Raw genomic sequence first — 433,149 nt, forward strand, 5'->3', positions numbered from 1 at the left:
GCTTCGCGGCCATGTCTCGCTTTTCAATCACTGGAATGTTTCCGATGACCGGTAACGCCAGTAGCTTCTCTGCTTCTTTTTCATCTCGAATCCGTTTATCGAACGTGTAGCGGATGAGTGCGAGCACACTTCCGATGACAAACCCGACAATCAAACCGATGCCTGTATACATGACCGTACTCGGTGCGACGGGATCACTCGGCACGTCAGCAACCGACAAAACGCGAACATTATCAATATTCATGAGATCCGGGATTTCAGTGGCGAAAACTTCCGTGATGACGTTTGCGATATTCGCCGCGACGACCGGGTCGCTGTACTCGACGACGATGTTGATGACTTGCGATTCTTCCTCACTCTCGACCAACAACACTTCGCTAATATCATCTGGGGCGTTCGCGACTTGCTCCTGTACCTCGTTTAAGATTGCAGGGCTACGCATGATGACACGATACGTATTGATCAATGAGAGGGAAGAAGAGACTTGGGTACTGTCGACAACGTTTGAGCCGGCTTCTTGCTTCGGTACGATCAACACCTGGGTCGATGCTTCATATGTTGGCTCGACCACATATTGGCTTACATAATAGGCCGCTCCTCCAGCGATCATGACCGTCAAAAGAATCAACAGTTTACTCTTCTTGAAAACAGCGAGTAAATCCGATAGGAGCATCGTCTGACTATTCACGGGTGAACCCTCCTTCAACTATTCAGCTGCATTTCCTAGTACCTAGAATCTTTGTGTGCTTACTACTTACCCCCGCTCTTCTGACAAATCAAAAGAAATCATGACCATCTTTTTATAAACTATCAAGAAGGACGCCGATTCGTGAACGTATCGTAAATCTGCTTCATCTCTTCATGGGAGCGCTCGACATCAAACGCTTTTGCCGTTTGTGTATTATGCAACCCCATCTGATGAGATAGTTCGAAATCAAGTCGCATCGTTCGAATGGCGCGAGCGAATCCTTGAATGTCGTTCGGCGCACACTTGAAACCCGTCACTCCATCTACCGAATAATCGTTGATTCCATGCACATTCGAGGTGATGATCGGTAAACCCGCCGCCATCGCCTCAAGCGCCGCCATCCCAAGTCCTTCTCGTTTAGACGGAAAGACGAAACAGTCTGCCGCTTTCATCACTTCAAACACATCATCCCGAAATCCTAAGAGCTGTACTTGATTCGTGAGGTTCGTCTCTCGAATGACTCGTTCTAATTGAGGTCTTGCATCCCCGGTCCCGGCAATCCAATAACGGACGCTTGGATCACCGAGTTCGGCAATCGCTCGAATGATGGTCTCGTGATTTTTGTTCTCGTTCAACTCCCCGACCGAAAGTAAGACGAAATCGGTATCGGTATTCACCCCGAGCGACTGACGTTTCAACGGACGATCGATGTGAACCTGTTCAATCCGTTTCGTGTCGACCCCGATGCCCGGAATGCGGAACGTGTGCGTCGTCTTAAACGTCTGTGCTCTCGAGAAGTCTTCCTGATTAATCGTCACGATGGTGTCTGTCAATCGGGCAAGCGTCCGTTCGACCGGATAATAGAGCATCCAGTTGAGGGAAGGACTGCCTTTAAAGAAGTGGAACCCGTGAGCCGTGTACATGCATGGCGTGTCCGTTTGTCTTGCGACGAGACGCCCGATGACGCCACCGATTGGGGAGTGACAATGAATGAACGCATACGAATTTGTCGTCATGACGCGTTTCAATTGTTGGAATGCCCGGACATGTCCGTTCATTTTTTTGATGTCCCGTTCAAAGTCAATTTGGAAGAGCGTGACTCCTTCCTCTCGTAAACTCTGTTTGACGCGTTCGACTTTTTCTGCGCTATACATACTGCCCCATTCGAAGTTTGTGGCGACATGTACCTCGTATCCCATGTTCTGAAGGGTTCGGATGTTGTCACGATTGAAACTTTCAATCATCGATACGACGGAAGCGACCATGAGGACTCGTTTCATCTCGATCCCCCCTCACACACGTTTCCGTAAGTAGTTCACGCTACGGAGCATCAAGACGAGAGGCACGGTCTGTTCGTGCTTACACAATTGGAAGAACGTCCGCCATTTCAAATCAAAGTAACGCATATCCATCTGGGAATAGGCCTCTTTGTATTCTTTTTGTTGTAGGACTTGTCTCAACACTTCCGCTTGCGCAAACAGCGGTTTATTGGAACTCAATTCATTTAAGCCAATCCCAATCACGCTGAGTGCGATTCGGTTGTATAGCGCACGCGTATAATCTTCTCCGAGCTCATGCTCTTCGATGTAGTTCATGAGCATGTGGAAGAATTCCAATCGTGAGTTCACAAGATTGCGTTGATACGTACTCGTCTCAGACTGTCCGTTCGTCTTACGGTAGTGATAAATCGGATAATCGATGTAAATAAAACGTTGGCAATGCTCGAGCGCCTGAATTTGAAAATAAAGGTCGACAAACGAACCGTACGGGCTACGAAACGAGAGATGACGAATCAAATCGCGATGGTACAAGGTGATACAATTCGAATTCAGCGCATCGACCGTCTCCGGATGAGCGAGCTCTTCTCCGACAAGTCCGAACAGACGACGATGGACGAAACGTCTCGTCTCTTCGGCGTTGTACGATAAAAAATCCGCCTCAAAGATGCGTTTTGGCAAGGACCGTTCTTCATATTCACGGACGTATGTGCCCATGACCGCATCGGCTCGTTCTGCTTCCGCATGTTTGACGAGAAGCCGAATCGCATCATGGTCCAACCAGTCATCGCTATCGATGAACATCATGTATTCACCGGTCGCCATTTGAAGACCACGATCGCGGCAGAAGGAACACCCACGATTCGTCTGATCGATTAGGATGACGCGTGGGTCATCATCAAATTCCAGCATGATATCGAGACTTTGATCCGTACTGCCATCATTGATACAGATGATTTCAAGGTGAGGATACGTTTGATTGACGAGACTGCTTAAGCACTGGCGTAAAAACGCGCTCGTGTTGTAAACCGGCACGATGATACTAACGAGTGTTTCCGGACGTTCCATGTGCGTTCACTCCTTCTTCGGTGCAGAGTCATGGTGTAGGTGAGTTACTATAACTCGTTGTTCCCATTCGTTTTTTTGAATAAATACGAATTGAAATGAGTAGCGAATAATTTTTTAGTGAATTATCATAAGGGCTATTTCTGAGATGGTACAACAAAAAAACAGACCGGATATGCCGGCCTGTTCGTCGTTAAATCGTGGATTGTTGTTCATTTTTCAGATTGGATAGCACGTTTTGGAAGAGTCGGTGATTCACCTGATCCGAGACGTACGAGTTGTGTGGTGTGAGGCTTACCCAGGCAAACTCATACAATGGATGACTCGGCTGGATCGGCTCCGTTTCGAATACGTCGAGCGCGACGCCGAAGAATTTTCCTTCTTGGAGCGTTTCGACCAGTGCCTCTTCGTCAATGATTGCCCCGCGCGCCACGTTGATGAGGATGGCGTCCTCTTTCATCGCCGCGAGTGCATCCCGATCGATCAGATGATATGTCTCATCTTTGAGTGGTAACGCCAAAATGACGACATCGCTCTCTTTCAACACATCATGGAGTTCGTCCAATAACACGTAGCGGTCGACAAACGGTACGTCTTTTTCACGGTGCCCGACACCAATCAGATGCATATCAAACGCACGTAACCGTTTCGCGATCGCTTCACTGACGTTGCCGACCCCGAGCAGTGTGACCGTCTTACCCGTCAGTTCGAGTAATCGTCTTTCTTTTTCCCATTGTCGATTTTGTTGCTTCTCGCGAAACGCGGCGCCATGCTTCATAAAGTCGAGCAATTGCCAGACGACCCACTCCGCCATCGGAACGGCGTATGTATCGCCGGCGTTATAAATGCGAATGCCTTTCTCTTTTAATGCTTCAACGGGTAAACGGTCAAGACCGGCGCTCACCGCTTGGACGACCTTCAATTGAGGGAAATCTTCAAGCGCCCGGTGAGCAAACACGTTTTGACAAACGAGCACTTCTACTTCAGACACATCTCGCTCGCGAATCTCTGACTCCTCTTGAAGAATTGTGACAACGTGTCCCAACTGTTCAAGCTGTGCTTGTTGGTCGAGGGATAGACGCATCCCTGTCACCCATACGTTCATGACAACATTCCTTTCTCTTGGCGTATTTCTGATGTGATGGCTTGAACTTCTTCGACGAGTCGCATACGATTTTGTTCAAACCATTCAACAGGCATCGATTCGAGTTGCTGCTCATATGCCCTAATTCTCCATACCCCTTCTTGGAATGTTTGAGCCTGCTGTGAAGATACTTTTGTCGCGTGACCGATATGACAGAAGCTCCGAGACAAAATGACACATGAAGAACCGAGGCGAACATGTTCCGGAATGATTCGCTCGGCAGGAACCCGTCCCTCCCCAATCCGGGCGATCCCACCGAAGCCATACGGAATACCAGCTTCACGAATTTGCGTGACAATCTTTTCGACGAGTCCATTCGTGAGCGGTTCAAATAGAAATGCCTGACCATAACTCAAATGCAGATCGTTCAGTCCGATGTGAATCGAATCGATTCCTCGTAAACGTAAAACGTCTGGCATGCACGCGACCGCTTCTTTCGTCTCACAGAGGAGACATACTTTGACGCGACCATCGACCATTTCGATAAATGTCGCCACTTCATCAACCGTTTTATAATACGGCAACATCAACATGTCTGCGCCACGAAAAACCGCTTCGTTAATTTCAAAACGTGATCCGGCATGGATCGGATTGATGCGGACGAGTAGCATGGCGTGTTTCAAGACGGAACGGATGCGACTGACATCGTGCATCGAATGTCTGGAAATGACCGTGTCGAGATGTCCCTGTCGTTCCTCTTTCCCGTTTAATTCTAAATCGACAAAGATGAAATCGACCCCATTTTGTTCAGCCAAACGTGCAACTTCCGGTTGATTCGTAATATACATGAACGCCAAAGACATCATCCTAACCCCCTTTAATAAGAATCACTACGATTTGAAATTAGCCATCGTCAAAAACAATGAAACAGAAAAGAATAGCATCTTTTTGCAACGATATCTGTTTTCTCAAATGGCATTCCAAATTCATGCTCGTCAGTTCCTTTCGGTTTTGTTTGAAATCAAGAGAATCGGCAATAGTGTCATTACAGACAAATCATTTCGACATTTTTCGGCAAAAGGGGTGACTTCCAAAATGGAATGGATTGTGATTTTTGGTGCAGGTGGTCACGCGCAAGTATTGATTGATATATTGGAGCTGACAGGACTTTATCGGATTGCAGGCATTTATGACGATAGTCCAAATTTAATCGGTAAATTCATTCTCGGTTACCCGATTCTCGGAAAAATCAGTTCAAATGTGGCTATCCGAAAAGGAATCATCGGAATTGGGGACAATGATCAACGCGCACTGATTGAACATCGCATACGAGAACAAATGCCAGACTTTGAATTCATCTCTGCCATTCATCCGAGCGCCATCATCGGCAAAAATGTAACCATCGGTCCAGGTGTCGCCGTGATGGCGGGAAGCGTCGTCAATCCGAACACGCGACTCGAGGCACACAGCGTCGTCAACACGATGTCTTCTGTCGACCACGACTGTCACCTCGCCCCGTTTTCTTCTGTTGCGCCAGGAGCTCATCTTGGCGGAAACGTTCGACTCGGCGAACGAACTTTTGTCGGGATGGGCGCGACGGTCATCCATAATATTCATATCGGATCCGATACCGTCGTCGGCGCCGGCGCCACCGTTGTCTCCAATCTACCGAGCCAAGCCATCGCTTACGGCACACCCGCTAAAGTGACACGTAGACGGGAAGTTCGAGAGAAATATTTATAGAAAAAAGTTCCAGTCGTTCATCAATCGACTGGAACTTTTTTATTTTCTACATATATGTTTTGTCACATTTCGTCGTATTTATTATGAAACATAAAATTTTCGACTAAAATCGACAAAATATCAGGAAAAGTCGTTTGAATTTAGGTAAATCAAATTACCCTTATATTATAATATTTCATACACATTTTTATTTTTCTCATAAAATTATTTCACAAAGGAGATAGCCGATGAACATTCTCATTACGGGAGGCTATGGGTTTTTAGGCAGTTCGATTGCCGAACGGTTCTTCAAAGAAGGGCACCGTATACATATACTCGACAACTTGACTTCTGGCTCTAAAGATACGGTCGACTTCAAACATCGTCATTTAGTGGCAGACGTCGCCGATCGAAAGTGCGAAACGTTTTTTAAAACATATGCATTCGACGTCGTCATCCATTGCGCGAACAGTGCGACCAATGATCATCCCCACCTGTCTACAAGTGGTCTATTCAACCTATTGTCCCTATCTGAAAAATACGGAGTCAAACAGTTTGTCTTCTTTTCAACACGTGATGGATTTGCGTTTGAGGCAGAAACGGTCATACCGGAGACGGCCTCTCCCATCCCACGTTCGCCTTCTGCATTAAATCAACGACATAGTGAAGAGTACGCTTTGCATTGGGGCAATCATTCTGCACTCTCTACATTGATTTTCCGTTTGTCGTCCGTGTATGGGCCGAAGCAACACATCAGTTCCGAGAGTCGATGGATCCATGACCTCATGTCGATGACCGGTACTGAGACTCTCCGTCTCCCCTCATCACATCATGCTGACCTGATTTTTATCGGTGATGTGGTGGAAGCCGTATATCGAGGCGTGATCAGTGAACTATCGGGACTGTATCACCTGTCTTCCGGTGAATCGACCTCGATTGACACACTCTGCGCACATTTAGGTGTCGAGCCACCGGTTGCGAATCAACATGTACCGAACCAGCAAGGCATCCTCGACAACCGAAAATTGAAGACAGATTTGGACTGGGTACCTCGATACGGGTTAGAAGAGGGATTACATGTAACGAAAAGTTATTATGCACATCAACCCGCATCCCCATCGCCCCAGACGATTCCGAAAGAACGTCGATTCAAACATGCACTCAGCCATCCGGTTCTACGAACGCTTGAAAATCTAACACTGTTCCTCCTGTTCTTCATCGGCTCCCTTCTGTTGACGCCGATTGTGGATACTCCGGATTATTGGTTCATTTATGTACTCTTGGCAGCACTATTGTTCGGTAAGTCCCAAGCCCTTATCGCTTCCCTTCTCGCTGTCGGGGTCCACCTCTACGAGAGTGCATCGATTGGTCGGAACATCTTGTCTCTCTTTGTCGACAACTCCATTTTGGCAACGTTCACGATGTATTTATTGATTGGTCTCGTCGTCAGCTATGTGATGGAACGCCGAAAGATTGAAATTCAATTTTTAAAAGATGAGCTGGCCGCGACGACCGAACGCCACACATTCTTGAACGATGTGTATGAGGAAACGCTCACCATTAAAAACCAGTTGCAACAACAGATTCTTCATTCAGAAGAAAGCATCGGAAGCGTGTATGAAGCGACGCGCGCCCTCGACAGCTTGGAGCCGGAAGGACTGTTCGTCGGTTCGATCTCCGTTTTAGAGAAAACGTTAAAAGCGAATCAATTTGCGATTTACATGATCAACCAGTCTTCGTTCGCCCGCCTTGCGGCAAAGTCGTCTGACTCGACGTTTACACCACGGAACTCTTTGCAAATCGAAGAACAGACAGTGATTCACGAAGTCGTCGCCTCATCCGAGATCGTCTTCAACACCTCGCTCACTCCTGGTGAACCGCTATTCGGCGCACCTTTGATTCGTCAAGGAGAAGTGATGGCCGTCATCTTATGCTATGAAGTGCCGTTCCATAACTTGACCCTCTCGTATCGCAACTTGATTGACGTCATGGTACGACTGATCAACTCCTCACTCGACCGTTCGCTTGGATATATTAATGCGATTCAGTTTGATCGGTATGTCGGGAATACAAACGCATTGAAACAAGAGTACTTTGAACGAATCCTCATCCAAAAAGAACAGGCACAACAAGAGCTAAACATTCCGTATAGTCTCGTGCTCATCGAAGAAGACCATGATGACTCCATCATTCAGAGCACGGAAACGACGTTACGGACAACTGACTATTTAGGATTCCGAACAGATGGACGATTGTACGCCATCTTATCGAATGCGACGAAAGAAGAGTCGCAAATCGTCATCGACCGCCTCGCCCGTAAGGCAATTCGTGCCGAAGTCGTGGAGGATGTCACCTATGTGGAGTAATCTCTTATATCTTCATTATGGGATCGCGTTACTCGTCCTGTTTTTCTTTTTTGTGAAGCGGCGTGAAGATGTCCTCCCTAGTTTTTTGCTGTTACTGGCCATCCCGTTTTTTAGTTGGGGCATTCTCTATTACTTACAGCGCTCCAAGCATAAAGATGCCGAACTGCCAGAGTGGTTACTTCGAAAGGAAACTTACGAGGATGTGTCGCTTCAACGACCGGATCTGTTGAACGAGACGAATATGATTTCGCTACAGGATGCGCTCATCCTCAACTCCAACCAAGTGAAGCGAAAGACGTTGATGAACGTATTGAAAAATGACTTCCTTCAACAAGCCCCGCTTCTCGCCGCAGCGTTGAAGAGTGAGGATAACGAGACGTCCCACTATGCGGCAACCGCTCTACAGCAAGCGAAGTCACTGTTGGCCAAACAGCTTCGTCATATCGAACGTGAGTTGACAGAGCGTCCAAATGACCTAGACGTCATGATTCGGTACTTAACGATTTTGAAACAAATGATTGATATGGAATTTTTAGATCGCCATACGCAGTTGAAATATACGTATTCGTATCTACATGCATTGACCGCTTTCATCGAACTTGGCGGAACGATTGACCCCGAGTACCATATCGAGCGAATCCAAATCGCTCTATCTCTCGGCGAATATGAACAGGCACTCTCTGCGAGTGAACTCTTTTTAGCTCAACACCCACGTCGTGAACAGGCTTATTTCGAGGCGATGCATGTACATTATGCGATGAAGAACGTCACACAAGTACATCATCTTGTTGATGCGCTCCGCGCCTCGGACATTCGTCTCTCACCAGAGGGGCTTCAACAACTACGGTTTTGGATATAGGGGATTTTTATGAAACATACATTTACGATGCAAAGAGGGATTTATTTGATTGGGGGCTTCATCGCCCTCTTCGGTTTTGCTTTCATTCTGATTCGCTCAGATGTCGTCTTGAAGATTCCATTGTTCGCGGAGAGTCACCCGACATCCATCCAGTCGCAAACCGTCTCGCAAACAGACGGAGCGATTGACTCCTATTTGATTTTAGATAGTAAAGGGGATGGACTACTCGCGACGCGTCTGCAGGAGCGCTTTCGTGCGATTGGGAAGGAAAGCTCTGTCATGAACATCGAACACCTGACGTCATTGAAGGATGAGGAGACGGTCATCGTCGCGACAGAACATCTCGATCGCTTGAAAGATCGGGACATTCTCCTGGATTACGTCGAAAATGGCGGCACCGTCTTGTTTGCGACACGTCCTTCGCCAAGTGATCGGTTGATGGAGATGTATCGCCAAATCGGTGTCATCGAAATCGGGTCGTTCGTCGAGACGACCGGTGTCCGATTGACTACCTCTTATTTTGAAGAAGATGTGGCAAAATCATTCGACTCGGATCGTCTGTTGAACTCGTCACTTGCGTTACGGATTGACCCAGATGCCAACTTACTCGCGACATCGTCACAAGACATCCCGTTACTGTGGTCAAAAGATTACGGGGCAGGCCGCTTCATCGTATTCAATGGCACGATGCTCTCCGAGTTCAACCAACAGGCACTCCTATTTGTCGGTCTCACGCAAGGAAAACCATTGCTGCGCCCTATTTTGAATGTGGAAGTCACGACGCTTCAAGGTTTCCCATTCTTCGCTTCGAACGAACGGCTCGTGACAAAGTCGATGACGGACCGTGACTATTTCCGGAACGTATTATGGGCTGACTTACAACGCCTCGGCGCCAAATACGGATTGAACTACGTCCTCGCCACGACGAGTCCCTCTTTAAATCCGACACCGGCAACTTCTGCTTACTCGGAAGATTTGGCGCTATACGGACGAGAGACGCTACGTTCGGGCGGGGAAATCGCCGTCTCAGGTTCCTCTTTCGAAGAAATTCGCGCAACAAAGCAACAGGTTGACTATGCGTTACCGGGGCTCAACATCAAGTCGTCTTATCAGACAGATGGAGAACTCGTCCGCCAAGTGTTTGATCATGCCACGACAGAGATTGGGGCGGCTAGTCTCCCGATCAAAGAGGATGCGATCATCAAGCTGCCCTCTACGCCACTTGAGTTGTCGGACCCGGACTGGACGTCTTGGGCACACTTCAATGAGCTCGTGACAAGTGGGAGTGTGTCCATGACGCTGTCCCCTCAAACGATCACTGCACAAGCAGAAGGCGAAGCGTTGATTACGGCTTTCCAATCTGTGTTAGATGAACAAGGTCATGACGTTCCTTGGCTCCGCTCGATGAAAGTATCAGACGTCGCTCAAAACCATCACTTTTTCAATGGACACGTATATGTCCGACAATCAGAAGACCTGTACACGTACACATTGGACGAAGCGGCTGGTGAGACATACTTTTATCTTCAATCCCCACGAAAAGTAACAGATGTGGACCAGTGCGAAGTCGAACGAATCGGTCCTAACTTATATCTCGTCAAAACCGAAGCATTATCCTTCTCAATCCGATTGGAGGCGAAATGATGAAAATTTGCTTGATTTCAGAAGGCGCATACCCTCACGTGACGGGTGGTGTATCGAGTTGGATTCAGTCGCTCATCACCGAGATGCCCGAGCATGAGTTCATCGTCTACTCCATCTCGGCAAAAGAAGTGAAAGGGAGTAAACCGAAATATTCCATTCCTGAAAACTTGGTCGAACTGCACGAGATTCATCTCGGCGATTACGTGGACCAAAAGATTGTCAGCGGAAAACGATATGACTTGACCGATGCGGAACGGCTCGCCTTTTTGTCCCTCATGTCGGATCGCCAGACGGACTGGGACGTGTTGTTCCAGTTCTTTACGAGCGGTCGCATCGATTCGGTCATGAACTTCCTTGGCAGTAAAGACTTCTTCGATATCGTCAGCACTCTTTGCGAGAAACGGTTCGTCCAGGTTCCCTTCACTGATATGTTTTGGGCGCTCCGCTCGATGCTGTTGCCGCTGTTCGTCTGTATCGACCATAAAGTACCGGAAGCGGACGTCTATCACAGCGTCTCGACCGGTTACGCGGGCGTACTCGGCGCCCTCGCAAAGTATCAATATGGGAAACCGCTACTCTTAACGGAGCACGGGATTTATACACGAGAACGTGAAGAAGAGATCATCAAGGCCTCATGGATCAAAGGTTACTTTAAAGACGTATGGATTGATTACTTCTATAGCCTTTCCTACTGCGCTTACGGTTATGCCGATGACGTCAGCACATTGTTCGAAGGGAACCAGGAGATTCAACTGGAGCTTGGGTGCCCGCCGGAGAAGACGTTCCTCGTCCCGAACGGCATCGACGTGACTCGCTTCTCCCCTGAGAAACGCACGTCACGTCCTGGGGTCCATATCGGTGCCATCTTACGGGTCGTTCCGATTAAAGATATCAAGACGATGTTACAAGCGTTCGCCATCGTCCAAGAGAAGTTCGCGGAAGCGCAGTTTTATCTCATCGGACCGTTAGATGAAGACGAGGAGTATTATGAGGAATGTCTCGAACTCATCGAGATGCTCGGACTTCAGCACGTTCATTTCACAGGTCCAGCGAACGTCCAAGACTACCTGTCCTTTTTAGACATCCTCGTCCTCTCGAGCATCAGTGAGGGACAACCGCTCGTCATTCTTGAAGGGCTGGCGATGGAAATCCCGTTCGTCTCGACCGACGTCGGGGCTTGCCGTGAACTGTTAGAAGGTCCAAACGACCGCTACGGAAAAGCCGGCAGCGTCGTCCCGGTCATGCACTTTCATCTATTGGCGCATGAGATCATCAAGCTGGTCGAACAGCCTGACATACGCCAGACTTATGGACAGAGCGGACGGGCGCGCGTCACGAATCTCTACACGTTACCGATGATGATTGATGCGTATCGTACCTATTATGAGAAAGGAGAACGTCATGGCCGGAATCGGATTTCAACTGAAGCGACTGTATGACAAATCAGGATTTTTCGGACAACTCCGTGCGTACGGCTATTCGGCCATCACGGCAGTCGGTCCGATGTTCCTCTCCATCCTGCTGATCACCGCATCGCGTGAATGGTTGCTCTACTTGAACGTCGGCGCGAACGAAGTGAACATCTATATGGCGGCAGTCCAGTATACGTTCATCTTCTCGCAACTGTTGACGGGTGGATTTTTATTTACGATCTCACGGTTCGTAGCGGACCAGACATTTTTAGAGAAGGAAGAGAACGTGTTGTCCTCGCTATACGGACTCATCAGTTTGATTGTCGTAATCGGTCTGATGATTTCCGTGTTGTTTTATATGAGGTCTCCCCTTCCGTTCAGCTACAAACTCGTGACGTATTTGTACTTCACACAGCTGTCCGTCATCTGGATTTTGTCGATGTACGTGTCCGCCTTGAAAGACTATAAAAAAATCGTCACGAGTTATGTCCTCGGGACGTTGGTCGCGGCGTTCTTCATTTGGTTGTTGACGTCCCCGCTCGGTCACCCGACGGCAACGTCCGTGTTCATCGGACTAAATATCGGCTTCTTCGTCATTTTGATCCGATTGTTCCGTGACATCCATCATTATTTCCAAGTCAATAACCGCAACTATTTTTACTTTTTAGTGTATCTCGAGAAGTATCCACTTCTCTTCTTGATTGGAACGGCCTACTACTTCGGTTTGTATGGCCATAACCTCGCCACTTGGTTCAGTGACCGGGCCATCGTCGTCGGAGAGACGTACTTGATGGCACCATACTACGACACGCCGGTCTTTTACGCCTACTTGAGCGTCCTCCCATCCCTTGTCTTGTTTATGGTGACGCTCGAGACGACGTTTTATACGTCATATAAAAAATATTATGGGCGGATTTTGAACGGCTATCCGTTCCAAGACATCCAAACCGCCAAGCGTGAGATGTTCCGTGTCCTCGGCTCAGAGCTCTTGTTCATGGCCCAAGTCCAGATGCTCGTCACGTTCATCTTCTTGTTCCTAGGTGTCCGTCTATTGCCATTCCTCGGCATGACGCAAAACCAAATCGACATCTTTATCATCGTCGTGCTTGGTAGCTGGTTCTTGAGTCTCGTCATCACGATTTTCTTGATTTTACTGTATTTCGACGAGCGTCGTGCTGCCATTCAACTGACTGGATTTTATGCGGTCACGAGCTTCCTTGTGACGCTCGCCCTCGTCCTGTTGTTCGATTTATATGGCGTCGGCATGTTCCTCTCCGCCATCCTCGCCTTCGTGTGGGGAGTACGGTTACTCATCCGAAGCTTGAACGATATCGACTATACGACGTTCTGCTCGCAGCCGATCGTCTATCAAGAAGTGACGACAAAAACAGAGATGTTCTTACGTCGCATCGGAAGTCTGTCTTAGAAGGAGTTTTCATGTATGAAGCGTTTGCCTTACCCGAGAGTGATGATTGGTCTCATCCTTCTCTTCTTCCTCTTGTTAGGAATACAAGCCTGGTTAAAAGCACCTGAATCTAGCGCGACACCGACCGAAGCAGAGGCGACGAACGAGGTCGCATCGCTCGATTCGACGTTCAAAGAAGATAAGCGCGTCTATGACAAGCATGACGGGAACAAGCTCGAACATGTGTATGTCACCATCTTCGATCAACGTACCGTTCCGGAGAACGATTTGACCTTGTACGACCTGAATGAATCGTACAAGCAATACAGCAACCTCGAGAGCGGTCCGAAGCTATATGTCCATTTCGAGACCGGGGACGCAAAAGGACCGGACGGCATTCAACTATTCGATGAGCAGGAAATGAATGCGACGATTCAACTACGAGGCCGCTCGAGTCGACTCGAACCACAAAAATCTTATAAGATTCGCCTCCAAGACAACGCGGGACTTTGGTACGGTCAAAGCGTCCTCAATTTGAACAAACATGCCGATGACCGGACCCGTGTCCGAAACCGACTCGCGTTTGCGTATTATGAACAGTTAGACAATATCTCCAGCTTACGAACAAACTTCGTACAGCTACACGTCCGGGATATGACGAACCCCGAGAAAGCCGATACGTTCGAAGATTACGGGCTCTATACCCACGTCGAGCAATTGAACGAAGAAGCGCTCGCCGCCCGTGGGCTCAACCCCGACGGTCATTTGTATAAAGCCGAGAACTTCGAGTTCTTCCGTTACCCCGACAAACTCTTGCCGACAGACGACCCGAACTATGATAAGAAGGCGTTCGAGTCGGTGTTGAAAATCAACGGGTCTGACAATCATGACGAACTGTTGACGATGCTCGACGACTTGAACGACTTGTCGAAACCGTTTGATCAAGTGTTCGACAAATACTTTGATGAAGACAATTATCTGACCTGGCTCGGGACGAACATCTTGTTCGGGAACTACGACACGATGTCGACGAACTATTACCTGTATAGCCCGCTCAACTCGGAGAAGTGGTATTTCATGCCATGGGACTTCGACAAGGCGCTCGGACGCGATACGGAACGTACCGATGCTATGCCAAGTTGGCAACAAGGGATTCAGCGTTACTGGGGAACGCTTCTCCATCGTCGTTATTTGAAAGATCCTGAAAACGTCAAGTCGCTCCAGGCGAAGATGACGGAACTTCAAGAATTGATCAATCCGACTCGAACGAAACAACTGATCGATGGATTTTATCCGGTCGTCTCGCCACTCGTGACAAGTGAACCCGATTTACGTTTTTTGAAAATCGAAGCCGATTCCTATGAAGCGAATTATCGGAGATTAGAAGACATCACGACGAAATACGCGACAGACTTTGATCGGTCGCTCGAACATCCGATGCCGATTTTCCTCCAGTACAGTCGAGACGGCAAACAAGATGTGTTCCGCTGGGATGCGTCATATGACCTTCAGAACGAGGAGCTGACGTATCACTTCGAATTGAGCACCTCGCCCGACTTCACGACAGTACTGAAAGAGCAAGCGAATCTGACGACGTTCTCCTACACTGTTCCGGCGCTCGCGCCAGGTCGTTATTATTGGCGTGTCACCGTCAAGGACGAGTCGGGCAACACGCAAATCCCGTTCGACTATTATCGGGACAACGACCGAAAGCTTCATTGGGGCATCCAACAAATCGTCATACCAGGAGAAGCAGAATGAAACGATTCCGACATGAGTTAAAATATTTTATCAACGAGCAAGACTACCATACGCTTCGCGAGCGCATCGCCACGATTTTACAGCAGGATGAGCACTCCGTCTCTCGTGAGGGCTACTTGATTCGGAGTCTCTACTTCGACAACGTCTACGACCACGATTTGATTCAAAAGAACAGCGGCATCTTTCGTCGGAAAAAGTTTCGGATTCGGACGTATAACTATTCGGATGCCGTCATTCGACTCGAGAAGAAGAGTCGCCAAGGCGAATATATCTTGAAGTCGTCCGTCGCCATCACCCGGGAGGAATATGAACAGATTTTAGATTGGGAATATGACTTCTTGCTCGAGAAGACCGAGCCGCTCTATCATGAGTTTTACTCGTATCTCACAGGTACGATCATGCGTCCTCGGGTCATCGTCGATTACGTACGTGAGGCCTACGTCGGTAGCCTCGGCAACGTTCGGGTCACGTTTGACAAGGAACTGAGTTTCGTCACGAACAGTGTCGACCTGTTCGAACCAAACCCGGTCTCGGAAGAAGTGCTCGATTATCCGAAGACAATCCTCGAAGTAAAGTACGACGAATTTTTACCGGACTATATCCGACAAGTGTTACAACTTCATACCCATCAACGTTCTGCCATCTCGAAGTATGTGCACTGCCGGATGGCGAGCATTCAATATCACGGATTTTAGAAAGTGAGAGCCTATGGACACAACCGTAAACTTTAACGACATTATCAAAAACAGCTTTTTAAACGAGTTCAGCTTCGGCAACTTGTCAATCATCGACGTCATGCTCGGACTACTCACGGCCTTCCTTGCGGGGAGCTTCATCTATTTCATCTATAAGACGACCTATCGCGGCGTCCTCTATAGCCCGAGCTTCAATGCGACACTCCTCGTCATGACAATGATCACATCGCTCGTCATCATGACGATCTCGACGAACGTCGTCCTCTCACTCGGGATGGTCGGGGCACTCAGTATCGTTCGCTTCCGGACGGCGATCAAGGATCCGCTCGACGTCGTGTTCATGTTTTGGGCGATTGCGGCTGGTATTTCAAGTGGGGCGGGGTTATACTTCCTGACGTTATTCGGCGCCGCCGTCATCGGAGCGGTCATCGTCAGCCTGGCTCGTAAGAAACATACCGACACCCTTTATCTGCTCGTCATCCATTACTATGAGGACGGGAACGATGAAGTGCGACGGGAGTTGCAGCAGCTCGACTACACGCTCAAGTCGAAGATTGTCCGGAAAGACGTCGTCGAATTGACGGCCGAAGTAAGGTTGAAAATCGATAACACGGCGTTCATGAACCGATTGAATGACATCGAGGAAGTGCGGGATGTCTCACTCGTTCAATACAATGGGGATTATGCTGTGTAACACCGCGGGACCGATTGAAAAGTCGGTCCTTCTATGAGTTATAAGAAAAAACAATAAATGAAGTATCAGACGGCACACCCTCAGCTCGTCTTAAGTGCACAAGCATTGAAGGCGGCTTATTTTATCAATCCTTAGTTGCTGCCCGGTTTTATGCCTTCTAATGGTCAAACATACACAAATCTATATAATCCATCTGATTTATTGGATGCAATGTACAAAGACTATAAATCGTTCTACCTCAAACTATTAAAAGTATACTCGGTTAACTACGTCTGCTTCAGCTATTACTAGTGTCGAACGACGAGCACAAATCCAGAAATCATTTAGTCGAAAGAAGGCTAGATGCCATCGTTACACCTTATACGGAGAAATATATAGAGGACGATTCTCATGTCTATAATATCGAAAAGCGTATAGAGAAGATGCATAAGACCATCACAGACGAAATCAATATTATCGACTATACGAGTTATGAATCGATTCACCTAATGATTGTGTCGATTTACGCGATAAGGAAATAGTATGGCCCCAACGATAATGAAGGCAATAAGACACTCGGTAGAAGAACTTTGATTGGTCCAGGCAGTTCATTGAAACGAATAATGAGGAATTCACGTCTAAAATTACAATACAGAAATGAGAAAAGCAGCCTCGGTTAATGAACTGAAGCTGCTTTTAAATCTAGTTTTTTAATTATTTCCTGATTTCTTCTCGTTGTTTTTATTCAAAAATAGAAGATTCATTTTTTGATTCAACATATTAAGATGTTTTTTAGATTCTGGATTAAAATGCGAGCGTTTATCAAGGAAAAAGTGAGCACTTTTAAAAATTTGATAGTTATATTGAGTAATATTTCCATCTTCTAAACTAATATTCAAATCATTTAAAAATTCAGAAACAAATGAAGCTAACTCTATCTCACTTTCTTTCGTTAGCTCAGAGTTATCCAAATCAAGATTTTTTATCAAAATTAATGCATTGTTCAAACGAATTAATTTACGCGGTTCAACGTACTCTTTTTGTTTTTCCACTGCATTTTTTATTAAACTAATCTCTTCGAAAGTAAAAGATGATACAATCTCAGATTCTAAATATTCTCTGCTTGAATTATCATCCAGATAGTCTTCTTTTGTTTCTGCTATTTCTCCGTTTTTCTCATCCATATTTACTAAATAATTTATATTTATATTTTCATTCTTTGTATTCCTAACATCCAGTAGATTCATCTCGTTATCAACGCTAAAAATTTTATCTACTAAATCATTATATGAAGGAACATCATCAAGATATATAGAGAGATCTAAATATTTATCCATGTACTCTTTACCTAATTGATAAGAATTTATACGCGTTGTACCATAGACTGTATCTCTAATCAGAAAAGACTCCGGGAAACTATTGACAAAAAGGTATGGATCATTCATCGTCAAGCTTTTTCCTATGTGTGGAAACACAATATCGTGATTAAACGAGAGTAAAAATTGTAATGATACTCGATTTGTCTGTTTAATCCCTTTAAATAACTGTAAACATTCCATTAGTTCAGGTAATAAGTTTTTGTTCATTCGATCAATTTCATCTAATGTAATCAGAATTCGAATTGAATGATCTTTCTTTAAGAGTCTATCTGTAATTTGAAGTAACTGTTCAAACTCATCTTTACTTTTAAAATATGAATTCATAGTTTGAGTGTATTTGTTGGGTAAGAAAATTTGACCCAGCTTTAAATTAAAAGTTTTAATAATAGTAACAAGCAACATTGTAAGTGTAATTATCCCACTAGTATTTTTTAAATCCAGTTTAAATTCACTTGGTGGGTCAATTAATAAAAATGTTAAACACCCTAGCACAATATAAAATACTATTAATAACTTTTTACCTAACAATACTTTACCAATATTATTAAGATTGAAGCGCAACTCATAACTACTTAAACCAGGTAATTTTATCAAGGTTCTCTTGTTGAAGGGATTCAATTCTTTAGAACCATTCTTTTTTTCTTTATTCTTTATTTCTTTTCTTTTTTGTTCCATTTCACCAATTATTGAATTTAGTATGTTTAGCCACAGTGTTTCTTTTTGATCAATTAATGAACAATCAATATTTGCTAAAATATACGTCTGATTTTTATTTCCAACAAGTTCTGCTTGTTTACTGACTTCTTCATGCAACAAGTGAATGAACGAACTTTTCCCCTTCCCCCATTTTCCAAATACACCCAAAAATAACTGGGTTTCTTTTGGGTCTGTGTCGCTCTTTATACTTTTTTGTGTAAACCCTACATAAAACTGAGCAACTTTTTTAATTAAGTTTTTTCGTGACAAATAGTCTTTCTTTGCAATTTTGTCAGTGGTCCCTTTATCTCCTGAAATCAAGTTTTGTCGTCTCGATAACACAAGTGGTAACTGTCGAACAAATTCAGGATTCGGATTACTTGCAATTTTTATACCACTAATAATCCTATCCTCAATTTTTTCTCCCATATTTTCATGGACCACTTCTCTACTGAAATCAATTTCTGACAAATCCTCCAATATAAACAATTGATCATACTTAGCTTCTTTCCATAGACTCTCAGCAATTTCGGGGTAAAGTCCTTCAAAAACATATTTCACTTTAGCGCAATGATGATATCTATTCCTTGAGTAAAATAGAACAATGTCGCCAGGAGCTATTTTCTTGAAAATGCTTTTGTATTTTTGATTGACAGCCCACATTGAGTATGATTTATGTATTGAAACATTTCTCTCCTCCATCTTCAACTTATCCGTTTCATTTAATTCTTGTGAATATTCTGCTAAATTTACACTTTTAAGAACTGTTCTTAAAAAGTTTCCATTACTGTTCTCTGCAAGAAATTGTGATCCTAATAAGATTACGTTCATTGATTTTTCGTTCTCCTTTAGTTCATGATTTTTCTCTTCATATTCTACAGGTATAACAGTTATGAAACTTCAAAAAAGTTAAAAAGAGTTAATTTTATCTAATAAGAACATTTTTTTAAATTTTGATTCATTTATATATATTTAAATACTTAATATGGATGATAATTTAATTTTTTAAACTCTCTTCTCAATTTTTAAAGAGCGCATAAGCGTATATATTATGCTCTAACAATCTCGAACACTATTCGCGTTCAGTATGACATTCTTCGTCAGTTTTTTAATTTTCCAATTTGTCACTCACGCCGAGATGAGTTTATCAAAAATGATCTTCAGACTTCAGACAAAGATGGCGATACTTCTCCTTCGTCTGATACTTTAATTCAACATTAGGATGAGATCATACATCGATGACTTGATCTTCTATTCATTCTGGGAGATAGTAATCAATGTGTTGAATGATATATCGTCGTCAACAAGTAAATGAAAAAGCCGACAAACTTGTTCCATACAAGTCTGTCGGTTTCCATTCTTACATCACACTTTATCGAATTTCTATATATTTTGAAGAAGTATTGGCACATTCTCTACAAATATATTCTGGTTCCAAATTAAAGTCCTCATCGTAATAAAAACCAATTATTTCATCGGATGAAGGCTCACCACAAGAAGCACAACTAATACTTGGTTGCGATTCAAAACAATTTAAACAAAACCATGCATCGAATCTTTCGTCATAGTAACAATCATCAGCACCACAACTTTTACACCTCTCTATTTTATATTTCTCACTCATTCTTCGTTTATTCAATTCTCCCACACAGAACTCGCTGACATAAGAGTTCTCATCACTTTGAAATAAGTCATGAGTTGATTCATATTGCTTCCTACAAAAAACACATTTAATCAAACCATCTTCATTGGTTGTAAGATATTTTTCACCACAATTAGAACAAGGTATTTTAAATGACTTTTCTGGAAACAACTCGTATTTATATAAAGTAAGTCCTTGTTTTTTAATTCTGTCATTTGCGAGTGCAATATATGATTCATGGATAGATTGAATTTCGCCAAGTTCTTCAATAATTCCTTCTTTTTCTAAATAATCATTTAACTGAAGTTCTAATATATCCTCTATCAGATATTTAGTTACAGTTATCACTTCGGAAACAATCTTAGAACATTCTTCTTCAGAAAGTTCTACTTCAAAATGTTGAATTTTATTTCTGAGTGCATAAGTTTTTTTGATAACATCTTCAACATAAGGAGTTAAAGTAACTTCAATCAGTCCAAGTCTCTTCAAAGAACTTTCCAAATTCACTGTATGTGCTCCAGGTAATCGTTCAATATTCAATTTATCCAAATCTGAATAGATTAGAAGAGGGTGTCCCTTTACTCTTAAAATTTCTTTTAGTAAAAGTTCAGTAGAATGAGCGAGAAGTAATATTGAGAATTTGTAATGCCTTGTCTCTCCCTTTGATTTGGCTCGGAAAAAGTATTCAATAGCTTCTTCAAAAGAATTTGTCGCATTTTCTAACAAGTCCAGTTTAAGCATGATTTCCTCCTTTTTGAAACCCTCCACAGGAACTTAATATACCCCAAGCCGATACACTGTCCGTGAGTGATACAACTCACCCTGTTTTAGTTCGATTCGCATACGTCGAACTTTCACCAAATGACTTTGACGTTTCCAAAGAAAGTGACAAAAACCTTCACTTTGAAAAAATATTACACTCTATTACGTCATCGGCATCGTATGTTGACAGTCAGGATAATTCGAGCACCCGTAAAATTTTCCGTTTTTACTATTACGCAAAACCATGTAACCTTTACAAGATGGACAAATAATTGGATTATGCAAAATCGCCGTATCTTTCAATGTATATGAACAAGTTGGATAGTGGCTACATCCAAGAAACGGACGATTCATTTTTTTACTTTCCCGAATCACCAATCGTCCCTCGATACAACGTGGACATGTCGGTTTAGTTTTAGCAATATCTCCGTTCTCTGTAGCTACATAGTAAGGCACTTCCTGTTCACGAATCAATTCCTTCACGAACACCGACATACGTTCGTTCGGCGTCAAGATATAAGTGACGTTCTTCGTACGAGTCAGGGCAACGTAAAACAAGCGACGTTCCTCTCCGAACTCTAGTTCCTCCTGTTTTTGTAAGACGAGAGATAAGAGAGGATCGTCCACCATCTTGTTCGGAAAACCAATTATTCCGTTTGCCGCATTGACGAGCACGACATTTTCCGCTTCGAGCCCCTTCGAACTATGGGCCGTCAAGAAACGAATTTGTAGTTTCGGGTATTTATCATAAAGGATATCCGCCCCTTTTTTCGAGAGCGAGATTCGAAAATCAGCGTTTTGCTCTAAAAAATTGATGTCGAAGTTGTTTCGTCCAATCAATAAAAGGCTCGTTACTTCACCGTTTTCTGACACGATGTCTTCAATTACCTGAGTCAGCGAATGCACGAGATCAGCTTTCCCTTTAAATCCTAAAATTCGAATCGGAGTTTGGGTTCTCTTAGGTGAAGAAAGGTTTTTTCGAATTTGCTTCCCGTTCTTCATGATAAATGTACCGGCTACGTTGATAAGCTCTCTCGAGTTACGATATGTCCGTTCAATCTTCAATATCTCACTCTTCCCGAAATATCGTTCAAAATCGATAAAAAGGCTCAAATCCGCACCGGTAAAACGGTAAATCGACTGCCAGTCGTCCCCAACACACATGACTCTCGCATTCACCATATGTCGGATAGCCTCGACTAAACGGAAACGACTGAGTGAAATATCTTGAAATTCATCGATGATAATGTATCGATAATCTAGATTTACTTGACCAGACTTGACGAGAGACGTTGCCTCAATGATCATGTCGTTAAAGTCGATTTGATTTGACTGTCGCAATTGCTGCTCATAGTACTTATAAATAGGACGAAAAATCTCTAAAAATAATTTAGTACGCTGATACAAGAACGGATTATTCGAATCAAGTCCGCTAACAAATTCATCGAGCTGTGCCTCTTTATAGCCATTTGACTTAAACAACGTGAGAAACGTTCCAGTAAATTTGACGAATTCATCAAAATACGACTTCTTATTAAAATCATATAGACGCTTAAAAATCTCCACGACTTCGACTTCTTTAAACACGACACCTTGTCGCCTTAATTTTTTCTCGAGTTGTTCAAGTAATCTTCCTTCGCTCGTGTAATAGGAATAGGTCTCAATCAAGGTAGTTTCGTTAACCTCGTGAATAGCACGTTTCCACTTCATACCATCTATATACTTCTTTTCCTCAATCGGACTGAGCCATTTCGCCCTCTGATTTTTGTCGACCCCGAAGTGCTCGATGTAAATACCATACTCCGGCAAATAAAAGTCTGGTTGATACTGTCGATGAAATTCGTCTGCTGTTCGATATTCGTAGTCGGCTTCGTACTCGTACTTTACTCCGTGTAAAAATAGAAAGTTCGCAATCATGACTTCCTCAAGACTTTTCACTTTTTCATCTCGAATCGTCACGTTTTGTCGCTTCTGAGCCGCAATCGTCTTGTCGATATATTTATTTTCGAGACACAAGTTTTTTAACGTCCTAAAATCAAGATGTTTATGATACTCGTGATATTCTCCAAGCGTATCAAAGTCCCCCATCCCTTTTGGAATGTGGAGATAGTAACCGAAAAATTCAATCAGTTTCCGTAATAGCAAAGGATGACGGTAAAATTCTTTTTTACAATATTCCATAATAATTTTATGAAGATTGTCATCTATTTGAGGCTTCATTTTCGTATGTTTGCTAATGATACCCATCCCTAGTCCATGGAACGTTTTGACGTCCACATTGATTCCTAATCGGCTTTTTATCCGTTCTCTCATTTCTTCTGCTGACTTCTTTGTAAATGAGATGAGCAGAATTTCTTCCGGACGAATTCCTTTTCGCTCAACGAGATACTTTACTTTCGCTGAAATGGTCAGCGTCTTCCCTGATCCTGCACCGGCAACCACTAAGTTTGCATCTTCGTCTACGACAACAGCTTTTCGTTGTTGTGAATCGAGCGACTTTCCATCAATGTTATCAAAAAGATGCTTCATATGAGACATCTCTCTCACGACGTACTCCTCGTTCCATGTTCGAATTGATGTTTCTAAATCCGCATAAATTGAAAGAAACGATTGAGCTTGTTCAATATCTGTTCCTTTGAAGAATGCTTCTACAGCGCGATATCTCTCCTGAAATGAACGCTTAGCAGTATCTCCAATATAGTCACATTTTAATTGTTCAATCTCTTCTTGAAAGTTGATAAGCTCACGATAATAGCGCTCTAATTGTTGATTCACTTCTTTTGCAACCAAGTGAAGTTTGTTCAATTCAAAGAGAAAAGCTTCTACCTTTTTCCGATAATCTGTTTCTAGCGTAGCAAGCGGATGAGTTGGTTTGCGTGTGGTTTGCCCGATACTCGTCTGAATCATATCGATTTTAGACAAGATGTCATCCTTGGTACAACTATCATGAAGTTCTGTGTAAGGCGAAAGACTTTTTTCAATTTCATGCTGTGATATTGGGGTTTTGCGCTCTCTCAAGTGATTCGTGAGTTTTGATAATGTTCCTAAGGCAACTTCCATTCGTTTAATCTCACGTCGAATCTCGGAGCTGATCCTCCACGTCCAATACGTTCGCTTGATTGCGGCATACCATCCCATGTGCCTATCCTCCATCCACTTTTATTTCCCATTAATAATATTCACCATTTAAATATTTTTACACCCTTTTATTTCACAAAGAAGTATGGATTGTAAAAGCTATTTTTAGAATCAAAAGAATTTACTATTTCAGAAATAAATATACGGCCAAGCGTGGAAAGGTCACGTTTGGCCGTATATTCAAAATATCGTTATTCCACCCCAAATCGATACACTGTCCGAGAGTGATACAGCTCACCCGGTTTCAGTTCGATCGAGGTTGCGATGTCTGGATGGTTCGGGGCGTCCGGGAACGCCTGTGCCTCAAGACAAATCGCGCTATGTTTTTGGCGGCCGTCGAGCGTCACCGGTGTCTCTTCACTGAGGAAGTTGCCCGTATAGACGATCATGACGGGTTGATTCGTCTCGACCGTCATCGTCCGTCCGCTCACCGGATCATGTAGCCGTGTCTCCCCATCCTTCAAGATAAATGGATGATCGAGTCCACCAGCCCGTTCAATCGCCTCGTCTTCCGACGCGAGCGCCTCTCTTACCACTTTCCCGTCTCGGAAGTCAAACGGGGTCCCACTCACATCACGCAACTCCCCAGTCGGTAACGAATCCGCATCGAGCACCCCGACCGAATCAGCTGGTAGCGTCAGCTCATGGTCGTGGATGGTCGGGCGTCCCCCGAGATTGAAGTAGTTGTGATGGTTCAAGTTGACCCACGTCAGTTGGTCGGTCTCTGCTGTCATCGTGACAATCAGTTCATTGTCATCCGTCAGTTCGTATAGCACCTTGAAGAAGACGTTCCCAGGATACCCTTCTTCCCCGTCCGGGCTCACGTAAGTGAACTGGATACACTGATCGTCCGCATCCATCTCCCAGTAGCGAGCCGTGATACCTTTGTCACCACCGTGGATATGATGGGGTGCCTCGCTTGGGGTCAAGGCGACGCCATCAATCTCCGCGTCACGGATTCGTCCGGCAATCCGCCCGACGACCGATCCGAGATAGACCGGGTTTTCTAAGTATTGAGAGACGTCCCCATACTTCAAGATGACCGAGTCTAATTTGCCGTCCCGGTCCGGGGCCGTCAGTTCCGTCATCGCACAGCCGTAGTCGATGGCGGACAGTCTCATGCCATTGGTGTTTTGAATCGTCGCTTGTTTCATTCCATCACCCATCCTATCAAGTCGTTCCCTATCGATTCCCTCATCTCGAACGACTTACACCTACGTTATCTTGGTGACAGGCTATGAATCCTTTCCACAAACCGCTTCGCAATCTGTTGCGGCCTTGTGATGGCGCCACCGACGACGACCGCATATGCCCCAAGCTCAAGGACGCGTCGTGCGTGTTCCGGTGTGATCACGTTTCCTTCCGCAATGACAGGAATCGAGACAAGCTGCACCATTTCCCTTAAAAATTGAAAATCCCCTTCATACACCTTCTTGCCGGCTGTCTCCGCGGTATACCCGTAGAGCGTTGGGGCGACGACATCGAAGCCTAGCTGTTCGGCACGGACCGCATCTTCTAGTGTGGCACAATCTGCCATGAAGCGTTGATTCGGATATTTCTCTCTTACTAGTGGAAAGAATGTCGCAATCGTTGACCCGTCCGGACGTTCACGGTTTGTGGCATCAAGCGCAATCAAATCGACACCTGCCGATACGAGCGCATCGACTTCTTCCATCGTCGGGGTGATATATACATCCGAACCATCGTATTCTCGCTTGATGATGCCGATAATCGGTAAATCGACGACAGCTTGAATCGCCTGAATATCTTCGATGCCATTCGCGCGAATCCCGCTCGCCCCACCTTCTTTTGCGGCGATAGCCATACGCGCCATGATGGCCGAACCATGAAGCGGTTCATCTGGGAGTGCCTGACAGGATACAATGAGCTGGCTTCTCAGTTGTTCAATCATTCGTTTGTTCCTCCAAACTCTAATCGGCATTCAAACATGCGATTCCAAGGTGCCGATGTGTTGACTGTCCATGTTTCGTGGAATGACGTACGGAGGACGTGTCGTGCCACTTCCGTCATCATGCGGTCACGCTCTTTTGAAATCGTCTCCGCATGTCCGTTTAAATCGAAATAGTTGGCCCCGTATTCGGGTAACACGGTATCGGTCATCTTCATCCGAATCTTCGCCTGGTATACAAAATCATCGAGCACGTGATAGAGGACGTTCTCGCGAATCCGCTCGTTCTTCCCGACTTGGGCGAACACCCCTTGCGCGAGTGTTGTCCCGAGCGTGTTCCCGTTCGTATTCCATCCCTTGTAAGAGTCCAACCGTTCGAGAAGATTCAACTCATCGAGCCACATAATCAACTCTTGGTCTCCCCCATTGGCGTAGGCACTGTCGGCGACGATGACTCGTTTCCCACCAGTCAGTGCTGCTTCGATGCGGGTGACGAACTGACGCATATGACGAAAACTCGTGTACGTCACATCGCGCTCGTCCTGATCCCAAGATTCTTGCATCGCACGTCCCGGTACATTGTAGGCGAGCATGAGATCCGCATCTTCCATCCGCTCCGCAATCTTCAAACCGATCGCATCAAGGTGAGCATACATGCTTTCGATGAACGGTCGATCTTCGTACATCGGGATCAACGTCGGACCGAGGACACTACTCCAAATCGGATACACACGTGGCGCTGTTCCCCGACGGTCCAAAAAGGCCCGAGCGACCATCGTCGCTCCCACTTCATCTGCACCCGGATACATATGAACCTTCGTGAAGACTCGGCGCTCTTGAATATGTTGAAGCACTGCGGTCTGATCAATCGACGTATAGCCATATTCGGCACTGTCATCTTGCGGGATGAACAATCGTTCGATGACCCCTTCCTCAACGAGTTGAATCATCGCCTCGTTGATGGAACGGTTGAAGGCACGTCTCGTCTCATAATCCACTACGTGCTCAGTCGGAATCAACTCATTCAAGTTTGCGAGTTCGCCCTGTTCTTCCTCGATTAGTCCGTCCCGCTCCCCTTGGTCCCGTAACCAGGCACGTCGATACATCTCCGCACCAAATTGTCCATAATAGTCAGGTTCTTCGTCATCCGAGCTATACTTTGGGGTACGCATGATCATCGTCGCAACATAGAGCGGTGCCTCCGTCTCACGCCGAAGCGTTCGCATCCACTCGATGAACGTGTCACGGTCCGCCTCGGTCATATGATGAAGACGTGACGGCAACAGTCCACCGTAGCAAAGCATGTCCGCACTGAGGACGAAGGCGTCGCAGTCTTTGACACTGTGCACCCACTCCCGCATCCTGAATTTGTCGGCCGCTTCTTTTTTATAACCATATACATGATCGGGTGGTGTCAGTAGCGTCACCTCGTCGGTCACCCCGACGATGCGCTGCACCACGTCGACATTGCATGGTCGTTCATCAATCGGTACATATACGATCTTCATCGTCACACCTCAAATCGTCTCACTGCTCGGCTCTTCCACCCGAACCGTGTGCGTGATGACATCTAATAGATAAAACAGTGCCACTTCCCGAATCGACGTCACATTCGCATTTTCCGTCGAGGCGACGGTCAACCGGACGTCCGAGACAGAGAAGAGTGGCGAATCGCTCTGTGTCGATAGACCGACGGTGACCGCACCGATTCGCTTCGCATGCGTCAACCCGTCGATGACCTCCTCGCTGTAGCCATCGCGACTGAGTCCGATGACGAGCGTCTCGGGGCGAATCGCTCGTTTCGACAATTGAATGGCTTGAGCGCCCGAGAAGCCGTCCGTCATGACGCCGAACTCCAATAGTTTCATCTTGATGGCGGGTAAGAGCGGTGACCACTCATCCGTCGCGTATAAGACGACCTGGTTCGTCGATTCAAGCACTTCCTTCAGGCGGTTCATCGCTTTTTGGTCGTACAACGATTCGTATTTCTTCATCATCATGAAGTACGCCTCATTGATGTCATCGAGCCCATCGATATTCGAAGGGCCATAATAGCGATTGCTGACGGTCGCCTCTTTGGCGAGTAGGCGCAATTTGTTGTATGACCCGAACTCGAGCTTTTGACAAAAACGGGTGATTGTCGCTTCCGAGACGTTGATTTGACGGGACATCTCCGTGATTGTCTTGTTCGGAACGGCCTCGAGGTTCTGGATGATAAAGTCTGCGACGAGCTGCTCGCGTTTCGTGAAGCGATGATGGTTCGACTCGATGATCGTCGTGATGCTTCGGAGCGGTCGCATCGATTCCTGGAGCAAGAAGTGACGAAGCGCCCCGATCATACCGGCATTGTTCAAGTTGCGGGCAATTTCGATCGTCGTCTTCTCCAAGATGGCCGGGATGATGTCGGCAGCGAGTTGCTTCATGATGCGGGGATACAGATAGTCCTTTTGCGCCGTGATCCCGCCGCCGATGATGATTTTTTCGGGGTTCATCATATACGTCACCGTCGCAATCCCTTTAGACAAGTAATAGACGAGGCGATCAATCTCCTCGATGGCGATCGGGTTACCTGCATGTGCCATCTCGAACACGTCTTTCCCGTTCAGTCCCGTCTGTTCCGTTCTCGCCTCGACACGTTCGATGAGGACACGGGTCGACGCCAATTCTTCGAACGCATATCCTTCGATCGGGATATATCCGATCTCGCCCCCACTGAAGCTATGTCCCGTATGGAGTTTGTTGTCGAGAATGTAACTGCCTCCGATCCCGGTTCCAATCGTCAGACAGAATAAGCTTTTCGCCCCTTTGCCGCTCCCGATCCACGACTCGGCCAGTCCTGCGCAGTTCACATCGTTTTCGACTTCGACCGGCAGACTGAACGTCGCCTCCAATGCTTCCTTCAATCGGGTACCTGTATACGCCGGAATCAACTTCGAGGCATAGACGACGACGCCTTCTTTCGAATCGACTTGTCCTGCCGTCGAGATGCAGATTCCCTGTACGTCGTGACGCGTCTGCAGGTCGCGGATGAAGCCCGTCACCTTCTCTAAGATGTGAGCCCCGCCCTGATCGGCTTCGGTCATGCTTTCATGCTTTTCGATAAAGATTGCATTTTCCGTCAACACACCGTACTTGATAAACGACCCGCCAATGTCGAGCGCTACGAATTTTCTCATCTTTGTCACCTTCTTCGTTAAAGTCTATTTCTCTTCGCTCGTCACCCGGATCGTCACGATGTCTTTCGGTCGGACCGTGAACGTGTCGTCCACTTGTTCGATGACGTCTCCTGTTAACGTTACTCTCTCTAATGTTACCTGTTGTTCGAACATCATGGTAACCGGAACGCATTCCATCGTCGGATTGAACAGGCGAATCTCGCTGACGTTCGGTTCGATTCCTGTCACACTCGAGAATACGCCACCTGTCATCGTGAACCAATGTCGCGGTGTCGCCGCGCGTGTTTGATGAATGACCGGACGGCGACGGAAGCTCGTGATGTGTGTCGAAGCCTCCTCTTTTCGATTCAACAACAGTCCATATTCGAATGTGTCGGTCCGCAAGCATTGGGCACCCGGCACTTCAAATCCGGGGCCCGCCCCGTTTCCTCGCGTGCGCAAGTCCCGTCGCGACAGCCAGCCGACCGCACGGAGCATCGTCAGCTCCAAGACGTCTCGGCCGTCATATGTGCTCACTTCGTATTCTTGCAAACCGCGATGGACGAGGGTGTGCACATTCGCCTGAACGAACGAATACGTCGGTGCTTGCGCCATGACGCACTCTTCATTTTTCCCGGCATCCAATCGCTTATCCCGAAGCGTCTCCCGTTCGTTCCAATCAAACGCCGTGTCCGCTGTCGTGACTTCGCACGTTCCGACATCAAAGGCGACACGGAGCTTGTGGTCTTGTGCCTTGTTATCTACCGTCGTCTTGAAGCGGATGAGCGGATCTCGTTCATTGAGCGTGACCGTCGTCGTGATCGGCATCGTCACCATCTGTTCGCTTCCTGTTTGACGTGAATCATTCAAAGAAGCCGGGACGGTCAACGCATATTCGAGCCGCATCGTTTGATGGGCTTGACCACGCTCCACCGTCGCATGAAGCAGTGTCGCTATTGACAAACGGTCTTCAAGTGGCGGTGAATAGTTATACGTATCGCCCGCATCGAGACTCGAGTAGAAGACGTGTTGCCCTGGATAACGTGTCCCGCTCGCTATATCGGTGATCGTCAAGCCATCGCCGTCCACTTCGACTTTTATGAACGCGTTCTCGATGGTGTCTTTCGTTTGATCAAGCGGTCCGACTTCTGCTTCGAGCCGTTCAATCTCACATACGTAAGCGCCCGCCCCGTCGACCGGGATGGAAAAGACGACGTCATATTCGACATACTCCTCATAATGCGGCTCTGCCAAAATGTGTCGTAGGAACACTTCTTTCTCTTCCCGACGTAAAATGTCAGCCTCGATCTGCTGTTCGTTCATGCGAAGGCGGATGTGTCCGAGGTCGAGTCGTTTCGGGATCCGAATCGTTGTTTCGATTGGAAGCGTCCGTTTGACCGGTACGGTCGAGATCACCACGAGCTGGTCATTATAGCCCTCACCGAAATATGGCGCTGGATAATGTTTGTCGAGCTGACTTTGTTCAAACTGTCTCATGGCAGCGAGTGCCCGCGCCGTACGCGTCTCCATCTCTTCATGGACCGCATCGATGCTACATCCGCAGATGCTGTCGTGAGGTTGGTTTTGTAAAATCAGCTTCCAGACGTACTCGCGAAATGAATCGTTTCGTGTCTCCGTCCCGAGGAAAGCGTTCAAAAATCCGAGCGTGTTGAGCGCCTCGTCCTCGACGAGTTGATTGTCACGCTTCAGATACGTCCGTGTCGAGAGAACACCGGGTAGGATGAAGATTTTTGACGGGTCCCGTTGTTCGCCGTGAATCGTGGTTGTCGGACGATGGCCCGCTACCGCGTCCATATAGTCGGACATGAGCGATTGACGGACCGGCAAATCGATGGCGTCGAGTCGGTCCTTGATGTCCGGCGCCGTGAACGTATGATCAGCCCCGTTCATGACCAAGTAATGCCCACTTTTCACGAACGGTTCGTTCCGCTTCACATAGTCCGCCATCTCTTCCTGAAACGCCTCATGTTTTAAAAACGTCTGGTAATAACCCTCGAACAACGGAAGGACGAACGTCTTGACGTGCGAACCGTTCGGTGCGACCCATGTATTCTCGAATGCATCCGAGACGGCGCCACGCCAAAGGATGGCATGACCGATTCCGAACTGTTCTAGAATCTGCGGCATCTGTCCGATATGTCCGAACGTATCCGGTAAATAACCGATATCATGTTTTGATCCGAGCGTTCGTGCCATCTTCGTCCCGATCTTCAAGTTTTGAATGAGTGACTCTCCTGCCACTAAAAACTCGTCGGCGAGCAAGTACCATGGTCCGACCTCAATCTTGCCTGCGCGAATCCACTCAAGGAGCTGTTCATATTCGTCCGCACTGACCACTTCCCGATAATCATCGAGCACGATCGTCTGTCCGTCTAAAAAGAAGTTATCGAATTGCCCGGCCTGCAGGCGATCGACGACATAGCGCAACCCTTCCGTCAGTTTGAAACGGAACGATTCGAACGATTCGTACCATTCCCGGTCCCAATGCGTATGATTCAAGACATGCACTTGTTTCATTGAAGGACCTCCATTCGTTCCCGGATCAAGCTGCCGTCGAGTCCATTCAGCGCTGTTTTCGTTTTCAACGCGAGTGCGACGGCGAGTCCCGTCGCTTCCCCGACGTCACGGAGCGTCGGTTGAATCCGAAGAGAGGCCTGCATGAGGAACGTGCTCGAGATATGTCGTCCGGCGAAGATGACATTCGTCACGTCGTTCACGATGAGTGACCGATACGGGATTTCGTAATATTCGCCCGCCGTGTATTTCTTCGGTAGCGCCTCGTCTCCTTTGACACGATGCACATCGACGTACCAGTCGCCTTTGGCAATGGCGTCATGGAAGCGGGCCCGATTCGCATAGTCCGTCTCCGACAACACATATTGTCCTTGAATCCGATACGACTCACGGATGCCGAGCTGTGTCGCTTCTTTTAATAAGAACGCAGACTCGAATCCGGGTAAATGACGGACCAAGAACCGGCTGAGTCGTTGCATCATCCGTCGTCCGATGCGCACCGCTTCAGAGCGGGCGAACGGGTCGGTCGTGTCCGTCAATCCTGGGATGTGAGGACAGTTGAAGGAGAAGACGCCGGGTTTGCCCGGTTGTGTGAACCCTTGGAAGTATTTCAAATCGTCAGTCGTGAGTTCGCCTGTCTCCAATCCGTCTCGGAATAACGGTTCGAGCACATGTCCTTTTCCCGGGACCATGACGATTTCAAAGAAGTCCGGGTCTTCGATCTGACAGAACGTTTCGCCGAGCCCGAGTACATACGCTCTGAGGCGACTGAGGTCGACGCCACCCATCTCAAAGCGGAACGTCATCTGTTGGTTATGTCCATTCTCGTCACCAGAAGTTGTCGGGATGCCCGACACACGCGCGATGACGGCATCCGCCGAAGCATCGATGACCGTCTGCGTCTTGATTGCGACGAGACCGGCGCATGTCTGGACGATCAGATGGGTGATCGTGTCCTCGTCTTTCATCACATCGATGACGACGGCATCGTATAACACCTGACATCCGACCTGTTCCAACAGCTCATCTAGCACCGAAGTGAGCGTCTCGACGTTGAACCACCTACAATTCGTCGTCCCATCGTCGGTTTTGACGCCGCGTTCTTCCAATCGGTCTAAAATGTGACGATTGACGCCCCGTGGCTGGACGTGCGTCGGCATCATCGGAGAGACGAGCGCGTTCGTCTGCGTCCCCCCGAGTGCAATCGTCTTTTCAATAAGAAGGGTGTCGATTCCTTCGTTCGCTGCCGTATAGGCCGCCGTCACGCCAGACGTCCCGCCGCCAACGACGACACACCCGACGTCTCGTACTACCTTGATTTCGTGCCCTGCGTAGTGAATCATCTCTTCCGCGTCCTTTCTCTCTTAACCTTTCACGGCGCCATCTGTCGCACCGGAGATAAAGTATTTTTGGAGCGCCATGAATAAAATCAATGTCGGGATCGTCGTCAAAATCGACGCCGCGCTAATCAGTTTCAAGTTCGAGCCATCGAAGTTTTGTGACAGTTGCGCCAATCCGATCGAGAGCGTGTACATGCTGCTCTCCGTCGAGTTGAGGAGCGGCCACAAGTAGTCGCCCCACGTCCCCATGAACGTGAAGATCGCCAATGTGACGAGCGTCGGTTTGACGAGTGGCAATGCAACGCGATACCAGACTTGGAAGCGGTTCGCCCCGTCTAGGTATGCCGACTCTTCAAGCTCTTTCGGGATGCGTAAGTAAGCTTGGCGCATCAAGTAAATACCAAATGCCGTCGCCACCTGCATCACGACAAGCCCGATGTAAGAGTTGCGTAGACCGAGCTCTCCCGCGAGTTGGAAAAGTGGCGCCATGTACAGTTGGAACGGGACCATCATCGTCGCAATGATGAGCGAGAGGACGACGCCTCTTCCCCGGAAGTCCATCCGTGCGAGCGGATATGCCGCGAGGCTACAGAAGAGCAAGTTCAACGGGATGGCGATCGCCGTCACGATGAACGTATTCAAAAAGTAGAGCCCGAAGTTCGCTTTCGAGAACGAATCAGTGAAGTTCGCAAGTGTCGGGTCAGTCGGATAGATCGTCCCGTATATGCTTTCCCCTGGCGACTTGAGTGCCATGAACAACGTGATAAGGAATGGTCCGACCGTGATGACCGAAATGAAAATCATCAATAAATACAGCATGATTTTTTGTGTCGTTTGTTTACGTTTCATCTTCACTTCTCCTTTATGCCCGTAAATCTTCTTCTCGTGAACTCGTCAACTTCATCTGAAGCAACGAAGCGCCGATTGCGAGAAGGAGCAGGACGACACCAGCGGCGGATGCGATACTGACGTCCAGTGACATGAATTTGTTGTAGATGTACATGACGAGCGTCGTGGTCGCGCCAGCCGGACCGCCACCTGTCGTCAAGGCGATTTCTTCGAACACTTTCATCCCGGCGATGATCGTCATGACCGATACGAGCGTGACAGACGGTGTCAGCATCGGCACGGTGATGCGCCAGAATTTTTGGAAGGCGTTCGCCCCGTCGATCTCAGCAGATTCATACACATCTTTCGAGATCGATTGAAGCCCTGCCAAGTAGATGATCATGTAGTAGCCCAAGCCTTTCCACACCGTGATCGCGGATACCGCGACGAGGGCGGTCGAGCTTTGGACGAGTAAGTTTGTCGGATTGTCAAACAGACCGAGCGATACGAAGATCGACGAGACCGGTCCGCTCTGTGAGTACAGCATCTTCCACATGAGGGCGGCGACGACCATCGGCGTGACGACCGGCAAGTAATACAAGATGCGGAACGTCGAGACGCCTTTGATGGCCTGATTGACGAGAACTGCTAAAATCATTGGCAAAAAGATATTCAATGGAAGGACGATAATCAAAAATAAAATCGTGTTCCATAACGCGAGCCAAAACGACGTATCTGTAAAAATCTCTTTGAAGTTGGCGAGTCCGACGAACTCTCCAGTCCCCGCAATGATTTTATAGTCCAACAAACTCCAATGGAACGCCTCGACGATTGGAATGACGAGGAACGTGCCGAGCACGAGAATCGATGGGAGTAAGAACAGCCAAGGGGTGAGGAGGTTTTTCTTCTTCCGTCTGACGGCCTTCGTTTTCGTGACCGATACAGGGAGTGCTATATTCTCTTTATTCATCTTCAGGTCTCCTTCCAATAAAACGAGCTGAACCAAAAGAGGGGTCTCCTTTTGATTCAGCTCTCAACGTTTAGAATGTCACGCTCTCTCCAGATTTCTCGAACGCGTCATCCCAAGCTTTCGCAAGTGCTTCTACTGCTTCTTTACCTGACATCTTTCCTTGCAAGTTTTGTACGAAGATGTTCTTCGTCGCCTCACGAAGTTCCGCACTGTTCTCAGTCGGTGGAACGAGAACCTCGGCACGTTCAAGTGATTTCGAAGCTTCCATCATCCCGAGCGCTTTCGGTGAGTCACCCGGATTCGTGAAGTAGTCGTCCTCGAGTGATGCTTTCGTCGATGGAAGGACAGTTCCGGCCGTCTTCGCGAATTCGAGTTGGTTGTCAGCATTCGTGACAAACTCGGCGAATGCGACCGCTGCCTCTTTGTTCTTCGTCTTCGCCGGTACGGCGAAGTTCATGACCGCGACGTTGACCGGTGCGTCTGACGCTTCAAGCGGTTGTCCTGCTTTTGAGACTTCATAGATATCTGGTGCACCGCTCTCGACCGGTCCGAGGAATGTGACGCCTCCTTCGAGTAATGATGTATTGCCTGCCATATAGAGTTCTTGGCCTGTCTTGATTGATCCTTCTGCCGCTTCTTGCGGGATCAACCCTTCGTCATACATTTTTTGCATCGTCTCGAAGTAGTTGATGATATCTGCATTGTCGGCGAATGTCGCTTTCCCATCCTCGACGATCGGTTCACCTGCAATCGAGACCATCTTCTCCATGATGGCGTTTCCGTCATTGATGACCGGATAGAACGCCGGTTTGCCCGTCTTGTCCGTCAACATTTTTGACGCTTCATAAATACCCTCTGTCGAAGTCGGGACTTCTTTGATTCCCGCCTGTTCGAAGTGGTCCCCGTTGTACCAAGAGACCGTCGTCGTCAAATACCAAGGAAGTGCGTACAGTTTTTCTTCGAACATGCCAGACTTGTATGGACCATCCACGTAAGCCGTTTTCGCTTCTTCCGACAACATGTCGTCAAGTTCGAGCAATCCGCCCTGTGCTGCGATGTTCGACATGTAGTGTGGGTTCAAGTTGACGACGTCCGGGACATCGCTACCTGTTAGAGATGTCAGTACTTTTTGCTCCATCTCGTTTTGTGGCACGTCCTCGATGACGACATCCACGTCTGGATGCATCTCTTCAAACTCTTTTTCAATCTCGTCAAAATACGAATCGAATGGCTCCCCTGCGAGTGAGGCCGTCCACATCGTCACCTTCCCTGACAGTTCGCCGTCACTCGATGCCGAACTGCTCCCAGACTCTTCATTGCTACAAGCCATCAAGCCGACTGACAAGGCAGCGATCGATGCGCTCGCCGCGAGTTGTTTCGTACGTTTTTTCATCTTTCATTTCCTCCCCGAGATAAAATAGAAAGCGTTTTCACAAATTCATCATATCGTCTTAGAAATCTATTTGCAATACTAAAATCAAAATGAAAATGATTTTCTAAATGAAAACTCGCCCCTTTTCAGAGACGAGTCCAATGGTTAGAGCCCTTGACGATCGATGGCGTATTGTAGCCATTGTTTCATGTCAGCTGTCCGTGATTGTAAGCGGTCATATAAAACCGGCTCAATCTGGTCCTGTTCTTTCATCACGTCTAACGATTGCTCGATTCGATGGATTTCCTCGATTTTGAGCGTCTGCTGTCTCGCCGCCTTCTCGAGACGCTGGATCTCCTTGGCGAGCGCACGCCCCGCTTGTTTATCCATCGCCTGTTTCGGCATATACAGACTGTTCATCTCGCGCCGTGTGTCTTTCCCCGTTTATAAGACGAGACCGTTCTCTGGAATCTGACTATTTCCACCCCTCTTCTCCATCGCCGTGTACATGTTGATTCCGACTTTTTCGAGCACGACTTCCGTACTTGCCGGATTCGTCTCCGTGTAGTAGCTGAACTGTTCGTTGAAGATGATGAGTTGCTTCTGATTGGTAAGTTAGTTGATGCTCCCGACGTGCATCTCGTCACCTGAGGCGTCGATGACTTTCATCGTTTCCTCAGCCGTTGCCTCTTGCATCGGTAATAGACTTCCTGACAATGTGAGGCTCAGTGTCGTACCGACTACTTTACGTTTATTCATCCCATTCGCTCTTCCTAAAAAGTAATCGTCTACATAAATTCCGAGCGGGTAAGCCCACTCCTTCAGAGATGAGATGAACTTGAAGTCAGGTATAGTGTACCACCAAAAATAAGAAGGCCTTTGATACTTCAAGTATTTTAAAATTGTAATCTATATGTTCCACACAATTGTTTCAGTTTATGTATATAACAGATTATAATATGTGTATAAATTAATATAGAATAACCAATACGACCGTGTCCTTGATCAACTATCATTTTGTTTTGTGTCCTCGATATCGAAGAAAAATATTTCTCCGTGCCGATGTAGAAACACGTTTCAAAGAGTTGGTGCGAGAGATATGTGAAGAATTAGAGATAATCACTGTGCCTTAGAATGTGGCAAAGATCATACATATATTTTCCTCAATGCCACACCAACTCTTAGCCCTGCAGATCAAATCAAGGGGGTGACACCGTGTCTCAGACGTTGACAGTCAACATAAAACTGATACCAACAAAAGAACAGCAGCTTATCTTAGAGGAGATGATGAAGACCTACATCGAGACGACAAATCGACTTGTCTCGGATATGGTGGAAGTCCGGGCGACGCTCAAGTTGACGAGTAAAAGTGTCTACTCGCCCTTGCCTAGCGCCGTCAAGAACCAGGCCATCAAAGATGCCCAGAGTGTCTTCCGGAAAGTGAAGAAGTCGAAATACAAAGTCATTCCGGTTCTGAAAAAACCTTATTGCACGTGGAACAATCAAAACTATTCGTTTGATTTCGAATCCATTTTTCTTCCAATCATGATAGACGGGAATGTTAAAAGAACAGCCATCCGTGCCGAGATGATCGATCGAGACAATCGAAACTTCTCCCTTCTGAACAACAAGCTGGGTACGCTTCGTATCACGAAGAAGTCGAATAAATGGACGGCCCAAATCGCCGTCACAGTCCCTACAGCTAAAAAGACAGATACGAAGGTTCTCGGTGTGGATGTAGGCTTAAAAGTCCCAGCAGTCGCATCGACTGATTGTGGCAAGGCGAAGTTCTTTGGGAACGGTCGCGAGAACAAATATATGAAGCGTAAGTTTCGGGCGAAACGAAAAGAGCTCAGACAAAAGAGAAAGCTGAACGCAATCAAAAATCTGAACAATAAAGAACAACGTTACATGAAAGACAAAGATCACAAGGTGAGCCGTGAAATCGTCAATTTTGCAAAAGAAAATAACATTTCTGTTATTCGCCTCGAGAAATTGGCGAACATCCGACAGACGGCAAGAACAAGACGTAAACACAATAAGAATCTGCATACATGGTCGTTCTATCGCTTGGCAATATTTATCGAATACAAGGCGAAGCTAGAAGGGATCAAGGTCGAGTATGTCGACCCGGCATACACATCTAAGACATGCCCTTCTTGCGGAAAACTGAATAAAGCGAAAGACCGGACCTATTCGTGTCCGTGCGGATTCAAGAAACACAGAGACATCGTCGGTGCGATGAACATCCGAACCGCACCTGTGGTTGATGGTGACAGTCAACCAGCCTGAGAACCTATAGGGTCTGTCTCAGGAGGGGTGATGACACACCCTTATCTGAAGGTTTGAGCAAAACAGAAATGGACTGCGCTCGCATAAGTACTTCAGAATCCCACTCATCCCAAAGGGTGAGCTTGCGGCTTCAGCCGTGGGAGTGTCAAAAAAACAACATAGCATAGAAGGTGCTAGGTAAAAATAACCATTTTACTTTTATGGAATTTATTGAAAATTATTTTCATTTTGAGAATAAAGCGACTCTTCTTACGTTCTTCTCAATTGCTGACTAGTTCCATTGTCCCAATATACGGACGAGGTCTGACTTGTCCGTGCCGAATGAAAAAAACTCCGTCAAATTCGACGGAGTCGTTACAACAACGGTGCCAGAAACTTCAGTTTTTCTTCCTCGTGGCGGCTCGAGAGACCGTGTCCATATTCCGGATAGACGCGGAACGCCTTCTCACCGGAGAGTTCACGGAATAGCGCATAACCGGTCGACGGAGGACACACCTCATCCAAGAGTCCGACCCCGACCATGACGGGACAAGTGATGCGTCTTGCGAAATTAACCCCGTCGACATACCGAAGCGTGTCATACAAGAGGTCTTCCGATTCATGAAGAGGATCGTGTACTTTGAAGTAGTGCGAGATTTCTAAATACGGCCCGTCCGTCGCCAGCTCGACCCCTCTCGGCATATCACAGAGGAACGGGATATCGATCAAGGCGGCCTTCACTTTCGGATGCAAGGCGCTGACGCCGAGTGCGATGCCACCGCCCTGGCTCCCCCCTTCGACGATTGCTGATTTCGCACCCGACAGCATGAGGGCGACATCGAGCGCACGGACCGCATCCAGCATGACACGCGTATAATAATACGTCTCCTTCTTGAAAATCCCTCGCGTCATCCATCCGGCGGCACCCCCTAACGGCATGAGCACGGACTGCTCCGAGTCCATCCCTTGGTCGCGTGTCTCAACGAGAAGCACCGCCATTCCTTGCACGACATATTTCATGGCGATGTGAGGCTCGTGCGTATTCCAGTTGTACCCGTGATAGAGGACGACGACGGGAAGCGAGCGGTCGATTGTTTTTGGTTTGATGAACGTCGCCTTATGTACGATTGCCCCATGCGACATATAGCGGACTTGTTCCATCTCAACGTTCCGGACGTAAGCGGGGATTGGATTCCGCTCGATCTGCATCGGAACCTCCCGCAACGTCTCGAGCTCTCGCTCCCAAAACACATCAAAATCGTCCGGCATCGTGACGCCCGATCGGTAAGCCTCTAACTCACGGACCGACATGTCAACGCCCGGCATGCACGACATCCCCCTTCTTGATTGCGAGGGCGAGCGCCCCTTTTAACCCGGCGAAGTCGCCGAGTGTCGGTGGGACGATATACGTCTCCACGTCATCTACAAACGGGTTTTGGATGTAGCCGTTCATCTTCTGTCGAAACGCTTCGCGCACTTTCGGGAACAGATGTGACTGCTTCATGACACCACCGCCGAGAATCATCCGTTCCGGTGCCAGAATGAGAGCGATATTGACGAGCGCCTGTGCCAGATAATCTGCCTCGATGTCCCACGCCGAATCGGTCGGGTCGAGCAAGTGCGCCTTCTTCCCATGTCTCGCCTCGATGGCAGGACCTGACGCCAGCCCTTCGAGACAGTCCCCGTGATACGGACAGACACCTGTCGACATGTCATCCGGATGACGACGGACCACCATATGTCCCATCTCCGGATGCCCCATCCCATGGACGAGTTCACCATCAATGACGGCTCCTGCCCCGATCCCGGTCCCGACCGTCATGTAGAGACAACTCGAGACGTCTGTCGCCCCGCCGAACGTCATCTCCCCGAACGCCGCCCCGTTCACGTCGGTATCGAGCACGATCGGAACTTGAAAATGTGCCTTCAACACGTCATAGAGGGGATAGTTCGCCCATTTCACTTTCGGTGTCGTCGTGATGTGTCCATACGTCTCACTCGCCGGGTTCAAATCGACCGGACCGAACGTGCCGACGCCGAGCGCCTCGATCGTCTCTCCTTCAAAGAACGCGAACACGCTTGCCATCGTCTCTTCCGGATCGGTCGTCGGAATGGAAGCGTGACGGATGATGTCCCCCGTTTCCGTCCCGATCCCACAGACGATTTTCGTACCTCCTAATTCAATCGCTCCAAACATAGATGGCTCCCCTTTCTAGTAATGATGTCATGGTCACTTCACATTGCAATCGCTTACAATTAACTCCATGCTACCGGTCACGATGCGTGGTTGGTCACTTACCGTCACGACGAGATGGTCGCCCTTCTCAAGCTGTATCCCATCTAGCGTACCTGTCCCATCGAGTACGCTGACAAGTCGGAATCGGTCCAGTGGCAGGAGCATGAAGCCATCTGCGACGTCCATCCGATAGACGTTGAACTCGTCCGTCTCAATCAATGTCTGAACCGTCCCACCCGTCACGTCTTTCGTCGTCGGATGGACGATTGTCGGTTTATCCGGTACCGTCGTCACTTCAATCGCTTGATCGAGATGAAGCGTACGGACATTCCCTTCATCATCTGTCCGGTCAAAGTCATATACCCTGTATGTCGTGTCCGAAGACTGTTGCGTCTCGAGGATGACGATCCCTTCCCCGATCGCATGGATCGTCCCGCTCGGTACGAAAATGAAATCGCCCGCCTTCACCGGTTGACGACGTAACAACGTGTCCCACTCACCGTGCATAATCGCCTCGGCCAACTGTTCTTTCGTCTCCGCCGTGTGCCCGAGAATCAATTCCGCGCCCGATTCCGCCTCGACGACGTACCAACATTCCGTCTTCCCGTACGGTTCTCCTTCTAGACGCATCGCTTCCTCATCGTTCGGGTGGACCTGGACGGACAAGTCGTCCGCCGCATCGAGCAGTTTGACGAGGAGCGGGAAGCTGTCGAGCGTGTAGGCGCCGAACAACTCGCGTTTCTCCTCCCACAGTTCCGCGAGCGTATTCCCCGCAAACTGGCCGGAAGTGACAACGCTCATCCCGTTCGGATGGGCCGAGATGCCCCAACACTCGCCGATGTTCCCTTGTGGCAAGTCATACTCGAACGTCGTCTCGAGCTTACGCCCTCCCCAAAGTCGTTCCTGAAAGACTGGTGTGCATGTCAAGATCATGATTCATTCCCCCATTTCGATGTCTACACCAAGAGGACGCTCTCTTTGAGCGCCCTACCGGTTTACGCATGTACCGTTTCAAGTTGTGCCATGACGTCCTCGACCGTCGTCGCCTCTTGTAGATGACGACGAAACTCATCATCGATGAGACGTCGGCTCAAGAGGGCGAGCATCCGTAAGTGTTCGTCCCCTTCGGCTGCCTCGGGGACTCCAATCATGAAAATCAGTTTGGCCGGTTCCCCGTCGAGGCTGTCCCACTCGATGCCGTTCCGTGCTTTCGCGAATGCGATGACAGGACGTTTGACAGCGTCCGTCTTCCCGTGCGGAATGGCGACTTCAAAGCCGATGCCGGTCGAACTGAGCGCTTCCCGACGCTCCAATGCCTCCAAGTACGACAATCGGTCGTTCAGATAACCGACACCTTCCAGTTTATGCGTCAATACATCGAACGCTTCTTCCCGTGAAGTGACATCCAAATCAAGTTCGATCAGTGATTCTTCCATGTAATCCATAAGTTTCATCTCGATCTCTCCCTTAGCTAACTTGTTTCAATGATTCTGACTTTACGTTTTTCCGCTGAGCACGCTCTTTCAAGAAGATGGTCGTGAACGCCGTAATGAGCGAGCCGATGAGGACCGACACGAAGAACATGATGACATTGTCGACAGCACCGAGCACCGCCACGACCGGTCCCCCGTGAGGCACGTTATTCGTCACACCGACCGTTATGGCGATGGCCGCACCGACCATGGCGCCGATCATATTGGCCGGAATGACGCGGAGTGGGTCACCTGCCGCGAACGGGATGGCCCCTTCCGTGATCCCAACAAGCCCCATCATGAAAGCCGCCTTTCCTGCTTCCTGTTCTTCTTTCACGAACAGCTTTTTACGAAGGAATGTCGCGATGCCCATCCCAAGCGGTGGGATACAGATGGCAACGGCAATCGCCCCCATGATTCCCGTCTGTCCTTCGGCGATCATCGATGCACCGAATAGGAAGGCGACTTTATTGACCGGTCCCCCCATATCGAAGGCGATCATGGCACCTAGTAAGAGACCGAGCACAATCTTACTCGACCCTTCCATCCCTTGGAGCATGGACGTCAGGCCGTCCATGAGTCCGGCAATCGGTGCGCCGACGACGAAGATGAAGAGCGCGGCGATGGCGACCATGCTGATGATTGGAATGACGAGAATCGGCATGATCGGTTGAATCATCTGTGGAACTTTCCACGTCTTGATCCAACGGACGAGATACCCGGCTGCGAAACCTGCCAAGATTCCCCCGAGGAACCCGGCTCCGGCTTCGGACCCATAAAAGCTACCGTTCGCCGCAATGTATCCCCCGACGATTCCCGGCGCGAGTGCCGGACGGTCGGCGATGGCATAGGCGATATACCCGGCAAGGATCGGTACCATGAACATGAACGATGCCGACCCGACATCGAGCACTTTCTGCCAGACCGACCCTTCCGGAATGGCCAGACCGTTCGCGGTCGGCTCTCCCCCGATGGCGAGCGCCAAGGCGATCAATAATCCCCCGACCACGACGAACGGGATCATATGGCTCACACCGTTCATGAGCGCCCGATAGACGATGTTCCCGTCTTTCTCTTTCTTGACGTCCTTCGCCGTTCCTTTTTGGACCGGAGCTGTCTTGACGCGCTCGATCAGTTCGGCTGGTTGCTTGATCGCCTCGGCGACCGGGACGACGACGATCCGTTTCCCAGCGAAACGGTCCAAGTCGACCGCCTTGTCCGCGGCGATGATGACACCGTCTGCTTCTTTAATCTCCTGTTCGGTCAATCCGTTCTCGATCCCGATTGATCCGTGCGTCTCGACTTTAACGTCATGTCCGAGCTCCGCACCCGTCTTAGACAACTTTTCAGCGGCCATATACGTATGGGCGATGCCGACCGGACAAGCGGTGATGGCAACAATCTTCATAGCGATTTCCCCTTTCACATTGAATGGATTTATGCTTGGCTACACGTATACTTTACTCGAATATGAAAGGGGTTTCAGATGATGTTTTGCCGTTGGCTACGGCAACAGCAAGTTACGGAAGGCACGCGGGTCTTTCGACTCGACCAGTTCCCGAACGAGCTTTGGGTTCTCTGTCAATGCGGCAATCTCTTCGAACAAGTGGGTCGAGAAGGTTTGATCCGAATCACGGAATTGCAGAAGGAAAATGAGGCGGACCTGTTCGTCCCCCCAGGCGATCGGGGTCCGCGACACGAGCACGTCGATTCGGTTCGTCGTCGCCAGTTCCGGGTCCCCGTGTGGGATGGCGACACTCTGTCCGATCGAGGTCGAACCGTTCCGTTCCCGGTTGTATACGCTTTCAGAATACTGTTCGTCAATTTGTGCCGCATCCATCAACACATGCAACGCGTGTCCGCGTGACAGGACGTCATCGACGAATTGAACGTGCTCGATGAGGGAGGCGATGGTCGCGTACGAGTTCCCGTTCACCCCGATCAGCTGACGCAACTGATTCACGTCTTGCTCGGTCAAGACGGCAGAGACGACATGTACCGGGATTGTCCGTTCCTCTAGCTGGACCGTCGATACGATCAAATCGGGTTGATGCTCCCGAACTTGTTTCTCAAGCTCACGTAGCGACGAATAGGCGACGATGTGAATTGAGTCGTGAAACTGGTTGTGCAGTCGCGCCGCAATCAACTTGCTCGTCCCCATCCCGTATGTACAGACGAGTAGGATCCGCTTCTTCTCCTGGCGCCGACGTTCTTCGAGCATCGTCTGGAAATGGAGCGTCAAGAATCCGACTTCATCTTCGGTGACGTAAAGGTCGAGCTCGCTCTCTAAGATCGAGGCATGTCGCAAGACGGCCGCATAAGTGGCCGTGAAGCGCCGTTTGATTTGATCGAGGAGCGGATTTTGTACATACGCTTTGATTAGTTGGCGATATACCATTGGCCGGATGTGGGCAAGGAGCGACCGATATAACTCTCGCTGTAAGGCACCCCCGTAAATCGTCCCGTTCACGGCGAGGGCGAACCGATTGGCGGCTCGTGCGACTTCTGGCGTCACATGGTCTTCGGACGGGTTGAACTCTTGCGCACCCGATAGCGCCAGCATGAAGTAAGCCCGCTCTTCTGCCGGGATCTTCATCCCGAGTGATTGTTCCAGCGTATCCACTTGTCGCATCAGGGCATCAAACCCGCGTGTCGCACGTGCCACCTCGAACCCTGTTGACGAGAGGGTCACATAGGCGCGGCGCCGTATCCGTTTGAGCGACACGAGAAGACGTGCCTGTAAGAGTTCGGACGCCGTATCCGCATATTGTTTGTTTACCTCCCTCTCCCAACCTGTCAGGAAATCTTCGACGAGTCTCACGTCTTGCGCGTGGGACTGTCGCGAACGAGTCTTCACCAACAGTTGGGTCAACCATTCCCGTCTGACGAGCTCTTCCCCTTCGATACGACAATATCGGCGATCAAACGTTAAATGAGCATCCTCTACCATCTGTTCGATCGCATCGATGTCCTGTTTGACCGTCGCTTCACTGATATAGAATGTGCTGGCGATTGCGGCAGGTGACGCAATCTCGTCAAACAAGAGTCGGATGAGGATTTGTTCGACGCGTCCCTCGTCGTGCGCCGTCTCCTGCATCGGGACGTAATGGTTCTCAAGGAGCCGCACCCCTTTCCCCCGACTCGTCTCAATCTGTACCTCGGACAATTTCTCGAGCGTCCGTAGCTCGGTCCGCACCGTCCGCTCCGAACAGTGGAGCGCCCAGGCGATATCCTTCGTCGACATCCATTCCTTATGTTGTAACAACGCGAGTAACTTTTGCTGTCGTTCCGTCATCATGCATTCCACCTTTGACAGTTTTCCACCAAAAGCATAGCACAAGAATTCCAGACGCCAAGACATTTCTTTGATGGTGTGAATCAAGAGGACGAGTCATGACCGCCCTATTTCCCGTGATTTCGCTTCGTTCAAAACATAAAAAACGCAAGAACAGGAAGGCGCTGTACCTCCACATTCTTGCGTGTATCAATGTATGTACAACTTGTATGAAATAACAAAAGTCGGGTTCTAAAGATGGATCGAACTCTCAGCAAAACTGGTCACTCGTATCATTTCGCTGGTTAATACAACGCCTGCAGGAAAGAAACGCTATTCCCCCCGCCTAGCGACCGCCCTTATCACACATAAGCCCAGGGGATATCTCCGATAACATGGGGATTAAGGTGACAGAGGCGTTAAGCATTGGTGTAACAACGACAGAAAGGAGAAGAATAGCGTTTATACTCGCTCTAACCTAGGAATACGAAAGAGCGCTCGGAAAAGAACCGAACATGAAAACGATTGACGAACAAATCACAGAATGGGAGCCGATGATCCATTACGTCATCCGCCACTTGAACATCCACCCGAACGAGCAAGACGACTGCGTTCAAATCGCCCGCATCGCCCTATGGGAAGCCTTGAACCGAGGCTGCACGCTGTCGAAGACGTACTGTTTCCAACGCATCCGTGGAGCCATCTTGAATCATCAACAAAAGAACGCCCGACACTTGAAACATGAGGTCGCTGCCGAACGGATTCCCGAGCAATGCATGTCATCCGAGCGCCATCTGATCGACTGGTTAGACGAACAGCGCAAGAATTTAACCCCACGCCACTTCGAACTTCTCTGTCACCTGATTGACGGCACGGAACAGACGCTCGACTACTCCGCGAGCCGATTGCGGGCGTATAAGGCCGATGTTCAACGTGAGTTGCGAGAAGAGTTGTATTCGAAGGAGTGAACAACATGGAACCGATTCAAATCAAAGAAGCAATCACGCGTTATCTGAAAGATGTGGAGGTGCGGCAACGACGCTCCCCTGAGACGGTGAAGACGTATCGGAACACGTTACGCCGATTTGAGCAGATGATGCAACAGTCGAATGTGGTGTTTCTGAAAGACGTGGACGAGGCACACGCGTTCTCATATCGAGACAAACTTATATATGAGGAGCGAGCATACAACACAATCAAAAAATATGTGAGTGTGCTTAAAACCTTCATGGTCTATGCGGTCAATCAAGGGTGGATCACACGTAATCCATTTGTATTCGTCAATGTATCCGGTGCCGAAGCAAAACGGCAATCCGTCAGTTTAAGCCGAGAACAAGTGAACCAGCTATTACACCATGCGCACAATGCGACATTGTATAATATTTTTTTGATTGGTTGTGACGCCGGCTTCCGAATCAGTGAGACGTTAGATTTAAAACTCGAGGATGTTTCGTTTGAGTCGAACGACTTAATCATCCGACATGGGAAGGGGAATAAAATGCGGGAAGTGCCGATGACCGAACGGATCCGAAAATCGTTGGAGCGTTATATCCAAATCGAACGACCAAAACTAGACAAGGACTCGCCATACTTGTTCATCATGCCGAACGGGTCAAAAGTCCGCGCAAACTATGTGAATGAATATCTCTTGGAAGTGTCGAAAGAACAGCTCGGCTTTGGAATCACGAGCCATGTACTCCGTCACAGCTTTGCAACGGAACTCTATAACGCCGATGTCAAAATCACGAAGATCAGTCGGTTACTCGGACATGCTTCAACTGAGACGACCGAGTTATATCTGCACATCTCGAAAGAACAGAATCAAGAAACGATTGAAGTGTTGAATGCGAAGAATCGGGAGGTTAGTAAATTTTTGAAAAATAAATAAGCATATCCAAAATCAAGAGGCGAACGCAAAAAGCGAACATCCGAATCAGTCGGATGTTCGCCCTCATCTATAAAACGTTTGGGTCACATGGAAAGTCTCATGCCCTTTCTTACCTGTAACGAACTGTTCTCCCGAAATGGTCCACGAATGAGCAATCATGGATCCGTTATTATCTCGTTTCACACCTAAGTACGTACTCGAGGAAATTTGTCGCCTCCCGAGCATCCAAGCAGCAGCTAACGATTGCGCCAAGCAATTACTCGTCCACGGAGTGTGACGACTTGCTCTTGCAATCGCCACTTTGACACTCAACATACGATGCTCACTTCTCTCTCGTATGTTAACTGGATATTCTCCCCCTAATCCTTTCGAGACAAAATGAAACGGAAGAAATAAGACACACGCACGTGCAACCCCTAGAAGGCAAAACGCCTCGAATGCTAAAACATATTCTTGTACACTATGCCTCGGTTTCATCGCACCAAAACGATTTCTTTTGAGGCCATTTGTTCAACGAATGCAATCACATCTCGCATACACACATCAGTATCCACTTCATAACGCTCGCATAAACGACTCACAATCTCCTGAACGGTACGTCCTTCTCCAACCTCTTCCCAAATGGCGACCCCCGTTTTTCCGATACTATAATACTTGCCATGTTTGATACTCATCATCACGATTTCACCGTCCATCGGTGTCGTTAACATATTTGGATTTTGTTTTACTGTTGTCGATTCATTGATTGTCATCATATCATTCACACCTTTATATGTAGTTGTTCTAACATCATGTCACAAATTTGCTGTTCAAACGGTATACCGATTGGTCTCTCGATTCGAAATATATAAACATGACTTGCGATACGCATAATCTGTTGTAAGTACGATTCATGCGGCCGCAGGTGCGCAAGCAGCTCGTTTCGATACGTATGCGTCAGCAACGTTTTAACCTTCTCGATCCCTGTAACATGACACATCTGTACATCAGTTAAATCTTGAACCGGACTCACCTCGAAAATAAACTGAAGTGGAACCATCTCTTTTGCGAATGCTTGTTGTCGAACGACCGAGAATTTGGTCCTACCTTCGACTTGCCGCGTGACGCCCCTCGCCGTTTCAATCTCCCAGCGTGTCACGACATCCTCCCATAGCTTTTGAGATGGGTACGATAGATGCACATATGGGACATCTTCTTTGAACGCGATAGCAGCGACATCGTCCGTCACGAAAGGATACCCTCTATCAATCATCGCATTGGCGATTGTAGATTTACCTGCCCCTGATTGACCCGTAATAAGAAGCCCGTGCCCTTCAACATCGAGCACACTCCCATGGAGCGGGACTACTTGACGTTGATGGAGTACACAACCTAAACATGAGCCGAGAAGATAAAGTTTCAATTGTTCTGTCGTTGCTTCAGGATTGGGATCAACCGTAATCGTTTGCCCGTTTTCAACTTGAAATCTTCCCACATCAGGGATATGTAAATAGAATCGTTGTTCCTCGATCGCATATACATCATTTTCAAATGTCGCTTGATTCGGACGCTGGACTTCGCCTTTTCGAATCCAGACGTCCCCACCGACACCAATAGGGACTTCATCCAATTCAATCTCCGACGATACCTGTAACCCGAACACTTCATAATGGTGCATATAAATCACCCCGCTTCACAATCTTTCCTTGTTCGAAATAAATTATTTGATCGGCTAACTGCGCAACTTCTTTTCGATGCGTGATGTAGATGATTGTCGTCTCGTGTTTCAGACGATGCAATGTCTGATGAATATTCATTTCTTGAGCTTCATCGACAGCTCCCGTCGCCTCATCCAAAATCAACAGTTTTGGACGTTTCGCCAAAGCTCGTGCAAGCACGATGCGCTGACGTTCTCCACCAGACAAGGAGTGACCGAAGTCACCGATTCTCGTCTGCAAACCATTCGGTAGATTATAGACAAAGGTAGCCTCTGCCATCTCAATGACCTCGTGCAATGCTTCATCTGTCAGATTTGGATGCCACTTTCGAAGGTTCTCCTCAATGGTCCCATTAAACAAATAAGGGTGCTGAGGGATGTATGCAATCAACTCGAACCATGTAGTTCGATCAACAGAGGATAGCACGCGGTCATCAATCAACAGACGGCCACTCGTCGGTTGATGAAACCCTAGCAATAAATCAAGACAAGTACTTTTCCCTGAACCTGAGTGTCCTGTCAGTGCTACGGTCGTACCTGCTTGAATCGTCATATCAATGTGTTGAAGCGAGAATCCACGGTGCTCCGGATACTGGAACGACACGTTCTCAAAGCGTAGTTCGCGAGCAAAAGAGATTGGTTCAACCGGATGCTTCGAGTCGCTTCGTTGTAACTGAGCAAGCGTTTGATGATAAGACTCAAAGCTCGGCAACGCCGACAAAATAGATTGAAGATGTCGTTGCGCATTGGAAAATGACGGCCAAAGTCGACTAAAAATCAAGAGAATCACAAGTAAAGATGCGATATCTTGACTGAATGCCAATAGACCAAAACCAAGGAAAAGACTAATGAGAAGCGCCGCCCCGATTTTAAAGGCACTATCGACTTTCGTCTGTTGGACCGTGAATGCTGTAATGTTATGTCGAATGTCTTCGGTCGTCTCCTGAAAGTCTGAGATATGTCTCTGCTCTGCCCCGTACGACTTGATTTCTTTCATCCCATTCAATTGATCCTGAACCGCTTGCTGCAAGTCTCGATTGAGATGTTGTAGTGAGAATCCAAGTTGCCTGACATGTTTCATCGATTGATAAAATCCGACGAACAATAGTGCGCCACCAATCAATACGTACATCGTGAGCGTAGGAGACAAATAGAACGCAATCAACAGTTGCGGTATCGCCACAAGGATTAATGTCATGAGTTGAATCATCCCTTGGATACCTAAACTAATTCGGTTAATTTCAACAGTAAATAGGCTGACATATCGACTTTGTGAAGTTTGCACGACATCTGATGTTTCAGCCGAGAAAAGACTAGTGAATAAATCATCTCGTAATGTCTGGACGGCGCGTTGTAAGAGCGATACACTCGCTAGCGTCGCCTTTCGGTTCACCCAGACACTCATACAAATCAGTACAAAATATAAGATAAAGACGACCGCAAGCTGTATAGAGAACGACCAATCACTCGAGAGGGTCATCCATACCTTTGTTTGATTCGGAAGGGACAAACTCGTTAAAGACAAGAGGGGCAGAATCATCAATATCCCCGCTCCAGTCAACAAGGAATTGAGGCTACTCCATACGATGACTCGCCATACATCTCGTCGAAACGCTTGATACATATATTGAATGAACGTCTTCACGTCATGAATCATTTGGGATAAGTTCATAAGTTGACTCGCTTTCCGTTAATAAAGGAGCCTTCTCACGAATGTGGGAAGGCTGCGTCTTACTGTTTAATTAAGATGAGAAGGGATCAGTGCTGTCGGGAAAGAATTGAACGCCTCCTGCTGCTGTTTCCTTCACATCTAGTTCTTCAAGAACTGGTTCATTCCATTCTAATTTCATTAACTCTCACCTCCTTTAAATTTGTTAATAACAATTCTTCGAAAGAAAAAATTCATTGTCCACATGTCTTGGCTTAAACTATCCCATAACCTATCTAGAGGTTCTATTGAAATCAGATCGGTTTTTGCCATTTGTATATCATTTATGATATCAGTTTGACTATCCACTAAACGGAATTTCCAATCTGCAGATTGTCGACCTCTAGGACGATTTATATCTAGTACTTGAACAGGTAAGCGATCTTGCATTAATGACCTCACCAATTTTTTTGAGGTTCCATTTGACGCATAGTATTTGGAAGGGAGACTGGAACAAAAATCAATAAGCTGAATATTGGACAATGGATCGCGTACAACACAATTGAAACGCAGAGAACACATTGTTGAGAACACGCCTCGAAAATGCAAGTTGTCCATCTCATACAAATCACTTAAACGTTTTTTCATATTATACTCATTTATGTTCAAATGCTTATAGGTTATCTTATGTTGAAGATCACTCGACAATAATTCACTCGTATACTTTTCAAAAAATTGTTCACTCTTATTCGTATTTTTAATGCTTAATATACTTGGCCCTAAAATTTTTTTTGACGCAGTATAGAAGTCCATATTATTTTTTAGTAATAAAAAAAATTCTTTTGCTATCTCCGAGAGTTGAGCATTTCTATATAATTCGGAGTAATAAACACCAATTGAACCATATGAAATCGTAAAATTACCATGTTTACCATTCAACATGACTCGCACGTCTTGATTCTTAGCCTCTTCATGTATACTAAACAACCACGGGGCGTTAATGAAGAAACCATATGGCTCTTCCAAAATTTCTAACCAATCATCCATCGTGTTATAGGCGTTCCGTTCTCGGTTTTCAATCCAGTTTGGTTTAATCGAAGGGTAATACTTCAACACTTCTTCGACGAGTGGTCGTTCATTTCCTAGTATCTCTGCGGAATCCTCATACTCTGAGAGCGGAACGTGCGTATACGCATGCAGAGATTTATCCTCACGTTGCAAGAGCGGTGCAGCATAAGCAGCAACTGTCGTGGAATCGAGTCCACCACTCAACATCAAACCAACTTCTCCATCTGTTCGCGTACAAGTACGAGTTGCCTCTTCTAGAATTTTATTAAGTTCCTCATGGCACTCTTCTTCTGAACGAAAAGTTCGTTCTGGTTGTGATTGATACGCCCAATATTCTTTCAAAGTCACATTCCCCTGTTTATAATGCAAAACATGACCAGGAGGTACGTATCGAATCTTTTCCCAAGGCGCTATGTAAGGATCATGTGTCTTTAACTGCATCGGTGAAACAGCATATTGCTTTAAAAATGTTTCATTGATGTCGTAATCGTAGTAAGTAGCAATCGGTTTAGGTGTGGTACTGAACATCAGTCCATCTTCTCGATGGGTGTAACAGACTGCTCGTTCCCCTAGCCGGTCTCGAACAATCCACATTTCATTTATCGATTCGTCATAAACGGCAAACGCAAAGATACCCATCAAGTGCTCAACGCAGTCGATTCCCCACTTCATGAAGGATTTCGCAATGAGTTCGACATCCGTAGACTTCTCTTGAAATCCTACATTTAACTTTTCTTTTAAATCGTCTCGGTAGTCTAACATTCCATCAAAAACGATAATGAGCGAATCTAACCGAAAAGGTTGTGGCGAATGTTCTTCCTCTTTATTGATCCATTGTTCGAGTGCCCCTAGTCCACATGTTTCATTGAACCAAATCGCAGATCGGTCACATTCATACTTTGAAGTAAAAGATGATTGGAGAGCTCCTACTCCATTTGAGGCAGAGGTAGACCCCAACATGCCGAAGATTGCACTCATAATTGATTTCCCTTCTTAGCTACACGACGTCTCATTAGAAATGTTACAGGTCGCAACGGTACATACAAAAATTGAAGTCGGTTCGGGATGGTCAGTATATCTCGATCTTGTTGCGTAGGAATAAAGTGATGAAGTATGTAAGATACACGCTGACTGCGTGGTCGAATCAAGAAAAAGTACCGTTTCCAAAACAGATAATGCGAAAACTGTCGATTAGCCTCTTCTGGATTCATTTTTTCACCCATCATTACTAGAGCAATCTGAGCCATCTTTCGAGCTTTTTTCGAGTTCATATATCGTTTCAAGGATTCAGGTGTATTTTGTTCAAATAGAGTTTCGATGAGAATCATAGCTTGTCCCATCATATGTTGGGTTTTCCATTGATCAGCGATTTCAGCGACACGAATCCAGTTCAACGGTTGTTGTAAAAATTGATGAATATCAAATAACCATTTCAACCTAAACCAGCCATGTTTTGAACCGTGTACGATTAAATAAGTGAAAAGGAGTTCGTCATTTAAACAATTGATCTTTTGTTCAGCAATCTCAATCGAATCACGTGATTTCCACAGCAGTGAAAAATCAGGTTCTTCGACAATACTCGGAAAGAGTCGCCAATGGAGTTCTACGATATGATTTGACTCTTGATGAGTGAAGACAAAATGATGATTCTTTTGTAGATAGTTAAAATCAGTTAAATCGTCTGTCGTGACATAACCGAGGCTTTGAAGAAGATTAGCAGACTCTTCGATATGTTTCGGGGACACAAGTAAATCGAGATCACGCATAATTCTTCCAACGTTAGCATCATATGCTTTTGATAAGATGACTGGACCTTTCAGACAGATCATTGGAATGTTCTCTTGATCAAATAATTGAGCTATTAAACACAATTGCCGCTTCGTCTGTAGCATTTGCATGTTATTTTTAATTTGTAGTTGTCTTAAATCTAAAAATTCTAAAGAGAATTCTGAAGGATTCGGATAGAGACGATGAAACTTTACATTCTCCACTAACACTTGCTCATTCTCTTGAATTTTTAATTGCAATTGATTAGTCAAAGTTAAAAAAAAATCTGATAAATTACGTTTGTAATTATTTGTTATTGAAGAGATTAGAATTGTTTTCATATTCTATATATCGGACTGATTCTATTTTTTTTTAGATATTTAGACCTATTTTTTTAACAGTTACCTAAAAATAAGATAATTTCAGCACGACATTTTCTTTAAAAAAGAAAAACAGGAAAAACATAGTGATTATATGTTTTTCCTGTTTTTCAATTTTTCTTTTCTGTTAATTCGATACTTTTTAAAATCATCTACATGATAATGATATGGATGATGTGTTAGTTCTTTTAGTATATACAAAATAACTGTCTTAGAATACTTTACGCAGCCGCATTACCAAACTTTTTCCTAATGTCTTTAACAATCAAGTCAACGTCTTCGATTTTCATAAAATAGATGATTGTAAAATAAGAGAATGCTCCAATACCAATCGCTATAAGAAGAGAAACGTTCTGAGAAAAAGAATATGTTAAGAAATCAAAACTAAATTTAGCTAATAATCCCATTAAAGAAGAAGCAAACAAGATTTTAAGGAATGAAATGCTGATTTCTTTCATACCGAATGGGCCAATTTTCCTTCTTAAACTTATAATTAGTAATATTGAACATAAAATTGTTGACAAACTAGTAGCCAGCGCCAATCCATTTAACCCCATATATCGAGATAGTATTATATTAAGTATTATATTAATAATTAATGACACGGAGGCATTTATTAATGGCGTTTTTGTATCTTGCATAGCATAAAAACTTCTGTAAAATATTTCTCGGGTTGACATCCCAATTATTCCTATTGTATAGAAAGTTAAAGCTCCAGTAGTCATATATATAGCAGTTGCATCAAATTGTCCTCTTCCATACAAAAAAGATATTATATTATTTGAAAAAATTAGAATTCCTACTACTGATGGGATAATTAAGAGATTAATCGCACTGAGTGATGTCCTTATTATTCTCTTAAATTCTCGATGTTCTGCCTCCTCAAACATTTTAGATAGATTAGGATAAATAACAATAGCAATCGGTACTACTAAAGCTGCATACACTAAAGCAGTTATTTTATTTGAATAAGATAAAACTGATATACCACCTTCACTTATTGATGATGCTAAAGTTCGATCAATTAATACATTAATTTGATATATCGAACTTCCTAGTATCGCCGGTATAGATAATTTCAACATTTTAATGATATTTTCATCTCTAATATTGAAATATAACTTATAATTATAATCACTTTTTTTTATATCAATTAAAATTAATAATAGTTGAAAAAAGGTAGCAGCTATAGATCCGAGAGCTAAGTAATTTAAATCATACTTCACTCCTATGAAAATTGAAAAAATTGTCACAACGTTTAGAGGTATTGTCATTAATCCTGTTGACATAAATCTATTTTTAGACTGAAGGTATCCTGAAAACACAAAGATGATTGCAGAAAAATAGATGCTGAAGATTGAAATTCTTGTGAATGTGACAGCAATTTGAAGCGCATCATTACCAAAACCAGAGGCAAAAACAAGCACAATTTTTTCCGTAAATTGAAACAATAGAGCTACTATTAAAGTTGAGATAATCAGCAATATATGTATTAAATTATTAGTAAATTTGTTTGCATTATCAATCCCATGTTGATTTTTAATAGATGTATATAATGGTATAAATGTAGTAGAAATACTTGCCCCGACCAACCCAAAAATAGTTTGAGGAATAGTAAGCGAAATAATATAAGCATCAGATATGTAACTAGCCCCAAGAAAAAATGCTAAGACAAGATCTTTTGAGAATCCAATAATCATTGATAAAATTGTTAACGCCATTAAAACTATAATATTTTTCTTCATTTCAACGTATCTACATCTCCCTTTTCATTGTTAATATACGATCATTTATTAACTTGAATCTTAAAAAATCTCTGTCACGACCTTGAATTCCGTTATTTGTTTGATAAACTCCATAGGTTTAATTCTGATATTGGTAAGATTTCCAAGCTTGGATTCTATATCTTTAAAAAGAAATCATTAAGTGGATTGTTCTTGCCCTAGGCTTATCGACCGACTGCCTGTTCGAAGACTAGTTCGCTTGTAGCTTCTAGATGAGTTTCAGTTTCGTATCCTTGTATAGCTTTGTACTTAGCTGCTCACTGTTTGATATCTGATGTTCCTACACACGTCCAAACTCATAGCCCGAGCTAAAATACCAGCTCCAGTTAAGTCTTCGCCCCGTCAATTTACTGTCTATTGCAATCAAAGTCTAAGAATTGAATAACATCTCCAATTATGTTTGACCAAAGAAAATTCTCTTTAATGTATTCCTTTGCATATTCTGACTTCTTTGTTTGAAGGAGTGGATTGTTTTTTATATATATGATTAAGCTCATAACTTTTTTAGGATTTAGATCATCAATAGTAAAAGTGGCTTCACAAAATTCTTTTTCCTTCAAGACATTTGTTGTTAAAACAGGAATACCACTTGCCATATATTGAATCATCTTTGATGGAAACGCAAATTTTGATATATAGTTTTCTGTATCTCTTAAATTGATCAATAAGTCAGCTTTACTAATAGCGGAATTAATTTGACTATTGCTAACAAGACCGTGGTAAGTAATATTGGTTGATTTGCGGGCATGATCTTCTACATAAGATTTCAGCGGGCCATTTCCATATATGTCTAAAAATATATTTTGACCTTCTAAATAACTCATTGTTTTAATCAGCGTTTCAATGGAATTATATTCAATTAAAGTTCCTGTATATACTACTTTAAATTTCTCATTAGATTTCCTTAAATAAACATCAGGAACAATCGACTCTTTATTTATACCTACTTTAGAAACTAAAAAAGGTATTTTTAATTTCATTTCTTTATAGGCTTCTTTGTTAAATAGAATAATACCATCTATATTATTCAAATATCTAATCCCAAATTGAAAGTACAAATTAATAAGATTTTTTTTTAGAAAACTACTACTGCTTGTAACACCCTTGTGTGTATCAAAAGTATATGATACTAGTTTTGAATTGTATAATTTCGATAATTTTTTAAGTTGTTTAAAAACCTTTAAGTCATATCCAAAAGCAATGATTACTTTTTGCGATTCTTTAAACAAAGATTTTTTTATTATTGTTGATTCTATTGCATCTGCTATAGTTTTATCTCTCTCAAGTGAAAATAATCTAACATTCTTATAATCCATATCACTTTTAGCACAGTATGATACTACTGATACTTTTGCATGTTGAGCTAATGACTGCGCAAATTCAATTTCAAATATTTTACTGGATGTATTTGCATGACTTCTGTTCATTACATCTAGTGATTTAGAGTATATAATTATTTCCATTTCCCAGAACCTCCCTCACTTAAATTAGTTCCTACAACTATACTTAGACTTAATAACATATAACACCAAATACCTATGTTATTAGTACTAAAAAACACCATTTCGCCCATACTAATTAGAATAGGCGATATAAACAAAAATACTGTCTGTTTATATTTTTTTTCCGAAGATTTAAATATAATAATTAAATAATTTATAAATAAGATAAGACCTAAAATCCCACCATACGACAGCACTGAAAGTATTAAATTCCCAGGCTCTACAACATATTCAGAGCTAAAAGTGTAAGATTTAAAAGGGATTACGGGAACAGCAAATCCACTTCCTAAAAGAGGGTTTTCAACAAAGTTTGAAAGTAATCCATCGATTTGTATGAATCTGGAGTACAAAATTGTTTCTTGACCTTTATACAAAAAATCTTTTATTTTCATTAAAATTTGATCGTTACCCATTAGGTAAATTATAGAAATAAACCCAATTATGTTATAACTTATTATTTTTTTAATTGGATTTTTATTTAAATGAAAAACATATAAAATTAAGAGAATTGTCATGGAAATTAAGCTTGTTCTTGATTCTGTTAGAGATCCTATATATAATATTGCACCTAATATTACATATGAACATATATCATTGGTAACTTTGCTTAAATGTAATCTTGTAAGTATCACTGCAAAAAACAATACTAAAATAATACCTAACATATTTGGCTGATTTGTTACACCTTGAAATGAGTGACCATTTCTTAAATAGCCAACTGAATTAAATATAAGTGGTACCGAGAGTATCATTACACCCATAAACATTTTACTGATCCAATTTAACCAATCAAATTTTTCATGAGTCAGATAAATTCCAACTAATATTCCTATAAAAGCAATCATATAACTCATCAGCTTAAATGTCGCGACCAATGGTAAGTTGCTAGTAATGAAAGATGCTACTGTACTATATAAACCAAATAAAAGTACAAAAAACAAGATATTATTAATTTTAACTTTTGATCGTTTATCTATTTTTCTATAGCTGAAGATTAAATAAAAAGAACAAAGAAAAATAATACACCATTTAAAGGTTTGTATACTTCCGATATCAATTGCCAAACCAGGATTAATAATAGTTCTTAATGTTATTATGTTTAAAACTTTTATTGCACCTATTTCTTTTTGCTTTAAAAACAATAGTAATAATATAATTAATGATACTACCAACGTCGCAATGTTTACGAAACTAAAAATAAAAAGACTCCATATGCCTATCCATTCGATTGTACTTTTTTTCAATACAATATCAATGTTCCTCAAATATCTTTTACTCGACATTTAAATTGCCCTTCTTTATAAAATTCAGTATTTTATGAGTCTCCAACGCCATATTTTCAACAGTATAATTTTTTGCTTTTCTCAAACTTCTCTCTGCCATGTCACTCATTAATTCATCATTACTAATCACTTCGTTAATTCTTAGAGCTAGTTCATTCACATTTTCAACTGGCACAATGAAACCATTATCATAGTTATCAACTAATTCTAAACCGGCTACACATCTATTAGTTGTAACTACTGGCAATCCATTAGCCATTGCTTCATTAATAACTAAACCCCATATATCTTCTCTTGTGGGTAATACAAATACATCAGCAGCTCTATAATAATTTAAAATCTCATCTTTTGATTTAAAGCCCAAAAAATGAATGTTATTAAGTTTTAATTGCTTTTTAAGTTCAAGATATTCCTCAGTTGGAATTCCCCCTACGAAATAAATAGATGTATCAGTAGGAAGCTGTAAAGACGCATTAATGAGCAAATCAAATCCTTTTCTGTGGACAAATTGACCTACCGCAAGAACTATTCGGGTGTTTTTTAATCCAAGTTTTCTTCTTAATTTAATCTTTTCATCTTTACTAAGAACTTGTTTAAGTATGTCTACCTCTTTAAGAGTAGTAAAAGGATAAGTAAATATATTTTCTTTATTAGCCCCGTAATGAATCAAGTATTTTGATCCTACGTCTCCAGTACTTAACCAAGCACTTGCACTTGAAATAAAATATTTTTTTAATGATTCTCTTAACTTACTCTCTTTTTCACTGATCATGCCTCCATCTATATTTAAAATAAAAGGTATTTGCCTAATTTTTAGATAATTAATTAATAATGCCCCTGTTGGAGTAGCATATCCACCAACTATTATGTGATCATAGTCTTTTTTATTAATATATTTTGCGAAAGCAATGCTAATGGCCTGATTTTTTTTATACTTAATACCTTCTAAAAATATCCCTTTAAAGTTTTTAAAATCATAATCATGCCAAGTTTCTTCTCTTTCATCCGATGATTTTCGTTCAAATAAAACTGTTAATTCACATAGTTTTCCTAGCTCATTAAAATAGGTTACTCTGTAAGGTGATGGAATATTAACAAGATATAAAATTTTTAGTTTATTAAACATAATGTATTACAACCTCCAATAACTGTAACCTTTATCTTGAAAATCTTTTTTATTAAAAATACTTTTGACATCAATAAATACTTTTTCATTGTCGTCTAAATTTGCATATAAAGAATTAATTTTTTCTAAGTTCATTTTCTTAAAATAATCATGTGCTACTGCTAAAACTAGACAATCAGCATCATTTACATCATTAAAATCTACTAAATCAATACCATACTCACGCTTCGCTTCAACCTCGTCAGCTTCCGGATCTACGACGATAGGTTCAATTCCATATTCTCTAAGCCCCTCTATAATATCTATTACCTTAGAGTTTCTTGTATCTGGAGTATTTTCTTTAAATGTTAACCCTAAAATTACAACTTTTGCTTGCCTTACAACTTTATTTGCTAATATGAGTTTTTTAATAATTGCGTCTGCAACAAACTTCCCCATACCATCATTAATTTTTCTACCTGATAAAATAATTTGACTATGATACCCTAATTTCTCGGCTTCATATATAAAATAATATGGATCTACTCCTATACAATGCCCCCCAACAAGACCAGGCATAAAACCTAAAGAGTTCCATTTAGTATTCATAGCTTTAATAACTTCATTAGTGTCGATATTCATACGATCAAACACCATTGCAAGCTCATTCATGAAAGCAATATTGATGTCGCGTTGACTATTTTCAATTACTTTAGCTGCTTCAGCTACCTTAATAGATTCAGCTTTATGAACACCCGCTTCAATTACTAATTCATATACTTTAGCTATTTCAATAAGACTTTCTTCATCTATTCCAGATACTACCTTGATTATATTTTCTAATCTATGTACTTTGTCTCCAGGATTAATACGCTCTGGAGAATAACCAACTTTAAAATCTACTCCACATTTTAATCCAGATTCTTTTTCTAATATTGGAATACAAATATCTTCTGTTACTCCTGGATATACAGTTGATTCATAAACGACAATAGATCCTTTACTCAAGTTACGGCCAATAATACTACTTGCTCCTTCCACCGGTGAAAGATTTGGTGTCTTATCAAGGTTTATCGGCGTGGGTACAGCCACAATATAAAATTTTGCTTCACTAAGAACAGTTTCATCGGCTGTAAAGTTTACAGTAGTTTTTTTTATCTCATCATCTCCAACCTCGTTCGTTGGGTCGATTCCTGATTTATACAATTCAATCTTCTCTTTGTTTAAATCAAATCCAATTACATCAACTTTTTTTGCAAAAGCCACAGATATAGGCATACCCACGTATCCAAGACCTATTACAGCAATTTTTTCTTCTCTATTAAGAATCTTTTTATATAATGTCATTATATTTCCTCCAAAAATAATTGTTAATTAGCGATGTGAAACATTTTATAATACTCGCTAATATTTTCTTCAGTATTTAAATTCTTTTTAGCATAATCGTAAGCACTTGCTGAAATGTTTTTATAGTCATCATCGTCCATTTCAATAAACTCATTTAATACTTGTACTAACAAATCTTCATTATGCAAGGGAAGGTCATATCCTGCATTATATTTTTTTAAACCTATCCATGGTGTTTTATCACTTATTATTACTGGACAGCCACCTAATAAAGCCTCTGCAATAGAGTGACCAAAATTTTCGCCAAGCGTTAATAAGATTGCCACATGGCTTTTCTCGTATATAGCATTTACCTCTTCATTTCGAATTGGACCGTAATACTTCACTTTAATGTTACTTCTCATTTTACTAATAATAATTTTACATTTTTCCCAGTATTGATTATCTTCAACTGGTCCATATATATTAAAATCGATATTTCCTTCAGTTTTTCTAAGTACCTCTAAAGTTTGAATTAAATTCTTCATTGGATGAATCCGAGCCATATATACTAATTTGAGTGTCCCAGATTTCTTTTTCAAATGTTTATCTAGATGCAGGTCTTTATGATTTTTTGTCATGTTATTAGCTGTATAAACTATCAGATCATTACCAAAAACTTTTTTGAGGTCTTCCTTCTCTAATAAAGTAGTTGCATGCCATTCTACATTATTGTACAGGCCGAGTATCTTTACGGTTGCAACAAATATCTTTTTTTTCCATTGTTTTAAACTTAATGCACCTTTCGAGAATTGACCTCTTGGAGCTATAATAATTTTTATATTATTAAATGCATTAAATTTGCTTAACACAATGGGGAGTATTGAATCTTTAAAAGCAAAAAAACTGTTAAGGTATAGAATGTCACACCCTATATCATTAACAATTTTCTTGATTTTTTTACCATTCAGTAAGCGCATATCAGTATAGTATACTTTTGCTTTTCCAACTTCCGTCCACGTATCAATTGTAATATCATTAAATCGTTCAGGGTCCCCAAGGTCTCTATCTGCCGCTAGTATATAAAAATCAAATGAATCTCCTAGATTCTCCACTAGATTTTTTATAGATTGTATGGGACCTCCAGCTTTCACACTAGGTACGTAATACCCCGCCATTATTAATATTTTTTTTTTCATACTATTTACTCCACACAGTTCTATTAACGTAATCTGTATATGATAAAATTATTCTCAAAACTTTATCAGATACATTTGGCATGCTATAATCTGATACTAATTGTAAATTATGTTTATCTTGTGTTTCTAAAATTTTTAGACCTTGAAGAATTCTCTCTTGCTTTAAACCTACCATCATAACAGAAGCTTCTTCCATAGCTTCAGGTCGTTCGTGAGCTTCCCTAATATTAAGAGCTTTGAATCCGAGAATTGAAGACTCTTCGCTAATTGTACCGCTATCGCTTAATACGGACTTAGCATGCATTTGGAGTTTGACGTAATCATTGAACCCTAGAGGTTTCATAATTTTAACTAATTGATTAAACTTAACACCTTTATTTTCAATCATCTTCCTTGTTCTAGGGTGAGCACTTACAATTAAAGGGATATTGTATTTTTCTGCTATCATATTTAAGCTATTTATTAAATCAACGAAATTTTGTTCTGAACTGATATTTTCTTCTCTATGAGCAGACACCACGAAATACTTCTCAGGTTGTAGTTCTAATCTTTCAAGTACATCAGATTTATCAATACTATCTTTTCTTGAATTCAGGACTTCAAACATTGGACTTCCTGTCTTAATCACTTTATCTGCTGGAAGACCCTCTCTCAAAAGATACTCCCTGGCAATATCACTATAGGTTAGGTTTATATCTGCTGTATGATCTACAATCTTTCTATTCGTCTCTTCAGGGACATTTTGATCAAAACATCTATTTCCAGCTTCCATGTGAAAAATCGGAATTTTACGTTTCTTCGCTGCGATTGCGCATAAACAGCTGTTTGTATCTCCCAAAATTAATACTGCTTCAGGTTGTTCTTTCTCTAAAATCGGATCAATTGCAATTAAAATATGTCCAATGGTTTCTGTAGCAGTGCCATTCGCTGCATTTAAGAAATAATCTGGTTTTCTTAAATTGAAATCTTCAAAAAATACTTCATTTAATTCATAGTCATAGTTTTGTCCCGTGTGGACCAAGATGTGGTCAATTGCCTCTGACTCTTCAAGTCGATTAATTGTGGCGGATAAACGAATGATTTCTGGTCTTGTTCCTACAATCGTCATAACTTTTAATTTCTTCATTTATGTCTTAAACCTCCAAGTAATATGTATCTGGCCGATTCGAATCAAAGGGTTCATTTACCCACATTAATGTGACCATATCTTGATTTCCTAAATTCTCGATATTGTGTGTATAACCTACTGGAATGTCAACGACCTCCAGCTTTTCTCCACTTACAAAATACTCAATGACCTCAGCTGATTCGATTTTTCTAAATCTAATCACCCCTTGCCCACTCACCACAAGAAATTTTTCATTTTTTGTATGATGCCAATGGTTCCCTTTTGTAATACCTGGTTTCGAAATATTGACAGATACCTGACCTCTATCTGGCGTGCGTATGAATTCCGTAAATGAACCTCTTTCATCCTTATGCATCTTTAGATCATAAGAAAAATCTCGTTCAGGCAAATAACTTAAATACGTACTATATAATTTTTTGACCAATCCATTATCCAGTTGAGCGATAGATAAATCACTTCTCGATTGCTTGAAAGATGTTAACAAATCAACTAAACGACCAAGCGTTACATCATACGTTGGTGATACATTGTAGAAATCATTTACACTGTTTCGATTATTCACACTCAGTATAGAAATCAAGCTAGCAATCACATCGTCTATGTAGGCAACGGTCAACGTTATCGATTCATCATTTACCTGAATAGCAATACCATGAGAAATGTTATGACAAAATGTCGCGACTACACTATTGTAATTCGGTTTGCACCATTTACCAAAAAGATTCGGGAACCGATAAATCATTACTTCTACGTTATTTTCTTGCCCATACGTTCTAACGGCTCTTTCTGCCTCACGTTTGCTTTCTCCATATGGATTAGATAATTCAGCCTGAGTCGAAGAAGCAAACATGATAGGTGGCTTAGTATTACCTTTTGAAAGTAATGCTACTAGTTTCTCTGTGAAACCTTGGTTCCCTGACACAAACTCAGAATTATTTTTAGGTCGATTTACACCGGCTAAATGAAAGACAAAATCAGCATTTTGTGTATACGACATTAATTCTTCTTCGGACGTGTTTCGATCGCAAAGCATCAAGTGCTCATAGCCTTGATTCTTCAATTCAGCTACTAAGTTTTTTCCGACAAACCCATTTGAACCCGTAATTAAAATATTCATACATTGATCCGCTTTTCAAGTTCGTTCCGTACGTAATCCAATGTCAATAATCGCTGTTTAATCTCATCGATTGAGAGACGCTCTGTATTATTTGAATTATATTCAGTCTCTTGAGTAAGCTGTTCGTCTCCTTCGCTGAAATACTTGTCATAGTTTAAATCACGTGTATCTGCAGGGACCCTATAGAATCCGCCTAAATCTTCCGCTACAATATGTTCTTCTCGAGTCAATAAAGTCTCAAATGCTTTCTCCCCGTGACGTGTACCAATCACTTTAATTTCATTGTCTGCTTCGAACAATTCCTTCAAAGCTAATGCCAAATCTCCTACAGTAGATGCTGGGGATTTTTGGACCATAATATCTCCCGCTACTGCATTGTTAAATGCGAACACAACAAGCTCTACAGCTTCCTCTAAACTCATTAGGAAACGAGTCATATTAGGGTCGGTTACCGTAAGTGGTTCACCATTCTTAATTTGCTCAATAAATAGCGGAATGACTGAGCCACGAGAAGCCATAACATTCCCGTAACGAGTTCCGCAAATTAAAGTTTGAGTCGCATCAATCGTTCTAGACTTCGCAACAAATACTTTTTCCATCATCGCTTTTGAAATCCCCATTGCATTGATTGGATATGCTGCTTTATCAGTAGAAAGACAAATTACTTTTTTGACACCTAATTCAATTGCAGCATTTAACACATTTTCTGTTCCGAGTATATTCGTCTTAACAGCTTCTAATGGGAAAAACTCACACGATGGTACTTGCTTCAATGCAGCAGCGTGAAAAACGTAATCTACACCATACATTGCATTCTTCACACTATTTTGATCCCGAACATCACCGATATAAAATTTCAATTTATCACTTTGATATTTCTTACGCATATCTTCTTGTTTTTTTTCATCACGTGAAAAAATACGAATTTCTTTAATATCTGTCTCTAAAAAACGTTCCATGACTGCATTCCCGAATGAGCCCGTACCTCCGGTTATTAACAGTGATTTATTTTTGAACATTTTATCACTCCCCGTTTCTACTTAAATGTTTTGTTATAATAGAATAACTCTTTTCGGTCGTATAATTCTTTTCAAGATACAAACGAGAATTTTCCCCCATTTGTTCTCTCAATTTTCTGCTATTTAATATAGCTAACAATCTATCAAAATCTTCGACATTTCTACTAGAACAACCATATCCAAATTGACCTTTTTCTACAATTTCACTTAAATCAGTACTTTGGTCCGCTGCAACAATTATCGGCATTGCTGCTTGCATATAAGATAAAACTCTTGATGGGAAATTTGGAATTGTAAAACGATGATCTAGAAAAACCAATCCCACATCACAAGAACTAGCCAACATTTCATATTCGTGTTTAGATAGTCCACGCATTAATTTAGCATTGCTAAATTTTTCTTTTTCAAATATCTCATTAAGTTTTTCATATTCGGTACCAGATCCAATAATTAAAATAAAAGAATTAACATTCACTTCATTTTTTTTCAGACATTCAATTATGAAATCAATTCCTTGTGGTTTCCCCAAATTACCTCCATAAACAAAAATAGTCTTGTCTAGAGGAATTTTATATTTTAGTTTGATATTCATTCTATCACTTTTACTTAAGTTCATACTTACTGGTGAAATTGTGTTAGGACAAATTTCAACCTTATTAGAATTTATTTTTTTATTTTCCTGTAAGATGTATCTCACATTTGCCAGTGACATACATCCAATATGATCTGAGATTGTATATAGTTTTTTTTCTTTCCATCTGAAATAGTAATAAAGTAACCCACTAAATCCACTCTTTGATATCATTCCTAAATCAACTGCGTTCTGAGGGAAAATATCTTTTAAAAGTAAATAAGTTTTTGCATTGTCACGTTTAACAATAAAATTTATTGTATCTACTATAGTAATTGGTGGAGTAGCATAAATTATCAAATCGAATTTGACATCACTAAAATAGTCTCTTATTGATTTTTTAAATTTTCGATTTAATAGTAATAATGAAATTCCTTTTTCAATCAAATTTGTTTTTTGGATATTACCTATTTTCACTTTTAATATTTTCACATTCTTCTGTTCAATTAAATGTGTGCTTTTTCGCTTCTTCTTTTCGACTGGAGAAACAATATATACTTCATGATTATTTAAAGAAAACTCTTTCATTAAATCTGTATATATACCTTGCTCGTCTAGTGAATCAAAATCCAGTAATGTAAGAAATAAAATTTTCATCGTATTACTTCCTTTGCCGGAATACCAATATAAAGTCCTGATGTGTGGATGCTATTTACAATAACAGCGCCTGCTCCAATCATACAATCGTCAGCAATATCTAAGTTATTTATAATTTTTGTACCTGTTCCAATCCAAGTTCTATTACCTATATTCACAGACCCAGAAACTGTAGTTCCCGGGGATAAATGTACAAAATCTCCCAAAAAGCAGTCGTGATCAACTGTAGAGGACGTATTTACAATACAACCTTGTCCTATAGTAACCGACGAGTTAATAACACTCATTGGCATGAGCACGCTCCCTTGTCCAACTTTTACGTCTAAACCAATCACGGCTGTTGGGTGAATCAATGTGGATAAATTAGCTCCTAAATCTAATAACTGATTTGTTACTCTTTCTCGTGCATAAACATCGCCAATTCCAACAATAAATTCATATTCGTGAACATAAACTTCTAAATTTTCTGTTGTATCAATAACATTAAAACCTAATAGATTACTACCTATCTTCGTAGAATCATTATCTAAGAAAGATATCTCGTCCCATTTACCACAATCATGGGCTATATTTGCGATAACTTTCCCATGACCACTAGCTCCGATAATTAATAACTTCCTCAAAGTTTCACTTCCTTGACCCTTTAAACGGTTCGACTGTGACATGATTTGATGAACTAATTCCTTCGCGGATTAAAACTTTTTTTATCGTTAGAAACAATAACTTAACATCAGTGGTGAAAGATACGTTTTTAACATATTCTAAATCAAGTGAAAACTTTTCTTCCCACGTTAATAAATTTCGGCCACTTACTTGTGCTAACCCTGATAGTCCTGGACGAACATTATGTCGTTTCTTTTGATCAAGGGAATAAAGTTCAAGATACTCTACTAGAAGTGGTCTAGGACCAATAAACGACATATCGCCTTTTAGGATATTGAATAGTTCTGGCAACTCATCTAATGATGTTGCTCTCAAAAAACTACCAATTTTTGTTAAACGAAGATGATCTTCTAATAGCTCACCTTTACCATCTCGTTCATTCGTCATTGTTCGAAATTTATACATTCTAAAAACTTTTTCGTTTAAGCCTGGTCTTGCTTGAGTAAATAAAATCGGGCGTCCAATTTTCATAGCTACTATCACCGCAGTCACAATAAAGACAGGACTAAAAATAATAATTACAATTAAAGCTAACAAAAAATCCATCACACGCTTAAGTTTATGTTCGTATATTTTATCTAGTCTCATTTTTCCCATAACCCTTTGATAATTGAAACCACTTGGATTAAATCTTCGTCAGTCATCTTTGTATCTGAAGGCAAACAAATCCCCGTCATAAATAGTTTTTCAGAAACCTCGTTACCCACGAAATCATATTTCTCAAAGTATGGTTGAAGATGCATCGGCTTCCATACCGGCCGGGATTCAATATTATATTCTTCGAGTTCATTCATTACATCTATTGATGATACGTCGCCTTCGATAGTGGCACATGATAACCAATAATTTGGTGAGTCCCATTCATTCACAGGCATAAACGTAATGTCTTCGATTTCAGCTAATTCTGTTTGATAAAACTCAAAAATTTCTCTCTTCCGTTGAACTCGTTGCTTAAGTACTTTTAGCTGTCCTCTCCCAATACCCGCTACCACATTACTCATTCTGTAATTAAATCCAAGTTCGCTATGTTGATAATGTCTTGCCTGATCACGGGACTGTGTAGCCCAAAATCGCGATTTCGCAATAGCCCTCTCGTTATTTGAAATCAACATTCCGCCGCCAGAAGTAGTGATAATTTTATTTCCATTGAAGGAATATATGCCATAGTCTCCAATTGTTCCAGTAGGTCGTCCTTTATAAAAACTCCCCAAACTTTCAGCAGCATCTTCAATTACAGTCACTTTATACTTGTTACAGATTTCCATAATGCGATCCATATCTGCAGACAAGCCGTATAAGTGAACTACTATCACCGCTTTTACACCTGGATATTTTTCAAATGCCTGTTCTAGAGCATAGGGATCCATATTCCATGTTTTATAATCACTGTCAATAAAAACTGGAATAGCATTCTGGTAGATAATTGGATTGGCTGTAGCTGAAAAAGTTAGAGTAGGACAAAAAACGATATCACCTTCTCCCACTCCAGCTGCTTTTAAAGCCAGATGTATGGCTGCAGTACCTGAGCTTAGCGCTGCCGCTGCATTAATCCCGACCATCTTCGCCAATTCATTTTCAAAACCATCGACATTGGAACCTAAAGGAGCAATCCAGTTTGAATCAAATGCCTCTTTTACATACTCTTGTTCATATCCCTCATCACTCATGTGAGGCGAAGCCAAGAAAATGCGCTTTGCAGTCTTTAGTTGTTTATTTATAGTCATCTAACTGAAGCTCCTCATTTTATATGGTTTGTTTATAAGTTGTGTTATCTGAAATCAATTGATCATTCGCCCAGTTCACGAGGTATAAGCTAAGTGCCTCGTCAGTTTTTAATCTATTCATTTTTGCAAGTTTGCCAACTAAATCTGCTTCTTCAGTAACAATCCCGGTGAAGATTTTCGGATAGACTGCTTCCGGATGAACTTCGCCCTCCTTCAACAATTCCTCATACATCTTTTCTCCAGGACGGATGCCACTGAACGAAATCGCAATTTGTTCTTCCGTGAACCCACTCAATTGAATCATATTCCGTGCCAAGTCTACGATTTTAACGGGTTCTCCCATATCAAGGACAAACACTTCGCCACCGTTTGCAAGTGTTCCAGCTTGAATAACAAGCCGGCTCGCTTCTGGAATGGTCATAAAATATCGTGTCATTTCTGGGTGTGTTACTGTTATTGGACCACCTTTGGCAATCTGTGATTTGAATAACGGGATGACTGACCCTCGGCTACCTAAAACATTTCCGAATCGGACAATCGCATATTTTGTTTCACTTGATTTTGCTAAGTGCTGGACGACCATTTCAGCAATTCGTTTCGTTGAACCCATTACGTTTGTCGGGTTGACGGCTTTATCAGTGGAAATCATGACGAAGCGTGAGGCACCATATTCATCGGCCATTTCTGCAACATTTTTTGTTCCATAAATATTGTTTTTCACCGCTTCATGCGGGTTTGCTTCCATTAAAGGAACATGCTTATGGGCTGCGGCATGAAAAACGAGATGTGGTGTATAAGTGATGAACACTTCTCGTAACCGTTCCACGTCTTGAATATCTGCAATAACTGGAATCAGTTCGGCTTCAATCTTCGCTTCGCGTAGTTCACGCTCAATGAGATAAATACTATTCTCACCATGACCAAGTAGTAACAAACGGTCCGGGTTAAACTTTAAGATTTGGCGACAGATTTCGGATCCAATCGATCCACCAGCACCTGTCACCAAAACCGTCTTTCCTTCGACCTCTGCTTGAATACCAGTAATATCTAACTCGACCGGTTCACGACCGAGGAGGTCTTCAATGGATACTTCACGCATTTGATTGACAGAGATTCTACCCGCTGCCACTTCTTCAATCATCGGAAGCGTATGGACGTTCGTGCAAACCTTCTTCGCACGTTGAATGAGTACAACTCGTTCTTGATAGCTCATCGACGGAATCGCAAACACGATTTTATCGATAGCTTCACTTTCTACTACATCTTCAAGCTGTTCGAGCGTCCCGATTACCTTTACATCGTTCACAGTCAATGTTTGAAGATGCTTATTATCATCTAAAAAACCAATCGGATTCATCCGATGATTGTCAGAATGTTTCATCTGACGCACTAACATTCGTCCTGCCTGACCAGCACCAATAATGAGCGTGCGTTTTTCATCTTTTCTTCGTTTCATCTTGCGCCCACGTAAAATAGACATCTGATCTTGTTTCCACGTCACATAAATCCGTGAACCGAGACGAATGCCACCTAGCATGAGTAACGAGAGACAAAAGCTTAAGAACAGCATTCTCTCCATCGCTTCACCGTATACGGCAAATTGAAGGATGTATAAAAAGAGTGTGCTCGATGCGAGTGTCATCGCTAAACGAACTGCTTCCGTCATACTGGCAAACCGCCAAGCCACTCGATACAGCCGACTGACACCTGCCATGATGATGAAGATGGTACTATATGAAATAGCAGTCTCGATAAAATGATTACGATCAATATTTTGTATGAATTCTAGAGGATATAAGAAAAAGTAGGAGACAAACATCGCCGACAGAATGGCAGCCATATCTAAACTAACGAGTACCCCTGTGCGTAACGATTTTCGACCTAAATTAGGTATCGACAACTTTTCTCCCTCCTTTTACAAAGTACTTTCTACTGTTTTTTGTTCTTCTAGTAATTGCATCATCATTTTTAGAACATCTTTACGCAAATCTGAGCGATTCAATGCGAACTCAAGCGTTGTCTGAATAAACCCGAGTTTTTCACCGACGTCATACCGTTTGCCGACAAATTCATAAGCGAACACGCGTTGCGTCTCGTTCAATCGAGTAATCGCATCCGTCAATTGGATCTCACCGCCTGTTCCTGCTACTTGCGTCTCCAAATATTTAAAGATTTGAGGCGTGAATAAATATCGTCCGAGAATCGCCAGATTTGATGGTTCCGTCCCAGGAGCGGGTTTCTCTACAAAAGAGGCTACTTTATGTAAACCACTCCCTAATGAATCTTGAGGATCGACGATGCCATAACGATGTGTCACATCACTGGATACCGGTTGAACTCCAATGATTGAACCTTCCATCTTTTCATATTGTTCAATCAACTGACGTGTACAAGGCACTTCCGCCTGGACGACGTCGTCACCAAGCATGACGACAAACGGTTCATCCCCAACAAATGCTTTCGCTTGTAACACGGCATGACCGAGCCCCATCGGCTTCGACTGACGAATGAAGTGAATGTTGATATTTGTCGTCTCTTCAATGAGTGCCAAATATTCCGATTTTCCTTTTTCAATGAGCGTCTGCTCAAGTTCTGGAACGGAATCAAAATGATCCTCAATCGCCCGCTTCCCTTTTCCTGTGACGATTAAAATATCTTCAATCCCAGAAGCGACTGCTTCTTCAATAATGTATTGGATGGTCGGCTTATCGACGATGGGTAACATCTCTTTTGGCATCGCCTTTGTCGCCGGTAAGAAACGTGTGCCAAGACCCGCTGCCGGGATGACTGCCTTTTTCACTTGTTTATGTACCATGATGCCCCTCCCATGAATGGATCTGTATGATTTAGATAATTATAGAAAAAAGGATGCATTTAACATCCTTGCTAAAATATATTCTAAGGTTAACACTTTTGACCTAATGAAAAAACCAAGGTAAGGGAATTAAAACCTATTTTCGTTCGACAAGTGTCGACAAAAATCATAAGAGTCATTAATTGTCAACGAAATATGTAAAAATAGGGGATTTACTTCTTCCATTTCCCTCGCCAGTTCTTCGTCGGAAGAATCGGAGGATCCACGAAGACGAATTCATCTTTTACAACCGCTTCCGCATTCTCCTTTAGCGTATCCCAAAGTTCCACTCCTAGTTCTTGCGTAACCACTTGTCGTGCGGCTTCCCAGTAAAACGTACGACGTCCTGTACTATGGGCGTCTGAGGCGACAAGTTGGCTCAACCCATTCCGTAAGAATACGAATGCGATTTCTTTTACGTTTTGACCAAACTCGCCTGTTAAGCTACTCGTCGTCACTTGTGACAAGGCGCCTGATGAGACGAAATCCATCAATCGTTTTGGATTGGTCGCGAGCTCTTTATTTCGTTCTGGGTGAGCGATGACCGGCGTATACCCTTCCGTCTGTAGTCGGAAAAACAACTGTTCGGCGTATGCAGGGACCGTGTCGCTCGGGAACTCGACGAGGACGTAGCGTGATCCGGCGAGCGAGAGCGCCTCCCCGTCTTCTAACGCCTGTACCAAATCTCCGAACACACGGATCTCTTGGCCTGGATAGATGTCGAGGTTGATTCCTTCTTGAAGTAAGACGTTCTGAAGCGTCGCTGCAGCTTCCAGAACGTTTAAATCTTCCGTTTCAAATTGAGGGTGAAACGCGTGGGGGGTGACCACGATTGCGGTCACCCCTTCCTCTACTGCGCGTCTCGCCATCTCGATTGTTTGTTCGACCGTTCCCGGACCGTCATCGACGGCCGGGAGAAGATGACAATGGATATCAATCATGGCTTGATTCTCCTTTTATTCGTATGCGTAGTAATAGTAGTAATCGTCGCTGCCTTGTGGCTCGCGCTTGTTCAAGACGACGCCAAGGATGTGGGCGTCTGCTAGGACCAACTGTTCTTTCGCTTTGACGACCATCTGACGGTCTGACTTGTCACAACCGACGACGAGGACGACGCCGTCCACTTTGCGTGCCAAGAGGCGCGTGTCCGCGACTTGCATCATCGGTGGTGCATCCAAGATGATCACGTCGTAATGCTCTTTCAACTCTTCGAGCGTACGGTCCATCATCTTCGACGAGAGCAACTCAGACGGGTTTGGCGGGATCGGTCCCGCTGCCATCAACTCCAAGTTCTCGACTTGTGTCGAGTGGATCGCTTTATCGAGCGTCGTCTTCTTTGCGAGGACGGTCGACAATCCAATCCCGTTCGAGAGTCGGAACGTAAAGTGAGCCGTCGGACGACGCATGTCACAATCCATCAACAAGACGCGTTTGCCTTGCTGCGCATAAACAACCGCCAAGTTTGATGCTGTCGTTGACTTTCCTTCACCTGACGATGATGATGTGATGGCTACTGTCTGCAACTCATCGTCGACTGCCGTGAATTCGAGGTTCGTTCGGATTGTTCGATATTGCTCCGAGATCGGTGATTTTGGTTTATGGACCGTGATCAAGTCGCGACCGGTCTTATCATACTGAACATGTTTTGATTTCTTCTTTCCAAACTTAAACACGGACCTCTTCCCCTTTCACGTTGGCTTGACGTTGACGCTGCATCTCGACACGGTCGATAACCGGGATCGAGCCCAATACCGGAAGTTCGAGAATCGTCTCGACATCTTGTTCCGTCTTGATGCGACGGTCGAGGACGACTTTAAGGAAGGCGATGGCGACCCCAATCATCATCCCAAGCACTGCTGCAATTGTTGTGTTCAATAGAATATTCGGTTTGACCGGGAACATCGGCACATTCGCATCCGATAATACTTTGACGTTATCGACGCTCATGAGTTCAGGCACTTCTTTTGAGAAGACGCGGCTGATCTCGTTGGCGATATCCGTCGCGATGACCGGGCTTGTATGTTGGACGGCGATGTTGATGACTTGTGAGTTTTGTTCGCTGTTTACTGAAATTAAACTACTGATATTCTCCGGTGCCCCGACGACATTTTCTTGGACTTGTTCAAGGATGGCTGGACTTTGAATGATGACACGATACGTGTTGACCAGTGTGACCGACGATTGGATTTGACTGCTGTCGATCATGTTATTCTGTGATTCTTTCGGTGCGACGAGCACTTGTGTCGATGCCTCATACGTCGGGCTGATCACAAATGAGCTCACTAAAAAGGCAATGAGTGCTGCGAGGATGGTTAAACTTGCGATGAGCCATTTGCTCCGCTTCAAGATGGAGAACAATTCTCCAAGGGAAATCGTTTCTTCGTTCATATTCTGTCCTTCTCTCCTTTGTTCCAGTAAATTCACTGCTGGAAAATTCCCGCAGATAATATTTAAAATGACAATACCAGAACAGTATAGCAAAATTTTCATGGGTTGATGACCCGTTTTTAAAAAAATGGGTTTTTTGACATGTAAATCTGCTAAACTTTGAAAGGAAGAACTTAACAAAGGAGGAGACCCCTAGTGCATGTAAGTGAGCGCCTACTCCAGCTGTACGCCACGCTCGACCGACAAACGCGAGACGTCGTCGTACAACGCATTGAAACGAATTTAGCAGACGGCAAATCACTTGCCGCCTCTTATCATGAACTGACCGGAGAAACGAACGATTCACTCTCCACGGAAGAAAAATCGGCTACCGACTTTTCAAATTGGGTGAAAGAAGGAAAGACGGATTTAGATCTTTTGGCCTATTACGTCGCCTTGCTAGAAAAGAGCCAGGAACTCCAATCAGAGGTGGTCGCACCACAAACAGTGGAGGCCGCACCCGAGCCCGTGGTCGAACCAATCGTCCCGAAGGCGATGATCTCCGAGGAAAAGGTAGAACCGGAAGCCGAGACACCCATTGATCGGACACCGACGAAAGCACGCTACGTCCCGGAGTCGACGATTCCCTCACGGACGGAGCGTATGAAATCACATCGTGAGATCAAACCGGCTCGTCCTCGTCGCAACAAAAGTCGTGGCTGGTTGATTGGGTTACTCACCATCGTTCTATTATCCGTCGGTGGGTATGCGGCCTATCCGATGGTCAAGGACCTCATCCAACCATCATCGACACCGACTGTGACGGAAGAGCCGATCACACCAGAACCCGAACCAGTAGCCGAAACAAAGGTACTCGAAGAGGTGTGGATCGGTGTCAAAAACGCACCGCTCCTCAGTGAGCCGGACAGCGAAGACGTCGTCTATGTCGCTGACATCGGGGACCGTTATGATGTCATCGAAGAACGCGACGACGCCCTCTTACTCGACCTTGGCATGAATGAACTGACGGGCTGGGTGTCCCGCGATGAAATCGTCACCGAATGGACGACCGCTTCCCTCAGTGACGCTGACGTGTTGGATTGGTTGTCGACTTCGGTCGATCAGACGTTGTTTGACGAATCGCCGGACGCTTACTTCGGGATGGACGAGAATGAATTGGTCGGAAATGTCGGTGCCGCAAGCGGCTTCGACTCAGATGCCTTACACGAGTATCTCGTTTATCCTGGCCTCTTCTTCACGATGAAGAATGAGCAAGTCGAGGCGGTCGACTGGTCGAACACGAATCAGACCAAAGAATCGTTCCTCGAGCTCGGCGAACCGACATATGAGGCAGAGGACGGCGTCGTCTATGAAAGCGAAAGCTATTCCCTTCGCCTCTTCATTGGTGAAGATGACGCGACGCGCGTCCGCCTGACGAAACTCAATCAATAAAGGAGTGCATCTTGATGACGCAATCGATTCTTGTGACGGGTGGTGCCGGCTATATCGGTACGCATACCGTCATCCAACTACTTGAAGCCGGGCACGAGGTCATTGTGCTCGATAACTTGTCGAACAGTAGCCGCGAAGCATTGAACCGCGTCGAGGCGATAACGGGGAAAGAGGTCACGTTCTATCTCGGTGACATCCTCGACCGTGCACTACTCGAACAGATTTTCTTGACGCATACGATCGACGCCGTCATCCACTTCGCCGGCCTAAAAGCGGTCGGCGAGTCGGTGAGAGAACCGCTTCGCTACTATGAGAACAACGTTGTCGGTACGACCGTCCTTTTAGAAGTCATGCAGGCGTTCGATGTGAAACGAATCGTCTTCAGTTCGTCGGCGACCGTATACGGGATGCCGGAACGGACACCGATCGACGAATCGTTCCCACTCAGTGCGACGAACCCGTATGGTCGTTCGAAGTTGATGATTGAAGAGATCTTACGCGACGTCGCCGTTGCGGATTCGGAATGGAGCATCGCCCTCCTTCGTTACTTCAACCCGATCGGGGCACATTCGTCTGGTCAGATCGGGGAAGACCCGTTCGACGTTCCGAATAACTTAATGCCATATATCACCCAAGTTGCAATCGGTAAGTTGAACGAACTGAGCGTCTTCGGTGACGACTATGACACGCCGGACGGGACAGGCGTACGTGACTACATCCACGTCGTCGACCTCGCAGAAGGTCACCTCCGAGCACTCGATTATGTGATGGACCAACCTGGAGTCGAGGCGTTCAACCTCGGGACGGGCACTGGCTACAGCGTCCTCGATCTCGTCCGTGCGTTCGAACAAGAAAGTGGAAAGGCAGTCCCGTACCGAGTGACGGACCGCCGCCCCGGTGACATCGCCACATGTTTCGCCGACCCGACGAAGTCGAAACAGATGCTCGGCTTTGAAGCGAAGCATGACATTCGTGACATGTGCCGGGACGCCTGGAACTGGCAGTCGAATAATCCGAACGGATATAACTAAAAAGTACGTACTTTTAGGTACATGAAAAAGATGACTTCGATTGTTTTCGAAGTCATCTTTTTCTATCGACAGAGTGCCAGACTAGTCATTATTATTTGTTTTTGTTTCAACTTGAGTATTTGCAATTGATTCAACATGAGTATATGTTTTTGATTCAACATGAGTATTTTTCATTTCAATGTGAAAATATTGATTGGAGAGCTGGACTTCATTATGATTTTGTTCTGAAAAGGCACGCCAAATGCCAATCCCTCTATTTTCAGAGACTAAGTATAACTTCCCATATTTTTCGCACGCTGCTTTTTCTGTGTCCTTAACAATTTTTTCACAGGAAGTAGTCAAAAGAGTTGGATTAGAGTAATCATTCAGAGCAAATAAAAGAATCATAGTAATTGGTAGTAAGAAAATCAAACCATATAAATTAACAAGCAACTTAAATATTTTTTCCTGTCTATAAAATTGTTTATATGAGGAACGATCAACCTTAATTGCAACGTAAAACATTAATGAAACTGTGAATATCATACTCAATAAATAAACAGGTAGTAGAATTTCTACATACTTCGGGGCGTATATGATAAAAATTACAAAAATACATAAAAAAAGTAATGTTATACCTATGTGTCTCCTATAAAAATTACATGAATCATAATCATATTGATCATGATCATCCTCTGATAAGTGGTCTTTTTTTGTAAAGTGTTCTCGCTTAGAAACCAAGAAAAGCAAACATGAAAAGATGATGATTGCAGGAATCATATAAGTAATGACGTCATTCAACTTATCTAATTCCTTAATGTACGGGACACTGATGTATTCTAAGGGGTGACTCCATATCTTTGCCTCAATTCTTAAATATGTAGTGTAGTAGTAATAGCCCAGTAAAGAAATTAGAAACAGTGCACCACCGTTCACTAAAAATTGATTTGTACCGCTATTCGCATTTGAAGTTGTCGGTGTAACCGTCTCCACACTGTTCGAGTCCTGCTGAGAATTTTTATCATCTTTTTCTCTTGTCAAATACCTCATCTCCTACCAAATAGTAACATCTATAATTTTACAATAATCCACTAAAAAAGCCAGCTGACCTCAGAAGAATTATTCTTTAGTCAGCTGGCTTTTTAATGTATCTTTTCAATTAGTGATCCTGGTTGACACTAAAGGTATCTGAGCATCAAAGCTCTCTAGCATTTATCATTTTCACACTTCAATCCACACATACCCGAACGGCTGAAGTCGCGCGCCATCGACCGGTTCTCCCGTGAACAGGCTCGTCCCTTGAAGGTCTAAATTGACTTCCTTGTCACTCACGTTCGTATACAAGCGTACCGTCCGTCCATTTAGTTGACGCTCGACGGCAAAGACGTGCTTGTCCACGTCCAAGATTTGCTGAGTGGCGTATGGGGATAAGGCCGGTTCTGCGCGTTTCACGTTCAATTGGCCCATGATGCCGGAGAAACGGTTCAGTCTTGTCTCTTCTTTTTTCAAGCCATGGACGAGCTCGTCACGGTCGGTCGGACCCGTGACGCCGAAGAGCGTCCGATAGTCGACCGACGGGATGCCCTGAAGCGAGAACAGGATGCTGTGGGCGGCGAGAAGCATTGGTTCGTGAGACTCCAACAGATTCTTCTCGAACGGGTCGCGTTCGGCGCTCGACAAGAAATGGAAGTACGTCTTCCCTTTAGGCGGCACCGCGATTTTGCGCGCCCACTCCGTTAAACGCGTCGCTTCTCCTTGCGCGAGTGCGAGCGTCACATGACTCGCTAGATCAAAATGACAGACGGCATCGACCACTTCGATATAACTCTCCGCCTCGTCGAGCGAATCCTCCGCGAGAATGAGCTGACCGTTCGGCTTATAGTGATGTAAGATCGTATGCCAAAGCTGGAGCACGTCCCTCACCTGCTCTTTCGTCATCCCGCGGAACGACTGGGCATGGACGCGAATCTTCGTCGCCCCGTAAGCGAGACGCTCGATGAGTGCGTCCGTCTCGACGAGTAGGTCGAATTGCTCTATGTTATAGGCGACCGGGTCGAGTTCATACATGAGTTGGAAGTCGTCGCTCAATTCACCAAGGTCCTCGTATAATCGGATGCGCGGGTCGACCGCCGTGTCCGTCTGCCGTCCGATGTACGGGAATAGCGAGACGAGATGCAAGTCGCTAATCGTACCCGCCACGTGCTTGGCTAAGACGTCATGAAGTGCCCCCATGTCCGGTTTTCCTTCTGTCGTGACGAGACTCGCATCGACGAGCAGGACGTTCGTCTTCTCGCTCGGTGCCTCGTGGTCATGCCACGTGTGACTCTCCCATTTATCGAACAGACGCTGCCACACCTCTTGTGGATGCGTCGTCCATTTCGTGATGATCGGTTCAATCAGTTGCCAGTCCATACGATTTCCTCCTTCTGCTATCTCTCTACCTTTTTTCACTTCTCGCCCATTTCAAAACAAAAAAAGCCGTCCCAAGTTGGACGACTCATTCCATCAAACGTTTCAATTCGGTCTGGATCCCGTCGAGTGACTCGGCGTCCGGATTCCAATAATAGATCCCATCCGACTCGAGTCCGCCCCCGCCTTCGATACGGAGCGTGCTCGCATTGCGGAACGCACCCATATAGTCGGTCGACAGTGTCACGAGCTCGTTGAACTCGATGTTTGTCTTCGCCCGGTTGCCGACGACGTCTAACAGATTCGTTACCTTGTCGAGCGAGAAGTCCGAGCGTCCCTTCTCGATGATGGCCGCGACGACGTCCCGTTGCCGTTCTTGGCGACCGAAGTCCCCATTCGGGTCATCGTAGCGCATACGTGTATAGGCGAGTGCTTTCTGTCCATCGAGCGTCACTTCACCGACAGGGAACGTATAGTTGTCCGAACTGAACGCGAACTTGTTCATGACCGTGATGCCACCGAGCGCGTCGACGACTTCTGTGAACGCCTCCATGTCCGCCTCTACGACGTAATCGATCGGGATATCTAAGAAGTTCTCGACCGTGTCCATCGCCATCTCGGCACCACCGAACGCATAGGCGTGGTTGATCTTATCGCGATACCCGCGACCGACGATCTCCGTCTTCGTGTCACGCGGGATGCTGAGCATCGCCCCTTCATTCGTGTCGGGGTTCAGTGTCAGGACGATGATTGAGTCGCTTCGTCCCTGTTCTGTTCCACGCCGGTCAATCCCGAGCAGAAGTACAGACACCGAACGCTTCTCTTCAATCGTCTCGACTTGTTTTCGTTCCGGGCTGATTTGTAAGTTATCGTTCACTTTCGTCACTGTGTCATTGACCTCGTCGACCATCGACCAAACGAACAGACCGCCTGCGACAAGCATGAGTGTCAGTACGCCCGCTGTGATGCCAAGGATGAGTTTCCACCGTGATTTCTTCTGATGTTTCGCCATATCGGGCCACCTTCTTTCGTAAATTCAGTTTGTATATCTTTTCCCAGACTCCACATTGGATTATAGCATGTCTCCAAAAAATGCTAATCATTTCTTTCCAGTTATTATGGGAAATGTGTCTTCATTTTCGTCCGATGCATATGAGATGGCCAAGCGGCGTTGATTTCTGCCCCGATGAGCATCGTCGCCGCCGTCAAATAGAGCCAGATTTGAAGCAAAATGACGATACCAATCGTGCCGTACGTGTCGCCGAGGATCGAGAAGCGCTCGACGTAGATGCTGTAGCCGGTGGACAACAGTTGCCAGGAGATGACGGCAAAGATGGCTCCCGGTAACGTCTCAATGAATCGGACACGCTGCTGCGGAGCAATCTTATAGAAGAACGAGAACGCGACGATCAAGATGATCGTCGAGACGGTGTACCGTGTCAGTGTCGACAAACGATCGAACTCCTCGACGGGTGGATAGAACGCGTACAACAAGTCGAGGAACTCTTGACTGAAAACGTGGAACACGATGAGGATCACGGCGCCGATGCTACCGGCAAGAATCGTCATCAAACCGATCAGTCGACGCCACACGTACCCACGTGCCTCCGTCTCCCCGTAGGCGAAGACGGTCAGTTTGACGAGGCGGGCCGTTCCGTTCGATGCGGACCAAAAGGCGATGATAGCACTGACTGACACGAGCCCGCTATTCAAGTTGCCACTGACGTCATAGACGATCGACAGCATGTCGCGCACGCTCGATCCCGGGACGAGTGTCTCGATTTGCTCGATCAAGAGTGCCTGGTCGATCTTGAACCACGACATGACGGCGAACAGGACGAAAAACGTCGGGAAGATGGCGAGAAACCAAAAGAAAGCGAGCGTGGCGCTATAGTCATTGATATGGTGTTCTTTGAAGCGATGTCTCACATCGATGGCGAGTCGGGTCAGTCGATCGAGCACGGCCGTCACTCCTTTTTCTTTTCATTATGCCACAAACGAAAGCACCCGATTCATCCGAATCGAGTGCCGCTGTCATTGTTCCATCAATTGTCCGAGGTACGACTTCACTTCTTCGAGTGATGCCTCGTCTGGGTTCCAATAGTAGATGCCGTCGCTCTCTTTGCCACCACTTCCCTCAAGGCGAAGGACGCTTTGGTTTTTGAAAGCCGTCATATAGTCGCTCGAGAGCGTCCGAATGTCTTTGAACGTCACGTTCGTCTTGGCGTTATTGCCAAGCACGTCGAGCATGTTGTTGAAGCGAGAAATCGAGAAGCTGTCCGTCCCTTTGTCGACAAGTGCCGTGATGACGTCACGTTGGCGTTCCTGACGACCGAAATCCCCGTTCGGGTCATCATAACGCATCCGCGTGTAAGCGAGTGCCTCTGCACCATCAAGGTTGACCGTTCCCGGTTCGAACGTATACTCACCCGACGTGAAGGCGAACTTGTTCGTCACGTCGACGCCGCCAAATAAGTTGACCGCGTCCTGGAAACCTTTCATGTCGACTTCTGCGACATAATCGATTGGGATGCCGAGGAAGTTTTCGACCGTGTCCATCGCCATCTCGGCTCCGCCGAACGCGTAGGCGTGGTTGATCTTGTCCATCGTCCCTTTGCCGACAATCTCCGTCTTCGTATCACGCGGGATGCTGAGCATTGCGCTCTCATCCGAGTTCGGGTTGAGCGTCATGACGATAATCGAGTCGCTACGACCTTGCTCGTCCTCGCGACGGTCGACCCCGAGTAGTAACACCGATACAGGCTTCTTGTCTGAAATCGTCTGCTGGTTCATCCGCTCAGGACTAAGCCCGGCCGATTCGTTCAAACGATCGACCGTTGTATCGACTTGATTATATAAATAGTAGGCCATCCCGGCTCCGATGAGCAGGAACACTCCGATGACAGCACCTGCGATGATGGCGATGCGCTTCGCAGGTGAGACTTTACGACGACGTTTCTTGACTCTCTTTTTTGGCTTTTGCTCTTCCATGACATAACACCTTTCTATCCCCGATTGACCGTAATTGACACAGGTTTTATTTTATCACGCTAAATCGACAGACTTTTCCGTTTTTTTATAAAAGAGGTGAATATTTGTCGGACATTGTCGATTGCTCATACCGCTAGTATCGACAAGTCTTTTTGAAAGTTTAATCAGTCAGTAATCATCATAACACACGCATTTCTCCCTAAATCTTGATCTTCCTACAACAGCACTAAGCCATTGGTCACGTTTACAAAAATCAGTCTCGTTTTCCACACCAATTTTGAACAAATATTGATCATTCATCGTATTTCATAGGACCATTTCCTTATTTTCAGAAAACATAATGGTACGTTTGCTTTATTTTTTGTAAAATATGTATAGATTATTAACAAAAATGTAATAGTAACCCATTTTCATGTGTAAGGGGATTAATTGATGCGATTCATCGTGACGTGTTTTTTAGAGCAAAATCAGACTTGTGAGTTTATCGTGTATGGCAGTTCGGAGTATGACGCGTACAAAACGTTTGAACGTACACTCCAATCCTTAAATTCATTGACGGGACAGATCACACTGTCCGACGGTGAATCCATTCCGGTATCGCGTATCCTCGCTTATCGGGTTGATCCAATCAAACCACTCTTTTGAATCTTGATTGTTTCGGGTAACCCTATTAGGAGTACAAATCTGACAAGTGGGGTGGAACGAATGGAAATCGGCATGATTGGGCTTGGGAAGATGGGATTGAACCTGGCTCTCAACTTGACGGACAATGGACATCACGTATATGGGTACGACCCAGGCAACGTCTCGACAAGTCAGTTTGAAACGAAAGCGTCACTTGAAGAGGTCGTCGATGCACTGAAGGCGCCACGGGTCGTCTGGGTGATGGTACCGGCAGGAGACGTGACCGAGCATGTACTGAATGACTTGTATGACGCCCTCTCTCCTGGGGATATCGTGATCGACGGGGGCAACTCGAACTATAAAGAGTCGATGCGACGCGCCGAGCATTTCACAGAAAAGCTCATCTATTTCTTTGACGTCGGGACGAGTGGCGGGATGGACGGGGCCCGCAACGGAGCCTGTACGATGATTGGTGGGGACATGGAAGCATTCGGGAAGATTGAGCAGTTGTTCCAAGACATCTCGACGGATCACGGTTATTTGTACGCCGGGCCGAGTGGGAGTGGTCACTTCTTGAAGATGGTTCATAACGGGATTGAATACGGCATGATGCAGGCGATTGCCGAAGGGTTTGAAGTGCTCGAGAAGAGCCCGTTCGACTATGAGTATGAGGACGTCGCCCGTGTCTGGAACCATGGCTCGGTCATCCGTTCATGGCTCATGGAACTGACAGAGAGCGCATTCTCGAAAGATGCGAAGCTCGATGACATCCGTGGGGTCATGCATGCGTCGGGTGAAGGGAAATGGACGGTCGAGACGGCACTTGAATACGACGTGCCGACACCGGTCATCGCCCTCTCGCTCATGATGCGCCAGCGCTCGCTTCAAGACGACACGTTCTCCGGGAAGGTCGTCGCCGCGCTCCGAAATGAGTTCGGTGGACATGCAGTGGAGAAGAAAGAATAGTACACATTTATGAAGCCTCACCTTATTCAATCAAGGTGAGGCTCTTTTTTATAATCCAATCTTATCGAAGTCAATGAATGTATCATCCACTATTTCTCCACTCCGATAGTATTCAATGTAAATTTGACGGTTTATATAATTGATTTCATAGTAGACACCTAATATAAATCGACATACAAAGTCAGGTAAATTTTCACCATCGTATCGCCAATCTTTACCGTAACTCGGTCGAGTCAACGCTCTTAAGCGTTCTTTATCTTTAGCGATTTCAATTTGCTGTTTTGAACTTCTTTGCTCGACCTTTTTCATCTCAATGGCGATTAGATTATCTTGTTCCGAATCCTTCCCTCGACTATGCACAATCAAATCACAAGTGATATCTACTTCTTCGTATCGATCATTACGTATTCTTTTAATCCTTCGTCCCACATTTCTATTGTATTCGACGTCCACGTAATATCCTTTGTAATCACTATCTTCTCTAAGTAAGTCATTCAACATAATTTGAAGCTGCCCACACATTGCCCTTTCAGAAATCCGACTTTTTAGTAACATTAGATGGTCATTTAGAAAGTTCCGGTTGGCTTTCTCAAAGAGTTCAACCATTCGATAATATTGAATTGCATTCGGAAAGGTGTTCATGATTGTTCCTCCGTTTGCATCATTCCATCGTATTCCCGTCTGCCGGAATCGGAGTTGTTTTTAGCATGCGTGCGAAGTGGACAAGGTTATACGCCATCGTCTTCCCATGTGACTTCGTGAATTCGTTGTCACGCCCGGCGTCGATGTATGAGTCGCCTGGTCCCGCTTCCCCGACCCAATACGTGTCGACGTTCGGTGGCACCGTGAACCCGATATGAGACAAAGCGTAGAGAATGCCGGCACATGCATGTTTCGCCCCGTCCTCATTCCCCGTGACGACGACCCCACCGACTTTGTTGTAGTAGATGGCTTGTCCCGACTTGTTCGTCAAGCCGCTGCCCCCATATAACCTTTCGATCACCTGTGTCGCGACACTGCTCTTCTCACCGAGCCAGAGCGGCGTCCCGATGACGACGATGTCCGCCGCTTTCACCTTCTCAAAGATCTGTGGCCATTCATCGCCCTCCCCTTCATCTTCTGTCACCCCGAACACGACGTTATAGTCGACGATGCGAACGATTTCCGACTCGACCCCGAGAGCGTCAAAATGGGGCAAGACATCTCGAATCAGTCCTTCCGTATGCGACGTCGTGTCGCCACCCTTCAACGTACAATTCAAAAATAGAGCTTTCATGGAATCCCTCCTCGAATAATCTCCAACAGTAACGTGTTCCCGTTCATTCTGTTTCTTAATACCTTTCAAAGGATTTCGTTCATGTGAAGCAGAATTCTTTGGTCGAGGAGTTGATGTATATGCCAAACTTTCTACACATTGCCGACCTCCATCACGCTCGGCATACAGGAAATGCGATTCATGCAGAACGAACGAGCTTTGAGGTTCAGCGCGACAAACTCCAGCAACTCGCATCGGTCATTCGTGAGCACGACATTGCTGCGGTATTGATTGCGGGCGACATCGAAGTGAGTGATTCATATGACCTCATGCCTTACTTAGAGGAATGGACCTCTCTTGGTGCGTCCGTCTATATCGTCTTTGGTGAACATGACGTCAATCGCCATCACGACAAAGAAGTGTGGGAGAACATTCCTCATGTCCACTGTTTCTTAGAACCAGCGTATCGATTCGAGCCGAAACTCGGAATTGGGATTTATGGGATCAGCTGCACGTCGAACCAAATCGGACTGACTGAAGCACTTGAACGAATCCCCCCGCTCGACGCGACACATCCAAATCTATTACTCAGTCACGGGCGTGTCAGTGCCTTTTCAAACTCCCGTCTTGAACCTCATGCTTTTGCATATGTCGCACTCGGGGATCATCATCAGTATGACGTGATTGAGCGACCGAATACGAACATCGTATATCCTGGTCACTTATTTTCCGTATGGGACGGTTGCGGCAAAGCTTGGGAAACCGGCTATGTCATCGGTTCGATTGATGGCGACACCATCACGCACACGTTTCATGTGTTTCAAGGAGCTCAAACGAGACGCGTTTGTGTGAATCCGTTCATTCAACATGACGACCAGATTCAACTCATTCTCGATAACGTTCCAACCAGACATGATGAATGGGTGAAGAACGATGCTGCTACAATCCAAGAGACCATTCGCCATATTCTTCATACCTATCCGGAAGACTATTTTGTCACACCGAGTCATGCCAGCTTACGTCCTCGTCGTATATGTATGAGTGGTCAATATTTATTGAATGATTCGGAACTGTTCACCTCCTTCCTTGAACGAAGCTATAAAGCGACGCCACGAACCCAATAGTGAATCCTACACAAAAACAGCCGCCCTCTCACGTGAGAAGGCGGCTGATCTTATGATGCCGAGCGTTCGTTGAGCCATTCCCCGACACGACGGAACGTATCCGTCCTAGGTGGCATTTCACTACGGCTGAACGTATGGTAGTCGATCTCTGACACGTATCGAATCAAACGGATGAGCGAGAACGCGAAGGCGATCGTACAGCCAATCGCAAAACTGAGCCCATAGCTGTCTGGTCCGAGTGGGAGCAACAAGAACGTCAGTCCGGCATTCATCGTGATGAAGAGAGCCGACGTATACGCCGCTCCCTTATGGTCCTCGAAATAGAGCAAGACGAGCGTAAGGACGAGCACCATCGCGTTCGAGAAGGCGCCGATTGTCGTCATTTGGAAGACGTCCCGAATCTCAGGCGAGAGTCCGAGTAACGGGAACAAGACGGCCGCGAAGATGACGAAGAGAAGCGAGACGAGCCCTTGGTTCCGAAACAGGCGTTGCAGTTCTTGTCGCAAGACGAGTAACATCGCCGCCTTCGACCGTTGAATCTGCTGATACGTCCCGCCTTCATTCACATACCCGTAAAACACACGATAGCGCTCATAAAAACGCGTCTCGACCGATACGACGAAAATCGTCATCGTCGGGATGATCGTCAAGTACGACAGGAAGATGGCCGTATCATAGACAGGATGATAGCGGAACGTATCGAGATGGACGCTCCCGCCTTCTGCGAACCAGATGATCCACGTCCCGACCCAGATCCCGATGTTGTAGAGAAAGCTCGTCCAAAACAGTGCCGGGTAACGGTCGAAATACCGATAGAACGAGAACTGACCGACCGTGCTGCGATTCGGGAACGTGAGGAGCATCGACGTGAACAAGCCGAACAGCGTGACGATCAGACCGAGCGTCATGCTTGCCGTCAAGGCGAAGCTCTTCATATAGGATTCCGTCAAGTAGGACATCAAGAACTGATCGGTGATGATGATCGCCGCGACGGCGACGACCCCACCGGCGACAAAGCTATAGGCGACCGCCTGATAGAACTTCGCGGCACTAAGGAACAAGAAGTGCACCCAAATCAAGTTGACCGTCATGAACAGGACGAATGCCAAGGCGTTCAACAAAGCCGGTAGCTCGGAGAACGAGAGGAAGACGGCGAACAACACCGAGGCGATGGCGACGGTCGTCTTCATCATCCCGATGAACGCTGGGAAGATGTCCTCGTACCGCTTCTCATAGAAACAGTCCGCCAAGTATCTGGTGACGACGAGCTGCTGCACGCCGAGCACGACTTGGGAGAAGATGAAGCTATACGAGACGATCAAGTTGAACGTCGTCCGTTCCTCGAGCGTTGCAATCGACAAATAACTCGTCAGCCACTGCATGAGCGCGATCGTGACGATGACGATGAGCCACGGACCGGACGTGACGAGACCGGCAAAGGCGTATGCTTTAATGCGTGAAGAGAAATAGTCTTCTTGGAACAGCTGTTGTAACTTAAACCCGATGCCCGCCATATGCCGCTCTCCTTTCTTCATATAGATGTAAGTACGCATCGATGAACTGATCGGTGCGATAATATGTCTCGACGCGCTGTTGCCCGTTACGACCGAGTCGACGTGCGTCTTCACGGTTCTGATGGAACCAGACACAACGCTCGGCGATTCGGCGCGGATTGACCGGTGGGACGACGAACCCGGCCGGACCGAACGGCTCGTCCGGTCGACCGTTCACAAGCTCCGCACAGGCACCGACGTCCGTCACGATCCACGGGACGCCTGCGGCCATCCCTTCGAGTACGGCGAGTGGTTGTCCTTCCGAGATACTCGTCAACAGACAGACGTCGAACTCAGGCAAGTGCTTGCGGATATCCACTTTCCCGACTAAGAAGACCGCCTGTTCGAGCTCGAGCTGTCGGATGAGCGCCTCGCACTCGGCCGCATACTCCTTATCCTCATCGAGTGGTCCCATGATGGTCAACTCGAACGGGATGAGCATATCTTGTAAGAGCTTCGCCGCATAAATCATCGTCTTGATGTCTTTGATCGGGACGACGCGGACGATCGCTCCGATCCGGAGCTTCTCTCCTCCCGATACGTGACCGAGTGCGGACAAGCCCGTCATGTCGATCCCGTTCGGAATGATGCTCAACTTCTCGACCGGTGCCCCGAGTTGACGTTGCAACTCACCGTTTCGTTCGAACAACGTGATGACATCGTCCGCTTTCCGGTATGCTTCCCGGGAAATATGATGGAAGAACTGGATCCAATGGGAGCGAAACTCGGCCGGAATCCACGCCGCCTGTAACAACTCTTCTTCCCGTTCACGCGAGTAGATACCGTGCTCGGTCAAGAGGAACGGAATGTTCTGTCGTTCTTTCATCGCGCTCGCGATCAACCCTGCGTAGCCGGTCGATGCCGAATGGATGAGGTCGACTTGCGGCAACTCGGCTTGTAATAGATCGAGGACGGGCGCATACATACCGCGCCACATCCAAAAGTAATCGATGAACGAGCCGGCCTGTCCTTCTTCTTGATAGCTTTCCGCGACGAGGCGGTAAAAGAGACGGCTCGAGAAAAATTGTTCCGGTGTCCCGATTTGTTTTTCTAAAATCGGATAGATGGACGACTCGACTTGCCCGAACGTCATCCATGTCTTGATGCGTTCTTGCTCTTCTTGCGTCAATGCTTCCGGACGACGTTTCCGTGTCGCCCGTTGATTGAGGGCGAGCGTGGTCACACCCGCGACATTATCCGGTAACGTATATTTATAATCCGCCTCGGTCTTCGGGTTTGGCATGATCGAGATGATCTCAAACTCGTGCATCGGCATTTGTTGCATCAGCATGTGCACCCAGCTCGACACGCCTCCGCTCACATACGGATAACTCCCTTCGACGACAATTCCAATCTTCATGGACGCTCTCCTTCCAATATCGGGAGACGAACAGACGTGTCTCTCAATTCGACTTGATATAACGTACCGCTCTCATCGAACGGTTTGACTTCTCCATATTCGAACGTGCCGGTATTTAACCGTTTCCCCGGCTCGACCCGGACGAGTAGGGTTGATGGGACCGGCAGTTGTTGCGCGTTGATGTCAATCGCGTCATTCGTATAGGCGACGTCGATTTGCGCGTCTTGATACAACTTATATTTTCGATACGCATCATATTGGCTCAAGCCTTCGAGGTGCGGATATTTGGCGTAAAGCGTCTGGAACAGGCCACCGAACGACTCTTTCATGATGCCCCAGCCTTTCCCTTTCGAACGGTTTTCATCTAACACGTCATCCGGGTGAATGAAGTGTGAGACGAGCCCGAAATTGGCGACAGCGTCGATGACGACGAACAAATCATCCGGTGTCTCGTTATATCCGCTCGACACGCGTGGGAAGTCATACAAATTCGGATAGACCGGGTCCGGCCCGAATTCTTGGATGTAACTTCCTTTACTCGCATCCCCGCTATAGAGACCCGCGACGATCACCCCGTCCTCAAATGTCTCATTCAATACGCTCAGTCCCGATTGTCCGATGATGTTCGACGGTGGGACGTAACTACGGATGCGTTCGTTCGGCAAGTAATAATCGAACGCCTCGACGACGCGGTCGACGGCGGAACGCATGTCTTCTTTGCTTTCCCATTTCGCATAGCCGAGCTCCGGGTCCATCACCTCATCACCCATGACGAGTGGCTGGTGGTTGAAGCCGTGAAGCCCGACTTCCCCGTTCGTCTGAAGCAACCCGCGCCCATATTCGAGCATCGGTGCGCGAATCTTCTCGATGAGTTGTTCGGTCGTCTCTTCATTCGTCGCTTTATAACTGCCGATCAAGAAGCCGGAATACGTGACATCGTAATCTTCACCGATTTGTTTCATATCTTTCCACCACACCTCAGAGAAGAACTCTTTGATGGAGAGGTCGTACTCTTCTGTGATGACCGGATTCGAATAGCTCGGTACCGGCGCCGGGAAGTCGTCGAGGTGGACGACCTTGATGCCTGCTTGCGGCATGACGAACGCCGGGAATAACATCGAGAGTGTCTGCACCATCAAGCCCCGCGAGTTCTTATCGGTCAAGGACGTCGTGTTCCAAAACATGACCTCTCCCTGACCGTAAGAAGACTGCCACAAAATCGGCTCGTCTTTCGCCGAGATGAGGACGTCCGTCCCCTCTTTTAACTCGACGTCGGCGATACTGTGGACGAAGAGACCAGAGTCTTGGGGAAGGTCAACGTATCCAGGAAAGATTTCTTTCTCAAAGATCAATCCGTTGATGCCGTCTTTGAAGTCACCGAAATCACTGACGCCGATGAGGTCGGCCCATTCTTGGTCGATGAAGCGACCGGCGACATAAAGGCGTCCCCCGTTCTCGACGAACGATCGAATCGTCTCATATGGCCATGACTTCGTATTTTCCCCACTGACGACGAGGACATGATGAGGAGACGGCTCGATGGCGGCAATCTCGTCGGCCTCGATTGACGTGTACGGCAATTTCGCGTAGTCGAGCGCATATTTCAAGTTATTTAAGACGGACGTCGACAAGTCGTCCTCGTTTTGATGGATGTAAATCTGCGCCGGTTTCCCTTCCACTGCTCTCACCTCGCCTGCGAGTGTCGTGAACGTTTTCGGTTCATGTGCTTCTTTTGGGATGAGCCGATGACCGTAGTCGAGCCGTAAAAATTGGACGACGACAATCATCGCGATAATTAAGGAGAATAAAGACGCGAGATACGTCGTAATCGATTTATTCATGAATGGGCACCTTCTAACTGTTGAATGACAAAGCGATAATCTTCTGGGACGTCTCGTAGGTCGAGATGTTGATGGAGCCGGTCTAGGATCGGACGTAACGATGCCCAGTCCCCGTCGGTCATATGATATTCAATCAACATGATATAGCCGTCCGGTACTTCCGGGTGATACAACGTGAGCGCTTCTGCCAATCGCTCCCCCGTCTCGACGTCACCTGCTTGGAACGATAGCCGGGCTTTCGTCCGGAGATACGTTTCGTCCGTCGCATCGTGTTCCCCTAGCTGATCGAGATGAAGCAGGGTCCGTTGCTGGATGCGTAACTTCATATCTTGGTCCAAGAGACCACTCTCTAAGAAGGAGACGCCCGTCTCGATGACAGGATAAATCGTCTCCGGTCGCTCCGGGTTTACTTGCGCGATCCGCTGCTTGAACATCAAGTCGTAACGGTCGAATAACGTGTTCCGGACGGTCGCCGCATAGTGGACCGTTTCCGTGTCTTCGTGCTCGAGACCTAAGTGTAAGTATTCTTCCGTGTTCATGAGCGGTGTCGACATGAGTTGCGTGATCGACTGTTTCCGCTTCTTCCCATCCATCTGCATGGCTTCCGCCAACGGGACGATATCTAAATCTTCTTTCGCCTGTTGCTGCAAACGCTCCAGGTTGACCGTGTCGAAGTTGATATATTCGTCGTAGTCGAGAAGCGTCTTCGACGAGGCGAAACGACGAGCGACCCCGTACGCGATCAACCCGAACAGTTCGCCGATGATCGGGACGACGGCACTGACGAGAAAAATCGAGAGCCAAACGCCCTTCTCGGTCACATCCACTTTCGGTCGGACGATGAGGCGATAGATGACGAATAACAATACGGCATGAAGAAGAAAGAAAAGAAGAATCATCCATTCAGTCATAGGCGCTTCCCACCTTTCACGTAGAAGACATGTTCGATCCGTTCTTTGAACCGCTCCGCCGATTCGACGGGCGTACCCGGTAATAGGAAGTGAAGGACTCGGTCGTCTTCGTCGTATCCAATGACGTCGATTTCCCGCATCGATTGCCGGAGGATGAGCTCTATCTCGATGAGTGACAAGTCGACGCCTTCTACCGGGATCGTGACCGTGCTGTATGGTTGATCGTACTGTTCGTTTCGCAACGCTTGCTGCGCGACTTTCTGCTCGAACGCGTCCATACGGAACATACGCGTCCCCTCGACAAGCTGGTCGCTGACGAGCATCCATTCGAGCGCATCCGCCTTCTCAATGCGCGTGCCCGCCCAATCGAGGACGAGCTTCATCATGTTCATCTCGTGACTGCGCAACCGAAGAATATCGATTTCATGAACGATCAACACTTCTTTCACCGTTCCCTCGTAACAGATCGGGGCGACGAGGAGTGGACCTTCGAGCTCATCGGCCAAGCGAAGCGTCGGCTTTTGTGACTGGAACATCCGTGCGAAGATGCCCTGCTCCGAATCGATGAAGAGCGTCTGTGGCAACCGCTCGACTTCTCCCGAACGGACATGAAGGCGAAGCGTACGGCGTGACGTGTCGACGTGGTAAAGCGCGAGTTGTCGTGCCCGGAACACGCGTGTAAACGTGCCAATCAAGTGGTCGCGCACCAAGTCGGTCGCGTCCTGGTCGAGCTTGAGACCGACCTCATAGATTTTCGAGAGCGTATACGTCGAGTCGAGCACACGCTTCCGCATCTCGCCTTGTGACTCCTGCAGTTGTTGGACGGTCTGTTTCAACTGTTCGTTCTCATCGACCACTTCTTCCTGACGGATGTGTAGCGACTGGTAACGTTCACGGTAAGACGTGCTGAAGACCCCGGCGCTCAAGGCGACGAAGAAATGAAGCAAGATCCACGCAAGTTCATTCGTATCATAAAGGAATAAGAGTAAATCAGACCCTTCCATCAAGAGGAACGAGAAATGATAGAGACTCGTCAATGCGAAACTGACGAACGCTCCAAGTAGACCGTAGCGAAGTGAGAAGAGGAGAATATAAAAAATTAATGGGTCAATCGCCCAATCAGCCAAAGAAAGACTAAACGTATAGTCCAAAATGCCGATAAGTAAAATAGTCACAATCATTTCAATCCATTTGATTGATGTGCGATGTTGGGTATAAATCATAGTGTCACTCATTCCTTTGCGTGGTATTTTAGTAGTAGGACATTCAATGGATTGTTCAAAAAATTTCATATCGAGACGGGCAAACTTACTGAAAAGTAAGGGCGCAAAGACATGGGTCGTCGATCTTGTTAGATACCGATCGCCAGTCTGCAATAGCCGCGGCCGCTCTCTGATGATTATCAGGAGGGTTATTTTATGGGTATTTTCTCAGTCAAACGCATCGTGTCCATCTGTTGTGCATTCGTCGTCGGATTCGCGTTATGGACGCCGCAACAAGCGGTCGCCAAGGCGAGCAACCCGCTCGCGAACGTCGAATCATACAAGATTTATTACGACATGCCGAGCAAGAGCAAAATCAAAAAGATGCAACAATATGACCTTGTCATCATCGAGCCTGTCTATTATACTGCAGCTCAAATCAAAGAGTTACAAAAATTTGGTACAAAAGTGTACGGTTACATCAATACGATGGAAGCTGACAATTGGAACGTCGATTTCATCAAGCAGATGAACGAGTCGGACTTCTTCCACCGCAATGGACAACGTGTCCATTATGCGGAGTGGGATTCGTATTTGGTCGACATGACGTCGACGCACTATCGTGAGCTATTGACGCGTGAAGTGGAGAAACAAATCGTCGCCAAAGGATTAGACGGGGCGTTCTTAGATACTGTCGGCAATATCGACAACGAGCATTCGGAACAACCGACCATCTTGAAAGCACAGCGTGACGGGATGAGTCAGTTCATGAAGACGATCAAGGCTAACCACCCTACCCTTTCTCTCATTCAAAACTGGGGATTTGCGACACTCAAGACGTATACGTACCCGTACGTGGATGGCGTCATGTGGGAGAGCTTCAACTATACGACTATTTCGAAAGACCAATGGTCAAAAGACCGCATCCAAGAACTACGTGACCTCGATGCACGATACGGCATCAAGGCGTTGACCGTGTCTTCGAAGCAACGTCCGAAGAGTGCGGCATACGCCGAAAAAAATGGGTTCATCCATTTCCATTCAAATGCTACTTTAAATTATAATAAATTCTGACTTTCATTTACATGATTGTACAAGTATCTGGTAGTTTCTACAATGAAAAGACTTAAAAAACATCCTACGGGTTTGCCTTCTTTATCGGCAACTTCGTAGGATGTTTTGATGAAATCGTTTAGTTTGAATGTCGTCAATCACGCATCAAACGGACCTGACCGTCCGGCTCTTGATACATCACATGTTCCTCTGACAGTTCGGTCGGGGAACGGACCCCAGCCGCGGCGGTCATATTATACAGTCCTTCCCGAAGCGAGATGATATAGTTCGTCACCCGAAAGCTCTTTTCGTCGACAACGAGGGCCCGCTGCAGTTTTGGGTCGGTCGTCGCCACACCGACCGGACAACGGTTCGTGTGACACACCTGCGCCTGGATACAGCCGACGTTGAACATGAGCCCGCGGGCGATATTGACGAGGTCGGCACCGAGCGCGAGGGCAATCGCAATCTTGTCCGCCGTGATGAGTTTCCCCGAGGCGAACAGTTTGATGCGGTCACGAAGACCGTGCTCAATCAAGAGGCGATGGACGTATGGAAGCGCCGCTTTCAGTGGCAACCCGACCGTATCCGTGAGTTCTTGATACGTAGCACCCGTTCCCCCTTCGCTTCCATCGATCGTGATGAAGTCCGGTACGACCTGAGACGTCGCCATCTCACGGACGAGTGATTCGATGTCCTTCATATTGCCGACGACGAGCTTGATGCCGACAGGCTTCCCACCGATTTCACGCAACTTTTCGACAAAGGTCAACAATTCCGTATGTGTCTGAAACTCGGAGAATCGGTTCGGACTGTCAATCGTCTCCCCGACCCGCACGTGTCGGATACGGGCGATCTCCTCGGTCACTTTCGACCCGTCGATATGTCCCCCACGCGTCTTCGCCCCTTGTGCGAGTTTCAATTCGAACGCCTTCACTTGCGGGAGCGCGCTCTTCTGTTTGAACGCCTCTTCCGAAAATGACCCGTCCTCATTCCGGACGCCGAAGAGCGCCGGACCGATCTGGCAGATGATGTCGACATTTCCTTTCAAGTGATAGTCCGACAATCCCCCTTCCCCCGTGTTCATCCATGTGCCACCCGCACGTCCGAGCCCAATCGAGAGGGCCGTGATCGCTCTGTCGCCGAGCGACCCGAAGCTCATCGCCGACTGCCCGACGAGCCCCCGGACATGGAACGGTTCCCGACACGTCTCTTTCCCGATGATGATCGTGTCTTCCTCTGCTAACAAGTATGGAGAGATGTCACGTTCGACGAGATGCTCTTTTCGGGTGAAGAGGTTATCTTCATCGAGTTCATACACCCACGTCGATACCTTGGTTGAATTGTCGATGCGGAGTTCGTTCCGATTCGTCGGGTAGAGTGCATTTTGCAGATAGAACCCGCCCGCCTCAAAGTCTCGTTCCGAGCCGAATCCGATGATGCGTGACTTATATCTCCCTGCAATGGCGGCTGCTTCGTATTCGTTCCGAGAGAACGGCTTCGCCTCATTGTCGTTCAAAAATAAGTATTGCCGGAGCTCGGGACCCATCTTCTCGAACATATAACGCAGTTTCCCGAGAATCGGGAAGTTCCGAAGGACAGAATGCTCACGCTGGTTTCGATCACGCCACCAAAAATAATAGATCAATAGCGGAGGTCCGATCATGATCAGCAATAAGAGCACAAGCAAGATGGTCAACATCGATGTATTCAGTGACACACGCTCTCCTCCTTTTGGGTAGACGAAAAACACCCTGTCATTCTACATAACAGGGTGTCGTCAGTCGCTCGGGATCGTGACCCCGTCAAATTGTTCATTTCGGCAAAGCGTAATCGCCTGCATCGCTAATTTATAGTCCGCTTCCGGCAAGGCGATCAATTCGGTCGGAAGGACCCATTCTTTAGAGTTGTACAAATGAATGACGAGTTTGGCGAGCACAAATTCTCGTTTATCGAACGAGTTGTCATCGATGATCGTGGAAGTTCGAATCTTCCCTGCCTCGAGGTCTATATAAGGAAGCAAACATTCTCGGATGTGTGGGTTGCCCGCAATGACGTACAGCGCGGCATAATATTCGCGACTGGTACTACCAGGATCCGTGAGCCGTTGTGCTAACCGTTTGAACTCGTTGTAATGGTCGGAAGATAAAAAATCAATATGGTTCATCGGTCCACCTTCTCTCTCTAAGCCTCGCGTTGTCCTCAGAGTTTATAATTTCCACCTTTTTGTAGAAGTTAACCCTGTTTTCTTCAGATTCGGCGCATTGAAATCGCCTCACGCATCTGTTGGAGAGACATCCGTGCCGCTTCCCCACGCCGCATCATGACAGCTGTAAACAAGGCATCAATCAAGCTGAGCTCAGCGATTCGGGAAGCGAGCGCCTCTGAACGAAACGCGGTCTCTTGGGACACGGTATAGAGGGAAACGTCCGCAATTTTCGAGAGGGGCGACTTCGCATAGTTCGTGATGGCGATCATCGGGACACCTTTCTCTTTTAGGAGTTTTGCGATATCGAGCGTCTCTTTCGAGGCACCCGAGTGCGAGATGACGACAGCGACGTCCTCTGTCGTCAACTGCGAGGCCGACATGAGCTGCATGTGCGACTCGAGAATCGCGCTCACCTGAAGCCCGCTCCGGACAAACTTATGATACGCATCGAGTGCAACGACGGCCGAACCCCCACTTCCGAAAAATTCGATACGACGTGCCCCGAGGAACAATTCGATCGCCTTCTCGAGAGAAGCCCCTTCTAAAATCTGACGGGTCGACTCAATCGTCTTCCCGTTCGTCGAAAAAATTTTCTCCGCGATCTCGAGCGCCGTGTCCGTCTCCGTGATGTCTTCATGGATGTCTTGAAGCGGTGCGACGACATCTGAGGCGAGGGCGATCTTTAACGCCTGATAGCCTTTGAATCCGACGCGCTGACAAAAGCGGAACACGGTCGATTCCGCGACATCGAGGTCGTCTGCCACTTGATTGATCGTATGATGAATGATTTGTTCTGGTTGTTTTAAAATATAGTCGGCAATGCGTTGTTCTTTCTTACTCAGTGTCGAATAGGCGCCACGGATGCGGGCCGTCCCGTTCATCGTTTCCATCAAGAATCACCCTTTCTCTTCTTCACTTAACGATACCGTTTCGAAAAAAATTCCGCAATGTGTGATTCGTTCAAAAGATTGACCCACCTTACAAAAGAAGACAGGAAGTGGGATTGTTTGATGTGCTACTCTAATGAAGCACTTTTTGACTAGTTCACTCTTTGTACCATTTGAAATCGAAAGGACTGTTTCGAATCGAACATCACCTCAGTAGCTCTTACAACTTACCACTCGTCATTCTTTCCATCGCTGTCGCCATTTTTGCTGCCGGTGTCGCCCTCGATATTAGCAGTCGTTTAAAATATGCGAGATATGCCTCACGATTCAGTTGGATCGTAGCCGGCGCTTTCAGCCTCGGGCTCGGGATTTGGGCGATGCATTTTATCGGCATGTTGGCGTTCCATCTAAACGACGACGTGACGTATCACCTCGGCATCGTCTTATTGTCAATCGTGCCGGCAGTCGTCGCTTCTGGTCTCGCCTTTTGGATCATCAGTCATCCTGAGACACGACCGACTCAACTTGTTTTTTGTGCCTTTTTGATCAGTGTCGGGGTCGTCTCGATGCATTATATCGGCATGGAAGCGATGCAGATGAATGCGGTCCTCTCGTATGATCCTGTCATGTGGGTCGCTTCTGCCCACGTTGCTTATGTCGCATCGCTCGTTGGATTGTATATCCTCTTCTATATCCCGAACGTCACACGGTTTCATTGGCGTCGTCTCGTCAGTTCGGTCTTGATCGGTGTCGCCGTCTCCGGCATGCACTACGTCGGGATGGGCGCTGCCCGCTTCACACCGACAGAAGGAGTCGTCAAACCGATGAGTGGCTACGCAGTCGATAGCACCCTTCTCGCCTACGTCATCGCAGCGAGCGTCATGACCTTGTTCGTAATTATGTACATCTCACTCCGAACGGCCTCACAGCTCGAGGCACAATCCGAAGAACTTGAAATGAAATTCGAATCCATCATCGAGTCAGCCTCTGATGCCATCATCGTCGCCGACCACACACGTGTCATCCTTCAATGGAATCATGGCGCGACCGATTTGTTCGGATATACACACGAGGAGATGATTGGTCAGTCGATTGTCACGATTATCCCGGAACGATTCCGGGACGCCCATGAACGTGGGATGCAACGTTACGAAACGACGGGTGAGAAACGCGTCATCGGTCAGACGGTGGAACTCATCGGCTTACGGAAAGACGGTGTCGAAGTCCCGATTGAAATGTCGCTCGGGACGTGGAAGACGGACAAGGGCATCTTCTTCAGTAGCATCATCCGTGACATTAGTGAACGGAAACGAATCGAGGCGCAAATCAACGACCTCGTCTATTTGGACCCATTGACGGGTCTCCCGAACCGCCGTCTGTTCAGTGACCGACTCGATGCCCTACTCGGTCAGTCCCAGCAAGACCCGTTCGCGTTGTACTATATTGACTTAGACAACTTCAAAGTGATCAACGACCGCTTCGGTCACTCGATTGGCGACCAGTTCTTGAAACAAGTGACGACCCGGATCCAATCGACGATTCAAAAGTCGGACACGCTCGCCCGTCTCGGTGGAGATGAGTTCATCATCTTGTCGCCCCTTACGAAAAGTAACTTGGCAGCCCATCGCGCACAAGAACTGATCAATGTCCTCCATCCCCCGTTCGAACTCGAGAACGAGGAAGTGTTCACCGGTGCCTCCATCGGCATCAGTCTCTATCCATCCGATGGGGATACGGCCGAGGAGTTGATCAAGAACGCCGACATCGCGATGTATCGGGCGAAGGCTGACGGAAAGAACGGCTATCAGTTCTTCACGAACGAATTGAACGAATCCGTGTCTCGTCGCTCAAACTTGTCGATGGCACTCCGTAAAGGCATCGGTCGCGGTGAGTTCACGGTCCACTATCAACCCCAGATTCAACTAGAGTCGGAAATGGTGATTGGCATGGAGGCGCTCGTGCGCTGGCAGCATCCGGAACTCGGGATGGTTTCGCCAGGTGAGTTCATTCCGATTGCCGAAGAGACGGGAAGCATCCACCGCCTCGGCGAGTTCGTCTTAAATGAAGGATGTCGTCAAAACAAGGCGTGGCAAGATGCCGGCATTCCCCCGTTCCGGGTCGCCGTCAACATCTCGGCCATCCAGTTCGCCCAAAAAGATTTACCGGAAGTCGTCAGTCGTGCGCTCGATGCTTCTGGTCTCGAGGCACAGTACTTAGAACTTGAGTTGACCGAGAGTGTCATCCAGAGCGCGGACCGTGCCATCGAGACGATGCACGAGCTCGTCGCCCTCGGTGTACACCTGTCGATCGATGACTTCGGGACCGGATATTCGTCGCTCAGCTACTTGAAGCTGTTCCCGATCGACACGCTGAAGATCGATCAGCACTTCACGAAAAATATTGAGAGCGATGAAAAAGATGCGGCCCTCGTCAAAACAATCATCCGCATGGCGCATGAGCTTGACTTGAACGTCATCGCGGAAGGTGTCGAAACGGAGAATCAAGTCGCTTTCTTAAAAGCCGAATCGTGCAACCAGGCGCAAGGGTATTATTACAATCGCCCATTGCCGGCGGAAGAGATCGAAGTCTTCTTCCAGCAATTCAAAAAGGCATCATCGAGTTAAAACGTTCGACCTCCACCTCGGGGGTCGATTTTTTATGACCAAAAAAAGAAAAAAATTCCGCGATTCCACTTGTAAATCGAATTTATTTTGATAAGATGAATACAGAGACGGAAAAAAATTCTTTTTCAGGGGTGACAATATGGAAATTGGTTTGATTGGATTAGGAAAGATGGGCTACAACTTGGCGCTCAACTTGAGTGACCACGGACACACAGTCGTCGGAACGGATGTCGGGCACGTCACATCGGACGCATTCACAATCGTGCCGACACTCGAAGATGTCGTGAACAAGTTATCGACGCCACGCGTCATCTGGGCGATGGTCCCTGCCGGTGACGTCACGGAAACGGTGCTCGCCGAATTGTATGAGCGACTCGAACCAGGTGACATCGTCATCGATGGCGGCAACTCGAACTACAAACTGTCGGTCGCACGCGCCGAGCAGTTCGCTGAGAAAGACATCAAGTTCTTCGACTGCGGCACGAGCGGCGGGACGGACGGGGCACGGAACGGTGCTTGTACGATGGTCGGGGGTGACGCAGACGCGTGGCCGACCATCGAGCCGATCTTCAAAGACTTGTCTGTCGAGAACGGTTACCTATATACGGGACCTGCCGGAAGCGGTCACTTCTTGAAGATGATTCATAACGGGATCGAGTACGGGATGATGCAGGCGATCGCGGAAGGGTTCGACATTTTAGAGAAGAGCCCATTCGATTACGACTACGAACAAGTTGCACGCGTCTGGAACCACGGTTCGGTCGTCCGCTCTTGGCTCATGGAGCTCACGGAGAACGCCTTCAAGAAAGATGCGAAGCTCGATGAGATTCGTGGGGTCATGCACTCGTCAGGTGAAGGCAAATGGACGATCGAGACGGCGCTCGACCTTCAGGCAGCCGCACCGGTCATCGCCTTGTCGCTCATGATGCGCTACCGCTCACTCGAAGACGATACGTTCTCCGGTAAAGTCGTCGCCGCGCTCCGCAACGAGTTCGGTGGTCACGCGGTCGTCAAAAAGTAAGAAATGCGGAAAAGGTCACGGGGAAATGGCCTTTTCCTTTGTCAGAAACTGTAAACGGTTACATATTCGAAATTTAGGGGGAAAACTCAATGTCTGGCTCAACACTTATTTTGATCGCCTTAGCCGGGATCTTCTTGCTCTTATTTTTAGTCATTCGCACAAAGCTTCACGCATTCGTTTCGTTGTTACTTGTCAGTTTAATCGTCGGGGTCGCAGCCGGCATGCCGCTTGGGGACGTCATCGCCTCCATCCAGAACGGGATGGGCGGGACGCTCGGCTTCGTCGCCGTCGTCGTCGGTCTCGGCGCGATGTTCGGGAAGATGCTTGAAGTGTCAGGTGGCGCGGAACGCCTCGCCCAGACGCTCGTCAGTAAGTTCGGGGAAGACAAGGCACAATGGGCGCTCGGCATCACCGGGTTCATCGTCGCCGTCCCAGTCTTCTTCGATGTCGGGTTCATCATTCTCGTCCCAATCGTCTACGGTCTCGCCAAAAAGACGGGACGTTCGCTTCTCTACTATGGAATTCCGCTCCTCGCAGGTCTCGCGGTCACGCACAGTTTCATCCCGCCGACGCCTGGTCCGATCGCCGTTGCGAACTTGATCGGTGCCGACCTTGGTTGGGTCATCTTGTTCGGTGTCCTCGCCGGGATTCCGTCGATGATTTTAGCCGGTCCTATTTTTGGGAAGTATATTGCTAAGAAGATCCATGTGACGATTCCGGACTACATGGAATTCAAAGAAATCGATACATCGAAAGAATTGCCGAGCTTCAAAATGATCTTATCGCTCATCTTAATCCCGCTCGTGTTGATCTTAGCGAACACGCTCTCGGCGGTTCTCTTAGATGAAGGCAACGCCGTCCGTGACTTCTTGACGTTCCTCGGACATCCGTTCGTCGCCTTGACGATTGCGACGCTTCTCACGTTCGTCTTCCTCGGCACACGTCGTGGATATTCACGTGACGAAGTCCAAGAGATCGCAACGAAAGCTCTCGAGCCAGCCGGAATCATTATCCTCGTCACAGGGGCCGGTGGTGTGTTCAAACAAGTGCTCATCGACTCAGGTGTCGGTGACGTCCTCGGTGAAATGATGGCCGGTTCCCCACTTCCGGCGATCGTCCTCGCCTTCTTGATTGCGACGGTCGTCCGTGTCGCCCAAGGGTCGGCAACGGTCTCGATGGTCACTGCAGCTGGACTCATCACACCACTACTTGAAATTCAAAATATCACGGGCGCGGCGCTCGGTTTGATTGTCATCGCCATCGCCTCAGGGGCGACAGTCCTCTCGCACGTCAACGATTCGGGCTTCTGGCTCGTCAACCGTTACTTCGGTCTCGACGTGAAAGATACGCTCAAGTCATGGACGATCATGGAAACGATTATCGGGCTCACCGGCTTCGCCGTCGTGTTCTTGATTAGCCTATTCATTATCTAAGTTAGGAAGTGATTGTGTGTTTACGATTGGGGTCGATATCGGGACGACGAGTACGAAAGCCGTCCTGTTCAACGGTCATCAACAACTGGCGGTACATAACGTGTTGTATCCGCTTCTCACGCCCGATACAGAGACGGCCGAACAAGACCCGGTCGTCATCTATGGGGCCGTGCTTGAAGCTGTTTCGGCGGTCCGTGCCAAAGCGGACGGTCCGATTCGCTTCGCATCATTCAGTTCAGCGATGCACAGCTTGATCGCACTCGATGCGTCAGGACGTCCGCTCACGAACAGCATCACGTGGGCCGACAGTCGGGCGAACCCGTATACGCAAGAAATTAAACGCGACTTTGACGCGAGCGCACTCCATATGCGCACCGGCACCCCGGTCCATCCGATGGCGCCGCTGTCGAAGCTGCGCTGGTTGAAAACAGAACATCCTGCCGTCTTTGAACAGACAGCCAAGTTCGTCTCCATCAAAGAATATGTCTTCTATCGGTTGACGGGACGCTTCGTCGTCGATCATTCCATCGCCTCGGCGACGGGACTGTTCAATTTGAAACAACGGGATTGGGACGCGGAAGCACTAGACGTTGCCGGTGTGACGCCAGAGCGTTTGTCGGAACTCGTTCCGACGACGGAAATCTTGCAGGTGACGCCTGACGTGACCGAGACACTAGGCTGGGACTTCCCGCTCGTCATCGGGGCAAGCGACGGCGTGCTGTCGAACCTCGGGGTCGGTGCCTTCGAACAAGGGGTCGTCGCCGTGACGATTGGAACAAGTGGCGCCATCCGGACGGTCGTCTCAGAACCGGTCGAAGATCCGAAAGGTCGCATCTTCTGTTATGCGCTGACGGATAAGCATTGGGTGATCGGTGGACCGGTCAATAACGGCGGCATCATTCTCCGCTGGCTCCGCGACGAGTTCGCAGCAAGTGAGGTCGAAACGGCGAAACGCCTCGGCATCGACGCGTACGATGTGTTGACGCGAATCGCCGAGACGGTCAAACCGGGTGCGGACGGTCTGTTGTTCCATCCGTATTTGATGGGTGAGCGCGCTCCGCTCTGGGATTCGAACGCCCGCGGTTCGTTCTTCGGTCTCAGCATCCACCATAAACGGGAGCACTTCATCCGTGCCGTGTTGGAAGGTGTCATCTTTAACCTCTATACGGTCATGCTCGCGCTCGACGAGTTGACGGGTGCACCGAACCGCATCCATGCGACAGGTGGATTCGCCCAGTCGAGTCTCTGGCGCCAGATGATGGCAGATATTTTCGACACACCGGTCGTCGTGCCGGAAAGTCACGAGAGTTCATGCCTCGGGGCCGTCATGCTCGGAGAGTACGCATTTGGGGATATCGAGGAGTTCCAAGAAGTGCCGCAAGTGACCCACGAGCATACGCCAAATATGGAGGCGACGAACGTCTATCGGGAGCTCTTGCCGATCTACATTCGACTGTCGCGTCACCTGTCGGAAGAGTATGAAGCCATTTCTGCGTTTCAGCGGAAGCATGTGTGACAGATTGTAACTTAGCAAAAGGAGAAAAGAATTTATTAATAGAAAAGACAGAGTATGCAATTTGGAAGTTCTCACAAATGTACACTCTGTCTTTTCTATTGATATATCTTTAGGTTAGTTTGAAGAAATATAAATTTTATAATTTAATAATCGGAGATCCATTTTCAAAAATACTCAAATCTCCATCTTCAGAAACTTTTATGCTTAAACCATACATTGATGATTTAACAGCCGCCAACGTACGAGCTCCAGCCTCTGCTACATGCGGTGTGGGAATAGAATTATTAATGAATTCGCCAAATGCTAAAATATCAAACTTTCTATCAAATAATACTGCGCCATCTAACGAACTAATTAGCTCAAATAAATAAGTATCACAGCTCATAATATTTAACTGATGACCTTTATTTGTTTTAATTATTTTCCTATACTCATCTGTCTTAATTTCCGACCTTTCTAATAAAGCTTTGTAAATAGTAGTTTTTCTTTTGTCGCTAGACCCCATTATAAACAAAAGCGCTCCTATTTTTTTAAATGATAAGTGCTTTATTTGGAGAAAGAATTTATGAAATCTTGGTGTGACATCATTAATTAAATTATCATACTTCTGAAAACCATTCTTGGAATTGCTCGCTTGCCTTATAATATATTCTAATATTATATTTGAAACTAAATCATAGTTTTGTACTTTCCACTTTCCGTTCGATAGCACACATACAAGACTGTCATTTATAAACCATTCTACGCGGTTCGCTTTTAACTGAATGAATTGAATATGTTTATTATTATCTTTTTCACTTTGAAAATTTTCTATTTCCAAGTTTTCTTTTAGTAAATTTTCTTTTAAAAAGTATAGCTCTTCTCTCATTTTTTCTCTGATAAAAAATAATTCTATGTACTTTTGTACTTTATCATCGAAAGCTTCACCTTTAGATAGTTCATTCATTTGGTTAGTTATAGATAATATATCTTGTTCTAATTTATTTTGGTTGATAAAAGAAGCACCAGAATTATTAATCATGGTATTCTTTCCGTTATGATAGTAAGAACCCATACTATCTTTTAAAATTCTTTGTTCATTTTCGCTGTGCCTGTTCGCCATTTTTTGGTAAATACTTGGTCCTCTTTGGACTTTTTTTGCTAGTCCTACTATTTCATATTTTTCATTAACGACATAGCTTAAAGACAAAGAGTCAATTAATTTCAAGGGTTCCTTATCCTTAACTACTTTTTCAATATCAATTTTTTCATTAAATTTTATATAGTCAAAACCAATTTTTTTAATTTCATCTTCAATATTCAAACTATTCTTATTAAAAACAATGAATGACATTTGACACGGTTCTTGTTCATAAGTTCTATTACTTAATGCTTGTAAACTTTCTGTGAAATTATCTAAAACTTCTAAATCCGCCTCATTATTAATTATTTTATAAATGTAGTTAATCACAAGATTTTTTCTTAAAAACGGATCTTTTCCAATTTTATTATTCCCAATAACTTTAGTAGCTAATATTAAATTTAATGGTGAGAGGATATCACGAATACTTGGAGGATCTATTTTAGCTATGACATTCGGAAGATTCGCAATGGCAATTTCACTATTTGATGTAAAATTTAAACTCAGACCAAGTACTTCTTCAAATGCTGATATATAATATTTAACCATAGTGTCAGAATACATTAATATTCTCCTTTGTTATAAAAATACAATATTTATATTTCTATTAACATTATAACATTTATGCATGTTGTTAATGAGACTATTAAAAAATATTCGCTTTCTTTTCTATATAAGAATGAGGGATATTATTATCAAATTAGTAATCGTCATCATTTTTGTTATAATTCATCCTCGAATTTATTTGCTAGTTATTCGTCAACATCTTTCAGTATCATAAAATATCATTACTCATGAATTTATAATAATTACTAAATTCTATAGTTAAAAGGCTTAAAAAATAGACCGAATTATAGTAAACATAAAAAATATAGGGGAAATTCATTTTGAAATTCAAAACACCTCGTTGCCTCATCCGCCCTTTTGAACGACAAGACATCGAGTCGTTCATGACTTATCGGAACGACTTGGACTGGATGAAGCATCAGTCGTTCAAAGGACTCAGCTACATCGAATACGAAAACGCCCTACTCGGTGAACCATCGCTACATCAAGGCGCGCAACTCGCCATCATCGACCAAACGACAGGTGAACTGATTGGGGACCTGTATATTCAGCAGGAAGAGACGACGTATTGGATTGGCTATACGATCGCGCCTACGCGCGCCCGTCAAGGCTATGCGTTCGAGGTGATGTCGGACTTGATTCGCCATTTGGCCGACCGAGGAGCAGAAGCATTCAAGGCCGGTGTCCTTGAGACGAACGAGGCTTCCATCGCGCTATTGAAGAAATTGAATTTCACCTATTTCACGACAGAACTCGACGAACAAATTTATCGTCTCGATGTCTCGGATATGTGATAAGGTATGTGTCATATGTCACTTGTTTTTTGACTCGAGGGAGCTATTGTTGGAATGAAGAAACGCGTTCTATTACTCATGTCTATTTTTTTGTTGATTGGTACTTTGTCACAGGCGGCAATCTCGGAACCGAAAGCGTATAACGACCCGAGCCTCATCTATTTAACACTTGATGATGGACCAAACTGGAAGACGGGAAAACTGCTTGATGTCTTGAAGAAACATCAAGTGAAGGTCACCTTTTTCATTCTCGGAAAGAATATCAAAGGGAATGAGCATCTTGTTCGACGCATCGTCGCCGAAGGTCATCTCATCGCCTTACACGGGATGACACACGAACGCGAGGAGTTTTATGCGTCACCGATGACGGCCGTCCGTCAAATGAAGGACGTACAACGTCTCATTTATGACGTGACTGGCATTCATACGAATATGGCTCGGACGATTTACGGCAGTGATGCAGGTATGACGCCTGCGCATTGGCAAGCGATGGATGAAGCCGGTTTTGCGATTTGGGACTGGAATGTCGGTAGTCTCGATCATATCTATAAGAAGGACAACGCCAGCGTGGAGCAACGCGTGTTCAATCGTCTCGAGGCGAATCGTGCGGCAAATATTGCCTCCATTATCTTGGCACACGATCATTCGATGACACCAGAAGCACTCGATACGATTATCCGCTATGCGAAAGAGCGAGATTATGAATTTCGGACGTTAGAAGGCATTCAGACGCCGCACAACTTTTCGGATGGATGGGAGCCCTATACCCATGCCAGTACGACCCCATGACTGTAGGCCACTATATGGTCTGCAGTTTTTTACATAAAAAAAGCGCATCGGGATATCGATACGCCTTGTTTATCCGATCACACTCTCGTTAATGTACGTTCGATTTCTCCCACTGTTCTTCGCTTGGTATAAGCAGTCATCTGCCAAATGAACCATTTCACGAAGGTGCTCGCTCTTTCCGTTCGCAATTCCGATAGAAACGGAGATATGAATCTTTTGTTGATCGAGTAACTCGAACTCATGTTTGGATATGCTACTCCGAATTCGCTCCGCCACTTTGATTACTTCGACTTGAGAAAGCATCGGGATTAAAATGCCAAACTCTTCCCCGCCTATTCGAGCTTTAATATCATGGTCCCTCGTTTCACGATGCAACAATTCTGCGAACTGCTTCAAAATCTCATCCCCGTTCGCGTGACCATATTGGTCGTTGATTTGTTTGAAGTAATCGATATCGATGATGAGCACGTTACACGTCGCATAATGCTCTTTGACCTTTTTCATCTGCATTTCCCACGCTCTACGGTTTGCGAGTCCCGTCAAATGGTCGGTTTCCGCTGATATTTTATACTCTTTCACGCGATGATGGATGAGGTACAGGTCAATGTTCAAAACGGTGATCAATAACCCAATCGGAAAACTAATCATGACGACAAGTAAAGCAGCGGACGCAGCATTCTCACTAAATTCTCCACTCGTGTAAATCGCAAAACCTATAATGAAACATGTCAACATATTCAACACGAGACCAAATTGAAAGAGTCGTTTCTCGAGACTAACGATGTTATATGTCACGAGAATTCCGATCACGATCAGAAATAGGGAGATGCATGACACAATTGACGGAAAATCAATCCCATAGCTAAAACGATAGACTGAGATGATGGTCGCCGTAATAAATAGTGGGGATACGAGTCGATAAAATCCAAGTAGGAGCAGAACGAGAAAACGAAAATCGATTTTTACGACATCGTCAAATACGACACCTTGCGTGATGAGAAAAATCCCGAGACACCCCGATAACACTCCAATCAAGATTTTTTGTGTACGTACGTACTTTGTATCGTAGTTCATGATCTTAGAAATGAAATAGATGCCAGTAAACGATATACATGAATTTGCGATTAAGCTAATGAACATAATTGGATCCTCTCAGCATGCGTGATGTTCGTGCTACCCTCTTCATATATCCAATTTGAGCCAGTTACTAACATTTTAACCAACATGAAGTTTATTCGAAACAATATTTTCCTAATGAAGTAAATTAGATTTCAGCATATTGAACATGACCACAAAAAATCGAGCCCACATGTGGACTCGATCCTCACTTACCGTTCATATGTCACCATCACAAATTGGCCAGATGCGCGCTGACCTGTCAGCCGAAGTTTCGTCTCTTTCGTGCCTTCTGGGAAGAGCGGGACCCCTTCACCGAGGACGACCGGCGCAATCGCAATCTCGTAACGATCAACGAGATCTTGTTCCATCGCCGCTTTGATGACTTCCCCGCCACCGATGAGCCAGATGTCTTGATCGATTTCTTCTTTCAACCGATGAATCAATTTTTCAATCGGTTCGTCCGTAAAGGTGACATGCTCCGCCTCACGGTCCGGGTTCCGCGTCATAATATAGTTCGGCATGTTTGGATATGGGTACTCCTCTGACAATTGAAGGACTTCTTCATATGTTTTTCGTCCCATGATGACAGCACCAATCGTTTTGAAAAATTCGGCATAGCCGTTGTCCCCGTCCCCATCTACTGCGAACAACCAATCGAGTTGGTCGTTCGATCGAGCAATCTTTCCGTCTAAACTCATCGCAATATATAACACTACATGTGGCATCGTGTCTTCCTCCTTGATTCGTGATACATTCAGCTTAACCAATAAACACGACAAAAGATGACGGGAATGATGAAAATGAAAAAACGACATTTACAACTCATTCGACTGCTCAATCATGGACGACGTGTTACCGCCGAAGAACTGGCGCAAGAGACAGGTGCCTCCATTCGGACAATTCAGCGGGATATGCTGTCACTCGAGGAGCTCGGTTATCCGATTTGGAGCGTCCCCGGGACTGGCGGTGGCTATGAGATGTTGCCGAATCGTTTATTGCCCCCGCTCCATCTCCGCGAACAAGAAGCGGTCGCCCTCTATCTCACGCTGAAATGGATGGAACACATACCAAACGTGCCCTTCGGGGATATACGAAGTACACTATCCGACTGGTACGTGAACGAATTGCCTCATGACTTGGAGGCGAAGATTCGTCGATTGGAGCGAAATATTCTGTGGCTCGGAAACAAGCAAATTCCAAAAGCACCGCTCACAAAAGACATCTATCACGCAGTCGAACAACGAAACAAGGTAGAGATGACGTATCGGACGACAAAAGGACAACGCACGTTCACCGTCGCACCGGTCGGCATGGCACTGCTTGATTTGAAGTGGTACGTCTTCGGTCTCTCTGAACTTGGACTCCGTCAATATCGGATTGATCGCATCGAAACGGTCAAACTGCTCGAGGAGACGTTTGAGTCCGAGGATTTGGTGAGCTTATTACAGGCAAGTGATGAACGAAACGGTGTGACCGTTCGACTCGAACTCACCCCACTCGGTCGTCGTTTGCTTGAAGATGTATTACCCGATATCGAGCTGAAAAATGAGTGGGACGTACCCGAGGAAGAGCTTCCATTTTTGTCGAGACAGCTGTTGAAGGCTGGGGCTGAAGTAGAGGTGAAGGCGCCTAGGGTGTTGCGGGGGATGATGAAGGAGCACGCGGAGAATCTTGCTGTATTATACGAATGAAAAACTGAAAAGGCTCAACCATTGAGGTTGAGCCTGAGATCAATTCGCCTCATCCATTTCTTTATGGATTCGAAGTAATTCATTTTTGTATAGATCTGAACGACCTCCGAAAATTGCTTGAATGTTGTTCTTCACTTTTACGACCCCTGCTGCTCCTAGTGCTTTTAGTTCGTCTTCATCGATTTGTGAGACGTCACTCACTTCAACACGTAGTCTTGTGAAACAAGCATCGATATCGCGAATGTTCTCGCGTCCCCCAAGTGCCTTTTCAATCGCAAGTGCTGTCGTTTGAATCGCTGACTGACTTGATTTTTTATCATTGTAGTCTTTCCGTGTAAACAGTTTAGCTTCTTGTCCGCCACGCCCTGGTGTCGCCAAGTTCCACTTCTTGATTGCGAAGGTAAAGATGCTATAGTAAACGACGAAGAATCCAATACCGACGACGATATTCATCCACCAACGTGGCGTTCCCGGTAAGACGTTCACTAATACATAATCGATCAACCCTGAACCTCCAGCCCAACCGATATGTGTATCAAGTGCATACATGAGCGCGAAGGAAATCCCCGTCAACACGCTATGGATGACATAAAGGATAGGTGCTACAAATAAGAATGTAAATTCAATCGGTTCTGTGATCCCGGTTAAAAATGCTGTACCAGCTGCCGCAATCAACAATCCTCGTACAACAGGACGTTTGTCCGGATCAGCCTGACGATACATCGCAAGTGCCGCCCCGAGTAAACCAAACATAATGATTGGGAATTTACCAGACATGAAGCGACCTGCCGTCACTTCAACACCCTCAGCAATTTGTGCGAGGAAAATATACTGATCACCGTTCACGACCGCATCACCCACCGTCGCTGTTCCACCAAGAGACGTCCATAGGAACGGGGCATACCAAATATGGTGTAATCCTGTCGGAATCAATAACCGCTCCAACATCCCATATAACCCAACGTATGCCGGATTGGTCGCATCACTTGCAATGACATTTGCCATTGAAGTCAATGCCGACTGGATTGGTGGCCAGATCAGCATCATGACAAATCCAAGCACGATTGAGAAGAAAACCATCACAATCCCGACAGAACGATCACCCGCAAAGAATCCTAACACTTCTGGCGGATTAAACGTATGGAACTTTTTATATACCCATACCGCAAGCAACCCGACAGCAATCCCTCCGAGTACACCTGTTTCAAGCGAAGGAATACCGAGTAACATACCGTATTCGCCACTCTCAGCTGCCATTTCTGCCGTAATGCCAAGTGAGATGGAGATTGTCGTATTCATAATGACATATCCAACGAGTGCAGCAAGTGCGGCAATCCCTGATCCCCCTGACAAACCAACAGCAACCCCGATGGCAAAAATGATTGGTAAGTTCGCAAAAATGCTTAGACCGATTTGTAACATGCCAGCACTGATTGCTTCCACCGTGTCGTTCTGTAAAAAGGTCCAACTATCTGCTAAAGGACCTGTGAGTGCTGCACCTAATCCCAGCAAAATTCCGGCAGCCGGTAATAAAGCGACAGGCACCATGAGTGCTTTCCCAAACTTTTGAAAAACTCCAAACCATTGACTCATTCGATTCACTCCTCATCTTGTAAGCGTTATCAATATAGACAATGAGAAAGGGGATTATCTCCCCTCTCAAGTTATCGCGTTGCTACTGCTTCGCCCGATTTCAATTCCGGCCAGTACGTTCTGTTTTCCTCAATCAAATCATCTAAGATTCGACGAGCCACCGGTGCATCGACGACTGTACGATTGAGCGTGAGCGCTTGAAGTGCCTTCTCATAACTGTTTTCGAAGTATGCGTCGACGACAAGTTGCTCATAAGCGAGCTGCCCTTCAATCATTCCCTTATAGAAACGTGGGATTTTCCCGACTGCGAATGGTTTCGGTCCACGATTGGTAAGCATCGCTGGCACTTCAACCATCGCATCGTCTGGCAAGTTCGAAATGATACCGTCATTTTTCACCATGACGATGAAAATATCGCCGTTATTATAGGCTAGCGATGCCGCGACGCGAATCATGTAGCAGCCGTGGATATCGACTTCTAGATGGACGTTCTCGAGCGAGTCATCTTGGATGATTTGATCACACATCGAGAAGACACGTTCTTGGCGACCATTGATCACCTGCCGCGCTCGTGTATTCGTGACGTCTTCTTTTTCCGCCATATCAGACGGGTACAAGTAGTATTGAAGATACGTGTTCGGTAAATACTCTGGGAAATCCGTCAGCATCTTCTCTACTTGTTTGAACGTCTTGATCCATGATGGATCATTCGCAATCTCTGAATCTTCTGGAATGAAGCCATCTTCCAAAATGGCACGTTTGATATCTTCCGTTAATTCGTTTCCTTCTTTATCAAAGATACCTGTGAACCAACCAAAGTGGTTGAGTCCAAAATATTCAGGTACGAGATCCCAAATCTCTTTCCCGAGAATCTTCGCATAGCTCACCATGATTGCTGCAGGCATGTCGCAAATATTTAATATTTTTTGATCGTCCGGGTAAGCACGTTTGAGCGCCTCGGCGACAATCGCAGCAGGGTTTGTATAGTTTAAGATCCAGCCATCCGGTGAGCCAGCGCGAATGTCGGAGACGAGTTCAATCATATCTCCAATTGAGCGCATCCCGTACGACATTCCGCCAGGTCCACACGTTTCTTGTCCCACCACGCCATGACGAAGCGGAATCTGTTCATCTTTTTCGCGCATCTCCAAGCCGCCTGTCCGAATCTGAACGAAGAAGAAATCCTTATCTTTGAAGGCATATTCTTTGTCCGTCGTGTATTCGAACGACTCAAGTTCTGGATAATGCTCACGCAAGATGACTTCACTCGCTTTCGCGACACGTTCTTGACGTAATTCATCTGTATCGTAAAACGTGATGGAACGGAGTGGGAAGTGTGCCTTTTCCTCAATCAAACTCATGATCATGCCGATTGTGTACGTACTACCTCCACCGACGACGACGAGACGCTGTGGTTTTTTCATGTGTGCGTTCCCCTTTCAATACATATCTAATTGATTACAATACAAATTTAATACATATTATTTAAAGCGTCAACACCTTTTTGAAAACGTTTTATTTTTGTATACTATGAGTAATGAACGTATGAGATTAGGAGGTTATTTACATGAAAGCCAAATCTCCGCTATACCAGCGGATTGCACAGGAGATGCGCGTGTTTATCGAGTCAGGCGATTGGGCGCCCGGTGAAGCAATTCCAACAGAAGCACAACTCGTCGACGAATTTAAAGCCAGTCGAGTCACCGTTCGACAAGCCGTCAAACTACTTCAAGAAGAAGGTCTGCTTTGGAAACGACAAGGAAGCGGCACATATGTGCAATCCGAAAAGATTGAACATAATATGTACGAATTAAAAAGCTTCACTGAAGACATGAAGCGGGAAGGAAAAGATGTCACGAGTAAAGTTCTTACTTTCACTGTCCAACCTCCGACTGAAAAGATCAGGGAAATACTTGAACTCGATGAAGATGCCCTCGTTTACTACATTCGTCGTCTACGTTTTGCGAACGGAGAACCACTTATTGTAGAAGACACATATCTTCCGCTCCAACTGTTTCCTGATTTGACGTATGAAGTAATGACACGTTCGAAGTACGATTACATTGAAAACGTCAAAAATCTAAAGATTGCCGACAGTGTTCAGGAATTTATCCCGGTCTTACCGACGAAAGAAATCGCTGACATGCTCGAAGTGAGCGATCGAACCCCGATACTCAAAGTCGAACTCTATTCGTTTCTCATGGATGGTAGCCGCTTCGAGTTCACCGAAACCTATTTCAAAAGTGAAGAATATCGCTTTATCATCCGAGCCGGTCGGAGACATGAAACAACAAACACCCAGTGAATCCAACGATTCACTGGGTGTTTTGATGAATGACAAGTGATAGTTTGTAGTTCACGTATTTGCTGAGTCCATCTAAAAATGCATTCAGTTCTTGATTCGTCGGGAAGCGACACTCGAGTAGATAGCACCCATCCCCGCTCACCTTGTAGTTATTTCTCACGAATTGCCGATGCTCTTTAAGAAAGAGCAGGTACGGATCATGAAATGTACTCATCGTGTAAATTGTAATCATCGCATGAATGGGCAGACCGATTCGTTCTTCGTTGATTCGAATCGTATATCTTTCGATGATCCCCAGGTCTTCTAACTTTTTAACGCGTGTGGCTGTCGCTTGCCCCGTCAAGTGAATGAGTTCGCCTAATTCCTTCATCGTCATCCGACTATTTTGTTGCAAGGCTTCAATAATATGTCGATCTGTTGCGTCCATGCGACCACTCCTTTCATCATTCAAGTATTTGTACGAAAAGACTTGAATGATGTAATGTATTCCAAAACAGGTACATTCTACACTACATATATCCTACATAGAAAAAGGAGAATCACCTATGAACATCCAATTGATCCGAAACGCGACATTACGACTCGAATACGCTGGGAAGACGTTTCTCATCGACCCGTTTCTTGCGAAGAAAGGCACATATCCGCCTTTTCCAAACTCGGCACGTCAAGATGAACACAACCCACTTGTTGAATTGCCGATTTCAATTGAAGACCTTCTACACGGAATTGACGCCGTCATCTTGACCCATCTTCATCTCGACCACTATGACGAAGTCGCAAAAGAAGTACTTCCAAATGAGCTTCCGATCTTCGTTCAAAATGAGTCAGACCAGAACACAATTCAACAGGATGGATTCACGGACGTTCGCGTGTTGACGGAATCGACCGAATTCGAAGGTATTCATCTCGTCAAAACGGTCGGGGAACATGGTCGAGGCGACATCTTATCGTTGACTGGTGAAGTGTGTGGTGTCGTCTTGACACATGAAACTGAAAAAACGTTATACGTCGCAGGAGATACAGTCTGGTATGAGGGTGTCGCTGAAACGATTCAAACGCATCACCCCGAAGTGATCGTCGTCAATGCGGGAGACAATCAATTCCTAGAAGGTGGCTCGCTCGTCATGAATGAAGTGGACGTGCATCAAGTAGCAGAAGCTGCCCCGGACGCCAGCATCATCGCCGTCCATATGGAGGCAGTGAACCATTGGAACTTGTCACGGGCTGACTTACGTGCTTATGCAGAAGAGCATGAATTTGCCAATCGACTCTTAGTTCCTGAAGACAGTGAATCAATCAATCTATAACAAAAATCACCTGAAACGCGTATTTCAGGTGATTTTCCATACGCTTGCGTTATTTGATCATTCTCGAAATGTCAAAAAAGACTCTCATCTCCAAGTGATGTGAGTCTAATTCATGAATAGTGATAGCGACACTGTAAGATTTCGACGTGCTGATCTGTTGCTCGATAGACAAGTCGATGTTCCGAGTCGATTCTCCGACTATAGAAACCCTGTAGGTTCCCTTTTAAAGCTTCTGGTTTTCCAACTCCATTTAAATTGCCATTTCTTCTTACGTCTTCAATCAAAGAATTAATACGTTTCAATTTCTTTTTATCTTCTTTTTGCCAGTATAAATAATCTTCCCAGCCATTGTCTGTGAATAATAGAGACCTACTCATTCATCAATTTTCTTTCTTTTGTTTCGTTATTCTCAATTTGTTTAATAGAATCTAATAAACGTTCAGCATTTTTAGGACTACGCAACAAATAAATCGTTTCCATCAAGCTTTCATATTCTTGTTCGGACATAATCACTGCATTTTCACTATTTTTACGCGAGATAACAATTGCCTCACTATTTTCATGCACTTGATCCAATACTTTCTTGAAGTTTTTTCTAGCGTCACTATACGTAATGGTGGACATCATTTTCACTCCTTTTATTTTATTGTACTTTTTATTGTACAACAAAGCAACTAATAAAGAAGCGCTGACTCCAGATAGAATCAGCGCTTTTTATCACATATCCAAATCAGTGAACGCGAGCGGGACAAGCTCCCCGAGCGTCACTTCTTTCACATCGGCGTTGCCGTTCGTGAGGAGTACTTTGAAGTCAGGATCGCCGAACTCGACCATGACTTGGCGGCAAATGCTGCACGGTGGCAAGAAGTCTTCCGTGTCCCCAGACACGGCAACCGCTTCGAAGTCACCTTTTTTATATCCTTGTGCGACCGCTGTGAAGATGGCTGTACGCTCCGCACAGTTTGTCGCTCCGAACGAGACGTTCTCGACGTTGACGCCATCGATGACCGTGCCATCCTTCATGAGAAGTGCCGCACCGACGCGGAACTTCGAATATGGTGAATACGCATTGTCTTTCAATTGGCGTGCGCGCTCGACTAATTGTTGTTGGTTCATCTTAAGTCATTCCTCTCAAAAATCGAATGAACTGATGCCAGTCCCCATGCCTCTCATTTTTGGGCAGGATTTATAGCATACACCCGCCTCAAAGAGAAGTCAACGACTTTTTTAGAACGCTTTCATCAATGCAAAAAAAAGAAGGAACATTCGCTCCTTCTCGATTCTCGTTATACCAACTCGAGCTGCGCGACAGGCGCCTCTTCCGTTTCTGTCTGTACATGGTGGCGACCAATCGGAATGACCGACGGTGAACCCGACACCGGGTCACACATGACCGAACAGCGGAGGTTGAAGACCCGATGGATCAAGTCACATGTGATGACGTCCGATGGCTTCCCTTCGGCGATCAACTTCCCTTTGTCGAGTGCGAAGATGTAGTCGGCATAACGTGCCGACAAGTTGATGTCGTGTAGCACCATGACAATCGTCGTCCCGTACTTCCGGTTCAAGTCCGTCAACAAGTCGAGAATCTCAACCTGATACGTAATATCGAGATACGTCGTCGGCTCGTCTAAAAAGAGGACGTCCGTCTGTTGGGCAAGTGCCATCGCGATCCAGACGCGTTGGCGCTGTCCGCCTGACAACTCGTCGATCGGACGGTCCGCAAACTCCGTAATGTTCATCATCTCCATCGCCTCGGCGACGGCCTCATAGTCGGCTTTCGTCCAACCTTTTAAGAACGATTGATGCGGATAACGGCCGCGACCGACGAGATCGGCGACCGTGATCCCTTCCGGTACGACCGGGGACTGTGGCAACATCCCGAGGACACGCGCCAGCTTTTTCGGTGCCATCTTCGAGATCGGCTTATCGTAAAGCGTCACTTGACCGGCACTCGGTTTGATGAGGCGTGCCATCGTCTTCAGTAACGTCGACTTCCCGCAACCGTTCGCACCGATGATGATGCTAATCTGGTTGCTTGGAATTTCAAGGCTGATATCATTCAAAATCATCTTGTCCTCGTATCCTGAGGTGAGATGTTCCACTTTCATAATGGATGCCATTTAGAAGTCCCCTTTCTGGTTCATCCGAATCAACAAGTATAAGAGATAAGGCGCGCCGATGATCCCGGTGATGACACCGACCGGATAGCGTGCCGTGAAGGCGAATTGTCCGACGAGATCGGCCGCGAGCACTAAGATGATGCCGACAAGCGCTGCCGGCAAAATTCCGGCGTGACTCGTCCCGACGAGACGTTTGGCGATCGGCCCCGCCAAAAAGGCGATAAAGGCGATTGGTCCCGTCGTCGCTGTCGCAAGGGCGAGCATGAACACCGCCGCAACGATGAGAAGCAATCGGGTTTGGTTTGTATTGATCCCTAACCCTGTCGCCGCCATTTCACCGAGCTCGAGCATCTCGAGCTGACGGGTGAGTAACAATACGATCGGTAAACAGATGAGTACCGTGATGATTAAAGGCGGCAAATCCTCTAGCTTCGCCCCATTTAAGCTTCCTGTCAACCACCGCATCGCCATGGCGACATCATTTTGTCGGCTGATGAGCAGTAAGTAATTGATGACCGCTGTGAGCATCGCCTGAATCCCAATCCCGACCAAGACGAGGCGACCGATCGAGAAGGAGGCCCCTTTGGAGAGAAAGTAGATGACGAGCACCGTCACGAGACCTCCGATAATCGATGCAATCGAGATGATGGCCTCACTCGACTGCAGGACGACGATACAGAAGACGGCCGCCGCACTCGACCCGGTCGTGATTCCGATGACGTTCGGGTTAGCGAGCGGGTTGCGGAGCATCGTCTGAAAAATCGTCCCCGCCGCACCGAACGCAGCCCCCGCGAAGACACCGGCGAGCATACGTGGTAATCGAAGCACCTCAACGGCGAACGACGCACCCTTCACGTCTTCCCCGAGCAGGACGCGGATGACGTCCTGGACCGGATAAATCGTATTGCCCAACATGAGCATCAAACCGCTCAACGTGACCGCAATCACGGTCAAGAGCAGTGTCATGCCGACGTAGCGACGGCGACGCTTCATACGTCCTTGTCTGATTTGTTCAATCGCTGGTTGCATCATAGTCCTCTTACTTTCACTTTCATCGTCAATAGAATCAAAATCGGTGCCCCGATGAATGCCGTCACGATCCCGACCTCAAGCTCGCTCGGACTTCCGAGCAAACGTCCGATGACGTCCGAGAAGGTCAAGATGATGGCACCCGCGAGGGCAGACATCGGCATGAGATAACGTTGATCCGGACCGAGCACGAGCCGAATCAAATGAGGGGCGAGTAGCCCGATAAAGCCAATCGGTCCGGCAAGTGCCGTCGCTGCCCCGCATAGAATGACGCCCGCGAACGAAGCCGTCAGCTTCAATGTCCCGGTCCGAACACCGAGGCTCTTCGCCATCTCTTCTCCGAGCGCGAGTGCGTTCAAGGAAGGTGCGGTCACGACCGCAATCACGAGACCGATCAATAAGAACGGTAAAAACGTATAGATGGAATCGACATTCCCCGCGCCGACACTCCCGACTTGCCAGAAGCGGAACTGGTCCATGACGTTCGAGCGTGGAATCATGAGCGCCATGACGAGGGACGATAATGCCGCACTCGTCGCCGCACCCGCCAAGACGAGTTTGAGCGGGGTCGCACCACCCCGTCCGAGTGAGCCGATACCGAATACGAAAATGGCCGTCAACAATGCCCCGACGAGCGCGAACCAGATGAACGCACTTGCCGTCGAGATGTTGAAAAATGCGATTCCGATGACAGCAGCGAGTGCCGCGCCCGTGTTGACCCCGAGAATACTCGGGTCGGCGATTGGGTTACGCGTCACCGACTGCATGAGTGCCCCCGCCACACCGAGCGCTGCGCCACACATGAAACTGAAGATCGTCCGGACGACCCGTTCTCGGACGATGTCCGCTTCATACGACTGAACAGCCGGGCGGAATAAACCGTCCAGCAGTTCATTCCACCCGACTGTCCTTGAGCCGAAGGCAAGAGATGCCACGATACATAGAACCGTCAGTACGAGCGTCCCAACCAAAAGAAGTGGGAAATACTTCGGGGTATGCATCTGTTTCACCTGATGTTGCATCATTTTACTTTCGCGAGCGCATCCGATACGCGTGAGACGTACTCATCGATCGTATATTCAATCGAGAGTGGCGTCGGCGTTCCTGCCGCTGCGAGCGGTGTGTTGTCTTCGATCAAGACGACCGATCCACGTTCGATTGCTGGCACTTTACCGTAGAGCGGGTCTGCCTGGAGCGCCTTCAACGTGTCTTCGTTCCCGTATGTGACGAAGATGTCGACGTCGTTCAGGATGTCGGCGTTTTCCTTACTGAGCTCAAGGTAGAAGCTGTCTGCTTTTTCTGCCTCGTCCAAAATGTTTTGCGGATATTCCACCCCGAGTTCTTCGATGAAGGCACCGCGTGGGTCACCCGTCGTGTAAATATAGAATTTTGAAAGGTCTTCCGCGCTCATCGAGACGAAAGCGGCTTTCTTTCCGGCAATCTCAGGGACGGCTGTCGCTTTGTCTGTGATCAATTTCTCTGTATCTTTGATCAACTGTTCGCCTTCTTCACCAAGTCCCATTGCGAGTGAGTCATAGCGAACCATATCTTGCCATGACGTGACCCAAGGAGTTTCTTGGTATGCCACGACCGGTGCGATTTGGCTGAGCGTGTCGTAGTCTTCTTGCGTGATGCCTGAGTAGGCAGCCAAGATGACGTCCGGGTTAGAATCTGCGATTGCTTCAAAGTCTAATCCGTCTGTGTCTTGGTAGATGTTCGGGTTCTCTTCCTCGAGTGCTTCTAACTTCTCTGCTGTCCATGGGAGCATGCCGCTGTCATCTTGGACACCGTAGTTCGCAGCCGAGAATCCGACCGGTACGACGTCGAGTGCAAGTGCGACATCATGGTTCCCCCATGAGATCGTTGCGACGCGTTCTGGCTTCTCTTCGATGACCGTCTCTCCGAATGCGTGCTCGATTGTGATCGGGTAACCTTCTGCCGCTTCTTCTGTCCCTTCACTTGTGGAAGCGTTCTCAGCTTCTTCCGAACCACAACCGGCTAAGATGAGTGCAAATGCCGATGCAAAGATGAACATATGTAACCATTTCTTGAATGTGTTGTTCACGTGATTTTCTCCTTTTCGAACTTCTCTGTATTTTGCCGATACTGATAATCATTATCAGTTATGAGTATAGACCTGCTCCTAAGTCATGTCAACCGCTATTCGGTTCAAAAAAAATGAAAAAACCTGCCGTTTTAGGACAGGTTGATCAAGATTTCCGCTGCCGTCGCATGACATCTGCAATCGGTTCATCTTGTTTTTCAAGCTCTGATACGATGCGTTCATGGTCCACGTCGTTTCGGTTTTGGCTTAACTTGAACGTTGCCTGAATGTCGGTAATGACGATCCGAAACCCGACGACGCCGTGCATTTGTCGCTTCACCGGTTCGGATAAATCATCCCATCGCACCGCATGTTCACGTTCTCCTTCGTGCTCGTTCAGCAAACCTGCGAGTTCTTCAATCAACTCGGTCTCATTGAGAATCGTCGCACGTCCATATACGTGTACCGCTTGGTAATTCCATGTCGATACGTCCTCATGTCCGTACCATGACGCCGACACGTACGCGTCCGGACCTTGGAAGATGACGAGAACGTCCTGTTCTTCAATCGTTCGCCACTGCGGATTCGCTTTTGATACGTGGGTCGTCAGTTGACCGTTCGCCTCATCGAATCGTAACGGGACGTGCGTTGCAATCGGTTTATCCCCGTCATGCGTCACGACCGTACCGAACGGATGGGCATGGAGAAATGCGTAAATCTTTGCTCGTTCTGTGACGGAATATTGATTTGGAATATACATGTCGGACCCCCTTTCTCCTATTATATTCTGAACAAGACGGGTATAACGACACAGAAGGAGGAATGTTTTTATGAAACCAACGATCAAAGCCATCGTCTTTGACGTATACGGCACCTTATTTGACGTCCATTCGGTGAAGGATGCCTGTGAACAAGAGTTCCCGGAAAAAGGAGCAGCCATCAGCCAAGTATGGCGGACAAAACAACTTGAGTACTTCTTTTGGCGGCACATGATGGGTCGCTACGAAGATTTCGAGTCGGTGACCCGGGACGCACTCCGTTACGCGCTCGCCGTCCATGACGCAACAGCGACGGAGGACATCGAACAGCGCCTGATTGCATCATATGCGCACCTCACTCCTTACGAGGAAGTAGAGTCGGTCTTGAAACAGCTACATGACGTGAAGACCGTTATCCTCTCGAACGGAACGGATGAGATGCTTGAGGCGCTGCTTCACAACGCCGGACTCACCGACTATTTTGATGAAGTCGTCAGCGTCGACGGCATCAAACAACCAAAACCGACGCCAGCGGCCTATATGCACTGGTTCAAGACGTCCGGTCTTCGCCGTGACGAGGTGCTCTTCTTATCGTCGAACGGCTGGGACATCGCCGGGGCGAAAAACTTCGGCTTCCATGCGGCATGGATCAACCGAAATGACCTACCGTTCGAGGAGTTCGATGTTGCGCCCGATACAATCTATGACGATTTGAATGGAATATTAGAATAGGTGTAACCTGCTTCGGTCGAAATATGAGAAAATAGAGAAAACAGGACAGAAACGAGGGAGACCTATGGCACACCGCATATATACGACGAGCTTTGCGAGCGTCTATCCGCTCTACGTCGCTAAAGCCGAACGAAAAGGACGGACGAAAGAAGAGGTCGACACAATCATCGAGTGGTTGACGGGATATGATGAGACCGGACTCGCGCGTCAGATTGCTGACGAGGTTGATTTTGATACATTCTTCGCTTCATCGCCTCATTTGAACGAAGACCGCGCCCTCATCAAAGGTGTCGTCTGTGGGGTGCGCGTCGAGAACGTTGAAGAACCACTCATGCGTGAAATCCGTTATCTCGATAAGCTCATTGATGAATTGGCGAAGGGGAAGAAAATGGAGAAAATCTTACGAGGAGGCGAATCATGATGGACATGACGACACTTGTGGACGAGGCACGGCTCGATTCCTTCATCCACCTGATTGAGGTCATCGATGACCATTTACCTGACGGGTTTGAAAAGACGACCGATGGACACGGAGTCCATTACGTCGTCCCGCTCGAGCGATATCCGTCGGGTTATCACGTGACGCCGGGTACACCCCTTCCCTTCATCAGCGTGATCGCACAAAAGCGCCATGTCGGGCTTTATCATATGGGAATTTACGCTGATCCTGAACTACTCGCTTGGTTCGAACAAGAGTATGCAAAACGCGTCCCGACGAAACTCGACATGGGGAAAAGCTGTATTCGCTTCAACAACGTGAAGCGGATTCCGTTTGATTTGGTCGGGGAACTCGCCGAAAAAATATCTGTCGATGAATGGATTCAGCGCTATGAAGGAAACCGAGGCTAACGCTTCGGTTTTTTCGCACATTCGTTTTCTGTCATGAACGATGAATGCGGTATGCTTAGAAAAAAGGAGGGGCGCCTCATGCCACGTTGGCTTAAAATCACTTTGTTTTTACTCGTATTTGGCACGTTGTTCTACATCACCCATTTCCATTATGAGTTGCGTCCGTCTGACATACGGGATATCGTCTTGTCGTTTGGTTTTTGGGGTCCGTTATTCTTTATTTTTCTATACGCCATCGGTCCGGTCGCCTTTTTACCGACATCCGTGCTATCACTTGGAGCCGGTCTCGCGTTCGGCGTTTGGCCTGGGGTCCTCTATATCATTATTGGTGCGACCGCTGCTGCGACGACCGGTTACGTCATGGGACGCTTCTTCGGACGCTCGGTCGTTAACGTCGACCGTTATCCTTGGTCGGAGAAGCTGTTCACCCAGATGGAGCGCCGCGGTTTCTTATATGTGTTCGTCTTACGGCTCATCCCACTCGTCAGTTTCGACTTACTCAGTTACGCCGGAGGCATCTCCCGCGTCCGTTTCCGTGCCTTTGTCCCAGCGACGGTTCTTGGCATGATTCCCGGGACGTTCGCTTATAGTTTTCTCGGAGCGAGCCTCGCGTCAGGTAGCGTCACCACGATCTTCATCGCCGCACTCGTCTTCGTCGGATTGATTGTCGTGACGTATATCTTCCGTGAACCGGTTAAAAAATGGCTTGGCTTAAATTGAAAAATCGATTCTCCTTCCGCATAAAAAGGCGTTTGAATCACAAAACCCTAATATTGTAAATTATATGTGGGAATAATATCCACACCAACAATTGAAGGAGAATCGATTTGTGCTAAAAAAATCAATCGTCTGTCTGTTAGCTGCATTCCTCTTATTCAGTTCATCTGCTTCTGTCTCAGCAAATGAGTCCCATCCCCGCTATAATAAAGGCGAGATGGTGTATTTGACGTTCGATGACGGACCGAATCAATATACGCCGAAGTTACTCGACGTCTTGAAACGGTACAACGTAAAAGCAACATTCTTTATTCTCGGAAAGAAAATCAAAGGAAATGAAGCCATTCTTCAACGGATTGTCGACGAGGGACATACAATCGGACTACATAGCATGACCCACGACAAAAAGACCTTCTATCGTTCACCGAAAACCGCAGTCAACGAGATGAAGCAGGTCCAACAATTGATTTTTGACATCACCGGTGTGAAGTCGACGACGATTCGTGTCCCATACGGTAGCGTGCCGCATATGACCAAGGCACATCGCCAGGCGATGGAGAAAGCCGGATTCAAGATGTGGGACTGGAACGTCGATACGCTCGACTGGAAATACAAAAAGGACCAGAAGACGATGCGCTATCAAACCATTAAACAAGTACGTGCCCATCGTTCATACTATCAGGCATCCATCGTTCTCATGCACGATCATGCCACTTCCCCTGAATCACTGTCTTATATGTTGAGACATTTGACTCGTGAGAAGTTTGTATTTTTGACGACAGAACAGGCGAAAGAACCATACCATTTCTATAACAAGTGGTACGGTAAATCACATTGAACATCAAAAGGAGCCTGGAGCTCCTTTTTTGTGTTGTGAACATGTAATTCCGATAAACATTCGGGACATCCGTCCGATATGTATAGAGCTACAACAAATGAACACGAGAATGTGAGGAAAGAAACATGAGTTTTACGAAACGAAATCAGTTGATGTTGTTGACGACGTTATTGATTGTGATGACGTCGGTTGTTGTCCATTTGCTTCACCGATTCACAGAATTTGCCTATACGTATACGATTTTACGGAACGGTGCAGATGATTATGTGTATTCAACTATGACGTGGGTGTTATTCGCTCTTCCACTCGTCTTTTTCGGGATGATGTTCGTCAGCTTGAAACGAGAACAGAAGACGTTCCCGCACTGGATGATGTTGACGCTCACCTTCGCGAGCATCTCGACGGTCGCCGGTGGACAAGGACTCGTCGAATATCACTTTTCCATCTTTGTCGTCTTGGCAATCTTGTCGTTCATGCGCCGCATCGACTTGATCCTCTACAGCGCTGGCATCTTCGCGGTTCAACATTTAGCGGGATATGCTTTATTCCCTGAGATGATTTGTGGAACGAGCGATTATCCGTTCAGCTTGTTGCTCATTCATGCTGTCTACTTGATCCTGCTCAGTGCGGTACTCGTCGCCCAGATTTACTACCGCAACAAAGAATCGGAACGAATCGAGACACAAGAACAGGAAACACGAGCGTTGCTTCAACAAGCAATACAGGATGTCAGTTCCCTCGTCCATTCCTTAAACGGACATGCGGAGGAACTCGAATCGGCTGCGAACCAATCGCTCGAATCTGGCGAGCAGATCGCCATCACCGTCGACCCAATCGTTGCGCACGCTTCATCGCAACAAACATCGATGATGCAAGGGGCGGATGAGATTCAATCGATCCGTTCACTCACTGCACTCATCCAAGAACGAATGGCTCAGACGGCCGCTGCCTCGTCACGTATCGCGACAGATGCCCTTTCCGGGAATACGGATATGCGTCTCATGGAAGAAAAAGTGCAAGAAATCATCACCGAGTCCGAACAACTCGAACGGATTGTCGCAACGATGTCAAATCGTTCATCTGAAATCCAAGGCATCTTGCAGCAAGTCGGCTCAATCAGTGAACAGACGAACATGCTCGCCTTGAACGCTTCGATTGAAGCGGCCCGTGCTGGAGAGGCCGGTCGTGGATTCGCTGTCGTCGCCTCTGAAGTCGGAAAACTCGCCGTGCAGTCTCGAGAATATGCGTCCGAGATGACACGTGTCCTTGGCGGATTAATGGAGGATACGACGGTCGTATCGAAATCCGCCCACTTGTTTAAAGAAGCGACAGAGAACTGCCAAACCGTCACGAACGACGTGACGGCCGTCTTCGGTCGTCTCACAGAAGACGTGTCTGAAATCGATGCACAAATTGCGTCGATTCAAGAGACGCGGCAACACGTGACGGCCCAGATGGAAACGCTCGAGACACGCCTTGAATCGACAAAGCATGCGGCAAGCGAACTCCAGCAACAGATTCACCATGTGGCCGCCGCAACAGAAGAACAAGTCGCCATCCAAAAAGAGCTCAGCTCCATGTCGGACCGACTCGCCGTCACAGCGAACGCACTTGAAGATGTGACGACACAACTTGAAAATCACGCATCCCGCGCCTAACACAAATTCCCCCGACCGTTTGGTCGGGGGAATGTTGTTTATCTGTCGAGCAGTTGACGAATCCCTTCAGTGAGCGGTGTGACCGGACGTCCGAGAACCGGTTCAAAGTCACTCTCATGAATCTCGAGCGTTCCTTGACGGATGCTTCGCTGAATGCCAGCGAGAAGTGCGACCACGTCATCAGGTAGCCCTGCCCCGCGCATCGTTTCTTCATACGCTTCGAGGTTCAACTCTTGCATCGCGACTTCGCGACCAAGCACCTCACTTAATGCATCGACGAGCTCCTGCTGCGTATGGAGCGGTCCCGACAATTCATATACCGCACTCTCCTGCTGTTCTTTCAACAAAACGTTCGCCGCTGCTTCCGCATAATCTTGTTGAAGTGCCCATCCGACCTTCCCGTCCCGTGCTGCCGTGATCCATGGCGCCCCATCAAGCACTGCCTGAATACTTGACAACTCGTTCTCTAAGTACCAGTTGTTCCGCAAGAATGCATACGGAATCCCCGATTCTACAATCGCTTCTTCCGTGACGACATGTGGGGGTGCCATCAAGTTCTCACTATCTGTCGCATCGGCGAGACTCGTATAGGCGATAAATGAGACACCTGCCCGTTTCGCCGCCTCGACTGCGTTCGTATGTTGACGAATCCGTGTGTCATTGTCTCCATCTGCCGAGATGATCAAGAGACGTTCAACGCCTTTGAACGCTTCATCGAGTGTGTCCGGCTGATCGAAATCACCGTGGCGTACGTCGACCCCACGTTCTTTAAGCGATGCTGCTTTCTCTGGATTCCGTACGCTGACAGCAAGGTCGCTCGCATCGATTGATTTGAGTAACTCCTCTACAATTTTTGACCCTAATTTACCGGTTGCCCCGGTGACTAAATACTTCATACGGTCATCCCCTTTCTCATGCTTCAGACCATATTCCCTTTCTGTTCAGGCAATTAACGTAACGACACATACCGACAAAATAACAGTTGACTTTAAGTTCATATGAACTTAAATTAAATATATAGAAGTTCATACGAACTCAAAAGGGGGAATTGTTGTTGACCCTACTCATCGGGTTTTTACTCATCGTCATCTTCATGCTCGCACTTGACCTCGGGGTGTTCCACCGCAAGGCACACGAAGTCTCGCTCCGCGAGGCGTGGACATGGACGTTTGTCTGGATCGGGATTGCGATTGTATTCGGAGGCTGGTTGTTCTATACGCAAGGTAGTACGGCGGCGACGGAATATGCGAGCGTGTACTTCATCGAGAAGGCACTCGCCATCGATAACGTGTTCGTCTTCTCGCTCGTCTTTGCCTATTTCGCCATCCCGCTCAAGTATCAGCATAAAGTGTTATTCTGGGGAATTCTCGGAGCCATTTTCTTCCGCGCCGTCTTCATCGTCGCTGGTGTATCGCTTTTAGAAAACTTCGGTTGGGTGTATTACGTGTTCGGAGCGTTCCTCGTCTATACAGGTTGGATGATGTACAAGAATATCGGGAAGGACGAGTCACTTGAAGAGAACAAGACGATTCGTTGGCTCGAGCGACGCCTTCCAATCACACAAGACATTTCATCTGGGAAGTTCACGAAACGCATCAATGGGAAGTTGTTCTTCACACCGCTCTTCATCGCGCTCATCTTCATCGAATTGTCGGATATCGTCTTTGCCGTCGATTCGGTCGCCGCGAGCTTCGCGTATTCGCGTGACCCGTATATCATCTTCTACGCGAATATCATGGCGATTCTTGGACTTCGTAGTCTCTACTTCGTCCTCGCCAACTTGATTGACCGTTTCTACTATTTGAAGCACGGCCTCAGTTTCATGCTCGTCTTTATCGGGGCGAAGATGATGTTAGGTGATGTGTACAAGATGCCGATTTGGATGTCGCTCGGGACAATCATTCTCGTCATCTTGATTAGCGTCCTCTATAGTTTCTACAAAACGAAACCTAGTTCATCCAAACACGTATAATGAATCAATCGATCCATTTCGTCGGTGTTCTTTCTTTGAAAATCGGGTAATCAATGAGGTGCACAACTACAGAAAAGGGGATTCACTATGTTTGATCGGATTGGCCTCATGAGTATCGGTCTCGTTTTCGGGATCATCCTCATGTTACTCTTCAACAACCTATTCGGACTGGTGTTTGGTGTCGTCCTTGGTGTCAGCCTCATCATCGCCAACCAAATCGGACGGAACAAACGAACAACTATTCATTAACCAAAAAGCACGCGCTCCCAAATATGGGGCGCGTGCTTTTGCATTAAAACATCGTATATGGATTGATACTGTTGGCAGGAGCTGAACTGCTATATACATAGCTGTTCCGATGTACTTCAAAATGGAGATGGTTTCCGAATGAGTTGCCGGTGTTGCCAACCGCTCCGATTGTCGCCCCTTTTGCGACCGTCTGTCCTTTGACGACATTGAGGCGGTCGAGGTGTGCGTATACCGTGATGTATGTTTGGCCATTTAACTGATGGGTCATCATGATGTGATTCCCATACGCCCCGTAGTTCCGGGAGACGATGACTTGTCCAGATGCGGCCGCCACGACTGGAGTCCCTCTCGGTGCCGCCAAGTCGATGCCGTTATGGAACGTGTAGCCGTATTGTCCGCTCGCTGGACCGTATTTTTGCGTTAACGTTCCTTTTGTCGGGATGATCATTTTTGCTGTCGACGTCGTCGAGAGTGTCGTCACACTATACTTCTTCACATATGTACTCGATACGTAACGGACTGTCCCGTTAAAGTTGATTTTCGTCCATCCCCCGCTTACGCCGAGATACTTGAACGACTGGCCTAACTTCGCGCTTCCAACGATCGCATACGTCGTGCCTGGGCCCGAACGGACGTTTAAACTGTTGGTCGTGACTTTGACATAATACGTGGTCGCTGCTTCAGCAGGCGTACCGGCTGGGGTGAAGATTCCGATGGTGAGCAATGCAGCACAGAGGAGAGAAAGCATCTTTCGTTTCATAGTATGGTAAATCCTTTCAATTATGTATTTAAATTTTTATTTTTTATATTATCTTGATGAAAAAATTTTACCACCAAAACGAATCGACAAATATGTCATTTATATTTCAAATAAAGGAAAACAAATTCTAACTTACTTCCCTCATTTTTCCTAAAATCAAAAAACATACACAGTCAATCATGACTGTGTATGCCTGTTACTCTTGATTCTCTTCTGCGTTCTCTTCTTCATCCTCTAAATCTTTAATCAGTTGCTTCATCTCTTCAATTTCACGGCGCTGCGCCTTGATGATCTCTTCAGACAGTTCTTTCACACGCGGGTCTTCGATTTCCGCACGCTCACTCGTCAAGATGGCGATGGAGTGGTGGGGAATCATTGCCTTCATCCAACTGACGTCATCGACCGTCGTCTGACTGCGTACGAGCCAGAGCGAGGCACTGAAGACGAGGACACTGACCCCTAGGATGATAAAATTAAGTGTTTTGTTCTTGTACATCCCCCACATAAAGAGAAGCATGACGAATGCCATGACCGATCCCATGATGAGTGCCATATACAACCTCGTCTGACTATAGAAGATATGATTGATTTGAAAGACGTTCAAATACATGAGCCAGTACATCAAAAATGTAGAGACCGCAATCATGATTCCAAATTTTCCGTACGATTTCATCTCGTTCACCCTTTCTCGTTATGCATGTAGAAGTACTTTTACCTACTTGTTCTGCACTCAAACCTGCATCTTTCTCAGTCATAGCGTGTTTTCCAAAGCTTTCACTTCTTTTTCACAAACGTAGGGTAGACTGATGAAATTGAGATTATGCAAGGAAGGGGAACATTGATGCAACAGGTGACACTGCGTGATGTACTGGCAACATTGGATTCTGTCTTATCGTGGTCCTATCTCGATCGTCCGGAAGAGATGGCGATTCGTGGAATCGGGACGACACCAGAAAAAATAAATAAAACTTTTTTATATGTATGTAATCGCCCCGTCAATGAACGCGGCGTCGACCTGGTGAAAGCAGCTATCCGAAACGGTGCAGTGGCTATCGTTACGGATCGACCGATTGATGCGCGCGTACCAGTTATTTACTGTCGAGACGTGACACGTGCATATGAACAACTACAGACTCTTTTCGTTCCGGAAGGAAATCACGCAAAGCACGCGGAACGATAACAGGAAGGAGGGATGCGTGATGAAAATCCTCATTGTGGACGATGAAGAAAAAATGAGACATTTGATTCGTCTGTTTCTCGAGAGCGATGGCTATTCTTGTTTAGAAGCAAGCGATGCCCGTTCAGCACTCGAACAAATTGAAGAACGCCCGGACCTTGTCCTCTTAGATATCATGATGCCGGAAGTGGATGGTATCTCCCTTTGTCGTCAACTGAAGACGATCGATCCGACATTGCCTGTCGTCTTGTTGACGGCACGTTCAGACAATGAGACGACAATTCAAGGGCTAGATGCCGGTGCGGATGATTACGTCACCAAACCATTCGATGGGAACGTGCTCCTCGCCCGGATCCGTGCCGTCTTACGGCGAAGCAAGGTTGTGAATATCCATTATGGTCCGCTCCGTTACGACGAAGAGAGCGGACGCATCCTTTATGAAGAACAAGAGGTCGTCCTCACCCCAAAAGCGACGGCCATCCTGAAGTTGTTCCTCCAGCATCCGAATCGACTTTTCAATCGCTTGGATCTCTATGACCTCGTCTGGCCCTATTCTGCCGAATCCGACCCTCGTACGGTCGATGCACATATTCGTATGATTCGAGAAAAGTTAGGGGATGCTGGATTTCCAATCGACGACTATTTGAAGACGGTTTGGGGACGTGGCTATCGTTGGACCGAGGAGCGTTCTGGATGAAGCGAAGTCGTAACAGTTTACCGTTTCGGATTAGCCTCGTCTTTCTCCTATCCACCCTCTTGATTGAAGGGGTGTTATTCCTTCTCCTCTATCACACGTTACTCGGGGAACGCGTGGTAGAAGAAATCAATCGTCTCGAATCTCGGGCCGAGAGCCATGCAAGCGTATTGGCGATGAATTTTTCGGAAGAAACGATCAGTCATGTGGCCACCATGGAAAGTGAGACCGACACGAAAGTCGCTATTACCGATACTGCTCATGATACGCTACAAACTTCGCACTCTTTTCCTCAAGTCTTAGTCGACACCGTCGATTCGAAAAAACGCACTGGTCCCTTTGATGACACGACCGTTCTAGAGGATGATTGGGAAAACGAACCGTATTTGAGTGTCCGCACACCGATTACGGACGATGCCGGCACACGATATGGATACGTCTATATGTTTTTACCGACCGAGATCATTCATGGGATCAGTCACCGCCTTCAATGGCGATTTCTATATATCACGGCCATCGCACTCGTGACGACCGTGCTGACGTTCATTCTCCTGAGCCGTCTCATTTCAAAACCGATTGAGTCGTTGAGACGAGCGACAGAGAACGTGCTCACGAACCCGGACGAGTTACAATTGCCGACGAACCGAGTCGATGAAATCGGCGAATTGGCCCGCTCAATCGAATCGATGTCTGTCGAACTATCTCGACTGCGACGAGAACGGCATCAGTTCCTTTCCGATCTTTCGCATGAAATTAAGACCCCTCTCACCTACTTGAGAGGGTATGCCGAGATCGCTTCAAAAGAGAGTACGCCTGAATCACTTCGCAAACAATCGATTCAAACCATTTTAGAAGAAAGTCGTTCGCTCACCGAACTCGTCGAAAATGCGTTTCAATTGGCACAACTCGATGAAAACACGTTCTTGTTGCATCGAGAAGAAGTGACCGTCACCACGTTTTGTGCGGACTTACGCCGAATGCTCGATACAATGTTCCGGATGACGACGATTCGCTTCGATGCTTCACCGAGCGCAGGACAACCAGATATCGCGCTTACATTAGATCGTCACCGCATGCTTCAAGTCTTCCGCTCTATCGCCCATAATGCGATTGAACATAGCGAGGCCTCGCATGTCTCGCTTTACTCACACGTCACGGACACACACCTCGTCTTGACCATCAGCGATGACGGGAAAGGCATTCCGACAGAAGATTTGCCTCATATTTTTGACCGGCTGTATCGCGTGGAAAAATCACGCTCCAGACAGACCGGTGGTAGTGGCCTCGGACTCGCCATCGCCGATCAAATCGTCACTCGCCACGGCGGGACGTTGACGGTATCCTCCGATGCATCGGGTACTTCTTTCACCGTCACGCTTCCCCTCGACAAAAAGACGCCTATCCTGTAATGGAAAGGCGTCTTTTGATCAGTTGAGCTCACCTTTGTCGAGGCGCATCTCCCATTCCCCGTCTGTAAACTCATATACGCTATTATCCGATGCGACAAGCAACATGCGCTCCTCGTTGACTGCCAATTCGATTGGCACAGCGTCCGTTTGAAGTTCTGGAAGATTGAACGTCTCTGTCGACTCAGCGTCTAAGTTGAATCGAACACCTTCGAAAGAACCGTCTGTCTGCCGGACGTAAGCCAACTGCCCATCATCCGCTCCAACCGTGACTACCTGTTCCGCTTCAACAAGTGGCTCAAATGAATCCCCGGAATCATTTGAAACGAGGATCCCAGACGGACCGTACAAGAAGACGCGCTCCGCATCCGTCGCATCGGCGACAATCCCTGCTACTTGTCCTCCTTCGATCCCTTTCACCTGCATCGGTTCAAATGACTTCCCTCCATCTGTCGAGCGATGGAAACCTGTCTCGAGTTGGGACGTCGCCTCTTCTAAATAGACGTACAACGTTCCTGTCGCATATCCGGCGCTCATATAATGGAAATCCGCTTCTCCTTCGAGTGACCGTACTTCTAACATCGTACCGTGGTCTTTCCCGTAGATGACACCGAGCGGGTTTTTATAGTCCGTTCGGCGATCCGGGTGACCACTTGCATAAAACCCGTCCTCGACGAGTTCAAAGCCCATATAGTCGTGGCGATTCGTCGGAAGTGTATACCAGCCATCTTCTCGATACTCCATCAATCCGGCATGGGTTGCAATGACCGGACGGTTGTCGTCTTGCCAAAATCCAGCCCCATGGATGTGGGACACCATCTCATCCGCTCCCACGCGTTGCCACTCGTCTTTTGTAGTTGTCGTCATACTCTCTGATTGATTAGTGTCTGACGATTCTTCCTTTGCACCACAAGCCGATAAAAGCAGTGGCGTCAGTAAAAGTGATAGCATCAACGTTCGTTTCATCTCGATCCCTCCATCTATAGCATCCCATCTAGCATACGTGCTAAAGATGAAAAACTTGTTAAATCTTTAAAAGTCGGGCGTTGATGGCGACGATGACCGTGCTCAAGCTCATCAAAACAGCACCGATGGCTGGTGACAGAATGATTCCGACCGGAGCCAGCACCCCTGCAGCGAGCGGGATGGCGACGACGTTATATCCTGCGGCCCACCATAGATTTTGAATCATTTTCCGATATGTGTTTTGTGATAGCTCTAGAATGGATAGCACGTCTTTCGGGTTACTGCGGACGAGGACGATGTCTGCCGTCTCGACGGCAACGTCCGTCCCACTTCCGATGGCGATGCCGACATCGGCTTGCGCAAGTGCCGGAGCATCATTGATTCCATCTCCTACCATCGCCACTTTACTACCATCTTTTTGAACATCCTTTACTTGGTTCGCCTTGTCGTCCGGTAACACTTCGGCATACACGTCGTCGATCCCGAGCTGACCCGCGACCCAATGCGCAACTTTTTCATTGTCCCCCGTCAACATGATCGAACGAACACCTTTTTCACGAAGCGCCTCGACGGTCTCTTTCGCCTCTTCCCGTACTAAATCGGCCATCGCAATCATGCCGACCCATTCTCCGTCTTTCAAAACAAAGACGACGGTCTTTCCTTCCTCGGAGAGTCGACGGAACGTCTCCTCATCGATTTGAATATGCTGATCACGGATATGGCGTGGACTGACGACTTGAATATGCGAACCATCGACCGACCCTTCTAATCCGACACCTGTCATCGACCCGAAGTTGTCGACAGCCGACAATTTCAACTCCCGTTTTTTGGCTTCTCGCAAAATCCCTTGTGCGAGCGGGTGTTGCGACTCCCGTTCGACAGCCCCTGCTAACCGAAGTACATCTTCATCCGTATAAGATGCGCTCGCTTGTACGTCCGTGACGCCGAAATTTCCTTCCGTCAACGTACCGGTCTTATCAAAGATGACGGCATCGAGTCGACGTGCTTCTTCAAATTGAGTCCGATTGCGGATGAGGAGACCTTGTTTCGCCGATAACGCTGTCGAGACGGCAACGACGAGCGGTGTCGCCAGTCCGAGTGCGTGTGGACACGAGATGACCATGACCGTCACCATCCGTTCGACCGCTGTTCCAACCGAGTATCCGAGCATAAACCAGATCATGAACGTGATGACCCCCGCCGCAATTGCGATATAGAACAAATATTTCGCTGCACGGTTCGCCAAGTTTTGAGCCCGTGACTTCGATTTTTGGGCCTCGCTCACCAATTCGATCACTTTTGATAAGTACGTGCTTTCTCCCGTACCAATCGTTTCAATCGTCAAACTGCCCTCTTGGTTGATGGATCCTGCAATGACATCTTCGCCTTCTGTCTTTTCGACCGGGACCGATTCGCCGGTCAACATCGACTCATCGATAGTCGTCCGTCCTTTCACGATTTTCCCGTCCACGGGAACTTGCTCCCCCGGTTTGACGAGAATCCGGTCCCCTTCCTTTAGTTCAGAGATGGGGACGTCTTCTGTGTCTTCCCCATTGATGCGATGCGCCTCGTTCGGCAGGAGTTGCACGAGTTGTTCCAGCGCATTCGACGCACCCATGACAGAGCGCATCTCAATCCAGTGACCGAGTAACATGATCACAATGAGTGAAGCGAGTTCCCAAAAGAAGTCATGCCCACTTCCATATCCGAAAACGACAGCCGCACTATAAAAGTAAGCGACGCTGATCGCCAAGCCAATGAGCATCATCATGCCTGGACTACGATCCCGCAGCTCCTCCACACTCCCTTTCAAGAACGGCCATCCACCGTATACGTACACAATCGTTGACAACACAAACAAGATTGTCTTTTCAAACGGGAAATCAAGTTCAAACCGAAGCCATTCTTGAATCATGTCCGACAACAACAAAATCGGAATCATCAGACCGAGCGATACGAAAAAACGTCGTTTGAAATCGTCAATCATATGCTCATGTCCGTGTCCGCCATGATGAGAATCGTGACTTTCCTCATGGTGTTCATGGTGCTCATGTTCCATCATAATATCCTCTCCTTTACACGAGTTGTATACCCCTGTGCGGTATCAGGATAAACGGATTTTGACTTTCATGTTTCTTTCACATTTAGGTGGTAAAACAGAGTAAGGACTGATCACAAAAGGAGTGTTACATTATGAAATCAAAAGGAATGTGGTTCCTCTTGATAGGGATATTGATTGGAATCATTCTCGTTCTACTGTTCGTCTTATTCAATGGAAGATGGAATATGAACAATATGAATCATATGTGGGGAGACAATTCGACGTTTGAACAGATGGATGATCACATGATGGGGAATGGTAATAGCGGGCCGATGGGACACGGAACTACCCAAGAACTCGAGGCATCTGACGAACCGGAACAACCACTTCCGATTCCAACGCCATTAAAGCCAGATCGCGTCACGGAAAGTGCCATCTATTATACGGTAGTAGCGGATGAAGGAACGTCACGCTTTTTTCAAGATGGAAAATCGACAGAAACGCTCGGGTATAACGGAGACTTACTCGGACCGATGCTCGAGCTGCCGAAAGGAAAGACGGTCGTGATTGATACAATCAACCGATTAGATGAATCGACAACGTTCCACTGGCACGGTCTCGTCATCCCCGCTGAAATGGACGGGGGGCCACATCAAGCTGTGCCTGCGGGTGAACGTGCACAAGTTCGACTCGATATCGACCAAGAACCTAGCACGCTTTGGTTTCACCCCCATCCGATGGGATCGACAGCCGAACAAGTTTACAAGGGACTCGCTGGTCTCCTCTATGTGACCGACGATGCACAGAGCGGCCTTCCAAACGAATACGGGGTCGACGATATCCCGCTCATCGTACAAGATCGATTGTTTACTAAAAACGGGGAATTGGATTACGATGCCCACATGAACGTCGACGGAACAACCGGGGATACGATTCTTGCGAACGGAGCCGTCAATACAACGTACGATGTTCAGACCGAGGCGCTCCGAGTGCGACTTGTCAACGGTTCGAACGCGCGTGATTTTGACTTTACCCTGTCGAACGGAGAGATGATGACGCAAATCGCAACAGATGGCGGTCTATTGGAACGCCCCGTACCGATGAAGACCATCTCATTGACACCAGGCGAACGGGCCGAGGTGCTGATTGATTTCTCACAAGTAAAAGATAACGTTGCTTTAGAAGCGGATGGGGTACCGTTCACTACGTTTCGTATTGGTGAACTCGACAAGACGTCCATCGACATGCCGACAAACGAAACAATCGAGCTCTCTACAGATGAGAAGGCAGACCGCCGACTCACGCTGTTCGGGATGGGCAATATGGTATCCATCAACGGAAAGACATATGACCCGGACCGCATCGATATCGAAGCGAAACGCGGAGACACCGAGGTGTGGGAGATTGAAAACAAACCGGATATGATGGGTGGGATGACGCACCCCTTCCATATTCATGGTGTCCAATTCCGAATCATAAGTCGAGATGGTAACACGCCAGCCGACCATGAGAAAGGTTGGAAAGACACGGTGGCCGTTTCTCCAGATGAACGAGTGAAGATTGAACTCACCTTCACTGAAACCGGCACGTTCATGTACCATTGTCACATCCTCGAACATGAAGAGAACGGAATGATGGGACAACTGAAAGTCACGGACTAAAGCCGACCTCTCCGCTTGCTATGCGGAGAGGTTTTCGTCTCGTCGATCCGTCCCAATTTCGGTACGTTTCTGTTAGGACTATTGCCTGTATAGGGATTCCTCCTCAAATGTCGTATACTTGTTGTGAATGAATATACAAATGATTGCGAGGAGGTAAGTGGATGCGCCGATTTCGTAGGGTTAGGCAAAAACGATCCGCTCGTCAAAAACAGGACCGCCATACGTTCTCCATCGCTTCCATTGTGGAAGAAGTACAGGATGCGATGTGTTATATCGACTTCTCGAAACACCGTCTCTATACGAATCATCTCCTTCGTCACTGGTGTCCATCCATGACGACCCAATCCTTCCCCACGACGGAAGCATTGACACGTTTTCTCTATACGACGTTTGAATCGCACGGCGCAGACATGTCGCAAGTCACCCATTTGATTCAAGAATTGCTGGAGTGCGAGACAGAGAAATGGCCAAGTATGACGTCACGTCGTCTTCAGTTCGAAGACCGAACGCTCCACCTCATCTTCAACTTCACTCGGACACCTCGAGGCGTCTTCATCATGTGGCGGGACCAAACGGAAGCCGTTCGGTTTGAAGAACGAAAAGATGCTTTCCTTGCTGAGCTGTCCCATGACTTCCGTACTCCTTTGACCGCCATCCATGGCTATACCGAATTATTGATTGCGCGACATGAAGGTTCTGAGAAGTCGTATCACATGCTAGAGCAAGTGATACAAGAATCGGAGCGGCTCGAGCGACTCGTCGATAACTTTCTCGATTATCAAAAAGAGAGTTATACGGCCGAACAATTGTCCGTGACGACATTCGCACTCCGTCCGTTATTAGAAGATGTCATGTCGAGTTATCAAACGACCTCGCCGCTTCATACGGTTACGTTTGAGACGAATGATGTCTGGATTCAAGCCGACGAAGAAAAGTTGCGGCAATTGCTCCATAACTTGATTGGCAATGCCATCAAATATTCTCCAGATGGGGGCACGGTCCATACACAAGTCGAGGAATGTGGCGATACGGTCGTCTTGTCCGTATCAGACACCGGCATTGGAATTCCGGCTGATGCGCTCCCATATGTCTTTGATGAATACTATCGTGTAGACTCAGCCGCCCACCAATCGATCAAAGGTACGGGGCTCGGTCTGCGAATCTGTAAACGAATCGCAGAAGCCCATGGTTGGGGCATCCATGCGGATTCCGTTTACGGTGAGGGTACGACCTTCACCATTGAGCTTCATACCCGGACGAGTTGTCCTTTGCCACAATCCTCCTTTCCATTGACGTCCGACTGATTCATACCGTCGGACGTTTTTTCGTCTCGTCATTTGATTGGATTCAAGAATGAAGCGATGGCGTTTTGGGAATAGAGAAGTGATGAAGAGAGGAGGAAATAAAGATGAAACAACGTGGATACTTATCTATCCCGGTCGCCGTCGTGTTCGCCGTCGTCTTTGGTCTGACCCTCGATAACTGGTGGCTCGGAATCGGTATCGGGATTGCGATGTTTTTTGCGTTTCGGGGAACGAAGAAAAAAGCGTGAAGACCACCCTATTTGATGGTCTTCTTATAGATTCTTGCTTCATACGGGCGCATCTGATTGGTCTCATTGTCTAGATTTTGTAAGACGAGATTATAACATGCTGTCGGTATGGGTATAGGATGAGAATCATCCGAGTGATTGAGAATAATCAAAAATTGTTCTTCTCTCAGAGAACGCTCATATACATGCAACGATTCATCATATGGATCTAAGTCTTTAAACTCACCATATACAAGTGCCTCATGCGACTTCCTCAATTGAATCAATTTTTGATAGTAACGAAATACAGAATCCTCCCGCTGCATATCCATTTCTACGTTCAACTCGACATAATTTTTATTTACGCTCATCCAAGGCGTTCCTTGTGTGAATCCAGCTTCTTTATTGCAATTCCACTGCATCGGTGTCCGCGAGTTATCGCGACTCAATAGTTGCAAACTGGTCAATACGTCATTGGCATTTCTCCCCTTATTCACTTCTTCTATATATCGATTTTTCATCGCAATATCTTGATAATCGTCAATCGAATCAAACTTAACACCAGTCATCCCTATTTCTTCACCTTGATAGATATAAGGCGTGCCCGGCAGTGTATGTGTCAAGGTTGCTAATAGCTTTGCCGAGGCGATACGATGTTCCCCACCATTACCATATCGCGTCACCTGACGTGTGTGGTCGTGATTGTTTAAAAATTGCGAATTCCACCCCTTTCCTTTCAATCCTTCGTACCAATCACGCTGAATTTCTTTGAAGCGGAGCATATCCCATGTCGGCATCTCATCGGCGATTTGAAAATGGAACAACGTATTTAGCTCATGACGTCCCTCATCTACATAGAGTGCGCCTTCTTTCGGTGTAACGAACGGGATCTCACCGACCGTCATACAATCATAATGTCGTAGTACTTCCTCATGCATTTCTTGAAGATATTCATGGATTCCAGGATTATTTGCTAAATAGCTTAAATCATACGGATTCTCGACATCAGATAAGTCTTTTCGTTTTGCAAGAAGATTGATGACATCCATTCGGAATCCATCAATACCTTTATCGAGCCAAAACCGCATCATCTTATAAATTTCATGGCGCAATTCTTCATTTTCCCAATTGAGGTCAGGTTGTTCAACTGCGAATGAATGGTAATAATACTGTCCGCTATGTTCATCCCATTCCCAACAGGATGGCTCAAAATATGATCGCCAATTGTTCGGTGCTTTCCCTTGCACTGGGTCATGCCAAATGTAGTAAGCTCGTTTTGGTGAGTCGACGCCTTTCTTTGACTCCAGGAACCACTGGTGTTGATTTGAAGTATGGTTAACGACAAGATCCAGAATGACTTTCAGACCGAGTGCATGCGCCTCTGTCAACAAGCGTTCAAAATCCTCCATCGTGCCTGCTCGATCCATGACACCATAATAATCGGCAATGTCATATCCATTGTCTTTATCCGGCGATACATAGAATGGATTGAGCCAGACCACATCCACTCCAAGTTTTTGAATGTACGGTAACTTTAGACGCACACCTTCTAAGTCACCATATCCATCTCCGTCTGTATCGAAAAAGCTCCGCCAATACACTTGATATACGACGGCCTCTTTCCACCATGTCCTTTCCATTCCAACTCCTCCTCGTTAAAAATGCCTCGAGTGTGAACACCCGAGGCTTCGTTTTTAAATTCGAACCAATAGCTTCTCTAGTCTGAGATGCGCTGTGTCTTCGAAGACAAGATCTGCCTCAGTCAAGACATTTGGGTCGCCAATTCCGACGGCAAACATACCCGCCTCATGGATGGCCGTGATTCCTGCAACCGCATCCTCAATGCCAACACATTCTTTCGGATCGACTCGCAGCGCTTCAGCAGCCTGGAGAAAAACTTCAGGATGTGGTTTTGAATTCTTCACAGTTGCCGCATCAACAATATGGTCGAACGCTTCAAGCAATCCAAGTTGGCTCGTCACCATCTGAGCATTCTTCGAAGCTGACGCCATTCCGATTTTGTAACCTGCTTCTTTCAACTCTTTCAAAAACACTTCGATGCCTGGCAAGATATCTGCATTCGTGATTTTTGAAATAAGTGATACGTAGTGTTCATTCTTCTTTGTCGCAAGCAACTCCTTCTCTTCAAAAGAAAAGTCATTCTCACGGCCCCCAAGTCGTAAGATTCGTTCAAGTGATTCAGTTCGACTCACACCTTTTAGTGTCTCATTGAATTCTCTGTCAAACGAAATCCCTAAATCTTCTCCGAGCGCTTTCCATGCTAAGTAATGATATTCGGCACTGTCGGTGATGACACCGTCTAAATCAAAAATAAAAGCTTTCATTTTCATTCTCCTTATTTATCTCCACCAATTCGCAAACCTTGCATGAAGTACTTATTCAGCATGATGTACAAAATGATGATTGGGATGATACTGACGACAGAAGCCGCCATGATGTAGTTCCACTGCGTGGCATTCTGACTTTGAAATGACTGAAGTCCGAGCGTGAGCGTATATTTTTCGGGTGATGTGATATAAAGGAGCGGTTTTAAGAACTCATTCCAGAACCCGAGGAAAACAAAGACGGCCTGCGTCGCGACCGATGCACGTGCCATCGGGAAGACAATACGCCAAAACGTTTGGAAACGATTGAGCCCATCTACTTGTGCAGCTTCTTCCACTTCTCGCGGGAAGTTGATAAAGAACTGTCTCATCAAGAAGATGTAGGAGAAGTTGATGGCTCCGGGAATGATCAACGCAGAATATGTGTCGAGGATTCCAAGCGAACGCATGATCAAGTAGTTCGGGATGAGCAAGATTTGTCCCGGTACCATCATGACAGCCAAGATCAACAGGAATAAATAGTTACGTCCCGGGAAACGAAGACGCGCAAGCGAATAACCTGCCATCGTGTTAAAAATGACGTTCACAATGGTCCCTAGTGTTGCAATCAAAAAGGAGTTCATAATCCAACGCGGAAAAAGCGGATCTTCCGTAAAGATATGTTCAAAGTTTGCAAGCGTTGGATTCTCTGGCCAAAGCGTAAGTCCTCCAGCTACAATCTCGCTATACGGTTTGAACGATGCGAGCACTGCCCATAGGAATGGATACAGTGTGACGAGCGCGTAAGAGACGAGGATGACATACATGACAATACGCGGCCATTTTTTCTTTTTCATATCCATTCCTCCTTAATAGTTCGATTCTTCTTTATTCAACTTACGAGCAATCATCGAGACCGTGAAGATGATGATTGTCAAAATAATTGCTAGTGCTGATGCATACCCCATCGTTCCAATTGTTTTAAACGCATATTGGTAAATAATCAGTGAGAATGTAAGTGTTGCGTTGTTCGGCCCACCGGTTCCTCCTGAGATGATATATGCTTGGTCAAATAATTGGAAACAACCGATGATTCCCATCAACAGGACATAGTTCGTCACAGGAGTGAGATTCGGAACTGTGATTTTCATCAGTTTCTGCCACGCATTTGCCCCATCAAGCGAAGCCGCCTCATAAAGCGAAGACGGTATATCCTGAAGTCCCGCTAAATAGATTGTCATGAAGAATGGAACTGTAGACCAAATGTTCATGACCATAATGGTCGTGAGGGCAAAATCGGTTTCATTGATGAAGTTGATTGGTGCATCTAACAATCCGAGACTGACGAGAACATTGTTGATTGGACCATTTAAACTGAACAAAAACATAAAAATCATGGTGAGTGCCGAACTTGAAGTGAGCGTCGGCAGGAAATAAATGGTCCGGAATGTATTTTGAAAACGAATCCCGGAGTTTAAGACAGCCGCCATAAGAAGTGCGATTGCCGTTTGAATCGGTACAACGAAAAGGGCATAACGAAACGTATTTTTTAAAGCCGTCCAGACCCGATCATCGTTCCATGCGTTGACGTAATTTTCAAAGCCGACCCATTGGAAATCGATGCCTCCAAACAAATTCACACGTGTAAATGATAAGAAAAGTGAATACGCAATCGGAAGCAACGTGAACGTCACTAAAATGATTATGGTCGGCAACATAAATGTCATGCCTTGTACAGCTTCACGGCGATCACGTTCACTACCTTTCTTTTTCTTAGGTGGCGGTGCCTGTGACGCTGTATCCGTACGCCGGTTGATTTCGAGCTGTGTGCCCATATGATCCTTCCTTCCCGAACAAAACGAGGCTCGCGCGGTGACGCGAGCCCACTTGTTTCTTTATTTCAATTGCGTCTCGATATCTTTATTTGCAGTTTCTTCTGCTTTTTTCATTGCTTCTTCGAGCGTCATATCACCTTTCAAAGCTGCCGGTAACAAGTTGTTGTATTCCCGGGCAACAATTGAAAGAGAGTCGCCTTTTTGCCAAGGTGTTGCATAAGCTCCGGCCGCAACGAACGGTGCTTTTAATTCATCATCTTGAAGATTAAGTTCTTCGGCGATTGATTTGAGTGATGGGAGAACACCTGCTCCTTCAGACCAAATCTTCATGCCGTCTTTCGAAGTCGCATAATTGATAAATTCCCACCCTGCTGCTTTTTCTTCCGAATCGCTATTGAGCGAATAAGAGACTGTGAACATCATCGAACCGCTGTCCCCACCAATCGTAGGGACTTCTTTCGTCCCCATTTCAACGTTCGGGAAGTTCTGTTCGATATGCGAGATTGCCCAGTTCCCTTCAATCATGATCGCCGCTTTTTCAGCTCCAAATGAATCACCTGCCCATCCTTGTCCTAAATCAGCAGGTCGTTGAACAAGTTTATCCTGATAGGCATCTACAAGTGGTTGCAATGCTTCAATTTGATCCTGTTGGGACAATACCGCCATTCCGTTCTCATCCACGATATCCGTTCCACCTGATTGTAGTACGAACATATGACGCGCGAGTTCAGATGTGGTGATTGCTGGTGTCACACCAGTTGGAAGCTTTTCTTGCAACTCTTTTAAAAATTCAGGAAGTTGGTCCATCTCTGTCGGGATATCATCCGCTGTGAATCCAGCGTCTTCAATCAACTTTTTGTTGTAGTAAAGTCCTAGAGTAGAATAATCTTTTGGAAGACCAAACAATTGATCTTCAGATTTAAAAGCATTGATGGCAGGTTCATAGAAGTCGCCTAAATCTTTTTCGGCTTGTTCAATATACTGATCAAGCGGTTCAAGTACACCTTGTTTAGAAAGTTCAGGTGCCAAAAAAGCATCTACATAAAATACGTCCGGTGCCGTTCCACCGACAAGGTCGGTTTGAAGCTGTGTTTGATAATCATTGTAGACTTTCTTTTTAACTTTGATTCCTGTCTCTTCAGTGAAAGCTGCTAACAATTCATCGAATGCTTTTACTTCAGCATCGGTCCCCTTCCATGTCCCGACCGTAATTTCTTTACCTTCAAGTTCAGATGGATCTGAAGCGACTTGCGCCTCCTCTTCTCCGCCACAAGCTGCAGTAAAGACAAGTCCTAATAGCATGACAATCGATAATGGCTTAGACACTTTTTTATTCATCAATCATTTCCTCCTCAAACGTAATGTTGTTCAAATTAAAGTAACCGCTTTCAACTCACAACTCGATTTTATACCCGAAACGTTTCGGAAATCAAGAACTTTTTTAAAAGTCATTAAAAACGCTTCCAATTCGGAGTTTACAAGGCAGTCATATCCAGACTAAACTAGATGTACCTATAAATTTTGCTTAAATTACTCATAACGTTTTCATAAAGGAGTATTGTATGATGGCCACATTAAAAGATGTTTCTAAAGCATCCGGTTTTTCCGTCACAACGGTATCTCGGGCCTTAAATGGCTACGACGATGTAAACAAAGAAACACGAGACAAAATTTTAAGTGTCGCAAAAGAACTTGGTTATAGCCCGAATATTTTGGCGCGCAGCTTAGTAAAAAAACAATCCAAGACAATCGGTTTTCTCGTCACCGATTTAAAACGCGAGAGCATTAAAGATAACTTTATGTTCGAGACTTTATGCGGCGTGTCAGATGAATTATCTAACCTTGATTACGAATTCGTTCTTCTGTCCACCACGACCTCAAAACAAAAAAATAAAACGTACAGTCAGATGTGCGCAGAACGCCAACTAGACGGGGTTGTTATACAAGGGCTAAAACGAGACGACCCCTATTTACTTGAGGCAATCGAAAGCACAGTGCCTTGTGTACTGGTCGACATCCCCGTTGAAGGAATCAATACAGGTTATGTGACCTCAAATCAACTCGAGAGCGCTAAACAAGCCGTTCGTTATCTCCTCCGACTCGGACACCGCCATATTGCATTCATGAACGGCGCACCGCATGCCTATGTCTCGACCGTACGATATGATGCCTATCGCCAAGTGATACACGATCATGAAATTGACTTCCGTGAGGAATATGTATTGAACGGGGACTTCGAAGAAATTGCCTCGAAAGATGCAGCACTCCCTTTTTTGTTGAACCATCCGGAAGTAACCGCAATTTTCTGTGCATCTGATGTCATGGCACTTGGTGTTCTCCAAGCAACGAGAGAACTCGGCTTAAACGTTCCAGAAGACTTATCAATCATCGGATTCGACAATATTTTATTGTCTCAGTATGTCTCCCCACCTTTAACTACAGTTGGTCAACAGCCTTATGAAATGGGCCGAAAAGCCGCTTCGATGATCGTCAATATTGTGGAAGGTCAGGAAGTGCCTCATGAAGCCTTCGTCAATAATCAGTTAATCCTTCGAGAATCGGTCACGAAAAATCGGCGATGATTAGTCATCGCCGATTTTTCGTATCGTCATAAATGCAAAGATACCAACAGTCGCCCAGTATAAAACAGAGAGCATAGGTACATTGATTGGCAATAATTCAATAGCTGTACGTACAATCAAAGGTGCTGTGATGCCATAAGCTGTAATCGTCCATGCTTCTTTATATCGAATCGGTACAAAGCGTCGAAACCCCAGACCCGCCAGAGCCAGAAGGGAGATTATCAGAAAATGCAAAACCAAATCAAACATAGTAGCCCCGTACACGTAAATGGGATAGAACCAGTTCAATTCTTTTAATAAAACATCTAGATCACGTTCTGTCACGTCTGACTGCCCCACAAAATCAAGTAACGTCTGATAACTTTCCAAATCCGTCTCGACTCCGCTTCGCTTGAATGCCCAACCGGATTCCATAAGGACTAGCGTTTGGCGTGCATCCGTTCTCTGTTCCTCTCCCACCATTACAGACAGATCAAGAACAGGAACATCAAACGCAAAAGATTGCTCATACCGAAGACCATCCTCCGTTATCTGAAATGAAGGCAAGTCTTCCTCAACTACCTCGGTTTGTCCCATCCATTTCACTCCATATACGAGCACATTGGCGAATAAAACGGCAATCGCTACATAAAAAATTGATTTCCAAATCGATTGTGATCTCCACGCCTTCACTTTTTCGAATTGAAAGCCTAAACTAGCAATCATTTGTTCCATGTTAGTCCTCTTTTCTAAAACGTTTCTGCCCCTATTTAATCACGTTGTTTAAACAATTGAAAGAAAATATGGCAAAATCACTATTGAATATCCGAAACGTTTCGGATAGAATGGTGACGAATCAAGAAAGCGCTTTATCATACAGGAGGTTACAAAGTGACGAACACATTGATGAACTATACGACTGGCAGAGAAAATCTACAACATTGGCTCGTATCTGAAGACGGATTTCGCCCGGAATGGCTCGGGAAAGGTGAATCAGTATTTTCTCTCGGAAATGGATACATGGGGCTACGTTCTGTCACAGAAGAACATTATGCAAATGAGACACGCAACTTGTTCGTGGCCGGGACATTCAATAAGTTCGCTGAGAATGAAGTGACCGAACTTCCGAATGCAGCAGACCTTATTTGGATGGAATTCAAATTAGACGGTGTCCGTTTTGATTTGACACAGGGAAATATTCTTTCTTATCGTCGTACACTAAATTTAAAAGAAGCTGAACTCGTACGTGAAGTCACATGGCAAAGTCCGAACGGAAATGTTTACGACCTTACTTTCCGACGATTCGTCTCCATGGACAACCTGCATGTAATCGCTCAACGAGTGACTGTAACACCTAAACAAAACAGTGTTCTCGCTCTTACTTCAGGTATTAATGGACAAACGACAAACAGTGGTGTCCAGCACTTTTTAGAAGGAAACAAACGACTGTATGACGGACGCTTTATGCAACAGATCCAAACGACGACTGAATCGGGAATCGATTTCGTCTTCCATAGCGTCCATCGCTTCTACCAACATGAAACAATGAATCCGACATCCATCATCAAAATGGATCGCCGTCAAATCTTCTTTGACTACTCGGATATTGTGATTCCAGCAAATGAAGTACTTACAATCGAAAAATACTCGACTGTCTTCACTTCTCGAGATAAAGAATTGACAGTCGATACGACAGAAGAACTCGCAAATCTTGCATTGAATGTGACACGTGAGATTGAATCGAAAGGGTACGATCACTTACTCGGTAGCCACGTTCAAGCATGGAATGACCTCGTGTGGTCGCGCACACCAATCACTATAAACTCAAAAAATATGTTCGACCAACTGGCTATCCGATTTGCTCAATACCATCTTGCTGTCATGACACCGAAGCACGACAACCGAATGAACATCGGAGCAAAAGGTTTGTCCGGCGAAGGTTATAAAGGGCATACGTTCTGGGATACAGAAATCTTTATCTTGCCCTACTACACGTACACGAATCCGGCAATCGCACGTAGCTTGCTCGAGTATCGTTACCTCTCGCTACCTGGGGCACATCGGAAAGCGAAAGAGAATGGATACGATGGTGCGATGTTCCCGTGGGAATCAGCATGGCTCGATGATGGTGAAGTTACACCAGTCTGGGGTGCTGCAGACATTGTCACAGGTGAGGCAACAAAAATTTGGTCTGGTTTTATCGAGCAACACATTACCTCGGATGTCGCTTTCGCAGCTTGGCAATATTATCACGTCACCGGTGATCAAGAATTTATGGACAATTACGGATATGAACTTTTGATTGATACCGCAAAATTCTGGGCGAGTCGCCTTGAATGGAATGAAACGTATAACCGTTACGAAATCAATCAGGTCGTCGGACCAGATGAATATAAAGAACACGTCAACAACAACGCGTTCACGAATTATACAGCCCACTGGAACATTCAAAAGGCGATTGAATATGTAGAACTAATACGCACCGAAAAACCGATCCTGTTTGAACAATTGAACGAAAAGCTTGATTTGGAGACGGCTGAAACACGATTCCGACATGTCCTTGACTTGATTTACTTGCCACAAGTACGTGAAGATGGCGTATTGCCACAAGATGATACGTATTTGCAAAAGAAAATTATTGATTTGAGCAAATATAAAAATCAAGAGCATGTGGGTTCCATGTTCTATGACTATAATCTAGAACAAGTTAACGAAATCCAAGTATCAAAACAAGCAGACGTGATGATTTTGATGTATTTACTTGAAGACCTGTTCTCAGCAGATGTCAAACGAGCAAACTGGGAATACTATGAGCCGAAGACATTACATGACTCCTCGCTCTCTCTTTCAACTCATAGCGTCCTTGCGTCCGATCTCGGTAACCGCGAACTCGCTTACAGCTTATTCCGTCGAGCCTCTGAGATTGATCTTGGTCCGAATATGAAAACGTCTGATGCAGGTATCCACGCAGCATCACTCGGTGGAATTTGGCAAGCTGTCGTAAACGGCTTTGGTGGCGTACGCATGACCGGTGGAGAGTTGCGCATTTCTCCTATGTTACCGGAAGCTTGGGAAGATCTTACTTTCTCAATCGATTGGAAGGGAGAAACGCTCGACATTTCTGCATCACATGACAAAGTTGTGCTTACGCGTCGTGTACCTTCAACTGAGCCGCTCACTGTCGAAATTTATGGAGAAAAGCAGATGATTACGGACACATTCACAAGTGAAGTGTTATCCGTATGACATATCGTCCTATCTACCATTTTGCGCCTCCCTTTGGCTGGATGAACGATCCTAATGGTCTTTGTCAGTTTAACGGTGTCTACCATCTTTTTTATCAGTATCATCCGTTTGGAATAGATTGGGATGATATGCACTGGGGGCACGCTACATCAACGGATTTAATCCATTGGGAACATAAGCCAATCGCTCTACGTCCAGGTGAGCATTATGATCGAGATGGTATCTTTTCAGGAAGCGCGTTAATCAAAGACGACATGCTTCATTTGTATTACACAGGTAACACGTGGTTAGATGAAAAGCGTGAAACGTTGCGTCAAGTCCAATGTCTTGCTACATCAAAAGATGGATTCTCGTTTCAAAAAAGTGTACAAAATCCTCTCATATCAGAGATTCCCGAACATGGAAACGCCCATGTTCGGGATCCTAAGGTGTGGGATGATAACGGTAAATACTATATGATTCTCGGCACACGCGATGAATTGAACGGGAAAGTCGCACTGTACGAATCAGATGACGCTTTACAATGGAGGGAGAGAGGAATCATTGCAGGTGATTCAGGAGAACATGGTTGGATGTGGGAATGTCCCGACCTTTTTTCTTTGGAAAACTATGATGTTCTATTACTTTCTCCACAAGGAATGAACCCTGTAGGAGATCGCTATCATAATCTTCATCAATGCGGTTATTTTATAGGAGAGCTCGATGTAAAAACACCGCAGTTCACACATGGCTCGTTCTCAGAGCTAGATTATGGTCATGATTTTTACGCTGCTCAAACCTTTCTAGATGATAAAGGCAGACGGATTCTGATTGCTTGGAACGCAATGTGGGAAGAAGCCTGGCCAGAACAACGAGAAGGCTGGACGAACCAGATGACGATCCCAAGAGAACTAACGATACGAAATGGTCGGCTCTGGATGACTCCAATTGAAGAAATGAAATTATTACGTCAACGTTCAACACCCCTCAGATTGTCTACCTTTTCAGGTAAAGCGTTCGAGCTTGAGTTTGATGTTCAAGGAGAATTTCAATTCAGTTGTTTTGAAGGTACCGCTACGCTTTCTGTTACCAAAGGTGATATCCAAATCGTTCGAGACGAACAAGAACGACGAGTTCAGGCTAATTGTGAACGAGTTCGAATATTCATAGACTCTTCTTCCATTGAAATCTTCGTGAATGATGGTGAGTATGTCTTTTCTAGTCGGATTTATCCAACTGATCACACATTACAACATCGCCTCACTGGTGAAATTTCAAATATTATGTACCATCCTTTTGAATAAGTAGCCTGAAGCAAATCCGTAACCAATTTCGGGTCTGCTTTTTAGCATACACTGAGGCATTTTATAATTGACATTATTTTGAAGACTGCTACGGTTAATGTATAGTCTATCGAAAAGGTCGTGAAGGAATGACGCTCACCGTCTTGTTACTGAACGCCTGTGTTGCGTTCACCGGATTTTACATCATCTCGAAGATTTATCATTCTACGCTATTCCACTCACATTTTTTCCGTAGCTTAATCATCGGTCTGTTGGCCGGTGCGCTCGGTCTCTTTTTGATGTACAACGCCGTCGAGGCCAACGATACGGTGCGTGTGGATTTACGTCATCTACCGCTCGTCTTACTCGCGTTTTACGGCGCTCGGATGCCACTGTTTATTGCGACACTCGTCATTGCGAGTACGCGCTTCTTGTTCGGGATGACGGAACAAGCTTTTATCGCCTTCGTCGCGACATTCGTGGTCAGTATCGGGATGCTCTGGATTCATCGGTTGCTTCGGGAGCGACTGTTCTTACAAAGCATCTTTTTAAACGTCTGGGCGCTATTCGTCATCTCAATTGCCGTCTACATCAACATGGGATGGAATACGGCGTATGTGTCCCTCGTCTTGACCATTTGGATGGTCGGCATGCTCGTCGGTCTACTCTCGAGTATCCTCACCATCGATTTAGAACAGACGACCCGGCGTGCGATCGAATACAAACAGTCATCAGAGCGAGACCACTTGACCGGTCTCTATAATCGACGCGTATGGGATCGGTACACAGCTTCCATCGCACAAGAGAATCGGACGTACAATGTTCTTGCGCTCGATATCGATCACTTCAAACAGGTGAACGATACATATGGTCACGGGAACGGTGATCTCGTGTTACAACAGTTCGCCGACATTTTGAAAGTAGAGACGCGTGCACACGACACCGTTGCTCGTATCGGTGGAGAAGAGTTCGTCATTTTGATGTACGATTTGACGCCAGAAAAAGTGGATAAAGTGGCGAACCGGATTCGGGAACGGATTGCCGCTGAAACGTTCTACTTGGACGATTTCCCACCGATTCACATCACGACATCCGTAGGGGTCGCCCACGGTACATCCCTTCCAATCAAACGGATGGTCGACCTCGCCGATTCGGCGCTCTATCAAGCCAAAAGTGAGGGGCGTAACCAAGTCGTCATCTCAACCTATGAATCATCTGAACCGATCATGACATGAACGAACCCCGCTCCTTCAAGGAGCGGGGTTTTGTCTTGGTTATCTCGTAAATCGTTCGACTTCATCCGTCATGATGGCCGCCACCGGAATCGGAGGCAGCTCTGTCACATCGTTAATCGTGTAGAGTCTTGTCTCGAGGGACGTCCGTTGAATCGCTTCCCACGCTTTCGAACCGATAAACTCGGCCTGTGCGTGAATTGCCTCGGCCTGTATTGTTTCAGCAAACGACACGGTGTCCGATTCTCCCGTCAGCGTCAAGACAGCAAGGCGTGCGGTCGGCGCCTCATCCCGCATCCGGACGAGCGTCTCGCGATTAAACGAAGAGAAGACGACCCGGTCAGTCAGTTGGAACTCGTCAACGGCGAGCCAGGCAAGTCGTTCGATGCCTGGATACGCGTATTGGTCCGTCTTCAATTCAATGTTAAGCGTAACGTCACTTCGTTCAATCAAGCCGAGCACTTCTTCTAACGTCGGAATCCGTTCATATCCGTCAATTTTTAATTGACGCAGTTCTTGAAGCGTCATGTCTTTCACCCATCCTGCCCCATCTGTCGTCCGATCGACGGTCTCGTCATGGATGACGACGAGCCGACCGTCTTTTGATAGTTGAACATCCAGCTCGATGCCATCCACATGAGGGAGGGCCGCTTCGAACGCGGACAACGTATTTTCCGGGTAATTGGCGCTATATCCACGATGTGCGTAAATCAACATATCACTGCCCCAAGGTGGAAGTCGTCTCGTCAGCCGCGCGCTTCAATGCGTCCTCGACCGACACGCCTTGATACAGGCTCTCCATCGCGTTGACGACACTCTGACGTGATTGTGGGAATGTCGAGATGAGCGCTCCTTGTGTCGCCGGTGAAGGTTTCGTCTCACTCAATTGGTCGACCGTCACTTTGAGCTGTGGATATGTCGCCCACATTTCTTCGACGATCGGTTCATTGTATGCTTCAGGGTTGATGGCAAAGTAGCCTGTGTCGACATGCCACTGTGCTTGCGCCTCTGTTGATGACACGTACTTCATGAACTCCCACGCGCCTTCTTTCGTTTCTTCGGCGATGCCGTCACCCATCCAGAGTGAGGCTCCCCCGATGACGACACCTTGACGATCTGCTTCGTTCGGTACAGGCAAGTAAGAGGCACCGATTTCAAAATCCGCGTTGTCCGCAACGGTACGAATACCGGCTGACGAGTCCAAGTACATTGCGACTTTTCCAGATTGGAACGCCGCACGCATGTCATCCCAGTTTTGACCGACGTTCAGGAACGTCTTCTCATCGTACATGTCTTTGATCAAGTTGAAGGCGTTCTGCCCTTCTTCTCCATCGAATACGGCTTTCGTCGGATTACCACTTCGTCCGTTGTCATGATCGACGTATAGCCCACCTTGCGCAGCGACGAGCTGTTCGAAGAACCAGCCATAGTTGAGCATCGTGAATCCAGTCTGGTCGTCCGTCGTCAATTTCTTCGCTGCCTCTTTCAACTCGTCATACGTGCGCGGCGCCTTCTCTGGGTCGAGTCCCGCCTCTTTGAACGCATCTTTGTTGTAGATGAGGACTGGTGTCGAGGAGTTGAACGGCATCGAGTATTGTTTGCCGTCCACTTGGTAATAGCTCAAGATATTCTCTTCCCATACGCTCGTGTCAAAGTCCTCTTTGTCGATGAACTCTTGGACCGGCGTGATCTTATTTGAGTCAATCATGTATTTCGTCCCGACCTCGAACGTCTGCATGATGGCAGGCGCGTCTTCCGAACCGGCGACCGCGTTAAATTTCGTCAGCGCTTCCTCATACGTTCCTTGGAAGATCGGCTTCACTTCATAATCGTCTTGCGACGCGTTGAACGCATCGACCTGCGTGTTGAGCGCCGTCTCCAAATCCCCGCTCATCGCGTGCCAAAAGACGACTTCTGTCTTTCCGTCTTCCGTCGTTGCCGCGACCGGTGCCGCTTCTTCACTTCCACATGCCCCGAGTAATAATACCGAACTTGCCAACCCTGCGAATAATCCAAACTTTTTCATTTGTCATGTCCCCCTATTATTTGATCGCGCCCTGCGTCAATCCTTCTTGTAGATGTTTTTGCCCTGCGAATAACAATAAAAGTGTCGGAATGATGATCAAGATGACGGCTGCCATGACGACGCCCCAGTCCGAAGCGACCTCGTTCGACTGCATCTGTTTAATCCCGATTTGGACCGTCCGCGCCTGTTCCGTATTCGTGACGAGAAGCGGCCATAAGTACATATTCCAAGTCGTCAAAAAGCTATATACCGACAACGTGACGAGCGGTGTCTTCGAGACCGGCATCACAACGTTCCAGAAGAAGCGGAACCGGCTGATCCCGGCGATTTGTGACGCCTCATACATTTCATATGGAATCGTCTTGAACTGTTGCCGGAGTAGAAACGTCCCGAACGCGAGTGCGAAGAACGGCACCGATAGTCCCCAGACGGTGTTGAGCCAGCCGAGCGACTGGATCGTCAAAAAGTTCGGCACCATCGTCGCTTCCCACGGCACCATCATCGTCGCGAGGAAAAGCATAAAGATGAGCCCTTTTCCTTTGAAGTCGATGAAGACGAACGCGAATGCCGCAAGACTCGACAAGACGACCTGCCCGATCATGACGAGGAGTGCGACAATCAAACTGTTTACTAAGTAGGTCATCATCGGAATTCGTTCGAACGCGGCCACGTAATTCTCGAAGGATGGGTCGCGTGGGAGCAAATGCCCTTGGAGCACTTCCTTTCCGTCCATCAGACTGATCGAGAACGCATACGCGATCGGAAACAGCATAACGACGGCGCTCAAGACGAGAAGCACATACACGCCTACATTCCGTAATCTCATTGGTAATGCACCTTCCTTTCGACCAGTTTAAACTGAAGCCATGTCAACAGAAGGACGGCGATGAATAAGAGCACCGCTTGTGCACTGGCACTTCCGACGTTGTAGTTGATGAACGCGTCTTTATAGATGGCATAGACGATGACGTTCGTCGCATTCGTCGGTCCGCCTTTCGTCAACAAGTCAATCTGCCCGAACGTCTGGAAGGCGTTGATGAGCGAGATGATGCCGACGAAGAAGAGCGTCGGGGACAACATCGGGATCGTGATGGCACGAAGTTGCGTCCAGTAACTCGTCCCCGCGATGTCCGCACTCTCGTATAGCGTCCGGTCGATGTTTTGCAGACCGCCGAGGAGAATCAAAAACGTGAAGCCGATATTCATCCAGACGGTCGCAATCGACACAGAAAGAAGCGCATATTGTGGGTCGAGGAGCCACTGTACGCCGCTCGCACCAATTGCCTCGAGGAAGCGGTTGAAAATCCCGATTGACGGGTTGTACATGAACATCCAGATGACCGATGACGCAGCGACACTCATCCCCATCGTCGCCGAGAACGCCGTACGGAAGAGGCCGATGCCTTTCAATTTCTCGTTGGCGAGTAATGCGAGACCGAGTGCGATGAGAATCGTGAGCGGAACGGTCAACAGGACGAATCCCACCGTCGCTTGGATGCTTTGCCAAAACGCCGCGCTCGTGAACAGGTTGCTGTAATGACCGATGCCGACAAATTCAAGTGGTGTTCCTTGTGTATCCGTCCGAAAGAAGCTTAAATACATCGTCCGGAGGAGCGGATAGACGAGAAAGACACCAAACAAGATGATCGACGGGGACAAGTACAACAGTCCACTCGCCGCGTCCGACAGTCTCGCACGGACTTTCTCCCTCGGTAAGGCGACCGTCATTGGAACACCTCCAACGCCTCAAACAGTTTCGGGTGCTTCGGCTCGATGCGTTGTCCATCCGCATCGAATAGCGACATCTGTTTCGGTTCCACGTAACACGCCACTTTTTCGCCGACGTTGAGTGGCCATTGTCCCGGCCACTTGGCTAGCCATTCATTCCCACCGACATCGAATGCGAGAATCGTCTCGGTCCCGAGGACTTCGATGTTCTTCAATTCCGCATAAAACGTCACGTCCTCATTTGCCGGTTTGATTTGCTCCGGACGGACGCCAAGTGTTGCCGCTGAAACGTCTGTCATCGCGTTCGGATGAAACATGCGTCCGTCCGACGCCATCCATTCTTTTTCTTGTCGTGTGACTTCGGCTAAGTTCATCGGAGGCGACCCGATGAATGAGGCGACGAACGTGTTCGCCGGCTTGTTGTATAGGTCGAGCGGCTTCCCGACTTGTTGTACTTCCCCTTCATTGAGAAGCATGATGCGGTCCGCCATCGTCATCGCCTCGATCTGGTCATGTGTGACGTAAATCATCGTCAGCCCGAGTTTTCGCTGCAACTGACGAATCTCCGAGCGCATCTTCGCCCGTAGTTTCGCGTCTAAGTTCGAGAGCGGCTCATCCATGAGGCAAATCGGTGCCTCGGTCACGATAGCGCGTGCCAAGGCGACGCGTTGTCTTTGACCACCTGACAGCTCACGCGGCTTCCGTTTCAAATAATCGGTAAGTCCGAGCGTGTCGGCCGCCATGAGGCAACGCTCTCGCTGCTCCAATTTCGTCAGTCCTTTCGTATGTAATCCGAACGTGATATTTTTCTCGACCGTCATATGTGGATAGAGCGCATAGTTTTGGAAGACCATCGATAAGTGACGCTCGCTCGGTTTCATCCCGTTTGCCGCCACCCCGTCGATGCGAAGCGTTCCGCTCGTGATCGATTCGAGCCCAGCGATCATACGAAGCATCGTACTCTTGCCACACCCGGACGGTCCGACGAGCGCGAAGAATTCTCCCGCTTCAATCGTCACGTCGATGCCCCGAATGACTTCCGTCTCCCCGAATGATTTCGTCAGTTGTTGTAGTTGAATCGTTTTCATGCCATTTCCTCCTTCTGACTTTGGACTTTCCAAAGTCGTTCATCCCCGGTCGATACCGCGAATGCCCCATGATCGAGGGCGCGATGCACATCAATCGGTTGCCGAATCATGCCACCCGTCACGATTGGGAAAGAAACGTCCCGGGAAATCTTTTCGACGACACTCGGAATCAATCCGGGCATGAGTTCGATCGCGTCCGGTTGCTGGGCCTCTGCGAGTTTAAGGCCGCTCGTGACCGCGTCTGAGTCGACGAGGAACAGGCGTTGGACAGTCAAGAGCCCTGCCCGTTTCGCGTGCTGTAGTACCGATGCCTTCGTCGTGACAATCCCGTCGGCCCCTACTCGTTTGGCGAGATAGTCGATGCCATCCCGGTCGAGACTGATCCCGTTGATTCGCTCGGCGTGGAGGAAGACCGTTCGGTTCTCTCGTTTCAAATGCGCCACATAGCGGTCGAGCGTGCTGAGCGTCCCCATCATGAGGAACGTCGTCGTCACATCTGTCTGCAAAAACGCTTCGATTTGTTTTGGACTCTTGATCGAGGCAATCATCCGTTCCTGCCCGATTCGTGCAATCGCTTCATTCACTTGAATCATCCTTTCTTGAAAAAAAGGACCAACAGAAACGACACGTCAGGGACGTACGGGCTTCTGTTGGTCTCTCAAAGGTTCTACCGGTAACTATTCACTTGGAGTGAGGGGTCTCACAGCTCCTATCGTAGCGGATGATTGTAAAGCTACGATAAAGGAATCGCTAAGTTTCATGAAGAGAACGTAAAAAAACCGATTCACGGGGAATCGGTCAACGTCTGTTCGGCTTTCACTAATATGTCTGCTTTCACGTCATCGTCCCGTCCTTGCCAATTGCGGACCATCATCTTCATCCGTTGATTTTTCGAGAAGCGTTCCTCGTGACGATCGATGAACCGCCAGTAGAGGGCGTTGAACGGACAAGCATCCTCTTCGGTCGTGTGTTTCGGGTTATATGGACAATCTCGACAATAGTCACTCATCCGGTCGATATACTTTCCGGAAGCAACGTATGGTTTCGTGGCGAGTTTCCCACCGTCCGCATGGAGCGCCATCCCGAGCACGTTCGGTAAGACGACCCAGTCATAAGCGTCGATATACATCTCGTTGAACCAGTCGCTCGTCTGTTTTGGATTGATTTCAAACAGCGTCGCATAATTTCCAAGCACCATCAGTCGCTGGATGTGATGGTTGTGCGCATGCGCCACGACCGGCTTCAGACTTTGATGCAGGCAGTTCAAATCCGTCTTCGCGTCCCAGAAGAAGGATGGTAAATCGCGTTCGTGCTTGAACGTGTTCACCTCTTCATACCCCGGCATGACGGCGAGGTAGACGGCGCGCATATATTCCCGCCATCCGAGAATTTGACGGACGAATCCTTCGATCGATGACAATGGGGCATCCGCCTGACACGCCGCCTCGACCACTTCATGTGGCGTCAACAGACCGATGTTGATGGCAGCCGACAACAGACTGTGTGACATCTCAGGTTCATCCGTCATCATCGCATCTTGATACGGACCGAACGTCTCGAGTCGTTCTTCCACGAATCGCTTGAGCGCACGTCTTGCCTCGGTGTGTGTGACTGGCCAGTGAAACGGAGTCACGTTTCCCGGGTGGTCCGAGAACGTCGACTCGACCTTTTCGATGACGTCTTTCGTGATGGCGTCCGGTCGAAAATGAATGGCGGACGGGAACGATAATCCGTCTTTCGGTGGCTTTCGATTCTCCGCATCAAACGACCATTTCCCTCCGCGTGGCTTCCCCTCTTCGAGCAAGACATCGAACCGCTTCCGCATGTGGCGATAAAACCGGTCCATCCGCCACGGCTCGCTTCCAAGAGAGTCTACCGCTTCTTCTTTCGATAAGTAGAAGAGCGGAACATCCGTATGTTCGACAAGCTTATGTTTTTTGCCGAACTGTTTCAGCCTTTTAGCCATCGGTTCATCCGTGACGGCGGTGACATGAATCTCGTCCGGTTGATACTGTTTAAAATGTTCATCCCAAGCGTCTTGAAACGAATCCGCCTCCTGATAATCGACGGTATACCCTTTGTCGCGCAACTCTTCGGCAAAGTGTCGCATCGCCGAGAAAATGAGGACGAGCTTTTGTTTATGATACGGACGCCACGTCGCGCGAGACGTCGCCTCGATCATGACGATGACGTCATCTTCTTTCATCTGCTTCAACATCTCGAGTTCGTGCGAGAGTTGATTGCCAAGTATCCAAAATGAACGCATGTTGTTGACTCCTTTGTCTCGTCAATGTGCTACAATCGAGCTACTTTCAAAGTGAGGTGACAGTATGCTCCCACAAGTGTTCAAAAACTGGGTGGACAGTCAGTATGAAAACCCACGCGGTCCCGTCGGAAAATATATCGGGGAAAAGATGGTGCGCCAACATCGCATCGAAGTCGAATGGACAATCAATCAATTACAAATGCATCCAAACGCGACCGTGCTTGAGCTTGGATGTGGGGCGGGTGATGCGCTAGCGACCATCCTTCAACAGCGTGAAGATGTGACCGTGATCGGTCTCGACCGTTCGAAGACCGTTCTTGCTTCTGCCGAGAAACGTAACGCCACGTCGATTCGAACTGGACGAGCTCACCTGATTCAAGGAGACGTGCATCAGCTCAAGATCGACGACACATCCATTGATCATGTGTTCAGCGTTCATACGCTGTATTTTTGGGAAGATGTGGCGACCGTCCTATCTGAAATCAAGCGCGTCTTGAAACCGAACGGCACGTTTGTGATTACCTATTGCGATGGGAAAGGCGATATGCAGTGGAACGGGATTACTGACTTGATCAATGAACAATTCATCCCTGAGGCGACGAAACTCGGCTTTCAGGAAGTGTCCGTGCGGCGCGGTCCTAACTCCCGTGACTATCGTACGGTCGCGGTGATCGGGGGCAAACCGAATGCTTAATCAGTACCCATTTTTTAGTCACAAAAGACGTCCCGCTCTTTATTCATCATAAAGAACAGGACGTCATTTGTGTGCGTTGAATCGGTCGTCGATTTGTAATGACCTTAGTCGACGATTCCTGCTGCTGTAAAATCATATCGAACTCTCGTACCCGCCGTACCCGATATCGCTCCTTTTAAAGAAGCGATATCGGTAATGACCGCTTCACGTTCAGAGTCGTCTTGAATAAATTGAAGAGCCGCTTCTACCTTCGGCAACATACTCCCTGCCATAAAATGATTCTCTTCAATCAACTGTTCAAGTCTTGAAGTGGTCACTTCTTCTAATTTTTCCTCGTTAGGTTGGTTGAAGTGAAGACATACGTTAGGCACACCCGTTACAATCATAAGATGTGTCGCTTGGATTGATTGGGCCAACTGAGCTGCCGCAAAATCTTTATCGATGACAGCGTCCACTCCATGTAGCGTGTATTGCTCTCGAACGACAGGAACTCCACCACCGCCAGCGGCAATGACAAGATGACCGGCACGAAGCAAATCTTGAATGACTGGGGCTTCTACGATTTGAATTGGTTTTGGACTTGCTACAACTTTTCTATATCCTCTCCCTGCATCTTCAACCATCATCTCACCTTGAGCTCGCATATGCGAGGCTTCCATTTCCGTATAGAAAGGACCAATTGGTTTGGTTGGTTCGGTAAATGCTCGATCTGAAGCATCGACCTCTGACTGGGTGATCATCGTGACGACTTGACGCTCCATTCCACGACGAGATAACTCATTTCTCAGTAACTGTTGGAACCAGTAACCAATCATCCCTTGAGTCATGGCTCCACATGTCCCTAAGTCCATCGCCGGTGTTTTTTCCGAGTCTGCGATTTGTTGTTGAATCAGTATTGCACCGATTTGTGGTCCATTCCCATGACTCAAAACAACTTCATGTCCTTCTTCGATTAAATCAGCAATGTGACGTACCGTTTCAGTAATCGCTTCGCGTTGAGCGGTCGCAGAGCCATCATCTGTTAAAATGGCATTTCCGCCAAGGGCAATCACAATTCGTTTTTTCATCTAACCATGTCCTCCATTTCATGTGTCAATGCTAAATAGATTCCCAATGCCGTATCTTGGCCTGATGAGCTACCAAACTCAATCAGTCGTTCCCAGTCGCTCTGCCAGTCAGAAGGTGATTGTGTTAAAAGTGCCGTGATCAGTCGGTTCAGTTCGTTCGTGTATTCCCCCCGTAATGCTGCTTCATAATAAGCGACTGAACTTCGGGTCGTTCGATATTTGGCGCTTGATACATAATCCACCTGCCATCCCATCGGTCGCCCTAACACTTCACATGCTGCCATATAGCCAACGATTACATCGTCACCACTCGGGGTTAACCCTTTTCCGTAACCGATCAATTGCTTCCCTTTTTCCTGACCAATGTTCGACAAATAATCATATAACGGCTGTTCTTTTTCTCGATAAGCTCGACTCCAATCGTGTCCAAGTTTCTTTAGAGATTGATTCATCTCTTCGATATTTCTTGTGAGTTGAACAGGATTAGGCTTAATTCGCTCTACTTTCATTCTCATCACTTGATTCGGATAAACTGTCACACCAGTCGAAATATGATGGATGGTCGCTCCCGTCCCAACTAGTAAACAATCGCCTACTCTCCATTTCAATTGATCCACCGTCTTCATATGAATACCAAATGGCGCGTAACCATTCTTTGTCGTTCCAATATAGAGCAGGTTTGCGCCTGCCCGAACATTGTAGCCAGTTTGAAAAACGGCTTCGACTTGAAGAGGATGGAATGCATCATGAAGGAGAGAGGCAGCATACGAGCTGTATACCGCCCCAATTTGAATCATGCGTGCTGAACCAATCCTAGTTTTTCAGCATATGCTTCAAGCGCCTTTTCGAAGCAAGCGAGCGGCGCTCGCACGGTACCTGCACCAACTTGTCCGATTCCTGGTTTTTTATGCGCAATGCCTGTATTGATGATTGGTGTGATTCCAGTTTCCACAACTTTTCGAATATCGATTCCTACGCAAGATCCTTGGAAGTCCCAAGATGGAATGCTTAAGTTTGAATTGTGCCGATCGCAAATTTCAATCATCTCTTCACTAATTGATTGAGCCTCACTTGCGCCTGCACGACCTAAGAAACGAGTGACACCTGGCGCGGCTACCATCGCCATTCCCCCGACACCATACGTTTCGGTAATCGCACTATCTCCGATATCTGGGTTGGCATCGTCTTGGCTATATCCTGTAAAGAAGAGACCTTCTGGTGTATTCACCGGAGCTGTAAACCACTTGTCCCCCATCCCACTGATGCGAATACCGAACTCTTTTCCATTTCGCGTCATCGCCGTCACAATCGTGCCTTCCTCATGCTGACGCGCCTCATCTAGCACGGCTTTACATGTCGCCATCATCACGTTCAAGAAAAATTGATCGGTGTCCGCGAGGAACTGTAAAACATCTCGCCGCTCCGTATCATCAATATCTGCAAGCATTAAATAAGGCGCTAACTCTTTCAATAAGAGAACAGAAGCTGCAATATTCCGTTGATGGAACTCATCACCCATCGTGATCGCTTTTGAGATGATGACGTTTAAATTAACACCTTCACCTGTTTCTTTTAACGTTTTTGAAAGAACTGGACCGAGTACGTCTTTCATCCAGTGTAAACGTGAAATGACCTCAGCATCGTTCGCACCAAAACGCATCACTTTACCGATTCCTTCATTCATCGTGCAATACGCTTTGGCGCTACCATTACGGTTTTCAACGACGAGCACCGGCATGTGTCCCGATGTAATCCCCCCCATCGGACCGACAGCATTGACATGATGGCAAGGGGTAAATGTCACTTCACCACGCTCGAGCATCTGTTCCGCTTCCTCATAATCGTCTGTCCATTGTTCGAATATGACTGCCCCGATCGCTGCACCTTTCATTGGTCCCGTCATCTCGTGATAGGCAATCGGTGGACCGGCGTGTAACAGTACTTTATCTTTTAAAATCGGAATGACCGTGTGGGCCGGAACGACATCCGTCAAAAATGGCTGTCCATTCAGAATGGTTTGTACGACTTTTTCATTTGCTTCTTGAATCATAGCTCCGATACTCATTTGTTTTCCTCCTCAAGACATGAGCGCGAGTAAGCGCTGAAGATGTAGTTTTCCGCCTGCAGTCGGTTGCCAGTTGTATTGCACACTTTGTCCTCCCTCATTCGTTACTGCGTCTGCGAATGAGCGAAGTCCTAAATTAATCACTTTAGGTGCACATAATAATTGTTGAATGGCGTCCGACGACTCTACTTGGGGTGTGTTCCGTTCAACCGACGGCATTGTTTTCTCCTCGAATTTTGGTACAGGTTGTCCAATCATATGAAGGGCATATTCAACAGCTGCGACATTACTCTCGGCGACGAAGATACCCGCTGATTCAAAAAGTTGTTTTTGAGCACTATAACGTTGTGGATCTTGCTCGGTACCACATACGTTGACGATGACATGAACGTTTGGTCGTGACGTCTGTAGTGCTTGTAACGTCGGAAGCAATGCGCCAGCCATGTTTTCATGAGAACCGTATCCGAGAACATTATCTAATAGCAGTACAATCGAGTCGTCCGTATCACAGTAACGATTAATAAAATCAATACGTGTCGACGGATCAATCATCGGGTGCGGTTTACCCTGGGTATAGACGTCATCACCTAAATCGATGACGACATTTCCTTCATAATCGAATGAGAATCCGTCACGATGTTCTCTGTCTGCCTCTACACCAAACGAGAGCGCAAGCAAATCGGCAGTTTCCGCAGCTAACGTTCCGCCCGAGAACAATCCGACGATCCGTGTCGCTTCCCTCGAGACCTGTTCCATTCGTTTCTGTTCAGTTGTCGACTTACCGAGCGCCAATAATGCCGCTTCTTCTGATGTATCTGCGTAAATGACGTGATGTCTTGGTGCGAGACCATGTTCACCGACAAAGAAAGCCACGATCGGTTTTGTCACCTGTTGAAGGAGCTGTTCAATTTCTTCTCGTACTTCCTTAGCAGGTGGTTTTGAAATCACGACAATCGTATCTGTCGATGCATCCTGTTCAAGAGCTCGTATACCTGCTTTCATCGAAATTCCACCAATCTCCGTAGACAAGTCACGTCCTCCCGTTCCAATGGCATGCGATACACCACCACCGAGACGATCAATCAACGTCGCCACTTCTTGAATCCCTGTTCCGGAAGCACCTACAATACCAACACGTCCTGTTTGAACGACGTTCGTGAACGCCAGAGGAATTCCAGCGAGTGAGGCAGTCCCACAGTCTGGACCCATGACTAATAATCCATTCTGATCAGCATATTGTTTTAATTCGCGTTCGACTTCAACGGGAACATTGTCACTGAAAATATGAACATTCAGTCCTTGATTGAGCGCCTTTCTCGCCTCATATTCAACGTATTGTCCAGGAATCGACAATAAAGCCAAGTTCGCATCGGGTAACTCTTCCAAAGCTCCTTTCCAAGAACGAGCTTCTTGTTTATCTCCTGAATCTTGTTTCGTTTGATTGTTCAAGAAGTCGTGAATGGCGGTCAATAGTCGCTCTGTCTGATCTGTTTCTGAATCTACAACGATGCACATATCCTGCGGTGTTGCTGTTTCTAATTCGCTTGTGTAAAAACCTGTACTTTTAAAAATATCAAGGTTCGCTGGCGTTCCCATCATGATTGAGACTTTATTGATTCCTTCAAGACTCGAGACATGATTTGACAACACCATGAGTGTCACCGAATCTTGGTATGTGTTTTCTTGAATGATTGTGGTTAACATACGTTTCTCTCCTTACGCTTCCGTCGGTTTGACGGTTTCTTTTGTGAACAACATGGCTATCATCCCGATGACGAGAAGAACTGCTGCCAAATAAAAGCCTGTTTGCATCGATCCTGATTGATCGACCAAATAACCGGTGATGTACGGTGCAAGAATCGATGAAGTCATTCCGACAAAGTTATAGACACCAAACACCGTTCCATATACTTTTTTTGGTGCATTATTCGCTACGAATGAAAGGAGAACTGGATCAAGAGCTAACTTTCCAGTCAATCCGTATAAGATGAGCGCCGCAAATAAGAGCGGTGTACTTTCCACGAATACGACAGCGAAGATCGAAGCAATCGATAGAGGGACGAGTATGAAGACAAGTGGCTTTTTCTTGCCCATCTTGTCTGACAGGTATCCAATCAACAATGCGCCTGGGATAGAAGCCCATGGAACGAGAGAAGAGATAAATCCAACGTCACTTCCTTGGAACCCACGTTCGACTTGCAAGTACTGTGGTAACCACGTGAGGATCATAAAGAAGCCATAGAGTGAACAAAATACCATGATGAACGTCGCTAATAAATTTCGGTTTTTAAACAAACTCATGATGGAGAAATCTGATTTTTCAGCTGTTGCCTCCACACGTTCTGGGCGTTTTTCTTTGACGACAAACCAAATCAAAATCCCGGTTAAAATTGTCGGGATTGTCATGAAGTAAAACGGGGTACGCCAACTCATTCCAAGTTCGAGTGTCAAATAACTTGATGAAATGTAACCGAGCGAGATACCGAGCGCCATACCGCTGTTGATAATGGCTGTTCCAATCGTCAAAAATTGCTTTGGAATGGCTTCAGATGATAAGGCATATTGCGGACCGTAATACGTTCCTTCACCAAGTCCTGTGATTGCTCGGGCAATCATGAACAAGAGAAAGGTTGTAGCAAGTCCGGTAATTCCGGTAAATAATCCGAAAAGAATAAAGCCTGGCACTAAAATGCGTTTTCGTCCAAACTTATCGCCAAGTGATCCAGAAGGAATTTGGGCGATGGCGTACGTGAGGAAAAAGACACTGTTAATCAAACCGAGCTGAGCATTGTTCAACCCGAACTCTTGAGCCAAGTTCGGCATGACCGGATTGAGGATGGTCCGGTCCGCATACATAAACATCCAGCCTAGGAAAAAGACCGCGACGACTTTCCACCAATACGGGATTCGTTCTCGCTTAGGTTGCAAGACGGGTTGAGAAACTGGGGATGTACTCATGGGGTTACTTCCTTTCTATTTTTGGTATCGCTTACATGTATACTTTACGTCTCACCCCGTAAGAAACGCATAAAGAGACAGGGTGTCTTCGTAACAATTCCATAAAAAAAACGCCCGAAGGCGCTTAGGAAAGTAAGGCGTAGCCGATACCAGGATACGTCTTTAATTGATCCGCCGCCTCTGTGGCGCCGGCAGCTTTTAATTTTTTTCGGATTCGACCGATAGTCACTCGTAAGTATTCGACCTCTTCTCCGTATTCAGGTCCCCATACCGACTGCAAGAGCTCACGATGTTGAACGACTTGATCTAGATGCTTGACCAATTCGGATAATAAGGAGAATTCATTTTGAGTCAACTTGACTTCTTCCCCTTGATGAAACACTCTATTCCGTAAACGATCTACCTCGACACCTTTAATCTGAACAGTCGTTTCCAGTACTTCATCGGCAACTGATCTCCTGAGCACTGCTTTGACTCGTGCAAACAATTCTTCAAGTGCAAATGGTTTGGTCAAATAGTCATCTGCCCCTAAGTTCAATCCATCTACTTTATCTTTGGACTGACTTCGAGCTGTCAACAAAATAACAGGGATATCCGACACTGTCCGTAGACGACGTAGCACTTCGAACCCGTCCATTCGAGGCATCATAATATCGAGTAAAACCAAATCAAACTGATTCCGTTCAATTTCCTCTAAAAACTGACTACCGTCGATATATTGTTTCACTTCATATCCAAGCGAAATTAAATTTGCTGCCACAAAACGTGCGATTTTCTTTTCATCTTCAACTATGGCAATTGTCGTCATTGCTTATTCCTCCCCTTTTGGCATTGTTAGAAAGAATCGAGTCCCACGACCTAACTCACTCTCGACTCGAATGTCTCCACCATGGGCTTCGATGATTCCTTTACAGATTGCTAACCCGAGACCCGTCCCGCCTTTTCGTCTCGTTGATTTCATTTCTACTTGATAAAAGCGATCAAAAATCCGATTTACATGATCGTGACGAATACCAATCCCTTGATCTTCAATGACGAGTTGCCACGACTCGTTCGTCTCTTCTGTCCGAATCCGAATCTTGGGTGAGCCGTCACTGTATCGAACCGCATTCGTCAATAAATTGACGAGTACTTGCCGAAATCGATTAAAATCGACTTCGACTACGGTTGGTCCATTCCATTCGTACGTCGTATATTCTTCAATTTGGAGCTCTTTTATGACTGCTTTTACATAAGGGATGAACAAGACCGCTTCCAGTTCTACAGGAAAGTTTCCAGATTCGATTTTAGTAATGTCTAACCAGTCATCAATGAGTTGACGAATTCGCTGTGCATCTTCTTGAATCCCTTGTAACAATTCAGTTCGGAATGAGCTGTCCCATGAGACATCTTTCCTCATCAACGTTTCAACGCTTCCACGAATGTTTGTGAGCGGTGTTTTAAATTCATGAGATGCTAGTGAAATTAAATTATCCTTTAATTGATCGATTTCTACTTCACGGGTGACGTCACGCACGATGTACCCTTGTCCGACAGTGTCGGATGAACCAATCACAGAAAACGGTTGTACGTGGAAGATTTGATCGTCAATAAATAATCTATAGATATCTTTCTCATCTCCATAGAGTTTCATAACCGTATTCCAATCCTCCACTTGATCGGATTGAGATAACTCGAAATTCAGCTCCATGAAGCGATTCACATACTCAATTTCTCCACCTTCATTCATCACGATTACACCTTCAGACATACTACTCAACGTCGCATTCCATAAGGCATTCTGTTTTGTTGTCTCATCGACCAACACTTTATTATCGAGAAGGATGGAAAAGGCATCACTAAGTGTGTGTAAGAAAATCTCTTCTCGTTTGGAGATGGTTTGATTGGCTGTTAAACCGACTAACAACATTCCATCTGCACGTCCTCCAAAATATAAATGGTTCTTATAAAACCGATAACCTTTTTGCTGTGCATCTAAAAATTCACATAGGCTCTCTTGTGATAAGATTGCGTCTTTTGAAATGACTTGATTCGGCAAGGAGACAAACAAAGGATATGGCAAAATGGATGCCATCTCTTGTAACGTGCTTTGTACAAGCGAAATGATGTTCGGCGCATGACGAAACGATGTCATAAATTGATTAAGCGCCTTTAACTCTAAGTTGTTTCGTTCTAATTCTTTTGTTCGGCGGGATACCTTTTCTTCTAATGCCTCATTCAATTGACGTAAATTTTCTTGGCTTTCCCGAACATGTTCGGCCATATGTTCAAAACGTTTAGCCAATTCAATGATTTCTTTCGGTGCACGAATCGATTGCAAGTGGTTTACGACGTGAGATGGTTCATTGTGTTCAACGAGCAGTTCGGTTTGATTCACAAAATCCGCAAGCGAGCGATTTAGTTTACGGGAAAGTATAGAGCCTAGAATAAACATAATGGTCGCAATCATTAGAAATAACAATGTGTTGGGAATAATTGTTTTTATAACGGAAGCTAGTACACTTTCCACCGGACGAGCAATCCAAACTGTCCATCCATATTCGGGCACCACCTCATATGTGACAAATTGAGACTGCTGTTTTTCTTCATCAAAAACTCGCCAAACGTTTCCCCATACTTGCTCTCCACGCTCATCCGGATTCATCGTAACCGCTTTCACTTCATTGGATGGGTATGTGTTTGGATGGAACACAATCTGATTTCGATCATCTACGACTACCGGGAATTGTTCTTGATTAAAGTTGTTGGCAATCAAGGTCTCTCCAATCCCTTCTAAACTTAAGGCACCTAATATGTAACCCGACATATCATCGCCTTCGGAGAATATCGGTGTCGCAATGACAATCAAAGGTTTTTGGCTACCTCCGCGTCCTTGGAATACGTGAGAGACATAGGTGTCTCTCGTCATTTGGAGTTGTTTGAAGTAAAAACGATTACTAAAATCAAGTCCGAGATTCGACTGTCCGTCCTCATTCACTCTGGGTGAAAAAGCGATGGTACGTCCACTCTCATCAGCGATATATAAATTTTCAAAACGTGAGTTATGCGTTTTGATATGATCAATCATCTCTTGTTCAACAGTTACAAACGAACCTGTCGAACGAAGGGTTTCGATATTGTCTGCAGTCGTTTGTATCATCTGTTTACTTTGCTCAATATAATCGTATACAATCGACTGCATTTGTTTCGTAGCCACTTCTTGTTGAATGAATTCTTCCTTCACCCCTTGTACAGTATCGAATAAATAGATTAATAGAGAAAAGAAACCTGAGACAATAATGAGTAATATAAAATCAAATAACAGTCTTCCTCGAAATGTTTCACGCATACGACGGATATGTTTCATTGCTTTCACCACCCTATAAAAAAGATTAGCACGCTTTATATTTTTTTTAGCTACTCCTCTCTATTTTTTATGTTTTTGTTATGACGGTGTTGTGACGGATTATGCTATTCATGTTGTATCCTTTACTCAAATACAGTGTGAAAAAGCGATCTAGATATCTGAAATCTAGACCGCTCCATCATTTGTCATATGCTTTTCAAACTGTGTGCTGGCAATATACTCTTTTTTAAACTTTCAATTGAGGTGTAAATCAATCGAAAGTCTCTATAAATCGCTCCAAAGAGCTTACAACGAACTCTTCACATTAGCAGCAAGTGCGGCATCAAACCGTGCGGTAATTTGATGTGGACGTGTAATTGCACCACCAACGACGACAGCATGCGCTCCTAAGTCCATACAACGCTTCGCCATCTCAGGTGTCAAAATATTTCCTTCTGCAACAACTGGTCGAGACACATGATCTAACACATCTTTTAAAAATTTGAAATCATCGTGATAGAGGAGAGATCCTTTCGTTTCGTCTGTATACCCGTGCAAAGTTGTCGAGATATAGTCGAAACCAAGGCGATCTGCCTCAATGCAGTCCTCGAGGGTCGCGCAATCAGCCATCAACAATTGATTCGGATAAATCGAGCGGATGGCATGCACCAACTCTTGAAGTGTCATCCCATTCGGTCGGAGGCGTTTTGTCGCATCGAGGGCGATTACATCCACGCCGACTTCAGTCAACTCCTCGATTTCTTTCATCGTTGCAGTGATGAAGACGTCACTGTCTTCATAATCCCGTTTGACGATTCCGATAATCGGAACCGAAACCTGTTGTTTAATCTCTTGAATATCTTTCGCTGAATTGGCCCGAATTCCTTTGGCGCCCCCTTGAACGGCCGCAATGGCCATCCGTCCCATAATGAACTCACTATGGAGTGGTTCACCTTCTAAAGCCTGGCACGAAACAATCAATCCAGTCGGTAATGTTGTCATACTGATTACTCACTTCTTTCTTTTAAACGATCAAGCGCTTTAAGCGTTCGCATATAGTGCGCTTTTAATGCTTCATTCGTCTCCATCAATGTTTTCGTCACCGCATCTGCCGTAAACAGAAGCGGGAGTTGGGTATTAATTAAGAATGCCTCTCCTGACGCACCGGCGGTCAACAAACGATAGTCAACAAGCTCAGCGAGTGGTGAATGCTGGTATCCGACGAACGCCACTGTCGTACAGCCTGATTCTTTTGCAAGTTGAACGGCTTGGACGACTTCTCGACTTTCTCCACTGTTCGAGAACGCAATGACTACATCTTCTGATGTGACAATCGAAGCGTCCATGACCATGCTGTGACTATCAAACGCCGTAGTCGCCAGTAAGCCCATCCGTCTCAATCGATATTCCATCTCTTGTGCAACGAGACCGGCGTTGCCCAACCCATACAAATGAACGGAACGGCTCGAAACAATTTCCTTACAAATAGCAATCAATTCGTCCTGATCAATCAAATGAGCGGTCGTTTGAATCAATTCAATATACGACCTCTGCATCGGTTCCAGTGAAGTCGTTTGGGGCAAATTCGTTTCCGTTAACGTCTTTTGCATCATGAGCTTCAGTGAGCTATAGCTTCCTACGCCGATTTTCTTACAAAATCGCGTGATTGTTCCTGGAGAAGTCGCGATTGCGTTTGCCAGATCGGTAATGTTCATCTCGATGGCCTCTTTCATGTTTGCCATGAGATAGTCCGCAATCTTTCTCTCACTGTCTGTCATTTCTGAATACACGTGTTTCATTTGCTCCCACACGATTCTTCCCTCCAACACATTCGTTATTCGCCCCGGCCTAACGCCTCTTGGACTTCATTCTTAATAATTGTAACAGAAGGACCGTAGATTACCTGAATTCCATTCCCTTTTTGAACTACCCCGTGAGCGCCCGTCTCTTTTAACAAATCTTCACGGACATGTTGATTGTCGTTGACGGTAACGCGAAGGCGTGTCGCACAACAGTCGACCGTTTCAATATTTGCATCGCCACCTAGTGCCGCAATGATGGCTGTTGAACGATCAGACGCCGCAATGTCTGCTGTTTTAGCTGTTTCATCTGAGCGTCCTGGTGTCATGAAGTTGAACTTCGTGATGAGGAAACGGAACGTTACGTAGTAGAGCAAGAACCAAAAGGCACCGATGACCGGTACGAGCATCCAGTTCGTCTTGTCATTCCCTTGTAAAACCCCGAATAAGATAAAGTCGATGAACCCTCCCGAGAACGTTTGACCAATCGTAATCTCGAAGATGTGAGCCATCATAAAGGCCAGACCATCAAAGATGGCATGGACCAAATAGAGAACAGGTGCTACGAACAAGAACGCGAATTCGAGCGGTTCTGTGATTCCTGTCAAGAACGACGTAAGTGCAGCAGAGAACAAAAGTCCAAATACGACTTTCTTTTGCTCTGGTTTAGCACAGTGATACATCGCGAGCGCTGCGCCAAGAAGACCGAACATCATCGTGATGAATCGACCAGACATAAAGCGCGCCGTCCCTTCATAAAATTGGCTCGTATTTGGATCAGCCAATTGCGCGAAGAAAATCTTTTGTGTCCCTTCAATCAATGTACCGTCGATAACCATCGAGCCCCCGAGCCCGGTCGTCCAAAACGGAATGTAGAAGATGTGGTGCAACCCGAATGGGCCGAGCATCCGTAGGACAAACCCATAGATGAATGTTCCAATGTAACCAGTTTTCTCAACGAGACCACCTAGTGAGAAAATTCCATTCTGCACCGTCGGCCAAATAAAATAGAGTCCAATCCCGACACCTATCGCGACGAACGATGTGATAATCGGTACAAATCGTGATCCGCTGAAGAAGCCGAGAAATTGTGGTAAGACTTGCTTATTATAGCGGTTATGCAAGAGTGCCGTGACAATCCCAATCAATATCCCGCCGAACACACCGGTTTCAAGTGTTTGAATCCCGAGTGCCATCCCTTGACCCGCACTCGCTAAGTTCGTTTCCATCAACTCTCCGGTAATTTGCAGCATCGCGTTGATGGTCGCATTCATAATCAAATAACCAAGCATTGCTGCCAAACCGGCCGTGCCTTTATCAGACTTCGCAAGTCCGACAGCAACACCGATAGCAAACAATACTGCCAAGTTCGCAAATACAATCGAACCCGCGGCCGCCATAATCGTGAATAGATGTTGCAACCAGTCGATGTCGAGAAACGGATACGCTTGTACCGTATTTGGGTTAGACAAGGCGCCCCCAATCCCTAACAATAGTCCGGCTGCCGGTAAGACAGCGATTGGCAACATGAACGATTTCCCGAATTGTTGCGCTCGTTCAAAGAGACGTGACATGAATAAATCCTCCTTAAAATCATTTTCACCTGAATCATAATATGAAAAATATTTTAATGCAAGCGTTTACGGTAAAAAAGATTTTAAAAAAGAGTGACCTCGCTGGGCCACTCAAGATCATCCCCGACTCTTCCGTGTCAACGTCAATCCTCCAAATCCACTGATGACAGCGATGTAAAATCCTAAATCATAAAACCAGCCAGTATTGTTCACTTCGTACACCCGATACGTGTCATTGAATAACCCTAAAATGAGTGAGATCGGTGCAATCCATCCGTGCCAGATGCCCCAGAAAAAGCCTGCCGGGTCCGTCGTATACGTCCCGTCGCCAGGCACACACCCACCGAGTAGTGTAACGAGTGTGAGCATAATGAGTATGATACCAAATCGTTTCATCTTTAATCCCTCCTGTTATGTGTATTCCCGTTTCTACAAAAAAAGCACTGACAAACGTCAGCGCCAAAGTTGGACCGTATTCGCAAACTCGATATCGGTCGCGAGTTCACCGTCAAGTGCGTGCAAGTCAAAGTCTTCCCCATCGAGCCATTTTTGGAAATCAAAGATGACCGGATCGCGGTCTCCACCGAGCGCGAACCATGTCTCGAGCGTTTCTGGGAAATACGCAGCCGTATGAATCGTTCCCGCCCAGCTCTTGTACAGTTCCGAGAAGACGCCCTTGTCGGTATCGTTCATGAGACGAAACGCGCTCTCCGCGTCTTGAATCAAATGTTGCACCACTTTGATTTCCATCATGCGACGGGTGGAATCATCAAGATGGTAACGATTCTCGTGTTGCAACAGTTCGAAATGGTTTGTACATATATTCGACTCTCGCACTTGAATATCCCGCGGTGTCGCCTCGATCACGCGTGTCTTCGACGACTTGTCGTGGACGACGTACGTGAAGGAGCCACGATGCGGAATCTCTTTTAATAAATCGACTGCTTCTTCTACCGTCGCACACGTCTCAAGAATGATGCGTCCAATCATTTGACAGACGAACCCGTCCCCCGGTCGACGACGATTGATGAAGTTGTATCCCATCGCGAGACCTTTTTCATTCATCCCATCCATGCGGCCCGTGACACGAGACACCGGTCCGATGACGGCATATCCATCATCTGGTTGAAAGACGTTGTAGCGCCCGTCATAGGTCATCGGATGATAGTCATAGTTCCGGACGAGGAAATTATCCCCGGTCAGAATCGAGCAGCCGCTAATCGGATTATTGACGCGGAAATGTCCGAAATGGAGCAACGTATCATTGAGGGACAGTTTAAGCTCGTCTTGAAGCCCAATCAACTCTTCCCAAATCTGCGGAGCAACTGCGTCGAAGGCAGCCTTCGCCTCTGTCGCGTCAATCTCAAAACGGGGAACGCGTAGTTTCCACTGGTCCGTCCGATTCTCGAGCAGTTGACTTCGTTTTATATATTTTCCTTGAAATCGCCCGAAGTCATAATGACTTCCGCGAAATTGTGTCAGTTCACTAGAGAATTGTTGCATGAAAAAACCTCCCTTGCGCCCATTATAACGGACACGAGAGAGGTCTGTCTGATGTGAGACTGCTTACAACTTGAACTGTCGGCTCATCTGTTGCATCGATTCGGCTGTCGTCGACAAGTCCTTGACGAGACGGTTCATCGTCTCACTCGTCGCTGACATCTGTTCTGTTGAAGCGGCCACTTCCTCGTTTCCAGCCGTGCTCTCTTCAGAGATAGAAGCAATCTCGGATAGACCGTGTTGGATATGGTCTTGGTTCGTCTTCACCCGATCGAGTTGCCCACGCATCGAATTCGTTAACTGTTGCATATGCCGGACACTCTGTTCGATTTCCGTGAAGGCACGCTTCGTCGATTCGAGCGTTTCTTTTCCTTCCTCGGCTGCCGTCATGCTTTCCGTGAACGTCTGACCGAGTGCAATCGAATTTTGTTTGACGCTTCCGACAATTTCCGAAATCTCACTGACGGATTCTGCGACACTGTCCGACAACTTCCGAATCTCCGAGGCGACGACCGCAAACCCTTTCCCATGCTCACCCGCACGTGCCGCTTCGATGGCTGCGTTCAATGCGAGTAAATTCGTCTGTTGTGAGATTTGACGAATCATCGTGACGAGCTCCGTCACTTCATCCGCTTGTTGTTCAAAATCACGAACTTGTCCTTGCGACGTCTTCACTTGTTCATGGATGTGTGTCATCTGACTGACCGCGCTCTCCATATAGCGCAGCCCATCCATCGTCACCCGACTGACGACTTCTGCTTGTTCGCTCACTTGATCTCCGTCTGACGTCGTTTGCTCGACGAGTGTCGAGAATTCATTCATATGACCATACAGACGCATCGTCAACACACTTTGATTTTCGACACCGCTCGCAATCTCTTCCATCGTATAGGCGATTTGACGAGACGCGTCATTCACTTCTTCCGAGATGCTCGAGACATTCCCGCTCTCATCCCGGACCGTCTGCGCCGACGTTTGGATACCAGAGATGAGGTCTTTCAACATATGGGTCATCTTATCCATTGATACCGTCAGACGCTTGATCTCATCATTCGATTTCAATTGAATCTTCTCTACATCCTTCGATGCCGTCGCCAAGTCTCCTTCTGCAATCGATGTCGCGACGCGCTCTAGTGCTTGGAGCGGTCGTAACTTCCAGCCAAGGTACCGCCAAATAATGACGGCTGCAACGACGAGTAAGACGAGAAGTCCGATTAGGATTGGCGGCAAGCTTTCGGTTAACACATCTCCCGTGATTGCCTCGACTTCTGTTGCTGCTTTATCAATCCCGAGTACTCCGATGACCTCACTACCTCGTTTGATTGGAACGAGTACCGTCACATACTTCCCGTATTCCGGGTCATCAATGACGTTTGTTGTGACGGTCTCACCTTCAAACGCATCCATTGCCCCTTCATATGTCATCGCCGTAGTCGGTGTGCCGATCTCGGCCGCATCCGCCTGACTCAAGCCATCGACGATAATTTGAACTTCTTCGCCCGCCGTAGCAATCGTGTACACATACATGGCCCCGATTTGTTGGCGATATGTATCGAGATATTCTCGCAACTGTTCATACTGCTCGTTTTTTGACGGATTAGCCATGAAAGACGCATATGTATCCGCATCTAACGTCTCGCTAATCCGTTCACCGTCTTCAATCATCGTCGCATGCAACGTGCTGAGTACGGAATGCTTCGTACTGAAGTACTGCACCGCCCCGAACGAAACGATGAGCAAGGTGACGAAGACTAGCATCGCTGCTAAAATGCGTGTCTGTAACGACTGTGATTTCTGTTTCATCTCGATTTCCTCCATTCTGTCCTTACTCTTTGTATCGGACAAAATGAATCAATCTCAACAAAAAAACAGACGATTTTCGACAAAATCGTCTGTTTTTATTCAAGGTTTGTCGAATCGACGACTTCGAGCGGAATCGTGACTTCCGTCTCGCCTTCCTCCACTAAATGAAAGAGCGGAAGTGTATCCGACACGAAAAGATCAGGGTTAACATCGGTCTGATATTCATACGTTCGAATGTCTTCTTCCCGTTCTGCAATCAGTTCGCCGAACGGAATGGCAATCCGCTCACCGTCGACCTCATAACTCATGACTGTCGTCGGGTCGAGGCGCCGATTTTCAAGCATACGAATTGTGAAGAGCATCGTCGTATTGTTCGTCCGCTCGAGCGAAACGGCAATCGCATCAGATTGACCCGCACGCTTCTCAATCATCGCCTCATTCACGTCCTGTTCGTACACAATGTTCTCTTCGTTCGACTCTTCTGTTTGCAGTTGCTGACAGCCCACAATCGTCATTAAGCCTACTAGTAAAACAATTACTAAAGCACGCATCCCATTTCTCCTTACTTCAAGGCGAAAGTGAGTTCTGCTTCACAAGCAACTTCTCCATCGACCGTGGCCACGGCACGTCCTTTACCGATTGGCCCACGAATTTTCATGATTTCTACCTCAAGGCGAAGCTGATCACCCGGGACGACTTGTCGTTTGAAACGACAGTTGTCAATCCCTGCGAAAAAGGCGAGCTTGCCTCGATTCGATTCGTCTTTCAACATCGCGAAAGCACCGACTTGTGCGAGTGCCTCAACAATTAAGACGCCTGGCATGACGTTATAGTCTGGGAAATGCCCGTTAAAGAACTCTTCGTTCGCCGTGACATTTTTTAATCCGACAGCACGTTTCTTTTCCTCGACTTCGAGAATTCGATCAATTAACAGAAACGGGTATCTGTGTGGGATTACTTCTTTAATTTGCTCAATTGTATACATCCATCCACCGCCTTTAAGAGGTTAGCCAAAAATCGGTGATATGGCGCCACGTCTCGATGTCAAACACATCTTTCCAGTCGCCTCCGCCAATGACGCTATATCCAATGATCGCTCCGAGGGCGAGCATCGCGATCGCCAACACCAAAACGACAAGTACACGCAGTAAAATCGGGAATCGACGATGATTCGACAATCGTGATCGCTGTTTCTGCTTCGTCTCTTGTTCTGGTGAACCTTTTTGTTCTTCCGAACTCGTTTGTTCATCGTTCGCCACGTCCAACCATCCTTTCAGCTAAAATGATTATATCATATTAGTACCTGGTATTAAAATGCGTAAATTGCTACCTTTTTAGTTTACCCTATGCACAAATGTCGAACAAGCATCCTTCCCTGACAGAAGCTGAACGATTTTCTGTCTTTCGCCAAAATATGCTACGCTTATGCTATTCAACGTCAGGAGGTTCATTTATGTTAAAAGAATTTAAAAAGTTCGCGATGCGCGGGAACGTCATCGATCTCGCTATCGCCGTCGTACTCGGTGCGGCGTTCACGGCCATCGTGAACTCGCTCGTCAACGATATCTTTATGCCGCTTCTCGGAATCATTATCGGAGGAATCGATTTCTCTAACTTAAAAGCGAGTGTGCTTGGAGTGGACGTCTTATACGGGAACTTCATTCAACAGATTGTATCCTTCATCTTGATCGCTTTCGCACTCTTCCTTATTGTAAAGCTCATCAACCGTCTCCAACGTGAGAAGGAAGTCGAAGAGGCCGTTGCCCCGGCTCCTACGAAAGAAGAGCAGTTGTTGACTGAGATTCGTGACTTATTAAAAGAACGTCCGTAACAAGCAAAAAGCGCTTTGACGATCGTCAAAGCGCTTTTTCGATAACATGGCGAACCCGTTGGACCGCATTTGTCAGTAACGGGGCGGCTTCCCAAATCGCTTCTTCTAGTGTCATGATGCGTGACACGATCGGAAAGACGGCGACAATCCCAGACTCCACATGAGCGGTCAAGTCAGATTGTCCGGCGAACACGAGCGTCGGTACACCGTATGTGTGGGCAAGACGCGCCAATCCATAAGGTGCCTTCCCCTCTAAACTTTGTGCATCAAACTTCCCCTCTCCCGTGATGAGCCAATCTGCTCCCTTCACGTGCTCTTCGAACCTTGACCAACGAACGACTTCTTCGATGCCACTCACATAGGTCGCCCCAAGCTGCAAGAGTGCAAATCCGATGCCGCCTGCCGCTCCGGCTCCGTCAAATGTCCTCATGTCCTGATCAAAACAACTTGCGTAAACGTCGAGGAACTGATCATAACGCACCACGTCATCCGTCGCCAACCCTTTTTGAGGGCCGAACACATGCGCTGCCCCTCGTTCTCCCGTCAACGGGTTATGGACATCAGAGGCCATCCTCCATTCAACGTCGCGCACTCTCCGATCGAGCCCAGACCAATCGATGGATACGATGTCCGCAAGCTGATGCGGAATTGACGGTAATACAGTACCGTTCACATTTAGGAAACGAGCGCCTAGCGCTTCAAGCATCCCTTTCCCACCATCGATTGTCCCGCTCCCGCCAAGTCCGACGGTGATACAAGTCGCACCATAATCTAGCGCTTGGATGATCTGTTCTCCGACCCCAATCGAACTATAGCGCCACGGATCGACGTGCGTGAGGAGGGTCAATCCAGTCGTTTCCGCTACTTCAATGACCGCCTGTTTTGTCGACGGCTCGAACCCAAACCGAGCGATTCGCCTTGTCCCATCCAGACACTGAACAGGTTCTTCTACCACCGCCGCATCCACGTGTGTCGCAAGCCACGCATCGAGAAATCCTTCCCCTCCATCCGAAATCGGGATGACGATGACGTCATGCCCTTCTAACGCACGACGTACTGCTTGATTCGCTTCCATGCTAGATAGCGAGCCTTTGAATGAATCCATGGCGACTACGATTCGCATCTGTCTGTCCTCCCTTTCATATAGTAGTTATACAAAAACCGCCTCTCACACGGAGAAGCGGTAAAGCTTTATGGTCGTAATGCTGTGACAAGTCCCATCATCTGATCACTCATCGAAAGGGCACGAGAGTTCATTTGATAGGCACGCTGCGTAATGGTCATATCCGTCATCTCTTTCGTCAAATCGACGTTTGAGGACTCGAGTGTCCCTTCCATCAATAAGTTACCGAGCGGACGATCGACTTCGGTCTCAAGGTCAGCTGCGAAGACGTTATCGCCGAGCGGACGCAGTTCAGACGTGTTTCGGACTTCCACGATATCGAGTCGTCCAAATTCCTGTTCGACACCGTTCACGCTTGCCACGACCACACCGTCCTGACGAATGCGATGCTTCGTCGCCTCATTCGGCATGGTGATTGCATTGCCATCATCCCCGAGAAGTGGGTTTCCGTTCACATCGACGAGTGTCGTCTCATTACCGACAGACAGTTGCATGTTCCCGCTACGTGTCACCCCGACACCGTTCGGCGTGTCTACGACGAAGAACTGACGGCTCGCCTTCAAGAAGACGTCCAGACCGCGATCTGTCATGCGCACTTGTCCGATATTGAATTGTTGCGTGATATCAGCGACGTGGCCACCGACCCCGATGCGAATGCCGTTCGGTGTGTCCCGCCCGACTTCAAATTCAGGACGCGGCTGGTTGTCATACGCTTGCGATAACAATGATGCGAAGTGTCCTTGCTGACGTTTGAAGCCGACCGTATCGACGTTCGCAATGTTATGACCTGTCACATCTAACTGACGTTGAAGTTGGGACAGGGAGTTGACCGAGTTATAAATGGACTGCATGGTGTTCCTCCTTAACGAACGCGAGCGATTTCGATGGCTCGCTCGGCACTTTTATCATACGCTTGGACGACTTTTTGGTTCGCTTCGAATTGACGATACGTCATCATAAGATCGGCCATCGTTTGATCGAGATTGACGTTCGCTTCTTCGATGAAACCTTGTAACACGTCTACTTGTGCCGGTGCAGGTGCGTCACCTGTCACGCGCCAATCGTTCCCCACTTGCTCGAGCGTCGTCAAATCATCGATTTGATAGGCACCGAGTGTCGCCACGTTTTGACCAAGCGACGTGATAACACCGTCTTTGCCTACCTGAAACTCGCTCGACGGGAGCTGGATGCGCTCTCCTTCATCAGAGAGTACATAGCCACCGTCTGCCGAACGAAGGAATAATGCCTCATCAATCGAGAAGCGTCCATTCGTCGAATACAACGTCTCTCCTGCCCGTTCGACCGCGAACATCGGCGCACCCGTAAAATCAGCAGGAGCCTTCAGATAAAGATCTGTCGGACTTCCCGATTCTGTGATACTCCCCGCTGAAAAACGTGGCATCGTCTCTTGAAGATAGACGCCCATTGAAAGGGTACCCACTTCACCGTTTACGCGCGACTTCCCGTTATCGGGATTGCTGACCTGTGCGAGCAACATCTCCGGAAACGATCGGACGACGCCGTCAGACGCCTTGAAGCCCGGTGTTCTGACGTTACCGAGATTATTGCTTAAAATTTCTTGTTGGCGCTGAAGGGCATTCATTGCGCCTGCCGCTGTATATAATCCGCGTAGCATAGTCGTCTTCCTTTCATCCTGTAACATGATTCACTATATATATCGTACCAAACGAGCGTTGCATTCACCGTTTTTTCAAAAAAAGTTCATCCTACGATTTAGGATGAACTTTCTTCGTTAACATGATCGACCATCGGTAACTCGACAACCATCGTCGTTCCTTCTCCGATTTGAGAGCGGACACCAATCGTACCGCCATGCAATTGGACGATTTCTTTACAGATGGATAATCCTAGTCCAGTTCCACCAATTTGTTTACTTTCTTCAGATGAAGAGCGATAAAACTTATCAAAAATACGCTCAGCATCTTCCTCAGAAAGTCCAAGTCCTTCATCCGTGATGGCGATTTGAATCGTGTCCTCTTCACACGTCACATCGACCGTCACATTTCCGCCGTCCGGAGAATATTTGATGGCATTGTTCAAGATGTTGGAGAACACTTGCCGTAGCTGTGCCGGATCCCCTGCGACAAAGAGCGTTTCATCACAGTCAAAGTGGAAGAGATGCTGTTCCGTCGACCCTGCATGAATCTCGAGTAAGTCAGATAGTAAGTCGTATAAACTCTCAACTTTAAATTCAGGCGTCCCCATGCCCGCCTCCATTTTTTGAACGTCTAACAGATCGCTTACGAGACGTTCGAGACGTTTCGTCTCACTCGCAATCATTTCCAAGTAACGCTCTCGTTTCATCTCGTCTAGCTGACGACTCTTCAGAAGCTCTGAAAATCCGAGAATCGATGTGAGCGGTGTTCGCAACTCATGGGACACGGTTGCGACCAATTCGGTCTTCATTTGATTGATTTCTGTTTCCTGGGTAATATCTCGTGATACGAAGATGACACCGACTCGTTCATTTTTCAAATCGATCGGTTCAGCGTACATTCGAATCGTCTTCTGACCATCCTGCATCGTATACGTGAACGTCTCATCGAACATACTTTCCTCTTTCGCACGCTTCGTGAATTGGTTTAGTCCCTCTTTGTCATCGATCTGATTCATGAACATCGGGTAGTACATCGCAATCGGATAGAGGCTGCCGCGTTCCGTTGATGGAATCGGATGTTCGTACAAGTCAAAGAGTGCGCTATTGGCGAACCGTTCATTCGTCTTGAGTTCCGTATACACAATCGAGTCACGCATCGTGTGCAGGATTCGAGCCGTCTTCTCACGCTCTAAGTCGACTTGGTCTTGCTGACTCCGAAGCGAGGTTGCCATTTCATTGAACGCTTTCGATAACTGACCGACCTCATTTTGGAGCGGCTTGATCGGAATGAGGGTCGCACTTGGATTCGTCGCCAGTCGCTCGCTGTTGACCATGAGCGTCTGTAGTTGATTCGTCAGCCGCAAAATATACGGCTGTAAGCCGACGAATAACAAGAAGAGTGCGCCGAGTAAAATCAAGAGCCACATCCACTGGGCTTTCACTAATTGTTTCGAGAGTGCATCACGTAATTCACTTTCTTGAAAGTCGAGATTTTGCCGATAATCGGTAAAGACCGACTCCATATCAACGATACTTGCACTCATATCCGCAGCACTGCTTGAGTTGAGCTTAAATCGCGTCTGGGTCGACGTTTCATTTTTCGGCATGAATTGCCCGACCGTACGCATTTGCAGGAACGATTCGTCCACTTCCCCCGCTTGTTTCGCAATCACATACTGCTCAAGCGCCGGCATGACGCGTGTCGTATAAATCGAGAAGAGGAGTCTTGCATCTTCCGCGAACTGTGCTTCTTCTTCATTGTTTGCCTGTTCTTCGAACCAGGTCGTTTGCTCATCAATGTTCGTTTGAGCCGTTCGTACTTCATCTAATAAGGCACGATCTCCTAAAAGAACATGACCTCGTAATTCATATTGCATCGATTGCCACGTTTCAAATAAATCTGTTGCCCGTGCGCGTTGCTCACTGATCCGTTCCAATTGAACGGTTGTCTGTTGAATCGATTGTTGTGTGTAAAAATAAGTCCCAACCGAAGTGAGCGTCACTAAGGCGATCAATATATAAAAAATTGTCATAACTTGTCGACTAATTCGTTGTTCAATCCAACGTTTCATGGAATGCCTTCTTCCTTTACTCCTGGAGTGCCTCATTCCGTACGGTGAATGACTTTTTCTGTTCAAACAAAAAAAGTTCGGGTACGATGATGAGACGGAGAGTCACTGCAAAAATCCATTCACCTAATAGGAAGAATAACGTAGTGTCCTCACAAGAAACTCACAAAGAATGAAGGGAATGTGCGCATGACTCGTAATCGAATGACGTTTATCTTCATCCTTGTGATGTTGATTGGCATCGGCCTCACTTTATTGATTCGACATCAGTCAATCAATCCAATCGTCACCGTGAAACAAGGTGAAGCTTCGCTTCTCTCTTCCTCTATCGACGAAGAAATTCTCCGCCTCGATGGATCGTGGCGTTACGAATCCGGGATTGTCTCGAACGTCGATCGCCGCTCTTATCGAACTATCCCATTTACGACACCTTACAAGGAATCCACATATGAAATTGATCTCTCACTTCCAGAAGGGACGTACGCGTTACTCATTCCTGCATCGCTGTCCTCCTCTACGATTTTGATTGATGGATCATCTGTTGACACGACACGAATCGGCAACAATCGTTTAGGTGAACAACCTTCACTTTTGTTACTAAACGATGAAACGAGAGAGTTCCGATTGACGATTCAACATACATCTGAGGCAGGGGATTCTCTGCCCATCGAAGAAAGTATATTGATCGGACCGTTACATCAAGTCATGACGGCTCAAAATGCTTACACGGGCTATGAATTTTTCATGTTGCTCATTTCACTTCTGATTGCCATGTTTTATGCCATCGTTTACTTATTCCATCGAAATGAACGGTTGTATGGTTACGGGACAGCCTTCTTCCTCTTAACGAGCTTCTCCATTATGTCTCGGGACGGGGTATGGATCTCGGGTAGTGACAAGTTGACGTTAGGTTTAGCCCTCTTGAGTATTATCATGTTGATTGAATTTGCGAGATGTTTAGAACGTGTCTCCTTCGATCGGTTCTTAGCGATCTTGAGATACCCACTTTATGGTCTGACCGCCTTAGCCATCGTTCTGCCTGGTTCTGTTTACAACGTGTTTGAATACTTTGTATGGATCGTTGTATTGTTCATTACGTTTTTCTGGGTCGGCTTAAACATTGGGTGGCTTCTTGAAAAACACAAAAGTATGAATACGCTTGAATTACTAACGTTCACACTCGCCCAGATCATCGGGTATATTGGGATTATGATGTCGACGTTTATCGTGTCGTCCAATCAACATTTGTACGCCAATACGTTTACCATCATTTATTTCTTGTTGATGTTTCTTCTGTTACCAATCCATTTGTCTACGGATAAAAGGAAAAAGCAACAAGTCGAAGCACTGGCCTCACAACACGAGATGTCGTTCTTTAACGCTCAAATCAAACCACACTTCCTCTACAATACGTTCGGGAACGTGATTGCACTCTGCTATACGTCACCACCTGATGCCGCTCGTCTGCTTAGTCATTTAAGTACGTACGTCCGTTTTATTTTCGAAAATGGTCGAACGGATCACGATATTTCCATTCGACAAGAAGTAGATATGATTGACTCATACCTCGCCATCGAACAGACTCGGTTCCGTGATTCGTTCGAGGTCGTGAAGGAAATCGATGACACACTTTTAGAGTGTACAATTCCACCGCTGTTGATTCAGCCGCTCGTTGAAAACGCAGTTCGACACGGTCTTTATCGACATCCCGGACAAAAGAAACTCACACTTTCCATTCAAGAGCGAAACGGGATGATTGACATCCATGTTCAGGATACAGGAAGTGGATTTGATCCGAGCCAGTCAGATGAATCATCAGGTATCGGAATCGGTAATATAAAACGCCGAATCGAACACCTTCATGGGGCGACGTTCGACTTAACCTCAACTTTAAAACGAGGGACTGCCGTTCACTTGCGATTACCCAAACAAGAAAGGACGAATCACATAAATGCGTACGATTTTAATTGAAGATGAACATCATATTTTAGGGATGATGGAGCGGATTGTGAAAGAGGAACCGTCTCTCGAATGGGTCGGTTCGTTCCAAAGTCCGACTCAAGCCCTCACATTTATTCAAGAACATCCGGTCGACCTCGTCTTCTTGGATATTGAAATGCCTGAAATGACGGGACTGGAGCTTGCGACCTATCTTCCGGAACGGACGCAGGTCGTCTTCACGACCGCTCATCAACAATATGCCGTCGAAGCGTTTAACCTACATGCGACCCATTACTTGTTGAAGCCCATCACGGAGCAGATGATTCATAGTGTCATTCCACGAATTGTGCAACGTTACGAATCCATCCAGCAAAAAAATCCGCACCAATCTTGTCGTATCCAATTTCTCGATCGTTTTTCAGTACGAACACAGGATGGGAATCTGGTGAAGTGGCCAACACAAAAAACGGAGGAGTTATTCGCCTACTTGGTCTACCATCGCAAACAAGTTATCAATAAATGGGTACTCGCAGAAACACTGTACCCGGATATCGATGAGCCACAACGCGCCCTGCACAACGTATATAATTCGATTTATCGCTTGAAAAAGACGTTATCGGAGCATGAACTCGATATTACCGTGAAGACAATCAATAACGGCTACTCGATTGAACTCGGTGAATCCTGTGCTTGTGACTATTACGAGTGGCTTGATTCGGCACAACCTTCGACTTCTAAGACCGAACTTAAAAATCGATTACTTGTCGATAAAGACTATACATGGCACTAAGAAAAAGCATCTCGCGTAAAAAGCGAGATGCTTTTGTGTATTAGCGCCCCGTGAACCCACCATCCACATGAAGATGTTGACCATTCACCCATGCCCCGTCTTTTCCCATCAAGAAAGCGACGAAGCGGGCCGTATCTTCAGGTGCTCCCACCCGATTGTATGGGAACAATGGAAGCAGATGCTGACGAAGCTCCTCGTTGATCCATCCCGTGTCTGTCGGTCCTGGGTCGAGTGCGTTCACCGCAATCCCATACTTCCCTACTCCGTTCGCGAGTGCAGGCGTGATGGCGATCAGTGCCCCTTTTGTCGCGATATACGCTAAGTTATTCGCATCGGCTCCACCCGATACTAAAAACAAAATGCGTCCGTCTTGATGTCCCGCTTGTTGATAACGCTCGATAAACGCAAAAGTGAGTCCTAGTGCCCCTTCGTTGTTCACCATATAGTGTTTTCTCAAGATGTCAGTCGTAAAGTTTTCAGTGTTCACATGTCGCTCATAGGTGGCGTTATGAATCAGCCTACTCGCTACACCAAGTTTGGCTTCGATTCGATCAAGTAGCCCGACTTCGTCACCCGAGGCTAAATCATACGCCTCATGCTCGACACGAGCGCCTTTTATCGTCAATTCTTCAACCAACCGTTCAATGAATCCAGTCTCTTCCCCGACGCCTTCGGTCGCGTCAAACGGACTCCAATGTGTCAAATATAAGTCATGCCCTTCAGAGGCCAATTTTCGTGCGATGGCAGCTCCTATACCTTGATCGCGACTGACTCCGGTAATCAGTGTAAGTGGTTTGTTCATGATGTCCTCCGATTCTAATGTTTTCTGTTTCGTTCGTTAGTTTATCGGTGCCATCATGATTCCCCTCTCCATTATCGTTGATTTCATTATATACCTATATATCCAATGATTGGCAGTGAACTTCTGTCCATACAAAAACAGGCGCCCGCGCACGGTCGCCTGTTTGTTTATTTCAATCGATCTAAGTTTTCGAGCATGATTCCTGTTCCGTGCGCGACACTGAGCGTCGGCTCTTCAGCCATCATGACTGGAAGCATGACACGCTCGGCTACGAGTTGGTCGAGGCCGTGAAGGAGTGATCCCCCACCTGTCATGATGATGCCACGGTCGATAATGTCAGCCGCAAGCTCCGGTGGTGTCTGTTCAAGGACACGTTTCGTCGCTTCCACGATTTCGTTCGCTGACTCGGCCATCGCTTCACGAAGTTCTTCTGACGTGATCGTCACCGTACGTGGCAATCCACGTACCATGTCACGTCCGCGAATGTCCATCGACTCGTTACGTCCACCTGGGAACACCGTCGCAATCTCTTTCTTGATTTGCTCGGCTGTGCGCTCCCCGATGATGAGCTTGTGCTTCTCTTTGATGGCACGGAGAATGTCCGTATCGAAACGATCTCCTGCAATTTTGATTGTTTCCCCGCAGACGATATCACCCATCGAGAGGATCGCGACATCTGTCGTCCCACCACCGATGTCGATGATCATGTGACCGACCGGCTTCCAGATGTCCATGCCCGAACCAACAGCTGCCGCCTTTGGTTCTACGGCGAGGAAGACTTCTTTTGCACCCGCTTTTTCAGCAGCCTCACGAATCGCTTTCGCTTCGACCGGTGTCACGTTCGCCGGTGTACAAATCAACATGCGAATGCCTCCGAAGAAGCCACGGACTTGAATTTTCTCGATGAAGTGACGGAGCATTTCTTCTGTGGTGGCGAAATCGGCGATGACTCCATCACGAAGAGGACGGATCGCCACGATATCACCAGGTGTACGACCAACCATCTCATACGCTTCTGAACCGACTGCTAGCACTTTCCCTGTAGAGCGTTTCATCGCAACGACTGAAGGCTCGTCTAAGACGATTCCTTTCCCTTTTACGTGAATGACAACGTTTGCTGTCCCTAAATCAATCCCGATATCTTTTGAAAACATGATGTATAGGTTCCTCCGTTCATTTCTTCATTGAAAAGAGCGAGAAGAGTCTCTCCTCGCTCTCTAATTCGTGCTCGTTTCTTAGTTCTGAACCATTTCACTCGTAACTTCGACAGTTCCTTGAATGCGCTCGATGTCGGCACCGAGTGCTTGAAGTTTTTTGTGGAAGTCTACGTATCCACGGTCGATATGATATAAATCACCAACGCGTGTCTCTTCTTCTGCGATGAGACCCGCTAGAATAAGTGCTGCTCCGGCACGAAGGTCAGTTGCGACGACCTCGGCTCCTTGAAGGCGAACGCCTCCTTTGACGATTGCTGAACGGCCTTCAATCTTAATATCTGCGTTCATGCGGCGGAATTCTTCCACGTGCATGAAGCGATTCTCAAACACAGTTTCCGTGATGACCGATGTGCCGCCTGCTTTCAAGACGAGAGCCATCATTTGTGACTGCATGTCTGTCGGGAATCCTGGGTGTGGCATCGTCTTCACATCAACCGGCTTCAACTGATCCGGCGCTGAGACACGCATGCCTTCCGCTGTATCTTCGAAGTGTACGCCCATCTCTTCCATTTTCGAAATGAGTGGACGAAGGTGTTCACGCTCTGCACCGATAACTTCGATGTCACTTCCTGTGATCGCACCCGCGACGAGGAATGTTCCCGCTTCAATACGGTCAGGAATGATGGAATGTTCTGCACCACGGAGTGTTTCCACGCCTTCGATGCGAATCGTTTCTGTTCCTGCGCCACGTACGTGTGCGCCCATTCCGTTCAAGAAGTTTGCAAGGTCTACGATTTCTGGCTCTTTCGCGACGTTCTCGATGATTGTTGTGCCTTCAGCAAGCACAGCTGCCATCATGATGTTCTCCGTCGCACCAACTGATGGGAAGTCCAAGTAGATTTTCGCGCCTTGGAGACGACCTTCTACAGAAGCTTCTACGAATCCGTTTCCGATGACCGTCTTCGCACCCATCGCTTCGAATCCTTTTAAGTGGAGGTCAATTGGACGTGAGCCAATTGAACATCCGCCCGGCATTGCGACACGCGCATGACCGAGGCGAGCCAAAAGAGGTCCCATGACGAGGATTGAAGCACGCATCTTACGAACGTACTCAAGCGGTGCTTCATCTTTGATGTCGCCCGACGCATCGACAGTTACTTCATTATTCTCTTCATTGAATGACACCTCTGCACCGAGGTGACGAAGTACTTTATTAATCGTGTACACGTCAGCAAGACGTGGTACGTTTTGTAAAATTGACTTTCCTTCGCTAGCTAACAGAGTGGCAACCAATGTTTTGAGTACAGCGTTCTTTGCTCCCTCAACGCGCACAGTACCTGACAGTTTACGTCCTCCACGGACTACAATCAAATCCTTCATATCTCTCTTTGTCCTCCAACTTCATTGTTTTTTTATATAGTGCGTCGATATCCGATCTCGGATGTGATGATGTCGATTATTAGAATGGTTTGCAAAACGTGATGGGTTTTTCATTCATCAATTAAAAAGGTAATAAATAAATGCGAACGGAATGAAAAAACATCATGTCAGACGAATTTATCCTACATGATAAACATATAGGAGTCGTTACAGCAGGATTACAGTTTATTAAATATTCTGTGGCTACTGTAAAGGTGCGAGCTCCTGTGCCAATCGGATATACTCCAAAAAGAACTGAGCAATCAACGAACCGAAGACGACTGCTACGAGAACGCGCAAGACAGCTGCTTGCGGGCTCCTCACCTGATTGAGCAACTTGTCCCATTTGACGGGTAAGAGTGCCCACCAAGCGACGTAAATCGCTATGACATAAATCGCTAGCGAAAGTACGGTATTCACCATCGACGATTCCCCTCTTTTCTAAAATTCGTACCATTTTCAATCATATCATGTCATGTTAGAGAAAAAAAGACACAGTGTCTCAAGCTTCGAGCGGTTTAGACCATTCGACCAACTCACTTTCTCCACAAACACACCAAAAGGGACGTCATCCGCAGTAAGGTCTTACTACAGTAATTGACGCCCCTCACATATTTCAAACATTATTCACTCGATTCGTCAAGGCTACGTGACCATCGAATCGCTTCGACATAGTATTGAGCCCAATCTGAATCTGTGTTATGAATAGGGATTGTCAACCGCTCATAGGCGATGACATCCTCGAGTAACATCCGCAATCCATTGGGTTCTCCGAGTAGCGCAGACTTCACAGGAGGCGCTACAGGAAGCTCTGCGATTAACGTTTGCATCGCCTCATCGAGAATGACGTCGAGCGATGAGAAAATGCCCGTGATGAAGGCATCGAACGGAGAGACATCACTGCTTGTATCCTCTGCAATCAATTCCATCATTTTTCCTCGAATGACACTCTGTTTGATCAATTCCTTCGATTCGGACGTCTGCATCTCGCGAAGTAACATCAGATAAGACCATCGTTTCAATTCATCGAGCCCGATTCGTGCGACAGCTTGCTCAATCGATTGAATCGTTCGACGTCCTTTCTGATACACCGTATTGACCGAACGAAGCATCTTATAGGACAAATCTACGCTACGTTCGATTTGGGCTGAGATGCGACGAAAACTCGGTTCTGGACGATCTAGTTCTTTTAACACCTCGATGAGCGTATGGCGCAACGGATGCACCTCTGCTCCGTGTACGACAATCGGTCGGCTGAAGAAGTACCCTTGGAACATCTTATACCCTAATCGTTTCGCAATTTCATACTCTGCAGGCGTCTCAATTTTTTCCGCTAAAAACTCGACGCGGTGACCGAGTGCATCGATCAGCTTCTGCTGTTGCTCCACTGGTGTGGCTTGATAATCAATTTTAATGATGTCAGCCAAGCCGATTAATGGACGATATTTTTCTTCAAACACGAAATCATCGAGCGCGATCGTGTACCCTTGGCGTCTGAGCGAACGAAGAGACTGCAACACTTTTTCGGTCGGTTCGACGTGCTCGAGCACTTCCACGACGAGTGATTGACGAGGCAATAACGATGGCACTTCCCCTTCAATCAACGTCTGTGGAAAATTGATGAATGCCCTTGTCCCTTCTGTTAATTCCCGAAAATTAAAGACGAGATAGGCGTTATGAATCACGTCAGCCGTTGCTAACGAATCATCGACATTCTCGAAAATGTTATTTTCGCTGCGGCGATACAACAGTTCGTAGCCGCAAACGCGTAATTGTTGGTCAAAAATCGGTTGTCGCGCAACGTAAACTTTCATTCCCTACTCTCCTTTACGATCCATTCCCACCTTTATTATCGGTCACCGTCTCTATATTTTTTACTATTTCCATGATTTAGGTTTGTGACGAAAGACCTATCTTGTCCGTCAAATACAAAAAAACTCCCACACTTTCGTGTGAGAGTTGTTGTTATTCTTTCATATCGCGAATGCTCAAGCGGTTGATCGCTTTTTTGAGCGCAAGTTCCGCACGACGGAATTCGAGTTCTGAGAGCTTCGTGTCTTGGAGACGGCGCTCGGCCCGAACTTTCGCCGCAGAAGCGCGGTCATAGTCGATCTTATCCGCCATTTCGGCTGTTTCAGCTAAGATCGTCACCGTATCGGGACGAACTTCCATGAAACCGCCGCTGATTGCGATCAGCGTGCGTCCACCATCTTCGTGGCGCAGTTTGAGAACTGAGACGTCGAGTGGTGTCACCATCGGGATGTGCTTCGGTAAGATACCGAGCTCACCAGTGACCGATTTGGCGATGACCATTCGTGCGTCCCCTTCAAAGGCTGCACCATCCGGGGTGACGACGTTGACGTGAACAGTATTCATCGTCTAGTTTCCCCCTTCCGCGTAGGTCTTAGACCAACGTCTTCGCTTTTTCGATGACGTCTTCGATTGGACCAACGAGACGGAATGCATCTTCAGGAAGATCATCGTGTTTACCTTCGAGGATCTCTTTGAAGCCGCGTACTGTCTCTTTGACTGGCACGTACGAACCTTTTTGGCCCGTGAACTGCTCAGCCACGTGGAAGTTTTGTGATAAGAAGAACTGAATACGACGTGCACGGTGAACCGTGAGTTTGTCGTCTTCAGACAACTCGTCCATCCCGAGGATTGCGATGATGTCTTGAAGTTCTTTATAGCGCTGAAGCGTCTGTTGAACGTTACGCGCGATTTCGTAATGCTCTTTTCCTACGATTTCAGGAGAGAGGGCACGTGAAGTCGATGCGAGTGGGTCAACGGCTGGGTAAATCCCCATCTCCGAGAGACGACGCTCAAGGTTTGTTGTTGCATCAAGGTGGGCGAACGTAGTTGCTGGAGCCGGGTCCGTATAGTCATCGGCTGGTACATAAACCGCTTGAATCGATGTTACCGATCCTTTTGCAGTCGATGTGATTCGCTCTTGAAGCATACCCATTTCCGTAGCAAGTGTCGGCTGGTAACCTACCGCCGATGGCATACGTCCGAGAAGGGCCGATACCTCAGAACCTGCTTGTGTGAAACGGAAGATGTTATCAACGAAGAGAAGAACGTCTTGTCCTTGCTCATCACGGAAGTATTCTGCCATTGTCAAACCAGTCAAGGCAACACGGAGACGTGCGCCAGGTGGTTCGTTCATCTGACCGAATACCATCGCTGTTTGTTTGATAACGCCTGAATCCGTCATCTCGTGGAACAAGTCATTTCCTTCACGCGTACGCTCACCGACTCCTGCGAATACAGAAATCCCGCTGTGCTCTTGCGCGATGTTGTTGATGAGTTCCTGGATGAGGACGGTTTTCCCTACACCGGCACCACCGAAGAGGCCGATTTTACCACCTTTGATGTATGGTGCGAGAAGGTCGACGACTTTAATCCCTGTTTCAAGGATTTCAACTTTCGTTGACAATTCGTCAAATGTTGGCGCTTGACGGTGAATCGGTGCACGAAGCACGTCAGCTGCCACTTCTTTATCATCGATTGGGTTACCGAGAACGTTGAAGACACGTCCAAGTGTCATTTCTCCAACTGGTACCGAAATCGGTGATCCTAAGTCAAGTACTTCCATACCGCGGCGAACGCCGTCAGTTGAGTCCATCGCAATCGTACGGACCGTGTCGTCACCAAGGTGAACAGCTACTTCGAGCGTCAAGTCGACACTAACATCGTCTGCTGTCGCTGCCACGTGAGTGACTTTGAGAGCGTTGTAGATGTTCGGTAAGTGGTTGTCGAACTTAACGTCGATAACTGGGCCCATGACTGCGACTACGCGGCCTTTCATGCCGTATTCGTTCATCGTGTTAGCCTCCTACAATCTAGAGAGCGTGCGCTTATTCAAGCGCCGACGCACCTCCGACAATCTCTGTGATTTCTTGTGTGATCGCTGCTTGACGCGCGCGGTTGAATTTGAGCTTGAGTCCGCGAATGAGTTCATCCGCATTGTCTGTCGCACTCGACATCGCCGTCATCCGTGCTGCGTGCTCCGATACTTTCGCATCGAGCAATGCGCCGTAGATGAGTCCTTCCGCATAACGTGGGAGGAGCGCCGCTAAGATCGTTTCTTCTTCTGGTTCGTATTCATACATCACATTGGATGCGGACTGTTCGATATCCCCAAGCGGGAGCAATTGTTGAATCTTCACTTCTTGGCTGATGACCGAGATGAACGAGTTGTAGCAAAGCTTCAATTCATCAATCTCGCTCTCGCTGAAGGCACCAACCGTCTGCTTGACGATTTCTGCGACTTCAACAAAAGTTGGTTGGTCGTTTAGCCCTGTCATCGCGCTATACACCGGGATGTTGCGTGACTTGAAGAACTGGACACCGACTTTTCCGATTACGTAAAGACGATACTCATCTGTTGATGTGTGCTTGTCTTTCAGTTCACGGTACACGTCACGCAAGACGCTGGCGTTATATCCACCTGCGAGTCCGCGGTCTGACGTGATGACGATGTAACCAGTCCGTTTGACGGGACGTACTTGAAGCATCGGGTGTGTCGCGCCTGATGTACCACCGGCGATCGACGAGATGACTTCTTGCAACTTGTCCATGTACGGCTTGAAGTTGGCGTTGTTCCCTTGGGCCCGGTTCAACTTCGATGCCGACACCATGTTCATCGCTTTCGTGATTTGCTTCGTGCTTTGGGTCGAGGTGATCCGCATCTGGATCTCACGTAATGATGCCATTTCGATTCACCACCTTAATAGACGCTCGTCACCGGATTAAACCGATGGCGAGAACGTCTTTTTGAATTCCGTAATTGCGTCGACCATTGCCTCGTCTGAAGGAAGGTTTCCTGTCTGACGGATTTCACGGCAGAGGTCTTTACGGTTTTGGTCGAGCCATGCGTTCATTTCTGCTTCGAAACGACGGATGTCTGTGACTGGGATGTCATCGAGATGACCTTTCGTGAGTGCGTAGATGATGATAACTTGCTTGTCTACAGAAAGCGGTGCGTTCAAGTCTTGTTTCAAGACTTCAACTGTACGCTGACCACGGTTCAACTTCGATTGTGTCGCTTTGTCGAGATCTGACCCGAACTGAGCGAACGCTTCGAGCTCACGGTATGACGCGAGGTCAAGACGAAGTGTACCAGCAACTTTCTTCATCGCTTTCACCTGTGCCGAACCACCAACACGTGATACCGAGAGACCGGCGTTGATCGCTGGGCGTACCCCAGAGAAGAAGAGGTCCGACTGAAGGAAGATCTGACCGTCTGTGATCGAGATAACGTTTGTCGGGATATATGCTGAGATATCCGATGCTTGTGTCTCGATGAACGGAAGTGCTGTCAATGAACCACCGCCGAGTTCGTCGTTCAACTTCGCTGCACGCTCAAGAAGGCGTGAGTGGAGGTAGAAGACATCCCCTGGGTAGGCTTCGCGGCCTGGAGGACGGCGGAGAAGGAGCGAGAGCTCACGATAAGCTGCCGCTTGTTTCGAAAGGTCATCATAAACGACGAGGACGTGTTGTCCGCGGTCCATGAAGTACTCACCCATCGATACCCCTGCGAATGGTGCGAGGTAAAGAAGTGGTGCCGGCTGTGATGCCGATGCCGAAACGACGATTGTATAGTCGAGTGCGCCGTTTTGACGAAGCGTCTCTACTACGCCACGTACAGTCGATTCTTTCTGACCGATTGCAACGTAGATACAAATCATGTTCTCTTCTTTTTGGTTGATGATCGCATCGATGGCAACAGATGTTTTACCTGTTTGACGGTCACCGATGATGAGCTCACGCTGACCACGACCGATTGGAACGAGGGCGTCAATCGCCTTAATTCCTGTTTGAAGTGGTTCGTGAACCGATTTACGTGCCATAACGCCGTAAGCTTTACGCTCGATCGGGTTATACGTGTCAGTCACGATTGGTCCAAGACCATCGATTGGTTGTCCGAGCGGGTTCACGACACGTCCGAGGAGTGCCTCACCGACTGGAACTTCCATGATGCGGCCTGTACGTTTGACAGAGTCGCCTTCTTTAATGCCTTTGTAATCGCCAAGGATGATAATCCCGACGTTACCTTCTTCTAAGTTTTGCGCCAAGCCCATTACGCCGTTAGAGAACTCTACGAGTTCCCCCGCCATAACGTTATCGAGTCCGTGTGCACGAGCGATACCGTCACCTACTTGAATGACTGTACCTGTCTCGCTGACTTCGATTTCAGAACCGTACGAAGCGATTCGTTCTTTTAGCAGGGCGCTAATTTCTTCAGCTTTGATTGTCATTGAATTCACCCCTATTTCTTACGCATTCAACAATTCACGCTCGAGGCGTGTCAATTTCGTTTCGATCGTATCATCGTACGTCGTGTATCCGACTTGGACACGGAGTCCACCGATGACTTCTTCATCGACGACGTTCTTCAATTGGAGCGTCTTCCCGAGCTTCTGTCCGAAGACGAGTTCGACGTCTTTCAAGTCTGTTGCCGACAACGGGTAGGCGCTAGTGACAATACCCTCTGCAATCCCACGGTAGTCGTTGATGAAATCGCGGACGTAACGTGGCAATGCGCGAACCTCTGCCGCACGGTCGTTTTCGACCATGACGAGAAGTGTGTTCACGACAATCGCCGTCATATCACCAAAGCTGTCTTTTAAAAGCTGTACAAGCTCGCTGTCACTGACTGCCGGATTCGTTAAGAGATCCATGAGTTCAGGAGTCGCGTGGAGCACTTCATCGAGCAGACGCACTTCCGCTTCGACTTGGTCGAGCGTGCCTTGTTCCCGCGCTAAGTCGAAGAGTGCTTTGGCATAGCGTTTTGCTAATGATGCGTTCATCAGTTCGCACCTTTCGCTTTAGACAGGAAGTCTGTGACGAGGGCACGTTGTTTCGCTTCATCGCCTTTAAGGTCTGATTGAAGGACGTGGCGTGCTGCCGAGAGCGCCTGTGTGACGACTTCGGTTTGAAGTGATTGTTTCGCAAGCTCGCGCTCACGCTCAATCGCCTTCTCTGCCTCGATTTTAATTTGTTCAGCTTCCAAACGCGCCTGCTCCACCAAGCGTGCTTGTTCTGCTTCTGCTTGTCGACGGCTTGCGTCGAGCATTTCTTTCGACTCTGTACGTGCCGCACTGAGTGCATCACGTTGTTCGACGACATAGTTTTCCGCATCTTTGCGGCTCTTTTCAGCGAGTTCAATCTCGTTCGCTACATACTCTTCACGCTGTCTCATCATTCCAAGGAGTGGTCCCCAAGCAAATTTCTTCAACAGGGCCAAGAGTACGAGGAATGTGAAAATTGTAAAGATCATATCCAGAATGCGGAGGCCTTCGCCGCCAGCACCAGCTGCAATCATCATCGTATCCATGCATACCCTCCTCTTGACTAAATAAGTGAGGGAGACGTGCTCCCTCTCATGCTATTCTCGTTAACTCGGAATCAAGAGTTGAGGAGAAGGAAACCGACAGCCACACCGATGATCGGGAGGGCCTCAACCAAACCGATACCGATGAACATTGTTTGACGAAGTTCGTTTTTGAGTTCTGGTTGACGTGCTTGTCCTTGTACTGTTCCGTATACGATCAAACCGTTACCGATACCAGCTGCGAGTGCTCCAAGACCGATAACAAGTGCTGTTGCGAGAAGATTAAGTTGTTCCATTGTGTATATTCCTCCTAAAAGTTAAGTAAATAATTTGTTTGTAACGCTTTGGCGAGATGTCCGAATCAATGTTCGGCCGAAGCTTTGTGCCCGATGTACACCATTGCAAGCGTCAGGAAAATGTAGGATTGGATAACCCCGATAAAGATTGAGAAACCTTGCCATAGAATCATTGGGAAGACCGCAAAGATTGCGCCGAGCGGGTTTAGTGCTCCTTCGGCTGTAATCGCGAGTCCCAAGATGATGGTAATCATGATTTCACCGGCAAAAATGTTACCGTATAGACGCAAACCGAGCGTCAATGTGTTTGCAAACTCCTCGATCAATTTGATCGGAAGTAAGAACCAGACTGGTTTCACGAATTCCGCCGAATAGTGCTTGAATCCGTGTAGCTTCACCCCGTAGTAATGCGACATTGCAACGACGAGTGTCGACAACGCCAAGGTTACGTAAGGATCGGCCGTCGGTGAGTTGAACCACAGATAGTGTCCGGAAATGACGTTAAACGGTAGACCCATCAAGTTTGAGAAGAGAATGAACAAAATCAACGTCATCCCAAATCCGATAAAGCGTCCTCCTGTCTTCCAGTCCATCGCACTTGCGATGATTCCACGCACGAACTCCGCGAAGAATTCCATGAAGTTTTGTTTGCCAGTCGGCTTCATAGCCAAACGTCTTGTCCCCCAGAGTGCGAACACGAAGACGAGTAACGCTGCTATTAGCACTGTAATGACGTTCGTCCAGCTCCCGTATAACGTATAGTCCCCAAAGTTCAGAGAATATGTGGGAAACTCATGACCCATTAATATTCACCTCTTTTCCTGCTGAGCTGGGCAAGTGTGAACTCGCCAAATTGTATGATGTGGCCGGCGATTAGACCAGTTACCACCGCGATGACGGACACTCGATCCTCATAGAGAAGACCGACTATCACTGCTAAAGCACCGACCGCCATTCTTGAAACGGTCCCGTGCGACTTTGGTCGTCGTCCATGCTCGATGACGTCATACATGCGAATGACGCTTCGATTCTGCATATGTAGAATGATGAGACTTCCGACCCCGCCAATGAACAAACCGAGAAATACGGCTTTATACATCGGGATGATGAATGCGCCGACTAGCAAAATCGCAAACCAGACGGTAAACCATTTCGTATAACGCTTCATCAGTTCTTTCTGTGCTTTTCTGTCTGCTTGAATCGTATTCATTCGTCCTCTCCTGTCAATAAACTCCGAAGGGTGAGAACTAGCGCCGTAATCCCGAGCACGAGCCCGAGGATGATCGACACATTCCAACCGAACGTGCCCCAAAATTCACGTCTTTCGCCGTATTGTCCGACGAGATAACCGATGACGATCGGTCCAGCAAGTGCTGTCGAAATTTGTGAAGCGAGCGAGGCGTAGGATAGGTAACGATTGTCTTTTTTCGCCATCCTGGTCCCCCTTTCACACATGGTGCGCTTCTCAGTTCTTCACAGATTCACACTCGCGTGACCATCAAAAGTCACACAAGTTCAGAGTAATAGAAATGGCATAAGAAGTCAATGAATTTCACAATTATAAAAGCGCTTTAAATCAAGTCGTATCAATAGTTTTACGCACTTCATAAAGTAAACGATTGATGCACTTTTTAAAGAAAGTGTGAAGAAACGTTGAAATAAAAATGTTGACTTTATAACATTTCACAAACGGAATCAGATGAAGAATAGTTCAGTTATACCCCCACGTTTTGGAAATTTCAATCCGTAAACGTTTACGTTCACAAAGAGTTACGAAACGGTCGTTGACTTCATTTTGAAATCGTTTTCAACGTCCTGTTTCAGTATACCGAGGATGTTTTTGCCATGTCGAGCGATTTTGCCCATTTTTTTGTGAGGAATCTCATCGTTCTTTTTGGACGCATTTTCACGCCACGTCTAAACGGAAAATTGCGCGATTACATTTAAATAAGAAAGAACAGCATTTATTCGTCTCACATATCGATTCTCTGCCGTTCACTTTTGTGTCTATTTTGTGACATCTTCAAATGACAAATATTATTCGAGAAACATCATGAAAAAAAGCGAAAATCGCATAGACGATTCTCGCTTCAATCTTACTTCGTACCAAACAAACGGTCACCCGCATCCCCAAGTCCAGGAACGATATAACCGTGATCATTTAATTTTTCATCGAGTGCTGCAAGATAAATTTCTACATCCGGATGTTCTGCTTGTACACGTTCTACGCCTTCTGGTGCTGCACAAAGACAAGCCAACTTAATTGACTTCGCTCCGTGTTTTTTAAGAGCAGCGATGGCATCAGCGGCTGAACCACCCGTTGCGAGCATCGGATCGACGACGATGAAGTCGCGTTCCGTCACGTCTGTCGGGAGTTTCAAGTAGTATTCGTGTGGCTCAAGTGTTTCCGGATCACGATAGAGACCGATATGGCCAACTTTTACGTTCGGCATCATTTTGAGGAACCCATCCACCATACCAAGTCCTGCACGTAAAATAGGGACGATTCCCAATTTCTTGCCGGCAATCATCTTTTGAGTGGAAACAGAGACCGGTGTCTCAATTTCTACGTCTGTTAGGGGTAGGCTGCGCGTGATTTCGTATGCCATAAGTGAAGAAACTTCGTCGACGAGTTCACGGAACTGCTTCGTCCCCGTCTCTACTTTTCGCATAATCGTCATTTTGTGCTGAATCAAAGGATGGTCATAAACATGTACTTTTCCCATCTTGCTTCACTCCTCTCTCATTCTCTCTCGAGCATTGTACCCTAACTCTGTTGAGATGGGTAGAGCCAACTTCTATTTTCTCAAAGGTCAGACGCCATGAACGTCAATTGGCTTGGAAATAGTCGTTTGCAGGAAGTTCGTAAGACCGTGACGTCTTTTGGTCAATCAAGTAGAGCTCAGTTTCCGTTTTCCATACATCAAACGACTGTTTGGTTAATTCTTGGTACAAATGTAACTGTCCAACGTTGACCGCGTCAGTCGGCTTCTCGCGCATTGGAACGTGAGACAATTCATCAAATAGTTCTTGGGTTTTTGGTCCGTCTAGCCAGACTGTATCACGCTTTGATTCGAAGACGGCGAGTTGCATCTCGTCATCGATTGGTCGGGACGACATCTTGTTCGGGACAGGTCGACGAACGTGTCCCCAAATCTCAAGAACAGTCCCATATGTTTTAGATAGCGCAAGTGAAGTCTGTTCAGAAACATCTTCTTCAATCGGTTGCTCGGATAGGATGATCCGCTTCATTAGTTCTCGATGATTTCCTTCTAGAGAGAGTTCCTCTTCTTTTGCATCGACTTTCATATACGGTGCTTCGTACATACTCGGAAGAACAAGTTGTTTAAGCGATGGTTCCTTCCCGATTTGAAGAGCGATTCGGTTGTCGGCCCGTTTCGTCAAAAAGACATAGCCCTCATTTTCTCCACTTTGAAACGGGAACAGTTTCGGTTCGACAATCGGATCGAGCGTTCGTCCGTTCCGAATTGTCTCGAATGTCACGTAAAGCGCACCCGTATCCGGGGTCGTGTAGCGGAATGCCGAATCCGCAATCACCGCTTCATGAGTATCGTTCATCTTAAAAGCGCTCGTAATTTCTTTCATGTCCTCGACGCGATCGAATTCAATCGTCGAGACAACCTCTGACTCGATGAACCGTTCTTTGTCGAGTGCTTCGAATTCTTGAATCGGTTCAATCGCAAACGTTCGCTCCATCAATTGGTTGCTGTTTGCACAAGTGAGATATCGTTCTTCCCCCGCGGCAAAGTACTTCACATTTTTATAGCCGAGGGCTTCGTAAAGAGGATGACGGAATGTCACTTCCGCCACCTTCGCCCTACGCTTCGGTAAGACATCGGTCGGTCGTTGCTCACAGTATGTAAGAAGTTTCTCTTTTGTTTGTTCGGTTAATGTCACCTCAGGGTCTTGTTCGACTCGATAAGATGACAGAGGACGTAATTCAATCGCGTTTAACGTCTCGGCCCCACATCCACTCAACAAGATACAACTGAGTAAGATTCCCCAGTACGTCCGCATTGATGTTCCCCTCATTCCCAATTCGGTGAAAACCACCTAAATTTTTCTTGTACATCATAACATATAACCTATTTTTGTGATGATTTCAGAATTATTACGTTTCGAATGTCCGTTTCGAAAATTTCATGACGATACAAAAAAAGAACTAACCGGTTAAGATTAGTTCTTCTTCGTCACTTGATTAATCGTTTTCGCGCTCATCTTCACTAGAGTCATCTTGAGATGAGTCGTCTTGTGAGGAATCGTCTTGCTCATATTGGCCGTCCTCAGATTCATTGTCCACTTCGATGACTTCTTGATCCCTATTCAATTCAAGTTTGACGCGATCTCCAACCCGTGGTGTGTCGTCGTCGATTTCAGAACGTGAAGCGAGTCGATACGTTTCGTCTGTTCCATCGATGTTAATCGTGACTTCTTGGTCTGTGAGTTTGACGAGCGTTCCAGTAATGTATGCATCGTCATCTCCGCTCTCACGGTCCACTTCTTTCACTTCATCGCTTCGATTCAATTCGAGTTTCACGCGGTCGCCAACTTGCGGTGTGTCGTCGTCGATTTCATGCGTTTGTGCCAAGCGATACGTCGATTCTTTTCCATTGAAGCTGATTGTGACATCCTCTTTTGTCAGACTCACAAGTGTCCCGTATAGTTCATAGTCATCTTCTACTCGTGAAGATGATGAATCGTCTGATGCGTTGACGTTTGAATCTTCTGAGGGTGACGCGTCGTCACTTGCTTGATTGATGGCTTGTGGGACAATGACTGTGTCGGTCTGATTCCCACTCACATAAAGCCCGATTCCTACAATTGCCATGACGCCAAGTAAAGCTCCGATGATCCAGCCGATGCGTTTCATGTTCATTTCCTCCTCGTGATATGTTCTTCTTATTTTCATCATAAGCCTCGTATGTGAGAACGCATTTAAGGCTTCATTAGAAGTTGATGAGAAAATACGAAATGTTCATCATCGAGTGAGGAAAAAGACACTGCCGTCAGGGTCATTGGGTTTGCTTCCGATCGCCCACCCATTCAAATTCGCGACTTCTTTGGCAATCGCCAACCCAAGTCCACTCCCGCTTCGATCTCTGGCTTCATCCAACCGATAAAATCGGTCGAACAGACGAGCTCTTACCTCTTCTGTTAAGATTGGTCCCCTGTCGCGTACTTCGATGCGATCACTTGTCAGGTGGAGACTCGTCTCTTCTGCATATTTCAAACTATTATCGATCAAGATGACAAGAATACGTTGTAGCGATTCACGATGCCCGTACCAACTGCCGTTCGCTTTGATTGGAACGTGCGCGCCATGCGAGCGTAAAAATCTTTCCGTCAACACTTCCGCAAGTTCAACTAAGTCGATGTCTTCCTGGTCGACCTGTTCAAGTGAGGCGAAGCGATTTAATTCCAACATCGGTTCAATCAAGTCGTTTCGCATTTGTCGCGACTCGGTCAAAATGTGGTCGATGGCCTCAGCACGGACACTCTCATCTTCTTGTCCCCAACGTTGCAATAATTTCGCATATCCTTCGATAACGGTCAGCGGTGTTTTTAGTTCATGTGAAACATCGGCGACGAAACGTCGCTGTTGTTCCATCGTTCCCTCGACTCGTTCAATCATATGATTGAATCCATGTGATAAGGTCATCACCTCGTCCTTTCCATCATCGACGGCAATCGTTTCTAACTTGCCCGATTCCGTAATGCGCTCCATCGTCTCGGTCAATCGACGTAACGGTAACAACCCTTGGCGTAAAATCCACCATGTTCCGAGGAACGTCAAAAGGACCGCAAGGAAAAACATGACGAGAAAAATCGTCGCCAATGCTTGAATCGTGTCACTCACCGCCCGGTCTTGAAATCCGAACGCCAATCCATCTGTCGTGGCGACGACAAACCAGTCATCAATGAGTGCAGGTTCGCCGTAATTGATCGGAAACGTCGTTCCGTCCGGCACCCCTCCGCCAATGATGCCCCACTCTCCGTTTTCTTGACGCTCTAAGACGACACTATCTTCGTGAAGGGACAGTACCGCATCACTGTTTCGAACGTCTTCTTCCAACAGGTTTAACGCTTGTTGTAACACGTCAAAACGTGAATCGACAATCTCCTGCCTAGCGACGAACCATGTCGTGCCAAACGAGATGAGAAGGAGCAACAACATGAAGCCCGTCATCGCCCAAGCGATTTTTGTCCGTAACATGCTCACTCACCACGCTTTAACATATAGCCGACGCCTCGGACGGTTTGAATCCAAGAACCGGTCAGTTTCTTTCGGACGTAACGAACATACACGTCCACGACGTTCGTATCACCGAAGTAATCAAATCCCCATACATGTTCGACGAGTTGATCTCGTGTCAACACACGCTCAGGGTTCTCTAAAAAGAAGACCAACAAATCAAACTCACGCCGTGTCAAATCAACTTTATTTCCCTCGCAATACACCTCATGCCGATTCACATCGACTTTGAGTGTCTCATAGGTCAGGACATGTTCGGAATGGTCCTGTCGAACAAGCTGGCGCATGCGTAAAAACGCCCGGATTCGAGCGAGCACTTCTTCTATTTCGAACGGTTTCGTGATGTAGTCATCAGCACCTAGGTCAAGCCCGCTCACTTTGTCATAGCGGTCCCCTCGCGCCGTCACCATGAGAACGGGCAACAGTGGTCTCTCTTCCTTCAATCGACGGACCACCTCGAGTCCACTCATTTGAGGCAGCATGATATCAAGTAAGACGAGGTCGATGTCGTCGGCGACGGCCCGTTCTAAACCGCTACGCCCATCTGTCGCCACGACGACTTCATACCCTGCATGCTTCAACTCCAACTCCAGTAACCGTGCGATTTTTGAATCATCTTCTACGACCAGAATCGTCTGCATCCTGTTCACCCCTTTGAAAAAACGCCGAGCGGACCGCTCGACGCATTATGATTCATTTCCCGAAATCAATCCGCAAAAAACAGACGGACGTCTTCTGGGATTGCTGATTCTACTTGTCTTTCGAGACGGTCTTCCCATTGATCCCACGTTGCATCCACTTGCTCGATTTGCTGCTCGATGCCCGTTGCCGCGACCGACAGTTGCGCGAGGCTTGATTGCCCCGGGGTCGTAAAGAACAAGAAACCGGCAAGTCCGATTCCCATCAGGCCGATTGCCAATAGACTAGTTCCAATTGTTTTCAGTAAACGTTTCATACACGCATCCCTCCTATTCGCATCATACGATGCGAAAATGAGAAATCGTGGTGAGCTTTATTAGAATTAGGCGAGAATACTCCGACTTCTATACGTTAAAGACAGGGCTTGTATGAAAGGGGGAGATGAATCGTCGGTCCTCTCTTCGGGTAAAATATCCTCAAAGGGGGTGAATGTCATGTTGAAGCACAAGGGCTATAAATTCCAGATCTATCCGACGAAGGAACAGGAGGTTCTGATCGCTAAGACAATCGGCTGTTCCCGGTTCGTGTTCAACCATTTTCTGTCGAAATGGGACGCGGCCTATGAAGCGACTGGCAAAGGACTGTCGTATGATGCCTGCTCGAAAGAACTTCCCATACTCAAGCAAGAATTCAGTTGGTTGACAGAAGTGGACAGCACGGCCGTTCAGAACAGTGTCAAACACCTGGCCGACGCGCATAAGAAGTTCTTCAAGAAGAAGGGAAATCATCCCCGTTTCAAGTCGAAGCGAAACCCCGTCCAATCCTATACGGCGAACATCCAAGGCAAGTCCCAGATCCCCGAGGTCTCGATCGTCGGGAATCAACTCAAACTCCCCAAGCTGAGATGGGTGCGTTTCGCCAACTCGAGACAGGTCGAGGGTCGAATCCTGAACGCCACGATCCGACGAACGGCCTCGGGCAAATATTTCGTCTCCCTGCTTGCAGAGCAGGAGATCGGTGAACTGCCGAAAACCGCTTCATCGGTCGGCGTCGACGTCGGGTTGAAGAACTTTGCTATCCTATCAAACGGAACCGTATACCAAAACGACCGTTATTTCCGTACGCTCGAGAAGAAGCTGACAAGGGAGCAACGCAAGTTGTCCCGTCGTCAGCGCATCGACCTGAACAAGAAGGTGAGACTCTCCGAGGCGAAGAACTACCAGAAGCAGAAGCGGAAGGTTGCCCGCATCCATGAGAAGATCGCCAACAGACGCACCGACTTCCTGCACAAGGTGTCGACCGAGATCGTCAAAAACCACGACGTCATCGGCATCGAGACCCTGCAGGTGAAGGACATGCGGAAGAACCGAAAGTTGAGCAAGTCGATCTCCGAGGTCAGCTGGTCGGCGTTCTTCCGCATGCTCGAGTATAAGGCCGACTGGTACGGGAAGACCGTCGTGAAGGTCGGGAAGACCTTCGCCTCGAGCCAGCTCTGTTCGGGTTGCGGCCATCGACACAAAGACGTGAAGCATCTCGGCTTGCGTGAATGGACATGCCCGAACTGCGGGGCCTACCACGACCGTGATGTGAACGCAGGACTGAACCTCAAACAAGAAGCCGAACGCATCTTGGCTTCTTCAACCGTCGGGACGACGGGGCTAGCCTGATTAGGTTCCGACTGTCAGGTCGGATAACTCAGGAATCCCCCACCTCTCAGCGAAGCGTAGGTGGGGGTAGTTCAATAGAATTTCATGAGAAAAGGCGTTGCTTGCGCAACACCTTACTCGTCGAGCACAGATTTTGCAATCGGCGCCCAATACGTTCCTTCCATCTCTGACACGGTCGTCAGCGTATCCCGATAAGCAGGATCGTCCGCTTTTTTCTCGGCGATTCCTTTCATCCAGAGGACATCTGCCTTGTACCCAGACTCAGGATAGGATTCGAGATAAGCCGCATAGTCAGCGATTGTCGCTTTGCCTAACTTGTTGTCGACAAGGAGTCGATAAAATCCGACGGCCTGTTCTTGACCTGCTTTCGCTTTCCCGTCGAGCAACTGTTCAGCTTGCTCATACTGTTTGTCTTGTACGAGCGCTTCGACCTCCGCTAACGGAACGACGTCCGGCGCTGGAGTCGACTTTTCTTCCGTCGCATCACTTGGCGCTTCTTCTTGATCTTGTAGCTGCTCATTTTCCTTCTCGAGTCGGGCGACTTCCGCTTCGAGTTCCTTCAGACGCTCCGCCATCGCCTCTTCCTCCGTCACCGTCTCGACGACGACTTGGTCCGTCTCGCTCGGCGGCACAATCGGAGGTTCAGCATCTGGCCAAAAGATGAGCGCGGCGGCAGCAAGCCCGACGACGAGCGGAAGACCTAACCATTTCTTATCAAACTTGAACGCCTGTCGCCACTCGGCTAAATCCGAATGCTGGATGACGGCCGTTGAGAACGAACGAAAGCGGCGCTTGGCCGCTTTTTTCCCGTTCGCTTTCACTTCTAGCGCAAGACCTAGTCGATGGAACGCTGCGGGCACTTTCATCCCGAGGAGTGGTACAATCCGTTCGCTCGCTTCTTCGTAATAGCCGTGGTCGAGGAGCGTCGTAATGACCCCGAACTCGCTGGCGACAAGACGGAAAGACGGATCGTGTTCCCCTTTACGAGCCAACCATTCCGTCATATCGATCAATGGGAGTTCGGAGAGCTCTCGTTCTGCTAGTGTCCGGATGTCCATTGACTCAGCCTCGTTCTGGGTAAAGTGGGAACTTCGCAGTTAACGTTCGCACGTCTTGGAGTGCTTCTGCGAGTACCGACTCGTCTTCATGATGTTTGAGTACACGACCGATCAGGCGTGCCACTTCTTGCATATCGTCCTCTTTGAAGCCACGCGTCGTCATCGCTGCCGTACCGAGACGGATTCCGCTTGTGACGAATGGTGATGCTGGATCGAATGGGATCGTGTTTTTGTTGACCGTGATCCCTGCAGCGTCGAGCGCATGCTCCGCCGCTTTCCCTGTGATGTCGATTCCTTGAAGGTCGACGAGTAAGAGGTGGTTGTCCGTTCCGCCCGATACGATTCGGAGCCCTTCTTCTTCAAGACCAGCCGCAAGTGCCTGTGCATTGGCGATGACTTGACGCTGATACTCTTTGAATTCTGGTTGGAGTGCCTCTCCGAACGCGACTGCTTTCGCTGCGATGACGTGCATCAGCGGTCCACCTTGAATTCCTGGGAAGATGGATTTGTCGATTGCTTTCGCGAACTCTTCCTTACAAAGAATCATACCGCCACGTGGTCCACGGAGTGTCTTGTGCGTCGTCGTCGTGACGAAATCCGCATGCTCGACTGGGTTCGGGTGAAGACCTGCTGCCACGAGTCCAGCAATGTGTGCCATATCGACCATGAGATATGCATCGACACTGTCCGCGATTTCACGGAACTTCGCGAAGTCGATTGTGCGCGGGTAAGCCGAAGCTCCTGCGACAATCAATTTTGGTTTATGTTCTTTTGCGAGTGCTGCGACAACGTCATAGTCGATGTGTTCTGTCTCTTTGTCTACACCGTATTCGACGAAGTTATATTGCACACCAGAGAAGTTGACCGGGCTACCGTGCGTCAAGTGACCACCGTGTGAAAGGTTCATCCCGAGCACCGTGTCTCCTGCTTCAAGCACTGTGAAATAGACCGCCATGTTTGCTTGTGCACCTGAGTGTGGTTGTACGTTCGCATGTTCTGCACCGAACAATGCTTTCGCACGGTCGCGCGCCAAGTTTTCAGCGACGTCGACAAACTCACAGCCGCCATAGTAACGGCGTCCCGGATATCCTTCGGCATACTTGTTCGTCAATACGCCTCCTTGCGCTTCCATGACCGCTTCTGAAACAAAGTTTTCTGAAGCGATGAGTTCGATGTTGTCGCGTTGACGACCGAGCTCGTGTTGCATTGCCTCAAACAATTCCGCATCCTGCACTTTTAACTTCGTCGTGTTTACCATGTGAAGACCCCCTCTAAATGTCTAAAAATCAACACCCCCATCGTACCACACGCATCTTTTTTTGGGTATCGCTATAATCAGGTGAAAAGATGGGTATCATTAGAAAGAATGTAACTGTGAGGAGGTCACTTCATGATTGAGACAAAAGACATTACAATTACCCCGTTTGAACGTAGCCGGACGGTCCGAATCTACACACCAGCAGATTACGAGACATCTGAGAAACGTTATCCCGTCCTCTATATGCATGACGGGCAAAACTGTTTCGCAGACGAGGAAGCGAGCTACAACATGAGTTGGCGCGTCGGTGAATACTTAGACGCCTCGAAACGCGACTTGATTGTCGTCGCCATCGATAGCGCACCTGGGGAAAAACGACTCGATGAGTATGGACCGTGGGAAAATCCGTATATCGGGGATAGCCTGCTCGGACGCGACATCGTCCTCGGTGGAGAAGGATCGGCATATATCGAATATATCGCCCAAGAATTAAAACCGATGATCGATGCCGACTATCGGACTCTTCCCGACGAAACAGCGATGATGGGGAGCTCGATGGGGGGACTCATCTCAATCTATGCAGCATGTGTCTATCCAGAGATCTTTAAACGCGTCGCCTCTTTATCATCTGCCTTCTGGTTCAATCAAACTGAGCTCGAACAATTGATTGAGGTGAGCGACTTGAAAGGTGTCGAACGTCTCTATTTAGACGTCGGTGCTAAAGAAGTCGAGGAACCGATGGAGAACGGACCGACGAACGAGATGTATCGTGAGTCGAGCGAACGCGTGTACAACTTGTTAAAAGACAAAGTCGAGCACATCCGCTTCGAAGTGATCGAGGAGGGCGTTCACAATGAGCTCGCCTGGCGCGAGCGCTTCCCGATGGTCGTGTCGTATTTGTTTGGCGAAGAACTATAATCACAAAAAAAGCATCGCATTCGGTCGAAAAACCTGAATGCGATGCCTTTTTCATTTGTTCGGGTATTGAGCTCGTGGTCCACCGATCAGTTTCGGTCTCGTGACCGCGAACGTGACGTACGCTTCTCCGAGATGTTTCGACGATAATCGGACCGGGATGGCCACTGGTTTCAAATGCATCCCGATCAATGTCGAGCCGATATCAATCCCCGCATCCGCTTGAATCGATTCGACGACACATGGTTCCTCGAAGTTCGCATATGCCTTCTCTGACATCGCCCCACCCGCCGATCGGACAGGGACGACCGTCACTTCTGATAGACCAAATTGCTTGAGCGTCCGCCGTTCCACGGTGAGCGCACGGTTGATGTGTTCACACCCTTGAAACGCCAAATGGACACCTGTTTTCTTTTTGAATTCAAGGAAGGCCTCCATCAACTCTTCTGCGACGTCGATGGACCCAGCCTTTCCAATCGTTTTTCCAAGCACTTCACTCGTGGAGCATCCGATGACGAGAATACGCTCATCATGTAACGGGAAGCGTTCATGAAGCTCCGTTAATAATCCGAGAAGTTCCGTCTTCATTGAGCTCACTTCGATTCGTAAGCGCTCATCTTGTCGACACGGTTTGAATGGCGTCCGCCTTCAAAGTCTGTATCGAGCCACGTCGCCACCAAATCGACCGCAAGGCCAGGTCCGATGACACGCTCACCCATCGTCATGATGTTCGAGTCGTTATGCTGACGTGTCGCTTTCGCACTGAACGAGTCGTGAACGAGTGCCGCACGAATCCCTTTAACTTTGTTCGCTGCGATTCCGATTCCGATCCCTGTCCCACAAATCAAGATTCCACGATCGAATTCGCCTGCTGCTACAGCTTCGGCGACCGGAATCGCTACGTCTGGATAGTCAATCGAGTCGGCAGAGTGCGTACCAAAGTCTTTATACTCATGTCCGAGTTCCTCAAGCAATGCTACGATATCTCTCTTTAAGTTGAAGCCGCCATGGTCGGCGCCGATTGCAATTTTCATTCGTTCATTCCCCCGTCTTCTTTGGTAGGCGTCTCGGTGGTTTCGTCACCTTTGACCCATCATTCGTTAATTTTAACACAAGTCGATTCACGAGTGGCTCGAGTTCGTTTCGCACTTGGCGATACACATTCATCGAACCGCCGAACGGATCGTTGATGTCTCGCTCAAGCCCTGTCACGAATTCGTAGAGCGTGTACGTCCGCTCTGCCAAATCCGGGTATGTATCCCGAATTTGTTCGCGGTGCGCACGTGTCATCGTCAAGATGATGTCCGCCCAGTTTCCTAGCACCTCATCGAACGTCTGGGTGACATGATCGAGCTCAATCCCACGTTCTCTGAGAACTTGCAGTGCATTTTCAGAAGCATCGAATCCTTGCATCGTTCGTAGACCGGCTGAGCGAATATCGAACTCGTCCCCTGTCATTTTCGAACGGAGCAAGGCCATCGCCATCGGGCTTCGGCACGTGTTGCCACTACATATGAATAATACGCGTTTCATTGACATCGCGTGTCCTCCTCTATGTCTTTAGGCATCTTTCGTCGGGTGTACGATCTTTCCGCCCGCCGCTTTATACAAACGGTTATAGACGGCTAAGGCGACCCCGACCGGTTCAATCTTGTTCACATAAATCTCATCGACGTCCGTTTCATCAAATCGACGAAGGGCATCGTATAAACGTTGCGCCGCCATTTCCATCGAAGTACCGAGGGAATAGGTGACGTCAGCCAATGTTGGCTCTTCGTCGAATACGAGTGCACCGATACGCAATCCCGCTTGCTGACGCTCCTCGATGACACGCTGTAACTCTTCACGTGTGCCATCGACTAAAAAGACGGGCGCCGTCGGGGCGTAATGCGTATATTTCATTCCCGGTGATCGCGGCGCAGCTTTTTCGTCACTCAAGTTGGCATCTAACGCGACCGGTCCGATGACAGCTTCGATTTCTTCTCGCGTCACTCCACCAGGTCGTAAAATCGTCACCGTGTCACCCGTACAATCGATGACGGTTGACTCGACGCCGATTCCAGTTGGACCTCCGTCCACAATCCCGGCAATCCGCCCGGCCAAATCATCAGCCACATGTTGAGCGGTCGTCGGCGACGGACGTCCGGAACGGTTCGCACTTGGGGCCGCAAGCCCTAAGCCTGACTTGCGAATCAACTCAAGTGCCGCCGAATGATTCGGCATCCGTAGTCCGATAGAATCCAATCCTGCGGTCACGAGCGAAGAGGCTCGGCCGTTTGAAGGCAAGATGATCGTCAAAGCGCCTGGCCAAAACGCATCCATCAAGCGTTTGGCGACGGGAGGAATCGAATCGACAAACATGCTTGTTTGCTCGATTGAAGCGATATGGACGATGAGTGGGTTATCCGACGGACGTCCTTTCGCCTCAAAAATCTTGCGAATCGCCACATCATTCATGGCGTCACCAGCGAGACCATAGACGGTTTCTGTCGGCATGGCGATGATTTCACCCGCTTGAAGAAGACGTACCCCCTCTTCAATCTCATTCGATTTAATCCATTTCGTTTCCATACGCAATCCCTTCCCTTACGGCATAGACGATACGGTCCTTGCCGTTTATATCTTTTAAAATACCCGTTTCTGCTTCAGGATAACGTTCAGACAGTAATGATTTCACATCTTGTCCTTGGTTATACCCGATTTCAAACGCAATCAATTGCCAATCGGCACGTAAGACGCGCACTGATTCTGAAATCAATTGCCGATACATGTCGAGCCCGTCCATTCCTCCAAAGAGGGCGAGATGTGGTTCGTAGCCGACGACCGTCTCATCTAATAGAACGTCCGCCTCAATATATGGTGGATTCGAGACGAGGATTCGAATCGATTGATCGGCAATCGGGGCGAGCCCGTCCCCTTCATAAAAACGAACACTCGCACCGAGCGATTCCGCATTTCGTTTCGCGACCGCAATCGCTTCCGGAGAAATATCGACGGTCTGCACACGTACACCGAGCTCTAAGCTGAGCGTGATGGCAATCGCGCCGCTCCCTGTCCCGACATCGACGATTTCATCGTCCGCTACATGACGAACCTGCCCGAGCACCCAATCAATCAATTCTTCCGTTTCCGGTCTCGGGATCAAGACATCCCGATTCACTTCGAACGAGCGACCATAAAACGGCGCCTGCCCAATCACGTGTTGTACCGGCTCGCCGGTCAACAGGCGCTCAATTCCAGCTTCGAACCGCGCTGCTTCATCAATGGATAATTCATCCGACAATCGAATGAGGAGACCCGTCCGATCGACATCAAGAACATGCATGAGCCACCATTCGGCAGCCGCACGGTCGCGTTCGGCCTCTTGAAGCCGTTCTTCTGTCTGCTTCAGTAGCGCAGCGATACGCATCATTCCGCATCCTCCATAAGACGTGCCTGTTCATCCATGATGAGGGCGTCGATAATGTCCTCGAGTTCCCCCGCTAACACACGGTCCAACTTTTGAAGCGTCAAACCGATACGATGATCCGTGACACGACTCTGTGGAAAGTTGTATGTTCGAATCCGTTCAGAACGGTCCCCTGTCCCGACAGCAGATTTCCGCTGTGCCGACAATTCTTCCATATGCTCGCTTTGCATTTTGTCATATAGACGTGCCCGAAGAACCTTCATCGCCTTGTCTTTATTTTTATGCTGTGACTTCTCATCCTGACACGAGACGACGAGACCGGACGGGATGTGCGTCAAACGGACGGCGGACTGCGTCGTGTTGACGGACTGACCGCCTGGACCTGACGAGGTGAACGTATCGACACGTACATCTTTCATATCGATATGAACCTCGACATCTTCTGCTTCAGGCAAGACGGCGACCGTTGCCGTAGACGTATGAATCCGGCCACCCGACTCTGTTGACGGGACGCGTTGCACACGGTGCGCACCATTCTCAAACTTGAGTTTCGAGTAAGCGCCTGCCCCGTTGATCATAAACGTGACTTCCTTGAACCCGCCTAGCTCGGTATAGTTCGCGTCAATCAGCTCGACTTTCCAGTTTTGACGCTCGGCGAATCGCGTGTACATCTTATACAGGTCACCCGCGAAAAGGGCTGCCTCGTCTCCACCTGCCGCGCCTCGGACTTCGACGATAACGTTCTTGTCATCGTTCGGGTCTTTTGGAAGTAATAAGATTCGTAACTTCGCTTCTAGCTCTTTCACTTCCGGCTCCAAGAGATTCATCTCTTCTTTGGCAAGTTCACGCATCTCGGCGTCGAGCGTCCGGTCCTCGAGCATCGCCTTCGCCTCTTTGAACGCCTCGCTCGTTTCTTTATATTGACGATACATCTGTACCGTCTCTTCTAACTGTGCCTGTTCTTTTGAATATTGTCGTAACTTCGTCGAATCACTGAGCACCTCAGGATCGGCGAGCATTTCATTCAATTGCATATAACGATCTTCCAATACACTTAAACGGTCAAACATGATGATCCGTCCTTTCTCCGTCAAATCAAACTCTATCTATTATAGCAAAAAAACGGACCGCCGAGGGCGGTCCGTCGATTCATCAGTCTGCCACCGTATGGCGGACCGGATGTGGTTTATTCGGTACATCATGGCAATGACGGCACCGCGGTTCGTACGACTCTGAAGCCCCGACCAAGATGACCGGATCTTCATAACGAGCCGGTTGCCCATCAATCAAACGCTGCGTCCGTGAAGCAGGTGCGCCACAAGACAAGCAAATCGCCTGAAGTTTCGTCACGAACTCCGCACGCGACAACAGCTCAGGCATCATCGTGAACGGTTCGCCACGGAAGTCCATATCGAGCCCGGCGCAGATGACGCGTTTGTCCTCGTTTGCGAGCTGTTCGATAACATCGACGATTCCTTCGTCAAAGAATTGCACTTCATCGATTGCGATGACCTGCGTTTCTTCGCGTACCGCATCGTATAAGTCTTGGCTCGATGCGATGGGTACCGCCACAACCGAGTTGCCCGTATGTGAGACGACGTTCTCTTCATGATACCGGTCGTCGATTGCTGGTTTGAACACTTGGACTGGAATCTTTCCATAGTGAGCACGGCGGACACGACGAATCAATTCCTCCGACTTCCCTGAAAACATACTCCCACAAATCACTTCAATCCAACCATATCGGTTCGTCACATGCATCATTATTCTTCGCCCTCTCCATCGATAATCGCTTTCCGATTATACCTATCTTTCGAGTTGAGGAAAAGGGTTGACTTCTCTCAATTTCTGTTAGAAGTGAATCCGACCTTTACTCGTCGGCTTTCGCCTCTTTTTGCACATCAATTAATTTCAATTTACGTGCGAGCGGTCGGATTGTGAGACCGTGTAATGTCACGGAAATGAAGACGAGACCGAGCGTGAGCGGTAACATTTGCTTCGCATCGTCAATCCCGAGATGCGCCACTTCTTCAGCAAAGAAACCGGCGACCGTCATCGCGACAATCCCACGCGGCGCAATCCACCCGATGAACCCTCGCTCCGCTAACGGCAATCCTCCACCGATCGTCGATAAGTAAATCGCTACTGGGCGAACCAAGAACAAAATACCCGCAATCGTCAAGAGGAGCGGCCATTGGAAGATATTCAAGAGCTCTGCTCGAGAAAGCGACGCCGTCAATAAGATGAAGACAGACGAAATGAGCAAGATTGAAATATCTTCTTTAAAGGATTGCAACTCTTCGATGATTTCTTCATCTCGATGTTTCGTATTGGCCATCGTCATCCCCATCGCCGTCACGGCGAGAAGACCGACTTCATGCATCATGAGCTCACTGAGTGAGAACAAGATGAGGACGGCCGTCAATGTTACCGAAGCCCGAAGGTAACGGGGCACTTTCTCTGCGACAAACCATCCCATGAGGAGATGCCCAAACAAATATCCGAGACCGATCCCGATGATACAGGCACCCGCAAACAGGAGTTGCATCCATAAATCCATTCCTTCATATACGATATAGCCGAGTCGTACGACAAAGAGTCCGAGCAACGCCCCGACCGGATCGACGATAATCCCTTCCCATTTCAAAATTGCCCCGACACGATCTTTCAAATGTGCCTGTCGTAATAATGGGATGACGACTGTCGGCCCAGTCACGACGAAGAGTGCTCCCATCGTCCATGCGACGACCCAATGCAACCCACCGACGTATTGGATGAGTAGCGACATCCCGACAAATGAAAGCGCGACTCCGACCGTGACGATTCGGACGATTGACCGTCTGAACTGATTGATTTCGCTGAAGTGAAGTCCGAGACTTCCTTCAAATAAGATAATGGCGACCGCAAACGAGATGATTGGACTATATAAATCCCCTAATAATTCACGCGGGTCAAACAGCCCGAGGATTGGACCCGCCAACACCCCGGCGAGCGTCATAATGATGATTGCCGGAATTTGATAACGCCATGCCAGCCATTGTGACATGATGCCGACCCCAATCAACAAGCTGATACTGATGAGTATAAGTTCCATAACGGCCCCCTAACGACAGTCTTTTGTCTCTTTACCCGCGTCGATGTAACAAAAAACCGCCAAGGGCAATCCCTAGGCGGTGAGCATACAACTTTACGATTAACGTTGGTATTTCTTGTTGAAGCGCTCGATACGACCATCTGCAGATGCGAATTTCTGGCGACCTGTGTAGAACGGGTGCGAATCAGAAGATACATCGACACGGATGAGTGGGTACTCGTTTCCATCTTCCATCGTGATTGTCTCGTTAGAGTAACGAGTTGAACCAGTGATGAATTTGAATTCTGTCGTCGAGTCCATGAATACGACTTTACGGTATTCTGGGTGGATTCCTTGTTTCATTGCTTTTCAACTCCTTCGGCCCTAAGTATTCTTTCAACCTAGAGAAAGTTCACTAGAATATAATATCACCCTACTATAGGATTTACAAGTCTGTTTTCGTTTTTTTCACTGGTCGTCTTTTTTTCTTATCTGCCTCGAGCGCAGCGAAAAAGTCGAGGTTCGTTTTCGTCTCACGAACACGGCGTAAGAAGTGTTCGACGAAGTCTGGAGACTCGTTCATCGTACGACGAATCGTCCATAGCGAATCGAGTTCCTCCTTGCCGAGTAAGAGCTCCTCTTTCCGCGTACCCGAACGGCGGATATCAATCGCCGGGAAGATGCGACGTTCTGCCAGCTTCCGGTCAAGATGAAGTTCCATATTACCCGTTCCTTTGAATTCCTCATAAATGACATCGTCCATCCGTGAACCCGTATCGACGAGTGCGGTCGCAAGAATCGTCAAGCTACCCCCGTCTTCGATATTGCGCGCCGCCCCGAAGAATTTTTTCGGTTTGTGGAACGCTGCCGGGTCGATCCCCCCAGAGAGTGTCCGCCCGCTCGGTGGGACAGATAGGTTATACGCACGCGTCAATCGTGTGATCGAGTCGAGTAAAATGACCACGTCTTTCTTATGTTCGACGAGACGCATCGCTCGTTCGAGGACGAGTTCTGAGATACGCGCATGGTTTTCCGGTGTCTCATCAAACGTCGAGAATGCCACATCTGCATCCGGTACAGAACGTTGGATGTCGGTCACTTCCTCTGGTCGTTCATCAATCAACAGAATGATCAATTCGACGTTCGGATGGTTCGTCGTAATCGAGTTCGCAATCTCTTTCAAGAGTGACGTTTTTCCTGCTTTCGGTGGCGCAACAATCAATCCACGTTGACCGAACCCGACAGGTGCAATCATGTCCATAACGCGTACCGAGAGGTGTTTCGGTTCGGTTTCGAGCACCATCTGTTGTTCCGGATAAATCGGCGTGAGTGCCGGGAAGTAATCACGTGAACGCGTCGAGTCTGTCGATTCACCGTTGACTGCTTCTACACTCAACAACCCTTGGAACCGTTCGTTCTCTTTCGGTTTGCGGACTTTCCCCGTCACGAGGTCTCCGTTTCGAAGGTTGAAACGGCGAATTTGTGAAGCAGCGATGTAGATGTCTTCGGAAGATTGAGAGTAGTTGATTGGTCGGAGGAAGCCAAACCCGCCGTCATTTTGTGACTGAGGATTCGGTGGAATGATTTCTAGAATACCTTCGAGGAAGTACAAATCTTTTGATTCGGCCTGTGATTTCAAAATCCGAAACATGAGCTCACGTTTCCGCGCTTCTCGGAAGTTTGGAACTTTGACTTCTTTGGCGATCTCATATAGTTCTTTTAACGTCTTCGTTTCGAGTTCACGAAGCGTGTAATTTTTTGTCGGTTCTGTCTGTTGACTCATTCAAGTCACCTATCTTTCTACATTTCATTACAAGAAGTATTCAACTTCGTTATTTTTGTTCTGCCATCATCTAACCACATTTTTGTCTTGTCGTCACCGTGCAAAAATCACCTTTTGCTCAACCGTTTCCCTCTTGTACAAATCCTTACACAGTAAAAGAAGATTTTGTAACAAAATAAGTACTATATCCACATATTGTTTCATTTTTGTTACAAGAAAACGCTTTTTTGACTTGTGATTGAAAAATGCTATCGGTCTTGCGCATGATATAGTTTATTTGCACAGGAAACCGGGTATTATCCGCCACTTGTGCTCTACTATAAAATACTACTCGATTTTGTCATATAGAAACGTACACATTTAAAAACGGAGGGATTTATACAATGTTAAAGCGTATTGCATCTATCGTCGTCGCTGCCACTGTTGCTTTCTCGGGTCTCATGTTCTCAACAGGTGAACAAGCAGAAGCCGCTACCGGAACGTTTGCTTACTCGAAAGTAAACGGCTTGAACATCCGTACTGCCCCGTCACTTACGTCATCGAAAGTTGTCGCGAAGATGGATAAAGGTCAACGCTATACATACCTTGGTAAATCCGGTTCGTTCTATAAAATCAACTACAAAGGTACTCACCGTTACATTTCAGCATCTTCAACGTACACGTATTTGAAACCGAGAACGTCTACTTCAACATCAACGACAGTTTCAACGTCATCGTCAAGCAAGCGTGCAAAACTCGTTGCTGAGTCGAAAAAGTATCTCGGTACACCTTACCGTTATGGTGGAACAACGACTGCTGGATTTGACTGCTCAGGTTACACTGGACATGTTTACAAAAAAGCAATCGGCAAAACACTCCCACGTTCTTCACGTCAGCAATACTCAAGCGCGAAGAAAATCTCGAAGTCATCGATTCAAGCAGGAGACCTCGTCTTCTTCTCACATTCGGGCGGAACGATTCACCACGTCGGGATGGCACTTAGCAAAACACAAATGATCAATTCAGAAACAGGCGGCGTGAAATACGCGAGCTTCACTTCTGGATACTGGGCACCACGTTACGTTGGCGCTGGATCATACCTTTAATACGATATCAATGCGACTCGGTTCATTGGAACCGAGTCGTTTTTTATTTTTGCTTGAGCGCACCTCTCGCGTTCGTCGCCGCAAACACAATCATGAGTACACTCATCGTACCCGCGACCGCGAGTCCTGCCGATAAAGCACCCCAGTCAATCTCCGGTTGCGTCAGAACCGCCCGCATTCCTTCAAAAATATATGTCGTCGGATTAAACGTTGCTGCTACTTTCAACCATTCCGCCTCAATCAATTCTTTCGGGACGAACGTCGTCGATAAGAAAATCAGTGGGAAGAACAAAAGCGTACCCGCCTGTGCGGCTTGCGCATTCCGGGTTTTTAACGCAACACCTACGGAATAACCCGCAAAGCCAAGACCGAATCCAATAGCAAGTAATACCGTGAAGAAGAAACCGACCGCTCCGACAGGAATCGTGAGACCGAGTAGAAAAGCGACCGCAAAGATGAGCAGTGTTTGGACAAGCAGCTGCAACATTCCGGCAATCATCGGTCCGAGCACAATCGCAGTCCGGGTCGCCGGAGTCAATAGTAATCTCGCGAAATAACCGCTCTCGATATCGCGAACAAGGGCTTGTCCTGTTCCTCCTGCCCCGCCGACGGCACCTGAGACAATCGATACCGGCAAGATGAAGTTCAAGTAGTCGCTTCCTTCAAATTGAGGAAGCGAGGCCACACTGGATAGACCGCTCGTGTACACGAGTAAAAAGAATACAGAGATGATCAAGTTCGGGATAAACGAAAATGGATTTCGGATCGTCGTCACTAAGCTCCGTTTCGTAAATAACCATGTCTCAGTCCACACGAATCTCGCCCCCTTCATAAGATTCACCTGTCACTTGTAAGAAGACGTCATCAAGCGACGGTTGTTTCACGGTCAATCGTTCGGGTTGTAGTCCCCGTTCATCTAACGCTCGAACAATTTCGGTCAACGTCACATCGCGTAGTTCGAACGAGACATGATTCCCGTTCGCCGTCGTCTCGAAGAGTGTGGCCGCGGTCATCGCATCCGCTTCATTTGAAAAGTCCATTGCAATCGTCTCACCGCCGACTAGTTGTTTCAGTTCCTCAGCCGTTCCCTCACTGACGATTTTCCCATGATGGATGATGGCAATCCGGTCAGCCAATTCATCCGCCTCTTCTAAGTACTGGGTCGTCAAAAAGATCGTTGTCCCAAATTCTTGATTCAGTCGCCGTACTTCATTCCATATCTCAATCCGACTCGCCGGGTCGAGACCCGTCGTCGGCTCATCTAAAAACAATACGGTTGGACGATGGACGAGCGTGAGGGCCAAATCGAGACGTCGCCGCATCCCTCCTGAATACGTACCACTCCGTCGATCCGCGGCATCTGTCAGAGAAACGACTTCTAACAATTCATCTGCGCGACGACGCGCCTCCTCGTTCGACATCTTAAATAAACGTCCTTGTAAGACGAGCAGTTCACGACCCGTCAGTACTTTATCGATCCCGGTTTCCTGTAGTGCGACCCCGATGGACAGGCGGACGTCTTTTTCTTGTTTGACGACATCGAATCCGTTCACCCGCGCCACCCCAGACGTCGGACGGACGAGCGTCGTCAACATTTGCACCGTCGTCGATTTACCGGCACCGTTCGGTCCTAAAAACGCAAAGATTTCCCCTTCTTTCACGGAGAAAGAAACATCGTTCACCGCCGGAACATCTTTAAAGGTCTTCACGAGTCCTTCCACTTCAATCATCACACCCACCTCCTGACTATCCATTCCCGTTTTCTCAATCTTTCATCACAAAAAAGCCGCGGACGTTTACACATCCGCGACTCCATGTTATTCAGGTTTCATGACCATTTTCGGTTTTTTCGTAAGGGAGTGGTTCCCTTCTACGAAGCGTACGGTACCAGATTTGGCACGCATGACAACGGAATGCGTCTGCCCGCCTTGAGACGTGAATTGGACACCACGTAACAATTCACCGTCCGTGACACCTGTCGCCGCAAAGATACAATCTTCACCTTTCACCAAGTCATTGAGTAAAAGGATTCGATCCGTGTCTTCGATCCCCATGTCATGGCAACGCTGTTTTTGTGCCTCGTCTTCCGGGAGCAAGCGTCCTTGGAAGTCTCCCCCTAGACACTTCATTGCGACCGCGGCGATGACGCCTTCCGGTGCCCCACCTGAACCGAGTAGTAAGTCGACACCCGTTTTTGGGAAGGCCGTGTTAATGGCTGCCGCGACATCCCCGTCTGGAATCAACTTGATTCGAGCTCCAGTCGCCCGGACCCGCTGAATGATTTCCTCATGTCGGTCCCGATGTAAAATAGTCACGACGACGTCTTCCACGTTTTTCTTCTTGGCTTTCGCCACGATTTCGATATTCTCTTCAATCGAGTTGTCGAGACTGACGAGACCCGCAGCTTCCGGTCCGACCGCAATTTTTTCCATGTACATATCCGGTGCGTGAAGAAGGTCTCCCGCATCGGCGACAGCGAGAACGGCGAGCGCTCCCCACGTCCCCGTCGCTACGATGTTCGTTCCTTCTAACGGGTCGACCGCGACATCAAGACGCGAGCCATAGCCGTTCCCGACCTTCTCCCCGATATAGAGCATCGGGGCCTCGTCCATTTCACCTTCCCCGATGACAACAATCCCCTTCATCGGAATCGTATCAAAGACATCTCGCATCGCCGTAGTCGCTGCATCATCTGCCTCGACCTTTAAACCGCGACCCATCCAACGGGCTGAAGCAAGTGCCGCCGCTTCTGTGACCCGGACCAGTTCCATCGATAAACTTCGTTCCACCCGAAATCTCCCCTTTATATCTCGGCGTGATCTTCCACCCAAACGAGCGCACCGAGCTGTTTTAATTTGCCAACAAAGTCGACATATGAATCATTCAATCGTTCTGCATGAAGTAACGTCGATTCTCCAGACGCCTGAAGTGCCGATAAAACAAGCGCCGCTGCACTTCTTGCGTCTGTACATTCCATCTCTGCGTTTGCGAGTTGATTCCCTCCGCGAATGACCGCCGAAGCATCTTCTAGCGTAATCTGTGCGTTCATCCGACGCATCTCGGCGATATGTCGGAATCGTTGGGAGTACAATTTGTCTGTGACAATGCTCGTCCCGTCCGCCTTCAATAAAGCCGCTGACATGATTGGCTGCAAATCACTCGGATATCCCGAGTAATGGAACACACGAATGTCTGTCGGCACGAATTTCTTAGCAGTCACAGTGACCGACTCCTCACCGACCTCTACCTCCGCACCAAAATCCAACAGTTTTTGAATGACACCTTCAAGGTGTGTCGGAATGACCGGTTGTACGGTCACGCTACCCGATACCGCTCCGAACATCATGAACGTGCCGGCCTCGAGGCGATCAGGAATCAATGTGTGTGTACATCCGTGCAAACGTTCGACGCCTTTGATGCGAATCTCATCGGTACCCGCTCCACTCACGTGTGCTCCCATCGATGTGAGCATCGTTGCCACGTCGACGACTTCAGGGTCACAGGCCGCATTCTCGATGACCGTCGTCCCTTTCGCTAAAACCGCCGCGAGCATCGCACTCACGGTTGCCCCGAACGACCGCAAGTCCAAGTAAATTCGATTCCCGACGAGTTCTTCGACCCGGACATGATAGAGACCGGATTCATTCTCGACATGAATTCCGAGACGTTCTAACGCTTTCAAATGTAAGTCAATCGGTCGTGGACCAATCGCATATCCCCCAGGTAGCCCGACCGCTCCTTTTCCGAATCGAGCGGCGAAGACACCGAGTAAATAGACAGCGGCACGAACTTTCCGCGTCTCGGAACCAAGAAGAGGCATGGCGACGGCTTCATTCGAATGAATGGTCATCCGTTCTCCCTCACGCTCCACTCGAACTCCTAGCTCTCTTAACAAGTTGACCATCACTTCTACATCTTCAATCATCGGGACATTTTCAATTGTCACCGACTCTTCTGTGAGAAGTGCAGCCACAAGGCAAGGGAGGGCGCTTTGTTTCGCCCCGCTAATCTCGACGGTTCCTTCTAATTTTTGCTGCCCAACGATATGGAGAATTTCCACGCTGATCAAAACCTTTCTACGACGGACTTATTTGGATTGAGCGTTGTTCCAATCCGCTAAAAACTGCTCAATGCCTTTGTCTGTGAGCGGATGTTTCATCATCTGTTCGATGACTTTGTAAGGGACTGTCGCAATATCAGCCCCAAGGAGTGCGGCTTTCGTCGCATGAACCGGGTGACGTACAGATGCCGCAATGATTTCTGTCTCGATGCCATGAATCGCAAAAATGTTGGCAATCGTCTCGATGAGATCGAGTCCATCTTGACCGATGTCATCCAAACGTCCGATGAATGGAGAAACATACGAAGCGCCGGCACGTGCCGCAAGTAACGCTTGGTTCGCGTTAAAGATGAGCGTCACGTTCGTTTTGATCCCGAGCTCTTTGAACTGTTTCACCGCTTCCATCCCCGCTGGTGTCATCGGTACCTTTACCGTAATATTCGGCGCGATGGCAGCAAGTTCCTTTCCTTCTTCCACCATACCCTTTGCATCGAGTGCAATAACTTCCGCACTTACCGAAAGATCCCCGACGATCTCACAGATTTCACGAAGTCTTGTATGGAAGTCGACACCTTCTTTGGCGACGAGCGATGGATTCGTCGTCACGCCTCCGATGACGCCCATTTGGTGAGCTTGTTTAATGTCTTGCACATTTGCTGTGTCAATGAAAAAACGCATATGTGTCTCCTCCTTCATTTGTGATCGCTTACAATCTCTATTATGAGGAAAGAACAGGTGAATTACTACACCCTTTGTCAGATTCCGAGCCTGAGGAAAGCCGAAATATACAAAAAGTCGGTCCTCATAGAGAACCGACTTGATCAAACAGGATTATGCTTGGTTGCTAGAACCAAACTCACGCATTTTGCCAGTTACGACGTTGTAGATCGCTTCGATCCCAGGTCCGATAACTTTACGTGGGTCATATACTTTCGAGTCAGCGTCAAGCTTCTCACGTACCGCACGAGTCCACTCTTGTTGGCACTCTGTGTTGACGTTGATTTTGCTGTGTCCGAGCTCGATTGCTTTTTTAACTTGGTGCTCAGGAATACCTGATCCGCCGTGAAGAACGAGTGGAGTTTGTGTCGCTTTCGCGATTTCTTCCATCTCTTTGAAGCCAAGCTTCGGCTCACCTTGGTATGGTCCGTGTACAGAACCGAGTGCTGCAGCGAGTGCATCCACTTTCGCTTCTTTAACAACACGTACACACTCTTCGAGGTCAGCGTATTGTACGCCACCGATGACGCCGTCTTCTTCGCCGCCAACTGTACCGACTTCTGCCTCAACAGAAGCGCCTTTAGCGTGCGCGTACTCGACAACTTGTTTCGTCATTTCAACGTTTTCGTCGATCGGGTGGTGTGAACCGTCGATCATGACTGATGTGAATCCAGCGTCGATCGCTGCTTTACACTTGTCGAATGAAGAACCGTGGTCAAGGTGGATTGCAACTGGAACAGTGATGTTGTAGTCGTGCATGAGACCTTCAACCATTTTGACAACTGTTGTGAAGCCACCCATGTACTTCGCTGCACCTTCTGATACACCGAGGATTACTGGTGATTTCTCGTCTTCCGCAGCGCGAAGAATCGCTTGCGTCCACTCGAGGTTGTTGATGTTGAATTGGCCTACTGCATACTTGCCTTCGAATGCTTTGTTAAGCATTTCTGTCATTGATACTAATGGCATAATGACATCCTCCTGTCTGTTCGCTATTATACACGTTTGGGAAAAGTTCCCCCGTGCAATTCGTTCCCATTATAACACACCGTAAAACATGTGCCTATGCTATTCGGGCATAGAAATGGCTTAGCGCAAGCGTTTACATATGTCATCTTGGTGACGAAACGTCAAATTTCCAAGACTTCCTTCACTTTTTCAATCATTCCGTATATATCAAATGGCTTTTCAAATTGCGCAGCAATTCCGAGACGACGCACCTCGTCAATCACCGTTTCTTCTCCGAACGCCGTCATGATCATGACAGGTGTCTCTAGTTCTTGTTCTCTCATCCGACGCAATACTTCATGACCGAACATACGCGGCATGTTCATATCGAGAAGTACTAAGTCGTATCGTTCTTTCTCTAAAAACTCCCAGGCTTTGATGCCGTCTTGCGCCGTGTCCACGTCAACACCCATGTTCGTGAACACTTGTGCGAGCATCGTACGAATTCCATCCTGGTCGTCTGCAATCAACATCCGTGACATGCATGTCCCTTCTTTCATTCATCATTTTCCATAATCAAACAATTTAACCATACCAAACTCATCTCTTTTTCGCGATGCCTATCTTTTGAAATCAAGGGAACGGCGTCTCGGAACTGTCCTCTTCCTGCTCTTCTTTCAACTGTTCTGGCACTTCCAACGCATTGACCCGTTCATAATCGGTCACTTCGGGAGATTCTTCTTTCACAAATACTTTTAAAAAGTCTCCTTCTGCCAACAATGATGGAGTAGAAATGGCTAACGGTCGCTTCTTCCCATCTTCATCGTAGCCGATGAGGTCATATCGATACCCGTTCGACGTCTGTGTCGCCACTTCCGCATTCGGGACTTTGACATAATACACATCCGCCAATAGACGATCCACGTCGACATAGCGCCAGCCTACTACTATTAGAACGCCGATCAACAAGACGGCGATGAGCTTTCGTTTCATAAACAGTTCTCCTTCAACATAAGAGTCACTACTTATGAGATATACCGTTATTCCGAAGTCATGAAACCATTCCACAAAAAGAGGTTCATCCTGTTCAGAATGAACCTCTCGTATGACGCATTGTATCTTATGATTCGACAGTCACTGGAACAACTGCAATTTCAATTTCTTTCTCGACTTCTTCACGTTCCTCTTTCAAACGCTCATCTGACCATTTGAAGACATCGGCCATGCAGCGAAGGACGCCGTCTTTGTATTGACGGACGAAGTCGATGTCAAAGAACATCGCTCCCGTGCGGCGAATCAAGAAGTCGATGGCACGAACGACCGATTCTTCCTCGATGCCGTACACCAACTGCGCATAGACGATTTCAGGAAGGTCATATGCGTTCGCATCCATCCGTTCAATGACGCGATCGATATTCGATCCGTATAGACGAACGAGTTCTTCCGCGTGGTTTGCGTCTAGACCATGATTTTGAAGTTCTTTTGTTTTCTTCTCAAGGAAATCTTTGAAGCCTTTCGATCCACCAACATGACCACCGGACATCGGCATATGCTTCGTACGGCTAGCCAAATAGACGACACCGTCTTCTTCTTTCAACAATTTCGCAACGAGGTCGACGACTGTTTCTGACATCTTGCGATACCCTGTCAATTTACCACCGGCAATCGTGATCAAGCCGCTGTCTGACTGCCAAATTTCGTCCTTACGTGAAATTTCAGAAGGGTCTTTTCCTTCTTCATAAATCAACGGACGAATACCTGCCCAACTTGATTCCACATCATCCGCTGTGACATTGACGTCTGGGAACATATAGTGAATGGCTTCTAAAATATAATCGCGGTCTTCCGTCGTCATGCGTGGATGTGCTTTGTTTTTATCGAAGAACGTATCCGTCGTTCCGACGTATGCTTTGTTTCCGCGTGGAATCGCAAAGACCATGCGACCGTCCGGTGTATCGAAATAGATCGCTTGTTTGAGCGGGAATTTCGACTGGTCGATGACCAAGTGAATCCCTTTCGTCAGGCGAAGCTGCTTCCCTTTTTTCGAGTTATCTTCTTCCCGTAACTCGTCGACCCATGGACCGGTCGCGTTGATGATTTTCTTCGCATAGACGTCATAAGTCGACCCGTCAATCTGATCTTCGACGTGTACACCAGCCACTTTGCCGTTTTCGTAAATCAATCCTGTCACTTTGGCGTAGTTCATGAGAAGCGCACCATGATTCGCTGCTTCTTTCGCCACTTCAATCGTCAATCGTGCATCATCTGTCCGGTACTCGACGTAATAGCCGCCTCCGACCAAGTCGTCTTTTTTCACGAGTGGTGCCTTTTTGATGACTTCATCTGGTTTGAGCATCATGCGACGCTCTGCACGTTTTACACCTGCGAGGAAGTCATACACCATGAGTCCGATTGATGTCGAGAATGGACCGAACGTGCCTCCCTTGTGCATTGGTAAAAGCATTTGTTCCGGTGTCGTGACATGCGGACCATTCTCATATACGATTGCTCGTTCTTTCCCGACTTCTGCGACGAGCGCTACTTCGAATTGTTTCAAATAGCGGAGTCCCCCGTGAACAAGCTTCGTCGAACGACTTGATGTCCCTGCCGCAAAGTCTTGCATCTCGAGGACAGCTGTCTTCATCCCACGCGACGACGCATCGAGCGCAATCCCCGCCCCGGTAATACCTCCACCAACAACAAGAACGTCATGACGTTCACTCGTCAGTTGCTCATATCGTTTCGCTCGTTCTTTCGCTGAGAAATTTCTGATTTCCATCTTATTCCCTCCTATAGTAAGTACGGTTCAATGGATAGAAAAAGAGACCACAACAAAAACAAGGCTTCCCCCTTCTGTTGTGGTCTCTCTATTGTCTCGAACCGAATATCAACTTTTCTCCTGTATTATACCCTATTCTTTTGAGTTCAATCATCTCTTACGCTTGAGCAATCTGTAATGTGTTCATTCACAAGCATCCGACTCGCATTTTTGAGTCGAGAAGCTTAGACTTCAAGGTATCATGTTGAAGGAGGATTTCAGATGAAACGTATGTTACAACCTTTTCAGTTTAAAAATGGCGTCGAGGTACCGAACCGCCTCGTATTGGCACCGATGACACATTACTCATCAGAGCCAACGGGCGAAGTATCCGAGCATGAGCTCGCCTACTATCGGAAGCGGGCGCAAAACGTCGGGCTCGCCATTACGGCTTGCGCGTACGTGACAGAAGACGGGAAAGGGTTCCCGAACGCATTCGGGGTCAATGACGACAAATTCATCCCAGGTCTCCGTCAATTGGCGGAAAGTTTAAAAGCGGAAGGTGCAAAAGCCATCCTTCAAATTTTCCACGCAGGACGGATGTCACCACCTGAACTCGTCCCGAACGAACAACCGGTCAGTGCAAGTTCCGTCGCACCTGTTCGTGAAGGCGCCGTCACACCACGTGCGCTCGAGACGTCAGAAGTCGAAACCATCATCGATGCGTTCGGTGAAGCGACTCGTCGCGCTATCGAAGCCGGGTTTGACGGAGTCGAGATTCACGGAGCGAACACATACTTGATTCAACAATTCTTCTCACCACACTCGAATCGCCGTGAAGATCGCTTCGGCGGTGATGTCCATGGTCGTTTGACGTTCCCACGCGAAGTCATTCGCCGTGTCAAAGAAGCCGCAGCAGATGCAGAAGACTTCTTAATCGGTTATCGCTTCTCACCAGAAGAGATTGAAGAGCCAGGGATCACACTTGATGACACAGATGTCCTGCTTGATATGATTTTAGAAGAAGGCGTCGATTATATTCACGCTTCTCTTTGGAACTTCAACACAGCTTCGATGCGTGACGAAAACGTCACAGAGCGTTCCATCGATCGGATTGCCAAACGGATCAACGGCGCTATCCCACTCATCGGGGTCGGACAGCTCCAACGTCCTGGGCAAGTGGAAGATGCACTCGACGTTGTCGACCTCGCCGCGCTCGGTCGCGAACTCATCATCGACCCAGAATGGCTCGAGAAGGTGAAAACAGACCGCGAAGACGAAATCGAGACAGAACTCGACTTGGATAAACAAGCCGAACTCGCCGTGCCAGCCCCACTCTGGAATGCGATTACGACTCGTGCCGGTTGGTTCCCGATTAAAGATCAAAAAGTGAAGTAACACAACACACCGCGGATTGTTTCATCCGCGGTGCTTTTTTATGCTTTCCACTCTTCTCGTAACATGCCCATCCGAATCGAATCATAGCGCTTCCCGTTCACGACACGCACTTGACGGATTCGACCTTCGAGCTGCATTCCCACTTTTTCAGCGACTCGCATCATTCGCTCATTCCCGGACCACGTCGTCAAGCCGACACGGACGACAGGTAACGTCTCAAATAAATGCTCAGTCCATAAGCGAAGGGCACGCGTTCCGACTCCCCGATTCCAGCGGTCGGGCTGATGCAAGATGATGCCCATCTCGAGCCACTCTCGTCCGGCATCTTCAAAATAGTAAGAAACGGTCCCATATACCGTTCCATCCACTTCAATGACCCACATGTCTTCTTTCTGGATAAACGACCGTTCGATTTGCTGAAATTCCTCATAAGACATCGCTTTGTGTTCAAAGTAAGGCGCATCCCATTGTTTCCATTCCGGTGTCGCCTCTCGATAAATCAATTCCCATAGTCGTGATAAGTCTTTTTCTTCAATTGGTCGAATGACCACTTCTTGATCTTGTCGCATCTTGTCTTCCTTTCTATATAGCGTCCTTACCTTATTCTTGCGTACCGTTTGAATCTCCTTTTTTCCGTTTGCGCCAAATGAACGCGAGAATCAACACGATTAAACTTGCCATGACAGAGACGATGGCAATCGGACTCGAGCCCGTCATAAACAATTGCCCAATCGAGACAGAATAAGCGAGTCCGAACGACGTGACGATTTTTGCGCCGAACGCAATACCCGCAAAGCGCGGGAACGGAACGCGACTAAACCCTGCGGCCAGACAGATGACCTCATCCGGTAAAATCGGAATAATGAACAAGACGAGCAAGATGCCAAGACCATACTTTTCGACATATCGGTCATATGTCTTTAACTTCTCCTCATCGACCCAACGAATGATTCGCTCACGGCCGAATCGGGCCAGACCATACATGACAAAGATGCCAAGCGTGGTCGACACACTCCCGACTAAAGCGGCACGAAACGGTCCGAGTGCGACGCTCCCGATCGGCACACTGACCGCTTCCGGGACGGGTAACGCAATCGGTTGTAAAAAACTGAATGCTGCGAATACCCATACCGCCTGTCGTTCATACTGTTCTAATAGACGATCTAACCCATACGTATCATAGAGGACGAGTCCGAACGATACGTAATAGACAAACACAAAGATTAAAAAAAGAGAGAACGTGATTTTCCACATCTGCTTCAAGATCATGTTTGAGCCGTCGCGAATCGACCGAAGGAGCCCGACTGAGAGCGCGAGTAAGACAACGCCTGTCCATCCAAGTTGGTACGGCAATAAGAGGGAAGGCAAGACGACGAACGGCAACAGACTGAGCGCGACAAGCCCCAGCCCATACCCTAGATAAATCGAATGTCGTTCTTTCATAAGCCATCGCCCTCTCCCCGTTCTACTTCTAGTGTACCCACAAAGTGAAGGTGATGTATCATGCCAAAGGCACCTTCCCTCTCATGCTTTTGGCGTAGAAAAAAGCCACAACCCGTAATGGGTCGTGGCTTTCAATTCATTATTCTCCAAGTGACGCTTGGATGAAGTCATGGAATAGACGTTGTGGACGTTCTGGACGTGAGATGAGCTCAGGGTGGAACTGTGATGCCACGAACCACTTGTGTTCTGGAATCTCAATGATTTCCACAAGACGACCGTCTGGGCTCGTACCTGAGAACTTGAAGCCTTCTGCTTCGAACGCTTCACGATATTCGTTGTTGAACTCATAGCGGTGACGATGGCGCTCGTACACGAGCTCTTGATCGTAAGCCGCATGTGCTTTCGTCCCTTTTTCAAGTTTACATGGGTAGAGTCCGAGACGGAGTGTACCCCCAAGGTCTTCGATGTCCTTTTGTTCTGGAAGAAGGTCGATGATCGGATACGGAGTCGATGGATCGATTTCAGCCGTGTGCGCGCCGTCCAACTTCAAGACGTTACGGGCAAACTCGACCGTCGCGAGTTGCATCCCGAGACAGATCCCGAAGAATGGGACGTTGTTTTCACGAGCGAAACGTGTCGCTTCAATCTTCCCTTCGATTCCACGCTCACCGAATCCACCTGGGACGAGGATTCCGTCCGCATCACCGAGGATGTCCGAGACGTTTTCAGCCGTCACGTCTTCCGCGTTGATCCAGTCGATGTCGATATCCGCATTGAACGCATAACCCGCATGTTTAAGTGCTTCCGCAACCGAGATATACGCATCACGCAATTCGACATATTTCCCGACGAGTGCGATTTTCACTTTCTTCTCAAGGTGTGTGACCGTGTGGACGAGTTCTTTCCACGCCGTCATGTCAGCAGCCGGTGAATTGAAACCGAAGTAGTCGTTGACGAGTTGGTCCATTCCTTGTTTTTGAAGGTTGAGTGGTACTTCATAAAGTGTCGATGCGTCTTGCGCCTCGATGACCGCCTCTTTGCGTGTATCACAGAAGAGTGCGATTTTCTCGCGCATGTCTTCTGGGATGTCATGCTCGGTACGAAGGACGATGATGTCCGGTTGAATCCCGTAGCTGCGAAGCTCTTTGACACTGTGCTGTGTCGGTTTTGTCTTCATTTCACCTGCGGCACGAAGGTAAGGAACGAGTGTACAGTGGACGTACATGACGTTCTCTTTCCCGATGTCATTCTTCACTTGGCGAATCGCTTCGATGAACGGGAGGGATTCGATATCCCCGACTGTTCCACCAATCTCTGTGATGACGACATCGGCGTTCGTCTCGCGTCCTGCACGGAAGACACGGTCTTTGATTTCGTTCGTGATATGCGGAATGACCTGAACCGTTCCACCGTTATAGTCTCCACGACGCTCTTTCTTCAAGACAGTCGAATAAATGCGCCCTGATGTGACGTTCGCGTTTTGCGACAAGTTGATGTCGATGAAACGCTCATAGTGTCCGAGGTCAAGGTCAGTCTCAGCGCCATCATCTGTGACGAATACTTCTCCGTGTTGATACGGGCTCATCGTACCTGGGTCAATGTTGATGTATGGGTCAAACTTCTGAATCGTGACGTTGAGTCCTCGATTTTTGAGTAGACGCGCGAGTGAAGCTGCCGTGATCCCTTTACCGAGCGAAGATACTACCCCGCCTGTTACGAAAATGTACTTTGTCATGTTTCTTTCTCCTCTCTTGAATACCAACCATCGGGAAACGAAAAAACAAAAAAAGCAAAAGTGCCCCCGTGAATGGAGGACACTTTTGCTGCATCGTTACGTGCTAAACTAGCCCATGACTAATTTACGCCAGAGACGATACAGTCGTCAAGATATTATTTTTTTCTTTTTTCAAGTCGATGAAAACGACTAAAAAAGAAAAAGAGACACGCCTAGCCGGGCGCGATGCCCGGCTTTTTGCGGTCTCTTATAAATCATCCTCGTCTTCGAGATCGAGGTCGTCGTCCAAGTCATCGTCCTTGAAGTCGTCAAGGCCTTCTACTTTTTCTTCTTCGTCCTCATCGTCAAATTCAGATGAATCGTAATCTTCTACTTTTGCGAATACATCCAAGTCATCTTCGATATCGACGATGCCTTCGTCTGCTTCTTCAAACTCTTCTTCGAACTCGTCAAGCTCACCACGTTGACGTGCTTCGATGACGAGATCTTCATCCGACTTGTCGAATGGGTACCATACGCGAAGCGCCCAACGGTTTGCTCCCAAGTTGACGAACAACCCGTCGATGTTCAAATCGGTGTAAAGTTGTGCGATTTTCTCGAGCTCTTCTTCTTCACTCGCAAACGTATAGTTTTGCTTGATTTTTTCGCGAATCTCATCAAAAGAAACAGGCTGCTCGCCAGTTTCTTGGAGAAGTTCATAAACGAAATCAATCAACGATTTATTCATTAAAGGACACTCCTTTTCCGTCACTAGTTAAACATCACTCCTCATTATAAACAAAAGCGATATAAAAAAGCTAGAGGAAATTATGAATCGTGTGATGTCTCGGTTTTAGTACGGAACCAGTACAGACTGATCAATCCGATATTAAACACCCATGTCAACCCTAAGACACCAAACATCCACGCGCGTGGAATCTGGAACGACAATTCTTCATTTACTGTTTGACCCACATATAAACCATAACCGAGCAATCCAATCATTAAGAATGAATATGCCACGACCATGCCAAATCGTTTCCACAGCTGTAGCAGTAACGACGCGAACTCTTGGTTTTCCCCATACTGGTCAAACAAATACATATGACTGACACTCGAATACATCGTCTGCGTATAACCACTGACAAACAATACCGGTATGAAGGCAAGTGGCTCGATAAAGCCAACGAAAAAGAAGAGCGAGGATAGGAACAAGACGATGTACGGATGGCGCGCAAAATCAAAGATGCGACTAAATAAGATCCAACCGATGACACCGGCTAAAAATGGAACGAACACATAAAAGATGAGAACTTGGAACGAATACAGAGCAAGACTGACAAAGACGGCTCCGATTAGCGTCCAGCCACCGAACAACCCAATCACAAACGATAATAATTGAACCTGCCGGGTACGACTTGCACCGATAAAATCACGAACCCGCTTTTGCAACAGTAACCATGCGACATAGACGAGCAAAATGATCATTAAGCCAAACACTTCGATATAGCCACGCGCCCCTTCTAAGAGACTAAGCAAGCGACTAATCAACGTAAAGACGGTGACCGCGATAAAAGCACGGAGAAAGGAACGGGTATCAAACTGCCATGTCGCAGATTTTTGGAGCGGTAACTTTCGCACGAACAGCCACGGCAAAATGAGACTCACTAGGAACAGGGCAATGGCAAGATTGTACGACTGCGTCAACGCATACGAGAACACCGCAATCCAACCGACTAACATAAGAACCAACGGCCACGAACTGCCACCCTCTTCTTTTGACTCCGAATCTTCTGCAGGCTTCAGCTCGTTCAATTGCGAGAGAATGGTCGTCATAATTGTACCGACCCCAATCGAGCCAACGCCGACCAAGAATGCGCTCCATTCAATGGCGCTGTCAAAGGGAAGCACAAAACAAACGAGACCGACGACGAGCACAGACAAGGCAATGAGAAATGTATCCTTTGAACCCCGTCGTCCGATGACATACACCCACAATAAAAGACCTGACATGCTCGATACGTAAAAGATGAGGAATGGAATCAATCGTCCGACTCCTTCTTCGACTGCCATAATGGACAAAAACAAGATTTGCGGCAGAATTTGGCTACTCAGGGCACTGACAATCGTCAATAGGACAACCATGTTTTTCATGGGACACACTCCTTACATTGAGATTGGATATTCCGTTCCTCAATCATCCTTTCCCAGTTCCATTCGTCTACGAACCTTTTTCACAACACATTAACTTCTCAGTTTCTTCAATCTTTTGCCGATATAGAAGAGAACATTAATTTAGATATAAAAGAGAAGGAGAAAAATACATGGCACTTTTTCGTAAAACAACATCCAATCACTTCGTCGCAACTACCGGTTTTCCTGAAGTCCAGACAATCGCTAAACCAGCTGACTCGAGTTTGAACGGACGGGCTCACTATATGGGGTATACGGCCTCTCAAGTGAAGCGCCTACAAGACATGGCTCCACTCGTGGAGTCCGTACTAGATGAAGTACTTGAAAACGTACTCGACCACTTGATGCTTCAACCCGAAATGGTTCGAATCGCTAACGCCTCATCAACGAGAGAGCGTTTAAAGAACGTATTCGCCGATTATTTCCGTAGTTTATTGACCGGGAACATCGATGATAAATTTTTAGCGATGCGGAAACGGATGGGACAAACACATCACCACTTCGCCGTGCCTGTCGTCTGGTTCCTCGCGACATATTCTGCTTTTAACACACTCCTCATCCCAAAAGTGGTTGAGACGTATCAACATGACCCGTCTACTTTGACAGAATCTCTCTTAGCGTTATCGCACGCAATGAACTTAGACTCGCAAATCGTCACCGAACAATACGTCAACGCCCGCCTCGATGAAATCGAGTCTGCGAACCAAGCCCGTGCCGCGCTTTTAAGCGACGTCTCACGTGTCAGTTCAGAAGTCGCCACCACGATGGAGCAAACGGGACAAGCGATGTCTGAAACGAGTGATCGCGCGCACCAAGTTCTTGCGGAAACCGAGCAAACGGAAAAGATGAGCCGTCATTTGATGACGTTGACGCACACGAACGGAAGCCAAATCGAACAGATGGAAGTCGAATTCAAACAGTCGGCCACTTACGTCGACACTTCGCTCGATCGCATCACCGCTTTAAAAAATGGATCTCAAGAAATCGTCAGCATGACTAAGAGCATCGAACAAATCGCCAACCAAACGAACTTGCTCGCCTTGAACGCCTCGATTGAAGCAGCTCGTGCAGGAGAACACGGCAAAGGATTCGCCGTCGTCGCCACCGAAGTACGCACACTGGCGGAAAACGCGAAACAACTGAGCAGTCAAATCAATGTACTCATTCATGAAAACGAGACGAATATCGCAGCACTCCTCGATCAAATGGGACAAATGCATCAGACGAATGATGAAGCGATGCGTCAACTGAATGCCGTCAAATCTGGTTTTTCGACCGTTCAAGAAGAGATGGGTCAATACGTCCTTTCCTTCGAACGAAACAAACAAGACCTTAGTCAGATGGTTGAGACCATTTCATCGATCAACGAGACGACACAAGGGTTATCTCACTTGACCTCTTCCCTACTATCGACCTCTGAGATGCAGTAAAGAAACAAGGCACGGTCCGCGGACCGTGCCTTTCTGTATTATTGTACAACCGGTTCTGGTATCTCGATGGCTTTCAGCGAGCGATCGAGCAATTCGACGACGTCAAACGTGCCGACCGTCTCATCGACTTCTTTCGCTTTCGTTCCATCAGACAACATCGTCAAGCAGTACGGACACGCCGAACCGATGACGGTCGGTTTCGTCTCAAGCAGTTGTTCCGTCCGAGCCACATTGACACGTGTCCCGACTTTCTCTTCCTGCCACATAAGACCTCCACCTGCTCCACAGCACATACCGTTTTCACGGTTACGTGTCGCTTCGACGAGTTCGACACCCGGTATGCGTTCGAGGACGAATCGCGGTGCGTCATAAATGCCATTGTAACGACCGAGGTAGCAAGAGTCGTGATAGACGACACGTTCATTCACTTGAAGATTTGGTTGGATCCGACCTGTATCGAGCAACTCAGCAAGCAACTCTGTATGGTGATACACTTTCACACCATCGAGTCCAAAGTCTGGATACTCATTTTTAAATGTGTTGTATGCGTGTGGGTCAACCGTGACGATTTTCGTCACCCCATACTTCTCAAACAATTTGATGTTCGCTTCGGCGAGTTCTTGGAAGAGCAACTCGTTCCCGATTCGACGTGGTGTGTCTCCTGAGTTTTTCTCTTCATTTCCGAGAATAGCGAATGAGACGCCCGCCTTGTTCAACACGCTCGCAAAGCTTTGCGCGACTTTTTGGCTACGGCTGTCGTATGAACCCATCGCACCGACCCAGAAGAGATATTCGAATTCTTCGCCTGCTTTTTTCTTCTCTTTCGCTGTCGGGATGACGAGTTCTGTATCCTTACGCCAGTTCTCGCGTTCTTTTCGGTTCATCCCCCACGGGTTTCCTTGACGCTCGATGTTTGCGACCGTGCGCTGTGCCTCAGGGTCCATCTTCCCTTCCATCATAACGAGGTAACGACGAAGATCGATGATTTTATCAACATGCTCGTTCATGACCGGACATTGGTCTTCACAGTTACGGCAAGTCGTACACGCCCAAATTTCTTCTTCCGTGATGACATTGCCAATCAACTCGTCTGCGACGAGCATGTGACCTTCTTGCGCCGCAGCTGCAATCTCGGCGCCTTGCGTGTTTTGGAACATAAGTGCCGGTGCCCAAGGTGATTTTCTTGTGACCGCTGCACCTTTCATATTCATATGGTCGCGAAGTTTGACGATCAAGTCCATCGGCGACAACATCTTACCCGTACCGGTTGCCGGACACACATTCGTACAACGTCCACACTCAACACAAGCGTACAAGTCGACAAGCTGCTTCTGGTTAAAGTCTTCAATCTTGTTGACCCCAAACACAATCTCTTCATCTGACTCTTCCGCTTCTTCCATCGCTGAAAAATCAACAGGTGCCAAGCGACCGACTTTGTGCGTGCGCCCGAGCCAGACGTTGAGTGTTCCGGCAATCAAATGCGCGTGCTTTCCTTGTGGGATGTAGACCATGAAACTGAGCAAGAACAAAAGGTGCATCCACCAAAAGACGACGAACAATGCGAAAGCGACCGACCCAGGTACCCAAGCAAACGCTGAACCGATGAGTGTTGCGACCGGCTCACCCCACATCGGAAGCTCTTCTTTATAGACGAGGTAAAACCCGTTCCCGAACAAGACGGAAACCATCAACCCGCCGATGAAGATGAGGGCAAGACCAGCTAAGAAGTTTCGTTTTAAGCGCACGAGCTTCTCGACGTAACGACGGTAGAATCCCCAAACGACCGCGACGAGAATCATGAGCATGACGATTTCTTGCATGAACGTGAAGATTGGATAGAGCGGACCGAGCGGGATGTGCGGGAAACGTGTTCCGACCGCTAGTCCTTTCCAAATAAAATCAATCGCCCCGAATTGGACGAGGATGAAGCCATAAAACATCATGACGTGAATTGCGCCACTCTTCTTATCCTTCAACAATTTTTTTTGACCGAACACGTTGATCATGACCTGTTCGAGTCGTTCTTTGTTCGTTTGGCTCCATTCTGCCTTCTTCCCGAGCTTGATGAATGTATAGCGCTGATGAACCAGCGTAGCGAATAAATACACACCATAGCCGAGGACGAGCAAGAATAGAATCCAGTTGACGATTAAAAATGTAGACATCCCCAAAACTCCCCCTTATGAAAACGGATTCAATCTTGAATTCAGTATATCAAATGATGAATGAACAGTCATTCATTTTTGTGAAGTTCTCGTCAGAAGTTTAGAAGATGTTTCAAGATGAGCAATAATCCACCATAACTGCACACGACCAAAACGAATGTTCGAAAGTGTAGATTTCGGTCGGACGGCAGTTCAAACTTCACGATATTGAGAATCATCGCCCCGGCTACGAACGCAAAACAGAGTGCTTCGACGTGGGGGGCCAAGTCAATCCAGCGTGAAAAGAACCCACCGAGCAAAATCCCACCGCTCAACAAATATCGTCCCTGTCGCATATAGCGTTCGCCATAGTGGCGGTTCAAATCATGCCCGAGCGCCAAGAAGTGCACACCGAGTGCCGTCGCATAGAAGCTTCTCGAGACGAACGTCACCGAGTCGGCCGTCACCACATACGCTGAAAATGTCATGTACGCCGTGAGAAGCGTCACCTGGAGCCAATACGAAACGGCCCGATCAACCGCCTCATCTTGGAAGTGAGGGGTTCGAACGAACCGCATCGTACCGTAGAACAGCGTGAACCCAATGAGACTGACGATGTAAATCTCTGACGGCAAGGCCAGGTTCAACCAATCGACACGAAGCGTGTCCTGGCGTTTATTCAGGGAGGGCAAAAGATACATGAAGAAATACGTGATGGCGATTCCGCTCGAGAATGAGAACCATTTCTTAGAGGGCACGGTCTCTTCCCGAAACAAATAAATGCCGAAGAAATTAATCAACGCCAAATAGATGATGATCCAGTTCGCCATCTCATCTTCATCCTCTCAAGTCAATCCAAAACCGTTCGACGATCGTCCCATCTTCTTCCGTATATGGTGTGTCCGCGACACCCCCGTTGTTTAAAATGACTTGACGGGAAGCGACGTTTGTCCGATTACACGTAATGAGTGCACGCTCGATTCCAAGCTCTTTCACTTTCTCAAGCGCAAGTTTTAGTTGAAGTGTGGCGAGTCCTCGCCCACGCGCGCTCGGTTTCACCCCGTATCCGACATGGCCACCGATTTTTAAGAGTGATTCGTTCAACTCGTGACGAATGTTCGCCGCGCCTAAAAGCTCTTCGCCGTCCGTGAGCCAATACGTCGTACTCGGGACCCAGCCTTCCTCTATATTCTCACGTAACTCTTTCTGACGTAACGTGTTGACGTATGCCTCGAAGTCCGTCGTTTCACGGTCGACTGAGGTCGGAACGATTCGCTCATCTCGTTCGTACCATTCCTGTAAAAATGAAAGAATCTGTTCTTTTTGTTCGACAGATGTTTTGATTAGTCTTAACACCACAATTCCCCCTTTACCCATTTCCATTCGCGTTCTCTGATTGATTTCCTTGTTCCTTCATCTTAGAGAACAGATCATCGAATAAAAATGGACGTCCTGTTCGAATCTTGTCCCCCTTTCAGGCATGAAAAAAAGTGCCATCCTGTTCAGATGACACTTTTGATATACTTACTCTTCGAGTCCGAGACGTTGTGGCATGTGTGGAGCGAGTTGTCTCGCTTCCTCCAACCGTCCTGCTTCGACGAGCGTGTGGAAATGCAAAAACTGTTCGTGCGATGCATCGCTGATGGCTGCTAAGTAATCGACGTACCGATCGTAGACCGCTTTGTCTTCTGGGCGTGCCTCAATGAGTGCGATATACAGGCGAACGGTGTCCTCTCCGTATAGGAGCGGGAACTCATCGTTCAATTGGAGCAGTTTATCGACTGAATTGACATCGACGCCGTTCTCCTGGTCGTAATGTGTGATGACTTGTTCGGCATGATCTTCGAGGCGACCTCGCCACTCTTCATACTCTTCTTCGTTCGTTTCAAGCATCTCAAACCAGTCTTCATTCAACATCTCTTCAATCTTGTTTACGCGTTCTGTAAAGTTCATGCGCCCTCTCCTCCTTCAAATGTCCATGTAACATGTACTTCGTATATACCTACATCTTCTTCATTCATGGACAATTCATATACGAACGTACATGATTCTTCTGACACGTCGAGGCGTGATGTCGTCGTCGCCATCGTCATCGACATATAGGCATTCTTATATAAGCTTTGCGTGAAGCGACCTTCGATGAAGGAATGATTCATCTCAATCGGTCCTTTACAGATGAGCGCCAATCGTTCCGGGGTGTACTTGATTGTCGTCGGGACCGTTCCGTCCTCTTGTTGTTGGTCAAACATTAAAATAAAGCCAGTCTTCAATGGATAGTATAAGCCGTCAGCCGATAGTTCGATCGGCTCCGGGATGTCACTCATCCGTGTTGTTTGCTGGACACGCACGCGAAGTGGTTCAATCGCCATGCTCATCCCCCTTTCCGTCAACTCATCGTACCATATCTAGTAGGAGTCGTTCTATCGACGGTGCTTCGTTTTGACATAGACGAGATGGTCTACCCACTCATCATTCTCATATATGAATCCTTCTCTCGTGCACTCGTACGACATGCCGACACGCTCCGCGAGACGAATGGACGCCTCATTGTCGAGATTGATATGTGCCTCGATTCGTTGAAAGTTCAAATCGTCAAAGGCGATGCGCACCGCTAGGTCGACTGCTTCGGTGCCATACCCCTGACCCCAATGCTGATTATGGATGGTATACCCGACCCGTCCCCAATGAAATCCATCTCGTGCCAATGTCGAGAAATCCACCATGCCAAGATGCGCTCCATCTTCAAGCCGGAAAATCGCAAAAACATGCGCACGGTCTTCATGTGCGAGTGATTGATGTGTGTCGACTAGCTGACCGAACCAAACGGACGTACAGTCGTTCATGTTTAATTTCCCAGGATCATACTCATGTTGCGAAACAAGACGATTTGTGAAGCCACTTAACCATGCGGCATAATCCTGCTTCTCTAACGGTCGGACGATGATTCGATTTGTTTTTCGATGATATGTAAATGGATTCAATCCCTCAACTCCAATTCATTTATACTCTTTTCGTATGCATTCAGAAAAACTTCTTCCATTTTCCTTCCGAAATCACATCGACCTTCCCTTCATTTACACGAATCGCGGTCTCGTCGTCGATCGCATAAGCGGGTGCCTGTAACGCTTCCGCCCATTCTGCCGCATCTCGTGACGTATTCTCCGGTAACATCTCGTGGTCGAGGTGTGGAAAAATCGAGAAGTCAACAAACCCTAACGTCTCATCGCTCTGCTCATCAGATGAACGCCATCCGACAAATGCTTCTCCGATTCGTGGCGTCATCACCATGCTACCTGCGCTCAATCCAACATAGACACCTTCCCAAGATGGGAGTAATGCCTCCACCCCGGACTGTTTCATCCAGTTATGTAAAAACAGCGGATCGCCACCATTCACCAATAACACGTCCGCCCGTTCAAATGTCGGTCTCCATACCGATTCATCGATGCTCGGGAGCGCGCTCAGTTCGAGCACCCCGATCGACTTCCAACCCAACTCACACATCGGTGTCGAGAAATCCCCCTTGAAAAAGTTCCATGCGTGCTGCGTTCCCCCGTTCAACGCATAGATGGCTGTCGGGATACAAAGTGCCGTACACTCTTCAATTGGCTTGTCCAATAACTCGAGAAGTGCTTGTTTGATGCTCTCATTTTTGATGCCTGCGGAAGTCAGCAATAGTTTCATTTTGATTTTCCTCTTCCATTGAATCCCTTTAAAGCATTCTCATCTTTCCTTGTCATCTCCTTTATTCGCACAAAAAGACCGTAGACGAATTTTCGTCCACGGTCTTCAGGTCATGAAAGATTAGCTCATTTTATATACGCGACCTTCGAACGGTTTCAAGTGAAGGAGCGTCGATTCAATATCGCCTTCAATCGGCATGTTGCTCAAGACGACATCTTGCGCGCGGAGCGTTTGATCCATATCAAACATCGTCTCTTTCGCCGTCAAGTTCGTGACGACGAGGTACTGCGTGTCGCCAAGCGTACGCGTATATGCATAGACTTCCGGGTGATCCGGTAAGACGACATCATACGCACCGTAAACAAACGTCTCATCGTCTTTACGAAGTTGAATCATCTCTTTATAGAAGTTAAAGATGGAGTCCTCATCTTCAAGCTGTGATTCGACGTTGATGTCTGTATAGTTCGGGTTGATGCCGACCCATGGCTTCTCTGCAAACGTGAAGCCGGCGTTCGGAGCATCACTCCATTGCATCGGTGTGCGGGTGTTGTCGCGTGACGAGTTCCACGTGATGCGCATCATCTCGTCATGACTCTTTCCTTGCTCGACACCGATATAGTAGCGATTGCGTGTCGCGATGTCGTCATATTGATCGATTGAATCGAATTTGACGTTCGTCATCCCAATTTCTTGACCTTGATAGATGAACGGCGTTCCTTGCATGAGGAAGTACATCATCGCAATCGACTTGGCGCTCTCTTTCCAATAACGCTCATCGTCTCCCCATTTCGAAACCGTACGTGTCTGGTCATGGTTTTCGACGTAAAGTGCGTTCCACCCGTCAGCTTCGAGACCCTTTTGCCATTTCGTCAACACGTTCTTCAAGTGGACGACATCAAGTTTCGAATCGGCGTCTTCACTCCAAAGGTCCATGTGTTCGAATTGGAAGACCATGTTCATCTTCCCTTCTTTTTCACCGACCCAAAGGTGTGCATCGTCAGGTGATACACCGTTCGCTTCACCGACTGTCATGATGTCATGTTTATTGAACGTCTCGTCACGAAGCTCTTCTAAATAGTCGTGAATCCCGTCCACGTTCATGTGCATCTCGAACGACGGTACAAAGTCAAGGTCGTTCGGGTTCGGCAAATCGGCGAACGTCGGATTCTTGCGGATATGGCTGATTGCATCGACACGGAACCCGTCGATTCCTTTTTCGAGCCACCAGTTGATCATGTCGTATACAGCTGTGCGCATCTCAGCGTTTTCCCAGTTGAGGTCCGGTTGTTTCTTCGAGAAGACGTGCAAGTAGTATTGCTCCGTCGCTTCATCGAATTCCCAAGCCGAGCCGCCAAAGATCGATTCCCAGTTGTTCGGCTTCGATCCGTCCGGTTTGCCGTCACGCCAGATGTACCAGTCCCGTTTCGGATTGTCTTTTGAGCTCTTCGATTCAATGAACCAAGGGTGCTCATCTGACGTATGGTTGACGACGAGGTCGAGCAATAGCTTCATACCGCGCTGATGCACTTCATCTAATAAACGATCGAAGTCTTCCATCGTACCGAATTCGTCCATGATGTCTTGATAGTCACTAATGTCATACCCGTTATCATCGTTTGGCGATTTGTACATCGGGCAAATCCAGATGACGTCAATGCCAAGGTCTTTCAAATAGTCGAGCTTATCAATGATTCCTTGAATGTCTCCAATTCCGTCTCCGTTCGCGTCATAAAAGCTACGCGGGTAAATTTGATAGGCGACGGCTTCTTTCCACCAGTTGCGTTTAAGCGTTTGTGTTTGTTGTTCTCGTTGTAAAAGTTGCATGTGATCTAGATACTCCTTATCCCAAAACTCACTGCTCATCATATATAATCATCTTATTCGTGCTGTGAACTTTATATCATTAGCGCAATCGTTTGCACGATGCAATAAATTTATCTTACCAAAAAACATTCGATGATACAAAGATGTTTCATCAGCATACTCAACGTGTACCCTACACGATGTTGAAAAGAAATGAAAGCGAGGTGCTTCACCATGTTTCGATTCGCTACACTTGATGACTTTTCAGCAATCGACCAATTGATTGTAAAAAAAGCGAAAGAGTTTCAAGCGGCCGGAAAGTCACAATGGGTCAAGTATTTGGAGCCGAGTCGTTCCGAATATGTCCGCCATGATTTAATGAAAGGGTCCGTGTTTGTGTATGAACGTGACGCGCAAGTCGTCGGTGCGGTCAGTCTGATTCCACCGACCGATTGGGATCATAATCTATGGAATGACGCGGACGGTGCCGTCTACTTGCACCGACTCGTCACGGACTCGAACGTAAAAGGAGAACGCATCGGCGAGCGTTTGATGCAGTACGCCCTATCCCACACTGCTTCGACCGTTCGATTGGATTGCGTCGCAGACAACACGTTCTTGAATGGGTACTATCCTCAATTCGGCTTCCGCTATATCGGAGAACGGAACGGATTTTCATTGTTTGAAAAACAGGCTTGACCTTGACGTGACGTCAACCTTTACGCTTGTTCTAAGGAGGTGAAGGGATGTATACGATTCAACAACTTGCGTCACTCGCCGGAACGACGACACGGACGCTTCGCCATTACGACTCGATTGGATTACTCGTCCCCATGCGTGACGACAATGGCTACCGCCGTTATACGTCACGTGATGCCGAGCGTCTACAGCTCATCTTACTGTATCGAACACTAGACGTGCCGCTCGATCAAATCGGGCATTTGCTCGATGCATCGACATTTGATCGAGTCAAGGTGTTGAGCGAACATGTTGAGGCGTTACGCCAAAAAGCCGCCTACTTCGCGCAACTCGCGCAGACGGCGGAAGCGACCCTCACCTCACTCAAAGGAGGGATTCCGATGGAAGACAAGTCATTGTTCGAGGGATTATCTTATGAAGAGATTCAAGCACATGAGGCAAAACATCAAGACGAGGTAATTGAGCGTTGGGGAGACAGTTCCGCTTACGAAACTGCGCAAGAACGAGCTGCGAAGCGCTCGAAAGCAGACTGGGAACGTATGAATCAGATGCAACTCGATTTGATTGCACCACTCGTCGATTTGTTTCGTTCACAAGTCGCAATTGAAGATGACCGCGTTCAATCGGTCGTCAGAGACAATCATCTGTTCATCCACACTCACTTTTATGATTGCTCGCTCGACATGTTCAGCGGACTCGGACAGATGTATGTAGCGGATGAGCGATTCACCGAATTTTACGATCGCTTCGAACCGGGTCTGGCATCCTATTATAACGATGCCATCCAATATTATTGTATCGCCAACAGTTAAGTCCAAGCCTCAGGCTTGGACTTTAATTTGTCGTCGGTCTGGTTGTACGAGATCTAGTGTTTCGATGTGTCGGCGTAACATCGGTAACACCGTAGTGAGTTGTAAATAGGGATAGGTGGCAAAATTGTCGGTCCCACCTTTATAGATAACCGCGCGATCGAGGATGCTCCATCCTTGTGCTGTCCACTGTTCGAGCGTCGCCTCACAGAACGAAGGTTGGGATTGAATCGCCCAGTAGGCTTGTAGCTGCCCTTCCGCCGTTGATGGACGGATTGTAACGATTGGACATGTCCATTGATTCAATCGACTCGGCTCAATTGGTCCGGTTTCATGAATCACGAGCAGTTTCGGCGCGAGCCGTTCAAGCCACATCATCGTCTTATCGTCGTTCAAGGAAGAGACATGAATGAGGTGATGAGGAGGAATCGGAGAATCCTGTAATGGATATCGCTCCCTCACTTCTCGAATCCGGGCTTGACTTGACCATTTCATGAACGGTGTGGCCCATCGAATGTATTGATGGCTCATCCATTGTTTGAGCGACTGCGGTCGATGCTCGATGGGACCGTCTTCTTGTATGACATGTGTCACGCCTAAATCGCGGATGGCGTGATAGACAAAAGCAGATGTATGATGGTCACTAATCATGAGTACAATCGGTCTAGTCATCTCCCTACCCCTCCCACGTTCACTTTTGATCCGTCATTTCATGAATCCCAAGTTCGCATAGAGCCCGCTTCCATGAACCGAATCGTCTCGACACTTTTGCGACGCTTGGTTTATTAAAACGCTTTGCCCATTTTTGATACGTAATCGCGTTGAAAGGCTTTAATACTCGATACGCTTCATATAACGCTTGTACAATCTCCGCCTTGTCTTTTGAGGGTTGGACGGTGAAATGCTCCTCTTCTAAACGCTCGACCGCTTTAACGGCGAGACTCCACGACCCGAAATGGTTAATAATATCGCCTAATGAAGGAACGCTTCTTCCGGATGCCCATCGCCGATATTGAGCACTCGTTAGCCTTCCTTCTTCTACCGATGCAAGCCGAAGTGCCTGAATCATATCCTGGGATTCATAACGTCTTATTTCTAACAATCCCGATGCCTTCAGGGCATTCGTCCATGTCCCATATACAGATAAAATGTCAAGAAACGTGGGAGCATTTTGTCCTTGGCTCCATCGTTGATATTGTGTCACCGTGAGAGATGGAGTCAGAGATGCTGCGGTTTGAAGCGCTTGAATGATCTCTGCTTCCGTTTTCATTTCATATCCTCCTTACACGCTTTTTTCTTTCACGAAATGGCGTGTATCTAGCACGGCTTGAATCACTTTCTGTTGTTCACCAATCGTCAAGCTCGAACTCGACGGCAAGCAAATACCATTTTCAAATAAATGACGACTCACGTCTTCCTTGTCCACCGTGACGTATTCTGCATCTCGATAGAGGGGCTGTAGATGCATCGGCTTCCAGACTGGCCGTGATTCAATCCCTGCATCGCCTAACCGTTGAATCAACTGATCACGGCTGGCGATGTCTCGTCCGAGTTGCATGGCGGTCAACCAACGATTCGCACGAGAGAATGGAATTTCTTGTTGATACGTGACATCGATCGTTGAAAACATTTGTTCATACCGACGAAAGACGTTGCGCCGTGCCCGTACTCGTTGTTCGATGACCTCAAGCTGCCCCCGGCCAATTCCCGCCGACACGTTGCTCAAGCGATAGTTGTAACCGACTTCTTCATGCTCATAATGTAAGACGTTTTCCCTTGCCTGCGTTGCCAGTTTCAACGCATATTGGCGTTGGCTGTCAGAGCTGAGCAAAAGCATCCCCCCGCCTGACGTCGTGATGATTTTGTTCCCATTGAAGGAATAGAATCCGATGTCACCGATTGTACCGGTCATCTGCCCTTGCCAAGTCGCTCCGAGTGATTCCGCAGCGTCTTCAATCAGGGGCACCCCAAACTCTTGGCAAATGTGACGAATCTCTCCGATTTTCGCGACCACCCCGTATAGATGGACGACGATGACTGCTTTCGGCAACTTTCCTTTTGTAGCGGCTTGGACAAGTGCTTTTCGCAATGCTTCCGGTGACATGTTCCACGTCTCTTGTTCTGAATCGATGAATACTGGGGTCGCCCCGACATACAGAATCGGATTGACCGAAGCGACGAATGTGAGCGACTGACAAAAGATGACATCCCCTCTTTCGATTCCTAACGTTAATAGAGCGAGGTGGAGTGCCGCTGTGCCCGAACTCGTCGCGAGTGTATACGGATGATCGACATATTTCCCAAGCTCTTCTTCAAAAGCGTTGACGTTCGGACCGAGTGGCGCAATCCAATTGCTTGAGAACGCTTCTTCCACATATGCCATCTCTCGTCCGGACATGTGCGGTTTCGATAATAAAATATTCATGTGCTCATGTCCTCCTTCATCATGGTTTGATAGGCGTCATACCATTCAATGGTCTGTCGCAATCCTTCGTGCAGTGAGGTTCGTGGTCGAAATCCAATCATCGCTTCTAGCGTAGGTAAATCGGTTTCTTGAAAGACATGTTCACGCATCGGAAGAGATATATGGACGGGTCGATGGAGCTGATGTCCAATTTCAGCTAATAGTGTTTGGACATGTACGTAATCGGAGGCATCAATTCGGAACTGTCCAACAAGCGACAATCCCGACTGAATCAATTTGATGACTCGAACGACGGTTTCAACCACATCATCGATATAAGATGCTTTTACAATATCTGTTGCATAGTATCCGACCATACGATGACCTTGATCGACGGCGAGTACCGCTTTTGAAAAAAGTGTCGTCGGATCATCCCAAGGTCCGTAGACATCCTCTGTAATGAGGTGAAGAGCTGATGACGAGTGACGAGTCTGTTCAACAGGAAGGTCGAACGTGATGAATGATTGAATCGGCACTCGACTTTTTTGATTCATGACGAGTTGCTTCACTTGCTCGTAACGTTCGATTTTTCGCTCCTGATTTGTGCTAGAAGACCCACTGCATAGAATGACATGATTCGGTTCATACATCGTTGCAATTTGGCGCATATGTGGTTTGTGGAAGACATCTGTCCGAATGAGATGGAACGATGGGTGAGACAAGACGTATAGCCGCTGTCTCGCGAGTTGCGTTTTCGCTTCTCCTTCGTCATCAATGCCAATCACTTCGTATCCTTCTTTGAGTAGTCGTCGAGCAAGATGGAATCCCTTGAACCTGGACACACCGATCACCATGACACGATCCATTGCACTCCCCCCTTAATTTCCATCGACGACACGGATATGCACTTGCCGAGCCGGGATAAATTCAAATCCACTTGTAAAAATTCGTTGTAGATCGCCATCAATGTCGTCACTGTTCGCAACGAACAGTAAAGCGTCCGTCAATGCTGGACCGTTCGGTCGAAAGTGTTCGATTAACCGCAAAATCGGAGCGACCGATGTGAAAGGACGCGTACAACCAACAAAAATTTTCGGGAAGATGTTGGCATCTGGATCTAATTCATTTGTGGCTAACAATTCTTCGTATAATTTCTCCCCAGGCCGGATTCCCGTCACTTCGATCGGGATCTGCTCAATCGTAAATCCACTGAGTTCAATCATCTTCTTCGCTAAGTCGATGATTTTGACCGGTTCTCCCATATCGAGGACAAAGATTTCCCCGCCTCGGGATAATACGCTCGCTTGAATGACGAGTCGACTCGCTTCTGGAATCGTCATGAAATAACGTGTCATCTCCGAATCTGTTACGGTGACCGGTCCTCCTTGGGCAATCTGTTCCTTGAAGAGAGGGACGACCGAACCACGACTGCCGAGAACATTTCCGAATCGAACGACTGCGAAGATCGTATCGCTTGAACGCGCTTTTTCTTGGACAATCATCTCTGCGATTCGCTTCGTCGACCCCATGACGTTCGTCGGATTGACCGCTTTATCGGTCGAGACCATCACGAATCGATCGACCCGATATTTCGAGGCCACATCGACCATATTTTTCGTGCCATAAATGTTATTTTTGACTGCTTCAAGTGGGTTGTCTTGCATTAATGGAACGTGTTTGTGAGCTGCCGCATGGTAGACGATTTCTGGGCGATACGTTTGAAAGACGTGTTCGAGTCGCTCTAGGTCTTGCACATCTCCGATGACTGGATGCAGTTTCGTCTCAAGCCCCAGTCCGTTCAATTCTTTTTCGATTAAATAAATGCTGTTTTCACCATGTCCGAGAAGAATCATCTCGGCCGGTTTGAACTTAATCAATTGACGACACAGTTCCGAACCGATTGAACCTCCCGCTCCTGTCACGAGGACTGTGGCCCCTTCCACGTGTTTCGAGATGCCTGAAATATCAAGTTGTACAGGTTCTCGTCCCAACAAATCCTCGATCTTTACTTCGCGAATTTCATTGATCGAAACATTTCCGGTCGCCAGTTCAGATAACATCGGCAGTGCGTGTGATTCCACCCCGGTCTTTTCAATCCGCTTCAACAACTCGATTCGTCTCGCGTGCGCCAAGCTCGGGATAGAGAAAATCACGACCTCGATTCCTTGCTCCTCAATAATTCGTTCTAAATCGTCTGTCGTTCCGAGAATCGGAACACCGTGTACATATAAAGAGGCGAGCATCGGATCGTCGTCTAGAATTCCAACTACATGAAGTACGTTCGTCCGATATTCTTTTAACTCGCGAACGATGAGCTGTCCGGAGTTCCCGGCTCCGATAATCAGTGTTTTCCGTCCTTGGGGAGCAGCATGTGGTTTGAACGTATGCAGGACGTGATGTCGGGCCAAAAAACGCGTGAATAAAATCAGGTTAAATGCTAGCAGCCCTTGCACCGTAATCATGACGCCGAGTCCACGTCCGAATTGAAACTGATTGTAGGCGAATAGAATCAGGTCGCTACTGATCAACGCAATGGTTACTTGTTTCATTTCATGGATTGAAGCGTAACGCCAATCGATTCGATGAATTTTCAAAATTGCTCCGACGAGCATAAAGCTAATCATCTTAATCGATACCATCAGCAACAGATCATATGTTGTTGCGGTATACGGCATCACTTTCGAAAATAAAATGTCAAACGTCATATATAAGACGATTGAGACGATTGCGATATCGACGCAGAAAAATAACAAGTTTCTGCGATTTCTTCGATATACGTTGACGAGTGTAGCCATCGTGTATTGCACCTCCAAATGTCTAGTTGATTGATCGTGTTGGGTATGGTGTGCGAAGAAAGCGTTGATGCTAGTAAACTACCCGAGTCGTTGTAACAAATTTAAGGATAATGCGAGCTTTTTGTTATTAATGAAATCGCTGTAACAAATAAGTTCACAAAGTTATTCTCATCTTTTCTTTCACATAATGAATAATTTTCGCCCGAGCGGGAATGGAAAGAACATACCAAATAAAATTGGATGTTGTTGACAACTATGTTTTTGATCAAAAAGGAGGTACCCGTCACGCATCGCTGCTTCACTTCTGTACGACCAATCTAACAACATACATGTTCATTCACACCAAGAGACCTTCTGAGACGCCCGTGAGCGTTCACACAAAAGGAGAGACACCAAGATGAAAAAATGGACACGACCTCAAATCGTACAAGCTTTGCAATTGGCTGCCCAAGAATACGCAGAACTTGATTCCAAACAATACAGTGTTTGGTCTCATGACAAAAATGTCCCTTCCCTTTCCACCGTCATTCACCAATTTGGTTCGTGGCGCGAAGCCCTCGTTGCAGCACAAATCAAGCTTTCGTTTCATTATTATTCAGACGAAGATATTCTACGTGCGTTAAACAAAGCTGCAGAAGAGCTCACACTATTCACGAGTCAAACGTACCGAGAATGGTCAAAAGTGACACGTTCGCCTTCTCTCACACTCATCAGCAGTCGTTTTGGTTCATGGTCGAACGCACTCCGCGAAGCCAAACTTCAAACAACCGCCGCTAAAAATAGTGAGGAACGCATCATACAAGCATTGATCGAAGCTTCGGAAGAACTCGAACGCCTCACGTCCCAACATTATGCCGTTTGGGCGCAAGAACGCGGCTATCCGACCGTGGCGACTATCGCTCGAAAGTATGGTTCTTGGAGCTATGCTCTTTTCGTGTTAGATATCGCTCCTCCAAAACGAAAATGGGATGAGGAAGATGTGATTGAAGCCCTCCGGCTTGCGAAAAAAGAATTGCCCCACTTCAGCATCCTTCATTATCGAAAATGGGCGGAAGGTCGAAACGTACCAAGTACATCGACCATCAACGTCCTCTTTGGAAGCTGGACGGCCGCTCTCAAATGCATGGAAGCGCAAAAAGTGACGCAATGATGTAAAACGAAAGCAAAATAAGCGCCGACTCTTTTGAGTCGGCGCTTATTCATGTAACGATTGCGATATACAGTGGGATACCGATCAATAAGTTGAACGGGAACGTGACCGCAAGGGAAAGGGTCAAATAAAAGGACGGTTTTGCTTCCGGGACCGATGCTTGTAGCATCGCAGGAGCTGCGATGTATGAACCGCTCGCTGCTAGTGTCATGAGGAGAATCGTTCCTCCTTCCGAAAGACCAGCAACACCCGCCGCCAAAAAGCCAACCAATGCCCCAATCAATGGGAACAGCATTCCCATGGCGACAAATTTCAGTCCATATGACGGTACGGTCTTCAATTGTTGTCCCACTTTTACCCCTAAACCGAGTAAAAAGAGGAGCAATACGCCCGGGAACAAGTCGACAAAGAATGGTTTGAGCGGCGTCGCGTCTGGCGTCACGAGTCCGACAACAAGACCCGCAAGCATGAGCAAGATACTTTTCGAAAATAAGCTATCCCGAAGGACAGACAGTGAGTTCGTCTTGCCCGACGTTGCCGTGATCCCCATTACCTGTGTTTGGTTATACAACAGTAACGCCACAATCAATCCTGGGATTTCGAGCACGACGACCAATGTCGTCATGAACGGTTCATACCCAATCCCTAGTCGCTCGAGTTGCGTCGATGCGGCCACATAGGTCACGAGCGAGACGGACCCGAACGTCGCAGCCATGGCAATCCGTTCAGGAAAAGTGAACTTCAGGAGACCTCCTGCAAGAAATGCGAGGAGCGGTAACAATATGCCAATCAATAGTGTGACGGTCAGTGGTAATGCGATTTCTTCTAGTGATACCGAGGCGAGTCCCATCCCCCCTTTTAATCCAATAGCGAGTAGTAAGTAAATGTTGAGCGTCGTGCTCAGCGAGTCAGGAATCTTCAAATTCGATTTCCCGACTGCGGCGATTACACCCGTCACAAATAGAAGCACGGGAGCGCTCGTCAATAGAAATACAAACAATTCCATATGTTTTCCTCCTTGGCGACAAAAAAGCGCACACCTAAAAAAGGCGTGCGCTGTATGCCGACGGCTCGAATAATCGCTCCGTCTAGCCGACAACTGTCGGTTAATTAAATTAGTCAGTAGCTCCGTAAGAAGATCTCGAAAGCACGCTTCATAGTGACTCGTCCATTCGCTCCGCTCACGTCTCTGCCTTTTATTTTAAAAAGTCGACGATTCGTTGTCAATCGGTTTGATCCCACGGTGCATCTAAACGAAAGACGATGAGACGCTCCCCCGTTTTCGTACTGATGTCCGTGTGGAGCGAGACAATGGAATGACCGAGCACTTGCCCGACAATCGTTTCAAGTTGACTGCGCCCCGATTCGACGAGATTGTTGCGGTACTTTTTCAGTTGCTCGCGACCTGCCGACTTGGTGGCCAAGTCATACTCAGCCGGCGTCAACACCCCTTGGAGCGTAACGATGGCCAGGTCCCGAAGCAGGTCTGCCTTACACGTCAATGACCCGCGACCCAAGTATTCTTTCTCCCATTGGGTGATCCGGGCGCTCAGTTCCATTTCCAGCTGACCTTTTTTCCGCATTTACTTCACGAATCCAATCATCATCTCACGAAGAATTTTTGCTGCCGCGATGGCTGTCATATCCGACTGATCGTATGCCGGTGATACTTCGACAAGGTCTGCACCGATGATGTCGAGATCTGCATTCGCAATCGCGTGTACTGCTTCTAGCAATTCTTTCGTCGAGATGCCACCGATTTCTTGTGTGCCTGTCCCTGGTGCTGCTGACGGGTCGAGGACGTCGATATCGATTGTGACATATACTTTTTTCCCTGCGAGCGTCGGTAAGACGCGTTTGAGTGGCTCGATGACCTCAAATTGATGCATGTTGTAACCAACTTCACGCGCCCACTCAAACTCTTCTTTCATCCCTGAACGGATTCCGAACGAGTAACAGTTCGATGGTCCAATCAAGTTCGCCGCTTTTTTAAGCGGAGTCGAGTGTGAGAGAGGCTCGCCTTCATACTCATCCCGAAGGTCGGTATGTGCATCTAAGTGGATGATGACGAAGTCGTCACCATACACGTCATGCATCGCCTTGATGATCGGCCATGTGACGAGGTGCTCGCCACCCATTCCGAGTGGGAACTTGCCTGCTTTGACGATATCTTTGACGAACGCCTCGATCATGTCGAGCGACTTTGGTGCGTTCCCGAACGGAAGTGGAATATCTCCCGCATCGTACACCGCTGCATCTGCCAAATCACCGTCTAAATAAGGGCTGTATTCCTCAAGTCCGATCGATACTTCACGAATCCGGTTCGGACCGAAACGCGAGCCCGGACGGAAACTGACCGTCCAGTCCATCGGCATCCCATAAAGAACCGTCTTCGCCTCTGTCACCTCTGGGAGACTGGCGATAAATACTTTACCTGAGTATGCTTCATCAAAGCGTTTGATCATTTTGTCAAATCCTCCACGAATTTCGGAAGGACGAATGCCGCGTTATGAAGCTTCGGCGTGTAGTATTTTGTTTCGATGTCATGGAAACGCTCAGCCGATACTTGTTCCGGATCGTACTTCTTCGAACCGATCGTGAACGTCCACATGCCGCTCGGGTAAGTCGGTACGTTCGCCGTGTATAGTTTCGTGATTGGGAAGATTTCCTTCACGTCACGTTGAACCGTTTGGATGAGTTCTGGCGTGAACCATGGGTTGTCCGTTTGTGCGACAAAGATGCCATCTTCTTTGAGCGCTTTCGAAATGCCTGCATAGAATCCTTTTGTGAAGAGGTTCGCTGCTGGTCCGACCGGTTCTGTCGAGTCGACCATGATGACGTCGTACTCGTTCTCTGACTTGGCGATATGCATGAAACCGTCACCGACGATGACTTCAACACGTGGGTTATCAAGTTCACCGGCAATGTTCGGCAAGTATTTCTTCGAATATTCAATGACTTTCCCGTCGATATCAACGAGAACCGCTTTTTCAACTGATGGGTGTTTCATGATTTCACGGATGACACCGCCGTCTCCCCCACCGACTACTAGCACATGCTTAGGATTCGGGTGTGTGAAAAGTGGGACGTGTGCGACCATCTCGTGATAGACGAATTCGTCCTTATCCGTCGTCATGACCATCCCGTCAAGTAACAACATCGTTCCGAACTCGTCCGTTTCGACCATTTCTAGTCGTTGAAACTCCGTTTGTTCGCTCTCATAAACGTGGTTTACACGGAACGTGATCCCGTAATCTTCTGTTTGGTGCTCCGTAAACCATAATTTTAATTTTTGGTCCATCGATAGAACCCCTTTCTGTTCAAAAAGTTGTTCGTATGCGAGTGGCGTTTTGAGGCGCTTCTTAATCATACGATAGGAAGTATACAAAACCTGTACCCATTTTGCACGATTTTTTTGAAGAATGATTCCCGAATGTGAGTTTTTTGTGAGACGTGACCGATATACTGAATGAACCAATTTTAAATAGAAAGGTGGAATAGTATGTGGTCACCCTGCGCTTCTTGTAATACAACAATTCCTTTGATTGCTCAAGGGACACTCGTCACGACATTCCAGGAATACCCGTATACATCGTTTGAAGAACTAGATGCACTTCTCACACAAGCAAACGGAATGGTCTACTGTGTTGATCCTGCATCGAACCGTCAGACCCCGCCGCTTGAGGTCGAAGTGTTAAAGGATCAGCTTGCCAATCGGCATATCATTGAACAGATTCAGCACGGCACGTTTGAGAGTCATCTCCAGCCCATCATCTTCCTCGATTCTACGGAAACGTTCGGATACGAAGCACTTCTCCGTAGCGGTGCCAACATCTCGCCTTATGATTTATTCCGGACGGCAAACCGTTTCGGTCTTCATTCGAAGCTCGATCAGCGGGCTCGTGCTGAGGCGATTAAAGCGACATACGAAGTCGTTGCCCCTCACCAAAAGACATTCATCAACTTCTTACCCTCAACGATTTACAACCCGGACTATTGCCTCCAGCATACGTTCGACATCATCGACCGATATCAACTGAGCCCGGATCGCTTCATCTTTGAAGTCGTCGAGACGGAAAAGGTACATGACGTCGATCATTTACAGCACGTATTTTCTACATATAAAAAACGGGGGATGCAAGTTGCATTAGACGACGTCGGTGCAGGCTTCTCGACCATTGATATGTTGAAACGACTCGAGCCCGACTATGTCAAAATCGATCGTTCGTATATTTCGTTTTGCGATGAAGACGCCGAAAAACGGGAGTTCCTCAAAAAAGTACGTGCTTTGACAAACACGATGGGCATCACGCTCCTCGCCGAAGGTGTCGAGCGCATCGAAGAAGCCGATGTGTGCCGTGAGCTCGGATTCGATTTGGCGCAAGGTTATTTCTTCGGAAAACCAGCTCCTGCCAAAGAGTACGTCATTAAAACAGCATGAACCCGTTTCTTTATTCCAAGTGTAGGCATCGACTTCGTCGGAAGCCTGCACTTTTTTATTTTCCATGGTGAACAGAACCTATTCCCCACTTCTGTCGGATTTCATTGATTTTTAGGTTTCGGCCATAGGTGTTCAGGAGATAGCATATTATAGAAGATTGATGCGAGCGAAAGAGGTGGAGATGTACATGAAATCATGGATTGTCAGTGGTTATGCCATCGTACTTGGGGTCTTGATTGGTTTAATCAGTTGGATTTTCTTATCTGTCGTGTATAAAGGGATTCATGTTGTATGGCATACGGTACCCGAACAATTTGATTTTCCTTTTTATGTGTTTCTTGTCCCGGTCATCGCCGGTATATGCATCGGTCTATTGCAGCGCCGGTACGGTCGAATGCCACGTCTCATGCCCGAAGTGTTAGAAGAACGAAAAGGAACTGGCCGGATTGACTATCGTTTAATAGGCTTCACGACGTTGACCGCCCTTCTCGTGCTCATCGGAGGTGCAAGCCTCGGTCCAGAGGCAGCGCTCGTCGGGATCGTCGGCGGGCTCACAACGTGGTTCTCGGAGCGCATTCGTCACGTCCGTCAAGAATTAGCGGAATTGCAAGAAGTCGGACACGCGGTCGTTCTCGGGATTGTCTTCAATGCGCCGCTCTTCGGGGCGATCGCGGCAGAGGAGACCGAGCAGAAGAAACAACCAATGCTGAACCTGCTTGCGACACTTGCTGGAATCGGGACGTTTTATTTACTCAACCAACTTGACGAACGTCCACCGTTCATCATTAAATTTCCCGCGATTGAAAGTGTCCAACTCGATTGGACGATGTTACTGATGGTTCTTGGCGGCATGGTTCTCGGTTGGCTTTATTTAATCAGTGAACACGCATTGATGCGACTCTTTTCAAACATCCCAATCTTATTGCTCACCACACTCGGTGGTATCGGGATTGGGGGAATGGCTCTCCTATATCCTGATCTCCTCTTCTCTGGAGAAGAAACGATTCTCGAATATGCAGAAGACTGGCAACTCATCCCGCTGTACACCCTTCTTCTCTACAGCGTTTTGAAACTTCTCTTTACGGCCTTCTGTCTCGCGACCGGTTGGCGTGGTGGACATATTTATCCGCTTCTCTTTTCTTCGTTCACGCTTGGCTATTTTTTCAGCCTCTTATTTGAAATCGATATGACATTTTCGGTCGTTCTGACGACGAGCGCCTTGCTTGCGACGGCGATGCGACAACCGCTAGCCATCATCCTGCTACTCGTTCTCTTCTTCCCGCCGAACAGTTGGCTCTATGTATTTGCGGTCGTGGCAATCGTTTCTAAAATTCCACTTCCCTCATTCATCCATTCACCAGTGAAACCTTGATTTTAGAAATGCAAAAAAGGGTAATGGATGTATAGTTATGCAATCTCTCGAAAGGAGGAACGGTTGTGAGCGAATACGAAATGGCAGTTGAAAACCTAATTGACGCAGTTAGCTCGGATTGGATTAGCATCATTTTAGCTATTTTAGTCGTGATTATGGGGATTGTCGTCTTCATCTACGTCGTCATGACAATCGTCGACATGTTTTTATCCAAGGATATCGTCTGGGGAATCGTTGAAGTCATCGCTCTATTCGTAGGACTGGCGGTGCTCTTGTCCGTCTTCTACTATTGGAATCGGAATCGGGTTAAAGCACAGTTCGGTCTCTTCCTCGTCTTGTTCTCTCTCGCAGTGAATGTATACTTCTTCGTTCGTTACGCGGACGAAATCAACGCTGTCTTGAACAGCGTATACTAAAAAACGAGGGGAATTCCCCCTCGTTTTCATCGTTTATAGAAAGGTGGTGTTTCCTTTGAAACGTCGCGTCATTCAACTCATCATCATGATCATCAGCGTCATCTTGCTCGTCGGTCTCTTGTTTTGGCTCGATGTCCTCATTCCCGTATTAATCGGAATCGCAATCGTCGCACCGCTCGTCGTCGGTTGGCAGATATTATTTGACCAAGTACAGCCCCAAGGGAAGCTCGCCTGGTTATTGACCGTATTCTTTATACCGTTCATCGGTGTGTTAGCATGGGTCATGTTCGGTCGTACGCCGCGTCGCCATCGACGCTTTAAACGAACCTCGTCAGAAATCCGGATGCTAAGGCAAGCGATTGAAAGTGAAAAAATCGAGACTTCTCCCGATCTCGTATCTACTTATCCGCTGACACGTACACTCGAAAAATTAGGAGCAAGCGGTGCGGACGCTCACACGTCGACGACTCTCCTCGTCAACGGCGAAGAAAAATTCGAGGCGTTGTTAGACGCCATCAACAGCGCGACCGACCATATCCACATTCAATACTATTTATTTAGAACCGACGAGATTTCCTTAAAGGTACGAGATGCACTCATCCAAAAATCGAATGAGAACGTCATCGTTCGCTTTTTATATGACGGACTCGGTAGCCAAGAAATCGGAGAAGATTTTATTCAACCGTTACGGGAGTCCCGTGTCCACGTCCAAGCGTTCGACCCAGTCCTACACCCTTATCTCGTCTTCAATGCCAATTTCCGCAACCACCAAAAATTGATTGTCGTGGATGGACGAATCGCGCTCACAGGCGGGTTGAACGTCGGGGATGAGTATCTTGGGAAAAATGAGAAACTCGGTTTCTGGCGTGACACCCATCTACGCCTCGAAGGTCCGCTCGTCCGAGAACTTCAGCAGCTCTTTGTCGAGAACTGGCTATATGCAGGTCAAGGGACCATTGATGAGACATGGGATCTCTTCGCAGACGAAGAGCATCTCTCTCAATACTTTGTAAATGAACCGAAAGGGCAAAACGGAGCGACGCAACTTTTGGTCACGTCACCGGGAAAAGATGTGACCATCCGCGATGGATTGATGCGTCTACTCATGGAGGCAAAAGAGTCGATTTGGCTCACCACCCCATACCTTGTACCTCCGCCTGAACTGTTGGCGATTCTCGAAGTCGCAGGGCGAAGTGGAATCGATGTACGAATCGTCGTCCCAGGAAAAGGAGACGAATGGTTCAGCTTCCATGCGAGTGAGTATTATTTTGAACAGTTGCTGAAACGGAACATCAAAATTTATAAATACAATCGCCATTTCATCCATGCGAAAACACTCTTGATTGATGGGAAAGTCGCCCTTGTCGGGTCAGCCAACTTCGACTTTCGGAGCATGTTTCTCAATCACGAGATGATGATCGCTCAATTCGATACGACGTCGATTCAGCAACTTCACGAAGCCTTTTTAAAAGATTTTGAGGAGTCCATTTTAATTGACTGGGCCGTGTTGCGGAAAAAAACGACCGGTAAACGATTTGTCGAGGCGTTTTGTCATATCTTTTCGCCCCTTCTCTGACGCATTCGCCAGACGAGGTAAGCAATCCCGACGAGACCGACCAAGAACAGCTGCCACCCGATCGTCAATTGCATCGCTGCCGTCACCGCCAGCCCTTCCATGATGAGGGCAGGCACTTTCCCAATCGTACTTGCGACCGCGAACGAGGCGAGTGTCATACGACTGAACGCTGCCGATAACGTGACGAGTCCAGACGGCACGAACGGCATGAGACGCATGCCAAGGACGAGAAACCATGCCTCGGCCCCTGTTGCCTCTCGGAGACGCTGAAACCGGCCGCCGTCCGGGGACGTATAACGATGCAGCGCTTTTCGGTAAAGAATGAAACTGACGATGGCGCCTACCGCCTCACCGACGATTGAGACGAGAATACCAGGTACGAGACCGAGGACACTCACATTGATTGCCGTTAAAAAAGCACTCGGTAAAACTCCGGCTACTGCAATCACACTATTTAATAAAATGCTTATGACTAAAAATAAAGGGAGCGGAAGCAGTTCCCATTCCATAACCATCACTCTTTCTATCCACAAAATAAGGACCATGACGCGTCGTCATGGTCCTTTACTTTACTATATCATAGCGATGATGAAGAGGTCGCGCCTGCTTCATCCCACGAGTCTTCGTCGACTGGTGGTAGGTGTTTTTCTTCCAATTTTGAAACGACAACCGCACATGCCGCATCCCCCGTGATGTTGACAGATGTGCGAAGCATATCGAGAATACGGTCGACCCCGATAATGAGGGCAATTCCCTCTACCGGCAAGTTGACCGACTGAAGGACGAGGGCAAGCATGACAAGCCCGACTCCTGGTACACCCGCTGTCCCGATTGAAGCGAGGACCGCCGTAATGACGACCGTTAACAATTGAGTCATTGTTAAATCAGACGCGAATACTTGCGCGATGAAGATGGTTGCAACACCTTGCATGATGGCTGTTCCGTCCATGTTGACCGTTGCCCCGAGTGGTTGCACGAACGAAGAAATCGAACGTGGCACACCGAGTTTTCTCTGTGCAACTTCCATCGATACCGGAAGCGTCGCATTCGACGAAGATGTCGAGAATGCGAATGTCATCGCCTCATAGAAGTTTTTGAAGAAGAACACTGGGCTCATCTTCCCGATGAAGTAAACGGCTGCCCCGTATACAATCGTTGCGTGTAAGAAGAGCGTCAAGACAACTGCGATCATATACCATGCCATGGCGACGACCGCATCGAGACCGATACCTCCAATCGCCGAAGCAATCAATGCGAATGCACCGTATGGCGCGAGCTTCATGACGATATGGATGAGGTACATCATGATGCGATCACCTTGTTTGACGAATTGACGCCATGTCTTCGCCTTGTCCCCAAGGGCGATTAACGCAAATCCAATCAATGCTGCAAAGACGATGATTTGAAGCATGTTTCCTTCAGCGAGTGCCGTAATCGGATTCGTTGGAATCATATTGACGAATGTCTGTACGATATTTGAAGAATCCTCGGTCGCTGTTGACTCAAATTCAAGACCTGTTGTTTGGAAGTCCCCACGTTCCCCTGGTTGTAGGACAGATGCGACGCCCATCGCTAACATAATCGCGAGTGCTGTCGTCGCTAAGAAGAACAAAATCGATTTCGTCCCGACCCGACCTAGCTCTTTCGGGTCCCCGAGACCCATGACGCCTAAAATAATCGAGAAGAAGACAATTGGTACGACTAACATTTTAATTAAATTCAAAAAGATCGTTCCGACCGGAGATAAAATATACGGATTCACAATCTCATAAATTGAATCCGGCAATCCCGCCAATCCGAGACCAACTACAACACCTAGCGCGAGACCGATTAAGATTTTTTTCGTTTCGCTCATCGTATCACCCTTTCTTTTTTCACAATGTAGTCAGTATATCATAATACTGAATTTTCATACAATTACAAATGAATATCTCTTCAGTTACATAATTTCCTGTTAATCCCAAAAATGCGAAACAAAAAAGATTGGAGACGAAAAATTCGTCCAATCTTTTTACTCGGCGCCTAAGCGCTCGAGCTCTGCATGAAGTTCAGTCGAGTTTGACCAAATTTCTGGGCGATGTTCTTGTAAGAAATTCGCCAATACGCTGCGGGACGGAGCGTCCATCATGTCGATTAAAATCCGACCCTTCAACGATTTGTCCATTTGATTGACGTGATAAGGCAATAGTTTATAGCCTCGTCTCGCTTCGACATCTACCAACATATCACATGCCGCGACGCCACCATAGTAAAAGCCTTCCGGTTTCCGACCGACCGTCACCCACACGATCCAGTACGGTTTCCCGTTCGGTACCGCCTCTTGGTCCGTCAAAAACTTGATGCGCTTCTCTATGGCTGACTTGGCGTGCATGGCGCCCATATCAATCGTCGCTGTGCCTGCCTCGACGTCAATGATGACCGGGGACATGTTATTTAAGCTAAGCGAACCGACACCAAAACCGCCGTGTCCGTCCGTCGCATCGTCTGAAATGATATTAAAATTAATGTCTTTCATGTTCCACCCTCCCTCTCTACTGTACACAATGATATAGGATGGTGGCAATCCTGAGTCACGTCCAGTCAATTTGGAATCGTCCACCTGGTCCGATGTATTGAACGAGCGGACGGTCCATTTCGATGACCCGACCGATGACATTGACCCGTTCATCCGCGGGCAAATCTCGCTTCGTCACTTGCAGTTCCCCTGCATAACGCCCGTAACGACCGTTGTCGATTGTAATGCTGCCAAACGGTCTTCCTTCTGTTTTTTGCGGTTGAATCAGTTGATCTCCCGGTCGTCCGTATGCTCTCGATTCGACCGAACGGAGGACGTCCCGGGCCGGGTCCATCCGATTCGTATGCAGTGTCGGCAAAGAATCGACACGATGCTCGGAAGTGGCACGCAGGACGATTACCCCTTCCTCATACGCCTGAAACTGTCGCATCGTCTGATCTGAGACGCGCGGGTCGCCAATCAAAACCCGGTCGACCGTGGCTTGTAAATCGATATAACACGAAAGAGGGGACTGATGGCGGTGAGCCTCAAGTGTCGGCAACGTCTCATGAAGGGGACCGCGTAATTGTTCATCTCCAGGGATGAACGCCTGTACTTTGATTCCTTGCGCATGTAACCAGGCGTTTCTCTCGTCAAACCAGGAGCGGTCGAGCCCCGTCTCAGGACGGGGATAAAAGTTATGCCACGCTTCGACGTGGTCACGTCGTAGCCCTTGTCGCAACATCTCTTCAAGCTCTGTTTCCGTGAGTGTACTGGCATTGAGTGCGACCATCATATGTCGTGACAAGTCGGCCACTTGTTTCGGTGTGACGCCATAGTCGACACGTAACCCCGTGACGCCCCAGTCCAACAGTGTATGGGCATCATTCCAGTCCTTGCCGAGCGCCTGTAGAGATGACGGGGCGATGTCTGCCACGAGCTCCATCTCCAGACGTTTTGCCAATTCCCCTAACTGCTGGAGCCGTCCTGTATATAACGTCGAATCGTCTTCTGGAATATGAAGCGATGTGAAGATGCTTGTAAACCCGCTCTCTCGCATGCGTTCGATCCAATCAATAGACGCAGACGTCAGTTCCTCACTTAAGTAAACGGAAATCCCTCTCATCTATTCCCCTCCTCACAAAACGTATAGAAAAAGATGACTCGACCGAGCCATCTTTGTTTGTCAAATCCCGTCCGCCATCTCTTCTTTGAAGCCGAAGAAATAAGTAAACAAGAAGCCTGCCGTATAAGAAATCAATAGTCCGGCGACATACGTCAAGTACATTCCGTCGTCAATCAGTGGCGTAAGGGATAGACCCGATACGCCAATTCCAAGTGCAGCCGTCTTCATCGTTGCTTGGAAAGCACCACCGACCGCGGCGCCGAGACATGCCGTTAAGAACGGACGTCCGAGCGGAAGCGTGACCCCGTATAGGAGCGGTTCGCCGATTCCGAGGAAACCGACCGGGATGGCCCCTTTGATAATATTACGGAGTCGCGGGTTGCTTGTCTTCACAAAGATTGCAAGCGCCGCACCGACTTGACCGGCACCCGCCATCGCCAAGATTGGAAGGAGCGCCGTCGTCCCAACTGTGTTCAACAGTTCTAAATGAATCGGCGTCAAACCATGGTGTAATCCGACCATGACGAGTGGTAAGAAGAAGCCGGCCAAAAGTGCCCCGGCGACGGGGCCCCCGACTTCAAGCGTCGCATTGATGCCTCGCATGATCCCATCTGACAATACACCCGCGACCGGCATGATCGCATAGAGTGCCGTAAATCCGACGATGAGGACCGTGAAGAGTGGTGTGAAGATAATATCGATCGATACCGGCATGAAGCGACGAATGTGCTTCTCAATATAAGTCATGAGCCAACCGGCAAAAATGACACCGAACAAGCCACCGCGTCCGACGACGAGCGGTTCCCCATAAATGACGATGTCCGCAAGGAGCGGGTTGAACAGAATCCCCCCGGCAATCGCCCCGAGCACCGGTGTCCCCCCGAACTCTTTCGCTGTGTTCCACCCGACAAGGATGGCTAAGTATGCAAAGACTGTGCTACCAAGCACGAGCAAAATCTGCATCCACGTCTCCGTTCGGTCGACACCGGCGTTGACAGCAAAGTTCGCCGCACCGTTGATGATTCCTGAAGCAACGAGACCTGGAATGAGTGGAATGAAGATATTCCCGAGTCGACGGAGAAATCGTTTGAACGGTGACTTTTGCTTCTCTTTTACTTTTTGACGTTCGACCGCTGCACGTTCCTCTGGCGTCAAGTTCGCGTCCACGGACTCTTCTCCGATTGCAAGGCCCGTCTCATGACTCATATAATCCGCGACCCGATTCACCGTACCCGGACCGACAACGATTTGTAGCGTCTCATCATCAATGACACCCATGACGCCATCAATCTTCTTCAAGGCGTCAAGATCGGCTTTGGTCGGATCCTTCAACGACAGCCGGACACGCGTCATACAGTGAGCGAGTTGACGAATGTTCTCTTTCCCCCCGACATGTGCGAGGATGTCCCGTGCTAAAACCTCTTCTTTCTTCATCTCGATTTTCCCCCTTATAGCGCCTCGCGGACAAACCCGTTCGCACGCTCTAATCGTTTGATTGCTTCTTCGTAAGAGACGTCCGCCAAAATCATGACGATTGCTGTTTTGACATGTCCTTTAGATGACGCAAAATAACGCGCGGCCGTATCCATGTCGACCCCTGTCGCTTCTGCGATCATCCGCTTGGCACGTACTTCTAATTTTTCGTTCGTCGGTTTCACGTCGACCATCAAATTTTGATACACTTTGCCTACTCCAATCATCGACGTTGTCGAAATCATGTTGAGGACCAATTTTTGTGCCGTTCCTGCCTTCAATCGTGTCGAACCGGTCAACACTTCCGGTCCTGTCTCCGCTTCAATGGCATAGTCTGCATGTCGACTAATGATTGCGTCCTGATTACAAGAGATGGCCGCAGTGGTTGCTCCAACTTCCCGTGCATAATCGAGACCTCCAATCACATATGGCGTCCGTCCGCTCGCCGCAATCCCAATGACAGTGTCGTCCGCCGTCAGTTGAAGCGCTTTCAAATCATCGACTGCCAATTCCTTGCTGTCTTCTGCTCCCTCGACCGCTTGAATGAGCGCACGCTCGCCACCGGCAATCAACCCGATGACCTGATCCGGGGACACCCCGAACGTCGGTACGCACTCTGCGGCGTCTAAAATGCCTAAACGTCCACTCGTACCCGCCCCGATATATATCAAGCGACCACCTTTACGAAAGGATGCGATGACCCGCTCCACAACTTGCGCGATGACAGGAATCTGATGTTGAATCACTTGCGGGACTTGTTGGTCCTCACTGTTCATGATCGTCAATCGCTCCTCAATTGACATCTCATCTAGTTGCATCGTTCGTTCATTCCGTCTTTCTGTAGCCAATTTCTCTAGCATCGCCACCATCCTTTCTTCTCTATAATTTCATCGTACTATACTGAAATTTAAAGTCAATTTATTATTAAATATTACTGAAATTAAATTTCAATATTCACGAAAGAAAAACTCACTCCGGTCGAATGAGTTGTTTCTTCAGGACATGGACGCGCACGCCTTTATTCGTAGTAGAATCCTTTTCGTATACATAGCCGTTTCGCTCCCAAAACCGACGAGCGCGAAGATTGTCCGGAAGGACCCCTAATCGAAACACCGTCTGATAGGGGCGCATATACTCTTCTTCCACTTGTTCATATAACGTTTGCGCCAAGCCCGTCCCGTGAAGGGTTTCCTCGACGACGAACAATCCGAGCCAAAGCGAACCGTCCACGGGATGTCGTTTCAACAGGTCCACGATGGCGACAATCTGTCCATCTTTACGAATAATCAGACTGACGGTGCCATCCTCTTCGAAATCCGCCACGTTCTCATCACGGAACTTTTGTATAGACTGTCCATTCAACATAGCGAAGGTACGCTGCTTTACCAAAAAGTCTTCCAACTCCGTGCGATCTTCTTTCGAATACGGTCGGATCATCGGCGCAACTTCACCATCTCATCTCGCGCTTCTGCGTAGCGATCGATCAGACCTTCTCCTTTTCGGTGCAAGAGACCCATATATAGCGTATCGACAATCGTCAATTGCGTCATCCGCGAGGCGATGCTCGCAATCCGAAAATCACTCTCGACGTTCGGCGTACAAAGGCGCACATCCGCTTCTCGGTAAAGTGGCGACTTGTCTAAGTTCGTGATAGCGATGACGGGAACACGTTTTTTCTTGGCGAAACGAACGAGTTCGAGCACATCTTTCGTCCGACCCGACGTGCTGATGGCAACGAATACGTCTGATTTTCCTAAATGCGGAATCAACGACAACATGTAATGAAAATCCGACGATGTCGTAGCCGCATACCCGAGCTTCGTGAATTTATATTGTGCATCCATCGCTGCAGTCGATGACCCACCGACCCCATAAAAGATGACACGGTTCGCGCGCGCGAATAAGTCCACCGCATGTTCGAGCTCACGTTTGTCCATCGCTTCGGCACACGCCTCGATGGCCGCTTTATTCACATGGATGACTTTTTGAAACGAATCGTATGGCGTATCCTTTTGCTGGAGAACGTTGAAGTCCGTCAATGTCGTTTCGGTGACGGCCAAGTCTTTCACGAGCGCAAGTTTAAATGCTTTAAAGCTATCAATCCCGACCACGCGGGCAAAACGGACGATACTCGCCTCGGACACATCCGTCTTTTGGGCAAGTTCTTTCGTCGTCATATTTGGAATGAGCGTTGAATGGGACAAGATATAGTCTGCGATTTTCTTTTCAACCGCCGTCATATCGTCTTTTGCTAAATCGATTTTCGTAAGTAAGGATTCCATCGGGTCATCCCCTTCCTGCAACTGTTGTTCCTTTATGATAGCGGATTCTTTCCTCATATTCCAATCGGCTAAAAAAGGTCGAGCGCACGCCCGACCTATAAGTTGTTCGTATTGAACGTGTCGCCACCTTGAATCGACCCGTTCTCAAAGCCTCTTTTGAACCAACGCATCCGCTGTTCGGACGTCCCGTGCGTGAACGAATCAGGGGTCACGTAACCGCGAGCCTGTCGTTGCAACGTGTCGTCACCAATTTGATGGGCCGCATTCATCGCCTCTTCGACGTCCCCTGCTTCAAGATAACCAAGTCCTTGCGCATGATGCGCCCATACGCCCGCGTAGTAATCTGCCTGTAACTCGAAACGGACGAGATAGCGATTGAATTCCGTCTCGCTCATCTCGTTACGTAGCGGCATGATGTCTTCCGTCGTCCCAAGAAGCGTCTGGACATGATGCCCGACCTCATGGGCGACGACATACGCCATCGCAAAATCACCGGGCGCATTGAAGCGTTGACTCAACTCGTCATAAAAACTTAAATCGATGTACAGCTTTTGGTCGCCCGGACAATAAAAGGGACCGACCGCTGACCCGGCTATTCCACAAGCGGATTCGACTTGTCCCGAAAACAGAACGAGCGTTGGTTCTTGATACGTCATGCCGTTCTCCGCAAAAATGTCCGTCCATACTTCTTCCGTATCTTTCAAGACGACCGCAACGAAGTCCGCCATCTCTTCTTCTCGTGCTGTCCCGGTGTATGTTCCTTCGGATTGAGGCTCACCGAGTCCGATATTATTGACGAGGTCGGTCGGGTTTCCTCCGTTCAATAACGTGAAGACGATGACGAGAATCAATCCGAGACCACCCCCGACCCCGGCAATTCCTTTTCCTCCGATACTACGTCCCCGCCGATCCTCGACGTTCCGGCTCTGTTGTCTCCCTTTCCACTTCATCTCGATTCCTCCTACATTCGCTCTGTCTTGTTTATTACCCCAAATCCGGTAAAAATGAGCTCACGTTTCTCGGTAGATGAGAATTTTCTTTTCTAGAGGAAGGGGATTCACTACAATGAAAGAGACTTCATCTAAGGAGGAATGACCATGCCTTACGTAACGGTAAAAATGCTCCCGGGCCGGACCGTGGAACAAAAACGCGCGTTGATCGAAAAAGTGACGGATGCCGTCTCCGAGACGACGAATGCCCCGAAAGAAAACATCACCGTCTTCATCGAAGAGATGGATGCGACGCACTACGGGCAAGCCGGCGTCATGCACGCGGACAAAAAATAAGTGACGAACGGACTCCTTGAATCGGAGTCCGTTTTTCATCTAAGCACCACGTCAACTATGTATACGTTGAATTTCTTGAATCTTCGTTTTTAGACCATCCAGCACTTCCTCGACGAAAGAATCAACCTCTTCAGGTGACATATATACATATTCATGATGTGGGTCGAACGGGTGCGTCTCATAAAAGGATGTGATGTTTTGAATTTGTTGCGCCGTCTGTCCTTGAGGGAAAAACGGTAACACGTCTTCAAATCCATGGATGTGGCGGAAGTCCGTCCAAAAGATATGATTCGGATGTTTTGCCAGATATTCGAAGTCGATTCTATACCAGTCCGTTTTGACTAAACGGGTATAGTCTGGTGTCCCGACGATTGCCCGTACAATCGGCTCTTCTTTTTTCGCACGGGTCAACCGCACCCAATACTCGTCTGTGACCAGATGAAAATAATAGCCTACCAAATAAGACCATACCGTATCAGATTTTGATGTGTTCCCATCTAAATATGTCTGTTTGAACAGGTCAGCAGATATTCCGTTCTCGGTTTTGAAATGTGTGATCGTTTTCGGCGGTTCTGGACGCCCATCCGCTCCGACCAGCCCACAGTCTGGACCGATATTCCCTACTAAAAAAGGTATGCGCTCAAACGCGGAATCCGTCTCGAGAATCTCCTCCGCGATTCGAAAGTGAGTCACCCATGTTGCCATTCTCATTCCTCCATTTCCCTTCAGTCTTCTCGGTTCATTTCGAACCGTTCACTCGGTACGGTCGGCTTAATCAAGTGACGCGTCGCCCGCCAAATGTGGTAACCGATGCGGTCGAGCCAGAGTAGCACTTGTACTTTTTGAATCGTCTGCTCCATCTCTAGCTGATTCGCAGCCGTTTCTTCTAACAGCTCCGAGCGATGCGCCTTCCGATACTCCGCCAGCTGTTTCGATGCCTGCTTCCACATCTTCGAGTCTTCCGGTGGCGTATGATGGTTCAATTGATGCACAAGGTCGAGTTCGTGCAAGACGAGTTCACGTGCCGCCAAAAAATCGGTGTCCCGCAGTGACTGAACCGGCTCGACTTCTCGCAACACGTATAACCACCGTTCGAGGTGATCAATCGTATGCAACAAGGACAAATGTTGCCCGTAATCGTTCTGCTTCCCGACATCGTCGAGACGAATCGTACTCAAAAAGACACGTACATCGCTCAGCGTCTTATCGACGAGCGTCAACTCATCTTCACGGAGACGTCCCTCTCGAACGAGCAACTCGGTCTCGTTTCCTAAATAGCGTTCGATTTCAAGTAGGGACCGCCGTGCCGCCTCAAGGGCGACGGTCGGGAGTTGAGACATGTTCTTGTCGAGCAGGCGTGTCAATTTTTCTGAGCGGCTCGGAATCAACTTTAAGAGACGTTTTGCAAACGGTTGATAAAGCGGTAAAAACAAAAGCGCCCCTAACACATGGAATGTCGTATGAAATAAGGCGAGGCGTAACAGGTCGTTCCAGTTGAACCAATCGGCTACTCGATTGACGACAAAAAAGAGAATCGGGAACGTTAGCCATCCGATGAGAACGATTGACACGTGGTAGATGGCGTGGCCTAACACGATACGTCTAGCCGACTTCCAGCCCCCAATCGAACCGAGTGCCACGACGAGACTCGTTCCAGCACTTTGACCGAGTACCAAGTAAGCGGCTTGTGGAAGTGTGATTGCAGCTGTCGCAAGGGCGGTCATCGTTAAAACGAGCCCGATTGTCGACGACTGGAGGACAACGGTCATCAAAAAACCGATTCCAATGAGGAGTGCTTGTTGAGTGAGACTCATCGACCCGACTGGTCCGAACGAGAACGTCACCGCATCCCCCATGGCATCCTGTAGCGTCCCAATCCCGACAAAAATCAGACCGATACTGACGAATAGAAGCCCGACTCGGCGAAAACGTGGAGCTGAGAGACGAAACGCCATTCCGATTCCGATGAGTGGCAAGAATAATTGACGTACGTCTACGTTATAGCCAAGGATGGCGATAATCCATCCGGTCGTCGCGCTACCTACGTTCGCCCCGATGACAAGTGGCAAAGCTTGCGTGAACGTAATCAGACCCGCACTCACAAAGCCGATCGTCATCAACGTCGTCACGGTAGAGGACTGGAATAAGGCTGTCAGCGTCGCCCCAAGTGTCGCACCTGACAGCGAGCCATCAGTGAATTGGTTCAACCGATGACGCAGTCGTGTACCGGCCCACTTTTTGAGCGTATCTGTGAGTAACGTCATCCCGAGCAAAAAAATCCCGATTCCACCAATCAATGTCGCAATCTCCATCGTGTCACGCCCCTTTGCGGGTTATTCGGATTTCAATGTCGACAAGAGCCACGATTTCTCATTCGCATGCTCCCTTAAGTTCAGTAACACATCTTCTGGATAATAAATTTTTTCATCGGATTGTCTCGAGTTCAAAATCGATTGGACGAGCATGGACACTTCCGAAATCTCTTTCCGCTCCCCATCATTCATCTGAAGATAAATGCCTTCATATTTGCCCTGTCCTTTATATAAATCGTACGGCAATTGACTCAGCTGATCTTCGAGTAAATAGTATTTGGGCGGTAATCCGATCTCGTCCATTGTTTGACGTAACCGTTCCATATAGCGGACGCGGTTCGCCTCCGGGAAGTTTTTATATTTCAATAAACGCCGATTCACGAAGCGGCTCGATAAATCGGCTAGAATCGCGTCATCTTCTTCCATCCACTCTTGGAAATAGAAGTAGACGACCGTCTCGTCCAACTTCAAATATTGGTCAAGTGACATGCCGTTTTGTTCGAAAATCGGTAAGAAGTGCTTCGGTGTCATCTTAAACGGATACCCGCTCTCATACAGTTCCTGTGCCCGCTCGAGAATCGCTTTTAAGAGAAGATCACTCGAACGTGTCGCCGGATGAAGGTACACTTGCCAATACATCTGATAGCGGCGCATGATGTAATCTTCGATCGTATGCATCCCCGACTGTTTGACGACGACTTGGTCTTCATCCGGTCTGAGGACGCGCAACATACGTTCTAAATCAAACTTCCCGTAACTGACGCCCGCAAAGTGCGCATCTCTGAGCAAATAATCCATCCGATCGACATCAAGCTGCGAACTGAGCATATTGACGATCAAGCGGTTCGGGTGCGTCTTATTGATGATGGCGGCCACTTCTTCCGCGAACCCGACACCCATCTCGGACAACACTTGATTGACCTCGGTATCTCCTAGAATGATTCGCTCGGTCCACACTTCATGTCGAACCGAGAAGACATGTTCGAACGCGTGCGAGAATGGTCCATGACCCACATCGTGCAAGAGCGCCGCTGCTAGCAGTAATTCACGGTCGCGGTCATCCCATTCCGGATATTGTTGGAACTGGTCGATCAATTGGCGCGCAATCTCATATACGCCGAGAGAATGATGGAAGCGGGTGTGCTCCGCGCCGTGGAACGTTAAAAAGGACGTTCCAAGTTGTTTGATGCGACGCAAGCGCTGAAACTCTTTCGTGTTAATCAGTTCCCAAATCAGATGATCGTAGACGTAAATATAACGGTGTACCGGATCTTTAAACACTTTCGATCCAGATAATTGTCCTCGTGACGAGTACATGACATGCCCTCCTACGTTTCGTTATGTTCTAGATTCGACTTCAAACGAATCGTTCCCTCCATGCTATAATGAGAAGGAAAATTATTTGTGAAAAGGAATTAAGTATATGATCCATCCATTATTAAACCAACCGAGCTATCGTGTGATCGACCAATCGAGCCTCGGCCCGATGTTTCAAGCGGAACAATCGTTTGCGACTGATGATACGTTGTGTGCTTCCACCCAACAACTAGGCGCCGTCTTGCGCGCATGGGTGCACACCGATACGATTGTACTCGGAATTCAAGATGCAAGGTTGCCTCATTTAAAAGATGGGGTCCGGTATTTACATGAGCGTGGCTTTCGACCGGTCGTCCGAAACTCAGGCGGACTCGCCGTCGTCCTAGACGATGATGTCCTCAACTTATCTTTAATCTTACCCGAGAAAGACGGGATTCAAATCGACAGCGGCTATGAGGCCATGACCTCACTCATCCAACAGATGTTCCAAGAAGTCACGAGCGACATCGTCCCAGGGGAAGTCGTCGGCTCCTACTGTCCGGGAAGTTTCGACTTGTCGATTGACGGTAAAAAGTTCGCCGGTATTTCGCAACGACGCGTCCGTGGCGGCGTCGCCGTTCAAATTTACTTGAGCGTCAGGAAGAGTGGCAGCGCACGTGCTGAAATAATCCGCGACTTCTATGACTTAGCGATTCAAGGGGAAACGACCAAATTTACGTACCCTACCATTGTACCGGAAACGATGGCCTCGCTTGAAGACTTGCTCGGTATCCCCCTTACGGTTCAGGACGTCCTCACACGGGCCTACCGCGTTCTTTCCACAGTCAGCACGCTCCAAAACGCGTCACTGACGGCTGAAGAACAAACGACACTCGTGAGTCAACTTGACCGGATGTGGAAACGGAATGAACCATTACGCGAGATTGAACAACAATTAACAGAGGAGTGATTCATCCAATGTTTAAACTGATCACAGACACCGGGGCCGATTTGACCCACGATCAAATCATCGAATACGGTCTTGAGATTTTACCGCTCGGTGTCATCATCGACAACGAAGAGTTTTTAGATGGAGAGACGATTCAAGCGAAAGACGTGTACGACGCAATGCGTCAAGGCAAGACGCCGAAGACGTTCCAAATCGAGGCGTCGCGAATCGAGCATTGTTTCCGTCAACACCTTGAAGCCGAAATCCCGTTTTTATATCTCGCATTTTCCGGAGAACTCTCCGGTACATACCAAACGGCTGTCATGGTCGGGGAGATGCTCAAAGAGGAGTATCCAGACAGCACCTTTGAGATTCTCGATACGCGAACGGCTTCGGTCGGACAAGCATTGTTCGTCAAGACGGTCGCGGAGTACGGGCAAGACCATACGTACGAAGAAACGGTCGCGTATGCCGCTTCGCTCGTCGGAAAGATCCGTCACTTGTTCACGGTCGAGTCACTCGAATACTTGATGCGCGGCGGACGTGTCTCGAAAGCGAGTGCTTTCATCGGTGATTTGTTGACGATTCTGCCGTTACTGACGGTCGAGGACGGAAAGCTCGTGCCGATTGAAAAAGTACGTGGTCACAAAAAAGTCATGCGCCGCATGGTCGAATGGACGATGGAATCGAAGCCACTCGTCGAGAACGGGCACTTGTTCATCGGTCACGGTGACGATCTAGAAAAAGCGGAACAGTTCGAGAAGATGGTTCGTGAGCATGTCCAACCGAAACATATCACGAAAACACTTGTCGGCTCTGCCATCGGTGCCCATACCGGTCCAGGTCTACTCGTCATCGCCTACTTCGAGGCATAAAAAATGAGCTCCCCTCTATCGGGTGAGCTCATTTTCATTTAGCGATTCCAGTTCGTAAATCCATCTCCAAACTGTGCATAGTTCTCGTCTTGGAACACACCGTCCACAAATTTCGGTACGTCTACTGGCAACGTCCCTTGCGGCTTCACTTCACCGAAGATGGCACGAATGCCCGCCGGCAAGTTTGGTCCGGCCGATTTCAAGTTCCCTGATTCTGAGTCCGGTCCGTTCGGGTCGCCTTTGAACCCATAGATCAAGAGCTGCGCCGGAGCGTCTGGCTGAACGGCGACATCGTATGGGTTGCGCAAGCTGAGTAAGACCGACTTCTTCCCTGTCTCGTTCGCGTAACGGAACACTTCGGCCGGCACGTAATGGTTAGCTGACGTTGGCTTCAATTTCGCGCTATTGTTCACGTTCGAACCGACGATGATATAATCGGCTGCCTCAACTTGTTGCTGAAGTGCCGGATTTTGCGTTAAGTGTGGCGTTGACGCCGAATAGTTTGCCGTGATGACGTTCACGTCTTTCATATTCCCGGCGTTCTTCTCGAGCGACTTGATTGTCTTCACCATGCTATCCGTCTGATCTTTTGCTGGTGACAAGACGAGCACCGTATCCCCTTTTTTCGGTTTGAACGGGAGTGTCTTGTCCTCATTTTTCACGAGGGTGACGGCCGCTTCCGCGATTTCACGTTCTTTCGCTTTATGCTCCGCACTACCTACGACGGCGTTCGCTTCTGTCAGCTTCGCCTCAAGTGTCGTCGAATCGATTGTCTCTCCCCAAATGCCACGCTCTGCCTTCAATGTCAAAATACGTTCGACTGATTCATCAATAGTCTTTTCAGATAGGCGGCCATCTTTCACCGCTTGGATGACTTCTTCAAAGATGGCTTCGAGTTTGATCACGTCTGCCTCTGAACGCAAAATCGTCGGCATGAGCGCGATATCGACGCCTGCCTCAAACGTCTTAATGACTGCCTCTGCTTCCGTGAAGTTGTCCGTGATGGCTTGCATGTTGAGCGCATCGGTCACAACAATCCCATCATATCCGAGCTCCTCACGAAGCACTCCTGTAATGACGTCGTCCGAAAGTGTCGCCGGAAGCGGGAATGTGCCGCGATCCGACTCGACGACCTCGTCTTCGATTTGTGGCATACCGATGTGTGCCGTCATAATCATATCGATCCCTTCCGTGATGGCACGTTTAAACGGGAGCAACTCGAGACCACGCAACTCGTCGAGCGACTTATCGACAACCGGTAACCCATAATGCGAGTCGACGGCGGTATCTCCATGACCCGGGAAATGCTTCGCCGTCGCCGCGACACCTTGGTCTTGAATGCCTTGCGTCATCGCCGAACCTAGTTCACCGACTAGTTCAGGGTCACTCGAGAAAGAACGGACCCCGATGACCGGATTCCCCGGATTATTGTTGACGTCAAGTACCGGTCCGAAGTTCACGTTTACCCCGAGTGCGTGTAGTTCAGAACCGATGATATTCCCAGCGTCATATGCATATTGACTGTTTCGCGTCGCGCCGATCGCCATATTCCCAGGTAAGTTCGTCCCCGTCCCGAGACGTGTCACGATGCCTCCCTCTTGGTCAATCGTGACAAAGAGAGGAATGTCGTTGCTGTCGTCTTGCTTCACGACTTCCTGCAAATCGTGAACGAGTTTCGTCGTCTGCTCCGTCTCTTTCACGTTCTCCGCAAACAGAATCACGCCGCCAAGATCAAAACGATCGATGACACGCGCCACTTCCGGTGCGAGAGATGTGTGGTTTGCCCCGTTCCAAAGCCGGAAGTCCGGCATGATCATCTGCCCGATTTTTTGTTCGAGCGTCATCGACTCTAGCTTCGTATTGACACGCTGGTCAATCGACATCGTCGGCGTCCCTTCCGCCACGACCGCATCCGCTGCCGGAACCGATGAAATCAGTAGTGCCGTCGTCAATCCGAGAGTTGCCGTCCAGTTCAATGCCTTGTTCATGTTCCCACTCCCCTTCGTCCAATTTGACTGACCCCCAAACGAAAAGGCATGGAGGAAGAAGCGTTGCCTCATCAACGCTCGTTCACCCCATGCCTGATCGCATCAGTTACATTTGGTTCTTATTCAGGTGGTCAACAACAGTATAGCAACTCCACTTTTCAGAAACAATCACTCGCGTGAAAGCGTAACCATTTTGAAACAATGTTTCTGTTTTGATACACAGAAAACTGTATTGGCAAAACCAATAATTTCCGTGGTTCGTTTTTGATTCTTTTTTTGGTAAACTCAATTCGATACAGGTTAACTTTCAAAAAGGGGGAAATTATTGTGGCAAGAGGGGAACTGAAACGAAAGCCGGAATGGCTAAAGATTAAATTGAACACGAATGACACGTATACCGGTCTGAAGAAGATGATGCGCGAGAAAAATCTACATACGGTATGTGAGGAAGCCAAGTGTCCGAACATTCATGAATGCTGGGCGGTACGTCGGACTGCGACATTCATGATTCTAGGGAGTATTTGTACACGTGCCTGCCGCTTTTGCGCTGTCACGACAGGTAAACCGAACGAGCTCGATTGGGAAGAACCAAAGCGCGTCGCCGAATCGGTCCGTCTCATGAACTTGAAGCACGTCGTCATCACTGCCGTCGCACGCGATGATTTGAACGATTACGGGGCGACGGTCTTTGCGGAAACGGTTCGCGCCGTCCGTTCTATGAATCCGGAGACATCCATCGAAGTACTTCCGTCTGACATGATGGGTGACTTCTCTGCCTTACAAACGTTGATCGATGCGGGTCCTGACATCATGAACCATAACTTAGAGACGGTTCGCCGCCTCACACCGAGAGTGCGTGCCAAAGCGACATATGACCGCACACTCGAATTCTTGAAGCGTTCCAAAGAGTTGAATCCGGATATCCCGACGAAGTCGTCGATCATGGTCGGACTCGGGGAGACGAAAGAAGAATTGATTGAAGCGATGGATGACCTCCGTGCGCACAACGTCGACATCTTGACACTCGGACAATACTTACAACCGACGAAGAAACACCTCGAGGTGGAACGTTACTATCATCCAGACGAGTTCGCTGAGTTGAAAGAGATTGCGCTATCAAAAGGATTCTCACATTGTGAGGCAGGTCCGCTCGTCCGTTCGTCTTACCATGCGGATGAACAAGTACACAAGGCACGTCGCCACACGATGTTGCCAATCGACTAACAGAAAGAAGAGAGATTATGACTGGTACGACGTGGCACTTACTTAGAACCGAATCGACTTCACCGGCCGAAAACATGGCGATTGACGAAGCCATCGCCAATTGGGTCGCGAAGGGAGAACTCAAACCGACGCTCCGTTTTTATTCATGGGCACCTCATGCGATCAGCGTCGGGCGTTTCCAACGGGCGACACGTGACTTGGACCGTGACGCCCTCACGGCGAACAACATCCCGGTCGTACGCCGCCTGACAGGAGGACGGGCTGTATTGCACGCGGACGAGTTGACGTATAGCGTCATCTTGCCCGAATCGACACCGGCCCTGCCGACAAATATCATCGAGAGCTATCGCTTGCTCACGGAAGGGGTCCGCCGTGGTTACCACGAGCTCGGTGTACCGGCCGAATTCTCGGTCCCGTTGACAGAAGAGGATCGCGAGGCGCTCCGCAAACCGAAATCCGCTGTCTGCTTCGATGCCGCCTCTTATTATGAATTGGCCGTCGATGGGAAAAAGATTGCGGGTAGCGCGCAAGTGCGCCACCAAGGGGCGGTCCTTCAACATGGATCCATTCCTCTTTCTGTCGACGATGAGGTATTGTTCGACTGTTTCGCGATGGAGGAATCCGAAAAGCGTGAAGCCAAAAGTCGATTCAGCGAGAAAGCCGTCGCCTTGAATGACACGCTACAGCGCTTCGTCACGTTTGACGAAGTGGCCGCCGCGTTCGAGACCGGCTTCAAGGACGCCTTCTCGTTGACGTTCGAACCGCTCGTCTTCACAGAAGACCAACAGTCCGAAATTGACTTGCTCGTCAAAAAGTATGAGAGTGATGAATGGGTCTGGAAACGCTAAAAAGCTTGTCCCTTTTGACGGGGACAAGCTTTTTTTATGCCGCGTTCGTTCGGCGCAAGAGATGACGCACTTCCCGGAACGTGACGAATGTTTTATTGTTCGCATCGTACAATTTGTAGCGTAACGATTTCAAACTTGAAAACAGTCCGATCGTTGTCGCCCGCTGCAATGGCGGTGTCGACGTATGTGCCTTCTCCAAATGGTAGTTCGGGACACGCGGGCTCAAATGGTGGACGTGATGGAAACCAATATTCCCTGTCACCCATTGAAGCACTTTCGGCAACTCGTAATACGAGCTCCCTTCGATCGCCGCCTTCACGTAATCCCATTCCTGCTCATCCTCGAAGTATGAATCTTCGAACGTATGCTGGACATAGAACAACCAAATCCCGAGTACGCCGGCGATGAACATCGTCGTTCCCTGCACGATGAGGAAAGCTTGCCAACCGACCAAATAAATTAACGCGCTGTATAACACGACGAGCGAGATGTTAATGATATACGTGTTTTGGCGTTCTTTTTTACGAGCATCTTTTCGATTGAAGCGGCTCGTCACGAGAATGAGCCAGAGCGGTCCGAGTCCGAACATGACGAGTGGATGGCGATACAGGCGATACTTCAATCGCGTCCATTTCGAGGCTTCGATGTACTCCTCAATCGTCATGACCCAGATGTCCCCGACACCTCGTTTATCCAAGTTTCCACTCGATGCATGATGAATCGCATGCTCTCGCTTCCACTTCTCGTAAGGGAATAGCGTCAAGATTCCTGTGATCGTGCCGACAATCGCGTTCGCCTTCTTATTTTTAAAGAACGAACCGTGTGTACAGTCATGGAAGATGATGAACATGCGCACGACAAATCCTGCTGCAATCAACGTGAACGGCAATGTCAAGAAAATCGAGACACTCAGTAGTTGATACGCTAAAAACCACGATACGAGAAACGGTAAAATCGTATTGATCATCTGCCGCACACTAATCCGGATATCGGACTTTTCAAACGGCGAGACGTGCTTTCTTAATTGGGCAATCTTTTCTTTACTCATAACAACCTCCTTGAATTCAACAGCGTGACAACGCATAAATATAAATGAAACCAACAACCGACGTTGTTCAATGTGAATTCATGGATCGGAAAGTCGTCCCCATCAAGAATTAACACTAGGTCATTATATCACGTATAAAAAATATGTGGTGAAAATTCAGAAAAAGACTCGTCTCATTTTTTAGGTGAGACAAGTCTGATGGATTCATTGTTGTGTATAGATGGAAACCGAGCCACCGTTGACGAAGAACTCGCCCCAACCGTCCGCATTGATCGTCACGAGACGCCCGTTATTTCCGGTCATGTCTTTCCACACTTCTCCTGCATTCTGCTTCCCGACATACATCCACTTCGACCCGCCCGGTCCATCCGACAAAATCGTCGCAAGACCTGACTTCGCCCGGTCCGTCACACCTTCACGTGTCCATCCGATGACGTCTTGATGGTTAATATAGTCATGTTGCGTGCCATAGGCGAAGTCTTTACGCGCTTTCAAAATCGGTTGAAGAGACCCTGACATGTTCGGAATCTCACGGTTCGTTGTCCCTTTCGTTCCGTAATAATCCCCGTAGAAGAGTGTCGGGTATCCTTGACCGCGTGTCATGATCGTCGCATAGGCGAGCGGTTTGAACCAATTCGCAACCGTTGACTCAAGTGACTGCCCAGGTTGTGAGTCATGGTTGTCGACAATGGTGACGGCGAGTGTCGGATGCTGCTCGACGACCGTTCCTTTTAGAATGTTGCGCATGTCATAGTAACCACCGCCGTTCCCTGCCGCTTGGAAGTTGTAGTGAAGCGGTACATCGAATACCGAGTGAGTATAGCCCGTCTTCGCCAAGTAATCATTGATGGCCCCAAGGTCGTTTTTCCAATACTCCGCGACGGTGAACATCTCTTTCCCTGTCGTTTGACGGACGCTTGTCACCCATTCTTTCAAGTACGAATGATTAATATGTTTGACTGCATCGAGACGGAATCCATCGAGACCGAGCGAATCCGCGTACCATTTCCCCCAGTTTTTCATCTCTTGTCGCACTTCTGGATGCTCGAAATCGACATCGGCGTACATCAAGTAGTCATAGTTTCCGTTCTCCCCGGACACTTCACTGTCCCACGCTTTACCCGTACTCTTGAATTTGTAGATTCGGCTCAAACTCCGTGACTGATCCCAATCGGTCCCGTCAAAGTGATACCAACGCCACTTGAACGGCGAGTATGTATTGTTGCGACCCGCAAAATTGAATCCGGTCCAGGCAGAAATCGAATATTCCCCAGACGTCTCCTGATTTCGGTTAGAAGGATTGACCTCGACAGCTTGAACGGACTCGGTATAATCCGCTCCGCCCTTATGATTCATGACGACATCCCCATATACGCCGATCCCTTTCCCGCGTAAGTTCGAGATGGCCGACTGTAGCTGCGCTTTCGTCCCATACTTCGTCCGTGTCGTCCCTTTTTGATTAAACTCGCCTAAATCATACAAATCATAGGCCCCGTATCCGACATCATTTTGCGACGTCCCTTTATACGCCGGCGGAATCCAAACGGTTGAGACCCCAATGTCTTTCAAATGTTGCGCATCATTCGAGAGACGGTTCCAATGCTGTCCGTCATTCGGGACGTACCATTCAAAATATTGCATCATCGTACCGTTTTGTGGGGTTGCTGCTTGCGCGACCGGTTGCCCTGAAAGCAGTGCAATCGATGTCACTCCAGATAAGACAGCAATCCCTTGTCGTTTCTTCAACATCGTTCATTCCTCCTCATTCGATTAATGAAAGCGCTTGCATTAATCATTGTGAAGGATTTTGATTTTGTTGCATAGATAGACAGCTAAAAACAGTTCTCTCTCCCTAACTATTTTTCATTTGAATAGTTCAGTCGAACGAAACAAAGACGGATGGCTTGTGCCATCCGCCTATTCATTAACTTGTCACGTAATCCAGGTCATGCAAAATATAGGCGAGGAAGAAGATCATACTCGGGTTCTCATAACGCATCTGGACTTTACGGAGTTGCTCGCGATACGTGACCTCATACTCGGCCCCGTTCATCTTGCGCTCCATGTTCATCTTGATGAGCGCATCGAGCTTATCCATCATGTCGACGAGCATCCCCTCATATGTGTCGTCTTTCGAATCGGCCATATATCGACGGAACGCCGGTTGCATATATGCCGGCAATAGCCCGAGAAGACGTTCACTCTCTGCCCGCTCATATGCCTCGAATGCGGCCCCGGTCTCTTTCGTCGAATGTTTGACCGGTCCGAGCACGTCCCCGGTGACGCCTTCGACTAAGTCGTGACAGAGAAGACGGGCCACGAGTTCGGCGACATCGACGTTGACGTCGTACTTCTCACGCTCTAAAAGTCCACTGAACATGCCGAGCGCGGCAGCCCGGAAACCATGAATCGCATCGTTGTCGTCAATCGTATTGAAGCGACCTTTCCAGCGCCGGACACTGTCCATCCGCATGACGTTCTCGATGAAGCGTAACACATCGGTCTCTGCCTCAACCTGATCGAACAGCCAACGGACCGAATCAATCGGATGATGACGAAGCGCGGCTTTCATCTCTTCTAGTTTGTCATCAAAATGTGGAGAACCATGGGCGACTTCCCGTCGCACGAATAGCATCGCATCGAATGAATCGATTCCGTCGACGATTCGTCCTTCGAACGAGTCATCTTCCGCCTCGACAACAAAACGGTGGAAGTGAGGACGTAACGATTGCGATAGCAGTTCGACAAGACCGAGGCTTGCTGTCCGCTCCATACGTTCGATGTGCCCAATCAAGGTTGGTTCCTTTTTCGTCCGGTGCATGATCGGACCGGTCTGTACTTCATTCATGTCGTGGAAAATAGCTTTCCCGAGCAAATCGAGCAAGTCGACTTCACGTCCGTTCTCTTTCTCCACATAAGCCGCAATCAAGCTGAAGACCGCGACACGAAAGCTATGACTCGCTGCGTTGTCATGATAATGTGGGGCATACTCGTCCCATCGTTGCACGTTTTGCATGCGTGTCATCTTTCGGATAAACGTTCCGTTATGCATGGTTTCACTCCTTACGATAATCGTTCAAATACATCGTCGTGACAGACGACGTAAAGCATGTCTGAATCCTGTAGCGGCAAATCGAGCATCGTCGCCACATCCAATCGGTCATTGACCGCGATGAGTGTCACCCCTGATTCAAGTAAAGCCGTGTTCGCTTGTCGAACATTTTGCCACTCGGCCTTTGGTTTCAAAGCTTGAATGTTCCCACCCGACTGTTTGCTTAACAATTGGCGGAAAATCGCCGTCGTTCCTGGTTGTAACGTCGCTTTCGCCATCAAGAGCGAGACCGAGTCGTTCGCTAAAATAAAGTCGTCGACCCGGACGTGTTTGAATTTCGAGATGTTCCGCTCTTCACACACTTCGACGACAGTGTGCAGGTCCACTTGATGCTCAGAAGATAGCGCCTCGACCGCTGACGCAATCAAGAGTGATTTCCCATCGGCGAGTAACGTCTCCGTGATGCGCGCATCCGCGAAAATGGCGACGCGTCGTGCCTTCAAGACGTTCGCCTGCAACAATACCGCTTCATCTGAAGCATCTCCTGAGACGAAGTGCACTTGATCATGCACGTACGGCTCCTCGATTAACTGGTCAATGAGGACAATCTCTGCTTTCGGTTCATAGTTGAGCACTTCATCGATTGCCTTTCTCGTCTTCGGGGACCACCCGATATACACATAATGTCCTTCTCCACGATACACTAGTCTTCCCTCCCGTTTTAACCGTTGAAACGTCGCACCGATTTCAACCAATTTTCCAATCAACGCCCCGATAATCCCAATCCCGAATAGGAATAAGAAAATCCCGAGCCATCGCCCTGCCACGGAGGACGGATAAAAATCTCCATATCCGACGGTCGTCAATGTCGTCATCGTCCACCAGAACGAATCAAACAATGACCCGAATGTTTCTGGCTCTAACCAGTAACCGAGCACGGTTCCTAGGATAATGATGCCAATCGAAGCTAAGATGACATTCAAAAATGATAATTTCGCTAACCCTTTCCATAAACGAAATAAGATATGCACTGTTTCCCCCTCCTTCTCTCTTATATACTAAACGTATCCACAAAAAGATTCACGAAACCATTTTGATGGTGATTCCGTATAAAAAGAAAAAAGGAAGGACTGACATATGAACTCAATCGTCTTAGAGTATCGTCTCTATAAAAATGAATTATCGTTCGAACCACTATACCATTACACGTCTCTCGGATTAGATGAAGTGTTGGCCCGTCGCGAATGTGAGTTTTTCGTCAAAGACGGCATGACATACAAACAGCGCTCGTCTGCCCTAGAAGGCGATCAGTACTTTTTAATCTATGTCGATCGCTATACAGAGGGACCGATGGACAAGCACGAAACGAGCGAAATCAAAGTCGAAATCCGCACACTCGATGACCGATTTGACAACCCATTGCTCGAAGCCTATTACGTCGACCGCCACCTCGATGCGCTTGCCATGCTCGGGAGCCAGTACTTGTATGTCGCCGGCAAAGAATATGAACGCGATTCAGCAGAAACAGATGAAGATCGTGGTGTGTATGTCATCTACGTCACACCGACGGGTTATGAATTGGAGGAATCAACATGAAGACAAGCAAGAAAATTTTAAGCGGACTCTCCGTCGCGGTATTGACGACTTCCCTTGCTGCTTGCGGTGGGGATGAATATGAAGAAGCGGCGCTCCCGGAAGAGCCGACCGGTTACGAATGTGACGATTGGGACTGGGATGACGAGACCGAGTCGTATTATTGCGATGACGACCGTTCTCCGCACTACGGCAGTTACTTCTTACTCGGAAGCCTGTTCCGCTCAAAAAATGCGTTGAAGAGTTCTTCGTCATATAAGACATATAAAGCCAACGGTGGTGCGACTGGCGCCGTATCGAACGGCTCAAATTCAGGATCATCCAAATCTGGACTCGGCAGTGGCTCTAAAGGTGGATTCGGCGGATGACGCGTGACGAACTTTACAGTCAAATCCCTTATTTCTGGCCCGATTTAAACGATGAAGAATATGCCTTATACGATTGTTTCGAGATGACCGCCTCGCAGGTTGCCTCTGTCCGAGAGGCGACCGAGGCGGTTGACTCGATTTTCCGGAAGACGAATCAATTGTTACGCACGCTACCTGACGAGACGCTCCGACTGCTTGGTTATCCCGAGGCGAGCCTGCCGTTCTTACGGGAGAAGACGATGCCACAGGAGACGATCATCGGTCGTTACGACTGGATCATGAAAGACGGTCAACTCAAGTTGATGGAGTTCAATGCAGATACGCCGACCTTTATTAAAGAGCTGTTTGACGTGAACGGCGTGGTCGCTTCTGAGTTTGGTCTCCTCGACCCGAACAGGGGAGCCACCGCCCAACTGAAAACCGAGCTGCGGAAAGCTATCGTCGCCGCGTGGCAACGACTTTCTCGAGAAGGTACTCCAAAGATTGTCTTTACGGCACATGATGACAATATCGAAGACAAGTGGACGGCGCGCTTCTTACAAGAAACGCTCGACTTACCGTCTGAATTCGTACCGTTGCACGCTTTACTCGTCGACGAAGACGGCGTTTACACGCCATCCGGTGAGCGAATCGACATCTTATATCGTCAAACGTATCCGATTGAGCATCTCGTGGACGACCGCGCAGCAGACGGGGATTTGATCGGCATTCGGTTACTCGAACTGAACCTACAAAAACATGTGTCACTGCTCAACCCGCTCTCTGCTTTTCTCATGCAGTCGAAAGGCGTACAGGCCCTGATTTGGGAATTGTATGAGACCGAGACATTGTTCGATGAAGCCGAGCGCGACATCATCGGAACATATTTTTTACCGACTTACTTAGAAGACACACCGTTTCTCGGTGAATCGGACTACGTCAAAAAGCCGGCGTTCGGACGTGAAGGTGACTCCGTCATCTTGTACACGAAAGATGGTCAACCGTTTCATCGCGAAGCACTACAAACGTATGCGGAAGAGACGGGTGTGTACCAACAGTTCATTGAACTTCCGACACGGATGACGATGACCGTCAAAGGGCGCATCGAGACACATTATATGATCGGATGTTTTTGTCTGAATGGACACTCGTCCGCACTCGGCGTCCGCGCCGGTAGCATGATCACGAACAACCAATCTTATTACTTAGCCATTGGCACACCTACACAAAAGGAGACGAACTCATGACATTCATCACACTCGATTCAATCTTAAGCTTCCTCGCCCACCTCGGGACAGGATTCGGTCTCATTCTCGCGGGACTCATCATCTTCGCACTGACGACCAAATATTCGGAACGCAAGTTAATCAAAGAAGGCAACATGGCCGTCGCGTTGAAACTTTGGGGGAAAGCGCTCGGACTCGCCATCGTCATCTACACGGTTTGGGCGAACAGCGTCAACTTGCTCGATGCGTTCATCTGGGGACTCGTCGGCATCGCCGCCCAAGTATTGGCGTTCTGGACGTTTGAATACATCCTCACGCCTGGCGTGAACTTAGAAAAAGAAGTCGAGAACGGCAACATGGCCATCGGTTTCAGCTTGTTCGCCGCATCACTCGTCGTCGGGATCATCGTCGCCGCGAGTTTGACGTACTAATCAAAACACCCCATGCACTCACACGAGGCATGGGGTGTCTATGTTTATAAAAGACAGGAGGAAAAATCATGTCCAAGCGAATCGGACTACTCACAATCGTCTCCGGTCTCATCGTCGTGGCCATCGCAGTCGGTGTCGGACTGTACACGTACACTAATATTCAGGCCGGCAACTCATACGAAAACGCCCAAAAAGAATTGAACCGCTACATCACGATGAACGACTGGTACAATTTTGAGATTCATAACATGGAACAGTCCATTCTATCTTTTTACACAAATGAAGATCGCTCCGTCATCGGTCTAGCCGAGATTGATGTCACGACAGGGTACCTAGGGTCTGTCACTAAACAAGTGACATCGGACGAACCGTTCGATTTTGTTGTGCTTGAAGACGGAGAAACCGAATATATCGCCGTCCATCTAAAAGAGCGCCCGGAAGATGTCGTTTATTTACGTTTGAACGGCGACGATGTCTCAAAAGACTTTCTCGTCAACGATCCGGAAATCGAAAGCTATACCATGACCTATGTCATTGAAACTACGAAACGGTCCGATGGTGCGTGGTCGCTCGAGACATTAGATGCCAACAAACAAGTCATACATTCGAGTGAACTCACAGAATAACCTATGTCGTGCATCAAGACGACTTTTTCCAGTCGTCTTTTTTAGTTGGTCGTGAGAACTCCAGACGGTCCGAAAAATTCATATCGTGCCTGAGGAATGACGCGTACGACCGTCTCCATCATCGCGTTCGGTCCGCACGTATAGACATCATGACCTTCGACATCGAGTGCCTCAAGTTGCGTCGCACTCATACAACCCGATTCGTCATCCACGTGTGTGATGAGGTGAAGCCCTTGATCCACAAGTTCATCAAGTTCGTCTCCGAGCGGACGGAGTGTTGTGCTGCGAACCGCGTGCAACAATGTGACCGAGCGCCCTTGTTCGAGTGCCGTCTTCGCCATATTGAAGAGCGGTGTAATGCCGATCCCTCCTGCAATCAGTGTGAGCGGACGATTTGACGCTTCAAGGATGAATTCGCCTGCTGGTGCGCTCACCGGGATTTCTGTACCGACCGCCTGTTCATGAAGCCAGTTTGAGACAAGTCCCTCTTTTTTAGGTGCGATCCAGTAGCCGTCTTCTGTTGTGTCGATGACACTATATTGCCGGTGGTGCACGATGTCCTCACCAGCGATTCGCGCCTGAACCGAGACGTATTGTCCTGGAATGGCTGTACCGACGACCTTATCTTTTGCGACGAGACGGAATCGCTTCACTTCCGGTGTGTCTTCAATGACTTCTTCGATGACAAACGATTTAAATCCGACCCACGGTGCGTCATCATACATCTGTTTCTCAAGTGAGATGAAGACGTCGGCAATCACACCATACGCTTTTGCCCATGCATCGATGATGTCTGGTGTCGCGGCTTCTCCGAGGACGTCTTGAATCGCTCCAAGTAAGTTTTCACCGACGATTGGATAATGCTCAGGACGGATATTCAAACTCTTATGTTTATGGAGTGCCGGTTGAATGGCTGGAAGAATCGCTTCGAGCCGGTCGATATGAAGCGCTGCCGCATAAACCGCGTTCGCGAGTGCCTCTGGCTGACGTCCTCGTTTTTGGTTCGTATGGTTGAAGAAGTGACGAACTTCTGGATTTTGTTCAAACATTCGTTCATAAAAATGCTTCGTAATCGTCACACCATGCTCTTTCAAAACAGGCGCCGTCGCTTTTACAATTTTAATCGTTTGTTGATCTAACATGTGTATGTCCCCCTTTTGTTTCGTACACGTTCATTATGTGAGTCTAATCACTTTAAAGCAATATATGAAATACTTCTTTAAAACAGATTTCACGATTCCGACTCATTTCTGCCATCACCCTTTCACATTTACACGAATCGCACTTTTAGGGATTGTCTTGTACAATGAAACGAGAGGTGATGATGGATGAGACTTACGCAAACGTGTGACTACGCACTACGGACGTTAATGTATAGCGCCACGTTTTCACATCGGCTCGTCACGATTCAAGAGGTGGCGGATCAATATAACATCTCCAAAAACCATGTCATGAAAGTCGTCTACGAACTTGGCAAACATGGCTACTTGGAGTCGGTGCGTGGTCGCGGCGGTGGATTCCGTCTCGCGCGCCCGATGGAAGACATCAACGTAGGCGAGGTCGTTCGGTCGATGGAACCGCTTGAGCTCGTAGAGTGCTTTGGGGAAGGCCGATGCGTGATCGCGCCGGCCTGTGACTTACGCAGTGTGTTGAACGAGGCGATGTTGGCGTTCTTTCATGTGCTCGATCGTTACACGATTGCGGACCTCGTCGCAAATCGAACGAACGAACTCGCCATGCTATTGGGCATACAAAAACCGACGGACTGAAAAGTCCGTCGGTTTTTGGTTACAGTGGCTTTAGCTTTGCTTCGATGTCTGCTCGTCTCGGCTCTAGAAACGGTGGCAATGCCAAGCGTTCTCCGAGCGTCTCAACGGATTCATCCGTCGCGAATCCCGGCTCATCTGTTGCCAGTTCCACTAAGATTCCACTCGGTTCACGGAAATAAATCGACTGGAAATAATAGCGGTCAATAAGACCAGAGTGACTGATCCCATGCGCGTCAAGTTTCTCAATCCACTTCGCCATATCATCTGTATCTTCCACTCGAATCGCCACATGATGCACACTTCCCCGCCCTGGTCGTTCCGATGGTAAATCCGGTCGATCAACGAGATGAATCTCTGTCGCTACTCCACCTTCTCCCGTTTCAAAGACGCGCACGTCATGACTATCCCGTTCAAACGTCGTCACATATCGATAGCCAAGTATTTCAGTCAATACCCGTGCCGTCTTTTCGATCCGTCGTACCGTCCACTCACTGAATCCGAGACCGAAGATACCGACATCTGTTGGCACAGGACCTTTTTTCCAAGGTGTCCCACTCCCACCTTCCACAAGACAGAGACGTTGCCCCTCATGATCTTCGAACGAAAGAGTTGCCCTTCCTAAAACCGACTCGATTTCTCCGTAAGATACATCAAACGTGTCAAAACGCTCTTGCCAGTACGTGAGCGCCCCATCCGGCACCCTGAGCGCTGTCCGGGAGATACTGTTCGACCCTCGATACGTCTGTCCGAGAAACGGTAACTCAAAGAACGTCAAATCGGTTCCGGGTGTCCCCGTCTCGTCTGCATAGAACAAATGATACATCGAGGGGTCATCCTGGTTTACCGTCTTTTTGACGAGCCGCATCCCTAGTACTTCCGTGTAGAATCGTAAGTTCTTCTTGGCATCCCCGGTCATCGCTGACACGTGATGTTGTCCACTAATCACCTTCACCATCCATCTCCCCTTTCGACTATATCGTTATTGTATCATCTCCAAATAAGTAAAGTCTTCTTTACATTATGTAAAGTTTGTTTTACACTGGTGGTAGAAACTAGAAATGAGGTGGCACGATGCCATTAGTCAACCGCGTGAAAGAACTGCGTGCCCGGCACCAGTTAACCCAAGGCGACCTTGCCGAACAGGTCGGTGTGACGAGACAGACGATCATCTCGCTCGAGAAAGGCAGCTACACGCCATCACTCATGCTGGCGATGCACATCGCACGCGTGTTCGAGGAACCGGTCGAATCTATATTTACAATCGAGGAGGAAACAAAATGAAACACGTCGTCGTTCAGTCCATTTCCAGTATCATCTTGTATGTCCTGATGGCTTTTCTATTCAGCTCGTTTTTGTCTGATGTTTCGAAGACCGTCATCGAGTCTGACCGATTCTTAGTTGAATTTAATCTACTTCCACTGCTATTACTCATTGTTTTTGGAATTGTTTGGACAGTCTATTCGTTTAACACCCGCCCGAATAAACAGTTGAGCTTTGCCCAATGGTCTGTCCGGATGACCGAGTTCAGTGAGGTCGATGAGCGTGAACAAATCATCACAGCGAAAGCGACAAAAGCTGCATACGTCTCGTTCGGCATTTCCGTTCCTATTTTCATGGGATCGTTTATGTTCTATCCGTTGTTTGAAGATACACTCCCCGCCTATCCAATTTATGCACTTGCCTCAACGCTCATCATTGCGACACTCGTCTATATGACGACCTGGATTCGCGGCTATCAACATTAAGGAATTCATCACGAATTCCTTTTTTTGTGTCCATTTTTCATCGATTCGGACATCATGATTGCCAATTCAATTACACCGTGCTTATATATAACTAAATGGTTATATAAAGAATGTAAGGAGTCTTGCTTCGTGAAAACTGTCGATTTAACGATTGGAAACGTGCAACGTGTCATTCTGGCTCTCGCCCTTCCGCTCGTCGGTAGCTCATTATTACAGTTTACGTATAGTCTCGTCGACATGTTTTGGGTCGGTGCGCTCGGGAGCGATGCTGTGGCAAGTATCGGTGCGGCCAGTTTTTATATCATGCTCGGCCAGGCGATTCAATCGTTGATTGTCGTTGGCGCCGGCATCAAAGTATCACAAGCTGTCGGGAGACGTGACCTCGATCTGGTTCAGCGCTATGTCCGGGCCGGCAGGCGTCTGAATCTAACACTCGGTCTTTCGTACATCACATTGCTGATTTTGTTCGGTCATACCTTCATCGGCTTTTTGAATATGGGCGCCTCCGACGTGGAACAGCTTGCGTACGAATATTTATTCGTCAGCGCGCCGATGCTCATCTTCTCTTTCTTTAATCTGTTGTTTGCTCGTCTATTCAGTGCATATGGTAATACGACAACGGCGATGCGAATCAATGCGACAGGCGTCATCCTCAACATGATTCTCTCCCCGATCTTCATTTATCCATTCCAACTCGGTGTGATTGGGGCTGCTCTTGCGACACTTGTCGCCAACGTCATCATGTTCGGATTGTTTTGGCACCGCGCTCGTACATTGTTCAGTTGGGATGAAGTCGTTCAGCCGACTCGAGCTGATTATGTAGAGGTGTTTCGTCTTGGTTTTCCGATGGCAACCCAACGTATTTTGTTCACGGTAATCAGTATTTTTCTTGCCCGCATGATCGGTTCGTATGGGACAGAAGCGATTGCGGCACAGCGCATCGGACTCCAAATCGAGTCGATTGCCTACATGATGATTGGTGGCTTGAACGGAGCAATGGCTAGCTATACCGGACAAAACCTCGGGGCACGAAAAGTAGATCGTGTGTATGAAGGTTACCGCGTAACGACCCGACTCGGGATGATCTATACGGGATTCATCATGTTGGTATTTTTAATCGTTCCGGATTTGCTCATTGGTCTATTCGTCGATGACATTCGAACCATCGAGATTGGGGCGAGTTACTTACGAATTATCGGCATTTCGCTCGTCTTCTCATCGATTGAAATGATCGGAAACGGATACTTCTCAGGACTCGGATTACCGAAAATCCCTGCGACCATCTCGATTATTTTCACAGTGGCCCGTATCCCGCTCGCATTTGTTCTTGAGCCTTATCTCGGAATCGATGCCATCTGGTGGAGTATCGCCATTTCAAGTATCACGAAAGGACTTGTCTCCGCCCTCTTTGTCCGATTAACGAAAAAGGAAGTGATTTCCCTTGCAGAAGCAGTTTAATCAACTACCCCACCAGCTCATCACGAGTGGAAAATTTGCCATCGAGCGAGAAATGTTACGGGTCACGTCAGACGGCACGCTAGCTGTTACGAAGCATCCAAAAGCACTCGGTCATAAAGCGACACATCCATATATCACGACTGACTTCTCGGAAAGTCAAATCGAGCTCATCACCCCGACATTTCCGACAATCGAGGCGGCACATGACTTTTTAGAAACGCTATACGACATCACGGCACTAAATATAGGCGACGAACGCCTGTGGCCACAATCGATGCCATGCGCATTGCCGGAAGGCGGTACGATTCTACTCGCTGATTTTGGTGTGACTGGACTCGAAGCTAGCCGTTACCGGGAGCATTTGCTCCACAAGTATGGGGCGAAAAAACAACTCATTTCCGGGATTCATTTCAATTTTTCGTTTTCCGATGAGATGTTATCCGCACTGTACGAAGGGTCTCCTGAACAATATCGACACTTCAAAGATCAGCTTTACTTAAAGTTGATTCGTCAATATTTACGGATGCGTTGGCTCATCGTCTATTTGTTCGGTGCTACACCAGCCGTTCATGTGAGTTATGAAGAACAATGTGTCAGTCAGATGCAAGCGCTCCACGAAGATACTTTTTCAAATAAACAAGCATTGTCATATCGGAATAGCGACTGTGGGTATACGAATGTTGAACCGCTTTATCCAAATTATGCGACACTCTCAAGTTATATAGACGACGTAAGACGGTTCATTGCCAAAGGCGAGATTGCCAATCCGAACGAACTCTACTCACCCATCCGATTGAAAACATCGAAAGGTGGTAACGATTTAAATCAACTCGAAGCACACGGCATCGATTATATCGAAATTCGCAATATTGATTTGAATCCGTTTGAAAAGACCGGAATTGCGCGTTCGGATTTACGGTTCCTTCATCTGTTTTTGCTGTACTTGACCTTTACTGAGGAGACACCTTATTTCGATTGGCAAGCTGAAGCGTACAATAATCAACAACGTGTCGCCAAAGAAGGCATGTCTCCTACAAGCATATTGACTCGAGATGGTCACGCCATACCTTTACACACGTACGCAACAGAACTTTTCGATGCCATCGATGCGTTCAACACACACCATGGCCTCGGCTTCGAAGATGTCTTTCCCGCTGTACGCGAAAAAATTGATCACGTGGACCGGACGTACGCTTCCCGATTAAAGACGATTATGACCGAGACAGGCTATCACGCATGGTCCCTAGCCCAAGCAGATCATTTTTATGAGGACGCCTATGCAAATCGTTTTCGCATCCACGGTTATGCCGACCTGGAACTGTCTACTCAAATCTTAATGAAATCCGCAATTAAACGTGGTTATCGTGTCGACGTCATCGATCGTTCCGACCAGTTCATTCGGATTCGAAACGGCAAACACGAAGAATACGTCAAACAGGCAACGAAAACATCAAAAGACAATTATGTTTCCGTCTTAATGATGGAGAATAAAACGGTGACGAAGTTTGTACTCACCGAACACGGCATTCGTGTCCCTGAAGGGGTAGAACTTCAAGAGGAATCGGATTTATCTCAGGCATGGCATTCATTTTCAAAACACCCCATCGTCTTAAAACCAAAGTCCACAAACTTCGGAGTCGGTATTCACATTTTTAAAGACGGAGCGACGTATGAGGAAGCACTCTCTGCATTTCAGTATGCGAAAACGTTTGACGATGTCGTTTTACTAGAGACATTCTTACCTGGAAAAGAGTATCGCTTCCTCGTCATCGGAGAGGAAGTCGCGGGCATCCTCCATCGTGTCCCGGCGAACGTCACTGGAGATGGCACCTCTTCTATCCGTCAACTCGTTGCGACAAAAAATGAAGACCCGTTACGCGGAAAAGGATACAAGACACCACTCGAGAAAATTGAAATCGATGATATCGTCATTTCATTTTTACGTGCACAAGATATGACACCTGACAGTATCCCCGCTGTCGGTGAGCGTGTCTTCTTGCGCGAAAACTCTAATATCAGTACAGGTGGCGACAGTATCGACTACACAGACCAAATTCCTGACGTCTATAAACGCATTGCTGTCGATGCCGCTAAGTCAGTCGGGGCAACCATCTGTGGTGTCGATATGATGATTCCATCTCTTAATGATGAGCATATTGAATACGGCATCATCGAACTGAATTTTAATCCCGCCATTCATATCCATGCGTTCCCCTATGAGGGAAAAGAACGATCGATTGGTGAGATACTACTTGATTTATTGTTTAAATATTGAGTATTCCTGTTTCGGAATATTCCTAATTGGGAATATTCAAAATAAGAGGACGGTGACGAAAAAATGGAAGAGAGATTGGCTTCTTTGTTTCACGCGTTAGCCGACCCGAACCGGTTGCGGATGATCGAATTGTTACGGAAACAAGAGTGGACGGTCGGAATGATGGCAAATCAGCTTGGGATTAGTCAACCGCAGACATCGAAGCATTTGCGAATTCTATACGACGCAGGTCTCGTCACGGTAACCATTGATGCCAATCGAAGACGCTACGCACTCAAGTCTCAAGCACTCGAACCGTTGGATGCTTGGCGGACCTATATGGCTCGGGAAACAGAGCGACTCGATCGATTGGAGACGTTTTTAGCGGAGTCACAACGAGAGGAGAATGGATCATGAGTACGGTCAAATCACATGTAGAGGGCACGACATTGATCATGGAACGTCTGTTCAAGGCACCACGTCAACTTGTATTTGAAGCATTCTCGACACCCGCACATTTAGAAAAATGGTGGGGACCGTCTGGATGGGAGACGAAAGTATACAGCTTCGACTTCAAACCAGATGGGATTTGGCATTATTGCATGACTTGTGTCGACAAAGATCAAGGTGACTTTTACGGTATGGAGTCATGGGGAAAATCGACCTTTATCGACATCGATCCATACTCCCGAATCGTCTATACGGATGCGTTCTCGGATGCGGACGGACACGTCAACCCGGACTTGCCTGTCATGACGATTACGAATGAATTTCTCGATACATCAGAAGGCACGTTATTCATTAGCCGCTCCGAATTCCCGAATGAAGAGGCTCTCCAACAAGTCGTCGACATGGGCGCTGTCGAAGGGTTCACCTCTCAGCTCGATCGTCTTGAAGCGATTGTTAGCCCGTAAAAAAAATATGCATCCTTCCCGAAATAGGAAGGGTGCATTTTGTTGTTTACCCGAACTGCCGAAACAATCGATCAAGCTGTTCTTGCGTCATTCGTTCAAACGTGTCCCCGATACTGATTTCTGTGGAACAGTACCCTTCCTTTTCAACGAGATAACCAGTGATGCCAACCCCCGTTTTTTCTTGGATTCCTGCAATCTGCTCACCTACTTCCTCCTTTGCCCCACGGAAGTGAAGATGGAACATATTCGTGACCGGGATGTGTGGTGTCGTCCACACGCCATCGAGTTCATTGAAGCGCGCTGCCAATCGGACGGCCTCGTCTCGATACTCGGCCATCTTCTCTTTCCGCAACTCATAGTAATAATCCGAAGAAAGGATGTATGGATATAGGCTGATCAAGTCACCACCGTAGCGTCGTTTCCATACTTTCGACGTCTCACAAAATGCCTTCGGTCCAGCAAGGATAGCACCGGCAATGCCACCGATTCCTTTATAGAATGAGACGTACACGCTATCGAAGAGCGCACAAATCTCAGACGCTTCCTTCTCGTAATACGGTAATGATTCGAACAGTCGTGCACCGTCCAGATGCAACAAAATCTCGTTTTTACGACAGTGCTGGCTAATCGCTTCGAGCTCTTCGAACGTCGGTAGCACTCCACCGATTTCTCGCTGCGGCAGTTCGAGCAACAGACATGCGATGTCCGGTAACGCTTGAATCTCTTCGAGTGTCATCAATCGGTTTTCGTCCCCGACTAAGATCGGTTCGATGTGATGTAATTCTTTCAAGCCATCCTGTTCATGAATTTCAAGGTGGCAAAGTGGATGATATGCGACCTTGTTCTTCCCCGTTTCATCACACCAAATGCGTAAGGCAATCTGTTGTGCCATCGTACCGCTCGGAAAAAATACCGCCGATTCTTTCCCGAGAACGTGCGCCATTTTCTCTTCGAACTGTCGAATCGTTTTTCCCTGTCCATACTGGTCACTCGGCTCATCGTCACGCACCTGTTTAAACGCGCGTTTCAACACCCCGACTTCCCGTTTCCCGTGACCGCTCAACTGAACATCTGTCTGACGATATGTGTCTGCCAATCGTTCCATCCTTTCCCCTCCTCAACAAATAAACTCCCTGTCAGTATAACAGGGAGCCGTCTTTTCAGTCGCGAATGCGGACGATGAGTTTACCGCGCACTTTTCGCGTTTGTAGTTTTTCGAGACCTTCTTTCAATTGGTCGAACGACAACACTTCTGTCACGAGATCGTTCAGTTCACCCGCATCGAGCAAATTCATCAACTCTTCGGCCATATATGCCAAGTTGCGAATCGCATGTTCGTCCTCGCTCGCATGCGCCGCCCCGAGCGCCACCTCGTGAATCGAAGGCGAAAGAGTGAAGCCTTTCATGTTCGTCATATCTGGTGGACCGGCGATATAGGCGAGGTGTCCGCTGAACGCGAGACGATCGAGGTCAGCCGTCGCGACGTCGCGACCGACCGTATTCAAAATCAAGTCGACACCACGTCCATCCGTCTCTTCCATGATTCGTGAAGTCACATCTTCGACGTTATAATCAATCGCCACGTCCGCCCCGAGTGACTCTACCCACTCAAAGTTTTCAGGAGATGCCGTCGTGAACACCTTCAGACCGAGGCGCTTCGCGAGTTGAATCGCAAAACCGCCGACACCGCCCGCACCGGCGTGCACAAGAATCGTTTCTTTATCCCGCGTGTTCAACTTCTGCATGACCGCTTCATACGCTGTCATTCCCGCGCACAGGACCGAGGCAGCTGCCTCGTCACTTACACCTTGTGGGACGACTGCACACGCCCGGGCATCGACGACCGTATACTCGGCGAATCCTCCATATTTCGAAAGATTCGTATGCACGGCTACACGTGACCCCGTAATGATGTTGGCGATACTCGAACCGACCTCAACGACTTCTCCAACGAGGTCGACACCGAGAATATGTGGATATGACCAATTCGGGTTTCCGTTTGAGCCGACTTTATAGTCGACCGGGTTCAAGGCGACCGCTTCGACACGAATCAACAGTTCTCCGGATCCAGGTGTCGGACGCTCGATTTCTCCAATATGCAGATGATCTAGACCGGGTTGGTCGAGTAGCCATGCTTTCATGTTTAGTAAGCTCCTTCCGAATATGTGAGTTCGTATGAATGTGAGTAAATTTCGACGAGGTTACCGAATGGGTCTTCGCAGTACACCATGCGATACGGTTTCTCGCCTGGGTAGTATTCGCGAATCGGCATCCGTTGTTTGCCGCCGTGAGCGACAATCTTCTCGACGAGTCCTTCGATGTCAGGGTCTTGTACACAATAGTGGAAGATGCCTGTCTTCCAAAACTCAAAGTTGTCTTCTGGTGTCTCGTTGTTCGGGAATTCGAACAACTCGATCCCGATTCCATCTCCCGTTGACATATGGGCGATGCGGAATTTACCCCAGCCTGGTCCGAAGACATCGGTACACATCACGCCGATTGGCGAATCGTCCTCGACGACGTCTGATGGTGTCATGATGGTATACCACCCCATCACGTCCTCATAAAATTTTACAGCTTCTGTTACGTTCGGCACAGAAAGACCAATGTGTGAAAATGTTCTTGGATACGTCATGTTTCATCTACTCCTTTTTGTTTGCTCAATTTAGCGGATAACGATAAGATACTGTCATTGAAGCAAGAAAAAAAGTACGCACATTGAAGTAACTACCCGAAAGTGAGGCTCCTTGAACATGACCACATCGTTCCCCGTCAACCGCGCACTTGAGATTATCGGCGGCAAATGGCGCCCCCAAGTGTACTGCACGCTTCAAGATGGACCGCTTCGTTTTTCTGATATTCAACGGGCGATTCCTGACGTCAGCCGAAAAGTGTTGACCGACCAATTGCGCGAGCTCGAGCAGCTCGGCATGGTTCGCCGTGTCGACTACTCGACCGAGAAGCACCTGCACGTCGAATATTCATTGACCGAAGACGCCCTCGGACTGCAACCCGCCATGAATGCCCTTTGTTCATGGGGAGAGTGTCACGACAACAAATAATCCCGAGCCATGTGGCCCGGGATTATTTTTATGAGGCGAACAGACTGATCAAATTTCCATCGGCATCGTACAAGATGGCGTAACGTTGTCCCCAAAACGCATCCCACGGGGCTTTGTGTGACGCATAGCCTTGTTCAAGGACTGAGTCATACAAAGCATTCAGTGACTCACGGCTCTCACATAAGAAGGCGAGCTCAATCCGATGCCCGTCTGCCTGTTTCCATTCCCCGTACACCGATTCGGCCACTTCCACCGTATCGAATGCGAGACGCACGCCTCCCTCATCGATTTCCACATGCGCTTCCCCATTCATCGCTTCCGGAATCTCAAACCCGAGCGTACGATAAAAATCGAGTGAGCGCTTCATATCCGTCACGACGATGCCGACCATATCCAACTTGACTGCCATCACGTTCCCTCCCCTTGTTTTCATGATACGATTTGAGTGTAGCACGTCCACTTCCATCAGAGACGAGGAATTTCAATGAATCATACGTTTCAACCACTCACCCAAGAACAAGCCGAATTGATCGCCTTCAAGTGGCGCTATGAAGGCGACTATGCGTTTTACAATATGGACGCCGACGAGGAAGACCTCGCCTTATTTTTAGATGCAGATGAACGGGGAGACACGACGTTCGCCATCCTTGATGACGATGAACTGATCGGCTTCGTCACAGTGCAGTCCGAATCAACAGATACCATTTCCATCGGTCTCGGGATGCGCCCTGATCTGACAGGAAACGGGAATGGCAACCGATTTCTCACATCGATTCTAGATTGGATTGAGACGACATATGGGACTCTCACTTTGTGTCTTGCTGTCGCCACGTTCAACAAGCGAGCGATCCATTTATATGCATCACTTGGTTTCACCCCACAGGAAACATTTATGCAGGAGACGAACGGTGGAGTGTATCCTTTTCTTTCGATGACACGCCTACAAAAATCCCCTCCGAACTGAACTGAACCAATAAAGTTGGACACTGAATAGTTTGGTTAGGCGACCTGTAGAACCTGGGTCCGGTATTCGACCGGACTCAGGTTTTTTAGTCGTTTCTTGATGCGACGGTGGTTGTAGTAATCGATGTAGCGCACGAGTTCTCGTTTGAAGTGGGACATGTCCTCGAACTTCTTGAGGTAAAGGAGCTCGGACTTGAGAACGGCGAAGAAGCTCTCGATGGCCGCGTTGTCGAGACAGTTGCCCTTTCGGGACATACTCTGGGTGATCCCGTGCTCGCGAAGCTTCGACGTGAACGTCCGGAATTGGTATTGCCAGCCCTGGTCCGAGTGAAGGATTGGTCTCGTATCACCGTCGAGTTTCTGGATGGCCTGGTTCAACATCTCGCCGACGAACGGATACTTCGGACTATCGGACATCGTAAAGGCGATGATCTCCCGGTTCGCCAGGTCCATCATCGGTGAGAGGTAGAGCTTCTCCCCGAAAAGATGGAGCTCGGTGACGTCGGTCACCCACTTCTGGTTCAGACCCATGGCCTTGAAGTCACGTTCGAGGAGGTTCGGTGCGATCTTTCCGACTTTCCCCTTGTAGGAACGGTATTTCTTCATGCGGACGAGGCATTTGAGACCGAGCTCGTCCATGAGACGTAGGACGGTTTTCGGGTCGTGCCTGAAGCCTTGGCGCTCGAGAAGCGCATGGATGCGCCGATAGCCACAACGTCCTTCGTGCTCGTGGAAGAGGGTCCGGATCGCTTCCTTCACGTCCGCATACTTGTCACAGGCCGTCAGGCGCGTCCGCCAATAGTAGTGTAGACGCTCCGAGCCATATCGAGCACCTGGAGGAGGCCCGGCACAGGATCGGTCGTCCGTAGCTCGTCGATCACTTGCGCCTTGATCCGGTTCGTCGCGCTTCCTCTTCTTGAACCAAGGCTTTCAATTTTTTTAACGCCGCGTTCTCCATCTCGAGGAACTCGACCCGTTCTTTGAGCCTCTCGAACTCCGTCATCTCTTTCGGTTCCTGCTTCTTCTTTCTCGGCATCGGGGCACGTCCTTTCGGCTTGGCGGCCAGTCCCTTTGGTCCCTCCCGTGCGTACGTGGATCGCCAACCGGCGATCATCCCAGGGGAGGAGAGCCTGTACTTCAAGGCTGCATCGATCAAGGACAGCCCGTTTTCCGCCATGTCGTTTAGTACCCTCAGTTTAAACGTCTGTGAGTGGGCTGTATAGCACGGATCGAAGATCGTCTCGCCCCAGCGCTCATAAAGGCGTGCCCATTGATGTACATTCTTACGGTCCACACCGAATTCTTTCCCTATCGTTGTGATCCCATCGTTCCCCTCCAAGTAGCGTTCAGCCACATGGATTTTGAAAGCATTCGTATATTTGACCATAAAAACACCCCATAAAAGTTGGATTTTCATGTCCAACTTTTATGGGGCAGTTCAAACATCTGAGGTTCGGAGGGGATTTATATACGATCTATCTAAACTCAGTGTTTGACCGCTGTCGGTTTCGATGAGAACCAGCCCCATGTTGCAATCCCGACCATGACTGACCAAAAGAAGATTGTCCAAGCTGTCGAGTGGACGAAGCCGTCTGGGAGTCCCATGAATTCGAACGGCGTGCCGGCAATCAACTCTTTGAAACCTGGGTGTTCGAGTACGAGGACCGTCAACTTGACCCCGACCCAGCCGACGATGATGAAAGCGGCCGTTTCAAGTGTCGGACGTTGATGAAGCAATTTGACGAAAATACGTGCCGCAAATCGCATCAAGACGACCCCGATGAGCCCACCTGTCAAGACGACGAAGAACTGACCTGAGTCAATCCCACCAATCTCACCGAGACCTAGTGGTGGCAAGCTGACCGCAAGCGCCACCGCTGCCAAGATTGAATCGACCGCAAAGGCGATATCCGCAAACTCGACTTTTGCGACAGTGAGCCAAAACTCTTTCTTCGAAACAGGCTTTTCTGTAACAGCCGTCTCTTCTTTCGCTTCGGCCGCCAAATCCTGTTTCGGCTCCATCTTTCTTGCCTTATAGGTCATATACAGGTGTCGCGCACTCATCCCGATCAAGTAAAGTGCACCAAGCGCCTGTACTTGCCATACGTTAATCAAGAATGAAATCAAGAACAATGCGATAAACCGGAAGACGAACGCTCCGAGGAGACCATAAAATAATGCCTTCTTCTGCTCCGTACGCGGCAAGTGCTTGACCATGACGGCCAAAACGAGCGCGTTGTCTGCAGATAAGAGCCCTTCTAAACCGACGAGTACGACGACGATCCAGGCATACTGCAGAACTAACTGCCAATCCATAAAAACATCTCCTTTTGTTTTTTCAGTTCCTTCATATTTAATAGTGATCTATTTTTTAAGTTCACAGGACCATTTTATTCCCGTTCACAAAGTAAATCAATCCTCTTTCTTCAATATCTGAAGGATTTTTTTGCGATTGCATATTGAAAACATGTTATGAGAGCAAAATCATACCCGTTCAGCCATCATTTCGTGATAAAATCCTAACAAGAACGAGTGGTCCTTTGAACCGCTCTAAAAAAAGGAGAATCCGATTATGTCTACAAGCCATGTCGCTTTACCTACAAAAGCAGAACGACATAAATTGTTCGGGTCGGTCCCACCGATTAAAGGAACAAAGCCGACCGAGAAAGAACAGATGGTCGATTTACAAAATACACCGAAAAACTTCTTATTCGCCCTCGACAGTGTCGGCATCTCAAACGTGAAGCACCCTGTGAACGTCGAGACGCCGGAAGGGATCCAGTCGACGGTCGCTACATTCGAATTGACGACATCGCTCGTTCAAGACCGTAAAGGGATCAACATGTCCCGCTTGACGGAACAGCTCGACGCGTACCATCAACAAGGATGGACGGTATCGAACCGCTCGTTGATCGAGTTCGCACAGGAGCTCGCGGAGCGTATGGAACAAACGGAAGGCCAATTGACAATCCGTTACCCATGGTTCTTCACGCGTAAAGCACCTGCGACAGGTCTTAGCGGTTTGATGAACGCAGACGTCATGCACCGTGTGAAGTACAACCTTGAAACGGGCGTCGCAAACGTGACAGTTGGTCTCATTATCAACGTCACGACGCTTTGCCCATGTTCAAAAGAAATCAGTGAGTACAGCGCCCATAACCAACGTGGATACATCACGATCGAAGCAGGTCTTGATGAGACGTCGATGGACGGATTCGACTGGCGCACTGCACTTCTCGATGCAGCGGAATCGAATGCCTCAGCACCACTCCACCCGGTCCTTAAACGTCCGGATGAAAAGCGTGCGACTGAAATCGCGTACGAAAACCCACGTTTCGTCGAGGACATGGTCCGCTTGATTGCGGCTGACTTGTACGAGATGAAAGAAGTCGTGAACTTCTTCGTCGAATGCCGTAACGAAGAATCGATTCACCAACACGATGCCATCGCATCAATCACATTTGATAAGCGCCAAGACGCATAAAAAATGCGGAACCTCTTCTAAAGAAGGTTCCGCATTTTTTATAGACTGGTTACGAGTTCAATCGTCAACAAGATGATGATGAGCATCACCCAGACTGCCCAGACGAGTCGCCATTTCTCCCAGTCAAATCGCTTCATCACCGCATAGACAGTAAGGTAAAGCGCGATGAGAAGGGGTACGACGACCCAAGGATTTTCTAACATCACGCTTCGATGTCGCCATCCCAAGCGAGCATCCCGCCGTCGACGTTGACGACTTTGTAGCCTTGTGACTCTAAGTAATCACACGCTGTTTGACTTCGTCCACCTGAGCGACAGATGACGTGATACACATTGTCTTGTGCCAACTTTTCTGTCACATGTGGGAATTCAGATAGTGGATAGAGCGGTACGTTCGGGATATGCCCTGCATCATATTCATCTTGTTCGCGCACATCGATGATATGGAGAGACTCTCCGTTCTCTAACTTTTCTCGTAATTCCGTCGCATGAATGCTTTGCATACATAGCTCCCCTTTCGATAATGGATTCCTCTTTTAGTTTACCTCAGCTACCATTCAAAAAAACACAAAAAAAGCACCCTTCTATCAAGAAGGATGCCAAAAACTTACGCTTCGTTGCGCTCGTCGATTGCTTGTGCTGCTGTGATGAGCGTCAATTTGTAGACGTCCTCTTCGTTACAGCCACGTGATAAGTCGTTCACTGGTTTGTTGAGACCTTGAAGGATCGGGCCGATCGCTTCGAATCCACCGAAACGTTGAACCATCTTGTAGCCAATGTTTCCTGCTTCGAGACTTGGGAAGACGAATACGTTCGCCTTACCTGCTACGTCAGAACCCGGTGCTTTCTTCGCCGCTACGCTAGGGACGAATGCCGCATCGAATTGAAGTTCTCCGTCGATTGGAAGGTTCGGTGATTTTTCTTTTGCAAGGCGAGTCGCTTCCACGACTTTCTCCGTTTCAGGTGACTTCGCAGAACCTTTCGTCGAGAAGCTAAGAAGCGCGACTTGTGGGTCGATGCCGAATGTCTTCGCTGTCGCTGCCGACAAGAATGCATTCTCTGCTAAGTCTGCAGCGTCCGGTGCGATGTTGATTGCACAGTCCGAGAAGACGTATTGCTCGTCGTCACGTACCATGATGAACACACCTGACGTCTTTTTGATCCCTGGTTGCATTTTGATGATTTGAAGTGCCGGACGTACCGTATCGGCCGTCGCGTGCATCGCGCCTGAGACAAGACCTTCTGCTTTTCCTGTATGAACGAGCATCGTTCCGAAGTAGTTCACATCCGATGTGAGGAGTTCGCGCGCTTGTTCAGCTGTCGCTTTTCCTTTACGACGCTCGACGAATGATTCGACGAGAACATCGATGTCTTCGTATGTCGCTGGGTCATATTGTGTCAAACCTGAGATGTCGAAACCGTGTTTTGCCGCAACCGCTTCGACGTCTGCTTTCGTACCGACGACGATTGGTTCTACCATACCGTCTGCTTTCAATCGAACAGCGGCTCCAAGAACACGCTCATCGACGCCTTCTGGGAAGACGATGGTCGGACGAATCGGACTGACTTTTTGCTTCAACGTTTCAAATAATTTCATAACGAATGAACCCCTTTTCTCAATTTACAGCATGACTGCTAGTGGTTTTGCCGTTGACTTGTGTCTTTACGCGATTTCAATTATACACAGTACCCTTTTTAAAATAAACTATTCTGCCCATTTCGCCATAAATCGCTTAGAATCAATCATTATATGAATAGAACAGTTTCGCTAAATCGACTGATACAGCCATTTTTGTAGCCGTTTTCATGTTTCTGTCCTCTGTTCTTTACCCGTCATGAATCGTGATAACCCTCACAGTGCCTCAAAGTTGCCAGTCAGTGAAGCGTGTATGGTAAAATAGACGGCGAAGCCAAGTCCCGAAAGGAGATTTTTTATGTCAGAACGTCCAGTACCTACGACAGATACACAACATGCCGCCGCCACATTAGACGGATGGTATACCCTTCATGATTTCCGCACAATCGATTGGGCTCGTTTGAAGCTCGTCGACGCCGAGAAGCGTCAACAGATGATTGACGAGTTCACTGCGTTTCTCGCCTCACTTGAAGAAGTTGAAGCAAAAGGTGAAGGAAGCCACGCCTTCTACTCGATTCTCGGTCAGAAGGCAGACCTCGTCTTGATGGTGCTTCGCCCAACGTTTAACGAACTTGAAGACGTCGAGCGCGCATTCCGCAAAACAGCGCTATATGACTATATGATTCCGTCGTATTCGTACGTGTCAGTCATCGAGCTCGGTATGTATCGTGGATCTGGAGATGGGGACCCATATCAAAACCCTCATATCCGCTCACGTCTCTACCCGACACTTCCAAAAGCCGCACACATCTGTTTCTATCCGATGAGCAAGGCTCGTCGCGACGGCGACAACTGGTACATGTTGTCGATGGATGAGCGCAAAGACCTCATGTATCGCCACAGCATGATCGGCCGTAGCTACGCCGGTAAGATTCAGCAGTTCATCGGTGGGTCGACTGGATTCGACGCATGGGAATGGGGTGTCACGCTCTTCGCTGAAGATTCACTTCAGTTCAAGAAGATCGTCTACGAGATGCGCTTCGATGAAGTGAGTGCGAAATACGGTGAGTTCGGCGACTTCTACGTCGGAAACATCTTACCGAAAGAAAATTTGAGCACATTCTTTAGCGTGTAAAAGGTTTACGCGTATAGCACCTCGGGAATTAAGGATGATGTAAGCAAGTAATCCTGATTAACGAGGTGAACAACGATGCGCGTGTTTAAAGAAACCGATCGTGACACTGCGGAACGTTTAGATTCGTTCATCGAACGAATGGCACCGACAGCAGAATTAGTCCAACATCGATTTGAAGAGCAACTCAAACATACACAGCAAAAGGGTCAGGCGAGCGCCTGACCCTTATTTTGTCGTGGTGACGTGAAGCGCGTCGCCTAAGAAAGTAGCCAATTCAAGCATCCCATAGCGCCCTGCTTTCGCTTCAGCGTCGGAATTATAATTCGTATTCGTATTGACGTCGTAGGCGTAGACGTTACCGTCTCGGTCTCGGATAATCTCAATTCCGGCGATATCAATCTCATTCGCTTTCAGGAACTGTTCAAGCTGTGGAATGATCGGGTCATTGAATCCTTCGACGATTTCAAACTTCGCCGGTGGCGTCTCCCCGACCGGGCAGAACTGGTCTTCAATCGAGCAGGCATCTGCCGGGCAGAGCTCGAATCCTTCCGATGTATCGACACGCACCGCATAAAGGAACTTCCCACCGATGAATTCACAACGGGTAATATATGGTTCCGGGGCTTCAATATACTGTTGGATGAGTGTGATGCCGTCAACCGAGTCCTCAAACGAGGCACCATACACATATTCTTTCAATCCTTCGATCGTATGGAACAACTGGACGCCAAGCCCTTTCCCGGCACGATTATGTTTCGTGATGAACGGTGTCATGTCCAGCTTTTCGGCCGCCTCGATGATTTGGTCTTTACCGACCGCCGCAATCGTCTTCGGCACACGAATCCCTTCGCGGCGAAGCGCCGTGTACTGATTGACTTTACTCACTTCTAGACGGATGGCACGCGTTCCGTTGAACACGGTACGGTCATGCGCCTCTAGCCAAGCGAGGACACCTTCCGTCAACTCAGGCGCGTACCGATGCCCGCGTGTGTGCGAAGAAGCACTCATACGATTATAAAAGACACCTTCCGGGGGGATTGCTTCGAGATCAATCGTCCCTTGGTCCAAGTGCCATAGTTCATAAGGCAACTGTAGTTCTTCTAAACGATGAACCAGGTGGTTCGTCCATTCTTCGTTCTCATGAATGACGTGAATTTTAGACATCATCATCCCTCCTTATTCGATGTCCTCACTTTACCACATCCATAACTAATAATTCCAATGCGCAAGGTTGGTATAATCCCCAATTCTGAAATATCAGACGATTTCATGGTACAATGAACTTAAGAATATTGCTTTTGGAAAGGATGTGTTGTGTTTGCCCGTACCTGTCTTAAGTACTGATGTACTCATTTTACTCTTCGGTCTACTCCTTGTAGCCGGTGTCATGGCGACGCGAATCTCGACTCGCTTCGGCCTGCCCGCCTTGATTTTGTTTATGGGGATCGGCATGATCATGGGAAGCGATATTACAGGTCTCATCTTCTTCGACGACTCCAACCTGGCACAGCTGATTGGGGTAGCCGCATTGATCGTTATTTTGTTTGAAGGGGGACTTCAGACGAAATGGTCATCGATGCGTCGCGTGCTCGCGCCAGCCGCTTCACTCGCTACGCTTGGTGTATTAATCACGACAAGCGTTGTTGCCGTGGCCGTTCGTTTCGTATTTGGTTTCGATTGGATTGAATCTTTCTTGTTCGGTGCGATTATCGGTTCGACCGACGCGGCGGCCGTCTTTGCCGCATTTAAAGGAAAGAATATCTCACCGAAAGTCGGTGCGACTCTCGAAGCCGAGTCCGGCACGAACGACCCGATGGCAATGTTTTTGACGATTCTAGCCCTTGATTTTATGATGAAGCCGGATACGACTATCTGGGACGGGATTTGGATGTTTGTCCTTCAAATCGTTGTCGGAGCCCTCATCGGCTTCATTCTCGGCCAACTGTCCCGCCTCATGTTGAATCATCTGAGACTAGAGTCGAGCGGACTTCATGCCGTCCTCATGATTTCGATGGCGTTCCTCACATATGGTGTCACAGCCTACTTATTGGGAAGCGGATTACTAGCGGTCTATATCGCCGCGATGATTGTCGGAAATGCGGATACGGCACATGAAGTGACAATCGTTCAATTCTCGGAAGCACTCGCATGGATTATGCAGATCATCATGTTCGTCATCCTTGGGTTACTCGTCTTCCCTCGTCAACTCATCGAACCGGACTTGATTTGGAAAGGACTACTCATTTCATTTGTTCTCATGTTCTTGGCCCGTCCGATCGCCGTCTATCTATCGACGCTCGGCATGGCATTCACGAGAAAAGAGAAACTATTTATCTCTTGGGCCGGATTAAAGGGAGCTGTCCCGATTGTATTAGCTACCTTCCCTCTAATCGCAGGGATTGAAGACAGTCAGCTTTTATTCAATGCCGTCTTCTTCGTCGTCGTAACGAGTGCCTTGATTCAAGGAACGACGTTGACACCGCTCGCTGAAAAATTAGGGTTACTCGGTCCGGATAAAATCCGTTCCCCGTATACGATTGCCCTCGTCTCGAGTAAACAGTCCCAACATAAGCTCGTTCCTTATGTTGTCACGGAGAGTTCTTCGATGATTGGCAAGACACTAGCGGATATCACGCTCCCACCGAACACCGTCGTGAACGCCATCGTCCGAAACGAATACTTGATTCCACCAAATGGACAAACATCCATCGAAGAAGGCGACCTTTTATATGTGCTCGCTTCGATGTATCGTCATGATCAACTCGACCAAAAATTTGGTGAAGACGGTCTCGATCGAGTGGAATTATGAGTAAACGAATAACCGGCGCCTCTTTTGAAGCGCCGGTTTTCTTATGCGTGTATGTGCTTTGCGGATTGAATCAACGTCTCAACGTCGTCTGTTCTTCCTTCATGGAGCGCCTCGACGATAAAGCTTCCGACGACGACACCATCACATGCATTTCCAAGCGTCTGCACTTGCTCCGGTAAATGTACGCCGAATCCTGCCAAAACAGGAACGCGTGACTGCTCTGTCAATCGAGTCAAATAGGCGAGTAATTCATCTGGGAACACATCGGCTTTCCCTGTCGTTCCTTTGAGTGTGACCGCATAGACGAATCCTTCCGCTTTCTCTAAGATCGATGCTGTCCGCGCCTCGCTACTCGTCAACGTCACGAGCGGGATGACCGCGACGTCATGCCGGTCGATATCTGCGAATAATTGAAGACTTTCTTCAAACGGAAGGTCAGGAATGATGACCCCGCTTACCCCGCATTCCTTCGCTCGGTCAAAGAACGGTTGAATCCCGAATCGAAACACAGGATTCAAGTATGTCATCAACACGATTGGAACGTTAAATTGATCATTTCCTTCTATTAAATGGTTCAATACCATTTCGAGCGTCACGCCCGCTTCAAGCGCACGCATTCCTGCCGCCTCAATGATTGGACCATCTGCCACCGGATCGGAGAACGGGATACCGAGTTCAATCGCTGTCGCACCCATCCGTTCTAGTTCAACAATGGTCGGAATGAGTCGGTCCATCCCGCCGTCACCGGCCATAATATACGGAACAAAAGCCGCTCCTTCTCGTTCACGAATCGCTGTCTCTAATTTCATCGTGTCGCCACCTTCTCTCGGATTGTGTGGACGTCTTTGTCTCCGCGCCCTGATAAACAAATCACCAATGTCTCCTCTTCACCCATCGTCTTGGCGAGCGTCTCTGCGTAAGCAAGGGCATGTGATGATTCAAGGGCAGGAATGATGCCTTCTTGGCGGCTGAGCGCGAGACATGCATCGAGCGCCGCGTCATCCGTGACAGCTGCATACCGCACCCGTTCGATGTCTTTCAAGAAGCTGTGCTCTGGTCCTACCCCTGGATAATCGAGTCCGGCTGAGATCGAATGTGCCTCCTCGATTTGACCGGCCGCGTCTTGTAAGACATACATGAGGGAACCATGTAGGACACCGACTTCCCCTTTCGTGAGTGTTGCCGCATGTTTATCTGTATCAATGCCACTACCTGCCGCCTCGACACCATAGAGGGCGACCGACTCATCGTTCAAGAACGGATAGAACATGCCCATGGCGTTGCTTCCTCCACCGACACAAGCGACGACGGCGTCTGGGAGGCGTCCTGTCTGTTCAAGGATTTGACGACGTGTCTCTGTCCCGATCACACTTTGGAAATCACGTACCATCTGCGGGAACGGATGCGGTCCAAGTACTGAACCCATCACATAATGCGTATCGTCGACATGTTTGACCCAGTAACGGAGCGCTTCATTGACGGCATCCTTTAGTGTACGACTACCTGATTTGACCGGAACGACTTTCGCTCCGAGCAATTCCATCCGAAACACGTTCAACGCCTGGCGTTCAACGTCGACCTCACCCATGAAGATCGTACATTCTAAATCGAGTAACGCACATACTGTCGCAGTCGCGACACCGTGCTGACCCGCTCCCGTCTCGGCGACGACTTTTTGTTTCCCCATCCGTTTCGCAAGGAGCGCCTGTCCGATCGTGTTGTTGATCTTATGGGCACCGGTATGGTTCAAGTCCTCACGTTTCAAATAGACGTTCGTCCCAAGACGACGACTCAGGTTCGACGCATAATAGAGCGGCGTCTCACGTCCCACGTATTCGCTTAATAAGGAAGAGAAGCGTTCTTGAAACTCAGGGTCTTGCTTCGCCTCTTCGTAAGCGACCTCTAATTCTTCGACTGCCTGCATGAGCGTCTCCGGAATATACTTTCCACCGTATTGTCCAAATTTCCCGTTCACTGGTTGTGCATACATCCTAGTTCCTCCTTGGCACGTTGAATGAACGTGCGAATTTTTTTGATATCTTTCACACCGTCTGTCTCAACACCGCTCGAGACATCGACGCCGTCTGGTTGGATCGTTTGAATCGCTTGTCTTACATTGTCTGGGGATAGGCCACCTGCTAGCCAAAATGGACGATTCGGCCGCTCAATCGTTGCCCAGTCTAAAATCTGTCCACTGCCCGGGGTCGGATGGTCCATCAATCGAACATCCGCCGCCACCTCGGTCGACGCATCGATAATCGGTAATCCGAAGATTCGCAGTTGTTCGATTGACTGCGTTCGATGGTGAATTTGTAAATCCGTCAGTCCCACGTCCATCGTTTGCGCGATGTCTTCCATTGAAGGACTTAAAAACACACCAACGATTCGAACCGATTGCGGGATACGCGCTGCTAACGTCTTCGCTGTGGCCACGTCGATTTGACGGGAACTCGGGGCGAACACGAATCCGATGGCATCCGCCCCCGCTTCGACCGCCGCTTCGACCGCTTCTTCTGTTTTCAATCCACAAATTTTAACGAACATGTTTTCAACTCCTCGAGTAACCGGGTCGGGTCTTCTTCCCGCATGAGTGCTTCTCCGACGAGAATGGCGCTGGCCCCGGCTTCTTTTAGACGCGCTGCCGCCTCGACGGTGCTGACTCCACTTTCACTGACGAACGTGACATCGGGATAACATTCCATCAAATCGATTGATGTCTCAAGTGATACCTCGAACGTTTTTAAGTCTCGATTGTTGATGCCAATCAACACGTCATCGAGCTCGAGCGCGATGTGTAACTCGGCTTCGTCATGCACTTCGACCAAGACGTCAAGACCGATGGAGCGAGCGTATCGTGTCAACTCGTGGAGACGTTTCGGATGAAGTGCCGCTACGATAAGGAGGGCGACACTCGCACCGTAATGCTTCGCATAGTCGAGTTGTCGTTCATCGATGATGAAGTCTTTGCAGAGTACCGGGATTGTGACCACGTCGGCGACTTGTTGTAAATCTTCAAAAGACCCATTGAAATACGTCGTGTCCGTCAACACCGAAATCATCGTCGCTCCAGCTTGTTCATATTGACGAGCCCGTTCGGCGACGTTCACATCCTCCCGAATCATTCCTTTCGAAGGTGACGAACGTTTGATTTCCGAGATGATGTGGAATCCATCACGCATTCGATTCAAGAGAGCAATCGGCTCTGTCACGGTGACATCGATCGGCTCCATACGACTGACCTCTTCGATTTTCGTTCCGATGATTTTCGTTAAATAACTCATGCCTCTACCTCCGTACGTTGTAAGTGTTGTAACACGCGTAAGGCGTGCCCTTCATCGATACTGCGTTTCGCCTCTTTCACCCCTGCACGAAGCGTTGAAGTTGTGCCGTACGTGCAAAGGGCAAGCGCCGCATTCAATAAGACGACATCTCGCGCCGGGCCCGACTCCCCGTTCAATACAGCGAGTAGTGTCGCGGCGTTCTCTTCCGGCGTTCCTCCACGTAGTGCTTCGAGCGGTGCCCGCATCAAGCCAACATCTCGTGGGTCGACCGCGTAACGCGCCGTCTGTTCCCCGTCAAAGAAGTACACCTCGTTCACACCAGCGAGGCTCGCTTCATCGAGGCCACCCGCACCGTGTACGACCATGCCACGCTCTACTCCAAGATGACGCATCGCTGTCGCCATCTTCTCAATTAGTGATGGATGGTAGACACCAATCAGTTGTCGTTTCGGACGAAGCGGATTCGTAAGCGGTCCGATTTGGTTGAAGATGGTCGCCGTCGCGAGTCGTTTCCGGACCGGCATGACGTGCTTCATGATCGGGTGGACATGCTGGGCGAACAAGAAACTCAAGTTCGTCCGTTTCAAGTCGGCATGTACTTCTTCCGCCGTCTTCACAATCGGAACGTTCAATGCCTCGAGGACGTCCGCACTTCCAGACCGACTCGATACGCCACGGTTCCCATGTTTGGCGACCGGGATGCCGAGACCGGCCAACACGAAGGCGACGGTCGAGCTGATGTTGAACGTGTGCGCCCCATCGCCGCCCGTGCCACAGACATCAAGTACAGGCAAATCCGTCGGGGGGAACTGTGCTGCTTCACGGATGTATGCCGCGAGTCCCGCCATCTCTTCTGCCGTCTCCCCACGTTCTTTCATCGCGAGTAGCACCCGTTCGATTTGTGCTTCATCCGCTTGGAACATCTCGCTTGCTGCCACTTTCATATCTGCTGTTGATAGTGCGTTTGTCTCCAATTGTTGAATCATCGTCTGTTCCCCCTCTAAAAATGTGTATAAAAAAACTCCACACGACAGTCGTCGTATGGAGGACGGTTCTAGACCGTGGTGCCACCTCTCGTTGATTCCGAAGAATCCACTCTCCGATGCAATCACATCGTATCCCGATAACGGGGGAAGCCGTCACGACCTACTTCATTCAGCCATGCTCTCATGAGCCCATTCACGCGGACGCCTCGGTCAGGATCTCACCATCCCTGACTCTCTGGACGAAACGTCTTCTCGCGCTACTCTTCTCAATCCTCGATTTATGTTATAGAAACGAAAAAGGGGTTACCCGTCTCCTCATAGCCTATGCTACAAGAAGGACGAGTAACCCCGTGGTGCCACCTTCGTTGGTTCCGAAGAACCCACTTCACGGACAATCATCCGCTTCCCCGTGATAACGGTGGGTAACCCGCTAAAGCCTACTCAAAGTTCGGTTTAGAGCTCAGAAGTCCATTCGCGACGTCCTGTATACTGATTCGCACCAACCATCAGCTCTCTGTCATACAAGATTCGTCGTTACTTCTCTTCGTCGACGCCTTTATTCGTTTCAGTTAAGTTAACTCGTACTATACAGGGAGGATGCATCCCTGTCAAATAAAAAAATCGAAAAACTTTGCCTCTATATGTGCACCCCGAAATCGAGAACCTTCATCGGTTTTTCGAATTGACATCGTTTTTTTCTGTCTGCTATAGTCGTCCACAACAACATTTCACTCAACTAAAGGAGAATCGATTTTGGAAACAAACAAACTAAAACGCGAGCTGTCCACCCGGCAACTCACGATGATTTCCCTCGGGAGTGCCATCGGAACCGGGCTGTTCCTCGGAAGCGGGCTCGCGATCCAAACCGCTGGTCCGAGCGTGCTCGTCAGCTATGCCATCGGGGCGTTCATCGTCCTCTTACTCATGGGTGCACTCGCCGAAATGACGGTCGCCCATCCAACATCTGGATCATTCGGAACGATTGCCGAGCGATACGTCCATCCACTCGCAGGCTTTCTCGTCCGTTACTCTTACTGGGTCGCGAACGTACTCGCTGTAGGGGTTGAGGTCAGTGCCATCGCTATCTATATGCGCTACTGGTTCCCGGATGTGAACGGGTTCGTCTGGGTCGCCCTCTTCGGTGGACTACTCATTTACGTCAACGCCCGTCATGTTCACACGTTCGGGACGACCGAATACTGGTTATCCTTCATCAAAGTAACTGCCATTATCCTATTCATCGTTCTCGGTGCCGCCACATTGTTCGGCGAACCAGGATCACCGATTGAATCGATCACGACTGGAAACGAAGGTTTCTTCGCTTTCGGGTTTTACGGAATGTGGGTGACGATTTTCATCTCCCTCTTCAGTTTCCTTGGAACCGAACTCGTCGCCGTCACAGCAGGCGAAGCAAAAGACCCGGATCAGGCCGTACCACGCGCTTTACGCGCTACCGTGTTCCGATTGACGTTCTTCTATGTCGTCACGCTCGCCATCATGCTCATGCTCATCCCATGGCAGCAAGCGGGTATCGATCAAAGTCCGTTCGTGCTCGTCATGGAACAGTTTGATGTGCCGTTCGCGGCAGGTATCCTCAACTTCGTGATTTTGATTGCCGCCTTGTCAGCGATGAACGCACAGCTCTATGCATCAACACGCATGATGTACTCGCTCGCAGAAGCCGGCGATGCACCGAAAGTGTTCAAAAAAATCAGCAAAAACGGCATCCCGATGTTCGCATTACTCGTTTCAACGGGTGGCATCGTCCTAGCCGCTTTATTACAAGTGTTTATGGAATCGTCATATCCGTTCTTGATGGGAATCTCGATGTTTGGAGCCATTTTCACTTGGTTCATGGTCTTCGTCTCCCACTTGTTCTTCCGGAAGAAATGGACCGGACGAAAACTCCCTGTCCGTATGATGGGATATCCGTTCCTCCCAATACTTGGAGCTGTCTTACTCCTCAGCCTGATGATCACGACATGGTTCACCGATTTCAACATCTTGTTGAAGTTCGGGGTACCTTGGTTGATTGGGTTGACGATTATCTATTACGTGCGTGAACGCATGCGTAAGAAACAAGATCATTCAAACGATATCGAGCAAGCCAACTAACGAGCATCCCTTCGCCATCGCGGAGGGATTTTTTGTACGCACAAAAGCTCCTCTCGCAATCGAAAGGAGCTTTCTGTATAGGGCATCAGAAGAACTGACGCGGGTTGACCGTGCTACCTGCGCTCGTTGCCGAGTACGAGTAGCCGCCTTTATGAATCTCAAAGTGCAAGTGCGGACCTGACGAGTTCCCTGTGTTTCCAAGTGTCCCGATATTTGATCCTTGTGTCACACGCTGTCCTGAGCTGACAGATACTGAGTTCATGTGTGCATAAACTGTCGTCCAAACTTGACCGTTGATGACGTGCGCGATCATGACGTGGTTCCCGTAAGCGCCACCCCAGCCTGCACGAATAACTGTACCTGTCGCAGATGCACGAATCGGTGTACCTGTTGGACCAGCGATATCTACACCGTTATGGAACGTGTAGCCATACGCACCGCTCGCCGGACCCCATCCTTGTGAGTAGCGTCCTGAAGCCGGTTGAATGAACATTGAGCTAGACGGTGCTGGCGTCGATGTCGTCGGTGCCGGTTTTGGCTCCGGTTTCGGCGCTGGTGTTGGTGCGGGTTTCGGCGCCGGTTCCGGTTTTGGTGCTGGTGTTGATGGAGCCGTGTTGTTTGAAGACGACGAAGACGGGGTATTCGTTTTATTGTCTTGCTTTTGTTGTGCAGCAGCTTGACGTGCCGCTTCCGCTTCTCGTGCTGCCTCTGCCTTGCGAGCAGCCTCAGCTTGACGTGCAGCTTCTGCTTGGCGTGCTTCTTCTGCCTTACGTGCCGCCTCTTGACGAGCTGCTTCTTCAGCACGACGACGGGCTTCCTCTTCTTCGCGACGTTGCGCTTCGATTTCAGCCGCGATTGCCTGTTCTTGTGCCACTAACGTCGCTTCAATTTCTTGAAGGTCGAAGATTTGTGATTCAAACTTGATGTTCTTCTCTTCAAGCTCTTTGATACGCTTCTCACGTTGCTTCATTTTCTTCTCGAGCTCAGCTTGACGCACTTCAAGTGCCTTTTGTTGTTTGAGAAGTGAGGCACGTTCTGCTTTCAAGTCAGCTTGCGCTTCTTTCAACGAACGCTGTGTCGCTTCATAGTCATCGAACAACTCTTGGTCACTACGCTGAATCGTTCCAGCCGTGATCATACGCGTGACAAGATCAGAGAGGTTTTTTGAACCGAAGATGAATTCAGCCCAGTTAATTGAGCCGCCACCGTTCTTTTGCATCGTGGCCATACGTTCTTTCATCATCGCTTCTTGTGCCTTCATTTTTTCTTGGTAATCTTTAATGTCGGCTTCAAGATCCTCGATTTTCATCTCGGTACGCTTGATTTCTTGGCGCTTCATGGCGACATCGTTGATGATGTCCTGCAACTGTGCGTCCATTTTATTGACCTCTGCCTGAACTTTTGAAATCTCTTCTTTGTTCACTTCAATCTTTGAAGACGTATCGGCTTGGTTCTTTTTCACGTCATTGCGCTTCTCTTGTACTTTTTGTTGTTCTTCTTGTTTTTCTTTAATCGAAGTCGATGCGTCGGCAACTGTATGTGTGCTGATGAGCATCACACCAAGCGTCAGCGTCGAGACTGTGCGTTTCCAATTCATGAATGGGGTACATCCTTTCTTAAATGACAAACGTGAGTACCTACTACACTACATATTTTAAAGCCGTTTCAGTATGTAACAAAAACGATCATTTGGTTGAGTTTCAACACGACTAATTATATCTAACTGCTAGATATTTTCCTGTTAAAGTTATATTTCAATTTTATTACGCACGCACAACAGCATAGGCAACGAATGTGTTGAACTTATTATTTATCAATACCTTTTCTAATCGTCCATTCTGACATGTTTCTGTAATATTTTATGTAAATAGAGAACGCTTTACCCTATTTTCAAATAATAAATACATGAAGCGCAAATCTGTTTTCCAATTGATGGGATGACTCATCAAAAAAAATCCATGCGTTCGCTGCATGTGAACATGAGCAAAGACATGGATGTCGAAATAAATTGATTCTGTCATTATAATTTCATCGCACCGACGATGACAAAAATCCAAGCAGCAATGAATAAGACGCCGCCGATTGGTGTCACGGCTCCGAGTTTCGTGATTCCCGTCAACGCCATGACGTATAAACTTCCAGAGAAAAAGATGATTCCCGCAAACATGAGCCAGCCGGCAATGTTAAATTGGCTGATACTCACACGCATGAGGAGCGCTGCGATCCCGACGATCCCGAGCGCATGGATCATGTGATAGAGCACGCCCGTCTGCCAGTTCGCCAACATGTTCGGTGACAGTCTCTCTTTTAGCGCATGGGCACCGAACGCGCCAAGTGCCACACCGAGTGCCATCAATCCGGCACCAATCATTAGTAAAATCTTCATTTTCGTTCCCCCTTATCTGACTTTTCGTGCTGGTAAATTCCACTTCCGATAGTAGGATATCACTCGAAGTGTCGCTACGACAATTAAAAGCGCATAGACGGCAAGACCGCCTTCGAGCTTGAAGTAATACGTGATGACCGCAATGAGAATCGCCCAAATCGCGTACACCTCTGATTGCAAGACGAGCGGTTTACGCCCAGCCAGTAAGTCGCGGACCACACCACCCCCGACCCCGGTCAGGACAGCCGCCGCGATTGCTGCCGATAACGGTAAATCCAGCTTGATGGCGACCTGTGCTCCTTGAAAGGCAAAGGCGACCAATCCGATTGCATCCACAATCACACCCCAGCGTTCCCAATGTGGCAATACGACACTTGGTAGCAGGAAGATGAGGAGTGCGACCAGAAAACATAAAATAAATAAATCATTCTGTTGCCAAATCAAACTGACGGGGTTTCCTAACAGGACGTTCCGAATCGCGCCGCCCCCAAAGGCGGTGATAAACGCGAGCAACCATACCCCAAAAATATCGTATTTTTCATCCATCGCAATGATGGCTCCGCTCGCCGCGAACGCAATCGTTCCGACGACGTTGAGCAATTCCCACTCCATGAACATCCCTTGCCCTTTCTTCAACGCATTGTATGGTAAAGTATAGTTACAAAAAATCAGGTCAGTCGAGCGACTGTCGTAAAGGATGTCGGTATTACAATGAAACGTATCGCTTTGTTCCGCATATGGATTATCGTCACCATGTTCGCCCGATTCATCATTCGGCTATACGCCTTTTCACGTAAGCAACAGCAAGGTGTCGCCACGACAGAAGAATATGAAGCACTCATGCTCAAGCTCGCGCGTGAGTATAAACGAAATGCACTCCGACTCGAAGGCTTGTTGATCAAGCTCGGACAATTCTTGTCCATTCGTGCCGATTTATTGCCTCCGGCCGTCTTGAACGAACTATCTGAACTCGTCGACCGTGTCCCGACATCGGGTTGGGACAAGTCGCGCGCGATTCTAGAGGCGGAATGGGGCGTCCCTTACACGCAAGTCGTCAAAGACGTTGGCATCGACGCCGTCGCCTCCGCCTCAATCGGGGAAGTGTACGGTGCCACCCTTCTGGAAAACGGCAAGCGGGTCGCCATCAAAATTCAACGTCCGAATATCGAAAAAATCATCCGTACCGACTTCCGGGCCATGCGGATTGTCACGTCGATGTTGAAGCGGACATCCCTCGCAAAATCGACCGACTTAGATAGCTTATATCGCCAAATGATTTTTGTCATCGGGGATGAACTAAATTTTCAAACCGAATTAAAAAACGCCTTATATTTCAAAGCCAAATATGCGGATAACCCGGACGTTTACATTCCGGATTATCACGAACACCTCTGTACGAACCGCGTCTTGACGATGGACTGGGTCGATGCACGACGCATCACCGACCTCGCCTTCTTAAAAGAAAATGAAATCGATCGCTCTGCCCTAGCCGAACGACTATTCACGCTCGCCGCCGAACAATTGTTGTTCGGAGGACAGTTCCACGCTGACCCGCACCCCGGAAACGTTCAAATCCGAGCAGACGGCACCATCATCCTACTCGACTTCGGGATGGTCGGACAGACGACGGCACAGGACATGGCAACGATCCGAAACATCTTACAGGCGTTCATCTCGCTCGACTATGACAGCATCGTCGACGGCCTAGAAGATTTACGCTTCCTCTTGCCGACGGCGAACAAGCAAAACATCCGCCAAGCACTCGAGAAAGCCGTCACTTTTTATTTAGAGACCGATATCGACACCGTCGATACGAAGTTAATTGAGAAAGTGTTGCAGGATATTCAGTTGCTCGTCAAAAACGAACCGATCCAACTCCCGGCGGAATTCGCCTTCTTCGGTCGGGCCGCCTCGACTTTGCTCGGCATCCTGCAAATCCTCGATCCGAAAATCGACCTGTTCACACTCGGCAAACCGATTGTCATCGAATGGCTCGAGGAGGACGGCACGACACTTCAAAACCGTTATGTAAAGACCGGGATCAACTATGCGAAGAAATTGTTGAACGTGCCACCGCTTCTCGACAATTACTTAAAAGAGCCGACACGAAAACGCCTGTCGGAGCAAGCGATGTTCCAACGCAACTTGGAATCGAAAGAACTCTTGCACCGTCAGACGTTCAATGCCATCGTCATCTTGCTCGGGTTGCTCGTCGGGCTACTCGGCTATATCCGACCAGATGAATGGCTGTTCTGGTCAGGTGGCGTCGTGTCTGTGCTGGCTTACTTCAATTGGAGACGCCTCGGACGAAAAATTCGTCACTTGGCACGTCAGGATTTTCGTGTGTAAGCGAACCGTCACTTTCCAGAGTGGCGGTTTTTTGTTGCATCCACTCGGCAATATAGGCACCAACGTCACGCATCATGCGAGGTGTCGTCCAGCCCATCGTCGATACTTGGATGACGTTCGCCCGTTTCAAATATTCGCTCTCATATTGGACGAGATAACCTTGATAGGATAGTTGTCGACCTAACTCAATCGAGGACTGTCCGCACGGCATCGGAATCGTGATGATGCCAGGTGATTGGGCGGGACTCAGCTTGAATTGTAAGCCATTCTCGCGAAGTGAGTTGACCAACAATGCCATCTTCTCCTGATGCGATGCGACCTGTTCTTCCGTTAATTCCTCTAATGCGACATCCATCGCCGCAAGGAGCGGTTCCGATTGTGTGAAGGCGATTGGTTGATAGAGGGACAAATCAAAGTAGCGTGGCACGTCTCGCATCATTTCCGCCCGCTCTTTCATCGCGACGAACGCGAGACCTGGCGCATTCCGTAATCCTTTCCCCGAGGAAAAAGTCACGTAGTCCGCGAAAGAATAATCATAGACAAGTGTCCCGACCGCGCTGATTGCATCGACGGCGACGACACCTTGCCACGTGTGAAGCGGGGCGAGGTCGATTAAGATGCCTAAAGATGTCTCACAATGTACCGTCCACACCCACTCCGGTTCAATCTGCTCAAGTTGAGCAACCTCCCATTTCCCTTCCCCGTCCACTTGAATGACATCAAATGAGAGACCGGCGCGGGATGCGTGATCCATGAGACGCTCCCCGAATTCGCCGGCGCATAAAACGACACCATGTCCCCGCAATCTTGCCGCGACCGCATCATTGGCGACCGTGCCACTTCCGAGAAGCGTATAGACGTAAGGAAGTCCGATTCGCTTTGTCAGTTGTTGCTGAACCGATTCGAGCATGCGACTCGTCTCTTTTGAACGGTGTGGGAGTGATTGCCTTGAGAGTCGTGCTCTCACGCGCTCCGAACATTCGACAGGACCCGCAAGGAAACTTATTGGTCGAAGCGTCGACGCAGACTTTGATTCATAAAAGGCTGAACGCGTTAACATCATCGGAACGTACCTTGCTTCCTCAGGGCCGATTGGATCCGCAAATGGAATAAATCCGAATCGGTGATAGAGCACTTGTTCACGCGTCGTCCCACTGATGACAATCCCATCCACTTCACGATCGGTCGCATCTTTAATGACCGCTCGCATCAGTCCGGCGAATGTCCGATTGCGTCGATACGCTCTCTTCACAGCAAGCAAACGAATTTCGATCCAATCCCCGTCAGGAATGCGCACCCCTTTTTGTTCCAACGAAAAAGGTTTTTCGCCACGTAGTGCACACATGGCGACCACTTCACCGTCTACTTCACCAATCCAATATGTATTCTGTCCATGAAACCGATCGACGAGCCGTCGTTCCGAGTTCGGTGAATGTTGCGGAATCTCTTCGACAAACGTTTCGTAATTCAATCGATGAATGGCGTCAAAATCCGATTCACCAGCTTTTCGATACATAATCATGCTTTCCCCTCCTTCACATGATGATAAATAATGATCATCGCAATGAGCATGGCCCAGATGATATGTTCGAGACTTCCTAGGGCTGCTAGCGGTAGTAGCATAAGCATGACCAGTCCTGTCTCACGTGAATTGCCCGTCACTTTGATCAAGAGCAATAAGATTAGGAGACCACCGATAAACCACCACGGGTCGTATGCCCATATGATTCCAGAAAAAACGGCATATCCCTTCCCGCCTGCGCGAATTCGCCAAAACGGATAAATATGACCGAGCGTGAGCGCAAGCGCTGTCTGCCAAAAATACGGTCCGCTCATCTGCAAGACAAGGATCGTCTTCAGCACGTCGAATCCGTACACGATGAAAAAAGCCCGTGTTCCTCCGATGCGATGCGCATTGCGGGCCCCTGTGTTTTTTGAACCGGATGTCGCTAAATCATGACCACTTAGTAACCCATATAGCCTACCCCCGAGTAGGCCCCCGACTAAATAGCCGACAATAATGATCCACATGGTATCCCCTCATTTTTTGGAAAATTGTGTGCGTTCTAGAAAAACGGGTATCCTCTAATTAACTGTGCACTTTTTGGAAAGGGGAAATCAAGATGCGAGAAGAGAAAAACTTTATTAATGGGGAATGGACAGAAACGGGGCAGACGATCGAAGTACGAAATCCGGCTACCGGAAATGTGATGGCCGTTGTGACGAAAAGCGATACCGCGGAAGCGACACAAGCCGTTGATGCGGCGCACGAGGCGTTACAGGAATGGCAACAAAAAACCGCAGATGAACGAGGGGCGCTACTGAATGAGTGGCATCGTTTGATTGCAGAACATACGGAAGAACTCGCACGGACGATGGTCGAGGAGCAAGGAAAGCCGCTCAAAGAAGCCATCGGTGAAATCAACTATGCGAACGGCTTTATCGATTGGTATGCCGCAGAAGGTCGACGAGTGTACGGGGAGACGATTCCCGCCTCTTCGAACAAGAAACGAATCTTTGCCATCAAACAACCGGTAGGCGTCATCGCCGCCATCACGCCATGGAACTTCCCGGCTGCCATGATCACGCGGAAAGTCGCACCAGCGCTTGCTGCTGGATGTACGGTCGTCATGAAACCCGCATCGGCGACTCCGTTGACGGCGATTGAATTAATCAAATTGGCCGAGAAGGCAGGATTCCCAAAAGGGGTCATCAATCTTGTCACAGGGCAAGCGTCTGATATCGTCAAGGCGTGGCAACAAGACAAACGGGTTCGAAAATTGACGTTCACAGGGTCGACCGAAGTCGGGAAGATGCTCATGCGTGACGCTGCGGACACGATGAAAAAAATTTCGCTCGAACTCGGTGGCCACGCCCCGCTCATCGTCACGGCCAAGGCGGACTTGGATAAAGCTGTCCCGCAAGCGGTCGCCACGAAGTTCCGTAACGGTGGACAGACATGCGTCTGTGCGAACCGAATTTATGTCGAACGAGCCGTCGTCGATGAATTTTCGGAGCGTTTCATCAAAGAGGTCGAAGCGTTGAAAGTCGGGAACGGATTAGAGGAAGGTGTCGATATCGGTCCACTCATCGACGATGACGCGCTCAGTAAAGTCGAAAAACACATCGAGGACGCTCAAATTCGTGGCGGTGAAGTGTATGGTGGTGAAGTGTTAGATGGGCTCTTCATTCGTCCGGCGGTCATCCGTTACGCGAACGAAGACATGCTCTGCATGAACGAAGAAACATTTGGACCGGTCGCACCGATTGCGACATTCGATTCACTCGACGAAGTGATCAAACGGGCGAACAATACGCCGTTCGGATTAGCCGCCTATCTATTCACGCAAGACATCAATGAAGCCGTCTACTTAGCAGAGTCGTTAGAGTATGGGATTGTCGGTGTGAACGATGGGCTACCGTCAACTCCTCAAGCGCCTTTCGGTGGTTGGAAAGAGAGCGGACTCGGCCGTGAAGGTGGTCACCACGGCATCGACGAATTTTTAGAAGTCAAATACATCTCACTCGGGTTGTAAATAGAGGCATACAAAAAAGGCTTGTCGACATGTGCGACAAGCCTTTTCTTATCGGTTGACCCATTCGACTAAATCGTTCGGTGACTTGATGACGTGATCCGCAAGCGCCCACTCTTCTTCATTTCCGAATCCGAATCCTGTCAAGACGACCGGAAAATCGTGCGCCCGTGCTGCCTCGACATCCGATTTGCGATCGCCGACCATAATATAGTCCGCCTCACCGTGACGGACCCGATGCGCCGTCAGAATGTCTGCTTTCTTCTCGCCACTGACGGACTCCAAGCATTCCGGCGCCGTCATATATGAACGAATCTGTTGCGTATCTAAAATCAGGTTCATGTAATGGACGCCGCAGTTACTCGCCGTCGTCAACGTGTGGCCTTGTTCGTGAAGTGTTTCCAACATGTCACGAATTCCATCGAATAAGACGTTCTGCCCTTCCATCGTCTTCTCGAGCGTCGTGTGACGCAATCTGCGAATGAGACGAATCTCTTCGAGCGACGCTTCTGGAATAACATGCTCCCAAAATGCGTTACCTGCCAAGCCGTATCCTGAGCGGACCGCATCTTCACTCGGTTTCGGAAGATGAGGAAGTTCCTCAAGCGCCTCATGAATTGCTTGTGTCATCGGTCCTGTCGTATCTACTAACGTGCCATCGATATCAAATAAAATCACTGCCATTGGATTGATCCCCTCTCTTTCACTCTCTCCCTACCGTAGCAGAATCCCCGAAAATGCAAAAGGGAAAACGTAGTGACAAAAAAACGACTGAACCGATTCGTTCAGTCGCGTCCATTATCCTCGCCAGAAATTCATTCCGCCTTTTACAGAATAGACGTCGGTATATCCGGCACTCTTGAGCATCGCTGCGGCGCGTTGGCTACGCATGCCACTTTGACAGATCACGTAGACGGGACGCTCTTTTTCCTTCGGATATTTCGCTTGCGCGTTCCCAAATCCTGAAAGAGGCACATTTTTCGCTTGCTTAATATGTCCTCCGCGGTATTCATGCGGCTCACGCACGTCCAACAGTTGAATGTTCCGCTCTTCCGCGATTCTTCGTTTCAAGTCATCCGTCGAGACCGTTTTAACATTGTTTCGGCGACTCCACCAGAAATACACAAGTCCAATGACGACCGCTACAAAAAGAAAGTCCAACATATTCATGCCTCCATTTGATTTTCATTTCTTAAATCCATTATACCCCCTAAGGTATTTAAGTCAATGAAAGTGATTCCACAAAAAAAACCACATGTGATGCACATGTGGTTCAAAAATCGAGCAATGAATCCGATTTAGGTTGTTCGTCTTCTTCCATTGGAATCCCTAGGAAGGCGGCCATCTGACGATCGAGCGGTGGCTTTGACTCACTCGCCGGAGTCGTCGCTTGTGGCGTGCTGACACCCTTCGCTTCAGACGTCTCCGCTAATAGCAGTTCGCAAAAGCCCATCAACTTTGCCAAATGACGCTTTTGTACTTCGCCCGTCGACGACTCAATCTGTGTCATTACCTGACGCATCTGGGCGATGACTTGTTGTTCTGTAATCATGGTCCTTACACATCCTTTACGCTTCCATTGTGCAGGATTTCCCCTTCGATTCGCAAGTATTCTTAACGTTGCCTTGATTCAATCCATTTTAAAAAGGCATCATAATCAAAACGAACTTGATTTGAATAAAAATCGGCCCATCTCGACAACTGCCGAATGAATAACGATGGGGAGTCCCCGATGGCCACGGCAATTCGTTCACTCGCCGTATAATCTAGCACGTTAGACGTCGCATCGGCCCGGGCGTGAATTTTCGCTGTGATTTGCGCTTGCACCTTCAACGTCTCAATGAGTGACGTCTCGTCTTTCATATGCTTCGCCTTCACTTTTCGTTTGTACGGTGAACGTTGCCTCACATAATACTCTTTATCGTCAATCGTCAAATAGCCGAGATAAGGGTCACGACTGTGAACCATCGCCCGCTGCGCGGCAACGACACGCGCCCCTTGGTGCGACAATCCATTCTCAAATAGCGGATGCGTCGGCAGAAATAGCGACGGAACGGCGGACTGTGCCTGTTTCATTTCTAAAATGACATCTTCATCGTGCTCTTTGTCGGCTCCTTCAATCAAAATATAGTAACGCTCTAGACCGATAGAAGCCGTTCCACTTTGAAGCTTGATGGCAATGTCTTTGATTTCATAATGATCGGCGTGATGACGATGCTCCTCTGACAAAGAAGACAGATAATCTCCCCAGGCCGCCTCGATTTTCTCACGCATGCCCGGCGAAAGAGGAATCAGATCATCACTTGTTGAAAAGTAACGTTCTTCGTCCCTTACTTCCGTCCGTTCGGACATGAATTCGTCTTTCTTCTTCTCCGCTTTTTTAATGACTTTCTTCACGGCTTTACACGTATTCTCTTTTGTAAATTGAATATGTTCACTTTTTCCTTTCGCATGCTTCTCAATCGCCTCCGCATACGAGCGTGCAAATGCCTCAATAGCTGCTTTACCGTCAAACCCTGACTCGGCCGCGAACAAATCGACAGAGACCGCCATCCGCAACAAGTCGAACAGATAGGAACCGATATACGCCTCGTCAAAGTCGTTTACGTCATAAATGATCGTACCAGCCCCATCCTCGAACACACCAAAATTCTCAAAGTGCAAGTCTCCTTGAATGAACGTCGGGTGGTCGGGACCTGTGTCAAACGCGATGGGGACTTTCGCAAAGTCGTAATAGAACAAGTGTGAGCTTCCTCGAAAGAACGAGAACGGGCTCGAACTCATTTTGGCATACTTCTCTTGTCTCGCTTCTTCCGAAAGATGTCGAATCGACTGGTCGTAAAAATCAAGGACGGTCCCAATCGTTTCGCACCGAATTTGTTGTTTGACGGCTGTGAACATACGACTCTCCCCTTCACTTGTTGAATAAGTGTTTATATTCCCCGTACCCAGCTTCTTCAAGCTCTTCTATAGGAATGAACCGGAGAGCGGCCGAGTTGATGCAATAGCGTAAACCGCCGAGTTCTTTTGGTCCGTCATCAAAGACGTGACCGAGGTGACTGTCACCTTGTTTTGAACGGACTTCCGTCCGTACCATGTGGTGCGTCGTGTCCATGTTCAAGTCGACTCGTTTCTCTTCGATTGGGCGTGAGAAGCTTGGCCACCCGCAGTTGGATTGAAATTTATCATGAGATGTGAACAGTGGTGTTCCATCAACGATGTCGACGTACAATCCTTCTCGTTCTTCGTCCCAGTATTCATTTTGAAACGGCGGCTCTGTTCCATTTTCTTGCGTGACTTTATACTGCATCGGCGTCAAACGTTCACGGAGTGCCTGTTGCTTCTTCCGATCGCTCCACGCTTCTTTGATGAATTTCGCACGACCAGACCCGACCCGGTACATCTCGTAGCGGAACGGATTCTTTTTATAGTAATCCTGATGGTAATCTTCTGCTTCCCAGAACGTTTTCGCAGGGCGGATATCGACTTCAATCGTACGATCAAACCGTCCTGAGTCTTCCACTTCTTGTTTCGAGCGCTCAGCTGCGTCCCGTTGTTCCTCTGAATGATAAAAGATGGCCGGACGATACGATTCGCCTCGGTCATTGAATTGTCCCCCACCGTCTGTCGGGTCGATTTGACGCCAATAGATGCGGAGCAACTCCTCATACGAGATGACTTCGGGATCGAACGTAATCTCGACCGCCTCTAAATGTCCCGTCGTCTCTGAACAGACTTGTTGATACGTCGGGTTGTCGACATGTCCTCCCGTGTATCCGGAAATGACACGTTCGACTCCTTCATATTTATGAAACGGTTTGACCATGCACCAAAAACAGCCTCCCGCAAATGTAGCTTTTGCCATAAAAAATCCCTCCTTACTTTGTAGTGTACCCAAAAAAGTCGCAAGACAACAAAAAACGAGAACCACAAAATGTGTTCTCGTTTAGTCTTCTTCGACTTGATTCACGTGACGCATGACTAAAAATAAGATGACTCCTACAATCGCAGCCCCTAAAATCGTCAACACCATGTTATCTCTAGCCGATAAAGTATAAAAGATCGCTAATCCAATCAAAATGAGCGCAATCGGAATAAACGCTCGTTTAAAATGATCCCAGTAACGCACGGACAGTCCTCCTTTTCTCTTATCATACCAAACTTTCGATTTTCGATAACGAAAGTTCTAAAAGTTGAAATATGTCTGTTCTACAGAAATGGAACGATTAGAATTGGGATTGAACCTTAATGAAGGTAGATTCTCCGTGAAGTCACAGGTTAATCCTGTTTGTTTTCGACAAGATGCTTTATACTTTAACTAAATATTCCCATACAGGATAAGGGGGAGTTTTGATGCTCACAATCGTTAACGCATTTTTTATCAACTTGTGTATCTTGTTCACACTCTTCACGATTTCCTTTTTACCATTTCGCAATCGTCCACGTTTGACACCGCAGTCCCCTTTAAAAGGGCGAGTTTTACTCGGTGTGCAAACCGGCTTGATTGCTATTCTACTTTTAGTAAACGCCCTACCTCTTGAAGGGGTGCTCATTGATTTACGCGCTATCCCGATTATACTGGCTGTCCTATACGGGGGTTGGGTGAGCGGAACGGTCGCTGGCATCGTTTATCTGATTGGACGCACTTTCGTCGTCTGGTATACAGATGGCGCAATGATTGGACTGTATTTAGCATTTGCGACTATGTTCGTTCTTGTAGGAACCATCAGTATCCTTAGAAAACGCATGGATAACACACGTCCGACGCTACTTGTATTCACGATCATTAACATCGTCATCTTTGGGGCAGCCATCTATGCTGCGCTACCGCTTAATCTATTTTATCCCGTCTTAATCGTCTACTCGTTAATGTCTTATATCGGAGCTTGTGCTGCGTATCGATTACTACTTGAATTACGTCGCCATTTTGAGAACGTTCAGCATCAACAACAGCTTGCACGCACAGATGCACTCACCGGGATTGCCAACCGTCGTCTTTTAAATGAAGCGATGGCCAACTTGACGGTCGAGGCAGAAGAATATGCGTTAATCTTAGTCGATATTGATCATTTCAAGCAAGTCAATGACACGTACGGTCACGATGTCGGTGATGACATCTTACGTGAACTCGGCATGCTACTCGTCAATGAAAGTAATGAACGGCATTTGGTCGGTCGCTTCGGCGGCGAAGAATTTTTAATCGTTATGCCACACGCTACACGAGATGAAGTATCTCTTCTCGCAGAATCTATCCGAGAAAAGGTTTCGTCGTTCCCGTTTGAAACGAGCGCAGGTACGCTACACATCACCGTTTCGCTAGGAGCTTGTCATTCGAACGATATCGAAATCGATAGTGTATTGAAGCATGCAGACGAAGCGTTATATCACGCAAAAGAATCTGGTCGAAATCGCTTCATCCTAGCCTCTTAATGACTTGAACACTTCATACTTGAGCATGTTTTCTCGCTTTACTTTCTCGAAACGAATCGTTAAACTAGGCTAGACTTTGGTTCAGATTGGTACATCAGGATTTATTCAGAAAAGGGGAAACATCGTTCATGTCAGTTTTGTTATCTTTGTTTGGAATTATGTTTATCAGCTCGTTCGCGATTGACTATAAACGTGGGAAGACACTTCAACAATCGGCACTCGGGGGAATTCGTTCGATTCAACAAAATTTATGGATTTTTTTCCGTACGTCGCTCTCGATGATGATCGTCATCGGCCCACTCTTACTCATTTCAGGATTCGTATTCTCAGATTTAGTGGCATTTAACACCGTCCACTCATTCTTGATTGCCGTGCTCAGTATCGGTTTTGCTGAACGGATTATCGGAATGACCGTCGCACCACTGATCCGTACGTTTTGGCATCAGCGGGGGCGTCTCATGCCACTTTATTTAGACGCTGCTCTTTACGTATTCTTGCTATCGATTCTCGTCTTAGAGTTTTTGATGAACATTCCTGGGATTGACCTCCAGTCACCGTTCATCGCGCTATTTTACGCGTTCGCTCTCTTCTTCACGAGATACTTGTTCAGTCTCATTCGATTCACCGTTCGAAAAGGCGTCGCTTCGAACTAAGCAAAACAGAGTCCCATCCATGTTCGCATGGATGGGTCTTTTTTTACCTTTCTTATTGACAATGAGAATCGTTATCAACTATACTCTAGATGTAGCTTCCCAAAAGCTTGACGTGCACGTTCCCCAAACACATCACGTCACGTGGATTCCCCTCCACGACACACTTTTTGAAAGCATTGCTGCGACAACCCCCATTTGTTGCACCCATATTTGCCAAAAACAAGACGAGCAGCCCACCGACGGGGCTGCTCGTTTTTTTATGATGCGAACACTTCTTGTTCGATTTGTTTCAATTCGTAGAACATGCCTCGCTTCGTCATCAGTTCTTCATACGAACCGACTTCAACGATCCGCCCAGCTTCCATCACAACGATTTGGTCGAAGGCTTCGAGTCCCGTCAAGCGGTGACTGACGAGGATGAGCGTCCCTTCATCTGCTTGATTCAACAGTTCAGAAAAGACGTGCGCTTCCGTTCCGGCATCAAGCGCTGAAGTAGGCTCGTCGAGCAACCACATCAGTCCATTTTTCAGAAGGGCTCGTGCAATCGCCAGACGTTGTCGTTCTCCACCCGACAAGTTCGCTCCTTTCTCAAGGACCGGTTCATCAAGCGCAAACGATAAACGGACACGTTCGAGCGCCACAAGCATCTCTTCATCGCTAAATTCACCGGCCAGTGCCAAATTCTCACGTACTGTTCCGTAAAAGAAGTGATTGTCTTGCAAGACGACACTCGCATGCTGCCAGATTGCAGTCTGTTTCAAATCATTTAAGTATTGATCATCTAATCGTATCGTTCCATCTTCTGTTCGAACGAACGCCAATAAAAGTTGAAGTAACGTGGACTTCCCAGATCCGCTCGGCCCGACGATGACCGTCTTCGAACCGCTCGGGATGTGTAACGTGACATCGTCGATCACGTTCCGATACGTGTCCGGATAGCGATAGCGAACATGCTCAAATGAGATCGATGGGGACATCGTGAAGGTCACGTCCTGTCGTTTCGCTTCAAGCGCCTCAATCGCTTCACTCGGTTCCGTCACTTCAAACAATCGATCAGCGGCTTGCTTACTGTCAGCAAAATGACCCGGGAACACGGCCATCGGTGTCGTATTCTCAAATGCTGTGAGCGACATCATGATGAGCATCGCCAAGAACAACCCGTTCAAGTCTCCCTCTACCACTTGATATGCCCCAATCGCCAAGACACCCCATGAGACGAGTAAAGAGGCAGCGACGACGAGCGCGGAGTTGAAAAACTGGTTCGTCGTGTCTTTCCGCTCTGCTTCCATGTATCGCTCGCTTCGTGTATAGACGGCCTGCTTCGTCCGGTCGAGTTGATGATGAAGCTTCAAATCTCGGTATCCGTACATCATTTCTGTCAATTGAATCGATACATCCCCGCGCAATGCGCGAATCGTCTCGTCATGATAAGCACGAATCCGAGCAAAGCCAAGTGGAATCAAGAATCCAGTGACGAGTACACCGAGTAGGATCCATACACTGACCGCAAACGAGAAGAACGTGACAAAAAAGATGGTGCTTAAGAAAACAAGCACGAGTATGATCGGCGGATAAAACACACGAAGGAAATAGTTTTGCAGACTCTCGACGTCTCCGACGACACGTGCAAGTAAATCCCCGCTCCGATATTTCGCAAAAATCGACGGGACGAGCGGTTCAAGTTGTCGATAAAAACGGACACGTAGCTCGCTCAAAATCGTAAACGTTGCTCGGTGTGACGCGAGACGCTCCCGATAACGACTGCCTGCCCGAATGACCCCGAACAGTTTGATGAGGACGACAGGTACCATGAGCGCATACAGCGGCGGGACGAGACCCGCACGTGATACGAGGTATCCACTTGCCGCAAACAAGGCGACCGCCGCGATCCCAGCTGCATATCCAAAGAAGATGGAGAGAAGGATATCTTTCTTCTCACGCATCATCCATTTTGTGATTGTCCAAAGCGAGTTCATCGGCTCACCCCTTTCTGAAGCGCAAATAGTTCCGCATACTCTGGAACAGCGAGCAACGCGTCATGCGTCCCTTCTGCGATGCGCTTCCCATCCTCCATAAACCAAATCATATCTGCCTCTTTGATTGTATGCAGACGGTGTGCCACCGTGATTAACGTTGCCTCTTTCGACAGCTCAGCGATTGAACGTCTCACAATCTGCTCGGTCTTCAAATCGAGACCTGTCGTCGGTTCATCAAACAGTAGGATGCCTGGTCGTTTAAAGAACGCTCGGGCAAGTGCGAGACGTTGTCGCTCACCGCCTGACAGACCGAACCCGCCTTCTCCAAGCTCCGTCCAGATTCCATTCGGTAACTGGTCGATCACCTCAGAAAGTCCTGCCGCATCTGCTGCTTCTCGTAACGCGAGCTCGTCGCCTTCTTCGCCTAACGCGATATTATCGGCAAGCGTCCCGGCAAATAGATAAGGGTTTTGTGAGATATAGGCAATGTTTCCATACCAGACGGACTCGTCAAACGAATGAAGTGGCTCACCGTCCACGAGGACGCGTCCCGACTTCACTTGCAAGAGTCCGGAAATGACGTTGAGCACTGTCGTCTTCCCGGACCCGCTTGCGCCGACTAAGGCCAGGTGGGTGCCAGAAGGAATCCGACCGCTCAACGGCTGAAGCGCAAAGCGTCCACCTGCATATTCGAAAGATACATCTTCCAGCTCAAGGTCCGGTGTCCGTGAACGAAGTGACTTCGATCCCCATTCGATGCGATCATCTGGGGCGTCTAATACGTCAAAGATTCTTTCTGCCGCACCCATACTTCCACGTCCCGTATGGAAGGCACTTCCTAAATCTTTAATCGCCAAATAATACTCTGGCGCCAACACGAGAATCAAGAAGCCAGAGAAGAACGTCAGGTTCTCCCAAACGACCATCTGTAACGCGACTTCTAACGCCACGACACCGGTACTGAGCATCGAGATAAATTCGAGCATGAGTCCCGATAAGAACGCCGTCTTTAAGACGACCATCGTCGCATCCCGAAAGTCGAGGCTACTCTTCTCAATCGCCTTCGCTTCTTGCTCGGTGCGATTGTAAAGCTTGAGCGTCGTCAATCCTTGTAACACATCTAAAAACTTACCGGAAAATTGGTTCATCTTCTCCATTTGTTCTTCCGATTTTTTTTGGGTCGCAATCCCGATGATGATGAAGAACAGCGGGATAAACGGTGCCGTCACCATCATGATGACTCCTGAGATCCAGTGTTGACTGAAGACAACGACCAAAATAAGAAGCGGGATGATCGATGTTTGGATGACTTGTGGCCAGTATTGGCTAAAGTAAGCGTCCACCTCATCAACTGCATCCATGAACACGCTGACCTTTTTCCCGGACTGACCTGTCAAGGACGATTCGACCGGGCTCGTGGCATACCGATCCAACAATTGTAGGCGTAATGCCTGTTTTGCTTTTTCGGACAAACTCGCACCGATTCGTCCCGATACGTAGCCGAAGAGTGCTCGCGCCAACAAAGCGACAACGAGCCACACCAATGCCGGAAGGATGGCTTCGAATGATTCATCTTTCAAGAAAATTCGGTCGACGATGTCGACGATTAAATACGCTTGCGCTAAAATCGATAGTCCAATCATGATCGCAGACAACACAAGTCCGATGATATGACTTCTTTCAGCGAAAGCAAGGGCTTGCAGTCGTTTCACTGCATTCATCCTTTCTCTATTTACAATTCCATTGCTTTGTGAGATTCATCACTAATTATACAATATGCTACGTTTTGAAGCGAACGCTCCGCTCGTTTGAGTATGTAAAAGACGCCCTCATCTGAGTGGCGTCAATCGCTGTCTTGTTCAAAATATTCAGGATGCCCGATGACGAGTTGATGGGCATCCATGCGAAGCACATCTTCTTTTCGGAGTTTGGCTAAAATCGTCGAAACCGTCTCCCGGGACGTTCCGGACAGACGAGAGAGTTCGATCGCAGTGAATGGGCAGCGGACACGAACGCCTTGTTCGTCAGGCTCTCCTAAATCTTCAATTAAGAAATGGAGCGTATTGATGACACGCTCTTTCGCGCTTGGCGTGATGATTTCTTGGACACGACGCTCATGCAGATCGAGAATCCGGTTCATCTGGCTGATGATATAGAGCAACATGCTCGACTGCGTGGACACGAACCGTTCAAATCGATCCGTCGGGATATAGATGACCTCAATGTCCGTCACGGCCTCGGCCGTATGACGATAGTCTTCCCCCGTGAATAAACCGTTGTAAGGAAAAAATTGTTTCGGTTTCACATAGTCGGCATAATGATGGGTCGCATTCTCGTTCATCCGTTCGAGTTTGACGTAACCGCTCATCAAGAAATAGACACGTTCTCGCGGATCCCCTTCCATGAACAACAGTTGCCCTTTCCGATACGTTCGGCAATAGACGTGCGGAATCAGCTGTTCAAGCGTTCGACTCGGACATGTCGCGAATAGCGTCAACTGCCGTAAATCTTCAATCGTCCACATGTGTCGCATGTGCATCCCCTCTTTTCTACTCTTCTATCCTCAGTATAATGGGATTTTTATTGAAAGCGCTTTCTAATTCCGACAGTTTTCTGACATGACAAAAGGGGGTCGCCCCCCTTTTTCAGTCCAGCATGAGTTCCAACAGTGCATCCTGCAAATCACGCTCGAGTTCTAACGCATGAAGGTCAAACAACCATGCCTCGAGACGTGTCTTTGTCGTCGCCATCTGATACAGGCGATCTTTTAAATCATAGGCGATTTCAGCACGGTCTAAGAACCGATAGAGACGGTCGAGTCGATGTGCGTTCTGCGTCACTTCGACAGGAAGTGTCACGGTCTGTTCCTGTTTCCATTCACCGAGTGGGATGTGTAACGTTTGCGTCTCCGCATCATAGTCCCCTTCCCCGACGACCCCACGGACAAGAATCGTCAACGTCCGATCCGCCGGCACGAGTGTCAAATCACCCGACGTCTCGATGTGGAGCGTACGCGCTTCCCAATCGAGCGTGAACGTTGTTTCAAGCGACGACCCGTTCTCATAATCTCGGCTCTCCCCGTCATCTTCATACATCGTGAACGTGTTCGAGGCACCTGGGAATACGAGTACTTCGAGATCACTCGGATTCCCCGTATCGTTCGCATGCGGTGCATGCGGCATCATCGGGATGATCGCACCGGCTTTGGCGAAGACCGGTTGTTCCTCAAGTCCACGGAACACCCGAATCGACTTGTCCCCTTCATAACGATGTCCCGTGAAGAAGTCGAACCATTCTCCTTTTGGCAACCACACGTTCGCACTGGCGACGTGAAGCTGTCGGTCCATCGGCGTAACGATCGGGGAGACGATGAGTTCACTTCCGAAATAAAACTGATTCGCCACCTCATAAGCCACGTCGTCATCAGGGTGTTCGATATACATCGGTAGCACGAGCGGCAATGAGTCGGCATGATTGCGATAGTTCATCGTATACAAGTACGGAATGAGTTGGTGGCGCAGTCGTAAAAATCGTTTCATCGACTGTTCGGCTTCCATTCCGAAACGCCAAGGCTCTTTTCCGTTGAACGTACTGAACGTCGAATGGAGACGCATGATCGGACTAAACACCCCATATGCGACCCAACGCGCGGCGAGCTCATCGTCTTTTTTACCACGATGATGCCCTCCAATGTCATGACTCCACCATCCGTAGCCGATATTTGTGGCTGTTGCCGTGAAATAAGGCTGGAAGGCGAGTGATGCCCACGAGATGATCGTGTCTCCCGAGAATCCAACTGGGTAACGATGGCTTCCCGGTCCTGCGTATCGAGAGAAAATGAGTGGACGCTTGCCGTCACGGGCGATATCGATGGCGTGATAATGATTCAGCATCCATAACGGATCGAGTCCTTCCATCTTCGACGTCGATCCTTGTTGCCAGTCGATCCACCAAAAATCAACGCCGTCCGCTTCATGTGGGTGATGCATCTGTTCAAAATACGCTTGAATGAATCGCTTGTCTGAGAAATCAAACGGGATGCGGTCCCCCGATTCCGGATTGACCTCCATCGCCTCAGCCATCGATGCATATTGATCTTCAAACGCACGGACCCCGTCGGCGGGATGCAGGTTCAGTGTCACCATCATCCCCTCGTCTTTCAACCACTTGAGGAAACGCTTCGGCTCAGGGAACAAGTTTTTATTCCACGAGTAACCCGTCCAGCCACTCCCGTACTCCTCAGGAATGTCAGTCACGTGCCAGTCCATGTCGATGACGCTGACCGAGAACGGGACGTCCTCAGACTTGAAACGACGCATCAACGCCTTATATTCTTTTTCGTCGTATCGCCAGTAGCGGCTCCACCAGTTTCCGAGCGCTTTACGAGGAAGCATCGGCGTCGGACCTGTCAACGTGTAAAAGTCTCGAAGTGCCTGTTTATAGTCATGACCATATCCGAAGTAGTAAATATCATGAATCCCCTTTCGTCTCGGCTCGACGAAGCGGTCATCTGTCATCAAGAACGAGGACGAATCATCAATGATCGCATACCCTTGTTTGGAGAGGATTCCTTCTTCCAATTCAGTCGCCCCGTCCACATGGTCTAGCGTCCGAGCCGTCCCTTTCAGTGTTCGTTCCGGACCATTGAACATGTAGCGGCTATAGTACGTACTAAAGTTTCCTTTCACGTCCACATAGAGCGTATTCGGAGCGAACGGACCTTTCGTATAATATAAATGGACATGCTCCGTAATGATTTGGAGCTCGGTCTCGTCTTCAATCACCCGAAACTGCGGAACATCAAATTCTCGATTCCATGCTACTTGAGTGGCACGGTCTTCAAAAATCCCATTTTCTGCGTACTCCATTCGAATCAACTGACTCGTCAATACGGTGAAGCGATAACAGCTTCCTTGAACGATTGCCTCTTCCTTTGCTTTTGGTCTCATCCACGACTGATACACATGATTTTCTTCGAATAGGCGCATACATCCGAGCGTCTCCGCTCTCCGTCACTTCCTTCCTAAAATTAGTGAAAACGTTTACACTGAATATGATAGCAATCTCATTTTTGGCATACAACATTCCTTCCCCTTGAATCGGGACAGAAAACAAAAAGTCGCAAACGTTTCACGTTTGCGACACATTCTTATTGTTGAAGGGATGGAGCCAAACGGACACGTGTTCCGGCATCCCCATCAATGGCGGCTAACGCCTGATCGAGTGAGGTGATGATGGCAACCCGGTTCGTACCAGATTCCGCGAACTGCAGTGCCGCTCTCACTTTCGGTAACATGCTACCCGGAGCGAACTGCCCTTCTGCGATGTACGTCTCCATCTGCTCTTTTGACGTCTCCTGAAGCGCCACCTCATCTGGCTTTCCAAAGTTGACATACACATGTTCGACAGCGGTCAAGATGAGCAATACGTCTGCGTTGACGAGGTCCGCCAGTTTCGCAGCCGCAAAATCCTTATCGATGACCGCCTCGATGCCGACGTACCCTTCTGCTGTCTCCATGACCGGGATACCACCGCCACCGGAGGCGACGACGATGTGTCCCGCTTCGACGAGCGTTCGAATGACGGCATGTTCGGCAATTTGCACCGGAACCGGACTCGGGACGACACGACGATGTCCCCGTCCTGCATCTTCTTTGAATACGTAACCGGTCGTCCGTTCGAGATGAAGTGCCTCTTCTTCCGTATAAAATGGACCGATCGGCTTCGTCGGATGATGGAACGCGCTATCATTCGGATCGACCACGCTTCGTGTGACGAGTGAAGCCACTTCTCTTTCTAGACCGCGCGCACGGAGTGCTTTCGTCAGCGCGTTTTCAAACCAGTATCCAATCATCCCTTGCGTCATCGCACCGCATACATCGAGAGGCATCGCCGGCGTTGCCGGACTGTCTGACGCGGCTTGTTGTAGCATCAAATTTCCGACTTGCGGTCCGTTCCCGTGCGTGATGATGACGTCGATCCCTTCCGCGATGAGTGTGGCGAGAGATTCCGCCGTCGCCTCGACCGCCCGCATTTGTGCTTCAGCTGTCGCATCTTTCCCTTGTTGAATCGCATTACCGCCTAAGGCGATGACCACACGTTTTTTTCCCATATCGATACCCCCGATCAGATGACTGAGATATTACCAGATAGTATGCGAACGACTGCGAAGATGGCGAGTGCGGTCAAGACACCGGCGACCAGCCATTCCGTTTTGTTGAGTGACTTGATGCCATTCTCACGTTGCGCTTTCATATAGAGAAGGGTTCCTGGTGCGTATAGAAGGGTTGTCAGGAGTAAATAATCAATTCCTGCGGCGTAGATGAGCCAGAGTCCATAGATGGAAGCGACCAATCCAATCGTCAAATCCCGTGTTCTACGTTCGCCAGCGCTATAACCGATCCCATTTTTCGATACTTTCACTTGGTAAAATGCCGAGAACACATATGGGATTAAAATGGCACTTGATGCAAGTGAGAACGCAAAATTGTATGCGGCATCTGAAATCAAGAACGTGAAGAGGAACAGTTGGATCAACCCGTTCGTTAACCAAAGCGCGTTGACGGGTGCCTGATTTTTGTTCTCTTTCGTGAACCATTTCGGGAACACACCATCTTTCGCAGCGACGAACGGAATTTCAGCCGCGAGAAGCGTCCAACCGAGCCATGCCCCGAGTACGGAGATGACCAATCCGCCGTTGATGAGCATCGCGCCCCACGGACCGACTGCCGATTCGAGCAAGTAAGCCATTGCCGGTTGCGAGGCGTTCGCCACGTTTTCCGGTGTCATGAGACCGAGCGACATGACGGAAATGAGTAGATAAATGACAAGTGTTCCGAGTAATCCGATCACGGTCGCTTTCCCAACGTCAGAGCGCTTCCGGGCACGACCCGAGAGGACGACCGCACCCTCAACACCGATGAACACCCAAAGTGTGACGAGCATTGTCGAGACAACCTGGTCGCGAACACTTCCCCATGAGAAGCCACCTTGCCCCCAAAAATCGAAGGTGAAGTTTTCGAGATTGAAGAAGAACAGCGTAATCGTAATGAATGCAAAAATCGGAACGAGCTTGGCAATCGTTGTGACGATGTTAATCATCGAGGCCTCATGCACCCCTCGTAGGATGAGCGTATGCACGAGCCACAGCATGATGGATGCTCCAACAATGGAGGCAATGTTTTGCCCCCCTTCAAAAATCGGGAAAAAATAACCGACCGAACTGAACAGCAGTGTCGCATACGCCACGTTTCCGAGCCAGGCAGACAACCAATATCCCCATGCCGAGTTAAATCCGACAAACGAGCCAAAACCTGCCCGTGCGTAGCTATACACACCACCATCTAAATCAGGACGACGCATCGTCAAATTTTGAAAACTGAGACCGAGCGCGATAATCCCGATTCCGGTGATGACCCATCCAATGAGAATGGCACCTGCATTCGCACCTTGCGCCAGATCGGCTGCCAAGTTAAAGGCGCCACCACCAATCATCGATCCGACGACAAGTGCCGTCAACGCTCCGAGACCTAACCGCTTATCTTGCTTGTCAGGATGTACTCCAGCCGAACCACCTGAGTCATGCTCCAACTTCGTAGACATTCTACTCATCCCTTTCGCTTATTTTGAAACGGGAGGGGACATTCCCCTCGCCGTCAACGTTCAAGCCATTCGCGTGTCTCCGTGAGCGTTGCCGCCATCACCGCTTTGATGGTATGCATGCGGTTTTCCGCCTCATCAAATACGAACGAGTGACGACTGCGGAACACCTCATCAGTCACTTCCATTTCCGTCAACCCGTATTGTTCGTGAATCGCCCGACCGACTTCCGTTTCTAGGTCGTGGAAGGCAGGGAGGCAATGCAAGAACATGACGTCCGGGTTGCCGCTCTTTTGAAGCATATCCATGTTCACTTGGTATGGTCGCAACAGTTCGATCCGTTCTGCGAAGGCCGCTTCTTCACCCATCGACACCCATACATCTGTGTAGACGACGTCCGCCTGGTCCATCGCTTCCTCAATGCTCTCCGTCAATGTGATGACGGCACCTGTTTCGGCGGCAACGGATTTCGCATAATTGACAATCTCGTCAGACGGCCAAAGTGATTTCGGGGCACAAATCCGCATGTCCATCCCTACTTTTGCACCACCGATCAAGAGGGTGTTCCCCATGTTGTTCCGCCCGTCGCCGACGTACACGAATTTGATTCCGGCAAGTTCTCCTTTTTGTTCTTTCACTGTCAAAAAGTCAGCCAAGATTTGTGTCGGATGATAGAGATCGGTCAATCCGTTCCAAACCGGTACACCAGCATCTTTCGCGAGACCTTCGACCGTCTCGTGGGCGAAGCCGCGGAATTGAATGCCGTCAAACATGCGTCCGAGAACGATGGCCGTATCGCGTACCGATTCTTTCTTCCCGAACTGGATGTCGTTCTTGCCTAAATATTCAGGGTGCATCCCTAAGTCGATTGCGGCGACCGTGAACGCACAACGCGTCCGTGTCGACGGTTTTTCAAATAGAAGGGCGATATTTTTCCCTTCGCAAATCCGATGTGGGATGCCTTGTTTCTTTTGACGTTTGAATGCAGCAGACAAATCGATCAAGTAATTGATTTCTTCACCAGAAAACTCGTTTAACGATAAAAAGTGACGACCTTTCAAATCAAAATTGAACGTTGTAGACATACTGCTTCCTCCTTATCACATTTAGATGTCTTGACGGATAATCGGACAGCTCATGCAACGTGGACCCCCACGTCCGCGCGATAGTTCACTCGACATGATTTCGATCACTTCAACGCCTTCTTTACGGAGCAGTTCATTTGATACGTAGTTCCGGTCATATGTGACCACGACACCTGGGGCGATGGCGAGCGTATTCGATCCATCGTTCCACTGTTCGCGAGCCGCTGCGATCGGGTCACCGCCGCCGCAAGGAATCAACGTCGCTTCCTGTAAGCCGAGGACGTCTTTTAAGACTTTCAACAAATCAGTATGTTGTGTGATCTGCAATTCGCCTTCTGCATTTAGTGAAAGCTCGAAAATATTCATCTTGCCTTCAGGTCCTTGAATAAACGGATGGATGGTGAATTTGTCATGGTCGACCATCGTAAAGACGGTATCGAGATGCATGAATGCCCGGGATTTCGGAATTTCGATGGCGATCACTTTTTTGAAGCTGTCTCCATGTTTAAGCAAATTGAGGGCGACCCGTTCGATTCCTTGAGCGGTCGTTCGTTCAGAGATGCCGATGGCGACAACTTCTTTCGATAAGACGAGCTCGTCTCCGCCCTCCATCGCAAATCGATAGTCGCGGTCTGACCAAATCGGAACATCATGTTTCGCAAAGCGTGGGTGATAGCGCATAATATATTGCGTGAAGAGTGACTCACGGCGACGTGCCGGTTCTTTCATTCGGTTGATGGAGAGACCATGACCGATTGCAGCGGCCGGGTCTCGTGTGAAATAGAGGTTTGGCATAGGATCTAAAAAGAAGGGGTACGTATCTTCAATCATTTCGTGCAAATGTCGGCGTTTCTCCGGTTTGATTTCCGATTTTCGGATACCGGCCATCACCGTTTCAATCAACGTCTCATTGTCATAGCCGAGTAAATACTCTTTTAATGTTTCGTAAGAGCCGTTGATATTTGATTTAGACTCCGATAAGATATCCGCGACAAACTTTTCGCGAACACCGGGGAGTGACAACGTCTCAGCCATTAGTTTTTCGAGGTAAAGGACTTCCACACCGCGATTTTGGAGCGCACTCGCAAAATAGTCGTGTTCTTTTTGAATGACCGGTAAATGGGGAATATCATCGAACAAAAGGCGCTCTAAATATTCCGGGGTGAGATTTTCTAATTCCCTTCCCGGTCGTTTCAGTAATACCGTTTTTAATTCTCCAATTTCTGAATACACATGAATCGGATGTTTCAGCGTCGTATCTTGTGAAATCGGTTGATTCGTCATTGAGATCATCTCGCTTCCTCCTTGTGATTCGGGTGTGTGACTACCCTTACCTTATCACTTTACCAAATTTGCGAATGTCTAATCCGGCACTTCACCTGTTAGGGATTCCACATTGCTGTGTATAAATGTTCACCTTTGTGAATGAACAAACAATGCATAAAAAATTGGCGTCATGACAAGGGGAAATGAGATGTATGGACGATGAATACCCTCTCCCAAAAAAAGATGAAAAACTTTTTTTGAGATTCGGAGAATAAGTTGAAAAATGTGAGAGATCAGGATGTGAGCATATGAAAATAGAAGAAATGGAATACAACGAACATGAAGCAGCACTCCGTACATTGATTCAAAAGGGAGATCCAGTCGATTTTCAAGACCTCTTCCTCTCCCTCCACCCTGGTGAACAGGCCGATCACTTTATCGAACTTGATCAACACGAGCGCGCATTCGTGTATCGCACGATTTCTCCAGAGGTGTTCACCGATTTGTTCGAAAAACTGACGTTAGATGAACAGTGTACATTTATTCAAGAAACACCTCAGCCGTACGCTGTCCGTATTTTAAATGAGATGTATTCGGATAACGCAGCCGACTTGATGCGGGAACTTCCCGACGTGTTCATGGATACGCTATTCGAACAGATGGATGATATCGAAGAACAGGAAGTTAAAGATTTGATGCAATACCCAGAAGAGACGGCCGGTGCGCTCATGACGACCGAATTCGTCGTCCTTCAAGCGAATAAGACGGTCGGACTGACCCTCGAAGAGCTACGTGACCTCGGTCCAGATGCCGAAACGATTTATTACTTATACGTGGTCGACCAAACGCATCAACTCGTTGGCGTCGTCTCCTTACGTGATTTGATTGTCGCGCCGCTCGATGCGAAAATCGAAGACATCATGGGATTCCGCGTCATCTCGGCAAACGTCATGACCGACCAGGAAGACTTGGCTCGGATTGTTCAAAAGTATGACTTGTTGGCTCTCCCTGTCACGGATGACCAGCAAAAGCTACTCGGCATCATCACGGTCGATGATGTGTTAGACGTCATCGAGCGTGAGACGACAGAAGACTTTGAAGAACTTTCAGCGACGAAGGGGTCGTCCGATATCAACATGAGTCCACTTGAGGCAGCAAAGAAACGCGCCCCGTGGATTGTCAGCCTCATGTTTCTTGGTATGATTACCGCCTCAACGATTGGTAGCTTTGAAGACACGCTTGAAACGATTGTGCTACTTGCTGTCTTTATGCCACTTGTCATGGGGTCTGCCGGGAACGCGGCCACCCAGTCCCTTGTCGTCGCCGTGCGCTCGATTGCGCTCGGTACGATCAATCGTAAGAACGTCATGAAGATGATTCGACGCGAGCTCGGGACCGGTATCCTGTTAGGAATCGCCTGTATGATTGTCATCTTCGGGGTCATCACGATTTTGTATGACAACATGCTCATCGGCTTCATTGTCGGGATTTCCATTTTCGCCGCGCTCAGTGTCGCCACGATGATTGGAACGATTGTCCCGCTCTTAATCAACCGCTTAAAGTTAGACCCTGCCGTCGCATCCGGACCGTTCATTACGACACTGATGGACAATCTCGGTCTCATCATCTACTTCACGGTCGCAACGTCTATGCTTCAGTTTTTATGACATTTGTAAAAGTTCACACTAAAAAAAGCGGCGCTGATTGTTTCAGCACCGCTTTTATTGAGATTTTTCTAACAGACGTTTTTGCGTTTCGTTAAAAGCTTCAATGTCTTCATCCGTCATCACGTCGTTATGTTCTGACACATAAGGATTGTCTTTCAATAATGTCTCTAGTTTACTTAATTCAGCACTTAATCCGCTATTTTGATAGAGGTTGGATGCTCCTACCGAAGTCAATGTCCCCGTCTGACTCACTTTGAAGTGTCCTTGTTGTAGACCGACGATCCGATACGCTTTTTGGATTACAGGTCCTTCATATGGCTGTAAATATAGTAAAACTTTCTCACCCTGTTTGACGAGCGGGTCTTCTTCCATATCATTTTGTAGGAGGGTGATTGTATCAGTTCGCGTCAGCTCATGACTCACGTCTCGATATATCTCCTCCACTTGAATGCGTGATTCGAAGAAATTAACCGAATGATATTCAAAAGGTCTCGGGGGACGGTCCACTTCTCCGACAATGACGACCGGCGAACGTGTAGCTAATTCGTCTATATGTCGAAAGCTTTCGGTCACAGCCAAATCACTCGTGTTTACTTCTTTAAGCATTTCACCAAAAATGACATAACCTGCTATCGCTGCAACAGATAACATTCCGATCATCCACTTCTTCAAAGAGATTCCTCCTATCGATTCATCTATTCAACCTCTTGATTTTCTAATCGAGCACAACGGTAGCTCAACTAATCTATGCCCCAATCCATGACTTTCTATCATTCTATCAAGATAAAGGGACTACTTTCTGACACTTTAGGGTATTTCCTACAAATACATATAAAACATAAGTAAGAAGTGAGGGGATTGTATGACGATTCAACAAGTGCTCTACATACTCGTGACCGGTGCCGCGTTCATGGCAATCGTCGCCTACGTCTCGTATCGCATGACACGAGGAAAAGTCGAAAGTGCAGATGATTACTTCTTGGCCGGTCGTGGACTGACAGGTGTCTTTATCGCGGGGTCACTCCTGTTGACCAACTTGTCGGCAGAACAATTGATTGGCTTGAACGGTCAATCGTTCGCCGGGAACATGTCGGCCATGGCTTGGGAAGTCACGGCGGGGATTGCCGCAATTATCATGGCCCTCTTTTTGTTGCCACGCTTTCTTGGCATCGGGATCTCGACCATCCCTGAATTTCTAAGTCAGCGCTATGACGAGGACGTTCGTCGGTTGACCGTCCTATTGTTTTTACTCGGATACATGTGTGTCACGATTCCGTCTATGTTGTACTCGGGTGGATTGGCCGTCCTTCAACTGTTCGACGTGCCCGCCCTTCTCGGCATCAGCTTTGAACAGTCCCTTTGGATTGTCGTCTGGTTCATCGGGATCATCGGGGCGATTTACGCCATCTTCGGCGGTCTTCGCGCGGTCGCCGTTTCCGACACGTTAAACGGGATTGGTCTCATTATCATCGGCTTCCTCGTTCCGACGCTTGGATTCCTCGCACTAGGTGACGGGAATCTTTTGGACGGGATGAAGACGATTGCAACAACGAATCCCGAGAAATTGAACGCCATCGGCTCATCCAATGACTCGGTTCCGTTCCTGTCTATTTTCACCGGTATGATTTTTGCAAACTTATTCTACTGGGCACTCAATCAATACGTGATTCAACGAGCCCTTGGCGCAAAAAACTTGGCAGAGGGACAAAAAGGAGTACTTTTTACGGGCTATTTAAAATTACTCGTTCCCATTTTTATGCTCTTACCTGGCGTTATCGCCTTCCATTTGTATGGATCGAACGTCGAGAAAGCTGATTTAGCGTATCCGAGCTTGATTGCTGAACTGTTACCGATGTGGCTCATGGGCTTTTTCCTTGCCGTCTTACTCGGTGCCGTGTTCAGCTCATTTAACTCACTGTTAAATAGTATCGCGACGCTGTTCGTCCTCGATATTTATAAACCAAAGTTCAAGCCGAATGCCTCTGACCAAGATTTGATTCGCGTCAGCAAATGGTTCGGCACGTTCGTGGCACTCGTCTCGTTCTTCGTCGCCCCGAACCTCATGTATGCACCAGACGGGTTATGGGATTTGATTCGACGTTTCACAGGCTTCTTCAACATCCCGATTCTCGTCATTGTATTGATTGGCATGCTCGTTAAACGTGTTCCACCGATTGCCGCGAAGACCGTCGTCTTCTTCCACGTCATCGCTTACTATTTCCTCGTATGGGGAACGAAACAATGGTTTGGAGTAGAAATCGGGATTAACTTTATCCATATTTACGGCATTCTCTTCGTTGTCGAGACAGGCATCATGCTCATTTTTGCGCGTGTACGACCGATGCTTCAAGCCAATCCGATTCGAATCGAACTCGGACGGGTCAAACCGTGGCGCCACGCGTTATCGACTTCAATCTTGCTTGTCGCTTCGATGATTTTCGTCTATCTCGTCTTCTCACCAATCGGACTCGCCTACGCAGACGGAATTGTTTCTGGTTGGTTCGCTCCATTGACGATTGGACTCATTGCCGTAACGACCCTTCTGATCTGGGCATCCTATCGTTATGGACTCGCACGATATGAACGCTATCTCAACAACTTGGGTGAAGAGCCATCTGAAGTAGAGGAAGCGAGTAGCTAATGAAAAGAGACCTTCTTGGACTAGACGTCAAGAAGATCTCTTTTTTGTTGCTGCTTCTGTTCATACATCGCATCATCTGCTGCTTGCCAGAGTACTTCAATCGATTCTGGGTAAGCTGACCAGGCCAACCCGATGGCAACTGAGATTCCCTCTTCTCGGCATGTCGTTTCGATTTTACAGACCATCTTCTTGCACGCCTCTTCCGACATCATCTGAAGAAACAAGACGAACTCATCTCCTCCAATCCGATAGACAGAGGACTCGATGGTTTGAAGGAGGCTACCGACACGCTTCAATAAACAATCACCGGCAGAGTGCCCTTCCTCATCGTTCACGATTTTTAAATCATTCACATCGAGTACGATGATCCCAACGTCGGTCACTCCTTCCGCTTGACCAATTGTCTCTTCAAACGCCCGACGATTGAAGACACCGGTCAAACTGTCATGCCGACTCTCATACAGCAGACGCTCACGCTCGGTCATGGCCGCCTCGATGTTTCGAATCACACCTTGCACCGCCACAATCTGACCGTCTTCATAAATCGGAGTCGTATACTCTTCAAACCATACATAAGTGCCTTCATTCGTACGCCACCGTTGAAGGATCGCCTCTTCATAGTCGACACGCCCCATCACTTTGTCTAGCAACAGCCGTCGGTCGTCCGGATGGATTCTGCGGAAACATTCCTGCGCATCTGAATAACTACGCATGACCGTCCCTTCCCCCAAATATAAATCTAAGGAAGGACTGATATACCGAAAACGCCACATCGGTTTCGTTTCAAAAATATAGATGACATCTTTCGTTTGGTTCCCGAAATGCATGAACGAAAGCGTCTGTGGATGTGGCCGTTGACGCTTATGTAGCCACAAAGCAATCAAACATCCAACGAGTATCCCTAAAAAGAATAACGTCATTGAACACACTTCCTCTCTATTCGCCCATATCGTACCACGTTCGAGGTCAGACACCCGTCTCAATTCCTGTTATTTGGTAAATGTTTTTTTGAATATTGAGTAAATTTATGGATGATCTCGAGGTACATGATATAGTCGAAGTACTTGATGACTCACACTATGGAGGTTCTTTTGCAAAACTTTACACATGTACCAGTAGACGAAACGTTCTCTGGCGTCTATTCCGTCACGAGCTTAGGCGCGTCCATTCATCAATCCTTTGGCTACGCCAATCGTTCCGAACAGATTCAACATGACTTGACGACAAGGTTCGGGATTGCTTCTGGCTGCAAACTGTTCACGGCAATCGCCATTTGTCAGTTAGTCGAACAAGGTCGACTCTCTTTTTCAACTTCACTTGAGTCCTTTCAGACACTCGACTTGCCTTACATTTCGTCCCAAGTCACGGTGCATCAGCTGTTGACCCATACGTCGGGCATCCCGGACTATTTTGATGAGTCCGTCTCTGACGACTTCGAAGCGTTATGGCGCAATGTTCCGATGTATCGGCTTCGACAGCTACGTGATTTTTTACCGTTTTTTCAACAAAAAGCGATGCGGGATGAACCAGGTTCCCGATTCTCTTACAACAATGCGGGGTATATCCTGTTAGGGTTGATTGTCGAAGAAGTGACCGGGCAATCCTTCACCGACTATGTCGAGCAATCGATTTTTCAGCCTGCCGGCATGAGCGATTCCGGATATTTCTCACTCGATGCCTTGCCTGCTAACACAGCGCTCGGCTATATCGACCACAAGGACGGAACGTGGCGTACGAATCAATATGCGATTCCAATTAAGGGCGGAGCAGACGGTGGGGCTTTTGTGACCGTTCAAGACATGACCCGATTTTGGCAGGCATTGCTTTCACATCAACTTCTTGATGCGTCTTCCACGGCGCGCCTCCTCACACCACACGTCACCGTCAATGACCGAGGTGGGAGCTATGGATATGGACTTTGGATTCAGCATCATGCGACAGGGGATATCTTTAAATATCATGTAATGGGATATGACCCGGGTGTCAGTTTTCATTCCGGTTACTATCCGGAAACCGATATCATTTCTGTCGTATGTGCCAATCAGTCCGATGGCGCGTTCGACGTGATGAAGCAAATCGAAACACAGATTGGAGAGAAATTCGAATGAAGGTCCGTCCATATGTCTCACAAGATTTTGAACACATCCAGCGACTCAATCGTGATGAGGGTTGGACTCAGCTCGTTGAACGACATGAATTGACCCGTGAAGCGTGGCGTCAATCGAACGTCACCTACGTCATGGAGTCTGATCATGGGGAGATTATCGCTTATTTGCGTGGATTGACCGATACGACAGTCAGTCTATATGTGTGTGAACTATTGGTCGCTTCTGCCTATCGAAAACGTGGTCTTGGTGAACAGATTCTCCAACATGTCCATGCGCTATACCCCGAAACGCGTCTTGAAATGCTGGCGAGCTCATCTTCGCACACATACTATGAAAAACTACGATTCCGTCCGTTTTACGGGTTTCGGAAAACCATTCACGAATAGGAGGAATATATATGAAACTCGCTCTCGTCACTGGGGCATCGCGTGGTCTCGGTCGTGCCATCGCCCAAGAACTACAATCTCGAGGTTACGAAGTTGTCGGACTCTCACGCTCACAGGCAGAAGACGTCACGTTCGAACAACGTTCTGTGGATCTCTCAAACGTCTCAGGAATCGAGACAGCCATCGAAGAAATCACTCCGCTATTCGAGAGTGCCGATTCAATCCTTCTCGTTCAAAATGCAGCATGGATCGAACCGATTCATCGTGTCGGACAGTTGGATGGGACGAAAGTGACGGCGCATGTTCACGCCAACTTACTCGCGCCGATGCTGTTAGCGAATGCGGTCCTCTCTTTTAACAAACCGACCGAGTTGATTCATGTGACGTCTGGTGCGGCCAAACGTCCGATTTCAGGTTGGAGCGCGTACTGTGGTACGAAAGCTGGACTCGACCATTTCACGGAAACGCTGGCACTTGAACTCGACGGTACACCGCATCGCGCGGCGCTCTTTAATCCCGGTGTGATGGATACGTCGATGCAAGCGGAGATTCGTTCTTCTTCGGAAGAGGCGTTCGCGGACCTCGAACAGTTCCGTTCATACGAAACAGAAGGACGCCTACGTTCTCCCGAGACGGTCGCGCGTGTATTCGCCGAACAGTTGATTGACCGTCCCCTTGAAAATGGCAAGACGTATTCGATTTATGACTTAATCAAATAATTTACCTGGTCAAAAATAAAACCACCCTACTGCCGATAAACCGTCTACACTACTTTCATAGACATGTGAAAGGGTGGATCATGATGAAGACCATTGCCGGAGGATTACTGTTATTTGGCTTGTTCAGTTTAACGATGTCGTTCACGATGATCGGGGATACCGCTGTCGTCGGGGCGATGGTGAGCGGGGTCGCACTATTGTGTAGTGTCGGACTGTTTTTCGGAGCAACTGAGCTTGCCCGAGTACGTAGCGACCTGTTTCACGACAAAAAAACGTCTTTCCCATCTGAATGAGGGAAAGACGTTTTTGATTCAGTCTTCTTCGTATTCATCTAATAAATCGTCGACATCATATTCTTCAAAGTCATCTTCGTCGATAAAAATATCGCGATCATTCACGACGTGAATCGGTCCATTGGCCACATCGATTCGAATCGTCCACGCCCAAGGAATGCGTAACCGGTTATATACCCCTGTCCAAAACTCCATTGACTCTTGCTCAAACCGTTCAAATTCTGTCAGGAGTTCTTTAAACGAAACACCTGATAGCTGGAAGTTTGAGTCCTGAAGTCGTTGAAGCGCATGGTGTTTCGCTTCTAATTCGGCCGCCCGAACCATTTCTTCAGCGGTTGCCATCTCGAGGATTGTTCCGTCTGGCGGGAGAATATCGTATACGTTGAACAATTCGCCTTCTTCTACTTCTACATCGTCAAACTCATAGTCATCGTGCCGCATACTACATTCCTCCTTACGCAATTTGAATCCCCTCTATTGTACCACTCTCTACCCGATTCCCCCTAAAGATTCGTGCATATATTTTATTTTGTACGGGAAAGAGTCTTAGAGTGAGAACATCCATAGGAAAAGAGGTTATGCAGATGAATGAGTCATTCCAAGCACTCGTGCTCGACCAGCACGATGAACACCTTCATGCCGAAGTGAAAGAAGTAAAAGCTGACGTGCTTCCAAAAGAAGAGGATGGGAACGTCTTGGTGGAAGTTCACTACTCCGCATTGAATTATAAAGACGCACTCGGATTAACGTCATCAGGTAAAATCGTGAGCCATTACCCGTTCATTCCAGGTTGTGAATTCGTAGGCACCGTCGTCGAATCGGACCATCTCGACATCAAAGTCGGCGATGAGGTCATCGCCACTGGTTTCGGAATCGGAGAGCGTCATTTCGGCGGTTTCAGTCAATACGCCCAAGTGCCTGGTAACTGGCTCGTCAAATTACCAAAAGGGATGAATATGAGGGACGCCATCGCAATCGGAACGCCAGGACTCACCGCCATGTTGTCCATTGACGCACTCGAGCATGCCGGTGTTCGTCCGGGTGAAGAAGTGCTTGTCACAGGCGCGACGGGTGGAGTTGGGAGCTTCGCCATCACGTTGCTTCGCCGTCTTGGCTATCACGTCGTCGCCTCTACTGGTAAAACAGATTCACCTTACTTACGTTCACTCGGTGTCGAGACCATCATCGACCGAAGCGAATTAGAAGGACCGGTTCGTCCACTGGCGAAACAACGTTTTGATGCCGCCATCGATTCGGTCGGCGGGAATACCCTCGCCAACATTTTAAGCCAAACACGTTACGAGGGTGCGGTCGCCGCATGCGGTCTCGTCGGAGGAGCAGATTTACCGACGAGCGTCTATCCGTTCATCCTACGCGGGGTGAAACTGATTGGAATCGATTCGGTCATGCAGCCGATGACACGCCGTACGAACGCATGGGAACGCCTTGAAGAACTCATCGATCCGAAAGTGTTGAACGACATGATCCATGAGATTCCGTTACACGATGTCCCACGTCACGCAGAGGCGATGATGCGCGGCGAGTTGAGCGGTCGCACCGTTGTCCGTTTACGCTAACCACATCAAAAAAGGCTGAATCGCGAGCGATTCAGCCTCTTTTCTCTCTATTCTCCATGGTGTGGAATCAGATCGTAAAGCCGGCCGGTGCGTCTTTCACAACGACGAGCACTTTTCCTTGATCTAACTTTTCTTCTAAACGTTCCGACTCTTCTTTCGTGAAGCCAAGTTCCTGGAACTCTGCGCGAAGTTCGTCCCCTTTTTTCCGGAACATGTTTTTAGCGGCTGTCCCCAAGCCGACATCGCTTGCCGAAACCGTGTTCGCACCCGCGTTGTCCGCAACACGTTTACTTCTGTCATCGTCATGTGTGATGACGTAAATGTTGGATTCATCTATCCCATTTGATTTCATCGATTGAACGGCGGTTACGACTTCTTCATCATTTGTAAATTCTTTGTACAAAACTGACATGTCTGTTCTCCTCCTTCAATTCTACTACACTAGTATGTATTGCCTTCCTTGATGGTATTCACACATTAAAAAACGATGACAAACGTCATCGTTTTGTTAAACGGCAGGTTCCTGCCCTTTTTGTTTTTTTAATTCTTCCAAGAGAATATCCGATTCATTGAATGGGATCGAATGTCGACCAATCCGCTCGACGTGATCGTGTCCTTTACCGACGACAACGACTCGCTTCCCTTTTAATGCTTGCATCGCGGCATGGCGAAGCGCATCTTCTCTCGCTTCAAACGTCACGTAATTCACGTTCGGCTGAAGTCCTTTTACTAAATCATCAACGATTTGTTTCGGGTTCTCCATACGGACGTCATGCACGGTCACGATGACCTCGTTCGAATATTGACTCGCGATGCGCCCCATATCTTGACGCTTCGTCGGGTCCCGGTCTCCTGCCGCACTTAAGACGACGACGAGAGACCCATCGTCTTGTTGTAACGTGGACAAACACTTCTCTAAACCGTCTGGGGTGTGGGCATAATCGATATAGATTTCGGCATCCTCTGTGTCGAGGCGCTCAAGACGTCCTTTTGGTAACGTCAGTCCTGGTACATTCAAGACAATCTTTCGAAGCGCCATATCAGAAGTCGAGACGAGTCCAATCGCTGCTGCCAAATTCGCCGCATTGAACGAACCCATAAATCGCACGGGTACTTCTAGCTTAAATTCTTTCATATGAACAAGAACCGTATCCTCTCGCCAAATGACTTGAATATCGGCTTCTACTTCTTCTCTCGTGCTATACATAATGGCTCGGCGCGTCGGTGCAAACTCAGCCATCACTCGGCTAGCCTGGTCTTCCGCATTTAACACGATCGCATCACCATTCGTCACTTCTACCTGTTCAAACAATCGCGCCTTCGCCCGGGCATATTCATCCATCGAACGATGGTAGTCTAAATGATCATGCGTCAAGTTTGTAAAGGCGGCTGCATGAAAATGGATTCCGGCCACGCGGCCTTCCATCAACGCATGTGATGACACTTCAAGCACACAATCCGTGACACCAGCATCGACCATATCCGCTAAAATACGATGTAAGACGACGGCTTCTGGAGTCGTATTGGCCGTTTCAATCGTCTGATTAAGAAAACGAGCGCCAATCGTACTGACGATTCCGGCGCGTTGTCCTGAAAGACGTAATAAATCGTATGTCAGTGTCGCTGTTGTTGTTTTTCCATTCGTTCCTGTCACACCATATATGCGCATCCGATGAGACGGATGGTCATAAAAAACACTCGCAACCGCTCCTGCCGTCTGCTTCGTATCGGCAACAACCACATTCGGTACATCGAGATCGAGTGGATATTCTGAGATGACCGCACTCGCACCATTGGCCACGGCGTCTTCCGCAAACTTGTGTCCATCGACCGTGTAGCCGCGAATGCAAATAAAGACATTCCCTGAACTGACCTTCCTGGAGTCTGTTTCGACTCCGGTCACCCATGGATCAAGCTTCATGTCATCCATCTCATTTTGTAAAATGGCGGATAAACGTTTCGTTCTCATGCTGTGTACGTCCTTTCTCATGGGTGTCGCTAGGTGTATAAACCTTATCGTCATGTTACTAGATTTTAACGGCAATTGAGATGACAAATATATTACTTCCCGTTTTCAATGAAAAGCAATCACTTCACGAAAAAAACCTAGACGTCACTTTCACGTACTAGGTTTCTCTTCTTTGAATGCGAGATGATGTTTGGTTAACTCCATTTGTAGGATGTTGATGGCATTCGGTCCGATTCCGTGCCAATTTTCCACCTCATGACGCGTATAGTGACACAGTCGATTTAAGGACTCGATTCCTTTTGACGCCAGAGCTCTTCGGACTGGTGCAGCTAATTTCGGTAAGGCAATCATCCAATCTCCACCTTCCGCTTTCTCACTCGTTCGTTGATAGGAAGACAGGCAAGAACTTGTTCGATTCGAAACGTTCGTCTAGCCCGTTTATTCAAATCCCACGCCACGACATGTTCCCCTTGCATTTTAATCAATTTGACCCGCCGTTTTGAAAACGCCCCATGTCGATCCACATATACCATCTCCGTGACCAGACCCGAACGCATCCATCGTAACAATTCTTCTCTCATCCTGCTTTCCCCTCCTTTAACTCCATTATACAGAACATTCGTTCTTGTTTCTATGGATAAGCTGTTCGCTTACTCAAATTTCGATTATGATGAAGGAAATTCAACAAGAAAGGAAAGAAGACCATGACCTATGTTTTGTTACTGATTTTAGCGGTCTTTTTATTCGGCGCGATGATTTTCGCCGCACTCGCGTTACCGAACCTTCGCAATATTCTATTCAACCGTGGCAGTTTGTTTAATCAACAGAGTGAGACCGTCACTTGTCCGAAGTGCAAAACGTCGTTTAAACGTGCTCCAGGAGATGCACAGACTTGTCCGAATTGTTATCACACGTTCTAAATGGAAGAAGTAGGTTGCATATTCAACCGTATATTTTGACATTCTTTTTGTTTGAATGACCTCAAATTAGTGAAATAAGAAAAAGGATGCTTTATCTAAGTAAAGTTCCTTATTCTTTTTTACTGTTGAATCCTCATTCCATGCGAAAGGAGTTGCATATGCTTCCTACACTCGACGAGCGCCTAATCGATCAAATTCGTTTAAAAAATCGACAAGCCCTAGAACATTTATATGCCCGCTATGAAAATCTTCTCTATCGATATGCGCTTCATCTAAATCATCATCCCGCGACTGCTGAGGCGGCTTTAACCGACTTATTTTGTCGCGTCTGGCAACAACGCCTCAACTTCGAACCTCATACAGAAACAGTGCGTGCAACCCTTATGCGTTCGTTAGAACAAATTTTGCATCATATGAAAGAAGAAACATCCGTTTCTAGCACATCTAAAATACCTTCCGCATAAGATTTTGTTGTCACCTTTGAATACATTCGTTTTGCTTGTTCGGTTGCATTGTTCACTAAATATCCGTTCCCCACATGTTTCAACATGCCAATGTCGTTCCCACTGTCACCAAAAGCGTACGTATCTTCTCGTAAAAAGGAAGCAGTGGCGTATACATATTCTAGGCTTGATACTTTCCCCGCATGCTTCGGATAAAAATCGACATCGAATGCATCAGCAGGGTCACCCGCTTTCGGATTGCATCGACTAATATTGACAGCAATGCCCTCTTCATCAGCTAGCACTTGGACGCCTTCTCTCCATTTCCATTGTTGATGACGTATGTAATAACTCCGAATCCAAGGACTTGTCCCATTCCCTGGCTGTTCTTCCAGACCGATCCTCATTTGTTCGACTTGTGACACGATACGTTCCACTCGAGACACAAAATCGCTCGGGAACGACTGTTGATACATCCTATCTTCAACAAACGTCCCGTCCGAACCGATTCGATAGAGCTCCGTCCCAAGACTCGAAGCAATTCGATGTGGCCAAAAGCGAAGATTCGCCCGTTTTACTTTTTTATGTAATGACGCCAGAGAGCTTCCTGTCACCCACATTGTCGAAAATTTGGAGGAATGTCGCTCTAGAAAATCTTCAAGACGACGCACGGATGCCAATTGAGCTGGCGTACATGCATGAGGAAAATAAGTCTCATCAAAGTCAAAACAAATGAGTATGTTTCCTTCATTCGTAAATCGCTTCATCGTATCGTCTCCTTATCGTTTTCTCTTTCTCCTATAGTACAATGAAACAGAGGAGGCATCTTATGATTCAACGTATCTTTCAAGTATATTGCCAAGTGAGTAGCCTGATTACAGGAATTTTCATTGTTTTCGCTTTTCTACTCGGCATTCGATCCTATTTCTTTTGGATAACGGTCAGTTCTCCCTTGATTGCTATCGGATTGATGCTCGTGACAGCGGTAGGACTGAGCGCCATCACCTATACCTTTTTAGAGAAATTACGATTGTTCATTTATACGAGACTTCCAAGCCAATCATCAACATGTTCAATAAATAGTCACACAAAATAGTCATCCATTTTTCTATTTTGTCCGTTAGATCAATACAAGGGACATCCCTTCTGCGCAAAGGAGTATGTTATGACTGACTTAGAATTATACGAGCGTGTCCGACAAAAGGACAAAGAAGCGCTCGAAATATTGTATGATCGGTATGAGCGAATTTTATACGCCTTTGTTCTACAGCTGACAAAGGATCGCGATTTAGCCGAAGAAGCCATGCAAGAAGTATTTATCAAGTTGTGGCGCGGCGGTGGCGTCTATGATGACTCGAAAGGCAAATTCAGGTCTTGGCTCTTTACGATGAGCCGCCACGTGGCCATCGACTTGATTCGAAAGCGTAAACCTGATTTACAATTAGATGAATCTTACGCCGAGGCTATCCCTTCTGACTCACCATCCGTTGAAAAAGAAGTGGAATGGCAAGAAGAACGCGCTCAAATCGAGACGGCCATGGCGACACTTCCGGCCGAACAACAGCAAGTCGTCCGACTCATGTACTTCCAAGGGTTAAGTCAGCAAAAGATCGCTGACGCGTGTGGCATCCCGCTTGGTACAGTGAAAGGAAGGATTCGACTGGCGCTGAAGCAACTGAGGAAACAGTTATCCCATGAATTCATCGGAAAGGAGGTAGAACAATGAACGCATGCGACCAATTGATTGACTATTTCAACCAACATCTATCAGAAGATGAGCGAGCGAAATTTGAACAACATCTGGCTTCGTGCAAAGACTGTCAAGAAGAGCTCGAACAACTCGAAGCACTCGTCGGTGGCGTCGCGTTCTTGTCTACTCCGATTGAACCACCCCGAGGCATGAAAGCACGTGTCCTCGATCGTGTATTCGAAGAAGAAGACAATGAACCTGTGACATCTTCTGTGACATCTGATTCCGTTCCACCTGTCACACCTTTCAAAACAAAACGAGAACGGAAAGTACCTGTCTGGGGAATGGTCACACTCGCGGCAGCGCTCCTTCTCTCTTTAATTGGAAACGGGTATTTGCTCACTAATCAACCCGATTCACCTGGCATCGCACTGACTGAAACGATTCGATTGGAGGGTGAATCTGAAGGGACTGCTTATCTTGCAGAACAAGATGGTACGACTCAATTGATTGTCCAAACAAACGGTTTATCCTCGCTCGACGACAATGAAGTGTATCAAGTGTGGCTGTTAAAAGATAACGCCCCAATCCCGACCGGTGCTTTTGTCACAGACGATAAAGGCAACGGAACGGTTATCTATACGCTCGACTCGGATGAAGTCGACGTCGACTGGGATACGGTCGCCGTCACGAAAGAACCGAATCGCGGCAATGAGACACCACAAGGTGAAATCGTCTTAAGTGCGAGTTTATAATTCCCTAACCGGACGCATCTGCCGTCCGGTTTTTTTGTTATGATGGACCAAAGGAGTGGATAGGATGGGAAAACTTAAAATCGGTATCGTCGGACTTGGTAACATTGCCCTAAAAGCGTATGTACCGATCCTCGCGAACCACCCACGTATTGACGTGGTCGGTGCCTTTTCTCCGAATAAATCTAAACGGGAGAGCATTTGCCAAACGTATCGGATGACCTCGTTCGATACGCTAAGTGAACTCACCTCATCGGTCGATGCGGCCTTCGTACATAGTTCGACTGAAACTCATTATGACGTCGTATCGTATTTACTAGAGCACGGAATCGACGTGTATGTCGATAAGCCGCTCGCAGCAACATTGGATGAGGCGGAACAACTCGTCGAGCAAGCCGAACGGCTCGGTCGCAAGTTGATGGTCGGATTCAATCGACGCTTCGCCCCGATGTACAAACGTCTCCAACAGGAGTCACCTGCGCATATGATTGATGTGGTGAAACATCGAGAGGACGGCATCGGTCCTCATGATGCGACGTTCACGCTACTTGACGACTATCTACATGTCGTCGATACGTTACGCTTCCTCGCCGGAAACGAGCTTCGACTTGTTTCTGGTCAAGTCGAGGTCAATGCCAAACAGGAACTCCGCTTCGCCCGCCACGTTTGGCAAGATGAGCATGGGATGCACACGACATCGATGCATCGCTCGGCCGGCGCGAACCATGAGCACGTCTCCATCGTTCGTGACGGAGAGCGATTGTCTGTGGATGAGATGATCTCGTTACATCGCTTCAAAGATGGACGACATGAAGTCGAAACATTTGGATCGTGGGACACGACACTCACCCAGCGAGGATTCCAAGGGGCAATCGACCACTTCCTTTCTGCGCTCATCGATGATACGCCGATTCAAACAGACGGTCGTGTCGCCCTCGAGACACAGCGACTTGTCACAAATCTAATCAAATAGAGGAGGGCTACATATGGATTTCTTTTTCTACATTATGGTCATGGTGATCGTCGTTTCGTCGGTCGGTGCCAACACGATTATTAAAACGAGAGAAGCCCGTGTCGAAGAACGTCGTTTGAAAATTGAGGAAGAGAAACTTGCCATCCAACGTCTCCAACTCGAAATGAAACGCGAACAAGACAAGCTCGAGCATCGCGGTTTTTAATCAAAAACGGTCGCCCTCTCAACATGAGGGCGACCGTTTCGTGGTCAAAGATTTCATTCTGAAACCGACAACTGTTGTCGTCGTTCCGCGAGCGTCGACCACGTCACGGCCGTCATGATACAACCGGCACCAATAAAGAAATTCAGATGAAGCGTCTCATTCAAGACGAGCCATCCGAGCGTCCCTCCGACCAATGGTTGAAAGAAGAAAAAGAGTGACCCGACACTCGCATCCATCAACTCAAGTCCTTTGTTCCAAAAGAAGAACGCCCCTGCCGTCGATACGATACCGATATACAGGACACTGAGCCAAAGAACACCATTCAATTCCGGAAAGCCGTTTTGCATGACCTCCATACTCATCAAAGGGGTCATCAACAACCAGGCGACTCCAATCGCAAACGTCGTGAGCGTCAACGTCGATAAAGTCTGTGTTCCGATTTTTACATAGATAGACATGAGCGCCCACGTCACGGCGGCTAATACGAGTATAAAACTACCTATGCGATACGTCCCTTCCCCTTCCCAACCAACCACAATGAGAACACCGACCGTCGCCAGTCCGAGCGCCCCGATTTTGACTGGGGTCAATCGTTCCTTCAACAAAATTCGAGCGAATAAGACCATGAACGCCGGCGTCGCTGCGGTCACGAGAGATCCGGTATGCGCATCCGATAGCTTCGTCCCGATAAATTGAAACGAAATCGAGGCGACATACCCGATGACACCGACGAGTCCGATCCATTTCCAATCCGTCCGCCGAATCGATTCCCGTCCAAACCGAAGCCAGACAACGAATAACACGGTAAATGCGACCGCATATCGTAACCAGACGAACGTGAACGGTTCGATATAGGCGAGCGCATACTTACTGACCACATACATCCCGCCCCATATACTCGCCGCAAGTGTTAAACTGAGTGCCCCTAACCATTCTTTCCTCATGCTCTCGTCCCCCTCAATGGCGACTATATACGACGTCATCGCTTCGATTTCCTCTATTTTCGTTGTCAGCTGTATGAAAAACGCTTACAATCAAGACATAGATAAATGGAAAGGAGGGAGAAAGGTGAAATTTGTCGGACGTACGCATTGGACAACTGAACATTTGTACATTTTGCGTGCGATTTTTCACGATGTCGCTTAATCAAGGGACCCGTCTGTCCTTTTTTAGACATTGCTGAATATACGACAAAGCGCCTCTCTCTCTAAACCGAGCGCTTCTTTGCGCTCGGTTTTTTTGATAGGCCCTAACTTAGGAGGAACCTATTATGTTGATTGATCTTCAACACATTCAAAAACAATATGGCGGTCACGCCGTTCTCACAGATGCGAATTTATTGATAAACGAACATGAACGAGTCGGGCTCGTCGGCCGAAACGGAAGTGGCAAAACGACGCTGTTACGCATGATTGTCGGCTCTGAAGAGCATGATGCCGGCACAATTTACCGTCGGCAGCGACTCTCCATCGGCTATTTAGTCCAACTTCCCGACTATCCCGGTCATAGCGGACGCGACGTGCTCCTTACTGCCTTCGAGGGCGTGCTTCGTCTTCGCGAGAAGATGTCTCGTCTCGAGCAGGAGATGGCGACGTCTGAACAACTCGAACGTCTTCTCGAATCGTATGGTACCGTCCAAGCACAATTCGAACATGCGGGCGGATACGTCTACGAATCAAAAATCAGTGCGATGATCGACGGGCTAAAGCTGACCTCATTCGTGGACCAACCGTTCGATACGTTGAGCGGTGGGGAACGAACGAAAATCGGTCTCGCCTTGGCGCTTCTTCAAGAGCCGGAGCTACTCATTTTAGATGAACCAACGAACCATTTGGATTTAGAAGCGATGACGTGGCTCGAATCCTATTTACAGGATTACGCCTCTGCGCTCCTCATCGTCTCTCATGACCGAGTCTTCTTAGATGCGGTTGCTACGCGAATCGTCGAATGTGAAGACGGGGAATTGACGAGTTATCCTGGCAACTATACGGATTTCGTCGCACAAAAAGAAAAACAGCTACTCGACCAGTTCCATGCGTATACCGAGCAACAAAAGAAGATTAAAAAGATGAAAGAAACGATTCGGCAATTGCGCCAATGGGCCAACGAAGGTCATCCACCGAACGAAAAATTTTATCGTCGCGCCAAATCGATGGAAAAGGCACTCGAACGGATTGAACGAATCAAGAAACCACAACTCGAAGCCGACCAACCGAACATCCACTTCACGACGAACGGTCGGACCGGACGTGACGTCTTCGAAGTGAGTGATGTGACACTCGTCTATGACCGTCCCTTATTTGAAGACGTGCACTTTTATACAGGGCATGGGGAACGTGTCGCCATCGTCGGACCGAACGGGAGTGGGAAATCTTCACTTTTGAAGATGTTACTCGGTGAAGTCATGCCGCAAACCGGAACCGTAAGGCGCGCCGACCAAGCCAAAATCGGTTATTTGTCGCAACATATCACGTTCGATGAATCACATCGGTTGATCGAAGCATTCCGAGACCGGATTGCAGTCGATGAAGGAAAAGCGAGACACCTCCTCGCCCAGTTTTTGTTCTACGGACCGAGCGTGTTTAAACCTGTCTCAAATTTGAGCGGTGGTGAGAAGATGCGACTTATGCTCGCCATCCTCGTCCATGAAGAAATCAATGTCCTCGTCCTAGACGAGCCGACGAACCACCTCGATATCGAATCGAGAGAGGCGCTTGAAGAAGCGCTCGAACGATTCCCTGGAACGGTCGTCACCGTCTCCCACGATCGTTACTTCTTAAATAAGCTGTTCCCGATCACGTATTGGCTTGACGGGACGACGACACGATTTGAAGGCAACGTCGCCTATGCCCTCGAAAAACGGGGACAAGAACCAAAAGAGGAATCGAAAGCGGAACCCGTCAAACCATCCAAATCAGTGAAGCAGACGACATCTGCTTCATCTAAAATGAACGAAGAAGCTCATTTGACTCAATTAGAGGCGGAACATCAGGCATTGCTTGAGCAGATGAACGAATTGAACGACCTTGATGAGTTGATGGCGCTACAGCAACAAGTCGATGCACTGCAAATAGAAATCGATGACGTGATGACACGTTTACTCGAATCCCTATAAAGAGAAGCGGCACCCAATCAAGGGCGCCGCTTCTTTTGCTCGAATCGAGTCTGTATGAGATAGCCGATGACCGCGATGGCCATCAGCCCGATCGGGAGGAGACGGTAAAGACCTTCCATCGTTCCCGTCGTCAATAGAATCATTCCACTAAGGAACGTCCCGAACCAATATAGCTTTGGCATGTCATCCCTCCATCGATTGCATTCCTCCCATAGGATACCACAAGAAAAGCGCCCTCACTCGGCGCTTTTCTTGATTCTCTAGTCCCCGGACTTTCATCCAACCAAGCCCCGCTCGATTGACCGTCCCATCTATGATTTGGTTCGACTAGAGATGTCCAAGCCAGCGTGACGCATCATTCGAATCGGTTCGTTGTCTATTGGCTCACTAGTCGTCTTCCATCAAACGAAATGAAATCGAACAAGTGACTCGTAGACCGTTTTGATTGAATGGGCACGGCAGGACTTGGCACCTATGATGTCCACTTCTGACGCGGATCATGTGGAATTCCTTATACAAACAGTCTGTCTGGTATGCTTGCTCGGATGGCAAGCAGAGGCCGACGCATCATCGTTTGGAATACACGATTCACGTTCACATGGACTTTCCCATCCGCCTTCTGCCATCAGCTACAGGTGACGAAAGTGCCTACCCGTTCCCCGACTCATTTCAGAAAGTGAATGGTTACATGTATACAATATCCGTTTTAAGCGTGGTTCAACCCTCGTTCACGATTTCTCCATAATCCTGTTTACACATAATGCGTCAGGGCGTAAGCGACCCCGTCCTCTTCCACATCTTTTGTAATATGTGTGCTCAAATCTTTTAGCGGGTCCACAGCATTCCCCATCGCAATCCTCGTCTCTGCCACTTCAAACATCGACACATCGTTCAAATTGTCTCCGATTGCGACGACATCACGCATCGAAATCTGATAATGTTCCGCTAGCTGTTTTAATGCTGCCCCTTTACTCGCATGTGGGTGTCCAATCTCAATTTTCGTCCACCCCGCCGTGGTAATTAAAATATCGTTCCGTGGTTCATAGATTTTGCGCAAACGATGTAGCTTTTGGCGATCGAACGAGTAGACAAACACCTTGTACACCTCATCTCGTGCAAAGTCGATGTCTTCCATCGAATCCATATACGTCAGACCGAATTGCTCATTTTGAATCTCAATCTCACGTTCTGCCCATTCACGGGTGAACGATTGATCATGCGGCAATACTTCATCAAGTTCCCGCTTGAGTAAGTCGCTTCCCGAACGGAGCACCTTCACTCCCGCATTTGTATAAAATTCGACGTACGCATCGTCCGCCTTCGCAATCTCCCATAGCTCGTCTACAACTGTTTGGTCCATCGCATGATAGTAAATTCGCTCGTTCTCATAAAAGCCGATTGCTCCGTTACCTGACAAAATCGGACAGACGAGGTCACTTCGCTTCAACAGTTCCTCGATATCATGGATGGAGCGTCCTGAACAAATCGCGACGATATCACCATCCTCTTGCCGACGACGAATCGCTTCCTGGTTCGCCTCTGTAATCACACCGGTGCGCGATAACAGCGTCCCATCTAAATCAATTGCAATCAATTTCATAGCATTCCCTCCTCTTTGTCCCTTTTCCCGATTTGCCTATTCAAAACACGATGAAACATCTATAACAGTTTGCTGTACCTCGTTGTTTATTGACTTCCTTATGTCCGATTGCTACGATTTTGACAACGTACACAGCTTTAAAAGGGGGAAAATGGGGACATGAAAGATTTCACACGTGCTTACGCACAACAACTAGACAAACAAGACCCGCTCGCATCGTATCGGAAAGAGTTTTATTTACCGGAAGACGGGATTTATATGGATGGGAATTCACTCGGTCTCTTATCAAAACGAGCCGAGCGCACACTCCTTGAATCGCTTGCAGACTGGAAAGAACTCGGGATTGACGGTTGGATGTCGGGGCGTCACCCTTGGTTCAACTTGTCCGAAGAGTTGGCCGAACTGAATGCGCCGCTCATCGGTGGAAAGCCGGAAGAAGTTATGGTCACCGGTTCGACGACGGTGAACTTGCATCAACTCGTCGCCTCTTTCTTTAAGCCAGAAGGCAAGCGTACGAAGATTTTGGCAGACGCCCTCACCTTCCCGTCTGATATTTATGCTTTGAAGAGTCAGCTCGAACTACGCGGGCTCGACCCATCAGAACATCTCGTTCAAGTGGACAGTCTGGACGGGCGCTTCTTAGTAGAGGACGATTTGATTGCCGCAATGACCGACGAGATTGCGCTCATCGTGTTACCGACCGTCCTGTATCGGAGTGGTCAAATTTTAGATATGCCTCGCCTAGCGAAAGCGGCACACGAACGCGATATTTTAATTGGATTCGATGCTTGTCACTCCGTCGGCGCCATCCCTCACGACTTCCATGAATGGGGTGTCGACTTCGCTTACTGGTGCAACTACAAACATTTGAACGGTGGTCCAGGAACGGTAGGCGGTTTATTCGTACATGAACGTCACTTCGGCACGGCACCGGGACTCGCTGGATGGTTCGGTTCACGCAAAGACAAACAGTTTGATATGGACCATACGATGACACCGGCTGAGCATGCCGGTGCGTTCCAAATCGGGACGCCACACGTCATGAGTCTCGCTCCGCAACTTGGCGCTCTCGAGATGTTTAATGAGGTCGGAATGGAAGCGATTCGTCAAAAATCGCTCGCACTCACGACGTATATGATAGATTTGATCGAAGACATGCTGGCACCACACGGATTCTTTATCGGCAGCCCGACGGACACACGTCAACGCGGTGCCCATTTGAGCCTTGAGCACCCAGAGGCGGCACGCATCTGTAAAGCATTGAAGAAACATCATATCATCCCAGATTTCCGGGCACCGAATATCATCCGTCTCGCACCGGTCGCACTGTATAACACGTTCACCGATGTGTATGACGTGATTGTAACGTTGAAGAAAATCATGGATGACAAAGAATATGAGGCGTTCGAGAACGTCCGTGAAGTGGTCGCATAAGGGGGAACCGACATGAGTGAACGTATGGAACATAAAGTGGAAAAAACGATTCAAACTGACTTCTCGAAAGACATGTCGTACGGTGACTACCTTCAGCTCGACCCAATTTTGTCGAGTCAGCATCGTCTTTCCGACCACCATGATGAGATGTTGTTTATCATCATCCATCAGACGAGTGAGTTATGGATGAAGCTCATCTTGCATGAATTGACGGCGGCCACGACCGCTATCACGAACGGAGAACTCGAGCGCTCATTCAAGATGCTCGCCCGTGTCTCGAAGATTCAGCAGCAACTGATCCAATCATGGGGCGTCCTTGCGACGTTGACTCCGGCAGAGTATTTGGAGTTCCGGGACGAGCTCGGCTCTTCATCCGGTTTTCAGTCCTACCAGAACCGACAAATCGAATTTGCGCTCGGTTTTAAAAACGCGCGCACACTCAGTGTTTATGCGCATGATGAAAAGCTGTATCCACTGCTCGAAGGCTCGCTTCAAGCCCCTAGCATTTATGATGTGACCGTCCGTGAAATGCATCGCCGTGGTCTGTCGATTGATGCGAGCGTGCTCGAACGGGATGTCACACAGGATTGGGAATGGAACGAGAGTGTCGAGAAGGCGTGGGTCGAGGTCTATCGAGACGTCGAGACGTATTGGGACTTATATGAATTAGGTGAAAAGCTACTCGATATCGGTAGCCAGCAACAGATGTGGCGCTTCAATCATATGAGTACTGTGGAACGAATCATCGGACAGAAAATGGGGACAGGCGGTTCGTCTGGCGTGAACTACTTACGCCGCGTGCTTGACCATCGTTTCTTCCCTGAGCTTTGGACGGTCCGGACATCACTATAAGAGGAGCTGAACGAAATGACATGGATTGATGTATCACAACCGCTTCATGCCGACGTGACGACATGGCCGGGAGACACGAAGTTTTCGTACGAGATTGCTTGGCCGATGGCACAGAGCGGTTCGGTCAATGTCGGGAAAGTGACGATGAGTTTACACGTCGGGACACATATCGATGCACCTTTCCACTTCGATGATCACGGAAAACGCGTCATCGACCTCGACCCTTCCCTCTATATTGGTCCGGCACGCGTCATTCATCTGCCGCATAAGTCTAAAATTGAAGCTTCTGACTTGGACGGTCATGACTTGACCGGGGTCGAACGTCTCATTTTGAAGACAGATGGTTGGCCAGATAAACGCGTCTTTCCAGAGACGATTCCTGAACTGACGCCGTCTCTTGCCGATCGCCTCGGGGAACTAGGGATTTTCTTGATTGGACTCGATTTGCCATCCGTTGATGCGATTGACAGCAAAGAGATGAGCGCCCATCATGCGTTAGCACGAAATGGCGTCCATATATTAGAAGGGCTCGTCCTAGACGACATCTTGCCGGGAGATTATGACTTGAACGCCGTCCCTCTCCCGATTGTCGAAGGCGACGGAAGCCCCGTTCGCGCACTGCTTCGCCCTATGTGAACGAGTTTTTGGACTGGTACGAAAAAGTGATTGCAGTATGTCTAAAAAGACGTTGATTCTCTTTACGTTTCGAGAATTAGCGTCTTTTTGTTGTACAGAAAATCATTTGAAATTCTGGATTTGTATTGAAGTTCATCAGATTCGTATAAGACGCCATACTTTTTTCTAAATTATAATATGAATAAATAAATGTCATTTCGAAAATATTTTATAAAAAGAAATGTTATAGGACTTTTAAAAGGAGGATTTATATGAAAAAAACAGTTTTCATTACAGGTGCGTCAAGTGGTATTGGGAAGGCGACGGCGAAGCGTTTCAAGGCTGAAGGTTGGAATGTAGTGGCTACAATGAGTAACACACAAGATGGCACCGACCTTGAAGGAGATGGTGTTCTTGTCACAAAGCTTGATTTACTTGATTCAGAATCAATTAAGCGTGCAGTTAAAGAAACAGTAGAACATTTTGGAAAAATAGATGTTTTGATTAACAACGCAGGTTATGGCGCTTATGGTCCTCTAGAGGCTACACCGATGGATGTATTAAGAAGACAATTTGATGTAAATCTATTTGGATTAGCTGAAGTCATTAAAGAAGTACTACCTATCATGCGAGAACACAAAGATGGAACAATAGTAAACGTATCATCCATCGGAGGACGAATGGCATTCCCTTTTGGTTCTCTATACCATGGTTCAAAATGGGCTGTCGAGGGACTTTCCGAGGCATTACATTTTGAAGTACGCCTTTTTGGTGTTCGGGTCAAACTCATTGAACCAGGTGGAGTGAATACAGATTTTAGCGGAAGGTCTTTTGTTTTTTCAAATGATGAAAGTCTAGAGGAATATCAACCACTTGTAGAGTCATTCATAGAAGCAATGTCCAATATGGATACTTCTAGAAACCAAAACCCTCAAGAGGTAGCGGATGTTATTTGGGAAGCAGCAACAGATGGTAGCGACCAGTTGCGCTATATATCCGGAAATGATGCGAGAGCAACATTGGGAAATCGATACTCAAGTGAAACAGATGAGCAATTTGTAGAGTATATGAGAAAATCATACGGTTTATAATCAAGGAGGAGTCGCAATGGCAACAGTTGTAAAGAAAGCGCTAGGAATTGCCCCAACTAAAGAAAAAAATGGTCGAGGATTTATTCCTTCACCACTCGGAATACTGTTAGGTGTGGATAAAAAAAGTGGCTACACGCATAACAAACGTGTTGCCGGGAAATACAAAGGGAATAAAAAAATATTAGTGCTCTGTACGGAAGAACGCTACTTCAAGATGGAAAACGGTTCTTTATTTTCTACTGGAAATAACGTTCAAGAGACTGCGGTTCCATTGATGCATTTAACGAATGCAGGATTTGATTTTGATGTAGTGACGCCAACAGGTTCATCGGCAGTTCTAGAACAATGGTCGATCCCACGAAAAGATCATGCAGTTCTCGCATTTATGAGAGAAAAGAATTCGAAATTTGATCAACCACTCTCACTTCAAGATATGGTTGGTCGCGGAGACTTAAATGATGACTCCCCCTATGTAGCGCTCTTTTTACCGGGTGGTCATGGTTCGATGGTTGGTTTACCAACGAATGAACATGTTGGGAAACTCATACGTTGGATTCATCAATCTGACCGTTATATGGTCACTGTTTGCCACGGTCCGGCTGCACTCTTGGCTGCATCAGTAAATACGAGTGATCCTCACCCATACAGAGGTTATAAGATGGCTATTTTCCCAGACAGTGTTGACAGACAATCACCTTCATTAGGATATTTGCCTGGAAAACTACCTTGGTATCAAGGTGAAAAACTTTCTGAACAAGGTTTGAGTTTTATTAATAAAAAAGTTGAAGGCGCAGTACATGTTGATCGAAAACTCTACTCCGGGGATAGTCCTAGAGCATGTGATCAACTTGGAAAATTAGTAGCTGATACTTTACTAAAGGAACTGGCACAATAATAAATATGGGTAGTCTCCATGTTAAAAATCGTTTGAATTGAATTTTAAGAAAAAATAAATCATATCAGGAGAATTATTATGAATACTGTTAGGATCGAATCAATAAGTAAAATGCATAAGCTTCTTGGACTAGCTCCGCCTAAACATCCTCATATTAGTATTTTCAATTGGGAGGATGTTCAACCTCAAGAAGGTGCAAATGAAAAGAATGATGGACTAGCAGTTTTTGATTTTTATATGGTAAGTGTAAAAGATTTCCCTTGCGGACAGTTGAAATATGGCAGAAACACTTACGATTTTAGTGAAGGGTCAATGATGTTCGTCGGACCCAACCAAGCTATGAGTAGTACTGATGATACAACCTCTTCCGGATGGGCGTTGATCTTTCATCCAGAACTGATACGTCACAGTAAACTAGCAAAAAAAATGTCTGAGTATACCTTTTTCCACTACAATGTTCATGAAGCTCTCCATTTATCCGAAAAAGAAAAAAGTATCATCAGTGCATTAGTTGACCAAATTCGAGAAGAATATTCAAGTAATATTGATGTATTCACGAAAGAAGTCATTGTGTCACAGCTAGAGCTACTGTTCAATTATTCCCAAAGATTTTATAGTCGACAATTTATTACTAGGACAGCTCACAATAGTGATCTTGTATCAATGTTTGAAGCTCACCTCATAGATTGGTTTGATTCCGGGAAAGCTAGCGATCTAGGTCTTCCAACTGTAAAACAATGTGCTGATAAAATAGGGATGTCCCCTGATTACCTGTCTGATATGTTGAAGCAAGAAACAGGGAAAAGTGCACAAGAACATATTCATTATATGTTAATTGATAGAGCCAAAAACGAGCTTCTTAGTACGTCACATTCTGTTAGTGAAATTGCCTACACACTAGGTTTTGAATATCCGCAGTACTTCAGTAAACTCTTTAAAAACAAAACAGGAATGACCCCTTCTCAATATCGTTCAATTTGATGGAAGAGTTTTCATCAATCTATTAACTCCATGTCGTAAAGAGATAGTCGGAATCGGCTGTCTCTTTTTTGATTAGACAGGGATAGTCCGACGTTTGGCGAAATAGATGACATACGTTATGAAAGGAGGCAGATCGGGCTTGCAACGCATCTTATCCACTCTACGAAACGGTCTGCATACGTACCGTTACGATCTCATCGCCTTGACGATTATGATGTTATGCATATTCGTCTATGCGTACCCGCTGTTTTCCCCGGGAATGGTCGTCTTTAGCGATATTGCTTTCGGTCTATCGTCTGACCGTTATATCGAAGAGATTTTTGGTGCCTGGAATGAGCGATGGAGCACGACGACATTGTTGAACGTTCCTCGACTCGTCTTTATCGCGCCTCTTTATGGACTGAGTCTATTGTTTGGTGCATCTGGACCGTTTTTGATCAAATCATTCATTTTATCGTTGCTTGTTATGTCGGCGCTCAGCATGTATGCGCTCGTCAAACGACTCCATTCGATTTATATCACGAAACATTTTCAATTGATGACGCTCATGACATTCACGCTCGCCGGTTTATTTTATGCGTTGAACCCATGGATCATCACACGTATCCAACACATTTACCTTTTATGCGGGTATGCGTTATTCCCGTTCGCACTCCTACTCTTCTTCAACTTGTTCGACCCGAAATTCCGCCGTCAGTTGGATCCAGACTTCTCGTTCGACAAACGACTCTCCCCAAGAATCTGGATTGATGCCACCGGATTGTCTGTGACGTTCATGTTCATGTCGGCCGGGATTCATTACTTTTTCTTCTCAGCCATTTATATGGGGATCATGCTCGGGCTCATCGTGCTCAAAACGCTTTGGACCGAACGGAAGACGTTGCCGTTCAAATCTTATATTTTCTACTATGTCCGACTCATCACGGCAGTCGGATTCGTGTTTATCTTGTTCAACGGCTACTGGTTCTTTATGTATGTCGGTTCCATTCTATTCGGAGCACAGGCATCCCAACATAATATTAACGTCACCGAGACGTTGATGTTGTTCAGTCGCAACTCGTCCATCGAGAACGTACTCTATACAATCAGTTACTGGTGGCCGATGTTTGACTTGCATACACTACCGTTGACGTTTTGGGTAGCGGGTGGTGTCTTGCTCTTCTTCATCGCAATCGGTTTTCTCGGTAGCTATAAACGACCGATTCACTTGTTCTTCGGCTTACTCGGTGTCGGTCTGATCATCTTTGCGACCGGGACATATGAATGGGTAGCAACTGCATTCGTCGCGCTCGTCACGTACACACCGTTGATCGGTCCGATGTTCCGTGACCCAAATAAACTTGTCGGGCTGTTGATTGTCAGTTACAGTCTACTGCTCGCACTTGGGATTGGAATTGTCGATGCCAGACAATCCAAGGCAATTCCCCGACCGCTCTATCGCGGCATCCTTTTCATCGGCAGCTTTGTCGCATTGACACTCTTTATTCATCCGTATCGTACCGTCTATATGGAAGGATTTTATAAGCCTGTCAATGTGCCTGAAGAATATGCGACCGTCCAAGATGAGGTCGAAGGGAAATGGCTTCAGTTCCCTGTTGCCGATGAGATGACGCAGCCGATCACCGGCGTTGCGACACCGAGATGGAATCAAAACCCCGCACTCGGTGAGTCGGTCAAACCGACTGGGGACTTCCATGTGTATAGTTCTCTCGAAAACACGGTGTTCCATCACGAAGGATCGACGCCTGCGATTCGCTATCTGTTTTCGCTCCTTCAGTATCTCCTCGACACAGGACGTTCAGACGAGGCGAGCAACTTAATCAAAGTGTTCGGTGTCAACCAGTTCGCGTATCGAGATGAATATTTAGGGATGGAGGAACGTCAACAGTTCAACTTAGAGATGCTTGCCTCGCAACGTGACTTACTCCGGACGAAACAAGTCGGACTGTTCACCTTATTCGATGTCGTCGCCCCGCTCACCGACCGGACCGTGCCCCAGCTCATCGTGACGCCTTACGGAATCGATCGATCCATCACATATGGGACACTGCCTGGATATGAGCAAGGGAAGCAATCGATTCTATTCACGACACAGCGACATAGCGACGACTTTGAGTGGATTCGTCCAGGTGACACGATTGAGATGATTGAGCAAAAAGATATGCTCCTCAGCCAGGTTCCGGACGACTATTACTGGAAGCCGTTCGAAGCGATTGATTCCGCCAACCCGTTTCTCACGTGGGGCAAGACTCTTTTCGCGAACAGTGACTGGCGTTGGTATCAACAGACGCAAGGCGTGAAAGACCCTGCGTTCGACCTTGATTTCGGAGACGGCGTCGGCCTTTCGTTCGCCTCTGCCCGCATCGATGCCCCACCGTATGAGCTCGACGACTTGTCGACAAAGCAAGTCGCTTCATTTAATTCGATGCTTGAGGATGAGACGTTCTTTAAAGCGGATAATCCGGATATCGTTGACCTGTCCCCAAATCCATTGTCTTCGACGAACGATTTACCACTTCTACAAGCGGAGGTCGCAAAAGGAGACCCGAACTATATTTGGCAAGTCGCGAAGTCCGGTCTGTTGCCGGCACTCCCGAATAACGCGTATCGGTTCGATATCGTCGCATCAGGTCGAGGCGTCGACCGCTTGCACGTCAAAGTTCGCTTCTTTGACGCGTCCGGAGAAGAAATCGACCAAACCTACGTCGTGGCACCAAGAGATTCCGGAAATTTAGACGGGATTCACCTTCGCGGGGAATACGTGACACCACGAGCGGCCGAGACGATGCGCATCGACTTATTGAGTTATCAAAAACCAGAACGAAAGACGTATTGGTGGGTTCACGATGTACAAATCGAGAGCTTCGAGTCGCATATGGTCCCGAATACGTTCTCCATCACAAAAGAGACACCGCCGGGTCGCTATATCGGATTCGCTCGTGTCTTGATGAATCAGAGTGGCGGACAGCTTGATGTTACCATCAACGATGACAAGCAAATCGTCGAAACGACTCGGCAAACGGGCGCACGTCTTGAATGGGTACCGCTCGGGATACATGATGTCGGTACGGAAGAGACGACCATCACCGTTGAGAATACAGTCGGTTTTAACGCGATTCAAAATATCGTCTTCCTGCCCGAAGACGAATGGACATCTTTACAGCAATCTCTCGAAAACGTACTAGCACCAACGAATACGTTCATGGTGCTCGAAGGAGAACAAGACTTTGATTATAGCGGCACAATCCAATCCGAGCGTAACTATCCGTCGCTCAGTTTCGGGAAAGGTGTCTCACTCACGTCCGGCACATTGTCTCGTACGATTGATGTGGCAGAACCCGGTAATTATCGATTCCATATCAATCTGACACCGCCTGTGTCGACAAATGGGACGGTCCGCTTGCGTCTCCTTCAGGACGAAGATGTCGTCCAAGAAGAAACAATCGATGTCACGGCGATGCGGCAACTGCCTGATGTAAAAACCGAGATCGGGTCGAAGACGGTCACATATGATTCCTTGCGTCGTGATTTCCCGTACAAACTTCAGGAACTCGACGGCGTCCACCCGACTATGAAACGTTGGACACTGAATACATTTGAGATGGAACCGGGATCGTACACGCTCGAACTAGCTGTGGAAAGTCGCGTGCCGTCACGAATCGAGCTGGAGGATTTACGAAAGTTCGACCCGAACGAGATTGTGGTGACTGAACCACTTGCGACACCCGAGGCTGCCGCCACGTGTGCGACTTGTGTGTCTATTACAGACGATATGTTCGAATCGACAGTAGAAGACGATACGTTTATCGCATCCTACGAACCGACTTGTTCTTGTGACTGGTACATCTTCGCATCGGAACAAATCGAAGCACTCCCAGACCGAGAATATTTGGTTGCTTTTGACGCACGAAGCGAACAGATTCGAAATCGTCACGTGAAGATGTACTATCTCGACGAGGAACGTCGCGTGATTGGGACTGACTTCATCAGCGAAGTGGAAGAATATCGTAAATCGACATGGAACCACTATGAACAGATTTTGATTCCGCCAGAGGGAACCGCCTCGATGCAGCTTCATATTTGGGCACGGGGAAATATTGAAAATGCCGGGAGACTCGAGATGAAAAACTTGAATGTCGTCCGCTACGATCACCTTCTACTGACCGATCAAGTGACCGTCGAAGAAGTGACGGAACGTCCACTACTCGCAAATACAGAAGCAGAATCCCTCGATGTGACACGAAGCGTCATGAAACGAACGGTCTCTCACGAAGATTCGCTCGGTCGCTTCACGTTAAACGACTCTCCGTCCCCGCTGTTTGAACTCTTGACAGATGAGGGGGCGCAGCGTGGTGAAGTCGCATTGAACGGCGTGACACAACTGTACATGTCTTCCGAAAGTGACGTACAGGTGAATGCCGTCTTACGTCTCGTGTACTTCGCAGGCATGGTCCTCCTGTTACTCGCCACACCGCTTTCGTTCCTCTTCTATTGGAACGCGCGACAACAAGAGCCGCTCCTTCGTCGGATGCGACATCGATTCAAGAAAGGATGACGCATGATGATTCGGACTCTAACGCTCACGACGTTGATGAGCTGTATGATGATTCTTAGCGCTTGTACGATTGATGATGAAAAAAGTGTGATTGAAGACCGGGAAGGATACACACTATTGATTGCTCCTTCCGACCAAGACCCTGAAGAACAGTATGCGCTACAAGAGATGATACTCACGTCTTCGACGATTGTTGACGGCAAAAAGAATCACCTTGATGCACTACACGTCGGAGACGTCATCACGATCGACTATGCCGAGACAGATTCTTCGATTGCCGAATCGATTACACACAAATGAGTACAAACAAAGCCCACGTCCAATAAGAGACGTGGGCTTTTGTACGTGATGTGATGTTATCGTCTGGCTCGACTGACGGCCCGCTGTCGGCGTAAAAGAAGTGCCATCGTCTTCAAAAATGCGATGGAATCTTTCACGAGATCGACGTGAGACCCCTCCCGTTCGATACAGGTCACTGGTTGTTGATAGACACGAAGGCGTTCTTTTTTGGCGGCATACATCATCTCCAAATCGATGGCGAACCCGCTCGTTGCGCTCAAATAAGGAAGTAACCGCGGAATCGCCCGGCGATTAATGATTTTGAGACCCGTCTGTGAGTCCGACACCCCTTTTGGTAGGAACGGTTTTGTAATCGTTCGTTTTGCGAAACTGACGAATTTTCGGACGAGACTCCGATCTTCAATCGTCAAATCTTTCGTGCCGATGACGATATCATAATAATCATTTTCTGCGATGCTCAATAGTTGAGCGATGTCATCGACTTTGAACGAATTGTCCGCATCGACGAACACATAATATTCGCTCGAGATATGCGTCATTCCCTCGATAAAGAGACCTGCTTTTTTCGTATTCTGCTTCAACTCATACATCTTCAAATAATCAATTTTGAACAACGTGTCCGTCGCATTCATGACGATATCCCGATACTCCTGTAACAAGTGTTTCGATTGATCGGAAGAGGCATCATCTACAAAATAAATCGACCCATGTAAGTAATTTCGTTCAATCATTTTGGTAAGGGATGTCAAAAAAGCATGAATATGTGAAAACCGTTTCTCTTCATTGAAAATTGGTAATATAAAGGCTACAGTCCCTTTTTTCACAGCATATTCTGGATGAATAACATTTTGAATTTCGGCTAACAGTTCATCTGCATACTCTTCTCTATAATAGAATATTCTAAATATCCCATTCCCTAACAATTGATTGAAGGGGAAGTTTCCTCTATGTCGAATAACGTCATCAACCCATAAAATCGATGACTGGGGATGATAGGTACGCAGCGCCGCAGCAATCGTTAATCCGGTTTCATAATCAACATAATCAATCACATATACTTTAATATGATCTTTCATTGCACGAATTTCTGGTGAAATCTTTGGTTCAGAAGATGGATTCGATTCAGAAATCATAAGCTCATAGTGCGGGATAGACGAAGCGTACGGAATGTTTCGTTGTCGATCTGTAAAAATCACTACTTTACCTTTATCCATCACATGGTCCTCCTTAAGGATTGACGAATTGAAAGAGGTGGTTGATATGAAAGCTGTTATGAGTCGTTATTCGATTTTACTCATTTTTCCCGTCCTTGATGCCTTATTGAATATTATTAACTATTCCTATCACTTCTTTTTAGCACGTGGTTTGACGAGTCAAGACTACGGTCTCTTAAATGCCTATCTCGCTCTTCTCGGATTACTACTCATTATCGGTAGCGCCGTCCAATGGATCGTTACTCGAAACTTGGGACAACAAATTGCGACCGACTATCGGTATATCGAACGGATCATCCTGCTCGTCGCAATGGGTTTATCCAGTGTACTCTTTATACTTATCCCATATATTCTTCCTTTATCTAGGATTAACCTCTTTTTACTTGCAGTTACAGTATTTTTCCATATTCTCGTGTCATTCCGACGTGGTGTCTTACAAGCAAATGAGCGGTTTTATGCCCTCACTCTTTCCTATTACGTCGAAGCGATTGTGAAAGTGGGCGTCACATGGATCTTTCTCGAACAGCTTGATATTACACTCGCTTTGATCGGGATTTTAATCGGCATGATTCTCACATATGGGCTTAGCATCTGGCAAACGCATTTCCCAGAAACGGCTGGTGACAAGCAGTTTCATGGCTTGTTCCAACTCATTCATGTGCAAATTGTCATGACGCTCTTCTTCTCGGTCGATAGTTTACTCGTCACCTTGTTCTTCCCATCGTTAGTCGGAGATTACTCCGTCAGTCTACGCTTTAGTCAGCTCGTCTTGTTCGTCTGTCTCTCGATTTTCCAAGTACTCTTACCACGACTGAGTCGAGCAGCCGAAACAGATTCGTTCCTATCATTCGAACGCATCGTATTCCGCTTGTTATTAGTAGCCCTTGGCATCATTACGGTGTTGTATTTCTTGATTATCCCATCGGTCGTACCAATCTTCTTTGGGCAAGGATACGACGAGGCAGGGTATTTCGTACGTTATATGATTTTCACCTATATCGGCATCATCATCGTTCAGTACGAGGCGATGTTGCAATTTATATTGCGGAACAAGCGATACTTGCGGTGGTATTGGGCACTACTTTTCGTCTTTCTCATCGCCTTATTCCTATTCCGTCAGTCGATGGAGATGTGGCTCTTGGCGCAAGCGGTCGTCTTACTCGGAGGATCACTGCTCCTTCGTCTCCGCTTCCATTCTGAGCGACGCCAACAATTCAAGGAGGATTCGTCATGAAACCCACTTTATTATGTCTATCTTGGCGAGATATCAAACATCCGAAAGCAGGAGGAGCGGAAGTATTCACACATGAGATGCTATCTTACGTAGCTCCTCGTTACAACATCATCCACCTATCCCCTCATATTGAAGGACGCGAGGACGAAGAATGGATTGATGGCGTTCGTTATATTCGCTCGGGTACAGACATCACGAGCATCGTAGAGGCACGACGCTACTACAAAGCGCACGAAGAGGAAATCGACCTCGTCCTCGACCAAATGAACACACATCATTACTTCACGCCATTTTATGTGCCGGCACATAAACGTATTCTCTTCATCCACCAATTGACGCGTGAAATTTGGCGTATCAACCTACCGCCTCCTGTTTCATGGGTGGGAGCATGGACAGAAACGAGTCGCCTGCGCCTCTATCGGCAAAACGATGTCTTGACCGTCAGTCAGTCGACGGCAAATGACTTGGTCGCCGTCGGAATTCCCGAGTCACACATCACGATTTTGCCGGAAGGGCTCAACTTCACACCGTGGCCAGAAGAAGAATGGTTTGCAAAAGAAGAACATCCTACGTTTTTATACGTTGGGCGCATGTCCGCGTATAAAGGAATCAACGATGCCGTCAAGGCGTTTGTCTCCATCAAACGCGACTTCCCGACTGCGCAACTATGGATTATCGGGAAGAAGAACGAGGCGTACATCGCCGAACAACTCGATCCGATCACACCTGAGGAGGTACGATCGGATATCCATTATTTCGGATTTGTCAGTGAAGAAGAGAAGCTTGAACGCATGAGTCGAGCGACAACCCTTCTTTTCCCGTCTCGTCGCGAAGGTTGGGGCTTGACCGTCAGTGAGGCCGCTGCCGTTGGAACACCGACCATCGTGTACGATGCTCCGGGACTTCGAGATGCCGTTCAGTATGGAAAGCTCGGTTATATGACGATGGCACAAACAGCGGAGGCGCTCGCACTTGAGATGCGACGCTGTTTGAACGACCTTGATCACTATGAGACCGTCCGTCGTGACGCTCACGCATTCTCGAAGACACTGCAATGGAGTCGCACCGGTGCCGCATTTGAACAATGGTTGAGTCAAAAGCTTGGAATCTTGATTCAGGAAGGGAGAACATCATGATTGGAATCGCGATGTCTACGTATTGTAACGAGGAAATCATTCGAGAAACGATTCAATCCATCCAACAGCAAACGGCCGATTTTGTTTGTGTGATTGCGGATGACGGCTCGACCGATCAAACGGTCGACGTCATGCGGGAGTTGACGGCAGACGATGACCGCTTCATCATCCTATCACTTCCTCACGGTGAGCGTGGAATCGCTCGTAAAGAGGCAATCGGCCAACTCCGTGAACGAAACGTTGACGTCTTATATGTCATTGACTCGGATATGGTGTTGACCGAAGGATTATTAACGAGTTGCCTGCTTTACCTTCAACATCATGAAGATGTCGGAGCGCTAGTCATCCCAGAAGAGGCTTATAGCACGTACACCAACTTTTTCTCTAAAGTGAAGGTATTCGAACGAAATCTGTTCCAAATCCCTGAGGAACGGATTGACGACCGCTCCATCGAGGCGGCACGCTTTTGGCGGATGGAAGCGTACGAGGCATCGGGCGGCATCAATCCCGCTCAAATCAGTTTTGAAGAGACGCAACCGACAATCCGATACATTCAACAAGGTGGCGTGATCCGACGCGCCACATTCACTTCAGTGAAGCACAATGAAAAAGAAGTGACATTACAAAATCTGCTCGAGAAGAAGCGTTATTATTTCCAAGTGATGCCGCAAACGCTCGAGACAGAGGAAGGTGGCTTCCGGAAGGCGCTCGCCCGCTGGTATTTCTTCAGACCAGTGCTCTACCATCCGTCCAATCTCAAAAAATATAGACGACATCCTGTGTTAACACTAGGAGTCGCCTACATGTACGTACGATTAACGATGATTGGGGTATCGCAACTCTTTACCCACAAGTTCGGGAAGAACGATCCCGTGACTGATACAAAATAAATTCTCCGTATTGAGTCGGGATGACGAGACGTTTCAATTCGTTCGTCTCCTCGGACTCGAACGGGACAACGAGTTTTTCAGAGCTGATCAAGTCCCCGCTCTCAAAAAACAAACAATACGCATTTCCAAGGTCATCTAGAAACTCCGTCAACATGTCCGCGACTCGATACTTGTTCGTCTTCATATTGACGGCTTGTTGACCGACATCCTTTATGACGCGAATCACATACTCGTCAATCTTCATTGGTTTCGTCATGATTCGCTTGACGTTTCCATAATTGACGGCCGCAATCAACGTGTGGGTGTGCGTATAGTCAGTCAATACGATTTGATGAATGAGTGGGAACTTTTTCTTCACGTAGGATAACAGTTCGACCCCGTCCGTATGGGGTAGCCTTAATTCAGTGATGACGACGTCGATGTCGCTTGATTCTAAAATTTTAATCGCTTCCGTCGCTTCCGTCGCTTCAAAAATAAGTTCTCCTTCTTTCATCAACAGACGAGCCAATGTCTTTCGCGTATGCTCGTGCGGTTCGACGAGTAAGTAATTTGCCATGTTGTGTACCTCCGAAATTTTAATCGAGAAAGGGTGTCACGAAATGAAACTACTCTTACTATCAGGTGGATCAGGAAAGCGTCTTTGGCCACTTTCAAACGATATCAACTCGAAACAATTCATTCGATTACTTGATGACGGTGAAGGTACCAAACAATCGATGATTGAACGGGTTTTCTCACAATTAAGTGACATGCAATTAGATCGGGATGCCTTTATTTTAACAAACGCGCTTCAACGTGATGCCATCGTTTATCAAATCGGGACCGATGCTAATATCATCACCGAACCGAGTCGTCGTGATACGTTCCCTGCCATCGTTCTCGGCGCTAGTTATTTGAACGAACAACGTGTCGATCCGAATGAAACGGTACTCGTGATGCCGGTCGATGCTTATGTCGATCTTCGCTTCTTCGAATATTTCCCTCAAGTGGATGAAGCGGTACAGACGAGTGACGATGCCTTACATTTGATTGGTGTCACGCCCCTTCACCCGACGTCAAAATACGGATACATCGTCCCAGATGAAGCCGCTCAAGTATCATCCGTCCGCTTGTTCCAAGAAAAACCGACAGTCGACGTGGCGGAGCAACTGATTGAGCAAGGTGCATTGTGGAACTGTGGGATATTTGCGTGTAAGCTTCATTTGTTACTTGATGAACTGGCAGAGCGGAACTTGCCTACGACCTATTCAGAGCTGACAACTCGCTACGATGATTTAGAAAAGACTTCGTTCGACTACGCCGTCGTCGAGCATGCGGAGTCTGTATTCGTACACCGCTATGATGGCGACTGGAAAGACTTAGGGACATGGAATACATTGACCGAAGAAATGACGTCAACCACCCACGGCCAAGTGGATCTGTTCGAATCAACGAACACGCATATCATCAACGAATTGAACCTCCCGTTGATTGGAATCGGGCTCGAAGACCTCGTCGTCGCTGTCAACGCAGACGGGATTCTTGTCTCGACGAAAGAAGCGACCCCGCAACTGAAAGATTATCTCGCTTCTTCTGACGACTATCCAAAGTTCAAATGGAAGCGTTGGGGACAATCAGAAGTGATTCATCACGAGACACTCGCGGACGGTCATCATAGTGTGACAAGACGGATGCTCGTCCAGTCAGGGAAAGAACTCAGCTATCATTACCATGAAGCGACCGATACGATTTGGACGTTACTTCAAGGAACAGCGACCGTGACGATTGACGGTCAATCGTTTGAGGCGAAGCCGACCGACGTCATCTCTATCCAACGCGGTGCGGCTCACACGCTCAAAGCTCATGAAGATGTCGTCTTCATCGAGGTTCAGTATTCAAACGACTGGACACTCGACGATGCTTGTCCTGTACCGTCTCCACTTGATAAACAGTATTGACGCGATGCGTCGTTGGAACAGGGACTTCACTTGTAACGATTTCTACCTTTCCGGTAAACAAGTGAGGTCCTTTTCCTTTTGGAACGAAATAATGTTCCCCCGCGCGGATTGCTTGTGTACCGTCCTCACCTTGAACGAATCCCTCTCCTGAAACGACCGAGATCAATCGAAACGTTTCCGACTGTTCTAAAATGGCTGGGGTTCCATTCACTTGGTGTCTCATGATGGTGAACGATGGTTTTGAAATCAATTCGGTCGTCAACGCATCTTCCAAATTCGTCCGCACGAGTTCATCTGTCCGACGATCCGGAATGTTCATCACTTCCACGGCTTTTTCAATATGAAGTTCACGAAGATTTCCCGTATCGTCTACGCGATCAAAGTCATAGAGTCGATACGTCCGGTCACTCGTCTGTTGAATTTCGAGCAATACGACACCTGGACCGAGAGCGTGTACCGTTCCGCTCGGGATGTAAATAAAGTCGCCTTTTTTCACGGCTTGCGTCTTTAGACGAGTCGCCCATTCTTTTCGTTGCACACATGTATACACATCTTGTTTCGTTCGGAACGTATGGCCGACGATAATTTTGGCATTCGGTTCTGCATCTAACACGTACCAACATTCCTCTTTCCCAAACTCCTCTTGTTCCAGACGTTGTGCCTGCTCATCGTTCGGATGAACTTGTACCGATAAATAGGCACGAGCATCGAGTAGTTTGACGTGTAGGGGGAACGTTGCGAATGGATACGGACCGAATAGCTCCAATCGGTGTGCATCCCATAAATCCGCTAACGTTTGCCCTTCATATGGTCCGTTTTCAAAAGTGGTCATTCCGCTTGGATGTGCGGAGGCAGCCCAACACTCACCGATTTTCCCTTCCGGTAACGAAAGATGAAATAACGTCTCTAGCTGACGACCACCCCAAATACGTTCTTTAAACACCGGTTTGAGCTTATACATATGTGTTGCGTTTCTCAAAAAGAAGAAACGACTCCCCCTTCCTGTATTTTACCTAGATATACCCTGAAAAAGGGAGTTCCTATCCAATTTATGAAGGGGGATATGTGAATATTCAAAAACCTCACGAGGCCCTACCCGAAATCGAGGCACCGTGAGGTTTCATCTTGATTATTTAATTAATTCAAGTTCTACCGGAATGTTCGCTTCCACCGTTTCACCACTCAAGTGGTTGATGGCCGCTTCTACACCGAGTTTTCCGATTTCAGCCGGTTTTTGTGCGACGGTCGCTGCCATTGTCCCACCTTCAACTGCTTTGACCGCATCGTCTGTCGCATCGAATCCGATGACTTTGACATCACTCATTCCAGCTGCTTCAAGCGCTTGAACGGCACCGAGTGCCATTTCATCGTTATGTGCGAATACAGCGACGATGTCTTTATTGTCTTGCAAAATGTTCTCCATGACCGTCAATCCTTCTGCACGGTCAAAGTTTGCAGATTGTTTTGCCACGACTTCCAATTTTCCATCGATCGCTTCGTTGAATCCTTGTCCACGGTCACGCGTCGCAGAAGCTCCTGGGATCCCTTCGAGCTCGACGACTTTTTGACCTTCGCCTACGAGTTCAACCATGTAATCCCCTGCCAACTGTCCACCTGCGACGTTGTCTGAAGCAACGTGCGCGACCACATCACCTGTTTCCGCATTACGGTCCACCGTGATGACTGGAATACCGGCGTCGTTCGCTGCTTGAACCGCTGCACCGACCGCTTCTGAATCTGTCGGGTTGATGAGAATCAAATCCATTCCTTTTTGAATCATATCTTCGACGTCATTCACTTGTTTCGCGGCATCGTTTTGCGCGTCCGCTACCGTCAATGTCGCATCCATTTCTTTTGCCTGTTCTTCTGCCCCTTCTTTCAATGCGACGAAGAACGGGTTATTTAACGTCGAGATTGAGAGTCCGATTTCATAGTCCCCATCTTTCGTTTCCGTCTCAGACGTTGACCCCGGTTGTTCAGTCGAGCAAGCTGCCATCAGTACCATTGTCAGTGCAAGTAGCCAAGCTGTCCATTTTTTCATGTTCCGTTTCCCCTTTCGCGTGTTACGCGTTTTGTCGACGATCAAGCAATACTGCAAACAATATAACTGCACCTTTTACGACGAGTTGGAAGAAAGAAGATACGCCGAGAAGGTTCAATCCGTTGTTCAACGTTCCGATGATCAGTGCCCCAATCAATGTTCCGACAATCCAGCCGCGACCACCCGCAAGACTCGTTCCCCCGAGAACGACCGCCGCGATGGCATCAAGTTCATATGACGTTCCTGCCGTCGGTTGTGCGGAATTGAGACGTGACGTCAAAATGATGCCAGCGAGTGCCGCAAGCATACCCGATAGCGAATAAATCATAATTTTGACCTTGTTGACGCCAATCCCCATCAATTTCGCCGCTTCTTCGTTCCCACCGATCGCGTACGTATGACGTCCGAATGTCGTCTTTTTCAAAATGAAATAAAGGACACCGAATGCGAGTAACATCGTCAATGCAGGCACTGGGATGATCCAGAAGTAGCCGCGTCCGAGCATCTCGAACCAGCCAGAGTTCCCGAGACCGGTAATTGGTCTTCCGTCCGTATAGACGAGCGTCAACCCCCGATAAATCGTCATTGTGGCCAATGTCGCGATGAACGGTGCCACTTTTCCGTATGTGATGACAGCCCCGTTAAATGCTCCGAGAACGGCACCTGCAATCAATCCTAGTGCAACGGCCATAACCGCATGTTGACCGTCCACCATCATGCCAGCCACCAATGCGGATGCGAGTGCTAAAATCGATCCGACTGATAAATCAATCCCACCTGTCAAGATGACAAACGTCATCCCGAAGGCAATCAAGGCATTGATGGAAACTTGGCGCAGTACGTTAAAGATGTTATTTAATGATAAAAATCCAGGTTCGAGCGCGGTCACGACGACGACGATGACGAGTAGACCAAACAGTGGTCCTAACTTTTGTCCCCATCCAAGTCGACCCGGGCGCTTCAGTGCAGTCGTTGCTTTCAATTCCATATCATTGCCCTCCTGTCGCATATGTCATCACTTTTTCTTGTGTCGCCTCTTCTTTCGTGAGCGTCCCGGTCACAATGCCCTCCCGCATGACGACGATTCGGTCACTCATCCCGAGCACCTCTGGTAAATCGGAGGAAACCATGATGATGGCAACTCCCGATTCCGCGAGGTCGCTCATGATGTTGTAAATTTCTTTCTTGGCGCCAACGTCGACTCCACGGGTCGGTTCATCCAAAATCAAGACGTCCGGCTCGACACCTAACCATTTACCGAGCACAATCTTCTGTTGATTCCCACCAGACAACGACTTCACTTTTTGTTCCATCGAATGATGTTTAACTCGTAGCTTTTGTAAGTATGTTTCCGCGAACGTCGCTTCTTGTTGTTTGGAGATGACCGATCCTTTCGCTCGTTTATCGAGTGTCGGGAGCGACAAGTTTTCTCGAAGTGAGAAATCGAGGAGCAAGCCCTCCCCTTTTCGGTCCTCTGTCAAAAAGGCGATTCCGTGTTTAATGGCGTCAGCCGGAGTTTTAATCCGAATCGGTTGTCCGTTCAATTTGATGACTCCACCTTTATGGGCATCTGCTCCGAACAAGGCTCGCATCACTTCAGTCCGTCCTGCTCCCATCAATCCGGAGAATCCGACGATTTCACCGGCACGGACGTTGAACGATACATTGTGGAACCGGTTACCTATTAAATCATCTACTTCGAGCACGACATCTCCGAGCTGCGCGGTGCGCGTCGGATACCGTTCACCGATTTCGCGTCCGACCATGTCACGTACAGTTTCCTCAAAGGAAGTGTCGGAAATCAGTCGGGTCGAGATGGACTGTCCGTCACGAAGCACGGTGATTCGGTCACATAAGTCAAAAATCTCTTCCATCCGGTGAGAGATATAGATGATGGACACGCCTTGATCTCGCAGTGCCCGCGATACGGCGAAGAGTGCCTGAATCTCACGGTCCGTTAAGGCGGCCGTCGGTTCATCCATGACGATGACTTTCGCATCCGTCATGAGTGCCTTGGCGATTTCAATCATCTGTTGTTGACCGACCGATAAGTTGCGTGCTACTTCATCGACATCCATGAAGACGTTCAGTTCTGCCAAATATTCGCGAGCGCGTCTAGTCATTTCCTGCTGTTTGACCATCCCAAACGGTCCCGTCAGTTCACGACCTAAAAATAGGTTTTCGGTCACCGTCATCTCCGGCAAGATGTTGAGTTCCTGGTGGATGAAGGCGATCCCTTCTTGCTCAGCTTCTTTTGGGTGCTTGAATTGACGCACTTTCCCATCGATGAGGATGTCTCCTTCATCTTGAGCATGAAGACCGGTCATCACTTTCATCAGTGTCGATTTTCCAGCTCCGTTCTCACCCATGAGCGCATGAATCTCTCCAGGCAACAATTCGAAATCGACTCCTTTTAAGACAGAGACCGGGCCGAACGACTTATGGATGCCTTTCAACTGAATATGCATCGAATTCCCCCTTAAAAAATGACCCCTGCATGTAAAATGACGTTGGCGTAAGGTGTCGCTTCCCCAGTTCGAATGACGACTTTTGCTTTTGCTACCTCTCGTTTGAAGTCTTCATGCGAACACATGTCGACGTTGGTGTATCGTTCTTTCAGTGAAGTTGCAATCGTCGGATTGTTTATGAGGATTTCCTCGGCAATCGTGATGCGCTCTACGACCAAATCCGATTCGACGACATCGAGCACCTCTAGAAATGATGGTTCTCCGACTCGGAGACTAAGGTCGACCCGCTTCACCCCGTCGGGAATTGGTAATCCGCAATCCGCGATGACGACACGATCTGTATGACCAAGGTCGGCAAAGATTTTTGCTAGATGACTGTTTAAAATCCCTTGTTTTTTCATCACACGCGCTCCAATCGTTGTAATACATCTTGCCGTGTCGGCATTCCGCCTTGGGCACCAAACCCTTCGACGCTCATGCCCGACGCGACCACCGCAAACCGCACCGCCGCCTCTAGCTCGTTTTGTTCGATGAGGGCAACAGCGAGCGCACCGTTGAACGTGTCACCTGCCCCTGTCGTATCGACGACGTTCGCTTGAATCGCTGGTACGTGTCGCACCTCTTGCCCGTCATGGAACCGAACGCCACGGACGCCCTCTGTGACGAGTAGCTTGTTCGGATATCGTTCCAACACTTCATCCACGGAGGCGTCGTTAAATAAGTCACGACACTCATGTTCGTTCGGTGTTAAGTACGTGACCGCTTCAACCACTTCCGGTGGGAGGGGTTGAGACGGTGCCGGATTGAGAAGCACCGGGATTCCTTTTGCCTTACAGTAAGCGGTCACTTGTTTGACCGTTTCGATTGGAATCTCGAGTTGCAAGAGTACGAACGACTGCTCATCAAGAAGTTGGTCCAATTCTTCCTCCGTGAAGATGACCTGTTTGTTCGCTGACTGGACGACGACAATCGAATTATCGGCTTCCGCCAAGACGATGTGTGCCGTACCTGTCACTTCGTTCGGGACGATCTGAACATGCGTGACATCGACGTCTTGCTGTTTAAAGTTTTCAATCATCTGTTCGCCGAACGGGTCACTTCCAACACAACCGACCATCTGCACAGCACCGCCTAATCGAGAAGCGGCGACCGCTTGGTTCGCACCTTTCCCCCCTGGAACGGTACGAAACGACTCGCCGATGACCGTTTCCCCTGCTTGCGGACGTTTGTCGGACGTGACGACAAGGTCCATCGATATACTGCCAATGACAACAATGCGCTTCATTCTTTATCTCTCCTCCCGCTTTGTCGTTTGTCTTTCAAGTAACGTGACCGGTAAAAGCATCTCTTTCGGTCGTGTATCTTTTTTCTCAATCAAATCCAGCAACCGCTCTGTCGCCACTCGTCCCATCTCATAGATGGGCTGCACGATGGTCGTCAGTGGTGGAGACGTCATCTCGCCTAATTCAATCCCGTCATATCCGATGACCTGAAGCTCTTCCGGGACACGGATGTGTCGACGAACCGCTTCCTGAAGCACAGCGGCCGCAATCACATCGTTCGCTGCAAAGATGCCGTCAAACGGCCAAGCATGATCGAACAATTGTTGGGACGCTTTCAACGCATCTTTGAACGTGAACGTGGACTCGGTCATCCCGACGAGCTTGTCTCCTGCTACTTCGACAAATCCTTCCGTCCGACGTTTGACCGTCTTCAGATGATCGGGTCCGGCAATATGAGCCAGTCGTGTCGCACCTCGTTTTAACAACGTGTCGGCTGCCAACTTTCCGCCCTCATATCCGTCAGATACGACGGCGTCGATTCCCGCCTTCACGATCCGGTCGAGTGCGACCATCGGTAAGTCCAACGTCTCGTAATTCGGATTGTGCGAATGATTCGTCGTGATGATCAGACCATCGACATGCATCGTCTGCAAGGCGACTAAGTACGTCTGCTCTTTTTCAAGTTGTTCGTCTGTATTGCACAGGACGACTTGATACCCATGCTGATTGGCGACATCTTCAATTGCCCGAGCCAGTTGTGGAAAGAACGGGTTCGTGATGTCTGGCATGATGAGTCCAATCAAATTTGATGACTTTTTATAGAGCGAACGAGCGACTCGGTTCGGTGCGTAATTCAATTCTGCAATCGCCTGTTCAACTGCTTCTTTCGCCTCTTCGCTTACGTATCCGCTTTTATTCATGACGCGTGATACGGTCGCCACCGAGACGTTCGCATGTTTTGCCACTTGTTTGATGGTCGCCATTTGTCATCCTCCGTTCTGGAAACGCTTACAAAACCATCTTAATGTGTAACCGGTTACATATCAAGAGGTTTTTATCATTTCATGAAAAAACACATTGAAACAGCGCTTCAATGTGTGGAGAACGTCGGATTGAGTTGGACATAGACGAGGCATTCTACCGTTCGTCCGTCGAGTCGGGTCAATTCTTGCGTTTTCGTGAACGCATACGTGAATCCACATTTCTCAACGACGCGTCGCGATTGATCATTGAAGCTGAAATAGCCGCACCAAATCCGCTCCAGTCCTAACGCTTCGAATCCAAATCGAATCATCGCCTGAACGGCTTCCGGCACATAGCCGTGCCCCCAATAATCGGGGCTGAGTACATAACCGATTTCACGTTGGGCCTCATGTTGAATCATTGGGTCCGGTCTTCGGTCGTGTAATCCAATGCTGCCAATCACTTGCCCGGTTTCTTTCAACACAATCGCCCATACGTCTTTTTCTTCAATAAACAGTCGAATGACATCTTTCGTCTCTTCAACGGATTCATGTGGCGCCCAGCCGGCCATCGGTCCGACACGTTCGTCTTTAGCGTAACGATACATATCCTCTGCGTCTTCTAGCGTAAATGCTCTTAACATCAACCGTTCTGTCTCCATCTTGATCATATAAACCCATCCTTTTCCTTCAAGTTGTTTCTTTCCCCAACCTAATGGGAAAACGTTAGGCGAGGAGGAATGAACATGCCATTTGATTATGACTTAAACTTCGATGAAATCGACTTCCGACAACAACCGGAACTGTATCGCGTCGGGCGTGGTGAACAAGGTGTACTACTCGTGGAACCGTATAAAAGTGAGATTTTGCCCCATTGGCGATTCAAGACGCCAGACATCGCCCAGCAATCCGCTGAAGAGATCATGGAATTGTTTGAACAGTATCGCGCGAACGATGATTTTGTCGGAATGGACATGGCCCGAAAGTTCATCCAAATGGGCTACACGCGGGCTCGACGTTACGCCAATTACAAAGGAGGACGTAAATATAAAGAAGACGGTGACATCCACGAGCGCGAAATTGACGAAGAAAAAGCAGAGTCTGCCCGTATCTTCAAAACGTATTGGGATCAACTCCGCGCCGATGAGGATTATTTACGACGTAAAAAGGCGCATCAAAAACAGTATGGTTAATCGCGCACCATCACGTGGAACGGGACACCATTGCGTTCAAACGATGTGATTATACGAAAGCCGACCGTTTCGTATAGATGAATCGCTCGCTCATTGAAAGAAGCAACGGTCAGACGGAGCGGTTTCCCCCGTTCCAATGCCCTTTCGATGACGTATGTCACAAACGACCGTCCGCGTCCCTTACCTGTCAAATCGGGTCGCATCCCGAATCCGATATCCGTCATATCTGAAGAATACGAGTAGTCCGAATTCGGAACTTGGGCCGGGGCGCCGATGCAATAGAAGCCAATCAGCTCGTGTTCTTCTACCATCGCCTGATACGTCATCAACTCGTCAATCCCCTCTTCGGAAGGCGATTGATTATAGAAATCATAAGGAGCTGCGTACGTCCATTTTTGAATTAGACTTGCCCATTCAGATGTCATCGGTTGGTGGTTCACTTGGTTTTCCTCCGTACTCTTTTCATGGTTACTATGTAAAAAAGATGAGGTTTCCCCCATCTTTATTTTCGAGTCCAATCTGCCTTCATCTCCACGTCCGCCGCGTGCATCAGATTATGAATCGGGCATCGTGCCTCGACGCCTTTTCGTAGTTCGGCAATTCGCTCATCCGACTCGGTCGTATCCAATACGATTTTCATCTGAACTGACTCAAAATACGTTCGGACGCCTTCCATCCCTTGGAATCCTCTCGGATCGAGTGTCCCTTCCGTCACGAATTGGACCCCTTCATAATCAAAATTTAAATCTTGGGCGACATAGGCAATCATGATCGTCGTACAAGACGATAGCGCTCCGAGAAGATATTCGAGCGGATTCGGTCCCATATTCGTTCCACCAAGCCGTTCCGGCTCATCCACGATAAAAGGGGTGTGCTCTCCTACACGTACAGTTGTCTTGACGCCTCCTGCCTCTCCTTCGGCACGCATCGTTACTAACGGTCTTTCTGACATATCCCATCCTCCTCTCAACGATTAACCATTTCTATGTTCCCGTTATTTTGGACCATGTAACGCCTCATCATAAATCGCATAATCATTTTTGCCGCCTTGCTTGATTTGATACATCGCCTGGTCTGCTTTGTGAATCAATGTATCCAAGTCCGTCCCTTGGCCTGGGGCGTGACTGACCCCGATACTTGCCCGAATCGGAATCGTCACATCCGACGTTCTGTAAGGGTTCCGGTTCAACGTCATCTGGAGCTCATGAATAAACGCAAGCACTTCGGATTCCGTTATGTCGATTACATAGATGTAGAACTCATCGCCTCCGACACGGGAAGCCAAGCCGACGTCTCGTGCCGACATTTCCAATAGCCCACCCAAATGGGTCAAGAAGTGGTCCCCAATTTGGTGTCCATACGTATCGTTGACCGCTTTGAAGCCGTCCAAATCAATGATGAGTAATGATAATCTCGATGCATGAAGCAACTCGTGATCTGCCCGTTCATAAAAGGCACGTCGGTTTGCCAATTTCGTAAGCGGATCATGGTAGGCAAAGAAGCGAATCGTTTGCTCGGCCTCTTTGAACGAATGTACATCCCGTATGATAATCATCCCATGGATTGTTCGATCAATATCGACGAAGTCCCCATCGATGACGACATATCGCTCTTGCCCAGACTTCGTCATAATCTTTGTTTCAAATTCTAAAAACTTCTTCCGTGTCCTGAAGTGTTGGCTGTAATGTTCAATCCATTCCGCTTTTTTCTTTTCCGGTAACAAGTCGACGAAGCGTTCATTCACGACACGTACCGTATGGAATAACGTTCGTGCAGCCGGGTTCGCACTCTCTACCTTGCCTTCCGAATCTATCAATAGGATAGCGGATGGATTCAAATTATAGAGGGTGCCGTATCGTTTCACGTAAGAAGTTAAGAAGTCCAAACGATTCATCGCGATGACCAAGGCCACCGCCCAAACGAGCCCGCCATACATGTATGAATAGGGCGGGATGAATCCACGGAATTGAAAATAGCCGAATACGACATCCCACACCAACACGGCATTTGCAGTCCAAAAGAGCATGCGCAACACGCGTTGGTGCTCCCTTCGCTCTGCGCGTTTTAGCGCATAAAAGATCAGACCGATAATCAATAGGTGAAAGATGTTTCCGACAGTCAACGTAATCAAATAAGAAGAATTGAATTCGGGATAAATCCAAATGCCCACTTGTTCAAATTGCTGGCTGTTGATGATGTTCTCTCTCCGAATGTATGTCAATATGACAGGAATCAACGGTAAATAGACGACCCATGGATAAAGCCAACGAGGTGCTTTCGCTCCAACGCCCGTAATATTTAATATGAAGTGCACGGAAAAAATAAAGATGAAAATCCCGGCATTCCCAAACCAATACGCAATGAGTGCCGGACTATACTCAATCGGAGAAAGATGGCGAACGAACTCCGCCAAGAAAAGCATCGAATAGCCGAATACAAACAGGCTCAGCAACCGATGCTCGACTTTATTCGGATTTCGTTGAAAGACATCGAGTGCTAAAAAGCCGAGCAAAAATGACGGCAATAAGTAAACCACCAGATAAATGAACATCTCGGTCATGCAGAACCTCCTTATTGATTCGTATTCGATTATTTCGCTATGTTGCACCCTTTTCCCTCTTTAAAGCGACAAAAAACGGGATGATTTACATCCCGCTCCTAATATCACATGCTTATAACGTTTCTTCGATTGGGGTATCCCCTTTAATCAAATCAATCGCTTTGTTCTGTGCATTCGAATGGTTATGCAGCACGTGCACCAAGAACGACGCCACGTCTTCGCGTGGAATCTCTCCACTTCCTTCGAATTTCGTGTTCACTTTGCCCGTTCCTGCATCGTCTGTCAAAGCACCAGGACGTACAATCGTGTATGTGAGTCCACTCTGTTCGAGCAAGCGATCTGCGTGATGCTTCGCTACGTAGTAGGGCTTCATCGAATCTGGCCAAGACGAGCGATCTTCTGCTTTTAAGGCGCTGACCATGACGAAGTGTTTGATGTTCCCATTCGCTTGTGCCGCTTCGATACTCTTCGCCGCACCATCTAGGTCAATCAAAAGTGTCTTGTCTGCCCCAGTGCTTCCACCAGAACCTGCCGCGAACACGATGACATCCATCCCATCAATCGCCTTTTGCAAATCTTCTACTGAACCCTCGAGGTCACCGAGTACCGCATTATACCCTTTTGACTTAAAGTCCTCGAGTTGTTCTTCCTTACGTACCATCGCCGTGACTTGATGTTTTCCTTCCTTGTGTAACTTCTCCACCAATTGGTGGCCAATCTGACCGTTTGCACCGATTACAAATACGTTCATCTGTCTTCCTCCTCAAAAATGAATTCAGAGACAAGCGAAACGCCGGGTAGCCGTTGCTACATCCGGTGCAGAAGCAATGGCAGAGATAACGGCAACGCCGTCTGCCCCGTCATGAATGATTGAAGGAACATGCTCTGGACGAATACCTCCGATCCCCACAATCGGAAGCTGTGGATATTGCAGACGGACCTGTCGAATCAGTTCCGTCCCACGCACATGTCCCGCATCCAATTTGCTTTTCGTCTCATGAATCGGACCGATTCCGACATAATCTGTGAACGGAAGCGCTGCACGCACTTCTTCCATCGTATGGACAGACACTCCTAACCATTTATCAGGTCCTAATTGTTCACGAACCCATTCGGCTGGTAAATCGTCTTGTCCGACATGTACTCCATCTGCATCAATCGTAAGTGCCAACTCTACATCATCATTGATGATAAACGGCACTTCCGCTTGGCGACATACCTGTTGGAGCGTCCTAGCCATTGCTTCTTTTTCATCTCCATACAATGCATCTTTACCTTTTTCGCGAAATTGAAAACATGTCACACCACATCGAAGTGCCGTTTCGACGGTCGACACCAAATCAAAAGCATCGATTGTCCCGCACACAAAATAAAGACGAAGTTGCTTAGCGAGCGCTTGTTTCGTACAGAACGTCAACGGTAATCACCTCTTCTTTCGCTAAACGATGTCCCCAATGATTCGTCGGTCCATGCCCCTGTCCAATCGATAATCCATGTGTAATCGCCTGATGAATAAACTGCTTCGCATCTACGACGGCTTGGCGTAGCGTCTTTCCATATGCCAATTCGGCCGTCAAGGCTGCAGAGAACGTACATCCCGTTCCATGTGTATCTTTCGTCTTTATGCGAGGTGCGCTCACTTGAAATGCTTCAGATTCAGTCACAATCAAATCGACTGCCTCCACACCTTCCGTATGCCCACCTTTGATGATGACGACATCGACACCGAGTCCACGAATCGAATGAGCGGCTTTCATTCGGTCGGACTCCGTCCGAATCTTAATTCCGGCCAATACTTCTGCCTCAGGAATATTCGGGGTCACGACCGTCGCATGTGGCAACAGTTTCGTACGAAGTGCTTCGATTGCATTCTCCTGCAACAAAGAAGCGCCCCCTTTAGCCACCATGACAGGATCGACGACGACATGCTCGAACCGATGGCGTTCAAGCGCTTTTGCCACCGCTTCAATTCGCTCCGCATCTACCAACATTCCCGTCTTACATGCCGTAATGTTAAAATCGTCAGTTACCGCATCGATTTGCCCAATGATCATTTCCGTGGAAATCGCTTCAATCCCATGAACACCAAGTGTGTTTTGAGCCGTGATCGCAGTCAGCACACTCGTCCCGAACGCACCGAGCTCTTGAAACGTTTTTAAATCAGCTTGAATCCCGGCGCCTCCCCCTGAGTCAGATCCGGCAATCGTCAATACTTGCGGTCTCATGATGTCGACACCTCGATTCGATTCGTCGGGATCGTATGTTGCGTCAATTGATGAAGGGCATTTAAGAAGTGAATCGGAAAATCTCCTGGTCCTTCTGCCCGTTCACTCGCCAACTCCCCGCAATAGGCATATCCCGACACGGCTGTCACCGTCGCCTTTAGGGCGTTCTTCTCGACCGCTAGACATGCTCCGACGACCGCACTGAGTAGACAGCCTGTACCGGTCGTCTCAGTCATTCGTTTTGTTCCGCCGTGGACTTCTATGACGACACTTCCATCACTGACCAGATCTTCTTTTCCGGTCACCGCCACGACACATCCATAGCGTTTCGCCGCTCCGAGCGCCAATTGGCGTGGTTCACACGCCCCGTCACCCGCATCGACACCACGTGCTGCCCAATCGACGCCGACCAATGTGGCAATTTCTCCTGCATTCCCACGAATAACCGACACGCGGACGTGACGAAGGATACGCTCGACGACATCTCGACGAAATGACGTTGCCCCGACACCGACCGGGTCGAGCACGACCGGACATCCCGCTTCATTTGCAGCTTGCCCTGCACGAATCATCGTCGCTTCGGTCATCGTACCGAGTGTCCCGATGTTGAGTACGAGCGCATCGCTCACAAACGTCATCTCTGCCACTTCCTCAATCGCGTCTGCCATCACCGGGGAGGCGCCAATGGCGAGCAGTCCATTCGCCGAAAAATTGGCGACGACCGTGTTTGTGATGTTGTGAATTAACGGCGCCTGCTTTCGAATCTCACTCCAAATCTCATGTCTCATTGGTTGACCTCCTGTGACAACGTCCATGATTCGAGCGTCCATGCCATTTCCCAGAAGGCGACTTCGTAGTAACAACTCTTCAAGAAAAGTTTTGTGTAACGCACGCGTTCTTCTTCCGTTGCTTGTCCAGCCAATTCATCCAACCGATCAATCTGCTCTTCCACAAGCTCACGGAACCATTCCGAACCGTACGTCGCAATCCAAGCTGAATAAATCGGATGGTCTGGTCGTTTGTCTTTTAGTCGTTCACCGATTTCGTAATACACCCAATAACACGGAAGGATTGACGCCAATACATCACCGAGTGTCGGTCCTGCTTGTTGCATATGAAGGGCATACGCATAAGCGGTCGGTGCCGGCTCGAATGTCGCTAGTTCCACGTCTGTCACGTTAAGCATCGTAAAGAACTCACGATGAAGGGAGAGTTCCGCCTCAATCGTGTGCAACGCATGCGTCAAAAAGCGGCTCGATAGTTCCATCGTTGGTGCGAACGTCGCTCCTTTAGCCTGTACTTTTGAAAACTGATTCAAATAGTAAGAGTCTTGCATGACGTAATGTCTGAACTTCTTCTCGTCGAGCGTCCCTTCCCCGAGTGAACGGACGAACGGATGATGGAAGCTTGCTTCAAACAATCCGTCTGCTTCCTGACGTAAGTGATCTGTAAATTTCATAGTAACTCCCCCTTATAACAGATAAAAAGACGCCGCCTCCCATAACGGAAGCGGCGTCTCGAACAGTCATATCTAGGTGAAGCCATATGATTCGTCTCGCCCACTTCCCTACGCTAGCTTGAACTAGATCAGGTTCGAAGGGTCTGGACCATGTCCATCTCAGCCGCGTGGCGCGACTCCCCTAGTGGCAAACATTATGAAATTCAGTCGTCTTCGACCACATTCTATCAATCTTTTTACCAATTGAAAACCTTTTCCTGTTTGGGCGGTCAACAATTTAAGCTGTTTCTAGCGTCCTGTGATCAGTAAGAACATATTAAATGCGACGAGACCAAGAGGCAACATCGCCACCAAAATAATCGGCCATTTCTTTAAACGAATACCGACAAAAAGGACAAGACTTCCGACTAAAAGGGCAATAAATGTCGTATATGGGTTCATGAAAAAACGCTCCTTTCTCTATAAGGAGCGTTTCCCGGCTCTCGGCCTCATTAATCGTTCGAATGTCGAAGTGTTGCACATGCGGCACGGACACGTCTCGCTTCTTCTTCTCGGAACACGAAATCGCCTTGTTCGGCGACGCGTTGCGCGCAAAAGAAGAAGAGCGATTGCAGGCGGTCATGCGTATCTTCAATCGCACTCAGCTCAGCGGAAGCATATGTTGCCGTAAGCATCTCCCACAACTCTTCCGGCAAGTGGTCGCGCATCCCATCACCTGACTTCCCGAGATTCACGGAGAACTCCGTCGCATAACCGATATTCCATTCCATCATCTGACGGAGCATATTCCGCATGATATCGAGGTGATCGAGCGCATATAGCACCTGATGCCGTTTGATGCCTTTAACGACATAGAGCGACACCCACCAAAACTCATTCCAGCAAGCCGCATACTCGTCAGCAGATGGACGTGTTACGCGATATGTGGTGTCCGAAGGCGTAACGTCCGGATGATGATCTCGGTCGAATACGATTTGACTGAGCGAGTCCGTTTCGAGCATGGCTTCTACTTGATCCACACTCCGAATCGTCAAATCGATCCGATGTCCGTCCACATATTGCACCAAGAATGTCACATGTCGTTTCGGGTCAGTCGTTTCAGGCATCTGCATAATCAAAATATCCCCAAACGTGTCCATCCATGAGGAATCGACCACAACCGCTTGGACATCTTCCACATAAAAAGCAAGGTCGACATCCTGATATGCGTCTGGCTGGATATTCGGATTGACGAGTGAGCCGTTCAACACGACCGTCCGGATGTGTTCACGTTCTTTTGCGAACGCAATCAACTGCTCGATGATTTGTTCTGGTTTCATTCTACAATCGCCCCCAATGAGCGCGCGACTTGAATTGCCTGCATCGCGTCTAGTTTTGTTTGTTGCAATGTTACGTTCGAAAAATCAACCCCGTCGACGAGCGCGCCTCTAAAGTCGGCACCACGACACACCGCGTGTTGAAGCGTCGCCCGAGTCAAGTCCGTCTGTTGCCAGACTGTCTCGGTCAAGTCAGATCCATACAGATCGGCCTCGACCAATCGAACGTGGGACCAGTCCATTTTCTTGAGCGACACGTGACGTAGGTTGACGAACGACCAGTCCCCTTCCGTGACACGAACACCTTCAAACTGACTTTCTTCAAAAGACGATCCGGTCATTTTACATTGTTCAAATTCGCTCGTGAACAAGTTGGCACCATGGAATTGGCAGTTCAGAAACGAGCTCCCGACATGACGGGACGCATTCCATTTCGAGTCCGTGAAATCACAGTTGATGAACTGACAGCGCTCCGTTTGTAGCTCAGTCGCATCGACGTACGTAAAGCGACAGTTCTCGAACGTGACATGTGACAACACTTCGTCGCGGAGTGTCACGTCACGGAAATCTTCATCTCGATATTGTGTATGTGATTGAAACATCATATCCCTCCTTCAGGTATACTAGAACAGATTACAAAGATTGGAAGTGATACAGATGGACCTCGTATTTCCGACTGAACAAGGAGTCTTCAATTATCGCGTCGCCGGTATTTTTTTGAAAGACGGACACGTATTGATTCACCGAAACATCCGGGATGACTTTTGGGCATTACCCGGTGGTCGCGTGACGCTCGGTGAAGAAGCTGCAACCGCACTCGCACGCGAGCTTCATGAAGAGCTGAACATGCAGGTGACCGATACTTCATTCGCCTTTGTGCACGAGAACTTGTTTACGTACAACGATCAACCGTTTCATGAGATTGGACTGTACTTTTATGTAGACGGTGACCTCCCGCTCCAAGACGGAGACTTTTACGGACCTGAAGGAGATCACCTGATTTATCGTTGGCAAAAGCTCGACCGTCTACAAGACGTCACGCTTTATCCGGAAGTACTCGCTCAACTACCGAACCGTTTGCCAGCCCATTCACTCAAGCCGGCTTGAATTTAGAGAAGCGATTTCAACTCATGTAAATGTCGAATTTCATACGTTGACTCCATCGTCGCGGCCACTTCGTTCGGGTTGAACCAACATGTATCTAGACCATACATCCGTCCGCCGGCGATATCTGCCGTGACCGAGTCACCGATAATCAAGCCCTTCTCTGGCGTCACGTTTGGAATTCGGTCGAAGACGTAGTCAAAGAACGGCTTCATCGGTTTTTGCGAGCCCGTCGCATCCGATACGAACACGTCTTGGAAGTACGGCAATAGTCCAGATGACTCTAACCGTTTGAATTGCGTCTCCGTCACGCCGTTCGTGACGATATAGAGTGGATAATCAACGCTCAGCGTTTGGACAATCTCTAACGCACCGTCAATCATGTGCACGCCCGCATGTAAATAGTCCCGATATTGTTGTTCGACATGTGGACCGTCGACGGTGAGACCGAGTGAATCGAACAGTTTCGTGTGACGACCGACCAGCACTTCTTCCCGGTCCACTTCGCCGCGTTCAAAAGCACGCCATAAACCGCTATTAATGTCGACATATCGCGCCTTTACCTCTTCTGTCATCCGGACGTTATAGGATGCGAGCAATTGCTCCAAGGCGACGTGTTCACTTTGCTTAAAATCTAACAACGTATCGTCAATATCAAATAAAATCGCTTCATAACGTTTCATATTTCTTTCTAACCCCTCTCTACGTCTAACTGTACAGGAAGTATTCAGGAACTTCAAAAAGAGTGATGACGAATAAATCACACGTGAGCTCTACTGATTGTATTGACCTCAGCGTTTCTACTTTGACCAACAGACCTATGCTTTCCTCCACTATCTCGAACGTCATGCTTCAACTCTGATCGTTCGACCCATTGAGATGTTTATTTTTCTAAAACAAGTGAATACTTCTTATGGTGAAGAAAAATAAAGGAGTGTTCAAATATGCATACAGATTTTACGAAAATGTACATCAATGGTGAATGGGTAAGCGGATCAAGTGAAAAATCGATCGACAACGTCAATCCGTTCTCAAACGAGACACTCTTCTCGATTCAATCGGCAGACGAAGATGACTTGAATCGCGCGTATGAAGCAGCCAAAGCGTCTCAGACTGACTGGGCCGATATGCTTCCGCAAGCACGACGAGAATTGATTGAGAAGTTTGCCCAGCTGACGATGGACAACAAAGACTTCATCGTCGATTGGCTCGTGAAAGAGTCTGGGAGCACACGCATCAAGGCAGAAAGTGAGTTCGCCGCATCGATGGCCATCATTAAAGAAGCCTCGACGTTCCCGTTCCGTATGGACGGACTCATCAAACCTTCGATTGTTCCGAATAAAGAGAACCGCGTATATCGCAAGCCACTCGGAGTCATCGGCATTATCAGCCCATGGAACTTCCCGCTCCATTTGGCCGTACGTTCAATCGTGACGGCTCTTGCGACCGGAAATTCGGTCGTCGTCAAACCGGCCACAGCGACACCGGTCACAGGTGGTCTCCTGTTCGCATCCCTCTTCGAAGAAGCAGGACTTCCAAAAGGCGTACTCAATGTCGTCGTCGGACGAGGGTCTGAAATCGGCGATGCGATCGTCGAACATCCGATTCCACGTCTCATCTCGTTCACGGGCTCGACCGAAGTCGGACAAGGAATCGCAGAGAAGGCGGGACGTCTCTTGAAGAAAACCGCTCTTGAACTCGGCGGAAATAACGTGTTCGTCGTGCTCGACGATGCCGATCTCGATCGTGCCGTCGAATCAGCAGTCTACAGCAAGTTCTTCCATCAGGGACAAATTTGTATGTCGACGAACCGAATCCTCGTCGCTGAATCGATCCATGATGAATTCGTGGAACGTTACGTCGAGCGCGTTAAACAATTGAAAGCAGGCGACCCGAATGAAAAAGACACGCAAGTCGGTCCACTCATCGATCACGACCAAATCGATCGTATCTTAGAACAGATCGAAAAAACCGTCGATGCGGGTGCGACCGTCCATACTGGTGGAACAGCAGACGGCAACGTCCTCGAACCGACCGTCCTCAGTGGCGTCACGAATGACATGCCACTCGCGAAAAATGAAATTTTCGGTCCGGTTGCGGTCATCCTTTCGTTCAAAGATGACGAAGAGGCTGTCCGTCTCTCGAATGAATTGCCGTATGGATTGAGCGGTGCCGTCCACGGTTCGGTTTACCGCGCGACCAATTTCGCACGAAAAGTCGAAACCGGCATGATTCACGTCAACGACCAGTCGGTCAACGATGAACCGCATATGCCGTTCGGGGGCGAGAAAAACTCTGGTCTCGGTCGATTCAACGGCGAATGGGTGCTCGAAGAGTTCACGACGCTTCAATGGGTGTCCATCATGCATGAACGTCGCGAGTATAAACCTTTCTTCTCATAACACGATCCATACAAAAAACCAGGCTTGTCGGCCTGGTTTTTGTATGATTTCTTTACTCAATAAGCTCACGTAGTCGATTTTGGTTTCTCAATCACGACTTTTCCATGTTCATCTAGGAGAGGTGTCATTCCGCTTAATCCTAAACCACTAGTCATCAAATAATGAACGCCTGTATAGCGATCTACGACAATTTTAATGATTCCCCCACTGATATGTTGTTTCGACTTCAATTCAAATCGTTGTCCCACGAAATGTCTTCCTCCTCTTTTTTGACTTAGAATACCTTCACAATCATCTCATATCTACATGAAACATCTACCATTTTTCACCACTTCAATTATTCTAAGATTTCATTTAGATTCTTGATGTGTTCTTCATCAATTTTAAAATATTTGCTACTTTCTATACCTTTTGAAAAAACGATCTCGTTGTTATCACGGGGCCAAAAGTTCACCATCAATTCCATCGTAGATTCAGCTGGATTATTGATGGTTACTACATATTGAGGAAGACCTCCTGGACGTTCATTTGTGATTGAACTTGTTTCAATCATCGTTTTGAAGCCCTCAATCTTTTCTTCATCTGTCACCCTATTTTCAGCGTACACAATCGTTTGTTCATCAGTATAATTGCCAACAACTAGCTCTCGCTCTTGTTGACCACATCCCATTAAAACAGATAACGAAATCACACTGAGGAAGGTAATCATTTTCTTCAAAAACAGGTTCCATCTCCTCCATATCTTGACTGCGCTTACATACTACTATAAACAAAAGTTTACAAAAAAGACGAACCAAGGCGCATTTCACGCCCCAATTCGTCGACAGTCTGGCTTTAAGCTAAATTTTCTTCACAAACTCTGACTTCAGTTTCATCGCACCAAGACCCTCGATTTTACAATCGATGTCATGGTCGCCGTCCACAAGGCGAATCCCTTTTACTTTCGTTCCTTGTTTGACGACAAGCGATGTACCTTTCACTTTCAAATCCTTGATGACAGTGACAGTATCTCCATCTTGAAGTGGATTTCCGTTCACGTCTTTGATTTGGGACGCTGCTTCCGCTTCGGCAGCCTCGCTCGGTGACCACTCATAGGCGCATTCCGGGCAGACGAGCAGTGGACCGTCCTCATATACATAAGACGATTGGCATTTTGGACAATTCGGGTACTCGTTCATATGTTTTCCTCCATTCGATTCACTCGTTTTAGTATATCGTATGGAGAGACTTCCTTTCTAGACTGTTCACCCTTCCGTAGGTGATGCAGGACCTTCTAAATCTAGTTGATAAAACGATAAATCGAGCCATTTTCCGAATTTATACCCGGCATTTCGAATCGTTCCTGAATGTACGAATCCAACTTTTTCGTGGGCACGGATGCTCGTCACGTTCGATGCGTCAATTCCACCAATCACGGTCTTCATCCCTCTCGATTCTGCGATACGAATGATTTCCTTCAATAGTTTGTTGCCGATTCCTTTCCCGCGATATCCAGGATGTACATAGACGGAATGCTCGACCGTGTAATGATACGCCGGCCACGGACGGAACGGTCCGAACGTCGCAAACCCCATCACGACATCATCCTCGACCCATACGATAATCGGACAATCCTGGGCTTTCTTCTCTTCATACCAGGTCACTCGATTCTCGAGCGTCACCGGTTCGTAATGATAGACGGCCGTACTATTCACGATTGCGTCATTATAAATATGTAAAATCATTTGAAGATCATCTCGTCGACAGTTGCGAATCATACCAACACCTACTTCTCGTTTTTTTCATTATACGAATCCCCTCTTTAAAAGACACGAAAAAAGTGACCGGTCCAGTCGACCAGTCACTCGTTTCATGCGGCCAAACGGTCACACATTGAAGCACATTCTGTACAGACACGCGCACATTCCTGACAATGCGCGTGTTTATGTTTCTCACATTCTTGCGCACAGGCTTTACAAATGACCGCGCAAGCGCGAGCGAGTTCAGGAACAAACGCAGAGTCACGTGTCATCGCCTCAGCGAGAAACGCACAGGCAGCGGCACACTCCCGGTCGAGTCGGATACAATCGACCATCATCTGTACGTCTTTTTCCTCTAAACAGGATTCCAAGCAATAGTTACATGTCTCCACACACTCATGGAGTGTTTCGAGTTCATTCGCATAAATTCGATGAGCCATCTGTGATTCTCCTTTCTCTTCTCCTTCAGTTTTGGACACGTTACTCTTGTTCCCTAATCGATAAAAGAAAAACGACCCAGATCAAGAATCCGGGTCGTTCACGAACTTACGATACAAATAAGCGATTCGATTAAGTAATGTCTCATCATATTGTTTCGGCATAAAACGACAGCGATAAAGTCGATACATTCGCTTCAAGTCTTCCCACTGATGGTCAATGTGTTGTCCTTGTCGAAAGCGCGCCAAGTCAATCAAAAAAATCTGTCCGTTCGGGGTCAAAATAATGTTTCGTAAGTGGACGTCCGATGGGGTCAAGCCTAATAAACGTGCTTGGCGAAGCGCCTCATCTACTACCTCGATATAAGACGGGTCAATCCAAACACCTTCCGTTAGACACTCAAAAAGCGTCTTCCCTTCGATGTAATCCATGACAAGATACGAGTCGCCCGCTTCGTAACAAGTCGGAAAATAAGGAAGTCCCTTTAACTTTTCATAGATGACTGCCTCTTCGATCGCGATTTGTTCATAACCTGGAAAGAACACTTTGATGACACGATCCTTTTCTTTTAAACGAAACACGGCCGCACTTCGTCCGATTCCGTGCAAATGAAGGTCTGGATGCATCGCCGTTACTTGAAACGAGTCGCCCACCCGTTCGAAGGTGACGTCCGCATATTGTGTATAATTACCCATCTGTCACGCCTCTTTCCTGTTTCTCTTCTTTATCATCATAGCGCATACAAGCTCATTTGACGCCAAAATTGCTCGAGAGGGTGACAAGTGACGTCCACTCTTTGAAGACGTATAATGAAGAGCGACTGACAACCAAGGAGGAGTTATTATGCAACGTATCGCTTTGACAGAAGAATTATCATTCTCACGTGTCGTCCATGGAATGTGGCGCCTCGCTGATTGGGACATGACCCCGCAGGAGCGTCTCACATTCATCGAGCAATGTCTCGAGCTTGGGATCACGACGTTCGACCATGCCGATATTTATGGTGGTTATACATGTGAAGGTTTATTTGGGGAAGCGCTAAAACTAAAACCTGAACTCCGTAACCAAATGGAGATTGTCACAAAAACGGGCATCAAACTGACAGGATCGTTCAATCCGGGTCAAACGCTCAACTATTATGACACGACGAAAGAACATATCATCGCGCAAGCGGAGCGTTCGTTGAAAGAACTCGCGATTGATCACATCGATACATTATTGATTCACCGTCCAGACCCGCTTATGAACCCAGATGATGTGGCTGAAGCGTTCATTACGTTACGTGATAGCGGTAAAGTACGCGAATTTGGCGTTTCCAACCACGTCCCATCTACACAGAACTTGCTACAATCACGTCTCCCATTCCAACTCGTCACGAATCAGCTTGAGCTCTCTCCAATGCAATTGAAGCATTTCGAAGACGGTGCGGTTGACCTTTGTCACGAAAAACGGATGCCACTTATGGCTTGGAGCCCATTAGCCGGAGGCCAACTCTTTAAAGATGACCAATATGCACCGCTCCGTGAAAAGCTTGAGGAGATTCGTGCACGTCACAACGCAAGTGGGATTGATTCGATCGTCTACGCATGGCTCATCAAACATCCTGCGAACATCATGCCGATCATCGGATCAGGAAAAATCGAGCGCGTTCAAACAGGTGTCGATGCACTTCAAATCGATCTCACACGTGAAGAATGGTTCGAAATTTTGAAGGCGGCACGTGGTCGAGATGTTGATTGAAGGGAACTTCATCAAATAAATTCCACTCGATTCTAATTTGATTATGTATAAGAAAATTTACTTGTTTTCAAAATCGCTTTATATCAATACTTTTTCGTCAAAAATCGACACGCCAAAAAAGTGAAAAAGTAAAAATAAAGCATAAATGGTTTCATTACCCGTCCAGTTCAAGTTGGACGGGTTTTTTAATTTTTTTTAAAAATAACACATTAATTTTCCTAAGACTAAAGTCACAAAAAAATGGTGCTAGAATGGTGAAAGTGATTCATCGAAGGAGAGTACCGATGTGAAAAAGTACCTGATTTTCAGTACCCTCGTCATCCTATTATTCTTATTCGGATGCGAGGAAGAACGCGCACTCCGACTCCAGCCCGCCCCAGAATTTTATCAAGGACGTGCCTTGTTACCGAACGGACAACAAATCGAAATGCCAGAATCCGACCGTGCGTTGATGATCGAACTGTGTCAACCTGACAATGCGATTTCGACAATTCCGAATGGCGAGAGACGCTGGCTCGGGACGGTCACACTGACACAACCATTGACAGATGTCGCTACGTCATCCACATTTCCGACGGCCACTTTATTTACAATCCATAACGAATCATATGTACAATGTCAGCTAGACTCGATTACGTATGTCACAAAAACCACTAGCTTGCCCGAGAGTTTGAGCGACGTACAATATGCAGCAGACACGTATCCAGACACCGCCAAGATTCGCTTTGCCGAACCACATGAATATGAACACTTTGCGGAAGAGATGAAAAAGCCGATAGGCAATGAGCCCTATCCAGAACGAAAAGGCATCGAACATACCCTTTTCCATATCACCATGCCATTCAACGGACAGTTTGAATTGACCTTGAACTCGTCAGAAGGAGAAGAACGTCTAATGATTCCGATTGATGCATCGCGTCATCCTTATCTTTCAATCGGACTCGGGACAGAGAAATCAGACGATACGTCGCAATATGCGATTTACACAAGCCCGGATCAAAATGATTATCAAACGGTCCTTCGTCCGAAACAAGCGCACATGTCACAAATGTTTGGAGCGAAAGCAGCCTCACAATTGCCATCTGTCCTTGTACCCGGACAACGCTATCCGCTTTATAGTTTTACTTATATGAAAGATGGAACAGCGAATCGTCAGCTCGTTTCCCTCACCTACCATCAACCGGATTTGTTGCATGGAGAAGAATTGACGAAACAAATCCATGCAACATTGAGCAGTGAACGCCATGCCCTGTTTCATGAGTTAGCGCTTCTCGGTACAGAGTCGAAAGACGCTTCGTTTTTACAGCACGTCGGAACAGAAGAAGTAGAATTTCTCTTCCATGCAATTGAACAGGCGAATGCGACATCTCGTGCAGGAACACCTGCACCTGTCCCTTATTTGACACTGTTTCAAGGTGTATGTGCCCAAACGTTTGACGTGAGTTATGACGGGAATGATGTTTACGTCACGAATTCGAAGACCGGGGCCCACTTTAAACTGTTACGTGAGGACGCCATCAAGTGGCATAACCTATTTGAAGGAAACAGTTGAATCGACAGATGCCGAGCGCATCTGTCTTTTTTGCATATCCATGAGGCAAATTAGACCTTATCCGAAACTTTTTTCGGGAAGATAAGAAGGGAAAGGAGTGACATGCTATGACCCATTCATTTATAAGAGATGTCGACAAACATTGGCGCGTCAATTATCGCCAAAACGGATATCCGCACGTCCAACAAGGTTGGATATTACCCCCTGAACAAAAAGAGGCATTCGATCCCTTTATTTTAATGGCAGAAGACTGGTTCAAACGAGGGACATTTTCGGATCATCCTCATCGTGGGTTCCAGACGATCACATATGTCATCGACGGTCGCCTCGAACACATTGACAACCATGGAGGGCATTCGATTTTAGACGCCGGGGATGTTCAATATATGAATGCCGGGTGGGCCGCCCGTCATGCAGAAGAGGCGGTCGACGATGACCTCATCCATACGCTTCAATTGTGGTTGAATTTACCGAAGTCTCTAAAGACGACGAAGACTTCTTATCAAAATGTATATATCGAAGATGCACCGGTCGTAGCGATTGATGGTGGACAGCTTCGCGTCTACTCTGGTGAAATCGCCGGTGTGAAAGGGCCGATGGAAAGTCTCGTTCCAATCACGATGACAGAGATATTGTTGAAGGAAGGCGGCGAATACGAACATGTCCTACCTGCGAACCATAACAGCTTCTTGTATGTACTCGCTGGTTCGATTGAAGTTGGATCTTCCATTACGCCACTCAGCAAAACAGACGTCGCGACATTGACGTTCGACGAGACGTCTGATGCGATGAGTACCCTTCACCTCAAAGCGACAAGCCGCACACGCGTCCTCATCTATTCGGGAAAACCGATTCGAGAAGAGTATATTGCGCACGGTCCTTTCGTCATGAATACGGAAGAGGAGATTCGCCAAGCCTTCCGCGACTATCATAGCGGTGACTTCGGCCCCCCAGCCGTCAAATAAACAAAGGGAGCTTCTCTTTCGAGAGCTCCCTTTGTTTATTTTTCCGGTTGTAATACCGTCTGCTGTGTCGGAACATGACCGATTGGTACAGTACGCTCCACGAGAACGTAACGTTTGCCTTCCACTTCGAACTTACGGTCCCCAAGGTAATGAGCGGCCTTTCCATCTTCATATAACTTCGTCAAAATGGCAGGCACATATTCTTCTAACTTGGTATAGTGCTCATCGAGGGTCATGACGATATTTCCCCCTTTATATCCGAGCCAATAACTATAAAAGAACCAACCTAATGAAAGTACCCCGAGAATTCCTAATCCGATTGTGAACCATTCCATTTGCTCATTCCCCCAATGTTTTGATGACAATCTGACGTTTTGGAGCGAATCCGAGATCTTCGTAAAAAGAGCCGGCTTCACTGTTGATCATCCAATAATCCAACTCGATCGACTTGAACTGGTGGTCAAGCGCCCATTGCTCCATCCACTCCATCACACGTCGCCCGTACCCTTTCCGCTGATACATCGTGTCGATACTGATCCGTCCGAACGGCTTGACGGAAGGCAGTCGCTTCTCTCACCTTCTCCTCGAACCATATGTAGCCGATTGGGGTTGCTCCTATTTCCATCACTACGAAATGATGACCCGGTCTCCCCATCAGCGTCAAAAAGGCCTCATACATCTTCTCTTCCTCATACTCCGCAAAGTAATTTGCATTCATGCGTACGTGATGCTCATGAATGGAACGATTCAATCGAGCGATGAGTCGGGCATCTGTCGTCGAGATAAACACGCCGTCCATTATCCGTTAAATCCTGTGTGGTTCCGATCTTCGAGCACACCGTGTGGTTTTTCAGTCCCTTGCAAAGTATGCTCTTTCGAAGAGGAAGTCCCTTTCCCTTCTAGGCGACGTTGAAGCGGACGAGCCAAAAAGTAACCTATCAGAAGTGAAATCGGTAATACAAGAAAGAACGAACCGAATAGCGTCAACATATACCCTTTATCTGTATCTCCGGCGATTATCCGGAGAACAAAGAATAATCCGACAAAAACGAGTGCAGCCAAGGAATATTCCACGCATTTTCCAAGAAACCGTTTCATATGAGATTCCCCCTTCAAGGTTTTGATGTATTCTACGACGGTTCCCCTAAAAAGGTTTCACATCTCCATGACTTTCTTTATACCACTTCGTCGCCAGTCGTTCCGTCTCGATGATCCAATCATGTTTTCCTTGAATGTAACCTTCCATATCTTCCGGGTGCTGCGCTGCGAGTTGCAGCTTCAATTCGCCATACGCGTCACGAACGTCAGGATAGGTGCGTAAGTAATCTCGGAAAGCGAGGTGCCTCACGATGTCTGGGTTTCCTTCTTCGAATACATGCACGTGAACCGTCCGCTCTTCCTCCCCTTTCCGGAAATAACGACGCTTCGGAATCCCGTATTCACCAAGCCCTCGATAACCGAGTGCTTCCATTCGTTCCGTGTACGCATCGACTCGCTCGATGTTTCGTACGACTGGCATCATGTCGATGATCGGTTTCGCCGCGAGTCCCTCGACCGACGTGCTCCCGATGTGATGAATCGCGATGAGCTCTCCTTCAAATAATCGACTCAATTTTCCGGCCTCGTCTTCAAATCGACGTTGCCATTTCGGGTTGTATGCAACCACTTCGACTTTCCTCATGATTCGTCCCTCCTTACTGAAATCCATACGCTTTATGTTTATCATACCCTTTTCCTCTTTCGACATGATGGATTCCACGTCAAAAGGTTTGTCCGTAAACAAAATGGGAAACCTTATATTAATGACTTGAGAACTGGAGAGTGAATCAATATGTTGACTGCAGAACAAATCGAAACGTTTAAGAAACGTCTATTGAAAGAGAAAGCCAAAACAGAAGGTTATATGGATAGCCGAGAAGAGACGTACGATGAAGGCGAACTCTCTCATTACGATAATCACCCGGCCGACTCAGGGGAGGAACTCTTTTTACGGGAACGTGACCAAGCGCTCAATGAGCTCGATGAAGAGTTCTTAAGCGATGTCGATAAGGCGTTACTCGCCATCCAGAACGGGACGTATGGCAAATGTGAAGTGTGCGGGAAAGACATTGAACTCGACCGACTTGAAATCATCCCGGAAGCCACGCTATGCATCGAACACGCTCGCGCACAGGAAGAAGAAGAGCACGAGCATGAACTCGATCGCCCGGTCGAAGAAGACGTCTTGAACCCGAATGAGACTTCCCGTCGTAAGGAACTAGACGGAACGGATGAACCCGGTCAAAAAACAGATGCCTTCTCGCAAGTCGAAGATTACGGAAGTTCGGATACGATTGCCGATAGTGAAGGCAACCATGACCCGACACGCGAACATTGAACTACCCCCACTTACGCTCCGCTCAGAGGTGGAGGATTCCTGAGTTATCCTCTCTAACGGGCGATTCATCTCCCATTTTCACGCAAGCCCTGTCCTTAACGTATAGAAGTGGGAACATTCTCGCCTAATTTTGATAAAAAAATGCCCTGACCTCGTTTGAGAGGCTCAGGGCATCTGTCTGCTTAAAACGTTGCTTTCACTGGAGAAGCACCACCGAGGCGTTCTGCCACTTTCATCGGATTGACGGCATTTCCGGCTGAACTGGCCGAGAAACGATAGTCCCCTTTATGAATTTCAAAGTGTAAGTGTGGACCCGACGAGTTACCTGTGTTTCCGATTTGACCAATCGTTTCACCTTGGCGTACCGTCTGTCCCTTTTTCACATCAACCTTGTGCATATGGGCATAGACCGTCGTCCATTTTTGACCATCCACGTTGTGCTCGATTTGAACATGGTTCCCATAAGGCCCGCTTGAGCTGACTTTTGTGACTTTTCCAGCTTCCGCGGCGTAAATCGGTGTGCCTGTTTTAGCAGCGATGTCCAGACCGTTGTGGAATGTGTATCCGAACTGTCCGCTAGCCGAACCGAACCCTTGTGAGAGGCGTCCTTCTGCAGGCATCAAGAATCGATCAGGAGCCATCGCTTCATATTGCTTCTTCAAATCACTTAACTGATTTGTTTGCTTCTTATATTGTTTCGACTGTTCGTCATATGACGTCTTCACGTCTTGACGGGTCGCTTCAATCTTTTGTTGCTCTTCTTTTAGTTGTTTCAACGTCTCATTCGCTTGTTCTTTCTTTTCAACGAGTGCCTGATGTGCTTCCTCGGCTTCAGCGGCCTCTGCTTTTGCACTCGGTAGAACAGAAGACACGACTTTCGCAAAGAGTGACTGCTCTGTCGGAACGAGTTCCGCTTCGACTGCTTCTAATTCTTCAGAAGTACCTTCAATCTTGTCACGCAATACTTCTGCGTTGCGATTGACTTCATCCAATTTTGACTGGATTTTTTGAATGGCTTGTTTCGTTTCTTTCACTTGTTTCGTGGTTTGTTGCACAGATTTCTCTGTTTGAACGAGGTCTTGCGGGGTCATTTCGTTAGCGGATGCGGTTTGTCCTTGGAACAAGAGCACACCAACACCAGCTGTCATGATCAGTTGTTTCCACATATATATATAAAACCCTCCAAATTGATACATTCATAAACTTCAAAAAAGCTACATGTGCGAATATACCACTGGGGGTTAAACATTTCAATATATGAAGTTTTTCATTTTCATGTCATTTATGACAGCATGATGTGATATTTTCAAGCGTCACTTCACAAGGATTTCACTTGCGTTTCTTCGTATAATATCCGATAAGGACGATTCCGATGACTGACAGGATGGTCAGCCCAAGTCCACCTGCCAGCATTAGATTCACCGTTCCGGGCGCAAGATTCGTCGTCAGCGCGATGATGGTCGCAGTATTCCCTAACATCAATCCGATGATACAAACGAGTAACAATCGCTTTATCACTTGTCTTTCACCATCTCAAATTGAGAAATGTCATCTTGTACAAATCCTAATCGGCGTGCTGCGTCAATCCATTCAGGACGGTCCGACGTCAGTGTGAGGTGAAGCGGAGATCGACTCGCAGCCGCCCGCAATAACCATTCTGCATCTTCAGCGTGACCAAAAACATCGAGCAATACATGATCGCGGTATAACAAAAATCCTTCTTGTTGATCTTCTGTCACTTTCACAAGTTCCGACTCCTGTTGGGTGACGCGTACGTCTCGTTGCCAAATCGGAACATGCTGAGCTGTCGGATATAGTTGGTCGAACAGCGTTTGAATCGGTTCAGAAGTCATGTGGGCATTCGTTTCAAGTGATAGCGCTTGAAAGTAATAAATTTCACGGGTCGTCTTGTATCCGAGTCGCTGATAGAGAGACAATGCCGCATTGTTCCCTTGAATCACTTCGAGCAAACGAGTACCTTTTGCGTCCTCATCAAATCGTTGCATCAATTCGGTCGCAACTCCTAATTTTCGAACGTGCGGCGCTACAGCAAGTCCACCACAACGCGTCACCCATTCTGAATCAAGGTATGCAATCCCACTCAATACAACGCCAACCGGCTCTTCCCCGTCATAGGCGACAATCGAACGGGACGGCTGATTTTGATCTCGCACGAGAAAGACGTCTTCAAACGTCTGCTCATCGAATTGGAATGGAATGATATAATCAGAAAATCCCGTCATAAACGCGCGATATAAATCGTGTAGCGGTGGATTTTGACGATATGTAAGTTGTGTAGCCATATAATTCCCCTTTTCTAAAAAAAATGAATAACACCCGAAGGAGACTTTTCATGAACATCACGCTCGAATATCGAAACGATGCGCATCGACCGATTCTCGATACGTTCACTTTGCCGACAGACCAAGAAAAATACACGACCCTTCCAAAAGACATGGACGACCCGCTCCCAAAAGGTGTTTATCCGATTGTCGTCGTCGAGTCGAAACCGGTCGGGATGTTTTTACTACATGACAATGAACGCGTCGCTTCCTACACGACCGAATCACATGCGCTGCTCTTCTCAGCTTTCGCCATCAATTACGAAGATCAAGGCAACGGCTATGCAAAAGCGGCACTCCAAGAACTTCCGAAGTTCGTGCGTCAACAATTCCCCCATATTCGGGAAGTCGTTTTGTCCGTCAACCTGAAAAACGACGCTGCTTTTACACTGTATGCGACAAACGGATGGGTCGATACCGGACGTCGAATCGGTGGACCGATTGGCGAGCAGCGGATTCTTTCCTTATCGATTTAAGGTATCGATTCGTGCCAAACTCTCAAACACGTGTTGCCAGTACGTCAGACGATGCGGCACTAAATCGGCTTGCGTAATTTGAACATGATGATTCGTCATGAGGGAGCTCCCTTCAATCGTACGCAATCGTCCTTCCGTGAGCGCCCTCAGTTCACTTCGTTGAACAGCGACGACATCCATCACTTCTTGGTCATCAAAATGGAGCGGCTCGTCTTGATAAGCGTAGCTATACGTATGTGCATACTCGCGATCGAGGAATCCGTTCAGTTCAATCACGTCTTCAAAGATTCCAAGAGAGGTAAGCTGTTCGAACGTCAACGACAGTCCGAGCTCTTCTTCGATTTCACGAACGCCATCTACGACCTTCTCGTCTGTTGCGAGATGTCCCGCCGCGGTAATGTCATATTTCCCGGGAAAATCTTGTTTCTCCGTGCTTCTTCGCTGTAGATAGACAAATCGGTCTTTCCAGAACCAGCAGTGGAACGTCTCATGCCAATCCCCGTCTAAATGAACCTGCCGCCGCTCTTTCTCACCTATTTTTTGATGATTCGCGTCAAAAATCGTGAGGTATTCCTTCATGTCGATACTCCATCTTCTAAAAATCGAATCGTTCCATTCGTCGCATCCAACTCGACCTGAATCCCAATCGGGAAGACATGTGACGGGAACGTATGACCAATGTCGACATTCGTCAAAATCGGAATGTCCGTATCCCCGATGACTTCAAGTAACAAATCGTTGAACGAGAACGGGGCAGATTGATCTTGGAAGTGTTCGTGCTTTCCGATGACTAATCCCGAAATCTCATCAAACACACCAGCTAACTTCAACATGCTGAGCGAACGTTCTTCCTCAGCCATCGTTTTGAACGAGTCCTCTAAGAAAAGAATCGCCCCCTTCAAATCAGGATAATAGTCCGATTTGAAAAAGCCTGACATCGTGTTCAAATTCCCACCAATCAACGTCCCTTGTGCCTTACCATCCTTTAACGAGATCCATCCTTCATTCGGTTGGAACGTCTTGACGCGTTGTTGCGTCGACCAATCGAGCATCTCTTCGGTGCATTCTTCCGGCACGTCTAAATCGAAAGGGGCCGTCCGTTCGAGGCTGAGTATATCTCGCATATATTGCGCTCCTTTGTCGAACATGCCGCCATATTCACCGAATGATGGGACTATGGCAGGCCCGTAAAAGGTGACGACTCCCGTTTTTGCGTAGCACGCCATCAAAATCGCTGTGACATCACTATAGCCCATGATGATTTTAGGATGATTCTGCAATTGCTCGTAATCGATATACGGGAGCAACGAATTGGAATTCGTTCCACCAATCGTACTAATGATCGCTTTCACTTCCGGATCATGTAAAAATGCGTTCAGTTCGTCCGCGCGATTCCGAATGGACGATGAGCGATATCCTTCTGATTCATATGTACAGATGCCCTCTTTCACCTTGAACCCCATGCGCTTGAGTTGCTCGACTCCACGTTGATAGCGCTCCGTGAACTGAACGGGTGCCGGAAAAGAAGGCGTAATAATCCCAATCGTATCTCCGTACCTTAATCGTGGCGGTGCAATCATCATTTCCACTCCATTTCCTGTAACATTCTTATGTCCGCATTATACCGTAGGAGTGGCGAATCAGGCTTTAGAATAAATCAGGGTCTTCCGATAACGTTCTTACTTTTCGAACTTTTGTCGGTCGTCCCGTCCATCCGAGCGCCATAAAGAAAAAGGCACCTAGAAGTAAGCCGAATAACACGGTCAATCCTACTTGAACCCCGATAAATCCATACTGTTCTCCCAGCTTTACAAGTAAGAGTGGCGCGAACAGACAAGTCATACTCAGTGAAAAAAGCCCGCCCCACACTCGCCGCTTCGCATTGCCAATTGTAAACCAACCAAATGTGACCCATACACAAGCAACCAATCCTAACGCCGCAACCATCATCCACATTCGCCTGCACCTCGCCTTGTCGTTTTTCTTTCTATTCCCCATTTTTCTTGAGATTCCTACTATTTTTTCAAGTAATGAGAGAATTTCCGGGTAAAGGTAAATTAGACATAATGCGAAGCAGGACAATGAAGGAGTGGGTTGCACATGAGTTCACGGTTGACCTTTGCCCTAATCTTTCTCTGCCTTTTTTTAATCGTTGTTTATTGGATGGGTACGTGGAATGACAATGTCGTCGAAGGACAGATTGAACGAGTTGATATCCCCCAGCTATTGATTGAATCCACCGAATCATCAGAAGAAGTCACGTTGCGCGTCATCTTAATCAACGACCAAACGGAGGTGACGGGCGTCGTCAATAGCGTACAAGGATTGCAGAGCGGTCAGTTTGTCATCATCGAGGTCATCCCGACAGAGTCCAATTTAAACATCGCACGTACAATCGAAGTCACATCACCATGATTTTTTGAAATGAAGCGTAACTTTTCCAGAACTGTGGAATATGAGAAGGAGTCATAAAAAGGAGTGATCAGATTGATTTCAAATAAACTACTATCTGGAAAAGTAGCGCTTGTGACCGGAGCGGCGTCCGGTATCGGACGTGCCGCTGTCATCCGATTCATTCAAGCGGGGGCAAAAGTCGCCATTCTCGACTTGAATGAAGAAGATGCGATGCGTCTTGCCAGTCTCGTCGGAGAGGAACGGGCCATCGGCATCAGCGCCGATGTTTCGGATGAAACCGCGATGAAAGAAGCATATGAACGGACGGTTGAGCGATTCGGACAAATCGACATCGTCTTTGCGAACGCCGGGCGAAACGGGACCATCACACCGATTGAACATCTATCTGTAGAAGATTGGAACGGCGTTGTCGAGACGAACTTGACAGGTACCTTTTTGACGGTCAAACACGCGATTCCTCATTTGAAAGAGAATGGTGGAAGTATCATCATCACCTCTTCCATTAACGGCAATCGCTACTTCAAAAATTTCGGTTTCAGTGGCTATGCGACAACGAAGGCAGGACAAACAGGCTTTGCGAAAATGGCAGCTGCGGAGCTCGCCCAATTCGGAATTCGCGTGAATTCGATTTGCCCAGGGGCCATCGATACGAATATCGACGATTCGACCAATCGAGATGATGCGCTGCTTGAAGAGGTCGTCATCCCGATCGAGTATCCGCTCGGAAATCAACCGCTTGCCGGAAAATCCGGGTCTGCGAAACAAGTTGCCGATGTCGTTTTATTCTTTGCGAGCAACATGTCGAGTCACGTCACCGGTTCTGAGGTGTACGTCGACGGTGCAGAATCTCTCCTTTAATTCAAAAAAACAGGTCACCTCACATGAGGTGGCCTGATTATTTAAGGATTGGACTTTTCATGACTGCCTTTTGATAAAATGGCTGAAATCCAAGTCGTTCCATATTTCGTCCCGAGGCGGAGTCGACCTTCGTCGTCACCGTCAAGACGTCACATCCAATCGCTTTCGCTTCGGCGATTCGTTCCAAAATCAGTTGTGTCTGGTAACCTTTTTGACGGTAAGACGGTACGGTGCTCGTTAGAAACAGCTCTCCAATCCCGTCTTGCGTCGCTAGAATCCCTCCCGCTACGACAGCATCTTCTTCCCGGACGAGATAGGCATGATTACTTGGTAGTGCATAAAATCCCTTTGCCGTATCGACCGTTTCTTGAAGGATCGTACCTGACTCAGCAAAGCCAGCCGCAATCGCGTACGCCCACTCATCGAGCGTATCCTCTCGTACTTTCTCAACTTGATTCGAAACATGGGTTCCTTCATGTTTCCTTAAATCGAGAATCCACACATCTAAGAAATGATCGAGTGTATAATTACGTTCCTGCAGTAAGCGAAGTAAGGAGTCATCTGCGAGTGGACAAACTTCGATATGTAGACGGGATACATTTTTCCCCCGCACCCATTTTTCCATCTGATGCAAATCATAGAAACTTGTCGGTCGATTAAGTCCGAACCCGACTGCAAAGCTCATGTTTCCCATTTTGAACACATGCCCTTTACCTTCTACGTGCAGTTCCGCACCTTCATAGGGAGGGGTTTGTTTACGATGTCGAATGTAAGCAGACGTCCCCTCCGCTTTGATGCCTTCGATGCGTCGTGCTAATTCTAAACGGTTCACGCTGTTCCCTCCCTTATTTCTTCCATGTTGAGTGTAGCATATCACGTTCGAATCAAGTGACCGAATCGGATTAATCGCTCTTTGACAGTTGGCACGAGTTCAACAGAATCGAGCACGGTATCCCAATCAACGAATCTCACATCGACAACTTCATCCGCCTGTAAGGAGAGTTGTTCCACATCAATCGGTTGCTCGCATCCGTATACATACAAATCTAAGAAGTACGTCCCTCGCTTGACGGTCGTCACGAAACGCAACTGTGCAGGGTCGACGTGTAGTCCTAATTCTTCTTTTAGTTCAGGGACCGCTCCTTGACGACTCGACTCTCCTGCCAAAATCGAGCCGCCTGTCCCTTCCCAAAGAAGTGGATACGTCTTGTCCGAATGCCGCTGAGAAAGGAGTAGCTTTCCATCTTTGTCGAAGGTAAACACCTCGATGACCGTATGGAACGTATTCGGTTCCAATTCGTCACTTCGAAAATGCGTTCGTCCAAGCGGTTGCCTATGTGCGTCAAATAAATCCCACGCTTCCCGACTCATGGACGTATCTCGTCAATCGTGAACGAGGACGATCCTTGAATCTCCTCGATGAAATGTGACCCAAATAACATGGCCGGGGTGAAACTTCCTGCAAGCATCCGACCGGAGCCGAGCAAGCGGTTAACGACGGCGAGTGCACCGTATACAGTAAAGGCGTATGTGCTCGCCGTTTGAATACGGACGACTACTTTTCGTCCTTCTTCATTTGTCGCCTCGCCCCATACATACGTCGATGATTGTTCACGTTCGGCTTCAGTTGGTCCCGATACGTTTTCGTCGACATAACGAAGCAGTCGCTGCTGCACTGGATCCTTTCCAAGAACGGGACTGAACCAAGACAAAGCGCGCGCAGCGTAGGCGGCTGTTGTCGGTACGGGCACCCATGTCGTAATATTCGGGATATCCGTCGTATAGTAGGCGGTCGAAACGTCTCCCCACGGAATCGCGATCGCGGTACGGCTTCCACGACCAAAATCAATCGTCCGCCGCTTCGCCCCGATTGGAAATGGTGACAATTTCCCGTTCACACGCTCCATACTACTCGACCCGAGCCCACGAATGGCGGTCTTCATCGTTCCTGGCGAGATTCCAGCTGCAGCCGAGAATCCGAGGGCGAGTGATGTCGCATCCGGCATCAATTCTTTTAATTTCCGCGCGACACAGTCAGTCGGGATGACATCAAATCCAACGCCAGAACATAGAATGACACCACGCGCCTTCGCTTGAGCCGCCCGTTGTTTGGAATGGACATATTCGAACACATCGATTTCCCCGGTAATATCCAAGTAATGCGTACCCGTTTCCAGACATGCCTCAATCATCACTTGACTCGTATCCGTGAACGGACCCGCACAGTGAAGTACTAAGTCCACATCGCGAAGCGCTTTGATTGCCGCCTCACGACTTAATGCGAAAATCGATGTCTCGCAGTCGAGCTCGTCTCCGAGTCGATGAATCTCACGCCCAGTGCGACCCGCAAGAATCGGACGCAATCCGTCATTGACAGCCTGACGGGCAATCAGTTCCCCTGTATATCCGTTCGCCCCGTAAATCATCCATCTCATTTTTACCCCTCCTTATGTAAGTTTGTTCTTGTTCGTTTCCCTAAATCGAGTTGAATCGAACGAAAAAATCTTGAACGACCCCAATCAGATACACGCTCCCCATCACGACAAGCAAACACCCGATTGGGATGAAAAGACTTTTGATGGCAGCTCGTTTCGTCACGTCCATCCGATTTATCAATCGACGATCGATCAGGAAGAACAAGACGGCTGCGAGAAGACTCAGCCATGACAAGACGAGCCCAAATAAAATATGTAAAGCGAACGAAGTGAACAACTGTATGCGTTCTGAACTGAATCGCTTTGCGACCCAATCGCTAAACCATGATGTCACGACACCATATGTCAAAATGATAGGGAAACTATATGCCATGTAAATCGTACACAATAAAAGAAATCCCGATACGCTCTCTAAAAATGAAGTTTCCATAAGGGTTTGTTGCGAAAATTCAAAAATGCTTAATAGAAGCGCATAGATGGGTACGGTCCAGGAAGCCGCGATGATTTTTCGTGTCACCATCGAATCCCTCCTTTCTTTCCATTCTTCTCCACTTTAGCGCAATCAACTTGAAAACGCACAAAAACCAGCCTGAATTCAGGCTGGCTTCGCGATTTGTTAATTGTTTGCAACTTCTCCGGCTTTTGTACGAACTGACTGCATCGCTTCTGTCCACGGAAGGAGTTGGTCGAGCATGTCGTTGACCGATTGTGCCTGCACATCTTTCGGTGCAAAATGCGTTCCGTTCTCGAAGTCCGTGAAGAGTGAGAGTGCAGGATGGACACGTACGTGAGCGATTGACAATTCACTCAAAATGCCACGTAAATGCTCTGTTGCACGTGCTCCACCGACAGAACCGTATGAGACGATTCCAGCTGCTTTATTCGTCCACTCAAGACGTAAGTAGTCGAGTGCGTTTTTAAGTGATGCTGAGATGGAATGGTTATATTCTTGGACGATGAAGATGAATCCGTCCATTTGCGCAATTTTCTCCGACCAGGCCGCTGCACCTGATGCGTCTTGACCAGCTTCACCGAGAAGCGGCAAGTTGTAGTCTGCGATATCGATGACTTCATAGTTGGCATCGCCACGTTTGTCGGCGAGCTCCTTCACCCATTCTCCGACTTGCGGGCTAACGCGACCTTCACGAGTTGATCCGAGTACGATTCCGATGTTTAACATAGTAGTTCCTCCTTGGTTATGTTGTGATGCATCTGATTTTCCAAACAAACGATTCAAGAAACTCATTTCATGCCCTCATATTCTTTCTCAAATGTTTTCGTGCTTCTGACCGTATCGATTGGTCGTACCATCGCCTCGATTTGCGAACGTTTCGCTTCGAGGAACGGCGGGAGTGACAATTTCTCACCGACCGTCTCATACGGCTCATCTCCCATGAATCCAGGTCCGTCCGTCGCCCATTCGAACAAAATTTGCGGCGCGACACGTGCATAAGACGATTCAAAGAAGAAGCGGTCGACATAGCCAGAAGTCGGTAAACCGAACTGTTGGAGACGTGCTGTCCATTCATCGAGGACGCTGCGGTCTTCGACACGGAATGCGACATGGTGCACGGTACCGAACCCTTGACGCGCTTGTGGAGATGTCTCGTCATGAATGACGATCACTTGCGCTCCGTTTCCACCTTCACCTCCTTCAAAGAGATAAACATCACCCTCTCTCCCAATCTCTTTAAATAGCATCACTTGCTCCATCACTTGTTTGAAATACGTGATATCTGCAATCCGAATAAAGATTGGACCGAGTCCTGTGATGGCGTACTCAAGCGGGATTGGACCGTTCTTCCACGGCTCGCCCGACGCGATGCCTTCATTGAACTCATCCGAGATGAGTTGATACGCCTGTTCGTCGAAATCGATGAACGAGAGCGTCTTCTTCCCGAACTGTTCCTGAATCCCTTCGTGCTTGACACCGAGACGGTCGAAGCGACGGACCCAATACGTCAACGCTTCATCGGTCGGCACGCGGAACGACGTCTTCGCAATTTCATTTGTTCCGTGCTTTCCTTTCGGGATGCCCGGGAAATCGAAGAAGGTCATGTCCGTCCCTGCATTCCCTTTATCGTCTGCAAAAAATAAGTGGTACGTTTGAATGTCGTCCTGGTTGACCGTTTTCTTCACCAGGCGCATGCCCAAAACATGGGTGAAGAAGTCATAGTTTTTTTCGGCGCTACTCGTAATCGCCGTGACGTGGTGAATGCCTTTAACGTGATTCATCATTCTCTCTCCTTTTATATCTTGATTTCAAGATACATGGTTAAATTTTTTTGCGGCTTCTGCCCGCTTCCCAATTTGTTTCAATTGTTCAATCGTCTCTGTCAAAGATAATCCTTCAAACAATGCATTCATATGCTCCGTATGCTTCGGAAAAATATCTTGCATCAGGTGTTCTCCGTCATTCGTTAACGCGGCATATGTGATGCGGCGATCGCTCGGACAAGCCTTGCGGACGAGATACCCTTTCTCTTCTAACCGGTCCACGACGTACGTCATGCTCCCGCTCGAGAGAAGGATTTTCTTTCCGATGACTTGAATCGGTTGATCCCCTTTATGATATAAAAACTCGAGTACCGCAAACTCGGTCGCGTTTAATCCGTAAGACGCCACTTCCTGTTTCACCAGGTCTTGAAGCGACTGAGAGGCGCGCAACAGTACGGTAATCGTTTTTAATGCATCAGATGGTTCCATCTGTCTCCCTCCTTTGTCCAAGAGAGTCATTAACTTAAATTCAAATATCTTTAATTCGAGATAAATATATCATGTGATGATTTTGCCGTCAATTGATTTGATTCAAAAAAATAAGACGGGATTCCCCCCGCCTTATTCTCCTCGAAGAATCACTGCCATCTCACGACCGAATCGATGTCCTTCATCAACGAATCCTAAGCTTTCGTATAAGTGATGGGCCGCCTCGTTCTCCGGATGATACCCGACAACGATTGATTTCCCCTCTCCGATTTCTTCAAGCATCAGCTCTGTCGCGTGTCGGCCGATTCCTTTACCTTGATGAGCGTGGTCGATCATGATTCGGTAAATCCACCATGCATCCAACTCTTCCGGCTCCGTATTGTACATGAGGAAGCCCACCATCGTCTCTTCCTCATAAATCGCGCGTGGGCGTAACGTCGGTTCGTACATCGCTTGAAGTAACGAAATCGCATTCGGCTCCATGTATGTTTGCTGTTGTTCACTCAGTACCAAGTGACAGCATGTGTACCAATTTTGTGCATCAATCGGTCGTAATGAAATCATGTCATTCTCCTTTAGTCATATGTTTCATTCAAATTCCTTGCGTAGAACGCGATGGCACGACGATATCGCGCGATGCTCTCGTCCGGTTTCGGACTTGCGAGCAGTTCAAGTAACGCGCCCGTCGCTTCTTCATGACGACCAACGTTATAGTGCGTCATCGCCTGAAACACTTTGAGCGCCCCATGATTCGGAAAATGTTCAATCGCTTCTGCAAATAACTGTTCCGCTTCCGCGTATCGTCCGAGTGCCCGATACGTACTGCCGAGTCCGAGATATGATTCCGCCAACTCTTCCCCGGTCAACCCGAGTCGGATGGCCCGTTCATAATGCGGTACCGCTTGACGTTCTTCTCCGAGTGAGTCATAGCACCACGCACAGTACGCATGTAGCCTCGGATTCTTCTCATCTTTCCGTAAGAGCGACAGGAACAGTTGCTTCGCCTGCTCGAGTTGTCCCTCTTCACGGAGACGGACTGCTCGATCAAAGTCATGATCTTCTGGCACGTCAGTCACCTTCTTCGCGAAATCTTCATCTAACCAAGCTTGTAGTGTTTCGTAATACTTGCCGATATGCACTCCATCAACGAGTGCGTGATGGGCTTGAACGGATAACGGCATGATCAGACGCTCGCCTTGACGTTCAAACTTGCCCCAGGCGATGCGCGGGACACTGTCATGTTGTTGCTGATGCGTCGGGTGCATGATGCTTGTGAACGTGACCCAAGGCACACTCGTGATATACAGTAAGTCGTCGGGCTCGTCATCCCCAACCACGACTTCATCAGCAGCTCGCTCCATACGCGTCGTCACTTCCTGTAAGAACGTCGGTAAATCCTCACTGAACGTGGCCGCGCAAAAATTGAAGACATCTTCGTCTAACATGACCGTGAACGATGGGTGGACCACTTCGTGTTCGACGACCGCTTCACCACGGATCCGATAGCGCAATTCCGGAATCGCGTTCGCCGCTTTCACCGCACCGTACAAAAAGAGTTTGAAGAACGATTGATTACTCGCTTTCGCATATGTATAGAGATTTGTCACATCCACGTTCGCCGTCACGTTAAAATGCGGTGCGTCAAACGCTTTGAAAAACTCAAAGTGTTTTCGTCGTGCCCACGTCTCGATTTCAATTTCTTTCATAAAAAACTCCCCCTCCTACGCTCTTACTGTAGCAGAGAGAGTGAATCCACTCATAGCTTTTGTTTTAACTGTTCGTAATGTCCTTTTGCCAAATCAAAGTAGACGAAGTCTCCGCGTTTGATCCGTTCGAGTGTCGCTTCAAACTCACGCCATCCCCGCTCGACTTGTTCAGGCGTCAGCTCCCCACTCTCGGTCGCCTCCTCGAACTCATCCTCATCCTTTTTGACGATATCCCCGTTCGGGAATACAAGAATATCGAGCAATAAGTCGTCCATATAGGGAATACCCTCTTCTTCGCCGATTCGGTCGACGAGATCGATATACCATTGGACGATCTCACCTTCCGGATTGATCATCGCTGTCACACCGAACGGTTCATTGTCCGGGAAATATTGAAGCCACGCGAATCCGGCATCCGCCACAATGAACTCTTCCCCTTTATGCTTTTTATATAATGGTGCCCGAACCTCATCGATTTGGAATAAGGCGACTACGCCGGAAAATTGTTCCGTCTGAACACGTTCTTGCGCATAGCGGTTCTTTAAAATCCGTTCCCAGTCTCGTCGGTTCGCATACTTTCGTTTTGCCATATGGATCTCTCCCCTTTGGTCATCTCTGTATGGTACAGTTCGCCAAAAGAAGGAAAGTTCCTTGTTAGTCGTACAGGTTATGCTGATTGAACCAGACGAGATGACTTTGCTTCAGCCGTTTCCGTTCGACCATGCGGACGAACGCGTCTGTCGAGATGAAACGATTCCCGGGATGAAGATCGGCCAGCATCATGAGGATGAGGCGTGATCCTCGTTCCCCTTCCTGAAGGGAGATATGCTCCATCTTCCCTTCCCCATTGAAGCGATTGATGAACAGCTCAACTTTACACTCTTCTTTTAAGAGTCGGGTCGTCACATACGCGACTTGGCTGATGATCGACTCGAAGTCGTGATGTAACGTATAGCCGGTCGGTCCACTCAAATCGACTGCGAACGTGAACGTATCGAGCGATGTCTTTTGAAAGACTTTCGACTGAACACGTCCAAGCTTCGCCGTCGCGACCCAGTCAATCTCCTTGACCGGTTCTCCTTCATAAGGCTTCGACCCTAGAACCTGAAGTGGATTCCGTAGAGGCGATGCGGTCAAAGGACGGTCACCGAGTGCCAATCGCTTCGTGCCGACCGGAGGATGTAACGTGAGGGACGGCAACACCGTCCACCGTTTCTCGATGGGACACTCAAGAAGATACGTCCCGAGATGAAACGGGAGCGCCACAGCGAGTACGCACTCTTCGATGTAGGCCGGTCCCCGGAATTCAGCCTTCACACGAAGCTTGTGACGGGCCTGATCCGTCCGTAACGTCAAATCCAAACTATTCGGGGACCGGTCATGGTCTGGAAAGCTGAGCGCTGTATTGGATTTCAGCCGAACGCGAACCGGAAGCCCGAGTCGCTCGACGGTTTCACTTCCGTCTAACATCACCTGCACTTCCGTCTCATCCCCGACGAAAAGGAGAGATTCATGGCTATGTATGTGAAGCCGAAGGGCTTGTTCCAACTGTTTCCGTGTCCGTTCAAAGAACCAGACGATGCCCGCAAGTAAACAGAGCGCATACCCGACGATTTGAATATACGGGACGAATACGAGAATCACTCCGGCAAATCCGTAGACCGGGATCCACTGCTTCTGTAGGGCGTTATGTGTCGAGAACGTCATCGTCAACCCTCGACCGGCACAGAGACGGTGTCTAAGATAAAACGGATGATGTCCTGCTTCGTTGATTTGATTCCTCCTTCAAGCGTCAACGTCAGACGATGGGCCAAGACATAAGGTGCCACGGCTTTCACATCTTCCGGAATGACATACAATCGACCTTGGAGATAGGCGTAACTTTGAGCGGCCCGCATGAGTGCGATGGCTCCGCGTGGACTGACACCGACCTCGACGGATGGGTGTTCCCGTGTCGCATGAACAAGTCCGAGCAAATAATCGAGGACGTCATCTTGAATCGATACTTGCTTCACTTCATCTTGCGCTCGGCGTAACTCGTCTAATGTCGCGACTGCCTCCACGGTTTTCCGTGTTTGACGCATCACTTGTAAGAGAAGCTCCCGCTCTTCGGCGACATCAGGGTAACCGACCGGAATCGAAATCAAAAAGCGGTCGAGCTGGGCATCCGGTAACGGAAATGTTCCCGCCGATTCAATTGGGTTTTGCGTCGCGATGACGAAAAACGGTTTCGGCATCGGATACGTCTCTCCCCCGATGGAGACTTGTCGTTCTTCCATCGCCTCGAGCAAGGCGGACTGCGTCCGTGGAACCGCTCGGTTGATTTCATCGATCAAGACGATGTTCGCAAAGATCGGTCCTTGTCGATGGTCGAACGTCTGCGTCTGCATGTTGAAATAATCTGCTCCAATCACGTCAGACGGTAACAAGTCGGCCGTGAACTGAATCCGGGAAAACGCCCCGTCGAAGCTAGCTGCAATCGTCTTGGCAAGTAACGTTTTTCCCGTACCGGGTACATCCTCTAACAAAATGTGTCCTTCCGCGAGTAACGCCGTACAACAGAGCCGTACGACATCCTCTTTTCCTAAATACACCTCGTTCAACTGTTTGATGACCTGCTCCATGCCCATATGACGACCTCCATTTTTTGTCTTAATCAAACTTTACCTTTTTATGGTAAGATAAACAACAAATAGTCTGAACATTCAAAAAGGAGGTGTTCTCTTGCGTTGGACGAACAAGTTTTTTCTCATGATTGCCTCCACTCTCATTGTCACCTTCACGATGATGGTGATTGCGACGAGTGTATTCGAGTGGCTCTATAATCCGGAAACGATACCGGTCGAGGAAAATAACAGTCCTCCGACGGATTTCATATCAGATGAAGACAGTAAGCTTTTAATGGATGAATCTAAAGCAGATTACCCGTTTAAATTGGACCCCCAAAAAGGAAAAATAAAACCACTCGATAAATTGACAGGCTCTGGAGAATACATACGACGAAATCTCGGGTTATGGGTCGCTTTGCTTGCGCTTTGTTGCCTGTCCTTTTATATCTATCGGAAACGGAAGCAACGTTTGGCGCGCGCACGAGATCATGCTGATTCAAACGCAGACCCGCTTATCGAATCTCTACAACACGAGAATGCTTCGTCCGTTTCGACGCTCACAGCGTTAACGAACGTCCCGATTCGCGATGCACTGATCACATTCAACGAATCTCTCGTACCAGCCAAGCGATTGCGTACTCATGAGACATTGCAAGAGTGGTTCCAACGCATCGATTTACCGATGAACCCGTCCATTTATCATGCGGTTCGCTACGGTACCTCCTCAGGCGTGACGATTTCTGAAGAAGATACGCTCCACTTCAAGAGCACACTCGATCACTACGCGACACGTCCTCACCCCGAGTGAGAATGTGCACAGGTTCTGCTTTTTCATCATGAATGATAAAATGGTGGAAAATGTCAGTTAAGGGGATGAAATCATGAGACGATGGGCGATGTTCGGATTAAGTGCACTTTTACTCACAGGTTGTACGGATACGGTGGCAGACAATCCGATCCCAATCGAATCACCCGATGAACCCATCACCGAATGGACACGTGAAGACTTTAAAGACGTCTATGACCAATATGAACAAACACAACCGCTCCTTGCTGCGCTCGAGCAACAAGGCATCAAACCGTTCCGTGAGACGTTCGAACGCGTCATCATTGCCGGGAACGGTCTCGAGCACACATATGCGGATATTTATCCGTTCAAACTCGATGACGGGACGTACGCTACGGTATTCGACAGTCAGGACGGGACGTTAATCAACGGGTCGGAGTCCGTGGCGCCACTCTTTTGGCAAGAGAAGTCCTTCCTTCAATACGTCGAAGAAATTGAGAATCGGAAATTCGGCACAAGTGCCCCACCTACCGATGTCGTCCTCACACACGATGAATTCCAATCGGTCTATGACCGGCATGCCTACACGTCAGCCCTCCTCGTTGAACTCGATGAAGCGGGCGTCGAGCTCGCACGGGAACCAATTGATGATGTGATCGTCGCCGGCAACGGCGTGACCGAAGTCACTGCCGACTTATTCGTATTTGATGTCGAAGGCGGGTATGCAATCGTATATGATCAGGATGGAGAAATTTTAAAAGGTCCCGAATCCATCTCACCGCTCTTTTGGAACGAGAAGGACTATGAGGACCTGTTAGCCAAGTATGAGGGGTAATTCCGTCCCCTTCCAATTTATGCTATACTCAAACCAATAAACGACCACTAGGGGAGCCTTCGGGCTGAGACGGCATGTTGCCGGACCCTTCGAACCTGATCTGGCTCATACCAGCGTAGGGAAGTGGCTTGGGATACGTCTCTGTATATCCACGCCATTTTTCCGTCTGGAAACGTGGCGTTTTTATTTTGAAAGGAGACTATTCATGCGTATTCAACAACTCACTTGGATGGCAATGCTCGTTGCCATCGCCGTCGTCGGCTCGATGTTCATCTCGATTCCCACAGGTGTCGCTCGCGCTTATCCGATTCAACACATGGTGAACGTGATTGCAGCAGTCACCGTCGGTCCGGTCGGAGCCGTTCTCGTCGCTTTCGTCACAGGACTCATTCGCGTCATGACCGGGACCGGGTCACTGCTCGCATTCCCTGGCGGCATGATTGGGGCGTGTCTTGCCGGCATCTTCTTCGTTCGCACGAACCGTCTCTATGCTGCCGCTCTCGGAGAAATCATCGGAACTGGTGTCATCGCCTCGTTGATTGCCGTTCCGTACGCGAAACTGTTAATGGGTTCAACGTTCGGCGCCTTCTTCTTCGTGCCGGCGTTCCTTGCTTCTAGTTTGACGGGAGCGCTTCTCGGTTGGCTCGTTTTGTCGCGCGTCAAACAGTTGCGACCAAGTGTCCTCAAATAACAAATTGTTGATCCGAGAACCCGACCGACTCATGACGGTCGGGTTTTTGTGTGATAGACCCAAATCGCTTCGTCGTTCCATTCATCGATTAAGCCGCTGTCGACAAAGCCGTTCTTCGCATAAAATCGTTTCGCAGCTTCATTCTCTTGATGGAGGCTCAGGATGATATCATCGACATCATATTTTGTCTGAATCCAGTCCACCGCCATGCGTAGGCACTTCGTTCCAACGCCTTTCCCCTGTTCATGTTGACCAATCATGAAACGGTCGAGCCATACATAACGTTCTGTCTGGTTTTCTGCTCCGACCATCATGAAGCCAACCGGTCGCTCGCCTTCATAGAATGCATAGCTCCGCCAATTGTATTTCGTATCCTCAGCCATCTCTTGAAGCGACTCGGAATTTGTCTCGATGAATCGGGATTGTTTCTCGTCCACTGTCAGGGCGATGACCGCCTCTCGATTGACTGCATCAATCGGTTGAATCGTGATTTCATTTACTTTCATACATTCACCTCATTGATTTTCTCTCTCTTCCATACGCAAGCTCCCATAAAAAGTTTCTTCCCCCGTATCTTCGAGATCATGCATTCGCTACACTAATAAGAGAAAGGGAGGTTATCATATGTTTCGAATCGGAAGTATCTTCATTCCCGTATCAGATGTCGAACAGTCCCTGAACTGGTATACCACTTATTTTCATGCCCAAGAAATCGGGCGCTGGGAAGGAGGAATAGGGATTTGTCTGCCAGACGGTTCGACTCAACTTGGATTGATCCAGACCTCGTCACCGCAACCCGCAACATTTAAAGATGCATCCGGACAAGCCCATGTCTATTTCAACGTCATCTGTGAGGACATTCAGTTCACGTATCAATCGTTCGAACAAGCAGGATTGATCGCGACACCGCTTCACGATTTCGGAGGCATGTCTTACTTTGACGTACGAGACCCGGATGGACATACGATCAGTCTCATCTCGGAAGATGTGACTTCCCCGTTCCACCGCAACCGAGTGAACGACCTCCAAACGAAAGGAAAGTCCTGATGAAACAAATTCACCATATTTGTATCCAAACACCAGATTATGCCGCATCGAAGTCATTTTACGAAGCGCTCGGTTTTGAACTCGTCCAAGAGTCACCAAACTTCCATACGCGTGACTTCAATAGTTGGCTCAAGCTCGGTGATTTTTATATCGAGCTCCAGACCGCCAAAGCCGATGAAGCGTTACAAGACTATTCGAAACACGCGGCCGGTCCCGTCCATTTTGCACTCTATGTGGATGACCTCGAAGCGGAAGTCGCACGACTCGAACAACTCGGTGTCACGTTCTTGCCGAAGCACGGTGGGAACATCTACTTCGTCGTCGATGGACATTTAAGTAAACTAAAAGCACCTGAAGGAACCATCATTGAACTGCGTGATACGTTTCTGATCAACTGAGGCCGATGTGCCTCTTTTTTGTTGGACACATCTTCACGTTTCCCTCACTCGTCTCATCGGGAATGGGTATGAAAAGGATGTGTTGTTCATGATCAAATATCTCGATTATTGGAGCTACTTGTCACTCTCTCTGGCAAAGCTCTTCTTCTTTAGCTGGTTGACCGCGACGGCGTTCGACTTCTCGTTTTTCCTCATCAATTTGGCGACGATTTTGCTTCTGACAAGTTGGGCACTCGCCGTGTCTTACCCAATTCGCCGATGGATTTTATACGTTTCTTTGTTTTTACATAGTACTTTGCTCGTCTCGGACGTCTGGTACTATCGCTATTTCGAGGACTTATTATCCGTCGCCTTACTGTCCGACATTGGACAGATGGGAGATGTCGGTGGAGGCTTCTTGACGCTCATCCGCCCAATCGACGCTCTCTTCTTCATCGATCTCATCATCTACGGTTTGATTTTACGTTATATGAAACGTCATCCTGTCCATGAAAGGAAACGGCACGGAAGACGATTGGCGGTCGTTGGCTTCACACTCGGATTTCTACTTTTCACGATTCCGCTCACCCTCAGTTATCAGCGCGGGGAAAAATGGATTGCAGACGACCCGATCTCCAATATGCGTGAATATTATCATCTCGGTTTTTGGGGCTATCACGCGATGGATGTCGCACGAGGTGTCGAGCGCGCTATGGGATGGGACGAGGGACTGACCGACGAGGAGCGTTCTCAAATCCAAGCACTCTCTTATCAAGAATTAAGTGCTCCGAGCCCGGATACGAATGTCATCGTCTTACAACTCGAATCGTTCCAAACATCTGTCATTGATCAACAAATCAACGGACAGGAATTGACTCCGAATTTGAACCGATTGCGACGTGACATGCTCTATTTCCCGAACGTGTATCATCAGACGCATGAGGGGCGGACATCCGATGCGGAGTTCATCGTCAACACGTCACTCTATCCTGTCAAATCCGGTTCCGTCTACACGCGTTTCCCGGGAAATCAATTCAGTGCGCTCTCTCAATCATTGAACGAGGCGGGCTACGATACGGCAGCGATGCACTCATTCCGTAAAGACTTTTGGAATCGAGATGATTTTTATGACAACATCGGATTCAATCATTTCTTTAGCGACAAAGACTACCCCGACCAAGGCATCATCGGGATGGCACTCAACGATCAAGATTTCTTGAATACGTCAGTCGGATTTATGGAAGAGTTGAATGAACCGTTCTATGCGTTTTTAGTCGCATTGACGAGTCATACGCCGTATGACATTCCGGAGGACGAGAAACGATTGGACCTGTCAGAAATTGACGACCCGCTTCTCGAAAACTATTACCATACCGTCCATTTCGTCGATGCGGCGGTCGGTCAGTTCATCGAACGATTGAAAGAAGAAGGGCTGTGGGATGAGACGCTTCTCGTTATGTATGGTGACCACGATAGCGGTCTGACGGCACCTGGAGAAGAAATGGCCACCATCGAAGGAGTAGACTCGACGGTTGACGCGTTTCAACTCGACCGTGCTGTTCCTCTCTTCATCAAACCGTCTGGATTAACGACAGGAGAAGTCATTGAGGCAAGCGGTGGACAAATTGATATCGCGCCGACGATTCTCGATTTACTTGGGATCTCTCCGGCGTATATGCTTGGCGACTCCCTCTTGAATGATACGCCGAATCTGACCGTATTTCGGACGGGCGCTTTCCGATACGAAGACCATTACTATGAACCAGACTTGACCAAACGTTCTGGTAGCGGCACATGCTACTCCGTCGAGACAGAAAAACCGGTCGCATTCGAGCGATGCGCTCCTTACATCGATCGTGCGGCCAGCCAGCTCCGTCTCTCAGATACCATCATCGAGAAGGACGCACTCTCGCAAATGAACCCATGAACAAGCTCCCGAGCTATTTGTCTCGGGAGCTTTGTTTAGTATGCTTGACGCAATGTTGCGATATCGAGCTTTTTCATGGGCAGACATGCCTGTACGACCTGTTCAATCTGCTCTTGCGACCCGACCGTCATCATCTCTTCCATTTCCCACGGAATGATTTGCCACGAGACGCCATAGCGATCTTTCAGCCACCCACACTCCTCTGCTTCCGGTACAGCCGATAACTGTTCCCAATACGCATCGACTTCGTCTTGTGTCTCACAAAAAGCGATGAGCGACTGTGTTTCGTTAAATGAAAACATATGATTTTCATTACTGTCCATCACAACAAATTCTCGACCAGACAAGACGAAGCGGGCATAGTTGATTTTCCCGTCGAGCTCGTCGCCGTCTTCCTCCGTATATCGTACGGTGTGTCCGTCCAGTACATATGAATCTTTGAAAATGGAAATCCAATCGTTCATCGCCGCTTCGGCGCGACCGAACGCTTCTTTGACAAACAATAAGCATGGCGTCACGAGCTGAATGTCCATCCCGCCATCATGCATGATTTGCCAAGAAACCCCGTAGCGGTCCTGCAACCACCCATAACGCTGACTGAAGTCGTACGTGTTTAATGGAATCAAGATATCCGCTCCGTCAGATAATCGTTCCCACAACGCATTGATTTCTTCCGTCGTCGGAAGCGACACCATGTAGGAAATGGATGGATTCCGCTCTTGCGCCGTCCCTCCCCCAAGCAACTGAAAGAATTGTCCAGCAAGCGATAGCGTCACAATCGTCGTCTCGCCTGCGGGTGAACTTGAAAATCTTGTCGTATAGTCGACAAATGAATCTGGAAAGATGGATACATACCACTCGGCAATCTCTTCAACGTCCTGTTCAAACCAAATACACGGAATCACGGGTTGCGTAATCATGAGAAAGTCTCCTTTCAGACTTCATGCAAACGATAGACATCACGCTCAGCAAGAAGCTCCCCGGCCTCATCACGATATGCCTGATAGTGCGACGAATGGATGTGGTGATCGAGCGCCTCTTCGTCTTTATACTTCTCATAAAAAACAAACGTTCCCGGTGCATCGATTGCTTCGTGAAGAACGTAAGCGAGACATCCTTCTTCCGCTCTCGATGGTGGAATCACACGATGCAACGCATCACGTAACGCCTCTTCTTTTCCGAGATGGGCTTTCAAGATTGCAGTAATGACGATTTCCATACAGTATTCCTCCTTAGATGATCGACCTGCCTTTCTGTTCCCGAATCCACCACATTCTATCCCAAAAAACGGATATCTCATTATACGAGACATCCGCTTCTACTTAAGACTTTTTCTTTTGTCGGAATGGCCACCAGACACCATCGCCAAATGAAATCGTAATGGCTGGAATCAAGAGTGGTAACACAATCAATCCGTACAATAGTAAACCAGTGATGACAATCGTCGCAATCTGGACGAGACTGAGCACGCCTGATGGAATCATGGCGCCGAACGTCCCGGCGAGGATGACCGCGGCGGTCATAATCACGGTACCCATCTTCGTCATCGAATAGATGAGTGCATCACGTACCGTCTTCCCATTGATTGTTTCTTCTCGGAATCGATCTAAAAGGAAAATCGAATAGTCGATCCCAAGAGCGATCAACATGACAAATCCAAAGAACGGAACGGCCCAGCTAATTCCGTCATAGCCAAGTCCTTCTACAAAGATCAGCTCCGTAATCGCCGCCGACGTATAATACGTCAAGAGAAGCGAAGCAATCATATAGAGTGGCATGATCATCGAGCGGAACAATGCCGTCAAGACGATGAATAACGTCACGAGCATGATGGCTACCGTTCGATTGAAATCGTTCGTTGACGTCTCATTCAAATCGCTGTTGATGCTTGAGATACCCGCATACCCGATGGTCGCATCTGCATACGGCGTCCCCGTGACAGCACGATCCATCGTCTCTTTAATTGTCTCGACGACATCAATCGCTTCTGGTGAATAAGGATCCATCTCGAGTACGACTTCGAGCTGAGTCGCTGTCTCTTCATCAAAGAAGTAGCGTTCGACGGCAGGTGAGAACGCATCTGACGTGAGCGTCCCCTCCGGAAGATAGACACCCGTCTCACGAAGTGAATCTGCTTCACTCAGCTGTTGTAAGAACGAAACCGCCTCGCCAAGACCGGACTCGATTTGCCCTAGCCCATCGTTCGCTTCACCTACACCTGTCGCGAGTTGTGATAACCCGTTACCAAGTTCACCGACTTGAGAACCTTGTGCATTTAATGCGGACGCCGCTTCATTGATGCCCGATTCGATTTGTGTAAGACCCGCCGATACTTGACCGAGTTGTCCGACGGCAGCTGGAATGTTTTGAGTCGCTGTCAATCCTTGTCCAATCAAACCAAGTTGACCATTTAACTGATTTAGCCCCGCTGCTGCTTCTGCAAGCGGTGCCCCGGCATTGGTTGAACCGCTTGGCAACTGTCCAACGACCGCGTTCAGACCCTGCTCGATTTCGTCTAATCCGGCCTGTACATCACCGAGACCCGTCTGTGCTTCAGACAAGCCTTCACTGAGTTCGCCGAGCTGCGTGTCTACATAGAAATCATCGATGACTTCGCCAGTCGGACGTGTGAGGGCACGCACCCCGCTCACCCCATCTACTTTTTCAAGCTCGCTTGCGAACATTTCAATGTATGGGACTTCTGATTCTGTAATGGCTTGATCTTGTTTCAAAATGACTTGTACCGGAAGGGATTCCCCTTGACCGAACCCTTCAGAAATCAAATTCAGTCCACGTACCGAATCGTACCCGTCTCCAATCTCATCGACCGTATTGAACGAACGGGCATCGTCATATGTGAATAAGACAGGCACCGTAATCAATCCGACGACTAAAATCGAGACGAACGGACGATTAACCGACAATCGGCTCAATCCAGCCCAAAGCTTGCTGTCATGATGCTCGCCCGCTTTTTTCGATGGCCAAAACAGCCGTTGTTTGAGTGTCGCCATAAAGAACGGAACGACTGTGAAGAGAATCAACAGCAACACCGCAATCCCGACCGCGACAGCGACCGCCGATTTAAAGATCGGGAAGTCAGCAAATCCGATGGCAGCAAATCCGACGAAGACGGCGAGCCCACTGATGAGGACCGTCCGTCCTGCCGTCTTGTACGTATTGACGATTGCGTCTTCAATCGAATGCCCCGCGCTCAGCTCTTCTTTATATCGGCTAAGAAGCAGGATACAGTAGTCTGTCCCAATCCCAAACAAGATGGCCACGAGGAATATTTGTGTATAATTCGATACCGGGAATCCGAACCAATCCACGAAGAACGCGACGAACGATTGACTCAATAAATACGTAAACCCGACCGCAATGAGCGGGATGAATGGGGTCACAATTGAACGGAACACGAGGAGTAGTAACCCAAAGATCAACACGACCGTGATAATCTCCGTCTTTTTCAATCCTTCTTGGGCACTCAAGTTCACATCATTGTTAATGATTTCTTCCCCTGTGATATATACCGTCTCGTCCTGAGGAAGCACATTTTCCCGCACGTCATCGGCAAACGCATTGATTTCTTCTGTCGTACCTTCGACCGTGATCGGAACGAGGACAATCTGTCCGTCTTCTGAGACGAGCTGAGCCTCTGTCTCCTCACTTTCAAACGGATCGAGAACATCGGTCACGACCGTTTCACTCTGTCTAAGCTCTTCGATGACACGAGCGACATCGGTTCGCTCTGCTTCACCAATCGACTCGAACTCGTAGACGAGGGAAATGGTTTTGTCACTCTTCCCGGCTTCATCTAAAATCGCTTGTGCCCGCTGTGAGTCCATATCGTCTGCAAGTTGGAAACTACCTGCTTCTTCTGCTTGCTTCGTTAAGTTCGGCGCCGCGACAAACAGGGCTGCCGTCAATACGATGAGGGAAATGAAGATGCCCCAACGCCATTGAATGATTTTATGCACGTGTTATTCCTCCCCAATTCGGAGCAATTGTTTTATTTTTCGGAACGTCCGAACAAACTGCTCAATTTCAATTTCGTCTACTTCTCCATCGATGAGGGATTCCACATATCGATAGACGGCACCGTCCACTTCTTCGACGAGCCGCTTTCCATCCGGGGTCAATTCAATCAATCGTTCGCGTTGGTCTTGTCCTCGCCGACTCGTGACAAGTCCTTTTTCGACCAACTTTTTCAGGCGATTCGAGACCGCGCTTTTGTGGACGCCTTGTTTTTGCGCAAGTTGCCCAGCAGGAGTGGGCCCAAATTGATCGAGTAACTTCAATAGTTGGAGCTGTTCGCGCGAATACTCTCGCCATACGTCCCCTTCCATCGCTTCGATGACATGCTCCGTCCCATGGAACATCACTTCTTCAAACAACTGCACCGCTTCACGCATCAATGCTTTCATTTTTAGTTTACCCCCTAAACTAGATGGTTATAGTTTATGCCCTAAACTAAATAACGTCAAATAAAAAGACCGATTAGGGAACCCTATCGGCGCAACACATCAGTCGTATTTTATCCAATCCACGTGATCAGCCCTTCTTGTTTTTGTGACGCAGATGAAAAAATCGTTTTTAATTCCTCGAACTGTTCAAGCAAGTATTGTTTTTCCTCACTTCCCCATCCTCTCTCGAACGGATACAGTTCCTGCTCATTCATCCTCGTCATGTCATAACGTGATTCAAGGGCATCTCGTTCGATATATTGAAGACGGGTCGATAAGTCTTTCACCTCTGACGATGTCAAATAGGTCGTTCCTGTTTCCTCCTCGATTACAATTCCTCCGAAAATCGTTCTGCCCAGTAAGTGACGAGCAATGTCGTCCAAGTCCGCTTCTCCGGTCAGCAAAAAGTAAAGTCCATGCCACGCTTTATCGATATCCGCTTGTCGTTCTTCATACTCGAGCAATTCCTCAAAATAATCAGGTTCATCGAGTAGCCGCGCCAACTCATCATCTGTTACTCGCAGATAAGTTCCAATCATTCCCATATGAATGCCCCTCTCCAGTTCGTTTGTCTGTCTATTCGTCACCAAAACGAAAAAACCTTCCGTAGAAGGTTTAAACGATTGCTTCAGCGACACGTAATCCAGACAAATAGGCACTCTCAAATCGTGTACGTCCGGATGGATCATCCGCTTCAAGAAAAATATCGCCGGCCAAATAGATGGGATGGTGGCTTACCTGGTAAAACGGTTCATGCCACACGTCTTTCGCCTGCGCATAGCGCCACCGTTTCAACTGCCGTGATTCGATGCTGAGGTCTCCGACTTCCTCACGCACTAACCGCTCAATCTCTGCAAGCGTCTCCGCTTCCGGTCGCTCATACCACTCCTCACTCCACGTCTCTTCCATATAGACGCTGATGAGTGAGGTCGTAGAGATTCCTTTTTGGCGATTATTGATTACTTTCAATACGCCTGGCGTCAGGTCTTGATCGAGAATCCCATCTGCCCCAATCTGTACATCACCTGTGCATTCAAAGAGACCGACAAACGTCGGCGCATACACGAGACGCCGGAGTGAGGGTTCAATCTGGTCAACCAAACTTCCGAGTCTTTCGAACGATTGCGGAAGCGGTGCCGTCATGACGATTCTTTCGTATGAACGTTCTGTCACGTCCGTCTTCACGATAACGGCGCCATCCTTCTCCATGCGAACGTGCTCCACATATTCATTCAAATGAACAGTCAACCCTTCAGCAAGATGTTTGGCGAGTCCGTTCATCCCATCTGTCGCAACATATCGCGGATAAGGATCGGCATACCAGACACGCACCCAGTCCGCACTCATCCATGACTGTACCTCTCGTTCGAGCGCTTCCCCACGTACAGTGAAATAGACGGCCCCGTGATCTGCTTGTCCGTCACCGATTCGACGTGTCGCCAAACGTCCCCCGACGCTTTGGCTCTTTTCGATCAATTCAACGGTATGACCTCGACGTACGAGTTCACGCGCTGCGATAATTCCGCTCAGACCAGCCCCAATGATTCCAATCTTCATTCAGCATTCCCCTTTCTCTTCATGAAGATTGTAGCATGCCCTTTCCTTTCAACCTCTATTTGATATGCTTCAAGCTGGCTGGTTCCATTGTTCGTCGTACGTCCGACGCGAGTCTTCATACATGACAGCGAAACGTGCAACGACGAATGGGCGAATGAGAATCGTCGCGATTGATAAGGAGAATGCGGCAAGTAAAACCGAATTCACGACCATAAATAACGTGAAGCCAATCAAATAAATCGGGATGAACGGCAAAATCAGTTTGAATGCCTCCCACTTCTGACCATGCATCAACGCGCGTGACTTCGTGATTGATTCTCTTACTGATAGCTCTGGCTCATCTCGCAAAATAAAGTACGTGAACGCGTAGGAGAAAAACTTCATGATTCCCGGAACAATGAACAATAGTGTCCATAACGTCTGGAAGATGGCTAGTAGCATGACAGCCGTCACATGCTTACCAAATCGTTCTTTCATCGGTCGAAACACCTCACGAAACTGCGCGTCTTGTCCGCGAATAATCGAAAGGATGACCCAGTGATAACCGATGATGATGGGGTACAGTATGAAGGATACGACGATTGTACTTAAAAAGAATACAATCGCCTGTAACGAATCAGCTTTCGCCCCGTACAATGTCGGGTCGAGCAATGCGCTAAACTCTAAGATCACGGCACAGAGAAGCGACCAGGCTAACAGTCTACCCCGCTTCCCATTGATTGCTTCGTGCGTCCGTTCTGTCCATGTTTGAACCATTTTTTCTAATCTCCCCTTGAATGATTTATCTTATATACGCAACATGGATGGAATACGTTTCAATTTCATGAAAAAAGCAGAGGGTTCACTCTGCTCGTTCATCCGCTCGATATTCTAATATGTCCCCAGGCTGACAGTCGAGTGCTTCACAAATCGCTTCGAGTGTCGAGAAACGAATCGCTTTCGCTTTGCCATTCTTCAAAATCGACAAGTTTGCCATGGTGATCCCGACCCGTTCCGACAGCTCCGTCACGCTCATTTTTCGTTTCGCCAACATCACGTCTAAATTCACAATGATTGTCATCTCTCTCACCTCAGACCGTCAAATCAATTTCTTGTTTCATGTCGATGGCCCGCTTCAATAATTTCTGTAACAGCTCAGCAAAGACGGCAATGACAAATGCGGCGAACACCAACACGAATCCGATGACCAAAAATCCTGGCGAATCGTCACGTTCGGCAAACCAATAGAAGAATGGAAGCGTCGCTATATAGATGATTGTGATGACAAGGGCACAATATTTGATGACGCGAAGTGATTTCACCGCGCGATAAGAGAATGCCTCATTCCGGTCAATCAACCCCAATAAGTTGAACGTTTTGAATAACGCTATGAAGTAAGGGATTGCCGCCACATACATACCCCCAATAATCGGACGCATCGAATTCGCAATCCATCCCCCACTCTCTGTCGCTTCTCGCCAAAGAAATGGCAATAAAAAGATACATGCCGCAAGAATCGGGAGGGCTAAGACAATCACCGATAGTTTTAAAAAGACGGTTTCTCGTTTCACTTGTCACACACCCCAATCATTTCATTTTCTACATCATACGTCGTTTTTTATCGTTTATCAATAAATATTTATCGAAAAAAATAGACCCCAAGTATCTCTTGAGGTCTACTTCACTTATTTCATCGCTTCTAGTTCACTCTCGGTCACCCATTTATGGTTTGTGACCTCTTCTCCATCTTCCGTCGTGTAATCAACCATATAAACGGTCGCATCGATGGCGGTATCAATTGTCGCCTCCGCTCCGCTCATCCCATCCATATGGTCAGCGGTCAATACGACTTTTTCGTTTTCTGCCAACGGTGCGTCACCCGGATTCTCAAGTTCTTCATGAATCACCCATTTGTGATTCTCTACAGGATCACCGCCTGTTGTCGGTGTATAACTGACTGCGTAGACGGTTGTATCATACGCACCGACAATCGTGGCCTCCACACCTTCCATCCCTGGCATGTGATCCGCTGTCATCATCGCGGTTGACCCGACTGGATACGTCGGATCACTTGCTTCCATCAAACCTTCTGGTACTTCTCCAGATCCCGAGTGATCCATTGCCGAATGGTCCATGCTTTGTTCTTCTGACATCTCCATCGATGGATCATCTGCCGTATCCCCACATGCGGCTAACGATGTAGCGAGTACGATGACACCTAAACCCGTCATCCATTTTTTCTGTTTCATCGAATCTCTCCTTTATTCATACTCACGTTGAGTGTACCCATTCCTAAGAATGGACAGACGTTTTTGAGAGCATTCCGATGATTTGTTAACGCATTGCAACAAAAAAGACCAAAATCCCGAAAGATTTTGGTCTTAAACATTATTCAACCGTTACAGACTTCGCCAAGTTACGTGGCTTGTCGACATCACAGTCACGGGCAAGTGCCGCATAGTACGAGATGAGTTGAAGTGGAAGAACCGTCACGAGTGGCGTGAGAAGTGGTTCAACACGTGGAAGAACGAATGCGTCGTTTTCGTGTTCCATTCCTTCCATTGAAATCGTACATGCTACTGCACCACGCGCCACAACTTCTTTGATGTTTCCGCGAATGTTGAGGTGTGTGTTCGGTTGAGACACGAGCGTGATAACCGGTGTCCCATCTTCGATCAACGCGATCGGACCGTGTTTGAGCTCCCCACCTGGGTAGCCTTCCGCTTGGATATATGAGATCTCTTTTAGCTTCAATGCGCCTTCAAGACCAACATATGAATCCAATCCACGTCCGAGGAAGAACGCGTTACGTGATTCTTTCAAGAACTTATCAGCAAGCTCTTCAAAGATTTCTTTTTGTGCCATGATCGAATCCATCGTTGTCGCAACGAGTGCGAGCTCTTGCATCAAATCAAACGGAAGTTTCTTCCCGTTCGCACGAGCGATGTCGTATGCGAGAATCGCGAGGACGGCAATCTGAGCCGTGTACGCTTTCGTCGAAGCGACCGCGATCTCCGGTCCGGCATGGAGGAGCATCGTTTCGTTCGCTTCGCGCGACAATGTCGATCCTGCTACGTTTGTTAACGTGAGCGCTTTATGGCCAAGCTTTTTCACTTCAACGAGCACGGCACGGCTGTCCGCTGTCTCACCTGATTGTGAGATGAAGAGGAAGAGTGGCTTTTCTGTCAAAAGTGGCATGTTGTAACCGAACTCTGACGCGACGTGTACTTCAGTCGGTACACCTGCGACGCGCTCGATCAATTGTTTCCCAACAAGACCAGCGTGGTAACTTGTTCCACACGCAACGATATAGACACGGTCCGCTTCCGAGACGAGCTCGCGCACGCCTTCTGTGAGTTCGATGTCGCCGTTCTCGTTCTGGTAGTGCTGGATGATGTTGCGGATGACGGCCGGTTGCTCGTCCATCTCCTTCAACATGTAGTGCGCGTACGTGCCCTTCTC

438 protein-coding genes, 2 pseudogenes, 3 riboswitches and 2 other annotated features (1 of these 445 only partly in view) are annotated in these 433,149 nt (G+C 47.7%); of the genes and pseudogenes, 131 read left to right on the forward strand and 309 right to left on the reverse strand.

Translation table 11 applies throughout. The features are described 5' to 3' along the window. From KNO75_RS08245 to KNO75_RS08265, 5 genes are all read right to left on the reverse strand, one after another. Positions 1-688, reverse strand: partial view of a YveK family protein gene (locus tag KNO75_RS08245; RefSeq protein WP_214820980.1) — the 5' portion only. 95 nt of this gene lie to the left of the window's left edge; the window shows 688 of its 783 coding nt (coding positions 1-688); it begins with the start codon at positions 686-688; its stop codon lies off the left edge, out of view. A 122-nt stretch (positions 689-810) separates the two neighbouring features. Further along, on the reverse strand, positions 811-1,968 hold the full coding sequence (locus tag KNO75_RS08250) for a glycosyltransferase family 4 protein (protein WP_214820982.1): 1,158 nt from the start codon (positions 1,966-1,968) through the stop codon (positions 811-813). Positions 1,969-1,980: 12 nt separating this feature from the next. Beyond that, positions 1,981-3,033: a glycosyltransferase family 2 protein gene (locus KNO75_RS08255; RefSeq protein WP_214793320.1), complete on the reverse strand. Its 1,053-nt coding sequence runs from the start codon at positions 3,031-3,033 to the stop codon at positions 1,981-1,983. Between the two features lie 190 nt (positions 3,034-3,223). Continuing rightward, positions 3,224-4,135, reverse strand: coding sequence for an NAD(P)-dependent oxidoreductase (locus tag KNO75_RS08260; protein WP_214820984.1), 912 nt, complete (start codon positions 4,133-4,135; stop codon positions 3,224-3,226). Then, a complete protein-coding gene (locus KNO75_RS08265) occupies positions 4,132-4,977 on the reverse strand; it encodes an aldolase/citrate lyase family protein (protein WP_214820986.1) in 846 nt (281 codons plus the stop codon). Before KNO75_RS08265 ends, KNO75_RS08260 begins: the two co-directional genes overlap by 4 nt. 232 nt (positions 4,978-5,209) lie before the next feature. On the opposite strand from KNO75_RS08265, the gene KNO75_RS08270 reads away from it, so the two are divergent. From KNO75_RS08270 to KNO75_RS08310, 9 genes are all read left to right on the forward strand, one after another. After that, complete coding sequence (locus tag KNO75_RS08270; RefSeq protein ID WP_214793311.1) at positions 5,210-5,857, forward strand: acetyltransferase; 648 nt, start codon at positions 5,210-5,212, stop codon at positions 5,855-5,857. Between the two features lie 227 nt (positions 5,858-6,084). Continuing rightward, positions 6,085-8,202, forward strand: a complete 2,118-nt coding sequence (locus KNO75_RS08275) for an NAD-dependent epimerase/dehydratase family protein (protein WP_214820988.1) — start codon at positions 6,085-6,087, stop codon at positions 8,200-8,202. Beyond that, complete coding sequence (locus tag KNO75_RS08280) at positions 8,192-9,061, forward strand: bacterial transcriptional activator domain-containing protein (protein WP_214793307.1); 870 nt, start codon at positions 8,192-8,194, stop codon at positions 9,059-9,061. Before KNO75_RS08275 ends, KNO75_RS08280 begins: the two co-directional genes overlap by 11 nt. 9 nt (positions 9,062-9,070) lie before the next feature. Beyond that, entirely contained in the window at positions 9,071-10,705 is a 1,635-nt protein-coding gene (locus tag KNO75_RS08285) for a DUF2194 domain-containing protein (RefSeq protein ID WP_214820990.1), read from the forward strand. Continuing rightward, on the forward strand, positions 10,705-12,144 hold the full coding sequence (gene pelF / locus KNO75_RS08290; protein WP_214820993.1) for a GT4 family glycosyltransferase PelF: 1,440 nt from the start codon (positions 10,705-10,707) through the stop codon (positions 12,142-12,144). The genes KNO75_RS08285 and pelF (KNO75_RS08290) overlap by 1 nt, the downstream gene beginning before the upstream one ends. Then, complete coding sequence (pelG, locus tag KNO75_RS08295) at positions 12,107-13,543, forward strand: exopolysaccharide Pel transporter PelG (protein ID WP_214820994.1); 1,437 nt, start codon at positions 12,107-12,109, stop codon at positions 13,541-13,543. Before pelF (KNO75_RS08290) ends, pelG (KNO75_RS08295) begins: the two co-directional genes overlap by 38 nt. A 15-nt stretch (positions 13,544-13,558) precedes the next feature. Then, positions 13,559-15,283: a CotH kinase family protein gene (locus KNO75_RS08300; protein WP_214821004.1), complete on the forward strand. Its 1,725-nt coding sequence runs from the start codon at positions 13,559-13,561 to the stop codon at positions 15,281-15,283. Beyond that, positions 15,280-15,978 (forward strand): polyphosphate polymerase domain-containing protein, encoded by a 699-nt coding sequence (locus tag KNO75_RS08305; RefSeq protein ID WP_214793292.1) that lies wholly within the window; start codon positions 15,280-15,282, stop codon positions 15,976-15,978. Before KNO75_RS08300 ends, KNO75_RS08305 begins: the two co-directional genes overlap by 4 nt. Before the next feature lie 13 nt (positions 15,979-15,991). Then, positions 15,992-16,672, forward strand: coding sequence for a DUF4956 domain-containing protein (locus KNO75_RS08310; RefSeq protein ID WP_214793289.1), 681 nt, complete (start codon positions 15,992-15,994; stop codon positions 16,670-16,672). A 689-nt stretch (positions 16,673-17,361) separates the two neighbouring features. On the opposite strand, the gene KNO75_RS08315 is transcribed toward KNO75_RS08310, so the two are convergent. From KNO75_RS08315 to KNO75_RS08380, 14 genes are all read right to left on the reverse strand, one after another. After that, entirely contained in the window at positions 17,362-19,557 is a 2,196-nt protein-coding gene (locus tag KNO75_RS08315) for a P-loop NTPase fold protein (RefSeq protein ID WP_214821011.1), read from the reverse strand. A 541-nt stretch (positions 19,558-20,098) separates the two neighbouring features. Next, positions 20,099-21,109, reverse strand: coding sequence for a hypothetical protein (locus KNO75_RS08320; RefSeq protein ID WP_214821013.1), 1,011 nt, complete (start codon positions 21,107-21,109; stop codon positions 20,099-20,101). 183 nt (positions 21,110-21,292) lie between these two features. Continuing rightward, positions 21,293-24,268: a UvrD-helicase domain-containing protein gene (locus KNO75_RS08325; RefSeq protein WP_214821015.1), complete on the reverse strand. Its 2,976-nt coding sequence runs from the start codon at positions 24,266-24,268 to the stop codon at positions 21,293-21,295. 191 nt (positions 24,269-24,459) lie between these two features. Next, positions 24,460-25,422: an aldose epimerase family protein gene (locus KNO75_RS08330; RefSeq protein ID WP_214821017.1), complete on the reverse strand. Its 963-nt coding sequence runs from the start codon at positions 25,420-25,422 to the stop codon at positions 24,460-24,462. A 65-nt stretch (positions 25,423-25,487) separates the two neighbouring features. Beyond that, the gene (locus KNO75_RS08335) at positions 25,488-26,180 is read right to left on the reverse strand and encodes an N-acetylmannosamine-6-phosphate 2-epimerase (RefSeq protein ID WP_214821019.1); all 693 of its coding nucleotides are present in this window, start codon (positions 26,178-26,180) and stop codon (positions 25,488-25,490) included. Beyond that, positions 26,177-27,685, reverse strand: coding sequence for a DUF4127 family protein (locus KNO75_RS08340; protein ID WP_214821021.1), 1,509 nt, complete (start codon positions 27,683-27,685; stop codon positions 26,177-26,179). The genes KNO75_RS08335 and KNO75_RS08340 overlap by 4 nt, the downstream gene beginning before the upstream one ends. 9 nt (positions 27,686-27,694) lie before the next feature. Next, a complete protein-coding gene (locus KNO75_RS08345) occupies positions 27,695-29,353 on the reverse strand; it encodes an ROK family protein (protein ID WP_214821023.1) in 1,659 nt (552 codons plus the stop codon). A gap of 24 nt (positions 29,354-29,377) precedes the next feature. Beyond that, complete coding sequence (locus KNO75_RS08350; protein ID WP_214821025.1) at positions 29,378-31,870, reverse strand: glycoside hydrolase family 38 N-terminal domain-containing protein; 2,493 nt, start codon at positions 31,868-31,870, stop codon at positions 29,378-29,380. After that, entirely contained in the window at positions 31,867-33,210 is a 1,344-nt protein-coding gene (locus tag KNO75_RS08355; protein WP_214821027.1) for an FAD-dependent oxidoreductase, read from the reverse strand. The genes KNO75_RS08350 and KNO75_RS08355 overlap by 4 nt, the downstream gene beginning before the upstream one ends. 21 nt (positions 33,211-33,231) lie before the next feature. Continuing rightward, a complete protein-coding gene (locus KNO75_RS08360; RefSeq protein ID WP_196431207.1) occupies positions 33,232-34,056 on the reverse strand; it encodes a carbohydrate ABC transporter permease in 825 nt (274 codons plus the stop codon). A gap of 13 nt (positions 34,057-34,069) precedes the next feature. Next, positions 34,070-35,005: a carbohydrate ABC transporter permease gene (locus KNO75_RS08365; RefSeq protein WP_214821029.1), complete on the reverse strand. Its 936-nt coding sequence runs from the start codon at positions 35,003-35,005 to the stop codon at positions 34,070-34,072. A gap of 70 nt (positions 35,006-35,075) precedes the next feature. Next, positions 35,076-36,398 carry an ABC transporter substrate-binding protein gene (locus KNO75_RS08370; RefSeq protein ID WP_214821031.1) on the reverse strand — a complete coding sequence of 441 codons (1,323 nt, stop codon included), beginning with the start codon at positions 36,396-36,398 and terminating at the stop codon, positions 35,076-35,078. A 144-nt stretch (positions 36,399-36,542) separates the two neighbouring features. Beyond that, positions 36,543-36,797: a hypothetical protein gene (locus KNO75_RS08375; protein WP_214821033.1), complete on the reverse strand. Its 255-nt coding sequence runs from the start codon at positions 36,795-36,797 to the stop codon at positions 36,543-36,545. A 195-nt stretch (positions 36,798-36,992) separates the two neighbouring features. Then, positions 36,993-37,136, reverse strand: a complete 144-nt coding sequence (locus tag KNO75_RS08380) for a hypothetical protein (protein WP_214821036.1) — start codon at positions 37,134-37,136, stop codon at positions 36,993-36,995. A 221-nt stretch (positions 37,137-37,357) separates the two neighbouring features. On the opposite strand from KNO75_RS08380, the pseudogene tnpA reads away from it, so the two are divergent. Next, positions 37,358-37,590: pseudogene (tnpA, locus tag KNO75_RS08385) on the forward strand (IS200/IS605 family transposase); the annotation flags it as partial. A 2-nt stretch (positions 37,591-37,592) separates the two neighbouring features. Continuing rightward, positions 37,593-38,669, forward strand: a complete 1,077-nt coding sequence (locus KNO75_RS08390; protein ID WP_214821038.1) for an RNA-guided endonuclease InsQ/TnpB family protein — start codon at positions 37,593-37,595, stop codon at positions 38,667-38,669. Between the two features lie 354 nt (positions 38,670-39,023). On the opposite strand, the gene KNO75_RS08395 is transcribed toward KNO75_RS08390, so the two are convergent. The 6 genes from KNO75_RS08395 to KNO75_RS08420 all read right to left on the reverse strand — a co-directional run bounded on the left by KNO75_RS08395 (position 39,024) and on the right by KNO75_RS08420 (position 45,651). After that, positions 39,024-39,974: an acetylxylan esterase gene (locus KNO75_RS08395; RefSeq protein ID WP_214821040.1), complete on the reverse strand. Its 951-nt coding sequence runs from the start codon at positions 39,972-39,974 to the stop codon at positions 39,024-39,026. Beyond that, complete coding sequence (locus KNO75_RS08400) at positions 39,961-40,845, reverse strand: ROK family protein (RefSeq protein ID WP_214821042.1); 885 nt, start codon at positions 40,843-40,845, stop codon at positions 39,961-39,963. The genes KNO75_RS08395 and KNO75_RS08400 overlap by 14 nt, the downstream gene beginning before the upstream one ends. 33 nt (positions 40,846-40,878) lie before the next feature. Continuing rightward, positions 40,879-41,817 carry a mannose-6-phosphate isomerase, class I gene (gene manA, locus KNO75_RS08405; protein WP_214821044.1) on the reverse strand — a complete coding sequence of 313 codons (939 nt, stop codon included), beginning with the start codon at positions 41,815-41,817 and terminating at the stop codon, positions 40,879-40,881. A gap of 62 nt (positions 41,818-41,879) precedes the next feature. Beyond that, positions 41,880-42,338 carry a PTS sugar transporter subunit IIA gene (locus tag KNO75_RS08410; RefSeq protein ID WP_214821046.1) on the reverse strand — a complete coding sequence of 153 codons (459 nt, stop codon included), beginning with the start codon at positions 42,336-42,338 and terminating at the stop codon, positions 41,880-41,882. Between the two features lie 13 nt (positions 42,339-42,351). Beyond that, entirely contained in the window at positions 42,352-43,764 is a 1,413-nt protein-coding gene (locus KNO75_RS08415; RefSeq protein ID WP_214821048.1) for a PTS fructose transporter subunit IIC, read from the reverse strand. A gap of 96 nt (positions 43,765-43,860) precedes the next feature. Then, complete coding sequence (locus KNO75_RS08420) at positions 43,861-45,651, reverse strand: BglG family transcription antiterminator (protein ID WP_214821050.1); 1,791 nt, start codon at positions 45,649-45,651, stop codon at positions 43,861-43,863. A gap of 494 nt (positions 45,652-46,145) precedes the next feature. On the opposite strand from KNO75_RS08420, the gene KNO75_RS08425 reads away from it, so the two are divergent. Both KNO75_RS08425 and KNO75_RS08430 read left to right on the forward strand, forming a co-directional pair. After that, a complete protein-coding gene (locus KNO75_RS08425) occupies positions 46,146-46,598 on the forward strand; it encodes a sigma factor (protein ID WP_214821052.1) in 453 nt (150 codons plus the stop codon). 5 nt (positions 46,599-46,603) lie between these two features. Beyond that, positions 46,604-47,518, forward strand: a complete 915-nt coding sequence (locus tag KNO75_RS08430; protein WP_214821054.1) for a tyrosine-type recombinase/integrase — start codon at positions 46,604-46,606, stop codon at positions 47,516-47,518. Between the two features lie 63 nt (positions 47,519-47,581). On the opposite strand, the gene KNO75_RS15145 is transcribed toward KNO75_RS08430, so the two are convergent. From KNO75_RS15145 to KNO75_RS08555, 25 genes are all read right to left on the reverse strand, one after another. Further along, positions 47,582-47,995 (reverse strand): lasso peptide biosynthesis B2 protein, encoded by a 414-nt coding sequence (locus KNO75_RS15145; protein WP_214821063.1) that lies wholly within the window; start codon positions 47,993-47,995, stop codon positions 47,582-47,584. Beyond that, positions 47,992-48,273 (reverse strand): lasso peptide biosynthesis PqqD family chaperone, encoded by a 282-nt coding sequence (locus KNO75_RS08440; protein ID WP_214821065.1) that lies wholly within the window; start codon positions 48,271-48,273, stop codon positions 47,992-47,994. The genes KNO75_RS15145 and KNO75_RS08440 overlap by 4 nt, the downstream gene beginning before the upstream one ends. Positions 48,274-48,278: 5 nt before the next feature. After that, a complete protein-coding gene (locus tag KNO75_RS08445; RefSeq protein WP_214793238.1) occupies positions 48,279-49,175 on the reverse strand; it encodes a hypothetical protein in 897 nt (298 codons plus the stop codon). Further along, positions 49,162-50,886 carry an ABC transporter ATP-binding protein gene (locus KNO75_RS08450; protein ID WP_214821067.1) on the reverse strand — a complete coding sequence of 575 codons (1,725 nt, stop codon included), beginning with the start codon at positions 50,884-50,886 and terminating at the stop codon, positions 49,162-49,164. Before KNO75_RS08450 ends, KNO75_RS08445 begins: the two co-directional genes overlap by 14 nt. Before the next feature lie 70 nt (positions 50,887-50,956). After that, positions 50,957-51,064, reverse strand: coding sequence for a paeninodin family lasso peptide (locus KNO75_RS08455; protein ID WP_214821069.1), 108 nt, complete (start codon positions 51,062-51,064; stop codon positions 50,957-50,959). Next, positions 51,064-52,908 carry an asparagine synthetase B family protein gene (locus KNO75_RS08460; protein WP_214821071.1) on the reverse strand — a complete coding sequence of 615 codons (1,845 nt, stop codon included), beginning with the start codon at positions 52,906-52,908 and terminating at the stop codon, positions 51,064-51,066. Before KNO75_RS08460 ends, KNO75_RS08455 begins: the two co-directional genes overlap by 1 nt. After that, positions 52,905-54,038: a nucleotidyltransferase domain-containing protein gene (locus KNO75_RS08465; RefSeq protein ID WP_214821073.1), complete on the reverse strand. Its 1,134-nt coding sequence runs from the start codon at positions 54,036-54,038 to the stop codon at positions 52,905-52,907. Before KNO75_RS08465 ends, KNO75_RS08460 begins: the two co-directional genes overlap by 4 nt. Before the next feature lie 260 nt (positions 54,039-54,298). Continuing rightward, positions 54,299-55,822 carry a murein biosynthesis integral membrane protein MurJ gene (murJ, locus tag KNO75_RS08470; RefSeq protein ID WP_214821076.1) on the reverse strand — a complete coding sequence of 508 codons (1,524 nt, stop codon included), beginning with the start codon at positions 55,820-55,822 and terminating at the stop codon, positions 54,299-54,301. Positions 55,823-56,208: 386 nt separating this feature from the next. Further along, a complete protein-coding gene (locus tag KNO75_RS08475; RefSeq protein WP_214821078.1) occupies positions 56,209-57,324 on the reverse strand; it encodes a glycosyltransferase in 1,116 nt (371 codons plus the stop codon). Continuing rightward, on the reverse strand, positions 57,315-58,646 hold the full coding sequence (locus tag KNO75_RS08480) for an O-antigen ligase family protein (protein WP_214821080.1): 1,332 nt from the start codon (positions 58,644-58,646) through the stop codon (positions 57,315-57,317). The genes KNO75_RS08475 and KNO75_RS08480 overlap by 10 nt, the downstream gene beginning before the upstream one ends. Next, positions 58,636-59,772: a glycosyltransferase family 4 protein gene (locus tag KNO75_RS08485; RefSeq protein ID WP_214821082.1), complete on the reverse strand. Its 1,137-nt coding sequence runs from the start codon at positions 59,770-59,772 to the stop codon at positions 58,636-58,638. Before KNO75_RS08485 ends, KNO75_RS08480 begins: the two co-directional genes overlap by 11 nt. A 6-nt stretch (positions 59,773-59,778) precedes the next feature. Beyond that, positions 59,779-61,098 (reverse strand): nucleotide sugar dehydrogenase, encoded by a 1,320-nt coding sequence (locus tag KNO75_RS08490; RefSeq protein WP_214821084.1) that lies wholly within the window; start codon positions 61,096-61,098, stop codon positions 59,779-59,781. A 23-nt stretch (positions 61,099-61,121) separates the two neighbouring features. Then, positions 61,122-62,276 (reverse strand): glycosyltransferase family 4 protein, encoded by a 1,155-nt coding sequence (locus tag KNO75_RS08495; RefSeq protein WP_214821087.1) that lies wholly within the window; start codon positions 62,274-62,276, stop codon positions 61,122-61,124. 1 nt (position 62,277) lies between these two features. Next, the gene (gene wecB, locus KNO75_RS08500; RefSeq protein ID WP_214821092.1) at positions 62,278-63,402 is read right to left on the reverse strand and encodes a non-hydrolyzing UDP-N-acetylglucosamine 2-epimerase; all 1,125 of its coding nucleotides are present in this window, start codon (positions 63,400-63,402) and stop codon (positions 62,278-62,280) included. A gap of 7 nt (positions 63,403-63,409) precedes the next feature. Further along, positions 63,410-64,522: a polysaccharide biosynthesis C-terminal domain-containing protein gene (locus tag KNO75_RS08505; protein ID WP_214821094.1), complete on the reverse strand. Its 1,113-nt coding sequence runs from the start codon at positions 64,520-64,522 to the stop codon at positions 63,410-63,412. Continuing rightward, entirely contained in the window at positions 64,519-65,541 is a 1,023-nt protein-coding gene (locus tag KNO75_RS08510; RefSeq protein WP_214821097.1) for a polysaccharide biosynthesis protein, read from the reverse strand. The genes KNO75_RS08505 and KNO75_RS08510 overlap by 4 nt, the downstream gene beginning before the upstream one ends. A 4-nt stretch (positions 65,542-65,545) precedes the next feature. Continuing rightward, positions 65,546-66,769 carry a glycosyltransferase family 4 protein gene (locus KNO75_RS08515; RefSeq protein ID WP_214821099.1) on the reverse strand — a complete coding sequence of 408 codons (1,224 nt, stop codon included), beginning with the start codon at positions 66,767-66,769 and terminating at the stop codon, positions 65,546-65,548. Further along, positions 66,766-67,392: an acetyltransferase gene (locus tag KNO75_RS08520; RefSeq protein ID WP_251126073.1), complete on the reverse strand. Its 627-nt coding sequence runs from the start codon at positions 67,390-67,392 to the stop codon at positions 66,766-66,768. The genes KNO75_RS08515 and KNO75_RS08520 overlap by 4 nt, the downstream gene beginning before the upstream one ends. Before the next feature lie 4 nt (positions 67,393-67,396). Next, positions 67,397-68,020, reverse strand: coding sequence for a sugar transferase (locus tag KNO75_RS08525; RefSeq protein ID WP_251126074.1), 624 nt, complete (start codon positions 68,018-68,020; stop codon positions 67,397-67,399). Beyond that, complete coding sequence (locus KNO75_RS08530) at positions 68,017-69,156, reverse strand: DegT/DnrJ/EryC1/StrS family aminotransferase (RefSeq protein WP_214821103.1); 1,140 nt, start codon at positions 69,154-69,156, stop codon at positions 68,017-68,019. Before KNO75_RS08530 ends, KNO75_RS08525 begins: the two co-directional genes overlap by 4 nt. 19 nt (positions 69,157-69,175) lie before the next feature. Beyond that, complete coding sequence (locus tag KNO75_RS08535) at positions 69,176-70,996, reverse strand: nucleoside-diphosphate sugar epimerase/dehydratase (RefSeq protein ID WP_214821753.1); 1,821 nt, start codon at positions 70,994-70,996, stop codon at positions 69,176-69,178. A 75-nt stretch (positions 70,997-71,071) separates the two neighbouring features. Next, positions 71,072-71,971, reverse strand: a complete 900-nt coding sequence (gene galU, locus KNO75_RS08540; RefSeq protein ID WP_214821106.1) for a UTP--glucose-1-phosphate uridylyltransferase GalU — start codon at positions 71,969-71,971, stop codon at positions 71,072-71,074. Between the two features lie 212 nt (positions 71,972-72,183). Beyond that, positions 72,184-72,951 carry a tyrosine-protein phosphatase gene (locus KNO75_RS08545; protein WP_214821108.1) on the reverse strand — a complete coding sequence of 256 codons (768 nt, stop codon included), beginning with the start codon at positions 72,949-72,951 and terminating at the stop codon, positions 72,184-72,186. A 15-nt stretch (positions 72,952-72,966) separates the two neighbouring features. After that, positions 72,967-73,683, reverse strand: a complete 717-nt coding sequence (locus KNO75_RS08550) for a CpsD/CapB family tyrosine-protein kinase (RefSeq protein ID WP_214821110.1) — start codon at positions 73,681-73,683, stop codon at positions 72,967-72,969. Continuing rightward, entirely contained in the window at positions 73,676-74,398 is a 723-nt protein-coding gene (locus tag KNO75_RS08555; protein WP_214821112.1) for a YveK family protein, read from the reverse strand. Before KNO75_RS08555 ends, KNO75_RS08550 begins: the two co-directional genes overlap by 8 nt. 195 nt (positions 74,399-74,593) lie before the next feature. Here KNO75_RS08555 and KNO75_RS08560 point away from each other — a divergent pair, with 195 nt between their 5' ends. Further along, positions 74,594-75,829, forward strand: a complete 1,236-nt coding sequence (locus tag KNO75_RS08560) for a hypothetical protein (protein WP_214821115.1) — start codon at positions 74,594-74,596, stop codon at positions 75,827-75,829. 14 nt (positions 75,830-75,843) lie between these two features. Continuing rightward, entirely contained in the window at positions 75,844-76,860 is a 1,017-nt protein-coding gene (gene galE, locus KNO75_RS08565) for a UDP-glucose 4-epimerase GalE (RefSeq protein WP_214821117.1), read from the forward strand. Between the two features lie 81 nt (positions 76,861-76,941). Here the strand turns inward: galE and KNO75_RS08570 are convergent, their stop codons facing one another. The 5 genes from KNO75_RS08570 to KNO75_RS08590 all read right to left on the reverse strand — a co-directional run bounded on the left by KNO75_RS08570 (position 76,942) and on the right by KNO75_RS08590 (position 82,239). Beyond that, positions 76,942-77,880 (reverse strand): hypothetical protein, encoded by a 939-nt coding sequence (locus tag KNO75_RS08570; RefSeq protein ID WP_214821119.1) that lies wholly within the window; start codon positions 77,878-77,880, stop codon positions 76,942-76,944. 180 nt (positions 77,881-78,060) lie between these two features. Then, positions 78,061-79,251 carry an alpha-amylase family protein gene (locus tag KNO75_RS08575; protein ID WP_214821121.1) on the reverse strand — a complete coding sequence of 397 codons (1,191 nt, stop codon included), beginning with the start codon at positions 79,249-79,251 and terminating at the stop codon, positions 78,061-78,063. 85 nt (positions 79,252-79,336) lie between these two features. Further along, on the reverse strand, positions 79,337-80,260 hold the full coding sequence (locus tag KNO75_RS08580) for an LCP family glycopolymer transferase (RefSeq protein ID WP_214821123.1): 924 nt from the start codon (positions 80,258-80,260) through the stop codon (positions 79,337-79,339). 104 nt (positions 80,261-80,364) lie between these two features. Further along, on the reverse strand, positions 80,365-81,210 hold the full coding sequence (locus KNO75_RS08585; RefSeq protein WP_214821125.1) for a YihY/virulence factor BrkB family protein: 846 nt from the start codon (positions 81,208-81,210) through the stop codon (positions 80,365-80,367). Positions 81,211-81,282: 72 nt separating this feature from the next. Further along, a complete protein-coding gene (locus KNO75_RS08590) occupies positions 81,283-82,239 on the reverse strand; it encodes an LCP family glycopolymer transferase (RefSeq protein ID WP_214821127.1) in 957 nt (318 codons plus the stop codon). Positions 82,240-82,671: 432 nt separating this feature from the next. Here KNO75_RS08590 and KNO75_RS08595 point away from each other — a divergent pair, with 432 nt between their 5' ends. Continuing rightward, on the forward strand, positions 82,672-82,884 hold the full coding sequence (locus tag KNO75_RS08595; RefSeq protein WP_214793159.1) for a hypothetical protein: 213 nt from the start codon (positions 82,672-82,674) through the stop codon (positions 82,882-82,884). A 39-nt stretch (positions 82,885-82,923) separates the two neighbouring features. After that, positions 82,924-83,829: a phosphogluconate dehydrogenase (NAD(+)-dependent, decarboxylating) gene (gnd, locus tag KNO75_RS08600; protein WP_285800815.1), complete on the forward strand. Its 906-nt coding sequence runs from the start codon at positions 82,924-82,926 to the stop codon at positions 83,827-83,829. Positions 83,830-83,877: 48 nt separating this feature from the next. Here the strand turns inward: gnd (KNO75_RS08600) and KNO75_RS08605 are convergent, their stop codons facing one another. Together KNO75_RS08605 and KNO75_RS08610 are read right to left on the reverse strand one after the other, a co-directional pair. Next, on the reverse strand, positions 83,878-84,471 hold the full coding sequence (locus KNO75_RS08605) for a hypothetical protein (RefSeq protein WP_251126076.1): 594 nt from the start codon (positions 84,469-84,471) through the stop codon (positions 83,878-83,880). 19 nt (positions 84,472-84,490) lie between these two features. Next, entirely contained in the window at positions 84,491-85,105 is a 615-nt protein-coding gene (locus KNO75_RS08610) for a flavodoxin family protein (protein WP_214821130.1), read from the reverse strand. A 119-nt stretch (positions 85,106-85,224) separates the two neighbouring features. Between KNO75_RS08610 and KNO75_RS08615 the strand changes: the two genes are divergently transcribed. Next, positions 85,225-86,208, forward strand: a complete 984-nt coding sequence (locus tag KNO75_RS08615; protein ID WP_214821132.1) for a metallophosphoesterase family protein — start codon at positions 85,225-85,227, stop codon at positions 86,206-86,208. 50 nt (positions 86,209-86,258) lie between these two features. On the opposite strand, the gene pelG (KNO75_RS08620) is transcribed toward KNO75_RS08615, so the two are convergent. From pelG (KNO75_RS08620) to KNO75_RS08640, 5 genes are read right to left on the reverse strand one after another with little or no spacing between them, the layout of a single operon-like run. After that, positions 86,259-87,722 carry an exopolysaccharide Pel transporter PelG gene (gene pelG, locus KNO75_RS08620; RefSeq protein ID WP_214821134.1) on the reverse strand — a complete coding sequence of 488 codons (1,464 nt, stop codon included), beginning with the start codon at positions 87,720-87,722 and terminating at the stop codon, positions 86,259-86,261. Further along, positions 87,703-89,121, reverse strand: coding sequence for a GT4 family glycosyltransferase PelF (gene pelF, locus KNO75_RS08625; protein ID WP_214821136.1), 1,419 nt, complete (start codon positions 89,119-89,121; stop codon positions 87,703-87,705). The genes pelG (KNO75_RS08620) and pelF (KNO75_RS08625) overlap by 20 nt, the downstream gene beginning before the upstream one ends. After that, complete coding sequence (locus KNO75_RS08630) at positions 89,118-90,962, reverse strand: DUF2194 domain-containing protein (RefSeq protein ID WP_214821138.1); 1,845 nt, start codon at positions 90,960-90,962, stop codon at positions 89,118-89,120. Before KNO75_RS08630 ends, pelF (KNO75_RS08625) begins: the two co-directional genes overlap by 4 nt. Beyond that, positions 90,959-91,873 carry a hypothetical protein gene (locus KNO75_RS08635; RefSeq protein ID WP_214821140.1) on the reverse strand — a complete coding sequence of 305 codons (915 nt, stop codon included), beginning with the start codon at positions 91,871-91,873 and terminating at the stop codon, positions 90,959-90,961. Before KNO75_RS08635 ends, KNO75_RS08630 begins: the two co-directional genes overlap by 4 nt. Continuing rightward, a complete protein-coding gene (locus KNO75_RS08640) occupies positions 91,870-93,096 on the reverse strand; it encodes a hypothetical protein (RefSeq protein ID WP_214821142.1) in 1,227 nt (408 codons plus the stop codon). The genes KNO75_RS08635 and KNO75_RS08640 overlap by 4 nt, the downstream gene beginning before the upstream one ends. Positions 93,097-93,164: 68 nt before the next feature. Then, a riboswitch (cyclic di-GMP riboswitch) is annotated at positions 93,165-93,251 on the forward strand. A gap of 40 nt (positions 93,252-93,291) precedes the next feature. Here KNO75_RS08640 and KNO75_RS08645 point away from each other — a divergent pair. Beyond that, positions 93,292-94,149 carry a glycoside hydrolase family 191 protein gene (locus KNO75_RS08645; RefSeq protein ID WP_214821145.1) on the forward strand — a complete coding sequence of 286 codons (858 nt, stop codon included), beginning with the start codon at positions 93,292-93,294 and terminating at the stop codon, positions 94,147-94,149. 133 nt (positions 94,150-94,282) lie between these two features. Here the strand turns inward: KNO75_RS08645 and KNO75_RS08650 are convergent, their stop codons facing one another. The 3 genes from KNO75_RS08650 to KNO75_RS08660 form a co-directional block, all read right to left on the reverse strand. Continuing rightward, positions 94,283-95,830, reverse strand: coding sequence for an FMN-binding glutamate synthase family protein (locus KNO75_RS08650; RefSeq protein WP_214821757.1), 1,548 nt, complete (start codon positions 95,828-95,830; stop codon positions 94,283-94,285). Positions 95,831-95,908: 78 nt separating this feature from the next. Continuing rightward, on the reverse strand, positions 95,909-96,295 hold the full coding sequence (locus KNO75_RS08655) for a hypothetical protein (RefSeq protein ID WP_214793131.1): 387 nt from the start codon (positions 96,293-96,295) through the stop codon (positions 95,909-95,911). 83 nt (positions 96,296-96,378) lie between these two features. After that, positions 96,379-97,227 (reverse strand): MurR/RpiR family transcriptional regulator, encoded by an 849-nt coding sequence (locus KNO75_RS08660; RefSeq protein WP_214821147.1) that lies wholly within the window; start codon positions 97,225-97,227, stop codon positions 96,379-96,381. 161 nt (positions 97,228-97,388) lie between these two features. On the opposite strand from KNO75_RS08660, the gene KNO75_RS08665 reads away from it, so the two are divergent. The 4 genes from KNO75_RS08665 to gntK all read left to right on the forward strand — a co-directional run bounded on the left by KNO75_RS08665 (position 97,389) and on the right by gntK (position 103,818). Continuing rightward, positions 97,389-99,848: a bifunctional diguanylate cyclase/phosphodiesterase gene (locus KNO75_RS08665; protein WP_214821149.1), complete on the forward strand. Its 2,460-nt coding sequence runs from the start codon at positions 97,389-97,391 to the stop codon at positions 99,846-99,848. A 139-nt stretch (positions 99,849-99,987) separates the two neighbouring features. After that, positions 99,988-100,869, forward strand: a complete 882-nt coding sequence (gene gnd / locus KNO75_RS08670; protein WP_214816594.1) for a phosphogluconate dehydrogenase (NAD(+)-dependent, decarboxylating) — start codon at positions 99,988-99,990, stop codon at positions 100,867-100,869. Positions 100,870-100,958: 89 nt separating this feature from the next. Next, positions 100,959-102,302 (forward strand): GntT/GntP/DsdX family permease, encoded by a 1,344-nt coding sequence (locus KNO75_RS08675; protein WP_214786398.1) that lies wholly within the window; start codon positions 100,959-100,961, stop codon positions 102,300-102,302. A gap of 16 nt (positions 102,303-102,318) precedes the next feature. Then, on the forward strand, positions 102,319-103,818 hold the full coding sequence (gene gntK, locus KNO75_RS08680; protein ID WP_214821151.1) for a gluconokinase: 1,500 nt from the start codon (positions 102,319-102,321) through the stop codon (positions 103,816-103,818). Between the two features lie 136 nt (positions 103,819-103,954). Here the strand turns inward: gntK and KNO75_RS08685 are convergent, their stop codons facing one another. Continuing rightward, entirely contained in the window at positions 103,955-105,502 is a 1,548-nt protein-coding gene (locus KNO75_RS08685; protein WP_214821153.1) for a hypothetical protein, read from the reverse strand. Between the two features lie 323 nt (positions 105,503-105,825). On the opposite strand from KNO75_RS08685, the gene KNO75_RS08690 reads away from it, so the two are divergent. Both KNO75_RS08690 and KNO75_RS08695 read left to right on the forward strand, forming a co-directional pair. After that, the gene (locus tag KNO75_RS08690) at positions 105,826-106,299 is read left to right on the forward strand and encodes a GNAT family N-acetyltransferase (RefSeq protein ID WP_251126077.1); all 474 of its coding nucleotides are present in this window, start codon (positions 105,826-105,828) and stop codon (positions 106,297-106,299) included. 54 nt (positions 106,300-106,353) lie between these two features. Beyond that, entirely contained in the window at positions 106,354-107,088 is a 735-nt protein-coding gene (locus KNO75_RS08695; protein ID WP_214821155.1) for a polysaccharide deacetylase family protein, read from the forward strand. A 69-nt stretch (positions 107,089-107,157) separates the two neighbouring features. Here the strand turns inward: KNO75_RS08695 and KNO75_RS08700 are convergent, their stop codons facing one another. Beyond that, a complete protein-coding gene (locus tag KNO75_RS08700; RefSeq protein ID WP_214821171.1) occupies positions 107,158-108,228 on the reverse strand; it encodes a GGDEF domain-containing protein in 1,071 nt (356 codons plus the stop codon). Between the two features lie 188 nt (positions 108,229-108,416). Then, complete coding sequence (locus KNO75_RS08705) at positions 108,417-108,932, reverse strand: dihydrofolate reductase family protein (RefSeq protein WP_214821174.1); 516 nt, start codon at positions 108,930-108,932, stop codon at positions 108,417-108,419. Between the two features lie 75 nt (positions 108,933-109,007). Here KNO75_RS08705 and KNO75_RS08710 point away from each other — a divergent pair, with 75 nt between their 5' ends. After that, positions 109,008-109,898 (forward strand): helix-turn-helix transcriptional regulator, encoded by an 891-nt coding sequence (locus KNO75_RS08710; protein ID WP_214821176.1) that lies wholly within the window; start codon positions 109,008-109,010, stop codon positions 109,896-109,898. Positions 109,899-109,937: 39 nt separating this feature from the next. On the opposite strand, the gene KNO75_RS08715 is transcribed toward KNO75_RS08710, so the two are convergent. Both KNO75_RS08715 and KNO75_RS08720 read right to left on the reverse strand, forming a co-directional pair. Further along, complete coding sequence (locus tag KNO75_RS08715; RefSeq protein ID WP_214821178.1) at positions 109,938-111,491, reverse strand: PTS transporter subunit EIIC; 1,554 nt, start codon at positions 111,489-111,491, stop codon at positions 109,938-109,940. A 71-nt stretch (positions 111,492-111,562) separates the two neighbouring features. Beyond that, positions 111,563-112,915: a 6-phospho-alpha-glucosidase gene (locus KNO75_RS08720; protein ID WP_214816571.1), complete on the reverse strand. Its 1,353-nt coding sequence runs from the start codon at positions 112,913-112,915 to the stop codon at positions 111,563-111,565. Positions 112,916-113,058: 143 nt separating this feature from the next. Here KNO75_RS08720 and KNO75_RS08725 point away from each other — a divergent pair, with 143 nt between their 5' ends. Beyond that, a complete protein-coding gene (locus tag KNO75_RS08725; RefSeq protein WP_214816569.1) occupies positions 113,059-113,796 on the forward strand; it encodes a GntR family transcriptional regulator in 738 nt (245 codons plus the stop codon). Between the two features lie 10 nt (positions 113,797-113,806). On the opposite strand, the gene KNO75_RS08730 is transcribed toward KNO75_RS08725, so the two are convergent. Beyond that, positions 113,807-114,223, reverse strand: coding sequence for an Lrp/AsnC family transcriptional regulator (locus tag KNO75_RS08730; RefSeq protein ID WP_214816567.1), 417 nt, complete (start codon positions 114,221-114,223; stop codon positions 113,807-113,809). A 118-nt stretch (positions 114,224-114,341) separates the two neighbouring features. Here KNO75_RS08730 and KNO75_RS08735 point away from each other — a divergent pair, with 118 nt between their 5' ends. Beyond that, positions 114,342-115,103 (forward strand): MBL fold metallo-hydrolase, encoded by a 762-nt coding sequence (locus tag KNO75_RS08735; protein WP_214821180.1) that lies wholly within the window; start codon positions 114,342-114,344, stop codon positions 115,101-115,103. A 110-nt stretch (positions 115,104-115,213) separates the two neighbouring features. Here the strand turns inward: KNO75_RS08735 and KNO75_RS08740 are convergent, their stop codons facing one another. The 8 genes from KNO75_RS08740 to KNO75_RS08775 all read right to left on the reverse strand — a co-directional run bounded on the left by KNO75_RS08740 (position 115,214) and on the right by KNO75_RS08775 (position 121,059). After that, entirely contained in the window at positions 115,214-115,480 is a 267-nt protein-coding gene (locus KNO75_RS08740) for a Txe/YoeB family addiction module toxin (protein ID WP_214816563.1), read from the reverse strand. Beyond that, positions 115,473-115,727 carry a type II toxin-antitoxin system Phd/YefM family antitoxin gene (locus tag KNO75_RS08745; protein ID WP_214816560.1) on the reverse strand — a complete coding sequence of 85 codons (255 nt, stop codon included), beginning with the start codon at positions 115,725-115,727 and terminating at the stop codon, positions 115,473-115,475. The genes KNO75_RS08740 and KNO75_RS08745 overlap by 8 nt, the downstream gene beginning before the upstream one ends. 93 nt (positions 115,728-115,820) lie before the next feature. Next, complete coding sequence (locus KNO75_RS08750; protein WP_074035820.1) at positions 115,821-116,219, reverse strand: cytidine deaminase; 399 nt, start codon at positions 116,217-116,219, stop codon at positions 115,821-115,823. A 170-nt stretch (positions 116,220-116,389) separates the two neighbouring features. After that, complete coding sequence (locus tag KNO75_RS08755; protein ID WP_214687506.1) at positions 116,390-117,226, reverse strand: ABC transporter ATP-binding protein; 837 nt, start codon at positions 117,224-117,226, stop codon at positions 116,390-116,392. Next, positions 117,227-118,258 (reverse strand): FecCD family ABC transporter permease, encoded by a 1,032-nt coding sequence (locus KNO75_RS08760; protein WP_214821182.1) that lies wholly within the window; start codon positions 118,256-118,258, stop codon positions 117,227-117,229. Then, on the reverse strand, positions 118,255-119,256 hold the full coding sequence (locus KNO75_RS08765; protein ID WP_483298007.1) for a FecCD family ABC transporter permease: 1,002 nt from the start codon (positions 119,254-119,256) through the stop codon (positions 118,255-118,257). The genes KNO75_RS08760 and KNO75_RS08765 overlap by 4 nt, the downstream gene beginning before the upstream one ends. A 20-nt stretch (positions 119,257-119,276) precedes the next feature. Continuing rightward, the gene (locus KNO75_RS08770; protein ID WP_353047557.1) at positions 119,277-120,320 is read right to left on the reverse strand and encodes an iron-siderophore ABC transporter substrate-binding protein; all 1,044 of its coding nucleotides are present in this window, start codon (positions 120,318-120,320) and stop codon (positions 119,277-119,279) included. Positions 120,321-120,465: 145 nt separating this feature from the next. Continuing rightward, positions 120,466-121,059, reverse strand: coding sequence for an FMN-binding negative transcriptional regulator (locus KNO75_RS08775; protein WP_214821186.1), 594 nt, complete (start codon positions 121,057-121,059; stop codon positions 120,466-120,468). Between the two features lie 70 nt (positions 121,060-121,129). On the opposite strand from KNO75_RS08775, the gene KNO75_RS08780 reads away from it, so the two are divergent. The 6 genes from KNO75_RS08780 (at position 121,130) to KNO75_RS08805 (ending at position 125,851) form a co-directional block, all read left to right on the forward strand. Next, the gene (locus KNO75_RS08780) at positions 121,130-121,789 is read left to right on the forward strand and encodes a haloacid dehalogenase type II (protein WP_214821187.1); all 660 of its coding nucleotides are present in this window, start codon (positions 121,130-121,132) and stop codon (positions 121,787-121,789) included. A gap of 64 nt (positions 121,790-121,853) precedes the next feature. Then, on the forward strand, positions 121,854-122,210 hold the full coding sequence (locus tag KNO75_RS08785) for a DUF2200 domain-containing protein (protein WP_214816547.1): 357 nt from the start codon (positions 121,854-121,856) through the stop codon (positions 122,208-122,210). Further along, a complete protein-coding gene (locus KNO75_RS08790; RefSeq protein WP_214793065.1) occupies positions 122,207-122,638 on the forward strand; it encodes a DUF1801 domain-containing protein in 432 nt (143 codons plus the stop codon). The genes KNO75_RS08785 and KNO75_RS08790 overlap by 4 nt, the downstream gene beginning before the upstream one ends. Before the next feature lie 78 nt (positions 122,639-122,716). After that, the gene (locus KNO75_RS08795) at positions 122,717-123,358 is read left to right on the forward strand and encodes a TVP38/TMEM64 family protein (protein ID WP_214786362.1); all 642 of its coding nucleotides are present in this window, start codon (positions 122,717-122,719) and stop codon (positions 123,356-123,358) included. A gap of 109 nt (positions 123,359-123,467) precedes the next feature. Then, positions 123,468-124,193, forward strand: coding sequence for a polysaccharide deacetylase family protein (locus KNO75_RS08800; protein WP_214821189.1), 726 nt, complete (start codon positions 123,468-123,470; stop codon positions 124,191-124,193). A gap of 125 nt (positions 124,194-124,318) precedes the next feature. After that, positions 124,319-125,851 (forward strand): methyl-accepting chemotaxis protein, encoded by a 1,533-nt coding sequence (locus KNO75_RS08805; protein WP_214821191.1) that lies wholly within the window; start codon positions 124,319-124,321, stop codon positions 125,849-125,851. A 38-nt stretch (positions 125,852-125,889) separates the two neighbouring features. On the opposite strand, the gene KNO75_RS08810 is transcribed toward KNO75_RS08805, so the two are convergent. After that, the gene (locus tag KNO75_RS08810; protein WP_214821193.1) at positions 125,890-126,747 is read right to left on the reverse strand and encodes an SDR family oxidoreductase; all 858 of its coding nucleotides are present in this window, start codon (positions 126,745-126,747) and stop codon (positions 125,890-125,892) included. Between the two features lie 158 nt (positions 126,748-126,905). On the opposite strand from KNO75_RS08810, the gene KNO75_RS08815 reads away from it, so the two are divergent. Both KNO75_RS08815 and KNO75_RS08820 read left to right on the forward strand, forming a co-directional pair. Then, positions 126,906-127,823: a TerC family protein gene (locus KNO75_RS08815; protein ID WP_214821195.1), complete on the forward strand. Its 918-nt coding sequence runs from the start codon at positions 126,906-126,908 to the stop codon at positions 127,821-127,823. An 87-nt stretch (positions 127,824-127,910) separates the two neighbouring features. Continuing rightward, positions 127,911-128,072 carry a hypothetical protein gene (locus tag KNO75_RS08820; RefSeq protein ID WP_214821198.1) on the forward strand — a complete coding sequence of 54 codons (162 nt, stop codon included), beginning with the start codon at positions 127,911-127,913 and terminating at the stop codon, positions 128,070-128,072. 43 nt (positions 128,073-128,115) lie between these two features. On the opposite strand, the gene KNO75_RS08825 is transcribed toward KNO75_RS08820, so the two are convergent. Then, positions 128,116-128,832: a peptidoglycan DD-metalloendopeptidase family protein gene (locus KNO75_RS08825; RefSeq protein ID WP_214821200.1), complete on the reverse strand. Its 717-nt coding sequence runs from the start codon at positions 128,830-128,832 to the stop codon at positions 128,116-128,118. 196 nt (positions 128,833-129,028) lie between these two features. After that, on the reverse strand, positions 129,029-129,505 hold the full coding sequence (locus KNO75_RS08830) for a DUF305 domain-containing protein (RefSeq protein ID WP_214786354.1): 477 nt from the start codon (positions 129,503-129,505) through the stop codon (positions 129,029-129,031). A gap of 168 nt (positions 129,506-129,673) precedes the next feature. Between KNO75_RS08830 and KNO75_RS08835 the strand changes: the two genes are divergently transcribed. Genes KNO75_RS08835 through KNO75_RS08845 form a run of 3 tightly spaced genes read left to right on the forward strand, consistent with a single transcriptional unit; the run spans position 129,674 to position 132,112 of the window. Continuing rightward, positions 129,674-130,012, forward strand: a complete 339-nt coding sequence (locus KNO75_RS08835) for a hypothetical protein (RefSeq protein ID WP_214786353.1) — start codon at positions 129,674-129,676, stop codon at positions 130,010-130,012. Between the two features lie 19 nt (positions 130,013-130,031). Further along, on the forward strand, positions 130,032-130,706 hold the full coding sequence (locus KNO75_RS08840; protein ID WP_251126079.1) for a response regulator transcription factor: 675 nt from the start codon (positions 130,032-130,034) through the stop codon (positions 130,704-130,706). Further along, a complete protein-coding gene (locus KNO75_RS08845; RefSeq protein ID WP_214786351.1) occupies positions 130,703-132,112 on the forward strand; it encodes a sensor histidine kinase in 1,410 nt (469 codons plus the stop codon). Before KNO75_RS08840 ends, KNO75_RS08845 begins: the two co-directional genes overlap by 4 nt. A gap of 18 nt (positions 132,113-132,130) precedes the next feature. On the opposite strand, the gene KNO75_RS08850 is transcribed toward KNO75_RS08845, so the two are convergent. Beyond that, positions 132,131-133,075 (reverse strand): F510_1955 family glycosylhydrolase, encoded by a 945-nt coding sequence (locus KNO75_RS08850; protein WP_214821202.1) that lies wholly within the window; start codon positions 133,073-133,075, stop codon positions 132,131-132,133. A 58-nt stretch (positions 133,076-133,133) separates the two neighbouring features. After that, positions 133,134-135,137, reverse strand: a complete 2,004-nt coding sequence (locus KNO75_RS08855) for a heavy metal translocating P-type ATPase (protein WP_214821204.1) — start codon at positions 135,135-135,137, stop codon at positions 133,134-133,136. Between the two features lie 131 nt (positions 135,138-135,268). Between KNO75_RS08855 and KNO75_RS08860 the strand changes: the two genes are divergently transcribed. The 3 genes from KNO75_RS08860 (at position 135,269) to KNO75_RS08870 (ending at position 138,329) form a co-directional block, all read left to right on the forward strand. After that, on the forward strand, positions 135,269-136,777 hold the full coding sequence (locus tag KNO75_RS08860) for a multicopper oxidase family protein (protein ID WP_214821206.1): 1,509 nt from the start codon (positions 135,269-135,271) through the stop codon (positions 136,775-136,777). Positions 136,778-136,938: 161 nt separating this feature from the next. Further along, positions 136,939-138,081: a sensor histidine kinase gene (locus tag KNO75_RS08865; RefSeq protein WP_214821208.1), complete on the forward strand. Its 1,143-nt coding sequence runs from the start codon at positions 136,939-136,941 to the stop codon at positions 138,079-138,081. 104 nt (positions 138,082-138,185) lie between these two features. Then, positions 138,186-138,329: a hypothetical protein gene (locus KNO75_RS08870; RefSeq protein ID WP_026825140.1), complete on the forward strand. Its 144-nt coding sequence runs from the start codon at positions 138,186-138,188 to the stop codon at positions 138,327-138,329. An 8-nt stretch (positions 138,330-138,337) separates the two neighbouring features. Here the strand turns inward: KNO75_RS08870 and KNO75_RS08875 are convergent, their stop codons facing one another. From KNO75_RS08875 to KNO75_RS08895, 5 genes are read right to left on the reverse strand one after another with little or no spacing between them, the layout of a single operon-like run. Then, a complete protein-coding gene (locus KNO75_RS08875; protein WP_214821210.1) occupies positions 138,338-139,948 on the reverse strand; it encodes an alpha-glucosidase in 1,611 nt (536 codons plus the stop codon). A gap of 54 nt (positions 139,949-140,002) precedes the next feature. Next, positions 140,003-140,653, reverse strand: coding sequence for a beta-phosphoglucomutase (pgmB, locus tag KNO75_RS08880; protein ID WP_214821212.1), 651 nt, complete (start codon positions 140,651-140,653; stop codon positions 140,003-140,005). 11 nt (positions 140,654-140,664) lie between these two features. Next, on the reverse strand, positions 140,665-141,489 hold the full coding sequence (locus KNO75_RS08885) for a carbohydrate ABC transporter permease (protein WP_214694430.1): 825 nt from the start codon (positions 141,487-141,489) through the stop codon (positions 140,665-140,667). Positions 141,490-141,501: 12 nt separating this feature from the next. Continuing rightward, positions 141,502-142,467 carry a carbohydrate ABC transporter permease gene (locus tag KNO75_RS08890; RefSeq protein ID WP_214821214.1) on the reverse strand — a complete coding sequence of 322 codons (966 nt, stop codon included), beginning with the start codon at positions 142,465-142,467 and terminating at the stop codon, positions 141,502-141,504. 60 nt (positions 142,468-142,527) lie between these two features. After that, positions 142,528-143,805, reverse strand: coding sequence for an ABC transporter substrate-binding protein (locus KNO75_RS08895; RefSeq protein ID WP_214821216.1), 1,278 nt, complete (start codon positions 143,803-143,805; stop codon positions 142,528-142,530). Between the two features lie 227 nt (positions 143,806-144,032). Here KNO75_RS08895 and KNO75_RS08900 point away from each other — a divergent pair, with 227 nt between their 5' ends. Continuing rightward, positions 144,033-145,049 (forward strand): LacI family DNA-binding transcriptional regulator, encoded by a 1,017-nt coding sequence (locus tag KNO75_RS08900; protein WP_214821218.1) that lies wholly within the window; start codon positions 144,033-144,035, stop codon positions 145,047-145,049. Here the strand turns inward: KNO75_RS08900 and KNO75_RS08905 are convergent, their stop codons facing one another. Beyond that, a complete protein-coding gene (locus KNO75_RS08905; RefSeq protein ID WP_214821220.1) occupies positions 145,050-145,763 on the reverse strand; it encodes a DUF1189 domain-containing protein in 714 nt (237 codons plus the stop codon). Positions 145,764-145,934: 171 nt separating this feature from the next. On the opposite strand from KNO75_RS08905, the gene KNO75_RS08910 reads away from it, so the two are divergent. From KNO75_RS08910 to KNO75_RS08920, 3 genes are all read left to right on the forward strand, one after another. Continuing rightward, a complete protein-coding gene (locus tag KNO75_RS08910) occupies positions 145,935-148,274 on the forward strand; it encodes a glycoside hydrolase family 65 protein (protein ID WP_214821763.1) in 2,340 nt (779 codons plus the stop codon). Further along, positions 148,271-149,557 carry a glycoside hydrolase family 32 protein gene (locus KNO75_RS08915; RefSeq protein ID WP_214821222.1) on the forward strand — a complete coding sequence of 429 codons (1,287 nt, stop codon included), beginning with the start codon at positions 148,271-148,273 and terminating at the stop codon, positions 149,555-149,557. The genes KNO75_RS08910 and KNO75_RS08915 overlap by 4 nt, the downstream gene beginning before the upstream one ends. Before the next feature lie 128 nt (positions 149,558-149,685). Further along, on the forward strand, positions 149,686-150,771 hold the full coding sequence (locus tag KNO75_RS08920) for a GGDEF domain-containing protein (protein WP_214816538.1): 1,086 nt from the start codon (positions 149,686-149,688) through the stop codon (positions 150,769-150,771). Positions 150,772-150,810: 39 nt separating this feature from the next. Here KNO75_RS08920 and KNO75_RS08925 read toward each other — a convergent pair whose 3' ends face one another. From KNO75_RS08925 to KNO75_RS08955, 7 genes are all read right to left on the reverse strand, one after another. Continuing rightward, positions 150,811-151,485, reverse strand: a complete 675-nt coding sequence (locus tag KNO75_RS08925) for a glycerophosphodiester phosphodiesterase (protein WP_214821224.1) — start codon at positions 151,483-151,485, stop codon at positions 150,811-150,813. Between the two features lies 1 nt (position 151,486). Then, entirely contained in the window at positions 151,487-152,794 is a 1,308-nt protein-coding gene (locus tag KNO75_RS08930; RefSeq protein ID WP_214821226.1) for an ABC transporter substrate-binding protein, read from the reverse strand. A gap of 16 nt (positions 152,795-152,810) precedes the next feature. Continuing rightward, the gene (locus KNO75_RS08935; RefSeq protein ID WP_214821228.1) at positions 152,811-153,620 is read right to left on the reverse strand and encodes a carbohydrate ABC transporter permease; all 810 of its coding nucleotides are present in this window, start codon (positions 153,618-153,620) and stop codon (positions 152,811-152,813) included. Further along, a complete protein-coding gene (locus tag KNO75_RS08940; protein WP_214793022.1) occupies positions 153,617-154,522 on the reverse strand; it encodes a carbohydrate ABC transporter permease in 906 nt (301 codons plus the stop codon). Before KNO75_RS08940 ends, KNO75_RS08935 begins: the two co-directional genes overlap by 4 nt. Beyond that, entirely contained in the window at positions 154,519-155,610 is a 1,092-nt protein-coding gene (locus tag KNO75_RS08945; protein ID WP_214821230.1) for an ABC transporter ATP-binding protein, read from the reverse strand. The genes KNO75_RS08940 and KNO75_RS08945 overlap by 4 nt, the downstream gene beginning before the upstream one ends. Continuing rightward, entirely contained in the window at positions 155,607-156,194 is a 588-nt protein-coding gene (locus tag KNO75_RS08950) for a glycerol-3-phosphate responsive antiterminator (RefSeq protein ID WP_483298000.1), read from the reverse strand. The genes KNO75_RS08945 and KNO75_RS08950 overlap by 4 nt, the downstream gene beginning before the upstream one ends. 200 nt (positions 156,195-156,394) lie before the next feature. Next, the gene (locus tag KNO75_RS08955) at positions 156,395-157,876 is read right to left on the reverse strand and encodes a cryptochrome/photolyase family protein (RefSeq protein WP_214821232.1); all 1,482 of its coding nucleotides are present in this window, start codon (positions 157,874-157,876) and stop codon (positions 156,395-156,397) included. Between the two features lie 64 nt (positions 157,877-157,940). Here KNO75_RS08955 and KNO75_RS08960 point away from each other — a divergent pair, with 64 nt between their 5' ends. After that, positions 157,941-158,570, forward strand: a complete 630-nt coding sequence (locus tag KNO75_RS08960) for a methyltransferase domain-containing protein (protein ID WP_214793011.1) — start codon at positions 157,941-157,943, stop codon at positions 158,568-158,570. Between the two features lie 104 nt (positions 158,571-158,674). Here KNO75_RS08960 and arcC (KNO75_RS08965) read toward each other — a convergent pair whose 3' ends face one another. The 16 genes from arcC (KNO75_RS08965) to KNO75_RS15150 form a co-directional block, all read right to left on the reverse strand. Beyond that, positions 158,675-159,637: a carbamate kinase gene (gene arcC, locus KNO75_RS08965; protein ID WP_214821234.1), complete on the reverse strand. Its 963-nt coding sequence runs from the start codon at positions 159,635-159,637 to the stop codon at positions 158,675-158,677. Continuing rightward, positions 159,634-160,434, reverse strand: coding sequence for an oxamate carbamoyltransferase subunit AllH family protein (locus KNO75_RS08970; RefSeq protein WP_214793003.1), 801 nt, complete (start codon positions 160,432-160,434; stop codon positions 159,634-159,636). The genes arcC (KNO75_RS08965) and KNO75_RS08970 overlap by 4 nt, the downstream gene beginning before the upstream one ends. Further along, positions 160,431-161,702, reverse strand: coding sequence for a YlbE family protein (locus tag KNO75_RS08975; protein ID WP_214821243.1), 1,272 nt, complete (start codon positions 161,700-161,702; stop codon positions 160,431-160,433). Before KNO75_RS08975 ends, KNO75_RS08970 begins: the two co-directional genes overlap by 4 nt. A 12-nt stretch (positions 161,703-161,714) precedes the next feature. Further along, the gene (gene fdrA, locus KNO75_RS08980) at positions 161,715-163,406 is read right to left on the reverse strand and encodes an acyl-CoA synthetase FdrA (RefSeq protein ID WP_214821245.1); all 1,692 of its coding nucleotides are present in this window, start codon (positions 163,404-163,406) and stop codon (positions 161,715-161,717) included. A gap of 12 nt (positions 163,407-163,418) precedes the next feature. Further along, a complete protein-coding gene (locus tag KNO75_RS08985; protein WP_214792994.1) occupies positions 163,419-164,660 on the reverse strand; it encodes an MFS transporter in 1,242 nt (413 codons plus the stop codon). A 124-nt stretch (positions 164,661-164,784) separates the two neighbouring features. Continuing rightward, positions 164,785-165,468 (reverse strand): response regulator transcription factor, encoded by a 684-nt coding sequence (locus tag KNO75_RS08990; protein WP_214792991.1) that lies wholly within the window; start codon positions 165,466-165,468, stop codon positions 164,785-164,787. A gap of 3 nt (positions 165,469-165,471) precedes the next feature. After that, positions 165,472-168,006 carry an ATP-binding protein gene (locus tag KNO75_RS08995; protein ID WP_214821247.1) on the reverse strand — a complete coding sequence of 845 codons (2,535 nt, stop codon included), beginning with the start codon at positions 168,004-168,006 and terminating at the stop codon, positions 165,472-165,474. A gap of 285 nt (positions 168,007-168,291) precedes the next feature. Beyond that, positions 168,292-168,987, reverse strand: coding sequence for an N-acetylmannosamine-6-phosphate 2-epimerase (locus KNO75_RS09000; protein WP_214816506.1), 696 nt, complete (start codon positions 168,985-168,987; stop codon positions 168,292-168,294). Between the two features lie 5 nt (positions 168,988-168,992). Beyond that, positions 168,993-169,796 carry a MurR/RpiR family transcriptional regulator gene (locus tag KNO75_RS09005; protein ID WP_214792982.1) on the reverse strand — a complete coding sequence of 268 codons (804 nt, stop codon included), beginning with the start codon at positions 169,794-169,796 and terminating at the stop codon, positions 168,993-168,995. Positions 169,797-169,819: 23 nt separating this feature from the next. Beyond that, entirely contained in the window at positions 169,820-171,358 is a 1,539-nt protein-coding gene (locus KNO75_RS09010; protein WP_214792979.1) for a maltose/glucose-specific PTS transporter subunit IIC, read from the reverse strand. Positions 171,359-171,475: 117 nt separating this feature from the next. Further along, positions 171,476-171,754, reverse strand: a complete 279-nt coding sequence (locus tag KNO75_RS09015) for a hypothetical protein (RefSeq protein ID WP_012727334.1) — start codon at positions 171,752-171,754, stop codon at positions 171,476-171,478. 57 nt (positions 171,755-171,811) lie between these two features. Beyond that, positions 171,812-172,861, reverse strand: coding sequence for a C45 family autoproteolytic acyltransferase/hydrolase (locus KNO75_RS09020; RefSeq protein ID WP_214821249.1), 1,050 nt, complete (start codon positions 172,859-172,861; stop codon positions 171,812-171,814). 63 nt (positions 172,862-172,924) lie between these two features. Beyond that, a complete protein-coding gene (locus KNO75_RS09025; protein WP_214821257.1) occupies positions 172,925-174,661 on the reverse strand; it encodes a methyl-accepting chemotaxis protein in 1,737 nt (578 codons plus the stop codon). Between the two features lie 95 nt (positions 174,662-174,756). Further along, complete coding sequence (locus tag KNO75_RS09030) at positions 174,757-175,212, reverse strand: hypothetical protein (protein WP_214792970.1); 456 nt, start codon at positions 175,210-175,212, stop codon at positions 174,757-174,759. A gap of 11 nt (positions 175,213-175,223) precedes the next feature. Then, positions 175,224-175,646, reverse strand: a complete 423-nt coding sequence (gene fabZ / locus KNO75_RS09035; RefSeq protein ID WP_214786316.1) for a 3-hydroxyacyl-ACP dehydratase FabZ — start codon at positions 175,644-175,646, stop codon at positions 175,224-175,226. Between the two features lie 13 nt (positions 175,647-175,659). Next, positions 175,660-175,920, reverse strand: a complete 261-nt coding sequence (locus KNO75_RS15150; RefSeq protein WP_214784769.1) for a DNA-directed RNA polymerase subunit beta — start codon at positions 175,918-175,920, stop codon at positions 175,660-175,662. 194 nt (positions 175,921-176,114) lie between these two features. Here KNO75_RS15150 and mscL point away from each other — a divergent pair, with 194 nt between their 5' ends. Then, on the forward strand, positions 176,115-176,492 hold the full coding sequence (gene mscL, locus KNO75_RS09045) for a large conductance mechanosensitive channel protein MscL (protein ID WP_214821259.1): 378 nt from the start codon (positions 176,115-176,117) through the stop codon (positions 176,490-176,492). A gap of 25 nt (positions 176,493-176,517) precedes the next feature. Here mscL and KNO75_RS09050 read toward each other — a convergent pair whose 3' ends face one another. The 4 genes from KNO75_RS09050 to KNO75_RS09065 form a co-directional block, all read right to left on the reverse strand. Further along, positions 176,518-177,615 carry a glycerate kinase family protein gene (locus KNO75_RS09050; protein ID WP_214821261.1) on the reverse strand — a complete coding sequence of 366 codons (1,098 nt, stop codon included), beginning with the start codon at positions 177,613-177,615 and terminating at the stop codon, positions 176,518-176,520. A gap of 68 nt (positions 177,616-177,683) precedes the next feature. Further along, entirely contained in the window at positions 177,684-178,466 is a 783-nt protein-coding gene (locus tag KNO75_RS09055; RefSeq protein WP_214821263.1) for a flagellar hook-basal body protein, read from the reverse strand. 11 nt (positions 178,467-178,477) lie between these two features. Further along, positions 178,478-179,251 carry a flagellar hook-basal body protein gene (locus tag KNO75_RS09060; RefSeq protein ID WP_214821265.1) on the reverse strand — a complete coding sequence of 258 codons (774 nt, stop codon included), beginning with the start codon at positions 179,249-179,251 and terminating at the stop codon, positions 178,478-178,480. Positions 179,252-179,349: 98 nt separating this feature from the next. Then, positions 179,350-181,305 (reverse strand): HAMP domain-containing sensor histidine kinase, encoded by a 1,956-nt coding sequence (locus tag KNO75_RS09065; protein WP_214821267.1) that lies wholly within the window; start codon positions 181,303-181,305, stop codon positions 179,350-179,352. 186 nt (positions 181,306-181,491) lie between these two features. Between KNO75_RS09065 and KNO75_RS09070 the strand changes: the two genes are divergently transcribed. After that, positions 181,492-183,273, forward strand: a complete 1,782-nt coding sequence (locus KNO75_RS09070; protein WP_214821269.1) for a sensor histidine kinase — start codon at positions 181,492-181,494, stop codon at positions 183,271-183,273. Next, complete coding sequence (locus tag KNO75_RS09075) at positions 183,254-184,033, forward strand: response regulator (RefSeq protein ID WP_214821271.1); 780 nt, start codon at positions 183,254-183,256, stop codon at positions 184,031-184,033. Before KNO75_RS09070 ends, KNO75_RS09075 begins: the two co-directional genes overlap by 20 nt. Before the next feature lie 40 nt (positions 184,034-184,073). On the opposite strand, the gene KNO75_RS09080 is transcribed toward KNO75_RS09075, so the two are convergent. The 21 genes from KNO75_RS09080 to KNO75_RS09180 all read right to left on the reverse strand — a co-directional run bounded on the left by KNO75_RS09080 (position 184,074) and on the right by KNO75_RS09180 (position 202,272). Next, a complete protein-coding gene (locus tag KNO75_RS09080; RefSeq protein ID WP_214821273.1) occupies positions 184,074-184,835 on the reverse strand; it encodes an SDR family oxidoreductase in 762 nt (253 codons plus the stop codon). A gap of 167 nt (positions 184,836-185,002) precedes the next feature. Beyond that, positions 185,003-185,989 carry a rod shape-determining protein gene (mreB, locus tag KNO75_RS09085; RefSeq protein WP_074035900.1) on the reverse strand — a complete coding sequence of 329 codons (987 nt, stop codon included), beginning with the start codon at positions 185,987-185,989 and terminating at the stop codon, positions 185,003-185,005. 81 nt (positions 185,990-186,070) lie between these two features. After that, positions 186,071-187,372, reverse strand: a complete 1,302-nt coding sequence (gene murA / locus KNO75_RS09090; protein WP_214816487.1) for a UDP-N-acetylglucosamine 1-carboxyvinyltransferase — start codon at positions 187,370-187,372, stop codon at positions 186,071-186,073. Positions 187,373-187,615: 243 nt separating this feature from the next. Beyond that, positions 187,616-187,834 carry a DUF1146 family protein gene (locus tag KNO75_RS09095; RefSeq protein WP_214792940.1) on the reverse strand — a complete coding sequence of 73 codons (219 nt, stop codon included), beginning with the start codon at positions 187,832-187,834 and terminating at the stop codon, positions 187,616-187,618. A gap of 200 nt (positions 187,835-188,034) precedes the next feature. Further along, on the reverse strand, positions 188,035-189,225 hold the full coding sequence (locus tag KNO75_RS09100) for an EAL and HDOD domain-containing protein (RefSeq protein WP_214792937.1): 1,191 nt from the start codon (positions 189,223-189,225) through the stop codon (positions 188,035-188,037). A 151-nt stretch (positions 189,226-189,376) separates the two neighbouring features. After that, positions 189,377-189,787, reverse strand: coding sequence for a F0F1 ATP synthase subunit epsilon (locus KNO75_RS09105; protein WP_012727354.1), 411 nt, complete (start codon positions 189,785-189,787; stop codon positions 189,377-189,379). 28 nt (positions 189,788-189,815) lie between these two features. Continuing rightward, positions 189,816-191,234: a F0F1 ATP synthase subunit beta gene (atpD, locus tag KNO75_RS09110; RefSeq protein WP_159562971.1), complete on the reverse strand. Its 1,419-nt coding sequence runs from the start codon at positions 191,232-191,234 to the stop codon at positions 189,816-189,818. 34 nt (positions 191,235-191,268) lie between these two features. Continuing rightward, positions 191,269-192,126, reverse strand: a complete 858-nt coding sequence (gene atpG / locus KNO75_RS09115) for an ATP synthase F1 subunit gamma (RefSeq protein ID WP_074035890.1) — start codon at positions 192,124-192,126, stop codon at positions 191,269-191,271. A 36-nt stretch (positions 192,127-192,162) separates the two neighbouring features. Continuing rightward, positions 192,163-193,671, reverse strand: a complete 1,509-nt coding sequence (gene atpA, locus KNO75_RS09120) for a F0F1 ATP synthase subunit alpha (RefSeq protein ID WP_214816485.1) — start codon at positions 193,669-193,671, stop codon at positions 192,163-192,165. 18 nt (positions 193,672-193,689) lie between these two features. Further along, positions 193,690-194,223 carry a F0F1 ATP synthase subunit delta gene (locus KNO75_RS09125; RefSeq protein ID WP_214821275.1) on the reverse strand — a complete coding sequence of 178 codons (534 nt, stop codon included), beginning with the start codon at positions 194,221-194,223 and terminating at the stop codon, positions 193,690-193,692. Beyond that, entirely contained in the window at positions 194,223-194,750 is a 528-nt protein-coding gene (atpF, locus tag KNO75_RS09130; protein WP_074035884.1) for a F0F1 ATP synthase subunit B, read from the reverse strand. Before atpF ends, KNO75_RS09125 begins: the two co-directional genes overlap by 1 nt. Positions 194,751-194,821: 71 nt before the next feature. Next, a complete protein-coding gene (gene atpE / locus KNO75_RS09135; protein ID WP_012727360.1) occupies positions 194,822-195,043 on the reverse strand; it encodes a F0F1 ATP synthase subunit C in 222 nt (73 codons plus the stop codon). 65 nt (positions 195,044-195,108) lie between these two features. Continuing rightward, positions 195,109-195,846 carry a F0F1 ATP synthase subunit A gene (atpB, locus tag KNO75_RS09140; RefSeq protein WP_214786286.1) on the reverse strand — a complete coding sequence of 246 codons (738 nt, stop codon included), beginning with the start codon at positions 195,844-195,846 and terminating at the stop codon, positions 195,109-195,111. After that, positions 195,846-196,253 (reverse strand): ATP synthase subunit I, encoded by a 408-nt coding sequence (locus tag KNO75_RS09145; protein WP_214786284.1) that lies wholly within the window; start codon positions 196,251-196,253, stop codon positions 195,846-195,848. The genes atpB and KNO75_RS09145 overlap by 1 nt, the downstream gene beginning before the upstream one ends. Beyond that, on the reverse strand, positions 196,250-196,477 hold the full coding sequence (locus KNO75_RS09150) for an AtpZ/AtpI family protein (RefSeq protein WP_214786282.1): 228 nt from the start codon (positions 196,475-196,477) through the stop codon (positions 196,250-196,252). Before KNO75_RS09150 ends, KNO75_RS09145 begins: the two co-directional genes overlap by 4 nt. 662 nt (positions 196,478-197,139) lie before the next feature. Continuing rightward, the gene (gene upp / locus KNO75_RS09155) at positions 197,140-197,769 is read right to left on the reverse strand and encodes a uracil phosphoribosyltransferase (protein WP_074035874.1); all 630 of its coding nucleotides are present in this window, start codon (positions 197,767-197,769) and stop codon (positions 197,140-197,142) included. A 103-nt stretch (positions 197,770-197,872) separates the two neighbouring features. Further along, positions 197,873-199,081, reverse strand: a complete 1,209-nt coding sequence (locus KNO75_RS09160; RefSeq protein WP_214821278.1) for a hypothetical protein — start codon at positions 199,079-199,081, stop codon at positions 197,873-197,875. 181 nt (positions 199,082-199,262) lie between these two features. Further along, positions 199,263-199,934, reverse strand: a complete 672-nt coding sequence (locus KNO75_RS09165; protein WP_214821280.1) for a S1 domain-containing protein — start codon at positions 199,932-199,934, stop codon at positions 199,263-199,265. Positions 199,935-200,042: 108 nt separating this feature from the next. Continuing rightward, positions 200,043-201,278: a sensor histidine kinase gene (locus KNO75_RS09170; RefSeq protein ID WP_214821282.1), complete on the reverse strand. Its 1,236-nt coding sequence runs from the start codon at positions 201,276-201,278 to the stop codon at positions 200,043-200,045. Between the two features lie 2 nt (positions 201,279-201,280). Next, a complete protein-coding gene (locus tag KNO75_RS09175) occupies positions 201,281-201,958 on the reverse strand; it encodes a response regulator transcription factor (RefSeq protein WP_214821284.1) in 678 nt (225 codons plus the stop codon). Between the two features lie 65 nt (positions 201,959-202,023). After that, entirely contained in the window at positions 202,024-202,272 is a 249-nt protein-coding gene (locus KNO75_RS09180) for a hypothetical protein (protein WP_214821286.1), read from the reverse strand. Positions 202,273-202,450: 178 nt separating this feature from the next. Here KNO75_RS09180 and tnpB point away from each other — a divergent pair, with 178 nt between their 5' ends. Further along, complete coding sequence (gene tnpB / locus KNO75_RS09185) at positions 202,451-203,623, forward strand: IS200/IS605 family element RNA-guided endonuclease TnpB (RefSeq protein ID WP_214821288.1); 1,173 nt, start codon at positions 202,451-202,453, stop codon at positions 203,621-203,623. Between the two features lie 113 nt (positions 203,624-203,736). Here the strand turns inward: tnpB and KNO75_RS09190 are convergent, their stop codons facing one another. Together KNO75_RS09190 and glyA are read right to left on the reverse strand one after the other, a co-directional pair. After that, positions 203,737-204,681 carry a hypothetical protein gene (locus tag KNO75_RS09190; RefSeq protein WP_214821290.1) on the reverse strand — a complete coding sequence of 315 codons (945 nt, stop codon included), beginning with the start codon at positions 204,679-204,681 and terminating at the stop codon, positions 203,737-203,739. A 4-nt stretch (positions 204,682-204,685) separates the two neighbouring features. Next, positions 204,686-205,939 carry a serine hydroxymethyltransferase gene (gene glyA, locus KNO75_RS09195; RefSeq protein WP_214786268.1) on the reverse strand — a complete coding sequence of 418 codons (1,254 nt, stop codon included), beginning with the start codon at positions 205,937-205,939 and terminating at the stop codon, positions 204,686-204,688. Positions 205,940-206,071: 132 nt separating this feature from the next. On the opposite strand from glyA, the gene KNO75_RS09200 reads away from it, so the two are divergent. Further along, entirely contained in the window at positions 206,072-206,857 is a 786-nt protein-coding gene (locus KNO75_RS09200; protein WP_214792911.1) for an alpha/beta hydrolase, read from the forward strand. A 51-nt stretch (positions 206,858-206,908) separates the two neighbouring features. On the opposite strand, the gene KNO75_RS09205 is transcribed toward KNO75_RS09200, so the two are convergent. The 10 genes from KNO75_RS09205 to rho form a co-directional block, all read right to left on the reverse strand. After that, a complete protein-coding gene (locus tag KNO75_RS09205) occupies positions 206,909-207,451 on the reverse strand; it encodes a TIGR01440 family protein (RefSeq protein ID WP_483298001.1) in 543 nt (180 codons plus the stop codon). Further along, positions 207,448-207,888 carry a ribose 5-phosphate isomerase B gene (rpiB, locus tag KNO75_RS09210; RefSeq protein ID WP_214694546.1) on the reverse strand — a complete coding sequence of 147 codons (441 nt, stop codon included), beginning with the start codon at positions 207,886-207,888 and terminating at the stop codon, positions 207,448-207,450. The genes KNO75_RS09205 and rpiB overlap by 4 nt, the downstream gene beginning before the upstream one ends. Before the next feature lie 4 nt (positions 207,889-207,892). Then, entirely contained in the window at positions 207,893-208,393 is a 501-nt protein-coding gene (locus KNO75_RS09215; RefSeq protein ID WP_214694549.1) for a low molecular weight protein arginine phosphatase, read from the reverse strand. A 21-nt stretch (positions 208,394-208,414) separates the two neighbouring features. Next, the gene (locus tag KNO75_RS09220) at positions 208,415-209,425 is read right to left on the reverse strand and encodes an L-threonylcarbamoyladenylate synthase (RefSeq protein ID WP_214792902.1); all 1,011 of its coding nucleotides are present in this window, start codon (positions 209,423-209,425) and stop codon (positions 208,415-208,417) included. Continuing rightward, complete coding sequence (prmC, locus tag KNO75_RS09225) at positions 209,406-210,266, reverse strand: peptide chain release factor N(5)-glutamine methyltransferase (protein WP_483298002.1); 861 nt, start codon at positions 210,264-210,266, stop codon at positions 209,406-209,408. The genes KNO75_RS09220 and prmC overlap by 20 nt, the downstream gene beginning before the upstream one ends. Further along, complete coding sequence (prfA, locus tag KNO75_RS09230; RefSeq protein WP_214786259.1) at positions 210,263-211,333, reverse strand: peptide chain release factor 1; 1,071 nt, start codon at positions 211,331-211,333, stop codon at positions 210,263-210,265. Before prfA ends, prmC begins: the two co-directional genes overlap by 4 nt. A gap of 82 nt (positions 211,334-211,415) precedes the next feature. Beyond that, positions 211,416-212,027: a thymidine kinase gene (locus KNO75_RS09235; protein WP_214786257.1), complete on the reverse strand. Its 612-nt coding sequence runs from the start codon at positions 212,025-212,027 to the stop codon at positions 211,416-211,418. A 106-nt stretch (positions 212,028-212,133) separates the two neighbouring features. Next, the gene (locus KNO75_RS09240; RefSeq protein ID WP_214786255.1) at positions 212,134-213,357 is read right to left on the reverse strand and encodes a cation:proton antiporter; all 1,224 of its coding nucleotides are present in this window, start codon (positions 213,355-213,357) and stop codon (positions 212,134-212,136) included. Positions 213,358-213,456: 99 nt separating this feature from the next. Then, a complete protein-coding gene (locus KNO75_RS09245) occupies positions 213,457-213,699 on the reverse strand; it encodes a type B 50S ribosomal protein L31 (RefSeq protein ID WP_012727387.1) in 243 nt (80 codons plus the stop codon). A gap of 82 nt (positions 213,700-213,781) precedes the next feature. Continuing rightward, positions 213,782-215,119, reverse strand: a complete 1,338-nt coding sequence (gene rho / locus KNO75_RS09250; protein ID WP_214792894.1) for a transcription termination factor Rho — start codon at positions 215,117-215,119, stop codon at positions 213,782-213,784. A gap of 383 nt (positions 215,120-215,502) precedes the next feature. Between rho and KNO75_RS09255 the strand changes: the two genes are divergently transcribed. Next, complete coding sequence (locus tag KNO75_RS09255) at positions 215,503-216,204, forward strand: C40 family peptidase (protein WP_214821292.1); 702 nt, start codon at positions 215,503-215,505, stop codon at positions 216,202-216,204. A 43-nt stretch (positions 216,205-216,247) separates the two neighbouring features. Here KNO75_RS09255 and KNO75_RS09260 read toward each other — a convergent pair whose 3' ends face one another. The 9 genes from KNO75_RS09260 to KNO75_RS09300 all read right to left on the reverse strand — a co-directional run bounded on the left by KNO75_RS09260 (position 216,248) and on the right by KNO75_RS09300 (position 224,708). Continuing rightward, positions 216,248-217,018 carry an ABC transporter permease gene (locus tag KNO75_RS09260; RefSeq protein WP_012727390.1) on the reverse strand — a complete coding sequence of 257 codons (771 nt, stop codon included), beginning with the start codon at positions 217,016-217,018 and terminating at the stop codon, positions 216,248-216,250. Continuing rightward, entirely contained in the window at positions 217,008-217,934 is a 927-nt protein-coding gene (locus KNO75_RS09265; protein ID WP_214821294.1) for an ATP-binding cassette domain-containing protein, read from the reverse strand. The genes KNO75_RS09260 and KNO75_RS09265 overlap by 11 nt, the downstream gene beginning before the upstream one ends. An 87-nt stretch (positions 217,935-218,021) precedes the next feature. Next, complete coding sequence (glpX, locus tag KNO75_RS09270) at positions 218,022-218,993, reverse strand: class II fructose-bisphosphatase (protein ID WP_074035838.1); 972 nt, start codon at positions 218,991-218,993, stop codon at positions 218,022-218,024. A 14-nt stretch (positions 218,994-219,007) separates the two neighbouring features. Next, entirely contained in the window at positions 219,008-220,264 is a 1,257-nt protein-coding gene (gene murA, locus KNO75_RS09275) for a UDP-N-acetylglucosamine 1-carboxyvinyltransferase (protein ID WP_214821296.1), read from the reverse strand. Between the two features lie 27 nt (positions 220,265-220,291). Beyond that, positions 220,292-220,942, reverse strand: coding sequence for a fructose-6-phosphate aldolase (gene fsa, locus KNO75_RS09280; RefSeq protein WP_214792882.1), 651 nt, complete (start codon positions 220,940-220,942; stop codon positions 220,292-220,294). 153 nt (positions 220,943-221,095) lie between these two features. Continuing rightward, positions 221,096-221,950, reverse strand: a complete 855-nt coding sequence (gene fba, locus KNO75_RS09285; RefSeq protein WP_214694578.1) for a class II fructose-1,6-bisphosphate aldolase — start codon at positions 221,948-221,950, stop codon at positions 221,096-221,098. A gap of 161 nt (positions 221,951-222,111) precedes the next feature. Beyond that, positions 222,112-222,471 (reverse strand): response regulator, encoded by a 360-nt coding sequence (locus KNO75_RS09290; RefSeq protein ID WP_214792879.1) that lies wholly within the window; start codon positions 222,469-222,471, stop codon positions 222,112-222,114. A gap of 91 nt (positions 222,472-222,562) precedes the next feature. Next, positions 222,563-222,922: a YxeA family protein gene (locus KNO75_RS09295; RefSeq protein WP_214821298.1), complete on the reverse strand. Its 360-nt coding sequence runs from the start codon at positions 222,920-222,922 to the stop codon at positions 222,563-222,565. 127 nt (positions 222,923-223,049) lie between these two features. After that, complete coding sequence (locus KNO75_RS09300; RefSeq protein WP_214786243.1) at positions 223,050-224,708, reverse strand: glycerol-3-phosphate dehydrogenase/oxidase; 1,659 nt, start codon at positions 224,706-224,708, stop codon at positions 223,050-223,052. A gap of 261 nt (positions 224,709-224,969) precedes the next feature. Here KNO75_RS09300 and KNO75_RS09305 point away from each other — a divergent pair, with 261 nt between their 5' ends. Then, on the forward strand, positions 224,970-226,085 hold the full coding sequence (locus KNO75_RS09305) for an NADH-dependent flavin oxidoreductase (RefSeq protein WP_214821300.1): 1,116 nt from the start codon (positions 224,970-224,972) through the stop codon (positions 226,083-226,085). A 38-nt stretch (positions 226,086-226,123) separates the two neighbouring features. Here KNO75_RS09305 and KNO75_RS09310 read toward each other — a convergent pair whose 3' ends face one another. From KNO75_RS09310 to KNO75_RS09330, 5 genes are all read right to left on the reverse strand, one after another. Next, positions 226,124-226,654, reverse strand: coding sequence for a GNAT family N-acetyltransferase (locus tag KNO75_RS09310; RefSeq protein WP_214821302.1), 531 nt, complete (start codon positions 226,652-226,654; stop codon positions 226,124-226,126). Positions 226,655-226,685: 31 nt separating this feature from the next. Next, complete coding sequence (locus KNO75_RS09315) at positions 226,686-227,528, reverse strand: TVP38/TMEM64 family protein (protein WP_214792870.1); 843 nt, start codon at positions 227,526-227,528, stop codon at positions 226,686-226,688. A gap of 139 nt (positions 227,529-227,667) precedes the next feature. Beyond that, complete coding sequence (locus KNO75_RS09320; RefSeq protein WP_214792861.1) at positions 227,668-229,263, reverse strand: CTP synthase; 1,596 nt, start codon at positions 229,261-229,263, stop codon at positions 227,668-227,670. A 247-nt stretch (positions 229,264-229,510) separates the two neighbouring features. Further along, positions 229,511-229,990 (reverse strand): DNA-directed RNA polymerase subunit delta, encoded by a 480-nt coding sequence (gene rpoE, locus KNO75_RS09325; protein ID WP_012727404.1) that lies wholly within the window; start codon positions 229,988-229,990, stop codon positions 229,511-229,513. A gap of 80 nt (positions 229,991-230,070) precedes the next feature. Then, on the reverse strand, positions 230,071-231,396 hold the full coding sequence (locus tag KNO75_RS09330; protein WP_214821304.1) for a hypothetical protein: 1,326 nt from the start codon (positions 231,394-231,396) through the stop codon (positions 230,071-230,073). A gap of 170 nt (positions 231,397-231,566) precedes the next feature. On the opposite strand from KNO75_RS09330, the gene KNO75_RS09335 reads away from it, so the two are divergent. Continuing rightward, a complete protein-coding gene (locus KNO75_RS09335; RefSeq protein WP_214821306.1) occupies positions 231,567-232,865 on the forward strand; it encodes a methyl-accepting chemotaxis protein in 1,299 nt (432 codons plus the stop codon). Between the two features lie 38 nt (positions 232,866-232,903). On the opposite strand, the gene KNO75_RS09340 is transcribed toward KNO75_RS09335, so the two are convergent. From KNO75_RS09340 to KNO75_RS09375, 8 genes are all read right to left on the reverse strand, one after another. Then, positions 232,904-235,030, reverse strand: coding sequence for a (Fe-S)-binding protein (locus KNO75_RS09340; RefSeq protein ID WP_214821308.1), 2,127 nt, complete (start codon positions 235,028-235,030; stop codon positions 232,904-232,906). 92 nt (positions 235,031-235,122) lie between these two features. Next, on the reverse strand, positions 235,123-235,839 hold the full coding sequence (locus KNO75_RS09345; RefSeq protein WP_214821310.1) for a hypothetical protein: 717 nt from the start codon (positions 235,837-235,839) through the stop codon (positions 235,123-235,125). A gap of 7 nt (positions 235,840-235,846) precedes the next feature. Next, positions 235,847-236,365 (reverse strand): GNAT family N-acetyltransferase, encoded by a 519-nt coding sequence (locus tag KNO75_RS09350; protein WP_214786219.1) that lies wholly within the window; start codon positions 236,363-236,365, stop codon positions 235,847-235,849. Positions 236,366-236,533: 168 nt separating this feature from the next. Continuing rightward, the gene (locus KNO75_RS09355) at positions 236,534-236,962 is read right to left on the reverse strand and encodes a hypothetical protein (protein WP_214786218.1); all 429 of its coding nucleotides are present in this window, start codon (positions 236,960-236,962) and stop codon (positions 236,534-236,536) included. Further along, entirely contained in the window at positions 236,959-237,378 is a 420-nt protein-coding gene (locus KNO75_RS09360; RefSeq protein ID WP_214792844.1) for a YwiB family protein, read from the reverse strand. The genes KNO75_RS09355 and KNO75_RS09360 overlap by 4 nt, the downstream gene beginning before the upstream one ends. A gap of 51 nt (positions 237,379-237,429) precedes the next feature. After that, positions 237,430-237,990 (reverse strand): GNAT family N-acetyltransferase, encoded by a 561-nt coding sequence (locus KNO75_RS09365; protein ID WP_214821313.1) that lies wholly within the window; start codon positions 237,988-237,990, stop codon positions 237,430-237,432. Between the two features lie 40 nt (positions 237,991-238,030). After that, on the reverse strand, positions 238,031-238,693 hold the full coding sequence (locus KNO75_RS09370) for a Type 1 glutamine amidotransferase-like domain-containing protein (RefSeq protein ID WP_214821315.1): 663 nt from the start codon (positions 238,691-238,693) through the stop codon (positions 238,031-238,033). Between the two features lie 120 nt (positions 238,694-238,813). Beyond that, positions 238,814-240,517 (reverse strand): glycoside hydrolase family 13 protein, encoded by a 1,704-nt coding sequence (locus KNO75_RS09375; RefSeq protein WP_214821324.1) that lies wholly within the window; start codon positions 240,515-240,517, stop codon positions 238,814-238,816. Positions 240,518-240,730: 213 nt separating this feature from the next. Between KNO75_RS09375 and KNO75_RS09380 the strand changes: the two genes are divergently transcribed. Both KNO75_RS09380 and KNO75_RS09385 read left to right on the forward strand, forming a co-directional pair. After that, a complete protein-coding gene (locus KNO75_RS09380) occupies positions 240,731-241,195 on the forward strand; it encodes a GNAT family N-acetyltransferase (RefSeq protein WP_214821326.1) in 465 nt (154 codons plus the stop codon). A 47-nt stretch (positions 241,196-241,242) separates the two neighbouring features. Continuing rightward, positions 241,243-242,007, forward strand: a complete 765-nt coding sequence (locus KNO75_RS09385) for a MerR family transcriptional regulator (protein ID WP_214821328.1) — start codon at positions 241,243-241,245, stop codon at positions 242,005-242,007. A 9-nt stretch (positions 242,008-242,016) separates the two neighbouring features. Here the strand turns inward: KNO75_RS09385 and KNO75_RS09390 are convergent, their stop codons facing one another. From KNO75_RS09390 to KNO75_RS09410, 5 genes are read right to left on the reverse strand one after another with little or no spacing between them, the layout of a single operon-like run. After that, positions 242,017-242,676, reverse strand: coding sequence for a hypothetical protein (locus tag KNO75_RS09390; protein WP_214821330.1), 660 nt, complete (start codon positions 242,674-242,676; stop codon positions 242,017-242,019). 19 nt (positions 242,677-242,695) lie between these two features. Next, on the reverse strand, positions 242,696-243,274 hold the full coding sequence (locus KNO75_RS09395; protein WP_214821338.1) for a hypothetical protein: 579 nt from the start codon (positions 243,272-243,274) through the stop codon (positions 242,696-242,698). A 12-nt stretch (positions 243,275-243,286) separates the two neighbouring features. Beyond that, on the reverse strand, positions 243,287-244,429 hold the full coding sequence (locus tag KNO75_RS09400) for an aminotransferase class I/II-fold pyridoxal phosphate-dependent enzyme (protein ID WP_214821340.1): 1,143 nt from the start codon (positions 244,427-244,429) through the stop codon (positions 243,287-243,289). Then, positions 244,426-245,274, reverse strand: a complete 849-nt coding sequence (locus tag KNO75_RS09405; protein WP_214821342.1) for an NAD-dependent epimerase/dehydratase family protein — start codon at positions 245,272-245,274, stop codon at positions 244,426-244,428. The genes KNO75_RS09400 and KNO75_RS09405 overlap by 4 nt, the downstream gene beginning before the upstream one ends. 12 nt (positions 245,275-245,286) lie before the next feature. Beyond that, complete coding sequence (locus KNO75_RS09410; RefSeq protein WP_214821344.1) at positions 245,287-247,203, reverse strand: polysaccharide biosynthesis protein; 1,917 nt, start codon at positions 247,201-247,203, stop codon at positions 245,287-245,289. 397 nt (positions 247,204-247,600) lie between these two features. On the opposite strand from KNO75_RS09410, the gene KNO75_RS09415 reads away from it, so the two are divergent. After that, entirely contained in the window at positions 247,601-248,353 is a 753-nt protein-coding gene (locus KNO75_RS09415; protein WP_214744652.1) for a homing endonuclease associated repeat-containing protein, read from the forward strand. Between the two features lie 49 nt (positions 248,354-248,402). Here the strand turns inward: KNO75_RS09415 and KNO75_RS09420 are convergent, their stop codons facing one another. The 4 genes from KNO75_RS09420 to speE all read right to left on the reverse strand — a co-directional run bounded on the left by KNO75_RS09420 (position 248,403) and on the right by speE (position 251,654). Next, positions 248,403-249,359: a sodium-dependent bicarbonate transport family permease gene (locus KNO75_RS09420; protein ID WP_214821346.1), complete on the reverse strand. Its 957-nt coding sequence runs from the start codon at positions 249,357-249,359 to the stop codon at positions 248,403-248,405. Positions 249,360-249,576: 217 nt separating this feature from the next. After that, positions 249,577-249,936, reverse strand: a complete 360-nt coding sequence (locus tag KNO75_RS09425) for a Na-translocating system protein MpsC family protein (RefSeq protein WP_214821354.1) — start codon at positions 249,934-249,936, stop codon at positions 249,577-249,579. After that, positions 249,937-250,818, reverse strand: coding sequence for an agmatinase (speB, locus tag KNO75_RS09430; RefSeq protein WP_214786188.1), 882 nt, complete (start codon positions 250,816-250,818; stop codon positions 249,937-249,939). Further along, positions 250,815-251,654: a polyamine aminopropyltransferase gene (gene speE, locus KNO75_RS09435; RefSeq protein ID WP_012727429.1), complete on the reverse strand. Its 840-nt coding sequence runs from the start codon at positions 251,652-251,654 to the stop codon at positions 250,815-250,817. Before speE ends, speB begins: the two co-directional genes overlap by 4 nt. A gap of 201 nt (positions 251,655-251,855) precedes the next feature. On the opposite strand from speE, the gene KNO75_RS09440 reads away from it, so the two are divergent. From KNO75_RS09440 to cls, 4 genes are all read left to right on the forward strand, one after another. Then, the gene (locus tag KNO75_RS09440) at positions 251,856-252,794 is read left to right on the forward strand and encodes an EAL domain-containing protein (protein WP_214821356.1); all 939 of its coding nucleotides are present in this window, start codon (positions 251,856-251,858) and stop codon (positions 252,792-252,794) included. A 187-nt stretch (positions 252,795-252,981) separates the two neighbouring features. Next, complete coding sequence (locus KNO75_RS09445) at positions 252,982-254,166, forward strand: chloride channel protein (protein ID WP_214821359.1); 1,185 nt, start codon at positions 252,982-252,984, stop codon at positions 254,164-254,166. A 65-nt stretch (positions 254,167-254,231) separates the two neighbouring features. Further along, on the forward strand, positions 254,232-254,582 hold the full coding sequence (locus tag KNO75_RS09450) for a hypothetical protein (RefSeq protein WP_214694660.1): 351 nt from the start codon (positions 254,232-254,234) through the stop codon (positions 254,580-254,582). A 46-nt stretch (positions 254,583-254,628) separates the two neighbouring features. Beyond that, on the forward strand, positions 254,629-256,158 hold the full coding sequence (gene cls, locus KNO75_RS09455; RefSeq protein WP_353047558.1) for a cardiolipin synthase: 1,530 nt from the start codon (positions 254,629-254,631) through the stop codon (positions 256,156-256,158). Here cls and KNO75_RS09460 read toward each other — a convergent pair. The 9 genes from KNO75_RS09460 to ypfJ form a co-directional block, all read right to left on the reverse strand. Further along, positions 256,134-256,667 (reverse strand): TVP38/TMEM64 family protein, encoded by a 534-nt coding sequence (locus KNO75_RS09460; RefSeq protein ID WP_251126082.1) that lies wholly within the window; start codon positions 256,665-256,667, stop codon positions 256,134-256,136. The genes cls and KNO75_RS09460 overlap by 25 nt on opposite strands. 68 nt (positions 256,668-256,735) lie before the next feature. After that, a complete protein-coding gene (locus tag KNO75_RS09465; RefSeq protein ID WP_214694666.1) occupies positions 256,736-258,013 on the reverse strand; it encodes a dicarboxylate/amino acid:cation symporter in 1,278 nt (425 codons plus the stop codon). A gap of 156 nt (positions 258,014-258,169) precedes the next feature. Next, positions 258,170-258,673 carry a YwhD family protein gene (locus KNO75_RS09470; RefSeq protein WP_214821365.1) on the reverse strand — a complete coding sequence of 168 codons (504 nt, stop codon included), beginning with the start codon at positions 258,671-258,673 and terminating at the stop codon, positions 258,170-258,172. A gap of 55 nt (positions 258,674-258,728) precedes the next feature. Continuing rightward, a complete protein-coding gene (locus tag KNO75_RS09475; protein WP_214821367.1) occupies positions 258,729-259,778 on the reverse strand; it encodes a DUF871 domain-containing protein in 1,050 nt (349 codons plus the stop codon). A 60-nt stretch (positions 259,779-259,838) separates the two neighbouring features. Next, the gene (locus tag KNO75_RS09480; protein ID WP_214821369.1) at positions 259,839-261,212 is read right to left on the reverse strand and encodes a PTS transporter subunit EIIC; all 1,374 of its coding nucleotides are present in this window, start codon (positions 261,210-261,212) and stop codon (positions 259,839-259,841) included. Between the two features lie 14 nt (positions 261,213-261,226). Further along, positions 261,227-262,120: an N-acetylmuramic acid 6-phosphate etherase gene (murQ, locus tag KNO75_RS09485; RefSeq protein WP_214821371.1), complete on the reverse strand. Its 894-nt coding sequence runs from the start codon at positions 262,118-262,120 to the stop codon at positions 261,227-261,229. Between the two features lie 100 nt (positions 262,121-262,220). Then, on the reverse strand, positions 262,221-262,688 hold the full coding sequence (locus KNO75_RS09490; RefSeq protein ID WP_214821373.1) for a GNAT family N-acetyltransferase: 468 nt from the start codon (positions 262,686-262,688) through the stop codon (positions 262,221-262,223). Beyond that, positions 262,685-263,533 carry a MurR/RpiR family transcriptional regulator gene (locus KNO75_RS09495; protein ID WP_074035742.1) on the reverse strand — a complete coding sequence of 283 codons (849 nt, stop codon included), beginning with the start codon at positions 263,531-263,533 and terminating at the stop codon, positions 262,685-262,687. Before KNO75_RS09495 ends, KNO75_RS09490 begins: the two co-directional genes overlap by 4 nt. A 95-nt stretch (positions 263,534-263,628) precedes the next feature. After that, positions 263,629-264,483, reverse strand: a complete 855-nt coding sequence (ypfJ, locus tag KNO75_RS09500) for a KPN_02809 family neutral zinc metallopeptidase (RefSeq protein ID WP_214821376.1) — start codon at positions 264,481-264,483, stop codon at positions 263,629-263,631. Between the two features lie 147 nt (positions 264,484-264,630). Between ypfJ and KNO75_RS09505 the strand changes: the two genes are divergently transcribed. Beyond that, complete coding sequence (locus KNO75_RS09505) at positions 264,631-264,819, forward strand: 2-hydroxymuconate tautomerase (RefSeq protein ID WP_012727443.1); 189 nt, start codon at positions 264,631-264,633, stop codon at positions 264,817-264,819. A 51-nt stretch (positions 264,820-264,870) separates the two neighbouring features. Here the strand turns inward: KNO75_RS09505 and KNO75_RS09510 are convergent, their stop codons facing one another. From KNO75_RS09510 to KNO75_RS09520, 3 genes are read right to left on the reverse strand one after another with little or no spacing between them, the layout of a single operon-like run. Then, the gene (locus KNO75_RS09510; protein ID WP_214821378.1) at positions 264,871-265,524 is read right to left on the reverse strand and encodes a hypothetical protein; all 654 of its coding nucleotides are present in this window, start codon (positions 265,522-265,524) and stop codon (positions 264,871-264,873) included. 20 nt (positions 265,525-265,544) lie between these two features. Continuing rightward, entirely contained in the window at positions 265,545-267,131 is a 1,587-nt protein-coding gene (locus KNO75_RS09515) for a Na/Pi cotransporter family protein (protein ID WP_214821381.1), read from the reverse strand. Positions 267,132-267,152: 21 nt separating this feature from the next. Continuing rightward, positions 267,153-268,448 carry an HD domain-containing protein gene (locus KNO75_RS09520; protein WP_214786159.1) on the reverse strand — a complete coding sequence of 432 codons (1,296 nt, stop codon included), beginning with the start codon at positions 268,446-268,448 and terminating at the stop codon, positions 267,153-267,155. A gap of 106 nt (positions 268,449-268,554) precedes the next feature. Here KNO75_RS09520 and KNO75_RS09525 point away from each other — a divergent pair, with 106 nt between their 5' ends. After that, entirely contained in the window at positions 268,555-269,397 is an 843-nt protein-coding gene (locus tag KNO75_RS09525; RefSeq protein WP_214821390.1) for a lipoate--protein ligase family protein, read from the forward strand. An 8-nt stretch (positions 269,398-269,405) separates the two neighbouring features. Continuing rightward, entirely contained in the window at positions 269,406-270,251 is an 846-nt protein-coding gene (locus KNO75_RS09530) for a DegV family protein (protein ID WP_214786155.1), read from the forward strand. Between the two features lie 38 nt (positions 270,252-270,289). Here the strand turns inward: KNO75_RS09530 and KNO75_RS09535 are convergent, their stop codons facing one another. Continuing rightward, positions 270,290-272,239: a glycoside hydrolase family 3 protein gene (locus KNO75_RS09535; RefSeq protein WP_214821392.1), complete on the reverse strand. Its 1,950-nt coding sequence runs from the start codon at positions 272,237-272,239 to the stop codon at positions 270,290-270,292. Between the two features lie 321 nt (positions 272,240-272,560). Here KNO75_RS09535 and lipA point away from each other — a divergent pair, with 321 nt between their 5' ends. After that, a complete protein-coding gene (lipA, locus tag KNO75_RS09540; protein WP_333781802.1) occupies positions 272,561-273,463 on the forward strand; it encodes a lipoyl synthase in 903 nt (300 codons plus the stop codon). Positions 273,464-273,480: 17 nt separating this feature from the next. After that, positions 273,481-274,311, forward strand: coding sequence for a lipoate--protein ligase family protein (locus tag KNO75_RS09545; protein WP_214786151.1), 831 nt, complete (start codon positions 273,481-273,483; stop codon positions 274,309-274,311). A gap of 34 nt (positions 274,312-274,345) precedes the next feature. On the opposite strand, the gene desA is transcribed toward KNO75_RS09545, so the two are convergent. The 4 genes from desA to KNO75_RS09565 all read right to left on the reverse strand — a co-directional run bounded on the left by desA (position 274,346) and on the right by KNO75_RS09565 (position 279,442). Then, complete coding sequence (desA, locus tag KNO75_RS09550; RefSeq protein ID WP_214792772.1) at positions 274,346-275,359, reverse strand: Delta(5) desaturase DesA; 1,014 nt, start codon at positions 275,357-275,359, stop codon at positions 274,346-274,348. A 204-nt stretch (positions 275,360-275,563) separates the two neighbouring features. Next, complete coding sequence (amyS, locus tag KNO75_RS09555; protein WP_483298008.1) at positions 275,564-277,105, reverse strand: alpha-amylase; 1,542 nt, start codon at positions 277,103-277,105, stop codon at positions 275,564-275,566. 178 nt (positions 277,106-277,283) lie between these two features. Next, the gene (locus KNO75_RS09560; RefSeq protein WP_214786145.1) at positions 277,284-278,411 is read right to left on the reverse strand and encodes a YfbR-like 5'-deoxynucleotidase; all 1,128 of its coding nucleotides are present in this window, start codon (positions 278,409-278,411) and stop codon (positions 277,284-277,286) included. An 11-nt stretch (positions 278,412-278,422) separates the two neighbouring features. Continuing rightward, the gene (locus KNO75_RS09565) at positions 278,423-279,442 is read right to left on the reverse strand and encodes an ion channel (protein WP_214792762.1); all 1,020 of its coding nucleotides are present in this window, start codon (positions 279,440-279,442) and stop codon (positions 278,423-278,425) included. A gap of 106 nt (positions 279,443-279,548) precedes the next feature. On the opposite strand from KNO75_RS09565, the gene KNO75_RS09570 reads away from it, so the two are divergent. The 5 genes from KNO75_RS09570 (at position 279,549) to KNO75_RS09590 (ending at position 282,634) form a co-directional block, all read left to right on the forward strand. Continuing rightward, the gene (locus KNO75_RS09570) at positions 279,549-280,007 is read left to right on the forward strand and encodes a hypothetical protein (protein WP_214694705.1); all 459 of its coding nucleotides are present in this window, start codon (positions 279,549-279,551) and stop codon (positions 280,005-280,007) included. Further along, positions 280,004-280,372 (forward strand): hypothetical protein, encoded by a 369-nt coding sequence (locus KNO75_RS09575; protein WP_012727458.1) that lies wholly within the window; start codon positions 280,004-280,006, stop codon positions 280,370-280,372. Before KNO75_RS09570 ends, KNO75_RS09575 begins: the two co-directional genes overlap by 4 nt. Continuing rightward, positions 280,369-281,598, forward strand: a complete 1,230-nt coding sequence (locus KNO75_RS09580) for a glutathionylspermidine synthase family protein (protein ID WP_214821396.1) — start codon at positions 280,369-280,371, stop codon at positions 281,596-281,598. The genes KNO75_RS09575 and KNO75_RS09580 overlap by 4 nt, the downstream gene beginning before the upstream one ends. Next, positions 281,595-282,008 carry a DUF350 domain-containing protein gene (locus KNO75_RS09585; RefSeq protein WP_012727460.1) on the forward strand — a complete coding sequence of 138 codons (414 nt, stop codon included), beginning with the start codon at positions 281,595-281,597 and terminating at the stop codon, positions 282,006-282,008. Before KNO75_RS09580 ends, KNO75_RS09585 begins: the two co-directional genes overlap by 4 nt. A gap of 68 nt (positions 282,009-282,076) precedes the next feature. Then, on the forward strand, positions 282,077-282,634 hold the full coding sequence (locus KNO75_RS09590; RefSeq protein WP_214821398.1) for a hypothetical protein: 558 nt from the start codon (positions 282,077-282,079) through the stop codon (positions 282,632-282,634). A gap of 41 nt (positions 282,635-282,675) precedes the next feature. Here KNO75_RS09590 and KNO75_RS09595 read toward each other — a convergent pair whose 3' ends face one another. Next, positions 282,676-283,776 carry a globin domain-containing protein gene (locus KNO75_RS09595; RefSeq protein WP_214821400.1) on the reverse strand — a complete coding sequence of 367 codons (1,101 nt, stop codon included), beginning with the start codon at positions 283,774-283,776 and terminating at the stop codon, positions 282,676-282,678. Positions 283,777-283,962: 186 nt separating this feature from the next. On the opposite strand from KNO75_RS09595, the gene KNO75_RS09600 reads away from it, so the two are divergent. Then, complete coding sequence (locus tag KNO75_RS09600) at positions 283,963-284,403, forward strand: RrF2 family transcriptional regulator (protein ID WP_214792746.1); 441 nt, start codon at positions 283,963-283,965, stop codon at positions 284,401-284,403. 19 nt (positions 284,404-284,422) lie between these two features. Here KNO75_RS09600 and KNO75_RS09605 read toward each other — a convergent pair whose 3' ends face one another. After that, positions 284,423-285,358: a ring-cleaving dioxygenase gene (locus KNO75_RS09605; protein WP_251126084.1), complete on the reverse strand. Its 936-nt coding sequence runs from the start codon at positions 285,356-285,358 to the stop codon at positions 284,423-284,425. A 116-nt stretch (positions 285,359-285,474) separates the two neighbouring features. Between KNO75_RS09605 and KNO75_RS09610 the strand changes: the two genes are divergently transcribed. The 6 genes from KNO75_RS09610 (at position 285,475) to KNO75_RS09635 (ending at position 290,774) form a co-directional block, all read left to right on the forward strand. Beyond that, on the forward strand, positions 285,475-285,684 hold the full coding sequence (locus KNO75_RS09610; protein ID WP_214792743.1) for a helix-turn-helix transcriptional regulator: 210 nt from the start codon (positions 285,475-285,477) through the stop codon (positions 285,682-285,684). Further along, a complete protein-coding gene (locus tag KNO75_RS09615) occupies positions 285,681-286,148 on the forward strand; it encodes a hypothetical protein (protein WP_214786127.1) in 468 nt (155 codons plus the stop codon). The genes KNO75_RS09610 and KNO75_RS09615 overlap by 4 nt, the downstream gene beginning before the upstream one ends. A gap of 129 nt (positions 286,149-286,277) precedes the next feature. After that, a complete protein-coding gene (locus KNO75_RS09620; RefSeq protein ID WP_214821402.1) occupies positions 286,278-287,606 on the forward strand; it encodes an MATE family efflux transporter in 1,329 nt (442 codons plus the stop codon). Further along, complete coding sequence (gene gshAB / locus KNO75_RS09625; RefSeq protein ID WP_214821404.1) at positions 287,590-289,881, forward strand: bifunctional glutamate--cysteine ligase GshA/glutathione synthetase GshB; 2,292 nt, start codon at positions 287,590-287,592, stop codon at positions 289,879-289,881. The genes KNO75_RS09620 and gshAB overlap by 17 nt, the downstream gene beginning before the upstream one ends. Before the next feature lie 63 nt (positions 289,882-289,944). Then, entirely contained in the window at positions 289,945-290,277 is a 333-nt protein-coding gene (locus KNO75_RS09630; RefSeq protein ID WP_214685342.1) for an ArsR/SmtB family transcription factor, read from the forward strand. Continuing rightward, on the forward strand, positions 290,274-290,774 hold the full coding sequence (locus tag KNO75_RS09635) for an SRPBCC family protein (RefSeq protein ID WP_214821406.1): 501 nt from the start codon (positions 290,274-290,276) through the stop codon (positions 290,772-290,774). Before KNO75_RS09630 ends, KNO75_RS09635 begins: the two co-directional genes overlap by 4 nt. A gap of 46 nt (positions 290,775-290,820) precedes the next feature. On the opposite strand, the gene KNO75_RS09640 is transcribed toward KNO75_RS09635, so the two are convergent. The 3 genes from KNO75_RS09640 to KNO75_RS09650 are packed head-to-tail and all read right to left on the reverse strand — an operon-like array spanning position 290,821 to position 293,409. Continuing rightward, complete coding sequence (locus tag KNO75_RS09640) at positions 290,821-291,879, reverse strand: threonine aldolase family protein (RefSeq protein ID WP_214821408.1); 1,059 nt, start codon at positions 291,877-291,879, stop codon at positions 290,821-290,823. 55 nt (positions 291,880-291,934) lie between these two features. Then, positions 291,935-292,915: a zinc-binding dehydrogenase gene (locus tag KNO75_RS09645; protein WP_214821410.1), complete on the reverse strand. Its 981-nt coding sequence runs from the start codon at positions 292,913-292,915 to the stop codon at positions 291,935-291,937. Positions 292,916-292,917: 2 nt separating this feature from the next. Beyond that, positions 292,918-293,409, reverse strand: a complete 492-nt coding sequence (locus tag KNO75_RS09650; protein ID WP_214786108.1) for a lactoylglutathione lyase family protein — start codon at positions 293,407-293,409, stop codon at positions 292,918-292,920. A gap of 118 nt (positions 293,410-293,527) precedes the next feature. On the opposite strand from KNO75_RS09650, the gene KNO75_RS09655 reads away from it, so the two are divergent. After that, complete coding sequence (locus KNO75_RS09655; protein ID WP_031422089.1) at positions 293,528-293,836, forward strand: winged helix-turn-helix transcriptional regulator; 309 nt, start codon at positions 293,528-293,530, stop codon at positions 293,834-293,836. Between the two features lie 28 nt (positions 293,837-293,864). Here the strand turns inward: KNO75_RS09655 and KNO75_RS09660 are convergent, their stop codons facing one another. Further along, entirely contained in the window at positions 293,865-294,245 is a 381-nt protein-coding gene (locus KNO75_RS09660) for a VOC family protein (RefSeq protein ID WP_214821412.1), read from the reverse strand. 75 nt (positions 294,246-294,320) lie between these two features. On the opposite strand from KNO75_RS09660, the gene KNO75_RS09665 reads away from it, so the two are divergent. Continuing rightward, positions 294,321-294,800 carry a GNAT family N-acetyltransferase gene (locus KNO75_RS09665; RefSeq protein WP_214821414.1) on the forward strand — a complete coding sequence of 160 codons (480 nt, stop codon included), beginning with the start codon at positions 294,321-294,323 and terminating at the stop codon, positions 294,798-294,800. Between the two features lie 35 nt (positions 294,801-294,835). On the opposite strand, the pseudogene KNO75_RS15180 reads toward KNO75_RS09665, so the two are convergent. The 3 genes and pseudogenes from KNO75_RS15180 to KNO75_RS09675 all read right to left on the reverse strand — a co-directional run. Next, a pseudogene (locus tag KNO75_RS15180) lies at positions 294,836-295,594 on the reverse strand (IS3 family transposase); the annotation flags it as partial. Between the two features lie 82 nt (positions 295,595-295,676). After that, a complete protein-coding gene (locus KNO75_RS15185) occupies positions 295,677-296,186 on the reverse strand; it encodes a helix-turn-helix domain-containing protein (protein WP_483298003.1) in 510 nt (169 codons plus the stop codon). 98 nt (positions 296,187-296,284) lie between these two features. Beyond that, positions 296,285-297,115, reverse strand: a complete 831-nt coding sequence (locus tag KNO75_RS09675; protein WP_214821416.1) for a TerC family protein — start codon at positions 297,113-297,115, stop codon at positions 296,285-296,287. A gap of 256 nt (positions 297,116-297,371) precedes the next feature. On the opposite strand from KNO75_RS09675, the gene folE2 reads away from it, so the two are divergent. Continuing rightward, positions 297,372-298,283 carry a GTP cyclohydrolase FolE2 gene (gene folE2 / locus KNO75_RS09680; protein WP_214821418.1) on the forward strand — a complete coding sequence of 304 codons (912 nt, stop codon included), beginning with the start codon at positions 297,372-297,374 and terminating at the stop codon, positions 298,281-298,283. A 38-nt stretch (positions 298,284-298,321) separates the two neighbouring features. On the opposite strand, the gene KNO75_RS09685 is transcribed toward folE2, so the two are convergent. From KNO75_RS09685 to pta, 3 genes are all read right to left on the reverse strand, one after another. Beyond that, complete coding sequence (locus KNO75_RS09685) at positions 298,322-298,489, reverse strand: hypothetical protein (RefSeq protein WP_158024803.1); 168 nt, start codon at positions 298,487-298,489, stop codon at positions 298,322-298,324. Beyond that, positions 298,486-298,785, reverse strand: a complete 300-nt coding sequence (locus KNO75_RS09690; RefSeq protein ID WP_074035656.1) for a rhodanese-like domain-containing protein — start codon at positions 298,783-298,785, stop codon at positions 298,486-298,488. The genes KNO75_RS09685 and KNO75_RS09690 overlap by 4 nt, the downstream gene beginning before the upstream one ends. A 104-nt stretch (positions 298,786-298,889) precedes the next feature. Further along, a complete protein-coding gene (gene pta / locus KNO75_RS09695) occupies positions 298,890-299,879 on the reverse strand; it encodes a phosphate acetyltransferase (RefSeq protein WP_214694766.1) in 990 nt (329 codons plus the stop codon). A 337-nt stretch (positions 299,880-300,216) separates the two neighbouring features. Here pta and hemQ point away from each other — a divergent pair, with 337 nt between their 5' ends. Together hemQ and KNO75_RS09705 are read left to right on the forward strand one after the other, a co-directional pair. Beyond that, positions 300,217-300,993: a hydrogen peroxide-dependent heme synthase gene (hemQ, locus tag KNO75_RS09700; protein ID WP_074035549.1), complete on the forward strand. Its 777-nt coding sequence runs from the start codon at positions 300,217-300,219 to the stop codon at positions 300,991-300,993. 75 nt (positions 300,994-301,068) lie between these two features. Then, positions 301,069-301,215, forward strand: a complete 147-nt coding sequence (locus tag KNO75_RS09705; RefSeq protein ID WP_012727492.1) for a hypothetical protein — start codon at positions 301,069-301,071, stop codon at positions 301,213-301,215. A gap of 3 nt (positions 301,216-301,218) precedes the next feature. Here the strand turns inward: KNO75_RS09705 and KNO75_RS09710 are convergent, their stop codons facing one another. Next, the gene (locus tag KNO75_RS09710; RefSeq protein WP_214821420.1) at positions 301,219-302,157 is read right to left on the reverse strand and encodes an ATP-grasp domain-containing protein; all 939 of its coding nucleotides are present in this window, start codon (positions 302,155-302,157) and stop codon (positions 301,219-301,221) included. Between the two features lie 154 nt (positions 302,158-302,311). Between KNO75_RS09710 and KNO75_RS09715 the strand changes: the two genes are divergently transcribed. After that, positions 302,312-303,802 (forward strand): potassium/proton antiporter, encoded by a 1,491-nt coding sequence (locus tag KNO75_RS09715; protein WP_214821426.1) that lies wholly within the window; start codon positions 302,312-302,314, stop codon positions 303,800-303,802. A 41-nt stretch (positions 303,803-303,843) separates the two neighbouring features. On the opposite strand, the gene trpA is transcribed toward KNO75_RS09715, so the two are convergent. The 5 genes from trpA to trpD are packed head-to-tail and all read right to left on the reverse strand — an operon-like array spanning position 303,844 to position 308,069. Beyond that, positions 303,844-304,611 (reverse strand): tryptophan synthase subunit alpha, encoded by a 768-nt coding sequence (trpA, locus tag KNO75_RS09720; protein ID WP_214821433.1) that lies wholly within the window; start codon positions 304,609-304,611, stop codon positions 303,844-303,846. Then, positions 304,608-305,792, reverse strand: a complete 1,185-nt coding sequence (gene trpB / locus KNO75_RS09725) for a tryptophan synthase subunit beta (RefSeq protein WP_214821435.1) — start codon at positions 305,790-305,792, stop codon at positions 304,608-304,610. Before trpB ends, trpA begins: the two co-directional genes overlap by 4 nt. Beyond that, on the reverse strand, positions 305,774-306,346 hold the full coding sequence (locus KNO75_RS09730; RefSeq protein ID WP_214786082.1) for a phosphoribosylanthranilate isomerase: 573 nt from the start codon (positions 306,344-306,346) through the stop codon (positions 305,774-305,776). The genes trpB and KNO75_RS09730 overlap by 19 nt, the downstream gene beginning before the upstream one ends. Further along, the gene (gene trpC, locus KNO75_RS09735; protein WP_214821438.1) at positions 306,322-307,083 is read right to left on the reverse strand and encodes an indole-3-glycerol phosphate synthase TrpC; all 762 of its coding nucleotides are present in this window, start codon (positions 307,081-307,083) and stop codon (positions 306,322-306,324) included. The genes KNO75_RS09730 and trpC overlap by 25 nt, the downstream gene beginning before the upstream one ends. Next, positions 307,080-308,069 carry an anthranilate phosphoribosyltransferase gene (trpD, locus tag KNO75_RS09740; protein ID WP_214821440.1) on the reverse strand — a complete coding sequence of 330 codons (990 nt, stop codon included), beginning with the start codon at positions 308,067-308,069 and terminating at the stop codon, positions 307,080-307,082. Before trpD ends, trpC begins: the two co-directional genes overlap by 4 nt. A gap of 55 nt (positions 308,070-308,124) precedes the next feature. After that, positions 308,125-308,352, reverse strand: a binding site (T-box leader). 48 nt (positions 308,353-308,400) lie between these two features. Further along, positions 308,401-308,629 (reverse strand) — a binding site (T-box leader). A gap of 193 nt (positions 308,630-308,822) precedes the next feature. On the opposite strand from trpD, the gene KNO75_RS09745 reads away from it, so the two are divergent. Beyond that, the gene (locus tag KNO75_RS09745; RefSeq protein ID WP_214816371.1) at positions 308,823-310,184 is read left to right on the forward strand and encodes an amino acid permease; all 1,362 of its coding nucleotides are present in this window, start codon (positions 308,823-308,825) and stop codon (positions 310,182-310,184) included. A gap of 85 nt (positions 310,185-310,269) precedes the next feature. On the opposite strand, the gene KNO75_RS09750 is transcribed toward KNO75_RS09745, so the two are convergent. The 3 genes from KNO75_RS09750 to KNO75_RS09760 all read right to left on the reverse strand — a co-directional run bounded on the left by KNO75_RS09750 (position 310,270) and on the right by KNO75_RS09760 (position 313,188). Then, complete coding sequence (locus KNO75_RS09750; RefSeq protein WP_214821442.1) at positions 310,270-311,781, reverse strand: murein hydrolase activator EnvC family protein; 1,512 nt, start codon at positions 311,779-311,781, stop codon at positions 310,270-310,272. 423 nt (positions 311,782-312,204) lie between these two features. After that, positions 312,205-312,570, reverse strand: a complete 366-nt coding sequence (locus KNO75_RS09755; RefSeq protein WP_214786072.1) for a DUF423 domain-containing protein — start codon at positions 312,568-312,570, stop codon at positions 312,205-312,207. Between the two features lie 12 nt (positions 312,571-312,582). Beyond that, positions 312,583-313,188 (reverse strand): trimeric intracellular cation channel family protein, encoded by a 606-nt coding sequence (locus tag KNO75_RS09760; RefSeq protein WP_012727503.1) that lies wholly within the window; start codon positions 313,186-313,188, stop codon positions 312,583-312,585. Positions 313,189-313,281: 93 nt separating this feature from the next. Between KNO75_RS09760 and KNO75_RS09765 the strand changes: the two genes are divergently transcribed. After that, complete coding sequence (locus KNO75_RS09765; RefSeq protein ID WP_214786070.1) at positions 313,282-314,919, forward strand: ABC1 kinase family protein; 1,638 nt, start codon at positions 313,282-313,284, stop codon at positions 314,917-314,919. Here KNO75_RS09765 and KNO75_RS09770 read toward each other — a convergent pair. Together KNO75_RS09770 and KNO75_RS09775 are read right to left on the reverse strand one after the other, a co-directional pair. Then, a complete protein-coding gene (locus tag KNO75_RS09770) occupies positions 314,858-316,441 on the reverse strand; it encodes a GNAT family N-acetyltransferase (protein ID WP_214821444.1) in 1,584 nt (527 codons plus the stop codon). The genes KNO75_RS09765 and KNO75_RS09770 overlap by 62 nt on opposite strands. Further along, entirely contained in the window at positions 316,438-316,950 is a 513-nt protein-coding gene (locus KNO75_RS09775; protein WP_214821446.1) for a glycerol-3-phosphate acyltransferase, read from the reverse strand. Before KNO75_RS09775 ends, KNO75_RS09770 begins: the two co-directional genes overlap by 4 nt. 92 nt (positions 316,951-317,042) lie before the next feature. Here KNO75_RS09775 and KNO75_RS09780 point away from each other — a divergent pair, with 92 nt between their 5' ends. After that, on the forward strand, positions 317,043-318,455 hold the full coding sequence (locus KNO75_RS09780; RefSeq protein WP_214821448.1) for an NAD-dependent succinate-semialdehyde dehydrogenase: 1,413 nt from the start codon (positions 317,043-317,045) through the stop codon (positions 318,453-318,455). Positions 318,456-318,503: 48 nt separating this feature from the next. Here KNO75_RS09780 and KNO75_RS09785 read toward each other — a convergent pair whose 3' ends face one another. From KNO75_RS09785 to KNO75_RS09810, 6 genes are all read right to left on the reverse strand, one after another. Then, entirely contained in the window at positions 318,504-319,136 is a 633-nt protein-coding gene (locus KNO75_RS09785) for an HAD family hydrolase (RefSeq protein ID WP_214821450.1), read from the reverse strand. A 114-nt stretch (positions 319,137-319,250) separates the two neighbouring features. After that, the gene (locus tag KNO75_RS09790; RefSeq protein ID WP_012727509.1) at positions 319,251-319,616 is read right to left on the reverse strand and encodes a rhodanese-like domain-containing protein; all 366 of its coding nucleotides are present in this window, start codon (positions 319,614-319,616) and stop codon (positions 319,251-319,253) included. A gap of 109 nt (positions 319,617-319,725) precedes the next feature. Next, positions 319,726-320,004: a DUF5327 family protein gene (locus KNO75_RS09795; protein ID WP_214792640.1), complete on the reverse strand. Its 279-nt coding sequence runs from the start codon at positions 320,002-320,004 to the stop codon at positions 319,726-319,728. Positions 320,005-320,066: 62 nt separating this feature from the next. Continuing rightward, a complete protein-coding gene (locus KNO75_RS09800) occupies positions 320,067-321,353 on the reverse strand; it encodes a DUF2252 domain-containing protein (protein WP_214821451.1) in 1,287 nt (428 codons plus the stop codon). A gap of 13 nt (positions 321,354-321,366) precedes the next feature. Beyond that, complete coding sequence (msrA, locus tag KNO75_RS09805; protein WP_214821453.1) at positions 321,367-322,317, reverse strand: peptide-methionine (S)-S-oxide reductase MsrA; 951 nt, start codon at positions 322,315-322,317, stop codon at positions 321,367-321,369. 81 nt (positions 322,318-322,398) lie between these two features. Then, positions 322,399-322,581 carry a hypothetical protein gene (locus tag KNO75_RS09810; protein WP_214821456.1) on the reverse strand — a complete coding sequence of 61 codons (183 nt, stop codon included), beginning with the start codon at positions 322,579-322,581 and terminating at the stop codon, positions 322,399-322,401. A gap of 224 nt (positions 322,582-322,805) precedes the next feature. Here KNO75_RS09810 and KNO75_RS09815 point away from each other — a divergent pair, with 224 nt between their 5' ends. Next, positions 322,806-323,882: a diguanylate cyclase gene (locus KNO75_RS09815; RefSeq protein ID WP_214821463.1), complete on the forward strand. Its 1,077-nt coding sequence runs from the start codon at positions 322,806-322,808 to the stop codon at positions 323,880-323,882. Between the two features lie 128 nt (positions 323,883-324,010). Continuing rightward, positions 324,011-324,535 (forward strand): hypothetical protein, encoded by a 525-nt coding sequence (locus tag KNO75_RS09820; RefSeq protein WP_214821466.1) that lies wholly within the window; start codon positions 324,011-324,013, stop codon positions 324,533-324,535. A gap of 257 nt (positions 324,536-324,792) precedes the next feature. Here KNO75_RS09820 and cydC read toward each other — a convergent pair whose 3' ends face one another. From cydC to arcA, 8 genes are all read right to left on the reverse strand, one after another. Continuing rightward, complete coding sequence (cydC, locus tag KNO75_RS09825) at positions 324,793-326,511, reverse strand: thiol reductant ABC exporter subunit CydC (RefSeq protein WP_214821468.1); 1,719 nt, start codon at positions 326,509-326,511, stop codon at positions 324,793-324,795. Then, on the reverse strand, positions 326,508-328,232 hold the full coding sequence (gene cydD, locus KNO75_RS09830; protein ID WP_214821470.1) for a thiol reductant ABC exporter subunit CydD: 1,725 nt from the start codon (positions 328,230-328,232) through the stop codon (positions 326,508-326,510). Before cydD ends, cydC begins: the two co-directional genes overlap by 4 nt. 122 nt (positions 328,233-328,354) lie before the next feature. Further along, a complete protein-coding gene (locus tag KNO75_RS09835) occupies positions 328,355-329,044 on the reverse strand; it encodes a Crp/Fnr family transcriptional regulator (RefSeq protein WP_214821472.1) in 690 nt (229 codons plus the stop codon). Between the two features lie 112 nt (positions 329,045-329,156). Next, positions 329,157-331,499 (reverse strand): glycoside hydrolase family 31 protein, encoded by a 2,343-nt coding sequence (locus tag KNO75_RS09840; RefSeq protein ID WP_214821474.1) that lies wholly within the window; start codon positions 331,497-331,499, stop codon positions 329,157-329,159. A 161-nt stretch (positions 331,500-331,660) separates the two neighbouring features. Further along, a complete protein-coding gene (gene arcC, locus KNO75_RS09845; protein ID WP_214821476.1) occupies positions 331,661-332,623 on the reverse strand; it encodes a carbamate kinase in 963 nt (320 codons plus the stop codon). 14 nt (positions 332,624-332,637) lie between these two features. Further along, positions 332,638-334,113, reverse strand: coding sequence for an arginine-ornithine antiporter (arcD, locus tag KNO75_RS09850; protein WP_214786036.1), 1,476 nt, complete (start codon positions 334,111-334,113; stop codon positions 332,638-332,640). Positions 334,114-334,166: 53 nt separating this feature from the next. Beyond that, positions 334,167-335,195, reverse strand: a complete 1,029-nt coding sequence (gene argF, locus KNO75_RS09855) for an ornithine carbamoyltransferase (protein WP_214821478.1) — start codon at positions 335,193-335,195, stop codon at positions 334,167-334,169. A 21-nt stretch (positions 335,196-335,216) separates the two neighbouring features. Next, positions 335,217-336,446: an arginine deiminase gene (arcA, locus tag KNO75_RS09860; protein WP_214793795.1), complete on the reverse strand. Its 1,230-nt coding sequence runs from the start codon at positions 336,444-336,446 to the stop codon at positions 335,217-335,219. A gap of 323 nt (positions 336,447-336,769) precedes the next feature. On the opposite strand from arcA, the gene mgtE reads away from it, so the two are divergent. Beyond that, complete coding sequence (gene mgtE, locus KNO75_RS09865) at positions 336,770-338,128, forward strand: magnesium transporter (RefSeq protein ID WP_214816334.1); 1,359 nt, start codon at positions 336,770-336,772, stop codon at positions 338,126-338,128. Positions 338,129-338,182: 54 nt separating this feature from the next. Here the strand turns inward: mgtE and KNO75_RS09870 are convergent, their stop codons facing one another. Beyond that, positions 338,183-338,800, reverse strand: a complete 618-nt coding sequence (locus KNO75_RS09870; protein WP_214821480.1) for a hypothetical protein — start codon at positions 338,798-338,800, stop codon at positions 338,183-338,185. Positions 338,801-338,990: 190 nt separating this feature from the next. Here KNO75_RS09870 and KNO75_RS09875 point away from each other — a divergent pair, with 190 nt between their 5' ends. Further along, positions 338,991-340,769, forward strand: a complete 1,779-nt coding sequence (locus KNO75_RS09875) for a solute:sodium symporter family transporter (RefSeq protein ID WP_214821482.1) — start codon at positions 338,991-338,993, stop codon at positions 340,767-340,769. A 20-nt stretch (positions 340,770-340,789) separates the two neighbouring features. Here KNO75_RS09875 and KNO75_RS09880 read toward each other — a convergent pair whose 3' ends face one another. Beyond that, a complete protein-coding gene (locus KNO75_RS09880; RefSeq protein WP_214792601.1) occupies positions 340,790-341,689 on the reverse strand; it encodes a GGDEF domain-containing protein in 900 nt (299 codons plus the stop codon). Between the two features lie 159 nt (positions 341,690-341,848). Here KNO75_RS09880 and KNO75_RS09885 point away from each other — a divergent pair, with 159 nt between their 5' ends. From KNO75_RS09885 to KNO75_RS09900, 4 genes are all read left to right on the forward strand, one after another. Then, on the forward strand, positions 341,849-342,877 hold the full coding sequence (locus KNO75_RS09885) for a serine hydrolase domain-containing protein (protein WP_214821484.1): 1,029 nt from the start codon (positions 341,849-341,851) through the stop codon (positions 342,875-342,877). Next, positions 342,874-343,263: a GNAT family N-acetyltransferase gene (locus KNO75_RS09890; RefSeq protein ID WP_214816324.1), complete on the forward strand. Its 390-nt coding sequence runs from the start codon at positions 342,874-342,876 to the stop codon at positions 343,261-343,263. Before KNO75_RS09885 ends, KNO75_RS09890 begins: the two co-directional genes overlap by 4 nt. A gap of 11 nt (positions 343,264-343,274) precedes the next feature. Further along, positions 343,275-343,982, forward strand: coding sequence for an SDR family NAD(P)-dependent oxidoreductase (locus KNO75_RS09895; protein ID WP_214816321.1), 708 nt, complete (start codon positions 343,275-343,277; stop codon positions 343,980-343,982). Positions 343,983-344,065: 83 nt separating this feature from the next. Beyond that, the gene (locus tag KNO75_RS09900; RefSeq protein WP_214786019.1) at positions 344,066-344,275 is read left to right on the forward strand and encodes a hypothetical protein; all 210 of its coding nucleotides are present in this window, start codon (positions 344,066-344,068) and stop codon (positions 344,273-344,275) included. Between the two features lie 18 nt (positions 344,276-344,293). Here the strand turns inward: KNO75_RS09900 and KNO75_RS09905 are convergent, their stop codons facing one another. After that, positions 344,294-344,716: a hypothetical protein gene (locus KNO75_RS09905; RefSeq protein ID WP_214786017.1), complete on the reverse strand. Its 423-nt coding sequence runs from the start codon at positions 344,714-344,716 to the stop codon at positions 344,294-344,296. A gap of 143 nt (positions 344,717-344,859) precedes the next feature. Here KNO75_RS09905 and KNO75_RS09910 point away from each other — a divergent pair, with 143 nt between their 5' ends. After that, a complete protein-coding gene (locus KNO75_RS09910) occupies positions 344,860-345,852 on the forward strand; it encodes an MDR family oxidoreductase (protein ID WP_214792590.1) in 993 nt (330 codons plus the stop codon). Positions 345,853-345,919: 67 nt separating this feature from the next. On the opposite strand, the gene KNO75_RS09915 is transcribed toward KNO75_RS09910, so the two are convergent. The 4 genes from KNO75_RS09915 to KNO75_RS09930 form a co-directional block, all read right to left on the reverse strand. Beyond that, positions 345,920-346,264 (reverse strand): YflT domain-containing protein, encoded by a 345-nt coding sequence (locus tag KNO75_RS09915; protein WP_214821486.1) that lies wholly within the window; start codon positions 346,262-346,264, stop codon positions 345,920-345,922. Positions 346,265-346,360: 96 nt separating this feature from the next. Then, positions 346,361-347,821, reverse strand: coding sequence for a UDP-N-acetylmuramoyl-L-alanyl-D-glutamate--2,6-diaminopimelate ligase (locus KNO75_RS09920; protein WP_214821488.1), 1,461 nt, complete (start codon positions 347,819-347,821; stop codon positions 346,361-346,363). A gap of 150 nt (positions 347,822-347,971) precedes the next feature. Next, positions 347,972-348,172, reverse strand: coding sequence for a helix-hairpin-helix domain-containing protein (locus KNO75_RS09925; protein ID WP_214821490.1), 201 nt, complete (start codon positions 348,170-348,172; stop codon positions 347,972-347,974). Next, on the reverse strand, positions 348,169-348,402 hold the full coding sequence (locus KNO75_RS09930; protein WP_214786009.1) for a hypothetical protein: 234 nt from the start codon (positions 348,400-348,402) through the stop codon (positions 348,169-348,171). The genes KNO75_RS09925 and KNO75_RS09930 overlap by 4 nt, the downstream gene beginning before the upstream one ends. A gap of 123 nt (positions 348,403-348,525) precedes the next feature. Here KNO75_RS09930 and KNO75_RS09935 point away from each other — a divergent pair, with 123 nt between their 5' ends. Further along, the gene (locus KNO75_RS09935; RefSeq protein WP_214786007.1) at positions 348,526-348,741 is read left to right on the forward strand and encodes a zinc ribbon domain-containing protein; all 216 of its coding nucleotides are present in this window, start codon (positions 348,526-348,528) and stop codon (positions 348,739-348,741) included. Positions 348,742-349,150: 409 nt separating this feature from the next. Here the strand turns inward: KNO75_RS09935 and KNO75_RS09945 are convergent, their stop codons facing one another. Next, positions 349,151-349,951, reverse strand: a complete 801-nt coding sequence (locus KNO75_RS09945; protein WP_214821492.1) for an HAD family hydrolase — start codon at positions 349,949-349,951, stop codon at positions 349,151-349,153. A 398-nt stretch (positions 349,952-350,349) separates the two neighbouring features. Between KNO75_RS09945 and KNO75_RS09950 the strand changes: the two genes are divergently transcribed. The 4 genes from KNO75_RS09950 (at position 350,350) to KNO75_RS09965 (ending at position 352,804) form a co-directional block, all read left to right on the forward strand. After that, positions 350,350-350,910 (forward strand): RNA polymerase sigma factor, encoded by a 561-nt coding sequence (locus KNO75_RS09950; RefSeq protein WP_214694878.1) that lies wholly within the window; start codon positions 350,350-350,352, stop codon positions 350,908-350,910. Further along, on the forward strand, positions 350,907-351,629 hold the full coding sequence (locus KNO75_RS09955) for an anti-sigma factor (RefSeq protein ID WP_214821494.1): 723 nt from the start codon (positions 350,907-350,909) through the stop codon (positions 351,627-351,629). Before KNO75_RS09950 ends, KNO75_RS09955 begins: the two co-directional genes overlap by 4 nt. 64 nt (positions 351,630-351,693) lie before the next feature. Then, a complete protein-coding gene (locus KNO75_RS09960; RefSeq protein WP_214821496.1) occupies positions 351,694-352,599 on the forward strand; it encodes a Gfo/Idh/MocA family protein in 906 nt (301 codons plus the stop codon). 13 nt (positions 352,600-352,612) lie between these two features. Continuing rightward, a complete protein-coding gene (locus KNO75_RS09965) occupies positions 352,613-352,804 on the forward strand; it encodes a hypothetical protein (RefSeq protein WP_214792567.1) in 192 nt (63 codons plus the stop codon). Positions 352,805-352,857: 53 nt separating this feature from the next. Here the strand turns inward: KNO75_RS09965 and KNO75_RS09970 are convergent, their stop codons facing one another. Beyond that, entirely contained in the window at positions 352,858-353,748 is an 891-nt protein-coding gene (locus KNO75_RS09970) for a DMT family transporter (protein ID WP_214821498.1), read from the reverse strand. A gap of 326 nt (positions 353,749-354,074) precedes the next feature. Between KNO75_RS09970 and abc-f the strand changes: the two genes are divergently transcribed. Continuing rightward, complete coding sequence (gene abc-f, locus KNO75_RS09975) at positions 354,075-355,919, forward strand: ribosomal protection-like ABC-F family protein (RefSeq protein WP_214821500.1); 1,845 nt, start codon at positions 354,075-354,077, stop codon at positions 355,917-355,919. Positions 355,920-355,936: 17 nt separating this feature from the next. Here the strand turns inward: abc-f and KNO75_RS09980 are convergent, their stop codons facing one another. Together KNO75_RS09980 and KNO75_RS09985 are read right to left on the reverse strand one after the other, a co-directional pair. Further along, positions 355,937-356,101, reverse strand: coding sequence for a hypothetical protein (locus KNO75_RS09980; RefSeq protein WP_214785989.1), 165 nt, complete (start codon positions 356,099-356,101; stop codon positions 355,937-355,939). A gap of 569 nt (positions 356,102-356,670) precedes the next feature. Further along, positions 356,671-357,519 carry a Cof-type HAD-IIB family hydrolase gene (locus KNO75_RS09985; protein ID WP_214821502.1) on the reverse strand — a complete coding sequence of 283 codons (849 nt, stop codon included), beginning with the start codon at positions 357,517-357,519 and terminating at the stop codon, positions 356,671-356,673. 159 nt (positions 357,520-357,678) lie between these two features. Here KNO75_RS09985 and kynU point away from each other — a divergent pair, with 159 nt between their 5' ends. The 8 genes from kynU to KNO75_RS10025 all read left to right on the forward strand — a co-directional run bounded on the left by kynU (position 357,679) and on the right by KNO75_RS10025 (position 368,242). After that, positions 357,679-358,953: a kynureninase gene (gene kynU / locus KNO75_RS09990; RefSeq protein WP_214821504.1), complete on the forward strand. Its 1,275-nt coding sequence runs from the start codon at positions 357,679-357,681 to the stop codon at positions 358,951-358,953. A 12-nt stretch (positions 358,954-358,965) separates the two neighbouring features. Beyond that, the gene (kynA, locus tag KNO75_RS09995; RefSeq protein ID WP_214792553.1) at positions 358,966-359,805 is read left to right on the forward strand and encodes a tryptophan 2,3-dioxygenase; all 840 of its coding nucleotides are present in this window, start codon (positions 358,966-358,968) and stop codon (positions 359,803-359,805) included. A gap of 15 nt (positions 359,806-359,820) precedes the next feature. After that, a complete protein-coding gene (gene kynB, locus KNO75_RS10000; protein ID WP_214792549.1) occupies positions 359,821-360,441 on the forward strand; it encodes an arylformamidase in 621 nt (206 codons plus the stop codon). Positions 360,442-360,692: 251 nt separating this feature from the next. Continuing rightward, complete coding sequence (locus KNO75_RS10005; RefSeq protein WP_214821506.1) at positions 360,693-361,511, forward strand: SDR family oxidoreductase; 819 nt, start codon at positions 360,693-360,695, stop codon at positions 361,509-361,511. Between the two features lie 16 nt (positions 361,512-361,527). Then, a complete protein-coding gene (locus tag KNO75_RS10010) occupies positions 361,528-362,406 on the forward strand; it encodes a DJ-1/PfpI family protein (protein ID WP_214792543.1) in 879 nt (292 codons plus the stop codon). A gap of 78 nt (positions 362,407-362,484) precedes the next feature. Continuing rightward, complete coding sequence (locus tag KNO75_RS10015; RefSeq protein ID WP_214792541.1) at positions 362,485-363,387, forward strand: helix-turn-helix domain-containing protein; 903 nt, start codon at positions 362,485-362,487, stop codon at positions 363,385-363,387. Positions 363,388-363,526: 139 nt separating this feature from the next. After that, positions 363,527-367,942 (forward strand): hypothetical protein, encoded by a 4,416-nt coding sequence (locus KNO75_RS10020; protein ID WP_214821508.1) that lies wholly within the window; start codon positions 363,527-363,529, stop codon positions 367,940-367,942. 6 nt (positions 367,943-367,948) lie between these two features. After that, entirely contained in the window at positions 367,949-368,242 is a 294-nt protein-coding gene (locus KNO75_RS10025; protein ID WP_214821510.1) for a hypothetical protein, read from the forward strand. 56 nt (positions 368,243-368,298) lie between these two features. Here KNO75_RS10025 and KNO75_RS10030 read toward each other — a convergent pair whose 3' ends face one another. Continuing rightward, positions 368,299-369,456, reverse strand: a complete 1,158-nt coding sequence (locus KNO75_RS10030; RefSeq protein ID WP_214821512.1) for a glycosyltransferase — start codon at positions 369,454-369,456, stop codon at positions 368,299-368,301. Positions 369,457-369,502: 46 nt separating this feature from the next. On the opposite strand from KNO75_RS10030, the gene KNO75_RS10035 reads away from it, so the two are divergent. From KNO75_RS10035 to KNO75_RS10045, 3 genes are read left to right on the forward strand one after another with little or no spacing between them, the layout of a single operon-like run. Beyond that, positions 369,503-370,690, forward strand: coding sequence for a lipopolysaccharide biosynthesis protein (locus KNO75_RS10035; protein ID WP_214821514.1), 1,188 nt, complete (start codon positions 369,503-369,505; stop codon positions 370,688-370,690). After that, positions 370,687-371,826: a glycosyltransferase family 4 protein gene (locus KNO75_RS10040; protein WP_214821522.1), complete on the forward strand. Its 1,140-nt coding sequence runs from the start codon at positions 370,687-370,689 to the stop codon at positions 371,824-371,826. Before KNO75_RS10035 ends, KNO75_RS10040 begins: the two co-directional genes overlap by 4 nt. Further along, entirely contained in the window at positions 371,823-372,716 is an 894-nt protein-coding gene (locus tag KNO75_RS10045; protein ID WP_214821524.1) for a glycosyltransferase family 2 protein, read from the forward strand. The genes KNO75_RS10040 and KNO75_RS10045 overlap by 4 nt, the downstream gene beginning before the upstream one ends. Here the strand turns inward: KNO75_RS10045 and KNO75_RS10050 are convergent. Then, positions 372,670-373,272 (reverse strand): response regulator, encoded by a 603-nt coding sequence (locus tag KNO75_RS10050; protein WP_214821526.1) that lies wholly within the window; start codon positions 373,270-373,272, stop codon positions 372,670-372,672. The genes KNO75_RS10045 and KNO75_RS10050 overlap by 47 nt on opposite strands. 43 nt (positions 373,273-373,315) lie before the next feature. Here KNO75_RS10050 and KNO75_RS10055 point away from each other — a divergent pair, with 43 nt between their 5' ends. Continuing rightward, positions 373,316-374,653, forward strand: coding sequence for a sugar phosphate nucleotidyltransferase (locus KNO75_RS10055; protein ID WP_214821528.1), 1,338 nt, complete (start codon positions 373,316-373,318; stop codon positions 374,651-374,653). On the opposite strand, the gene KNO75_RS10060 is transcribed toward KNO75_RS10055, so the two are convergent. The 8 genes from KNO75_RS10060 to KNO75_RS10095 all read right to left on the reverse strand — a co-directional run bounded on the left by KNO75_RS10060 (position 374,574) and on the right by KNO75_RS10095 (position 382,078). After that, the gene (locus tag KNO75_RS10060) at positions 374,574-375,614 is read right to left on the reverse strand and encodes a type I phosphomannose isomerase catalytic subunit (protein WP_214821595.1); all 1,041 of its coding nucleotides are present in this window, start codon (positions 375,612-375,614) and stop codon (positions 374,574-374,576) included. The two genes, KNO75_RS10055 and KNO75_RS10060, sit on opposite strands and share 80 nt — an antisense overlap. Positions 375,615-375,782: 168 nt before the next feature. Beyond that, positions 375,783-376,694, reverse strand: coding sequence for a ribose ABC transporter substrate-binding protein RbsB (rbsB, locus tag KNO75_RS10065; protein WP_214785953.1), 912 nt, complete (start codon positions 376,692-376,694; stop codon positions 375,783-375,785). A gap of 22 nt (positions 376,695-376,716) precedes the next feature. Next, positions 376,717-377,682, reverse strand: coding sequence for an ABC transporter permease subunit (locus KNO75_RS10070; RefSeq protein ID WP_214694930.1), 966 nt, complete (start codon positions 377,680-377,682; stop codon positions 376,717-376,719). Position 377,683: 1 nt separating this feature from the next. Continuing rightward, on the reverse strand, positions 377,684-379,162 hold the full coding sequence (locus KNO75_RS10075) for a sugar ABC transporter ATP-binding protein (protein ID WP_214821532.1): 1,479 nt from the start codon (positions 379,160-379,162) through the stop codon (positions 377,684-377,686). Positions 379,163-379,173: 11 nt separating this feature from the next. Further along, entirely contained in the window at positions 379,174-379,563 is a 390-nt protein-coding gene (gene rbsD / locus KNO75_RS10080) for a D-ribose pyranase (protein ID WP_214821534.1), read from the reverse strand. Next, positions 379,563-380,447, reverse strand: a complete 885-nt coding sequence (rbsK, locus tag KNO75_RS10085) for a ribokinase (protein WP_214821537.1) — start codon at positions 380,445-380,447, stop codon at positions 379,563-379,565. Before rbsK ends, rbsD begins: the two co-directional genes overlap by 1 nt. A 3-nt stretch (positions 380,448-380,450) precedes the next feature. Next, the gene (locus KNO75_RS10090; protein ID WP_214785946.1) at positions 380,451-381,428 is read right to left on the reverse strand and encodes a LacI family DNA-binding transcriptional regulator; all 978 of its coding nucleotides are present in this window, start codon (positions 381,426-381,428) and stop codon (positions 380,451-380,453) included. 107 nt (positions 381,429-381,535) lie between these two features. Next, positions 381,536-382,078 (reverse strand): GNAT family N-acetyltransferase, encoded by a 543-nt coding sequence (locus tag KNO75_RS10095; RefSeq protein WP_214821539.1) that lies wholly within the window; start codon positions 382,076-382,078, stop codon positions 381,536-381,538. Between the two features lie 75 nt (positions 382,079-382,153). Between KNO75_RS10095 and KNO75_RS10100 the strand changes: the two genes are divergently transcribed. Next, a complete protein-coding gene (locus KNO75_RS10100; RefSeq protein ID WP_214821540.1) occupies positions 382,154-382,600 on the forward strand; it encodes a DUF4385 domain-containing protein in 447 nt (148 codons plus the stop codon). Here KNO75_RS10100 and KNO75_RS10105 read toward each other — a convergent pair. The 11 genes from KNO75_RS10105 to KNO75_RS10155 form a co-directional block, all read right to left on the reverse strand. Continuing rightward, positions 382,597-383,040, reverse strand: coding sequence for a GNAT family N-acetyltransferase (locus KNO75_RS10105; RefSeq protein ID WP_214821542.1), 444 nt, complete (start codon positions 383,038-383,040; stop codon positions 382,597-382,599). The genes KNO75_RS10100 and KNO75_RS10105 overlap by 4 nt on opposite strands. Before the next feature lie 62 nt (positions 383,041-383,102). Next, on the reverse strand, positions 383,103-383,552 hold the full coding sequence (locus KNO75_RS10110) for an OsmC family protein (RefSeq protein ID WP_214785938.1): 450 nt from the start codon (positions 383,550-383,552) through the stop codon (positions 383,103-383,105). 42 nt (positions 383,553-383,594) lie between these two features. Further along, complete coding sequence (locus KNO75_RS10115; protein WP_214821544.1) at positions 383,595-385,160, reverse strand: GGDEF domain-containing protein; 1,566 nt, start codon at positions 385,158-385,160, stop codon at positions 383,595-383,597. 112 nt (positions 385,161-385,272) lie between these two features. Beyond that, complete coding sequence (locus KNO75_RS10120) at positions 385,273-385,911, reverse strand: SDR family oxidoreductase (protein WP_214792497.1); 639 nt, start codon at positions 385,909-385,911, stop codon at positions 385,273-385,275. Positions 385,912-385,935: 24 nt separating this feature from the next. Continuing rightward, positions 385,936-386,577, reverse strand: a complete 642-nt coding sequence (gene thiE / locus KNO75_RS10125; protein ID WP_214821546.1) for a thiamine phosphate synthase — start codon at positions 386,575-386,577, stop codon at positions 385,936-385,938. Further along, positions 386,546-387,385, reverse strand: coding sequence for a bifunctional hydroxymethylpyrimidine kinase/phosphomethylpyrimidine kinase (thiD, locus tag KNO75_RS10130; protein ID WP_214785930.1), 840 nt, complete (start codon positions 387,383-387,385; stop codon positions 386,546-386,548). The genes thiE and thiD overlap by 32 nt, the downstream gene beginning before the upstream one ends. After that, entirely contained in the window at positions 387,382-388,173 is a 792-nt protein-coding gene (gene thiM, locus KNO75_RS10135) for a hydroxyethylthiazole kinase (RefSeq protein WP_214821548.1), read from the reverse strand. The genes thiD and thiM overlap by 4 nt, the downstream gene beginning before the upstream one ends. Then, positions 388,170-388,844 (reverse strand): thiaminase II, encoded by a 675-nt coding sequence (tenA, locus tag KNO75_RS10140; protein ID WP_214821550.1) that lies wholly within the window; start codon positions 388,842-388,844, stop codon positions 388,170-388,172. The genes thiM and tenA overlap by 4 nt, the downstream gene beginning before the upstream one ends. 88 nt (positions 388,845-388,932) lie before the next feature. Continuing rightward, a riboswitch (TPP riboswitch) is annotated at positions 388,933-389,037 on the reverse strand. A gap of 95 nt (positions 389,038-389,132) precedes the next feature. Beyond that, positions 389,133-389,285 carry a hypothetical protein gene (locus KNO75_RS10145; protein ID WP_012727577.1) on the reverse strand — a complete coding sequence of 51 codons (153 nt, stop codon included), beginning with the start codon at positions 389,283-389,285 and terminating at the stop codon, positions 389,133-389,135. A gap of 50 nt (positions 389,286-389,335) precedes the next feature. Further along, positions 389,336-390,163: an aminoglycoside 6-adenylyltransferase gene (locus KNO75_RS10150; protein ID WP_214821558.1), complete on the reverse strand. Its 828-nt coding sequence runs from the start codon at positions 390,161-390,163 to the stop codon at positions 389,336-389,338. Next, positions 390,160-390,762 carry a pentapeptide repeat-containing protein gene (locus tag KNO75_RS10155; protein ID WP_214792489.1) on the reverse strand — a complete coding sequence of 201 codons (603 nt, stop codon included), beginning with the start codon at positions 390,760-390,762 and terminating at the stop codon, positions 390,160-390,162. The genes KNO75_RS10150 and KNO75_RS10155 overlap by 4 nt, the downstream gene beginning before the upstream one ends. A gap of 55 nt (positions 390,763-390,817) precedes the next feature. On the opposite strand from KNO75_RS10155, the gene KNO75_RS10160 reads away from it, so the two are divergent. Next, positions 390,818-391,267 carry an NUDIX hydrolase gene (locus KNO75_RS10160; RefSeq protein ID WP_214821560.1) on the forward strand — a complete coding sequence of 150 codons (450 nt, stop codon included), beginning with the start codon at positions 390,818-390,820 and terminating at the stop codon, positions 391,265-391,267. Between the two features lie 2 nt (positions 391,268-391,269). Here KNO75_RS10160 and KNO75_RS10165 read toward each other — a convergent pair whose 3' ends face one another. Beyond that, positions 391,270-391,947 (reverse strand): YjjG family noncanonical pyrimidine nucleotidase, encoded by a 678-nt coding sequence (locus KNO75_RS10165; RefSeq protein ID WP_214785920.1) that lies wholly within the window; start codon positions 391,945-391,947, stop codon positions 391,270-391,272. 261 nt (positions 391,948-392,208) lie between these two features. Here KNO75_RS10165 and KNO75_RS10170 point away from each other — a divergent pair, with 261 nt between their 5' ends. Continuing rightward, a complete protein-coding gene (locus KNO75_RS10170) occupies positions 392,209-393,666 on the forward strand; it encodes an aldehyde dehydrogenase family protein (protein ID WP_214821562.1) in 1,458 nt (485 codons plus the stop codon). 65 nt (positions 393,667-393,731) lie between these two features. On the opposite strand, the gene KNO75_RS10175 is transcribed toward KNO75_RS10170, so the two are convergent. The 6 genes from KNO75_RS10175 to KNO75_RS10200 all read right to left on the reverse strand — a co-directional run bounded on the left by KNO75_RS10175 (position 393,732) and on the right by KNO75_RS10200 (position 396,538). Beyond that, positions 393,732-393,914: a DUF6440 family protein gene (locus tag KNO75_RS10175; RefSeq protein ID WP_214821564.1), complete on the reverse strand. Its 183-nt coding sequence runs from the start codon at positions 393,912-393,914 to the stop codon at positions 393,732-393,734. 89 nt (positions 393,915-394,003) lie between these two features. Continuing rightward, a complete protein-coding gene (locus KNO75_RS10180) occupies positions 394,004-394,384 on the reverse strand; it encodes a hypothetical protein (protein ID WP_214821566.1) in 381 nt (126 codons plus the stop codon). A 121-nt stretch (positions 394,385-394,505) separates the two neighbouring features. Further along, on the reverse strand, positions 394,506-394,844 hold the full coding sequence (locus tag KNO75_RS10185) for a zinc ribbon domain-containing protein YjdM (RefSeq protein WP_214785216.1): 339 nt from the start codon (positions 394,842-394,844) through the stop codon (positions 394,506-394,508). Positions 394,845-394,910: 66 nt separating this feature from the next. Then, on the reverse strand, positions 394,911-395,423 hold the full coding sequence (locus tag KNO75_RS10190; RefSeq protein ID WP_214821568.1) for a GNAT family N-acetyltransferase: 513 nt from the start codon (positions 395,421-395,423) through the stop codon (positions 394,911-394,913). Between the two features lie 92 nt (positions 395,424-395,515). Continuing rightward, entirely contained in the window at positions 395,516-395,845 is a 330-nt protein-coding gene (locus KNO75_RS10195; RefSeq protein WP_214785912.1) for a four-helix bundle copper-binding protein, read from the reverse strand. Between the two features lie 81 nt (positions 395,846-395,926). After that, entirely contained in the window at positions 395,927-396,538 is a 612-nt protein-coding gene (locus tag KNO75_RS10200) for a protein kinase family protein (protein WP_214792473.1), read from the reverse strand. Between the two features lie 148 nt (positions 396,539-396,686). On the opposite strand from KNO75_RS10200, the gene KNO75_RS10205 reads away from it, so the two are divergent. The 3 genes from KNO75_RS10205 to KNO75_RS10215 all read left to right on the forward strand — a co-directional run bounded on the left by KNO75_RS10205 (position 396,687) and on the right by KNO75_RS10215 (position 400,100). After that, positions 396,687-397,583: an aldo/keto reductase gene (locus KNO75_RS10205; protein WP_214821570.1), complete on the forward strand. Its 897-nt coding sequence runs from the start codon at positions 396,687-396,689 to the stop codon at positions 397,581-397,583. Between the two features lie 286 nt (positions 397,584-397,869). Further along, positions 397,870-399,135 carry a hypothetical protein gene (locus tag KNO75_RS10210; RefSeq protein WP_214792466.1) on the forward strand — a complete coding sequence of 422 codons (1,266 nt, stop codon included), beginning with the start codon at positions 397,870-397,872 and terminating at the stop codon, positions 399,133-399,135. Between the two features lie 107 nt (positions 399,136-399,242). Then, positions 399,243-400,100 (forward strand): pirin family protein, encoded by an 858-nt coding sequence (locus KNO75_RS10215; protein WP_214821573.1) that lies wholly within the window; start codon positions 399,243-399,245, stop codon positions 400,098-400,100. Between the two features lie 35 nt (positions 400,101-400,135). Here KNO75_RS10215 and KNO75_RS10220 read toward each other — a convergent pair whose 3' ends face one another. From KNO75_RS10220 to KNO75_RS10240, 5 genes are read right to left on the reverse strand one after another with little or no spacing between them, the layout of a single operon-like run. Continuing rightward, positions 400,136-400,435 carry a hypothetical protein gene (locus KNO75_RS10220; protein WP_214792459.1) on the reverse strand — a complete coding sequence of 100 codons (300 nt, stop codon included), beginning with the start codon at positions 400,433-400,435 and terminating at the stop codon, positions 400,136-400,138. Between the two features lie 4 nt (positions 400,436-400,439). Then, positions 400,440-400,580, reverse strand: coding sequence for an N-acetyltransferase (locus KNO75_RS10225; RefSeq protein ID WP_353047560.1), 141 nt, complete (start codon positions 400,578-400,580; stop codon positions 400,440-400,442). Further along, a complete protein-coding gene (locus KNO75_RS10230; protein WP_214821577.1) occupies positions 400,561-400,899 on the reverse strand; it encodes a hypothetical protein in 339 nt (112 codons plus the stop codon). The genes KNO75_RS10225 and KNO75_RS10230 overlap by 20 nt, the downstream gene beginning before the upstream one ends. Next, a complete protein-coding gene (locus KNO75_RS10235) occupies positions 400,899-401,198 on the reverse strand; it encodes a hypothetical protein (RefSeq protein ID WP_214785901.1) in 300 nt (99 codons plus the stop codon). Before KNO75_RS10235 ends, KNO75_RS10230 begins: the two co-directional genes overlap by 1 nt. A gap of 46 nt (positions 401,199-401,244) precedes the next feature. Beyond that, positions 401,245-401,781: a GrpB family protein gene (locus KNO75_RS10240; RefSeq protein ID WP_214821579.1), complete on the reverse strand. Its 537-nt coding sequence runs from the start codon at positions 401,779-401,781 to the stop codon at positions 401,245-401,247. Between the two features lie 150 nt (positions 401,782-401,931). Between KNO75_RS10240 and KNO75_RS10245 the strand changes: the two genes are divergently transcribed. Then, positions 401,932-402,477, forward strand: a complete 546-nt coding sequence (locus tag KNO75_RS10245; RefSeq protein WP_214792447.1) for a TraR/DksA C4-type zinc finger protein — start codon at positions 401,932-401,934, stop codon at positions 402,475-402,477. Between the two features lie 182 nt (positions 402,478-402,659). Here the strand turns inward: KNO75_RS10245 and KNO75_RS10250 are convergent, their stop codons facing one another. From KNO75_RS10250 to KNO75_RS10260, 3 genes are all read right to left on the reverse strand, one after another. After that, positions 402,660-403,643: a M23 family metallopeptidase gene (locus KNO75_RS10250; protein WP_214821581.1), complete on the reverse strand. Its 984-nt coding sequence runs from the start codon at positions 403,641-403,643 to the stop codon at positions 402,660-402,662. Between the two features lie 163 nt (positions 403,644-403,806). After that, positions 403,807-403,995 (reverse strand): hypothetical protein, encoded by a 189-nt coding sequence (locus KNO75_RS10255; protein WP_214792441.1) that lies wholly within the window; start codon positions 403,993-403,995, stop codon positions 403,807-403,809. Then, positions 403,992-404,780 (reverse strand): GNAT family N-acetyltransferase, encoded by a 789-nt coding sequence (locus tag KNO75_RS10260; protein WP_214821583.1) that lies wholly within the window; start codon positions 404,778-404,780, stop codon positions 403,992-403,994. Before KNO75_RS10260 ends, KNO75_RS10255 begins: the two co-directional genes overlap by 4 nt. Before the next feature lie 50 nt (positions 404,781-404,830). Here KNO75_RS10260 and KNO75_RS10265 point away from each other — a divergent pair, with 50 nt between their 5' ends. Continuing rightward, positions 404,831-405,295 (forward strand): GNAT family N-acetyltransferase, encoded by a 465-nt coding sequence (locus KNO75_RS10265; protein ID WP_214785888.1) that lies wholly within the window; start codon positions 404,831-404,833, stop codon positions 405,293-405,295. Here KNO75_RS10265 and KNO75_RS10270 read toward each other — a convergent pair. The 3 genes from KNO75_RS10270 to KNO75_RS10280 form a co-directional block, all read right to left on the reverse strand. Then, a complete protein-coding gene (locus KNO75_RS10270) occupies positions 405,284-405,874 on the reverse strand; it encodes an NUDIX hydrolase (protein ID WP_214821585.1) in 591 nt (196 codons plus the stop codon). The genes KNO75_RS10265 and KNO75_RS10270 overlap by 12 nt on opposite strands. After that, on the reverse strand, positions 405,871-406,875 hold the full coding sequence (locus KNO75_RS10275; protein WP_214821587.1) for a S66 family peptidase: 1,005 nt from the start codon (positions 406,873-406,875) through the stop codon (positions 405,871-405,873). Before KNO75_RS10275 ends, KNO75_RS10270 begins: the two co-directional genes overlap by 4 nt. Positions 406,876-406,942: 67 nt before the next feature. Next, entirely contained in the window at positions 406,943-407,251 is a 309-nt protein-coding gene (locus KNO75_RS10280) for a hypothetical protein (protein ID WP_214785882.1), read from the reverse strand. A gap of 144 nt (positions 407,252-407,395) precedes the next feature. Here KNO75_RS10280 and KNO75_RS10285 point away from each other — a divergent pair, with 144 nt between their 5' ends. Both KNO75_RS10285 and KNO75_RS10290 read left to right on the forward strand, forming a co-directional pair. Then, positions 407,396-407,710 (forward strand): hypothetical protein, encoded by a 315-nt coding sequence (locus KNO75_RS10285; RefSeq protein ID WP_214785880.1) that lies wholly within the window; start codon positions 407,396-407,398, stop codon positions 407,708-407,710. 72 nt (positions 407,711-407,782) lie between these two features. Continuing rightward, the gene (locus tag KNO75_RS10290; RefSeq protein WP_214821590.1) at positions 407,783-408,568 is read left to right on the forward strand and encodes an SDR family oxidoreductase; all 786 of its coding nucleotides are present in this window, start codon (positions 407,783-407,785) and stop codon (positions 408,566-408,568) included. 37 nt (positions 408,569-408,605) lie between these two features. On the opposite strand, the gene KNO75_RS10295 is transcribed toward KNO75_RS10290, so the two are convergent. From KNO75_RS10295 to KNO75_RS10350, 12 genes are all read right to left on the reverse strand, one after another. Continuing rightward, positions 408,606-409,400 (reverse strand): GNAT family N-acetyltransferase, encoded by a 795-nt coding sequence (locus KNO75_RS10295; RefSeq protein WP_214816174.1) that lies wholly within the window; start codon positions 409,398-409,400, stop codon positions 408,606-408,608. Between the two features lie 41 nt (positions 409,401-409,441). Next, positions 409,442-409,939, reverse strand: coding sequence for an NUDIX hydrolase (locus KNO75_RS10300; RefSeq protein ID WP_214821592.1), 498 nt, complete (start codon positions 409,937-409,939; stop codon positions 409,442-409,444). Continuing rightward, positions 409,936-411,003, reverse strand: a complete 1,068-nt coding sequence (locus KNO75_RS10305; RefSeq protein WP_214821594.1) for a saccharopine dehydrogenase family protein — start codon at positions 411,001-411,003, stop codon at positions 409,936-409,938. Before KNO75_RS10305 ends, KNO75_RS10300 begins: the two co-directional genes overlap by 4 nt. 40 nt (positions 411,004-411,043) lie before the next feature. After that, the gene (locus KNO75_RS10310) at positions 411,044-411,523 is read right to left on the reverse strand and encodes a hypothetical protein (protein WP_214792416.1); all 480 of its coding nucleotides are present in this window, start codon (positions 411,521-411,523) and stop codon (positions 411,044-411,046) included. Between the two features lie 96 nt (positions 411,524-411,619). Next, on the reverse strand, positions 411,620-412,249 hold the full coding sequence (locus KNO75_RS10315; protein WP_483298004.1) for an NADPH-dependent FMN reductase: 630 nt from the start codon (positions 412,247-412,249) through the stop codon (positions 411,620-411,622). Continuing rightward, complete coding sequence (locus KNO75_RS10320; RefSeq protein ID WP_214792410.1) at positions 412,246-413,238, reverse strand: ring-cleaving dioxygenase; 993 nt, start codon at positions 413,236-413,238, stop codon at positions 412,246-412,248. The genes KNO75_RS10315 and KNO75_RS10320 overlap by 4 nt, the downstream gene beginning before the upstream one ends. Before the next feature lie 27 nt (positions 413,239-413,265). Next, positions 413,266-413,709 carry a MarR family winged helix-turn-helix transcriptional regulator gene (locus tag KNO75_RS10325; protein WP_214744998.1) on the reverse strand — a complete coding sequence of 148 codons (444 nt, stop codon included), beginning with the start codon at positions 413,707-413,709 and terminating at the stop codon, positions 413,266-413,268. Between the two features lie 132 nt (positions 413,710-413,841). Continuing rightward, complete coding sequence (locus KNO75_RS10330) at positions 413,842-414,273, reverse strand: GNAT family N-acetyltransferase (protein ID WP_214821599.1); 432 nt, start codon at positions 414,271-414,273, stop codon at positions 413,842-413,844. Between the two features lie 11 nt (positions 414,274-414,284). Then, positions 414,285-415,415, reverse strand: coding sequence for a tetratricopeptide repeat protein (locus KNO75_RS10335; RefSeq protein ID WP_214821601.1), 1,131 nt, complete (start codon positions 415,413-415,415; stop codon positions 414,285-414,287). Between the two features lie 50 nt (positions 415,416-415,465). Continuing rightward, entirely contained in the window at positions 415,466-416,005 is a 540-nt protein-coding gene (locus KNO75_RS10340) for a ribonuclease FAU-1 family protein (RefSeq protein WP_214821603.1), read from the reverse strand. A gap of 64 nt (positions 416,006-416,069) precedes the next feature. Next, a complete protein-coding gene (locus tag KNO75_RS10345; RefSeq protein WP_214821605.1) occupies positions 416,070-417,122 on the reverse strand; it encodes a DUF58 domain-containing protein in 1,053 nt (350 codons plus the stop codon). 2 nt (positions 417,123-417,124) lie between these two features. Continuing rightward, on the reverse strand, positions 417,125-418,045 hold the full coding sequence (locus tag KNO75_RS10350; RefSeq protein ID WP_214821607.1) for an AAA family ATPase: 921 nt from the start codon (positions 418,043-418,045) through the stop codon (positions 417,125-417,127). A 94-nt stretch (positions 418,046-418,139) separates the two neighbouring features. Here KNO75_RS10350 and KNO75_RS10355 point away from each other — a divergent pair, with 94 nt between their 5' ends. From KNO75_RS10355 to thiW, 3 genes are all read left to right on the forward strand, one after another. Beyond that, positions 418,140-418,832, forward strand: coding sequence for a hypothetical protein (locus tag KNO75_RS10355; RefSeq protein ID WP_214821609.1), 693 nt, complete (start codon positions 418,140-418,142; stop codon positions 418,830-418,832). A 73-nt stretch (positions 418,833-418,905) separates the two neighbouring features. Beyond that, positions 418,906-419,646: a hypothetical protein gene (locus tag KNO75_RS10360; RefSeq protein WP_214821611.1), complete on the forward strand. Its 741-nt coding sequence runs from the start codon at positions 418,906-418,908 to the stop codon at positions 419,644-419,646. A gap of 39 nt (positions 419,647-419,685) precedes the next feature. After that, a riboswitch (TPP riboswitch) is annotated at positions 419,686-419,785 on the forward strand. 66 nt (positions 419,786-419,851) lie between these two features. Then, positions 419,852-420,337 (forward strand): energy coupling factor transporter S component ThiW, encoded by a 486-nt coding sequence (thiW, locus tag KNO75_RS10365; RefSeq protein ID WP_214821613.1) that lies wholly within the window; start codon positions 419,852-419,854, stop codon positions 420,335-420,337. A gap of 29 nt (positions 420,338-420,366) precedes the next feature. Here the strand turns inward: thiW and KNO75_RS10370 are convergent, their stop codons facing one another. Beyond that, on the reverse strand, positions 420,367-420,843 hold the full coding sequence (locus tag KNO75_RS10370; protein WP_214821620.1) for a GNAT family N-acetyltransferase: 477 nt from the start codon (positions 420,841-420,843) through the stop codon (positions 420,367-420,369). A 118-nt stretch (positions 420,844-420,961) separates the two neighbouring features. Between KNO75_RS10370 and KNO75_RS10375 the strand changes: the two genes are divergently transcribed. The 3 genes from KNO75_RS10375 (at position 420,962) to KNO75_RS10385 (ending at position 423,688) form a co-directional block, all read left to right on the forward strand. Then, positions 420,962-421,384, forward strand: a complete 423-nt coding sequence (locus KNO75_RS10375; protein ID WP_214816133.1) for a VOC family protein — start codon at positions 420,962-420,964, stop codon at positions 421,382-421,384. Then, positions 421,384-421,782, forward strand: coding sequence for a VOC family protein (locus tag KNO75_RS10380; protein WP_214816130.1), 399 nt, complete (start codon positions 421,384-421,386; stop codon positions 421,780-421,782). The genes KNO75_RS10375 and KNO75_RS10380 overlap by 1 nt, the downstream gene beginning before the upstream one ends. An 88-nt stretch (positions 421,783-421,870) precedes the next feature. Beyond that, positions 421,871-423,688 (forward strand): LTA synthase family protein, encoded by a 1,818-nt coding sequence (locus tag KNO75_RS10385; protein WP_214821622.1) that lies wholly within the window; start codon positions 421,871-421,873, stop codon positions 423,686-423,688. Between the two features lie 35 nt (positions 423,689-423,723). On the opposite strand, the gene KNO75_RS10390 is transcribed toward KNO75_RS10385, so the two are convergent. The 11 genes from KNO75_RS10390 to glmS all read right to left on the reverse strand — a co-directional run. Beyond that, on the reverse strand, positions 423,724-424,608 hold the full coding sequence (locus tag KNO75_RS10390; RefSeq protein ID WP_214821624.1) for a VOC family protein: 885 nt from the start codon (positions 424,606-424,608) through the stop codon (positions 423,724-423,726). A 14-nt stretch (positions 424,609-424,622) separates the two neighbouring features. Further along, positions 424,623-424,907: a putative quinol monooxygenase gene (locus KNO75_RS10395; protein ID WP_214821626.1), complete on the reverse strand. Its 285-nt coding sequence runs from the start codon at positions 424,905-424,907 to the stop codon at positions 424,623-424,625. Positions 424,908-425,010: 103 nt separating this feature from the next. After that, positions 425,011-427,665, reverse strand: coding sequence for an MMPL family transporter (locus KNO75_RS10400; protein ID WP_214792369.1), 2,655 nt, complete (start codon positions 427,663-427,665; stop codon positions 425,011-425,013). A gap of 3 nt (positions 427,666-427,668) precedes the next feature. Next, the gene (locus KNO75_RS10405; protein WP_214792367.1) at positions 427,669-428,112 is read right to left on the reverse strand and encodes a MarR family winged helix-turn-helix transcriptional regulator; all 444 of its coding nucleotides are present in this window, start codon (positions 428,110-428,112) and stop codon (positions 427,669-427,671) included. 110 nt (positions 428,113-428,222) lie between these two features. Further along, positions 428,223-428,696: a YfbM family protein gene (locus KNO75_RS10410; protein WP_214821628.1), complete on the reverse strand. Its 474-nt coding sequence runs from the start codon at positions 428,694-428,696 to the stop codon at positions 428,223-428,225. Positions 428,697-428,766: 70 nt separating this feature from the next. Next, a complete protein-coding gene (locus tag KNO75_RS10415; RefSeq protein WP_214821633.1) occupies positions 428,767-429,708 on the reverse strand; it encodes an NAD(P)/FAD-dependent oxidoreductase in 942 nt (313 codons plus the stop codon). Positions 429,709-429,777: 69 nt separating this feature from the next. Further along, a complete protein-coding gene (locus KNO75_RS10420) occupies positions 429,778-430,464 on the reverse strand; it encodes a DUF975 family protein (protein WP_214821635.1) in 687 nt (228 codons plus the stop codon). An 85-nt stretch (positions 430,465-430,549) separates the two neighbouring features. Continuing rightward, positions 430,550-430,768: a helix-turn-helix domain-containing protein gene (locus KNO75_RS10425; protein WP_214785831.1), complete on the reverse strand. Its 219-nt coding sequence runs from the start codon at positions 430,766-430,768 to the stop codon at positions 430,550-430,552. A gap of 10 nt (positions 430,769-430,778) precedes the next feature. Beyond that, complete coding sequence (locus tag KNO75_RS10430; RefSeq protein WP_214785829.1) at positions 430,779-431,258, reverse strand: DUF2975 domain-containing protein; 480 nt, start codon at positions 431,256-431,258, stop codon at positions 430,779-430,781. 114 nt (positions 431,259-431,372) lie between these two features. Next, a complete protein-coding gene (locus KNO75_RS10435) occupies positions 431,373-431,936 on the reverse strand; it encodes a YdhK family protein (protein ID WP_214821638.1) in 564 nt (187 codons plus the stop codon). Between the two features lie 139 nt (positions 431,937-432,075). After that, positions 432,076-433,149: glutamine--fructose-6-phosphate transaminase (isomerizing) (gene glmS / locus KNO75_RS10440; protein WP_214821640.1), on the reverse strand; the 1,074-nt coding region annotated here is incomplete at its 5' end.

This window comes from Exiguobacterium sp. s35, from assembly GCF_018617535.1.
GTDB lineage: Bacteria > Bacillota > Bacilli > Exiguobacteriales > Exiguobacteriaceae > Exiguobacterium > Exiguobacterium aestuarii.

What these genes read in the sequence shown, in the direction of transcription:
- KNO75_RS08250 (WP_214820982.1), bottom strand. Translation starts at nt 1,968, where the DNA reads ATGAAACGAGTCCTCATGGTCGCTTCCGTCGTATCGATGATTGAAAGT.
- KNO75_RS08255 (WP_214793320.1), bottom strand. Translation starts at nt 3,033, where the DNA reads ATGGAACGTCCGGAAACACTCGTTAGTATCATCGTGCCGGTTTACAAC.
- KNO75_RS08260 (WP_214820984.1), bottom strand. Translation starts at nt 4,135, where the DNA reads ATGAACGTATGGGTGACAGGGATGCGTCTATCCCTCGACCAACAAGCA.
- KNO75_RS08265 (WP_214820986.1), bottom strand. Translation starts at nt 4,977, where the DNA reads ATGTCTTTGGCGTTCATGTATATTACGAATCAACCGGAAGTTGCACGT.
- KNO75_RS08270 (WP_214793311.1), top strand. Translation starts at nt 5,210, where the DNA reads ATGGAATGGATTGTGATTTTTGGTGCAGGTGGTCACGCGCAAGTATTG.
- KNO75_RS08275 (WP_214820988.1), top strand. Translation starts at nt 6,085, where the DNA reads ATGAACATTCTCATTACGGGAGGCTATGGGTTTTTAGGCAGTTCGATT.
- KNO75_RS08280 (WP_214793307.1), top strand. Translation starts at nt 8,192, where the DNA reads ATGTGGAGTAATCTCTTATATCTTCATTATGGGATCGCGTTACTCGTC.
- KNO75_RS08285 (WP_214820990.1), top strand. Translation starts at nt 9,071, where the DNA reads ATGAAACATACATTTACGATGCAAAGAGGGATTTATTTGATTGGGGGC.
- pelF (WP_214820993.1), top strand. Translation starts at nt 10,705, where the DNA reads ATGAAAATTTGCTTGATTTCAGAAGGCGCATACCCTCACGTGACGGGT.
- pelG (WP_214820994.1), top strand. Translation starts at nt 12,107, where the DNA reads ATGGCCGGAATCGGATTTCAACTGAAGCGACTGTATGACAAATCAGGA.
- KNO75_RS08300 (WP_214821004.1), top strand. Translation starts at nt 13,559, where the DNA reads ATGAAGCGTTTGCCTTACCCGAGAGTGATGATTGGTCTCATCCTTCTC.
- KNO75_RS08305 (WP_214793292.1), top strand. Translation starts at nt 15,280, where the DNA reads ATGAAACGATTCCGACATGAGTTAAAATATTTTATCAACGAGCAAGAC.
- KNO75_RS08310 (WP_214793289.1), top strand. Translation starts at nt 15,992, where the DNA reads ATGGACACAACCGTAAACTTTAACGACATTATCAAAAACAGCTTTTTA.
- KNO75_RS08315 (WP_214821011.1), bottom strand. Translation starts at nt 19,557, where the DNA reads ATGAACGTAATCTTATTAGGATCACAATTTCTTGCAGAGAACAGTAAT.
- KNO75_RS08320 (WP_214821013.1), bottom strand. Translation starts at nt 21,109, where the DNA reads ATGCTTAAACTGGACTTGTTAGAAAATGCGACAAATTCTTTTGAAGAA.
- KNO75_RS08325 (WP_214821015.1), bottom strand. Translation starts at nt 24,268, where the DNA reads ATGGGATGGTATGCCGCAATCAAGCGAACGTATTGGACGTGGAGGATC.
- KNO75_RS08330 (WP_214821017.1), bottom strand. Translation starts at nt 25,422, where the DNA reads ATGAAACAAGCGACGATTCAAAACACCAATGGCATGAGACTGTCCGCC.
- KNO75_RS08335 (WP_214821019.1), bottom strand. Translation starts at nt 26,180, where the DNA reads ATGATTGAACAACTGAGAAGCCAGCTCATTGTATCCTGTCAGGCACTC.
- KNO75_RS08340 (WP_214821021.1), bottom strand. Translation starts at nt 27,685, where the DNA reads ATGAAGATCGTATATGTACCGATTGATGAACGACCATGCAATGTCGAC.
- KNO75_RS08345 (WP_214821023.1), bottom strand. Translation starts at nt 29,353, where the DNA reads ATGAGAAAATTCGTAGCGCTCGACATTGGCGGGTCGTTTATCAAGTAC.
- KNO75_RS08350 (WP_214821025.1), bottom strand. Translation starts at nt 31,870, where the DNA reads ATGAAACAAGTGCATGTCTTGAATCATACGCATTGGGACCGGGAATGG.
- KNO75_RS08355 (WP_214821027.1), bottom strand. Translation starts at nt 33,210, where the DNA reads ATGATTCACTACGCAGGGCACGAAATCAAGGTAGTACGAGACGTCGGG.
- KNO75_RS08360 (WP_196431207.1), bottom strand. Translation starts at nt 34,056, where the DNA reads ATGAAACGTAAACAAACGACACAAAAAATCATGCTGTATTTATTGATG.
- KNO75_RS08365 (WP_214821029.1), bottom strand. Translation starts at nt 35,005, where the DNA reads ATGAATAAAGAGAATATAGCACTCCCTGTATCGGTCACGAAAACGAAG.
- KNO75_RS08370 (WP_214821031.1), bottom strand. Translation starts at nt 36,398, where the DNA reads ATGAAAAAACGTACGAAACAACTCGCGGCGAGCGCATCGATCGCTGCC.
- KNO75_RS08375 (WP_214821033.1), bottom strand. Translation starts at nt 36,797, where the DNA reads ATGAACAGTCTGTATATGCCGAAACAGGCGATGGATAAACAAGCGGGG.
- KNO75_RS08380 (WP_214821036.1), bottom strand. Translation starts at nt 37,136, where the DNA reads ATGAATAAACGTAAAGTAGTCGGTACGACACTGAGCCTCACATTGTCA.
- KNO75_RS08395 (WP_214821040.1), bottom strand. Translation starts at nt 39,974, where the DNA reads ATGCCGGGCGTTGACATGTCGGTCCGTGAGTTAGAGGCTTACCGATCG.
- KNO75_RS08400 (WP_214821042.1), bottom strand. Translation starts at nt 40,845, where the DNA reads ATGTTTGGAGCGATTGAATTAGGAGGTACGAAAATCGTCTGTGGGATC.
- manA (WP_214821044.1), bottom strand. Translation starts at nt 41,817, where the DNA reads ATGATCTTGACATGCACACCAGTCTTTCAGGAACGACTTTGGGGAGGG.
- KNO75_RS08410 (WP_214821046.1), bottom strand. Translation starts at nt 42,338, where the DNA reads ATGAAACTTATGGATTACATGGAAGAATCACTGATCGAACTTGATTTG.
- KNO75_RS08415 (WP_214821048.1), bottom strand. Translation starts at nt 43,764, where the DNA reads ATGAAGATTGTTGCCATCACCGCTTGTCCGGTCGGCATCGCCCATACG.
- KNO75_RS08420 (WP_214821050.1), bottom strand. Translation starts at nt 45,651, where the DNA reads ATGACGGAACGACAGCAAAAGTTACTCGCGTTGTTACAACATAAGGAA.
- KNO75_RS08425 (WP_214821052.1), top strand. Translation starts at nt 46,146, where the DNA reads ATGAAAACGATTGACGAACAAATCACAGAATGGGAGCCGATGATCCAT.
- KNO75_RS08430 (WP_214821054.1), top strand. Translation starts at nt 46,604, where the DNA reads ATGGAACCGATTCAAATCAAAGAAGCAATCACGCGTTATCTGAAAGAT.
- KNO75_RS15145 (WP_214821063.1), bottom strand. Translation starts at nt 47,995, where the DNA reads ATGAAACCGAGGCATAGTGTACAAGAATATGTTTTAGCATTCGAGGCG.
- KNO75_RS08440 (WP_214821065.1), bottom strand. Translation starts at nt 48,273, where the DNA reads ATGATGACAATCAATGAATCGACAACAGTAAAACAAAATCCAAATATG.
- KNO75_RS08445 (WP_214793238.1), bottom strand. Translation starts at nt 49,175, where the DNA reads ATGCACCATTATGAAGTGTTCGGGTTACAGGTATCGTCGGAGATTGAA.
- KNO75_RS08450 (WP_214821067.1), bottom strand. Translation starts at nt 50,886, where the DNA reads ATGAACTTATCCCAAATGATTCATGACGTGAAGACGTTCATTCAATAT.
- KNO75_RS08455 (WP_214821069.1), bottom strand. Translation starts at nt 51,064, where the DNA reads ATGAAATTAGAATGGAATGAACCAGTTCTTGAAGAACTAGATGTGAAG.
- KNO75_RS08460 (WP_214821071.1), bottom strand. Translation starts at nt 52,908, where the DNA reads ATGAGTGCAATCTTCGGCATGTTGGGGTCTACCTCTGCCTCAAATGGA.
- KNO75_RS08465 (WP_214821073.1), bottom strand. Translation starts at nt 54,038, where the DNA reads ATGAAAACAATTCTAATCTCTTCAATAACAAATAATTACAAACGTAAT.
- murJ (WP_214821076.1), bottom strand. Translation starts at nt 55,822, where the DNA reads ATGAAGAAAAATATTATAGTTTTAATGGCGTTAACAATTTTATCAATG.
- KNO75_RS08475 (WP_214821078.1), bottom strand. Translation starts at nt 57,324, where the DNA reads ATGGAAATAATTATATACTCTAAATCACTAGATGTAATGAACAGAAGT.
- KNO75_RS08480 (WP_214821080.1), bottom strand. Translation starts at nt 58,646, where the DNA reads ATGTCGAGTAAAAGATATTTGAGGAACATTGATATTGTATTGAAAAAA.
- KNO75_RS08485 (WP_214821082.1), bottom strand. Translation starts at nt 59,772, where the DNA reads ATGTTTAATAAACTAAAAATTTTATATCTTGTTAATATTCCATCACCT.
- KNO75_RS08490 (WP_214821084.1), bottom strand. Translation starts at nt 61,098, where the DNA reads ATGACATTATATAAAAAGATTCTTAATAGAGAAGAAAAAATTGCTGTA.
- KNO75_RS08495 (WP_214821087.1), bottom strand. Translation starts at nt 62,276, where the DNA reads ATGAAAAAAAAAATATTAATAATGGCGGGGTATTACGTACCTAGTGTG.
- wecB (WP_214821092.1), bottom strand. Translation starts at nt 63,402, where the DNA reads ATGAAGAAATTAAAAGTTATGACGATTGTAGGAACAAGACCAGAAATC.
- KNO75_RS08505 (WP_214821094.1), bottom strand. Translation starts at nt 64,522, where the DNA reads ATGAATATTTTAATTACGGGTTCAAATGGGTTTGTCGGAAAAAACTTA.
- KNO75_RS08510 (WP_214821097.1), bottom strand. Translation starts at nt 65,541, where the DNA reads ATGTTCAAAAATAAATCACTGTTAATAACCGGAGGTACGGGCTCATTC.
- KNO75_RS08515 (WP_214821099.1), bottom strand. Translation starts at nt 66,769, where the DNA reads ATGAAAATTTTATTTCTTACATTACTGGATTTTGATTCACTAGACGAG.
- KNO75_RS08525 (WP_251126074.1), bottom strand. Translation starts at nt 68,020, where the DNA reads ATGAGACTAGATAAAATATACGAACATAAACTTAAGCGTGTGATGGAT.
- KNO75_RS08530 (WP_214821103.1), bottom strand. Translation starts at nt 69,156, where the DNA reads ATGACTATAAATAAACAACTAAAGACTGCAAAGCGCATTTTCTTGGCT.
- KNO75_RS08535 (WP_214821753.1), bottom strand. Translation starts at nt 70,996, where the DNA reads ATGGCTGCCATTCTGTCGGCGATGTTTGTCTCCTACTTTTTCTTATAT.
- galU (WP_214821106.1), bottom strand. Translation starts at nt 71,971, where the DNA reads ATGGTACATAAACAAGTGAAAAAGGCAGTCATCCCGGCAGCGGGTCTT.
- KNO75_RS08545 (WP_214821108.1), bottom strand. Translation starts at nt 72,951, where the DNA reads ATGATTGATATCCATTGTCATCTTCTCCCGGCCGTCGATGACGGTCCG.
- KNO75_RS08555 (WP_214821112.1), bottom strand. Translation starts at nt 74,398, where the DNA reads ATGAACGAAGAAACGATTTCCCTTGGAGAATTGTTCTCCATCTTGAAG.
- galE (WP_214821117.1), top strand. Translation starts at nt 75,844, where the DNA reads ATGACGCAATCGATTCTTGTGACGGGTGGTGCCGGCTATATCGGTACG.
- KNO75_RS08575 (WP_214821121.1), bottom strand. Translation starts at nt 79,251, where the DNA reads ATGGACTGGCAACTGATTGAACCGATCATCACGAAATGGACGACGCAT.
- KNO75_RS08580 (WP_214821123.1), bottom strand. Translation starts at nt 80,260, where the DNA reads ATGGCGAAACATCAGAAGAAATCACGGTGGAAACTCATCCTTGGCATC.
- KNO75_RS08590 (WP_214821127.1), bottom strand. Translation starts at nt 82,239, where the DNA reads ATGGAAGAGCAAAAGCCAAAAAAGAGAGTCAAGAAACGTCGTCGTAAA.
- KNO75_RS08595 (WP_214793159.1), top strand. Translation starts at nt 82,672, where the DNA reads ATGCGATTCATCGTGACGTGTTTTTTAGAGCAAAATCAGACTTGTGAG.
- KNO75_RS08605 (WP_251126076.1), bottom strand. Translation starts at nt 84,471, where the DNA reads ATGAACACCTTTCCGAATGCAATTCAATATTATCGAATGGTTGAACTC.
- KNO75_RS08610 (WP_214821130.1), bottom strand. Translation starts at nt 85,105, where the DNA reads ATGAAAGCTCTATTTTTGAATTGTACGTTGAAGGGTGGCGACACGACG.
- KNO75_RS08615 (WP_214821132.1), top strand. Translation starts at nt 85,225, where the DNA reads ATGCCAAACTTTCTACACATTGCCGACCTCCATCACGCTCGGCATACA.
- pelG (WP_214821134.1), bottom strand. Translation starts at nt 87,722, where the DNA reads ATGGCGGGCATCGGGTTTAAGTTACAACAGCTGTTCCAAGAAGACTAT.
- pelF (WP_214821136.1), bottom strand. Translation starts at nt 89,121, where the DNA reads ATGAAGATTGGAATTGTCGTCGAAGGGAGTTATCCGTATGTGAGCGGA.
- KNO75_RS08630 (WP_214821138.1), bottom strand. Translation starts at nt 90,962, where the DNA reads ATGAATAAATCGATTACGACGTATCTCGCGTCTTTATTCTCCTTAATT.
- KNO75_RS08635 (WP_214821140.1), bottom strand. Translation starts at nt 91,873, where the DNA reads ATGACTGAATGGATGATTCTTCTTTTCTTTCTTCTTCATGCCGTATTG.
- KNO75_RS08640 (WP_214821142.1), bottom strand. Translation starts at nt 93,096, where the DNA reads ATGATTTATACCCAACATCGCACATCAATCAAATGGATTGAAATGATT.
- KNO75_RS08645 (WP_214821145.1), top strand. Translation starts at nt 93,292, where the DNA reads ATGGGTATTTTCTCAGTCAAACGCATCGTGTCCATCTGTTGTGCATTC.
- KNO75_RS08650 (WP_214821757.1), bottom strand. Translation starts at nt 95,830, where the DNA reads ATGTTGACCATCTTGCTTGTGCTCTTATTGCTGATCATGATCGGACCT.
- KNO75_RS08655 (WP_214793131.1), bottom strand. Translation starts at nt 96,295, where the DNA reads ATGAACCATATTGATTTTTTATCTTCCGACCATTACAACGAGTTCAAA.
- KNO75_RS08660 (WP_214821147.1), bottom strand. Translation starts at nt 97,227, where the DNA reads ATGGAAACGATGAACGGGACGGCCCGCATCCGTGGCGCCTATTCGACA.
- gnd (WP_214816594.1), top strand. Translation starts at nt 99,988, where the DNA reads ATGGAAATTGGTTTGATTGGATTAGGAAAGATGGGCTACAACTTGGCG.
- KNO75_RS08675 (WP_214786398.1), top strand. Translation starts at nt 100,959, where the DNA reads ATGTCTGGCTCAACACTTATTTTGATCGCCTTAGCCGGGATCTTCTTG.
- KNO75_RS08685 (WP_214821153.1), bottom strand. Translation starts at nt 105,502, where the DNA reads ATGTATTCTGACACTATGGTTAAATATTATATATCAGCATTTGAAGAA.
- KNO75_RS08695 (WP_214821155.1), top strand. Translation starts at nt 106,354, where the DNA reads ATGAAGAAACGCGTTCTATTACTCATGTCTATTTTTTTGTTGATTGGT.
- KNO75_RS08700 (WP_214821171.1), bottom strand. Translation starts at nt 108,228, where the DNA reads ATGTTCATTAGCTTAATCGCAAATTCATGTATATCGTTTACTGGCATC.
- KNO75_RS08705 (WP_214821174.1), bottom strand. Translation starts at nt 108,932, where the DNA reads ATGCCACATGTAGTGTTATATATTGCGATGAGTTTAGACGGAAAGATT.
- KNO75_RS08710 (WP_214821176.1), top strand. Translation starts at nt 109,008, where the DNA reads ATGAAAAAACGACATTTACAACTCATTCGACTGCTCAATCATGGACGA.
- KNO75_RS08715 (WP_214821178.1), bottom strand. Translation starts at nt 111,491, where the DNA reads ATGAGTCAATGGTTTGGAGTTTTTCAAAAGTTTGGGAAAGCACTCATG.
- KNO75_RS08720 (WP_214816571.1), bottom strand. Translation starts at nt 112,915, where the DNA reads ATGAAAAAACCACAGCGTCTCGTCGTCGTCGGTGGAGGTAGTACGTAC.
- KNO75_RS08725 (WP_214816569.1), top strand. Translation starts at nt 113,059, where the DNA reads ATGAAAGCCAAATCTCCGCTATACCAGCGGATTGCACAGGAGATGCGC.
- KNO75_RS08730 (WP_214816567.1), bottom strand. Translation starts at nt 114,223, where the DNA reads ATGGACGCAACAGATCGACATATTATTGAAGCCTTGCAACAAAATAGT.
- KNO75_RS08735 (WP_214821180.1), top strand. Translation starts at nt 114,342, where the DNA reads ATGAACATCCAATTGATCCGAAACGCGACATTACGACTCGAATACGCT.
- KNO75_RS08740 (WP_214816563.1), bottom strand. Translation starts at nt 115,480, where the DNA reads ATGAGTAGGTCTCTATTATTCACAGACAATGGCTGGGAAGATTATTTA.
- KNO75_RS08745 (WP_214816560.1), bottom strand. Translation starts at nt 115,727, where the DNA reads ATGTCCACCATTACGTATAGTGACGCTAGAAAAAACTTCAAGAAAGTA.
- KNO75_RS08750 (WP_074035820.1), bottom strand. Translation starts at nt 116,219, where the DNA reads ATGAACCAACAACAATTAGTCGAGCGCGCACGCCAATTGAAAGACAAT.
- KNO75_RS08755 (WP_214687506.1), bottom strand. Translation starts at nt 117,226, where the DNA reads ATGGCATCCATTATGAAAGTGGAACATCTCACCTCAGGATACGAGGAC.
- KNO75_RS08760 (WP_214821182.1), bottom strand. Translation starts at nt 118,258, where the DNA reads ATGATGCAACCAGCGATTGAACAAATCAGACAAGGACGTATGAAGCGT.
- KNO75_RS08765 (WP_483298007.1), bottom strand. Translation starts at nt 119,256, where the DNA reads ATGCATACCCCGAAGTATTTCCCACTTCTTTTGGTTGGGACGCTCGTA.
- KNO75_RS08775 (WP_214821186.1), bottom strand. Translation starts at nt 121,059, where the DNA reads ATGTATATTCCAAATCAATATTCCGTCACAGAACGAGCAAAGATTTAC.
- KNO75_RS08780 (WP_214821187.1), top strand. Translation starts at nt 121,130, where the DNA reads ATGAAACCAACGATCAAAGCCATCGTCTTTGACGTATACGGCACCTTA.
- KNO75_RS08785 (WP_214816547.1), top strand. Translation starts at nt 121,854, where the DNA reads ATGGCACACCGCATATATACGACGAGCTTTGCGAGCGTCTATCCGCTC.
- KNO75_RS08790 (WP_214793065.1), top strand. Translation starts at nt 122,207, where the DNA reads ATGATGGACATGACGACACTTGTGGACGAGGCACGGCTCGATTCCTTC.
- KNO75_RS08795 (WP_214786362.1), top strand. Translation starts at nt 122,717, where the DNA reads ATGCCACGTTGGCTTAAAATCACTTTGTTTTTACTCGTATTTGGCACG.
- KNO75_RS08805 (WP_214821191.1), top strand. Translation starts at nt 124,319, where the DNA reads ATGAGTTTTACGAAACGAAATCAGTTGATGTTGTTGACGACGTTATTG.
- KNO75_RS08810 (WP_214821193.1), bottom strand. Translation starts at nt 126,747, where the DNA reads ATGAAGTATTTAGTCACCGGGGCAACCGGTAAATTAGGGTCAAAAATT.
- KNO75_RS08820 (WP_214821198.1), top strand. Translation starts at nt 127,911, where the DNA reads ATGTTTGATCGGATTGGCCTCATGAGTATCGGTCTCGTTTTCGGGATC.
- KNO75_RS08825 (WP_214821200.1), bottom strand. Translation starts at nt 128,832, where the DNA reads ATGAAACGAAAGATGCTTTCTCTCCTCTGTGCTGCATTGCTCACCATC.
- KNO75_RS08830 (WP_214786354.1), bottom strand. Translation starts at nt 129,505, where the DNA reads ATGAAATCGTACGGAAAATTTGGAATCATGATTGCGGTCTCTACATTT.
- KNO75_RS08835 (WP_214786353.1), top strand. Translation starts at nt 129,674, where the DNA reads ATGCAACAGGTGACACTGCGTGATGTACTGGCAACATTGGATTCTGTC.
- KNO75_RS08840 (WP_251126079.1), top strand. Translation starts at nt 130,032, where the DNA reads ATGAAAATCCTCATTGTGGACGATGAAGAAAAAATGAGACATTTGATT.
- KNO75_RS08845 (WP_214786351.1), top strand. Translation starts at nt 130,703, where the DNA reads ATGAAGCGAAGTCGTAACAGTTTACCGTTTCGGATTAGCCTCGTCTTT.
- KNO75_RS08850 (WP_214821202.1), bottom strand. Translation starts at nt 133,075, where the DNA reads ATGAAACGAACGTTGATGCTATCACTTTTACTGACGCCACTGCTTTTA.
- KNO75_RS08855 (WP_214821204.1), bottom strand. Translation starts at nt 135,137, where the DNA reads ATGATGGAACATGAGCACCATGAACACCATGAGGAAAGTCACGATTCT.
- KNO75_RS08860 (WP_214821206.1), top strand. Translation starts at nt 135,269, where the DNA reads ATGAAATCAAAAGGAATGTGGTTCCTCTTGATAGGGATATTGATTGGA.
- KNO75_RS08865 (WP_214821208.1), top strand. Translation starts at nt 136,939, where the DNA reads ATGCGCCGATTTCGTAGGGTTAGGCAAAAACGATCCGCTCGTCAAAAA.
- KNO75_RS08870 (WP_026825140.1), top strand. Translation starts at nt 138,186, where the DNA reads ATGAAACAACGTGGATACTTATCTATCCCGGTCGCCGTCGTGTTCGCC.
- KNO75_RS08875 (WP_214821210.1), bottom strand. Translation starts at nt 139,948, where the DNA reads ATGGAAAGGACATGGTGGAAAGAGGCCGTCGTATATCAAGTGTATTGG.
- pgmB (WP_214821212.1), bottom strand. Translation starts at nt 140,653, where the DNA reads ATGAAAGCTTTTATTTTTGATTTAGACGGTGTCATCACCGACAGTGCC.
- KNO75_RS08885 (WP_214694430.1), bottom strand. Translation starts at nt 141,489, where the DNA reads ATGAAAAAGAAAAAATGGCCGCGTATTGTCATGTATGTCATCCTCGTC.
- KNO75_RS08890 (WP_214821214.1), bottom strand. Translation starts at nt 142,467, where the DNA reads ATGGGCACACAGCTCGAAATCAACCGGCGTACGGATACAGCGTCACAG.
- KNO75_RS08895 (WP_214821216.1), bottom strand. Translation starts at nt 143,805, where the DNA reads ATGAATAAAAAAGTGTCTAAGCCATTATCGATTGTCATGCTATTAGGA.
- KNO75_RS08900 (WP_214821218.1), top strand. Translation starts at nt 144,033, where the DNA reads ATGGCCACATTAAAAGATGTTTCTAAAGCATCCGGTTTTTCCGTCACA.
- KNO75_RS08905 (WP_214821220.1), bottom strand. Translation starts at nt 145,763, where the DNA reads ATGGAACAAATGATTGCTAGTTTAGGCTTTCAATTCGAAAAAGTGAAG.
- KNO75_RS08910 (WP_214821763.1), top strand. Translation starts at nt 145,935, where the DNA reads ATGAACTATACGACTGGCAGAGAAAATCTACAACATTGGCTCGTATCT.
- KNO75_RS08915 (WP_214821222.1), top strand. Translation starts at nt 148,271, where the DNA reads ATGACATATCGTCCTATCTACCATTTTGCGCCTCCCTTTGGCTGGATG.
- KNO75_RS08920 (WP_214816538.1), top strand. Translation starts at nt 149,686, where the DNA reads ATGACGCTCACCGTCTTGTTACTGAACGCCTGTGTTGCGTTCACCGGA.
- KNO75_RS08925 (WP_214821224.1), bottom strand. Translation starts at nt 151,485, where the DNA reads ATGTTGATTTACGCACATCGTGGATATAGCGCCAATTACCCGGAAAAT.
- KNO75_RS08930 (WP_214821226.1), bottom strand. Translation starts at nt 152,794, where the DNA reads ATGAAAAAGTTTGGATTATTCGCAGGGTTGGCAAGTTCGGTATTATTA.
- KNO75_RS08935 (WP_214821228.1), bottom strand. Translation starts at nt 153,620, where the DNA reads ATGAGATTACGGAATGTAGGCGTGTATGTGCTTCTCGTCTTGAGCGCC.
- KNO75_RS08940 (WP_214793022.1), bottom strand. Translation starts at nt 154,522, where the DNA reads ATGACGGTCGCCTTACCGAGGGAGAAAGTCCGTGCGAGACTGTCGGAC.
- KNO75_RS08945 (WP_214821230.1), bottom strand. Translation starts at nt 155,610, where the DNA reads ATGAAAACGATTCAACTACAACAACTGACGAAATCATTCGGGGAGACG.
- KNO75_RS08955 (WP_214821232.1), bottom strand. Translation starts at nt 157,876, where the DNA reads ATGCGTTCATTTTGGATACTTGGCAATCAACTCTCGCACGAACTCGAG.
- KNO75_RS08960 (WP_214793011.1), top strand. Translation starts at nt 157,941, where the DNA reads ATGCTCCCACAAGTGTTCAAAAACTGGGTGGACAGTCAGTATGAAAAC.
- arcC (WP_214821234.1), bottom strand. Translation starts at nt 159,637, where the DNA reads ATGAAAAAACGAATTGTGATTGCCCTTGGCGGAAATGCCATTTTAACA.
- KNO75_RS08970 (WP_214793003.1), bottom strand. Translation starts at nt 160,434, where the DNA reads ATGATTCAAATTGGGGCGGTATACAGCTCGTATGCTGCCTCTCTCCTT.
- KNO75_RS08975 (WP_214821243.1), bottom strand. Translation starts at nt 161,702, where the DNA reads ATGAGTATCGGAGCTATGATTCAAGAAGCAAATGAAAAAGTCGTACAA.
- fdrA (WP_214821245.1), bottom strand. Translation starts at nt 163,406, where the DNA reads ATGTTAACCACAATCATTCAAGAAAACACATACCAAGATTCGGTGACA.
- KNO75_RS08985 (WP_214792994.1), bottom strand. Translation starts at nt 164,660, where the DNA reads ATGAGTACATCCCCAGTTTCTCAACCCGTCTTGCAACCTAAGCGAGAA.
- KNO75_RS08990 (WP_214792991.1), bottom strand. Translation starts at nt 165,468, where the DNA reads ATGACGACAATTGCCATAGTTGAAGATGAAAAGAAAATCGCACGTTTT.
- KNO75_RS08995 (WP_214821247.1), bottom strand. Translation starts at nt 168,006, where the DNA reads ATGAAACATATCCGTCGTATGCGTGAAACATTTCGAGGAAGACTGTTA.
- KNO75_RS09000 (WP_214816506.1), bottom strand. Translation starts at nt 168,987, where the DNA reads ATGACAACATTACCGACTGGATTGATTGTTTCGTGCCAGGCTTTAGAA.
- KNO75_RS09010 (WP_214792979.1), bottom strand. Translation starts at nt 171,358, where the DNA reads ATGTCACGTCTCTTTGAACGAGCGCAACAATTCGGGAAATCGTTCATG.
- KNO75_RS09015 (WP_012727334.1), bottom strand. Translation starts at nt 171,754, where the DNA reads ATGAAACGATTTGGTATCATACTCATTATGCTCACACTCGTTACACTA.
- KNO75_RS09020 (WP_214821249.1), bottom strand. Translation starts at nt 172,861, where the DNA reads ATGCAACAATTCTCTAGTGAACTGACACAATTTCGCGGAAGTCATTAT.
- KNO75_RS09025 (WP_214821257.1), bottom strand. Translation starts at nt 174,661, where the DNA reads ATGAAACAGAAATCACAGTCGTTACAGACACGCATTTTAGCAGCGATG.
- KNO75_RS09030 (WP_214792970.1), bottom strand. Translation starts at nt 175,212, where the DNA reads ATGCGTGCTTTAGTAATTGTTTTACTAGTAGGCTTAATGACGATTGTG.
- fabZ (WP_214786316.1), bottom strand. Translation starts at nt 175,646, where the DNA reads ATGTATACAATTGAGCAAATTAAAGAAGTAATCCCACACAGATACCCG.
- mscL (WP_214821259.1), top strand. Translation starts at nt 176,115, where the DNA reads ATGTTAAAAGAATTTAAAAAGTTCGCGATGCGCGGGAACGTCATCGAT.
- KNO75_RS09050 (WP_214821261.1), bottom strand. Translation starts at nt 177,615, where the DNA reads ATGCGAATCGTAGTCGCCATGGATTCATTCAAAGGCTCGCTATCTAGC.
- KNO75_RS09055 (WP_214821263.1), bottom strand. Translation starts at nt 178,466, where the DNA reads ATGCAGTCCATTTATAACTCGGTCAACTCCCTGTCCCAACTTCAACGT.
- KNO75_RS09060 (WP_214821265.1), bottom strand. Translation starts at nt 179,251, where the DNA reads ATGCTACGCGGATTATATACAGCGGCAGGCGCAATGAATGCCCTTCAG.
- KNO75_RS09065 (WP_214821267.1), bottom strand. Translation starts at nt 181,305, where the DNA reads ATGAAACGTTGGATTGAACAACGAATTAGTCGACAAGTTATGACAATT.
- KNO75_RS09070 (WP_214821269.1), top strand. Translation starts at nt 181,492, where the DNA reads ATGACTCGTAATCGAATGACGTTTATCTTCATCCTTGTGATGTTGATT.
- KNO75_RS09075 (WP_214821271.1), top strand. Translation starts at nt 183,254, where the DNA reads ATGCGTACGATTTTAATTGAAGATGAACATCATATTTTAGGGATGATG.
- KNO75_RS09080 (WP_214821273.1), bottom strand. Translation starts at nt 184,835, where the DNA reads ATGAACAAACCACTTACACTGATTACCGGAGTCAGTCGCGATCAAGGT.
- mreB (WP_074035900.1), bottom strand. Translation starts at nt 185,989, where the DNA reads ATGTTTTCAAAAGATATCGGGATTGATTTAGGGACAGCAAACGTTGTC.
- murA (WP_214816487.1), bottom strand. Translation starts at nt 187,372, where the DNA reads ATGAAGGATTTGATTGTAGTCCGTGGAGGACGTAAACTGTCAGGTACT.
- KNO75_RS09095 (WP_214792940.1), bottom strand. Translation starts at nt 187,834, where the DNA reads ATGGTGAATACCGTACTTTCGCTAGCGATTTATGTCATAGCGATTTAC.
- KNO75_RS09100 (WP_214792937.1), bottom strand. Translation starts at nt 189,225, where the DNA reads ATGAAAGTTTACGTTGCGCGACAACCGATTTTTGACCAACAATTACGC.
- KNO75_RS09105 (WP_012727354.1), bottom strand. Translation starts at nt 189,787, where the DNA reads ATGAATACTGTTCACGTCAACGTCGTCACCCCGGATGGTGCAGCCTTT.
- atpD (WP_159562971.1), bottom strand. Translation starts at nt 191,234, where the DNA reads ATGAACGAATACGGCATGAAAGGCCGCGTAGTCGCAGTCATGGGCCCA.
- atpG (WP_074035890.1), bottom strand. Translation starts at nt 192,126, where the DNA reads ATGGCATCATTACGTGAGATCCAGATGCGGATCACCTCGACCCAAAGC.
- atpA (WP_214816485.1), bottom strand. Translation starts at nt 193,671, where the DNA reads ATGACAATCAAAGCTGAAGAAATTAGCGCCCTGCTAAAAGAACGAATC.
- KNO75_RS09125 (WP_214821275.1), bottom strand. Translation starts at nt 194,223, where the DNA reads ATGAACGCATCATTAGCAAAACGCTATGCCAAAGCACTCTTCGACTTA.
- atpF (WP_074035884.1), bottom strand. Translation starts at nt 194,750, where the DNA reads ATGGATACGATGATGATTGCAGCTGGTGCTGGCGGCGAAGGCCTCCGC.
- atpE (WP_012727360.1), bottom strand. Translation starts at nt 195,043, where the DNA reads ATGGAACAACTTAATCTTCTCGCAACAGCACTTGTTATCGGTCTTGGA.
- atpB (WP_214786286.1), bottom strand. Translation starts at nt 195,846, where the DNA reads ATGGGTCATGAGTTTCCCACATATTCTCTGAACTTTGGGGACTATACG.
- KNO75_RS09145 (WP_214786284.1), bottom strand. Translation starts at nt 196,253, where the DNA reads ATGAATACGATTCAAGCAGACAGAAAAGCACAGAAAGAACTGATGAAG.
- KNO75_RS09150 (WP_214786282.1), bottom strand. Translation starts at nt 196,477, where the DNA reads ATGGCGAAAAAAGACAATCGTTACCTATCCTACGCCTCGCTCGCTTCA.
- upp (WP_074035874.1), bottom strand. Translation starts at nt 197,769, where the DNA reads ATGGGAAAAGTACATGTTTATGACCATCCTTTGATTCAGCACAAAATG.
- KNO75_RS09160 (WP_214821278.1), bottom strand. Translation starts at nt 199,081, where the DNA reads ATGCGGACGTACTGGGGAATCTTACTCAGTTGTATCTTGTTGAGTGGA.
- KNO75_RS09165 (WP_214821280.1), bottom strand. Translation starts at nt 199,934, where the DNA reads ATGAAACGCATCGGCTGGATCATCGGAGCTTTACTTGGCGTCATGGCA.
- KNO75_RS09170 (WP_214821282.1), bottom strand. Translation starts at nt 201,278, where the DNA reads ATGTTACGGACAAAAATCGCTTGGGCGATGACGGGCTTCATGTTGTTG.
- KNO75_RS09175 (WP_214821284.1), bottom strand. Translation starts at nt 201,958, where the DNA reads ATGCAGACGATTCTGGTCGTAGAAGATGATTCAAAAATCGCACGGTTA.
- KNO75_RS09180 (WP_214821286.1), bottom strand. Translation starts at nt 202,272, where the DNA reads ATGAAACGTTTACTGAAAACAATTGGAACTAGTCTATTGGCAATCGGC.
- tnpB (WP_214821288.1), top strand. Translation starts at nt 202,451, where the DNA reads ATGTTGAAGCACAAGGGCTATAAATTCCAGATCTATCCGACGAAGGAA.
- KNO75_RS09190 (WP_214821290.1), bottom strand. Translation starts at nt 204,681, where the DNA reads ATGGACATCCGGACACTAGCAGAACGAGAGCTCTCCGAACTCCCATTG.
- glyA (WP_214786268.1), bottom strand. Translation starts at nt 205,939, where the DNA reads ATGGTAAACACGACGAAGTTAAAAGTGCAGGATGCGGAATTGTTTGAG.
- KNO75_RS09200 (WP_214792911.1), top strand. Translation starts at nt 206,072, where the DNA reads ATGATTGAGACAAAAGACATTACAATTACCCCGTTTGAACGTAGCCGG.
- rpiB (WP_214694546.1), bottom strand. Translation starts at nt 207,888, where the DNA reads ATGAAAATTGCAATCGGCGCCGACCATGGCGGCTTCAACTTAAAGAGA.
- KNO75_RS09215 (WP_214694549.1), bottom strand. Translation starts at nt 208,393, where the DNA reads ATGTCAATGAAACGCGTATTATTCATATGTAGTGGCAACACGTGCCGA.
- KNO75_RS09220 (WP_214792902.1), bottom strand. Translation starts at nt 209,425, where the DNA reads ATGGAAACGAAATGGATTAAATCGAATGAGATTGAAGAGGGGGTACGT.
- prmC (WP_483298002.1), bottom strand. Translation starts at nt 210,266, where the DNA reads ATGATGCGTATCGCTGCGCTACTGAAGCAGACAGAAGAACGGCTTCAA.
- prfA (WP_214786259.1), bottom strand. Translation starts at nt 211,333, where the DNA reads ATGTTTGACCGTTTAAGTGTATTGGAAGATCGTTATATGCAATTGAAT.
- KNO75_RS09235 (WP_214786257.1), bottom strand. Translation starts at nt 212,027, where the DNA reads ATGATGCATGTGACGAACCGATATGGTTGGATTGAAGTGATTTGTGGG.
- KNO75_RS09240 (WP_214786255.1), bottom strand. Translation starts at nt 213,357, where the DNA reads ATGGAACTTATACTCATCAGTATCAGCTTGTTGATTGGGGTCGGCATC.
- KNO75_RS09245 (WP_012727387.1), bottom strand. Translation starts at nt 213,699, where the DNA reads ATGAAACAAGGAATCCACCCAGAATACCGTAAAGTCGTATTCATGGAC.
- rho (WP_214792894.1), bottom strand. Translation starts at nt 215,119, where the DNA reads ATGAGTCAACAGACAGAACCGACAAAAAATTACACGCTTCGTGAACTC.
- KNO75_RS09255 (WP_214821292.1), top strand. Translation starts at nt 215,503, where the DNA reads ATGTTAAAGCGTATTGCATCTATCGTCGTCGCTGCCACTGTTGCTTTC.
- KNO75_RS09265 (WP_214821294.1), bottom strand. Translation starts at nt 217,934, where the DNA reads ATGATTGAAGTGGAAGGACTCGTGAAGACCTTTAAAGATGTTCCGGCG.
- fsa (WP_214792882.1), bottom strand. Translation starts at nt 220,942, where the DNA reads ATGCGTTTTTTCATTGACACAGCAAATGTGCAAGACATTAAACAAGCT.
- fba (WP_214694578.1), bottom strand. Translation starts at nt 221,950, where the DNA reads ATGCCATTAGTATCAATGACAGAAATGCTTAACAAAGCATTCGAAGGC.
- KNO75_RS09290 (WP_214792879.1), bottom strand. Translation starts at nt 222,471, where the DNA reads ATGTCACGGATGTTGATTGCAGACGACCAGGATGGAATTCGTACGATG.
- KNO75_RS09295 (WP_214821298.1), bottom strand. Translation starts at nt 222,922, where the DNA reads ATGAAACGAAAGCTCATCGCCGTCTTGTTGATCGGCGTTCTAATAGTA.
- KNO75_RS09300 (WP_214786243.1), bottom strand. Translation starts at nt 224,708, where the DNA reads ATGGAAATCAGAAATTTCTCAGCGAAAGAACGAGCGAAACGATATGAG.
- KNO75_RS09305 (WP_214821300.1), top strand. Translation starts at nt 224,970, where the DNA reads ATGAAACGTATGTTACAACCTTTTCAGTTTAAAAATGGCGTCGAGGTA.
- KNO75_RS09310 (WP_214821302.1), bottom strand. Translation starts at nt 226,654, where the DNA reads ATGCGACAAGATCAAGAAGTGGTCATTCGACCAATTGAAGAAAAAGAC.
- KNO75_RS09315 (WP_214792870.1), bottom strand. Translation starts at nt 227,528, where the DNA reads ATGAAAGAACGACATTCGATTTATCTAGGGTATGGGCTGGGGCTTGTC.
- KNO75_RS09320 (WP_214792861.1), bottom strand. Translation starts at nt 229,263, where the DNA reads ATGACAAAGTACATTTTCGTAACAGGCGGGGTAGTATCTTCGCTCGGT.
- rpoE (WP_012727404.1), bottom strand. Translation starts at nt 229,990, where the DNA reads ATGAATAAATCGTTGATTGATTTCGTTTATGAACTTCTCCAAGAAACT.
- KNO75_RS09330 (WP_214821304.1), bottom strand. Translation starts at nt 231,396, where the DNA reads ATGAAAAACATGGTTGTCCTATTGACGATTGTCAGTGCCCTGAGTAGC.
- KNO75_RS09335 (WP_214821306.1), top strand. Translation starts at nt 231,567, where the DNA reads ATGGCACTTTTTCGTAAAACAACATCCAATCACTTCGTCGCAACTACC.
- KNO75_RS09340 (WP_214821308.1), bottom strand. Translation starts at nt 235,030, where the DNA reads ATGTCTACATTTTTAATCGTCAACTGGATTCTATTCTTGCTCGTCCTC.
- KNO75_RS09345 (WP_214821310.1), bottom strand. Translation starts at nt 235,839, where the DNA reads ATGGCGAACTGGATCATCATCTATTTGGCGTTGATTAATTTCTTCGGC.
- KNO75_RS09355 (WP_214786218.1), bottom strand. Translation starts at nt 236,962, where the DNA reads ATGAACTTTACAGAACGCGTAAACAAGATTGAAGAGATGTTGAATGAA.
- KNO75_RS09360 (WP_214792844.1), bottom strand. Translation starts at nt 237,378, where the DNA reads ATGGCGATTGAACCACTTCGCGTGCGTGTCCAGCAAACAACACGGATG.
- KNO75_RS09370 (WP_214821315.1), bottom strand. Translation starts at nt 238,693, where the DNA reads ATGAAACTATTGCTGACTTCCGCAGGCATCAAAAATGAGAGCATCAAA.
- KNO75_RS09375 (WP_214821324.1), bottom strand. Translation starts at nt 240,517, where the DNA reads ATGCAACTTTTACAACGAGAACAACAAACACAAACGCTTAAACGCAAC.
- KNO75_RS09380 (WP_214821326.1), top strand. Translation starts at nt 240,731, where the DNA reads ATGTTTCGATTCGCTACACTTGATGACTTTTCAGCAATCGACCAATTG.
- KNO75_RS09385 (WP_214821328.1), top strand. Translation starts at nt 241,243, where the DNA reads ATGTATACGATTCAACAACTTGCGTCACTCGCCGGAACGACGACACGG.
- KNO75_RS09390 (WP_214821330.1), bottom strand. Translation starts at nt 242,676, where the DNA reads ATGACTAGACCGATTGTACTCATGATTAGTGACCATCATACATCTGCT.
- KNO75_RS09395 (WP_214821338.1), bottom strand. Translation starts at nt 243,274, where the DNA reads ATGAAAACGGAAGCAGAGATCATTCAAGCGCTTCAAACCGCAGCATCT.
- KNO75_RS09400 (WP_214821340.1), bottom strand. Translation starts at nt 244,429, where the DNA reads ATGAATATTTTATTATCGAAACCGCACATGTCCGGACGAGAGATGGCA.
- KNO75_RS09405 (WP_214821342.1), bottom strand. Translation starts at nt 245,274, where the DNA reads ATGGATCGTGTCATGGTGATCGGTGTGTCCAGGTTCAAGGGATTCCAT.
- KNO75_RS09410 (WP_214821344.1), bottom strand. Translation starts at nt 247,203, where the DNA reads ATGGCTACACTCGTCAACGTATATCGAAGAAATCGCAGAAACTTGTTA.
- KNO75_RS09415 (WP_214744652.1), top strand. Translation starts at nt 247,601, where the DNA reads ATGAAAAAATGGACACGACCTCAAATCGTACAAGCTTTGCAATTGGCT.
- KNO75_RS09420 (WP_214821346.1), bottom strand. Translation starts at nt 249,359, where the DNA reads ATGGAATTGTTTGTATTTCTATTGACGAGCGCTCCCGTGCTTCTATTT.
- KNO75_RS09425 (WP_214821354.1), bottom strand. Translation starts at nt 249,936, where the DNA reads ATGCGGAAAAAAGGTCAGCTGGAAATGGAACTGAGCGCCCGGATCACC.
- speB (WP_214786188.1), bottom strand. Translation starts at nt 250,818, where the DNA reads ATGATCAAACGCTTTGATGAAGCATACTCAGGTAAAGTATTTATCGCC.
- speE (WP_012727429.1), bottom strand. Translation starts at nt 251,654, where the DNA reads ATGGACCAAAAATTAAAATTATGGTTTACGGAGCACCAAACAGAAGAT.
- KNO75_RS09440 (WP_214821356.1), top strand. Translation starts at nt 251,856, where the DNA reads ATGTGGTCACCCTGCGCTTCTTGTAATACAACAATTCCTTTGATTGCT.
- KNO75_RS09445 (WP_214821359.1), top strand. Translation starts at nt 252,982, where the DNA reads ATGAAATCATGGATTGTCAGTGGTTATGCCATCGTACTTGGGGTCTTG.
- KNO75_RS09460 (WP_251126082.1), bottom strand. Translation starts at nt 256,667, where the DNA reads ATGGAATGGGAACTGCTTCCGCTCCCTTTATTTTTAGTCATAAGCATT.
- KNO75_RS09465 (WP_214694666.1), bottom strand. Translation starts at nt 258,013, where the DNA reads ATGAGCGAAACGAAAAAAATCTTAATCGGTCTCGCGCTAGGTGTTGTA.
- KNO75_RS09470 (WP_214821365.1), bottom strand. Translation starts at nt 258,673, where the DNA reads ATGAAAGACATTAATTTTAATATCATTTCAGACGATGCGACGGACGGA.
- KNO75_RS09475 (WP_214821367.1), bottom strand. Translation starts at nt 259,778, where the DNA reads ATGAGAGGGATTTCCGTTTACTTAAGTGAGGAACTGACGTCTGCGTCT.
- KNO75_RS09480 (WP_214821369.1), bottom strand. Translation starts at nt 261,212, where the DNA reads ATGAAGAAAGAAGAGGTTTTAGCACGGGACATCCTCGCACATGTCGGG.
- murQ (WP_214821371.1), bottom strand. Translation starts at nt 262,120, where the DNA reads ATGGTGGCGATGCTAGAGAAATTGGCTACAGAAAGACGGAATGAACGA.
- KNO75_RS09490 (WP_214821373.1), bottom strand. Translation starts at nt 262,688, where the DNA reads ATGATCCGACCGTATTCGAAAGAAGATCGCACGGAGTTGGAAGACTTT.
- KNO75_RS09495 (WP_074035742.1), bottom strand. Translation starts at nt 263,533, where the DNA reads ATGGAATCCTTACTTACGAAAATCGATTTAGCAAAAGACGATATGACG.
- ypfJ (WP_214821376.1), bottom strand. Translation starts at nt 264,483, where the DNA reads ATGAAGTGGAAAGGGAGACAACAGAGCCGGAACGTCGAGGATCGGCGG.
- KNO75_RS09505 (WP_012727443.1), top strand. Translation starts at nt 264,631, where the DNA reads ATGCCTTACGTAACGGTAAAAATGCTCCCGGGCCGGACCGTGGAACAA.
- KNO75_RS09510 (WP_214821378.1), bottom strand. Translation starts at nt 265,524, where the DNA reads ATGGCAACATGGGTGACTCACTTTCGAATCGCGGAGGAGATTCTCGAG.
- KNO75_RS09515 (WP_214821381.1), bottom strand. Translation starts at nt 267,131, where the DNA reads ATGGAGATTGCGACATTGATTGGTGGAATCGGGATTTTTTTGCTCGGG.
- KNO75_RS09520 (WP_214786159.1), bottom strand. Translation starts at nt 268,448, where the DNA reads ATGTACTCGTCACGAGGACAATTATCTGGATCGAAAGTGTTTAAAGAT.
- KNO75_RS09525 (WP_214821390.1), top strand. Translation starts at nt 268,555, where the DNA reads ATGATCCATCCATTATTAAACCAACCGAGCTATCGTGTGATCGACCAA.
- KNO75_RS09530 (WP_214786155.1), top strand. Translation starts at nt 269,406, where the DNA reads ATGTTTAAACTGATCACAGACACCGGGGCCGATTTGACCCACGATCAA.
- KNO75_RS09535 (WP_214821392.1), bottom strand. Translation starts at nt 272,239, where the DNA reads ATGAACAAGGCATTGAACTGGACGGCAACTCTCGGATTGACGACGGCA.
- KNO75_RS09545 (WP_214786151.1), top strand. Translation starts at nt 273,481, where the DNA reads ATGACTGGTACGACGTGGCACTTACTTAGAACCGAATCGACTTCACCG.
- desA (WP_214792772.1), bottom strand. Translation starts at nt 275,359, where the DNA reads ATGAGTAAAGAAAAGATTGCCCAATTAAGAAAGCACGTCTCGCCGTTT.
- KNO75_RS09560 (WP_214786145.1), bottom strand. Translation starts at nt 278,411, where the DNA reads ATGCATAACGGAACGTTTATCCGAAAGATGACACGCATGCAAAACGTG.
- KNO75_RS09570 (WP_214694705.1), top strand. Translation starts at nt 279,549, where the DNA reads ATGAACTCAATCGTCTTAGAGTATCGTCTCTATAAAAATGAATTATCG.
- KNO75_RS09575 (WP_012727458.1), top strand. Translation starts at nt 280,004, where the DNA reads ATGAAGACAAGCAAGAAAATTTTAAGCGGACTCTCCGTCGCGGTATTG.
- KNO75_RS09580 (WP_214821396.1), top strand. Translation starts at nt 280,369, where the DNA reads ATGACGCGTGACGAACTTTACAGTCAAATCCCTTATTTCTGGCCCGAT.
- KNO75_RS09585 (WP_012727460.1), top strand. Translation starts at nt 281,595, where the DNA reads ATGACATTCATCACACTCGATTCAATCTTAAGCTTCCTCGCCCACCTC.
- KNO75_RS09590 (WP_214821398.1), top strand. Translation starts at nt 282,077, where the DNA reads ATGTCCAAGCGAATCGGACTACTCACAATCGTCTCCGGTCTCATCGTC.
- KNO75_RS09595 (WP_214821400.1), bottom strand. Translation starts at nt 283,776, where the DNA reads ATGTTAGATCAACAAACGATTAAAATTGTAAAAGCGACGGCGCCTGTT.
- KNO75_RS09600 (WP_214792746.1), top strand. Translation starts at nt 283,963, where the DNA reads ATGAGACTTACGCAAACGTGTGACTACGCACTACGGACGTTAATGTAT.
- KNO75_RS09605 (WP_251126084.1), bottom strand. Translation starts at nt 285,358, where the DNA reads ATGGTGAAGGTGATTAGTGGACAACATCACGTGTCAGCGATGACCGGG.
- KNO75_RS09610 (WP_214792743.1), top strand. Translation starts at nt 285,475, where the DNA reads ATGCCATTAGTCAACCGCGTGAAAGAACTGCGTGCCCGGCACCAGTTA.
- KNO75_RS09615 (WP_214786127.1), top strand. Translation starts at nt 285,681, where the DNA reads ATGAAACACGTCGTCGTTCAGTCCATTTCCAGTATCATCTTGTATGTC.
- KNO75_RS09630 (WP_214685342.1), top strand. Translation starts at nt 289,945, where the DNA reads ATGGAAGAGAGATTGGCTTCTTTGTTTCACGCGTTAGCCGACCCGAAC.
- KNO75_RS09635 (WP_214821406.1), top strand. Translation starts at nt 290,274, where the DNA reads ATGAGTACGGTCAAATCACATGTAGAGGGCACGACATTGATCATGGAA.
- KNO75_RS09640 (WP_214821408.1), bottom strand. Translation starts at nt 291,879, where the DNA reads ATGGAACGATTGGCAGACACATATCGTCAGACAGATGTTCAGTTGAGC.
- KNO75_RS09645 (WP_214821410.1), bottom strand. Translation starts at nt 292,915, where the DNA reads ATGAAAGCATGGCTACTCGACCAACCCGGTCTAGATCATCTGCATATT.
- KNO75_RS09650 (WP_214786108.1), bottom strand. Translation starts at nt 293,409, where the DNA reads ATGACGTATCCAAGAACATTTTCACACATTGGTCTTTCTGTGCCGAAC.
- KNO75_RS09655 (WP_031422089.1), top strand. Translation starts at nt 293,528, where the DNA reads ATGACCACATCGTTCCCCGTCAACCGCGCACTTGAGATTATCGGCGGC.
- KNO75_RS09660 (WP_214821412.1), bottom strand. Translation starts at nt 294,245, where the DNA reads ATGGCAGTCAAGTTGGATATGGTCGGCATCGTCGTGACGGATATGAAG.
- KNO75_RS09665 (WP_214821414.1), top strand. Translation starts at nt 294,321, where the DNA reads ATGAATCATACGTTTCAACCACTCACCCAAGAACAAGCCGAATTGATC.
- KNO75_RS15185 (WP_483298003.1), bottom strand. Translation starts at nt 296,186, where the DNA reads ATGGTCAAATATACGAATGCTTTCAAAATCCATGTGGCTGAACGCTAC.
- KNO75_RS09675 (WP_214821416.1), bottom strand. Translation starts at nt 297,115, where the DNA reads ATGGATTGGCAGTTAGTTCTGCAGTATGCCTGGATCGTCGTCGTACTC.
- folE2 (WP_214821418.1), top strand. Translation starts at nt 297,372, where the DNA reads ATGTCTACAAGCCATGTCGCTTTACCTACAAAAGCAGAACGACATAAA.
- KNO75_RS09690 (WP_074035656.1), bottom strand. Translation starts at nt 298,785, where the DNA reads ATGCAAAGCATTCATGCGACGGAATTACGAGAAAAGTTAGAGAACGGA.
- pta (WP_214694766.1), bottom strand. Translation starts at nt 299,879, where the DNA reads ATGAAATTATTTGAAACGTTGAAGCAAAAAGTCAGTCCGATTCGTCCG.
- hemQ (WP_074035549.1), top strand. Translation starts at nt 300,217, where the DNA reads ATGTCAGAACGTCCAGTACCTACGACAGATACACAACATGCCGCCGCC.
- KNO75_RS09705 (WP_012727492.1), top strand. Translation starts at nt 301,069, where the DNA reads ATGCGCGTGTTTAAAGAAACCGATCGTGACACTGCGGAACGTTTAGAT.
- KNO75_RS09710 (WP_214821420.1), bottom strand. Translation starts at nt 302,157, where the DNA reads ATGTCTAAAATTCACGTCATTCATGAGAACGAAGAATGGACGAACCAC.
- trpA (WP_214821433.1), bottom strand. Translation starts at nt 304,611, where the DNA reads ATGAAATTAGAGACAGCGATTCGTGAACGAGAAGGAGCGGCTTTTGTT.
- trpB (WP_214821435.1), bottom strand. Translation starts at nt 305,792, where the DNA reads ATGTATGCACAACCAGTGAACGGGAAATTTGGACAATACGGTGGAAAG.
- KNO75_RS09730 (WP_214786082.1), bottom strand. Translation starts at nt 306,346, where the DNA reads ATGTTCGTTAAAATTTGTGGATTGAAAACAGAAGAAGCGGTCGAAGCG.
- trpC (WP_214821438.1), bottom strand. Translation starts at nt 307,083, where the DNA reads ATGAGTTATTTAACGAAAATCATCGGAACGAAAATCGAAGAGGTCAGT.
- trpD (WP_214821440.1), bottom strand. Translation starts at nt 308,069, where the DNA reads ATGATTCAACAATTGGAGACAAACGCACTATCAACAGCAGATATGAAA.
- KNO75_RS09750 (WP_214821442.1), bottom strand. Translation starts at nt 311,781, where the DNA reads ATGAATTGGAAACGCACAGTCTCGACGCTGACGCTTGGTGTGATGCTC.
- KNO75_RS09755 (WP_214786072.1), bottom strand. Translation starts at nt 312,570, where the DNA reads ATGAAGATTTTACTAATGATTGGTGCCGGATTGATGGCACTCGGTGTG.
- KNO75_RS09760 (WP_012727503.1), bottom strand. Translation starts at nt 313,188, where the DNA reads ATGTTCATGGAGTGGGAATTGCTCAACGTCGTCGGAACGATTGCGTTC.
- KNO75_RS09765 (WP_214786070.1), top strand. Translation starts at nt 313,282, where the DNA reads ATGAAACGTATCGCTTTGTTCCGCATATGGATTATCGTCACCATGTTC.
- KNO75_RS09770 (WP_214821444.1), bottom strand. Translation starts at nt 316,441, where the DNA reads ATGATTATGTATCGAAAAGCTGGTGAATCGGATTTTGACGCCATTCAT.
- KNO75_RS09775 (WP_214821446.1), bottom strand. Translation starts at nt 316,950, where the DNA reads ATGTGGATCATTATTGTCGGCTATTTAGTCGGGGGCCTACTCGGGGGT.
- KNO75_RS09780 (WP_214821448.1), top strand. Translation starts at nt 317,043, where the DNA reads ATGCGAGAAGAGAAAAACTTTATTAATGGGGAATGGACAGAAACGGGG.
- KNO75_RS09785 (WP_214821450.1), bottom strand. Translation starts at nt 319,136, where the DNA reads ATGGCAGTGATTTTATTTGATATCGATGGCACGTTAGTAGATACGACA.
- KNO75_RS09790 (WP_012727509.1), bottom strand. Translation starts at nt 319,616, where the DNA reads ATGTTGGACTTTCTTTTTGTAGCGGTCGTCATTGGACTTGTGTATTTC.
- KNO75_RS09795 (WP_214792640.1), bottom strand. Translation starts at nt 320,004, where the DNA reads ATGATTACAGAACAACAAGTCATCGCCCAGATGCGTCAGGTAATGACA.
- KNO75_RS09800 (WP_214821451.1), bottom strand. Translation starts at nt 321,353, where the DNA reads ATGTTCACAGCCGTCAAACAACAAATTCGGTGCGAAACGATTGGGACC.
- msrA (WP_214821453.1), bottom strand. Translation starts at nt 322,317, where the DNA reads ATGGCAAAAGCTACATTTGCGGGAGGCTGTTTTTGGTGCATGGTCAAA.
- KNO75_RS09815 (WP_214821463.1), top strand. Translation starts at nt 322,806, where the DNA reads ATGCTCACAATCGTTAACGCATTTTTTATCAACTTGTGTATCTTGTTC.
- KNO75_RS09820 (WP_214821466.1), top strand. Translation starts at nt 324,011, where the DNA reads ATGTCAGTTTTGTTATCTTTGTTTGGAATTATGTTTATCAGCTCGTTC.
- cydC (WP_214821468.1), bottom strand. Translation starts at nt 326,511, where the DNA reads ATGAACTCGCTTTGGACAATCACAAAATGGATGATGCGTGAGAAGAAA.
- cydD (WP_214821470.1), bottom strand. Translation starts at nt 328,232, where the DNA reads ATGAATGCAGTGAAACGACTGCAAGCCCTTGCTTTCGCTGAAAGAAGT.
- KNO75_RS09835 (WP_214821472.1), bottom strand. Translation starts at nt 329,044, where the DNA reads ATGCGACACATGTGGACGATTGAAGATTTACGGCAGTTGACGCTATTC.
- KNO75_RS09840 (WP_214821474.1), bottom strand. Translation starts at nt 331,499, where the DNA reads ATGCGCCTATTCGAAGAAAATCATGTGTATCAGTCGTGGATGAGACCA.
- arcC (WP_214821476.1), bottom strand. Translation starts at nt 332,623, where the DNA reads ATGGGAAAAAAACGTGTGGTCATCGCCTTAGGCGGTAATGCGATTCAA.
- arcD (WP_214786036.1), bottom strand. Translation starts at nt 334,113, where the DNA reads ATGTCTACGAAGTTGGAGCATGACTCAGGTGGTTCGGCTGGAGTACAT.
- argF (WP_214821478.1), bottom strand. Translation starts at nt 335,195, where the DNA reads ATGTCTACAACGTTCAATTTTGATTTGAAAGGTCGTCACTTTTTATCG.
- mgtE (WP_214816334.1), top strand. Translation starts at nt 336,770, where the DNA reads ATGAAAATAGAAGAAATGGAATACAACGAACATGAAGCAGCACTCCGT.
- KNO75_RS09875 (WP_214821482.1), top strand. Translation starts at nt 338,991, where the DNA reads ATGACGATTCAACAAGTGCTCTACATACTCGTGACCGGTGCCGCGTTC.
- KNO75_RS09880 (WP_214792601.1), bottom strand. Translation starts at nt 341,689, where the DNA reads ATGACGTTATTCTTTTTAGGGATACTCGTTGGATGTTTGATTGCTTTG.
- KNO75_RS09885 (WP_214821484.1), top strand. Translation starts at nt 341,849, where the DNA reads ATGGAGGTTCTTTTGCAAAACTTTACACATGTACCAGTAGACGAAACG.
- KNO75_RS09890 (WP_214816324.1), top strand. Translation starts at nt 342,874, where the DNA reads ATGAAGGTCCGTCCATATGTCTCACAAGATTTTGAACACATCCAGCGA.
- KNO75_RS09895 (WP_214816321.1), top strand. Translation starts at nt 343,275, where the DNA reads ATGAAACTCGCTCTCGTCACTGGGGCATCGCGTGGTCTCGGTCGTGCC.
- KNO75_RS09900 (WP_214786019.1), top strand. Translation starts at nt 344,066, where the DNA reads ATGAAGACCATTGCCGGAGGATTACTGTTATTTGGCTTGTTCAGTTTA.
- KNO75_RS09905 (WP_214786017.1), bottom strand. Translation starts at nt 344,716, where the DNA reads ATGCGGCACGATGACTATGAGTTTGACGATGTAGAAGTAGAAGAAGGC.
- KNO75_RS09910 (WP_214792590.1), top strand. Translation starts at nt 344,860, where the DNA reads ATGAATGAGTCATTCCAAGCACTCGTGCTCGACCAGCACGATGAACAC.
- KNO75_RS09915 (WP_214821486.1), bottom strand. Translation starts at nt 346,264, where the DNA reads ATGTCAGTTTTGTACAAAGAATTTACAAATGATGAAGAAGTCGTAACC.
- KNO75_RS09920 (WP_214821488.1), bottom strand. Translation starts at nt 347,821, where the DNA reads ATGAGAACGAAACGTTTATCCGCCATTTTACAAAATGAGATGGATGAC.
- KNO75_RS09925 (WP_214821490.1), bottom strand. Translation starts at nt 348,172, where the DNA reads ATGATTGCCTTACCGAAATTAGCTGCACCAGTCCGAAGAGCTCTGGCG.
- KNO75_RS09930 (WP_214786009.1), bottom strand. Translation starts at nt 348,402, where the DNA reads ATGAGAGAAGAATTGTTACGATGGATGCGTTCGGGTCTGGTCACGGAG.
- KNO75_RS09935 (WP_214786007.1), top strand. Translation starts at nt 348,526, where the DNA reads ATGACCTATGTTTTGTTACTGATTTTAGCGGTCTTTTTATTCGGCGCG.
- KNO75_RS09945 (WP_214821492.1), bottom strand. Translation starts at nt 349,951, where the DNA reads ATGAAGCGATTTACGAATGAAGGAAACATACTCATTTGTTTTGACTTT.
- KNO75_RS09950 (WP_214694878.1), top strand. Translation starts at nt 350,350, where the DNA reads ATGACTGACTTAGAATTATACGAGCGTGTCCGACAAAAGGACAAAGAA.
- KNO75_RS09955 (WP_214821494.1), top strand. Translation starts at nt 350,907, where the DNA reads ATGAACGCATGCGACCAATTGATTGACTATTTCAACCAACATCTATCA.
- KNO75_RS09960 (WP_214821496.1), top strand. Translation starts at nt 351,694, where the DNA reads ATGGGAAAACTTAAAATCGGTATCGTCGGACTTGGTAACATTGCCCTA.
- KNO75_RS09965 (WP_214792567.1), top strand. Translation starts at nt 352,613, where the DNA reads ATGGATTTCTTTTTCTACATTATGGTCATGGTGATCGTCGTTTCGTCG.
- KNO75_RS09970 (WP_214821498.1), bottom strand. Translation starts at nt 353,748, where the DNA reads ATGAGGAAAGAATGGTTAGGGGCACTCAGTTTAACACTTGCGGCGAGT.
- abc-f (WP_214821500.1), top strand. Translation starts at nt 354,075, where the DNA reads ATGTTGATTGATCTTCAACACATTCAAAAACAATATGGCGGTCACGCC.
- KNO75_RS09980 (WP_214785989.1), bottom strand. Translation starts at nt 356,101, where the DNA reads ATGCCAAAGCTATATTGGTTCGGGACGTTCCTTAGTGGAATGATTCTA.
- KNO75_RS09985 (WP_214821502.1), bottom strand. Translation starts at nt 357,519, where the DNA reads ATGAAATTGATTGCAATTGATTTAGATGGGACGCTGTTATCGCGCACC.
- kynU (WP_214821504.1), top strand. Translation starts at nt 357,679, where the DNA reads ATGAAAGATTTCACACGTGCTTACGCACAACAACTAGACAAACAAGAC.
- kynA (WP_214792553.1), top strand. Translation starts at nt 358,966, where the DNA reads ATGAGTGAACGTATGGAACATAAAGTGGAAAAAACGATTCAAACTGAC.
- kynB (WP_214792549.1), top strand. Translation starts at nt 359,821, where the DNA reads ATGACATGGATTGATGTATCACAACCGCTTCATGCCGACGTGACGACA.
- KNO75_RS10005 (WP_214821506.1), top strand. Translation starts at nt 360,693, where the DNA reads ATGAAAAAAACAGTTTTCATTACAGGTGCGTCAAGTGGTATTGGGAAG.
- KNO75_RS10010 (WP_214792543.1), top strand. Translation starts at nt 361,528, where the DNA reads ATGGCAACAGTTGTAAAGAAAGCGCTAGGAATTGCCCCAACTAAAGAA.
- KNO75_RS10015 (WP_214792541.1), top strand. Translation starts at nt 362,485, where the DNA reads ATGAATACTGTTAGGATCGAATCAATAAGTAAAATGCATAAGCTTCTT.
- KNO75_RS10025 (WP_214821510.1), top strand. Translation starts at nt 367,949, where the DNA reads ATGATTCGGACTCTAACGCTCACGACGTTGATGAGCTGTATGATGATT.
- KNO75_RS10030 (WP_214821512.1), bottom strand. Translation starts at nt 369,456, where the DNA reads ATGGATAAAGGTAAAGTAGTGATTTTTACAGATCGACAACGAAACATT.
- KNO75_RS10035 (WP_214821514.1), top strand. Translation starts at nt 369,503, where the DNA reads ATGAAAGCTGTTATGAGTCGTTATTCGATTTTACTCATTTTTCCCGTC.
- KNO75_RS10040 (WP_214821522.1), top strand. Translation starts at nt 370,687, where the DNA reads ATGAAACCCACTTTATTATGTCTATCTTGGCGAGATATCAAACATCCG.
- KNO75_RS10045 (WP_214821524.1), top strand. Translation starts at nt 371,823, where the DNA reads ATGATTGGAATCGCGATGTCTACGTATTGTAACGAGGAAATCATTCGA.
- KNO75_RS10050 (WP_214821526.1), bottom strand. Translation starts at nt 373,272, where the DNA reads ATGGCAAATTACTTACTCGTCGAACCGCACGAGCATACGCGAAAGACA.
- KNO75_RS10055 (WP_214821528.1), top strand. Translation starts at nt 373,316, where the DNA reads ATGAAACTACTCTTACTATCAGGTGGATCAGGAAAGCGTCTTTGGCCA.
- KNO75_RS10060 (WP_214821595.1), bottom strand. Translation starts at nt 375,614, where the DNA reads ATGTATAAGCTCAAACCGGTGTTTAAAGAACGTATTTGGGGTGGTCGT.
- rbsB (WP_214785953.1), bottom strand. Translation starts at nt 376,694, where the DNA reads ATGAAAAAATGGACAGCTTGGCTACTTGCACTGACAATGGTACTGATG.
- KNO75_RS10070 (WP_214694930.1), bottom strand. Translation starts at nt 377,682, where the DNA reads ATGGAATTGAAAGCAACGACTGCACTGAAGCGCCCGGGTCGACTTGGA.
- KNO75_RS10075 (WP_214821532.1), bottom strand. Translation starts at nt 379,162, where the DNA reads ATGCATATTCAGTTGAAAGGCATCCATAAGTCGTTCGGCCCGGTCTCT.
- rbsD (WP_214821534.1), bottom strand. Translation starts at nt 379,563, where the DNA reads ATGAAAAAACAAGGGATTTTAAACAGTCATCTAGCAAAAATCTTTGCC.
- rbsK (WP_214821537.1), bottom strand. Translation starts at nt 380,447, where the DNA reads ATGAAGCGCATTGTTGTCATTGGCAGTATATCGATGGACCTTGTCGTC.
- KNO75_RS10090 (WP_214785946.1), bottom strand. Translation starts at nt 381,428, where the DNA reads ATGGCGACCATCAAACAAGTGGCAAAACATGCGAACGTCTCGGTGGCG.
- KNO75_RS10095 (WP_214821539.1), bottom strand. Translation starts at nt 382,078, where the DNA reads ATGATCAAGATGGAGACAGAACGGTTGATGTTAAGAGCATTTACGCTA.
- KNO75_RS10100 (WP_214821540.1), top strand. Translation starts at nt 382,154, where the DNA reads ATGCCATTTGATTATGACTTAAACTTCGATGAAATCGACTTCCGACAA.
- KNO75_RS10110 (WP_214785938.1), bottom strand. Translation starts at nt 383,552, where the DNA reads ATGTCAGAAAGACCGTTAGTAACGATGCGTGCCGAAGGAGAGGCAGGA.
- KNO75_RS10115 (WP_214821544.1), bottom strand. Translation starts at nt 385,160, where the DNA reads ATGACCGAGATGTTCATTTATCTGGTGGTTTACTTATTGCCGTCATTT.
- KNO75_RS10120 (WP_214792497.1), bottom strand. Translation starts at nt 385,911, where the DNA reads ATGAACGTATTTGTAATCGGTGCAAACGGTCAGATTGGCCACCAATTG.
- thiD (WP_214785930.1), bottom strand. Translation starts at nt 387,385, where the DNA reads ATGAGACCGCAAGTATTGACGATTGCCGGATCTGACTCAGGGGGAGGC.
- thiM (WP_214821548.1), bottom strand. Translation starts at nt 388,173, where the DNA reads ATGAGACATGAGATTTGGAGTGAGATTCGAAAGCAGGCGCCGTTAATT.
- tenA (WP_214821550.1), bottom strand. Translation starts at nt 388,844, where the DNA reads ATGAAATTTACAGATCACTTACGTCAGGAAGCAGACGGATTGTTTGAA.
- KNO75_RS10145 (WP_012727577.1), bottom strand. Translation starts at nt 389,285, where the DNA reads ATGAACCCATATACGACATTTATTGCCCTTTTAGTCGGAAGTCTTGTC.
- KNO75_RS10150 (WP_214821558.1), bottom strand. Translation starts at nt 390,163, where the DNA reads ATGAAACCAGAACAAATCATCGAGCAGTTGATTGCGTTCGCAAAAGAA.
- KNO75_RS10155 (WP_214792489.1), bottom strand. Translation starts at nt 390,762, where the DNA reads ATGTTTCAATCACATACACAATATCGAGATGAAGATTTCCGTGACGTG.
- KNO75_RS10160 (WP_214821560.1), top strand. Translation starts at nt 390,818, where the DNA reads ATGGACCTCGTATTTCCGACTGAACAAGGAGTCTTCAATTATCGCGTC.
- KNO75_RS10165 (WP_214785920.1), bottom strand. Translation starts at nt 391,947, where the DNA reads ATGAAACGTTATGAAGCGATTTTATTTGATATTGACGATACGTTGTTA.
- KNO75_RS10170 (WP_214821562.1), top strand. Translation starts at nt 392,209, where the DNA reads ATGCATACAGATTTTACGAAAATGTACATCAATGGTGAATGGGTAAGC.
- KNO75_RS10185 (WP_214785216.1), bottom strand. Translation starts at nt 394,844, where the DNA reads ATGAACGAGTACCCGAATTGTCCAAAATGCCAATCGTCTTATGTATAT.
- KNO75_RS10190 (WP_214821568.1), bottom strand. Translation starts at nt 395,423, where the DNA reads ATGATTCGCAACTGTCGACGAGATGATCTTCAAATGATTTTACATATT.
- KNO75_RS10195 (WP_214785912.1), bottom strand. Translation starts at nt 395,845, where the DNA reads ATGGCTCATCGAATTTATGCGAATGAACTCGAAACACTCCATGAGTGT.
- KNO75_RS10200 (WP_214792473.1), bottom strand. Translation starts at nt 396,538, where the DNA reads ATGGGTAATTATACACAATATGCGGACGTCACCTTCGAACGGGTGGGC.
- KNO75_RS10205 (WP_214821570.1), top strand. Translation starts at nt 396,687, where the DNA reads ATGCAACGTATCGCTTTGACAGAAGAATTATCATTCTCACGTGTCGTC.
- KNO75_RS10215 (WP_214821573.1), top strand. Translation starts at nt 399,243, where the DNA reads ATGACCCATTCATTTATAAGAGATGTCGACAAACATTGGCGCGTCAAT.
- KNO75_RS10220 (WP_214792459.1), bottom strand. Translation starts at nt 400,435, where the DNA reads ATGGAATGGTTCACAATCGGATTAGGAATTCTCGGGGTACTTTCATTA.
- KNO75_RS10225 (WP_353047560.1), bottom strand. Translation starts at nt 400,580, where the DNA reads ATGGAGCAATGGGCGCTTGACCACCAGTTCAAGTCGATCGAGTTGGAT.
- KNO75_RS10230 (WP_214821577.1), bottom strand. Translation starts at nt 400,899, where the DNA reads ATGGACGGCGTGTTTATCTCGACGACAGATGCCCGACTCATCGCTCGA.
- KNO75_RS10235 (WP_214785901.1), bottom strand. Translation starts at nt 401,198, where the DNA reads ATGAAACGGTTTCTTGGAAAATGCGTGGAATATTCCTTGGCTGCACTC.
- KNO75_RS10240 (WP_214821579.1), bottom strand. Translation starts at nt 401,781, where the DNA reads ATGAGGAAAGTCGAAGTGGTTGCATACAACCCGAAATGGCAACGTCGA.
- KNO75_RS10245 (WP_214792447.1), top strand. Translation starts at nt 401,932, where the DNA reads ATGTTGACTGCAGAACAAATCGAAACGTTTAAGAAACGTCTATTGAAA.
- KNO75_RS10250 (WP_214821581.1), bottom strand. Translation starts at nt 403,643, where the DNA reads ATGTGGAAACAACTGATCATGACAGCTGGTGTTGGTGTGCTCTTGTTC.
- KNO75_RS10260 (WP_214821583.1), bottom strand. Translation starts at nt 404,780, where the DNA reads ATGGCTACACAACTTACATATCGTCAAAATCCACCGCTACACGATTTA.
- KNO75_RS10265 (WP_214785888.1), top strand. Translation starts at nt 404,831, where the DNA reads ATGAACATCACGCTCGAATATCGAAACGATGCGCATCGACCGATTCTC.
- KNO75_RS10270 (WP_214821585.1), bottom strand. Translation starts at nt 405,874, where the DNA reads ATGAAGGAATACCTCACGATTTTTGACGCGAATCATCAAAAAATAGGT.
- KNO75_RS10275 (WP_214821587.1), bottom strand. Translation starts at nt 406,875, where the DNA reads ATGATTGCACCGCCACGATTAAGGTACGGAGATACGATTGGGATTATT.
- KNO75_RS10280 (WP_214785882.1), bottom strand. Translation starts at nt 407,251, where the DNA reads ATGTGGATGATGGTTGCGGCGTTAGGATTGGTTGCTTGTGTATGGGTC.
- KNO75_RS10285 (WP_214785880.1), top strand. Translation starts at nt 407,396, where the DNA reads ATGAGTTCACGGTTGACCTTTGCCCTAATCTTTCTCTGCCTTTTTTTA.
- KNO75_RS10300 (WP_214821592.1), bottom strand. Translation starts at nt 409,939, where the DNA reads ATGAGTCGGGAAGCGTGGGATTTATTTGACGCACATAGGCAACCGCTT.
- KNO75_RS10305 (WP_214821594.1), bottom strand. Translation starts at nt 411,003, where the DNA reads ATGAGATGGATGATTTACGGGGCGAACGGATATACAGGGGAACTGATT.
- KNO75_RS10310 (WP_214792416.1), bottom strand. Translation starts at nt 411,523, where the DNA reads ATGGTGACACGAAAAATCATCGCGGCTTCCTGGACCGTACCCATCTAT.
- KNO75_RS10315 (WP_483298004.1), bottom strand. Translation starts at nt 412,249, where the DNA reads ATGAGTTTCTTGAATCGTTTGTTTGGAAAATCAGATGCATCACAACAT.
- KNO75_RS10320 (WP_214792410.1), bottom strand. Translation starts at nt 413,238, where the DNA reads ATGAATCACGTTAAAGGCATTCACCACGTCACGGCGATTACGAGTAGC.
- KNO75_RS10325 (WP_214744998.1), bottom strand. Translation starts at nt 413,709, where the DNA reads ATGGAACCATCTGATGCATTAAAAACGATTACCGTACTGTTGCGCGCC.
- KNO75_RS10330 (WP_214821599.1), bottom strand. Translation starts at nt 414,273, where the DNA reads ATGATTTCATTACGACCGATTGATGCACAAAATTGGTACACATGCTGT.
- KNO75_RS10335 (WP_214821601.1), bottom strand. Translation starts at nt 415,415, where the DNA reads ATGAAAGAAATTGAAATCGAGACGTGGGCACGACGAAAACACTTTGAG.
- KNO75_RS10340 (WP_214821603.1), bottom strand. Translation starts at nt 416,005, where the DNA reads ATGGCAAAACGAAAGTATGCGAACCGACGAGACTGGGAACGGATTTTA.
- KNO75_RS10345 (WP_214821605.1), bottom strand. Translation starts at nt 417,122, where the DNA reads ATGACGTTCTCGACACATAACGCCCTACAGAAGCAGTGGATCCCGGTC.
- KNO75_RS10350 (WP_214821607.1), bottom strand. Translation starts at nt 418,045, where the DNA reads ATGGGCATGGAGCAGGTCATCAAACAGTTGAACGAGGTGTATTTAGGA.
- KNO75_RS10360 (WP_214821611.1), top strand. Translation starts at nt 418,906, where the DNA reads ATGAGACGATGGGCGATGTTCGGATTAAGTGCACTTTTACTCACAGGT.
- thiW (WP_214821613.1), top strand. Translation starts at nt 419,852, where the DNA reads ATGCGTATTCAACAACTCACTTGGATGGCAATGCTCGTTGCCATCGCC.
- KNO75_RS10370 (WP_214821620.1), bottom strand. Translation starts at nt 420,843, where the DNA reads ATGAAAGTAAATGAAATCACGATTCAACCGATTGATGCAGTCAATCGA.
- KNO75_RS10375 (WP_214816133.1), top strand. Translation starts at nt 420,962, where the DNA reads ATGTTTCGAATCGGAAGTATCTTCATTCCCGTATCAGATGTCGAACAG.
- KNO75_RS10380 (WP_214816130.1), top strand. Translation starts at nt 421,384, where the DNA reads ATGAAACAAATTCACCATATTTGTATCCAAACACCAGATTATGCCGCA.
- KNO75_RS10385 (WP_214821622.1), top strand. Translation starts at nt 421,871, where the DNA reads ATGATCAAATATCTCGATTATTGGAGCTACTTGTCACTCTCTCTGGCA.
- KNO75_RS10390 (WP_214821624.1), bottom strand. Translation starts at nt 424,608, where the DNA reads ATGATTACGCAACCCGTGATTCCGTGTATTTGGTTTGAACAGGACGTT.
- KNO75_RS10395 (WP_214821626.1), bottom strand. Translation starts at nt 424,907, where the DNA reads ATGGAAATCGTCATTACTGCAATCTTGAAAGCCCATCTCGGAAAAGAA.
- KNO75_RS10405 (WP_214792367.1), bottom strand. Translation starts at nt 428,112, where the DNA reads ATGAAAGCATTGATGCGTGAAGCGGTGCAGTTGTTTGAAGAAGTGATG.
- KNO75_RS10410 (WP_214821628.1), bottom strand. Translation starts at nt 428,696, where the DNA reads ATGGGAATGATTGGAACTTATCTGCGAGTAACAGATGATGAGTTGGCG.
- KNO75_RS10415 (WP_214821633.1), bottom strand. Translation starts at nt 429,708, where the DNA reads ATGAAGATTGGAATCATTGGGGCTGGTCTGAGCGGAATTATCGCAGCG.
- KNO75_RS10420 (WP_214821635.1), bottom strand. Translation starts at nt 430,464, where the DNA reads ATGGTTCAAACATGGACAGAACGGACGCACGAAGCAATCAATGGGAAG.
- KNO75_RS10425 (WP_214785831.1), bottom strand. Translation starts at nt 430,768, where the DNA reads ATGACAATCATTGTGAATTTAGACGTGATGTTGGCGAAACGAAAAATG.
- KNO75_RS10435 (WP_214821638.1), bottom strand. Translation starts at nt 431,936, where the DNA reads ATGAAACAGAAAAAATGGATGACGGGTTTAGGTGTCATCGTACTCGCT.